The 461,373-nt window shown below is 62.4% G+C and carries 407 protein-coding genes, 8 tRNA genes, 8 pseudogenes and 1 riboswitch (2 of these 424 cut by a window edge); of the genes and pseudogenes, 263 read left to right on the forward strand and 160 right to left on the reverse strand.

Annotation, left to right across the window (positions count from 1 at the left end; all coding sequences use genetic code 11):
* A protein-coding gene (locus AC07WT_RS05835; protein ID WP_494946371.1) for a 3-hydroxyacyl-CoA dehydrogenase NAD-binding domain-containing protein crosses the window boundary here: on the reverse strand, positions 1-1,566 show its 5' portion. 555 nt of this gene lie to the left of the window's left edge; only the first 1,566 of its 2,121 coding nucleotides appear in the window; the start codon lies at positions 1,564-1,566; its stop codon lies off the left edge, out of view.
* Between the two features lie 140 nt (positions 1,567-1,706).
* Between AC07WT_RS05835 and AC07WT_RS05840 the strand changes: the two genes are divergently transcribed.
* Entirely contained in the window at positions 1,707-2,606 is a 900-nt protein-coding gene (locus AC07WT_RS05840) for a LysR family transcriptional regulator (protein ID WP_494946372.1), read from the forward strand.
* Between the two features lie 147 nt (positions 2,607-2,753).
* Complete coding sequence (locus tag AC07WT_RS05845) at positions 2,754-2,942, forward strand: hypothetical protein (protein WP_492592038.1); 189 nt, start codon at positions 2,754-2,756, stop codon at positions 2,940-2,942.
* Between the two features lie 211 nt (positions 2,943-3,153).
* On the opposite strand, the gene AC07WT_RS05850 is transcribed toward AC07WT_RS05845, so the two are convergent.
* The 8 genes from AC07WT_RS05850 to AC07WT_RS05885 all read right to left on the reverse strand — a co-directional run bounded on the left by AC07WT_RS05850 (position 3,154) and on the right by AC07WT_RS05885 (position 11,887).
* Entirely contained in the window at positions 3,154-5,265 is a 2,112-nt protein-coding gene (locus AC07WT_RS05850) for a phosphocholine-specific phospholipase C (RefSeq protein WP_494946373.1), read from the reverse strand.
* 81 nt (positions 5,266-5,346) lie between these two features.
* The gene (locus tag AC07WT_RS05855; protein WP_494946374.1) at positions 5,347-5,673 is read right to left on the reverse strand and encodes a hypothetical protein; all 327 of its coding nucleotides are present in this window, start codon (positions 5,671-5,673) and stop codon (positions 5,347-5,349) included.
* Positions 5,674-5,823: 150 nt separating this feature from the next.
* On the reverse strand, positions 5,824-6,702 hold the full coding sequence (locus tag AC07WT_RS05860) for a prohibitin family protein (RefSeq protein WP_494946375.1): 879 nt from the start codon (positions 6,700-6,702) through the stop codon (positions 5,824-5,826).
* A 1-nt stretch (position 6,703) separates the two neighbouring features.
* Entirely contained in the window at positions 6,704-7,054 is a 351-nt protein-coding gene (locus tag AC07WT_RS05865) for a hypothetical protein (RefSeq protein ID WP_494946376.1), read from the reverse strand.
* Positions 7,055-7,243: 189 nt separating this feature from the next.
* Entirely contained in the window at positions 7,244-8,086 is an 843-nt protein-coding gene (locus AC07WT_RS05870; protein WP_494946377.1) for an alpha/beta fold hydrolase, read from the reverse strand.
* 8 nt (positions 8,087-8,094) lie between these two features.
* On the reverse strand, positions 8,095-9,687 hold the full coding sequence (locus tag AC07WT_RS05875; RefSeq protein WP_494946378.1) for a benzoate-CoA ligase family protein: 1,593 nt from the start codon (positions 9,685-9,687) through the stop codon (positions 8,095-8,097).
* 90 nt (positions 9,688-9,777) lie between these two features.
* Positions 9,778-11,400: a 3,4-dehydroadipyl-CoA semialdehyde dehydrogenase gene (locus AC07WT_RS05880; protein WP_494946379.1), complete on the reverse strand. Its 1,623-nt coding sequence runs from the start codon at positions 11,398-11,400 to the stop codon at positions 9,778-9,780.
* A 19-nt stretch (positions 11,401-11,419) separates the two neighbouring features.
* Complete coding sequence (locus AC07WT_RS05885) at positions 11,420-11,887, reverse strand: DUF4863 family protein (protein WP_494946380.1); 468 nt, start codon at positions 11,885-11,887, stop codon at positions 11,420-11,422.
* Positions 11,888-12,071: 184 nt separating this feature from the next.
* On the opposite strand from AC07WT_RS05885, the gene AC07WT_RS05890 reads away from it, so the two are divergent.
* The 4 genes from AC07WT_RS05890 (at position 12,072) to boxA (ending at position 17,710) form a co-directional block, all read left to right on the forward strand.
* The gene (locus tag AC07WT_RS05890; RefSeq protein WP_494946381.1) at positions 12,072-13,064 is read left to right on the forward strand and encodes a helix-turn-helix transcriptional regulator; all 993 of its coding nucleotides are present in this window, start codon (positions 12,072-12,074) and stop codon (positions 13,062-13,064) included.
* A gap of 117 nt (positions 13,065-13,181) precedes the next feature.
* Positions 13,182-14,852 (forward strand): 2,3-epoxybenzoyl-CoA dihydrolase, encoded by a 1,671-nt coding sequence (gene boxC / locus AC07WT_RS05895; protein ID WP_494946382.1) that lies wholly within the window; start codon positions 13,182-13,184, stop codon positions 14,850-14,852.
* A gap of 141 nt (positions 14,853-14,993) precedes the next feature.
* The gene (gene boxB, locus AC07WT_RS05900) at positions 14,994-16,421 is read left to right on the forward strand and encodes a benzoyl-CoA 2,3-epoxidase subunit BoxB (protein ID WP_494946383.1); all 1,428 of its coding nucleotides are present in this window, start codon (positions 14,994-14,996) and stop codon (positions 16,419-16,421) included.
* A gap of 56 nt (positions 16,422-16,477) precedes the next feature.
* On the forward strand, positions 16,478-17,710 hold the full coding sequence (boxA, locus tag AC07WT_RS05905) for a benzoyl-CoA 2,3-epoxidase subunit BoxA (protein WP_494946384.1): 1,233 nt from the start codon (positions 16,478-16,480) through the stop codon (positions 17,708-17,710).
* Positions 17,711-17,765: 55 nt separating this feature from the next.
* Here the strand turns inward: boxA and AC07WT_RS05910 are convergent, their stop codons facing one another.
* The 3 genes from AC07WT_RS05910 to AC07WT_RS05920 form a co-directional block, all read right to left on the reverse strand.
* Positions 17,766-18,161 (reverse strand): type II toxin-antitoxin system VapC family toxin, encoded by a 396-nt coding sequence (locus tag AC07WT_RS05910; protein ID WP_494946385.1) that lies wholly within the window; start codon positions 18,159-18,161, stop codon positions 17,766-17,768.
* Positions 18,158-18,394 (reverse strand): type II toxin-antitoxin system Phd/YefM family antitoxin, encoded by a 237-nt coding sequence (locus tag AC07WT_RS05915; protein ID WP_494946386.1) that lies wholly within the window; start codon positions 18,392-18,394, stop codon positions 18,158-18,160. The genes AC07WT_RS05910 and AC07WT_RS05915 overlap by 4 nt, the downstream gene beginning before the upstream one ends.
* 64 nt (positions 18,395-18,458) lie before the next feature.
* A complete protein-coding gene (locus AC07WT_RS05920) occupies positions 18,459-19,217 on the reverse strand; it encodes a TetR/AcrR family transcriptional regulator (protein WP_494946387.1) in 759 nt (252 codons plus the stop codon).
* A gap of 302 nt (positions 19,218-19,519) precedes the next feature.
* Between AC07WT_RS05920 and AC07WT_RS05925 the strand changes: the two genes are divergently transcribed.
* From AC07WT_RS05925 to AC07WT_RS05960, 8 genes are all read left to right on the forward strand, one after another.
* Positions 19,520-20,854 carry a Zn-dependent hydrolase gene (locus AC07WT_RS05925; RefSeq protein WP_494946388.1) on the forward strand — a complete coding sequence of 445 codons (1,335 nt, stop codon included), beginning with the start codon at positions 19,520-19,522 and terminating at the stop codon, positions 20,852-20,854.
* Positions 20,855-20,978: 124 nt separating this feature from the next.
* Positions 20,979-22,328, forward strand: coding sequence for an NAD(P)-dependent oxidoreductase (locus AC07WT_RS05930; protein ID WP_494946389.1), 1,350 nt, complete (start codon positions 20,979-20,981; stop codon positions 22,326-22,328).
* Between the two features lie 105 nt (positions 22,329-22,433).
* Positions 22,434-23,783, forward strand: a complete 1,350-nt coding sequence (gene preA / locus AC07WT_RS05935) for an NAD-dependent dihydropyrimidine dehydrogenase subunit PreA (RefSeq protein ID WP_494946390.1) — start codon at positions 22,434-22,436, stop codon at positions 23,781-23,783.
* A 124-nt stretch (positions 23,784-23,907) separates the two neighbouring features.
* On the forward strand, positions 23,908-25,419 hold the full coding sequence (locus AC07WT_RS05940) for an NCS1 family nucleobase:cation symporter-1 (protein ID WP_494946391.1): 1,512 nt from the start codon (positions 23,908-23,910) through the stop codon (positions 25,417-25,419).
* 206 nt (positions 25,420-25,625) lie between these two features.
* Entirely contained in the window at positions 25,626-27,077 is a 1,452-nt protein-coding gene (gene hydA / locus AC07WT_RS05945; protein WP_494946392.1) for a dihydropyrimidinase, read from the forward strand.
* 345 nt (positions 27,078-27,422) lie between these two features.
* The gene (locus tag AC07WT_RS05950; protein ID WP_494946393.1) at positions 27,423-28,205 is read left to right on the forward strand and encodes an amino acid ABC transporter substrate-binding protein; all 783 of its coding nucleotides are present in this window, start codon (positions 27,423-27,425) and stop codon (positions 28,203-28,205) included.
* Positions 28,206-28,227: 22 nt separating this feature from the next.
* Entirely contained in the window at positions 28,228-28,905 is a 678-nt protein-coding gene (locus AC07WT_RS05955) for an amino acid ABC transporter permease (RefSeq protein ID WP_492592016.1), read from the forward strand.
* Positions 28,905-29,672 carry an amino acid ABC transporter ATP-binding protein gene (locus AC07WT_RS05960; RefSeq protein ID WP_494946394.1) on the forward strand — a complete coding sequence of 256 codons (768 nt, stop codon included), beginning with the start codon at positions 28,905-28,907 and terminating at the stop codon, positions 29,670-29,672. Before AC07WT_RS05955 ends, AC07WT_RS05960 begins: the two co-directional genes overlap by 1 nt.
* 49 nt (positions 29,673-29,721) lie before the next feature.
* Here AC07WT_RS05960 and leuA read toward each other — a convergent pair whose 3' ends face one another.
* Entirely contained in the window at positions 29,722-31,440 is a 1,719-nt protein-coding gene (gene leuA, locus AC07WT_RS05965; RefSeq protein ID WP_494946395.1) for a 2-isopropylmalate synthase, read from the reverse strand.
* A 262-nt stretch (positions 31,441-31,702) separates the two neighbouring features.
* The gene (locus tag AC07WT_RS05970) at positions 31,703-32,572 is read right to left on the reverse strand and encodes a class I SAM-dependent methyltransferase (protein WP_494946396.1); all 870 of its coding nucleotides are present in this window, start codon (positions 32,570-32,572) and stop codon (positions 31,703-31,705) included.
* A 215-nt stretch (positions 32,573-32,787) separates the two neighbouring features.
* Here AC07WT_RS05970 and AC07WT_RS05975 point away from each other — a divergent pair, with 215 nt between their 5' ends.
* Entirely contained in the window at positions 32,788-33,399 is a 612-nt protein-coding gene (locus tag AC07WT_RS05975; RefSeq protein ID WP_494946397.1) for a hypothetical protein, read from the forward strand.
* 134 nt (positions 33,400-33,533) lie between these two features.
* Here the strand turns inward: AC07WT_RS05975 and AC07WT_RS05980 are convergent, their stop codons facing one another.
* Complete coding sequence (locus AC07WT_RS05980) at positions 33,534-35,405, reverse strand: glycosyl transferase family 1 (RefSeq protein ID WP_494946398.1); 1,872 nt, start codon at positions 35,403-35,405, stop codon at positions 33,534-33,536.
* Between the two features lie 154 nt (positions 35,406-35,559).
* A complete protein-coding gene (locus AC07WT_RS05985) occupies positions 35,560-36,579 on the reverse strand; it encodes a DUF3443 domain-containing protein (protein WP_494946399.1) in 1,020 nt (339 codons plus the stop codon).
* 1 nt (position 36,580) lies between these two features.
* On the opposite strand from AC07WT_RS05985, the gene AC07WT_RS05990 reads away from it, so the two are divergent.
* The 3 genes from AC07WT_RS05990 (at position 36,581) to AC07WT_RS06000 (ending at position 38,212) form a co-directional block, all read left to right on the forward strand.
* The gene (locus tag AC07WT_RS05990; RefSeq protein WP_494946400.1) at positions 36,581-36,811 is read left to right on the forward strand and encodes a hypothetical protein; all 231 of its coding nucleotides are present in this window, start codon (positions 36,581-36,583) and stop codon (positions 36,809-36,811) included.
* A 67-nt stretch (positions 36,812-36,878) separates the two neighbouring features.
* Positions 36,879-37,973 carry an IS630 family transposase gene (locus AC07WT_RS05995; RefSeq protein WP_492596519.1) on the forward strand — a complete coding sequence of 365 codons (1,095 nt, stop codon included), beginning with the start codon at positions 36,879-36,881 and terminating at the stop codon, positions 37,971-37,973.
* Entirely contained in the window at positions 37,970-38,212 is a 243-nt protein-coding gene (locus AC07WT_RS06000; RefSeq protein ID WP_429259590.1) for a DUF6429 family protein, read from the forward strand. Before AC07WT_RS05995 ends, AC07WT_RS06000 begins: the two co-directional genes overlap by 4 nt.
* A 126-nt stretch (positions 38,213-38,338) precedes the next feature.
* On the opposite strand, the gene AC07WT_RS06005 is transcribed toward AC07WT_RS06000, so the two are convergent.
* Positions 38,339-38,806: a DUF2844 domain-containing protein gene (locus AC07WT_RS06005; protein ID WP_494946401.1), complete on the reverse strand. Its 468-nt coding sequence runs from the start codon at positions 38,804-38,806 to the stop codon at positions 38,339-38,341.
* Between the two features lie 534 nt (positions 38,807-39,340).
* Between AC07WT_RS06005 and bamC (AC07WT_RS06010) the strand changes: the two genes are divergently transcribed.
* Entirely contained in the window at positions 39,341-40,573 is a 1,233-nt protein-coding gene (gene bamC / locus AC07WT_RS06010) for an NlpB/DapX family lipoprotein (protein ID WP_494946402.1), read from the forward strand.
* A gap of 201 nt (positions 40,574-40,774) precedes the next feature.
* Positions 40,775-40,927, forward strand: coding sequence for a hypothetical protein (locus AC07WT_RS06015; protein WP_494946403.1), 153 nt, complete (start codon positions 40,775-40,777; stop codon positions 40,925-40,927).
* A gap of 201 nt (positions 40,928-41,128) precedes the next feature.
* Here AC07WT_RS06015 and AC07WT_RS06020 read toward each other — a convergent pair whose 3' ends face one another.
* From AC07WT_RS06020 to AC07WT_RS06045, 6 genes are all read right to left on the reverse strand, one after another.
* Entirely contained in the window at positions 41,129-42,055 is a 927-nt protein-coding gene (locus AC07WT_RS06020) for a DMT family transporter (RefSeq protein WP_492592006.1), read from the reverse strand.
* 369 nt (positions 42,056-42,424) lie between these two features.
* Entirely contained in the window at positions 42,425-44,023 is a 1,599-nt protein-coding gene (locus tag AC07WT_RS06025; RefSeq protein WP_494946404.1) for an L-lactate permease, read from the reverse strand.
* A gap of 199 nt (positions 44,024-44,222) precedes the next feature.
* Positions 44,223-44,675, reverse strand: coding sequence for a hypothetical protein (locus AC07WT_RS06030; protein WP_494946405.1), 453 nt, complete (start codon positions 44,673-44,675; stop codon positions 44,223-44,225).
* 216 nt (positions 44,676-44,891) lie between these two features.
* Complete coding sequence (locus AC07WT_RS06035; protein ID WP_115105211.1) at positions 44,892-45,104, reverse strand: YMGG-like glycine zipper-containing protein; 213 nt, start codon at positions 45,102-45,104, stop codon at positions 44,892-44,894.
* A gap of 306 nt (positions 45,105-45,410) precedes the next feature.
* On the reverse strand, positions 45,411-47,342 hold the full coding sequence (gene thiC, locus AC07WT_RS06040; protein ID WP_494946406.1) for a phosphomethylpyrimidine synthase ThiC: 1,932 nt from the start codon (positions 47,340-47,342) through the stop codon (positions 45,411-45,413).
* Between the two features lie 244 nt (positions 47,343-47,586).
* A riboswitch (TPP riboswitch) is annotated at positions 47,587-47,705 on the reverse strand.
* Between the two features lie 188 nt (positions 47,706-47,893).
* Positions 47,894-48,304, reverse strand: coding sequence for a GreA/GreB family elongation factor (locus tag AC07WT_RS06045; RefSeq protein ID WP_492592002.1), 411 nt, complete (start codon positions 48,302-48,304; stop codon positions 47,894-47,896).
* A gap of 528 nt (positions 48,305-48,832) precedes the next feature.
* On the opposite strand from AC07WT_RS06045, the gene AC07WT_RS06050 reads away from it, so the two are divergent.
* Positions 48,833-49,309, forward strand: coding sequence for a hypothetical protein (locus tag AC07WT_RS06050; protein WP_494946407.1), 477 nt, complete (start codon positions 48,833-48,835; stop codon positions 49,307-49,309).
* A gap of 929 nt (positions 49,310-50,238) precedes the next feature.
* On the opposite strand, the gene AC07WT_RS06055 is transcribed toward AC07WT_RS06050, so the two are convergent.
* On the reverse strand, positions 50,239-50,481 hold the full coding sequence (locus tag AC07WT_RS06055; protein WP_494946408.1) for a hypothetical protein: 243 nt from the start codon (positions 50,479-50,481) through the stop codon (positions 50,239-50,241).
* A gap of 26 nt (positions 50,482-50,507) precedes the next feature.
* Between AC07WT_RS06055 and AC07WT_RS06060 the strand changes: the two genes are divergently transcribed.
* The 5 genes from AC07WT_RS06060 (at position 50,508) to AC07WT_RS06080 (ending at position 54,532) form a co-directional block, all read left to right on the forward strand.
* The gene (locus tag AC07WT_RS06060) at positions 50,508-51,335 is read left to right on the forward strand and encodes a DUF1223 domain-containing protein (protein ID WP_494946409.1); all 828 of its coding nucleotides are present in this window, start codon (positions 50,508-50,510) and stop codon (positions 51,333-51,335) included.
* A gap of 113 nt (positions 51,336-51,448) precedes the next feature.
* The gene (locus AC07WT_RS06065; protein ID WP_494946410.1) at positions 51,449-52,087 is read left to right on the forward strand and encodes a cytochrome b/b6 domain-containing protein; all 639 of its coding nucleotides are present in this window, start codon (positions 51,449-51,451) and stop codon (positions 52,085-52,087) included.
* Positions 52,088-52,110: 23 nt separating this feature from the next.
* A complete protein-coding gene (locus AC07WT_RS06070; RefSeq protein WP_494946411.1) occupies positions 52,111-52,878 on the forward strand; it encodes a molybdopterin-dependent oxidoreductase in 768 nt (255 codons plus the stop codon).
* Between the two features lie 108 nt (positions 52,879-52,986).
* Positions 52,987-53,220, forward strand: a complete 234-nt coding sequence (locus AC07WT_RS06075) for a pentapeptide MXKDX repeat protein (protein ID WP_494946412.1) — start codon at positions 52,987-52,989, stop codon at positions 53,218-53,220.
* Positions 53,221-53,602: 382 nt separating this feature from the next.
* Positions 53,603-54,532: an EamA family transporter gene (locus tag AC07WT_RS06080; RefSeq protein WP_492595173.1), complete on the forward strand. Its 930-nt coding sequence runs from the start codon at positions 53,603-53,605 to the stop codon at positions 54,530-54,532.
* A 123-nt stretch (positions 54,533-54,655) separates the two neighbouring features.
* Here AC07WT_RS06080 and AC07WT_RS06085 read toward each other — a convergent pair whose 3' ends face one another.
* Entirely contained in the window at positions 54,656-55,861 is a 1,206-nt protein-coding gene (locus AC07WT_RS06085; RefSeq protein WP_494946413.1) for an MFS transporter, read from the reverse strand.
* A gap of 72 nt (positions 55,862-55,933) precedes the next feature.
* Between AC07WT_RS06085 and AC07WT_RS06090 the strand changes: the two genes are divergently transcribed.
* A complete protein-coding gene (locus AC07WT_RS06090; RefSeq protein WP_494946414.1) occupies positions 55,934-56,239 on the forward strand; it encodes a DUF2569 family protein in 306 nt (101 codons plus the stop codon).
* Between the two features lie 25 nt (positions 56,240-56,264).
* On the opposite strand, the gene AC07WT_RS06095 is transcribed toward AC07WT_RS06090, so the two are convergent.
* From AC07WT_RS06095 to AC07WT_RS06120, 6 genes are all read right to left on the reverse strand, one after another.
* On the reverse strand, positions 56,265-57,092 hold the full coding sequence (locus AC07WT_RS06095) for a phosphodiesterase (RefSeq protein ID WP_494946415.1): 828 nt from the start codon (positions 57,090-57,092) through the stop codon (positions 56,265-56,267).
* 44 nt (positions 57,093-57,136) lie between these two features.
* On the reverse strand, positions 57,137-58,183 hold the full coding sequence (locus tag AC07WT_RS06100) for an ABC transporter ATP-binding protein (protein WP_494946416.1): 1,047 nt from the start codon (positions 58,181-58,183) through the stop codon (positions 57,137-57,139).
* Complete coding sequence (locus AC07WT_RS06105; protein ID WP_494946417.1) at positions 58,180-59,091, reverse strand: ABC transporter permease; 912 nt, start codon at positions 59,089-59,091, stop codon at positions 58,180-58,182. The genes AC07WT_RS06100 and AC07WT_RS06105 overlap by 4 nt, the downstream gene beginning before the upstream one ends.
* Positions 59,092-59,123: 32 nt before the next feature.
* Positions 59,124-59,948 (reverse strand): ABC transporter permease, encoded by an 825-nt coding sequence (locus AC07WT_RS06110; RefSeq protein WP_494946418.1) that lies wholly within the window; start codon positions 59,946-59,948, stop codon positions 59,124-59,126.
* Positions 59,945-61,024: an ABC transporter substrate-binding protein gene (locus AC07WT_RS06115; protein ID WP_492595180.1), complete on the reverse strand. Its 1,080-nt coding sequence runs from the start codon at positions 61,022-61,024 to the stop codon at positions 59,945-59,947. Before AC07WT_RS06115 ends, AC07WT_RS06110 begins: the two co-directional genes overlap by 4 nt.
* Before the next feature lie 83 nt (positions 61,025-61,107).
* A complete protein-coding gene (locus AC07WT_RS06120) occupies positions 61,108-62,178 on the reverse strand; it encodes a LacI family DNA-binding transcriptional regulator (RefSeq protein WP_494946419.1) in 1,071 nt (356 codons plus the stop codon).
* 168 nt (positions 62,179-62,346) lie between these two features.
* On the opposite strand from AC07WT_RS06120, the gene AC07WT_RS06125 reads away from it, so the two are divergent.
* Positions 62,347-62,431 (forward strand) — tRNA-Leu (locus AC07WT_RS06125).
* A 30-nt stretch (positions 62,432-62,461) separates the two neighbouring features.
* On the opposite strand, the gene AC07WT_RS06130 is transcribed toward AC07WT_RS06125, so the two are convergent.
* From AC07WT_RS06130 to AC07WT_RS06140, 3 genes are all read right to left on the reverse strand, one after another.
* Positions 62,462-63,550, reverse strand: a complete 1,089-nt coding sequence (locus AC07WT_RS06130) for a class I SAM-dependent methyltransferase (RefSeq protein WP_494946420.1) — start codon at positions 63,548-63,550, stop codon at positions 62,462-62,464.
* Positions 63,547-64,860, reverse strand: coding sequence for an MFS transporter (locus tag AC07WT_RS06135; protein ID WP_494948384.1), 1,314 nt, complete (start codon positions 64,858-64,860; stop codon positions 63,547-63,549). The genes AC07WT_RS06130 and AC07WT_RS06135 overlap by 4 nt, the downstream gene beginning before the upstream one ends.
* A gap of 460 nt (positions 64,861-65,320) precedes the next feature.
* Positions 65,321-66,550, reverse strand: coding sequence for a helix-turn-helix transcriptional regulator (locus tag AC07WT_RS06140; RefSeq protein ID WP_494946421.1), 1,230 nt, complete (start codon positions 66,548-66,550; stop codon positions 65,321-65,323).
* Between the two features lie 389 nt (positions 66,551-66,939).
* Here AC07WT_RS06140 and AC07WT_RS06145 point away from each other — a divergent pair, with 389 nt between their 5' ends.
* Entirely contained in the window at positions 66,940-67,626 is a 687-nt protein-coding gene (locus tag AC07WT_RS06145; protein WP_494946422.1) for a DUF2968 domain-containing protein, read from the forward strand.
* 137 nt (positions 67,627-67,763) lie between these two features.
* Here the strand turns inward: AC07WT_RS06145 and AC07WT_RS06150 are convergent, their stop codons facing one another.
* The 4 genes from AC07WT_RS06150 to AC07WT_RS06165 form a co-directional block, all read right to left on the reverse strand.
* Complete coding sequence (locus AC07WT_RS06150) at positions 67,764-68,156, reverse strand: hypothetical protein (protein ID WP_494946423.1); 393 nt, start codon at positions 68,154-68,156, stop codon at positions 67,764-67,766.
* A 265-nt stretch (positions 68,157-68,421) separates the two neighbouring features.
* Complete coding sequence (locus AC07WT_RS06155) at positions 68,422-68,631, reverse strand: hypothetical protein (RefSeq protein WP_492595186.1); 210 nt, start codon at positions 68,629-68,631, stop codon at positions 68,422-68,424.
* Between the two features lie 16 nt (positions 68,632-68,647).
* A complete protein-coding gene (locus AC07WT_RS06160) occupies positions 68,648-68,920 on the reverse strand; it encodes a hypothetical protein (protein ID WP_494946424.1) in 273 nt (90 codons plus the stop codon).
* The gene (locus tag AC07WT_RS06165) at positions 68,901-69,116 is read right to left on the reverse strand and encodes a hypothetical protein (RefSeq protein WP_492595187.1); all 216 of its coding nucleotides are present in this window, start codon (positions 69,114-69,116) and stop codon (positions 68,901-68,903) included. The genes AC07WT_RS06160 and AC07WT_RS06165 overlap by 20 nt, the downstream gene beginning before the upstream one ends.
* Before the next feature lie 234 nt (positions 69,117-69,350).
* Between AC07WT_RS06165 and AC07WT_RS06170 the strand changes: the two genes are divergently transcribed.
* The gene (locus AC07WT_RS06170) at positions 69,351-69,674 is read left to right on the forward strand and encodes a hypothetical protein (RefSeq protein WP_494946425.1); all 324 of its coding nucleotides are present in this window, start codon (positions 69,351-69,353) and stop codon (positions 69,672-69,674) included.
* Between the two features lie 48 nt (positions 69,675-69,722).
* Here the strand turns inward: AC07WT_RS06170 and AC07WT_RS06175 are convergent, their stop codons facing one another.
* Positions 69,723-69,875 carry a hypothetical protein gene (locus AC07WT_RS06175; protein WP_494946426.1) on the reverse strand — a complete coding sequence of 51 codons (153 nt, stop codon included), beginning with the start codon at positions 69,873-69,875 and terminating at the stop codon, positions 69,723-69,725.
* 168 nt (positions 69,876-70,043) lie between these two features.
* Between AC07WT_RS06175 and AC07WT_RS06180 the strand changes: the two genes are divergently transcribed.
* A complete protein-coding gene (locus tag AC07WT_RS06180) occupies positions 70,044-70,547 on the forward strand; it encodes a M48 metallopeptidase family protein (protein WP_492595189.1) in 504 nt (167 codons plus the stop codon).
* Positions 70,548-70,551: 4 nt separating this feature from the next.
* On the opposite strand, the gene AC07WT_RS06185 is transcribed toward AC07WT_RS06180, so the two are convergent.
* Complete coding sequence (locus AC07WT_RS06185) at positions 70,552-72,867, reverse strand: FdhF/YdeP family oxidoreductase (protein WP_494946427.1); 2,316 nt, start codon at positions 72,865-72,867, stop codon at positions 70,552-70,554.
* 169 nt (positions 72,868-73,036) lie between these two features.
* On the opposite strand from AC07WT_RS06185, the gene AC07WT_RS06190 reads away from it, so the two are divergent.
* The 4 genes from AC07WT_RS06190 to AC07WT_RS06205 all read left to right on the forward strand — a co-directional run bounded on the left by AC07WT_RS06190 (position 73,037) and on the right by AC07WT_RS06205 (position 76,785).
* Positions 73,037-74,476, forward strand: a complete 1,440-nt coding sequence (locus tag AC07WT_RS06190) for an aminotransferase-like domain-containing protein (protein ID WP_494946428.1) — start codon at positions 73,037-73,039, stop codon at positions 74,474-74,476.
* 21 nt (positions 74,477-74,497) lie between these two features.
* Complete coding sequence (locus AC07WT_RS06195) at positions 74,498-74,815, forward strand: ArsR family transcriptional regulator (RefSeq protein WP_494948385.1); 318 nt, start codon at positions 74,498-74,500, stop codon at positions 74,813-74,815.
* 262 nt (positions 74,816-75,077) lie between these two features.
* Positions 75,078-76,199: a BMP family ABC transporter substrate-binding protein gene (locus AC07WT_RS06200; RefSeq protein ID WP_494946429.1), complete on the forward strand. Its 1,122-nt coding sequence runs from the start codon at positions 75,078-75,080 to the stop codon at positions 76,197-76,199.
* A gap of 43 nt (positions 76,200-76,242) precedes the next feature.
* Positions 76,243-76,785 carry a nucleoside deaminase gene (locus tag AC07WT_RS06205; RefSeq protein ID WP_494946430.1) on the forward strand — a complete coding sequence of 181 codons (543 nt, stop codon included), beginning with the start codon at positions 76,243-76,245 and terminating at the stop codon, positions 76,783-76,785.
* Positions 76,786-76,813: 28 nt separating this feature from the next.
* Here the strand turns inward: AC07WT_RS06205 and AC07WT_RS06210 are convergent, their stop codons facing one another.
* Together AC07WT_RS06210 and AC07WT_RS06215 are read right to left on the reverse strand one after the other, a co-directional pair.
* Positions 76,814-77,350, reverse strand: a complete 537-nt coding sequence (locus AC07WT_RS06210) for a lysozyme inhibitor LprI family protein (protein ID WP_494946431.1) — start codon at positions 77,348-77,350, stop codon at positions 76,814-76,816.
* 184 nt (positions 77,351-77,534) lie between these two features.
* A complete protein-coding gene (locus tag AC07WT_RS06215; protein WP_494946432.1) occupies positions 77,535-77,867 on the reverse strand; it encodes a hypothetical protein in 333 nt (110 codons plus the stop codon).
* 115 nt (positions 77,868-77,982) lie between these two features.
* Here AC07WT_RS06215 and AC07WT_RS06220 point away from each other — a divergent pair, with 115 nt between their 5' ends.
* From AC07WT_RS06220 to AC07WT_RS06245, 6 genes are all read left to right on the forward strand, one after another.
* On the forward strand, positions 77,983-78,171 hold the full coding sequence (locus AC07WT_RS06220; RefSeq protein WP_325042783.1) for a hypothetical protein: 189 nt from the start codon (positions 77,983-77,985) through the stop codon (positions 78,169-78,171).
* A 230-nt stretch (positions 78,172-78,401) separates the two neighbouring features.
* Complete coding sequence (locus AC07WT_RS06225; protein WP_494946433.1) at positions 78,402-79,802, forward strand: FAD-containing oxidoreductase; 1,401 nt, start codon at positions 78,402-78,404, stop codon at positions 79,800-79,802.
* 112 nt (positions 79,803-79,914) lie between these two features.
* Positions 79,915-80,265: a cupin domain-containing protein gene (locus AC07WT_RS06230; RefSeq protein ID WP_494946434.1), complete on the forward strand. Its 351-nt coding sequence runs from the start codon at positions 79,915-79,917 to the stop codon at positions 80,263-80,265.
* Positions 80,266-80,407: 142 nt separating this feature from the next.
* Positions 80,408-80,983 carry a TMEM175 family protein gene (locus AC07WT_RS06235; RefSeq protein ID WP_494946435.1) on the forward strand — a complete coding sequence of 192 codons (576 nt, stop codon included), beginning with the start codon at positions 80,408-80,410 and terminating at the stop codon, positions 80,981-80,983.
* Between the two features lie 2 nt (positions 80,984-80,985).
* On the forward strand, positions 80,986-81,795 hold the full coding sequence (locus AC07WT_RS06240; protein ID WP_494946436.1) for a hypothetical protein: 810 nt from the start codon (positions 80,986-80,988) through the stop codon (positions 81,793-81,795).
* A gap of 36 nt (positions 81,796-81,831) precedes the next feature.
* A complete protein-coding gene (locus AC07WT_RS06245) occupies positions 81,832-82,320 on the forward strand; it encodes a metallophosphoesterase family protein (RefSeq protein ID WP_494946437.1) in 489 nt (162 codons plus the stop codon).
* A gap of 113 nt (positions 82,321-82,433) precedes the next feature.
* Here the strand turns inward: AC07WT_RS06245 and proP are convergent, their stop codons facing one another.
* The 3 genes from proP to argA all read right to left on the reverse strand — a co-directional run bounded on the left by proP (position 82,434) and on the right by argA (position 86,615).
* Positions 82,434-83,936, reverse strand: a complete 1,503-nt coding sequence (gene proP / locus AC07WT_RS06250) for a glycine betaine/L-proline transporter ProP (RefSeq protein ID WP_494948386.1) — start codon at positions 83,934-83,936, stop codon at positions 82,434-82,436.
* Between the two features lie 763 nt (positions 83,937-84,699).
* Positions 84,700-84,975, reverse strand: coding sequence for an oxidative damage protection protein (locus tag AC07WT_RS06255; protein ID WP_035546551.1), 276 nt, complete (start codon positions 84,973-84,975; stop codon positions 84,700-84,702).
* A 251-nt stretch (positions 84,976-85,226) separates the two neighbouring features.
* On the reverse strand, positions 85,227-86,615 hold the full coding sequence (gene argA / locus AC07WT_RS06260; RefSeq protein ID WP_492595202.1) for an amino-acid N-acetyltransferase: 1,389 nt from the start codon (positions 86,613-86,615) through the stop codon (positions 85,227-85,229).
* A gap of 23 nt (positions 86,616-86,638) precedes the next feature.
* Between argA and hrpA the strand changes: the two genes are divergently transcribed.
* The 5 genes from hrpA (at position 86,639) to AC07WT_RS06285 (ending at position 94,900) form a co-directional block, all read left to right on the forward strand.
* Complete coding sequence (gene hrpA / locus AC07WT_RS06265) at positions 86,639-90,715, forward strand: ATP-dependent RNA helicase HrpA (RefSeq protein ID WP_494946438.1); 4,077 nt, start codon at positions 86,639-86,641, stop codon at positions 90,713-90,715.
* A gap of 144 nt (positions 90,716-90,859) precedes the next feature.
* Positions 90,860-91,879, forward strand: coding sequence for a YVTN family beta-propeller repeat protein (locus AC07WT_RS06270; protein ID WP_494946439.1), 1,020 nt, complete (start codon positions 90,860-90,862; stop codon positions 91,877-91,879).
* Between the two features lie 85 nt (positions 91,880-91,964).
* Complete coding sequence (locus AC07WT_RS06275; RefSeq protein WP_494946440.1) at positions 91,965-92,963, forward strand: sterol desaturase family protein; 999 nt, start codon at positions 91,965-91,967, stop codon at positions 92,961-92,963.
* A 256-nt stretch (positions 92,964-93,219) separates the two neighbouring features.
* Positions 93,220-94,050: an EI24 domain-containing protein gene (locus tag AC07WT_RS06280; protein WP_494946441.1), complete on the forward strand. Its 831-nt coding sequence runs from the start codon at positions 93,220-93,222 to the stop codon at positions 94,048-94,050.
* Positions 94,051-94,069: 19 nt separating this feature from the next.
* Complete coding sequence (locus tag AC07WT_RS06285) at positions 94,070-94,900, forward strand: competence/damage-inducible protein A (protein WP_492595207.1); 831 nt, start codon at positions 94,070-94,072, stop codon at positions 94,898-94,900.
* A gap of 234 nt (positions 94,901-95,134) precedes the next feature.
* On the opposite strand, the gene AC07WT_RS06290 is transcribed toward AC07WT_RS06285, so the two are convergent.
* On the reverse strand, positions 95,135-95,599 hold the full coding sequence (locus AC07WT_RS06290; protein ID WP_494946442.1) for a rhodanese-like domain-containing protein: 465 nt from the start codon (positions 95,597-95,599) through the stop codon (positions 95,135-95,137).
* 439 nt (positions 95,600-96,038) lie between these two features.
* Between AC07WT_RS06290 and glnA the strand changes: the two genes are divergently transcribed.
* From glnA to AC07WT_RS06310, 4 genes are all read left to right on the forward strand, one after another.
* Positions 96,039-97,454, forward strand: a complete 1,416-nt coding sequence (gene glnA, locus AC07WT_RS06295) for a type I glutamate--ammonia ligase (RefSeq protein WP_494946443.1) — start codon at positions 96,039-96,041, stop codon at positions 97,452-97,454.
* Positions 97,455-97,677: 223 nt separating this feature from the next.
* Positions 97,678-98,820: a nitrogen regulation protein NR(II) gene (gene glnL / locus AC07WT_RS06300; RefSeq protein ID WP_494946444.1), complete on the forward strand. Its 1,143-nt coding sequence runs from the start codon at positions 97,678-97,680 to the stop codon at positions 98,818-98,820.
* A gap of 35 nt (positions 98,821-98,855) precedes the next feature.
* A complete protein-coding gene (ntrC, locus tag AC07WT_RS06305) occupies positions 98,856-100,370 on the forward strand; it encodes a nitrogen regulation protein NR(I) (RefSeq protein ID WP_494946445.1) in 1,515 nt (504 codons plus the stop codon).
* Positions 100,371-100,489: 119 nt separating this feature from the next.
* On the forward strand, positions 100,490-102,601 hold the full coding sequence (locus tag AC07WT_RS06310; RefSeq protein ID WP_494946446.1) for a prolyl oligopeptidase family serine peptidase: 2,112 nt from the start codon (positions 100,490-100,492) through the stop codon (positions 102,599-102,601).
* A 72-nt stretch (positions 102,602-102,673) separates the two neighbouring features.
* Here the strand turns inward: AC07WT_RS06310 and xth are convergent, their stop codons facing one another.
* Positions 102,674-103,450: an exodeoxyribonuclease III gene (gene xth, locus AC07WT_RS06315; protein WP_492595213.1), complete on the reverse strand. Its 777-nt coding sequence runs from the start codon at positions 103,448-103,450 to the stop codon at positions 102,674-102,676.
* A gap of 222 nt (positions 103,451-103,672) precedes the next feature.
* On the opposite strand from xth, the gene AC07WT_RS06320 reads away from it, so the two are divergent.
* Positions 103,673-103,960, forward strand: a complete 288-nt coding sequence (locus tag AC07WT_RS06320; protein ID WP_492595214.1) for a hypothetical protein — start codon at positions 103,673-103,675, stop codon at positions 103,958-103,960.
* Between the two features lie 91 nt (positions 103,961-104,051).
* Positions 104,052-104,128: transfer RNA gene (locus tag AC07WT_RS06325), tRNA-Met, on the forward strand.
* Between the two features lie 76 nt (positions 104,129-104,204).
* Here AC07WT_RS06325 and AC07WT_RS06330 read toward each other — a convergent pair.
* The gene (locus AC07WT_RS06330) at positions 104,205-104,903 is read right to left on the reverse strand and encodes an aspartate/glutamate racemase family protein (RefSeq protein WP_494946447.1); all 699 of its coding nucleotides are present in this window, start codon (positions 104,901-104,903) and stop codon (positions 104,205-104,207) included.
* Positions 104,904-105,110: 207 nt separating this feature from the next.
* Here AC07WT_RS06330 and AC07WT_RS06335 point away from each other — a divergent pair, with 207 nt between their 5' ends.
* The gene (locus AC07WT_RS06335) at positions 105,111-106,403 is read left to right on the forward strand and encodes an amidohydrolase family protein (RefSeq protein WP_494946448.1); all 1,293 of its coding nucleotides are present in this window, start codon (positions 105,111-105,113) and stop codon (positions 106,401-106,403) included.
* A gap of 110 nt (positions 106,404-106,513) precedes the next feature.
* Here the strand turns inward: AC07WT_RS06335 and AC07WT_RS06340 are convergent, their stop codons facing one another.
* Positions 106,514-108,622 (reverse strand): M3 family metallopeptidase, encoded by a 2,109-nt coding sequence (locus AC07WT_RS06340; RefSeq protein WP_494946449.1) that lies wholly within the window; start codon positions 108,620-108,622, stop codon positions 106,514-106,516.
* Positions 108,623-108,959: 337 nt separating this feature from the next.
* Here AC07WT_RS06340 and AC07WT_RS06345 point away from each other — a divergent pair.
* Positions 108,960-109,172: pseudogene (locus tag AC07WT_RS06345) on the forward strand (hypothetical protein); the annotation flags it as partial.
* A 111-nt stretch (positions 109,173-109,283) separates the two neighbouring features.
* Here AC07WT_RS06345 and folD read toward each other — a convergent pair.
* Positions 109,284-110,141 (reverse strand): bifunctional methylenetetrahydrofolate dehydrogenase/methenyltetrahydrofolate cyclohydrolase FolD, encoded by an 858-nt coding sequence (gene folD / locus AC07WT_RS06350; protein WP_494946450.1) that lies wholly within the window; start codon positions 110,139-110,141, stop codon positions 109,284-109,286.
* Between the two features lie 43 nt (positions 110,142-110,184).
* On the opposite strand from folD, the gene AC07WT_RS06355 reads away from it, so the two are divergent.
* Positions 110,185-110,358 carry a hypothetical protein gene (locus AC07WT_RS06355; RefSeq protein ID WP_494946451.1) on the forward strand — a complete coding sequence of 58 codons (174 nt, stop codon included), beginning with the start codon at positions 110,185-110,187 and terminating at the stop codon, positions 110,356-110,358.
* Positions 110,359-110,439: 81 nt separating this feature from the next.
* Here the strand turns inward: AC07WT_RS06355 and AC07WT_RS06360 are convergent.
* From AC07WT_RS06360 to fixL, 3 genes and pseudogenes are all read right to left on the reverse strand, one after another.
* Positions 110,440-110,598 (reverse strand): annotated as a pseudogene (locus tag AC07WT_RS06360) (DUF2950 family protein); the annotation flags it as partial.
* Between the two features lie 238 nt (positions 110,599-110,836).
* Complete coding sequence (gene fixJ, locus AC07WT_RS06365; RefSeq protein ID WP_492592847.1) at positions 110,837-111,481, reverse strand: oxygen response regulator transcription factor FixJ; 645 nt, start codon at positions 111,479-111,481, stop codon at positions 110,837-110,839.
* Positions 111,478-113,994 carry an oxygen sensor histidine kinase FixL gene (gene fixL, locus AC07WT_RS06370; protein WP_492592848.1) on the reverse strand — a complete coding sequence of 839 codons (2,517 nt, stop codon included), beginning with the start codon at positions 113,992-113,994 and terminating at the stop codon, positions 111,478-111,480. Before fixL ends, fixJ begins: the two co-directional genes overlap by 4 nt.
* 275 nt (positions 113,995-114,269) lie before the next feature.
* On the opposite strand from fixL, the gene aceE reads away from it, so the two are divergent.
* The 3 genes from aceE to lpdA all read left to right on the forward strand — a co-directional run bounded on the left by aceE (position 114,270) and on the right by lpdA (position 120,782).
* Positions 114,270-116,966 carry a pyruvate dehydrogenase (acetyl-transferring), homodimeric type gene (gene aceE / locus AC07WT_RS06375; protein WP_494946452.1) on the forward strand — a complete coding sequence of 899 codons (2,697 nt, stop codon included), beginning with the start codon at positions 114,270-114,272 and terminating at the stop codon, positions 116,964-116,966.
* An 87-nt stretch (positions 116,967-117,053) separates the two neighbouring features.
* Entirely contained in the window at positions 117,054-118,697 is a 1,644-nt protein-coding gene (gene aceF, locus AC07WT_RS06380; protein WP_494946453.1) for a dihydrolipoyllysine-residue acetyltransferase, read from the forward strand.
* A 300-nt stretch (positions 118,698-118,997) separates the two neighbouring features.
* Positions 118,998-120,782: a dihydrolipoyl dehydrogenase gene (gene lpdA / locus AC07WT_RS06385; protein ID WP_494946454.1), complete on the forward strand. Its 1,785-nt coding sequence runs from the start codon at positions 118,998-119,000 to the stop codon at positions 120,780-120,782.
* Between the two features lie 340 nt (positions 120,783-121,122).
* Here lpdA and AC07WT_RS06390 read toward each other — a convergent pair whose 3' ends face one another.
* Positions 121,123-121,695 (reverse strand): phasin family protein, encoded by a 573-nt coding sequence (locus tag AC07WT_RS06390; protein ID WP_115105003.1) that lies wholly within the window; start codon positions 121,693-121,695, stop codon positions 121,123-121,125.
* A 772-nt stretch (positions 121,696-122,467) separates the two neighbouring features.
* Between AC07WT_RS06390 and pbpG the strand changes: the two genes are divergently transcribed.
* A complete protein-coding gene (pbpG, locus tag AC07WT_RS06395) occupies positions 122,468-123,643 on the forward strand; it encodes a D-alanyl-D-alanine endopeptidase (RefSeq protein WP_494946455.1) in 1,176 nt (391 codons plus the stop codon).
* A 116-nt stretch (positions 123,644-123,759) separates the two neighbouring features.
* Here pbpG and AC07WT_RS06400 read toward each other — a convergent pair whose 3' ends face one another.
* On the reverse strand, positions 123,760-124,566 hold the full coding sequence (locus AC07WT_RS06400; protein ID WP_492592854.1) for an IclR family transcriptional regulator: 807 nt from the start codon (positions 124,564-124,566) through the stop codon (positions 123,760-123,762).
* A 180-nt stretch (positions 124,567-124,746) separates the two neighbouring features.
* Between AC07WT_RS06400 and AC07WT_RS06405 the strand changes: the two genes are divergently transcribed.
* Positions 124,747-125,472 (forward strand): (Fe-S)-binding protein, encoded by a 726-nt coding sequence (locus AC07WT_RS06405; RefSeq protein ID WP_494946456.1) that lies wholly within the window; start codon positions 124,747-124,749, stop codon positions 125,470-125,472.
* A 98-nt stretch (positions 125,473-125,570) separates the two neighbouring features.
* Complete coding sequence (locus AC07WT_RS06410; protein WP_494946457.1) at positions 125,571-126,986, forward strand: lactate utilization protein B; 1,416 nt, start codon at positions 125,571-125,573, stop codon at positions 126,984-126,986.
* A 180-nt stretch (positions 126,987-127,166) separates the two neighbouring features.
* Here AC07WT_RS06410 and AC07WT_RS06415 read toward each other — a convergent pair whose 3' ends face one another.
* A complete protein-coding gene (locus tag AC07WT_RS06415) occupies positions 127,167-127,697 on the reverse strand; it encodes a hypothetical protein (RefSeq protein ID WP_492592878.1) in 531 nt (176 codons plus the stop codon).
* 269 nt (positions 127,698-127,966) lie between these two features.
* Here AC07WT_RS06415 and AC07WT_RS06420 point away from each other — a divergent pair, with 269 nt between their 5' ends.
* From AC07WT_RS06420 to iscX, 10 genes are all read left to right on the forward strand, one after another.
* Complete coding sequence (locus tag AC07WT_RS06420; protein ID WP_492592879.1) at positions 127,967-128,206, forward strand: hypothetical protein; 240 nt, start codon at positions 127,967-127,969, stop codon at positions 128,204-128,206.
* Positions 128,207-128,355: 149 nt separating this feature from the next.
* On the forward strand, positions 128,356-128,853 hold the full coding sequence (locus tag AC07WT_RS06425) for a low molecular weight protein-tyrosine-phosphatase (protein WP_492592880.1): 498 nt from the start codon (positions 128,356-128,358) through the stop codon (positions 128,851-128,853).
* 149 nt (positions 128,854-129,002) lie between these two features.
* Positions 129,003-129,533, forward strand: a complete 531-nt coding sequence (gene iscR, locus AC07WT_RS06430; RefSeq protein WP_028199491.1) for a Fe-S cluster assembly transcriptional regulator IscR — start codon at positions 129,003-129,005, stop codon at positions 129,531-129,533.
* 86 nt (positions 129,534-129,619) lie between these two features.
* The gene (locus AC07WT_RS06435) at positions 129,620-130,843 is read left to right on the forward strand and encodes an IscS subfamily cysteine desulfurase (protein ID WP_494946458.1); all 1,224 of its coding nucleotides are present in this window, start codon (positions 129,620-129,622) and stop codon (positions 130,841-130,843) included.
* A gap of 61 nt (positions 130,844-130,904) precedes the next feature.
* Positions 130,905-131,318, forward strand: a complete 414-nt coding sequence (gene iscU, locus AC07WT_RS06440; protein WP_492592882.1) for a Fe-S cluster assembly scaffold IscU — start codon at positions 130,905-130,907, stop codon at positions 131,316-131,318.
* A gap of 142 nt (positions 131,319-131,460) precedes the next feature.
* On the forward strand, positions 131,461-131,784 hold the full coding sequence (gene iscA / locus AC07WT_RS06445) for an iron-sulfur cluster assembly protein IscA (RefSeq protein WP_027799651.1): 324 nt from the start codon (positions 131,461-131,463) through the stop codon (positions 131,782-131,784).
* A 151-nt stretch (positions 131,785-131,935) separates the two neighbouring features.
* The gene (gene hscB / locus AC07WT_RS06450; RefSeq protein WP_492592884.1) at positions 131,936-132,463 is read left to right on the forward strand and encodes a Fe-S protein assembly co-chaperone HscB; all 528 of its coding nucleotides are present in this window, start codon (positions 131,936-131,938) and stop codon (positions 132,461-132,463) included.
* A 131-nt stretch (positions 132,464-132,594) separates the two neighbouring features.
* Positions 132,595-134,466 carry a Fe-S protein assembly chaperone HscA gene (gene hscA / locus AC07WT_RS06455; protein ID WP_494946459.1) on the forward strand — a complete coding sequence of 624 codons (1,872 nt, stop codon included), beginning with the start codon at positions 132,595-132,597 and terminating at the stop codon, positions 134,464-134,466.
* A 165-nt stretch (positions 134,467-134,631) separates the two neighbouring features.
* Complete coding sequence (fdx, locus tag AC07WT_RS06460; protein ID WP_074282931.1) at positions 134,632-134,973, forward strand: ISC system 2Fe-2S type ferredoxin; 342 nt, start codon at positions 134,632-134,634, stop codon at positions 134,971-134,973.
* Positions 134,974-134,988: 15 nt separating this feature from the next.
* Positions 134,989-135,186, forward strand: coding sequence for a Fe-S cluster assembly protein IscX (gene iscX / locus AC07WT_RS06465; RefSeq protein ID WP_007181290.1), 198 nt, complete (start codon positions 134,989-134,991; stop codon positions 135,184-135,186).
* Positions 135,187-135,292: 106 nt separating this feature from the next.
* On the opposite strand, the gene AC07WT_RS06470 is transcribed toward iscX, so the two are convergent.
* From AC07WT_RS06470 to AC07WT_RS06490, 5 genes are all read right to left on the reverse strand, one after another.
* Positions 135,293-136,045 (reverse strand): glycine zipper 2TM domain-containing protein, encoded by a 753-nt coding sequence (locus tag AC07WT_RS06470; RefSeq protein WP_492592886.1) that lies wholly within the window; start codon positions 136,043-136,045, stop codon positions 135,293-135,295.
* Positions 136,046-136,366: 321 nt separating this feature from the next.
* Positions 136,367-137,893: a lysine--tRNA ligase gene (lysS, locus tag AC07WT_RS06475; protein ID WP_494946460.1), complete on the reverse strand. Its 1,527-nt coding sequence runs from the start codon at positions 137,891-137,893 to the stop codon at positions 136,367-136,369.
* 118 nt (positions 137,894-138,011) lie between these two features.
* Positions 138,012-139,116, reverse strand: a protein-coding gene (gene prfB, locus AC07WT_RS06480; RefSeq protein WP_492592888.1) for a peptide chain release factor 2 whose coding sequence is annotated in 2 segments (ribosomal slippage) — positions 138,012-139,034 and positions 139,036-139,116 — 1,104 coding nt in all. Because the reading frame shifts where the segments join, the coding sequence is not laid out codon by codon here.
* A gap of 187 nt (positions 139,117-139,303) precedes the next feature.
* Positions 139,304-141,010 carry a single-stranded-DNA-specific exonuclease RecJ gene (gene recJ / locus AC07WT_RS06485; protein WP_494946461.1) on the reverse strand — a complete coding sequence of 569 codons (1,707 nt, stop codon included), beginning with the start codon at positions 141,008-141,010 and terminating at the stop codon, positions 139,304-139,306.
* Between the two features lie 28 nt (positions 141,011-141,038).
* Positions 141,039-142,175, reverse strand: a complete 1,137-nt coding sequence (locus AC07WT_RS06490; RefSeq protein WP_494946462.1) for a regulator — start codon at positions 142,173-142,175, stop codon at positions 141,039-141,041.
* A gap of 122 nt (positions 142,176-142,297) precedes the next feature.
* Here AC07WT_RS06490 and AC07WT_RS06495 point away from each other — a divergent pair, with 122 nt between their 5' ends.
* The 11 genes from AC07WT_RS06495 to ftsB all read left to right on the forward strand — a co-directional run bounded on the left by AC07WT_RS06495 (position 142,298) and on the right by ftsB (position 154,321).
* Entirely contained in the window at positions 142,298-142,543 is a 246-nt protein-coding gene (locus AC07WT_RS06495; RefSeq protein WP_494946463.1) for a hypothetical protein, read from the forward strand.
* Between the two features lie 95 nt (positions 142,544-142,638).
* Positions 142,639-142,911 carry a hypothetical protein gene (locus AC07WT_RS06500; RefSeq protein ID WP_494946464.1) on the forward strand — a complete coding sequence of 91 codons (273 nt, stop codon included), beginning with the start codon at positions 142,639-142,641 and terminating at the stop codon, positions 142,909-142,911.
* A gap of 48 nt (positions 142,912-142,959) precedes the next feature.
* Entirely contained in the window at positions 142,960-144,213 is a 1,254-nt protein-coding gene (locus AC07WT_RS06505) for a lipoprotein-releasing ABC transporter permease subunit (protein WP_494946465.1), read from the forward strand.
* The gene (gene lolD / locus AC07WT_RS06510; RefSeq protein ID WP_492592894.1) at positions 144,206-144,955 is read left to right on the forward strand and encodes a lipoprotein-releasing ABC transporter ATP-binding protein LolD; all 750 of its coding nucleotides are present in this window, start codon (positions 144,206-144,208) and stop codon (positions 144,953-144,955) included. The genes AC07WT_RS06505 and lolD overlap by 8 nt, the downstream gene beginning before the upstream one ends.
* Before the next feature lie 86 nt (positions 144,956-145,041).
* Complete coding sequence (locus tag AC07WT_RS06515; protein ID WP_494946466.1) at positions 145,042-145,830, forward strand: TatD family hydrolase; 789 nt, start codon at positions 145,042-145,044, stop codon at positions 145,828-145,830.
* Between the two features lie 112 nt (positions 145,831-145,942).
* Positions 145,943-148,669, forward strand: coding sequence for a DNA internalization-related competence protein ComEC/Rec2 (locus AC07WT_RS06520; protein ID WP_494946467.1), 2,727 nt, complete (start codon positions 145,943-145,945; stop codon positions 148,667-148,669).
* A gap of 116 nt (positions 148,670-148,785) precedes the next feature.
* A complete protein-coding gene (locus tag AC07WT_RS06525; protein WP_494946468.1) occupies positions 148,786-149,589 on the forward strand; it encodes an alpha/beta fold hydrolase in 804 nt (267 codons plus the stop codon).
* Between the two features lie 188 nt (positions 149,590-149,777).
* Positions 149,778-151,439: a CTP synthase gene (gene pyrG, locus AC07WT_RS06530; RefSeq protein ID WP_492592898.1), complete on the forward strand. Its 1,662-nt coding sequence runs from the start codon at positions 149,778-149,780 to the stop codon at positions 151,437-151,439.
* Positions 151,436-152,290: a 3-deoxy-8-phosphooctulonate synthase gene (gene kdsA, locus AC07WT_RS06535; protein WP_115106944.1), complete on the forward strand. Its 855-nt coding sequence runs from the start codon at positions 151,436-151,438 to the stop codon at positions 152,288-152,290. The genes pyrG and kdsA overlap by 4 nt, the downstream gene beginning before the upstream one ends.
* Before the next feature lie 207 nt (positions 152,291-152,497).
* A complete protein-coding gene (gene eno / locus AC07WT_RS06540) occupies positions 152,498-153,781 on the forward strand; it encodes a phosphopyruvate hydratase (protein WP_492592899.1) in 1,284 nt (427 codons plus the stop codon).
* 108 nt (positions 153,782-153,889) lie between these two features.
* On the forward strand, positions 153,890-154,321 hold the full coding sequence (ftsB, locus tag AC07WT_RS06545) for a cell division protein FtsB (RefSeq protein ID WP_492592900.1): 432 nt from the start codon (positions 153,890-153,892) through the stop codon (positions 154,319-154,321).
* 127 nt (positions 154,322-154,448) lie between these two features.
* On the opposite strand, the gene AC07WT_RS06550 is transcribed toward ftsB, so the two are convergent.
* From AC07WT_RS06550 to AC07WT_RS06560, 3 genes are all read right to left on the reverse strand, one after another.
* Positions 154,449-154,841 (reverse strand): hypothetical protein, encoded by a 393-nt coding sequence (locus AC07WT_RS06550; RefSeq protein WP_494946469.1) that lies wholly within the window; start codon positions 154,839-154,841, stop codon positions 154,449-154,451.
* Positions 154,842-155,025: 184 nt separating this feature from the next.
* Positions 155,026-155,976, reverse strand: coding sequence for an Hsp33 family molecular chaperone HslO (gene hslO, locus AC07WT_RS06555; protein ID WP_494946470.1), 951 nt, complete (start codon positions 155,974-155,976; stop codon positions 155,026-155,028).
* A 64-nt stretch (positions 155,977-156,040) separates the two neighbouring features.
* Positions 156,041-156,565, reverse strand: a complete 525-nt coding sequence (locus AC07WT_RS06560; RefSeq protein WP_494946471.1) for a gamma carbonic anhydrase family protein — start codon at positions 156,563-156,565, stop codon at positions 156,041-156,043.
* A 233-nt stretch (positions 156,566-156,798) separates the two neighbouring features.
* Between AC07WT_RS06560 and AC07WT_RS06565 the strand changes: the two genes are divergently transcribed.
* The 10 genes from AC07WT_RS06565 (at position 156,799) to AC07WT_RS06610 (ending at position 165,992) form a co-directional block, all read left to right on the forward strand.
* A complete protein-coding gene (locus tag AC07WT_RS06565; RefSeq protein ID WP_494946472.1) occupies positions 156,799-157,692 on the forward strand; it encodes a ferritin-like domain-containing protein in 894 nt (297 codons plus the stop codon).
* Between the two features lie 85 nt (positions 157,693-157,777).
* A complete protein-coding gene (locus tag AC07WT_RS06570; protein WP_494946473.1) occupies positions 157,778-158,662 on the forward strand; it encodes an alpha/beta fold hydrolase in 885 nt (294 codons plus the stop codon).
* Between the two features lie 117 nt (positions 158,663-158,779).
* Positions 158,780-159,610, forward strand: coding sequence for a 3',5'-nucleoside bisphosphate phosphatase (locus tag AC07WT_RS06575; RefSeq protein WP_492592906.1), 831 nt, complete (start codon positions 158,780-158,782; stop codon positions 159,608-159,610).
* Positions 159,611-159,741: 131 nt separating this feature from the next.
* On the forward strand, positions 159,742-160,377 hold the full coding sequence (locus AC07WT_RS06580) for an L-threonylcarbamoyladenylate synthase (protein WP_494946474.1): 636 nt from the start codon (positions 159,742-159,744) through the stop codon (positions 160,375-160,377).
* A 47-nt stretch (positions 160,378-160,424) separates the two neighbouring features.
* Positions 160,425-161,087, forward strand: a complete 663-nt coding sequence (locus AC07WT_RS06585; protein ID WP_492592908.1) for a site-2 protease family protein — start codon at positions 160,425-160,427, stop codon at positions 161,085-161,087.
* A gap of 6 nt (positions 161,088-161,093) precedes the next feature.
* Complete coding sequence (locus AC07WT_RS06590; protein WP_492592909.1) at positions 161,094-162,296, forward strand: tryptophan--tRNA ligase; 1,203 nt, start codon at positions 161,094-161,096, stop codon at positions 162,294-162,296.
* A 16-nt stretch (positions 162,297-162,312) separates the two neighbouring features.
* Positions 162,313-162,924: a class I SAM-dependent methyltransferase gene (locus AC07WT_RS06595; protein WP_494946475.1), complete on the forward strand. Its 612-nt coding sequence runs from the start codon at positions 162,313-162,315 to the stop codon at positions 162,922-162,924.
* Positions 162,925-162,967: 43 nt separating this feature from the next.
* Entirely contained in the window at positions 162,968-163,930 is a 963-nt protein-coding gene (gene dapA, locus AC07WT_RS06600) for a 4-hydroxy-tetrahydrodipicolinate synthase (protein WP_494946476.1), read from the forward strand.
* Positions 163,931-164,068: 138 nt separating this feature from the next.
* Positions 164,069-165,211, forward strand: a complete 1,143-nt coding sequence (gene bamC, locus AC07WT_RS06605) for an NlpB/DapX family lipoprotein (RefSeq protein WP_492592912.1) — start codon at positions 164,069-164,071, stop codon at positions 165,209-165,211.
* A 7-nt stretch (positions 165,212-165,218) separates the two neighbouring features.
* Complete coding sequence (locus AC07WT_RS06610) at positions 165,219-165,992, forward strand: MBL fold metallo-hydrolase (RefSeq protein WP_492592913.1); 774 nt, start codon at positions 165,219-165,221, stop codon at positions 165,990-165,992.
* A 144-nt stretch (positions 165,993-166,136) separates the two neighbouring features.
* On the opposite strand, the gene AC07WT_RS06615 is transcribed toward AC07WT_RS06610, so the two are convergent.
* Positions 166,137-166,835: a Bax inhibitor-1/YccA family protein gene (locus AC07WT_RS06615; RefSeq protein ID WP_492592914.1), complete on the reverse strand. Its 699-nt coding sequence runs from the start codon at positions 166,833-166,835 to the stop codon at positions 166,137-166,139.
* A 275-nt stretch (positions 166,836-167,110) separates the two neighbouring features.
* Between AC07WT_RS06615 and ndk the strand changes: the two genes are divergently transcribed.
* The 17 genes from ndk (at position 167,111) to AC07WT_RS06700 (ending at position 186,531) form a co-directional block, all read left to right on the forward strand.
* A complete protein-coding gene (ndk, locus tag AC07WT_RS06620) occupies positions 167,111-167,536 on the forward strand; it encodes a nucleoside-diphosphate kinase (RefSeq protein WP_494946477.1) in 426 nt (141 codons plus the stop codon).
* Positions 167,537-167,731: 195 nt separating this feature from the next.
* Positions 167,732-168,883 carry a dual-specificity RNA methyltransferase RlmN gene (gene rlmN / locus AC07WT_RS06625; RefSeq protein WP_492592916.1) on the forward strand — a complete coding sequence of 384 codons (1,152 nt, stop codon included), beginning with the start codon at positions 167,732-167,734 and terminating at the stop codon, positions 168,881-168,883.
* Positions 168,884-169,102: 219 nt separating this feature from the next.
* The gene (locus AC07WT_RS06630; protein ID WP_494946478.1) at positions 169,103-170,224 is read left to right on the forward strand and encodes a helix-turn-helix domain-containing protein; all 1,122 of its coding nucleotides are present in this window, start codon (positions 169,103-169,105) and stop codon (positions 170,222-170,224) included.
* An 85-nt stretch (positions 170,225-170,309) separates the two neighbouring features.
* Complete coding sequence (gene ispG / locus AC07WT_RS06635) at positions 170,310-171,641, forward strand: flavodoxin-dependent (E)-4-hydroxy-3-methylbut-2-enyl-diphosphate synthase (protein WP_492592918.1); 1,332 nt, start codon at positions 170,310-170,312, stop codon at positions 171,639-171,641.
* 20 nt (positions 171,642-171,661) lie between these two features.
* On the forward strand, positions 171,662-173,002 hold the full coding sequence (gene hisS / locus AC07WT_RS06640; RefSeq protein WP_494946479.1) for a histidine--tRNA ligase: 1,341 nt from the start codon (positions 171,662-171,664) through the stop codon (positions 173,000-173,002).
* Between the two features lie 66 nt (positions 173,003-173,068).
* The gene (locus AC07WT_RS06645; RefSeq protein WP_492592920.1) at positions 173,069-173,698 is read left to right on the forward strand and encodes a YfgM family protein; all 630 of its coding nucleotides are present in this window, start codon (positions 173,069-173,071) and stop codon (positions 173,696-173,698) included.
* A 75-nt stretch (positions 173,699-173,773) separates the two neighbouring features.
* Positions 173,774-174,919: an outer membrane protein assembly factor BamB gene (gene bamB, locus AC07WT_RS06650; RefSeq protein WP_492592921.1), complete on the forward strand. Its 1,146-nt coding sequence runs from the start codon at positions 173,774-173,776 to the stop codon at positions 174,917-174,919.
* 397 nt (positions 174,920-175,316) lie between these two features.
* Positions 175,317-176,654: a ribosome biogenesis GTPase Der gene (gene der, locus AC07WT_RS06655; RefSeq protein WP_492592922.1), complete on the forward strand. Its 1,338-nt coding sequence runs from the start codon at positions 175,317-175,319 to the stop codon at positions 176,652-176,654.
* 143 nt (positions 176,655-176,797) lie between these two features.
* The gene (hfq, locus tag AC07WT_RS06660) at positions 176,798-177,034 is read left to right on the forward strand and encodes an RNA chaperone Hfq (protein WP_006051315.1); all 237 of its coding nucleotides are present in this window, start codon (positions 176,798-176,800) and stop codon (positions 177,032-177,034) included.
* Between the two features lie 30 nt (positions 177,035-177,064).
* Positions 177,065-178,279 carry a GTPase HflX gene (gene hflX, locus AC07WT_RS06665; protein WP_494946480.1) on the forward strand — a complete coding sequence of 405 codons (1,215 nt, stop codon included), beginning with the start codon at positions 177,065-177,067 and terminating at the stop codon, positions 178,277-178,279.
* Between the two features lie 49 nt (positions 178,280-178,328).
* On the forward strand, positions 178,329-179,705 hold the full coding sequence (gene hflK / locus AC07WT_RS06670; RefSeq protein WP_494946481.1) for an FtsH protease activity modulator HflK: 1,377 nt from the start codon (positions 178,329-178,331) through the stop codon (positions 179,703-179,705).
* Positions 179,706-179,717: 12 nt separating this feature from the next.
* Positions 179,718-180,623, forward strand: a complete 906-nt coding sequence (gene hflC, locus AC07WT_RS06675) for a protease modulator HflC (RefSeq protein ID WP_494946482.1) — start codon at positions 179,718-179,720, stop codon at positions 180,621-180,623.
* A gap of 44 nt (positions 180,624-180,667) precedes the next feature.
* Positions 180,668-180,859: a DUF2065 domain-containing protein gene (locus tag AC07WT_RS06680; protein WP_341315067.1), complete on the forward strand. Its 192-nt coding sequence runs from the start codon at positions 180,668-180,670 to the stop codon at positions 180,857-180,859.
* Positions 180,860-181,059: 200 nt separating this feature from the next.
* Entirely contained in the window at positions 181,060-182,211 is a 1,152-nt protein-coding gene (locus tag AC07WT_RS06685; protein ID WP_494946483.1) for an ATP phosphoribosyltransferase regulatory subunit, read from the forward strand.
* A gap of 215 nt (positions 182,212-182,426) precedes the next feature.
* Positions 182,427-183,773, forward strand: coding sequence for an adenylosuccinate synthase (locus tag AC07WT_RS06690; protein WP_494946484.1), 1,347 nt, complete (start codon positions 182,427-182,429; stop codon positions 183,771-183,773).
* A gap of 3 nt (positions 183,774-183,776) precedes the next feature.
* Positions 183,777-184,367, forward strand: a complete 591-nt coding sequence (locus AC07WT_RS06695; protein ID WP_492592928.1) for a phosphoribosyltransferase — start codon at positions 183,777-183,779, stop codon at positions 184,365-184,367.
* 277 nt (positions 184,368-184,644) lie between these two features.
* Positions 184,645-186,531 carry a potassium transporter Kup gene (locus AC07WT_RS06700; RefSeq protein WP_494946485.1) on the forward strand — a complete coding sequence of 629 codons (1,887 nt, stop codon included), beginning with the start codon at positions 184,645-184,647 and terminating at the stop codon, positions 186,529-186,531.
* A 146-nt stretch (positions 186,532-186,677) separates the two neighbouring features.
* Here AC07WT_RS06700 and AC07WT_RS06705 read toward each other — a convergent pair whose 3' ends face one another.
* Positions 186,678-189,029, reverse strand: a complete 2,352-nt coding sequence (locus tag AC07WT_RS06705) for a Tex family protein (RefSeq protein WP_492592930.1) — start codon at positions 189,027-189,029, stop codon at positions 186,678-186,680.
* A gap of 310 nt (positions 189,030-189,339) precedes the next feature.
* Here AC07WT_RS06705 and AC07WT_RS06710 point away from each other — a divergent pair, with 310 nt between their 5' ends.
* From AC07WT_RS06710 to yoaA, 3 genes are all read left to right on the forward strand, one after another.
* A complete protein-coding gene (locus AC07WT_RS06710; RefSeq protein ID WP_494948387.1) occupies positions 189,340-190,284 on the forward strand; it encodes a hypothetical protein in 945 nt (314 codons plus the stop codon).
* A 129-nt stretch (positions 190,285-190,413) separates the two neighbouring features.
* A complete protein-coding gene (locus tag AC07WT_RS06715) occupies positions 190,414-190,632 on the forward strand; it encodes a DUF465 domain-containing protein (RefSeq protein ID WP_492592932.1) in 219 nt (72 codons plus the stop codon).
* Between the two features lie 63 nt (positions 190,633-190,695).
* Positions 190,696-192,960, forward strand: a complete 2,265-nt coding sequence (yoaA, locus tag AC07WT_RS06720; RefSeq protein WP_494946486.1) for a DNA repair helicase YoaA — start codon at positions 190,696-190,698, stop codon at positions 192,958-192,960.
* A gap of 148 nt (positions 192,961-193,108) precedes the next feature.
* Here the strand turns inward: yoaA and AC07WT_RS06725 are convergent, their stop codons facing one another.
* Both AC07WT_RS06725 and AC07WT_RS06730 read right to left on the reverse strand, forming a co-directional pair.
* Entirely contained in the window at positions 193,109-193,369 is a 261-nt protein-coding gene (locus tag AC07WT_RS06725; RefSeq protein ID WP_492592934.1) for a hypothetical protein, read from the reverse strand.
* Positions 193,370-193,602: 233 nt separating this feature from the next.
* A complete protein-coding gene (locus AC07WT_RS06730) occupies positions 193,603-194,844 on the reverse strand; it encodes a JmjC domain-containing protein (protein ID WP_494946487.1) in 1,242 nt (413 codons plus the stop codon).
* 32 nt (positions 194,845-194,876) lie between these two features.
* On the opposite strand from AC07WT_RS06730, the gene AC07WT_RS06735 reads away from it, so the two are divergent.
* Complete coding sequence (locus AC07WT_RS06735; protein WP_494946488.1) at positions 194,877-195,419, forward strand: FKBP-type peptidyl-prolyl cis-trans isomerase; 543 nt, start codon at positions 194,877-194,879, stop codon at positions 195,417-195,419.
* Here the strand turns inward: AC07WT_RS06735 and AC07WT_RS06740 are convergent.
* The 4 genes from AC07WT_RS06740 to AC07WT_RS06755 form a co-directional block, all read right to left on the reverse strand.
* Positions 195,399-196,769: a hypothetical protein gene (locus AC07WT_RS06740; protein WP_494946489.1), complete on the reverse strand. Its 1,371-nt coding sequence runs from the start codon at positions 196,767-196,769 to the stop codon at positions 195,399-195,401. The genes AC07WT_RS06735 and AC07WT_RS06740 overlap by 21 nt on opposite strands.
* Positions 196,756-199,443, reverse strand: a complete 2,688-nt coding sequence (gene mutS / locus AC07WT_RS06745) for a DNA mismatch repair protein MutS (protein ID WP_494946490.1) — start codon at positions 199,441-199,443, stop codon at positions 196,756-196,758. The genes AC07WT_RS06740 and mutS overlap by 14 nt, the downstream gene beginning before the upstream one ends.
* A 125-nt stretch (positions 199,444-199,568) precedes the next feature.
* Positions 199,569-200,996: a lysophospholipid transporter LplT gene (gene lplT / locus AC07WT_RS06750; protein ID WP_494946491.1), complete on the reverse strand. Its 1,428-nt coding sequence runs from the start codon at positions 200,994-200,996 to the stop codon at positions 199,569-199,571.
* Positions 200,997-201,079: 83 nt separating this feature from the next.
* Positions 201,080-201,883, reverse strand: coding sequence for an inositol monophosphatase family protein (locus tag AC07WT_RS06755; RefSeq protein ID WP_492592940.1), 804 nt, complete (start codon positions 201,881-201,883; stop codon positions 201,080-201,082).
* 372 nt (positions 201,884-202,255) lie between these two features.
* Here AC07WT_RS06755 and AC07WT_RS06760 point away from each other — a divergent pair, with 372 nt between their 5' ends.
* Together AC07WT_RS06760 and cysE are read left to right on the forward strand one after the other, a co-directional pair.
* Entirely contained in the window at positions 202,256-203,083 is an 828-nt protein-coding gene (locus AC07WT_RS06760; RefSeq protein WP_492592941.1) for an RNA methyltransferase, read from the forward strand.
* A 245-nt stretch (positions 203,084-203,328) separates the two neighbouring features.
* Positions 203,329-204,162 (forward strand): serine O-acetyltransferase, encoded by an 834-nt coding sequence (gene cysE, locus AC07WT_RS06765; RefSeq protein ID WP_492592942.1) that lies wholly within the window; start codon positions 203,329-203,331, stop codon positions 204,160-204,162.
* A gap of 35 nt (positions 204,163-204,197) precedes the next feature.
* Here the strand turns inward: cysE and AC07WT_RS06770 are convergent, their stop codons facing one another.
* From AC07WT_RS06770 to AC07WT_RS06785, 4 genes are all read right to left on the reverse strand, one after another.
* Positions 204,198-204,995 (reverse strand): UDP-2,3-diacylglucosamine diphosphatase, encoded by a 798-nt coding sequence (locus AC07WT_RS06770; RefSeq protein WP_494946492.1) that lies wholly within the window; start codon positions 204,993-204,995, stop codon positions 204,198-204,200.
* 47 nt (positions 204,996-205,042) lie between these two features.
* Complete coding sequence (locus AC07WT_RS06775) at positions 205,043-205,537, reverse strand: peptidylprolyl isomerase (RefSeq protein ID WP_494946493.1); 495 nt, start codon at positions 205,535-205,537, stop codon at positions 205,043-205,045.
* Positions 205,538-205,651: 114 nt separating this feature from the next.
* The gene (locus AC07WT_RS06780) at positions 205,652-206,233 is read right to left on the reverse strand and encodes a peptidylprolyl isomerase (protein WP_494946494.1); all 582 of its coding nucleotides are present in this window, start codon (positions 206,231-206,233) and stop codon (positions 205,652-205,654) included.
* Between the two features lie 49 nt (positions 206,234-206,282).
* A complete protein-coding gene (locus AC07WT_RS06785) occupies positions 206,283-207,041 on the reverse strand; it encodes a tetratricopeptide repeat protein (protein ID WP_494946495.1) in 759 nt (252 codons plus the stop codon).
* A 255-nt stretch (positions 207,042-207,296) separates the two neighbouring features.
* On the opposite strand from AC07WT_RS06785, the gene cysS reads away from it, so the two are divergent.
* On the forward strand, positions 207,297-208,694 hold the full coding sequence (cysS, locus tag AC07WT_RS06790; RefSeq protein WP_494946496.1) for a cysteine--tRNA ligase: 1,398 nt from the start codon (positions 207,297-207,299) through the stop codon (positions 208,692-208,694).
* A gap of 88 nt (positions 208,695-208,782) precedes the next feature.
* Here the strand turns inward: cysS and AC07WT_RS06795 are convergent, their stop codons facing one another.
* Positions 208,783-208,917: a hypothetical protein gene (locus AC07WT_RS06795; RefSeq protein ID WP_494946497.1), complete on the reverse strand. Its 135-nt coding sequence runs from the start codon at positions 208,915-208,917 to the stop codon at positions 208,783-208,785.
* On the opposite strand from AC07WT_RS06795, the gene AC07WT_RS06800 reads away from it, so the two are divergent.
* From AC07WT_RS06800 to AC07WT_RS06820, 5 genes are all read left to right on the forward strand, one after another.
* The gene (locus AC07WT_RS06800; RefSeq protein ID WP_494946498.1) at positions 208,904-209,782 is read left to right on the forward strand and encodes a DNA-3-methyladenine glycosylase family protein; all 879 of its coding nucleotides are present in this window, start codon (positions 208,904-208,906) and stop codon (positions 209,780-209,782) included. The two genes, AC07WT_RS06795 and AC07WT_RS06800, sit on opposite strands and share 14 nt — an antisense overlap.
* A gap of 228 nt (positions 209,783-210,010) precedes the next feature.
* Positions 210,011-210,982, forward strand: coding sequence for an acetyl-CoA carboxylase carboxyltransferase subunit alpha (locus AC07WT_RS06805; RefSeq protein WP_172315619.1), 972 nt, complete (start codon positions 210,011-210,013; stop codon positions 210,980-210,982).
* Between the two features lie 48 nt (positions 210,983-211,030).
* Positions 211,031-212,479, forward strand: coding sequence for a tRNA lysidine(34) synthetase TilS (gene tilS / locus AC07WT_RS06810; protein WP_494946499.1), 1,449 nt, complete (start codon positions 211,031-211,033; stop codon positions 212,477-212,479).
* A 365-nt stretch (positions 212,480-212,844) separates the two neighbouring features.
* The gene (locus AC07WT_RS06815; protein WP_492592951.1) at positions 212,845-214,095 is read left to right on the forward strand and encodes an aspartate kinase; all 1,251 of its coding nucleotides are present in this window, start codon (positions 212,845-212,847) and stop codon (positions 214,093-214,095) included.
* Between the two features lie 227 nt (positions 214,096-214,322).
* A tRNA-Ser gene (locus AC07WT_RS06820) sits at positions 214,323-214,416 on the forward strand.
* A gap of 480 nt (positions 214,417-214,896) precedes the next feature.
* On the opposite strand, the gene AC07WT_RS06825 is transcribed toward AC07WT_RS06820, so the two are convergent.
* Positions 214,897-215,661 carry an SDR family oxidoreductase gene (locus AC07WT_RS06825; protein WP_494946500.1) on the reverse strand — a complete coding sequence of 255 codons (765 nt, stop codon included), beginning with the start codon at positions 215,659-215,661 and terminating at the stop codon, positions 214,897-214,899.
* 139 nt (positions 215,662-215,800) lie between these two features.
* On the opposite strand from AC07WT_RS06825, the gene AC07WT_RS06830 reads away from it, so the two are divergent.
* Positions 215,801-216,718: a LysR family transcriptional regulator gene (locus AC07WT_RS06830; RefSeq protein ID WP_494946501.1), complete on the forward strand. Its 918-nt coding sequence runs from the start codon at positions 215,801-215,803 to the stop codon at positions 216,716-216,718.
* Between the two features lie 442 nt (positions 216,719-217,160).
* Here AC07WT_RS06830 and AC07WT_RS06835 read toward each other — a convergent pair whose 3' ends face one another.
* Together AC07WT_RS06835 and AC07WT_RS06840 are read right to left on the reverse strand one after the other, a co-directional pair.
* Entirely contained in the window at positions 217,161-217,484 is a 324-nt protein-coding gene (locus AC07WT_RS06835) for a hypothetical protein (RefSeq protein WP_492577362.1), read from the reverse strand.
* A 251-nt stretch (positions 217,485-217,735) separates the two neighbouring features.
* Positions 217,736-217,867: a hypothetical protein gene (locus AC07WT_RS06840; protein ID WP_492577363.1), complete on the reverse strand. Its 132-nt coding sequence runs from the start codon at positions 217,865-217,867 to the stop codon at positions 217,736-217,738.
* Between the two features lie 131 nt (positions 217,868-217,998).
* On the opposite strand from AC07WT_RS06840, the gene AC07WT_RS06845 reads away from it, so the two are divergent.
* A complete protein-coding gene (locus AC07WT_RS06845; protein WP_492579861.1) occupies positions 217,999-218,211 on the forward strand; it encodes a hypothetical protein in 213 nt (70 codons plus the stop codon).
* Between the two features lie 286 nt (positions 218,212-218,497).
* Positions 218,498-221,353, forward strand: coding sequence for an ATP-binding protein (locus AC07WT_RS06850; RefSeq protein WP_494946502.1), 2,856 nt, complete (start codon positions 218,498-218,500; stop codon positions 221,351-221,353).
* Between the two features lie 25 nt (positions 221,354-221,378).
* Here AC07WT_RS06850 and AC07WT_RS06855 read toward each other — a convergent pair.
* The 5 genes and pseudogenes from AC07WT_RS06855 to AC07WT_RS06875 all read right to left on the reverse strand — a co-directional run bounded on the left by AC07WT_RS06855 (position 221,379) and on the right by AC07WT_RS06875 (position 227,405).
* Positions 221,379-222,664: pseudogene (locus AC07WT_RS06855) on the reverse strand (MFS transporter).
* 41 nt (positions 222,665-222,705) lie between these two features.
* Entirely contained in the window at positions 222,706-223,026 is a 321-nt protein-coding gene (locus tag AC07WT_RS06860) for an aldehyde dehydrogenase family protein (RefSeq protein WP_494946503.1), read from the reverse strand.
* Positions 223,027-223,052: 26 nt separating this feature from the next.
* Entirely contained in the window at positions 223,053-224,792 is a 1,740-nt protein-coding gene (locus tag AC07WT_RS06865; RefSeq protein ID WP_494946504.1) for an ATP-binding protein, read from the reverse strand.
* 445 nt (positions 224,793-225,237) lie between these two features.
* On the reverse strand, positions 225,238-226,152 hold the full coding sequence (locus AC07WT_RS06870; protein WP_494946505.1) for a helix-turn-helix domain-containing protein: 915 nt from the start codon (positions 226,150-226,152) through the stop codon (positions 225,238-225,240).
* A gap of 431 nt (positions 226,153-226,583) precedes the next feature.
* On the reverse strand, positions 226,584-227,405 hold the full coding sequence (locus tag AC07WT_RS06875) for an alpha/beta fold hydrolase (RefSeq protein ID WP_492579735.1): 822 nt from the start codon (positions 227,403-227,405) through the stop codon (positions 226,584-226,586).
* A 482-nt stretch (positions 227,406-227,887) separates the two neighbouring features.
* Between AC07WT_RS06875 and AC07WT_RS06880 the strand changes: the two genes are divergently transcribed.
* Positions 227,888-228,247, forward strand: a complete 360-nt coding sequence (locus AC07WT_RS06880; protein ID WP_492577367.1) for a BON domain-containing protein — start codon at positions 227,888-227,890, stop codon at positions 228,245-228,247.
* 38 nt (positions 228,248-228,285) lie between these two features.
* Here the strand turns inward: AC07WT_RS06880 and AC07WT_RS06885 are convergent, their stop codons facing one another.
* The 7 genes from AC07WT_RS06885 to AC07WT_RS06915 form a co-directional block, all read right to left on the reverse strand.
* Positions 228,286-229,419 carry an FAD binding domain-containing protein gene (locus tag AC07WT_RS06885; protein ID WP_494946506.1) on the reverse strand — a complete coding sequence of 378 codons (1,134 nt, stop codon included), beginning with the start codon at positions 229,417-229,419 and terminating at the stop codon, positions 228,286-228,288.
* Between the two features lie 26 nt (positions 229,420-229,445).
* Positions 229,446-231,710 (reverse strand): xanthine dehydrogenase family protein molybdopterin-binding subunit, encoded by a 2,265-nt coding sequence (locus tag AC07WT_RS06890; RefSeq protein ID WP_494946507.1) that lies wholly within the window; start codon positions 231,708-231,710, stop codon positions 229,446-229,448.
* Positions 231,707-232,219 carry a (2Fe-2S)-binding protein gene (locus AC07WT_RS06895; protein ID WP_494946508.1) on the reverse strand — a complete coding sequence of 171 codons (513 nt, stop codon included), beginning with the start codon at positions 232,217-232,219 and terminating at the stop codon, positions 231,707-231,709. Before AC07WT_RS06895 ends, AC07WT_RS06890 begins: the two co-directional genes overlap by 4 nt.
* The gene (locus AC07WT_RS06900; RefSeq protein ID WP_494946509.1) at positions 232,216-233,505 is read right to left on the reverse strand and encodes a c-type cytochrome; all 1,290 of its coding nucleotides are present in this window, start codon (positions 233,503-233,505) and stop codon (positions 232,216-232,218) included. Before AC07WT_RS06900 ends, AC07WT_RS06895 begins: the two co-directional genes overlap by 4 nt.
* A gap of 74 nt (positions 233,506-233,579) precedes the next feature.
* Positions 233,580-234,689 (reverse strand): alkene reductase, encoded by a 1,110-nt coding sequence (locus AC07WT_RS06905; protein WP_494946510.1) that lies wholly within the window; start codon positions 234,687-234,689, stop codon positions 233,580-233,582.
* 151 nt (positions 234,690-234,840) lie between these two features.
* Positions 234,841-236,055 carry an MFS transporter gene (locus AC07WT_RS06910; RefSeq protein ID WP_494946511.1) on the reverse strand — a complete coding sequence of 405 codons (1,215 nt, stop codon included), beginning with the start codon at positions 236,053-236,055 and terminating at the stop codon, positions 234,841-234,843.
* A gap of 62 nt (positions 236,056-236,117) precedes the next feature.
* Positions 236,118-236,498 (reverse strand): hypothetical protein, encoded by a 381-nt coding sequence (locus tag AC07WT_RS06915; RefSeq protein ID WP_494948462.1) that lies wholly within the window; start codon positions 236,496-236,498, stop codon positions 236,118-236,120.
* Here AC07WT_RS06915 and AC07WT_RS06920 point away from each other — a divergent pair.
* Positions 236,475-237,041: pseudogene (locus tag AC07WT_RS06920) on the forward strand (substrate binding domain-containing protein); the annotation flags it as partial. The gene AC07WT_RS06915 and the pseudogene AC07WT_RS06920 overlap by 24 nt on opposite strands.
* Before the next feature lie 46 nt (positions 237,042-237,087).
* On the opposite strand, the gene AC07WT_RS06925 reads toward AC07WT_RS06920, so the two are convergent.
* Entirely contained in the window at positions 237,088-237,606 is a 519-nt protein-coding gene (locus AC07WT_RS06925; RefSeq protein ID WP_492577377.1) for a Dps family protein, read from the reverse strand.
* Positions 237,607-237,911: 305 nt separating this feature from the next.
* Between AC07WT_RS06925 and AC07WT_RS06930 the strand changes: the two genes are divergently transcribed.
* The 13 genes from AC07WT_RS06930 (at position 237,912) to AC07WT_RS06990 (ending at position 251,756) form a co-directional block, all read left to right on the forward strand.
* On the forward strand, positions 237,912-238,601 hold the full coding sequence (locus tag AC07WT_RS06930; protein WP_429258632.1) for a hydrolase: 690 nt from the start codon (positions 237,912-237,914) through the stop codon (positions 238,599-238,601).
* A 75-nt stretch (positions 238,602-238,676) separates the two neighbouring features.
* Positions 238,677-240,545, forward strand: coding sequence for an amidohydrolase (locus tag AC07WT_RS06935; protein WP_494946512.1), 1,869 nt, complete (start codon positions 238,677-238,679; stop codon positions 240,543-240,545).
* A 39-nt stretch (positions 240,546-240,584) separates the two neighbouring features.
* Positions 240,585-242,054 (forward strand): mechanosensitive ion channel domain-containing protein, encoded by a 1,470-nt coding sequence (locus AC07WT_RS06940; protein ID WP_494946513.1) that lies wholly within the window; start codon positions 240,585-240,587, stop codon positions 242,052-242,054.
* A 142-nt stretch (positions 242,055-242,196) separates the two neighbouring features.
* A complete protein-coding gene (locus AC07WT_RS06945; RefSeq protein ID WP_492577380.1) occupies positions 242,197-243,018 on the forward strand; it encodes an alpha/beta fold hydrolase in 822 nt (273 codons plus the stop codon).
* A 75-nt stretch (positions 243,019-243,093) separates the two neighbouring features.
* The gene (locus AC07WT_RS06950; protein ID WP_494946514.1) at positions 243,094-243,735 is read left to right on the forward strand and encodes an HD domain-containing protein; all 642 of its coding nucleotides are present in this window, start codon (positions 243,094-243,096) and stop codon (positions 243,733-243,735) included.
* Between the two features lie 104 nt (positions 243,736-243,839).
* A complete protein-coding gene (locus tag AC07WT_RS06955) occupies positions 243,840-244,091 on the forward strand; it encodes a DUF1427 family protein (RefSeq protein ID WP_408181209.1) in 252 nt (83 codons plus the stop codon).
* 40 nt (positions 244,092-244,131) lie between these two features.
* The gene (locus AC07WT_RS06960) at positions 244,132-244,818 is read left to right on the forward strand and encodes a YoaK family protein (protein WP_494946515.1); all 687 of its coding nucleotides are present in this window, start codon (positions 244,132-244,134) and stop codon (positions 244,816-244,818) included.
* Positions 244,819-244,920: 102 nt separating this feature from the next.
* Complete coding sequence (locus tag AC07WT_RS06965) at positions 244,921-245,871, forward strand: VOC family protein (RefSeq protein ID WP_494946516.1); 951 nt, start codon at positions 244,921-244,923, stop codon at positions 245,869-245,871.
* A 10-nt stretch (positions 245,872-245,881) separates the two neighbouring features.
* Entirely contained in the window at positions 245,882-247,393 is a 1,512-nt protein-coding gene (locus AC07WT_RS06970; RefSeq protein ID WP_494946517.1) for an alginate export family protein, read from the forward strand.
* A 53-nt stretch (positions 247,394-247,446) separates the two neighbouring features.
* On the forward strand, positions 247,447-249,177 hold the full coding sequence (locus AC07WT_RS06975) for an FAD-dependent oxidoreductase (protein WP_494946518.1): 1,731 nt from the start codon (positions 247,447-247,449) through the stop codon (positions 249,175-249,177).
* A gap of 74 nt (positions 249,178-249,251) precedes the next feature.
* On the forward strand, positions 249,252-250,244 hold the full coding sequence (locus tag AC07WT_RS06980; protein WP_494946519.1) for an MBL fold metallo-hydrolase: 993 nt from the start codon (positions 249,252-249,254) through the stop codon (positions 250,242-250,244).
* Positions 250,245-250,288: 44 nt separating this feature from the next.
* Positions 250,289-251,167 carry an alpha/beta fold hydrolase gene (locus AC07WT_RS06985; protein WP_494946520.1) on the forward strand — a complete coding sequence of 293 codons (879 nt, stop codon included), beginning with the start codon at positions 250,289-250,291 and terminating at the stop codon, positions 251,165-251,167.
* A 91-nt stretch (positions 251,168-251,258) separates the two neighbouring features.
* Positions 251,259-251,756 carry a DUF3331 domain-containing protein gene (locus AC07WT_RS06990; RefSeq protein WP_494946521.1) on the forward strand — a complete coding sequence of 166 codons (498 nt, stop codon included), beginning with the start codon at positions 251,259-251,261 and terminating at the stop codon, positions 251,754-251,756.
* Between the two features lie 13 nt (positions 251,757-251,769).
* On the opposite strand, the gene AC07WT_RS06995 is transcribed toward AC07WT_RS06990, so the two are convergent.
* Positions 251,770-251,961 (reverse strand): hypothetical protein, encoded by a 192-nt coding sequence (locus AC07WT_RS06995; protein ID WP_494946522.1) that lies wholly within the window; start codon positions 251,959-251,961, stop codon positions 251,770-251,772.
* A gap of 312 nt (positions 251,962-252,273) precedes the next feature.
* Between AC07WT_RS06995 and AC07WT_RS07000 the strand changes: the two genes are divergently transcribed.
* Positions 252,274-255,264: an ATP-binding protein gene (locus AC07WT_RS07000; RefSeq protein ID WP_494946523.1), complete on the forward strand. Its 2,991-nt coding sequence runs from the start codon at positions 252,274-252,276 to the stop codon at positions 255,262-255,264.
* A gap of 7 nt (positions 255,265-255,271) precedes the next feature.
* On the opposite strand, the gene AC07WT_RS07005 is transcribed toward AC07WT_RS07000, so the two are convergent.
* Complete coding sequence (locus AC07WT_RS07005; RefSeq protein ID WP_492577392.1) at positions 255,272-256,192, reverse strand: LysR family transcriptional regulator; 921 nt, start codon at positions 256,190-256,192, stop codon at positions 255,272-255,274.
* A gap of 408 nt (positions 256,193-256,600) precedes the next feature.
* Between AC07WT_RS07005 and AC07WT_RS07010 the strand changes: the two genes are divergently transcribed.
* From AC07WT_RS07010 to AC07WT_RS07040, 7 genes and pseudogenes are all read left to right on the forward strand, one after another.
* A complete protein-coding gene (locus tag AC07WT_RS07010) occupies positions 256,601-258,106 on the forward strand; it encodes an ATP-binding protein (protein ID WP_494946524.1) in 1,506 nt (501 codons plus the stop codon).
* A gap of 89 nt (positions 258,107-258,195) precedes the next feature.
* Positions 258,196-258,831, forward strand: a complete 636-nt coding sequence (locus AC07WT_RS07015; protein WP_492577394.1) for a response regulator transcription factor — start codon at positions 258,196-258,198, stop codon at positions 258,829-258,831.
* A gap of 69 nt (positions 258,832-258,900) precedes the next feature.
* Positions 258,901-259,275 carry a response regulator transcription factor gene (locus tag AC07WT_RS07020; protein WP_492577395.1) on the forward strand — a complete coding sequence of 125 codons (375 nt, stop codon included), beginning with the start codon at positions 258,901-258,903 and terminating at the stop codon, positions 259,273-259,275.
* Complete coding sequence (locus AC07WT_RS07025) at positions 259,272-264,878, forward strand: ATP-binding sensor histidine kinase (RefSeq protein ID WP_494946525.1); 5,607 nt, start codon at positions 259,272-259,274, stop codon at positions 264,876-264,878. Before AC07WT_RS07020 ends, AC07WT_RS07025 begins: the two co-directional genes overlap by 4 nt.
* 462 nt (positions 264,879-265,340) lie before the next feature.
* Entirely contained in the window at positions 265,341-265,667 is a 327-nt protein-coding gene (locus AC07WT_RS07030; RefSeq protein ID WP_494946526.1) for a phage integrase N-terminal SAM-like domain-containing protein, read from the forward strand.
* A gap of 156 nt (positions 265,668-265,823) precedes the next feature.
* A pseudogene (locus AC07WT_RS07035) lies at positions 265,824-266,412 on the forward strand (recombinase family protein).
* 1 nt (position 266,413) lies between these two features.
* The gene (locus AC07WT_RS07040) at positions 266,414-266,818 is read left to right on the forward strand and encodes a hypothetical protein (RefSeq protein ID WP_494946527.1); all 405 of its coding nucleotides are present in this window, start codon (positions 266,414-266,416) and stop codon (positions 266,816-266,818) included.
* A 376-nt stretch (positions 266,819-267,194) separates the two neighbouring features.
* Here AC07WT_RS07040 and AC07WT_RS07045 read toward each other — a convergent pair whose 3' ends face one another.
* On the reverse strand, positions 267,195-267,482 hold the full coding sequence (locus tag AC07WT_RS07045) for a hypothetical protein (RefSeq protein WP_494946528.1): 288 nt from the start codon (positions 267,480-267,482) through the stop codon (positions 267,195-267,197).
* 589 nt (positions 267,483-268,071) lie between these two features.
* On the opposite strand from AC07WT_RS07045, the gene AC07WT_RS07050 reads away from it, so the two are divergent.
* Entirely contained in the window at positions 268,072-268,356 is a 285-nt protein-coding gene (locus AC07WT_RS07050; RefSeq protein ID WP_494946529.1) for a hypothetical protein, read from the forward strand.
* 368 nt (positions 268,357-268,724) lie between these two features.
* Here AC07WT_RS07050 and AC07WT_RS07055 read toward each other — a convergent pair.
* Both AC07WT_RS07055 and AC07WT_RS07060 read right to left on the reverse strand, forming a co-directional pair.
* Positions 268,725-269,198 (reverse strand): annotated as a pseudogene (locus AC07WT_RS07055) (polyphosphate kinase 2 family protein); the annotation flags it as partial.
* Positions 269,199-269,343: 145 nt separating this feature from the next.
* Positions 269,344-269,619, reverse strand: coding sequence for a DUF5676 family membrane protein (locus AC07WT_RS07060; RefSeq protein ID WP_494946530.1), 276 nt, complete (start codon positions 269,617-269,619; stop codon positions 269,344-269,346).
* Between the two features lie 411 nt (positions 269,620-270,030).
* Between AC07WT_RS07060 and AC07WT_RS07065 the strand changes: the two genes are divergently transcribed.
* The 13 genes from AC07WT_RS07065 (at position 270,031) to AC07WT_RS07125 (ending at position 285,255) form a co-directional block, all read left to right on the forward strand.
* The gene (locus tag AC07WT_RS07065) at positions 270,031-270,660 is read left to right on the forward strand and encodes a LemA family protein (RefSeq protein WP_494946531.1); all 630 of its coding nucleotides are present in this window, start codon (positions 270,031-270,033) and stop codon (positions 270,658-270,660) included.
* On the forward strand, positions 270,657-271,505 hold the full coding sequence (locus AC07WT_RS07070) for a TPM domain-containing protein (protein WP_494946532.1): 849 nt from the start codon (positions 270,657-270,659) through the stop codon (positions 271,503-271,505). The genes AC07WT_RS07065 and AC07WT_RS07070 overlap by 4 nt, the downstream gene beginning before the upstream one ends.
* A gap of 1 nt (position 271,506) precedes the next feature.
* A complete protein-coding gene (locus tag AC07WT_RS07075; RefSeq protein WP_494948388.1) occupies positions 271,507-272,004 on the forward strand; it encodes a TPM domain-containing protein in 498 nt (165 codons plus the stop codon).
* 66 nt (positions 272,005-272,070) lie between these two features.
* Positions 272,071-272,541 carry a hypothetical protein gene (locus AC07WT_RS07080; protein WP_494946533.1) on the forward strand — a complete coding sequence of 157 codons (471 nt, stop codon included), beginning with the start codon at positions 272,071-272,073 and terminating at the stop codon, positions 272,539-272,541.
* Between the two features lie 184 nt (positions 272,542-272,725).
* Positions 272,726-272,995, forward strand: coding sequence for a DUF2933 domain-containing protein (locus tag AC07WT_RS07085; RefSeq protein ID WP_494946534.1), 270 nt, complete (start codon positions 272,726-272,728; stop codon positions 272,993-272,995).
* A 26-nt stretch (positions 272,996-273,021) separates the two neighbouring features.
* Positions 273,022-273,696 (forward strand): methyltransferase family protein, encoded by a 675-nt coding sequence (locus AC07WT_RS07090; protein ID WP_494946535.1) that lies wholly within the window; start codon positions 273,022-273,024, stop codon positions 273,694-273,696.
* Between the two features lie 12 nt (positions 273,697-273,708).
* Positions 273,709-275,601: an ATP-dependent zinc metalloprotease FtsH gene (gene ftsH, locus AC07WT_RS07095; protein ID WP_494946536.1), complete on the forward strand. Its 1,893-nt coding sequence runs from the start codon at positions 273,709-273,711 to the stop codon at positions 275,599-275,601.
* 243 nt (positions 275,602-275,844) lie between these two features.
* Positions 275,845-278,250 (forward strand): heavy metal translocating P-type ATPase, encoded by a 2,406-nt coding sequence (locus AC07WT_RS07100; RefSeq protein WP_494946537.1) that lies wholly within the window; start codon positions 275,845-275,847, stop codon positions 278,248-278,250.
* Positions 278,251-278,358: 108 nt separating this feature from the next.
* The gene (locus AC07WT_RS07105; RefSeq protein WP_494946538.1) at positions 278,359-279,543 is read left to right on the forward strand and encodes a methionine adenosyltransferase; all 1,185 of its coding nucleotides are present in this window, start codon (positions 278,359-278,361) and stop codon (positions 279,541-279,543) included.
* 1,074 nt (positions 279,544-280,617) lie between these two features.
* Positions 280,618-282,474, forward strand: a complete 1,857-nt coding sequence (locus AC07WT_RS07110; protein WP_494946539.1) for a TonB-dependent receptor plug domain-containing protein — start codon at positions 280,618-280,620, stop codon at positions 282,472-282,474.
* 1 nt (position 282,475) lies between these two features.
* On the forward strand, positions 282,476-283,006 hold the full coding sequence (locus AC07WT_RS07115; RefSeq protein ID WP_494946540.1) for a YfiR family protein: 531 nt from the start codon (positions 282,476-282,478) through the stop codon (positions 283,004-283,006).
* Positions 283,007-283,044: 38 nt separating this feature from the next.
* Entirely contained in the window at positions 283,045-284,910 is a 1,866-nt protein-coding gene (locus tag AC07WT_RS07120; protein ID WP_494948389.1) for a putative bifunctional diguanylate cyclase/phosphodiesterase, read from the forward strand.
* Between the two features lie 96 nt (positions 284,911-285,006).
* Positions 285,007-285,255, forward strand: coding sequence for a hypothetical protein (locus tag AC07WT_RS07125; protein WP_494946541.1), 249 nt, complete (start codon positions 285,007-285,009; stop codon positions 285,253-285,255).
* Positions 285,256-285,299: 44 nt separating this feature from the next.
* On the opposite strand, the gene AC07WT_RS07130 is transcribed toward AC07WT_RS07125, so the two are convergent.
* From AC07WT_RS07130 to AC07WT_RS07140, 3 genes are read right to left on the reverse strand one after another with little or no spacing between them, the layout of a single operon-like run.
* Entirely contained in the window at positions 285,300-286,487 is a 1,188-nt protein-coding gene (locus tag AC07WT_RS07130; protein ID WP_494946542.1) for a porin, read from the reverse strand.
* Between the two features lie 53 nt (positions 286,488-286,540).
* On the reverse strand, positions 286,541-288,973 hold the full coding sequence (locus AC07WT_RS07135) for a glycoside hydrolase family 31 protein (RefSeq protein ID WP_494946543.1): 2,433 nt from the start codon (positions 288,971-288,973) through the stop codon (positions 286,541-286,543).
* Positions 288,974-288,992: 19 nt separating this feature from the next.
* Positions 288,993-290,279 (reverse strand): MFS transporter, encoded by a 1,287-nt coding sequence (locus AC07WT_RS07140; protein WP_494946544.1) that lies wholly within the window; start codon positions 290,277-290,279, stop codon positions 288,993-288,995.
* Between the two features lie 696 nt (positions 290,280-290,975).
* Between AC07WT_RS07140 and AC07WT_RS07145 the strand changes: the two genes are divergently transcribed.
* A complete protein-coding gene (locus AC07WT_RS07145; RefSeq protein ID WP_492596064.1) occupies positions 290,976-291,323 on the forward strand; it encodes a hypothetical protein in 348 nt (115 codons plus the stop codon).
* Between the two features lie 128 nt (positions 291,324-291,451).
* Here the strand turns inward: AC07WT_RS07145 and fabI are convergent, their stop codons facing one another.
* Positions 291,452-292,243: an enoyl-ACP reductase FabI gene (gene fabI / locus AC07WT_RS07150; protein WP_494946545.1), complete on the reverse strand. Its 792-nt coding sequence runs from the start codon at positions 292,241-292,243 to the stop codon at positions 291,452-291,454.
* Between the two features lie 156 nt (positions 292,244-292,399).
* On the opposite strand from fabI, the gene AC07WT_RS07155 reads away from it, so the two are divergent.
* From AC07WT_RS07155 to AC07WT_RS07175, 5 genes are all read left to right on the forward strand, one after another.
* Complete coding sequence (locus AC07WT_RS07155) at positions 292,400-294,322, forward strand: extracellular solute-binding protein (RefSeq protein ID WP_494946546.1); 1,923 nt, start codon at positions 292,400-292,402, stop codon at positions 294,320-294,322.
* 69 nt (positions 294,323-294,391) lie between these two features.
* Positions 294,392-295,429, forward strand: coding sequence for a microcin C ABC transporter permease YejB (locus tag AC07WT_RS07160; RefSeq protein WP_115101235.1), 1,038 nt, complete (start codon positions 294,392-294,394; stop codon positions 295,427-295,429).
* Positions 295,429-296,535 carry an ABC transporter permease gene (locus tag AC07WT_RS07165; RefSeq protein WP_494946547.1) on the forward strand — a complete coding sequence of 369 codons (1,107 nt, stop codon included), beginning with the start codon at positions 295,429-295,431 and terminating at the stop codon, positions 296,533-296,535. Before AC07WT_RS07160 ends, AC07WT_RS07165 begins: the two co-directional genes overlap by 1 nt.
* Before the next feature lie 8 nt (positions 296,536-296,543).
* Complete coding sequence (locus AC07WT_RS07170) at positions 296,544-298,166, forward strand: ABC transporter ATP-binding protein (protein WP_494946548.1); 1,623 nt, start codon at positions 296,544-296,546, stop codon at positions 298,164-298,166.
* Positions 298,167-298,304: 138 nt separating this feature from the next.
* Complete coding sequence (locus AC07WT_RS07175) at positions 298,305-298,970, forward strand: C40 family peptidase (RefSeq protein ID WP_494946549.1); 666 nt, start codon at positions 298,305-298,307, stop codon at positions 298,968-298,970.
* Positions 298,971-299,178: 208 nt separating this feature from the next.
* Here AC07WT_RS07175 and AC07WT_RS07180 read toward each other — a convergent pair whose 3' ends face one another.
* Positions 299,179-300,126, reverse strand: a complete 948-nt coding sequence (locus AC07WT_RS07180) for a patatin-like phospholipase family protein (RefSeq protein ID WP_492596069.1) — start codon at positions 300,124-300,126, stop codon at positions 299,179-299,181.
* 418 nt (positions 300,127-300,544) lie between these two features.
* Here AC07WT_RS07180 and gltX point away from each other — a divergent pair, with 418 nt between their 5' ends.
* The 7 genes from gltX to AC07WT_RS07215 all read left to right on the forward strand — a co-directional run bounded on the left by gltX (position 300,545) and on the right by AC07WT_RS07215 (position 303,502).
* The gene (gene gltX / locus AC07WT_RS07185) at positions 300,545-301,954 is read left to right on the forward strand and encodes a glutamate--tRNA ligase (RefSeq protein ID WP_494946550.1); all 1,410 of its coding nucleotides are present in this window, start codon (positions 300,545-300,547) and stop codon (positions 301,952-301,954) included.
* Positions 301,955-302,077: 123 nt separating this feature from the next.
* Positions 302,078-302,153: transfer RNA gene (locus AC07WT_RS07190), tRNA-Ala, on the forward strand.
* A 163-nt stretch (positions 302,154-302,316) separates the two neighbouring features.
* Positions 302,317-302,392 (forward strand) — tRNA-Glu (locus tag AC07WT_RS07195).
* Between the two features lie 103 nt (positions 302,393-302,495).
* Positions 302,496-302,572 (forward strand) — tRNA-Asp (locus AC07WT_RS07200).
* 61 nt (positions 302,573-302,633) lie between these two features.
* A tRNA-Glu gene (locus AC07WT_RS07205) sits at positions 302,634-302,709 on the forward strand.
* Between the two features lie 85 nt (positions 302,710-302,794).
* Positions 302,795-302,871 (forward strand) — tRNA-Asp (locus AC07WT_RS07210).
* Between the two features lie 166 nt (positions 302,872-303,037).
* Positions 303,038-303,502, forward strand: a complete 465-nt coding sequence (locus tag AC07WT_RS07215; protein WP_494946551.1) for a GNAT family N-acetyltransferase — start codon at positions 303,038-303,040, stop codon at positions 303,500-303,502.
* 76 nt (positions 303,503-303,578) lie between these two features.
* Here AC07WT_RS07215 and AC07WT_RS07220 read toward each other — a convergent pair whose 3' ends face one another.
* The gene (locus tag AC07WT_RS07220; protein WP_494946552.1) at positions 303,579-304,460 is read right to left on the reverse strand and encodes an AraC family transcriptional regulator; all 882 of its coding nucleotides are present in this window, start codon (positions 304,458-304,460) and stop codon (positions 303,579-303,581) included.
* 169 nt (positions 304,461-304,629) lie between these two features.
* Between AC07WT_RS07220 and rraA the strand changes: the two genes are divergently transcribed.
* Together rraA and AC07WT_RS07230 are read left to right on the forward strand one after the other, a co-directional pair.
* Positions 304,630-305,124 (forward strand): ribonuclease E activity regulator RraA, encoded by a 495-nt coding sequence (gene rraA, locus AC07WT_RS07225; protein ID WP_494946553.1) that lies wholly within the window; start codon positions 304,630-304,632, stop codon positions 305,122-305,124.
* A gap of 43 nt (positions 305,125-305,167) precedes the next feature.
* Entirely contained in the window at positions 305,168-305,569 is a 402-nt protein-coding gene (locus AC07WT_RS07230) for a gamma-glutamylcyclotransferase family protein (protein WP_494946554.1), read from the forward strand.
* A 181-nt stretch (positions 305,570-305,750) separates the two neighbouring features.
* Here the strand turns inward: AC07WT_RS07230 and aceB are convergent, their stop codons facing one another.
* Both aceB and AC07WT_RS07240 read right to left on the reverse strand, forming a co-directional pair.
* Positions 305,751-307,352 (reverse strand): malate synthase A, encoded by a 1,602-nt coding sequence (aceB, locus tag AC07WT_RS07235; RefSeq protein ID WP_494946555.1) that lies wholly within the window; start codon positions 307,350-307,352, stop codon positions 305,751-305,753.
* Between the two features lie 96 nt (positions 307,353-307,448).
* Positions 307,449-308,252 (reverse strand): haloacid dehalogenase type II, encoded by an 804-nt coding sequence (locus tag AC07WT_RS07240; protein ID WP_494946556.1) that lies wholly within the window; start codon positions 308,250-308,252, stop codon positions 307,449-307,451.
* 151 nt (positions 308,253-308,403) lie between these two features.
* Between AC07WT_RS07240 and AC07WT_RS07245 the strand changes: the two genes are divergently transcribed.
* Entirely contained in the window at positions 308,404-309,306 is a 903-nt protein-coding gene (locus AC07WT_RS07245) for a LysR family transcriptional regulator (RefSeq protein ID WP_494946557.1), read from the forward strand.
* 171 nt (positions 309,307-309,477) lie between these two features.
* A complete protein-coding gene (locus tag AC07WT_RS07250) occupies positions 309,478-309,912 on the forward strand; it encodes a universal stress protein (protein ID WP_492590400.1) in 435 nt (144 codons plus the stop codon).
* Positions 309,913-310,191: 279 nt separating this feature from the next.
* On the opposite strand, the gene aceA is transcribed toward AC07WT_RS07250, so the two are convergent.
* From aceA to AC07WT_RS07265, 3 genes are all read right to left on the reverse strand, one after another.
* Positions 310,192-311,496 carry an isocitrate lyase gene (gene aceA / locus AC07WT_RS07255; protein ID WP_494946558.1) on the reverse strand — a complete coding sequence of 435 codons (1,305 nt, stop codon included), beginning with the start codon at positions 311,494-311,496 and terminating at the stop codon, positions 310,192-310,194.
* A gap of 470 nt (positions 311,497-311,966) precedes the next feature.
* A complete protein-coding gene (locus tag AC07WT_RS07260) occupies positions 311,967-313,580 on the reverse strand; it encodes a DEAD/DEAH box helicase (RefSeq protein WP_492590398.1) in 1,614 nt (537 codons plus the stop codon).
* 417 nt (positions 313,581-313,997) lie between these two features.
* Positions 313,998-314,267: an acyl-CoA-binding protein gene (locus AC07WT_RS07265; RefSeq protein ID WP_492590397.1), complete on the reverse strand. Its 270-nt coding sequence runs from the start codon at positions 314,265-314,267 to the stop codon at positions 313,998-314,000.
* A gap of 311 nt (positions 314,268-314,578) precedes the next feature.
* Between AC07WT_RS07265 and tsaB the strand changes: the two genes are divergently transcribed.
* From tsaB to AC07WT_RS07285, 4 genes are read left to right on the forward strand one after another with little or no spacing between them, the layout of a single operon-like run.
* Positions 314,579-315,376: a tRNA (adenosine(37)-N6)-threonylcarbamoyltransferase complex dimerization subunit type 1 TsaB gene (gene tsaB, locus AC07WT_RS07270; RefSeq protein ID WP_494946559.1), complete on the forward strand. Its 798-nt coding sequence runs from the start codon at positions 314,579-314,581 to the stop codon at positions 315,374-315,376.
* The gene (gene rimI, locus AC07WT_RS07275; RefSeq protein WP_494946560.1) at positions 315,373-315,867 is read left to right on the forward strand and encodes a ribosomal protein S18-alanine N-acetyltransferase; all 495 of its coding nucleotides are present in this window, start codon (positions 315,373-315,375) and stop codon (positions 315,865-315,867) included. The genes tsaB and rimI overlap by 4 nt, the downstream gene beginning before the upstream one ends.
* Complete coding sequence (locus tag AC07WT_RS07280; RefSeq protein WP_494946561.1) at positions 315,854-317,065, forward strand: uracil-DNA glycosylase; 1,212 nt, start codon at positions 315,854-315,856, stop codon at positions 317,063-317,065. Before rimI ends, AC07WT_RS07280 begins: the two co-directional genes overlap by 14 nt.
* Positions 317,065-318,093, forward strand: coding sequence for a DUF1853 family protein (locus tag AC07WT_RS07285; protein WP_494946562.1), 1,029 nt, complete (start codon positions 317,065-317,067; stop codon positions 318,091-318,093). The genes AC07WT_RS07280 and AC07WT_RS07285 overlap by 1 nt, the downstream gene beginning before the upstream one ends.
* 72 nt (positions 318,094-318,165) lie before the next feature.
* Here the strand turns inward: AC07WT_RS07285 and thiD are convergent, their stop codons facing one another.
* Together thiD and lplT (AC07WT_RS07295) are read right to left on the reverse strand one after the other, a co-directional pair.
* Positions 318,166-318,972 carry a bifunctional hydroxymethylpyrimidine kinase/phosphomethylpyrimidine kinase gene (thiD, locus tag AC07WT_RS07290; RefSeq protein WP_494946563.1) on the reverse strand — a complete coding sequence of 269 codons (807 nt, stop codon included), beginning with the start codon at positions 318,970-318,972 and terminating at the stop codon, positions 318,166-318,168.
* A 55-nt stretch (positions 318,973-319,027) separates the two neighbouring features.
* Positions 319,028-320,335, reverse strand: coding sequence for a lysophospholipid transporter LplT (gene lplT, locus AC07WT_RS07295; RefSeq protein ID WP_494946564.1), 1,308 nt, complete (start codon positions 320,333-320,335; stop codon positions 319,028-319,030).
* A 218-nt stretch (positions 320,336-320,553) separates the two neighbouring features.
* Between lplT (AC07WT_RS07295) and alr the strand changes: the two genes are divergently transcribed.
* The 3 genes from alr (at position 320,554) to AC07WT_RS07310 (ending at position 323,542) form a co-directional block, all read left to right on the forward strand.
* Positions 320,554-321,624, forward strand: a complete 1,071-nt coding sequence (alr, locus tag AC07WT_RS07300) for an alanine racemase (RefSeq protein ID WP_492590390.1) — start codon at positions 320,554-320,556, stop codon at positions 321,622-321,624.
* Positions 321,625-321,744: 120 nt separating this feature from the next.
* On the forward strand, positions 321,745-323,121 hold the full coding sequence (radA, locus tag AC07WT_RS07305; protein WP_492590389.1) for a DNA repair protein RadA: 1,377 nt from the start codon (positions 321,745-321,747) through the stop codon (positions 323,119-323,121).
* Positions 323,122-323,263: 142 nt separating this feature from the next.
* Positions 323,264-323,542, forward strand: coding sequence for a DUF2866 domain-containing protein (locus tag AC07WT_RS07310; RefSeq protein ID WP_492590388.1), 279 nt, complete (start codon positions 323,264-323,266; stop codon positions 323,540-323,542).
* A 24-nt stretch (positions 323,543-323,566) separates the two neighbouring features.
* Here AC07WT_RS07310 and AC07WT_RS07315 read toward each other — a convergent pair whose 3' ends face one another.
* The gene (locus AC07WT_RS07315; RefSeq protein ID WP_494948390.1) at positions 323,567-324,640 is read right to left on the reverse strand and encodes a CaiB/BaiF CoA transferase family protein; all 1,074 of its coding nucleotides are present in this window, start codon (positions 324,638-324,640) and stop codon (positions 323,567-323,569) included.
* A gap of 98 nt (positions 324,641-324,738) precedes the next feature.
* A complete protein-coding gene (locus AC07WT_RS07320) occupies positions 324,739-326,673 on the reverse strand; it encodes an ATP-binding cassette domain-containing protein (protein WP_492590387.1) in 1,935 nt (644 codons plus the stop codon).
* Between the two features lie 135 nt (positions 326,674-326,808).
* Here AC07WT_RS07320 and AC07WT_RS07325 point away from each other — a divergent pair, with 135 nt between their 5' ends.
* Positions 326,809-327,288 carry a glutathione peroxidase gene (locus AC07WT_RS07325; RefSeq protein ID WP_494946565.1) on the forward strand — a complete coding sequence of 160 codons (480 nt, stop codon included), beginning with the start codon at positions 326,809-326,811 and terminating at the stop codon, positions 327,286-327,288.
* A gap of 28 nt (positions 327,289-327,316) precedes the next feature.
* On the opposite strand, the gene cls is transcribed toward AC07WT_RS07325, so the two are convergent.
* From cls to dapC, 6 genes are all read right to left on the reverse strand, one after another.
* On the reverse strand, positions 327,317-328,756 hold the full coding sequence (cls, locus tag AC07WT_RS07330) for a cardiolipin synthase (RefSeq protein ID WP_494946566.1): 1,440 nt from the start codon (positions 328,754-328,756) through the stop codon (positions 327,317-327,319).
* Between the two features lie 219 nt (positions 328,757-328,975).
* On the reverse strand, positions 328,976-329,860 hold the full coding sequence (gene prmB, locus AC07WT_RS07335) for a 50S ribosomal protein L3 N(5)-glutamine methyltransferase (RefSeq protein WP_492590384.1): 885 nt from the start codon (positions 329,858-329,860) through the stop codon (positions 328,976-328,978).
* Positions 329,861-329,876: 16 nt separating this feature from the next.
* Positions 329,877-331,016, reverse strand: coding sequence for a succinyl-diaminopimelate desuccinylase (gene dapE, locus AC07WT_RS07340; RefSeq protein ID WP_492590383.1), 1,140 nt, complete (start codon positions 331,014-331,016; stop codon positions 329,877-329,879).
* 175 nt (positions 331,017-331,191) lie between these two features.
* Positions 331,192-331,557 carry an ArsC family reductase gene (locus tag AC07WT_RS07345; protein ID WP_492590382.1) on the reverse strand — a complete coding sequence of 122 codons (366 nt, stop codon included), beginning with the start codon at positions 331,555-331,557 and terminating at the stop codon, positions 331,192-331,194.
* On the reverse strand, positions 331,557-332,384 hold the full coding sequence (dapD, locus tag AC07WT_RS07350; protein ID WP_054041009.1) for a 2,3,4,5-tetrahydropyridine-2,6-dicarboxylate N-succinyltransferase: 828 nt from the start codon (positions 332,382-332,384) through the stop codon (positions 331,557-331,559). Before dapD ends, AC07WT_RS07345 begins: the two co-directional genes overlap by 1 nt.
* 77 nt (positions 332,385-332,461) lie before the next feature.
* Positions 332,462-333,679, reverse strand: coding sequence for a succinyldiaminopimelate transaminase (gene dapC / locus AC07WT_RS07355; protein WP_494946567.1), 1,218 nt, complete (start codon positions 333,677-333,679; stop codon positions 332,462-332,464).
* A 462-nt stretch (positions 333,680-334,141) separates the two neighbouring features.
* On the opposite strand from dapC, the gene AC07WT_RS07360 reads away from it, so the two are divergent.
* The 5 genes from AC07WT_RS07360 to def all read left to right on the forward strand — a co-directional run bounded on the left by AC07WT_RS07360 (position 334,142) and on the right by def (position 342,983).
* The gene (locus AC07WT_RS07360; RefSeq protein ID WP_494946568.1) at positions 334,142-335,152 is read left to right on the forward strand and encodes a DMT family transporter; all 1,011 of its coding nucleotides are present in this window, start codon (positions 334,142-334,144) and stop codon (positions 335,150-335,152) included.
* Positions 335,153-335,301: 149 nt separating this feature from the next.
* On the forward strand, positions 335,302-338,820 hold the full coding sequence (gene smc / locus AC07WT_RS07365; RefSeq protein ID WP_494946569.1) for a chromosome segregation protein SMC: 3,519 nt from the start codon (positions 335,302-335,304) through the stop codon (positions 338,818-338,820).
* 110 nt (positions 338,821-338,930) lie between these two features.
* On the forward strand, positions 338,931-340,199 hold the full coding sequence (locus AC07WT_RS07370; protein ID WP_492590378.1) for a cell division protein ZipA C-terminal FtsZ-binding domain-containing protein: 1,269 nt from the start codon (positions 338,931-338,933) through the stop codon (positions 340,197-340,199).
* A 187-nt stretch (positions 340,200-340,386) separates the two neighbouring features.
* A complete protein-coding gene (gene ligA / locus AC07WT_RS07375; protein WP_494946570.1) occupies positions 340,387-342,453 on the forward strand; it encodes an NAD-dependent DNA ligase LigA in 2,067 nt (688 codons plus the stop codon).
* Positions 342,450-342,983 carry a peptide deformylase gene (gene def, locus AC07WT_RS07380; RefSeq protein WP_492590376.1) on the forward strand — a complete coding sequence of 178 codons (534 nt, stop codon included), beginning with the start codon at positions 342,450-342,452 and terminating at the stop codon, positions 342,981-342,983. The genes ligA and def overlap by 4 nt, the downstream gene beginning before the upstream one ends.
* A 113-nt stretch (positions 342,984-343,096) precedes the next feature.
* Here def and AC07WT_RS07385 read toward each other — a convergent pair whose 3' ends face one another.
* From AC07WT_RS07385 to map, 3 genes are read right to left on the reverse strand one after another with little or no spacing between them, the layout of a single operon-like run.
* Entirely contained in the window at positions 343,097-345,148 is a 2,052-nt protein-coding gene (locus tag AC07WT_RS07385) for a pseudouridine synthase (protein ID WP_494946571.1), read from the reverse strand.
* Between the two features lie 6 nt (positions 345,149-345,154).
* A complete protein-coding gene (locus tag AC07WT_RS07390) occupies positions 345,155-347,734 on the reverse strand; it encodes a [protein-PII] uridylyltransferase (RefSeq protein ID WP_494946572.1) in 2,580 nt (859 codons plus the stop codon).
* Positions 347,735-347,765: 31 nt separating this feature from the next.
* Positions 347,766-348,575: a type I methionyl aminopeptidase gene (map, locus tag AC07WT_RS07395; RefSeq protein ID WP_492590373.1), complete on the reverse strand. Its 810-nt coding sequence runs from the start codon at positions 348,573-348,575 to the stop codon at positions 347,766-347,768.
* A 540-nt stretch (positions 348,576-349,115) separates the two neighbouring features.
* On the opposite strand from map, the gene rpsB reads away from it, so the two are divergent.
* The 16 genes from rpsB (at position 349,116) to AC07WT_RS07475 (ending at position 365,384) form a co-directional block, all read left to right on the forward strand.
* On the forward strand, positions 349,116-349,868 hold the full coding sequence (gene rpsB / locus AC07WT_RS07400; RefSeq protein WP_492590372.1) for a 30S ribosomal protein S2: 753 nt from the start codon (positions 349,116-349,118) through the stop codon (positions 349,866-349,868).
* A 193-nt stretch (positions 349,869-350,061) separates the two neighbouring features.
* Positions 350,062-350,943, forward strand: coding sequence for a translation elongation factor Ts (gene tsf, locus AC07WT_RS07405; protein ID WP_494946573.1), 882 nt, complete (start codon positions 350,062-350,064; stop codon positions 350,941-350,943).
* A gap of 221 nt (positions 350,944-351,164) precedes the next feature.
* Positions 351,165-351,878, forward strand: coding sequence for a UMP kinase (pyrH, locus tag AC07WT_RS07410; RefSeq protein ID WP_492590370.1), 714 nt, complete (start codon positions 351,165-351,167; stop codon positions 351,876-351,878).
* Positions 351,879-351,978: 100 nt separating this feature from the next.
* Positions 351,979-352,539 carry a ribosome recycling factor gene (frr, locus tag AC07WT_RS07415; protein ID WP_012433445.1) on the forward strand — a complete coding sequence of 187 codons (561 nt, stop codon included), beginning with the start codon at positions 351,979-351,981 and terminating at the stop codon, positions 352,537-352,539.
* 169 nt (positions 352,540-352,708) lie between these two features.
* Positions 352,709-353,491, forward strand: a complete 783-nt coding sequence (uppS, locus tag AC07WT_RS07420) for a polyprenyl diphosphate synthase (RefSeq protein ID WP_494946574.1) — start codon at positions 352,709-352,711, stop codon at positions 353,489-353,491.
* Positions 353,485-354,306: a phosphatidate cytidylyltransferase gene (locus AC07WT_RS07425; protein ID WP_492590368.1), complete on the forward strand. Its 822-nt coding sequence runs from the start codon at positions 353,485-353,487 to the stop codon at positions 354,304-354,306. Before uppS ends, AC07WT_RS07425 begins: the two co-directional genes overlap by 7 nt.
* Before the next feature lie 10 nt (positions 354,307-354,316).
* On the forward strand, positions 354,317-355,522 hold the full coding sequence (locus AC07WT_RS07430; protein WP_494946575.1) for a 1-deoxy-D-xylulose-5-phosphate reductoisomerase: 1,206 nt from the start codon (positions 354,317-354,319) through the stop codon (positions 355,520-355,522).
* Positions 355,523-355,529: 7 nt separating this feature from the next.
* Positions 355,530-356,930 (forward strand): RIP metalloprotease RseP, encoded by a 1,401-nt coding sequence (gene rseP / locus AC07WT_RS07435; RefSeq protein ID WP_494946576.1) that lies wholly within the window; start codon positions 355,530-355,532, stop codon positions 356,928-356,930.
* Between the two features lie 67 nt (positions 356,931-356,997).
* Positions 356,998-359,301, forward strand: coding sequence for an outer membrane protein assembly factor BamA (bamA, locus tag AC07WT_RS07440; protein ID WP_494946577.1), 2,304 nt, complete (start codon positions 356,998-357,000; stop codon positions 359,299-359,301).
* A gap of 71 nt (positions 359,302-359,372) precedes the next feature.
* Positions 359,373-359,900 (forward strand): OmpH/Skp family outer membrane protein, encoded by a 528-nt coding sequence (locus AC07WT_RS07445; protein ID WP_410831303.1) that lies wholly within the window; start codon positions 359,373-359,375, stop codon positions 359,898-359,900.
* Between the two features lie 73 nt (positions 359,901-359,973).
* On the forward strand, positions 359,974-361,077 hold the full coding sequence (lpxD, locus tag AC07WT_RS07450) for a UDP-3-O-(3-hydroxymyristoyl)glucosamine N-acyltransferase (RefSeq protein ID WP_492590364.1): 1,104 nt from the start codon (positions 359,974-359,976) through the stop codon (positions 361,075-361,077).
* A 184-nt stretch (positions 361,078-361,261) separates the two neighbouring features.
* Entirely contained in the window at positions 361,262-361,726 is a 465-nt protein-coding gene (fabZ, locus tag AC07WT_RS07455; RefSeq protein WP_006048683.1) for a 3-hydroxyacyl-ACP dehydratase FabZ, read from the forward strand.
* A 93-nt stretch (positions 361,727-361,819) separates the two neighbouring features.
* On the forward strand, positions 361,820-362,608 hold the full coding sequence (gene lpxA / locus AC07WT_RS07460; RefSeq protein ID WP_492590363.1) for an acyl-ACP--UDP-N-acetylglucosamine O-acyltransferase: 789 nt from the start codon (positions 361,820-361,822) through the stop codon (positions 362,606-362,608).
* A 3-nt stretch (positions 362,609-362,611) separates the two neighbouring features.
* Positions 362,612-363,781 (forward strand): lipid-A-disaccharide synthase, encoded by a 1,170-nt coding sequence (gene lpxB / locus AC07WT_RS07465; RefSeq protein WP_494946578.1) that lies wholly within the window; start codon positions 362,612-362,614, stop codon positions 363,779-363,781.
* Positions 363,778-364,539: a ribonuclease HII gene (rnhB, locus tag AC07WT_RS07470; protein ID WP_494946579.1), complete on the forward strand. Its 762-nt coding sequence runs from the start codon at positions 363,778-363,780 to the stop codon at positions 364,537-364,539. The genes lpxB and rnhB overlap by 4 nt, the downstream gene beginning before the upstream one ends.
* Positions 364,540-364,598: 59 nt before the next feature.
* Positions 364,599-365,384: a TrmH family RNA methyltransferase gene (locus AC07WT_RS07475; protein WP_494946580.1), complete on the forward strand. Its 786-nt coding sequence runs from the start codon at positions 364,599-364,601 to the stop codon at positions 365,382-365,384.
* Between the two features lie 71 nt (positions 365,385-365,455).
* Here the strand turns inward: AC07WT_RS07475 and ppsR are convergent, their stop codons facing one another.
* Complete coding sequence (gene ppsR / locus AC07WT_RS07480) at positions 365,456-366,271, reverse strand: posphoenolpyruvate synthetase regulatory kinase/phosphorylase PpsR (RefSeq protein ID WP_492590359.1); 816 nt, start codon at positions 366,269-366,271, stop codon at positions 365,456-365,458.
* Positions 366,272-366,781: 510 nt separating this feature from the next.
* Between ppsR and ppsA the strand changes: the two genes are divergently transcribed.
* The 3 genes from ppsA to AC07WT_RS07495 all read left to right on the forward strand — a co-directional run bounded on the left by ppsA (position 366,782) and on the right by AC07WT_RS07495 (position 370,815).
* Complete coding sequence (gene ppsA, locus AC07WT_RS07485) at positions 366,782-369,187, forward strand: phosphoenolpyruvate synthase (protein ID WP_492590358.1); 2,406 nt, start codon at positions 366,782-366,784, stop codon at positions 369,185-369,187.
* A 155-nt stretch (positions 369,188-369,342) separates the two neighbouring features.
* Entirely contained in the window at positions 369,343-369,786 is a 444-nt protein-coding gene (locus AC07WT_RS07490) for an NfeD family protein (RefSeq protein WP_494946581.1), read from the forward strand.
* A gap of 96 nt (positions 369,787-369,882) precedes the next feature.
* The gene (locus AC07WT_RS07495) at positions 369,883-370,815 is read left to right on the forward strand and encodes an SPFH domain-containing protein (RefSeq protein WP_494946582.1); all 933 of its coding nucleotides are present in this window, start codon (positions 369,883-369,885) and stop codon (positions 370,813-370,815) included.
* Between the two features lie 132 nt (positions 370,816-370,947).
* Here the strand turns inward: AC07WT_RS07495 and smpB are convergent, their stop codons facing one another.
* Positions 370,948-371,394 carry an SsrA-binding protein SmpB gene (smpB, locus tag AC07WT_RS07500; RefSeq protein WP_115101181.1) on the reverse strand — a complete coding sequence of 149 codons (447 nt, stop codon included), beginning with the start codon at positions 371,392-371,394 and terminating at the stop codon, positions 370,948-370,950.
* Between the two features lie 100 nt (positions 371,395-371,494).
* On the opposite strand from smpB, the gene AC07WT_RS07505 reads away from it, so the two are divergent.
* Both AC07WT_RS07505 and AC07WT_RS07510 read left to right on the forward strand, forming a co-directional pair.
* Positions 371,495-371,932, forward strand: coding sequence for a type II toxin-antitoxin system RatA family toxin (locus tag AC07WT_RS07505; RefSeq protein ID WP_494946583.1), 438 nt, complete (start codon positions 371,495-371,497; stop codon positions 371,930-371,932).
* On the forward strand, positions 371,929-372,261 hold the full coding sequence (locus AC07WT_RS07510) for an RnfH family protein (protein WP_492590354.1): 333 nt from the start codon (positions 371,929-371,931) through the stop codon (positions 372,259-372,261). The genes AC07WT_RS07505 and AC07WT_RS07510 overlap by 4 nt, the downstream gene beginning before the upstream one ends.
* A gap of 114 nt (positions 372,262-372,375) precedes the next feature.
* Here AC07WT_RS07510 and AC07WT_RS07515 read toward each other — a convergent pair whose 3' ends face one another.
* Positions 372,376-373,353 (reverse strand): DMT family transporter, encoded by a 978-nt coding sequence (locus AC07WT_RS07515; protein WP_494946584.1) that lies wholly within the window; start codon positions 373,351-373,353, stop codon positions 372,376-372,378.
* Between the two features lie 357 nt (positions 373,354-373,710).
* On the opposite strand from AC07WT_RS07515, the gene guaB reads away from it, so the two are divergent.
* The 3 genes from guaB to guaA all read left to right on the forward strand — a co-directional run bounded on the left by guaB (position 373,711) and on the right by guaA (position 377,718).
* Complete coding sequence (gene guaB, locus AC07WT_RS07520; RefSeq protein WP_494946585.1) at positions 373,711-375,171, forward strand: IMP dehydrogenase; 1,461 nt, start codon at positions 373,711-373,713, stop codon at positions 375,169-375,171.
* 6 nt (positions 375,172-375,177) lie between these two features.
* Entirely contained in the window at positions 375,178-375,930 is a 753-nt protein-coding gene (locus AC07WT_RS07525; RefSeq protein WP_494946586.1) for a hypothetical protein, read from the forward strand.
* 204 nt (positions 375,931-376,134) lie between these two features.
* Positions 376,135-377,718, forward strand: coding sequence for a glutamine-hydrolyzing GMP synthase (gene guaA / locus AC07WT_RS07530; protein ID WP_492590350.1), 1,584 nt, complete (start codon positions 376,135-376,137; stop codon positions 377,716-377,718).
* Between the two features lie 851 nt (positions 377,719-378,569).
* Here guaA and AC07WT_RS07535 read toward each other — a convergent pair.
* A complete protein-coding gene (locus AC07WT_RS07535) occupies positions 378,570-379,022 on the reverse strand; it encodes a hypothetical protein (protein WP_494946587.1) in 453 nt (150 codons plus the stop codon).
* A 216-nt stretch (positions 379,023-379,238) separates the two neighbouring features.
* Between AC07WT_RS07535 and AC07WT_RS07540 the strand changes: the two genes are divergently transcribed.
* Together AC07WT_RS07540 and AC07WT_RS07545 are read left to right on the forward strand one after the other, a co-directional pair.
* Positions 379,239-379,574, forward strand: a complete 336-nt coding sequence (locus AC07WT_RS07540) for a helix-turn-helix domain-containing protein (protein ID WP_492590348.1) — start codon at positions 379,239-379,241, stop codon at positions 379,572-379,574.
* Positions 379,567-380,814 (forward strand): type II toxin-antitoxin system HipA family toxin, encoded by a 1,248-nt coding sequence (locus tag AC07WT_RS07545; protein ID WP_494946588.1) that lies wholly within the window; start codon positions 379,567-379,569, stop codon positions 380,812-380,814. Before AC07WT_RS07540 ends, AC07WT_RS07545 begins: the two co-directional genes overlap by 8 nt.
* A 355-nt stretch (positions 380,815-381,169) precedes the next feature.
* Here the strand turns inward: AC07WT_RS07545 and panB are convergent, their stop codons facing one another.
* From panB to AC07WT_RS07560, 3 genes are all read right to left on the reverse strand, one after another.
* Positions 381,170-382,000 carry a 3-methyl-2-oxobutanoate hydroxymethyltransferase gene (gene panB, locus AC07WT_RS07550; protein ID WP_494948391.1) on the reverse strand — a complete coding sequence of 277 codons (831 nt, stop codon included), beginning with the start codon at positions 381,998-382,000 and terminating at the stop codon, positions 381,170-381,172.
* Positions 382,001-382,317: 317 nt separating this feature from the next.
* A complete protein-coding gene (locus tag AC07WT_RS07555) occupies positions 382,318-382,761 on the reverse strand; it encodes a PaaI family thioesterase (protein WP_494948392.1) in 444 nt (147 codons plus the stop codon).
* Positions 382,762-382,885: 124 nt separating this feature from the next.
* A complete protein-coding gene (locus AC07WT_RS07560; RefSeq protein ID WP_494948393.1) occupies positions 382,886-383,827 on the reverse strand; it encodes a LysR substrate-binding domain-containing protein in 942 nt (313 codons plus the stop codon).
* Positions 383,828-383,907: 80 nt separating this feature from the next.
* On the opposite strand from AC07WT_RS07560, the gene AC07WT_RS07565 reads away from it, so the two are divergent.
* From AC07WT_RS07565 to AC07WT_RS07600, 8 genes are all read left to right on the forward strand, one after another.
* Positions 383,908-384,306, forward strand: coding sequence for a nuclear transport factor 2 family protein (locus AC07WT_RS07565; RefSeq protein WP_494946589.1), 399 nt, complete (start codon positions 383,908-383,910; stop codon positions 384,304-384,306).
* A gap of 244 nt (positions 384,307-384,550) precedes the next feature.
* Entirely contained in the window at positions 384,551-385,672 is a 1,122-nt protein-coding gene (locus AC07WT_RS07570) for a branched-chain amino acid ABC transporter substrate-binding protein (protein ID WP_494946590.1), read from the forward strand.
* An 86-nt stretch (positions 385,673-385,758) separates the two neighbouring features.
* Entirely contained in the window at positions 385,759-386,676 is a 918-nt protein-coding gene (locus AC07WT_RS07575; protein WP_494946591.1) for an ABC transporter permease subunit, read from the forward strand.
* Positions 386,676-387,962: a high-affinity branched-chain amino acid ABC transporter permease LivM gene (gene livM / locus AC07WT_RS07580; RefSeq protein ID WP_494946592.1), complete on the forward strand. Its 1,287-nt coding sequence runs from the start codon at positions 386,676-386,678 to the stop codon at positions 387,960-387,962. The genes AC07WT_RS07575 and livM overlap by 1 nt, the downstream gene beginning before the upstream one ends.
* Positions 387,959-388,810: an ABC transporter ATP-binding protein gene (locus AC07WT_RS07585; protein ID WP_492581767.1), complete on the forward strand. Its 852-nt coding sequence runs from the start codon at positions 387,959-387,961 to the stop codon at positions 388,808-388,810. Before livM ends, AC07WT_RS07585 begins: the two co-directional genes overlap by 4 nt.
* Complete coding sequence (locus tag AC07WT_RS07590) at positions 388,803-389,528, forward strand: ABC transporter ATP-binding protein (protein ID WP_494946593.1); 726 nt, start codon at positions 388,803-388,805, stop codon at positions 389,526-389,528. Before AC07WT_RS07585 ends, AC07WT_RS07590 begins: the two co-directional genes overlap by 8 nt.
* A 397-nt stretch (positions 389,529-389,925) precedes the next feature.
* Positions 389,926-390,735 (forward strand): NAD(P)H-dependent oxidoreductase, encoded by an 810-nt coding sequence (locus AC07WT_RS07595; protein ID WP_494946594.1) that lies wholly within the window; start codon positions 389,926-389,928, stop codon positions 390,733-390,735.
* Between the two features lie 80 nt (positions 390,736-390,815).
* Positions 390,816-391,289 (forward strand): VOC family protein, encoded by a 474-nt coding sequence (locus AC07WT_RS07600; protein WP_494946595.1) that lies wholly within the window; start codon positions 390,816-390,818, stop codon positions 391,287-391,289.
* Between the two features lie 261 nt (positions 391,290-391,550).
* Here AC07WT_RS07600 and AC07WT_RS07605 read toward each other — a convergent pair whose 3' ends face one another.
* The 7 genes from AC07WT_RS07605 to AC07WT_RS07635 all read right to left on the reverse strand — a co-directional run bounded on the left by AC07WT_RS07605 (position 391,551) and on the right by AC07WT_RS07635 (position 399,547).
* Positions 391,551-393,029, reverse strand: a complete 1,479-nt coding sequence (locus tag AC07WT_RS07605; RefSeq protein ID WP_494946596.1) for an aldehyde dehydrogenase — start codon at positions 393,027-393,029, stop codon at positions 391,551-391,553.
* Positions 393,030-393,055: 26 nt separating this feature from the next.
* Positions 393,056-393,883: an HpcH/HpaI aldolase/citrate lyase family protein gene (locus tag AC07WT_RS07610; RefSeq protein ID WP_494946597.1), complete on the reverse strand. Its 828-nt coding sequence runs from the start codon at positions 393,881-393,883 to the stop codon at positions 393,056-393,058.
* Positions 393,876-395,252 (reverse strand): MmgE/PrpD family protein, encoded by a 1,377-nt coding sequence (locus tag AC07WT_RS07615; RefSeq protein ID WP_494946598.1) that lies wholly within the window; start codon positions 395,250-395,252, stop codon positions 393,876-393,878. The genes AC07WT_RS07610 and AC07WT_RS07615 overlap by 8 nt, the downstream gene beginning before the upstream one ends.
* 24 nt (positions 395,253-395,276) lie before the next feature.
* Complete coding sequence (locus AC07WT_RS07620; RefSeq protein ID WP_494946599.1) at positions 395,277-396,455, reverse strand: CaiB/BaiF CoA transferase family protein; 1,179 nt, start codon at positions 396,453-396,455, stop codon at positions 395,277-395,279.
* A 10-nt stretch (positions 396,456-396,465) separates the two neighbouring features.
* Positions 396,466-397,626 carry an acyl-CoA dehydrogenase family protein gene (locus tag AC07WT_RS07625; protein ID WP_494946600.1) on the reverse strand — a complete coding sequence of 387 codons (1,161 nt, stop codon included), beginning with the start codon at positions 397,624-397,626 and terminating at the stop codon, positions 396,466-396,468.
* Between the two features lie 20 nt (positions 397,627-397,646).
* Positions 397,647-398,522, reverse strand: coding sequence for an HTD2 family dehydratase (locus AC07WT_RS07630; protein WP_494946601.1), 876 nt, complete (start codon positions 398,520-398,522; stop codon positions 397,647-397,649).
* A gap of 104 nt (positions 398,523-398,626) precedes the next feature.
* Positions 398,627-399,547, reverse strand: coding sequence for a LysR substrate-binding domain-containing protein (locus AC07WT_RS07635; RefSeq protein ID WP_494946602.1), 921 nt, complete (start codon positions 399,545-399,547; stop codon positions 398,627-398,629).
* 291 nt (positions 399,548-399,838) lie between these two features.
* Here AC07WT_RS07635 and pruA point away from each other — a divergent pair, with 291 nt between their 5' ends.
* From pruA to AC07WT_RS07650, 3 genes are all read left to right on the forward strand, one after another.
* Positions 399,839-401,392, forward strand: coding sequence for an L-glutamate gamma-semialdehyde dehydrogenase (gene pruA, locus AC07WT_RS07640; RefSeq protein WP_494946603.1), 1,554 nt, complete (start codon positions 399,839-399,841; stop codon positions 401,390-401,392).
* A 78-nt stretch (positions 401,393-401,470) separates the two neighbouring features.
* A complete protein-coding gene (locus tag AC07WT_RS07645; RefSeq protein ID WP_494946604.1) occupies positions 401,471-402,685 on the forward strand; it encodes a pyridoxal phosphate-dependent aminotransferase in 1,215 nt (404 codons plus the stop codon).
* Between the two features lie 61 nt (positions 402,686-402,746).
* Positions 402,747-403,910, forward strand: a complete 1,164-nt coding sequence (locus AC07WT_RS07650; RefSeq protein WP_494946605.1) for an NAD(P)/FAD-dependent oxidoreductase — start codon at positions 402,747-402,749, stop codon at positions 403,908-403,910.
* 18 nt (positions 403,911-403,928) lie between these two features.
* On the opposite strand, the gene AC07WT_RS07655 is transcribed toward AC07WT_RS07650, so the two are convergent.
* From AC07WT_RS07655 to AC07WT_RS07665, 3 genes are all read right to left on the reverse strand, one after another.
* Complete coding sequence (locus AC07WT_RS07655; RefSeq protein WP_494946606.1) at positions 403,929-404,693, reverse strand: helix-turn-helix domain-containing protein; 765 nt, start codon at positions 404,691-404,693, stop codon at positions 403,929-403,931.
* Positions 404,694-404,823: 130 nt separating this feature from the next.
* Positions 404,824-405,429: a thiamine pyrophosphate-dependent enzyme gene (locus AC07WT_RS07660; protein ID WP_494946607.1), complete on the reverse strand. Its 606-nt coding sequence runs from the start codon at positions 405,427-405,429 to the stop codon at positions 404,824-404,826.
* An 8-nt stretch (positions 405,430-405,437) separates the two neighbouring features.
* Entirely contained in the window at positions 405,438-405,953 is a 516-nt protein-coding gene (locus tag AC07WT_RS07665) for a thiamine pyrophosphate-binding protein (protein WP_074283245.1), read from the reverse strand.
* 302 nt (positions 405,954-406,255) lie between these two features.
* Here AC07WT_RS07665 and AC07WT_RS07670 point away from each other — a divergent pair, with 302 nt between their 5' ends.
* Both AC07WT_RS07670 and AC07WT_RS07675 read left to right on the forward strand, forming a co-directional pair.
* Complete coding sequence (locus AC07WT_RS07670) at positions 406,256-407,005, forward strand: electron transfer flavoprotein subunit beta/FixA family protein (RefSeq protein ID WP_494946608.1); 750 nt, start codon at positions 406,256-406,258, stop codon at positions 407,003-407,005.
* A gap of 22 nt (positions 407,006-407,027) precedes the next feature.
* Entirely contained in the window at positions 407,028-408,014 is a 987-nt protein-coding gene (locus AC07WT_RS07675) for an electron transfer flavoprotein subunit alpha/FixB family protein (protein WP_494948394.1), read from the forward strand.
* 460 nt (positions 408,015-408,474) lie between these two features.
* Here AC07WT_RS07675 and AC07WT_RS07680 read toward each other — a convergent pair.
* The 6 genes and pseudogenes from AC07WT_RS07680 to AC07WT_RS07705 all read right to left on the reverse strand — a co-directional run.
* Positions 408,475-408,552 (reverse strand): annotated as a pseudogene (locus AC07WT_RS07680) (type II 3-dehydroquinate dehydratase); the annotation flags it as partial.
* A 19-nt stretch (positions 408,553-408,571) separates the two neighbouring features.
* Positions 408,572-409,405: a shikimate dehydrogenase gene (gene aroE, locus AC07WT_RS07685; protein WP_494946609.1), complete on the reverse strand. Its 834-nt coding sequence runs from the start codon at positions 409,403-409,405 to the stop codon at positions 408,572-408,574.
* The gene (locus AC07WT_RS07690; protein WP_494946610.1) at positions 409,405-410,625 is read right to left on the reverse strand and encodes a CaiB/BaiF CoA transferase family protein; all 1,221 of its coding nucleotides are present in this window, start codon (positions 410,623-410,625) and stop codon (positions 409,405-409,407) included. Before AC07WT_RS07690 ends, aroE begins: the two co-directional genes overlap by 1 nt.
* Positions 410,625-411,083, reverse strand: a complete 459-nt coding sequence (locus tag AC07WT_RS07695) for a MaoC family dehydratase (RefSeq protein ID WP_494946611.1) — start codon at positions 411,081-411,083, stop codon at positions 410,625-410,627. Before AC07WT_RS07695 ends, AC07WT_RS07690 begins: the two co-directional genes overlap by 1 nt.
* A gap of 1 nt (position 411,084) precedes the next feature.
* Entirely contained in the window at positions 411,085-411,477 is a 393-nt protein-coding gene (locus AC07WT_RS07700; RefSeq protein ID WP_494948395.1) for a VOC family protein, read from the reverse strand.
* Positions 411,478-411,642: 165 nt separating this feature from the next.
* Positions 411,643-412,572 (reverse strand): annotated as a pseudogene (locus tag AC07WT_RS07705) (ketopantoate reductase family protein); the annotation flags it as partial.
* Between the two features lie 95 nt (positions 412,573-412,667).
* On the opposite strand from AC07WT_RS07705, the gene AC07WT_RS07710 reads away from it, so the two are divergent.
* Both AC07WT_RS07710 and AC07WT_RS07715 read left to right on the forward strand, forming a co-directional pair.
* Entirely contained in the window at positions 412,668-413,573 is a 906-nt protein-coding gene (locus tag AC07WT_RS07710; protein WP_494946612.1) for a LysR family transcriptional regulator, read from the forward strand.
* Between the two features lie 425 nt (positions 413,574-413,998).
* Positions 413,999-414,667, forward strand: a complete 669-nt coding sequence (locus tag AC07WT_RS07715; RefSeq protein WP_494946613.1) for an RraA family protein — start codon at positions 413,999-414,001, stop codon at positions 414,665-414,667.
* 229 nt (positions 414,668-414,896) lie between these two features.
* Here the strand turns inward: AC07WT_RS07715 and AC07WT_RS07720 are convergent, their stop codons facing one another.
* From AC07WT_RS07720 to AC07WT_RS07745, 6 genes are all read right to left on the reverse strand, one after another.
* Positions 414,897-415,931, reverse strand: a complete 1,035-nt coding sequence (locus AC07WT_RS07720; protein WP_494946614.1) for an L-idonate 5-dehydrogenase — start codon at positions 415,929-415,931, stop codon at positions 414,897-414,899.
* Positions 415,932-416,043: 112 nt separating this feature from the next.
* On the reverse strand, positions 416,044-417,483 hold the full coding sequence (locus tag AC07WT_RS07725; protein WP_492590318.1) for an NAD(P)(+) transhydrogenase (Re/Si-specific) subunit beta: 1,440 nt from the start codon (positions 417,481-417,483) through the stop codon (positions 416,044-416,046).
* On the reverse strand, positions 417,480-417,812 hold the full coding sequence (locus tag AC07WT_RS07730) for an NAD(P) transhydrogenase subunit alpha part 2 (RefSeq protein WP_494946615.1): 333 nt from the start codon (positions 417,810-417,812) through the stop codon (positions 417,480-417,482). Before AC07WT_RS07730 ends, AC07WT_RS07725 begins: the two co-directional genes overlap by 4 nt.
* A 10-nt stretch (positions 417,813-417,822) precedes the next feature.
* Entirely contained in the window at positions 417,823-418,965 is a 1,143-nt protein-coding gene (locus AC07WT_RS07735; RefSeq protein WP_494946616.1) for a Re/Si-specific NAD(P)(+) transhydrogenase subunit alpha, read from the reverse strand.
* A gap of 170 nt (positions 418,966-419,135) precedes the next feature.
* Positions 419,136-420,245: a porin gene (locus AC07WT_RS07740; protein WP_494946617.1), complete on the reverse strand. Its 1,110-nt coding sequence runs from the start codon at positions 420,243-420,245 to the stop codon at positions 419,136-419,138.
* 122 nt (positions 420,246-420,367) lie between these two features.
* Positions 420,368-421,576 (reverse strand): aspartate transaminase, encoded by a 1,209-nt coding sequence (locus tag AC07WT_RS07745; RefSeq protein WP_494946618.1) that lies wholly within the window; start codon positions 421,574-421,576, stop codon positions 420,368-420,370.
* Between the two features lie 277 nt (positions 421,577-421,853).
* On the opposite strand from AC07WT_RS07745, the gene nac reads away from it, so the two are divergent.
* The 15 genes from nac to AC07WT_RS07820 all read left to right on the forward strand — a co-directional run bounded on the left by nac (position 421,854) and on the right by AC07WT_RS07820 (position 435,117).
* Positions 421,854-422,780, forward strand: coding sequence for a nitrogen assimilation transcriptional regulator NAC (gene nac / locus AC07WT_RS07750; RefSeq protein ID WP_494946619.1), 927 nt, complete (start codon positions 421,854-421,856; stop codon positions 422,778-422,780).
* Between the two features lie 223 nt (positions 422,781-423,003).
* Entirely contained in the window at positions 423,004-423,528 is a 525-nt protein-coding gene (locus AC07WT_RS07755) for an acetyl-CoA carboxylase biotin carboxyl carrier protein (protein WP_494946620.1), read from the forward strand.
* Between the two features lie 6 nt (positions 423,529-423,534).
* Positions 423,535-424,887: an acetyl-CoA carboxylase biotin carboxylase subunit gene (gene accC / locus AC07WT_RS07760; protein ID WP_494946621.1), complete on the forward strand. Its 1,353-nt coding sequence runs from the start codon at positions 423,535-423,537 to the stop codon at positions 424,885-424,887.
* A gap of 83 nt (positions 424,888-424,970) precedes the next feature.
* Positions 424,971-425,642 (forward strand): 5-oxoprolinase subunit PxpB, encoded by a 672-nt coding sequence (pxpB, locus tag AC07WT_RS07765; protein ID WP_492590416.1) that lies wholly within the window; start codon positions 424,971-424,973, stop codon positions 425,640-425,642.
* Complete coding sequence (locus AC07WT_RS07770) at positions 425,639-426,655, forward strand: 5-oxoprolinase subunit C family protein (RefSeq protein ID WP_494946622.1); 1,017 nt, start codon at positions 425,639-425,641, stop codon at positions 426,653-426,655. Before pxpB ends, AC07WT_RS07770 begins: the two co-directional genes overlap by 4 nt.
* Before the next feature lie 3 nt (positions 426,656-426,658).
* Entirely contained in the window at positions 426,659-427,126 is a 468-nt protein-coding gene (locus AC07WT_RS07775; RefSeq protein ID WP_494946623.1) for an acetyl-CoA carboxylase biotin carboxyl carrier protein, read from the forward strand.
* Between the two features lie 85 nt (positions 427,127-427,211).
* Positions 427,212-427,979: a LamB/YcsF family protein gene (locus tag AC07WT_RS07780; protein WP_492590308.1), complete on the forward strand. Its 768-nt coding sequence runs from the start codon at positions 427,212-427,214 to the stop codon at positions 427,977-427,979.
* A gap of 185 nt (positions 427,980-428,164) precedes the next feature.
* Entirely contained in the window at positions 428,165-428,923 is a 759-nt protein-coding gene (locus AC07WT_RS07785; protein WP_492590307.1) for an SDR family oxidoreductase, read from the forward strand.
* Between the two features lie 271 nt (positions 428,924-429,194).
* Positions 429,195-430,205, forward strand: a complete 1,011-nt coding sequence (locus AC07WT_RS07790; protein WP_492590305.1) for a 2-hydroxyacid dehydrogenase — start codon at positions 429,195-429,197, stop codon at positions 430,203-430,205.
* Positions 430,206-430,541: 336 nt separating this feature from the next.
* A complete protein-coding gene (locus AC07WT_RS07795; protein ID WP_492590304.1) occupies positions 430,542-431,243 on the forward strand; it encodes an amino acid ABC transporter permease in 702 nt (233 codons plus the stop codon).
* Position 431,244: 1 nt separating this feature from the next.
* Entirely contained in the window at positions 431,245-431,994 is a 750-nt protein-coding gene (locus tag AC07WT_RS07800; protein WP_494946624.1) for an amino acid ABC transporter permease, read from the forward strand.
* A gap of 27 nt (positions 431,995-432,021) precedes the next feature.
* A complete protein-coding gene (locus tag AC07WT_RS07805) occupies positions 432,022-432,750 on the forward strand; it encodes an amino acid ABC transporter ATP-binding protein (protein ID WP_494946625.1) in 729 nt (242 codons plus the stop codon).
* 90 nt (positions 432,751-432,840) lie between these two features.
* Entirely contained in the window at positions 432,841-433,689 is an 849-nt protein-coding gene (locus AC07WT_RS07810) for a transporter substrate-binding domain-containing protein (RefSeq protein WP_492590301.1), read from the forward strand.
* 113 nt (positions 433,690-433,802) lie between these two features.
* Positions 433,803-434,342 carry a gluconokinase gene (locus tag AC07WT_RS07815; RefSeq protein ID WP_494946626.1) on the forward strand — a complete coding sequence of 180 codons (540 nt, stop codon included), beginning with the start codon at positions 433,803-433,805 and terminating at the stop codon, positions 434,340-434,342.
* A gap of 19 nt (positions 434,343-434,361) precedes the next feature.
* Positions 434,362-435,117 (forward strand): glucose 1-dehydrogenase, encoded by a 756-nt coding sequence (locus tag AC07WT_RS07820; RefSeq protein WP_494948396.1) that lies wholly within the window; start codon positions 434,362-434,364, stop codon positions 435,115-435,117.
* A 74-nt stretch (positions 435,118-435,191) separates the two neighbouring features.
* Here AC07WT_RS07820 and AC07WT_RS07825 read toward each other — a convergent pair whose 3' ends face one another.
* The gene (locus tag AC07WT_RS07825) at positions 435,192-436,061 is read right to left on the reverse strand and encodes a DUF6920 family protein (protein ID WP_494946627.1); all 870 of its coding nucleotides are present in this window, start codon (positions 436,059-436,061) and stop codon (positions 435,192-435,194) included.
* A gap of 69 nt (positions 436,062-436,130) precedes the next feature.
* The gene (locus AC07WT_RS07830; RefSeq protein ID WP_494946628.1) at positions 436,131-437,234 is read right to left on the reverse strand and encodes an Acg family FMN-binding oxidoreductase; all 1,104 of its coding nucleotides are present in this window, start codon (positions 437,232-437,234) and stop codon (positions 436,131-436,133) included.
* A 291-nt stretch (positions 437,235-437,525) separates the two neighbouring features.
* Here AC07WT_RS07830 and AC07WT_RS07835 point away from each other — a divergent pair, with 291 nt between their 5' ends.
* Entirely contained in the window at positions 437,526-438,176 is a 651-nt protein-coding gene (locus AC07WT_RS07835) for a BON domain-containing protein (RefSeq protein WP_494946629.1), read from the forward strand.
* A gap of 195 nt (positions 438,177-438,371) precedes the next feature.
* Here AC07WT_RS07835 and AC07WT_RS07840 read toward each other — a convergent pair whose 3' ends face one another.
* A complete protein-coding gene (locus tag AC07WT_RS07840) occupies positions 438,372-438,653 on the reverse strand; it encodes a hypothetical protein (RefSeq protein WP_494946630.1) in 282 nt (93 codons plus the stop codon).
* A 489-nt stretch (positions 438,654-439,142) separates the two neighbouring features.
* Between AC07WT_RS07840 and AC07WT_RS07845 the strand changes: the two genes are divergently transcribed.
* From AC07WT_RS07845 to AC07WT_RS07870, 6 genes are all read left to right on the forward strand, one after another.
* Positions 439,143-440,156 carry an ABC transporter substrate-binding protein gene (locus AC07WT_RS07845; protein ID WP_494946631.1) on the forward strand — a complete coding sequence of 338 codons (1,014 nt, stop codon included), beginning with the start codon at positions 439,143-439,145 and terminating at the stop codon, positions 440,154-440,156.
* 65 nt (positions 440,157-440,221) lie between these two features.
* A complete protein-coding gene (locus tag AC07WT_RS07850) occupies positions 440,222-440,896 on the forward strand; it encodes a response regulator (protein ID WP_494946632.1) in 675 nt (224 codons plus the stop codon).
* A gap of 192 nt (positions 440,897-441,088) precedes the next feature.
* Positions 441,089-442,231 carry a porin gene (locus AC07WT_RS07855; protein ID WP_494946633.1) on the forward strand — a complete coding sequence of 381 codons (1,143 nt, stop codon included), beginning with the start codon at positions 441,089-441,091 and terminating at the stop codon, positions 442,229-442,231.
* A gap of 115 nt (positions 442,232-442,346) precedes the next feature.
* Positions 442,347-443,972 (forward strand): methyl-accepting chemotaxis protein, encoded by a 1,626-nt coding sequence (locus AC07WT_RS07860; RefSeq protein WP_494946634.1) that lies wholly within the window; start codon positions 442,347-442,349, stop codon positions 443,970-443,972.
* Entirely contained in the window at positions 443,969-444,307 is a 339-nt protein-coding gene (locus AC07WT_RS07865) for a DUF3579 domain-containing protein (protein ID WP_492590293.1), read from the forward strand. Before AC07WT_RS07860 ends, AC07WT_RS07865 begins: the two co-directional genes overlap by 4 nt.
* 94 nt (positions 444,308-444,401) lie before the next feature.
* A complete protein-coding gene (locus tag AC07WT_RS07870; RefSeq protein WP_494946635.1) occupies positions 444,402-444,704 on the forward strand; it encodes a hypothetical protein in 303 nt (100 codons plus the stop codon).
* 54 nt (positions 444,705-444,758) lie between these two features.
* On the opposite strand, the gene AC07WT_RS07875 is transcribed toward AC07WT_RS07870, so the two are convergent.
* A complete protein-coding gene (locus AC07WT_RS07875; protein WP_494946636.1) occupies positions 444,759-446,060 on the reverse strand; it encodes an NRAMP family divalent metal transporter in 1,302 nt (433 codons plus the stop codon).
* Between the two features lie 529 nt (positions 446,061-446,589).
* Between AC07WT_RS07875 and AC07WT_RS07880 the strand changes: the two genes are divergently transcribed.
* Positions 446,590-447,459, forward strand: a complete 870-nt coding sequence (locus AC07WT_RS07880; protein ID WP_494946637.1) for an ADP-polyphosphate phosphotransferase — start codon at positions 446,590-446,592, stop codon at positions 447,457-447,459.
* 252 nt (positions 447,460-447,711) lie between these two features.
* Positions 447,712-448,689 carry an acetyltransferase gene (locus AC07WT_RS07885; RefSeq protein WP_494946638.1) on the forward strand — a complete coding sequence of 326 codons (978 nt, stop codon included), beginning with the start codon at positions 447,712-447,714 and terminating at the stop codon, positions 448,687-448,689.
* Between the two features lie 305 nt (positions 448,690-448,994).
* Here AC07WT_RS07885 and AC07WT_RS07890 read toward each other — a convergent pair whose 3' ends face one another.
* The 3 genes from AC07WT_RS07890 to AC07WT_RS07900 form a co-directional block, all read right to left on the reverse strand.
* Positions 448,995-449,897 carry an SH3 domain-containing protein gene (locus AC07WT_RS07890; protein WP_494946639.1) on the reverse strand — a complete coding sequence of 301 codons (903 nt, stop codon included), beginning with the start codon at positions 449,895-449,897 and terminating at the stop codon, positions 448,995-448,997.
* Positions 449,898-450,212: 315 nt separating this feature from the next.
* Entirely contained in the window at positions 450,213-450,584 is a 372-nt protein-coding gene (locus AC07WT_RS07895; RefSeq protein WP_492590288.1) for an RcnB family protein, read from the reverse strand.
* Between the two features lie 311 nt (positions 450,585-450,895).
* Positions 450,896-451,153 carry a hypothetical protein gene (locus AC07WT_RS07900; protein ID WP_494946640.1) on the reverse strand — a complete coding sequence of 86 codons (258 nt, stop codon included), beginning with the start codon at positions 451,151-451,153 and terminating at the stop codon, positions 450,896-450,898.
* Positions 451,154-451,438: 285 nt separating this feature from the next.
* Here AC07WT_RS07900 and AC07WT_RS07905 point away from each other — a divergent pair, with 285 nt between their 5' ends.
* Both AC07WT_RS07905 and AC07WT_RS07910 read left to right on the forward strand, forming a co-directional pair.
* Complete coding sequence (locus AC07WT_RS07905) at positions 451,439-452,605, forward strand: DUF4382 domain-containing protein (RefSeq protein WP_494946641.1); 1,167 nt, start codon at positions 451,439-451,441, stop codon at positions 452,603-452,605.
* 50 nt (positions 452,606-452,655) lie between these two features.
* The gene (locus AC07WT_RS07910; RefSeq protein WP_211610459.1) at positions 452,656-452,823 is read left to right on the forward strand and encodes a hypothetical protein; all 168 of its coding nucleotides are present in this window, start codon (positions 452,656-452,658) and stop codon (positions 452,821-452,823) included.
* A 203-nt stretch (positions 452,824-453,026) separates the two neighbouring features.
* On the opposite strand, the gene AC07WT_RS07915 is transcribed toward AC07WT_RS07910, so the two are convergent.
* Together AC07WT_RS07915 and AC07WT_RS07920 are read right to left on the reverse strand one after the other, a co-directional pair.
* The gene (locus AC07WT_RS07915; protein WP_494946642.1) at positions 453,027-454,946 is read right to left on the reverse strand and encodes an NHL repeat-containing protein; all 1,920 of its coding nucleotides are present in this window, start codon (positions 454,944-454,946) and stop codon (positions 453,027-453,029) included.
* A gap of 571 nt (positions 454,947-455,517) precedes the next feature.
* A complete protein-coding gene (locus AC07WT_RS07920; RefSeq protein ID WP_494946643.1) occupies positions 455,518-456,570 on the reverse strand; it encodes an MsnO8 family LLM class oxidoreductase in 1,053 nt (350 codons plus the stop codon).
* A gap of 317 nt (positions 456,571-456,887) precedes the next feature.
* On the opposite strand from AC07WT_RS07920, the gene AC07WT_RS07925 reads away from it, so the two are divergent.
* From AC07WT_RS07925 to AC07WT_RS07945, 5 genes are all read left to right on the forward strand, one after another.
* Positions 456,888-457,913, forward strand: coding sequence for a succinylglutamate desuccinylase/aspartoacylase family protein (locus AC07WT_RS07925; protein ID WP_494946644.1), 1,026 nt, complete (start codon positions 456,888-456,890; stop codon positions 457,911-457,913).
* Between the two features lie 185 nt (positions 457,914-458,098).
* Positions 458,099-458,650 (forward strand): GNAT family N-acetyltransferase, encoded by a 552-nt coding sequence (locus AC07WT_RS07930; protein ID WP_494946645.1) that lies wholly within the window; start codon positions 458,099-458,101, stop codon positions 458,648-458,650.
* Between the two features lie 32 nt (positions 458,651-458,682).
* On the forward strand, positions 458,683-459,624 hold the full coding sequence (locus AC07WT_RS07935; RefSeq protein WP_494948397.1) for an ABC transporter substrate-binding protein: 942 nt from the start codon (positions 458,683-458,685) through the stop codon (positions 459,622-459,624).
* A gap of 156 nt (positions 459,625-459,780) precedes the next feature.
* Entirely contained in the window at positions 459,781-461,103 is a 1,323-nt protein-coding gene (locus tag AC07WT_RS07940; protein ID WP_494946646.1) for an LLM class flavin-dependent oxidoreductase, read from the forward strand.
* A gap of 238 nt (positions 461,104-461,341) precedes the next feature.
* A protein-coding gene (locus AC07WT_RS07945; protein ID WP_494946647.1) for an amino acid ABC transporter permease/ATP-binding protein crosses the window boundary here: on the forward strand, positions 461,342-461,373 show its start. The gene runs 1,792 nt beyond the window's last position; the window shows 32 of its 1,824 coding nt (coding positions 1-32); its start codon is at positions 461,342-461,344; its stop codon lies beyond the right edge, outside the window.

Below are 461,373 nucleotides of genomic sequence, written 5' to 3' on the forward strand. Positions count from 1 at the left end.
ACCCATCGGAAAGCCGAAAGCGCGCACGGCTGCATCGATCTGATAGGGCGATGCGCCGTCTTCCATCATTGCATCGGCGGCGGCGCGATACACGGCGAGCACGCGGTTGCCGATGAAGCCGTCGCACACGCCTGCGCGCACCGGCGTCTTCTTCAGCTTCTTCGCGAGTTCGAACGCGGTGGCGACCACGTCCGCGCTGACCTGCTTCGGCACCACCACTTCCAGCAGCTTCATGACGTTGGCGGGGGAGAAAAAGTGCAGGCCGATCACGTCGGCCGGGCGCGCGACGCTGGCCGCGAGCGCGTCGATGTCGAGATACGAGGTGTTGGTCGCGAGTACCGCGCCCGCTTTGCAGACGCGGTCGAGTTCGGCGAACACCGCTTGCTTGACCGGCATGTCTTCGAATACCGCTTCGATCACCAGATCGGCGTCGGCGAGCGCGTCGTACGAAGTGCTGCCGCTCCAGCGCGCCATCACGTCCGTTTTCGCGGCGGTGCTCATGCGGCCTTTGGCGATCAGGCCGTCGTAGACCTTGTCGATGTGCGCACGGCCGCGCGCGAGCGACGCGTCGTCGCGTTCGATCATCGTCACCGGCAGCCCCGCGTCGAGCACCGCGACCGCGATGCCCGCGCCCATCGTGCCGCCGCCGACCACGCCGATCTTGCCGAGCGCGCGCGGTTTCGCGTCGCGTGTTTCCGGCGCCTTGAGCACCTCGCGTTCGGCAAAGAACGCGTGGATCAGCCCCGCGCGCTGCGGGCTGTCGAGACATTGCAGAAAGAGCTTGCGCTCGAGTCGCAGGCCGTCTTCGAACGGCTGTTCGATGGCGGCTTCCACCGCCTCGACGATCTTCATCGGCGAGAACAGGCCGCGCGATTTCTTCGCCGTTTCCGCACGCGCCGCAGCGACCGCGGCAAGATTCGCGGCGCGATCGCTCAGCGCGCCGGCGTCGCGCGTGCGGCGCACCGGCGCGTGCGCGGCCAGCAGTTCGTGCGTGTAGGCGAGGGCTTCGGCAAGAATGTCGCCGCTGCTGCCGAGCCGGTCGACGAGACCCAGCGCGTGCGCCTCCTTCGCACTGACATGGCGGCCGCTCAGGATCAGATCCAGCGCGGCCTGCGCGCCCACCAGACGCGGCGTGCGCTGCGTGCCGCCCGCGCCGGGCAGCAGACCGAGTTGCACTTCCGGCAAACCGAGCTTCGCACCGTCGACGGCCAGCCGATAATGTGCTGCCAGCGCCACTTCCAGGCCGCCGCCGAGCGCGGCGCCGTGAATCGCCGCCACGACCGGCTTGGCGCACGCTTCGATGCGGTTGCACAGGTCCGGCAGCGAAGGCGGAACCGGCGGTTTGCCGAACTCGCGAATATCCGCGCCGGCGATGAAGTTGCGGCCGGCGCCGACGATCAGCACCGCCTCGACGGCCGGCTCGGCGTCCGCGGTCTCGATCGCGGTGAGCAGGCCGCGCCGCACATCGGCGGAGAGCGCGTTGACGGGCGCGTGGTCGATCGTCACCAGCAGCACTTTGCCGCGCAATTCGCGCGTCACGACGTCGGCCGAAGGGTTGAGGGTCATGGTCTTGTCTCCTGACTGTTATCGAGGCATGCCGATCTGGCGGACTCTCCGAATGTCCCGATTGTCGGTTGGACAAGGTTTATTGACAATTACATGGACGGTTGACAGACTGTCAAAATTATTTTGACAAAGGTGTCGCCATGGACGTCAATTCGTTGACCTTGCTGGTGGATATCCTCGACGCGGGCAACCTCAGCGAAGCCGCGCGGCGGCTGAAGATGAGCCGCGCGAACGTGAGCTATCACCTGAACCAGCTCGAGCGCTCGATCGGCTTGCAACTGGTGAGGCGCACTACCCGCCGGGTCGAGCCGACCGAAATCGGTCTGCAACTGTACGAACACGGCCGCACGATTCAGAACGCGCTGCTCGCCGCGCACGAGTCGGTCACGACGCTTGGGCAAAGCTTGCAGGGGCGGGTGCGGTTGAGCGTGCCGAGCGGTTACGGGCAACTGGTGATGGCGGACTGGCTGATTGCGTTCAAGCGTCTCTATCCGGGCATCGTGCTGGACGTGATGTTCGAGAATCGCGTCGAAGATTTGATGCGCGATGAGGTTGATATCGCGGTGCGGGTAATGTCGGAGCCGCCGCAGAATCTGGTCGCGCGCGATATGGGGCCGGTGAGATATGTTGCTTGCGCTTCGCCGGCTTTTGCCGGGAGCCATGGCATGCCGGAGAAGCTCGACGATCTGCGGACCGCGCCGCTGATCACCGCGGCAGTGGTCGGCAAACAGCTGCGCGTTGCAGCCTATCTGCGCGACGTGCGGCATGAAGTGCTGCTGGAGCCGACGATCATTTCCGAGAACTTTTTGTTTTTGCGTCAGGCTGTGCTGGCGGGTCTTGGTGTGGGGCTCGTGCCTGATTATGTGGTGCAGGAGGATCTTCGCCGCGGCGACGTGGTGACTGCGCTCGATGAGTGGCGGCTCAGTATCTTTGGGACGCACATGTACATGCTGTATATGCCGAATCGGCATCACACCCGGGCCGCTTCGACGTTTATCGAGTTTATGTTGGAGCAGGCGAGAGGGAGTGGGCGCGGTTGAGCGCTTGAGCCCGGAGGTTCTGTGTCTGGTTTCCCCGACTGCACCGCGTGCGTCGCCCACAGGTATGCTTGGGGTGCCTGTCGTGGTTGTGCCGTTCTTTACGGCGGAGCGGGGTAGTACTTCAAAACATTCGGGGTGGAGAGGGCGATGAAATTGATGATCGGATTTCTAGCGCTGCTTGCGCTAGCCGTTATCGTCGTACTGATCTCCCGCCTGCCCAGCGAACACGCCATTCGGTTCGCCGGCTATGCAGCGACCGCCGCGTTCGCGGCTCTCGTCGGATTGCTGCTTCGGTGGCGCGCCAGTCGGGCCGCCCGGAACAAGCGTGCAGGATAAAGGACCGGCTGCCGCCGGTCCCACACTGTCGGCTATTTTGCGTATGGACGGCCGCATCATTTGATGCAGGCGCAACTGGATCGGTATCCGCCGTGCGTGACGCCGTATCGCAGCTTGAGGCGGATGCCCGGAAGCGCATGACGAGCGAAAACAACGGCCGCTGCGTTTTATCGCAGCGGCCGTTGTTTATGGCAAGACGTTTAACTGAAGCTCAAGCGCCCAGCGCCGGATCGCTCATGCTGCTATTGCCGGTTTCCACGTGTCCGGCAAGGCGTCGTGCGAAGGTGGGATCGGTATCGACTGTGATCGCCAGGTCATACCAGCCATGCGCGTTGCGCAGATCGAGGTACAGCTGTTCGGTATCGCCGCCGCGCACCGAATGCCTGATCACGTTGTTCGGGTCATACGCGTTGACGATGGTGAACTGGCAACGCGCGCTGCCCACATTCTCCAGACGTAGTTGCAGATTCCCGTTCGCGACGTCGTAACCTTCGGCGACTTCAGGCCGTGCGATATCGCCCCCGTTCCACCAGCTTCTGGCAATCGGCGTGCCCGAGAAGCGCCGCAGAAAACCGTTCGGGCCGTGCACGGTGAAATCGTACGAGCCGTCGGGATTCAGCGGCAACTGGTCCTGAAGGCGTTTGCCCGCTTCGACCGTATAGGTGCGCGGCGCGTCGAGGCTATACGCCGTATAAACGAGAAACACTGCGCCGGCGCGGCCCGTGTTGACGAAACGCATCGCCAGCTTGCCGGCCGCGCCCTCGCCGTGTACCCGCACGAACAGTTCGTACGGCAGCGCGCGAGCCGGGCGCACGCCGGGTTCCTGCCTGGGCACAGCCTGGACGGCCGGCGGCAGCGGAATATAGTCAGGGTGGCGATTGTGATCGGGCGGCACATAAGCGCTCGTGCTCGGCAGCGTCGGGAAAGCGTCGTTCGGGTTGCTGAAGTTGAACGCCGACATCAGATCGCCGCACACCGCGCGGCGCCACGGGGTGATGTTCGATTCGCCGAGATTGTGCTGCTGGCCGAAGCGCTTTTCGATGAAGCGGATCACCGACGTATGGTCGAACACTTCCGAACACACGTAGCCGCCTTTCGACCACGGCGAGACGACCAGCATCGGCACACGCGGGCCGAGACCGTACGGGCCGGCGACCGTCTTCGAGTCGCCCGGATAGATTTCATTGCTGGTATCGACCGTCGACAAACCGTTCGCACTCGACGCCGGCGCGAACGGCGGCGCCATGTGATCGAAGAAGCCGTCGTTCTCGTCGTAGTTGATCAGCAGCACCGTCTTGCTCCACACCTCGGGATTGGAGGTGAGAACCTGCAAGACCTGGTCGATGTACCACGCGCCGTAGTTGGCGGGCCAGTTCGGATGCTCGGAATACGCTTCCGGCGCGACGATCCACGAGACTTGCGGCAGCGCGTTGTTCTGCACGTCGCGCTTGAGAATGTCGAAGTAGCCGTCACCCTTCGCCGCGTTGGTGCCGGTGCGCGCGTTGTCATACAGCGGATTGCCCGGCTGCGCGTTGCGGTACTGGTTGAAGTAGAGCAGCGAGTTGTCGCCGTAGTTGCCGATGTACGCATTTTGCGTCCAGCCCCACGAGCCGTTCGCGTCGAGACCGGTGCCGGCGTCCTGGTAGATCTTCCACGAGATGCCCGCATTTTGCAGCACTTCCGGATAGGTCGACCAGCCGTAGCCGAGTTCGGAGTTGTCGATCACCGGACCGCCGCCGTTGCCGTCGTTGCCGACCCAGCCGCTCCACATGTAGTAGCGGTTCGGATCGGTCGGGCCCATCAGCGAGCAGTGGTAGGCGTCGCAAATCGTGAAGGCGTCGGCGAGTTGATAGTGAAACGGGATGTCGTCGCGCGTGAGGTAGGCCATCGTCGTGGCGCTCTTGGCAGGCACCCATTGATCGTAGCGGCCGCCGTTCCATGCGGCGTGCGTGCTGTTCCAGTCGTGCGCGAGGTCTTGCAGGAATTGCAGGCCGAGGTTCGGCGCGCTCGGACGGAACGGCAGCACGTAGCCGAGATCGGCGGCGAGCGGCTGATACCACACTGGCTTGCCGTTGGGCAGCGTGATCGCGCGCGTATCGCCGAAACCGCGCACGCCCTTGAGCGTGCCGAAGTAGTGGTCGAACGAGCGGTTTTCCTGCATCAGCACGACGATGTGTTCGACGTCGCGAATGCTGCCGGTCTGGTTGTTGGCGGGGATCGCGAGAGCGTTGCGGATGCCCGGCGGCAGCATGCTCAACGCGGTGACGGAACCGGCGGCATGCGCGGCGGAGCGCAGAAAATCACGGCGATTTTTTAAGGTCATGGTTTTGGCTTTCGATCTTCACTGGAGAGGAACGAAACGCGCAGCCTTGGCGTGAGCCGCGCGTCGCGAGGGTCACGGAAATCAATCTACGGTGTGAATGACGGGTGTGGCGAGTGGCGCCGACGCGGCGGCCGGCAGAGCGGTGTCGGCGCCTGCTGCAAGCCGCGCGGGGGTTTGAATCGTGAGAGCGGGTGATACGGGTGAGGCGGAAGACGGGTTCGCCGACAAGACCTGCGCGGTGCTGCTGTTCTGATCAGCGGTGCTGCTGGAATGAACGGTGCTGGTGCCGGGCGCCTTGTCGTCGTCATTGCTGCATGCGCTGATCAGCGCGCAGAAGGACGCGGCAATCAGCGCTCCTGTCAAACGTTTGCGACGTGATGCAGCAACAGGCTTCGACACGACGGACATGGAATGTCTCCGGCACGGGGGACGGTGCGCGAGGGCATGCAGGTGCCCAGGTCAGCGATCGGAAGAATAATCGCTTACCCGTGTAACTTTTGTGAAGGTGCGGTGAGGAGGTGCCGCTGCCCATGGGTCGGACAGCGGCAACGCGGCGTTTTACTTCTCGATGTTCAGAAACGGCAGCGGCGCGCCGGCGCCCATGTAGGTCGGCAGCTTGCCGTCCCAGCGGTTGATCGCCTGCAACTGCAGATATTCCTGACCACCGTTGGTCTTGACGGCCTGCGCCTGAATCGCGATCGATTCCGCTTCGCCGCGCGCTTTGGCGATCTGCTGGTCCGCTTCGAACTTCACGCGCGCAAGTTCGCGCTCGGCCTGTTCGGCGCGCTGGCTCGCGGTGACCTTTGCTTCGATTGCCTGATCGAACGCGGCGCTGAATTTGAAGTTGGTGATGTTGATGTCCTGAATCAGGAAGCCATAACCTTTGAGCTTGGTAATCAGGCCGCTCATGATGTCGGTTGACACCTGCTGTCGCTTCGTGACCAGTTCCTCGGCTGTGTAGCGTGCCGCGACCGCCTTGAACACTTCGAACATCGCAGGCTGCACATACGACGCCTCATACTCGAGCGAAGGCGCCATGGCATAGAGCGCGCGGACCTTGTTCGGATCGACGCGGTAGTTCATCGTCAGATCGGTATGGACCGATTGCAGATCTTTCGACGCCGCCTGAGCGCCTTCCACCTTGGCGACATCCAGCCCGATGAACACTTCGTGCACGCGCGAAACCGGACTGACCAGATGCGGGCCTTCGGATAGTGTTTCGGATTCGATATGTCCGAATGTGGTCACCACGCCGATGCGCGATTGCGAAACCTGGGTAAAGCACGAAAACAGAAGCCCGGCAGCCGTGACCAAGACGAATGCAATCACGCCGTAGCGCATTTGTGGCTGGTGATCCTTACGTAGCGATTTCGACGCGAATACCGCTGCGGCGCCAATAACGAATGCAAAGAAAAGAACAACGATGATCTGGCCCATATCAATAATCTGTCAGGTGAAAGAATACAAAGGAGAAAAGAGAAAGGGCCGGCTGGATCATCCGCTTCGCGCGGCCGGCCCGGAGCATGCGTGCAACAGAAAGCGGGAAAAGCGGGCGGTGAATCTGGAATGGAAATGGTGAATTGAGCAGACGAGCTGTTTGACGCAGCGGGATGAATGCGCTCAATGAAGCGTGCGGCTGAGCGGAATCACGGAACCAGACAGCTTCATTGGCATTGAATCGATGTGAAATCCGATACGCGGTCCGATACGCGGTCCGATACGCGGTCTGATGCGCGGTCTGATGCGCGGTCTGATGCGCGGTCCGATGTTGGGTCCGATGTTGGGTCATTAAGCGGATTTGTTGTTTTAATGTTTCTGGCGATTAAGGAAATCGGCGAGGTTGCGCGGAAGTCTACAAGTGTTTTGAATGCTTGCCCAATAATATCTCTTGTGCGAAGCACACTTGTTAACGTGTGCCGCATAAAAAAACTGCGCCGGGTGGCGCAGTTGCATAACGGTTCAAACGAACGGGTTTCAGCTAACGCTGTTTCGCAACGAACGCCGCTATCGCCTCATTCAACGCGTCTGGCGCGTCGCGATGCGGCGAGTGTCCGCAAGCATCGAGTTTGACCAGTTCAGCATGGGGCACGCGCCCGGCGATCGTATCGATCTGCGCCATCGTGCCGTAGTTGTCGTCATGGCCTTGTACCGCGAGCAAGGGCTTGCGGATGCTCGCCAGTTCCCCGGCGATGGTCCACGCCCTGAAGGCCGGATTCAACCAGATATCGTTCCAGCCGTAGAACGCGGAGTCGACGTCGGCGTGATAGCGGCTGAGTTTGCTGCGCAGATCGGTGGTCTCGTACAACTGCCTGGTTTGCGCGATGCTCTCCACAGAAATGTCTTCGACGAATACGTGCGGCGCAATAGCCACCGCGCCCGCCAATGCATCTGGAAACAGCGCCGCATACAGCAGCGCGATCGAGCCGCCGTCGCTATGGCCGATCACCCACATGCGCTTGCGCTCCTGCATGTCGATAGCGAGCGCATCGAGCAAAGCGGGCAGGATATCGCGCGCTTGCGCCGTCATGAAGTCGACGGGCCACTTCACCTGATGCGCACGCGCCGTCGAGCGTCCATAGCCGGGACGCGAATACACCAGCCCACGCATGCCGAGCCGCTCGCACAAACGCTGCGGCCAGTCGCGCCACATCGCAATCGAACCGAGTCCTTCGTGCAGGAACACGGCGATCGGCGCATCGCCGGCGGTCTCGCCGGCTGCCTCATTGACCCAGCGATATTCGATACTCAATGGCCCATGTGCCGCCGTAGCGGGAAGTTCGGCGAAGTCGCTATCCGTGGTTGCGGTTGCGGGGTTCTGCATGGATCACCTTATGACTGTTCGCGCAGTTTGAAGCGTTGAATCTTGCCGGTGGCGGTCTTGGGCAAGTCGTCGACGAACACGATATCGCGCGGGTACTTATGCGGCGCGAGCCGTTCCTTGACGAAGGCTTTCAACTCGTCCGCGAGTATCTCAGACGGCGCGAATTCGCGCTTCAACACGACGAACGCACGCGTCTTGACGAGCCCGCCATGATCCACGCCGACCACTGCCGCTTCCAGCACCGCGTCATGCTGCACCAGCAGCATCTCCACTTCGACCGGCGACACATACTGACCGCTGACCTTCAGCATGTCGTCGCTGCGGCCCGCGTACACATAGCAGCCGTTCGCGAGGCGGCAATACTTGTCGCCGCTGCGAATCCATTCGCCGAGAAAGGTGGCGCGCGACTTCTCGCGATTGCTCCAGTACATCAGCGCGGCGCTTGGCCCCTTGATATACAGATCGCCGACTTCGCCATCGGGCACGAGGTGGCCCGCTTCGTCGCGCAGTTCGACTTCATAGCCGGGCACGGGCCGTCCCGTGGTGCCATATTCGACAGCGCCCGCGCGATTCGACAGGAAGATATGCAGCATCTCGGTCGAGCCGATGCCGTCGAGAATTTCGCAGCCGAAGTGCGCGGTAAAGCGCTCGCCGATTTCGCGCGGCAACGCTTCGCCTGCCGACGTGCACACGCGCATCGCGACATCGGCGCGCGCGGGCAGATTGGGCGACACCAGCATGCTCGCGTACAGGGTCGGCACGCCATAGAACACGGTCGGCCGATGCTTGACGAGGCGCGTAAAAATGGCGTCGGCGGTGGGGCGCTCCGCCATCAGCACCGCGGTTGCGCCGACCGACAGCGGGAACGTCAGGCCGTTGCCGAGACCATAGGCAAAGAACAGCTTGGCCGCGGAAAACACCACGTCGTCTTCCACGATGCCGAGAATCGGCTTCGCATACAACTCGGCGGTCCAGTACAGATTCGCGTGGGTGTGGACCGTGCCCTTCGGCTTACCGGTCGAGCCCGACGAATACAGCCAGAACGCGATGTCGTCGGCACCGCTCGCGGCCGGTTTGGCGGCGGGCGTGGCGGCGTCGAGCAGATCTTTCAGCAGCGGCGCCGCAACAGGTTGGTCTTCCGGCGGCTGCGAGACGATCAGCTGGCAGCCGTCATGTTCGGCGGAAGCCAGCGCCTGGGTGACGTTCGGCAGCAGCGCGCCGGATGCGATCACGGCGCGCGCGTGGCTATGCGTGAGCATGTAGACGTAATCCGCGGCGGTGAGCAGCGTGTTCGCCACCACCGGCACGACGCCTGCATGGAGCGCACCGAGAAAGGCGATCGGCAACTCGGCAGTATCGAGCATCACGAGCAGCACGCGTTCTTCCGGATGCACGCCGAGCGTGCGCAGCGCACTCGCGAAGCGCCGGGCGCGGTCTTCGAGTTCGCCGTAAGTGATGGCGCCGGCGTCGTCGATATAAGCCGTCTTGGCCGCGCGCGTTTCATTCAGGTGAAACAGATAGGCCGCGAAATTGAATTGCGCGGGCGGTGGCTCGACCGTCGCGGCGGGCTGACTCGCAGCGGGTTCCAGCAGGGCTTCCATATGTCTCCTCCATCGGGTGAGGGCGGTCCGGCTGTTATGTGCTCATGATCCGCTCGATGCTTGCTTGCCGCCTGTGTGCACCTGGTGCTGTTACACCGTGGGCAAATTCGTCGTTTGCGTCAGGGCGTCGATTGCCGCGCTCGATGCCTGAACGGCCGAGCGCCGGTGATAGAAACCCAATGCGCGAATCCCGCCCAGTTCTTCGCCGCCGCCCGCGCGCCCCGGGCCGCCATGCAGCGACATCGGCATCACGTTGCCGTGGCCGGTCTGGCTCTGCTGGACGGCTGGCGAGATTGCGTGCACGCGACCGTGCGAGTCGGCGAGTTCCAGTGCGAGCCGGCCGAGATGCGCATCGTCGTTCGAATAGATCGAGGCGACGAGCGAACCTTGGCCGCGTCGCGCGAGTGCGACGGCGTGGGCTTCGGGCAGCACGTTTGCGTCGGTGCTTGCGTCGGTGTTTGCGTCGGTGCTTGCGACTCGGTAGGGCGCGACGGTCGCCACCGGTCCGAATACCTCGACGTCGTGCAGCAGCGTCGCACTGTCCGGATCGTGGACGACGAACAGATGTGGCGCGACGCAAGCCGCAATCGTTGCGTCCGCATCGATGAGCGGTACAGCCGAGCCGTCATACGCGAGCACGGCTTCCTCGCGCAGTGCGGCGATGCCGGCCAGCACGTTCTCGTATTGCGCCCGGCTCACGAGCGAGCCCATCCGCACGGCGTCGTTGCGCGGATTGCCGACCGTGATCTTCGCGAGTTTCGCTTTGAGCGCATCGAGCACCGCTTCGAGCGCGGCTTCCGGTACGAACGCGCGCCGGATCGCCGTGCATTTCTGACCGGACTTGACGGTCATTTCGCGTACCACTTCCTTGATGAAGAGCTCGAACGCCGGCGTATCGGGCGTTGCATCGGCGCAGAGAATCGCGCTGTTCAGACTGTCCGCTTCGACATTCAGACGCGCGCCGCGCTGCACGCATGCCGGATGGGCGCGCAGCGCCGCAGCGGTTTCGGCGGAACCGGTGAAGGACACCACATCGAATGCCCGCACCTGATCGAGCAGACCCGCCGAACCGCCGCAGATCACCGACAACGCGCCGGCCGGCAGAATGCCCGCGTCGACCACGTCGGCGACCATGCGCTGGGTGAGCCACGCGGTTGCCGTGGCGGGCTTGATGATGACCGGCACGCCGGACAGCAACGCAGGCGCTGCTTTCTCCCACAAGCCCCACGACGGGAAATTGAAGGCGTTGATAAAGAGCGCCACGCCGCGCGTCGGCGTGAGCACGTGTTGCACGCTAAAAGTTTGATCCTTGCTCAACGAGACGGCGTTGCCGTCGCGCAGTGCGTGCACGTCGCCGAGCGACGTGCCGAGTTTCGCGTAGTACGACAGCGTAAAAATTCCGCCGTCGATATCGACCGCCGAATCGTTGCGCGTGGTGCCGGAGTTGGCGGTAGCGATCTCGTAGTAGCCGTCGCGCTTCGTTTGCAGCAGCTTGACGATGTCGGCGAGGCGGGCGGCGCGTGCGGAGTAGGTCAACGCACGCAGCGCGGCGCCCCCTGTTTCGCGGGCGAAATCGAATGCTTGTGCGAGGTCGAGGCCCTGGCTCGAGACACGCGCGAGTTCTTCGCCGGTCACCGGATCGGTGAGCGTGATGCCTTCGCCGCCGCCCGCGACCCATTGGCCGGCAACGTAGTTCTTCAATAATTCGGTCATGGCGCAGATCTCGCGGTAGTCAGGCAGAAGTGAATTCGATCGCGCCTTGCGGCAGCAGATACAGCACCAGCGCCTGACCGTTCGCGACGGTCGGACGATGCGCGCTGCCGGGGCCGTACACGCACCAGCCCGCCGGATGGCCGTCGAAGGTGGCGCCTTCGGTGAGCGGCATGATCAGATCGATCTCGCCGTGCGGATGAACGTGATGCGGACCAGCAATATCCTTCATGTCGACCACGTCGACGGAAAAGCCGTGGGTGTCTGGCAGCGCCTTGAAGATACGGCCATAGCGGATGCCGCCGCCTTCGCGATTGCACAGCCAGCCTTCAGCGATGCCTGTGCGGCAGGCCTCCGCAAGTTCGTGGAAGGTTGCGCCGTCGGCCGGATAGGTGTCGTTCAGCCATGTGGCCAGTGCACTGTCGAGCGGCCGGCCGGCGAGTTGCTCTGTCACGCCCGCAATCAGGCGTTGGAAATCATGTGGGGACATGCGAGCCTCCAGATATGCGCGCTCACGCACCTTAGTTCATGCGTGTTCGAGCGCCGTCTCCGTTGCGCCGCCGAAAAATCTCGACGGCGTTTGTTATTGGATCAATATTTGGCGAAAATTAACCGTTCACCCAGTGCGTGTCAAGCACTATAGTACATATATCGTGGTCGAGAGGTAGATAAACATGAATCAAAATTACACTTCCGCGCCGCTGGACGAACCCGCCGGTGAAGACGCGAGCCGCGCAGGTCGGGCCGAAAGCGGGGCCGAGCGCGGCGGCGAGCGCGAGGAGCGCGATCCGTTTCTGACTGCGATGGGCGAACGCGTGCGCCTGCTGCGCGCGCGCCGCGGCATGACCCGCAAGACGCTGGCGACTGAGACCGGCTTGTCGGAGCGCCATCTGGCGAATCTGGAGTCGGGCGTGGGCAATGCGTCGGTGCTGGTGCTGCGGCAGATTGCGGCGACGCTGAACTGCCCGCTGGCCGAGGTGATCGGCGATGAGACCACCGCTTCCGCCGAGTGGCTGCTGATCCGCGAACTGCTGCAAGGACGCGATCAGGCCGCGTTGCGGCGTGCCCGCGTGGCGCTGGCCGAGATGTTCGCGCAAGCGCCGCGCGACCCGCATCGCAAGGACCGGATTGCGTTGATCGGCCTGCGCGGCGCGGGTAAATCCACCTTCGGCAGAATGCTGGCGCAGGAGCGCAAAGTGCCGTTCGTCGAGCTGACGCGCGTGATCGAGCAACTCGCGGGCTGTCCGCCGTCGGAGATTCATTCGCTCTATGGCGCAAGCGCTTATCGGCGCTATGAGCACCGCGCGCTCGAGGCGGTGATTCAGGAGCACGAGCGCGCTGTGATCGCGTCGCCCGGCGGCCTGGTGTCGGAATCGGGCACCTTCAACGCGCTGCTCTCGCACTGCTTCACGGTGTGGTTGCAAGCCACGCCGGAAGAGCATATGCGCCGGGTGGTCGCGCAAGGCGATCTGCGGCCGATGTCGGGTAACAAGGAGGCGATGGACGACCTGAAGCGCATCCTGGCCGGGCGCAGCGAGCTATATGGCCGCGCCGACATGAGCTTCGACACCAGCGAGAAAACCCTCGCCGACGCCTACCTGCAATTGCGCGACCGGCTTGCGGCAAGGCTCGCGGCCGAAACGCCGGACGACGCACGGGTAAGCTGAAGTGCAGCCGCGCGCCAGGGTTTACTAGCAAACATGCACTAAAGTGCTTTACATGGGTATGACGATGCACTATTGTTCAAAAAACAAGTTTTGCTTCGTCCAGTCAGGAGACGCCCCATGTCCACAGCAGAAACCGCTATCGCGCCGGTCGATTACCGCACCGATCCCTCGCAGTACAAGCACTGGAAGCTGACTTTCAACGGTCCCGTCGCGACGCTCGGCATCGATATCGCCGAGGACGGCGGGATTCGCGACGGCTACAAGCTGAAGTTGAATTCGTATGACCTCGGCGTCGATATCGAACTGCATGACGCGATACAGCGCATCCGTTTCGAGCATCCCGAAGTCAGGACGGTCGTGCTGACGAGCCTGAAGGACCGCGTGTTCTGCTCGGGCGCCAACATCTTCATGCTGGGTCTGTCGACCCACGCGTGGAAGGTCAACTTCTGCAAGTTCACCAACGAGACGCGCAACGGTCTGGAAGACTCGTCGCGTCATTCTGGCCTGAAGTTTCTCGCTGCCGTGAACGGTGCGTGCGCCGGCGGTGGTTATGAACTCGCCCTGGCTTGCGACGAAATCTATCTGGTCGATGACCGCTCGTCGTCGGTGTCGTTGCCGGAAGTGCCGCTGCTTGGCGTGCTGCCTGGTACGGGCGGCCTGACGCGCGTGACCGACAAGCGCCGCGTACGCCACGACCGTGCCGACATTTTCTGCACGGTGGTCGAAGGGATTCGCGGCGAACGCGCGAAAGAATGGCGTCTGGTGGACGAAGTCGTGAAGCCGAACCAGTTCGATCAGGCGATCCAGGCCCGCGCACTCGAACTTGCCGCGCAAAGCGATCGCCCGTCCGACGAGCGGGGCGTGACGCTGACGCGGGTCGAGCGCACCGATCGCGACGACGGCCTCACCTACAAAACGCTCGACGTCACGATCGATCGTTCCAGGCGCATCGCTACGTTTACCGCCAAAGCGCCGCAAGCGGAACAACCTGCTGACATCGACGCAATCGTCGCTGCAGGCGCGAACTGGTGGCCGCTGCAATTCGCCCGCGAACTGGACGACGCGATTCTGTCGATGCGCACCAACGAGCTCGAGGTCGGCACGTGGGTCTTCAAGACAGAAGGCGATGCGCGCAACGTGCTCGCCGCGGACGCCGTGCTGATGCAACACAAGAACCACTGGTTCGTGCGCGAGACGATCGGCCTGCTGCGCCGCACGCTGGCGCGCATCGACGTGTCGTCGCGCTCGCTGTTCGCGCTGATCGAGCCGGGTTCGTGCTTTGCGGGTACGTTCGCGGAACTCGCCTTCGCCGCCGACCGCACTTATATGGCCGCGCTGCCGGGCAATGAAGACGAAGAGCCGGTGATCAAGCTTTCGGAAGTCAATTTCGGCCTCTATCCGATGGTGACGCAACAATCGCGTCTCGCGCGCCGCTTCTATGAAGAAGCCGGCCCACTCGACGCCGTGCGCTCGAAGATCGGTCAGGCGATCAAACCGGTCGAAGCCGAACGTCTGGGGCTCGTGACCGCATCGCCCGACGATATCGATTGGGCCGACGAAATCCGTATCGCGCTCGAAGAGCGCGCGGCGATGTCGCCGGATGCGTTGACCGGTCTCGAAGCGAATCTGCGCTTCAACGGGCCGGAAACGATGGAGACGCGCATCTTCGGCCGTCTCACCGCCTGGCAGAACTGGATCTTCAACCGGCCGAACGCGGTGGGCGAGAAGGGCGCGCTCAAGGTGTACGGCAAGGGCAGCAAGGCGCAATTCGACGTCTCGCGCGTTTGATACGCGATTGATAGGCGATCGAAGCACGTTTGGACCTGATCGCCGCGACGCAACGCCAACTGCCTGACACGCGCCTCTCACCCTTAAGCACTGCTGTTTCCCGTCCGGGAACCGACCACGGAAGCGACCAAGGAACCGACCATGTCAACGATCAACTACAGCGAAAAGATTCCGAACAACGTCAATCTCGCCGACGACCGTGCGCTGCAACGCGCGCTCGAACAATGGCAGCCGAATTTTCTGTCGTGGTGGGGCGATATGGGCCCGGAAGGCTCGCATGGCTATGACGTGTATCTGCGCACGGCAGTGAGCGTCGATGCGGGCGGCTGGGCGCATTTCGACCATGTGAAGATGCCGGACTATCGCTGGGGCATTTTCCTCACGCCCGGCGAGCAGGACCGCAAGATTCATTTCGGCGAGCACAAGGGCGAGGCCGCGTGGCAGGACGTGCCCGGCGAGCATCGCGCGAATCTGCGCCGCATTATCGTCACGCAAGGCGATACGGAACCGGCCTCGGTCGAGCAGCAGCGGCACCTCGGCCTGACCGCGCCTTCGATGTATGACCTGCGCAACCTGTTCCAGGTGAACGTGGAAGAAGGGCGCCATCTGTGGGCGATGGTGTATCTGCTGCATCGCTACTTCGGCCGCGACGGCCGTGAGGAAGCCGAGGCATTGCTCGGCCGCCGTTCGGGCGACGAAGACAATCCGCGCATTCTCGGCGCATTCAACGAGAAAACGCCGGACTGGCTCGCGTTCTACATGTTCACGTACTTCACCGATCGCGACGGCAAGTTCCAGTTGTCGGCGCTTGCCGAGTCGGGTTTCGATCCGCTCGCGCGCACCACGAAGTTCATGCTGACCGAAGAAGCGCATCATATGTTCGTCGGCGAATCGGGCGTGTCGCGCGTGATCCAGCGCACCGCGCAGGTGATGAACGAACTGGGCACGGACGACGTCAGCAAGATTCGCGCGGCAGGTGTGATCGATCTGCCGACCATCCAGCGCTATCTGAACTTCCATTACTCGGTGACGATCGACCTGTTCGGCGCCGATCATTCGTCCAATGCCGCCACGTTCTACAGCTCGGGTCTGAAGGGCCGCTACGAAGAAGGCAAGCGCGACGACGATCATCGACTGAACGGCCAGAGCTACAAGTTGCTCGACGTGCAGGACGGCAAACTCGTCGAGCGCGAAGTGCCGATGCTCAACGCCATGAACGAAGTGCTGCGCGACGATTACATCAAGGACTCGGTGGCGGGCGTCGGGCGCTGGAACAAGGTGCTGGAAAAAGCCGGCATCGATTTCCGCATGACCGTACCGCATAAAGCATTCAACCGGCAGATCGGCACGTTTGCGGGCACTCGTGTATCGCCGGACGGCCGCGTCATCAGCGAGACGGAATGGGCCGCCAACGAAGCGAAGTGGCTCGCGACCCCGGAAGACCGCGCGTTTGTCGCCTCGCTGATGGGCCGCGTCACAGAGCCCGGCAAGTTCGCGAACTGGATCGCACCGCCAGCGATGGGGGTGAATCGTCAGCCGATCGATTTCGAATACGTGCGCTTTAACTGAGCACGATGCCCGGACGTGCAGCGTCGTATTCGCACGAATTTAAGGTGGAGGAAGTCATGAACGGTCCAGTATCGATCGAGGTTCTCAGGCAGCATCTGATCGATCCGGAAATCTGCATTCGCTGCAATACGTGCGAAGAGACTTGCCCGGTCGACGCGATCACGCACGACGAGAACAACTATGTGGTCAAGGCGGATATCTGCAATGGCTGCATGGCGTGCGTGCCGCCGTGTCCGACCGGCGCGATCGACAACTGGCGCACTGTGTTGAAGGCCGATGCGTATCCCATCGAGGAGCAGTTCACGTGGGACGTGTTGCCCGACCAGAACACGATGGCGGTGCCCGCCGCGGATGAGACCGGCGCATCCGGCGACACGGCTGCGCAGGCGAGCGGCATCGAAGTCGATACCGTGCGCGGTTCGGTCGTGCCGCCGTGGTCCGCCGCGAAGCCGTATGTGAATCTCTACACGCATAAGGATCCGACCACGGCAACGGTGGTCGGCAACTACCGGCTCACCGACAGTTCGACCGATAGCGACATTCATCACATCGTGCTCGATTTCGGCTCGATGCCGTTTCCGGTGCTGGAGGGTCAATCGATCGGCATTCTGCCGCCGGGTTCGACCGCCGACGGCCGCGTGCATCATGCGAGGCAATATTCGATTGCGAGCCCCCGCGACGGCGAGCGTCCCGGCTACAACAACGTCTCGCTGACCGTGAAGCGCGTGAGCCAGGAGCATGGCGACGCCATCGACGGTGTGTGCTCGAACTATCTGTGCGAGCTGAAGAAGGGCGACGTGGTCAAGGTGATCGGGCCGTTCGGCGGCACCTTTCTGATGCCGAATCATCCGAACTCGCATCTGCTGATGATTTGCACGGGCACCGGTTCAGCGCCGATGCGCGCGATGACCGAGTATCGCCGGCGGCGGCGTCTGAAAGGCGCAACCGGCAAGCTGATGCTGTTTTTCGGCGCGCGCACGAAAGAGGAACTGCCGTACTTTGGCCCGTTGACGAATCTGCCGAAAGACTTCATCGATACCACTCTGGCGTTTTCGCGCACAGTGGGGCAGCCCAAGCGTTATGTGCAGGACGCGATGCGCGAACGCGCGGCCGACGTCGCGCACATGCTCAAGGACGACAACACGCATATCTACGTGTGCGGGTTGAAGGGCATGGAAGACGGCGTGCTGCAGGCGCTCAAGGAAATCGGCGAGCAGTACCAGATGGATTGGGAAGCGCTGTGGGTGAAGCTGAAGCGGGAAGGGCGGTTGCATCTGGAGACGTATTGACTGGTTGTTCGTCTCGCCGGGAACGGGCCTGCACGGATGCGGGCCCGGCATTGCTTTACCAGACGGTTTTAACGTGCGAGTAAGCGCGAATTTTTTCGTCCTTTGTTACCAGCGGGACCGCAAACTTGCGAGCAGTCGCGACGATCATCCGGTCGGCAGGATCCTTATGAAATTCGCCGGGAAGATCGACTGATTTTATTGCGATTTCCACATCGACCGGTACGAAACGTACTGCCTCGATGGCCGAAACCGTGGCGAGCCAACTGCTGACATCCATTGAGAGTACGAGTTTTTCCCGTTCCACCAACATGGCGATTTCCCACGCGGAAATCGCCGAGACGATGATTTCGCCGCCGGCCATTTCGTGTGCAATGGCAGCCTTAGCTTTCTTGCTCAACGTCGGATCGCCGGTGACCCACCAGACCAGTGTATGTGTGTCCAGAACGATCACTGCGCCGCCTCCCAGTCATCCTCTCCGACTGGGGTGGTGGGATTGTCGTAGCGCACGACTGAACCGCGCAGCACATCGAGCGGGCTGCGCTCCACGCCGCGATAGGGCCGCACTTCAAGCGCGGGTTTGCCGTGGTCGGTGACGATGACGCTTTCACCGGATGACTCGACCTGCCTGAAGAATTCGAGGGCTTTCGCTTTGAATTCGGACTTCGATACCAGATTGCCTTGCATGATTTTTCCTATAGTCATTTGCCTATAGGCATAATTATAGCCTTATATGACTATAGTAAAGAGGTCATTTCTTTGATGGCATATCTGTTTGCGCCGGCGACACCGCCCCGCACGCCCGAATCACCAGCTGCACGACTTCCTCCGTCGTCGCCTCGAACGCCTTCTGCGACAGCGCGCGCTTTCCTTTGAGCGCGCGAATCTGCGCGTCGAAGTCGGCGTAATGCTGGGTGGTCGCCCAGATCATGTACATCAGCGTTTGCGCGTCCACGGGCGCGAGCAGGCCGCGCGCGATCCAGCTGTCGATCACCGTCACGCGGCTGTCGAGCCACGGCTTCACGCGCCCGGTGAGGATGTCCTGCATATGCTCCGCGCCGTGAATGATCTCGCTTGCCCACACCTTCGAGCCGAGCGGCCGGCGGCGCGACAATTCCATTTTCGCGCGCACGTACCCGCCGATCGCTTCGACGGGGTCGTCGCTGCATTCGAACGTATCGGCGGCGCGATACCAGTCTTCGAACAGATCTTCGAGCACGCGCCGATACAGCGCGAGCTTGGTCGGGAAGTAGTAATGCAGGTTGGCTTTCGGTAAGCCTGCACGTTCGGCGATCATCGCGGTGCTGGTGCCGTCGAGTCCCCGCTCCGCGAAAACCGCTTCGGCGCAGGCCAGAAGATGCGCTTCATTCGACTCGCGAATGTGCGCCTTGCGCCGCCGCAAAGGTGCGCGGGTTGCTTCGTTTATTTCGTCGCTTTCGGTGATGTCGGCCGCCACGTCGTCGTCTCTCATGTTCGCCTTGAGCGGCATGTGCGCCGCGTCGCGCTTCATTCTAGTCGCTTGGACGCTGATGGGCACAAGCATTCGCGGCGCGCGATAAGCGCATGCTGCAACGCAATGGCACGCTTCTCGCTATGTTTCCTACCGTACGAAAAGCATTGATTTGGCGGGTTTAATCGTCTACAACCTGTCCAACTGGACAGGATTGAGAGAGCGGGCGATGCCCCAGGGTTTGCCCTCTGTATAAGAGGCGATCGAAGGCATCGAGTGTGCACCGCCGCCGTGCGGCCACGCCCCAAAACCCGCCGCCGATGCACCAGTTTCATGTCGGTTCACCGAAAGGAGCGAGACGAATGAACGCGGGATCCGAAGCGCAGAAGCACGCCCCGAAGGAAGTCCTCTTGGGGGGCGCACCGAAGGAAGTCCCCTTGGGGGACGCTGAACCCGCTACGTCGATCGAGGTCGACGGCAAGCGGTTGTGGGACAGCCTGATGACGATGGCGAAAATCGGCGCGACGCCGAAAGGCGGTGTCTGCCGCCTTGCACTCACCGATCTCGACAAGCAGGGGCGCGATCTGATCGTCAGTTGGGCGAAGGATGCGGGTTGCACGGTCTCGGTCGATCAGATGGGCAATGTGTTCATGCGCCGCGCCGGGCGCAACCCCGATGCATTGCCGGTGATGACCGGTTCGCACGCGGATTCCCAGCCGACCGGCGGCCGCTTCGACGGCATTTACGGTGTGCTGGGCGGGCTCGAAGTGATCCGCAGCCTGAACGATCACGGCATCGAGACCGAGCATCCGGTCGAGGTGGTGATCTGGACTAACGAGGAAGGCTCGCGCTTCGCGCCGGCGATGGTTGCTTCAGGCGTATTCGCCGGCGTCTTCACGCTGGACTACGGCCTTTCGCGCAAGGACGTGGACGGCAAGACGATCGGTGAGGAACTCGAACGCATCGGCTATGCGGGCGATCTGCCGTGCGGGGGGCGTCCGCTGCATGCGGCGTTCGAATTGCACATCGAACAAGGGCCGATTCTCGAAGCGGAGCAGAAGACCATTGGCGTCGTGACCGATGCGCAAGGTCAGCGCTGGTACGAAATCACGCTGACGGGGCAGGAAGCGCATGCGGGTCCGACGCCGATGCCGCGCCGTCGCGACGCGTTGCTAGGCGCCGCGCGCGTGGTCGATCTGGTCAACCGCATCGGCCTCGACAACGCGCCGTTCGGTTGCGCGACGGTCGGCATGATGCAGGTCTATCCGAACTCGCGCAACGTGATACCAGGCCGTGTGTTTTTCACCGTCGATTTCCGTCATCCGGACGATGCGGTGCTCGCGAAGATGGATGCCGCGTTGCGCGAAGGCGTGGCAAAGATTGCGGGCGGCAGCGGCCTGGAAACCGAACTCGAGCAGATCTTTTACTACGCACCGGTCGCTTTCGACAAAGCCTGCGTGAAGTCCGTGCGCGCCGCGGCCGAACGTTTCGGCTATCCGCATCGCAACATGGTTTCCGGTGCGGGACACGACGCCTGTTATCTGTCGCAAGTCGCGCCGACTTCGATGGTGTTCGTGCCTTGCATCGACGGAATCAGTCACAACGAGATCGAGGACGCCACCTTCGAATGGATCGAGGCGGGCGCCAACGTGTTGCTGCATGCGATGCTGGAGCGCGCGTGCGAGCCGGTTTCATAACGCTTCAGTGGTAGCTGTCGACTCACCAGCCTCACCGTATTGCCCATAAATCACGCCGTCCCGGCTCAGCGTCTCTCGCAGCCGGCAGGTACGGCTACGTCCTCACATCGACGAAGGAACGTGTATGGCCATCAAGCAAACCGGCGACATTGCCGCTCAGCGTCTGTCGCCCGATCAGCTCTCGTGCGAGTTCGCCGACATCGCGCCGTTGCTCGACGCGAGCGCCGCGGCCGCGGCCGCGAGCCGTTGTCACTACTGTTACGACGCGCCCTGCGTGCAGGCGTGTCCGACGCAAATCGACATTCCAGGCTTCATTCGCAAGATCAGCAACGGCAATCTGAAAGGCGCGGCCGTCGACATTCTGTCGGCCAATCCAATGGGCGGCATGTGCGCGCGCGTTTGCCCGACCGAAATTCTTTGCGAAGGCGCTTGCGTGCGCAACCATCAGGACGCGAAGCCAGTGGCGATCGGCGCGCTGCAACGTCATGCGACCGATTGGGCGATGGCGCGCGGCGAGGTGCTGTTCAAGCGCGCGGCCGAAACGGGCCGGCATGTCGCCGTGGTCGGCGCGGGGCCGGCGGGACTCGCTTGTGCGCAGCGCCTCGCGCTGGCAGGCCACTCCGTGACCGTGTTTGACGCTCACGAAAAGGCGGGTGGTCTCAACGAATACGGCATCGCCGCTTATAAAACCGTGGATGATTTTGCGCAGCGCGAAGTGGAATGGCTGTGCTCGGTCGGTGGCATCGAAATCAAAAACGGCGTGGCGCTAGGACGTGACGTGAGCCTCGACACGCTGCGCCACGAACATGACGCGGTGTTTCTCGCGATCGGCCTCAGCGGCGTGCGCGCGTTGGCAATGGAAGGCGAGGACCTGAGCGGCGTGATGAACGCAGTGGATTTCATCGAACAGGTGCGCACCGCAAGGGATTTCGGCACGGTGCCGGTGGGCCGGCGCGTCGTCGTGATCGGCGGCGGCAATACGGCCGTGGATGCGGCGGTGCAGAGCCACAAGCTTGGTGCGACGTCGGTGGCGATGGTGTATAGGCGCGGCGTCGAGTCGATGAGCGCGACGTGGGCCGAGCGTGAATTCGCGCAGACCAACGGCGTCACGCTCATTACGCATGCGAAACCGACGCGTTTGCTGGGCGTTGGCGGAGTGGTAACGGGCGTCGAATTCGAACGCACGTCGGGCGAGGGCAATCAGGAACGCTTCGTGATTGAAGCCGACATGGTGCTCAAGGCGATCGGCCAGACGCTGGTGCCGGTCGGCATCGAGCGCGAGCTTTTGACATTGGATGGCAACCGCATCGCGGTCGATGCAAACGGGCAAACCTCGTTGCCGGATGTGTGGGCAGGCGGCGATTGCGCGGCCACCGGCGCCGTCGATCTCACGGTGCAAGCGGTGCAGGACGGCAAGGTCGCCGCGGCCGCGATCGACGCTTTGTTCGCCCGCACGGCCGTCAAAGCCGCTTAGTTGGCGCTTGGTTGACACTTAGTTGGCACTTGGTTGGCTCAATAAGGGGCCAACAAGCTCACCGCCGCACCCAGACAAAAAACAGCTGTCCCCAAGGAGCCGAACATGGCCGATCTGCGCTGTACGATTGCCGGCATTACGTCGCCGAATCCTTTCTGGCTCGCTTCCGCGCCGCCGACCGACAAAGCCTATAACGTGAACCGCGCGTTCGAAGCGGGCTGGGGCGGCGTGGTGTGGAAGACGCTGGGTCTCGACCCGCATGTGGTGAACGTCAGCTCGCGCTACGGCGCGGTGCAATGGAACGGTCAGCGCATCGCCGGGCTGAACAATATCGAGCTGATCACCGACCGTCCGCTCGACATCAACCTGCGCGAAATCACGCAAGTCAAACGCGACTGGCCGGACCGAGCGCTGATCGTCTCGCTGATGGTGCCGTGCAACGAGCGCGACTGGAAATGGATCTTGCCGCTCGTCGAGGACACCGGCGCGGATGCGGTCGAGCTGAATTTCGGCTGTCCGCACGGCATGAGCGAACGCGGCATGGGCGCGGCGGTCGGGCAGGTGCCCGAGTATGTCGAGATGGTCACGCGCTGGGTCAAGGAAGGCACGAAGCTGCCCTGCCTGGTGAAGCTCACGCCGAATATCAGCGACATTCGCCTCGGTTCGCGTGCGGCCTATAAAGGCGGCGCGGACGGCGTGTCGCTGATCAACACGATCAACTCGATCGTCGCCGTCGACCTCGACGCGATGTCGCCCTTGCCGATGGTCGACGGCAAAGGCACGCACGGCGGCTATTGCGGCCCGGCGGTGAAGCCGATCGCGCTGAACATGGTCGCCGAAATCGCGCGCGACGTGGAAACGCCGAATCTGCCGATTTCCGGCATCGGCGGTATTTCGAACTGGCGCGATGCCGCTGAATTCATGGTGCTCGGCGCGGGTAGCGTACAGGTCTGCACGGCGGCGATGCACTACGGTTTCCGGATCGTTGCCGATCTCGCCGACGGCCTGTCGAACTGGATGGACGAAAAAGGCTACGCGACGCTCGACGATATTCGCGGCCGCGCGGTGCCGAACGTCACCGACTGGAAGTACCTGAACCTCAAATACGACATCAAGGCGCGCATCGATCAGGACAAGTGCATCCAGTGCGGCCTGTGCCACATCGCCTGCGAAGACACTGCGCACCAGGCGATCATGAAAGAAAAAGATGGCGTCCGGCATTTTGAAGTGATGGACTCCGAATGTGTCGGCTGCAATCTGTGCATGCACGTGTGCCCCGTCGAAGAATGCATCACGATGGAGCGCGTGGACAACGGCGAGTATGCGAACTGGACCACGCATCCGAACAATCCGTCGCGCGTGACTGCCGGCGAGAGCGGAACGTCAGAAATCGCGGAAACGGCGGACGCTGCCGTGCAAGCACAGGCTGATGCGGCAGCGGCGAAAGCAGCCTGAAACATGAACATGAAGTCCCTATAAAAACGATCGATGCGTTTGTACTGAACCCTTGTTTTCCCCAAACGGCCTGACGCGCCACCAGAAGATGCGCGGGCCTCAACGATCCAGTGGAGATCTTTCGATGAAGCAGACAGCGCAACCCGCTGAACCGCACTTTGCGGCCGGCGCGCAGGGCAGCAGTCTTTATAACGACGACCTCGCGCCGACCGGCGTCGCGCAGCGCACATGGAAGTGGTATCACTTCGCCGCGCTCTGGGTGGGGATGGTGATGAACATCGCGTCGTACATGCTCGCCGCCGGTTTGACGGAAGAGGGCATGTCGCCGTGGCAGGCAGTGCTGACCGTATTGCTCGGCAATCTGATCGTGCTGGTGCCGATGCTGCTGATCGGCCATGCGGGCGCGAAGCACGGCATTCCGTATGCGGTGCTGGTGCGCTCGTCGTTCGGCACGCAAGGCGCCAAACTGCCGGCCATGCTGCGGGCGATCGTCGCGTGCGGCTGGTATGGCATTCAGACGTGGCTCGGCGGCAGCGCGATCTATACGCTGCTGAACATTCTCACCGGCAACGCGCTGCACGGCGCGGCGCTGCCGGTTCTAGACATCTCGCTCGCGCAACTGGTGTGCTTTCTCGCCTTCTGGGCGTTGCAGATCTACTTCATCGTGCACGGCACCGATTCGATCCGCTGGCTCGAAAGCTGGTCCGCGCCGATCAAGATCGTGATGTGTATTGCGCTGGTTTGGTGGGCGACCTCGAAAGCGGGCGGCCTTGGCACGATGCTGTCGGCGCCGTCGCAGTTCGTCGCCGGCGGCAAAAAGGAAGGGCTCTTCTGGGCGACGTTCTGGCCGGGGCTCACGGCGATGGTCGGCTTCTGGGCCACGCTTGCACTGAATATTCCGGACTTCACGCGCTTTGCCCGATCGCAGCGTGACCAGGTCGTCGGCCAGTCGATCGGCTTGCCGGTGCCGATGGCGCTGCTCTCGGTGATTTCGGTGGTGGTGACGTCGGCGACCGTCGTGATCTACGGCAAGGCGATCTGGGACCCGATCGATCTGACGAGCCGCATGACCGGCATCGGCGTCGGCCTCGCGCTGCTCATCCTGACGCTCGATACGATGTCCTGCAATCTCGCGGCAAACCTGGTCGGCCCTGCCTACGATTTCTCCAGCCTGTGGCCGAAGGGCATTTCGTATCGCACGGGCGGCATGATAACCGCCACGATCGCCATCGTGATGATGCCGTGGAAGATTCTCGCCACCACGCAAGGCTATATCTTCACGTGGCTGGTCGGCTACTCGGCGTTGCTCGGGCCGGTGGCGGGCATTCTGATGGTCGATTACTTCCTGATTCGCGGCACCCGGCTCGATGCGCGCGAACTGTTCGACGAAAACGGCGAGTACAGCTACACGGGCGGCTGGAATATCGGCGCGGTGGTCGCGTTGCTGGTCGGCGTTCTGCCGAATTTGCCGGGTTTCCTGCATACCGCATTTCCGGCAGCGTTTCCGAATGTGCCGGCGTTCTTCAATACGCTCTATACGTATGCGTGGTTTGTCGGACTCGCGTTGGCTTCGATCGTATATAGCGCGTGGATGAAGTTCAGCAAGGGACCGAGTGCGCGAGTGGCGAGCGCGTGAACCGGCTTTGAAGCAGGCTTGTGAAGCAGGCCCACGAAGCAGGCCCACGAAACAGGCCCACGAAACAGGCCCACGAAACAGGCCCATGAAGCAGGCCCATGAAGCAGGCCCATGAAGCAGGCCCATGAAGCAGGCCCATGAAGCAGACTCATGAAGCAGATGAAATACGTAACACTGAAACCAGCAGTTGATAAGGAGGCGGCAACATGACGACCCTGATTCGCGGCGGCACAGTCATCGACGCGGAGCGCACCTATCGTGCGGACGTGTTGTGTGCGGACCCGCAAGACGGCGGCACGATCCTGCAAATCGGCGTGGACCTGGAGGCGCCGGCGGGCGCCACGATCGTCGATGCGGGCGGGCAGTACGTGATGCCCGGCGGCATCGATCCGCACACGCATATGGAATTGCCGTTCATGGGCACCACGGCCAGCGACGATTTCTATACCGGCACGGCGGCGGGCTTATCCGGCGGCACGACCAGCATCATCGATTTCGTGATTCCGAGCCCGAAGCAACCGTTGATGGACGCCTTCAGGGAATGGCGCGGCTGGGCTGAAAAAGCCTCGGCGGATTACGGCTTTCATGTGGCGGTAACGTGGTGGGACGACTCGGTCTATCGCGACATGGGCACGCTGGTGCACGAACACGGCGTGTCGAGCTTCAAGCACTTCATGGCCTACAAGAACGCGATCATGGCCGACGACGAAGTGCTGGTGAACAGCTTCTCGCGTTCGCTCGAGCTCGGCGCGCTGCCCACCGTTCATGCGGAAAACGGCGAACTGGTGTTCCAGTTGCAGCGTCAGTTGCTGGCGAAAGGCTTCAAAGGTCCGGAGGCGCATCCGTTGTCCCGGCCGCCCGAAGTGGAAGGCGAGGCGGCCAATCGCGCGATCCGTATCGCGCAAGTGCTTGGCGTGCCCGTGTATATCGTCCACGTATCGGCCAAAGACGCGGTCGATGCCATCGCGCGAGCCCGCAGCGAAGGCCTGCGCGTATTCGGCGAAGTGCTGCCGGGCCACCTGGTGATCGACGAAGCGGTGTATCGCGATCCCGACTGGACCCGGGCGGCGGCGCACGTAATGAGCCCGCCGTTCCGTTCCGCCGAGCATCGCGAGGCATTGTGGCGCGGCCTGCAAGCGGGACAGCTGCATACCACGGCGACCGACCACTGCGTGTTCTGCGCGTCGCAGAAAGCAATGGGCCGCGAGGACTTCACGAAGATCCCGAACGGTTGTGGCGGCGTCGAAGACCGGATGGCGGTGCTCTGGCATCACGGCGTGAACTCGGGGCGTCTCACGCCGAACGAATTCGTGCGTATCACCTCGACCAACGCCGCGCAGATCTTCAATCTGTATCCGCGTAAAGGCGCGGTACAGGTCGGCGCGGATGCCGATCTGGTGGTGTGGGATCCGGCGGCGAGCAAAACCATTTCGGTGAACACGCATCACCAGAAGGTCGACTTCAATGTGTTCGAAGGGATGACGGTGCAGGGCGTGGCGATGCATACGCTGACGCGCGGCGCGCTGGCGTGGACCGATGGAGAGTTGCGGGCGGTGCGCGGCGCTGGGCGTTATCTGAAGCGACCGCCGAATCCGGCTTACTTCGATGCGATCCGGGTGGCCAACAAGCTCAAGGAGCCGCATCCGGTGGAACGGTAAGCGGTTTGCAATCAGGCGGGCGGCCTCTCGCGCCGCCCGGTTTTCAACGCCGCGCGTTCGCCGCGGCGGCACACCTCTCGCGTTTTCCCCGATGGCGCCCGGCACGTGTCCGTGTTGCGATGCATGCCGCACCTGTCTCATCTGCTGTAGAGTCGATTTCCGCGCCGCATCGGATGCCTTGGCTGTCCGCTTAGCACCCAAGCGCATATTGATCGGAAACCTGATCCTTTGTAAAAACACGAACCGTTTGCTACAGTCCGCCCACTCCGCCGGGCTCGATGGCCGGCTGAAAGTGCCGTACACAAGACCAGGCAACTGACATAGCAAACATTACGGAGCCACCAGATGAAGTCGATTCGTTCCATTCTGCTGATTGCGCTGCTGCAAGCGGTGAGCGTGAGCTCTGCATTCGCCGCCGACGAACTCGCGCAGATCAAATCCGCCGGCGTGTTCAAGATCGGCACCGAAGGCACCTATGCGCCGTTCACGTATCACGATGAATCCGGCAAGCTGACCGGCTTCGACGTGGAGATCGGCACGGCGATCGCGCAGCGTCTCGGCGTCAAGCCGGAGTTCGTCGAAGGCAAGTGGGACGGCCTGATCGCCGGCCTCGACGTGAACCGCTACGACGCGGTGATCAACGAAGTCGCGGTGACCGACGCGCGCAAGGCCAAGTACGATTTCTCGGACCCGTACATCACGTCGCACGCGGCGCTGATCGTGCGCTCGGACAACAATACGATAAAGACCTTCGACGACCTGAAGGGCAAGAAGTCGGCCAATACGCTGACCAGCAACTTCGGCAAGATCGCGGCGGCGCACGGTGCGGACGTGGTCCCCGTGCAGGGCTTTAACGAATCGATCGATCTGCTGACCTCGGGCCGGGTGGAGGCGACCGTCAACGATTCGCTGTCGTTCCTCGACTTCAAGAAGCACAAGCCGGACGCGAAGGTGAAGATCGCCGCGCTCGATACGTCCTCCGACAGCAGCGACAAGTCCGCCGTGCTCATTCGCAAGGGCAATCCGGAGTTGCAGGCGGCGATCAACAAGGCGCTCGCCGACATCAGGAAAGACGGCACCTACGGGAAGATCTCGCAGAAGTACTTCGGCAAAGACGTTTCCCAATAAGCGTCACGTGCGAGTCTGAATCATGCCGGCCTGGTTGCATCTGATGGCGCAGTCGCTGTGGCCCCTGCTGTACGCGGGGCTCGTGTTCACCGTGCCGCTCACGCTGGCATCGTTCGCGATCGGGCTTGCGCTCGCGTTCATCATCGCGCTGGTCCGGCTGTTCGGACCGCCGTCGGCGGTGGCGATCGTGCGCTTCTACGTATGGCTGTTTCGCGGCTCACCGCTGCTGGTACAGCTGTTCGTGATCTTCTACGGACTGCCCAACGTAGGCATCGTGCTCGATCCGCTGACGGCGGCGATCATCGGTTTTTCGCTGAACGTCGGCGCGTACAACTCCGAAGTGATTCGCGGCGTGATCGAATCGATTCCGAAAGGGCAGTGGGAGGCGGCGTATTCGATGGGGATGACGCGTGCGCAGGCGCTGCGCCGCGCAATCCTGCCGCAAGCGGCGCGGGTTGCGCTGCCGCCGTTGTCGAATTCGTTCATTGCGCTGGTGAAGGACACCTCGTTAGCCGCCGTGCTGACCGTGCCCGAAGTCTTCCAGGCCGCGCAGCGGATTGCGTCGGTGACCTATGAGCCGCTGATTCTCTATACCGAGGCGGCACTGGTTTATCTGGTGTTCAGTTCGGTGTTGTCGTCGGCGCAAGTCAGGCTCGAGCGCAAGTTCGGCCGTCACGCACTTTTCCAGGCAGGCAACTGATGATCCGGCTGGAGAAAATCGACAAGTATTTCAGCGGCCACCGGGTGCTCAATTCGGTGGATTTGCATCTGGCGCAGGGCAACGTCACCGCGTTGATCGGCCCATCGGGCAGTGGCAAGAGCACGCTGCTGCGCTGCGTGAATCTGCTGGAAATTCCCGAGGCCGGCACGCTCGAGCTCGGCGATCAGCGGCTCGAATTCAGCCGCGAGTACAAGCCATCGCGCGAGGCGGTGCTGACGATCCGCCGCCGTACCGGCATGGTGTTTCAGAACTTCCAGCTGTTTCCGCACCTGACCGTGCGGCAGAACGTGATGGAAGGCCTGTTGACCGTGCTGAAGTGGGACAAGGAAAAAGCCCATGCACGGGCGGACGAATTGCTGGAGAAGGTCGGCATCGCGCACAAAGCGGACGTGTGGCCCGCGACGCTGTCTGGCGGACAGCAGCAACGCGTGGCGATTGCGCGAGCGTTGGCGCCGTCGCCGGAAGTGCTGTTGTGCGACGAGCCGACCTCCGCTTTGGACCCCGGCCTCGCCGCGGAAGTGGTGGAGGTACTCAAGCAACTCGCCAGGGAAGGCATGACGATGCTGATGGCGACACACGACCTGCGGCTCGCCGCGACGATTGCGCGCGACGTGGTGTTCCTGAATAACGGCGTCGTGGTGGAGGCGGGAGCGTCGCGCGATGTCTTCATGCGTCCGCGTGAAGAGGAAACGGCGCGCTTCGTTTCGACGCTCACGCACAGCTTGCCGGACGAGTGGACCCGATAGGGTAAAGGGGGGCGTCGAAACGCCCCCCATCAGAACAAAGACCGCTGGATCAAACCGCTTCCTGAGCAACTTCCCCATTCAAAGCCACTTCAAAAAACCGCTCCCGCGCAGCAGCATCACACCGTGTGTACGCACGATTGACTCCGCTAATAACCGCCCGAATAGAAGCGGTCACCAGATTTGCATCGACCCCAACCCCAAACGCGCTACCCGCGACATCGGCACCAGCCATCTCAGCGACGGCGATAGCCCGAGCATCGGCACCCTGACCCAAAGCCCGCTCTTCATAGTGCTGAATTCGCACAGGCACACCCATCGCATGCATCAACGCATCGAGAGGACCGTTCCCTTCACCGCTCAAGACGCGCCGCGAGCCATCGATCTCGACCGAGAGCTTGATATGTTCACGATCGCCGCGCTCGGACAGACTATGCCCGACATACCGCACGGGCGAATCGTTCCGAACATACTCCTGCTGGAACAGCTCCCAAATCTGTGAGGGCGTGACTTCCTGCCCACTGTCGTCGGTATAGCGTTGCACGGCGGAGCTGAAATCGACCTGCAGGCGCCGCGGCAACACGACCCCGTAACCCTGCTCGAGCAGGTACGCGATGCCGCCCTTGCCGGACTGGCTATTTACGCGAATGACCGAATCGTAGGTTCGCCCAAGATCGCTGGGATCGATCGGCAGATAAGGCACTTCCCAGATCGTATCGGGTTGTTGGGCAGTAAAGCCCTTCTTGATGGCGTCCTGATGCGAGCCGGAGAACGCGGTGAACACCAGATCGCCGACATACGGATGACGCGGATGCACCGGCAACTGCGTGCATTCCTCGGCGGTGCGCGCGACTTCGTTGATGTTCGAAAAGTCGAGACCGGGATCGATACCCTGCGTGTACAGATTCAATGCGAGCGTCACGAGGTCCACGTTGCCGGTCCGCTCGCCGTTGCCGAACAGGCATCCTTCGATACGATCGGCGCCGGCCATCACCGCGAGCTCGGCGGCGGCCACCGCGGTACCGCGGTCGTTATGCGGATGGACGGACACGATCAGCGAATCCCGTCGCGCGAGATTGCGGTGCATCCATTCGATCTGATCCGCGTAGACATTCGGCGTCGACATTTCCACGGTCGCGGGCAAGTTGACGATCGCTTTGTGCTCAGGCGTCGGCTGCCAGATATCGAATACCGCATCGCATACTTCCTTCGCGAATTCGAGCTCGGTGCCGCTGAACACTTCCGGGCTGTATTGGAACGTGAAGTGCGTTTCAGGCGTGGCATCGGCGAGACGCTTCATGGTGCGCGCGGCATCTTGCGCAAGCGTCTTCACGCCGCTCATTTCCAGGCCGAAGACGATGCGCCGGAACTCAGGCGCAGTCGCGTTGTACAGGTGAACGATGGCGCGCGGCACGCCACGCAGCGATTCGAAAGTGCGTTCGATCAGATCGTCGCGCGCCTGCGTTAAGACTTCGATGGTGACGTCGTCGGGAATATGGCCGCCTTCAATCAGTTCGCGCACGAAATTGAAGTCGGTCTGCGAGGCCGACGGAAACGCAACTTCGATTTCTTTGAAACCGATCTGCACCAGTGTCTTGAACATGCGCATTTTGCGCTCTGCGTTCATCGGCTCGAACAGGGACTGGTTGCCGTCGCGCAGGTCGGTGCTCATCCAGATTGGCGGGCGCGTGATGGTGCGCGACGGCCACTGGCGGTCCGTCAAATTGACGGGTTTGAACGATCGATATTTGAGAGCAGGGTTTTTCAACATTTTCGTCATCCTGGGTTTCGACAAGCTGGTAGTCGACCGGACGACGAAAAGACAAAAGCATAGCCGCCGGTCTGGAACCGGGGCTGGGTCAGTTACTGGGGAATTGAGCGGTGCTTCGGGTGTTTCAGATGGAAGCGCGCAGCAGCAGACCTAGCCCGGTAGAGCGGGCTAGTAGTAGCGATAGGAGGGTCTGGGCGCGGTACATAGTGCGCAATAGGACCACATTATTGGGATCGCGTCAAGCGCCGAGCCAGATCGCCCGTTACTTCGGTTTCACGAACCGCAAGGTCATGCGATCCGATTCGCCGATCGCCGCGTATTTCGCCCGATCGACGTCGCTGCCCTCGTACGTGGGCGGCAGCGACCACACGCCGTCCGGGTAATTTTTGGTGTCGCGCGGATTGCTGTTTACTTCGCTCTTGCCGAGCAATTCGAAGCCCGCCGCGCGCGCATGTTCGATCACGTAGGTTTCGGTCACGTAGCCGGTGTCGATGGTCTGCTGCAACGAGGTGCCTGGCGCCGCGCGATGCTCTTCGACGCCGAGGATGCCGCCCGGCTTCAGCGCCGCGTAGAAGGCGCGCAGATTCGCGTCGATCTGGCCGTCCTTGATCCAGTTGTGGATATTGCGGAATGTCAGCACCTGATCGACGCTGCCATCCGCCGGAAACCCGCTGAACTGGCCCGCGCGCAGCGTGCCGACCACCACGTTGCCGTAGACGGCGGGCGTGGCCGCCAGCTTGCGCGCGAACGCCGCCCGTCCCGCCTGTTCTTCCTGCGCCGCCGACGCGAGCGGGCTGTCGTATTGCGCTTCGTATAGCTTGCCGTGGTCGCGCAGATAGGGCGCGAGGATGTCCGTGTACCAGCCGCCGCCCGGCGCGATTTCGAGCACGCTCTGCGACGGCGCGACCCCGAAGAATTGCAGCGTTTCCTTCGGATGACGGTACACGTCGCGTGCGCGGGCGGCGTCGCTGCGCTGCGGCCCGGCAATGGCTGCGTCGAGCGAAACAGGATCGGGCGCGGCTGAAGACGTCGATGCTGTCGGTGCGGCGCATGCTGCCAGCAGCAGCGCGGCGCTTAATGCCGTGAGCGTGCGACGCCGCATGCGGGTTTGGGGAGCGGAGTGGGCGTTCATGATCCTCATTATCGGACGCGTTCGGGCCGGAAAGAAATCGGGAATCGCTATAACGATATGCTTCAGATGCCGAACACGATCCGCAGCGTATCGTTCTGCGCGATCACCGAGACGCCGATCACCAGCAGGATCAGAGGCAGGAGCGCGGTGCCGGTCGGTGCCGGTCGGCGAGCCCGTACGCTACAATTGCCGACGGCCTGAAAAACGGAACATCAATGAAGATTCGGATTCTCTCTATCGCCTGCGTCACGACCGCTGCCGCGCTGCTGGCCGCCTGCACGGCCGTCTACAAGAACTCGGATGCGTGCGAGCAGTTGATGCGAAGCAAGCTGGCTGAAACGTCGTCGGATACGCTGAAGATCGCCCATACGGGTGCCGGCATCGACGGCTCGCGGGTGGTCGTCGAAGGGGCGATCGAGCATGTGATGACGGCTTCGGAAGTCGCGGCAGCCTCGGCAGCGTCCGCGACTGCGGCCGCTTCCACGGCTTCTACCGCTTCCACCGCTTCTACCGCTTCCACCGCTTCCACCGCACAGGTGGCGCATGCGCCTCACGCGGCGGCGTCGGGCGCGCTAGCGGCTTCTGCAGCGGCTGCTGTTTCCGGTGCTTCGGGTGTTGCGGGGGCATCGGCGAGCGTTGCCGCGTCGGCGGCTTCCGCCTCCGGGGCAGAAGCGGTCTCGCTCAAACCCGCCAAGCCGAAGAAGGTCGTCAAGGCGGCGGCCGCCGAGTGCACGTTCCACGGTTCGGCGCTGAGCGTATTCAGCTGGCTGGCGCCGGCTTCGCTGGCTGCGCCGTCTGATGAAGGCGCCAGCGAAGCTGTCGAATAGTGCTTCCCGCCGCGCTCAATGCTGCTCCTGGTGTTCCGCGCAGTGCTCAGCTTATTGCGCAGTTCAGTGCTCAGTTCAGTGCGCATTTCAGTGCTCAGCGAGCACGGCCGGATCTGACCAGTTCCGGATAAACCTCAAGCCGCCGCCTCCACACGGCGGCTTTTGTTTTCGCACACCAGTTTCAGCACGCTTTCGCCGAACGCCTGCGGCTGTCCTTCGAAGCAGCGCTCCACGGCCCGCGTATCGATCAGGCGCCGGCGCAACGCGGTGCGTTCATCATGCTCGTCGATCATCCGCACGGCCGCGGCGATGTAAGCCTCGACGCTGCCGGCGGTGGTCCACGACGGCATGCCCACGCGCTCGAATAGCGCGCCGTCGATCCGCTCGAACACTTCCGGCCCGCGCTTGCAGACACCGGGCAAGCCAAGCGTGAGTGCATCGACGATACCGTTGGTATTGCCGAACGGAAACGGGCTGAGGAACAGATCGGACTGATTGACGCGCGCCAGATAGGCTGCGTAATCGTGAAAACCATGCACGACGGCGCCCGGCAGCGCGCGTCCGACAACGTCGCGGATCCGGTCGAACGGCAGACCGGAGGGCACGCCGGTCATGAAGTGAAACTCGACGGACGTCGCGGCGCGCATGCCGATCTCGCGGCAAGCATCGAGAAAGCCGGGGGTGAGCTTCATCGCGCTGGCGGTCACGATCACCTGGAGCGTGTCGCGCCGCGCCGGCGTCCGCGCGACGATATCGGGCAGCGCAAGCGATGCCCGATATGGCTGGCCGTCCTTCGGCAGTTTCATCAGGCGTTCGCTGAAGCAGGCGGGATCGCCGACATAGTCTTCCTCCACGCTGATGTAGTCGATCTTGTCGGAGTGCGTGGTGGCGGGGTGGCCGAGCCCCGCGATCTGCAACGGTGCAACGCGCAGGTTCGACATGAACACCGTTAGCACGAACATCCCGACGCTGGGCATATACAGCACGTCCGGCTGTTCGGCCTCGGCAAAGTCGCGAATCGTTTTCAGGCATTCGCCGACATAGTCCGGCTGCGCGAGCTCGATGAAGCGGTCGAAGATCGCCCGCCCGGCGTCGTCGAGCGCATAGCCGAAGCCGAAGCCCACCACCTCGAAATGCTCGCGCGCCGCTTCGAGCGTGCGCGAGTGCGTGCGATAGATCGAGTGCGCGCCGCTGAACCACTCCAGCACGACGACCATCAGCGGCTTCTTGCCGCGCTGCGTGCGCGCCCCGGCAGGCGTCTGCTTCGGCGCGGGCAGGTCGGTCAGGCCCAGTTGCGTCAGCTTGCGGCGCACCAGCACATTGATGTCCCGCTTGATCGCATGCCGCTGCGGCGTGTCGGCGTAGCTGCAGAACATGTATGCGTTGTGCAGCAAGGCGGTTGGCAGGGCGTCGAGGTCGTCGATTTGTTGCAGCTTGCCCGGCAGCCATTCCAGTAGTGCTTCGCGCTTGCCGTGCGCGCTCGCCGAACCCTTGAAGACCGGCGCCAGCAAGACGAGGGCGAGGCAGGCGGCAATGGTTTTGTCGTACGCCCAGAGCGCGGCGAAGTCGAGTTCCAGTTCGGATTCGGTCGAATAGAGCACGCACAGCTTCTCGATAAAGCTGTCCCCGGGCAGAAACTGTGTGTCCGCCTGACCACGGGGATTCAGACGGCAGGCGACATGGTCGGCGTTGCCGAACGCTGTGGTGGAGAACAGCAGGCCCATCCATTCATGCAGCGTGAGAAGCAATCTGACGCACTCGGCAGACGGCTGGAAATCCGGGTCGGCGAACAACGTGGAAACCGCGCTCGCGAGACGCGTGCAGAAGCGCTTGCGTTGCTCGTGGGGAAGCAGGTCGATCATGCCTGAAGCGCTGAAGCTGCCGTCCAGCTCGCCGCGCTTACCCTGAAGAAGCGCCAGCCCGGCGATAAGCTGGGCCGAGGCCTGTGCATACTGTTGCGTATAGACGAGTTGCTCGAAGCGGTCGAGCGCAAAGGTGAATTCCATCGTTTGAATATTTTAAGATATGCATGGCTAACTAAATCGAGAAGAAGTTAGCCGGAATCGCCGATTATCGCAGCCGCTATGCGTCAAATTTGTCAGCGCAACGATTTTGAGAATTTTCTGCGCCGGCGAATTCCGCATGTCCATCGTCCTGAGCTCAGAACGCGTAAAAGGGACCAGGCCCGGCCGACGTGACGCGCGCCGCGATCGCCGTGTAGACGCGCCGTCCGAAAAAGAACGGCAGGCCCCAGCCGAAGCTGTTGCTGGCAATCCCGGCCAGATCGTTGAACGCGTCATTCGACGAAGCGAACAGCGCGCGCGAATTGCCGACCGCAAACGACACCGTGCTCGACGCGCCGTCGGTGCCCATCATCGCGGCGCTCGCCGTTTGCGTCGAACTCGGGCAGTACCAGTAGCCGCATTGCGGAAACTGGGTGCTGGCAAAAAACAGCCCGTTCGAGCCGCTGTCGACATAGCTTTGTGAATAAGTCTGGCCGGCGCTGGCGGTGCGCACATAGCCCGTCTGCGGATTCGCCTTGACGACGGTTGCGCCGCCGAGCGTGTTGTTCGCCTGGGTGCCGATGCCGAAGATCATCGAACCCGACACGCTGGCCGCGCCGCTGTCGGCGATCGCCGGCAGGTCGATGATGACGCCGTTGTTGTCCAGCGCGAAGCTGCTGACCGGATTGGCGACTTGCTGTGCAAGGGCTTGCGTGCTGGCGATACAGGCGCCGCCGGCGTCGCAGCGGTAGTACCAGCGCGGCAACGCCGCATCGACGCAGCCGCTGCCGCAGTCGGCCGCGAACAGGCCGACGCCGAGAATGCCGTTGGCGCGCAGGCTGTTCGCCGTCAGCATCGCCGGTCCTGAGCCTGCGCAGTCCGTCGGCACGCTCGGCAGCGCGGAGTCGGCGATCAGCTGGATCGGGATCGAGGCGGCCAGCTGACCCGCCATGCGGACATCCGCACTGCGCACCGAGCCCCACGCGTAACCGCCGCCGAACACAGCGCACTCGCCGACGATGCCGCTGCCCGACGCGACAGCGGCGAGCTGCACGCTGGCCGGCAGCGCCGACGCGAGGATCCGCAAGCCGTGCGAGCCGGTATCGACCTGAATGTCGTCGATCGTCGCGCAATTGCCGGTGCCGGGCTGGCAGACGGTGACGCTGGTCGTCAGCATATTGCGCGTCAGGCCCGGCGCGGCGCTGACCGTGATCGGCTGGACGTTGGGTGTGGTCGACTGCGGCACAGAGGTGGATGGGCCGGCTACGGCTGGTCCGGATCCAGGCGAGGCAGGATCCGCGGCAGCCGGTGCGCTCGCGGCGCTGGCAGGGCTGGCCGGGTTGGCCGCGGTCGAGGCGGCCGGGGTGCTGCCGCCACCGCCTCCGCAACCCGCTAGTGTCCTGAGTTAGAAATTCATTGAAAGATGTCAATCCCGTACTAAAGTGTCTTGTGTGGCACTTGATACGGGAGGTAACGATGAGCGGACGGCCCAAAGGAGAACTCGTGCTGAGCGAATCGGAACGCGAACAACTGCAAGCGCTGACGATGCGACGCAAGACGGCACAGGCCCTGGCATTGCGGGCGCGCATCGTACTGGCTTGTGCCGATGGTATGGATAACAAGACAGTTGCGGCGAAACAGCGGGTCACTCAGCAAACGGTTTCGAAGTGGCGGGCGCGGTTCGTGATCCACCGTCTGGACGGACTGCTTGATGCGCCTCGGCCCGGCGCGCCGAGAACGATCGATGACGCGCGCGTCGATGCTGTCATTGCGAAGACGCTCGAGTCCGTTCCTGTCGGAGCTACTCACTGGAGCACGCGCACGATGGCTCATGAGATGAAATTGTCGCAGACCGCAGTCACGCGAATCTGGCGTGCTTTTGGTTTGCAACCGCATCGGCAGGAAACGTTCAAGCTCTCCAGCGATCCGATGTTCGTCGACAAGGTGCGAGATATCGTCGGGCTTTATCTGGATCCGCCGCTCAAGGCCATGGTGCTGTGCGTGGACGAGAAGAGCCAGATTCAGGCGCTGGACCGCACGCAACCCATATTGCCACTGGCACCCGGCATCGCTGAGCGACGCACGCATGATTACATGCGCCACGGCACGACCACGCTGTTCGCTGCGCTGGACATTGCTACTGGTGAAGTGATCGGGGAGGTACATCGGCGCCATCGCAGCAGCGAATTCCTGCGCTTTCTGCGTACCATCGAAGCCAGCGTGCCATCCGGTCTGGATGTGCATCTGGTGATGGACAACTATGGGACGCACAAAACACCCTCGATCAAAGCCTGGTTCGCTCGCCATCCTCGCTTCCATGTTCACTTCACGCCCACTTCGGCGTCCTGGCTTAATCAGGTCGAACGCTGGTTCGCCACGCTCACTGAAAAATACCTTCGACGCGGCACGCATCGATCGACACGTCAGCTCGAAGACGCGATTCGTCATTACCTGGACACCTATAACGCTAATCCCCAGCCGTTTGCCTGGAGCAAGTCGGCTGACGAGATCCTGGCCAGCCTCGAACGGTTTTGTGTGCGGGTTCGTAAGGCCGCGGGAGTAGCACCATGAAAATCAATACCGATGCAATTGATGAAGTCGCCCTGGCACTCCTCTACCTGACCCTGCATGATCGATACCGCGCATGGAAGGGTTTCGACTGGGATGTGCTAAATCGGCTCTACGAACGCGGCTTCATTGATGATCCGGTCAACAAGACGAAATCCGTGATCTTTACCGAAGAAGGGTTGCGCGAGTCCGAGCGGCTTTTTAATCAGCATTTCGTCATTTCGGATAGAGCGGAAGATTGATTCAACGAACTTCTAACTCAGGACACTAGTGCGGCGCAGATCAGGGGCAAGGCGTGGAGATGAACGGAGGTCTTCATGGCTTCCTCGTGATGTCTTTTTATGGCGTCTCTCTGTGGAGTTTGCTGGTCAGCGGAAGTCGTCGGGTGTGACGCCGGCCGGCAGGGCTGCCGGCAGCCACGCGCGTCCGACATAGCCGCGCATCGGCCCGCCGGATTCAACGATCACGTCCGGACGGACCACCCGCGAGGTGTGCAGGTTGCCGCCCGCCGTCAAGGCGGCGCCCGCGCGGTAGGAGTCGGCGTACTTTCCCAGTAGCGCGCGCAGATCGGGCATGGTCGGACCCTGCCAGGTGTAAGCGACGATCTGGCCGGTGCTCGACGCGTATTCGGTGACCGTGGTATTGCCCGTATCGGTCAGCGTGCGCATGCGCAGCGTGCCGTTCAGCAGGGTTTGCGGCGCGCTCCATGCAGCCGCTGGATCTGCCTGGCCGGGCATCGTGCCGCCCAGTTCGGCGCGCGCATCGGCTCCGCCGAGTAGCAGAACAAGCAGCAGCGTCGAGGCGGTGACGGTGGGCCGGAAAAAAGGATTTGGCATGGCTTTGTGCTCCGCAGGTGGTCCGCGGATTTTTATCAGGATGGCCAATTCAAGATAGCACTGAGGACTCTTGACCTTTGTAGGACGGGACAGGCACCGCTTTCCGTAATCTCAAAATAGATGCGCCGAGAGGACGGGAAAAGCCTTTCAAAACAATGATCTGATGAATTTGTAGGGGATGCCTGACAGTCAAGCGGGAAGTGTTGTGAACTGTTAAATTTCGCTGCTTGATGAAGCAGGAGAGGAGGCGGAGGCGGAGGAGGAGATGGCAGGGATGGCAGGGATGGCAGCAGAAGAGCAGCAAACGAACGACCCGGCAACGCCCGGCGCCGGCCGTTCCGGGGTACCGGCGAGGTCACCGGCCCGGGCGGTCTGGCGGCTTGCCAGCAAGCCATTAGCGCGTGCATTTCGCTGGTCGCACAGTATCCAATTCGCGGGCAAACCCCTCTTTTTGCACATGTGTCGCCGGGATCGGTAAAATGTTGGGTTGATCCACGGAAACTTGCCGTGGCGTAGCGGAAGGATTCCCCGAACATGACTGATCTTCGTCTTACCAAGCGGTTTGCAGTAATGCTGATGGCAGGCGGGCTGGTCGCCGGCTGCGGCACGTCGTCGCCGACCAAAATCGACTACAAGAGCGACTCGAAATCGAAGCAGGTGTCACTCGCCGTACCGCCGAACATGATCGATGAGACGTCCGATCAGCGTTCGTTGCCCCCGCAAGGCGGCGAAACCTCGTTGTCCACGCTCAAGCAGGTGCAGGCGCAAGCGCCGGTCGCCAACAGCGTGGCCGTCGTACCGCCCGTCACTGGCATGCATATCCAGCGTGACGGCACCGAAAGCTGGCTGGTGATCGACAACAAGGCGCCCGACCAGGCGTGGGCGCAGGTCCGCCGCTTCTGGCAGGAACAGGGCTTCCTGCTGGTGGTCGACCAGCGCGACAAGGGCGTGATGGAAACCGACTGGAACGAAACTCACGCGCAGATCAACGACGGCCTGATCCGCAGCACGCTGTCGAAGGCGATGGGCAACAGCTACGTGAGCTCGGAGCGTAACAAATACCGTACGCGTCTCGAAGCGGCGCCGAACGGCGGCACTTACGTGTTCATCAGCCAGAAAGGCTTGCGCGAAGCGCTCACCGGCCCGAACAACGATTCGAGCAAGTGGGAACCGAAGCCAAACGATCCCGGCCTCGAACAGGAATATTTGAAGCGCCTGATGGCGGCGCTGGCGCTCGCCGATTCGCGCACCGGGTCGGGCGATACGCGAAGCGGCGAGCTGTCGCCGGCCGGCGCGCAAACCGCGCCGAATGCGGCTACGGCGGGGGCGAAGTCGGCGGCTGCGGCCACCGCGGCTCAAAACGTCGCGCTGTCGGCGCAGCAGCCGTTGCCGGACGCAGACTCGGCGAATACCGCGGCGCAGTTCTCCTCCACCGAATTGACGCTCGGCGAGCCGTATGACCGTGCGTGGCTGCGCGTGGGCCTTGCGCTCGATCGCAGCAACTTCACCGTCGACGATCGCGACCTCAACCGGGGGCTGTACTTCGTGCGCTACGTCGATCCGAAGGATATGAGCTCGGCCGAGCAGGGCTTCTGGAGCCAGGTATTTCACGGCAAGAAAGAAAAGGTCGCCAAGCAGTATCGCGTGAACGTGCGCGCGGTGACGCCGGACCAGACGCGTGTGGCCGTGGTCGACGAAAACGGTCAGATCGACCAGAGCGCGCCGGCCAGGCAGATCATGAGTCTGATGGTCGACCAGCTGCGCTGAATGAAGTCGTAGTACGCAGAAACGCAGTCTGAAAACCCGCCCGGAATGCAAATCGGGCGGGTTTTTTTATGCCTCTCGCTATTTCTCGCTATTGAGCACGGCGGTGTTCGTTGCTGCGCACGCGTTTTGCTTCCGCGCAGGAACACCGGTACCAACCGGATACCAACGCGAAATCAACGCGGATACCTGCGGGAGTTGACCATGTTCGACGTGATCCCTTACTGGATGTGGGCTGCGAGCTTGCTCGTCCTCGCGCTCGTGTGCGGAGCCGCTTTGGCGCCGCGGGAACCGTGGCGGCCGACCGGCCTGCGGATGCGGCATACGTCGCAGCGTACGAAATGGCCGGTGCCTTGAATCAAGGCGGTTTAAAAGCGGTTCTGGCGCTTGAAGCATTGCCTCGCGGCCGCCGCGCGCGGCCTCGGTGGCCCCGTCGCCTATCGCTCGTAGGGCGACGGTTTCGCCCGCACTCCGGTGGAGTGCGGGCTATTTTTGGGTGCGCGGGAATGGCTGCGATCGGCAGAGGTGGCGATGTCGAGGACATCGCCCAAGCGGAGTTCAGGTGTCGGCGCGGCGCGTTCCGAGCCACGGCAGCCGTTTGATCACCCCGGTGGCGAGCGCGGTGCCGACCAGGATCACGCCGCAGCCTTCCAGCATGCCGGGCGACACGCTTTCGCCGAGAAACAGCGCGCCCCACAGAATGCCGAAGATCGGAATCACGAAGGTCACTGTGATTGCACGCGCCGGCCCGGCCACCGCGATCAGATGGAAGAACAGCATATACGCGACGCCGGTGCACGCGACACCCAGCGCGATCACGGCGCCCCACGCATGCAGCGAGATCGGCGTGGCCGGCCAGTAGATCACGGCGAGCGGCAGCAAAACGATGGTGGCGCCGGTCATCGTGCCGGTCGCCACGGTCAATGCGTCGACGCCTGTCAGGTGCCGTTTCGTGTAATTGGCGGCGATGCCATACAGCAGCGTGGCGCCGAGCGCGGCGCCGGCCGCGAGCGCGGTTGTCAGCGGCGTGGCGGCCGAGCCGTTCGGCGCGGCGATCTGATCCCACACCAGCATCAATACGCCGAGAAAGCCGATCACGAGACCTAGCGTGCGCAGCGCGCTCAGGCGATCGCGCAGCCATAAGAAGCCGACGAGCGCGCCCCACAGCGGCGTGGTTGCATTGATCACCGAGGTGACGCCGGCCGACAGCGTCAACTCCGCATAGGCGAAGAGACAGAAGGGTGCCGCCGAATTCAGGATGCCGACCACCAGCAGCGGAAAGGCCCGCGTGCGCAGCGTCGCGGCCGACTGGCGCAGCGGCCGTCGCGCGATCAGCACGATCGCAAGGAAGGCCGCGCCGATGCCGACACGCAGCGCCATCAGCGGCGCGACGCCGAAGTCGGTCACGCCGACGCGGATAAACAGAAACGACGCGCCCCATAGGGCGGCAAGGATCAGCAACTGCAACAGATTTTTAGCATTCATTGTGGTGGCGCCGCGCGCGGTTGAGTCGAGACGCCAGCGCATCGTAGCAGCGCAATCGCCCGAAACGTTTCAGGCTGGAATGAAATGGCAAGATCCGGGAGAGGAGAGGCGTCTGATAGCGTGATCGTAAGTGCTGCCGGTGCGCTCGCAAAACGAGTAATTCTCACGCTGATGTGAGAAAAATTGCGATGAAAATGGCGCGATGCAGCCGGCGAAGCTGGTGCGGTGGGGCAGGCGGTGGGCGCACGTGAATTTTATTGCGGCAGCGCAGCAGTTGCGCAAGCCTCCGTGAGCGGGGCAGACATGGCGCCCAACACCAAACGGGCGCACCGTCCGAATTGCGCGCCCGCCGATAAACCCGCTCCGCATTCAGTGCGGAATCATCCCTTGCAAGACGTTTTGTTGCAGCCAGACGAGCACGCCGAGTATCACCGTCAACAGAATCGAATGCTTGAAGGTCTTCGCGAATACGACGCCTTCTTTGCCCTTGAGGTCGGTGGTCGCCACGCCCGTCGAGATGTTTTGCGGCGAGATCATCTTGCCCATTACGCCGCCGGACGAGTTGGTCGCCGCCATCAGGATCGGGTTGAGGTTCAGCTGGTTGGCGGCTACCACCTGCAGATTGCCGAACAGTGCGTTGCCCGACGTATCGCTGCCGGACAGGAACACCGCGACCCAGCCGAGGAAGGCTGACACCAGCGGAAAGAACGGTCCGACCGACGCGACGCCCAGGCCGAGCGTGTAGTTGAGGCCCGAGTAGTTCATCAGATACGCAAGCCCCACGATGGTCGCCACCGTCAGGATGGCGATGCGCGTCTGGACCCAGGTGTCGACGATCGCCGCGCCGAATTCGCGCGCGCCGAGTCCCACCACGAACGACGTGATGATGGCGGCCACCAGAATCGCCGTGCCGGTACCAAGCGGCTGGAAGTCCCACACTGCGCTGTACGGCGTGTTGTACAGCGTGATGAAGACGGCCTTGTCGAGTCCCGGCCACGGCACCTTGACGTCGCCGATCAGAAAGACCTTCGCGATGGTCCAGACGATCACCACCACCGACACGATGATCCACGGATACCAGCCCTGGCCGCCGCCGATCTTGCCGCGCACCTCGCCGACGCGGTCGATGTTGACAGCGAATTGCGGATCGGCGACGGGTTTCCAGACGCGCAGGAACGCGATCGTCACGATCAGCGACACCAGCGACGACAACACGTCGGTCAGGCTGTAGTTCACGTAGTTCGACGCGACGAACTGCGTCAGCGCGAAGCTCGCGCCCGACACCAGCAGCACCGGCCACACGCGCAGCATGTTGCGAAAGCCCGCATACATGCCGATCACGTAGAACGGCAGCAGGAGCGCGAAGAACGGCAACTGGCGGCCGACCATCTTGGCGAGCGAGTCGGCCGGCAGGTGCGTGACCGCGCCGAGCACCGTGATCGGCACCCCCAGCGCGCCGAACGCGACCGGCGCCGTGTTGAAGATCAGCGTGAAGGTGAGCGCCTCGAGCGTCGGAAAACCGAGCAGGATCAGCAGCGAACTGGTGATCGCGACCGGCGTGCCGAAGCCGGAGATGCCTTCGAGCAGCGCGCCGAACGAAAAGCCGACCACCACCAGCACGACGCGCCGGTCGTTCGGCAGGTTGTCGATCATCCACATGCGGAACGCCGCGAAGCGCCCCGAGCGCTGCGCGATGTTGTAGAGCAGGATCGCCGCGAACACGATCCACATGACCGGCCAGCAGGCGAACACCGCGCCCGCCACCACCGAATCGACCGCGAGCTTGACTGGGAACTGCCAGACGAAAATCGCCACAATCAAGCCGGCGATCAGGCCGGCGAGCGATGCTTGCCACGCCGGCCGGCGGGCCCAGCCGAGCAACAGCAGCACGACGATGATCGGCAATGCGGCGACGAGGAACGACGGCAGTAGCGAATTGCCGACGGGCGTGAGTAGTTGGTGAAACATCGCGTCTCCTTCGTTGTTATTCGAACTCGACGCGGGACTACGCACTACCGGGCGCGTCGCTCTGGTGTGACGGATGGGCGTCGGCGGCGCGTGTGAAATGCGCCGGGGCGCTTATTTAAACGGGTACTGCGTGCGGCAATCCCAAGCATAGAGCCCGGGCGCGGCGCGTCAAGAAGGGAAACTACCGGCGAAGCGCGCTTCAGTGATGGCGGCCGTGGCCACCCCACCAATAGCCGAAGCCGATCGACAGGGACGGCCCATACCAGCCGGGATAGCCGTAGTAAGCCGGATACACGGGCGGCGGATAGTAGGCGGGGTAGACCGGCGCGACGTAGACGGGTGGCGGTTGGGCGACCACGTAGGCCGGCGGCGCGTACTGCGAATCGGCTTGCGCCTGCTGTGCAGATTGAGCCTGTTGTTGTGCGGTCGAACCGTTGGGTCCAACCGGTACTTCGCGCTGAGCCGCATCGGCTGGCACGGTAGCGTAGTACGGGTAATAGGCCGGATAGTAGCCGTATGGGTAATAGCACCCGGACAGCGTGAGAATGGAAAGCGCGCCGGTCAGCGCAATTCCTGTTTGTGAAATGCGCGGTACGCCGCGGGGGAGCCGCTGGCTCATCGCGCTGAGGGTATTGATGACCCGGGACTTCATGACGCGCTCCTGTTTGCATCGGACGCCCTCATCCGGGTGTCATGCCATGAGCTTACGCCGCGGTCGCCCGCGCAGGATTGCAAAACCGTAACGGCTTATTTCACGTCATTGCACAGCGTGTTCAAAAGCGGTCGGCATCAAGCCGCGGTGCTTGAAGTGCCGCCGTTTCCGGTCGTTCGCGAGCCGCAGCTATGGGCGCGGCTCGCTTCGAGTCGCTTACTTGCCGACCTGATTGCCGATAATGCCGCCGGCTGCTGCGCCGCCGAGAGTCGATAGCGCATTGCCGCCGATCGCGGCACCGGCCACGCCGCCGACACCCGCGCCGATTGCGGTATCGCGTTGCCGCGTAGTCATGCCGTCACACGCCGAAAGACTCGCCACGACAGCGACGATCGCCGCGAACGTACCGATTTGTCGGATCGATTTCATGATGCCTACTCCAGTGGTCAGTGGTTATTCGGAACAGGACACGCTTGCGCCGTCCGTTTATTTGATCTTATCGCCGCAGCCGGTATCCAGATGTGTGCGCTTGTCAGCGGACTGTCGGTTTCGTAATCAAATGTTTCCGATGGAGCAGCATGCGGCGTGCCCGCTCGCGCAGAAACGCTGCAGAAACGCTGCAGCAACGCAAAAGCCCGCCAGGGGCGGGCTTCGACGCTGCAACGCAGTAGTTCCAGATCAGGTAGTTCAGGCGGCCCGGCAGCGGGCGCGCAAAACGCGCCCGCCCTACGAACCTTATTGCCGCTGATAAATCTCGGCGCCTTTCTTCATGAACTCGATCGACTTCACTTCCATGCCTTTCTTCAGCGCTTCGTCGTCGGAGACGCCTTGTTGCGCTGCGAATTCGCGCACGTCCTGGGTGATTTTCATCGAGCAGAAGTGCGGGCCGCACATCGAACAGAAGTGCGCGACCTTGGCCGAATCCTTCGGCAGCGTTTCGTCGTGGAATTCGCGTGCCTTGTCCGGATCGAGACCGAGGTTGAACTGGTCTTCCCAACGGAATTCGAAACGCGCCTTCGACAGCGCATTGTCACGCACCTGCGCGCCCGGATGGCCCTTCGCCAGGTCGGCCGCATGCGCGGCGAGCTTGTAGGTGATGATGCCGGTCTTCACGTCGTCCTTGTTCGGCAAGCCGAGGTGCTCCTTCGGCGTGACGTAGCAGAGCATGGCCGTGCCGAACCAGCCGATCATCGCCGCGCCGATGCCCGACGTGATGTGGTCGTAACCGGGGGCGATATCGGTGGTCAGCGGTCCCAGCGTGTAGAACGGCGCTTCGTCGCACCATTCCAGCTGCAGGTCCATGTTTTCCTTGATCAGTTGCATCGGCACGTGGCCAGGGCCTTCGATCATCGTCTGCACGTCGTGCTTCCATGCGATCTGCGTGAGTTCGCCGAGGGTCTTCAACTCGCCGAGTTGCGCTTCATCGTTCGCATCGTAGATCGAACCGGGGCGCAGGCCGTCGCCCAGCGAAAAGGCTACGTCATACGCCTTCATGATTTCGCAGATGTCTTCGAAGTGCTCGTACAGAAAGCTTTCCTTGTGATGCGCGAGACACCACTTCGCCATGATCGAGCCGCCGCGCGAGACGATGCCGGTCATGCGCTTCGCGGTCAGCGGCACGTATTGCAGACGCACGCCCGCGTGGATCGTGAAGTAGTCGACGCCTTGTTCGGCCTGTTCGATCAGCGTGTCGCGGAAGATTTCCCACGTCAGGTCTTCCGCCTTGCCGTTGACCTTTTCCAGCGCCTGATAGATCGGCACCGTGCCGATCGGCACCGGTGAATTGCGGATGATCCACTCGCGCGTTTCGTGGATGTGCTTGCCGGTGGACAGATCCATCACCGTGTCGCCGCCCCAGCGGATCGCCCACGTCATCTTGTCGACTTCTTCGCCGATCGACGACGTCACCGCCGAGTTGCCGATGTTCGCATTCACCTTCACGAGGAAGTTGCGGCCGATGATCATCGGCTCGCTTTCCGGGTGGTTGATGTTGTTCGGGATGATCGCGCGGCCGCGGGCCACTTCTTCACGCACGAATTCCGGCGTGATTTCCGTGAGGCCGTTCGGACCGAACGCGCTTGCGCCGAACGCCTGGCCCGGATGCTGACGGCCCATCATCGCTGCGAGTTTTTCGCCGTTCGGACCGCTCGTACGCAGGCTTTCCAGATATGCGGCGCGCTGCTGATTCTCGCGAATCGCGATGTATTCCATTTCCGGCGTGATGATGCCTTTCCTCGCGTAGTGCATCTGCGAGACGTTCTTGCCGGCGACGGCGCGGCGCGGCGTGCGGTGCAAGCCCTGGAAGCGCAGTTCGGCGGTGGCCGGATCGGCGGCGCGTTCGCGGCCGTACTGGCTCGTGAGGCCGTCGAGGGCTTCAGTGTCGCCGCGTTCTTCGATCCAGCGTTGACGCAGCGCCGGCAGACCCGCGCGGATGTCGATCTTCGCGTCCGGATCCGAGTAGGGGCCCGACGTGTCGTAGACGAAGACCGGCGGATTCTGCTCGCCGCCGAAGCTATCCGGCGTATCGGCCTGGGAGATTTCGCGCATCGGCACGCGGATATCGAGTCGCGAGCCGGTCACGTAGACCTTGCGGGAATTCGGCAGCGGGGCGACAGCGGCGGCATCGACGTGGGCGTCGGCGGAAAGGAACTTCGGATTGGCGTTCATGCATATCTCCTGTGTCGACCAGAGTTGACGCTTTAGCGTCTTACTCTGGTCCCATGCAATTCGTTGCGGTCGACCGGAGTTGACGCTTTAGCGTCTTACTCTGGTCCCATGCAATTCGTTGCGGTCGACCGGAGTTGACGCTTTAGCGTCTTACTCTGGTCCCATGCAAAGCAATGTGGGGCCGCTAAGCAGGAGACGAGATGAATGTCGTCGGAATTCGCGAGAGATGAAACAGTAGAGCTGGGTGCGAACTCCGTACGCTTCCCTGCGCTGGCATTATCCAGATCAGGTTCAAAGGGTATTTCTCACCCACGCAACACGGACCTCCAACCTCCGTGCGACGCAGGACCCCCGCGTTAGCAGCGCACACGATACACCGGCCGGACGCTGCTTGGCAACCCGTCTAGAAATTTTGGATGGCGGATATAACGCCGCTCAGCCGTGCACTATTCTTAAGTTGATTGGGTCGTCAGACATGATGCGGTGCAACAGCGGCGCGCCGCGAAAGCGCGTTCGGGTTCGCGCCGGTTGGTTGACGCGGGTTGATTGATTTACCGCGTGAAATCGTCGGCGGCTTCGGGCTGAAACAGAATCTTTTCGAGCTTCAGCACTTTTTCCGTGCCGCTTGGCGGCGTGAAGCGGATGCGATCGCCGCGTTTGGCGCCGAGCAAGGCGAGGCCGGCCGGTGAAAACACGTTCAGGCGGCCATGCGCGAAGTCCGCGTCGGGCGGGTAGACGACCGTCCAGGTCATGTGCTCGCCGCTGGTTTCGTCGACTAGCGTGGCTTGTGAATTCATCGTGACGACGTTCGCCGGAATGTCGCGTGACTCGACGATGACGGCGCGTTCCAGCACGTCGCCGAGCATGTCGTGCAACCTGGCGTCGGCGCCGGGTGCGGCGGCGTGCTTTTCAAGACGGGCGACGTCGAGTTCGGTCAGGTAACAGGTTTTGGTCTTTTTCATGACGGGTTCTCCAATTCGATCTGCATGTAAGGGGACAGCGTGCGGATGAGATCGGCCCGGAGCCCGGCGACGTGGCTCCGGCGAAGGGGCGCAGCGTTCAGATCGGGCGCCGGGCGGCGAGAAGCGGGAGCGTTCGGGTCGGCTGGCCGGCGCGCTGCGGCGATACGTTCGCGCGTGCGCAACCGGTCGCGCGGCGGGGGCGCAAGCGGGTGAAGGCACGGTAGATCGGAAAACGCATCGGAATAGCCGGCAGATAAAGGGAGGTTCGGATGAGCGCCGGATGTAGGCGAAAACGGCGCGATCGAAAGGTGAATGTTAGCACGGGCGGGACGCCTCTTTATTCGATGCCGGGCGCGGGTGGCGCGGTGGAGGGTTTTTCGCTGCGATGGGTTTAAGGGCGTTGCGGCCCGTGCCGTTATCCCGTTGGTAGGCGAGAGGTCGCTGTCCGGTGGCGCCGGGCGACCCTTGGGGCGCTGGCGGCGCATTGACAGCGCGATGCGATTTGAGACGGCGTAAGGAGAAGTGCTGATGAAAACGAGAACAGGGCGATTCGGAGCGCTGACCGTGGTGGCCGTGATGGCGACAATGTCTGCTGCGCCGACTATGGCGACGGCTTCAAGTGGCGGGACGATCACTTTCTCCGGAGCGATTGTGGCGCCGCAGTTCGAGATTTCGGCGGCGTCGGCTGCGGGGGCGAGTGTCGGGGCGACTGGCGCGCAGCTCGCGCGGGTGGCTTCTTCAGCGGGGACGGTGACTTTCAATGCACCGTCGGGGGTGGCGTCGGGTGCTGAGGTTGCCTTGCAGGTGAACGGCGGCGCGACGGCGCGTGATGATGCGGTTGCTACGCGGTTTGTCGACGGCTCCGGGCGTGTTTTTGCCGCTGCGCGGGATGGGCATTATCGCGTGGGCCGCGATGGGGGGGTGTTGTCGTTGTCGCTATCTGCGAAGCAGAGGGCGGTGGTGGCCGAGGAGACGCGGGTGACGGTGATTGTTAGTTACGATTGATTTTCTTTTTTTGCCTGCGCGGGGCTTTCTGGTTGTGTTTTTTCCTACGGCAGTGCCTTTCGTTGTTCTGACTTCTTTGGCCTTTCCTTGATTTGATATTGGTCTATTAGCTTTCCCCCTGTGCGGGGGAGCACCTACTTTTCTTTGCCGGCCGCAAAGAAAAGTAGGCAAAAGAAAGCGGCTTCACACCGCAGGTACTAAGCGGGCACCACTGCCATCAACGGGGAGTGGAGGCCACCTGATCTGTGCCAGTGCACCTTCACGCCCCGGTGACAAGGCAGTCATCCGCCCCTTCTCGCGCTGCGCGCTCGCCGGAAAGGTACTTCATCCAACCACCCACTACGTTTGGCGCCTGCGCTTTGCGCAGGGCGTAGCTCGCCATTTCACGCGTGCGCGCCGCGCCGTTACGCCCAGGTTCTGCTCGGTAATCCAGATCTGCACCTCGCCGAGGCGAAGCCGATGGCCCCTGCTCGCGCAAAACGAAGCGGGAGGTTTGGGATGGACCTTGCCGGCGAGCGCGCAGCGCGAGAAGGGGTGGATGACGGCCTTGTCACTGGCGGTAACCAACCACGGTGTGGTCCGGCAGGTTTCCACTACCGGTGGTTGACCGAGGTGCCCGCTTCAGAATTGGCGGTTTGAGCCGCTTTCTTTTGCCTACTTTTCTTTGCGGCGGCAAAGAAAAGTAGGTGCTCCCCCGCACAGGGGGAAAGCTAATAAACCAATACCAAATCAAGGAAAGGCCAAAGAAGTCAGAACAAGGAAAGACCAACGCCGTAGGCAGACAGACATAAGAAGCGCCGCGCAGGCAAAAAATCAAGGAAGACCAACGCCGTAGGCAAACAGACATAAGAAGCGCCGCGCAGGCAAAAAATCAAGGAAAGACCAACGCCGTAGGCAAACAGCCATAAGAAGCGCCGCGCAGGCAAAAATCAAGAAAAGACCACCGCCGCAGGCACACAGAACAATGCCGCCGCCAAAGGCAAAAAAACAACCAAAGACCAGCCCCGTAGGCGAACAAAAATGAGCGCCGCGCAGGCAAACAAAACAAACCACCACAGGCGCACAATGACCAACACCAGCCAAGAAAAAAAGCAAAACCCCCACGCGGAGCGTGCAAAAAAACCAAAAAATATTTCCAACCGGTTGTCATAACCGGCCCCCACCTTCGACAAACGTGCAAATCCAGATGGAGCACGCCATGCAAACTGCACTGACCCGCCGAGCCAACCGGCCCTTTACGCGAGTAATCGCGTTCACCATCGCGTTGGCCACGCTGGCCACCAGCGGCCTGGCAACAGCGGCCACCGCCATGTGCACGTCCCACAGCCCATCTCACCGCGTAGCGCTAGTGGAGCTCTACAGCAGCGAAGGCTGCAACAGCTGCCCTCCAGCCGACAGCTGGCTGAGTCAGTGGAAAAACAGCGGCGCCACCCAAAGCATCGTGCCATTGGCACTACACGTCGACTATTGGAACAGCCTGGGCTGGAGCGACCGCTTCTCGCAGCATCGTTTCACCGAACGTCAGCAAACCCTGGCCGGCGGCCACACAATCTACACGCCCGAAATCTTCATATCAGGCCGCGAGCTGCGCAGCTGGTCGCAGCACGACAGCTTCGCGAGCCGCGTCGGCAAACTCGTAGCCGAACCGGCACAAGCCAACGTCGCCCTGCAACTGAAGCCACAAGCGAAGGGCGCATTCGACGTCGACGCGCAATTCGCCGCCCAAACCCCCGCTTCGGCCAACACGCTAAACGCTTATGTCGCGGTTTATCAAAACGCGCTGACCTCGCAAGTGCGCGCCGGCGAAAACAGCGGCGCAACCCTGCATCACGAAAGAGTGGTGCGGCAATGGATCGGCCCCGTGCCGCTGATAGCCGGCAACGCGCAAATCCATCGCGGCATCCGTATCGACGACGCGGATGTCAACGCCGCCACATCGGCCGACAGCTTCGGCGTAGTCGCCTTCGTCGAGAACGCCGCGACCGGCGACGTACTGCAAGTCGCCGAACTGGCCGCCTGCCATTGATCGCACCAATCGCACCAATCGCACCAATCGCGCCAATCGCACCAATTGCACCAATCGCACCAATCGCACCAATCGCGCCGCGCTCGCCGCGCCACTATTCACGGGAGACTTTCATGGCTACTCCTCACACGCTAAGCAAAGCCGCACCGCCCGCGGCGCCGCTCAGCAGCACGATTCATCCAGTGTGGGTGCGCGTCACGCATTGGCTCAACGCGCTGGCGGCCATCGTGATGATGCTGTCAGGCTGGCGCATCTACGACGCCTCGCCGGTCTTTCCAGGTTTCACCTTTCCGCCCGCGATTACCCTCGGCGGCTGGCTCGGCGGCGCGCTGCAATGGCACTTCGCGGCGATGTGGCTGCTGGTCTTCAACGGCCTTGTGTATCTCACGCTGAATCTGCTCAGCGGACGCTTCGTGCGCAAGTTCCTGCCGCTCTCGCCGCGCGCCGTGCTGCACGACTTCGTCGCGGCGCTCACCGGCAAGCTCTCGCACGCGGACCTGCGCGTCTACAACGCGGTGCAGAAATTCGCTTACCTGTTCGTCGTCTGCGATCTGATCGTGCTGGTGCTGTCGGGCCTCGCGATCTGGAAGTCGGTGCAGTTCCCGCTGCTGCGCGAGTTGATGGGCGGTTACGACAACGCGCGCATCGTGCACTTCTGCGCAATGTCGCTGATGGCGGCCTTCATCGTCGTGCACCTGACGATGGTGGCGCTCGTGCCGCGCTCGCTCCTCGCGATGTTGCGCGGACGGTGAGTCAAGCTTAAGGACATCGAATCATGAATCAACCCGCTAAAAAACTCGACCGCGAATCGATCCTGATCGACGCACGACGCGAACTCGCGATGCCGTCGCGGCGGCTGTTCGGCAAACGGCTTCTGACGCTCGGCGGTCTGTCGCTGCTGACCGGCTGCTCGCTGACCGACGACGAATCGGTCAACAAATTTCTGATGATGGTGTCGCGCCTGAACGACCGCGCGCAAGCCGCGCTGTTCGATCCGAAGCGGCTCGCGCCGACCTACACGGAGGCGCAGATCACGCGGCCGTTCCCGTTCAACGCGTATTACGGCATCGACGAAGTGCCCGAGGTCAATGCGTCCGACTACAAGCTCAAGGTGAGCGGCCTCGTGACCGGCCAGCGCGTCTGGACCTTGCCCGAGCTGTACGCGCTGCCGCACGCCGAGCAGATCACGCGGCATATCTGCGTGGAAGGCTGGAGCGCGATCGGCCGCTGGGGCGGCACGCCGTTCGCCGACTTTTTGCGGCGCATCGGCGCGGACACCAGCGCGAAGTACGTCGGCTTCAAATGCGCGGACGACTACTACGAAAGCATCGACATGCCGACCGCACTGCATCCGCAGACACTGCTCACGTTCTCCTACGACGGCGAGCGTCTGCCCGCGAAATACGGTTTTCCGATGAAGCTGCGTATGCCGACCAAGCTCGGCTACAAGAATCCGAAGCACATCGTCGAGATGTTCGTCACCAACACGTATCCCGGCGGCTATTGGGTCGACCAGGGCTACAACTGGTTCGGAGGTTCCTGACGCGCGCGGGTCGGGCATGCGAAATGCGTGACCCCGAGCGGCAGAGGCTTCGGCAGCACGCCGGCCCAAGCCGGTTCAGATTCACCCACAACACAACGGAGTCATCCCATGAAAAAATTCGCAATCGCAGCATTCGCAGTCGCCTTCCTGACCAGCGGCGGCGCCGCGTTCGCGCAGGCAAGCGGTGCCATGTCCAACGACGCGATGTCGAAGGATTCGATGTCCAAAGACAGCATGTCCAAGGACCACATGAAGAAGGGCGCGATGAAGCACGACAAGATGAAAAAAGGCAGCGACGCGATGGGCACGAAGCAGGAAGCGTCGGGCGCCATGGGCAACTGACGTATCGCGCGATGCCGTCCGCATGGATCGAGCACGGCACGTCGCGCATGGCAGGTGGCGCGTGACCTGAAGCCGGGGAGACGTTCCCCCGGCTTTTTTGTTGCAAGTACACCAATAAGTTACGATTCTTTCGAGCGGCGCGGTGTGCGCTTACTGCATAATGCGGCGTCGCGCCAGACGTTTGGCGCGTGTCAGCCGTGGACCGATCCTTCTCGAGCGCCGCGGCGTTATGGCCCCTTTGGCCAACTATCGTCCTTCCGTTCCACCGACATGTCCGCCAGCCTCGCCCGTCAGACCGCATCGCCGATGCGGCGCCCGCCATCCCGTCACAGGGTCCTTAGCGGGGGCGCAGCGCCTCGAGCGGCATTGGCGGTTTGAACGCATGTCGCTGCAATCTCCCAACCGCTTTCCGCGTGGTTTCCCGATCCGCTTGCCGCAGTCCCACAACGGACAGATCGCGCTCGCGCTCGCCGTCGTTTATCTCGTGTGGGGCTCGACCTATCTCGCGGTGCACGTGGCGCTCGGTTCGTTTCCGCCCTTGTTGCTCTCCGGTTTGCGCAACCTGTTTGCCGGCATCGGGCTGTTCGTGTTTGCGGCGCGCCGCGCACCGGTCTGGCCGAGCTTCGCTGAAATCCGCCATGCGGGCCTCGTCGGCACGATGCTGGTCGGCCTGTCGAGCGGCATGCTGGCTTTCGGGATGCGTACCGTCGGCACCGGCACGGCGGCGGTGATGGTCGCGACCGTGCCGTTGTTCGCGACGGTGATCGCGGCGGTGGCGGGGCGGCAGATCGCGAGAGGCGAGTGGTTCGCGGTCGGCCTCGGGCTCTTCGGGATCGCGATCCTGAGTCACGGTGACAACTCGCCGGGCTCGGCGGGCGGCAGCCTTGCGATTCTGTGCGGCGCACTCTTCTGGGCCGGCGGCGCACATCTGGCCGGACGTCTGAAGCTGCCGTCGGATCTGTTTCTATCGACGTCGTTGCAGATCGGCCTTGGCGGCGCGATGTCGACGATGGTCGCGTTGGCATCGGGCGAGCGGATGTTCGAGGTGCATTTTCTGCCGGTGCTGGCGTTCATCTACCTGATGCTGATCGGCACGATGGCCGCGTATGTCGCCTATGGTTTTCTGATCCGCCACACGAGTCCGATCATCGCCAGCAGTTGCATGTATGTGAATCCGGTGGTCGCGGTGGCGCTCGGCGCGCTGCTGCTCGGCGAGCCGGTCACGCATTCCACCGTGATCGCGACCATCGTGATTCTGGCGAGCGTGGGCCTGTCCTTCTGGTTCGATCGCCGGAAGAAGAGTCTCGCGTGAGGCGCGCGGCGGCGCGCCGCATTTAAAGCGCCGCTGCCACTTCCGCGCCTTCGCGGATCGCGCGTTTCGCGTCCAGCTCGGTCGCGACCCTGGCGCCGCCGATCACGTGGTAGCGCGGGCACCTCAACTCAAAGCCTCACTCCTGGCTGCAAGCCGCAAATGATTCCATGCAGCCAGCGCGGCAAACCCCAATCCGGCAACACTCACTCCGATCCATCCAAAAGTCGGCCAGACAAAAGCACCGACCCCCGACCCCAGGGCTCCGCCAATAAAATAGGCGACCATATAAACCGTATTCACTCGGCTGCGCGCGTCGGGCTTCAGCGCGTAAATTCTGGATTGGTTGGAAATCTGCGCCGCCTGCACACCGACATCCAGGACGATCACGCCAATCACGAGCCCTACCATGCTCTTCGCCGACAACGCAAATACGACAAACGAAATCGCCACCAGCACGATCGACAGCGTGATAATCGCCCGCGGCCCGCGTCGGTCGGAAAACTTGCCGGCCAGCGGCGCGGCCATCGCCCCGGCAGCGCCAACAATCCCGAATAGTCCCGCCGCCTGCGGCCCAAGATGAAACGGCGCGCCTGCCAGCAGCAACGCCAGTACTGACCAGAAAATACTGAACGCCGCGAACATCGCCGCGCCCGTCAGCGACGCTTCGCGCAATGCCCGATGCTCGGCCACCAGATGCCACATCGAGACAAGCAGCTTGCCGTACGCGAGAGTCGACGTCGGTTTGCTCTTCGGCAAGCGCAGGATGACCACCGCCGCCAGCACGATCAGCGCGACGACGGAAGCGCTGAATACCGCGCGCCAGCCGAAATACTCGGCGACGAGACCCGCCGCGGTCCGGGCCAGCAAAATCCCGAGCAACAGGCCGCTCATCACCGTGCCGACCGCATGCCCGCGTTGCGCCGGCGGCGCCAGCTCGGCTGCGAACGGCACGGCCTGCTGCGCGATGGTGGCGAGCACGCCGATCGCGAGGCTCGCCGCGATCAGCACCGGCAGCGTCGGCGCCGCAGCGGCCACCACCAGCGCGACGCACATGGCCGCGATCTGCAACAGGATCAGCAGGCGCCGATCGAAGCGGTCGCCGAGCGGCGCGAGCAACAGCATCCCGGCCGCGTAGCCGAGCTGTGTCACGGCGGGCACCGCGCCAACCCACGACGCGCTGCCCGGAAACGACTGCCGGAAGTTATCGAGCAGCGGCTGGTTGTAGTAAATATTCGCCACCGCCACGCCGGCAATCGTCGCGAGCAGAAGCAATAGCCCGCGCAATGAGCGGTCGGCGGATGCGGAAGACGAGGGGTCGGAAGTGGACATGAGAAGAGCCGTCGATGGACCGGCCCATGCGCGGTCCTCAAGCGTGCCGATCATACCGGAGCAGGGCGGATCATGCTGATCGTGGCGGTCGGCTGCGACGTGATCATCGGCGCGTTTATCGTGGCCGGCGCGGGCTGGCTTTCGTTACTCGCGTGGCGCAAATCGGCGCGCTTTCCGGTTCAGGTTCAGGCCTGGCTGTGCGCGATCGTCGTCATGCGCACCGGCGCCTATCTGCTTGGCGACTACCTGAGTCAGGCGATCGCTATCGACATCGCGATGCCGTTCGACGGCTTCATCCAGGCGGTTGTCGCGGCCGCGCTCGGGATACCGTATTTCAGGCTGTCCCGGCGCGTGCAAGATACCTTCGTGGCCAACTGACCTGGCAACTGAGCCGGCAACGGCGTCAGTCGATCAACTCGCCGTCAGGCTCATAGAACGGATACGGCCCGTCGGCCTCGTCGACATACGCGTGATACGTGATGATTCCGGTTGCCGGATCGTAGCGGTGCAGCGCATACGCGGGCGGTTCCATCACGAATGCGGACGGCGCCTCTTCGCGCAGATCGAGCGCGACCTGATGCGCGGGCGCCGGCACCGCCGACGCAATCGTGCCGCCGAAGCGCACGAACATCGGCCGGTGCACATGTCCGCAGATCACCCGCTCGACATTCGGATAACGCGCGATCAACGCAGCGAGTTTGTCCGACGCAGCCGGATCGAGCCGCAGCTCATCCATATGCCCGATCCCGCACGCGAACGGCGGATGATGCAACGCGACCACCGTCGGCTTGCCTTGCGCCGCATCGAGTTGCGCCGCGAGCCACGCGAGCCGCGCGTCGCACAGATTGCCGGCGCTCTGGCCCGGCACCATCGAATCGAGCGCGATCACGCGCAGCGGACCGACGTCGACCGCGTATTGCACGAACTCGCCGCCGCCTTGCAACTCCGCGCGGTTCGGGAACGCCGCGCGCAACGCGGTGCGCTCGTCGTGATTGCCGACCAGCAGGTAGTAGGGGATCTCGAGCGGCGCGAGCAGCGCCTTGAGGTGTTCGTACTGGTCCGGGCTGCCTTGATCGACCAGGTCGCCGGTCATGATCACCGCGTCGGGACGCGGCTCCAGCGCATTGAGCGCGGCGACGCAGCGCGCGAGGTAGGCGCCGGTGTCGACGCGCCGATAGGCCAGCGCGCCGGGCCGTTTGATATGCAAGTCGCTAATTTGAGCCAGCAGCATGGGGAGGTCCTTTTTTTGCGCGCAAAAAATGCGGCGCGGCTTTGTCACGATAGCGCAATCAGCGCGTCCTGCGCGATCGAAATGCCGACCGGCGTGCCGCGCGCCAGTTCGACGCGGCCCGCCACGTCGACCAGCAACGGGTCCGGCGCGGCGCCGCCGATCGTCAGCCGGGTGCGCTCGCCGAGAAACGCGGTGCTTTCTATGCTGCCGCGCAACTGGGCGCTCGCCGGGTCGGCGAGATAGGCGTCTTCGGGACGGAAGAAGAATTCATGCGCGGCACTTGCGTGCGCGCGGCTCGAGGGCAAAGGCACGGCGCCGCCCGCGGTGGTCAGCATGCCGTCGCGCTGTTCGCCCGCCAGCCGGTTGATCGTGCCGACGAACTGCGCAACCGTCCGGTTCGCGGGACGATAGTAGATCTCGCGCGGCGAGCCGATCTGTTCGATGCGCCCGGCGCTCATCACGACGATGCGGTCGCCCAGTTCCATCGCTTCGGCCTGATCGTGCGTGACGTAGACGGTCGTGATGCCGAGTTCGCGCAGCAGCGTATTCATCTCGCTGCGCAAGGTGTCGCGCAGGCGGGCGTCGAGGGCGGTCAGCGGTTCGTCGAGCAGCAGCACGCGCGGCTGCACAGCCAACGCGCGCGCCAATGCAACACGTTGACGCTGGCCGCCGGACAGCTGATCGATCGGTTTGTCGGCGTGGGCGGTGAGCCGCATCATCGCGAGCAATTCGTCGACGCGTTGCCGCGCGGTTTCAGCCGGTGCGCGTTTGATCTTCAGTCCGTAGCCGATGTTGCCGCGCACGGTCAGGTTCGGAAACAGCGCATAGCTCTGGAACACCATGCCGACCTGGCGTTTTTCGATCGGCAGCGCAGTGACGTCTTCGTCGCCGAACGCGATCCGGCCGCCGGCGTCGGGTGTTTCGAGGCCCGCGATCATGCGCAGCGTGGTGGTCTTGCCGCAACCGGATGGGCCGAGCAGCACCAGCGTTTCACCGGCGCCGATCTGCAGATCGAGCGGTTCGAGCACACGGGTGCCGCGAAACGTTTTCGCGCATTGTGTGAGCGTGATGGGAACGGAGGCGAGTTTCATGGCGTGGACGTCGGTAGTGGCTTCGAACGGGCGGCGTTGCCGCGTCGCTGCGGCGCGCTGCGCTGGCCGGTCGCATCGACGCCGAGCCATTGCATCGCGACGAGCAACGGCATCGTCATGATGAAAAACAGAATCGTGTACGCGCTGCCGATTTCGATACGCAGCGACGCGTAGGTGTCGGCGAGACCGACAGGCAGCGTCTTGGTGTCGGGCGTGTGCAGCATCCAGGTCAGGTTGAATTCGCCGATGGAAAGCGTCAGCACCGCCAGCGCACCGGCGACGATGCCCGGCCGCGCATTCGGCAGCACGATCGTCACGAAGCGCTGCAGGAAGCTCGCGCCGAGACTCGCGGCACCTTCTTCGAGCGTGCGCAGATCGCTGCTCGCGCACACCGCCGCGACCGCGCGGACCATGAAGGGCAGCGTGAACACCACATGCCCCGCGACGATGAACGCGACGCTCATGCGGAACATCGTGAAGCCGCCGTAGACCACCAGCAGCGCGAGCGCGGAGGCGAGACCGGGCAGCGCGATCGGCAGCACCAGAAACTCTTCGACAATGCGCGACAGCCGCGTTTTGCTGCGAGCCAGCACGTAGCCCGCGGGCACGCCGGTCACGAGCGTAACGAGCAAGGTCGCCGCCGCCACTTCGAGCGACAGGAACACCGAGCCGTGATACTGCGTCCACACTTCGCTCAGCCAGCGCAGCGTGAGCCCGCTCGACACGCCCTTGAAGTAGTTGACCGTGAGCCCGGCCACGATCGACATCACGACCGGCACGATCAGAAACGCGCACAGCAGCAGCGTGACGAGCCATTGGCCGGCCGCCAGGAAGGTGCGCGAGCTCGGCAACCTGAGCCGCGAGCGCGGTTTCGCAGCCGGCCGGATTGGAGCAGTGATGGAATTCATCGAGGTCTTGTCATCCGGTTTGGAAACACTGCTCATGCGCTCGCCGCGACGGCCGAGCCGGTCACGCTGCGCGCGAACGCCAGCACGAGCCACGTGACGATGCCGAGCACGATGGAGAGGCCTGCCGCGGTGAGCATGTTCGCGTTCAGCGTGAACTCGGTGTAGATGGTCATCGGCAGCACGTCGATGTCGGTGGCGAGCGTGAAGGCGGTGCCGAACGCGCCCATCGCGGTGGCGAAGCACACGGCGCCCGCCGCGATCAGACCCGGCGACAGCGCGGGCAGCACGATGTCGCGCGTGATCCGCCACGGCGACGCGCCGAGCGAGCGCGCGGCTTCTTCGAGCGAGGCGTCGAGCTTGGTTGCCGACGCCATCACCGTGACGATCACGCGCGGAATCGAGAAGTACAGGTAGCCGAGAAAGAGGCCGCTCATCGAATACGCGAACACCCAGCGGTCGCCCGTCAGCTTGAGCGACAGCGCACCGATCAAGCCCTGGCGTCCCGCCAGCATGATCACCATGAAACCGACCACCACGCCAGGAAACGCCAGCGGAAACGTCAGCAACGCGAGCAGCGTGCGCTTGAGCGCAAACTCGCGGCGCGCCAGCAGCAAGCCGGCGATCACCGAGAGCACCAGCGTCGCCGCCGTCACCGCCGTGGACAACACGACCGTCGCGCCGAGGCTCGACATGTAGCGCGGATTGGTCAGCATCGCGCGGTAGGTCGCGAACGCGTGGCCGTCGCCGCTCAACTGCGCGAGCGCGCCCATCGGCAGCAGCCAGAACGCGATGAAGACCACCAGCGCCGGCGCGGTCAACGCGATGCGCCAGCGCAGCGGGAACGTGATGTCGTTCAATGCATCACCTGCAGATAACGCTCGCCGAAGCTCGACTGCTTCTCGGCCATCTTGCCGAAATCGACCGGCTTGGCGCGGGCGTAGTCGCTTGCCGGCAGGAATTTCGCGGCGGTTTCCGGGCTCATCGCATTGGCGCGCACCGGACGCAGATACGCTTCGGCCCACAGCTTCTGGCCTTCGTCGGAGAGCACGAAGTCGAGCACCTTCTTGCCGTTCGCATCGTGCGGCGCACCCTTTACGAGGCTCATCACATACGGCACCGAGATCGTGCCTTCCTTCGGAATCACGAATTCGACATTCGCGTGATCCTTGTACTTCGCGCGATAGGCGTCGAAGTCGTAGTCGAGCAGGATCGGGATTTCACCGGACATCACGCGCGCATAGGCTGTCTGCTTCGGCACGATCGGCGCGTTGGCCTTCAGCTTGCGGAACCAGTCGAGGCCCGGCTCGAAGTTGTCGAGCGTGCCGCCGAGCGCCTGATTCACCGCCACCGCGCCCGCATAGCCGACGAACGCGCTCGACGGATCGAGGTAGCCGATCATGCCTTTGTACTCAGGCTTCAGAAGGTCGGCCCACGAACGCGGCACCGGCTTGCCTTCGAGTGCGTCCTTGTTGACGAAAAAGCCCAGCGTGCCGGAGTGAATCGTGAACCAGTAGCCTTGCGGGTCCTTCAGGTTCGCGGGAATGTCGTCCCAGTGCGCCGGCTTGTACGGCTGGATCACGCCCTTGTCTTTCGCCTGGAAAGCCGACGACACGCCGAGATACACCACGTCGGCGACCGGGCTCTTCTGCTCGGCCATCAATTGCGCAATCGACTGGCCGGAGTTCTTGTTGTCGAACGGCACGCGGATGCCGGTCTTTTGCTGGATCGCCTTGATCTGGCTGGCCCAGTCGGCCCATTCGGGCGGGCAGTTGTAGCAGATCGCGGTTTCGTCGGCGTGGGCGAGTTGCGGCGCGAAGCTCGCCAGCGCGGCGCCGGCGATGGCGCACGCCGACAGTGCGGCGGCAGCGGTGCGATTGAGACGGCGCCAGAGCGGTTTGACGGGCGCGGCTAAGCGTGCTGAAGAGCGGATCACAGCGGGTCTCCTGATGAGGAAGCGAGCGGGTGGTTCGAGGCTTGACGGTTAATGCGGGTTGATGCAGCTTGATGCGAACGGGGTTATGCGAAGGGCCGCGCGGCCGGCTCGGTGGCGCGCGCCGGCGAGCCGGCGCTCAGGTTCGAGATCGCCGTGATGGTGGCGCCTTCGCGCAAGGTGTGCGGCAAGGTCAGCGCGAGCGAGGTTTCGCCGAGTGCTTCGTAGGTGCCGGTGACGCGGGCCAGCAGGCGCTGCCACGCCGCGCAGCCGATTTCGCGATTCGGCGCGCAGACGCTCGCGAGCGGCGGCGACAGCAGTTCGCCCATCGCGAGGCCGTCGAAACCGAGGATCGACATGTCATGCGGAATCTGCAGACGCGCGCAGCGCAGGCCGCGCATCACGACCATCGCCAGCAGATCGTTGCTGCAGAAGAGGGCGGTCGGCCGGTTCGGGCCGCTCGTCAGATGAGCGAGCACGGACGGCGACAGTTCGTCGGCGTTGAAATCGACCTCGAGCGCCGGCGCGGGCGTGAGGCCGGCCTGCTGCATGGCTTGCGCGTAGCCGAGATGGCGCTGGCGGGCGCGGTCGGAGGCGGCTAGCGTACCGGCCAGCATCAGGATGCGGCGATGGCCGTGCGCGATCAGCATGCGCACGCCGTCGAAGGCGGCGAGGCGATTGTCGACGCACACCGACGGACGCCGCACCGTGTCGTTATGCATCAGCACGTACAGCAGACCCGCGCGGTCGAGCTCGTCGAGCAGCGGATGGGTGTCCGCGTCGGCGACCGTCAGGATCATGCCTTCGACGCGGTGTTCGCGCAGCGTCTCGATGGCGTGGCGTTCGCGATCGGCGTCGTACTGGGTGGTCATCAGCATCAGCCGGTAGCCTTGTGCCGATGCGAGATCGTCGATGCCTTGCAGGCATTCGGCGAACACCGGGTTGGCGAGCGTCGGCAGCACCACGCCGATGAGGCGCGTGCGCTCGCTGCGCAATTGCCGGGCTAGCGGGCTGGGACGGAAGTTGAGCGCGTCGATCGACTGACGCACTTTGTCGAGCGTGACCGGGTTGACGGTGTGCGGCGCGTTGATCGCGCGCGAGACCGTGGCGATGGAAAAGCCCGCGTGTGCAGCCACGTCCTTGATTGTTGGAATCACTGTTTCCGCCCGAGATGTAAACGTTTTCGTCGGGGGGATTATCAGCAGGCTTTGTGACTGGCGGATGACGTTAGAATTGCGGCGTGCCGCGCAGGCCGGGGCTCGTCCGGCGCGAGGCCGCCCGGTTTGGTGCGCCTGCGGCACAATGGTAGAATCGCGTCCGCCCTTGCCGGGGTGATGAAATTGGTAAACATAGCGGACTTAAAATCCGCCGCTTCACGGCTTGCCGGTTCGAGTCCGGTCCCCGGCACCACGCCACCATCCGCATTACTCTCCCCGAAAGTCAAGCAATACAGACGCGATTCCGCGCAAAAACAAATGTCTCGACCATTGCGTCGAGCTTCGCCGGGGCGGCCATCAGCCGTTGTGTCAGCAAGTGTTCGAAGCGGTCGCCGAGCGTACGCTTTCTTCGCTCGTCACCCGGGCGGTTCAGCGCGAGCAGCAAGGATGGCGCGAAGGTGGCGCGATGAAACGCCGCGTACTCGTTAGCCATTTGCGTGCGATTCTGATGTTGCTGGTATCGCTCCCAGATGTCGTCGGGCCGCGCGACGCACTCGTAATGCTCGACAACCAGGTTGCAAAACTGCCCACCGTTGTTCGCGAATGGCGCAAGCAGGTCGCGCACGGGGCGCGCAAACGTCGCCAGTACCATGTGCGCACGTTCGCCGGTCGTGATCGCGCCCTCCGCGGCCATCTGGGTCAGTGCGTCGTTCGCGTGGTTCATGAGGGTCTCAAAGCCCGTATACCCGTCGTCGTCGGCTCCAGGCAGCACCACGACAAGCCGGCCGCCCGGCCTCAGCTCTCGGGCTCTCAGAGCGAGAAAGGTTTCCCAGTCTCGCGTGGCCTGCTCGCGAAACGCGGCATTCACGGCACCCTGCGTGCACGGCAGATAGATATGACCCGCAATTGGGACCGGCACACGGCTTAACCACATCGCGGCGTACGCGCTCCAGGCAAGGTGCACGCACGCCGGCGGCAGAACGCTGTCGTAAAACGACCGACCGATTGCGCATGGAAAGACGTGAGGATCGTCGCGAAGGTACCGGTCCGGATCGTTCTCCAGCAACTCGAAGAGCGCGCTGAAATCGTTGACTGGCAGATCTTCGTGATAGACGAGGATCGGCCGGGCCGGCCCAACCCGGGCGCGCACAGCGGTTATCGCAACACGCATCGGGGCGAGCGAGTTCCTGCCCTGTGACGATCCGTATTCGGCGATTACGACCGGCTGGTCGTCCGGTTCGAGCGGGACGTTCTCCACCGCCTGCCGCAGATGAGGCAGGGCGATCGCGGCACCCGCCGCCTGATGCGTCGAGTGACGATTGTAGGCCCCTTCGCCCTCCATGCCGCCCGACATGGTCTTCGGCTGATTCATAAAGATCTCGCGAAGAGCGCGGCAGCGGCGACCAGTGCCGGAAGCCCCGCCACGATGAAAGCCTGGTTCAGGCCGTAATGCAGGCGGAGCAATTCCGCCGCAGCCAGAGCGCCCACGATCGCACCAAACCGGCCAACACCCATCATCCACGCCACGCCGGTTGCCCGTGCCCTTGTGGGGTAGTAGTTTGCCGCCAACGCCGACATCGAAGCCTGGGCACCGTTCATCGTGGTACCCGCCGCGAAAATGAGACCGGTCAGCGAGGCCAGACCGGGTGCTCCGTATCCGATGGAAATGGTGAATATCCCGGAGGACAGGAAGCAGGAACCTACTATGACATAAGGATTGAAGCGATCCATCAGCCAGCCTGAGGCCAAGGCGCCGATTCCACCCCCCAGCGGGAAGAGCGCCGTAATGAGGGCTGCGTGCGAGATGCTAAGGCCCGAATCGTTGATCAAAATGGGCAGACAATTGGTCAGTAAATAGAACATGACCAGCCCCATGAAATAGGCCGTCCAAAGCACGAGAGTCCCGACGATGAAGCGCCTGGCCAACACGACTCTAACGGCCTCCGCCGAACTTGCTTTCAAGGTCCCCTCGTCAATGACGAACCGTTTCTCGTCGGTCAGCGTACCCGGTGCGATGCGGTTCAGTATCTCGTGAATCCGGTCGGCAGCAACTCCCTTGGTCACCATGTAACGGACTGATTCCGGAACCCGGCATACGAGCGCAATGCCGAGCGCGATGGGAAGTGCGCCGCCAACAACGAGCACGCCGCGCCAGCCTGTCACGGGGATCAGGACTGCTGCCAGAAATCCGCCTCCAGCGGCTCCCAACGGGAATCCACAAAACATCGCGTTATTGACTTTGGCGCGATGGTGATCGGGGACAATCTCAGCCATGAGCGTTGCTGCGCTGGGCATCGCGGCGCCGATGCCAAGTCCCGTTATGAAGCGCAGAACGGTAAGCATGTCGAGGCTTCGCGAAGCGGCGCTCGCAAGAGACGACATGCCCAGAAAAAAGACCGCCCCAACCAGCACGGTCTTTCGACCGAATTTGTCGGCCATTGGGCCTGAACTCATCGCGCCCAATGCGAGCCCCAGGAGCCCCGCGCCAAGAACAGGGCCGAGCGAAGACTTTGCAATATGCCACTCTAAAGAGAGGGCAGGCGCAATATAGCCGATTGCTGCCGTATCGAAGCCGTCGATAGCGATGACCAGGAAGCAAAGAGTCAGTATCAACCGTTGGTAGCGGGCGAAGCCATGGCTATTTATGAAATCCTGAACATCGACAGCCGAAACGGAGTTCATCTTTGTCATCTCCCTATCCTGTTCGCCCATTGGCCACTCTTCCGTCACCGTACGTCACTCTTCGTGCAAGACATGGCTTACGTTGCGTGCATCGTTAAATGGCGGGTCAAAGTGGCTGCTCAACGCGCGCGAGAAGCGATCGCTTCAGCTGCGTGAAGCATCGTTTTGCGAGCAAGCTCCGAAGGCCTCTTGTCGTTCCAAGACCGTCGAAGACTCGCGCGTTTCGCGAAGCGTTCGTGCGGGTTCTGCCGGAATAATATTTGAACGTTTCGACGTACACCTCCATCACCTGATGGAGGTCGGTGCAATGTTGCCGGCCCCGGCTTCCTCGCTGCACGGAAAGGGATTCCGCACCCTGTCTATGCGGTGCACAGCTTTGGCGCTTCGCCGCCGAAGTCTGGGCCACCCTGGTCGGAAGCACACTTGGATGCCGTAGAGATCGATTGACTTCGCGGAGCAATCAAGTATCGACTGACACAACCGTCATTTGCTCGATCAGCCGCACAAGATCGGATTGACGTCGCGCCTCCGTCTTTTCAAATATGTGATGCAGATGTGTCCGGACGGTCGACGGCTTAACGTCAAGCAATTCGGCAACTGCATTCAGACTCGCGCCCTTATGAATTTCGCACGCTACCCGAGCCTCGACGCGGGTCAAGTTATAGAGGGTTCGCAGCTGCCGTTCCGGACTATCGGGCACGCGTTCCGGGTCGACGACAAGGATCATCGCAACAGCCTTTTGAGGCACGATCCTCGCCCAGCCGGTGCCGGCGCGCAAAGGAGAAACCAGCACCCGATATGGACGCGTTGCGGACGGGCGGCTAAGCGCGAGTGCGCCGCCCGTCGGCGGCTTTGTGCCCGCCCCGGCGGCCTGAGCCACCAGCAGGCGAAGCCTGTTCGTCAGCGTCGGGGTCATTGCGAACAATCCGGCCGGCCCTGTCCCAAGTCCGTCCGCAGACGTCAAGATCTGTTCCGCGACGCGGTTGGCGAACATCACGCGGCAGGTGGCCTCGACAATCAACACACCATGGTTCAAAGCGTCGAGTGCCGCACACGCCACATGCTGTCCGCCGCTCATTCCGCATAACCGCAGGTTCATCGTCAATGCGCGCTGAAAATGTGGCAACACGCCCGCGAGCAAGTCGAACTGCTCGCGCTCAAAGCTTCCATCACACTGTCGCCGCGTTGCCACCAGCACAGCGACATTGCCACCGTCGAGGCCAAGGTTCGCGCCGATAGCGGTGTGCATACCCTGTGGGCGCGCCCAGTCCTGGAAGAAGTCGCTGTACTCCAGCACCGTTCTGGGGCCCATCATCGCGTCGGATAAAATCGTGCCAGACGACCACATCCGCGCCAAAGCGAATGGGTCCGACCGGACGTAGTGCTCTTCGTACGCCTGCACAAACGCGGGTTCGGCGCCTGCCCAGGCGATCGACCCTAACCGCTGCCTTGCGTCTCCCGCCCACAGATGCGCGTGCATGGCGCCCAGCAAGGCGGCAACCTGTTCGAGTGCGCGCGGCCACCGATCCGGTTCTACCGCCGCGTCATATACAGCAGCGATAAGCTTCGAAAGCTCGTTCTCGGACGACATCGTGGCTTCCTCCCGCCGGTCAGATCGCGTCACCCATTCCGTGTCTGCCAAACCAGTGGCATTCGCGATGAAAGTAAGCGCGCGCTCCGGGATGTGCATGACCGGCAAATCCCCGTCAAATGATGGAGCCCTGCCAATCGTTACTATAGTTCGGCGACAGCGTGCGAAGGACATGATGCCGGCGCGCCGTTGACCGCCCGAAAGCGCGGATGAGCGATCCCGCCTCCTTGATGCGAGCTGTTCCGCTCGCAGTGGTCTCCGATAACCGTGAGATCGAAGCTCCCCGAACGCTCGCCAGTCGAACCCGACACACTTCGATTTTTCCCGTCAATCTCCCGTTTGTCGCCTCAACATTCCCGAACAATTGCCGTTAACAGGCGAGCAGGGGTTCGCTTCACCAGTTGGAGTTGGCGATTTTGCCGGCTCGTTGCTATCGATATGAGAGGTTGGCAAAACATATGAAACTGTCTTTTGCCCAGAAGCTCGCCATGATCGCATCCGTTGCGATGGGGGGCGTGCAGAGTGTGGATGCGCAGACTTTGCCGGACAGCGGCGCGAGCGCTGCCGTCGTTGCCCAGCCGGGCACGGCAACGGCACTGCCGGCCACGACGCAAGAACAGCAGGGACAGGCCGGTGTGCTCACAGCCGACGAGGCGAAGCAATCCGCCGCCGGCAACGTCGCCGAGCTGCAACAGATGATCCGCGGTTCGGACACGAGCGAGCTGCGCACGACGTACAACGGCAACTACGGCGCGAGCCTGCTGTTTTACGGCAAGGAAATGACCTACTACGTCGCGCTGTTCCAGCAGAAGAACTTCTGGCGCGTTATCAAAACGCAGGACGAAACGCGCGCCGACCTGATCTATAAGGACTTCGTGCGCCGGACCGTGCAGTTGTCCGATGTCGAAATCCGCCGCACGCGGCTCGAGGCGCAAAAGGCGTTCACCGAGCGGAGGATTGCGCTGTCGCAGGATCGTGCGAACCGCCTGCAGGCTGACCTCGATGTAGCGCGTCAGCAGCAGAGCATCGTCAATAGCCAGCAGCAACAGACGCGTGCCGAAGCCGCCTCGCTTGCGCAACAGAAGGCCGCCGCGCAGGACCAGTTGCGGGCCGCGCAGCGGCAGGTCCGCGAACTTCAGAGTCAGTTGGAAAGCGGCTTGGCGGGCTTACACTGATTTTCAGCCGGCGCCTGCAGGAACACGACCCCGTCCGGTTCGCCGCGCGGGGTCGCATTCGCTTACCGATGCGACACGTTGCGCGAGCCGGTCCGCTTTGAGCCCGGCACGGTACGCCGGCACGAATGGCGCGGGATTCATGCGTCGGCACCTCGCCGGCGGGGCGCGGTCAGATTGACCCACTCGTAAGCGTCATGTCCAAGCCTGCCCACTTCGCGCCATACGGCGAAGGGAATCTCCTGGCGGGCCGCGTGCCGATCAACAAGACCCTGGCATACGTTTGTCATCTGTCGAAGCAGCACAATCGCATGCGCTTCAGGTCTCTCTCCATGCTGGTCGAGCGCCGTTTTTGCCTCTTGAGCTCGTTGAGCCATTGTCCGCCATTGAGAATCCCGGATTTCCTGAGCGTAAGTGCCGCGCTGCGCGAGTGCGCTCGAAACAATGTAGAGATTTTTGAGCGCAGTGACGACGCCTGGTGGCGGCACGACGCAACCGTCGCTGCGGTCCGGCTGCAGGTGCGTCATCAGCATGCCCTCGACAGGTCCGCCAGAGGCGCGACCGCGGAACCTGTTCTCGACGAAGTCATGCGACCCGGTGAGGAACGGGCGGAACGGGAGACGTTAGCCAGACGGTGTAAATCTGGCCTCGGTAGCGGTGCTTGCAAGATGCCGGTCGGAGTGGCGCACATGCGGGCATGACGAGTGTGGTGGGTTGGCTATTCGCCGAATTGTTCAGTTCGTTTTCTGCCTTTCGTACAGGCAGGTCTACCGATATGGAGGCTATAGCCGGGTTACCTTAATGTTTGCGGCCGAAGCACGCCAGGGCTGCATCGGCGGGCGACAGGCCGGCGTCGAAATAACCCCGAAGACGCCCTACGGTCACAGGGTCGGGATAATACGGCGGGCGAATAAATTCCGCTTCGACGGCTTCGGAGTACCAGGCGCGCATCCACTGGTCCAGGCCCTGTTCGTATATCAGCGATACGTATTTCGACTCGTTAAACATGTTGATTTCCGAAAGCTCAATAGACGCGTTCGCCGTAAATAATCGCGCGGACACTGCAGGCAATCAGCCGACGCGACGACGCCTGACGGCGCAACGTTGTCTGCGAATTTCTGACCTGTGACACCAGCAGCAATTGACGCAGCAGCATTGACGCAGCTGCGGCAGGCGTGTTCAGGGAATCAATGCGCTTGCCGTGACGATGACCGGTTTCAAAGAAAACGATCCTTGCTTGCCGTCGTGACGGGCACTCAAAAGCTTTGCGGCGCTCGTCACTGCGGTACCAGGACACTACATTCCGCGACGGGGGTGCCGAGCAGGTCGAGCAGCGCGCAGAGTCGTTGTCGATCCTGCGCCGACAGGCCGGGACGTCCTAGCAGGCCCTCGATCTGCGATATCCAGTAGTCACGACGGATCAGTCGCGGGCGACGAACCAGCGCGTTCAGCGCCTTCTCCAGTTGCCCGATCTCGGTCTTTACTGTGTTCATGTCCGTCTCCTTCCGTGATCCTCTAAAGCTGGAATGTCGCATCGGCTGTCGTCGTTCCGGAGCCGACACCTCGTTCGGAATACATAGTGGCTGTTCACATCACCCGGCGCGACGTTGGCGGCGCTCGGGCATCGGTTGTGATGCAACACGCGCTACAAGTAGTTGAGCCATATCACCATCAGGACGTAGGCGAGGACGCAAAGCCAACGCAGAATGAGACTACGGGGTGTCGACATGGTCTATACGCGGGCTCATTTCGCGCTTTCAGACCGGCTCGGCAGCCGTCCACCGCGTCCAGCCGCTTTGTCCACCCGCGTCGGTGACGCGCAAGGCACGGGAGCCGTCAGCGAACGTCAGGCATTCAACGCGAAGCCGCCGGTCTGCGGCAGTATCGTCTGCGTGGACATCGCCGCCTTGATGTCTGAAATGCAGCTTGCCTTCCTGCAAGAGGTCCAGCGGCGACTGGTCTCCTGGGCACGCACGTTTACGGTCCCATCGGTTCAGGAGCGTCGCGGCAATTTCGGCGTCGAACATGTTGGACTTTCCTCTGCGGGCTGATAACGATGTCAGCCCAGAAGCATCTGGAATCGTGCCTCCCGGGCCGCCTTAAAACCCGCCATCACGATTGAATACCGACGCTCTGTTGGTTCGATGCACCTGACGCAACAACCATGCGTCGAATCCCGTGGTCGCGGTCAGACAGGCAAGCCCTTGGAGTAATGGCAGCCACAGTTTTTGGGCAAACGTTTGCTTTTTCATGTCCGACCCGCCGTCACGGCATGGATGAAGTCAGCATGTATTACGGCGTGCCTTTTACATATTTTGATTGGTGTAAACCCTATATTGGCCAACCGCCTGCAAAGGAGCCGGGCGGTGCAATAATTTGCTCTGCGCAGGTTTTGGAACCCCACGCGCAACCAGACCACAATGAAGCCATTGAAATACCTAACCGGCTACCCGGCATCGCTACAGGAAAAAGTCCAGAAGCTGGTCGCCGGCCAGCAGCTCGGCGCGTACCTGGCCGAGCGATATCCGAACGGGCACGAAGTGCAGACCGATCGCGCACTCTATGACTACTGCGCGGAGTTGAAGCGCGAACACCTGCGCAGTGCAGCCGCAATCGACAAAGTGATCTACGACAGCAAGCTCGATGTCGTGCGCCACGCACTGGGCCTTCACACCAGCATCTCCCGCGTGCAGGGCGGCAAACTCAAAGCAAAGAAAGAAATCCGCATCGCCTCGCTATTCAAGGAGACGGCGCCGGAATTCCTGAAAATGATCGTCGTGCACGAACTCGCCCACCTGAAAGAAAGCGACCACAACAAAGCGTTCTACCGCCTCTGCGAGTTCATGCAACCCGGCTACCACCAGTTCGAATTCGACCTGCGCCTTTACCTGACGCACCGGGATCTCACGAGAAACCCGACCTGACCTGTCAAGCGGCGACAGCCTCCGCAGCAGAGGCACTCAACAAAACCGGAATCGACTTCGAAGTCGGCGTTCCCGCGCCATCGGCGACAGAAGACAGCGGCACCAGCGGATTCGTCTCCGGGTAATACGCGCCCAGACAACCGCGCGGAATGTCGTACTCCACCAGCAAAAAACCATCTGCGCGACGCTCGATGCCGTCCGCCCACACGCTCGTGATATCCACCCGCTGACCGGCCACGAAACCGAGCATCGCGAGGTCGTCCTTGTTGGCAAACAGCACGCGGCGCTGGCCATACACGCCGCGATAACGATCGTCGAGGCCGTAAATCGTCGTGTTGTACTGATCGTGCGAACGGGTCGTCATCAATGTCATCAGGCGCTCGCCGTGCTCTTCGCGCGCGCGGTGAATCGGCGTGTCGACGGCAATCGCATGCACCATGAACTGCGCCTTGCCGCTCGGCGTATTCCAGATCCGCTCGCGCGAGGGCACGCCCAGATGAAAGCCGCCCGGGTGCTTGAGCCGCTCGTTGTAATCCTGGAAGCCGTCGATCACCTGCGCGATGCCGTCGCGGATCAGCGCATAGTCGGCGGCCTGCGCGAGCCAGTCCACCTTCGCGCTGCCCAGTGTGGCGTGCGCCATCCGCGCGACGATGGCGATCTCGGACAACAGATTCTCCGAGGCCGGCTTGTTCATGCCGTACGAGATGTGCACCATGCTCATCGAATCCTCGACGCTCACGCCTTGCGCCACGCCATTCTGCAAGTCGATCTCGGTGCGGCCGAGCGTCGGCAGAATCAGCGCGTCGCGGCCATGCACGAGGTGGCTGCGGTTCAGCTTGGTGGTGATGTGCACGGTCAGGTCGCACGAGCGCATCGCCTCCCATGTGCGCGGCGTGTCCGGCGTCGCGATCGAGAAGTTGCCGCCGAGGCCGATGAACACCTTCACCCGGCCGTCGAGCATCGCCTGGATTGTGTTGACGACGTCGAGGCCGTGTTCGCGCGGCGGCTCGAAATCGTAAACTTCGCCGAGCCGGTCCAGAAACGCCTGGGTCGGCTTTTCCTCGATGCCGACCGTGCGATCGCCCTGCACATTGGAGTGCCCGCGCACCGGGCACAAGCCCGCGCCACGGCGGCCAATATTGCCGCGCATCATCATCAGGTTCGACAGCAGCTGCACCGTCGGCACCGAATTCTTGTGTTGTGTGAGGCCCATGCCCCACGTCGAAATCACCGCGCGGCCCTTCACGTAGATGTCGGCGAGCTTCAGCACCTCGTCGAACGGCACGCCCGATTCGGCGACGATGGTGTCCCAGCTTTCGGCGCGCAGGTCATCGGCGAACGCCGCGAAGCCCACCGTATGTTCGGCGATGAACGCGACGTCGAGCACGCGTTCAAGGCCGGACAGCTGCGCTTCGTCGTCGAGCTCGATCACACGTTTGGCGACGCCCTTGATCAGCGCAAAATCGCCGCCGACCTTCGGCCGGATGAACACCGAACTGATCTTCGTGCTGCCGAGCGTCAGCATTTCGACCGGATTCTGCGGGCTCGCAAAGCGCTCCAGCCCGCGCTCCTTCAGCGGGTTGATTGACACGATGGTGGCGCCGCGCTTCGCGCACTCGCGCAACTCGCCGAGCATGCGCGGATGGTTGGTCGCCGGATTCTGGCCGAACAGCAGCAGGGTGTCGGTATGTTCGAAATCGTCGAGCGTGACCGTGCCCTTGCCGACGCCGACCGTGTGCGGCAGGCCGCGGCTGGTCGCTTCGTGGCACATGTTCGAACAATCGGGAAAATTGTTGGTGCCGTACATGCGCACGAACAACTGGTACAGAAACGCGGCCTCGTTGCTGGCGCGGCCCGAGGTGTAGAAGGCGGCGCGATCGGGGTGGTCGAGGCGCTTCAGGTGATCGGCGATCAGGTCGAAGGCTTCATTCCAGCCGATCGGCACGTAACGGTCACGGACGGCGTCGTAGACGAGCGGGTCGGTCAGGCGGCCGTGCTGCTCGAGCTCGAAATCCGATTGCGTCATCAGTTCGGCGACGGTGTGCTCCTCGAAGAACGCCGGCGTCACACGCTTGCTGGTCGCCTCGGCGGCCACTGCCTTGACGCCGTTTTCGCAGAATTCGAAGGTGGACGCGTGTTCGCGATCCGGCCATGCGCAACCGGGGCAGTCGAAACCGTCCGGCTGATTCTGTTTGAGCAGCGTGCGGTAATTGCCGCCCGTCACCTTTTCCTTGATGAGATTGATGGCGACGTACTTGAGCGCGCCCCAGCCGGCTGCCGGGTGCATGTACGGTTCGATGCGAGCTTCGGGTTTCTTCATGATTTTGCCGCTGGAGCAGCTTTGACGAGGCTGATAGGCCGATGGATGCAAGCCTACTGTGTTCCAAAAGCAGTGCAGCATACAGAAAATTGGAAAGCGGAGGGATACAGTTGGTCGATATTTGTCATAGACTGGCGCTCCCGCCCACGCGTTTGTTTGAGCCAGGTCCTTGAAACTGTACGAAAAACTCGCCGACGAAATGACCGAGGCCGTGCGCCGCGGCGTCTTCGCGGCCGGTGAGCGGATCCCGTCGGTGCGTCAGGCGAGCCAGCAGCACGGCGTCAGCATCAAGACCGTGCTGCACGCGTATGCGTTGCTGGAAAGCCGCGGGATGGTCGAATCGCGGCCGCAGTCGGGCTATTTCGTGCGCGACGCCGTGACCACCGTTGCGGCTGCGGGGCTCGACGGGCCGCGGCCAGGCCGCAAAGCCGCCGCGCCAACGCCGCCGGTGGCCGCTGCCGTCGACGTGAGCCGGCTGGTGTTGGCGACGCTGCGCAGCATCCGCGCGCACGACGCCGTGCCGCTCGGCTCGCCGTATCCCGATCCGTCGCTGTTCCCGTGGCGGCGCATCAACCAGTACGCGAATGCGATTGCGCGGCGTCACGCGAGCTGGAACCTGATCGACGACCTGCCGCCCGGCAACCCCGAACTGATTCGCCAGATTGCGCGCCGCTACGCGGAAAACGGCGTGCCGGTCGATCCGGACGAAATCGTCATCACGCTCGGCGCGACCGAGGCGATCAACCTCAGCTTGCAGGCGGTGGCCAAACCGGGCGACACGGTGGCCGTCGAATCGCCGACCTATTACGCGATGCTGCACGCCATCGAGCGTCTCGGCATGCGCGCGATCGAAGTGGCCACGCATCCGGTCGACGGCATCGATATCGAGGCGCTCGCCCAGGCCATCGCGAGGCAGAAGATCGCCGCCTGCATGGTGATGCCGAACTTCCAGAATCCGCTGGGTTTCCGGATGCCGGACGTGCGCAAGCAGCAACTGGTCGAACTGCTCGCCGCGCACGAAATTCCGGTGATCGAGAACGATGTCTACCAGGAACTGTACTTCGGCGAGACCCGGCCTTCGACCTTGAAGAACTACGACAGCAAAGGGCTGGTGCTGCATTGCGCGTCGTTTTCGAAAAGCCTGACCGCGTCGTACCGGATCGGCTGGGCGATGCCGGGGCGCTACCGCGCGCAGGTCGAGAAACTGAAGTTTCTCAACACGCTGACCACGCCTTCGGTGCCGCAAGTCGCCGTCGCGGATTACCTCCGGCAAGACGGCTACGACCGGCATCTGCGGCACGTGCGCAAGGTCTACCGGCAGCAGGCGAGCATCATGACGGCGATGGTGCAGCGGTTTTTTCCCGCCGGCACACGGACCTCGACGCCGCAAGGCGGCTACGTGCTGTGGGTGGAGTTGCCGGAACGCGTCGATTCGATGCGGCTCTATCAGGCGGCGCTCGCGCGCGGCATCACGATCGGGCCGGGCATGATGTTTTCGATGCGCAACGACTTTCGCCATTTCATCCGGCTCAATTACAGCTATCCGTGGACGGCGCAGATCGAAGCGGCGCTGAAGATCCTGGGCGAACTCGTGGCGCGGATGGCTTGAGAAAACAAGGAGACACTCATGGTGGAAGACGACGACATCGACCCGGTGCTGGTCGCCGTGCTGGCGCAGTTGTGGCGCGCGCATCAGGAGACGCCTGGCGGCGCGTGGTCGCTCGCCAGGCTGTCGAAGCAGGCGGCCGTGCCGATGAGCGGCTTGCGGCGGCAGTTGACGGCGCTGGTCGACGGCGGCCTCGTCGACACCACCTTCAACGAGGAGGGGACGGGCACCGCCCGTCTGAGCGAGACCGGTCTCGGCTTATGCGCGGCGTTGTTCGGTGGCGCCGAGCCGCCTGACGATCCTGACGATGCGCAGGCCGACCCGGCGCCGCCGATCCACTGAGGCGAAGCCGGCCGGGCGCGAGCGTAGCGGCGAGCAGCAGCGGCGAGTAGCAGGGGCGAAAGTTTAAGAGGCATGGACTCATTCGAAGAAATCGAACATGTTTTCGCGCGTACCAAAATACAGCCCGCGTTATGGGCGGAATAACGGGAAATAATTTTTCCGCTGAATTTGACCTTCGAATATGGCCCCTTATGCTGAAGTCTTGCCCGGGTTTGTCCCGGGCGCTATGGCAGGCACCTTCCAAACCATCGTCGGAGAATTCATGAAAGCAAAGCTGGCGCGAGCGCTGCATCACTCACTGCGTATCAGAACCGTGCGGACCGTCGTCGCCGCCGCACTCGGGGCGACCGTGGCATTCGGCGCCGCGGCGGCCACGACCCAGCCGCTGGGCATCGCCTTCGTCTATCTGGGCAATCCGGGCGACGCCGGCTGGACCTATGCGCACGAACAGGGTGTGAAAGCCGTCGAGGCGCAATTTGGCGACAAGATCAAGGTGACGCGTGTCGAGAACGTGCCCGAGTCGGCGGATTCGGAGCGCGTGTTTCGCGATCTGGCGTCCAAGGGCAACAAGATCGTCGTGGGTTCGAGCTTCGGCTTCCAGGATTTCGAATTGAAGGTGGCGAAGGATTTCCCGGACGCCGTGTTCGAGCATGCAACTGGCTACAAGAAGGCGCCCAATTTCGCCACTTATGACGTGCGGACCTATCAGAGCGCTTATCTGGCCGGTCTGGTCGCGGGCTATACGACCAGGTCCAACACGCTGGGCTTCGTCGGCTCGGTGCCGGTGCCTGAGGTCGTGCGCAATATCAACGCGTTCACGATGGGCGCGCGCTCGGTCAACCCGAATGCGCGAGTGAAGGTGGTCTGGATCAATAGCTGGTTCGATCCGGGCCTCGAGAAGCAGGCCGCAGAAACGCTGATCGGCCAGGGCGCCGACGTGCTGATCCAGAACACCGATTCGACCGCGACGATGCAGACCGCCGAGCAGAAGAAGGTCCACGCATTCGGTTGGGACTCCAACATGAAGAAGTTCGGCCCGAACGCGCAACTGGGCGCCTGCGTGACCAACTGGGGCGTGTATTACACGCATCTGGTGCAGCAGGTGATGTCGGGCACGTGGACCAACGCGCCGGTCTGGTGGGGTTTGAAGGAGAAGGCGATCGATCTCGCCGACATCAACACGGACGCGGTTTCGCCGACGGCGCAAAAGGCGTTGAACCAGAAGCGTGAGGACATCATCTCCGGCAAGTTCAATCCGTTTGCCGGGCCGATTGCGGATCAGTCCGGTGCGGTGAAGGTGGCGGCGGGCAAGTCGCTGAGCGATGCGGAGCTGTCGCGTCTGAACTGGTTCGTGCAGGGCGTGGACGGGTCGCTGCCGAAGTAACGGATGGATTGGCTTGCCTAACTATTATTAAAGGAGATCGCCCGTGAGTCTGACAGTCTCGACAGACGCCGCCGGCTTGGCGGCGACGTATCCGCCGCAGGGCTTGACGCCCACGCCTGAACAGATCGTGCGGCATTTGCGGCATTCGAGCCGGGTGGCGGAGCGGGCGACGCTGCTGGGGCATCATCCGTTTGGCGCGGTGCTGGTTGGGCCGGATCAGGAAGCCGTGTTGATGGAGCAGGGCAATGTCGACACGGTCAATCACGCCGAATCGGTATTGGCCCGCGTCGCGGCTTTGAATTTCACGCCTGAGTATTTGTGGAGCTGTACGTTATACACGTCTGTCGAGCCTTGTTGCATGTGTGCCGGGACGGTGTATTGGGCCAATATCGGCCGGGTCGTGTTCGGGATGACTGAGAAGCGATTGCTGGAGGCGACCGGGGATCATTCGGAGAATCCGACTATGAGTGTGGATTGCCGGTATGTGTTTGAGCACTGCCAGAAGGCAGTCGAGGTTGTTGGGCCGGTGGCAGAGGTCGAGGTTGAAATTATGGAGGTGCAGAGGAGGTTTTGGAGTAGCCGGTGATCTGCGCGTAGAGAAAAGAGCCGCGACCTTATTGAGGCGGAACCGCATTCTCCGCCCCTACCATGGCGAGTCCGCAGAACCAGTCGCCGCCATGCGGCTCGTAGCGCCAGTGGGTGTTCTGCTTGAGCACGGTGGAGCACTGATCGTACAGCACGATACCTGGATTCGCAGCCGTGCATTGAAGCGCCATGGTCCCGGCTTGCGGTAGCGGAAGCGGTTCGGCGGGAACACTCGGCGTACCGCTGCGCATGCTTTCAATCAACCGCTCCAGTTCATCGATCCGCGTGGCGTACCACGCACTCAGACACGCCGCATCGCGGCAATTCGCTTCGCGCCAGGTCCACTTGCTGTCGCTGTCGTTAAGAAAGGCTCGCCGGTTCGCGACTCGCCGGCGCGCTTTCCAATACAGTTGACCGAGCGCGTCGTCGAGTTTCGAGAGCGCGGGGTCCGCGCAGATCATCTTTTCGGTAAGCGAGTGTCCCCTGTTGCAGTCGAAGCTGGTAGCTTGAGCGGGCAGATGCGTCGACATCAGAGCGGCGACGAGAATTAGGCGGATGATTTTCATTGCAGTCCCGGCGGTGCGAGGGTTTTTCATGCAATGAATGATCGGTGCAGTCGTCGCTGCACGGACGCTGGAAAACAGCGTGACTTCCTGTGAGTGATTACCAAATCTTGCTTCGCGCGGGCAGACGAGAGGGAACCGGTGACCGGTGACTGCGCGCGTTCAGTCCTCCCCAGCCTGAGCCGTGTCAATACGCCGCATTCAAAAACGCCGAACTGACCGCCCGCAAGGTTTCCTGCGAACGCGGGTCGCTCAGCCGCGTATGCAGCACCACCTTTGAAGCCGGCAGCGGCGGCAAGCCAAGTTGCTCGCCGAAGTCGACGGCGCCCGGCGGCGCCACCCGCTGCGCCACCCGCCACCCGCCACCCGCCACCCGCCCCAGCAGCGCCGGCAGATTCGGTCCGGCAACGTGCTGCCGATGCTGACCGCGGTGAGCGACATGGGTGTACGCATTTCCGTCGACGAGCGAGGTCCGGGCGAAGGTTGCATCAGGCCGCAACCCGATTGTTCGTGCTGGCAAACAAGTGACTTCGCGTTAGCGATATTTATCCCTGGCGGCCGCCTCCCTAAAATCCTCCCATCGAAACGTATTTTTCAGCGCGGCGCCGAAGCGGCGCGGTGCGACGGGAGCGGCCATGCCAGCCTTGATCAGGAACCAGCTTTATCGGCCGTCGGTGGTCCTGCCGATGGTCGCCCTCATGCAAGTGATGGTGTCACAGGACTTCAACCTCGGCCAGGTCGGCTGGGTGGTCGCCACGCGCGGCGCTCAAGCCGCGCTGCAACGCTCGCGCGAGCTGATCTGCGCCGTGCACTGCCACGCCTGAGCGCGCTCGGGGCCAAATCAAGGCCAAATCAAGGCCAAATCAAGACACGAGCAAATTAAGGGAGGGCAATCCGGAGCAACCGGACAGCACCGCCCCCTCGACGGAACAACCACAGATCGCAAGCCGGCACGCGGGGGTAACGGCGCGCATCCAGAAGGGATCTGACAAAGGCAACACGAAGCGTAAGGGTAAGATGCTACGACCTGCACCCACGCCTCGGGAGATTTGCCATGCCACAGCACTTCGACGCAGTTGTCATCGGCACCGGACAAGGCGGCTCGCCGCTCGCGGTCCGTCTCGCTGAAAGCGGACGCAAAACCGCTGTCATCGAACGTGCTGCGTTTGGCGGCACCTGTGTGAACGTCGGCTGCACGCCCACCAAGTCGTATGTGGCAAGCGCTCGCGCGGCGCATGTGGCGCGCCACGCCGCGGAGCTGGGCGTGCAGGTGAGCGGGGCGGTCAGCGTCGATCTGGCGGCCGTGAAGGCGCGCAAGGACCGGATCATCGGCCAATCGCGCGAAGGCGTCGAGAAATGGCTGCGCGGCACGGATAACGTCAGCGTGTTCAACGGCCACGCGCGCTTTACCGGCGCGCATACGCTCTCCATCGGCGGGCCGGACGGGTCGGTGCTCGCCGAGCTCAGCGCCGACGAAATCTTCATCAATACCGGCACGCGCGCCGTCGTGCCGCCGCTCGAAGGTCTCGAGCGGATTCGTTATTACACGAACTCGTCGCTGCTCGAAATCACCGAATTGCCGACGCATCTGGCGATTGTCGGCGGCAGCTATATCGCGCTCGAATTCGCACAGGTTTTTCGCCGCTTCGGCAGCCGCGTGACGGTGCTGGTGCGTGGCGATCGCGTGCTGGCCCGTGAAGACGCCGATTTGGCGCGCTCCGTCGAGAAAGTGCTGACGCGCGAAGGCGTCGAGATCCGCTTCGGCGTGCAGCCGTCGCGGGTCGAGCCGCATCCGCATCATCCGGGCGAAGTGTGCATCGGCTTCGAGCAGAATATTCCCGCGCTCGAAGCGTCGCACCTGCTGCTCGCCACCGGCCGCGTGCCGAATACCGACTCGCTAGGGCTGGAAGCCGCCGGCATCGCCACCGGCAAACACGGCCTGATTCCCGTCGACGGCCAGTTGCGCACCGCTGCGCCGGGCATCTGGGCGATCGGCGACGTCAACGGCCGCGGCGCCTTTACCCACACTTCATACGACGACTTCCAGATCGTCGCGGCCAATCTGCTCGGCGGCGCCACGCGCAGCGTCGATACGCGGATCATGGCGTATGCGGTGTTCGTCGATCCGCCGCTCGCGCGCGTCGGGCTCTCGGAAGACGACGTGCGCAAATCCGGCCGTGACGCGCTGATCTCCACCATGCCGATGTCGCGCGTGGGCCGGGCCCGTGAACGCGGCGAGACCGATGGTTTCATGAAGGTGCTGGTCGACGCGAGGAGCAAGCAGATTCTCGGCGCGGCGATCCACGGCATCGAAGGCGACGAAGCGATCCATACATTCATCGACATCATGGCAGCCGGCGCGTCGTATCCGACCCTGGAGTACGCGATGCATATCCATCCGACCATCAGCGAGCTGGTGCCGACCCTGTTCGATGGATTGAAGCCGATGAAGTGAGCGGTGGACCTAAGTTACACACATGGGTGGCGCACATGAGTGACATAACCAAGCGACACACATAAGCAACACACATAAGCAACACACATAAGCGAAAGCAACGGGCCCAGCAATGAAGCGCACAATCAGCAGCGGCAATCTGTTCGATATCGGTAGGCGGACAGGTCCCGACGAGCAGATCGATACACTGGCGGAACAGGCCGGCGTCACCATCGAGCGGATTGTCTCGACGGGCCAGGCGAGTGCGCCCGGCTTCTGGTACGACAGTCCGCGCGCGGAATGGGTCGTGTTGCTGAGCGGCGCCGCGGCGCTCGAATTCGAAGGCGACCCGCAGTTGTATCCGATGAAGCCCGGCGACCACGTGCTGATCGAAGCGCATTGCCGTCACCGCGTGGCATGGACGAGCGAGACGGAGCCGAGCGTGTGGCTCGCGGTGTATTACCCGGGCGGCGGCTCGCGTTGAACGCCACGGCATCGGCCGACATCGACAAAGCGCCGCGCCATCGCCGATAATCGGCAGCGGCGCGGGCCGTCGGAGGCATAACGGACAGCGGGATGACGGCGAGCCGCGCGCCTAACCGCCTACATCATCAGGAACCCGAGCGATGGGCAAAGGACGTGTCGAAGCCTTTAGCGATGGCGTGATCGCCATCATCATCACGATCATGGTGCTCGAATTGAAGGTGCCGGAAGGCTTCGATCTCGCCGCGCTGCGGCCGTTGATTCCGGTGTTTCTCGCCTACGTGCTGAGCTTTATCTACGTCGGCATCTACTGGAACAATCATCACCATCTGTTCCACACCGTGCAGAAGGTCAGCGGCGCGGTGCTGTGGGCCAATCTCCATCTGCTGTTCTGGTTGTCGCTCCTGCCGGCCGTCACGCATTGGGCCGGCGAAAATCATCTCGCCTCGTGGCCGACCGCGATGTACGGCGTCGTGCTGTTCATGGCGGCGAACGCGTATTTCATTCTGACCCAGTTGCTGATCCGCCACCACGGCAAGGACTCGACGCTCGCCAAAGCGGTCGGCAACGACTTCAAGGGCAAGGCCTCGGTCGTGATTTATCTCGCTGGCATCGTATTGGCGTTCGTCGCGCCGTGGGTTTCGGCGGCGCTCTATACGCTGGTCGCGGCGTGGTGGCTCGTGCCGGACCGGCGCATCGAACACCTGCTCGAGGTCTGAGCATGCTGCTTGTGCTCAAGCTGGCGCTGGTGCCGGCGTTTCTGGCCGCGCTGACGGTGGCGGGGCGCGTATGGGGACCGTCGGTGGCGGGATGGCTCGCGGGGCTGCCGGTGGTCGCCGGGCCGATCGTGTTGCTGCTCGCGCTGGAGCGCGGCCCGGTGTTCGCGGCGCAGGCGTCGGCAGCGTCGATCGCGGCGCTTGCCGCATCGGAGGCGTTCAATTTTGCTTATGCGTGGAGCTGCCGGCGCTATGCGTGGCTGCTTGCTCTGGCCGCCGGAATGGCGGGGTGGGCCGGCATCGCGCTGCTGCTCACCCATCTGCCCGCGGGACTCATAGGGGCGGTGGCGGCGGCCTGTGTGGCCGTCGCCATTTCGCAAGGCGGCTTGCCGCGTATTACGGGACACGTGCCGGCTATGCGGCTCGGTCTCGGCGACCTCGCCTTGCGCATGCTTGCCGGCGCGCTGCTGAGCGTCGCAGTAACGACGCTGTCCGCGTCGATGGGCGCGACCTGGAGCGGGTTGTTGTCGGTGTTTCCTCTGCTCGGCATCGTGCTCGCCGTATCGGCGCAGCGCGCGCACGGCGCGGATTTCGTGGCGTTGCTGATGCGCGGCATGGTGATCGGCCGCGGATCGTTCGCCGCATTCTTCGCCGTGACCGCGACGATGCTGCCGCACTACAGCGTGCTGCTCAGCTTCGCGTGTGCATCGGTGGCGTCGGTGGCGGTGCAGGGCGCGACCAAACGCATGCTCGGTGCGAAGCGGCCGGCGCGGACGCCGCAGCGCGAACTGGCCGAACAGCCGCAAGCGAATTGAGGAGCGCGTTCAGCCGATTCAGTCGATACTGCCACCATGACGTCGCACGTGAGAACCACCCGCATCGGTTTGATCTCCGACACGCATAACCTCGTGCGTCCGGAGGCGCTGCAATTCCTCGCCGGTTGCGACGCGATCATTCATGCGGGCGATATCTGCAATCAGCCGGTGCTCGATGCGCTCGCGCAGATCGCGCCGGTCACGGCCGTGCGCGGCAATAACGACACCGGTGAATGGGCCGCCGCGTTGCCGGTTCACGCAAAGCTGACCGTTCAACAGGTGACGATCCTCGTCGTGCACGATATCGCGGATCTCGGTGCGCTCGGCGGCGATCCGCGCAGCGAAGGCATCGGCGTAGTGGTCACCGGTCACTCGCACAAACCGTCGATTGCCGGGCGCGACGGCGTGCTGTACGTCAATCCAGGCAGCGCCGGGCCGCGGCGGTTCAAGTTGCCGGTTTCGGCGGGCATGCTGATCGTCGAAGGCGCGCACGCAACGGCGACGCTTCAGCCGCTGCTGACATAAAAAAACGGGCCGGCATATTTGCCGGCCCGTTTTCTGGCTTGACGACTCAGTGGCTAACGCAGTGCCGGGCAGCATCAATCCACAGCATCAATCCGCAGCATCGAGCCGTAGCATCATGCACGCGCCGTTGCCGCCGCCGCATAGTTTTCATCCATCTCCGCCGCTTCACGTTCGCCGCGCAGCACGGCGTGCGCTTCCGCGCGCGTCGCGACACACGGACCCGAGCCGAGCAGGGGCTTGCGCGCCGTTTCGCGCAGCGCGAACACCGACGCGATGCCGATCAGCGACGCACCCATCAGGTAGTACGCGGGCATCATCAGATTGCCGGTGCTGTCGACCAGCCATGCCGTGACGAGCGGCGTCGTCCCGCCGAACAGCGACACCGAAATGTTGAAGCCGATCGCGAGCGCGCCGTAGCGAATCTTAGTCGGGAACAACGCCGGCAGCGCCGACGGCATTACGCCGGTAAAGCACGACAGCAGCGTGCCGAGAATCATCAGGCCGCCGAACACTGGCAGCATCTCGCCCGTGCGGATCAGCAGCAAGGCCGGAATCGACAGCACGAACAGACCCACGCAACCGAACAGCATCACCGGCTTGCGGCCGATCGTGTCGGACAGACGGCCGGCTGCGAGCGTCATCGGCATCATCAGCACCATCACCAGCAGCACGAGGAACAGGCCGTGCGTTTCGTTGAAGTGCAGCGTGGCCGACAGATAGCTCGGCAGATAGGACAGCGCCATGTAATCGGTGACGTTGAAGATCAGCACGAGGCCGACGCACAGCAAAAGCGGTTTCCACTGCTCTACGAGCAACTGGCGAAACGATTGCTTGGGCAGCGCTTTGTCTTCGGCTTCGCGTTGCTCGGCCTGCTTCCTGAACGCCGGCGTTTCTTCGAGCTTCACCCGGATGTAGAGACCCACCAGGCCCAGCGGACCCGCGATCAGGAACGGCACACGCCAGCCCCAGGACAGCAGCGCTTCGTTCGACAGCGTCGCGGTCAGCAGCGCAACCGTACCGGCGCCGAGCACGTAGCCGATCAGCGTGCCGAATTCGAGGAAGCTGCCCATGAAGCCGCGGCGCTTGTCAGTCGAGAACTCGGCGATGAAGGTGGCGGCGCCGCCGTATTCACCGCCGGTCGAGAAGCCTTGCACCAGACGCGCAACCAGCAGCAAGGCCGGCGCGAGAATACCGATCGACGCATAGCTGGGAATCAGCCCAATCGCGAAGGTGCCGAGCGCCATCATGATCATGGTCATCGCCAGCACGCGCTGACGGCCGATGCGGTCGCCCAGCGGCCCGAACACCATGCCGCCGACCGGCCGCACGAGGAACGCCGCGGCAAACGTGCCGAAGGTGGCGATCAGCTGTGCGGACGGGCTCGACGACGGGAAGAACACTTTGCCGAGCGTGACAGCGATGTAGCTGTACACGCCGAAATCGAACCATTCCATTGCGTTGCCGAGCGCCATTGCGCCGACGGCCCGCTTGAGGAGAGATTTGTCGACGATCGTGATGTCGTCCGGGGAGAGGCGTTGTTCTTCTTTGTGGTGTCGCCAGAAGCCGTTGCTGGAAGCGGTCAAGGTGAAAACTCCAATGACTGCGACGAAACTCATGATGTGCATGAACGTTCCGCCACGGTTGCTGGGAAGTGCGGTTTCGCGATCGGGGCGATGGCCTCTCCTTCGCCGCAGATGGCGAAAGAGTTGAGGGCGCAAAAAAAGAAAACAAAACGCCCGTGCCTCGCGAACGATTCGCGAAAAAACACTCGTCTAGATTGTGCTGACTGTTGCATCTGCGTGGCCGTGGAAGGGGGGCAGATGCATGAGGACGCAGGGGTGGCTGAAAGCTGGCCCGCACGCCGCTGGAAGGCTCGAAACGAAAAAGGCCGGTGCTGGATCGCCGCTCACTCACGTAGTGAGATGAAACGGTGAAATGACCGACAAGCCTTCTTGTATAAAAATGTTCAATCCAGAAGGGCCGCACGCACTGTGCGCCACAATGAACCGAACGCGAATGAAGGTGAATTGCTGTTGGAACGGCGCACATAGTAGCACGATGACAGAGGATCGTGCAAACCCGGCATCCGGCGAGGGCTTGGGAAGGGGGCTCAATCCCTTGCGGGGCGGGGGATTGGGCGGATCGCGGCGGCAGGTATGAGCGGCCTGAACACGGCCCGAAATGTACCGTTCGGAGAAACCGGCGGCGCCCTGAAGAACGGCAAGTGGGCTAACTAGCGGACGAAAGAGCGGACGAAAAAAGTGAACGAAAAAGCAGACGAAAAAAATCCGCGCACGCGGCGCGGATTTTTGTCCGGCTCAGTACCGGCGCTTGACGCTGAACGCGGGACTGAAACGGGCCGCGTACAGCCGAAAGCGCTTACTCAGCCGTTGGCGGCACATAACCCTGCGCCGTATCAGCGCCTTCGCCGAAGAAGAACTTTTCGGTCTGCTTCATCAGGTATTGGCGTGCGCGCGGATCGGCCATGTTCAGGCGGTTTTCGTTGATCAGCATGGTTTGCTGCTTCAACCAGGCCTGCCAGGCTTCCTTCGAAATGCTTTCGTAGATCCGCTTGCCGAGTTCGCCCGGCAGCGGCGGGAAATCGAGGCCTTCGGCTTCCTTGCCGAGCTTTGCGCATTGAACCATACGAGTCATGCTGTGCTTCTCCTGTGTCGACCGGAGTTAGTGCTTTAGCACTTACTCCGGTCCCATGAAAAATAGTTACTAGTTAGTGCTTTAGCACTTACTCCGGTCCCATGAAAAATAGTTACTAGTTAGTGCTTTAGCACTTACTCCGGTCCCATGAAAAATAGTTACTAGTTAGTGCTTCAGCACTTACTCCGGTCCCATGAAAAATAGTTACTGTACCAATGTGGGGGCGGGCAGTCCGCTTTATAGGGAGACGCTCAGAGCTGTTTCATCAGCACGAGCGACTTGCGCTGCCAGTTATAGAGCCGGCGGCGGTCTTCCGGCAGGTCGTCGACCGTTGCCTTGACGAAACCGCGCTTGAGGAACCAGTGTTCGGTGCGCGTGGTGAGCACGAAAATTCGCGTGAGACCGCGTGCCCGCGCGCGCTGCTCGATGCGCTTGAGCAGGCGCTCGCCGTCGCCGGTGCCTTGCGCTTCAGGCGCAACTGTCAGACACGCCATTTCGCCGATGCGCTCCTGCGTGTACGGATACAGCGCCGCGCAGCCGAACAGCACGCCATCGTGCTCGATCACCGAGAAATGGTCGATGTCGCGTTCGATCTGGTGACGGCCGCGCCGCACCAGCGTGCCGTCCGATTCAAGCGGCTCGATCAGCGCGAGAATGCCGCCGACGTCGTCCGGCGTGGCTTCGCGCAGGCTTTCGAGGTTCTCATACGAGATCATCGTGCCGACGCCGTCGTGCAGGAACAGTTCGAGCAGCAGGCTGCCGTCGAGCGCGTAGGGGATGATGTGCGCCCGCGCCACACCGCCGCGGCAGGCGCGGATCGAGTGCTTCAGGTAGAAACCGGCGTCGCCGGTGACTTCGCCGCTTTCGTGCAGCTTGTAGGCGTCGTCGAGCGACAGTTCGCGGATCAGCTCGGGACCGTCTTCGCCGGCCTGCATGAGGCCCGGCGTTTCGGTCAGGAACACGATCTTGTCGGCGCGCAATGCGATCGCAGCAGCGGAAGCGACGTCTTCCATCGACAGATTGAACGCCTCGCCGGTGGGTGAGAAGCCGAGCGGGGAGAGCAGCACCAGCTTGCGGCTCGCGAGCGAATGGCGGATCGAATCCGCGTCGATCTTGCGCACTACGCCGGTGTGGGCGAAATCGACGCCGTCCAGAATGCCGACCGGCCGCGCCGTCACGAAGTTGCCCGACACCACGCTGATGTGCGCATGCGCCATCGGCGTGTTCGGCAAGCCCTGGCTGATCGCGGCCTCGATATCCAGACGCACTTCGCCGGCCGCTTCTTTCGCCGACTCCAAAGCGCGCGCATCCGTGATGCGCATGCCGTGCGAGAACTCCGACTCGACGCCGTGCAGGCTCATCTGCTCTTCGACCTGCGGTCGCGAGCCGTGCACCAGAACGATCTGGATGCCCATGGCCTGCAACAGTGCGATATCCGACACGAGCGCATTCAGGAGCCCCTGATGCACCACCTCGCCGCCGAACCCGACGACGAACGTCTTGTTACGGAACGCATGGATGTAAGGGGCGACTGAGCGCATCCAGTCGACGAATTGCGCGTGCTGTGCGAGGTTTTCCGTCGCTCCGGAGGGGGCCGGAACGCTCGCGGGCGCGGGGACGAGGTCGGTTTGGGAATTCATGCCGGGGATTATAATGCGCCCCCATGTCGAATGTACCCAAAAGTCCCGCTACGGCGAACGAGAATCCGGCGCCGGCCGCCGATCAGCACAATTCGCGCCGCGAACCGCGCGAACCACGTCAGCCGCGCCCGCAGCGCGTGGTCGAACCGAATCCGATTCCGCCGATCACTTTCCCCGAAGCGCTGCCGGTCTCGGGCCGCCGCGAAGAGATCGCGCGCGCGATCGGACAGAATCAGGTGGTGATCGTCTGCGGCGAGACGGGCTCGGGCAAAACGACCCAGTTGCCGAAAATCTGCCTCGCTTTGGGGCGCGGCCTCGGTGCCGGCGGCACCGGCCTGATCGGCCACACGCAGCCGCGCCGGATCGCCGCGTCGGCGACGGGCCGCCGCATCGCCGAAGAACTCGGCACGCCGTTCGGCGAAGTGGTCGGCTACAAGGTGCGCTTCACCGACAATCTGTCGCCCGGCGCCTCGGTCAAGCTGATGACCGACGGTATTCTGCTCGCCGAAACGCAGACCGATCCGCTGCTGAAAGCGTATGACACGCTGATCATCGACGAAGCGCACGAGCGCAGCCTGAACATCGATTTTCTGCTTGGCTATCTGAAGGAAATTCTCGTCAAGCGCCCCGATCTGAAGCTGATCGTGACCTCGGCAACGATCGACGCGGACCGTTTCGCGCGCCATTTCGGCAGCGAGGAAAAGCCCGCGCCGGTGATCGAAGTAAGCGGCCGTCTCTATCCGGTCGAAGTGCGCCACCGCCCGGTGGCGGAAGACAGTCCGGCGGTGAAGGCGGCGCAAGGGGCCTCGGCGTCGTCATCGCCGCGTGAATCGCGTGACCGGCCGAAAACCCAGCGCGAATTTGGCAAAGATCGGGATCGCGATCTGATGGAAGCGATCGTCGACGCGGTCGACGAGTTGTGCCGCGAAGGTCCCGGCGACGTGCTCGTCTTCCTGCCCGGCGAGCGCGAAATTCGCGATGCCGCCGAGGCGCTGCGCAAGCACCATCCGCCGCATACGGAACTTCTGCCGCTGTTCGCGCGCCTCTCGGCCGCCGAGCAGGAGCGCGTATTCCGCACCTCGAACGCGCGCCGCATCGTGCTGGCGACCAACGTCGCCGAAACCTCGCTGACGGTGCCGGGGATTCGTTATGTGGTCGATACGGGCCTTGCGCGCGTAAAGCGCTACTCGTATCGCAACAAGGTCGAGCAGTTGCAGGTCGAGTCGATTTCGCAAGCCGCCGCGAATCAGCGGGCGGGGCGTTGCGGCCGGGTCGCCGATGGCGTCTGCATTCGTCTGTATGAAGAAAGCGACTACCAGGGCCGCGTGCGCTTCACGGATCCGGAAATTCTGCGCTCGTCGCTCGCGTCGGTGATTCTGCGGATGAAGTCGCTGCACCTGACCGCGATCGAAACCTTCCCATTCATCGAGCCGCCGCCGGGCCGCGCGATCGCCGACGGCTATCAACTGCTCAACGAACTCGGCGCGGTCGACGACGACAACCAGCTCACGCCGCTCGGCCGCGAACTCGCGCGCTTGCCGCTCGATCCGCGCGTCGGCCGGATGATTCTCGCCGCGCGCGATCAGCAGGCGCTGAAGGAAGTGCTGATCATCGCCAGCGCGTTGTCCGTGCAAGATCCGCGCGACCGGCCGATCGAAGCGCAGGAGCAGGCCGATCAGGCGCATCGCCGCTTTGCCGACGAGCGCTCCGAATTCCTCCAATGGCTGAAAATCTGGACGTGGTTCGAAGAAGCGATCGCGCACAAGAAGTCGAACCGGCAGTTGCAGGACGAGTGCCGCACGAACTTCCTGTCGCAACTGCGCCTGCGCGAATGGCGCGACGTGCATTCGCAACTGCTGACGGTGGTGCGCGAACACGGCTGGCGTTTGAACGAGGCCGAAGCCACCTTCGAGCAGATTCACCTCGCGTTGTTGACCGGCTTGCTCGGCAACATCGGCCTGAAAGCCGACGACGAACCGTATTACCTCGGCGCGCGCGGCATCAAGTTCTATCTGTGGCCGGGTTCCGCGCTGGTGAAAAAGGCGGGTAAGTGGGCGATGGCCGCCGAACTGGTCGAGACGAGCCGCCTCTACGCACGTTGCATCGCGAAGATCGAGCCGGAGTGGATCGAGCGGATCGGCGCGCATTTGCTGAAGAAGTCGCTTTCCGAGCCGCATTGGGAGAAGCGCGCGGCGCAGGTGTCGGCATTCGAACGCGCGATGCTGTACGGCCTGCCGATCTATCACCGGCGGCGCGTGAGTTTCGGCAAGCAGGACCCGGCGCGCGCGCGTGAATTGTTCATTCGCGGCGCGCTGGTGGAAGGCGAGTTCGATACGAAGCTCGCGTTCTTCGCGCACAACCGCAAGCTGCTCGGCGATATCGAACAGCTGGAACATAAATCGCGCCGTCAGGACGTGCTGGTCGACGACGAACTGATCTTCAGCTTTTACGACCAGACGATTCCGCAAGGCATTTATACAGGCGCGTCGTTCGAGCGCTGGTATCGCGACGAGCTGAAAAAGAGCGGCCAGCCGGAGGACAAGCTGCGCCTGCTGTATCTGTCGCGCGACGATCTGATGCGGCACGAAGCCGCCGGCGTGACGACCGATCTGTTCCCGAAGCGGATGACGATGGCGGGCGTCGAAATGGCGCTCACCTATCACTTCGAACCCGGTTCGCCGCGCGACGGCGTGACCCTCGCGGTGCCGCTCTACGCGCTGAATCAGGTCGACGCGCGGCGCTGCGAATGGCTCGTGCCCGGCATGCTGAAAGAGAAGACGCAACTGCTGCTGAAGTCGCTGCCACAGAAGCTGCGGCGTTATTGCGTGCCGCTGCCGGAATACGCGGCGGGCTTCGTCGAGCGGCATAGCGGGCCGCGCTTCGGCGCGGGCGGTTTGCTCGAATCGCTGATCGCGGACATTCGCGAGCAGACCCAGGTCGCGATGAAGCAATCGGACTTCAAGCTCGAGACGTTGACGCCGCATCTGTTCATGAACTTCAAGGTCGTCGACGAGCACGGGCGGCAGCTCGCGATGGGCCGCAACCTGGCGCAGCTGCGCGCCGAACTCGGCGGCCAGGCGCAGCAGCATTTCCAGAAGATCGCGGCGGGCGCGGCCGGAGCGGCGTTGGCGGATGCGGGGGGCGGCAGCGTCGCCGCACCGGTGGCGTCGACGAACGCCGGGCAGCGCGGCAAGGGCGCGCCGGCCGGTCCGCAGACTGCGCCACAAGGTGGTGCACCCGCCACTGCGCTGTACGATAAGCTCACGACGTGGAATTTCGGCAAGCTTCCCGAGCTGCTCGAAATTCGCCGCGGCGGGCAGACGCTGTTCGGCTATCCGGCACTGGTGGATCGCGGCACCGACTGCGACGTCGAAGTGTTCGATTCGCCGGACGAAGCCGCGCGCATTCATCGCGCGGGGCTTCGGCGTCTCTTTGCGTTGCAGTTGAAGGAGCCGATCAAGTATCTGGAGAAGAATCTGCCGGGTCTGCGCGAAATGGCGATGCAGTTCATGCCGCGCGGCACCCAGGAAGAACTGCGCGATCAACTGATCGACACCGCGCTCGATCGCGCGTGTCTGCAAGATCCGCTGCCCGACGACGACGTCAGTTTCCACACGCGCCGCGACGAAGGCCGCAGCCGTCTGACGTTATTGGCCCAGGAAATCTCGCGGCTGGTCGGGCAGATTTTGAGCGAATACGCCACTGTGACGAAGAAGCTGGTGCAGGCGAAGTCGTTCACCGCGGCGCATGCGGACATGCAGAACCAGCTCGATGGACTGATCGGCAAGCGCTTCGTGGTCGACACGCCGTACCCGCAACTGGCGCACTTCCCGCGCTATCTGAAAGGTATTGCGCTGCGCGTCGACAAGCTGAAGGCGGACCCGGCGCGCGACGCCCGGCAGTTCGCTGAATTCCAGCCGCTCTCGCAGAACTATCAGCGCGCGCTGGCGCAACGCGGCGGCGTGCTGGACCCGCGCCTGTCGGAATTCCGCTGGCTGCTGGAGGAGTTGCGGATTTCGCTGTTCGCGCAGGAGTTGCGTACGCCGATGCCGGTATCGGTGAAGCGTCTCTACAAGGTGTGGGAATCGATGCAGCGCTGAGCGGCGGGTGGGGCGGGGCGTGTGAGAACCGCATCCGGATCCTTCGCGTCCCCCTTTTTTTCCGCTCGCCATACCCGCATCCACGTCAACCGGTCGAGCCGGCAAACGTTCTACAATGACGGCCGTTCTCCGAAGTGAGTTTTCATGCGTAAATTTTTTCTTCCAGGCTTGACTGCTACGTTCGCCGCGGGCGCGGCGCTGGTCGCCACCGCAGGCTTTTTTTCTCCGGCGGCCCACGCCAACGACGTGATCGTGCTCAATTCCGGCGAAGCCACGCTGAGTCTGATCGATGAGGCTAGCCGTCAGGTCGTCGGCACCGTGCCGACGGGCAAGGAACCGCATCACCTGATGGTTACGCCGGACAATTCGTCGCTGATCGTCGCGAACTCGGTGTCGAACAACCTGATGTTCGTCGATCCGAAGTCGGGCAAGGTGCAGCGCTGGGTCGAGAACATCGAGGATCCGTATCAGATCGGTTTTTCGCCTGACCGCAAGTGGCTCATCACCACCGGCCTGCGCCTGGACCGCCTCGACATCTATCACTACGACAGCCAGCAGAACCAGATGACGCTGGCCTCGCGCCTGCCGCTCGCGGTGATGCCGAGCCACATGGCGTTCACCAACGACAGCAAGACGGTGTTCGTCACGCTGCAGGTGTCGGGCGAGCTGGCCGCGATCGACCTGGCCACGCAAACCGTCAAGTGGAAGATGAAAGTCGGCAAGGTGCCGGCCGGTCTGTGGATGACGCCGGGCGAAAAATACCTGCTGATCGGCATGACCGGCGCAGATTACGTCGCGGTGGTCGACTGGCGCAATCAGAAAATCGTCAAGACGATCCAGACCGGCAAGGGCGCGCACAACTTCCGCTCGCTGGCTGACGGCAAGCATGTGGCGGTATCGAACCGCGTCGCGAGCACGATCAGCATCATCGACGAGGACACGCTCACCAACGTCGGCGACATCACCGGTCTGATGCCGGGCCCGGACGACATGGAACTTTCCTCCGACAAACGCTATCTGTGGGTTACGTTCCGCTTCGCGAAGCATGTCGGCATCATCGACCTGACTACGCGTAAGCTGATTCAGACGATTGCCGTCGGCCGTTCGCCGCACGGTATCTATTTCTTCAATCGCGCGCCGGTGACGGCGCCGAACGGCGCGTAATTGTGCGCTGGGGCAGAACCACGGCAGGCAGCAGCCGGGCAGCCCATCAGCGAGCCGTCACGAATGAAGTAACCAGGTCAGCACCATGTTCCATCTGATTTTTTCTTCTCTCGACGGTTTCGTCTCAGCCGTGCAGACGCTGCTGTACGTCGACGTGGTGCAGCCGCTGCTGTTCCGCTTCGATCTGATGGATTACGACGAAGACACTTACGACAGCCTGTATTGGGTGATCGTGGGCGTCTTCGAGGTGCTGGCGATGTACGCGGTGCTGCGACCGCTCGAGGCGCTGCGCCCGGTCGAGCAGTGGGAGAACCGCAAGGCGGTGCGGGTCGACGTGATCTACACGTGGATCGCCAGGCTCGGCATCTTCAACCTGTTCTTCTTTTTCGCGCTGCAGCCGTTCTTCGACAACGTGCAGGCCTGGCTGCGGCTGCACGACATTTCGAATATCGATTTCGACAACCTGTGGCCTGGCGTCACCACGCAGCCGCTTGTCACGTTCGTGATGTATCTGCTGGTGCTCGATTTCGCCGGTTACTGGTATCACCGCTGGGAACACCGGTTCGGCGTGTGGTGGGAACTGCACGCGGTGCATCACAGCCAGCAGCAGATGTCGCTGTGGTCGGACGACCGCAACCATCTGCTCGACGATCTGCTGCAGACGTCGTTTTTCGCGGCAATCGCGCTGGTGATCGGCGTGCCGCCGTCGCAATTCGTCGTGCTGGTGGCGATCACCAATCTCGCGCAGAGCGTGCAGCACGCGAACATCCGCCTGTACTACGGCTGGCTCGGCGAGCGCCTGCTGGTCAGCCCGACCTTCCATCGCCGGCATCATGCGATCGGCTACGGCCACGAAGGGCTGAAGTACGGTTGCAACTTCGGCGTGCTGTTCCCGTGGTGGGACATGCTGTTCCGCAGCGTGTCGTGGAGCCGCGACATGGAGCCCACCGGCATTCGCGATCAACTCGAAGGCCGCCGCTATGGCGACGGTTTCTGGGCGCAGCACTGGCTCGCGTTTGTGCGCATCGCCGGGCGGCTTTCGCCGAAGCGCCGCACCGAAGGTGGCGACGCCGCAGCAGTCTGAACATTCTTCCTCTCGCGCCGCCGGTTTCCCCCGGCGGCGCGTCACGTGGTTTATCCTGTGCACGTTTCTGCGTGCGTTCCGGGTTCGCTTGTGGGTCCTCTTCATGGTCCGTTTCAGCGGCTGTATCTGAGGCCGTTTCAGCGGCCGTTTCTGAGGCCGTCTTGGGGTCCGTTTTCGAGTCCTCGGTCAGGTTCGTACCCCGGTTCGTTTCGCCGTTCCCCTTATTCCATCGTTTCGTTCACCGGCACTGGCTCGCATGAATGATTTGTTGCGCTCGTTCGGACGCGCGCTCACCAGCGCGCTCCACCCGCGCATGCTCTGGCTGACCTTCATGCCGTTTCTCGCGGCAACGGTCGGATGGGGTGTGATTCTGTGGTTTTCCTGGCAGTCGCTGATCGGGGCGACCCGCACGTGGCTCGAAAGCTGGTCGTTTACTGTCACGCTCTATCATCTGTTCGACTGGCTCGGCTTTTCGGCGCTGCATACGGCCATCGCGCCTTTTATTGTGATTGCGGTGGCGATTCCGCTGATCGTCGTCAGCGTGCTGCTGCTGATCGCGACGCTGTCGATGCCGGCGGTGATCCGCTTTCTGTCGGCACGGCAATTCGCGAGCCTTGAAATGCGCCGTGGCGGAACGTGGTACGGCAGCCTCGGCCAGGCATTGTGGACCACGCTGGTGTGTCTGGTGCTGCTGATCGTCACGCTGCCGCTCTGGCTGGTGCCGCCGTTCTTCGCGCTGATCCCGCCGCTGCTGTGGGGCTGGCTGACCTATCGCGTGATGAGCTACGACGCGCTCGCGCTGCACGCGACGCGCGACGAACGGCGCGTGCTGGTGCGGCGCTTCCGGCTGCCGCTGCTGCTGATCGGCATCGCCAGCGGTCTGCTGGGTTCGCTGCCGACGCTGCTGTGGGCGTCGTCGGTATGGCTGATCGTGCTGTTCCCGGTGGTCACCGCGGTGACGATCTGGATCTACGCGTTCATCCTCGTGTTTTCGGCCTTGTGGTTCAGCCACTACTGTCTGCGCGCGCTTCAACGCATGCGCGCGGAAGAGCACGGCGCGCGGCACGCGGCGCCGCTTCCTTACTGATCAAACGAAAGAGGCGACAATGGCATTCGGCGTCATCATCATCGGCGATGAAATCCTGTCGGGCAGGCGTATCGACAAGCATCTGCCGAAGGTCATCGAATTGCTGGGCGCGCGTGGGCTGTCGCTCGGCTGGGCGGAGTACATCGGCGACGATCCCGAGCGCGTCACGGCGACGCTGCGGCGCACGTTCGCGTCGGGTGACATCGTGTTTTCGACGGGCGGCATCGGTGCCACGCCGGACGACCACACACGCCAATGCGCGGCGGCCGCGTTAGGCGTGCCGCTCGAACTGCATCCTGATGCCGCGAAGCTGATTCAGGAACGCATCCGCGACATGCATCCGGCGAACTCGGCCACGCCGCTCGATCTCGATTCGGCGGAAAACCGCCATCGGCTGAATATGGGCACGTATCCGCAGGGCGCGTCGATCATTCCGAACGGCTACAACAAGATTCCGGGATTCTCGATCAAAGGGCACTACTTCGTGCCGGGCTTCCCGGTGATGGCGTGGCCGATGATCGAGTGGGTGCTGGATACCCAGTACGCGCACCTGCATCACGCTATGCCGCATGCGGAAAAATCGCTGCTGGTGTTCGAGTTGCCGGAGTCGCGCCTCACGCCTTTGATGGAAAAGATCGAACGCGACTTTCCGGGCGTGCGAGTGTTCAGCCTGCCGAGCGTCGGCGATGCGGAGCGCGGCGGCGTCTATGCGCGCCATCACATCGATCTGGGGGTGAAGGGAGAGCCTGAAGCGGTGGCGGCGGCGTTCGTCAAGCTGCGCGAGGGCGTGCATCTGCTGGGCGGGGATATCGTCGAGCCGGAGGCGGCTGCGGCTAAAGCGCGCGGTTGATCCCAGCTGCGGATGCTACTTGCGGTGACTTAAGGCAAGCAAAGGCCGCCTGCCGTGACCTGAAGCCGCACGCCAAACCTCGGGCGCCCTCGCAAGCGCGCCTGATCAAAGGCTTGAACGCAAGACTGAACGCAGCATTGGCCTGTCACATCCAGCGCCGGCGATGCGCATTCACACTACGCGCATACCGTGCGAACCGCGCACCGTCACAGCCGCTTCCGGCGGACGCCGGTCTCAGGCGCCGATCCACGGCAAGCCGCGAAAGCACCAGCCCGACGCAGTCTTCCGATGTCCCTGGCCGTCCTTGTCGCCTTCGAAGCCTTCCAGCAGGTCGTACGCCTTCGTGAAACCGGCCTGGGTGGCGGCGATCGCGGCGAGCTTGGAGCGCGCGGCGCTACGGCACAGAAACAGCACCGGCGTGTCAGGCGAGGCGGCCTCGCTCAGTTGCTGGAGGAATTCCTGGTTCGGCACGGCGCCCGGATAGCGTGTCCATTCGACATGCACGTATTGACCGTCGCCAATCACCGGCCGGCCAACCCAATCGAGTTCGGCACGGGTGCGCACGTCGACGAGACGCGTGCGCGGGTCGAGTTGCAGCAGTTCGAACGCCTCCGCGGGCGACACCGCGCCCGCATACGGCAACTGGTTCTCGGTGCGGCGTTTTTCCGCCTGGGCGTACAACTGTTCGAGCGTGCTCATGAGTGCAAATCTCCTTCCGTCCAAATGACCATTCTAGCGCGCGGCGTGCAGCACGGATGCCGCCCACAGTCAGAGCCGGGGATGCGCACACGGCTGCCTATGAAATGTTCCAAACTGGTGCAAATCGGCGAAAATGCACCAAACCGATGACTAATGCGGCGCCCGCTTTTGCGAGAGCACTTATCTGGTGCATTGCTCCGTTCAAAGATATCGGGGCTGCATGTCATTCGGTGCGTGCATTCCCCGCAAACGCGCGCACAATATAGTTCTGCGCCTGCTTGGCGCATACATGGCACAGAAGCTGCTTTGTTGGTTCAGATCGATTTGTCCCGGCAAATCTTATGCGCCCCTTCAACGATCGGGGGTGGACGCGCCGGGACGGGTCAGCTAGATTGGGCGGCGGCTGAACCCGCCGAATTCGTTAATCAGGAGATAGGTTATGAGTAAATCCGTGGCCGACGTCGTTCAACTCGTCAAAGACGAAGACGTCAAGTTTGTCGACTTCCGTTTCACCGACACGCGTGGCAAGGAGCAACACGTTTCGGTGCCGGTGTCGGCATTCAGTGAAGACAAGTTTGAAAGCGGCCATGCGTTTGACGGTTCGTCGATTGCCGGCTGGAAGGGCATCGAAGCATCGGATATGTTGCTGATCCCGGACGCGAATACCGCCTTCATCGACCCGTTCTACGAAGAGTCGACCCTCGTGCTGACCTGCGACGTCGTCGAACCGGCTGACGGCAAGGGCTATGAGCGCGACCCGCGCTCGCTGGCAAAGCGCGCCGAAGCGTACCTGAAGAGCACCGGCCTCGGCGACACGGCCTTCTTCGGTCCGGAACCGGAATTCTTCATTTTCGACTCGGTCCAGTGGAGCACGGATCAGTCGGGCTGCTTCATCAAGATCGGTTCGGAAGAAGCACCGTGGTCGTCGGCGAAGGAATTCGAAGGCGGCAACACCGGCCACCGTCCGGGCACGAAGGGCGGCTACTTCCCGGTCGCTCCGGTCGACACGTTCCAGGACATCCGTTCGGAAATGTGTCTGCTGCTCGAACAGATCGGCATCCCGGTCGAAGTGCATCACCATGAAGTCGCGGGCCAGGGCCAGAACGAAATTGGCACGAAGTTCTCGACGCTGGTGCAGCGCGCCGACTGGCTGCAGCAAATGAAGTACATCATCCACAACGTCGCGCATACGTACGGCAAGACGGCAACGTTCATGCCGAAGCCGGTGGTCGGCGATAACGGTTCGGGCATGCACGTTCACCAGTCGATCTGGAAGGACGGCGCGAACCTGTTCGCAGGCAACGGTTACGCGGGCCTGTCGGAATTCGCGCTGTTCTACATCGGCGGCATCATCAAGCATGCTCGCGCGCTGAACGCGATCACGAACCCGTCGACGAACTCGTACAAGCGCCTCGTGCCGCACTTCGAAGCACCGGTGAAGCTGGCTTACTCGGCACGCAACCGTTCGGCATCGATCCGCATTCCGCACGTGTCGAACCCGAAGGGCCGCCGTATCGAGACGCGCTTCCCGGATCCGATGGCGAATCCGTACCTGTGCTTCTCCGCGCTGATGATGGCGGGTCTGGACGGCGTGCAGAACAAGATTCACCCGGGCGAAGCTGCCGACAAGAACCTGTACGACCTGCCGCCGGAAGAGGATGCAAAGATCCCGACCGTGTGCGCCGGCCTCGACCAGGCTCTGGACTCGCTGGACGCAGACCGTGAGTTCCTGACGCGCGGCGGAGTGTTCACGGATTCGATGCTCGACGCGTACATCGAACTGAAGACGGGCGAGCTGCAACGCTATCGTCAGTCGGTGCACCCGATCGAATTCGAAATGTACTACTCGCTGTAAGCGGCAATGACGCTTCGCCCTTCAAACGGCGAAGCGCTTGCCCGACGCTCGCGATCGGTCACGAAGGGACGGCGGCGCCGTCCCTTTTTTGTTGGACCCGAATGAGTCGACTCGCAACGTTTGCTGCGTGCGGGGCAAGGCGCAGGACAAGCAGCAGGGTAAGCAGCAGGACACCAGGCGGTACCCCTGATTTATCACCATCTCCTATCGGCCAGACTGCAAGATGGTTCTCAAGAATCTGATCAAGGCAAGGAAAGGGCACGAGCAGACGCTCTCGGATGACGCTCAACTCGTCAGCTCCGGTTTGCTGCCCGGTTTCGAGGCATTGCCGACGGTCGTGCTGGTGCTCGAAAAGCGCACGCTGCGCGTCGCGTTTGCGAACCCGTCGGCGGAATCGATGCTGGAGCTCTCGCGCCGGCAACTGACGCAGATGGCGTGGCCGGACATCTTCTCGAATGCCGACGAACTGGTCGCGACCATTTCCGCGATCGCCGCCCACCGTTTTCACGCGACCCATCTGGACGCCATACTCGAGCGTCCGGCTCACGAGTCGCTGCACGTGCATGCGATCGTCGGCTTTCTGGAAAGCGCGCAAGACTACGTGCTGCTCGAACTGTTCGAGAACGAGCGGCATTTGCGCACCGACCGCGAGGAGCGTCTCAACGACCTCACGGCGGTCAACAAGCAACTGATCCGCAACCTCGCGCACGAGATCAAGAATCCGCTCGGCGGCATTCGCGGCGCGGCGCAATTGCTCGAGTTCGAACTCGGCGAGCGTCAACGCGACGAGTTGCGCGAGTACACGCAGGTCATCATCAAGGAATCGGACCGGCTGCAAACGCTGGTCGACCGCCTGCTCGAGCCGCACCGCCATCCGCATATCGTCGGCGACGTGAATATTCACGAAGTGTGCGAGCGCGTGCGCCAGGTGATTCTCGCGGAGTTTCCGCGCGGCCTGACGATCGAGCGCGACTACGACGTGAGCGTGCCGGATCTGCGCGGCGATAAGGAGCAACTGATCCAGGCGCTCCTGAACATCGTGCGCAATGCGGCCGAAGCGTTGCGCGAACGCATCTCGCAAGGCGACGCGCGCATCGAAATACGCACCCGCATCGCCCGCAAGATCACCGTGTCGAAACGCTTATGTAAGCTGGCACTGGACTTGCATATCACTGACAACGGCCCTGGCATTCCCGAGGACATCCGTGACCGCATTTTCTACCCGCTCGTGTCGGGGCGCGAGGACGGCAGCGGCCTCGGTCTGACGCTCGCGCAGACCTTCGTGCAACAACACGATGGCCTGATCGAAGTGGAAAGCCGGCCGGGCCACACCGAGTTTCAGATTTTGCTGCCGCTCGACTGCTAACACCAAACGCACCGCAAGACTTCTGACCGAACTATATGAAGCCGATCTGGATAGTAGACGACGATCAATCGATTCGCTGGGTGCTCGAAAAAGCGCTCGCCCGCGAAAACTTCGCGACACGCAGTTTCGCGAATGTACGCGAGGCATCGGCGGCGCTCGATCACGACAGCCCGCAGGTGCTCGTATCCGATATCAGGATGCCCGGAGGCTCCGGCCTTGAATTGCTGCAAACCGTGCGTGACAAGATGCCCGGCTTGCCGGTCATCATCATGACGGCGTTCTCGGACCTGGATAGCGCGGTTGCCGCATTTCAGGGCGGCGCGTTCGAGTACCTCGCCAAACCGTTCGACGTCGACAAGGCGGTCGAACTGATCCGCCGCGCGGTCGATGAAAGCATGCGCGGCGAACAGACGTGGGACGACCGCGTCGCCGAAGCACCGGAAATGCTCGGCCAGGCGCCGGCGATGCAGGATATGTTTCGCGCGATCGGCCGTTTGTCCCATTCCGCGGCCACCGTGCTCATTACCGGCGAATCAGGCACCGGGAAGGAACTGGTCGCGCGTGCGTTGCACCGACATAGCCCACGCGCGAACGGTCCCTTCATCGCGTTGAACACGGCGGCGATTCCGAAGGATCTGTTGGAATCCGAACTGTTCGGCCATGAGCGCGGCGCGTTCACCGGCGCGCAGGCCATGCGCCAGGGGCGCTTCGAGCAGGCCGAGAACGGCACGCTGTTTCTCGACGAAATCGGCGATATGCCGTTCGATTTGCAGACACGCCTGTTGCGCGTGCTCTCGGATGGGCAGTTCTATCGCGTCGGCGGCCACAATCCGTTGCGCGCCAATGTGCGCGTGATCGCGGCGACGCACCAGAATCTCGAATCGCGCGTGCGGCAGGGTTTGTTCCGCGAGGACTTGTACCACCGGCTCAATGTGATCCGCTTGCGCTTGCCGGCGTTGCGCGAGCGCAGCGAAGACATTCCGCTGCTTACGCGCCACTTCCTGCAAAAGAGTGCGCGCGATCTGGGCGTAGAACCGAAGCGCGTGTCCGAAGAGGCGCTCGCGTATCTCGCGTCGCTGCCGTTTCCGGGCAACGTGCGGCAACTGGAGAATCTCGCCAACTGGCTGACGGTGATGGCGCCGGCGCAGACCATCGAGATCAAGGATTTGCCGCCGGACCTCGGGCCGGCGCAAGCGGGTGTGACCGAACTCGCGGGTGGGGGCGGTGTGCTCGGCACCGGCGAAGCCGGCCTTGCCGGCGGCGCTCCGGTCAGCGGGACCAGCGCGTCGGCGCTTCCGGCCGCGGCAGGCGGCATGCCGGTCGCGACGTCCGTCAGCGCCTGGGAAGGCGGCTTGCGGACCGAAGTCGCGCGGATGTTGCGCGAGAATGCGGCCGACGTCATGGACGAACTCGCGCGCCGTTTCGAAGCCGCAGTGATTCGCGAAGCGCTGGATTTCACGCGTGGACGCAAGGTCGAGGCGGCGGAGCGGCTCGGCATCGGCCGTAATACGATTACGCGCAAGATTCAGGAACTCAACCTCGAGCCTTGAGGTTCGTGCGAGCAGCCGGGGCGGCGTGCAAACCGCTCCGGCTGCTCGTTAACAAGCTCGTCAAAGCCCTCGGGCGCTCGCAAGGCATAATCGACGCTGTTTTCATTCGACAGCTCACAATGCCTGCTTCTCCGGTTCCCTTTCCCTGGCCGCTTTCCCCCGATCCCTTTCTGTCGCTCGAAGCGCTCGACGACCCTGACGCGCTCGCGTGGGTCGAGGCGCAGAATGCCCGCACACGCGCGGCATGGTGCAGCAGCGCGGAATTCGGCACGCTCAAGCAGAAACTCGCCGACGCCTATTTGCCGCGCGAGCGCCCGGTCATCCCCGATCGCTGGAGGGATTGGGCCTACGATCTGTGGCAGGACGAGCGCAATCCGAAAGGCCTCTGGCGGCGTACGCCGTGGGCGGCCTGGCGTAGCGGCGCACCGGTCTGGCAGAACCTGCTCGACTTCGACGCGCTCGGCGCCGCGGAAGGCACGCCGTGGGTCTGCGTCGAACTGGACATTCTCTATCCGGATGGCGATCGGGCGCTGATCACGTTGTCGCCAGGCGGCTCGGATGCGCTGGTGGTCCGCGAGTTCGACATCGACGCGCAGCGTTTCGTCGACGACGGTTTTGTCATCGCGAAGGCAGGAAAGCACACGGCTTCATGGATCGATCGCGACACGCTGTACGTCGGTTGGGACAATGGCCGCAAGACGCTGACGCGCTCCGGTTATCCACGCGAGGTGCGTCGCTGGACGCGCGGTACGGCGCTGGCCGATGCGCCGGTGGTCTACAAGGGTGCGTTCGGCGATATCGGTGTCGAAGCGCATTACGATCCGGTCGAGCAGCGCCACACCGTGGTGAGCAGCGTCGATTTCTTCGATTCGGAAACGTTCTGCCTCGATGTCTCCTCCGGCGCCTGGCGTCAATACGAGGTGCCGCCGCACGTCGCGGTCGGCGGCTGGCAGGGCTGGCTGCTGCTCGAGCCGCGCCTCGATTGGGATTGCAACGGCGTGCGCTTTTCCGGCGGCGCGTTGCTCGCGATCCGCGAAGCCGCGTTTTTGCGCGGCGTGCGCGAGGTGGTGCCGCTCTTCACGCCGACGCCGCAAACCTCCGCCTGCGATTGGACGCATACGCGCAATCATCTGATCGTCTCGTACCTGGAAGACGTGCAGAGCAGGACTGTGCTGTGGACCCCGTCGCAAGCCGCCGATGAAACATGGCAATGGAGCCGGCGCCTCTTTCCGTCACGCGACGATGCGCAAGCCGACGTCTCGGCGGTCGAGCCGACGCTGAACGACGAAGTATTCGTCGATACCGACGATTATCTGCAACCGCCCGCGTACTGGCTCGCCGATCTCGCTCACGACGATCTGGGCGAATGGGAATTGCTCGACCGCTGGCCGACCCAGTTCGATGCTGCGCCGTTCGCCGTGACGCGCGGCCATGCGGTGTCCGCCGACGGCACGCGCGTGCCGTATACCGTGATCGGGCCGCGCGCCGCGCAACCACCTGCTGAGCCGCCAACGCGGCCATGCCTGCTCAACGGCTACGGCGGCTTCGCGATCCCGTTGCTGCCGAGCTATCTGACCGGGCAGGGCATCGGCTGGCTGGAGCGGGGTGGCGTGTATGTGGTCGCGCATATTCGAGGCGGCGGCGAGTTCGGTACAGAGTGGCACACGGCGGCGCAAGGCGAGCATCGTCAGCGTGCCTTCGACGACTTCATCGCGGTCGCCGAGGCGCTGATCGACAGCGGCGTGACGAGTGCCGCGCAACTCGGCATTCAGGGTGGCAGCAACGGCGGCTTGCTGGTGGCGGCATGCATGGTGCAGCGGCCCGAGCTGTTCGGCGCGGTGGTGTGCGAAGTGCCGCTGCTGGACATGAGCCGCTATCACCTGCTGCACGCGGGCGCGTCATGGATCGACGAATACGGCGATCCGGACGAGCCCGAAGAAGCGCACGTGCTGGCCGCTTATTCGCCGTATCACCACGTGTCGGCAGGCGTTGAGTATCCGCCGGTGTTGTTCACCACCTCGACCGCCGACGACCGTGTGCATCCCGCACACGCGCGCAAGATGGCCGCGCGAATGCAGGCGCTCGGGGCCGGCAAGGTCTGGTATCGGGAGAACACGGAAGGCGGGCACGGCGGCTCCGATGAGCTGGAGCAGGCCGAGCATGATGCGATGGTATTCGAGTTCCTGTGGCGCTGTTTGAGCGGCCCGGCAGGGGCTGCGAACGACGCGTAATCAGGCTTGAAGAGGCTTGGCCCCGGAGTCGTGCCGGGTCTTGCCGGGTCTCTTGCCGGACCCGGCCGGAGATCAGTCGATCTGCGCCACGACCGGCGCGTGGTCCGACGGCTGATCCCACTTGCGCGGCGTCTTGTCGACTTCGCAAAACGAGCACGCCTGCGCAAGCGCTTTCGACAGCAGAATGTGATCGATCCGCAGCCCGGCATTGCGGCGGAACGCCATCATCCGGTAGTCCCACCATGAGTAGATTTTCTCCGGCTGGTCGAACAGGCGGAACGCATCGACGAGACCGAGTTCGATCAGCCGCACGAACTCGGCGCGTTCTTCGGGCGACACCAGATTCTGGCCTTCCCACGCTTTCGGATCGTGCACGTCGCGATCTTCCGGCGCGATGTTGTAGTCGCCGAGCAGCGCAAGTTTCGGATACAGCGCCATTTCTTTCGCGATCCAGTCGTGCAGTGCAGCCAGCCAGTGCAGCTTGTACGTGAATTTGTCGGTGCCCGGCGCCTGGCCGTTCGGGAAGTACGCGGAGACGATGCGCACGCCGTCGATGGTCGCGGTGATCACGCGCTGCTGCGGGTCTTCGAAGCCGGCAATATTGCGCACGACGGTGGCTTCTTCGACGTTCAGGCCTTCGCGCACCAGAATGCCGACGCCGTTATACGTCTTCTGGCCCGCGAACCAGCTCCGGTAGCCCTTCGCTTCGAGCTCGGCGCGCGGGAATTTTTCGTCGGGCAGCTTCAGTTCCTGTAAGCACAGGACGTCGGTGTGACTGGTTTCGAGCCAGTCGATCACGTGCTGAAGGCGGACTTTGAGGGAATTGACGTTCCAGGTGGCGATTCGCATGTCGTCGTTCGGTAAATGATGTTCGCCAAGCGGCGAGATTGTGCCGGTTAGCCGGTTTCAGCGCTGCAACCGCCGCTATCATGCACCGGTTTGCAAATTCGGGTCCAGCGCAGCGCAGCAAAGCCGCCAATCCAGCCGTCTCGACGGCCCCCAAATATTTACCTGTCCGCTGCGTTACGCAGCGTATAGTGGAACAACATTCACACGTATCGGGGACGCATCATGGCCGAATTCTATCCTGCCCTTTATAAGGACTTCGAAGTGCATCCGCTGGTGTTTTCGCGGGAGTTCGACAAGTTCGACGGTCACAAGCGTCACGCCGAAGGTTACGACGTCGCGGTGCGCGTCTGCCGTCCGGGCGCAATCGGGGGCTCGAAGGCAAGCCGGGTGTTTCGGCTTGTGTTGCCGGCCACGTTCTCCGATTTCGGCGTCGCCAAACGCAGCGCGAGCCAGTACGGCGCTGACATCATCGACGGCAAAGTGGAAGGCGCGACAGTCTCCGATCTTTGAGCGCGCAGGCGCACGGCATGCATCGTTCGAAATAATTTCGCACGATTGTTTGACGCTCGGCGAACATCTCTATACAATCCGGTTTCTCTGACGCGGGGTGGAGCAGTCTGGCAGCTCGTCGGGCTCATAACCCGAAGGTCGTAGGTTCAAATCCTACCCCCGCAACCAAGCATTGTTGAAAGCCCGCTGGCGCATGCCACGCGGGCTTTTCAACTTCTGGCGATGCTCACGTCGGCAGCGTCGCTCACTCCGAATCGATCGCCCATTCCACCGCGGCCTGCGCATGCAGCGCGGTCGTATCGAACACGGGCAGCGCTGAATCTTCCGGCTTGATCAGCAACGTGATTTCCGTACAGCCGAGAATCACCGCTTGCGCGCCACGCGCGGCAAGCCCTTCGATCACTCGCTGATACACCGCGCGCGAATCGTCGTCCACAGTGCCGTGACACAGCTCGTCGTAAATGATGCGATGCACGTTCGCGCGTCCGGCTTCATCGGGAACCAGCGTGTCGAGGCCGTAGCGCTCGCGCAGGCGCCCCGTGTAGAACGCCTGCTCCATCGTATAGCGTGTGCCGAGCAAGCCCACTCGCTCGATGCCGGCGGCACGCAGCGCAGTGCCGGTCGGATCGGCGATATGCAGAAACGGCACCTTGATCGCCTGTTCAATCGATTCATACACGCGGTGCATCGTGTTGGTCGCGAGCATGACCAGATCGGCGCCGCCGCGTTCGAGGTGCCGCGCGGCATCGGCCATCTGTTCGCCGAGCGCGGCCCAGTCGCCGGCGCGCTGGTTCGCTTCGATCGGCGCGAAGTCGACCGTCAGCATCAGGCTGCGTGCGTTGTGGTGGCCGCCGAGGCGCGCCTTCGCGTGGCGATTCAGGAGCCGGTAATACTCGGTGGACGATTCCCAACTCATTCCGCCGATCACGCCGATGGTTTTCATATGCCTGCTTCCGTTTGATGGATGACGTGCACCGTCGTGCACCGAAGCCGAACGTCGAGTATAGACGGGGCGGTGCGGGCGCAGCCGGTACGGATTCGCGGCTGCGGGCCGGTACGGCGCCTCGATAAAACGCCGGCACGCACCTTCTGACGCCGATAGAATCGATATCGGTCAAAGAGGGTCAAAGACGGTCAAAGGGAGCAATACATGGATCTGATCATCCGCCGCGCGATGCTGCCGCCCAGCGCCGCGCCGCAGCAAAAGCATCCGGTCGACATCGGCATCGAAGCGGGCCGCATCGTCGCGGTCGAGCCGAATCTGGCGGCAGGCGCGCGCGAAGAAATCGACGCGGCCGGCTCGCTCGTTACGCCGCCGTTCGTCGACCCGCATTTCCATATGGACGCGACGCTGTCGTACGGTTTGCCGCGCGTGAATGCGTCGGGCACTCTGCTGGAAGGCATCGCGCTGTGGGGTGAGCTCAAACCGGATCTGACGCAGGAGGCGCTGATCGAGCGCGCGTTGCAGTACTGCGACTGGGCCGTCGCGCGCGGCTTGCTGGCGATCCGCAGTCACGTGGATGTGTGCGACCCGCGCCTGCTCGCGGTCGAGGCGCTGGTCGAGGTGAAACGCCGCGTCGCGCCGTATCTCGACTTGCAACTGGTCGCGTTTCCGCAGGACGGCGTATTGCGCAGCGCCGGCGCATTCGAGAATCTCAAGCGCGCGATTGCGCTGGGCGTCGACGTGGTCGGCGGCATTCCGCATTTCGAGCGCACGATGGCCGACGGCGCTCAATCCGTGCGCCTGTTGTGTGAATACGCGGCGGAGCAGGGCTTGCGCGTCGACATGCATTGCGATGAATCGGATGACCCGATGTCGCGCCACATCGAGACGCTCGCGGCCGAAACGCATCGGCTCGGCATGCAGGGGCGCGTCACCGGTTCGCATCTGACCTCGATGCACTCAATGGACAACTACTACGTCAGCAAGCTATTGCCGCTGATGCGCGAGTCGGGCGTCGCCGCGATCGCCAATCCGCTGATCAACATTACGCTTCAAGGCCGCAGCGACACTTATCCGAAACGGCGCGGCATGACGCGCGTGCCGGAGATGATGGCGGCCGGCATCACCGTCGCGTTCGGCCACGATTGCGTGATGGATCCGTGGTACAGCCTCGGCTCCGGCGACATGCTCGAAGTCGCGCACATGGGCCTGCACGTCGCGCAGATGACGGGCGTCGACGGCATGCACGCGTGCTTCGACGCGGTCACGGTGAACGCCGCGCGCATTCTCGGCCTTGAAGGCTACGGCATCGCGCCGGGCTGCGCGGCGAACCTCGTGATACTCGACGCACGCGATCTGGTCGAAGCGATCCGTCTGCGCGCTGCACGGCTCGCGGTGGTGAGCCGTGGCAAGGTGGTGAGCCGCGCGCCGGCTGCGCGCGCGGCGCTCTCGCTCGAAGGGCGTCCTTCGCAGGTCGACTTCAAACTGCACCGCGCTTAACCGCTGTGCAGAGTGCTTGAAGCCTGAATAAAAAAAGCCGGTGCCTGCTCGCGCAAGTCACCGGCTTTTCTTTCGATCGGCGTTATCAAACGCGCCGCTGTTTCAACTCATCAATGCGCCGCCGCCGGCGTCATGCCGTTGTGGCGCAACAGCGCGTCGATATTCGGCTCGCGGCCGCGGAACGCCTTGAACGATTCCATTGCCGGACGGCTGCCGCCCACTTCCAGAATCTCCTTGCGATAACGCATGCCGGTTACCGCATCGAGCACGCTGCCGCTCGCAGCTTGCGCCGCTTCTTCGAACGCGGCGTAAGCGTCGGCGGACAGAACCTCGGCCCACTTGTAGCTGTAGTAGCCCGCCGCATAACCACCCGCGAAAATATGGCTGAACGTATTCGGCCAACGCGAGAATTCGGCCTGCGGCACCACGTGGAAGCGCTCGTTGATCTCACGTGCGAGTTCGGTGGCGTTCTTCGTGCCGGACGCATCGAAGCCAGTATGCAATTGCATGTCGAACATCGAGAACACGATCTGCCGCAGCGTGCCCAGACCGCTCTGGAAGTTCTTCGCGGCCAGCATCTTGTCGAACAGATCGCGCGGCAGCGGCCTGGCCGTTTCGACGTGCGAAGTCATGTCGCTCAGCACGTCCCACTCCCAGCAGAAGTTCTCCATGAATTGCGACGGCAACTCCACCGCGTCCCATTCGACGCCGTTGATGCCCGACACGCCCAGTTCGTCGACGCGCGTCAACATGTGATGCAGGCCGTGGCCGAACTCGTGGAACAGCGTGATCACTTCGTCGTGCGTGAAGCAGGCGGGCTTACCGCCGACCGGCGCGGAGAAGTTGCAGGTCAGATACGCGACCGGCGTTTGCACACCGCCGTGCGTGTGCTTGTGACGGCCGCGCGCATCGTCCATCCAGGCGCCGCCGCGTTTGCCTTCGCGCGCATAGAGGTCGAGATAGAACTGCGCGACGAGGCCGCCGTCCTGATTCTCGACGCGGAAAAAGCGCACGTCCGGATGCCACACGGCTGCTTCGTCGCGACGGATGCGCACGCCGAACAACGTCTCGGTCACCTTGAAGAGCCCCTTGAATACCGCGTCTTCCGGGAAGTACTGTTTGACCTCGTTTTCGGAGAACGAGTAGCGCTTCTGACGCAGACGTTCAGCGGCGAACGTCATGTCCCACGGCTGCATTTCGGCCATGCCGAGTTCGTTCGCTGCGAATTCGCGCAGTTCCTTCCAGTCCTGTTCCGCATGCGGACGCGCGCGCGTGGCGAGATCTTCGAGGAAGGTCATCACTTGCGCGGGCGATTCGGCCATCTTCGGCGCGAGCGATACTTCGGCGAAGTTGTTGTAGCCGAGCATCTGCGCTTCTTCGGCGCGCAGCTTCAGCTGTTCGGCGAGCACCTCGGTGTTGTCCCATTCGGGCTTGCCGTTGCCGTATTGCGTGCCGAGTTCGGACGCGCGCGTCACGTAGGCGCGGTACATCGCTTCGCGCATCGGACGATTTTCCGAGTACTGCATCACCGGGAAATACGACGGGAAGTGCAGCGTGAATTTATAACCGGTCTTGCCGTCGCGTTCGGCGGCTTCCTTCGCGGCTTCGATTACGTCTTCGGGCAGGCCGGCCAGTTCGGCCTCGTTGCCGGCTTCGACGAGATACGCGTAGGCGTTGGTCGCGTCGAGCACATGATCCGAAAACGCCTTCGACAACGCCGCCTGGCGTTCCTGCAATTCGGCGAAATGCGGCTTCTGGTTTTCCGGCAATTCCGCGCCGGACAAACGGAAGTCGCGCAGCGCATTGCCGAGGATCTTCTTGCGCTCGCCGGTGAGCGACGCGAAATCGCTGCTCGCGTTGAGCGCCTTGTACTTCTCGTACAACGCGAGATTCTGTCCGACGCTCGACCAGAATTCAGTCACGCGCGGCAGATTCTCGCCGTACACGGCACGCAACTCCGGCGTGTCGGCCACGGCGTTCAAATGACCGACCACGCTCCAGGCGCGCGAGAGCGGCTCGGTGGCGCGCTCGACCGGTTCGACCACGTCGGCCCATGAGGCGGGCGTGATGGGCTGGGCGGCGCGTTCGACGGCGGCGCTCGCATTGGCGAGCAGTACGTCCAGAGCGGGCGTGACGTGTTCGGGGCGGATCTCGCCAAAGCGCGGCAGGTCGGAGAAATCGAGGAGCGGATTGTCGTGTGTCGAGGGGGTAGTGGACATAAGGCTTCCTGTCTGACGCGGGTGAACGGGTAATCTCGGTGAAGCGACGCAGTGAATCGGCGGGCGCGCTGACAACCCAGGCGCGCCCGATATAGCCATTATTGGGGCAGGGCGCGCCGATTCCAATCCGTCGGCAGACAAATTATCAGATGTTGCGGCGCTGCGCGCGGGCGCGGTGTGCCGCGCGGATGCTGACGCGGCGCTCATGCAGCGCTCATGCAGCGCTTATGTGGTGGATATGCGCAAGGAATTGGCCGCTTCGCTCCGTGCGAAAACGAACGGTGAAAATTGCTGCTACGCCGCATTGTGGCGTGTCGCCGCCCGCCAGCGGCGCTCACTGTACGGCTGGCGCGAACGGATCGACATCAACGGGCTGATGGCCCTCGCCCTGGTGATGGTTTTTCTCGTGTTCCGCGATACTGCCGGCGCTCAGCCGCTGTTCTATCTGGCCTTCGTGTGCGGCGTGCTGACCTGGTGCCGGCGGCGTCTTGCGCGCTCGGGTACGCCGCTCGGCGCCGGCATCTCTACACGCGATCGCGTCGCGCGCTGAGGGCGCTGGGGGCGCTGAAGGGGCTGGCGTGATTCGCTGCCAATGACTGAAGCATCAAATGCCGGCGAACGTGCTGCGCCGGCATTGCCCTCATTGCCCTGTCTGTCGTTTTTATGCTGTCGCGGCTTCGCGTTCTGCGGCTTCGATCGTATTGACGAGCAGCATCGTGATGGTCATCGGACCGACGCCGCCCGGCACCGGCGTAATGTAGCCGGCCACTTCCTTGACGCCCGCGAAATCGACGTCGCCGCACAGCTTGCCGGCCTCGTCGCGATTCATGCCGACGTCGATCACGGCTGCGCCCGGCTTCACCATGTCCGCGGTGAGAATGTTGCGCAAGCCAGTGGCGGCGACCACCACGTCGGCGTTGCGCGTATGGGCGGCCAGATCGCGCGTCTTGCTATGGCAGATCGTCACGGTCGCGCCGGCTTCGAGCAGCAGCAGAGCCATCGGCTTGCCGACGATGTTCGAGCGGCCGATCACCACCGCGTTCGCGCCTTTCAGCGGAATTTCGTACGCGGCCAGCATTTTCATCACGCCGTACGGCGTGCACGGACGGAACAGCGGTTGGCCGGTCAGCAGCGCGCCGGCATTGGCGACGTGAAAACCGTCGACGTCCTTTTCCGGGGCGATTGCCTCGATCACCTTGTGGCTGTCGATATGCGGCGGCAGCGGCAGCTGCACCAGAATGCCGTGGATGCGCGGATCGCGGTTCAGTTCGTCGATGCGAGCGAGCAGGTCGGCTTCCGGCAAGTCGGCCGGATAGCGGTCGAACGACGAACCGAGGCCGTTGTCGTGGCACGCCTTGACCTTGTTGCGCACGTACACTTCGCTGGCGGGATTGTCGCCGACCAGCACCACGGCGAGGCCCGGCTGATGGCCGCGGGCGGTGAGGGCGGCGGCGCGCGCGGCGACGTCGGCGCGCAGGGTCTTGGAAAGGGCTAGGCCGTCGATCAGTTTGGCAGTCATGGTCGGTCGAGATGGGCGGTTTGGAAAGCGGGACAACGCTGGCGTGCTGGCGCACAGCACGCTTGGCGGCGCTTTTTCCGCGAGCCTGTCGGTTCTGGAAAAGCGCGCGGCGCGAATCGGAAAGACGCGCGCCGCTGCGAAGTCCAACATTATACCGGCGCAGCCCTCGAGTGCCGCGCGGCGCCGCGCGCGCCTGATGCCGTGCCAGGCCAATTAAGGCCGCTTAGCCGCTCAAGGCCATTCAAGGCCATTCAAGGCCGCTCGACGCTATGGCTAGCTATCGGCCCGCCGGCTGCGCTTACTGCTGCACCGTCTGCCAGGAGTCATCCGGATCGAACGATTTGATGACGGCCGCGGCACGCGCGGTTTGCGGCCCCAGATTCTTCTGATCAACCTGACCGTCCTGATTGACGATGAACGTCATCACGCCCGTCTTGCCGTATTCGGTCGGCGAGGCGAACCATGCGGCTCGCCGTCATCGCGCGCGGCAGAAAGCGGAAAGCGGAGAAGCGGAGAAGCGGAGAAGCGGAGAAGCGGAGAAGCGGAGAAGCGGAGAAGCGGAGAAGCGGAGAAGCGGAGAAGCGGAGAAGCGGAGAAGCGGAGAAGCGGAACAACAGGGGCGGGCCGGACTTTCGACAGTCCGGCCGCGTCACGCCTCAGAGGCGTTCAGGTGAAGCGTGCAACGCTTGTTGTACTCATTGCGCCTGCTGCGGCTTGTTCGACAACGCGAGTCGCAGCAGATCGGCGACCGTGTTGACGTTGAGCTTTTCCATAATGTTCGCGCGGTGTGCTTCGACCGTCTTGATGCTGATGCCGAGATCGTCGGCGATCTGCTTGTTCAGGCGGCCCGCGATGATGCGCTCGAGCACCTGATGTTCACGCGCGGTCAGCTTGCCCAGACGCTCGGCGGCGGCGCGTTGTTGCTGCACGCTGGTGCTTTCGCTGCGCGCCTTGTCGAGCATGCGCTCGACCAGCTTGCGCAACTCGGCTTCGTCGAACGGTTTTTCGATAAAGTCCATCGCGCCTTTTTTCATCGTCGACACCGCCATCGGCACGTCGCCGTGACCCGTCACGAAGATGATCGGCAGCGACGCGTTGTCGGCGATCAGGCGTTCCTGCAACTCGAGCCCGCTCATGCCGGACATCCGCACATCGAGAATCAGACACGCGATCTGGCCAGGGTGCTGATGCGGTTGCCAGGCGTCGATGAACTGCTCGGCGCTGAAAAAGCATTGCACGCGGTAGCCGTTCGCCTCCAGCAGCCAGCGCAGCGAATCTCGCACGGCCTCGTCGTCGTCGACGACAAAGACAGTTTCCTGGGTGGTGACTGGGCTGTTCATAGCTCTCCCGTAACGGTTTGTGGTGTCGGCGCCTCTGACCCGCCGTTGCTCGGGCCGTCAGGCTCTCCAATAGGCAGACTGCAATGGAACGTGGCGCCTGTGATGTGGCCGTCGGATTCGACGTTGTTCACCACCCACAAGCGGCCGCGGTGCGATTCGATAATCGAACGGCAAATGTTCAGCCCCATGCCCATACCGTCGGACTTGGTACTGTAAAACGGTTCGAACAGCCGCTCGGCTGTCGCTTCGTCGACGCCCGGTCCCTGGTCGACGACGCTGATGCAGACAAACCCGCTCTCCAGCCGCACGACCACGCGTATCACCGGATCGACCGCGTTCGGCCGTGCTTCGGCCATCGCTTCGGCACCGTTCTTCAGCAGGTTGACCAGCACCTGCTCGATCAGCACCGGGTCGACATAGATCACCGGCAGGCGCGAGCGCAGATCGGTGACGATGCGAATGCGCCGCTTGCGCGCTTCGATTTCGGCCAGACCCACCGCGTCCGCGACGATATCGGCCACGCGCGTGGCCTGCCGTTTCGGCTCGCTGCGTTTGACGAACTCGCGGATGCGCTTGATGATCATGCCGGCCCGCACCGCCTGTTGGGCGGTCTTTTCGAGCACGGGCAACAGATTGTCAGGCGTCGTTCGACCGGATTTAACCAGTGCCACGGTTCCGGAGCAATAGTTATTGATGGCGGCGAGCGGCTGATTCAGTTCGTGAGCCAGCGACGACGCCATTTCGCCCATCGTCATCAGGCGGCTGGTGAACTGCAGCTTCTCGTCCTGCTGACGCGAGAGTTCCTGAGCCTGCTTGCGCGTGGTGATGTCGGTCGCGATCTGCATCTGCGCGAGGTGGCCGTCCACCCATTGAATGTACTGACGGCGCACTTCGAACCATTTCTGGATGCTTTGCACATAGATTTCCTGTGCGTCGGCGGTGCTTTCGGTCAACGCGGCAGCAGGCAGGCCCGCATAGGCGTCCACCATATCGATCGAATCGGACGACGCCTGTGCGCTATCGAACCCGGCGCCCGCCAATTCCAGATGACCGTCCGGGCGGATACCGAAGAGGTGGCGATAGTAGCGGTTGGCGAACAGCAGTTCGGCCTCGTCGGCGGCCAGCACCGAGACGGCGGCGTCGAGGCTTTCGAGCACGGTGGTGAAGCGCTCGTGCGCGGCCGCGAGTTCCTCGCGTGCGCGTTTCGGCTCGGTGATGTCGGTCATCGACGACATCCAGCCGGTCTGGCGGCCCGAGCTGTCGATCAGCGGCGACACATAGAGACGTGCGTGGAACAGCGAGCCGTCCTTGCGGCGCACCCGCAATTCGAAACCTGAGGAGGGCGCCTTGCCGCGCAAGGTCATGTCGAGCTGCCGCTGCATCTCAGGGTAGGCGTCGCGCGGCCAGTAGGCGAACGGCGCATTCTTGCCGACCAGGTCGCTTTCGTCCCAGCCGGTCATGCGGCAAAACGCCGGATTGACGTGGGTGATGCGGCCATGCATGTCGAGCACCCGCATGCCGATCAACACCGAGTTTTCCATCGCGCGGCGAAAGAAGGCTTCGGCGTACAGCGCCTGCTGCGCTTCGAAGCGTTGCCGCGTGTGTTTCCACAGGCTCCACAGACTCCACAACACGAAGCACGACAGGCCGGCCACCAGCCAGACCAGCGTGTTGTTGGTGAAGTTGGTCATCTGCGGGAACGCGTATACGCGCACCGAAACGCCCTGGCCCGGCGGGTCGAGCGGCAGGTCGTAGAACATGTCGCGCGGCAGGCGCGGGCGGGTCGACGTGGTAGTCAACTCGCGGTTGTTCACGTCGATGATCGAGATTTTGTATTTGGCCGACAGCTCGGGCGGAATGTCGTGCTTCAGGATCCCTTCCACCGAGAACACTGCAGCGATCGTGCCGAGGAAATCGCGGTCGCGGTACACCGGCGTTTGCAGCGTGATGTAGCCGTTGCGCAGGTCGTCGTAAATGAGCGGCGAGTACACCTGGCGGCGCGTGCTGCGTGCCTCGGCGAACGCGGCTTTGACGGCCTCGTCCATTTGCGAATCGTTTGGTTTGGCAAGCCGCTGGCCGAACACCGGCAGTGCAGTATTGGGCCAGCGTGGCTGCTGCTGGCTCGTGTACCAGTTCATGTAGAGGATTTCGGGATGCCCCTGCATGATGTCCGTGGTGGACACCTGGAACGAATGCGGATCCGAATGGCCGGCGGCGAGGTCGCGGGCGAGCGCCTGGATCTGTTCCTGCGCGCCCGTCATGGACAGGCGGATCTGCTGCTGCGCCCACGCGACGTTACGGTAGAGGGTGTCTTCCTGCTGCTGCTGTTCGCGCCGGTTCAGGCTCCACAGAATCAGGCTCATGACGACCAGGAAAACCAGGATCGACAGGAGCGGCGTCAGCAAATAGGAGTTCGACCACCATGGTCCATGGTGCCAGCGGGAGGACGGCGTCGAATCCGCCGGCGAACCGGCGGTGCGCGCCGAGCGTGCGAAAAGCCGTTCGGTCAACATGCGTGGCATTGTAGCGCAGCGTGTCACTAGCAAATGCCGCAAAAAAGCACTGAAAGTAACGATAACCGGCGCAAACTAGCCGACGTATCCGTCGATCGGCAGTCAGATCAGGGTGCGCCGCAACAATTTTCCGCATTATGAGAAGTGATCTCGTAATTTGAAAATTTTGTTGCGCGGACGTCGGGACCCTTATTACAATCGGCCGAAGCTGCCGCGGCCGTGCCTCGTCCGCGTCGTCTGTCCAAAGAGCGTTCCTCTATATCCAGGAGACGAGCATGTCCGCTGTACCCGACGAAGTCATGAAATATGTCGCCGCCGAAAAAGACGACGATCCCCAGGAAACCGGCGAATGGCTGGAAGCGCTGGATGGCGTGATTTCTGCTGTGGGCCCTGACCGCGCTCACTACCTCATCGAAAAGCAAATCGAATTTGCCCGCGTGCACGGCGAACATCTGCCGTTCTCCGCCAACACCCCGTACATCAACACGATTCCGGTCACGCGCCAGACTCCGATTTCCGGCGACCAGGACCTTGAACACCGCATCCGCTCGTACACGCGCTGGAACGCCATCGCAATGGTGCTGCGCGCCGGCAAGGACACGAATGTCGGCGGCCACATCGCATCGTTCGCGTCGGCCGCCACGCTGTACGACGTCGGCTACAACCATTTCTGGCATGCGCCGTCGGATAACCATGGCGGCGACCTCGTGTTCGTGCAAGGCCACTCGTCGCCGGGTGTGTACTCGCGCGCATTCCTGCTCGGCCGTCTGACCGAAAACCAGCTCGACAACTTCCGTCAGGAAGTGGGCGGCGAGGGCATCTCGTCGTATCCGCATCCGTGGCTGATGCCGGACTTCTGGCAATTCCCGACCGTCTCGATGGGCCTCGGCCCGATCATGGCGATCTATCAGGCGCGCTTCATGAAGTACATGCAGGCGCGCGGCATCGCGAAGACCGACGGCCGCAAGGTCTGGGCCTTCCTCGGCGACGGCGAAACGGATGAGCCGGAATCGCTCGGCGCAATCGGCATGGCCGGCCGCGAACGCCTCGACAACCTCGTGTTCGTGATCAACTGCAACCTGCAGCGCCTGGATGGCCCGGTGCGCGGTAACGGCAAGATCATCCAGGAACTCGAAAGCGAATTTCGCGGCGCCGGCTGGAACGTCATCAAGGTGATCTGGGGCAGCCGCTGGGATGCGCTGTTCCAGCGCGACAAGTCGGGCGCGCTGATGCGCCGGATGATGGAAGTCGTCGACGGCGAATATCAGACGTACAAGTCGGAATCGGGCGCGTACGTTCGCGAGCACTTCTTCAATTCGCCGGAACTGAAGGCGCTGGTTGCCGACTGGTCCGACGAGGACATCTGGAACCTGAACCGCGGCGGCCACGATCCGCACAAGATCTACGCTGCGTTTTCGGAAGCCACCAACACGAAGGGCCAGCCGACCGTGATCCTCGCCAAGACGATCAAGGGCTACGGCATGGGCGAAGCCGGTCAGGCGATGAACATCACCCACCAGCAGAAGAAGATGCAGGTGGATCAGCTGAAGAAATTCCGCGACCAGTTCCGTCTGCCGATCTCCGACGAAGACATCGTCAACGTGCCGTACCTCAAGTTCGAAGAAGGTTCAAAGGAACTCGAGTACATGCGCAGCCGCCGCCAGGAACTGGGTGGCTATCTGCCGGCGCGCCGTCAGAAGGCCGAGTCGCTGCCGGTGCCGGAACTGTCGGCTTTCGAGCCGCTTCTGAAGGGCACGGGCGAAGGCCGCGAAATCTCCACGACGATGGCGTTCGTGCGGATCCTGAACATCCTGCTGAAAGACAAGGCGCTCGGTAAGCGCGTCGTGCCGATCGTGCCGGACGAATCGCGTACCTTCGGCATGGAAGGCCTGTTCCGCCAGATCGGCATCTGGAATCAGGACGGCCAGAAGTACGTGCCGGAAGATTCCGACCAGCTGATGTTCTACCGTGAGTCGGAAACCGGGCAGATCCTGCAGGAAGGCATCAACGAAGCCGGCGGCATGTCGGACTGGATCGCAGCCGCGACGTCGTACTCGACGCACGGCGAGATCATGATCCCGTTCTACATCTTCTACTCGATGTTCGGCTTCCAGCGTATCGGCGACCTGGCATGGGCGGCGGGCGACATGCGCTCGCGCGGCTTCCTGCTGGGCGGCACTGCCGGCCGTACGACGCTGAACGGCGAAGGCCTGCAGCACGAAGACGGCCACTCGCTGCTGTGGGCCGCTTCGGTGCCGAACTGCATCAGCTACGATCCGACCTTCGGTTACGAACTCGCGGTCATCATGCAGGACGGTCTGCGCCGCATGGTCGCCGAGCAGGAAGACGTGTACTACTACATCACGGTGATGAACGAAAACTACGAGCACCCGGCGATGCCGCAGGGCGATGCTGTAGCGGCCGACATCATCAAGGGCATGTACGCGTTCAGGAAGGCAGAAGCCGACAAGAAGGCGCCGCGCGTGCAACTGATGGGCGCGGGCACGATCTTCAACGAGGTGATCGCCGCCGCCGACCTGCTGAAAAACGACTGGGGCGTCGCCGCCGACCTCTGGAGCGTGCCGAGCTTCACCGAGCTCGCGCGCGAAGGTCACGAAGTGCAGCGCTGGAACCTGCTGCACCCGACGGAAGAAAAGAAGCTCTCGCACGTCGAGAAGCTGCTGAAGGACGCACAAGGTCCGGTGATCGCCTCGACCGACTACGTGCGTGCGCTGACCGAGCAGATCCGCGCGTTCGTGCCGCAACGTTTCGTCGTGCTGGGCACGGACGGCTACGGCCGTTCGGACACGCGTGAAAAGCTGCGCCACTTCTTCGAAGTCGACCGCTACTGGGTCACGGTTGCCGCGTTGAATGCACTGGCAGATGAAGGCACGATCGAACGCAAGGTCGTCGCCGAGGCGCTCAAGAAATACAACCTTGATCCCGCCAAACCCAACCCGATGACCGTCTAAGGGCATCATTCCCCGTGTGCCACGGCGTGCGCGCCTGTCCCTGATCGTCAGGGGCGGGCCGCGTGCGCGGCCCAGGAGACACTAACAATGAGTCAAGCGATCGAAATCAAGGTGCCGGACATCGGCGATTACAAGGACATCCCTGTGATCGAGGTGCTGGTGAAGGCGGGTGATACCGTCGAAAAAGAGCAGTCGCTCGTGACGCTGGAGTCCGACAAGGCGACCATGGACGTGCCGAGTTCGGCTGCGGGCGTCGTCAAGGAAGTGAGGGTCAAGGTTGGCGACAACGTGTCGGAAGGCTCGCTGATCGTCGTGCTGAATGGAGCACAAGGCGGTGCCGCTGCTTCGCCTGCACCGGCTCCGGCGCCTGCTGCCGCACCGGCCGCTGCTGCGCCCGCCCCGGCGCCGGCTGCAAGCGGCGGCGGTCTGCAAGAAGTCAAAGTGCCGGATATCGGCGACTACAAAGATATTCCCGTGATCGAAATCGCGGTGAAGGTCGGCGATCGTGTCGAGAAAGAGCAGTCGCTGGTGACGCTCGAATCCGACAAGGCGACCATGGACGTGCCGAGCACGGCCGCGGGCATCGTCAAGGAGTTGAAGGTCAAGGTGGGCGATACCGTGTCGGAAGGCTCGGTGATCGTCGTGGTGGAAGCCGAGGGTGGCGCGGCTGCGCCGGCTCCCGCGCCGAAGCAGGAAGCAGTCGAGAAGCCGTCGGATGAGCCGGCCGTACCGTCGCCCGCTCCGGCGTCGCCGTCAGCGCTCGCGCAAGCGCCGGTGATTCCGGCCGGCGAAGGCGGCGCGCGGCGCCCGAGCCATGCATCGCCGTCCGTGCGCAAGTTCGCGCGCGAACTCGGCGTCGATGTGACGCAAGTGCAGGGCACGGGTCCGAAGGGCCGTATTACGCAAGCGGACGTGACCGCCTTCATCAAGGGCGTCATGAGCGGCCAGCGTGCTGCTCCGGCAGGTGCGGCTGCACCGGCCGCGGCCGGCGGCGGCGAGTTGAACCTGCTGCCGTGGCCGAAGGTCGACTTCACCAGGTTCGGCCCGATCGATCCGAAGCCGCTGTCGCGCATCAAGAAGATTTCGGGCGCGAATCTGCATCGCAACTGGGTCATGATTCCGCACGTCACGAACAACGACGAAGCGGACATCACCGAACTCGAAGCACTGCGCGTGCAGTTGAACAAGGAAAACGAAAAGGCCGGCGTGAAGATCACGATGCTGGCGTTCGTGATCAAGGCTGTCGTCTCCGCCCTGAAGAAATTCCCGACGTTCAACGCCAGCCTCGACGGCGACAACCTCGTGTTCAAGCAGTACTACCACGTGGGCTTTGCTGCCGATACGCCGAACGGCCTGGTGGTTCCGGTGATTCGCGACGCGGACAAGAAGGGTCTGGTCGAGATCGCCAAGGAAATGACCGACCTGTCGAAGGCGGCGCGCGAAGGCAAGCTGAAGCCGGATCAGATGCAAGGCGGTTGCTTCTCGATTTCTTCGCTGGGCGGGATTGGCGGCACGAACTTCACGCCGATCATCAATGCGCCTGAAGTCGCCATTCTCGGTTTGTCGCGTGGCGCGATGAAGCCGGTGTGGGATGGGAAGCAGTTTGTGCCGCGATTGATGTTGCCGCTGTCTTTGTCGTATGACCATCGCGTGATCGATGGGGCGGAAGCGGCGCGCTTCAATGCGTACCTTGGGTCGATTCTTGCCGATTTTCGGCGTGTGATTCTTTGATCTTTTGATGATTGCCTGCGGCGCGGATTGCTTTTTTGTTAATTGGTTATCCGCGTCTCTTCGTTGAACCTGCATTCTTATCGGTCTATTGGCGTCGCCCCTGTGCGGGGCGGCACCTACTTTTCTTTGCCTTGCCGAAGAAAAGTAGGCAAAAGAAAGGCGCGCACCCCAAGGGGACTTCCCGCGGGGCGTCCTTCGGTGGACGGCAAAGGCTGATTCCGTTCGGCGCGCCGCCAGCTTTCAGGCTGATTTTTCTCCGGTTCTTCGCTTCATCAACGATCAATAAGAGAAGGGGACACTATGAGTCTCGTCGAAGTAAAAGTGCCGGATATCGGTGACTTCAAAGACGTCGATGTCGTCGAAGTCAATATCAAACCGGGCGATGTCATCGAGAACGAACAGGCGCTGATGACGCTCGAGTCCGATAAGGCCTCCATCGAAGTGCCGAGCGATATCGCCGGCACCGTCAAGGAAGTCCGCGTCAAAGCCGGCGACAAAGTCTCGCAAGGCACGATCATCGCGCTCGTCGAAACGTCAGCGGATGCAGCTCCGGCTAACGCACCAGAGAAAGCGCCCGCTCAAGCGGCACCGCAAGCCGCGGCCGCGCCTGCACCTGCACCTGCACCCAGGGCGGCCGCTCCCGCACCGCAGGCCGGTAGTTTCTCCGGCAGCGCCGACATCGAGTGCGACATGCTCGTGCTGGGTTCGGGCCCCGGCGGTTACTCCGCTGCATTCCGCTCGGCCGACCTCGGCATGAAGACGGTGCTGGTCGAACGCTATGCAACGCTCGGCGGCGTCTGTCTGAACGTCGGTTGTATCCCGTCGAAGGCGCTGCTGCACACGGCCCTCATGATCGACGAAGCGGAAGCGCTCGGCGCGCACGGCATCACGTTCGCCAAGCCGCAAATCGACCTCGACAAGCTGCGCGACTTCAAGTCGGGCGTCGTCAAGAAGCTCACCGGCGGTCTCGCCGGCATGGCGAAGATGCGCAAGGTCGAAGTCGTGACGGGCACCGGCGCGTTCGTCGATCCGTATCACATGGAAGTGCAGACCGGGGGCGGCAAGAAGGTCGTCAGGTTCAAGCAGGCCATCATCGCCGCGGGCTCGGAAGCGGTGAAGCTGCCGTTCATTCCGGAAGATCCGCGCGTGGTCGATTCGACCGGCGCGCTCGAACTGCGCCAGATCCCGCAACGCATGCTCGTGATCGGCGGCGGCATCATCGGCCTCGAAATGGCGACGGTGTATGCGACGCTCGGCGCGCAGATCGACGTGGTCGAAATGCTCGACGGTCTGATGAACGGTGCGGATCGCGATCTGGTCAAGGTCTGGGAGAAGTACAACAGCAAGCGTTTTGCCAACGTCATGCTGAAGACCAGGACCACCGCAGCGGAGGCGAAAGACGACGGCATCTACGTGTCGTTCGAAGGCGAAAAGGCCCCGCCCGAAGCGCAACGCTATGACCTCGTGCTGGTCTCCGTCGGCCGTACGCCGAACGGCAAGAGGATCGGCGCGGACAAGGCTGGCGTCGCGGTAACGGATCGCGGCTTCATCGACGTCGACAAGCAGATGCGCACGAACGTCCCGCACATCTTCGCAATCGGCGATATCGTCGGTCAGCCGATGCTTGCGCACAAAGCCGTGCATGAAGCTCACGTGGCCGCCGAAGTCGCACACGGCGAAAAGGCCTACTTCGACGCGCTGCAGATTCCGTCGGTGGCCTACACCGATCCTGAAGTGGCATGGGCCGGCAAGACGGAAGACCAGTTGAAGGCCGAAGGCATCAAGTATGGCAAGGCAGTGTTCCCGTGGGCCGCGTCAGGCCGCGCAATCGCCAACGGCCGCGATGAAGGCTTCACCAAGCTGATCTTCGACGAAGAAACGCATCGCGTGATCGGCGGCGGGATCGTCGGTCTGAATGCCGGCGACCTGATCAGCGAAATCTGCCTCGCGATCGAAATGGGTGCGGACGCAACGGATATCGGTAAGACGATTCATCCGCATCCGACGCTCGGCGAATCGATCGGTATGGCCGCCGAGTTGTATGAAGGCGTCTGCACCGACTTGCCACCGCAGAAAAAGAAGTAACGCTGAAGGGGGCCGTTCGCATCTGAGCGGTCTTCCAGAAGCAGGCATCAAAGAAAAACGGCGCATCCTGTAAAGGGATGCGCCGTTTTTCTAATGCAGCAAGCAGAGCAGCGCGTTTGCCGGCTGGGACATGGAACCCGCGGAACCCGCGGGAACCCGCGTAAAACTCAGCAAGCCGCGGGAAAAAAAATCCCGGCCTTCGCCGGGCAAACGATACGCTGTTCAACGTATCGGAGCGTTCGGCCGTGCAGCGCGACGTAAGGCTACGTGGCACCGCGCGGCGCTGTTGCTTTCGATACCGCCGGCCTTGCTTGGCGCGAGGCCGGCTCGTTGTTGAACCTTAAACCGCCTTCTTGGTCGAGCGCGATGCTTGCGCCGCGGCTTGCGAAGCTGCCTTCGATGCGGCTGTAGCAGCTGCATTGAAGTTGCTTTCGGCGATTTCGACAGCTTGCTTGGTCGCCTTGTGAACCGTTTCGTACGTGGTGTTGGCGGCGGTGATAGCCGACTTCATCACGGCGACTGCGGTTTCCGAGCCGGCCGGTGCATTCTTCGCAACGTTTTCGACGAGCGATTGAACCTTGCGGTTCTGCTCTTCGAATTGCGCTTCAGCAACGCGGGTGAATTCACCTTGCGTAGCCGAAACGATTTCATACACGTGACGACCATACGACAGCGCCTTTTCAGCCACCGGCTGCGCGAGGCTGGCTTGCAGCGCCAGCAGTTCCTGCGCGTCCTTCACCGACAATGCACGTTGCGCGTTTTCCTGGCTTTCCGCGAGCGTTGACTTCACGACTTGCAGGTTCAGCTCAACCAGCTTTTCGACACCTTCAAATGCTTTGGTCGTCAGGCCGAACAACGTTTCAAAGTTGGCTTTCTGGGCTGCGGCGAATTGCTCAGGGGTCAGCAGAGTCATGGTTTACGCTCCTGGATTACGGTCTGTCTGTGCGGACCGTATTGGGTTGATGGCGAGACGCATCAATTCGTCTCCTCCGCGCCGCGATGTTTGTGCATCGCAGCAATGGTTCCCATTTTAGGATGATGGCGAGGAATGTCAAGTGCTTTTTGTGCGTCGCACAAAATTAAAAAACTGCTTATAAAACAGCACGTTATGCGGCGCGCATGACATTCTTATGACGCAGGTCAATTTAACTTTCGCCCCGCATTGGTGCGTAAAGAATCTGAACTTTTTACCGAAAAAGGGGCGGATTCTGGTCGGCGTTCGTGAGCGGCGAGGAGGGCGCAGCACCCTCTCTGGGGACAAAAATTCGCGCCGTTGCCCATTTGGTGTAAACCGGGAAGTGTCACGGAACGTTAATGTTCCATGCCGGTCGAATGCGCGTTGGCGGTCTCCAGCGGGTATTTAACAACCTGCGGCGAGTCCCCGGCGACGTTCCGCTGCGCGGGCCACGCTATGCAGGTTTGCGCTCAGACCGTATTTCCCCTGATCAAGGTTGTCTCGAAATTGCCGTTATGCTGAAAGAATCACGTCGATTCCGGCGGATAGCGGCGGCGAGACGAGACGCGCGGCGATCGTTTTTTTCGATCGACGCGCAGCACTTATTCGTGTTTTTGCGATCGGAGCTTACAAGCCGGTTTAAGGAGCGCGTATAAGTGCTTAAAATTGCTAATTTTTCGTTGTTTTACTACACTTGCGGAAACCTCTCGCCGCTCCCTAACGAACACCAATGAAAACCGACATGTTTTCGTCGCTAAAAGTGATCCACGGCGCGGCTCGCAGCACCGCTCTGTCGGTGGCCGCCTCCATGGTCATCGCGGCGGCGTTCGCCACACCTGTGACTGCTTTTGCCGCAACGCCCACTGCAACTGCACAATCCCCTAAACACGCGAAAGCAGGCAAGAAGCCGGCAGCCGCCACCGCCAAGGTGTCGAAGGCCGGCAAAAGCGCGGCTGCACAGACCGGCGCCGCCGCTGGTGACGATGCGCCGCGTGTAAGCGTCAAGCGCAAGCGCGTGACGTACACGACGAACGGACGCCATCACTCGGTGATGCGCCGTGTCGCGTACGAACCGCGCCAGCCGAGCGTCGGCCAGGCGTTTGGTCTGCACGAGACGCCTGACGCGCTCATGTTGCGCTCGAGCGTGGCGTACGTGATCGACCAGAACACCGGCGAATCGCTCTTCGACAAGAACTCGCGCGCCGTGGTGCCGATCGCGTCGATCACCAAGCTGATGACCACGATGGTGGTGCTTGACTCGAAAGAGCCGATGACCGACCAGATCGAAGTCACGGACGAAGACCGAGACTACGAGAAGAATACCGGCTCGCGTCTGTCGGTAGGCTCCGTGCTCTCGCGCGAAGACATGCTGCACATCGCACTGATGGCGTCGGAAAACCGCGCGGCGGCGGCTTTGTCGCGTTATTTCCCGGGCGGCCGTCCGGCATTCCTCGCGGCGATGAACGCGAAGGCCAAGCAGCTCGGCATGACCGACACGCATTTCGAAAACCCCACGGGCTTGACGAGCCAGAACGTGTCGAGCGCGCGCGACCTCGTGAAGATGGTCAACGCGGCGTATCAGTATCCGTTGATCCGCAAGTTCTCGACCGACCGCAGCTACGAGGTGTACACCGGCAAGCGTACGCTGGCGTACAACAGCACCAACGCACTGGTGCGTAATCCGACGTGGGACATCGGTCTTCAAAAGACCGGTTTCATCAACGAAGCAGGCGAGTGCCTCGTGATGCAGGCGACCATTCATGGCCGTCCGATGATCATGGTGCTGCTCGACTCGTCGGGTAAGTACTCGCGCTTCGCGGACGCCACGCGTCTGCGAACGTGGCTCGACAACGGCGGTGACCAGCCGCGCATCACCAGCGCGGATGCCGGCGGTGCGGGCACCTGAAGCAATCTGAAGCATCTCGCCGGCAGCCGGTTTTCGGACCGGGGCTCAGGGAAGCAAGCAGGGAAACAAAAAAGCCTCGCGTCCGCGAGGCTTTTTTGTTGATCGGAACCGCCGGCTTACGCGTGCTGCGAGTTCGATTGTTCCTGCTGCGCTTGCGGCCGATAACCGAGCGACTCGGAAATCATGAGCGCAGTCTGGCTGAGTTGCCCAAGCCAGGAATCCTGCAGGCGATCCGCCGGCGCGGACAGCGACAGGCCCGCAACCAGCTTGCCGGTGTCGTCATAAATGCCGGCCGCGATGCAGCGCACGCCCAGTTCCAGTTCTTCGTTATCGCGCGCACAGGCTTGCTGGCGCACATGCGACAGTTCGCGCTCCAGTTTGCCCAGATCGGTAATGCTGTTTTGCGTATGACCCGACAGCCCGGTGCGTGTGGCGTAGGCACGCACGCGGGTCGATTCGTCGGCGGCGAGGAACAGCTTGCCCACCGAGGTCAGGTGCAGCGGCGCCCGCCCGCCGATGGCTCGCACCACCTGCATGCCGGAGCGCTCGGAGTAGGCGCGTTCTATATAGACGATCTCGTCGCCCTGGCGCACCGACAGATTGACTGTCTGGCCAGTTTGACGGTGCAGCTCGCGCATTGGCGTGAGCGCCGCATCGCGCACCGACAGACGCGCCTTGACCAGATTGCCCAGTTCGAGCAGGCGCATGCCGAGGCGGTAGGTGCCGGGGTCCGACCGGTCGACCAGCCGGCACATCACCATGTCGTTCAGGATGCGGTGGGCGGTGGACGGATGCAGCTCCGTGCGGATGGCGAGTTCTTTCAGGCTGACCGGGTCGCTATGCGCAGCGAGTGCGTCGAGCAAGCGCATCATGCGTTCGATCACCTGGATCGAAGTTTTGGGATCCGGGTTCGTATCGCTCATAGGAGGAATCGGTTGACGCGTCAAACAGCGGAAAATTGATTGTATCTCGTATCGTGAAAAAAGCGAACGCGGTTGGAAGGCCTCTTCCAATTTAGCGTGGCGTTCGTCTTATGCCTTCCGGCCGTTGGTATTGTGCGGCAAACAGCGGATAATCAGGGACGTTTCCCCGAAGGAGGGCTCATGCGAGTCGGATTGTTCGTCACCTGCCTGATCGACCTGATGCGCCCGGAGATCGGTTTTTCGGTCATCAAGCTGATCGAGGGTGCAGGTTTCGAGGTGGTGGTTCCGCCCGCGCAAACCTGCTGTGGGCAGCCCGCGTACAACTCCGGCGAGCGGCGCATCGCGCGCGATCTGGCCGAAAAGACCTTGCGCGAATTCGAACAGTTCGATTACGTGGTCGTGCCGTCGGGTTCGTGCGGCGGCATGATCCGCGCGCATTACGGCGATCTGTTCGCCGACGATCCTGAGTTGATGAGCCGCTTCGGCAGGCTGCGGCCCAAGGTGTTCGAGTTGACCGATTTCCTCGTCAACGTCGCCAAGGTGCAATTGCAGCCGGGCGAGTTCGTGGGGCAGGTGACGTACCACGATTCCTGTTCGGGGCTGCGTGAGCTCGGCGTCAAAACCCAACCGCGCGCGCTGCTCGCGCAGGTAGGCGTGGCGGTGACCGAAATGAAGGATTGCGAGCACTGCTGCGGCTTCGGCGGCACGTTCGCGGTCAAGTACGGCGACATTTCGACGGCGATCGTCGACGAAAAATGCGCGAATATCAGCGCGAGCGGCGCCAGCACTGTCGTGCTCGGCGATCTCGGCTGCATGCTCAACATCGAAGGCCGCTTGCGGCGCACCGGCGACACCGCCACACGCGTGCTGCACATCGCCCAGGTGCTGGCCGGCGATGTCGCGTAAGCGTGCTCGCCGCATTCGATTTCGTGCACGCCGGTTCGCACGTCTCAGTTCGCGCACTTTAGTTCGCGCACTTCAGTTCGAATACGCACAAGGCCGCCATGCAAGTCCAATCGATGCAATTCAAGGCCCGCGCGGGTCAGAAACTCGCCGACCAGCGCCTGCAGCAGAATCTCACCAAGCTGTCGACCAAGTTCGTGTCGGCCCGCGCCGCCGCCATTACCGCGATCGATTTTCCCGCTACCCGCGCCGCTCTGAAGGAGCGCCGCAATCGGGCGCTGGAAAATCTCGACGTCTGGCTCGAAACCTTCGAACGTGAAGCTGCCCGGCGCGGCGTCACGGTGCTGTTCGCTGAAACGACTCAGGAAGCGGCGCGTCTGGTCGGCGACATCGCGCGCCGGCACGATGTAAAGAAGGTAATAAAAACCAAGTCGATGGTCACCGAGGAAATGCGCCTGAACGAAGTGCTCGGGCAGATGGGTGTGCAGTCGATCGAAACCGATCTGGGCGAATACATACTGCAGATCAACGGCAACGAGCCGCCGAGCCATATCATCGCGCCGGTCGTCCATAAAGATAAGGACGAGATCGCCGATCTGTTCGCGAGGACGCACGATCGGCCGCGCCTGACCGAGATTGCGGATATGACTCGTGAAGCGCGCGAGATGCTGCGTCCGCACTTCATGACGGCCGACATGGGCGTGACGGGCGGCAACTTTGTCGTCGCGGAAACCGGTTCGGTGGTGCTGGTCACGAACGAGGGCAACGAGGGTATGTGTACGGTGATGCCGCGTGTACATGTTGCGGTCACCGGTATCGAGAAAGTGTTGCCTACGCTGGAGGATCTGGCTATGGCAATGCGTCTGCTGCCGCGCTCGGCAACCGGGCAGGCAACGTCGAACTACTTTTCCGTGCTGACCGGGCCGCGGGGTGCGGGCGATCAGGATGGCCCCGAGCATATGTACGTCGTGCTGGTCGACGGAGGGCGCACCGGGCTGATCGGTGGCGACTTTCAGGAGATGCTTCGCTGTATCCGTTGCGGCGCGTGCATGAACCACTGTCCGGTGTATCAGAAGGTGGGTGGTCACGCGTACGGCTGGGTCTATCCGGGGCCGATGGGATCAGTGTTGACGCCGAGTTATGTCGGACTCGACAAGGCGCTGGATCTGCCGCAGGCCGCTACGCTGTGCGGCGAGTGCAATAGCGTCTGCCCGGTGGGGATTCCGTTATCCGATCTGTTGCGCAAGTTGCGCGAGAAACAGGTGGAGCGTCGCCTGCGGCCGTGGCGGGAACGGGTGGGGCTGGCCGTATGGGGTTTCCTCGCGCTGCATCCGGATGCTTATGCACTGGTGACGAAGCTCGCCGTGCGCGTGCTGGAACAGATGGGTGGGAAAAATCGTTCGATCGCGAAGCTGCCGCTGGGTGGCGCCGGCTGGACCAATACGCGCGACATGCCTGCGCCGGTGGGGCGCACGTTCCGGGAACTGTACGCGGCGCAGCGCAGCCATATTGGTTGAGCGAGCGGCTCTGCCGCCTGCTGTTGTCTCCGCTTGCCCTCGTTGTCGCCATGAGAGAGGCAAGCGGAGCAGCGCGCCGCCGGGACACCCTGCATCGCGCTGTAGGCTGAAGCTTCTCTATCGCCAGATCTCCGTCCGACAATTGCGCCGCGGACCGCGGCACACATGCACTGCGACGGATCAATGGTCCGTCATCCCCCCTGATTGACGGCCGGGAACGCCTCTCCTCGTTTCCATGTTGCCGCCGTTGCCGCGCCCACCTCCGCCGCCTGCCTGTTGCGGCGGCGGGTTGGCCGGGCCCGGACGTCCCATATTCGAGCCGCCAGGTCCGCCGGGGCCGCCGGCTGCGCCTTGCGGCGGCGGACCGCCGTGCTGGCCACCTCCATTCGGCTGCCCACGCCAGCCGCCGTTATCGCCGCGGTTGCCGTTATCCCGGTCCCGGTCCCGGTCTCGGTCCCGATACCCCGGGTAGCCACGATAGCCCGGCCCTGGTCCGTAGTAGCCCGGTCCCCAGTAGTTGCCGTAACCCATGTAGACGTTGGTTTGCGGCACGACGGGCACCCCGGTGGCATAGCCGTCGTAACCGTCATAGCCATTGTAATAACCGCCGCCATAGCCGTTGCCGTACATCGGCGTGCCGTCCGGATAGACGGCACAGCCGCCCAACAAGGCAGCCACGGCTAGACCGACGAGTGAAGCGATGCGTTTCATTTTGTGGATCACTTGCGAAAGTACATGACTATAAGACAACTATTATCGCCAACCGGCGCATCAGCTTTGTATGTGTTTGTAAGGATTTATTTTCCGTGCCACGACGCATGTCGACGAGATGTGCCGCCAACCTCGCGATCGACTGTTCCTCCCAGCGCAACGCTGTATCTCGCGCAGGCCGGTTTTTCCTGATTGTTTTCTTCTATAGAATTTTGAGTAGGCATAGTGGGTCACGAGCTCATGAGCCCCTAATCGGAAGAAACGACATCATGAAAAAGACAATATCGGTGTACTGGCCACTTGCCATCGTTGTGCCGCTTGCCGCGGCAGCCTACCTGCACATTTGCGGCGACGCCGCCTCGCACGACTCGCGAGCGCCGCTCGCCGCGGATCAATTGACCGCTGAACTCGCACGCGTCGTCTCGTACGGCATGGTCGGCGACGCCGCGAAGCTGCCGGCCAAGGCCATGCGTGCCGTCGCGTCGATGCCCGTCGCGCAAGCGTCCTGAGCGGGCAGGAGTTATTAGCCGCCGCGCCGCACGCAATGCGCTGAGCCGGCGCTGCGAGGCGCCCGGCGCGATCTGGCTCAGCTTTGTATAATCGCGGCACCGTTTCCTAACTTGTTGCTCCGCGCGAGCATCGCGCCAGAAAACCCCTGATGAAAACCGTGTCCATCTGCTTCGTCTGCCTCGGGAACATCTGCCGTTCGCCGACCGCGGAAGGTGTGATGCGGCATCTGGTGGCCGAGGCGAATCTCGCAGAGCGCATTTTGATCGATTCCGCCGGTACCGGCGACTGGCACATCGGCCAGCCACCGGACGACCGGGCGCAGCGGGCCGCCGGCCGGCGCGGCTACGAGCTGGCCGCCCTGCGCGGGCGCCAGATTGCCGCGGCGGACTTCGAGCGCTTCGATTTGCTGATCGCGATGGACGGCAAGAACGTCGCCGCGCTGAGCAAAATCTGCCCGCCGGCCCAGCGCGACAAGATCCGTCTGCTGATGGCGTTTGTTCCGGAGACGGACAGCCGCTGGGGCGGCGCCCGCGAAGTCGCCGATCCGTATTTCGGCGGAGCGGAGGGGTTTGAGCAGGTGCTGGACCAATGCGAAGCGGCCTGCCGCGGTTTGATCGCAGCGCTCCGTCCCCAGTTGCCGCCCTGAAAGCACGCCAACACTTCGCCGGACGTACCCACACCGGACGTATCCGGTTAATTAAGCAAATGACCCAAATCACGATAGGGATACTTGACTAAATCGCTCATGTATTTATACTTGACCAAACTTGTCGAGAATAGCGGTTCCCACACCATATGAGACTCACCACGAAAGGCCGTTTCGCCGTCACGGCGATGATTGACCTGGCGCTGCGCCAGGAGCAGGGCCCGGTGACGCTTGCGGGTATCAGCCAGCGCCAACATATCTCCCTGTCGTACCTCGAGCAGCTGTTTGGCAAGCTGCGTCGTCACGAAATCGTCGAGTCCGTGCGCGGACCAGGCGGCGGCTACAATCTTGCCCGCCGCGCTGAAGACGTGACGGTGGCCGACATCATCATTGCCGTGGACGAGCCGCTCGATGCCACCCAATGCGGCGGCAAGGGCTCGTGCGAGGGCACCAAACAGCACGACGGCCATTGCATGACGCACGAATTGTGGTCGACGCTGAATCAAAAAATGGTTGAGTACCTGGATTCGGTCTCCCTGAAGGATCTGGTCGATCAGCAGCGTTCGCGTGAAGGCGCGCCGGCGGTGTTGCGCGACCGGCGCAACGAGGCGCCGGCGGTCGAACCCGCGCGCGTGGTGCCGAAAGGGCCCAATTCCGTTTTCAACATGGCCGGTTCCTAGGGCGCGGCGAGTCGACTACTTGCGAAATCACCGCAGCCTGACAGAGAACCCAGAAGCCTGAGCACATGACGTCCCCGGAGCGATAGATGAACAACGACATTCCCCACCTGCCCATTTACATGGACTACAGCGCCACGACCCCGGTCGATCCGCGCGTGGTGGACAAGATGATTCCGTATCTGCGCGAGCAGTTCGGCAACCCCGCATCGCGTAGCCACTCGTATGGCTGGGACGCGGAGCGTGCGGTCGAAGAAGCGCGCGAGAATGTCGCCGCGCTGGTGAATGCCGATCCGCGCGAAATCATCTGGACTTCGGGTGCAACCGAATCGGACAACCTCGCGATCAAGGGAGCCGCGCACTTCTACAAGAGCAAAGGCAAGCACCTCGTCACGGTGAAGACCGAGCACAAGGCCGTGCTCGATACCTGCCGCGAACTCGAGCGCGAAGGCTTCGAAGTCACGTATCTGGATGTGAAGGACGACGGTCTGATCGACCTCGAGGTGTTCAAGGCCGCGCTGCGCCCGGACACGATTCTGGTTTCGGTGATGTCGGTGAACAACGAAATCGGCGTGATCCAGGACATCGAGGCGATCGGTGAAATCACCCGCGAAAAGGGCATCATTTTCCATGTCGACGCGGCGCAGGCCACCGGCAAGATCGCGATCGACCTGCAAAAGCTGAAGGTCGACCTGATGTCGTTCTCGGCGCACAAGACGTACGGTCCGAAGGGTATCGGCGCGCTGTACGTGCGCCGCAAGCCGCGTATCCGCATCGAAGCGCAGATGCACGGCGGCGGTCACGAGCGCGGCATGCGTTCGGGCACGCTGGCCACGCACCAGATCGTCGGCATGGGTGAAGCGTTCCGCATCGCGCGTGAAGAAATGGCGACGGAAAACGAGCGCATTCGCATGCTGCGCGACCGCCTGCTGCGCGGCCTGTCGGAAATGGAAGAAGTGTATGTGAACGGCGACATGGAACAGCGTGTGCCGCACAACCTGAACATCAGCTTCAATTTCGTCGAAGGCGAATCGCTGATCATGGCGGTGAAGGACGTGGCGGTGTCGTCGGGTTCGGCGTGCACGTCGGCTTCGCTGGAACCGTCCTATGTGCTGCGCGCATTGGGCCGTAACGACGAACTGGCGCACAGCTCGATCCGCTTCACGGTGGGCCGCTTCACGACCGAGCAGGATGTCGATTACGTGATCAATCTGCTGAAGACCAAGATTTCGAAGCTGCGCGATCTGTCGCCGCTGTGGGAAATGCACAAGGACGGGATCGATATTTCGACGATCCAGTGGGCAGCGCACTGACGCGCCGGTTTGGATGCCGAATTCATCGAACGCAGATTGAAACGAATCAAGGAGTGTAATCATGGCTTATAGCGACAAGGTTCTGGACCACTACGAAAACCCGCGCAACGTAGGTTCTTTCGCGAAGGACGACGATGCGGTCGGCACCGGCATGGTCGGCGCGCCCGCATGCGGCGACGTGATGAAGCTGCAGATCCGCGTGGGCGCGGACGGCATCATCGAAGACGCGAAGTTCAAGACGTACGGCTGTGGTTCGGCGATCGCGTCGAGCTCGCTCGTCACCGAATGGGTGAAGGGCAAGACGCTCGACGAAGCCATGTCGATCAAGAACACGCAGATCGCCGAAGAACTGGCGCTGCCGCCGGTGAAGATCCACTGCTCGATCCTCGCGGAAGACGCGATCAAGGCAGCGGTCGCCGACTACAAGCAACGCCACGGCGAAGCGGTCGTCGAAGGCGACAAGCAGCACGCGTAAGCGCGCGGCCGAGTGTGTATCGAAGCGGACGGCGCGCAGCAGCAATGCACCGTCCGGCATGAGCGATATTTGAAGCAGGCAGGGCAGCAGCGCGTCACGAGGCATATGAATGCCGGATACGCGCCGCGCAATGAGAAACGCTATGGCAATTACGTTGACCGAAAAGGCAGCACAGCACGTCCAGAAGTATCTGACTCGTCGCGGCAAGGGTGTCGGGCTGCGCGTCGGCGTGCGTACGACCGGTTGCTCAGGTTTGGCCTACAAACTCGAGTACGTGGATGAACTCGCGCCCGAAGACGAAGTGTTCGAATGCAACGGCGTGAAGATCATTGTCGACCCGAAGAGCCTCGCCTATATCGACGGTACGGAACTCGACTTCGCGCGTGAAGGGTTGAACGAAGGCTTCAAGTTCAACAATCCGAATGTGAAGGACGAATGCGGTTGCGGCGAGTCGTTCCGCGTGTAAATCGGAACACTTCCGCGTGCAGCGGAAAAAAGGCGGCGCGGGCCGCCTTTTTAGTTTCGTCCGCGCCTCTTCGATCGCCGAATCTTCGTGCCCTTTTGATTTGCATTGATCTGCACTTCGGTGCGCTTCCTGAACGGACTCCTTTTATCCGATGGCCTCGCTGAACGACAGCCACTTTGACCTGTTCGATCTGCCGGCGCAATTCGCGCTCGACGCGTCCGCGCTCGACCACGCGTATCGCACGGTGCAGGCGCAAGTGCACCCGGACCGCTTTGCCGCGGCCGGCGACGCGCAAAAACGCATTGCGATGCAATGGGCGACGCGTACCAACGAGGCATATCAGACGCTGCGCGATCCGTTGAAGCGCGCGACTTACCTGCTGCACCTGCGCGGCATCGACGTCGGCGCGGAGAACAACACGGCGATGGAGCCGGCGTTCCTGATGCAGCAGATGGAATGGCGCGAAGGGATCGAAGACGCGGCTGCGGCGAAGAACGTCGATGCGCTCGACGCCTTGCTGACCGAACTGCGCGACGAAGAGCGCATGCGTTTTACCAAGCTCGGCGCTTTGCTCGACAGCGGCGCGAACCAGGCGGCGGGCGAGGCGGTGCGGCAATTGATGTTCATCGAGCGGGTGGCGTCGGAAATCGGCACGCAGATCGAGCGGCTCGAAAACTAGCATCGCGCGCGTGCCATAGACGCACGAAGAGGCGCACAAACGTACGCAAACGCACGCAAACGCAGCCGTAGCATTACCATCCAGCAACGCGAAAATTCAGGACGGGGCCAGGCGGTCCCGAGAAGATCCAGATGGCCTTACTGCAAATCTCCGAACCCGGCATGGCGCCGGCGCCCCATCAGCGGCGTCTCGCGGTCGGTATCGATCTCGGCACCACCAATTCCCTCGTCGCCGCGGTGCGCAGCGGCGTGCCCGATGTGCTGCCCGACGAGCACGGCCATGTGCTGCTGCCGTCGGTGGTGCGCTACCTGGAAAAGGGCGGCCGACGCATCGGCCGCACCGCCAAGGCCGAGGCCGCGACTGATCCGCGTAACACGATCGTGTCGGTCAAGCGCTTCATGGGCCGCGGCAAGGCGGAAGTCGAAGGCGCAGAGAATGCGCCGTACGACTTTATCGACGCGCCCGGCATGGTGCAGATCCGCACCGTCGACGGCGTGAAGAGCCCGGTCGAAGTCTCGGCGGAAATTCTCGCGACGCTGCGCCAGCGCGCTGAAGACACGCTCGGCGACGAGCTGGTCGGCGCGGTCATCACGGTGCCCGCGTATTTCGACGAAGCGCAGCGCCAGGCGACCAAAGACGCCGCGCGTCTGGCCGGCCTGAACGTGCTGCGCCTGTTGAACGAGCCGACCGCGGCGGCGATCGCCTACGGCCTCGACAACGGTTCCGAAGGCCTGTACGCGGTGTACGACCTCGGTGGCGGCACCTTCGATCTGTCGATTCTCAAGCTCACCAAGGGCGTGTTCGAAGTGCTCGCGGCAGGCGGCGATTCCGCACTCGGCGGCGATGACTTCGACCACGCGCTGTATCGTCATGTGCTGGAGAAGGCGGGCATCGCGCCGCAGACGCTTGCTCCGGAAGACGTGCGTCTGCTGCTGGACAGCGTGCGCGTGGCCAAGGAGGCCTTGTCGGACGCATCGAGTGCGAAGCTGCAGGCAACGCTCTCGAGCGGCACCCAGCTCGATCTGACGATCGACGAAGCCACTTTCGAAGCGATCACCCTGGCGCTGGTTCAACGCACGCTCGGCCCGACGAAGAAAGCACTGCGCGACGCCAAGGTCACGACCAAAGAGATCAAAGGCGTGGTGCTGGTCGGCGGCGCGACGCGCATGCCGGTGATCCGCCGCGCGGTCGAGTCGTTCTTCGGGCAGCCGCCGCTCACCAATCTGGATCCGGATCAGGTCGTCGCGCTTGGCGCGGCGATCCAGGCCGATCTGCTCGCGGGCAATCGCGGCGCCGACGGCGACGACTGGCTGCTGCTCGACGTGATTCCGCTGTCGCTCGGCGTCGAGACGATGGGCGGCCTGACCGAGAAGATCATCCCGCGTAATTCGACGATTCCTGTCGCGCGCGCGCAGGATTTCACGACCTTCAAGGACGGCCAGACGGCGATGGCGATCCACGTCGTGCAAGGCGAGCGCGAGCTCGTTGCCGATTGCCGCTCGCTCGCGCGTTTCGAGCTGCGCGGCATCCCGCCGATGGCCGCCGGCGCCGCGCGGATTCGCGTCACCTATCAGGTGGATGCGGACGGCCTGCTGTCGGTGTTCGCGCGTGAACAGGGCTCGGGCGTGGAAGCGTCGGTGGTGGTCAAGCCGTCGTACGGACTCGCCGACGACGACATCGCCAGGATGCTCGAAGAAAGCTTCTCGACCGCCGAAGTCGACATGCGCGCCCGCGCGCTGCGTGAGGCGCAAGTCGAAGCGCGGCGTCTCGTGGAAGCGACCGACGCCGCGCTCGCCGCCGACGCCGAATTGCTCGACGACAGCGAGCGAGCCGAACTCGACGCGCTGCTCACCGCCCTGCGCAACATCGCGCAAAGCGACGACGTCGATGCGATCGAAGCCGCGACCAAAACGCTCGCCGAAGGCACTGACGAATTCGCCGCCCGCCGCATGAACAAGGGCATTCGCCGCGCGCTGGCCGGCCGCAAGCTCGACGAGATCTGAGCCTTTGCGGTAGCGGCAAGCGAGCCGGATGCCCGAAGCCGGCATGCCCACAACAAACCGCGACGAACGAAAACGCGCCGCGTGTCTTAAAAAAGCACGCGGCGCCAGTAAAATGGTACGAAGCCGGACTGCGGCAGCCGTGCCTCAGACCCAAACGGAAAATGTATGCCTCAAATCGTTGTGCTGCCTCACGTCGAACTGTGCCCGGAAGGCGCGGTGATCGATGCCGTGCCCGGCAAGAGCATCTGTGACACCCTGCTCGATAACGGCATCGAAATCGAGCACGCGTGCGAGAAGTCCTGCGCGTGCACGACCTGTCACGTGATCGTGCGTGAGGGTTTCGCCGCCTTGACGCCGTCCGAGGAAGACGAGGACGATCTTCTGGACAAAGCATGGGGGCTCGAGCCGGCCTCGCGTTTGTCGTGCCAGGCGATGGTGCCGGCGGAGCAGGATCTGGTCGTCGAAATCCCGCGTTATTCGATCAATCACGCGAAGGAAAACCACTAACAGGAGGATGCAGCCATGAAGTGGACCGATACGCAAGACATCGCGATGGCCCTGACTGACAAGCACCAGGACATCGATCCGCAGCAGGTGCGCTTCACTGATTTGCACCGCTGGGTCACCGAACTGGAAGGCTTCGACGACGACCCTAACCGGTCGAACGAGAAGATCCTCGAAGCGATTCAGGCTGCATGGATCGAAGACGCGGATTATTGAGTTTTCCGCCCGCGGCGCGTGATTCGTTTCTGTTGCGACAAAGAAAAAGGCGATTCCATTGGAATCGCCTTTTTTAACGCCTGGAGAATCTTCAGGCTGGCATCGGTCAGCTTGCCACCAGCGTGCCGTTTTCGACCCGCACGCGCTGACCTTGCTGGAACGGCGGCGCCTCATGGTATGTGAAGTAGCGCATCTTGCCGTTTTCCATGCGCACGCGCACCGAATACGACGTGGTGCTGCGCAGATGTTTTTCGACCGAGTTGCCGGCGAGGCCGCCGCCGAGCGCGCCGAGAATCGTCATTGCGGTACGGCCGTTGCCGCTACCGAACTGGTTGCCGACCACGCCGCCGGCCACCGCACCGCCGACCGCGCCGATACCGGTGCCATGACCTTCCTGACGCACCGCCGAGATGCCGACCACCGTGCCGCAGGTCGAACAGTAAGCCGGTTGTGAAGGTTGCTGCTGCGCGTATTGCGGCGCCGGCTGGGCTTGTTGTTGCTGGGCGTACTGGGGTTGTTGCGCAGGCACGGGGGCAGGCTGACGTTGGACCGGTTGTTGAGCCTGTTGTTGGGCCGCGGCCTGCTGCGCCTGTTGTTGAGCCTGTTGCTGCGCTGCCTGTTGGGCTGCCTGCTGCGCCGCCAGATTCGCCGGCGCAGCCGAATCGACCACCGCCGGTTGCGTGGTCACTTGCGCGGCCTGGGTCTGGTCGGTTTGCGCGCCGTTGCTCGACGCGTTCGGGAACAGGCCCGTGATGGCCGCCGTCGCGGCAAGGCTGGCGATGATGACGGCGCCGACTGCGGTCGCTACAAGCGGGTGAAGACGACGTTGTTGGGCGGGTTTGGTATCTGGATTGTCCATACTGGCCTCCATCTTAAGCAGAGTCGGCTGTTATTGAGACACAGTGTCGGTCAAATCGATCCGTGGAGCGTTTCAATTTGTAACCATTTCCGGGCAATCCTCTTGCAGGAGCGGCGTCGAAGGCCCGGTATACCGCGGAGACCCTCGGTTCACGCCGCGCTCGGTAGGGGATGGATAGGGCAGCCGACAACCCTGATGCGCACCTTTTACCGATGGTTACAAACTGTCAGCTAGCCGCCCGTCCGTTTTTCCCGGCTCGAAAACGCAAAACGCCCGGCGTCGAGCCGGGCGTTTTGTCTGGGCGCTAACGCAGCGAACCAATCAGTCTTCGCGGCGCAGATGCGGGAACAGGATCACGTCGCGGATGCTCGGGCTGTCGGTCAGCATCATCACCAGACGGTCGATACCGATCCCGCAACCGCCTGCCGGCGGCATGCCGTATTCCAGTGCGCGGATGTAGTCGGCATCGTAGAACATCGCTTCTTCGTCGCCCGCGTCTTTCTGGTCGACCTGCTTCCTGAAGCGCGCGGCCTGGTCTTCCGGATCGTTCAGCTCCGAGAAGCCGTTGGCGATTTCGCGGCCCGTGATGAACAGCTCGAAGCGCTCAGTGATGCCGTCGAACTTGTCCGACGCGCGCGCGAGCGGCGACACTTCGATCGGGTAGTCGATGATGTAGGTCGGCTCCCACAGTTGCGACTCGGCGGTTTCCTCGAACAGCGCGAGTTGCAGCGAGCCCACGCCCGCATTCAGGAACTGCGGCTGCGATGCATCCACGCCGAACTTCTTCAGCTCGGTGCGCAGGAACGCGCTGTCGGCGAGTTGCTCGCTGGTGTACTGCGGCGCGTACTTCTGGATCGCCTGGGTAATGGTCAGCCGATGGAACGGCTTGGCCAGATCGAGCTCGCGGCCCTGATAGGTGATGGTGGCGGTGCCCAACGCGTCGATGGCGGCCTGGCGGATCAACTGCTCGGTGAAGTCCATCAGCCACTTGTAATCGGTGTACGCGGCGTAGAACTCGATCATCGTGAATTCCGGATTGTGGCGCACCGACACGCCCTCATTGCGGAAATTCCGGTTGATCTCGAACACGCGCTCGAAGCCGCCGACCACGAGGCGCTTCAGATACAGTTCCGGCGCGATCCGCAGGAACATTTGCATGTCGAGCGCGTTGTGGTGCGTGGAGAACGGCTTGGCCGCGGCGCCGCCCGGAATCGGGTGCAGCATTGGCGTTTCGACTTCCATGAACGCGGCGTCGGCCATGAACTTGCGGATCGACGAAATCGTCTTGGTACGCGCAACAAAGGTCTTGCGCGTTTCCGGCGTGACGATCAGATCGACGTAGCGCTGGCGGTACTTCATTTCCTGGTCGGACAGGCCGTGGAACTTGTCCGGCAGCGGACGCAACGACTTCGACAGCAAACGCAGTTCAGTGCAGCGCACCGACAACTCGCCCTTGTTGGTACGAAACAGCACGCCGCGCGCCGCGACGATGTCGCCCATGTCCCACTTCTTGAACGCGTCGTACGTTTGCTGGCTGACGTCGGCCGGCGTGATGAAGAACTGGATCTGGCCGGAACCGTCGCGCACGGTCGCAAAGCTCGCCTTGCCCATCACGCGCTTGAGCATCATGCGGCCGGCGACGGCGACTTCGAGCGGATTCGCTTCGAGCGTTTCCTTGTCGACATGCTCGTATTGCGATTGCAGATCTTCGGCGTGGTGCGTGGGTCGGAAATCGTTCGGATAGGCGACGCCTTGTTCACGCAACTCGCGCAGCTTTTCGCGGCGCTCGGCGATGATCTTGTTGTCGTCTACCTCGGGCACGACATTCGGCTGGATCGATTCGGTCATGATGGTTTGGTATTCGGTGGGCCGCATGCGGCTGGCCGGTGAGTAATAAAAACTCAGAAAAACTCAGGCGGTAAAAAGATGCGGCGCGGCAATGCGATGCATGCCGCGCCGATTGCGCTTAGACGCCCTGTTTCAGGCTCGCGCTGATGAACGGATCGAGGTCGCCGTCGAGCACGCTCTTGGTATTGCTGATTTCGACGTTGGTGCGCAGATCCTTGATACGGCTGTTGTCCAGCACGTACGAGCGGATCTGGTGACCCCAGCCCACATCGGTCTTGCCCGCTTCGAGCTTGTCCTGCTCGGCCTGACGCTTGCGGATTTCCGCTTCGTACAGGCGCGACTTCAGCATGGCCATGGCTTCGGCGCGGTTGCGGTGCTGCGACCGGTCGTTCTGGCACTGCACGACGATGCCCGACGGCATGTGGGTGATCCGCACCGCGGAGTCGGTCTTGTTGATGTGCTGACCGCCCGCGCCGGACGCGCGGTACGTATCGATGCGCAGATCAGCCGGATTGATGTCGACTTCGATCGAGTCGTCGACTTCCGGGTACACGAACACCGACGAGAACGACGTATGACGGCCGCCCGACGAATCGAACGGCGACTTGCGCACGAGGCGGTGCACGCCGGTTTCGGTGCGCAAAAAGCCGTACGCGTATTCGCCTTCGATCTTGATGGTCGCGTTCTTGATGCCCGCGACGTCGCCTTCGGTCTGTTCCAGCACTTCGGTCTTGAAGCCCTTGCGCTCGCAGTAGCGCAGGTACTGGCGCAGCAGCATCGACGCCCAGTCGCACGCTTCGGTGCCGCCGGCGCCGGCCTGAATGTCGAGGAACGCGTTGTTCGGGTCGGCCGGGTTCGCGAACATCCGGCGGAATTCCATGTCGGCGACGCGCTGTTCGAGGCCTTGCGCATCCGCTTCGCAGGCGAGGAGGGTGTCCTCGTCGTTTTCTTCGCGGGCCATTTCGAACAGGTCCTGCGCGTCGCGCAGGTCGTTATCGAGCGCCGTGAGTTTGCCGACGACGTCGTCGAGCAGCTTCTTTTCCCGGCCGAGAGCCTGGGCGTGTTTCGAGTCGTTCCAGACGTCCGGGTCTTCGAGTTCCCGGTTGACTTCGATCAGACGACGTGACTTGTCGTCGTAGTCAAAGATACCCCCGTAGGTCGGCCGCGCGCGTGCGCAGGTCCGCCAGAGAGGCTTCGATCGCGTTGAGACGTTCCGCTTCCATGTCGATCTTTTATAGCTTCGTAAAAAGGGGAAATTATAGCCGATCGGCGCGCCGCGCCGGCGCCTTGCAAGCGATCCGGCGCGTGTTTGAGGTTGATTTTGCGGTGATTTTCGATGGTTTGCGGCTTGCCGGGCAGACATGCCGGGCAGACGTGAGGCGGCCCCTGAGCCAGCCTCGGGCTGCCGCTTCAGCTCACCGCGTGCTCGACGATCAATTGCACCCGCGACACGCCGTTCCACGTGTCGCTCGCGAGCCGGTAGGCGACGGTGGTGCGCGCCGGCAGCGTGTCGGTATGGTTGAACCAGATCGCGTTGAAGCGCTGGCGGCCGCGCACCAGTTGCAGCTTCAGGTGCTTGTCCTTCACCAGCGCCTGCGAGGCGATGTCGAATTCGCCGGAGAACACCGGCGCCGGGAAGCCTTGGCCCCAGACGGCGGCGTCGAGCATTTCGACGAATTGCGGAGTGAAGTAGGCGTCTTCGAGTTCGCCGTCGGTTTCGACGGTGCGCGAGAGCGCCTCTTCGGAGAGCCATTCGCGGCCGACCGCTTCGAACGCGGCAGTGAAGCGCGGCACGCCGGCGGCGGCGAGGGTGAGACCGGCCGCCATCGCGTGGCCGCCGAATTTGACGATCAGGCCCGGCTCGCGCTTCGAGATCAGATCGAGCGCGTCGCGCAGATGGAAACCCGCGATCGAGCGGCCCGAGCCTTTGACCAGCGTGCCGCTGTCGTCGGCGAGTGCGAAGGTGAAGGACGGCCGGTGGAACTTCTCTTTCAGCCGCCCGGCGACGATACCTATCACACCCTGATGCCAGCCCGGATTGAACAGCGTAATGGTGGTCGCGCCGTCGGGGTTGATCGCCGAGAGATCCTCGAGCGCCTGCTGCTGCATGCCGGCTTCGATCTCGCGGCGTTCGCGGTTCATCGTGTCGAGCTGCTGCGCGAGTTCCCACGCGCGGCCGATATCGTCGGTGGTCAGGCATTCGATGCCGAGCGACATGTCCGACAGGCGGCCCGCCGCGTTCAGGCGCGGGCCGAGCGCAAAGCCGAGGTCGAAGCCCGACGCGCTGCGCGCATCGCGCGCCGCGGCGCGAAACAGGGCGGCGATGCCCGGCTGCATCTTGCCTTTGCGGATCCGCTGCAAGCCTTGCGCAACCAGCACGCGATTGTTGCCGTCGAGCTTGACCACGTCCGCGACCGTGCCGAGCGCGACCAGATCGAGCAGGCCGTCGAGACGCGGCTCGGGAAACGCGTCGTTGAAGGCGCCGCGGCGGCGCAGTTCCGCGCGCAACGCCAGCAGCACATAAAACATCACGCCGACGCCCGCGATGCATTTGCTCGGAAACGTGCAGCCCGGCTGATTCGGATTGACGATCGCGCGCGCGGCGGGCAGTTCGTCGCCGGGCAAGTGGTGATCGGTCACCAGCACGTCGATGCCGAGCGCGTTGGCCGCTTCCACGCCGTCGACGCTGGCGATGCCGTTATCCACCGTGATCAGCAGTTCCGGCTTGCCGGACGCGCTGCGCGCGGCCAGTGCGACGATCTCGGGCGTCAGACCATAGCCGTACTCGAAGCGGTTCGGCACGAGGTACTCGATCTGTGCGCCGAACCTCCGCAGGCCGCGCACCGCGACCGCGCAGGCGGTGGCGCCGTCGCAGTCGTAATCGGCCACGACCAGCATCCGGCGCTTGCCCTGAATCGCGTCGGCGAGCAGCGCGGCGGCGTCTTCGCAGCCTTTGAGCGCGGCGGGCGGCACGAGCCGCGCGAGGCCGGTTTCGATCTCATCGGGCATGCACACGCCGCGCGCCGCGTACAAACGGGCGAGCACCGGATGCAGGCCGTGGCGGGTGAGGATTTCGGCGTCGACCGGGGAACAGGCGCGCGTAACGATTCGAGTCATTCGGAAAGGCCGTTGAGCAGGCGGTAAATCATTCGATGAAGAGCGAGGCGAGCACGCGCCGCCGCCAGAATTTGCGCAGGTCGCCGCGCGTGACCGACAGCGTCACCGAGCCGGTGTCGCCGCACAGCGTCAGGTCCAGTTCGCCGAGCCGGCCCGTTTGCAACGCTTCCAGCGCCGGTTCGAACCAGTCGCTTTGCAACGCGGCGAAGGCGTCGTTCCAGCGCGCCCAGTCCTGCTCGATGTAGGGCGCGGAGAACGGATCGAGTTCGACCAGCGTGGCTCCGCCGCTTCCATCGGCATTCGTGTTTGCGGTGATTGTGGTGTTTGCGCTGCCGGACGCAGCGGCCAGCGCCCCGAAGGAGGCCGGCGGCGCGCCGGTCTCGACCCCGGCGGTCAGCGCGAGGCCGCGCGTGGCCGCCGCGTCGGAGAACACTCGCGCGAACGGGCTCGTCACCGGTTGCGCCGCGCCTTGCGCGTGAAACCAGATCGAGTTGACGGCCGGCAGGCCGCGCGCCTCGCGCGCCTCGTTCACCGGATGCTCGAACCAGGCCATCTGCACTTCGTTTTGCAGCTTCATCCACGCGCGCGAACGCTCGCCGGAATGCGCCTCGTGCGGCAGCCAGATTTCGATGTTGCGCCCGCTGGCGCGCAACGGCGAGGCGCCTGCCAGCGTGCCGAAGCCTTCGCCCGACAAATACCAGCGCGCGGGCCTCGGCGCTTCGATGCGCACGCCGAGCTCCTCGATCAACGGCCGGGCGACCGCCAGCAGCGCGCTGGCTTCGTCGTCGGAGAGGCCGAGCGAGGCCGGATCGATCAGCACCAGATGATCATGCGCGATGCGCACGTGCACCGGCTGCACGCACGCCCACGTTGCGTTGCCGGGTTCGCCGCCGTCGGCGCGCAGCATGTAGGGGGCGAGCGGCGCTTCATCGGCGGCCGCCGCGCCGCCCGGCAGCGCGCCGAACTGGCGCGCCACCCAGCGTTCGTGCGGCAGCGTGCGCTGAAAATCCTCGCCGACCACCCGTTCGACCAGCGTCGCGCGGGCGATCAGCCGGTCGAGGGCCGGACTCTGGATGTCGTGCAGTGCGGTGGAGGCGTCGGCTGCGGCGGGCAGCGCGAAGGGCAAAAGAAGATGAAGACGGTTGGCGTGCATGATGCTGCGCATTGTAGGGCAAAGAGTGCGAGTATTCCGACCATATCGGCGGATTCCGGGCGCCGCACCGACGTCCCGCCGATGGCAGCAGCCGCGCGCGGCGGCACCGCGCACATGACGATGTGGAGACCGACATGTCGCGTGAACTGAAAACCGAGCGGGAGTTGCTCGAGCTTGTCGTGAAAGCGCTCGACGCCAACCCGGAGACGGCCGGCTGGATCCCGACCGGGCTCCACGAGACCGTCGAAGACGAGGAAGGCTGCAACTGGGACATCACGCACCTGCATCGCGACCGCGCTGACGCCGACGTGCGTGAAGTCGCCGTCAGCGCGGCGGCGCGCATCATCAACGATTTGCGCAGCCGCTACAACCTGCGTTAGCGGGCTTGCGCCGGGTGCCTCGCGTTGCGCCGCGAGCCCTGTGCGGAAGGCCTTTGCGCGAAGCCGCGGCATTGTATGGCAAACTTCGCGCTTGATTGACGGCAGCAGCGCGGGCAGCCTTGATGGCGATGGCGATGGCGATGGCGATGGCGATGGCGATGGCGATGGCGATGGCGATGGCGATGGCGATGGCGATGGCGATGGCGATGGCGATGGCGGTGGCGGTGGCGGTGGCGGTGGCGGTGGCGGCCCCGGCGGCGTGGGCCTCGCCGGCGGAGCCGGAGCGTCATGCCGGAACCATCGGCGCTGCCGCGACACCAACGATCACGACGCTCGGCCCGCATGACGAGTGCCGCTTATGCGGCTAGCTGCCCTCATGCGCAGCACAAAGCCGAAGAACGCAGAAAAGGATTCGCTTGAAATTTCCCTACGAATGGCAGATAGGCTGGCGCTACACCCGCGCCGGCAAACGCACGACCGGCAACGGCTTCATTTCGTTCATCGCACTGGTGTCGATGTCGGGCATCGCGCTCGGCGTCGCGGCGCTGATCGTCGTGTTGTCTGTAATGAACGGCTTCCAGAAAGAGGTGCGCGACCGGATGCTGTCGGTGCTGGCGCACGTCGAAGTGTTTTCGCCGACCGGTTCGATGCCCAACTGGCAATTGACCGCGCAGGAAGCCCGCCAGAACCAGGAAGTGGTCGGCGCGGCGCCGTACGTCGAGGCGCAGGCGCTGCTCACGCGCCAGGATGCGGTGAGCGGCGTGGCGCTGCGCGGCGTCGAGCCGACGCTCGAGCCGCAGGTATCCGACATCGGCAAGGAAATGAAGGGCGGCAAGCTGACCGACCTCGTGCCGGGCGAGTTCGGCATCGTGCTCGGCGTGGACCTCGCCACCAACCTCGGCGTGACGGTCAACGACAAGATCACGCTGGTCGCGCCCGAAGGCACCATCACGCCCGCCGGCATGCTGCCGCGGCTGAAGCAGTTCACCGTGGTGGGCGTTTTCGAGTCGGGGCATTACGAATACGACAGCACGCTCGCGCTGATCAACATCAAGGACGCGCAGGCGCTGTTCCGTCTGCCCGCACCGACCGGCGTGCGCTTACGCCTGACGGACATGCAGCGGGCGCCGGAGGTCGCGCATCACCTGGCGCGTACCTTGTCGGGCGACCTGTACATCCGCGACTGGACCCAGCAGAACAAGACCTGGTTCTCGGCGGTGCAGATCGAAAAACGCATGATGTTCATCATCCTGACGCTGATCATCGCGGTGGCGGCATTCAATCTGGTTTCGTCGCTGGTGATGACGGTGACCAACAAGCAGGCCGATATCGCGATCCTGCGCACGCTCGGCGCGCAGCCCGGCTCGATCATGAAGATTTTCGTCGTGCAGGGCGTGACGATCGGCTTTATCGGCACGGCCACCGGCGTGGCGCTAGGCTGCCTGATCGCGTGGAGCATTCCGTGGCTCGTGCCGATGATCGAGCATCTGCTCGGCGTGCAGTTCCTGCCGCCGTCGGTTTATTTCATCACCGAATTGCCGTCCGAACTGGTTCCCTCGGACGTCGCGCGAATCGGCCTCATCGCGTTCGTGTTGTCCGCTCTGGCGACGCTGTATCCGAGCTGGCGCGGTGCGAAGGTCCGTCCGGCGGAGGCGCTGCGCTATGAATGACCTTTCCGCTACCCTGGCCAAGCCCAATATGTCCAACGAGACGGCGCTGCATCCCTACGTGCTGGAGGCGACCGGTATTTCGAAGTCGTTCGTGCAGGGCGGCCTCAACGTGCAGGTGCTCAACAACACGCAATTGAGCGTGCGGCGCGGCGAAAAGCTGGCGATCGTCGGCGCGTCGGGTTCCGGCAAGAGCACGCTGCTGCACGTGCTCGGCGGCCTCGACGATCCGAGCGCAGGCCATGTCTCCGTGATGGGCAAGCCGTTTACGAAGCTCTCCGAGCGTGAACGCAACGATTTGCGCAATCGTGCGCTCGGTTTCGTGTATCAGTTCCACCATCTGCTGCCGGAGTTTTCGGCGCTCGACAACGTCGCGATGCCGCTGCGGATTCGCCGCATGACGACCGAAGCCGCGCGGCGCCAGGCGCTCGAGGTGCTGGAGCGCGTCGGCATGGGGCATCGGGCGAAGCATCGTCCAGGCGAGTTGTCGGGCGGCGAACGTCAGCGCGTGGCGATTGCCCGGGCGCTCGTCACCAAACCGGCCTGCGTACTGGCCGACGAACCGACCGGCAACCTCGACGGCGGCACCGCGGATACTGTATTCAACCTGATGCTCGAACTGTCGCAGACGCTCGAAACCAGTTTCGTGATCGTCACGCACGATCCTGAACTGGCCGGCCGCTGCGACCGGATCATGCGGTTGCGCGACGGCGTGCTGCACGAAGAGCCGCCGGTGCCGGTGTAATCACCGCGCAGCACCGCGCGAAGCCGAAGCTCAGGTTGAAGCCCAGGTTGAACCCCCGCGAAACCCTGCCGCTAACGAGGCGCGCCATGTGGATCGATACGCACTGCCATCTCGACGCGTCGGAATTCGACGCCGACCGCGACGCGGTCGCGGCGGCGGCGCGCCGCGCGGGGGTGGGGCGTATCGTGATTCCGGCGATCGGCCGTGAGAATTTCACCGCGGTGCGTGAGCTCGCGCACCGGACCGACGGCGGCGCGTATGCGCTCGGCATTCATCCGCTCTACACGCCGGGCGCGCAGGAGCGCGATCTCGAACTGCTGCGGATGGAAATCGAAGCGAGCCTCGACGATCCGCTGTTCGTCGGCGTCGGCGAGATCGGTCTCGATTACTTCGTGCCAGACCTCGACGATGCGCGCCAGCAGTTCTTCTACGACGCTCAGCTGCAACTCGCTCGCGAATTCGATCTGCCGGTGATTTGCCACGTGCGCAAATCGCAGGATCAGGTGCTCAAGGGGCTGCGCCGGCACCAGATTCATCGCGGCATCGCGCACGCGTTCAACGGCAGTTTCCAGCAGGCTCAGGCGTATATCGACCAGGGCCTGCATCTGGGTTTCGGCGGCAATCTGACCTTCGAACGGGCGCGGCAAATCCGGCGTCTGGCCGAGCAATTGCCGTTCGACGCACTGGTCGTCGAAACCGACGCGCCCGACATCGCACCTTCCTGGCTGTACAGGCAGCGCAACACGCCGGATCAGATTCCGGCGATCGGCGCGGGCCTCGCGCAACTGCGCGGCATTGCCGCGGACGAAGCCGCCCTAGGCACAACGGCTAACGCGCTCGCCGCGCTGCCGCGGCTCGCGCTTTCCTCTGCATAATCAAACTTGATGGTTCAAGTGGTTCGCGTCGGGCGGAACACTCGCCCGGCGGGCCTGCGGCTACCTGCGCGGTGAGCGTTGCAGCGTCCGGCGCTGGTCGAGCGGAGGACGAATGCGGGCATGGTGGTGCGGATTTGCGTTGGGCGTGGTCGCCTTGCAGCAGCAGGCAGCATTGCCGGGGCGGGGTGCGTGGGGCGCGTTGGTTCTGGCCGCATGTGTCGCGAGCGGTGTCGCGGCGTGGGCGTTGCGCGGTGTTCATTCCGTAGAAGCGGACGACGGCTCGGCTCCCGGGGCATTCGATCTTCGAGGCCGGTTTGGCGCACTTTTCGGCGTGCTTTTAGGCGCACGTCCAGGCACAGGAATATGCGCAGGAGTAAGCACGGGAATAAGCGCAGGTCTTTCTGCACAAATGCGCTCACGGCTCGGCTGGAGCGCGCTGTGGATTGCGGCCATTTGCGTGGGCTTCGGCTATGCGGCCTGGCGCGCGGAAACGCGGCTCGCCGTGAGCCTGCCGAGCGCCTGGGAAGGGCGCGATATCGACGTCGTCGGCAGCATCAAGGGTCTGCCGGCACGCGACGCAAAGGGCGCGCGCTTTCTGTTCGAGGTCGAATCGGCCGACGCGCCGATCGCTGCTTTTCCGCGTGTGATTCAGCTGTCGTGGATTGCTGGGGATGCGCCGCCGCCGTTGCTTGAGCCCGGCGCGCGCTGGCAATTGGCGGTGCGGCTCAAACGGCCGCATGGCAATGCGAACTTCGGCGTTCGCGATGCCGAAGCAAACCTGCTCGCGCGTAATGTGCGCGCTACCGGCTATGTCAGCGCACCCGCTGCCGCCGTGCGTTTGCCGGGCAACGCGCGCGGCGTGGGCGTCGCCTTCGATCGCTGGCGCGCCGCGCTGCGTGCGCGGATCGACACGGTGCTTGCCGAAGCGCCGCATCGCGGGATCGTGGTGGCGCTGGCGATCGGCGCGCAGGATGAAGTCAGCGCGGCGGACTGGCTGCTGATGCGCGGCACGGGCACGAGTCATCTGGTGGCGATTTCGGGGCTGCATATCGGCTTTGTCGCGGGGCTTGCGGGTTGGCTCGCCGGGGCGTGGTGGCGGCGCTCGGGATTCATCGGCCGCAATTGGCCATTGCGGTTGCCCGCGCAGATCGTCGCGGTGACGGGTGGCGCGTTGTTCGCCGGCTTGCACGCCGCGCTGGCCGGTTTCAACGTGCCGGCGCAGCGGGCGTTGTGGATGGCGGGCGTGGTCGCGCTTGCGTTTGTCAGCGGGCGCAATATCGCGCGGTCCGCCGTGCTCGCGTGGGCGTTGGGGCTCGTGTTGCTGATCGATCCCTGGGCGGTGGTGTCGGCGGGATTCTGGCTGTCGTTCTGCGCGGTGGCGGCGATTCTGTTCGCGATGTCGGGGCGGCCCCGCGTGCAGGATCATGCGCAGGATCGCGAGGAAGACGGCGAGGGCCGCGGGATATCCCGGCTCACGCGCTGGCGCTCCGCGTTGCGCCGTCGGGTGCGCGCCTTTGTCGAACGTCTGCGCAGTGCCGCGCATGTGCAGTTCGCGGTGACGATTGCGCTCGCGCCGCTCACCGTCTACTGGTTTACGCAGATTCCGCTGATCGGCCCGCTCGCCAATGCCTTCGCGATTCCCTGGGTGAGTCTGCTGGTCACGCCGGCCGTGCTGGCGGGCGTCGCGCTGCCCGCGCCGCTCGATGGCTACGCGTTCCAGGCGGCCCACGCCTTGCTCGAACTGCTGGCCGCGGGCCTGCGGACGCTGGCAGGTCCCGCATGGACGCTCTGGCGTCTGCCGCAACCGGATGCGTGGGCGCTGGCCACGGCTGCCATCGGCGTGCTCTGGTGTCTCGCGCCGCGCGGCTGGCCGCTGCGCTGGGCCGCGCCGCTGACGTGGCTGCCGTTGCTGATGCCGGCGCCGCCCGGACCGCCGCACGGCAGCTTCCGGTTGACCGCGCTGGATGTCGGCCAGGGCACCTCGGTGCTGGTCGAGACCGCGCATCACGCGCTGCTGTTCGATGCGGGGCCGGGCCCGGAATCGACGCATGCGGGCGAGCGCGTCGTCGTGCCGTTTTTGCAGGCGCACGGCGTCACGGCGCTCGATACGCTCGTCATTAGCCACTCCGATTCCGATCATGCGGGCGGCGCGCCTGCCGTGCTGGACGCGATTGAGGTGCATCAACTGCTGGCGGCATTGGCGCCGGCGAATGCGCTGTGGAGTAGAGCGCGGCAACGCGATGTGGATACGCTGCGCTGCGCGGCGGGGCAGCGCTGGCAGTGGGACGGCGTCGAGTTCGCGATGCTCTGGCCGGATGCCGGGCCGCTGCAAGGCAAACCGAACGCGCATTGCTGTGTGTTGCGCGTGAGCACCCTGCATCCTGCCGCGAGCGCGTCGGCCGCGGGCGTTCAAACGGATGCGCCCCGCATGAGCGCCTTGCTGGCGGCGGACCTCGAAGCACCGGCCGAACGCACGCTGCTCGCGCGCGATCGCGGCGCGTTGCGAGCTCAGGTGCTGGTCGTGCCGCATCACGGCAGCAAGACCTCGTCGACCGAACCGTTCCTCGACTCTATCGACCCGCTGGTCGCACTATTTCAGGTAGGCTATCGCAACCGTTTTCATCATCCGAACGCGGGCGTGTTCGAGCGCTACAAGGCGCGGCATATCGAACTCGCGCGCAGCGACACGGACGGCGCGGTGCGGGTCGACGTTGTCCCGGGCATCAACCCGGACGTCGATTCCGGCGCCGAGCCGAACGCCGTCCCGCACCCGAATGGGGCCGCGCTCACGCTCGAGCGCTATCGCGACACGCGGCGCCGCTACTGGATGGATCGCTGACGGACTGCCGAGGGTCGTCCCGCGTCGCTGAGCGGATAGGTAACAGACAGATAAGAAGCAGAAACGCGCCGCAGGGCCCGCGGCCTGCGCGCAAATTAGAACGGAGATCGCCGCAGTTGAAAAACATCATCCACTTCTCGCACGCGAACGGTTTTCCCGCATCGACGTACCGGACCATCTTCGCCGAACTCGCGGACGACTACGAACTTCGCTCCATCGAGCGTATCGGTCATGACGCGCGGTATCCGGTCACCCAGGACTGGCCGCATCTGGTCGAGCAGCTGCTCGACGATGTCGGCCGTTCTTACGAGCAGCCGGTGTGGCTGGTCGGCCATTCGCTCGGTGGATATCTATCGTTGATGGCCGCGCTGAAAAAGCCGCAATGGGTGAGGGGCGTGGTGATGCTGGATTCGCCGGTGATCGCCGGCTGGCGCAGCAGCATGTTGCGCGTGTCGCAATGGACCGGGCTCGACGAGCGGCTCTCGCCGGCGGCGGCCACGCGTACGCGCCGCACCCACTGGGCCAGCCGCGACGAGGCGTGGCGGCATTTTCATTCGAAGCCGGCGTTCGCGCGCTGGGACGAACGGATGCTGTCCGACTACATCGACTTCGGCATTCCGCAAACCTCGCCCGACGGCTCGCGGTCGCTGGCCTTCGACCGGCGCACCGAATACCAGATCTACAGGACCTTGCCGCATACGCTCGGCTCGCGCCTCGCACGCGGCGCGCCGGTGCCGGTCGGTTTCATCGCCGGCACGCATTCGAAGGAAATCCGCCAGGCCGGACTCGATGCGACCCGGCGCGCGACCGGCGGTCATGTGGAATGGATCGAAGGCAGCCATCTGTATCCGATGGAGAAGCCGCTCGAAACCGCGCGCGCGGTGCAGCGGATGTTGCGCGAACTGGAGCGGCGCGCTTGAGTTCGTGCTTGAGCTAGTTATGGCGGCGGGCGGCGGCGTGCGTCATCCGTCGGCGCGAAACACGGTGCGTGATCCGCGCGCGGCGACTGCCGCCGTCGCGGCATGCATTCGTGCGGATGCCGCTCGGAATTTGCTGGGTCGAGCCCCTGCTTTACGGTATAATCCGTTTTTCCCGCGAGCATCCAGCGATGACCAAATATGTTTTCGTCACCGGCGGCGTAGTATCTTCCCTCGGCAAGGGTATTGCCGCCGCTTCCCTCGCCGCGATCCTCGAATCGCGCGGTCTTAAAGTCACCCTCCTCAAGCTCGATCCCTACATCAATGTCGACCCCGGCACGATGAGCCCGTTTCAACACGGCGAAGTGTTCGTGACGGAAGACGGAGCGGAGACCGACCTCGACCTCGGCCACTATGAGCGCTTCATCAGCACGAAGATGCGCAAGGCCAACAACTTCACCACGGGCCAGATCTACGAATCGGTGATCCGCAAGGAACGCCGCGGCGATTATCTCGGCAAGACGGTGCAGGTCATCCCGCACATCACGAACGAAATCCAGGCGTTCGTCGAACGCGGCGCGGCTTCCGCGACGTGCGGCGAGCCGGACGTCGCGATCGTCGAAGTGGGCGGCACGGTGGGCGACATCGAATCGCTGCCGTTCCTCGAGGCTGCGCGTCAGATGAGCCTGCGCATGGGCCGCAACAGCGCGTGCTTCGTGCACCTCACGCTGGTGCCGTGGGTCGCCACCGCCGGCGAACTCAAGACCAAGCCTACCCAGCACAGCGTGCAGAAGCTGCGTGAAATCGGCATCTCGCCGCACGTGCTGCTGTGCCGCGCCGACCGCCGTATTCCGGACGACGAACGCGCGAAGATCTCGATGTTCTCGAACGTGCCGGAAGACGCGGTGATTTCCGTGTGGGACGCCGACAGCATCTACAAGATTCCACAGATGCTGCACGACCAGGATCTGGACGCGATCATCTGTGAAGAACTCAAGCTCACGCCAAAGCCCGCCGATCTGTCGATGTGGTCGGGCCTCGTCGAGAAGCTGCAGAATCCGAAGCACGAAGTGACGATCGGCATGGTCGGCAAGTATGTCGATCTGACCGAGTCGTACAAGTCGCTGATCGAAGCGCTGCGTCATGCGTCGATGCACACGTCCACGCGCGTGAACATCGAGTACATCGATTCGGAAGAAGTCGAGACGCAAGGCGTCGAGAGCCTTAGGCATCTGGATGCGGTCCTCGTGCCGGGCGGCTTCGGCCGTCGCGGCACCGAAGGCAAGATTGCCGCGATCCGCTATGCACGTGAAGCGAAGGTGCCGTACCTCGGCATCTGCCTCGGCATGCAGCTGGCCGTGATCGAATTCGCCCGCGACGTGGTCGGCCTGAAGGACGCGAACAGCACCGAGTTCGATCAGGAAACCGAAAACCGCGTGGTCGCGCTGATCACAGAGTGGTACGACCGTGAAGGCCGTGTCGAGAAGCGCACCGAAGAATCGGATCTGGGCGGGACGATGCGCCTCGGTTCGCAACGTTGCCCGATCAAGCCCGGCACGATGGCCGAAGAGATCTACGGCAAGGATGTGAACGAGCGCCACCGTCACCGTTATGAAGTCAATAACCGCTTCGTGCCCCAGCTCGAAGCCGGCGGCCTTATCATCAGCGCCCGTACCCCGAGTGAAGATCTGCCGGAGATGATGGAATTGCCGCGCAGCATGCACCCGTGGTTCGTCGGCGTGCAGTTCCACCCGGAATTCACGTCCACGCCGCGTGACGGCCATCCGCTGTTCAAGTCGTTCGTCGAAGCGGCGCTCGCGCATCAGCAGTCGCGCGTCGAGGAGAAAGCATGAAACTGGGCGATTTCGAAATCGGGCTCGACAAGCCGTTTTTCCTGATCGCCGGCACCTGTGTCGTCGAATCCGAACAGATGACGATCGACACGGCGGGCCGCCTGAAGGAAATCTGCGCGAAGCTGAACATTCCGTTCATCTACAAATCGTCGTACGACAAGGCCAATCGCAGCAGCGGCAAGTCGTTCCGCGGTCTGGGCATGGACGAAGGTTTGCGCATCCTGTCGGAAGTGAAGCGCCAGCTCGGTCTGCCGGTGCTGACCGATGTTCACTCGGAGCACGAGATCGAGCAGGTTGCGTCGGTGGTCGACGTGCTGCAAACGCCGGCGTTCCTGTGCCGTCAAACCGACTTCATCCATGCTTGCGCGCGTTCGGGCAAACCGGTCAACATCAAGAAAGGCCAGTTTCTCGCGCCGCACGACATGAAGAACGTGATCGACAAGGCGCGCGATGCCGCGCGTGAAGCGGGCCTGTCGGAAGACCGCTTCATGGCGTGCGAACGCGGCGTGTCGTTCGGCTATAACAATCTCGTGTCGGACATGCGGTCGCTTGCGATCATGCGCGAAACCAACGCGCCGGTCGTGTTCGACGCGACCCACTCGGTGCAGTTGCCGGGCGGGCAGGGCACGAGCTCGGGCGGTCAGCGTGAATTCGTGCCGGTGCTGGCACGCGCGGCCGTGGCAACGGGCGTGGCGGGTCTCTTCATGGAAACCCATCCGAAGCCCGCGGAAGCGAAATCGGACGGCCCGAATGCGGTGCCTTTGCATCGCATGGCCGATCTGCTCGAAACGCTGGTCACGCTCGATCAGGCCGTCAAGCGCGCGCCGTTCCTCGAAAGCGATTTCAACTGATTCAGGCGTTCGCGGCGTGTCACGGTTGGCCGGGCCACGATTGGCCGGGCCACGATTGGCTTGCATAATCAGCACAGTCGACAACACGCGGCGAATGCACGCAATGGTCGTCGAACGCATCGGCGCGAAAGTTGTCTGCTGGGGAGACCAGCATGCGTCCGGTGCAGTGTCACAGTAAAGAATTCAACGTCATTTCTTGAGGAAACCATGAGTGCTATCGTAGATATCATCGGTCGAGAGATTCTCGATTCGCGAGGCAACCCCACCGTCGAATGCGACGTGCTGCTCGAGTCGGGCACGATGGGCCGCGCCGCGGTGCCGTCGGGCGCGTCCACGGGCTCGCGGGAAGCGATCGAACTGCGCGACGGCGAAACCGGCCGTTACGGCGGCAAGGGCGTGCTGAAGGCCGTCGAGCACATCAACACCGAAATCTCCGAAGCGATCATGGGCCTCGACGCTTCCGAGCAGGCTTTCCTCGACAAGACCCTGCTGGAACTCGACGGCACGGACAACAAGTCGCGCCTCGGCGCGAACGCGATGCTGGCTGTTTCGATGGCCGTCGCCAAGGCTGCCGCTGAAGAAGCCGGCCTGCCGCTGTACCGCTACTTCGGCGGCTCGGGCGCCATGCAACTGCCGGTGCCGATGATGAACATCGTCAACGGCGGCGCGCACGCGAACAACAGCCTGGACATCCAGGAATTCATGATCGTGCCGGTGAGCCAGCCGACCTTCCGCGAAGCACTGCGCTGTGGCGCCGAAGTGTTCCACGCGCTGAAGAAGATCCTGTCGGACCGCGGCATGAGCACGGCAGTCGGCGATGAAGGCGGCTTCGCGCCGAACTTCGGCAGCAACGACGAATGCCTGTCGACCATCCTGCAGGCTATCGAGAAAGCCGGCTACCGCGCCGGTGAAGACGTGCTGCTTGCGCTCGACTGCGCAGCGAGCGAGTTCTATCACGACGGCAAGTACCAGCTGGCCGGTGAAGGCCTGCAACTGTCGTCGGCGGAATTCACCGACTACCTCGCCACGCTCGCGGACAAGTTCCCGATCGTGTCGATCGAAGACGGTATGCACGAAAGCGACTGGGCGGGCTGGAAGCTGCTGACCGACAAGCTCGGCAAGAAGATCCAGCTGGTGGGCGACGACCTGTTCGTGACCAACACGCGCATCCTGAAGGAAGGTATCGAGAAGGGCATCGCCAACTCGATCCTCATCAAGATCAACCAGATCGGCACGTTGACGGAAACCTTCGCTGCGATCGAAATGGCCAAGCGCGCCGGCTACACGGCCGTGATCTCGCACCGCTCGGGCGAAACGGAAGATTCGACGATCGCGGACATCGCGGTCGGCCTGAACGCCGGCCAGATCAAGACGGGTTCGCTGTCGCGTTCGGATCGCATCTCGAAGTACAACCAGTTGCTGCGTATCGAAGAAGATCTCGGCGATATCGCCAGCTACCCGGGCAAGTCGGCGTTCTACAACCTGCGCTAATCGGCGTGTTTGCTAGCGCTGACCGATGAGCGGGTTCACCTTCGTTTCTGATTGACCACGCCGCCCTGCGTATAGCGCAGGGCGGCGTGTATTTATTGTGCTTACTTCATGCGGCTTGTCACTGCTGTCCTGATCGTTTTGCTGGCGCTGATCCAGTACCCACTCTGGTGGGGGCACGGCGGCTGGTTACGCGTGCACGAGTTGCAGCAGCAGCTGGCGCAGCAACAACAGCAGAACGCCGATGCAAAGCTGCGCAACGAGCGCATCCAGGGCGAGGTGCAGGATTTGCAGAACGGCACGGCCGCTGTCGAAGAGCGTGCGCGCTACGAAATGGGCATGGTGAAAGACGGCGAAGTGTTCGTGCAGTTCGTGTCGCCGAACGCGCCGTTGCCCACTGCGAATACGCCTTCGGTCACCACCTCGACTCGTGGCGAGATGTCGGCCGCGCCGCTTCATGTGGTGCCCAATCCAGAGTCGCGTGCGAAGCCGGATCGCAAGCACGGCGGTAAGGTGGTGAAAGAGAAGAAAGCGACGCACTAAGCGTTGCCACGTCAATCGGGTTCAGGGTGCCGGAAACAACAAAGGCGCGGTGAAAACCGCGCCTTTGTTGTTTCCGGACTGTCGGGCCGGCGTGTCTCTCCGTCTCCCCGCCAGTGCGCACTTCGCGTTACCAGCCCCAGTACGGTCCGTAACCGACGCCGACACCGGTGCCCCAGCCGTGTCCCCAACCGCCGCCGTAATAACTGCCGTACATGCTGACGGGCGGCGCGTAATAACGCGACCACACCTGCGCGGCATTTTCGGCGGCAATCGCCTGATTCTGTTCGGACAGCACTTGCCGATCGATCGCGTCGTAGCGCTGGCGCTCTTCGGGTGTCAGCGGGCGGGCCGTGCTGGCTATGCCCGACTGATCGGCCGGCAGGCGGCTGTAAATCGGCGACGGGCCCGGCGGGTCCATGACGCAGCCGGTCAGCGCAGCGCTGCCCGCGACGACGGACAGCATGATTAACGTGCGCGCGTCATGCTTCAGGTCACACATCAACGAAGTAGGGATGTTCATTTTCGATCTCCATCGGTCGGACGCCTAAGCAAAACATGCGCAGTGCACACCGCCAATGATCCAACGCAATGATCAAAGATACCGCGCCGCCCGGCCCCTGAAAAGGCAGCGGGCGGCGCGGTATTTTACTGCCGTAATACGGGTATCGCAGGCGGACGCCGCCAAGCCGCGTATCGCCGCCGGGTCAATGCCGCCGCTCGGCAGCCGGCGTCACTCCTTCTGAGAGCGCCTTGGCGACAAAAAGTTGCGCCACGTCGACTGGGTCGAATTCATACCGCTGGTTGCAGTATTCGCAATGGATCTCGACGTGGCCGCGTTCTTCGATCACGCCATCCACTTCGTCGCGGCCCAGCATCTTCAGCATGGCGCCGACTTTTTCACGCGAGCACGTGCATTCGAAGCGCGCCGTGGCCGGTTCGAAATGCTGGACGTTTTCCTGCCAGAAGAGGCGCCGGAACACCGTTTCGGGCTCTTCCTTCAGCAGTTCGTCTTGCGACAGGGTGCCGCCGAGCGTGCAGACACGCTCCCACGTATCCGCGTCCAGATCGCCCGGATGCGGGACGATGCCGCCGTCGCCGGGCAGTTTTTGCAGCAGCATGCCGACTGCGCGCTCGGTGTTTGCCGCGAGCCACAAACGCGTGTCGAGCTGCTCCGAGTGGTGCATGTAGTGCTCGAGCACTTCGGCCATCGATTTGAGCGGGCCATCTTCGCCCGACAGCGGCACGATACTTTGATATGGCTGCTGGCCGGGCTTCTTGTCGCGCGGATCGAGCGTGATCACGCAGCGACCGTGACCGCTCGCGTTCACCAGTTCGATCATGGTGACATCGTCGCCGATCGTATTGCCGCCTTCGCCGGACAGCTTGGCGGTCGCGCGCATCGACAGGTCGGAGCTGCACTGCACCACCAGCATTTTGGCCGGGCCGTCGCCGAAAATCTGCATGATGAGCGTGCCGTCGAACTTGAGATTCGCCGACAGCAGCGCGCACGCCGCCATCATCTCGCCGAGAATCGTGCGCACCGGCGCCGGGTAATCGCGGCGCGTCAGCACTTCCTGCCAGGTATTGCGCAGCGAAACGATCTCGCCGCGCACCGGCGCCGCGCTGAACATGAATTTTTGCAACTGGTCGTTCACAACTTTTCCTCGATCGAATGGCGCAGCCTGATGCCGCGCCTCGCGCGCCGCGCGCTACGGCTGGTTAGCCGATGCGCACGAGCTGCGCCTTGAAATAGTCGCGGCGTTCGGCGTAGCTCGCCGTGCCGCGCTGCATGTTGGCGATGTCCGTCTCGGTCAGTTCGCGCACGACTTTGGCGGGCGCGCCGAGAATCAGCGAATTGTCGGGAAACACTTTGCCTTCCGTGACGATGGCGCCCGCTCCGACCAGACAGTTGCGGCCGATTACCGCACCATTCAAGACCACCGCCTGAATTCCGATCAGCGAGCCTTCCTTGATGGTGCAGCCGTGCAGCATGACCTGGTGGCCGATCGTCACGTTCGGCTCGACCGTCAGCGGGAAGTCGGGGTCGGTGTGCAGCACGGCGTTTTCCTGCACGTTGCTGCCGGCGCCGATGGTGATCGGCTCGTTGTCGCCGCGAATCGTCGCGCCGAACCAGACGCTCGAATTTTCCTCGAGCGTCACGTTGCCGATGATGTTCGCCGAATCCGCGACGAACACGCTTTCATGGATGGTCGGGGCTGCTTCGCCAAGCTTGTAGATTGTCACGGTGTCTCCTGTTGGTCGGTCGCGACGCGGGCCGGCTGGCGCAGGGGCCGCAAACGTCCGATCGGAACCGGTTGGCCTGCCGCCGGGCCAGCACAATGGGCGCGCGCGATAGTCGAATCGAGTATTGTAAACGCTTGTGTGGTTGGGTCGCCCGGCGTTGCCGCCGGCCTGTCCGACGCGCTGCCTCGCCCTTTACCGCACGCTTTGCCGTTCCAATTGCCGATCTGGTTACCATGATTTCCGCTGCTCCATCTGTTCCATCCGCTTCCTTTGCTCCGTCCCTGTCGAACTGTGCGCGGAACTGCGCGCGCACCGGCGCGCTCGCCGCGTTGCGCGAAATCGACCCGGCGAGCAAGGCCGCCGCGGCTCGCGCGCTATATGCAGCCGTGCTCGACGGCAGCCTGGCATGCGCCGAAGACCTCCAGCTCGACGAGCCTTCCGGGCTGCCGGGCCGTCCGGCGCGGCCCGAACTGGTCGAGCCGCGCAAGCTCGGGCGGCGCAGCATGCAATCGCCGCAAGGGCGGGCCGTCTTGCTGCACGCGCTCGCGCACATCGAATTCAACGCAATCAACCTTGCGCTGGACGCCGTCTGGCGCTTTGCCGGCATGCCCGCCGCGTTCTACGTCGACTGGCTCAAAGTGGCGGCCGAAGAGGCCCGTCATTTCTCGCTGCTGGTCGCGCGGCTCGCGGAATTCGGCCACGCCTACGGCGACTTCCCGGCGCACGACGGTCTGTGGGACATGTGCGAACGCACCCGCGGCGACGTGCTCGCGCGCATGGCGCTGGTGCCGCGCACACTGGAAGCGCGCGGCCTCGACGCCTCGCCGCCGATCCGCGCCCGCCTGCAACAGGCCGGCGACCACGCGTCGGCGACGATTCTCGACGTGATCCTGCGCGATGAAATCGGCCACGTGCTGATCGGCAATCGCTGGTTCCGCTATCTGTGCGAGCAGGCCGGCCTCGATCCGCACGTCACCTATGCGCGCCTTGCCGACCAGTATCACGCACCGAAATTACGCGGTCCGTTCAATTTCGAAGCGCGCCGCGACGCTGGTTTCGACGAAGCCGAGCTCGCCGAACTGGTCGCTCTGGCGGGTCTGGATCGGGCGCAGTCCGGCGCGGACTGAGGCGTTCTTCCAGATATCATCCAAGCGCGGCGTCCGGCTATCTCGTTATAATCGAACGACCATTCTTTTTTTGGGCGCGTCGTTCATGAATACCTGTCAGTCTGAGTTCATCGCCGTGCGCGGCATCCGTTTGCACGTGCGGCGCTGGGGCAATCCGGATGCGCCGAAGCTGTTCATGCTGCACGGCTGGATGGACGTGGCGGCGTCGTTCCAGTTCGTCGTCGATGCATTGGGCGGCGACTGGCAGGTGATCGCGCCTGATATGCGCGGTTTCGGCCTGTCCGACTGGCCGGTGGCCGAGCGCGGCGGCGGCAACTACTGGATTCCGGACTATCTCGGCGATCTCGACGCGCTGCTCGATCACTACGCGCCGACCGGCGAAGTCAATCTGGTCGGCCACAGCATGGGCGCGAACATCGTCTGCCTGTATGCGGGCGTGCGGCCGGAGCGGGTGCGGCGCGTGGTCGACCTGGAGGGCTTCGGTCTCGCGCCGTCGCACTCGGCGCAAGCGCCCAGGCGCCTGCGCAACTGGCTCGACGAATTGCGCGATCCGCCGCAACTGAAGCGCTACGCGTCGCTCGACGAGGTCGCCGGCCGTCTGATCAAGACCAATCCGCGGCTCGCGCCGCAGCGCGCGCAGTTCCTTGCCCAGCATTGGTCCAAGCCGGATGGAGAAGGGCGCTTCATGCTGCTCGCCGATCCGGCGCACAAGCTGCGCGGGCCGACGCTGTACCGGCTCGACGAAGTGATGGCTGTGTGGCGCAAAGTGAGCGCGAAGGTGCTGCACGTCGAGGCGGCCAACTCGCCGACGCTCGCGCAGATCGCCGGCGAAATCCCGCTCGACGAATTCAAGGCGCGCTTTCAGGCGTTTCCGAACTGGCGCGAGAAAATCATCTACGAAGCGGGGCACATGGTGCACCACGACCAGCCGGAGCAGATCGCCGCCTTGATCGAAGGGTTTTGCGCGTAATTTCTTTACAAAAACTTTTTACAAAAACTTCAGCGAATCAGGTCGGCTGCGAGAGATAGCTCTGCGTCCGCTTACTGCGTTGCAGTAAAATGGCCGCAGAACCTTTTCAAGACACAGATGAACGCTGACCTCCACTGCCACTCCACCGTCTCCGACGGCCAGTTCGCACCGGCCGATGTTGCGCGCCGCGCGCACGCGGGCGGCGTGACGCTGTGGGCATTGACCGACCACGACGAACTCGGTGGCCAGCACGAGGCGCGCAGCACGGCTGAAGCGCTCGGCATGGGCTATCTGAGCGGCGTGGAGATTTCGGTGACGTGGGCTTCGCGCACGGTGCACATCGTCGGCCTCGGTATCGATCCAACCAATGCGGCGTTGATCGACGGCCTCGCGCGCACGCGCGACGGCCGCGCCGCGCGTGCGGAAGCGATCGGCGAGCAGCTCGCTACGCTCGGCATTCCGGATGCCTACGAGGGCGCGCTGAAGTACGTCTCCAACCCGGACATGATTTCGCGCACGCACTTCGCGCGCTTCATGGTCGAAAGCGGGTATGCGAGCTCCACGCAAGACGTGTTCACCCGCTATCTCGGCGACGGCAAGCCCGGCTACGTGCCGCATCGCTGGGCCAAACTGGCTGACGCGGTCGGCTGGATCCGGACAGCCGGCGGCGAGGCGATCATCGCGCATCCGGGCCGTTATGCGTACACGCCGGTCGAATTCGACGCGTTTTTCGCCGAATTCATCGATCTGGGCGGCAAGGCGATCGAAGTGGTGACGGGCAGCCACACGCCGGATCAATATCGCGAATACGCGGACGTCGCGCGCCGGTTCGGCTTCGAGGCGTCACGCGGTTCGGATTTTCACGCGCCCGGCGAGGGCCGCATCGAACTCGGCACGCTGCCGCCGCTGCCCTCCGATCTCAAGCCCGTCTGGGAACGCTGGCTGTGACCGCGCGCCGTGCCACGGCGGCACGACACGTCAAGCAGCCGTCATCCCGGGCGCGTGCGCCCGTCCGATTCCTCCGCTGTAGCGACCCGCTGTAGCGACCCGCTGTAACGACCGTTAGTCAGCTAGTCATCATGTCCCAATACTTTCGGCTTCATCCGGACAATCCGCAGCCGCGCCTCGTCAAGCAGGCCGCGCAGATCATCAACGACGGCGGCGTCGTCGCGTTGCCGACCGATTCGAGCTACGCGCTCGCCTGTCATCTCGACGACAAGGACGCGGTCGAGCGTCTGCGGCGGATTCGCGGTCTCGACGAGAAGCAATTGCTGTCGCTGCTGGTGCGCGACCTGTCGGAGCTGGCGAACTTCGCAATGGTGGATAACCACCAGTACCGGCTGATCAGATCGGTGACGCCAGGGCCTTACGTGTTCGTGCTGCAGGCCACCAAGGAAGTGCCGCGGCGCCTGTCGCATCCATCGCGCAAGACGATCGGGCTGCGGGTGCCGGATCACGCGATCACCCTCGCGATTCTCGAAGAACTCGGCCAGCCGCTGCTCGGCTCGACGCTGATCATGCCGGGCGAAACGCAGCCGCTGAACGACCCGGAAGAAATCCGCGCACGCCTGGAAAAGCAGCTCGATCTGGTGATTGACGGCGGCGCGTGCGTGTGCGAGCCATCCACCGTGATCGATCTGACCGGCCTCGAGCCGGTGCTGGTGCGGGCAGGGCGCGGCTCTCTCGCGCCGTTCGGTCTCGAAGAGACGGCTTAAGCGAAAGCGGACAGACGCACGCCATCGCGTTGTTACAATAACGAGTTATGGATTCTTCACTAATACAGACCATTGCGGTATACGCGTTGCCGGTGATTTTCGCGATCACGCTGCACGAAGCCGCGCATGGTTACGTTGCGCGCTGGCTCGGCGACAATACCGCGTACGTGCTTGGCCGCGTCTCCCTCAATCCGATGCGGCATATCGATCCGCTTGGCACGATCGCGATTCCCTTGCTGCTGTACTTCGCGACCGGCGGCGCGTTCATGTTCGGTTACGCGAAGCCCGTGCCGGTCGCCTTCGGCAATCTGCGCAATCCGCGCTGGGGCAGTCTGTGGGTCGCGGCGGCCGGACCGCTGTGCAATTTCGTGCAGGCATTGGTGTGGGGTCTGTTCGGCGTCGCGCTCGCTGTGCTGAGCGTCGACGAACCGTTCTTAACGCGCATGGCCGCGGCCGGTGTCGGCGTGAACCTCGTGCTGGGCGTGCTCAACCTGTTTCCGTTGCCGCCGCTCGACGGCGGCCGCGTGCTGATGGCGCTGTTGCCGCCGCGGCAATCGATCGCGCTGTCGCGCCTCGAGCCGTACGGGTTTTTCATCGTGATGGCGCTGGTGATGACGGGCACGCTGACGCGTTATTGGCTGAGCCCGCTCGTTACGCTCGGCTACGCTGCGATCACCGCAATTCTGACTCCACTTGTTTCGCTTTTCTAAATAACCATGTTCCCAGACCGTATCTTCTCCGGCATGCGGCCCACCGGGTCGCTGCACCTCGGCCACTACCACGGCGTGCTGAAAAACTGGGTGCGGCTGCAGTCCGAATACCCATGTTTCTTCTGCGTGGTCGATTGGCACGCGCTGACGACGCACTATGAAACGCCCGAAGTGATCGAAAAGAACGTGTGGGACGTGCTGATCGACTGGCTCGCCTCCGGCATCGATCCGGCGCAGGCTACGCTGTTCATCCAGAGCAAGGTGCCCGAGCATGCTGAACTGGCGTTGCTGCTCGGCATGAGCACGCCGCTCGGCTGGCTCGAACGCGTGCCGACCTACAAGGAGCAGATGGAGAAGCTGAAGGACAGGGATCTGTCCACCTACGGCTTCCTCGGCTATCCGGTGCTGATGGCGGCGGACATTCTGCTGTATCGCGGCTCGCTCGTGCCGGTCGGCGAAGACCAGGTGCCGCACGTCGAAATGACGCGTGAAATCGCGCGCCGTTTCAACTATTTGTACGGCCGCGAGCCGGGCTTCGAAGAAAAGGCCAATGAAGCGGCGAAGAAGCTCGGCGGCAAGCGCGCCAAGCTCTATCACGAACTGCGCAACGCCTATCAGCAGGAAGGCGACGACGAAGCGCTCGAACAGGCGCGCGCGATGCTGCAGGAATCGCAAAGCCTGTCGATGAACGATCGCGAGCGCCTGTTCGGCTACCTCGAAGGTTCGCGCAAGATCATTCTGGTCGAGCCGCAGGCTATGCTGACGGAGGCGTCGCGCATGCCGGGCCTCGATGGCCAGAAGATGTCGAAGTCGTACGGCAATACGATCGGCCTGCGCGAAGACGCGGAAACGATCACGAAGAAGGTCCGCACCATGCCGACCGACCCCGCGCGCGTGCGCCGCACCGACCCGGGCGATCCGGACAAGTGCCCGGTGTGGCAGCTGCATCAGGTCTACACGGACGAAGCCACGCACGAATGGGTGCAGAAGGGCTGCCGCTCGGCTGGGATCGGCTGCCTCGAGTGCAAGCAGCCGGTGATCGAAGGCATCCTGCGCGAACAGCAGCCGATGCTCGAGCGCGCGCAGAAGTACATGGACGATCCGTCGCTGTTGCGCGCGATTGTCGCCGACGGCTGCGACAAAGCCCGCAAGTTCGCCACGGAAACGATGCGCGACGTGCGCGAGGCGATGGGCCTGTCGTATAACTGATGCGCACGTCTGCGTGATGAGCACTCGCGTCGCCGCGCCGCACACTGCATCGCACGGAAACGGCGAACCGTCGTGCTGGGTGTGCCATTGGGCGCATCTGGTCGCGGCGGGCGGCGCGGTGCTCGACGTCGCGTCGGGAGCGGGGCGGCATGCGCGGTTTTTCGCGTCGCTGGGTCATCCGGTGATCGCCCTCGACCGCGACGCGGCCGCGCTCGACACGATGCGCGACGAGCCGCTCATTACCACACTCGCTGCGGATATCGAAGGCGCCGCGTGGCCCTTGCCCGACAGCGCGAAATTCGCCGCGGTCGTGGTCACGAACTACCTGCATCGGCCACTTTTCCCGCAGCTTTTACGCTCGCTCGCGCCGGGCGGCGTACTGGTTTACGAGACCTTTGCGCAAGGCAACGAAAGGGTCGGCAAACCGTCTAATCCGGCGTTTTTGCTCGCACCCGGCGAGTTGCTCGACGTGGTGCGCGGCCACCTTCGCGTGGTCGCTTTTCAGGACGGTTTTCTCGCGCAGCCGCGCCCGGCTTACGTCCAGCGGATCTGCGCAATTCTGGGGGCGGAGCGCTCAGCCGACCTTGCAGAGGCGGCACTGCCGCCTTGTTACGAGTTGGCTGGCTAATCCGCTACAATCGCGGTTTACCTGATCAAATTCATGGCGTTTCATGACTAACGGCAACCAAAGCGGCAACCAAAGCGGCACTCAAAGCGGCACTCAAAGCGGCAATCACGGCAGCACTGGCGGCGTTCAGATTCGCGGCAGCATTCCTGCTATCATCACCCCGATGCTTGAAGACGGCAGCCTCGATCTGCCGGCGTTTCGCAAACTGATCGACTGGCACATCGCAGAGGGCACGAACGCGCTGGTCGTGGTCGGCACGAGCGGCGAATCGGCCACGTTGTCGGTCGAAGAACACGTGCTGATGGTCAAGACCGCGGTCGAGCACACGGCGGGCCGGATTCCGGTGATCGCGGGCTCGGGCGGCAACTCCACCACCGAAGCGATCGAGCTCACGAAGCAGGCCAAAGAGGTCGGTGCGGACGCCACGCTGCAGGTCGTGCCGTATTACAACAAGCCGACTCAGGAAGGCATCTATCGCCACTTCGCGAAGATCGCCGAAACCGTCGATCTGCCGGTGATCCTGTACAACGTGCCGGGCCGCACCGTCGCGGACATGAGCAACGAAACCATTCTGCGTTGCGCGCAGGTGCCGGGCATCGTCGGCGTGAAGGAAGCCACTGGCAACATCGACCGCGCTGCGCATCTGATCAAGTCGGCGCCCGCGCATTTCGGCATCTACAGCGGCGACGATCCGACCGCGATCGCGCTGATGCTGCTCGGTGGTCACGGCAACATTTCGGTCACTGCGAACGTCGCGCCGCGTGCCATGAGCGAGCTGTGCAAGGCGGCGCTCGCCGCGGACGCCAGGACCGCGCGTGAGATTCACCTGAAACTCCTGTCGCTGCATAAGAACCTGTTCATCGAATCGAACCCGATTCCGGCGAAATGGGCGTTGCAGCAACTCGGTCGTGTGCAGGGCGGTATCCGCCTGCCGCTCACGCCGCTCGACGCGCAGTACCACGAAGTGGTGCGCGCCGCGCTGCGCGAAGCGGGCCTGTTGGGCTAAGCGGACGCAGAGCCGCAGCGCCCGCCAGCGCCAACCCGAGAAAGACTGCCCACCGGCATTCCCTTAACCGACGTCGATCCAGCCCACGTTCCCGGCACACTGAACCAGGCACCGCGTTCCAGCATCACGAAGGACCTCATGAAACGTTCCGCACTTTCCCTCCACGCAACCCGCATGGCGGCGCTGGCGCTTGCCCTCACGACGCTCGCCGGCTGTGACACGCTGAACGACTGGTTTGCCTCCGACCGCGTCAACTACAAGGGCGCGGGCAGCGCGCCGCCGCTGGCCGTTCCGGGCGATCTGACCACCACGCCGACCGATCAGCGCTACGTTGCGCCGCCCGCCAACCTCGCACTGGGTGGCGCGACGCAGCGTGCGGTGACGGCAGCCGGCAACACGACCGAAGGCCAGCCGACTGCACAAGACCCGCTCGGCATGCACATCGAACGCGACGGCGATCGCCGCTGGCTGGTGGTCGACGGGCGCTCGCCGGAACAACTGTGGTCGCAACTGCAGGAGTTCTGGCAGGAAAACGGCTTCGTGCTGAAAACCGACGCGCCGGCCACCGGCATCATGACGACCGACTGGGCTGAAAACCGTGCCAATATTCCGGACGACTGGTTCCGCCGCACCGTCGGCAAGGTGATCGACTTCGCGTACTCGTCGGGCATCCGCGACAGCTTCCGCACGCTGGTGTCGCGCGGGCCGTCCGCCACCACCGACATTTCGATCACGCATAGCGCGATGGAAGAGATGCTGACGGGCCAGGACAAGACGTCGTCGCGCTGGGAAGAGCGTCCGCGCGATCCGGCGCTCGAAGCACTGTTCCTCACCAAGCTGATGCAGAAGTTCGGCCTGACCGAAGCCCAGTCGAAGCAGTTGTTGACCGATGCACGCCCGGCTACCGCACCGGCCACGATCGACCAGAGCGCGGGCGCATCGACGCTTGACCTGCAGGAATCGTTCGACCGCGCGTGGTTGCGGGTGGGTCTCGCGCTCGATCGCACCAACTTCACCGTGGACAACCGCGATCGCGCAAAGGGCATCTACTACGTGCGCTACGCAGATTCGATGCAGGAACTGAAGAAGGAAGGGATCCTCGGCAAGCTGTTCTATAGCGGCAATTCGTCGTCGAAGAAGCCGGCTCAGGAATTCCTCGTCAACGTGCGCTCGAAGGGCGACACGGTAACGCAGGTAGCGGTGCTGGACGCGAACGGGCAGGTGGATAACTCGTCCGACGCGCAGCGCATCGTGTCGCTGCTGCACGCGCAACTGAACTAAGCGGGCTGTGCGGTTCGCCAGTCTCGGCAGCGGCAGTGAAGGCAATGCCTTGCTGGTGGAGGCGCAAAGCGGCGCGACCAGCACGCGCGTGCTGCTGGACTGCGGCTTTTCGGCCAAGGAAGTCGAGCGGCGCCTGACGCGGCTCGGCGCTGGCGTCGAAGGCCTCGATGCCATTCTGATCACGCATGAACACAGCGACCACATTGGCAGCGCGCTAACGCTGGCGCGCAAGTGGTCGATTCCGCTGTATATGAGCTGGGGCACCGCCCGCGCGGTGGGCGCCGACGAAGCCGATGTCGACCTGCAGGTGCTGTGGGGCGACGAAGCGGTGGCGATCGGCGACCTCAGCATCCTGCCTTACACCGTTCCCCACGACGCCCGCGAGCCGCTGCAATACGTGCTCTCGAATGGTGCAAGCCGGCTCGGCGTGCTGACCGACGTTGGCACCTCGACGCCGCACATCAGTGCCGTACTGAGCGGTTGCGACGCGCTGGTGCTCGAATGCAATCACGACGTGCGGATGCTGGCGGGCAGCCGCTATCCGCAGTCGCTGAAGGCGCGCATCGGCGGCAATCATGGGCATCTGAACAACGACGCGGCGGCTGAAATTCTGGCTTCGCTCGACCGTTCACACTTGCGCCATCTGGTCGCTGCGCATCTGAGTCAGCAGAACAACTTGCCGGAGCTGGCGCAAGCCGCGATGGCGGGTGTGCTGGGTGCGGCGCCGACCGAAGTGGTAGTGGCTTCGCAGGATGAAGGCTTTGCCTGGCTGAGTCTCTGAGTCTTGAAGCCGCCGGGTTTGGCTGTTGACGCCGTGAGTCATGTCTGACGCGACGCCGCGCAAAGAAAAACGCCCATGACGAGCAATCGTCATGGGCGTTTTTTTGAGCGGGATGCTTGCCGCGCCACGCCTCGAGGTCAAGCCTTAGTTGCGGTTGCCGCCGAAGATGCCGAGCAGCGCGAGCAGGTTGACGAACACGTTGTACAGATCCAGATAGATCGCAAGCGTGGCGGTGATGTAATTCGTTTCGCCGCCGTTCACCACCCGCTGCACGTCAAACAGCATGTAGGCCGAGAAGATCACGATCGCCATCACCGAGACCGTCAACATCAAGGCCGGCAGATGCAGGAACACGTTGGCCACCGATGCCAGCAGCAGCACGATCACGCCCATGAGCAGCCACTTGCCGAGGCCGGAGAAGTCGCGCTTGCTGACCGTGGCGATCGTTGCCATCGACGCGAAGATCACACCAGTGCCACCGAAGGCGAGCATGATCAGCGACGGGCCGTTAGAAAAACCGAGCACGAAGCTCAGGATGCGCGACAGCATCAGGCCCATGAAGAACGTGAAGCCGAGCAGTACGAAGACACCCGCTGCGTTGTCTTTGGTTTTCTGGATGGCGAACATGAAGCCGAAGGCGATCGCGAAGAAAGCCAGCATGCTCATGGCGGGACTGGTGGCGGCGAACAGCGAGAAACCGGTTGCTACGCCCACCCACGCGCCGAGCACTGTCGGAATCATGGATAGTGCGAGCAGCCAATAGGTGTTTCGTAGTACGCGGTTGCGCGTTTCGACCGTGCTGACCGCGCCAGTGCGGCCAAAGCTGTACGGATGTTCGTTCATGGTCTCTCCTTACGTCAGAAGCGTGTTGCGTCGTGGTTGTGCTGCGCCGGCCGGGATTGGGGCCGCCAGTCGCAGTGTGTCCATCCCTAAGATTGATGCGAAGGCAGGGAGTTTCAATGCCCCGAAAATGTCCACCCGGCCTACGCTACCAGCATTCAGACACGTCTGCTTGGAGTCTTTCAGTGCTGTAAGGGTTCAATCGCAATCATACACGGGAACATGCTACAATAGCGGATTCATTTAAATCTGTAACCTCTTAATTTTTTGGAGTTTTTATGGCGATCGAACGCACCCTGTCGATTATCAAGCCGGACGCAGTGGCAAAGAACGTGATCGGTCAGATCTACAGCCGCTTCGAAAACGCTGGTCTGAAGATCATCGCTTCGCGCATGGTTCACTTGTCGCGCGCGGACGCAGAGAAGTTCTACGCCGTGCACGCCGCACGTCCGTTCTTCAAGGACCTGGTCGAATTCATGATCTCGGGCCCGGTGGTCGTGCAAGTGCTGGAAGGCGAAAGCGCGATCCTGAAGCACCGTGACCTGATGGGTGCAACGGACCCGAAGAAGGCGGAAAAGGGCACGATCCGTGCTGATTTCGCCGACAGCATCGACGCTAACGCGGTGCACGGTTCGGACGCAGCTGAAACGGCTGCTGTCGAAGTCGCATTCTTCTTCCCGCAAGTGAACGTCTACTCGCGTTAATAGCCGGTTGATGCCGGTTTAACGCCTGGTTAAGCCTGGTTGATGCCTCGCGCGATTCGTGCAGCCGATTTGATTAATCGCACGAATCGCCAGGCAAAGTAGTAAGGTAAAGCAGCAGGAATGAGCGCGAACGGCATTGCGTTCATGCAGCTTGTTGCATGAACGCAGTCTCGCACTGAAATGGCAGGATTCGATATGACGAGCAGTCCCTCCGTCAACCTTCTCGACCTCGACGCCCAAGGGCTTGTCGCTTACTGCGACAGCCTGGGCGAGAAGCCGTTTCGCGCCAAGCAATTGCAGCGCTGGATTCACCAGTACAACGCTGCCGACTTCGACGGCATGACCGATCTGGCGAAGTCCTTGCGCGAAAAGCTCAAGGGGCGCGCCACGATCTCGATGCCCGGCATCGTCAGCGACCATATTTCTACCGACGGCACACGCAAGTGGCTGATCGACGTCGGTAACAGCAACGCGGTCGAAACCGTCTTCATCCCCGAAGAAACTCGCGGCACGCTGTGCGTGTCGTCGCAAGCCGGATGCGCGGTCAACTGCCGCTTCTGTTCGACCGGCAAACAGGGCTTCTCCCGCAATCTCACCACTGGCGAAATCATCGGCCAGTTGCGCATGGCCGAGTTTGCGCTGCGCGCGTCGCTTGGCGCGGCCGGCGGCCGTGCTGCGGGTGGCGAAGGCAAGGGCGAGCGCGTCGTCACGAACGTCGTGATGATGGGCATGGGCGAACCGCTGCTGAATTACGACGCAGTGGTGCCCGCCATGCGCCTGATGCTCGACGACAACGCGTACGGCCTGTCGCGCCGGCGCGTCACGCTGTCCACCTCGGGCGTGGTGCCGATGATGGACCGGCTCGGCGCCGATCTGCCGGTGGCGCTCGCGGTATCGCTGCATGCGCCCAGCGACCCGCTGCGCGACATGCTGGTGCCGCTGAACAAGAAGTACCCGCTGCGCGAATTGATGGCGGCTTGCCAGCGCTATCTGAAAGTCGCGCCGCGCGATTTCATTACGTTTGAATATTGCATGCTCGACGGCGTGAACGACAGCGAAGCGCAAGCGCGCGAATTGCTGGCCGTCACGCGCGACGTACCTTGCAAATTCAATCTGATTCCGTTCAATCCGTTCCCTGAATCGGGCCTCATCCGCTCGAAGCCGGAACAGATCAAACGGTTTGCGCAAGTGCTGATGAACGCTGGCGTCGTCACCACGGTGCGCAAAACACGCGGCGATGATATCGATGCTGCCTGCGGTCAGCTGGCCGGTGCGGTGAAAGACCGCACGCGCCTTGCTGAACGCACCGGGAAGGCAGCGAAGATAATCGAGGTTCGCGCCGTGTAATCGCACGAGGCGGCAGGGCGCAGTTGTTCGGCGGAAAGCTCCGCGAACATGTAAAACCCTTCCGCGCCGCTGGCGATTGAAAAGAAAGTTTGCAGAAGCGATCGGAAGCGGCGCACAAGGCCGCACATTTTGTTATAAACGGTCTGCGATTCGGACTTGGGGCAGTTCGCCCAGCCGGGTTGCACAAGTGAAAAAAGAATCGACGCGAAAGGATTTGGGATGAGTGAGCCGCAGCACCCGCAGCCGCACGACGTAGACACGAACGCAGACCATCCGGCGCCGGTCGCTCGGGCGGTGGTGCAGCCTGTTGGACCGTCCGGGCTGGATTCGTTGGCGGCAGTGGGCGCGCGCCTGACCCAATTGCGCGAATCGAAAGGCTGGACGATCGACGACGTATCGGCGCGCCTGAAAGTGCCTGGGGTCAAATTGCGTGCGCTCGAATCGGGCGACATTAGCCATCTGCCGGATACGACGTTCGCGCTCGGCGTGGTGCGCAGCTACGCGAAGATGCTCGGCGCGGATCCCACGCCTTTTACTCAGGCGCTGCGTCGCGAGAAGGGCGTGCCGACGCCGGATCTTTCGATGCCGGCGTCGTCGGGCAAGGATTTGCCGCGCGGCCGGGTGTCGTTGTCGCTCGGCGGCAGCGGACAAAAAAGTCGTTCGTGGTTGTGGGGTATTGCAGCGGTGATCGTCGCGGTGATCGCGCTCGGTATGTGGCATACCAATGGCGGTGATTCGTCGGCGTGGCTCGCGCGTTTGAAGGCGAGCGCGAACGGCGCGGCTGGCAGCGCGACCGGAGCATCGGGCGCGGTGGCGCAAGGGCCGGCGGCAGGCTCCAAGGCGGTGGCTGAAGCTGCGTCCGAGGCTGCGTCCGCGCCGGAAGCGCAAGCCGCAGCGGATAACTCAGGTTCGGCTACACCGATGCCCGCGCCGCTGCCGACCGGTACGGCACCGGCGTCCGCGCCGCCGGTGACGGCAGCGACCGCGGCCGCGCCGAAGGCCGGCTCGCAGGTTCAGGTCGCCGCCGTGCAAGGTGCGAGTGCGCCCACGGGCGCCGCAGCCGGCGCATCTGCCGCGGAAGCGGTAACCGCAGGCGAGGCGATCGTCGCGCTGCGCGTGACGCAAGACAGCTGGTTCAGCGTGCGTGGCAAGGACGGCAAGGAGGTATTTTCCGGCCTCGTGCGCGCGGGCGATACGAAGGAAGTGACAGGCGCGGCCCCGTTCAAGGTCACGATCGGCAACAGGGCCGGTCTCGAGTCGCTGACGCTCGACGGCCAGCCGGTCGATCCGTCGAAATATTCGGCAGCCAAGGGGAACGTGGCACGCTTCGCGCTGCCTTGATAGATACGGTATGCGTCGCGGCCAGCCGGCTGCGGCGCTTTTTCAATTCAGGCGCCACGGCTTTGGTGTGGCGCATGCGGCGTAAATGGGTTTTTCGATGCAATCCGAAGCTCAATCCCAATCCAGTAGCAAGCTTGTTTCAAGCGAGCCGGTGTTCGGCGGCCACGCGGCGCGGCGCAAGTCGCGCGCGGTCGACGTCCGTTGGGGCGGCCAGCTTGTCACGATCGGCGGCGACGCGCCGGTGCGCGTCCAGTCGATGACCAATACGGATACCGCGGATGCAATCGGCACTGCGATCCAGATCAAGGAACTGGCGCAGGCCGGTTCGGAGCTGGTGCGTATCACGGTCAACACGCCGGAAGCGGCCGCGGCCGTCCCGTCCGTGCGTGAGCAGCTCGACCGCATGGGCGTGTCGGTGCCGCTGGTCGGCGATTTTCATTACAACGGCCATCTGCTGCTGCGCGATTACCCCGCGTGCGCGGAGTCGTTGTCGAAGTACCGGATCAATCCGGGCAACGTCGGTCATGGCGCGAAGCGCGACACGCAGTTCGCGCAGATGATCGAAGCCGCGGTGAAGTACGACAAGCCGGTGCGGATCGGCGTGAACTGGGGCAGCCTCGATCAAGACCTGCTCGCGAAAATGATGGACGAAAACGCCGCGCGTTCCACGCCGTGGGAAGCGCAGAGCGTCATGTACGAAGCGCTGATCCAGTCGGCGATTGGCTCCGCGGAACGCGCTGTCGAACTCGGTTTGGCTCGCAACAAGATCATCCTGTCGTGCAAGGTCAGCGGTGTGCAGGATCTGATCGCGGTGTATCGCGAACTGGCGCGCCGTTGCGACTTCGCGCTGCATCTGGGCCTGACCGAAGCGGGTATGGGCTCGAAGGGCATCGTCGCGTCGACGGCGGCGCTGTCCGTGTTGCTGCAGCAAGGCATCGGCGACACGATCCGTATCTCGCTGACGCCGGAACCGGGCGCGCCGCGCACTGGCGAAGTGATCGTCGGCCAGGAAATCCTGCAGACCATGGGTCTGCGTTCGTTCACGCCGATGGTGATCGCGTGCCCGGGTTGCGGCCGTACCACCAGTACGCTGTTCCAGGAACTGGCGTCGCAAATCCAGACCTATCTGCGTACGCAGATGCCGGTGTGGCGCGATCAGTATCCGGGCGTCGAGAAGATGCACGTCGCGGTGATGGGCTGCATCGTCAACGGTCCGGGTGAGTCGAAGCAGGCGAACATCGGCATCAGCTTGCCGGGTTCGGGTGAAAATCCGGCCGCGCCGGTGTTCATCGACGGCGAGAAGGTCAAGACGCTGCGCGGCGAGAATATCGCGCAAGAATTTCAGCAAATCGTGAGTGACTACGTCGAGCGCCGCTATGGTCGCGCCGAAGCAGACCGCGCCGAAGCACTCAACTAAACACCGTCAATCGAAGACAGATGACTGAACAGAAGAAAAAGCTCGAAAAGCTGTCCGGCGTGAAGGGCATGAACGACATCCTTCCGCAGGAAGCCGGGCTGTGGGAATTTTTTGAAACGACCGTCAAGTCGATGCTGCGTTCGTACGGATACCAGAACATTCGTACGCCGATCATCGAGCATACGCAGTTGTTCAAGCGCGGTATCGGCGAAGTGACCGACATCGTCGAGAAAGAGATGTACAGCTTTACCGACGCGTTGAACGGCGAAAATCTGACGATGCGCCCGGAAAATACCGCGGCTGTCGTGCGCGCGGCGATCGAACACAACATGCTGTACGACGGCCCGAAGCGCCTGTGGTACGTCGGGCCGATGTTCCGTCACGAGCGTCCGCAACGCGGCCGTTACCGGCAGTTCCATCAGGTCGGCGTCGAGGCATTGGGCTTTGCCGGCCCGGACGCGGACGCTGAAATCATCATGATGTGCCAGCGTCTGTGGGACGACCTCGGCTTGATGGGCATCAAGCTCGAAATCAATTCGCTGGGTCTCGCCGAAGAGCGCGCGGCGCATCGCGTCGAGTTGATCGCGTACCTCGAAAAGCACATGGACGTGCTCGACGAAGACGCGAAACGCCGTCTCTACACGAACCCGCTGCGCGTGCTGGATACGAAGAATCCGGCGCTGCAGGAAGTCGCGCAGAACGCACCGAAACTGATCGATTTTCTTGGCGAGGAATCGCGCGCGCACTTCGAAGGTCTGCAGCGCATTCTGAAGGCGAACAACATTCCGTTCACGATCAATCCGCGTCTCGTGCGTGGTCTCGATTATTACAATCTGACCGTGTTCGAATGGGTGACGGACAAGCTCGGCGCGCAAGGCACCGTCGCGGCCGGCGGCCGTTATGATCCGCTGATCGAACAGCTCGGCGGCAAGCCGACGGCCGCATGCGGCTGGGCGATGGGCGTCGAGCGGATTCTCGAGCTGCTCAAAGAAGAAAACCTCGTGCCGGAAGACGAAGGTTGCGACGTGTACGTGGTCCATCAGGGCGACGCAGCGCGCGAGCAAGCCTTCATCATCGCCGAGCGTTTGCGCGATACGGGTCTCGATGTGATCCTGCATTGCAGCGCAGACGGCCAGGCCGCCAGCTTCAAATCGCAGATGAAACGTGCCGACGCAAGTGGCGCGGCATTCGCGGTGGTGCTCGGCGAAGACGAGATTGCCAACGGCACGGTCGGCGTCAAACCGCTGCGCGATACAAATGCTAACAGCGGTAAAAACGAGCAACATAACGTGCCCGCCGAAGACTTGACCGAATTTCTAATCAATGCGATGGTTGCAACCGCCGAAGATGGCGACGACTGATCGCAATGTCGTCGAGCCCAATGGTTCGACACGCACACGTATCAAGAAAGAGGAAATCGCCGGGCGATGAGTTACCACGACGAACAAGAATCGATTGAAAGTCTGAAAGCATGGTGGACGCAGTGGGGCAATGCAACCACGTGGATCGTGCTGGTGGCGCTGGTGGCCGCAGCCGGCTGGAACGGCTGGAATTTCTGGCAGCGGCGTCAGGCGGCGGAAGCGGCGGTGCTGTATGACCAGGTGCAGCAAGCCGTGGCATCGGGCGACAAGGCGAAGATCACGCGCGTCGCCACCGACATGGAAGACAAGTTCAGCCGCACCGCGTATGCGCAGATGACCGCGCTGGGCGCCGCGAAGGCGCTGTACGCCGCGGGCGACGAAGCTGCTGCGAAGGCCCAGCTGCAATGGACCATCGATCACGCGAAAGACGACGAGTTCAAGCAGATTGCCAAGCTGCGCCTCGCTTCTCTGCTGCTCGACGAGAAGGCCTACGACCAGGGTCTCGCGCTGCTCGCCGAACCGCAATCCGATGCGTTCAAAGGCATTGCGGCGAACGGCCGCGGTGACCTGCTCGCCGCTCAAGGCAAGCGTGACGATGCACGCGCTGCCTACAAGCTCGCGCTCGACTCGCTGTCGAAAAACGATAGCTCGGCACGCCAGTTGATTCAGTTCAAGCTGGACGCGTTGGGCGGCTAATCGTTGCATGCGGCGCGCCGCGTGCAACGGCCAACCGGTCTCCTTTAATTAATTTCCTGAATGCTTCGTCCACCGATGAATCTGCTGAAACGTTACGCTGTGCCCGTTGCCTGTGCGATGACCGTCCTCACCATGGCGGCTTGCTCATCCACGAAAGACGAGCGCCGCGTGCCGACGCCGCTCACCGAGTTCAAACCCGTGCTCGACGTGCAGCAGGCGTGGAAGACGAGCGTGGGCAAAGCAGGGCGCTATCTGTTCTCGCCGGTCGCGGTCGGCAACGCGGTGTACGCGGCCGGCGCGAACGGCTCGGTCGCGAAGATCGATGCGCAGACCGGCAAGGACATCTGGCGCGTCAAGCTGCACGACGACCTCTCGGCGGGCGTCGGCAGCGACGGCACGCTGACGGCGGTCGGCGGCCTGAAGGGTGACGTCTACGTGCTCGGCGCTGACGGCAAGCAACTGTGGACGGCGAAGGCGCCCGGCGAAATCATTTCGCCGCCCTTAGTCGGCAACGGTCTCGTGGTCGTGCGCACGGTCGACGGTCAGATCGTCGCGTTCAATGCGCAAACCGGCGAGCAGAAGTGGAATTACCGCAACCGCGCGGTGCCGCTGAATCTGCGCGTGTCGTCGGGCATGACGTTCGCGGGCGACGTGGCGGTGCTGGCCGGTTTCCCGGGTGGCGCGTTCGCTGCGATCAACCTGCAAACCGGCGATAACTACTGGCAGACGCCGGTGTCGTACCCGAAGGGCGTGACCGAAGTCGAGCGGATCAATGACGTGACGGGTCCGCCCACGCTGGTCGGTTCGCAAACGTGCGCCGTGACTTTCCAAGGCCAGATTGGCTGCTTCGATGCGAACTCCGGCCGCGCGGTCTGGGAAAAAGCGTTCTCGAGCACGAGCGGTCTGGCGCAGGATGATCGCGCCGTGGTGGCGGGCGACGACTGGTCGGTGGTGTCGGCGTTCGACGTCAACACTGGTGCGCCGCTCTGGAAGAACGACAAGCTGAAGAACCGCGACGTCGGCGTGCCGTACCTGCTGGGCCACGCCGCAGTGCTGGGCGACTATCAGGGCTACGTGCATTTCCTGTCGCGCGACGACGGTACGCTCGTGGCTCGAGTGAAGACAGACGGCAGTGCGATTACCGCCGCGCCGGTTCTCGCCGGCGAAACGCTGGTGGTGCAGACGCACGACGGCGATCTGTACGGCTACCGCCCGCGATAATCTCACGGGCATTGGAGTTAAGCGTGCAGGCCGGCTTCGCCGGCCGCGCGCGTTTTTAGAGAAAAATATTCCGCCGGACTGGCTGGTCCGGCAAGTCGGATCAGAAACGGCCCGCGTGGCCATGGGTGGCTGCTTGCGGCGCCATCTTCGACGGCAACAGCAGTGAATCGCATTGAACTGGCATGCGCGCCGTCGAGCAAAGAAGACTGAACCTGGCGGCCCATTGGCGCTGCCCATACAGCCAAACCCCCGTCCGCCCGGGTGCGCATATTGACAGCACATCCGGGGCCGGCCGAATTCGTGATAATTTTCGTCAAACGCTGCCGTGTAGCGGCCGCATGGCGTCGCTACGCGGGCGGTCGATTCCGATCCCGCGTTTCACCGTGAACAACATCTGATGAAACCCGTTATTGCCCTGGTTGGGCGCCCCAATGTGGGGAAATCCACGCTGTTCAACCGTCTCACGCGTTCGCGTGATGCGCTGGTTGCCGACCTGCCCGGTCTCACCCGCGATCGCCATTACGGCGAAGGGCGCACCGGCGAGCGGCCGTATCTGGTCGTCGATACCGGCGGCTTCGAGCCGGTCGCGAAAGAAGGCATCCTGCACGAGATGGCGCGTCAAACCCGCCAGGCGGTCGAGGAATCGGACATCGTGGTGTTCATCGTCGATGGCCGTAACGGTCTCGCGCCGCAGGACAAGACGATCGCCGACTACCTGCGCAAGACCGGCCGGCCGATCTTCCTCGTCGTCAACAAGGCGGAGGGGATGAAGTACAGCACGGTGGCCGCCGACTTCTACGAACTCGGTCTCGGCGACCCGCGCGCGATTTCCTCGGCGCACGGCGACGGCGTGACAGAAATGATCAACGAGGCGCTCGGCGTCGCTTACGCAGGTCAGCCGGAAGAAGGCGAAGACGAGAAAGAAGCGCGCGGGGTGAAGATCGCCATCGTCGGCCGGCCGAACGTCGGCAAGTCGACGCTGATCAACGCGCTGGTCGGTGAAGAGCGCGTGATCGCGTTCGACATGCCGGGCACCACGCGCGATTCGATTTATGTCGACTTCGAACGCCAGGGCAAGCCCTACACGCTGATCGACACCGCCGGTTTGCGACGCCGCGGCAAAGTGTTCGAAGCGATCGAGAAATTCTCGGTAGTGAAGACGCTGCAATCGATCTCGGACGCGAACGTCGTGATCCTGCTGCTCGACGCGCGCCAGGACATTTCGGAACAGGACGCCCACATCGCCGGCTTCGTTGTGGAGCAGGGCCGTGCGCTGGTGGTGGGCGTGAACAAGTGGGACGGTCTGGATCCGCATGTGCGCGAGCGCACCAAGGCCGACTTGCAACGCAAACTAAAATTTCTGGACTTTGCCAAATTCCACTTCATTTCAGCTGCGGAAAAAACCGGAATTGGCCCGCTGATGCGCTCGGTCGACGATGCCTACAAGGCGGCCATGGCCAAGCTGCCGACGCCGAAGCTCACGCGCGCGCTGATCGACGCAGTGGAATTCCAGCAGCCGCGCCGACGCGGTCCGGTGCGCCCGAAACTGCGTTACGCACACCAGGGCGGACAGAATCCGCCGATTATCGTGATTCACGGGAACGCGCTCGACGCGATCACCGAAACGTACAAACGCTACCTCGAAAACCGCTTCCGGGAAACTTTCGCGCTGACCGGGACTCCATTGCGCATAGAGTTCAGATCATCCACGAACCCTTACGCGGACAAAGGCTGAAACCCGCGTGTGCGTTGGGTTTGGCCGGGTGGCCAGGGCCCTCGCGCAAAAATGAAAATCGGCTATAGTGTAGCGGTTGACGGCGGATCTCTTTTTCCTTCATCGTCAATTCAGTCAACCTGCAAAAAAATACGGAGTTTGCTATGAGCAACAAAGGGCAATTGTTACAAGACCCGTTTTTGAACGCACTGCGTAAAGAGCACGTGCCGGTGTCGATCTATTTGGTCAACGGCATCAAGCTTCAAGGGAACATCGAATCGTTCGACCAGTACGTCGTGTTGCTCCGGAATACGGTCACCCAGATGGTCTACAAGCACGCCATTTCGACTGTCGTGCCTGCCCGTCCGGTGAATTTCCACCCGGATTCCGAACAGTCCTAACCCCCGTCGCGGCCGGCGTAGCGTCGCCCGTTGGCGATTACTCCCGGCCGCCTCATTTTGATACCCTCCAATTTGATCAATGCAGCGCTTGTCGGCATCGACTTCGGTAAGATCGATTTCGAAGCCAGTCTCGAAGAACTCAGCCTGCTCGCGCAAAGCGCGGGTGCGAATCCCTTAGTCACCCTCACCGGACGCCGGTCCAGCCCCGATGCCAAGATGTTCGTCGGCAGCGGCAAGGCCGAAGAACTGCGTCTTGCGTGTGAGGCGAACGACATCGAACTCGTCATTTTCAACCACGCTCTGGCCCCTGCGCAGCAGCGCAATCTGGAGCAGGCGCTTAACCGCCGCGTGGTTGATCGCACCAGTCTCATCCTCGACATTTTTGCGCAACGCGCCCGCAGCCACGAAGGCAAGCTTCAGGTGGAGCTCGCGCAATTGCAGTATCTGTCGACGCGGCTGATCCGCGCGTGGACCCACCTCGAACGGCAGAAGGGCGGTATCGGTTTGCGCGGTCCCGGCGAAACGCAGCTCGAAACCGACCGCCGTTTGATCGGCGAGCGCATCAAGGCGCTCAAGACGCGGCTCGAAAAGCTGCGTCGCCAGCACGGCACGCAGCGCCGCCAGCGCTCGCGCAACCAGACCATGTCCGTCTCGCTGGTCGGCTACACGAACGCGGGCAAATCCACGCTCTTCAACGCGCTGACCAAGGCCCAGGCGTACGCCGCCGACCAGCTGTTCGCCACGCTGGACACCACGTCGCGGCGCGTCTATCTCGGCGACGAGGCCGGCCAGGTGGTGGTGTCCGATACGGTCGGTTTCATCCGCGAATTGCCTCACCAGCTGGTCGCGGCTTTCCGCGCCACCCTCGAGGAAACCATTCACGCCGACCTGCTGCTGCATGTGGTAGATGCGTCGAGCGCCGTGCGGCTCGATCAGATCGATCAGGTGAATGAGGTGCTGCACGCAATCGGTGCGGACACCATCCACCAGGTGCTGGTGTTCAACAAGATCGACGCGGTGCCGGAGCTGGCGGCCCGTGGCGAGGCGGTCGAGCGGGACGAGTATGGTAATATTTCGCGCGTCTTTTTGAGCGCGCGCACGGGGCAAGGGCTGGATACATTGCGCGCTGCCATCGCTGAAATCGCTACTGCCGAACCTCTTCCCGATACGCTGGTCGATCTGTCGGAAGAAGACCGGTCGGCAGCACCACGCGACGACCGCAAGGTCCCAGAACTCGGGCACTGACCCGTTCCAATTGCACTGACCCGCTGTCTACTCTGGTGAACGAACACAGGTGAACGATTACAACGAGCGGAGTATCTGGCTGCGCATGCGCGCCATGCTTTCACTGAACGATCCGCGCTGGGGCCGGGGCGACGGCAATGGCGACCGGCAACGGCCCAACGAACCCAGGCGTCCGCAGAACGGAAAGGACGGCGAAGGCCCACCCGATCTCGACGAAATGTGGCGCGATTTCAACCGCCGCCTGAGTCGCGTGTTCGGCCGCAAAGGCGGGGGCATCGGCGGTGGCCGCCCGGACAACGGCCGCGGTGCGCGTATCGGTGTGGGCATCGTAATCGGCGTGCTGATCGCGATCTATCTCGGCAGCGGCGTGTTCGTCGTGCAGGACGGGCAGGCCGGCGTCGTGATGCAGTTCGGCCAGTACCGCTACAGCGCGGGGCAGGGTGTGCACTGGCGTCTGCCGTATCCGTTCGAAACACATGAGGTCGTCAATGTCGGCCAGATCCGTCAGGTGGAGATCGGCCGCAACAACGTGGTGCGTCTCGCGAATGTGAAGGACGCGTCGATGCTGACGCACGACGCCGATATCGTCGACGTGCGCTTTGCCGTGCAATACCAGGTGCGCAAGCCGACCGACTATCTGTTTCGCAGCGTCGATCCCGATCAGAGCGTGATGCAGGCCGCGCAGGCGGCGGTGCGCAGCGTCGTCGGCGCACGCAGCACCAACGACATTCTCTATCAGGATCGCGAAACAATTCGTCAGCAACTGATGGCGTCGATCCAGCAATCCCTGGATGAATACCAGTCCGGCCTCGCCGTGACCGGTGTGACGATCCAGGGCGTGCAGGCGCCCAGCCAGGTGCAGGCCGCTTTCGACGAAGCCGCCAAGGCGCGTCAGGATAACGAACGCGCCAGGCGAGAAGCGCAGGCCTATGCCGCAGAGCTGCTGCCGCGCGCGCAAGCCGACGTGGCGCGCCAGATCGACGAAGCGAAAACCTACAGCGACAAAACGATCGCCCAGGCGCAAGGCGATGCCGAGCGGTTCAAGCAGGTCTACGCGCAGTACTCGAAAGCGCCCGCAGTGATTCGCGAGCGCATGTACATGGAAACCATGCAGCAGATCTATTCGAATACGACCAAGGTGTTTGTGGACAGCAAGAGCGGCAACAACGTGCTGTATCTGCCGCTCGACAAGCTGGTCGAGCAGACTCGCCAGCGCGTCGCCGAGGCCGCGTCCGCCACGACGGGTGCCGCGTCCGCTGCCGCACCGCAAGTTGCGAGCGGCGCTGCCGCATCGTCTGCGGCAACTGCGGGTGCCTCCGCGCCAGCCGCGGTCGCGACGCCGGCCAGCCAGCCTGCCTCCGGCAGCGACGCGCTGCGTTCACGCGACTCCTTCCGCAGTCGCATGCGCGAAGACGACGTTCAATAAGGGGCGCAGAACATGAATAAAATCATTGCGCTCGTCGTGGCTATCGTCATCGTGCTGTTCGCGGCATCGTCGACGGTGTTCGTCGTCGATCAGCGGCATATGGCGGTGCTGTCGTCGCATGGCGACAGCGCGCCCACCTTGCTCGGCCCCGGTCTGCACGTGAAACTGCCGCCGCCGCTGCAAACGGTCACGCTGGTCGACAACCGCATCCAGACGCTCGACGCGCCGGATGAAGACCGCTATGTCACGTCCGACAAAACCGATCTGCTGGCCAATCCGGTCATCAAATATCGCGTTACCGATCCGCTGAAGCTGCTCGCCGAAACCAGGGGCGACGTGCAAAGCCTGCCCGACCGGCTGGCCTCGCTGTCGCGCAGCGCGCTCGGCGATGCGTTCGGCAAGTACACGCTGTCCGATGCGCTCGCCAAACAGCAGAACCTCGCTGACGAAGCGCGCGGCACGATGGAAAAGACCGCGGCCTCGCTAGGCGTCTCGGTGCTCGCTGTGCAATTGACGCGCGTCGATTTTCCGGCGGCAATGGCCGATTCAGTCTACAAGCGCATGATCGCCGCGCGCCAGCAGGTCGCGAATGACGAGCGTGCGAAGGGCGCCGCCGAGGCCGGTCAGATCAAGGCCGATGCAGTCGGCCAGCAACAGGCAATACTCGCGGACGGCTACCGTCAGGCGCAGACCATCAAGGGCGAGGGCGATGCCAAGGCCGCGGAAATTGCCGCCGACGCGTTCGGCCGCGATCCGCAGTTCTACCAGTTCTATCAAAGCATGCAGGCGTACAAGAGCACCTTCAAGCCGGGCGACGTCATCGTGGTCGACCCGAGCAGCGAGTTCTTCCGCTTCATGCGTAGCCCGACCGGTGGCGGCGCCGCCCCGGACGCCGCCGCGGCACCGCGCAAACACTGATAACCGGAGCGCCGCGGCATCCGCATCGCGGCACCCTCACTCGCATGGACATAGCCGGCTCGTTACTGCTCGCGATCGCATTGATGCTGATTATCGAGGGGATGTTCCCGTTCGTTTTTCCGAGCGCCTGGAGCGACACGTTTCGTAAAATAGCGGAGCGTCCGTCGCATCAGATTCGTATCGGCGGCCTGATCGTGATGGTGCTCGGGCTGATTCTGCTGTTTATCGTGACCTGAAGGGGCGCTCCGTAACGACCTGACGGCGCGCTCTGCTGCGCAACGGCAGCGAGCGTCGCGGCACGGGTCGAGGGCCGAGGCCGGCGGCAAAGTCTGTCCAGATGCCCGGCGATAGCCGCCAAAATCGAGGCGCCGCCCGCCATTCACTTTCACTTACCGGCGCACCCAGCCGCCGTGTGCAACGTCGTAGGACTGTATCGATGTCGACCTGGTTACTTCCCGAGAATATTGCCGACGTGCTGCCGTCGGAAGCCCGCAAGATCGAAGAGTTGCGGCGCCACTTGCTGGACCGTTTCCGCTCGTACGGCTACGAGATGGTGATGCCGCCGCTGCTCGAGTACATCGAGTCGCTACTCACGGGCGGCGGGCACGATCTGAACCTGCGCACCTTCAAGCTCGTCGATCAACTGTCCGGGCGCACGCTCGGTCTGCGTGCCGACATGACGCCGCAGGTCGCGCGTATCGATGCGCACTTGCTGAACCGTCAGGGCGTGACGCGTCTTTGCTATGCGGGCAACGTCGCGCATACGCGTCCGCGCGGCTTGCACGCCACGCGCGAGCAGATCCAGATCGGCGCGGAAATCTACGGCCACGCCGGCCTCGAAGCGGATCTGGAAATCCAGCAGCTGATGCTCGACGCGCTGCGTCTGGCCGGCCTCGCGAAAGTGCGGCTCGATTTGTGCCACGCGGGCGTGCTCGCTGCGCTGATCGACGGCGAGCCGGCCGCGGCCGAACTGGGCCAGTCGCTCTACGATGCGCTGGCGGGCAAGGACGTGCCGCGTCTGGCCGAATTGACCGCCGATCTCGCGCCCGTCACGCGCGACGCACTGCGCGCGCTGCCCACGCTGTACGGCGACGCTTCGGTGCTTGCCGACGCCCGTGCGCGTTTGCCGAACGCGCCGGCCATCGCCCGCGCGCTCGACGACCTCGCGTTCCTCGCGAGCCAGGTGGACGGCGCCGAAGTGATGATCGATCTCGCTGATCTGCGCGGTTATGCGTACCACAGCGGCGTGATGTTCTCGGCGTATGTCGACGGCGTGCCGAATGCGGTCGCACGCGGCGGCCGTTACGACCACGTCGGCCAGGCCTACGGCCGGGCGCGCGCGGCAACCGGCTTCTCGCTCGATCTGCGCGAAGTGGCGCGCATCTCGCCGGTCGAAGCCCGCAGCAGCGCTATTCTTGCGCCGTGGCAGCATGACGATGCACTGCGCGTGAGCGTCGCCGCGTTGCGCGATGCCGGCGAAGTGGTGATCCAGGCGCTGCCGGGCCACGAACACGATCTGGACGAGTTCGCTTTCGACCGCATGTTGGTCGAGCGCAACGGCGCGTGGGTCGTCGAGGCCCGTTCCTGAGCGCAAATTTGCAGGCCGCCTTGGGGGGCTCCCAAGGGCATTTCAAAAGGCGTCCGAAGCGGCTTGCAAAGCGACATACAACACCTGCGCGGCCACCGGCCGCGCTATTTTCGATATACCCACCATAACGTGCATACCGTTGAGCGGAAACGGAAAAATTCGGAAGGTTCCGCGAACATAGGTAGAATACGTTTTTAACCAGCTTACGAAACAACATGTCTGCCAGCGCAGTGAATGTGAACCCCGGGCGTAACGTCGTCGTCGTGGGGACCCAGTGGGGTGATGAAGGCAAGGGCAAGATCGTCGACTGGCTGACGGACCACGCCCAAGGCGTCGTTCGCTTCCAGGGCGGTCACAATGCCGGTCACACGCTTATCATCGGCGGCAAGAAAACCATCTTGCGTCTGATTCCGTCGGGCATCATGCATCCCGGCGTCGCGTGCTACATCGGCAATGGCGTCGTGTTGTCGCCGGAAGCGCTGTTCAAGGAAATCGGCGAGCTCGAAGCCGCCGGGGTCGATGTCCAGAATCGCCTCTTCATTTCCGAAGCCACCACTCTGATCCTGCCGTACCACATCGCTATCGACCAGGGCCGCGAAGCGCGCCGTGGCGCGAGCAAGATCGGCACGACCGGCCGCGGCATCGGCCCGGCTTACGAAGACAAGGTGGCGCGCCGCGGTCTGCGCGTGCAGGACCTGTTCGATCCGGTCACCTTCGCCGAACGTCTGCGTGAAAATCTCGACTATCACAACTTCGTGCTGACGCAGTACCTGGGCGTCGCCGCTGTCGACTTCCAGCAAACGCTCGACACGATGCTGAGCTATGCCGACCGTCTGAAGCCGATGGTGACCGACGTGTCGCGCCGTCTGTACGACGAGAACGCCGCCGGCAACAACCTGCTGTTCGAAGGCGCGCAAGGCACGCTGCTCGATATCGACCACGGCACGTATCCGTTCGTCACGTCGAGCAATTGCGTGGCCGGTGCGGCCACCGCGGGCGCTGGCGTCGGTCCGCAAAAGCTGAACTACATTCTCGGCATCACCAAGGCGTACTGCACGCGCGTCGGTTCGGGCCCGTTCCCGAGCGAACTGTACGACGCGGATAACGCCGCCCGTCAGGAAGCGATCGGCCTCGAACTGGCGACCGTCGGCAAGGAATTCGGTTCGGTCACGGGCCGTCCGCGCCGCACCGGCTGGCTCGACGCCGCCGCGCTGCGCCGCTCGATCCAGATCAACGGCGTGTCAGGTCTGTGCATGACCAAGCTCGACGTGCTCGACGGCCTTGACGAAGTGAAGCTGTGCGTCGGCTATAGGGTCGACGGCAAGCATGTCGACCTGCTGCCGCGTGGCGCATCGGAAGTTGCGCGTTGCGAACCGGTGTACGAAACCTTCGCGGGCTGGAAGGAAAGCACCGTCGGCATCAAGGAATGGGACAAGCTGCCGGCGAATGCGCGTGCGTATCTGTCGCGTGTGCAGGAAGTCGCGGGCATTCCGATCGACATGGTGTCGACCGGTCCGGATCGCGACGAAACCATTCTGCTGCGTCATCCGTTCAAGGTTTAAGCCATGGTGCAAGGTGTGCCCATGATTGCGATGAAAGATCCGCGCAACGACGACAAGAACCTGTGGGTCGGCTGGGACGAGTATCACCGGCTGATCGAACTGCTGGCGCTGGCCGTGCATGAATCGGGCTGGAAGTTCGACCAGATCCTGTGTCTCGCGCGCGGCGGTTTGCGCGTCGGCGATCAGCTGTCGCGTATCTACGATCTGCCGCTGGCCATTCTCGCCACCAGTTCGTACCGTGAAGCGGCCGGCACGGAGCAGGGCGAACTCGACATTGCGCAATACATCACGATGACGCGCGGCGAGCTGTCCGGCAACGTGCTGCTGGTCGACGATCTGGTCGATTCCGGCGTGACGCTGGCGCGCGTGCAGCAGCATCTGAAGGAACGCTATCCGGCCATCACGTCGGTGCGCTCGGCGGTGCTGTGGTACAAGGGCTGCTCGAAGGTGAAGCCCGACTATCACGTGCAGTATCTGCCCACGAACCCGTGGATTCATCAGCCGTTCGAGGAGTGGGACACGGTTCGTCCGCATAACCTCGGCGCATGGATCAAGCGCGGTATGGCGCAAGCGCAGGAGTCGTCGGGGGCGTGATGCGCGCAGCGACATCGCGCGTATTGAGTCGCATCCAGAAGACGGAGCCCGGTTGGGCTCCGTTTTTTTGTGTCCGCGGCGTGCGAATGGGGCTTCGGATGCGCCGTCGCTATGGTGGTGCCGGCGAAGGTCCTGATGTGGCAGACGCCTTCAAATCGCAGTGCTACACTGCGCGGACCATCCACGTGGTGTATCCACAACAAACCGGGCGGCGCCAAGCGGGCAGTTTAGAATAGCGGTCGTTTTTTCCGCCCAGGGAACGGATTTCCTCGCGTCTATGACAGATAACAATCACGTGCACAAACAGCCTCTGCCTTCCCTCGCGCTTGCCGCGATCGGAGTGGTATTCGGCGATATCGGCACGAGCCCGTTGTACGCGCTGAAAGAAGCGTTCAGCCCGTCACACGGCATTCCGCTGACCGATCAATCGATTCTGGGCGTGATTTCGCTGCTGTTCTGGGCGATCGTGATCGTGGTCTCCGTCAAGTACGTGTTGTTCGTGATGCGCGCGGACAACAACGGCGAAGGTGGCGTCCTCGCGCTGATGGCGCTGGCGCTGCGCTCGTTTAGCGAGAAGTCGAAAGCGGCCGGCTTGCTGATGATGCTCGGGATCTTCGGCGCCTGCATGTTCTATGGCGACGCGGTGATTACGCCCGCCATCTCGGTGATCTCGGCGGTGGAAGGTCTGGAGATCGCCGCGCCCAATCTGTCCCATCTCGTGGTGCCGCTGACGATCGTGATCCTCGTGCTGTTGTTCTGGATCCAGCGGCACGGCACCGCCACCGTCGGCCGCCTGTTCGGACCGATCATGGTGCTGTGGTTCCTGGTGCTCGCCGCGCTTGGCCTGTGGCATATCGTGCAATCGCCGAACGTGATCCGCGCACTGAACCCGTATTACGCCTACACCTTTATGGCCACGCACGTGTTGCAGGCCTACGTGGTGCTCGGCTCGGTCGTGCTGGTGCTGACCGGCGCCGAGGCGCTGTACGCCGATATGGGCCACTTCGGCGCGAAGCCGATCCGCATGGCGTGGTACGTGCTTGTGATGCCTTCGCTGGTGCTGAATTATTTCGGCCAGGGCGCGCTTCTGATGCACGACGCGAAGGCCATCGAAAACCCATTCTTCCTGCTCGCACCCGATTGGGCGTTGCTGCCGCTTGTCGTGCTGTCTACCGTGGCGACAGTGATCGCATCGCAAGCAGTGATTTCCGGCGCCTATTCGTTGACGAGCCAGGCGATCCAGCTCGGCTACGTGCCGCGCATGAAGATCCTGCACACGTCCGAACTGGCGATCGGCCAGATCTACGTGCCGGTGGTGAACTGGATGCTGCTGTTCATCATTCTGTGCATCGTGATCGCGTTCAAGAGCTCGGATAACCTCGCCGCCGCGTACGGTATCGCGGTGACCGCGACCATGGTGATCACCACGGTCCTCGCCTGCGTCGTGATGGTGAAGGTGTGGAAATGGAACAAGCTCCTCGTGGCGCTGATCATCGGCGTGTTCATGGTGGTCGATCTGGGCTTTTTCGGCGCCAATCTGCTGAAGGTCGAAGAGGGCGGCTGGCTGCCGCTCTGTATCGGCGCGCTGCTGTTCTTCCTGCTGATGACGTGGTTCAAGGGCAGGATGATCGTCAAGGAACGTACAGCCGCCGACGGTATTCCGCTGATGCCGTTCCTGCAAGGTTTGCTCGCACATCCACCGCATCGCGTGTCGGGTACCGCGATCTATCTGACCGGCAGCGATTCGCTCGTGCCGGTGAGCCTGCTGCACAACCTCAAGCACAACAAGGTGCTGCATGAGCGCACCATCTTCCTGACTTTCGTGACGCGAGATATTCCGTACGTGAACGACGCGGAACGCGTGACGGTGAAGGATATCGACGGCGGTCTGTATCTCGTCAAGGCGGCGTACGGTTTCAATGAAACGCCCGACGTGAAGGCCGTGTTACTCGAGGTGGGCCGCACGCACGACATGACGTTCGAGATGATGGACACGTCGTTCTTCCTCGCGCGTGAAACGGTGGTGCCGACGCAATTGCCGGGCATGTCGGTGTGGCGCGAGCGCGTGTTCGCGTGGATGCATCAGAACGCAGCCAAGCCGACCGACTTCTTCAGCATTCCAGCGAATCGGGTCGTGGAGTTGGGCACGAAGATCGAGATCTGACGGACCTCGTTTCAACGTGCCTCGCGTGTTGAGGCGGCAAACAAAAAGCCCACGCAGTTGCGTGGGCTTTTTGTTTGCCGCCTGATCTCATGAGTGAGCATCAGCGACGTCAGCGCGCGAGTGCATCACGCGCTGAACGCACGAGCCTATTTCTGCTTGAGCTTGGCGAACGCAGCGGCCATCGCGCCGCCCGGTTCCGGCTCGCGCGAGCGCTGTTGCGGTGCGCCGCGTCCGCCGCCGTTCGAACGGCCGAAGCCGCCGCGATCCTGCTGGGCGCCGCCGCCGCTGCGCGGTGCTGCCGCTGCGCCGAACTCGTCATCCAGACGCATCGTCAGCGCAATCCGCTGGCGCTTGACGTCGACCTCAAGCACTTTCACCTTGACGATCTGACCAGCCTTGACCACTTCGTGCGGGTCTTTGATGAACTTGGTCGACATTGCCGACACGTGCACCAGACCATCCTGATGCACGCCCACGTCGATGAACGCGCCAAAGGCCGCCACGTTCGTCACGACGCCTTCGAGCACCATGCCCGGCGTCAGATCGCTGACCTTCTCGACGCCTTCGCGGAAAGTTGCGGTCTTGAACTCGGGGCGCGGATCGCGGCCCGGCTTTTCGAGTTCGAGCAGAATGTCGCGCACGGTCGGCAGGCCGAAACGTTCGTCGACGAATTCCGCCGGCGACAGACCACGCAGCGCGTCGCGATTGCCGAGCACTTCACCCACATGCTTGCTGATCTTCGCGAGCATCCGTTCGACGACCGGATACGCTTCCGGGTGAACCGACGAGCGGTCGAGCGGGTTCTCGCCGTTGTTGATACGCAGGAAGCCCGCGGCTTGTTCGAACGTCTTGTCGCCCAGACGCGGCACCTTGCGCAGGTGTTCGCGCGACGGGAACGGGCCGTTCGCATCGCGGTAATCGACGATGTTGCGCGCGAGTGTCGCGTTCAGACCCGACACGCGCGCGAGCAGTGCGACCGACGCCGTATTCGCATCCACGCCGACCGCGTTCACGCAATCTTCGACCACCGCATCCAGCGAACGCGCCAGTTCGCGCTGATTCACGTCGTGCTGGTACTGGCCGACACCGATTGCCTTCGGCTCGATCTTCACGAGTTCAGCGAGCGGGTCCTGCAGACGGCGCGCGATCGACACCGCACCGCGCAGCGACACGTCCATCTCGGGGAATTCCTTCGCCGCGAGTTCCGACGCCGAGTACACCGACGCGCCGGCTTCGGACACGACGATCTTCTGCAGCTTGAACTCCGGATGGCGCGCGATCAGTTCGCTCGCGAGCTTGTCCGTCTCACGCGACGCCGTGCCGTTACCGATGCTGATCAGCTCGGCTTGCGTCTGCGCGCAGATGCGCGCGAGTTTCGCGATCGAGCCGTCCCAATCGCGGCGCGGCTCGTGCGGATAGATCGTGTCGGTGACGAGCACCTTGCCGGTCCGGTCGACCACGGCGACCTTCACGCCGGTGCGCAGCCCCGGATCGAGGCCGATCACGGCCTTCGGGCCCGCCGGCGCGGCCAGCAGCAGATCCTTCAGATTGCGTGCGAACACGCGAATCGCTTCGTGCTCGGCTTCGTCGCGCAGATTGGTCAGCAGTTCGTTTTCGAGGTGCGGCTGCACCTTCACGCGCCAACACCAGCGGCACACGTCGGAGAGCCACTTGTCGGCCGGCCGGTTCTGATTGGCGATGCCGAAATGCCGTGCGATCAGCGCTTCGCCCGGATGCGGCACCTGCGCGTCGAGTTCTTCGCCGAGGCCCAGCTTGACCATCAGCACGCCGGCGTTGCGGCCGCGGAACAGCGCCAGCGCGCGATGCGACGGCACGGTCTTGATGGTTTCCGCATAGTCGTAGTAATCGCGGAATTTTTCTTCTTCCGCGTTTTCCTTGCCTTCGACCACCTTGGACGACACCACGCCCTGGTTGAACAGGTAATCGCGCAGCTTGCCGAGCAGTTCGGCGGTTTCGCCGAATTGTTCGGAAAGGATATCGCGCGCGCCGTCGAGCGCGGCCTTGACATCCGCGACGCCTTTCTCGGCGTCCACGTAAGCGGCGGCTTCGGTTTGCGGGTCGAGCAGGGGATTGGCCAGCAGCGCGTCGGCAAGCGGCTGAAGGCCGGCTTCGCGGGCGATCTGCGCGCGCGTACGGCGCTTGGGCTTATACGGGAGATACAGGTCTTCCAGAACCTGCTTGCTGTCGGCGCCTTCGATCGCGGCGCGCAACTCGTCGGTGAGCTTGCCCTGTTCGTCGATGCTGGCGACGATCGCGGCGCGCCGGTCTTCCAGCTCGCGCAGATACAGCAGGCGTTCCTCGAGATTGCGCAGTTGCGTGTCGTCGAGGTTGTCGGTCACTTCCTTCCGGTAGCGGGCGATGAACGGAACAGTCGCTCCTTCGTCGAGAAGTTGCACCGCGGCCGCGACCTGGCGCGGCTGGACGGACAGTTCGGCGGCGATGCGCTGTACGATCTTGAGTGCTACGGTTTCCGTCATAAGGTCTTGGTGTTCCTGCCGGACTCAATCAAAGGCCGCGCTACGACACGTCGGGGCACGCCGGGCGTGCGCACTGCGGCCAGGTTGCTGAAGCGGGGCATTTTGCCATAAATGCCAAAGGGCTCAACCGCAGGGTGATAGAATTTCGGGCATGTTCCGTTGACGATCTACGACGTTGCCGATCTCCTTGTCCCTCAACCGCCTGGGCTCCCGCTTGGTCTCTCGCTTGTCACAATTGCCGTCACTTTTGCCGCTTTCGCCACTCACTTCGCTTATGTCGTCGGTGCGGTCCGTGTTCAAGTTCGCGCGCATGTCCAATGGGACGTCTTTTGTGTCGTGCGCCATCGCCGCCTCGATTACCGCCTCGATCGCCGTATGTGCGCCAGCTTCGGCGCAGCAGCAGCCCGCAGCGCCGATCGGCAGCAGCGCGGCGTTGTCCGCGGGTGGTCTCGCGCCGGCGGCCGCTTCCGGCGCGCAGGCCTCGGGCGCTGTGGACAATACGGGCGCCGGCAGCGCGGAACCCTCCGGCAACAGCTTCGAAGCGCGGCAAAAAGTCCTGGACCAGCGCAGCGAGGAGAATAACTATCGCTACGCCGTCGCCGAGCACGATTGTTATAGCAAGTTCCTGGTGAACTACTGTCTCGGCAAGGCGCGCGACAGAATGCGTATGGTGCAGGCCGACATTCGCAAGGAGCAGCTCGCGCTCGACGGCGAACAGCGCGCGGCGCGGGCCCGTCAGCGCGACGAACAGGCTGCGCTCAAACGCGCGCAGGACGAAGCGAACGCGCCGCAGCGCGCCGCCGAGGACGCGCGTAACGCGCAGGCGTACGAGGACAAGCAGCGTCAGCACCAGCTCGATCAGGCGCAGCGCGCAGCCGAGGCACCGCAGCGCAGCGCCAACGCCCAGGCGTATCAGGAAAAGCAGCGTCAGCACGCACTGGATCAGGCGCAGCGCGGCGTCAGCCCGTCGCAAGCCGCCGCCAACAGCCAGGCGTACGATCAGAAGCAGGCCGACTTCCAGCGCAAGCTCGACGAGGCGCATCGGCAGGCTGCGCAAAAGGCCCAGGAGCGCGTCCAGAAACAGCAGAGCTTCGAGAAGAAGCAGGCCGATGCGGCGCAACACAAGGCCGACGTCGAGGCGCGTCAGAAGCAGGCGGCCGAGAAGGCCGAACAGAAACGCCAGGACCAGTTGAAACAGCAGCAGCAACTCGAACAGCAGCAAAAGCAGCAGAAGCAACAGCAGCAAGGGCAGTAGCCGTTCGGTAGCCGGCTCCAGCTGGGTTGTAGCAGGGCAGTAGTCGCCAACACGTGTTTTAAGCCGGACAGCAACCTCAGGCATCGGGCCGAACCGCGCAGCCCGTGCCGCTCACGAGAGGAGGCGAGCATGCGCGATCAACATCACGTCGTCGACGCGAACACACTTCGCGACCGAATTCTGCAACTGGAATCGGAGCATAGTGGGCTCGATCGTTTGATCGACCGAATGTCGGATGAGCCCGGCATCGACGACTTCGAGTTGCAGCGCCTGAAAAAGCGCAAACTCAAAGTCAAGGACACCATCATCTTGCTGCAATTGCAGCTCGAACCGGACGCGCGAGCCTGAGTTCGCGGCCTGGCAGGCGCCGGGTCGCGTCGCGCGCGCCGGACTTTGCAGGAAACGCTTGCCTTGAATTCACCGCTTGTAACTTCATCCCGCACGAGCCCGGACGATGACGCCGCTGCGGCCGGCACTGCGCCGGCCCGCGCTGGTGCGCCCACGTTGGCCGCCGCGCTGAATCCGCGCCGCGTCGCCGAGCTCGACGATATCTTCGCCGCCGACGGCCTGCTTGCGCGTCAGATCGACGGTTACCGGCCGCGCGCGTCGCAGATCGAAATGGCGCGCGCCGTGGCCGCGGCTATGGAGGCATCGGGCCGCGCCATGCCCGAGCCCGCGATGTTCGAAGCGCAGAAGCGTCCCGCACGGCGTCTGCCGACGCAGGGCGCAGACGGAGCTGCGCCGGCCGCAGAAGCATCGGCAACCGACGAAGCGAGCGGTCTCGACGGCAGCGAAAACACGCTGATCGTCGAGGCGGGGACGGGCACCGGCAAGACCTATGCGTATCTGGTGCCGGCCATGCTGTGGGGCGGCAAGGTGATCGTCTCCACCGGTACCAAGCACTTGCAGGACCAGCTCTTTCAGCGCGACATTCCGACCGTGCGCGATGCGCTGGCCGTGCCGGTGTCGGTCGCGATGCTCAAAGGTCGCGCGAACTACCTGTGTCATTACTACCTGCAGCGCACCGCGGATAACGGACGCCTGCCGTCGCGTCAGGAAACCTCGTATCTGCAGGACATCGTCCGCTTCGCGAAGATCACGCGCACCGGCGACAAGGCCGAGCTCGCGAGCGTGCCGGAAACGGCGGCGGTGTGGTCGATGGTGACGTCGACTCGTGAGAATTGTCTCGGCCAGGAGTGCCCGCATTACAAGGAGTGCTTCGTGATGCAGGCGCGGCGCGAGGCGCAGCAGGCCGATATCGTGGTGGTCAATCACCATCTGTTTTTCGCCGACATCATGTTGCGCGATACCGGCATGGCTGAATTGCTGCCCACGGCCAACACGATCATCTTCGACGAAGCGCATCAATTGCCGGAGACCGCAACGCTGTTCTTCGGCGAGACGCTGTCGACCGCGCAGTTTCTCGAACTCGCGCGCGATTCGGTGGCGGAAGGCCTGGGCCATGCGCGCGAGGCGATCGATTGGGTGAAGCTGGGCGCGACGCTCGAACGCGCGGCGCGCGACGTGCGGCTCGCTTTCAAGGAAGACTCGGTGCGCCTGTCGATCGGTCAGTTGCCCGACGATCATCCGCTGTTCCCCGCGCTCGAAACGCTCGAAACCGAACTCGATGCATTGGCGTCCGCGTTGGCTGGCCAGGCCGAGCGCGCCGAATCCATCGGCGCGTGTTTGCGCCGCGCGCGCGAGCTGCAAGGCGTGCTCGCGGGCTGGACTACGCCACCCACCGAAACCGAGCGCGAAGCCGCTGACGCCGCCGCGGCGGATGCCAAGGGAGAGCGCGTCGATCCGAATGAAAAGGTGCGCTGGATCGAAGTCTTTTCGCATACGGTGCAATTGCACGAAACACCGCTGTCGGTCGCGCCGATCTTCGCCAGGCAGCGTGCCGGCGTGCCGCGCGCATGGATCTTCACGTCGGCCACCTTATCGGTGCGCGGCGACTTCACGCACTACGCGGCGCAGATGGGCCTGAACGCAAAACGTTCGATGACGCTGCCGAGTCCTTTCGATTACCCGACGCAAGGGCTCCTGTACGTACCGCGCAATTTGCCGCAGCCTTCGTCGCCGATGTTTACCGACGCCGTGTTCGACGCCGCGTTGCCCGCGATCGAAGCGTCGGGCGGCGGTGTGTTCATGCTGTGCACGACGCTGCGCGCGGTCGACCGTATCTCGGCCAAGCTGCGCGATACGATCGAAGCGCGTGGCTGGAATTACCCGTTGCTCGTCCAGGGCGACGCGAGCCGTACGGAGTTGCTCGATCGCTTCCGCTCCTACGGCAATGCGATTCTGGTGGGCAGTCAGAGTTTCTGGGAAGGTGTGGATGTGCGCGGCGATGCGCTGTCGCTGGTCGTGATCGACAAGCTGCCGTTCGCGCCGCCTGACGATCCGGTGCTGTCGGCGCGGCTCGACGCGCTGACGAAGAAAGGGTTGAGCCCGTTCGCCGTTCATCAGTTGCCGCAGGCTGTGATTACGCTGAAGCAGGGCGCTGGGCGTCTGATTCGCGCTGAGACCGATCGCGGCGTGCTGATGATCTGCGATACCCGTCTCGTCGACAAGCCCTATGGGCGCCGTATCTGGCAGAGCCTGCCGCCATTCAAACGCACTCGCGAGATCGACATCGTGCGCGAGTTTTTCGAAGAGAATGCAACGCCGGCTCAGTAAACCAAGTGGTGGGCGCCGTTATAAAAAGACGGCCCTTAAATGACAAAACGCCACGGAGGTGAATCCGTGGCGTTTTGCTTTACTGCCCGGGAAATCAAGGTGATTTCCCGATACAGTTTTCGCCCAGAGGCGAACCCTATGCGACAGCTTACTGGCTTGCGCCCGAAGCCGGAGCAGCAGCCGAAGCAGCAGCGCCTGCGTCCGAAGCAGCGGCAGTAGCCGAAGCACCAGCATCGCTCGCAGCAGCAGCCGCACCCGAAGCAGCAGCAGCTGGCTCCGAAGCAGCAGCAGCCGGTGCCGAAGCAGCAGCTGCTTCGCTAGCCGGAGCTGCAGCTTGGTCGCTGCTCTTGTTGCATGCAGCCAGTGCCACAGCTGCCAACAGGGATGCTACGAGGAGGGATTTCTTCATGATCACGTCCTTTTATGGTTAAAGGTAAGCAACAGCGCAAAATAATACCGGTAAATGTGCTCCAACACCGACCTGGGCCGCTGGTGGAGACGCTCTTTTTGGCGAGCGTGAATCTTCCCTACGGCTTGGGCGGAAATTATATGCACTTTCGTACTGACAGTCGATCAATCCGGGGTCAATACGTTGTCTTTCTCATACAAAATTTCACAGTACGGTATTACAAGCAGGCAGACTTACACAAGCTCGCCCACTTGTATCCAGCCCGCACAATACCACTCGTGCAGCAGTGCTGTCACCGACGAATCGTATGAGAGTGTTACAAAGCGTTTCGCACTCATAGACCGCCAATCGGCGAGATCAAACAACCACTTTTTCCCGCCAACAAACGCTGTTTCCTCTCCATTTACGAAGAAAAAACGGCGGTTGTACAACAAACTGGTCTTGCGATCCAGCCGAACGCCGGACTTCGACGCCTGGCTGATGAAACGGGCCTCATTGAGGGGCCGCTGCGGCGGATCGAAGACGACACTCGGCTTCGGTTCGCTGAGATATGAGCCCAGGAACGACGCAATGTCCTGCTCATTCCATTTGACGGCAGCAAGAATCGCTCCAACCCTTTCGACCAGCGCCGCTGGCAATTCTGCCGGCCGGTCGATGGCGGGTTGCTGCGGATCGCGATAAAGCACATTGGGTCGCACTGCCGACTCGCCGCGCTCGGCCAGGTGGTAGAGAAACTGCGCGGTCAGCTCGCTCGCCGACGGCGCGCGAAAGCCGATCGAGCAGGTCATGCATTCGCCTTCCGCGACACCGTCGTGCGCGATATGCGGCGGCAGATACAGCATGTCGCCGGGCTCAAGCAGCCATTCCTCTTCCGGTTCGAAGTGCTGTAAAACTTTCAAAGGCAGTCCCGGTTGCAGCGTCAGGTCCTTCTGCGCGCCGATGCGCCAGCGGCGCTTGCCTTTGACCTGCAAGAGAAACACGTCATAAGAATCGAAGTGGGGGCCCACGCCGCCGCCGTCGGTCGCGTACGAAATCATCAGGTCGTCCAGACGCGCATCCGGCACGAAGCGGAAGCGGTCGAGCAACGCCCGCGCGCGATCGTCGTAAAGATCCACGCCTTGCACGAGCAGCGTCCATGCGCGCTGCTTGACCGACGGCAGTTCGTCGGCCGCGAACGGGCCGTGCTCCAGTTGCCATTTGTTGCGAAAGTGCGTGATCAGGCGTGCTTCGACTTCGTCTTTATCCGCCAGATCGAAAAATTCGTCGCGCGACAGCGGCGCCTCGACGTTCGGGATCGCCTGGCGGATCAGCAGGGGCTTCTTCTGCCAGTAGCGGCGCATGAATTGCGACGGCGTCAGATTGCCAAGCAGCGGCGTTGGCGTGTCAGGCGAGGGGGGCAGAACCGGCTTCGAAGCCGGTGAAGAATTCCGTGCCGAAGCTGTGTCGGCCGGGTGGTCAGTGGGCCGCTTGGGCATCGTATAATGTGAGTTGTATTCTGGAGAATCGAATGAAAATCGCAAAGAACACCGTCGTGTCGGTCGCTTACAAGCTGTCGGATGCGCAGGGCAATCTGATTGAAGAAAGCGACGAGCCGATGGTCTATCTGCACGGCGGCTATGATGGCACGTTCCCCAAGATCGAGGAAGAGCTCGACGGCCACGAGGCCGGCTTCGAGACCCAGATCCAGCTCGAGCCGCAAGACGCATTCGGCGAGTACGATCCCGACCTCGTGAAGATCGAGCCGCGCAATCGCTTCCCGGAACCGCTCGAAGTCGGCATGCAGTTCGAAGGCACGCCGGAAGAAGGCGATGAGGACCTCGATTCGCTCGTCTACGTGGTGACCGACGTCGCGGAAGACAAAGTCGTGCTCGACGGCAACCATCCGCTCGCCGGCATGGCGCTGCGCTTCGCGCTGACGGTCAAAGACGTGCGTCCGGCAACCGAAGACGAAATCCAGCACGAACATGCGCACGGCGCTGACGGCCTGGAAGTCCTCGACGAAGACGAAGACGACGAAGAAGACGGCAAGTCAGGGCCCACGCTGCACTGAGCTGGCCGGCGCACCGGGAATGCCTGGCGCGCTTGTTGGTGTGCTTGTTGGTGTGCTTGTTGGTGTATGAGGCAGAGCGGTCGAGGCGGGAGCGTTCCCGTTTTCGTCCACTGGCGCGTGGCGTTGCTGATCCAGTTGCTGTTGGTCCAACTGCCTCTGATCCAGCTGCTTTTGATCCAATTGTGGCTGCCCCGGCATCTGCAACAAAGGCGGCAATTCCGAAGCGGGGCCAAGCGCCGGCACAGCCGGCATCGACGCTGCCGGCTCCTCATGCGCTGGCGCAGGTTGCGCCGTGGGCATCGGCATCTGCTTGGGCACGTCGCGCACACTTACGCGGAACGGCGGCTTCTTGCCAAGATCCGCTTCAATTCGAATCCACTGGTTAAGACGATCATGCGGCGCAAGCGCGACACGCGTGAGATTCGTTACCAGCATCCCCTTGTCATTGCGTAACGGCTGATCGATCACGAAGCCGGCGCTCGCGCGCTCGTCGTTGCAATGAATCAGCAGCACCGGTCCGTGAAAAATCTGCGCGAGTTTGACGAGGCTGCGTTTGAATTCCAGAAAGCCGTCCCGGCGCGTGTTGCGCGTAAAGCGCAGCCATGCGAAACGGTCTGGCCGTTCGTAACGCTCCGCCTCGGGATCGCCCTGAATGAACACAACGATCGCGCGCGCGTCGCGCCGTTTCGCGTATTCGGCGGCATGTTCGAGCCAGAACGCATTGGCGATCACGCGATCTTCGAATTCGCCGTTGCGCCCGCCCGCGGTCAGATAGTGATTGTTCGGACCCGGCGCGTTCAGGCCGACGAAAACCGTATCCCCGACTTGCCAGCGCACGTTCTCGCGAAACGGTCGAAAGCGCGACACCTCGCTTTCGCGCGTCAACGCGATCGGGTTCTGGCCCATCGACGCGGCGTCGGCGAACAGCGTCTGGCGCAACTGATCGAGCCGTTCGACCGGATCGAAGCCGCCGGCCTCAGCGGTGCCGCAGTCGGTCCAGTCGTGTTGGCCCGGAATGAAGAAGAGGGCGGGCCGCGACGTTTCGAGCAGCGTGTGACGCCGTTCGTATAACGCGTCGCGGCAAGCTTCTTTCGCACCCTTCAGGTTGCCGTCGTAGACGACGAAAGATATCTCGCGGTCACGGCCGATCGCGTCGATCAGCCGTTGTGTCGGCGCTTCGTCCGCGGGACTTTGCATCGTGCCGGCGATGATCGCGAACGCGAAACGCGGCGCTTCCGCGTGCGCGAGCCGCATACCGACGCCCGCAAGCGTCAGCGTAAGGGCAACGGTCAGCGCCGCGCACCGTGTGCGCGGGCGCTGCGAGGGCCTGGGTGTGTCAATGATCCGCATCCGGCGCGGCGGCCAGGTCGTGAAGTTCGTACAGCAGATCGAGCGCTTCACGCGGGCGCAAATCGTTCGGGTCGATTGCGCGCAGGCGCTCGACGAGTGCCTGCATGGCCGGCGATGCCGCCGCCGTGCCCGGCTTGACGTCGGGTTCGTCGTCGGTGTCTTCGAGCAGCATCGGCATGGGCGCCGCGAACAGATCGAGTTGCGGCGCGGGCTGCGCCGCCGATTGCTGTTCGAGATGCGCGAGATGCTTGCGCGCCGCGCGAATCACCGCGTTCGGCACGCCGGCCAGTTGCGCGACCTGCAGGCCATAGCTCTGATTCGCCGGCCCTTCGCTGACCGCGTGCAGGAACACGATGCCGTGCCCATGCTCGACCGCCGACAAGTGAACGTTGGCCGCGTGCGGAAACTCGGCGGGCAACTGGGTCAACTCGAAGTAGTGGGTCGCGAACAGCGTGTGGCAGCCGTTGTGCGCGAGCAGATGCCGCGCGATCGCCCACGCCAGCGCGAGACCGTCGAAGGTCGAGGTGCCGCGGCCGATTTCATCCATCAGCACGAGGCTTTGCGGCGTCGCATCGTTCAGGATCGCGGCGGCTTCAGTCATCTCGACCATGAAGGTCGAACGCCCGCCCGCCAGATCGTCGGCCGCGCCGATACGCGTGAAGATGCGGTCGATCGGCCCGAAGGCGGCGCGCCGTGCCGGCACATAACTGCCCACATACGCGAGCAACGCGATCAACGCGGTCTGCCGCATGAAGGTCGACTTACCGCCCATGTTCGGGCCGGTAATCAGCAGCAGTTTGCGCTCCGGCGCGAGCGTGCAGTCGTTCGCGATGAACTGCTCGACCTGCGCCTCGACGACCGGGTGGCGGCCTTGTTCGATTTCGATGCCGGCGGTCGGCGAGAACGTCGGCGCGACCCAGTCGAGCGCGCGAGCGCGTTCGGCGAATGCCGCCAGCAGATCCAGCTCGGCGAGCGCTGCGGCGACGCGCTGACAGTCCGCGATAAACGGCAGCAGCGCTTGCAGCAGCGCGTCGTACAGCGAGCGTTCGCGGGCCAGCGCGCGCTCCTGCGCGGACAGTGCCTTGTCCTCGAAGGTTTTCAGTTCGGGCGTGATGTAACGCTCGGCGTTCTTCAGCGTCTGACGGCGGCGGTAGTCGTCCGGCACCTTGTCGGTCTGGCCGCGCGTGACTTCGATATAGAAGCCGTGCACCTTGTTGTACTCGACGCGTAGATTGCTGATGCCGGTGCGTGCCCGTTCGCGCGTTTCGAGGTCGATCAGGAATTGCCCGCAATTCTCCGAAATATCTCGTAACTCGTCGAGTTCCGCGTCGTAGCCGCGCGCGATCACACCGCCGTCGCGCACCATCGCTGCGGGTTCCTCGGCGACCGAGCGCTTGAGCAGTTCGACACATGCTTGCGGCGGTTCCAGCGACGCGTCGATGCGCGCCAGCGAATCTGCATTAGACGAGATGATCGCGAGCTGCGTGCGCAGTTCGGGCAACGCAATGAACGTATCGCGCAGGCTCGACAGATCTCGGGGCCGAGCCGACAGCAGCGCCAGACGCCCAGTGATCCGTTCGATATCGGAAATCTGCCGCAACGCGCCGCGCAGCGAATCGACGCTCGCGCCGGCCGGCGCGTCGAGCAACTCGCCGATCGCCTGTTGGCGCGCTTGCGCAATCGCGGCTTCGCGCGGCGGATGATGCAGCCAGTGACGCAACAGGCGGCTGCCCATCGTCGTGCAGCAGGTGTCGAGCAGTGAACACAGCGTTGGCGATTCAGTGCCGCGCAGCGTTTCCGTGAGTTCGAGGTTGCGACGGGTGGCGGGGTCGAGGCCGATGTATTCGGATTCGTATTCGACTTTCAGGCTGCGCACATGGCGCAATTGCTGGCCTTGCGTGGCCGCTGCATACAGCAGCAACGCACCGGCCGCGCCGCATGCGCTTGTCAGCGAATGCGCGCCGAAGCCGTCGAGCCCCGCTACTTCCAGCTGGTCGCACAGGCGTTGCGTGCCCGACGCGATATCGAAGTGCCACACCGGCACGCGGGTGAGGGCCCCGGCATTGACCGGCGGCTGCCAGCTTGCGGAGTCGGCCGACGTATCGGCCACGAGGATTTCCGCGGGACGAATCCGCTCGAGCGCGGCAGCGACCTGATCCAGTGCGACCTCCGCGAGGCGCAACGCGCCGCTCGCCAGATTCAGCCACGCGAGCCCGACGCTGGTGGCGACGCCGCGGCGGTTATGCGCGACGCACATGGCGAGCAGGTAGACGTCGCTCTTATCGGATAGCAGCGCGGCATCCGTCAGCGTGCCCGGCGTGACGACGCGCACCACTTTGCGCTCGACCGGACCTTTCGAGGTGGCCGGATCGCCGATCTGTTCGCAAATCGCGACGGATTCGCCAAGCTTCACGAGCTTGGCCAGATACTGTTCGACCGCGTGGTGCGGTACGCCCGCCATCTTGATCGGATTGCCCGCCGATGCGCCACGCTGCGTCAGTGTTAAATCGAGCAGACGTGCGGCCTTTTCCGCGTCTTCGAAAAAGAGTTCGTAGAAGTCGCCCATCCGGTAGAACACCAGCGTGCCCGGATGGTCCGCTTTGATGCGTAAATACTGCTGCATCATTGGCGTGTGTTGTGCGACGTCATTGGCCGCTGCGGTTTGAATGCCCATCCTCGGTGTCTTCTTGCGTTAGCTGTTCAGGGCGTGAGTTTAACCTGCCGGCGCGGTGAACGGACCCTGGCCGAACGGCCAATCCGTATCCCAAAGCGCGCGCCGTCACGCGAAATTTCGCGCCGTCACTCTTCGACCAGCGCCCGCATGTCCACCGTGCGCTCATTCACCGCGCTGCGCCGTTTCGCGAGCCACATCATGAACGTCACGAAGCTGCCGAACACGACGATGATCCATTGCGCCGGCATCTTCGCCGTCAACAGCAGCGCGTAGGCGCCGAGCATCAGCAGCACGGCCAGATTCTGGTTGAAATTCTGCACCGCGATCGAATGCCCTGCGGAGAGCAGCGTCGCGCCGCGGTGCTGGAGAATCGCGTTCATCGGCACGATAAAAAAGCCGGATAGCGCGCCGAGCAGGATCATCAGCGGATAGGCGAGCAAGATATAGAACGGCGCGACGTACGAGCCGATGCGGATGCCGGCGCCCGCGGGAAACAGGTCCTTGTTGTAGAACGCCACGGCGATCGCGACCGCGCCGGTGAGGATGCCGACCGGCAGCACACGCAGCGAGCGGCGCAAGGGTATCCACGCAGCCGCGGCGGCCGCGCCGACTGCAATGCCGAGACCCGTGACGCCTTGCATCACCGCCGCTTTGGACAGCGACAGCCCGAGGTTCACGTTGGCCCATTTGAGCACCAGCAATTGCAGCGTGACCGCGCCGCCCCACATCAGCGTCGTCACCCACAGCGCGATCTGCGCGAGCTTGTCGGCCCACAACACGTTGAAGCAGTTCACGAAGTCGCCGACCAGCTTCTTCGGCTCCGTCAGACGGTTCGGATAACGTGCGCCGGTATCGGGAATGAAGATGTTGATCGCGGCGGCGATCGCGTAGGTCACCATCACCGCGAACATCGCCAGATCGGCGGCGGAGCGGATCAATGGCGGATGCGCATGCGCGACGAATTTCTCCGCGAAGGTGCTGATCAGCGCGCCGCCGACCATTGTGCCGACGATGGTCGAGAGCACCGTGGCCGATTCGAGCCAGGCGTTCGCCTTGACGAGTGTTTCGGCGGGCAGCAGTTCCGTGAGAATGCCGTACTTGGCCGGCGAATAGGCAGCCGCGCCGAAGCCGACCACGCCGTACGCGATCATCGGATGAACGCCGGCGATCATCATCAGGCAGCCGCTCGCCTTCAGCGCGTTCGAGACGAACATCACGTGCCGCTTTTGCATCGCATCGGCGAACGCGCCCACGAACGGCGCGAGCAAGACGTATGAGACGGTGAAGAAAATCTGCAGGAGGGGCGTGACCCAGGCGGCCGAGCGGATCACCGACAGCAACGCGATGGCGGCGATCAACAGTGCATTGTCCGCGAGCGACGAAATGAACTGCGCCGCGATGATTGTGTAGAAGCCTTTTTTCATGAAGCGGATTGGAAGCTGCGCGGCACTCTCGCGCGAAGCGGGGCGCTGCAAAAAACGCGCACAACGCACCTGACGTTTCGAGGCGCGCCGGCGCGGCTTCCTGCTTTGTAGCACGAACGCCCACCGCATGCAGGCGCGCCAACGACAAAGCGGCCGAAGCCGCTTTGTCGTGCTGCCTGGAGCCGGCGCGCAATCCGCCGGACAAAACGGCCTTAGGCCGGTTGCTGGCGGGTACGGCTGAAGCGCGACAGGATAGGGATCATTTGCGCATACACCTTCGGATTGCCAGCGACGATTTCGCCCACGTGCAGGAAGTCCGAGTCGCCCGTGTAGTTGCCCACCAGACCGCCGGCTTCCGTGATCAGCAGGCTGCCCGCGGCGACGTCCCACGGACTCAGACCCTGCTCGAAGAAGCCGTCCATGCGGCCCGCGGCGACGTTCGCGAGATCCAGCGCGGCGGCGCCCGGACGGCGCAGGCCGGCACAAGCCGCGGTCATTTCGGCGAACTGGCGGGCGTAGGCTTCGATGCCGTCTTTTTCGCGGAACGGGAAGCCCGTGCCGATCAGGCCGTCGGCCAGACGGTCGCGCTTGGCCACGCGAATGCGGCGATCGTTCAGGTACGCGCCGCGGCCGCGCGAGGCGGTGAACAGGTCGTTGCGGGTCGGATCGTAGACCACGGCCTGCGACACGACGCCCTTGTGCGCGAGCGCGATCGACACGCAGTAATACTGGAAACCGTGGATGAAGTTGGTGGTGCCGTCGAGCGGATCGATGATCCACTGAAATTCGGATTCGTTATCCGACAGACCGGATTCTTCGGCGAGAATTGCGTGATCGGGGTAGGCGGTCTTCAGCGTATCGATGATCGCCGCTTCAGACGCTTTGTCGACCTCCGTGACGAAATCGTTGTGCTGTTTCTTGCTGACCTGGAGCAGATCGAGGTCGAGCGACGCGCGGTTGATGATCTGTGCTGCGCGGCGCGCGGCCTTCACGGCGATATTGAGCATGGGATGCATGAGCCTGGATCCTTGTGCCGGGGCAGCACGGCTGCTTACCGGTAAATGAGCGATGAATGAGCGATGAATGAGCTGTAATTAAGCGCAAACGACGCGCAAACTAAACGCGGAAACAACACGGAACGCACGTCCGATACAGGACCCGGTGCGCATTCCGCCGACGGAGACAAATTGAATAAGAACGAGGCGCTCGTACGAAGACGGCGCGAATTTTAGTATTTTACCTGAGTCCGGGACGCTCCGGCAGCGCACGCGATATTGGCCGCCGTATCGGCACATTGATGGCCGCGTTCGTGCGCCTGGCGTGGACAATTCGGAGCCGGCCCCGGTTGGCGCTACCATACGCGTTCTTTCAGCTTGCCGAATTCCATCGTGGACCACACCCACCATTCTTCCGATCCTGCCGTCATGGACCTGCGCGGCGGTTTCACGTCGACCCGTTTCGTACTCGTCGAACCGAGTCATCCCGGCAATGTGGGGGCGGCGGCGCGCGCGCTGAAAACCATGGGCTTTTCGCGCCTCGTGCTGGTGTCGCCGCGCGTGCCGCACGTGCAGAGCGATCCTGAAGCCGTCGCCATGGCGAGCGGCGCCGACGACGTGCTGGCGTCCGCGCACGTCGTGCCGACGCTGGCCGATGCGTTGAACGGCGTGCATTGGTCGATCGCGCTGACCGCGCGGCTGCGCGAATACGGGCCGCCGCAACTGACGCCGCGTGCGGCCGCAAGCGTTGCGCGCGAGCACGCGGTGCACGGCGAGATCGCACTGGTGTTCGGTAACGAGCGCACCGGTTTGTCGAACGAGGACGTCGAGCGCTGCAGCGCGCTCGCGCACATTCCGGCCAATCCGGCCTACAGTTCGCTCAATCTGGCGCAGGCCGTGCAGGTACTGTCGTATGAGTTGCGCACGGCGTACCTGGCCGCGGACGACGCCGTGCCCTCGGCGGTTCAGGCGCCCGCGGGGCAGAGCGAGCCGGTCGGTGCTCGGGCAGCGAGCGACGAAATCGAAAGCATGTACGCGCATCTGGAAAGTGCGCTGGTCGCGCTCGATTTTCTCGATCCCGCCAATCCGAAGAAGCTGATGTCGCGCCTGCGGCGGCTATTCGCGCGTTCCGGGCTGGAGCGCGAGGAAGTGAACATCGTGCGCGGCATCGCCAAGCACATTCTGCTGAAGACCAAACGCCCCGGTGACGACGACTCTTAACCGGGCCGCCGGGCCGCAAGCCAGGCTGCGGGCGGCAATCTCGATGCAGCAAAGAGCGGTCTGGCCGACGGCCCCGCGACGGCCTTGCGCCCCTGCCGGCAGCGTGGGCTTCCGGCAAGTTCGGCGCAATCGACCTACAATCGCTCGAAACGTTCTAAGCAAAGCTGCCGGTCTGCTATGCGGCAGGCATCCGTCGCGTGGTTTTTCCGCGTCGACGGTTTTTTCCCCACAACCACGTCCCTGCCATGTTCACGAGACTTCGCGAAGACATCGCCACGATCCGCGAGCGCGATCCCGCCGCCCGCAGCGCCTGGGAAGTCCTCACGTGTTATCCGGGGCTGCACGCACTCGTGCTGCACCGGCTCGCACATGCTTGCTGGAGCGCAAAGCGCCGCTGGCTCGCGCGTTTCATCTCGCAGATGGCGCGCTTCATGACCGGCATCGAGATTCATCCGGGCGCGACGGTAGGCCGCCGCGTGTTCATCGATCATGGCATGGGTGTAGTGATCGGCGAAACCGCACAAATCGGCGACGACTGCACGATCTATCAGGGTGTGACGCTCGGCGGCACCTCGCTTACGCGTGGCGCCAAGCGTCATCCGACGCTCGAGCGCGGCGTGATCGTCGGCGCGGGGGCGAAGGTGCTCGGCGGCTTTACGATTGGCGCGGACGCGAAGATCGGCTCGAACGCGGTGGTCACCAAGCCGGTGCCGGCACGCGGCACGGCGGTGGGCAATCCGGCGCGGATCATCGTCCCGGCGGGCGCTGCCACGGCTTTGGCCGAGGCGGGCGCGTCCGCGATCGGCGCGGCGCGCGAGTCGAAAGCCGCCACGGAACGCAGCGCGTTTTGTGCGTACGGCATCACGCCGAACGCGGACGATCCGGTGTCGCTGGCGATTCACGGGCTAATCGATCACGCGGCCACGCAGGCTCAGCGTATCGATGAAATCGTCGTCGCGCTGGAGCGGCTGGGGACCAGCCTGGAAGGACTGCAAGGCGCCGATGCGGCGCTGCTCGATCTGCGGCGTCTGTCGGCCGCGATTGCAGGAAAAGTGGAAGGGACGGTGGCGGAGCGCTAACGCGCTTGCCCTGATGGGCTTGCTTCAAGCTCGTTTCAATCGAGCGGCCATGCCCGGATTCCGTCCGCGTCGATCCGCAGATAACCGCCCCGGCGCACGCCGTGGTCGAGATCCCAATCGGGCAGGACCCAGCGCGTGCCGCCCGGTTCGCGATGCCGCGCCGGCCGATGCGTGTGCCCATGAATGATCGTGGCCGTTTTCGTCGACTTGAATAGCGCCGCCACGCCTTTCGCCGTTACGTCGTACTTGGACGAAACCGGGCGCGAGCGGCCTTCTTCGCTCTTCGAGCGCATGCGTTCCGCGAGCGCCTGGCGCCAGCGAAACGGCCACGCGAGAAACAGCATCTGCGCGAAACCGCTGCGCGCAAAGCACCGAAACAGCTGATAGCCATGATCGGCTGTGCACAGCCCGTCGCCGTGCGCGAGCGCAATGCGCGTGCCGAATGCGGTGATCACGAACGGATCGGGTAGCCAGATTGCGCCGGCCGCTTTCATGAAACGCTTGCCCAGCAGAAAATCGCGATTGCCGTGCATGATGTAAAGCGCAATGCCGCGCTCGGACAGCGTGTGCAGCAACGCCGCCATGCGCGCCGCGAACGGTTCGACGAGCATGTCGTCGCCGATCCAGTATTCGAACAGATCGCCGAGAATGAAAACCGAATCCGCCTGCTCGGCGGTGACGCGGACAAAGTGTTCGAACGCGGCGACCGTGCGCGGGATCGCCTCGCTCAGGTGAATATCGGAGAGGAAAAAAAACGGGCGTGCGGCGTGCGGGCGTTTGCCCTCGCCAGGCACGCCCGCGGCGACGCTTCGCAGCGGCGTTTCTTGCAGCATTGAAGGTGCCTGAAATCAGTTCAAACTTCGGTTCAAACGAGCCGACCTTAGTCGACGATCACTGCTTTCTCGATCACGACGTCGTCGACCGGCACGTCCTGATGGAAGCCCTTCGAGCCCGTCTTCACTTTCTTGATCTTTTCGACGATGTCGAGACCTTCGACCACCTTGCCGAACACGGCGTAGCCCCAGCCCTGCGGCGTCGGCGACGAGTGGTTCAGGAAGTCGTTGTCGTTCACGTTGATGAAGAATTGCGCGGTTGCCGAGTGCGGGTCGTTCGTGCGAGCCATCGCGATCGAGCCGGTCACGTTCTTCAGACCGTTGTTCGCTTCGTTGGTGATCGGCTCGGCCGTCGGCTTCTGCTTCATGCCGGGTTCGAAGCCGCCGCCCTGGATCATGAAACCGTCGATCACGCGATGGAATACCGTGTTGTCGTAGTGACCGGCCTTCACGTAGTTGATGAAGTTCTCGACCGACTTCGGCGCCTTTTCAGCGTCCAGTTCGAGTTTGATGACGCCGTGGTTCGTATGCAGTTCAACCATGATGGAAACCTTTGATGAATGAACGGGGTGGATAAAAGGCGCGGCGCGCCGTCACATGAAATGACGGCGGGCCGCGCCGGAGCGTAGATCTGGCGCTTGCCTGTTGTTGTGCGCTTACTTGCCGATAACCGTTGCCGACTCGATCACGACCGCCTTTTGCGGCACGTCGCTCATCGGCCCGCGCGTGGTGGTGGGCGTGCCCTCGATCTTCTTCACGACGTCCATGCCGCCCGTGACCTTGCCGAACACCGCGTAGCCGTTGCCGTCCGGATTCGGATAGTCGAGACCGGCGTTGTCCACCGTGTTGATGAAGAATTGCGCGGTGGCCGAATTCGGATCGCTGGTGCGCGCCATGGCGAGCGTGCCGGCGGTGTTCTTCAGACCGTTACGGCTTTCGAGCGGAATCGGCGCGCGCGTCGGCTTCTCGGCGAAGCTCTGCGTATAGCCGCCGCCCTGAATCATGAAGCCGCGAATCACGCGATGAAAGATCGTGCCGCTGTACTGGCCGGATTTCACGTAGTCGAGGAAGTTGGCGACAGTCTTGGGCGCCTTCTCAGGATACAACTCGACGCGGATGTCGCCTTCCGATGTCTTGAAGAGCACAGACGGATGCGCGGCTTGCGAGCCGGACTGGGCAAATGCGGGTGCGTTTGCGATCAGGGCGGCGCTGCCGAGCGCCAACATCAACCATTTCATGAAGATCCTCAGGGTTGGAAAAAACGTATTGGCGAAAACGGTGGCGGGGCTAGTTCGACGGCGCCATGTAGGGCGGCATGGCGAGCGAGCCGTTCGCGCCGCCGAACTGGAAGCTTGGCGTCTCCGTCATATTCGACGTGGCGCGTCTGGTGTATTCCTCGTCGGGCGTGACGGCGGCTTTCTTCGCCGGCGGCGTTTTCGTTTTGGGCGGCGAGACGATCTTCTGGATCTCGGCGAGGCGTTGCGAGGTCGTGGCGCTCGCCTTGCCGAGGCCTTGCGCGCGGCGGTACGCGGCGTCGGCCATGCGCAGATACAGGTCGCCCAGATTCTCGTACGCGAGACCGTAGCCCGGATTCACCTTGGTCGCCGTTTCGAGCGCGGCGCGGGCTTCGGCATAGCGGCCGTGTTTCGCATAGAGCGCGGCGAGATTGTTGTACGGCTCGGGCAGTTCCGGATACAGCTGCGTCAGCTCGGTGAGCGCGGCGATCGCGTCGTCGTCGCGATTCAGGTGGGCCAGCACCGTGCCGCGCTTGAATTTGGCCTGCGCGTCGCGCGGATTCGACGCGATGCGCGCGTCGAGTTGCGTCAACGAGGCTTCCCAGTTCTTCTGCGCGATCGATGCGTCGATCTCCGGCGTGTTGTCGCGCACGGCGGGGCCTGTCGGCAGCGTGGCAGCTTTCTGCGCGTACGCGGCAGTGACCGGCAAGACCGTAAGGGCGAGGCCGAGAGTGGCGCCGAGGGAGACACTCCTCAAGGCCGTTGCGGCGAGGGTCGCAGCGCTGCGCGCGCGGCCGCTGGAAGGTTTCATAGGCTCAGGTCTGGATGTTATACTCCGAGCCATTCTAACAAAAGGTCTGCGCGTTCCGTCGAGCCGCCGACTGTCTTTTCGCCACTCGTGGTCGTCTCCGCCTTGATCGCAGCCTGACCGCCGCACCAGGTGCACCGGTTTGTTGCTGCTTGTTGCTGTATATGACGTTCCCGCCAGTCTGCTTGCGGGGGCGCGGCAGTCACGAAACAGCACGAAACACATTGCGGATTTCTTTCGGCCCACGCACCGTTCTCTATGGAATCACTGCGCATCTACAACACGCTCGCGCGTGACAAGCAAACTTTCGTGCCGCTGCAAGAGGGCGTTGTGCGGATGTACGTCTGCGGGATGACCGTGTACGACTATTGTCACGTCGGTCACGCGCGGGTAATGGTCGTGTTCGATATCGTGCAGCGGTGGCTGCGCACGCTCGGTTACGAGGTGACCTATGTGCGCAACATCACCGACATCGACGACAAGATCATCCGGCGCGCGGTGGAGAACGGCGAGACGATCAAATCGCTGACCAATCGCTTCATCGCGGCGTTGCATGAAGACGCGGATGCGCTCGGCATCGAGCGGCCCGATATCGAGCCGCGCGCCACCGATTTCATTGCGCAGATGCTCGGCATGATCGAGAAGCTCGAAACGAACGGCTACGCGTACCAGGCGAGCGACGGCGACGTGAACTACGCGGTGCGCAAGTTCGCCGGCTACGGCAAGCTGTCGGGCAAGTCGCTCGAAGATCTGCGCGCGGGCGAACGCGTCGCGGCGAACGACGCGAAGCAGGACCCGCTCGACTTTGTCCTTTGGAAACAGGCGAAGCCGGACGAACCGGCCGATACCGGCTGGGATTCGAAGTATGGCCGCGGGCGCCCTGGCTGGCATATCGAATGCTCGGCAATGGGCTGCACATTGCTCGGCGATCAGTTCGACATTCATGGCGGCGGTCAGGACCTGCAGTTTCCGCACCACGAAAACGAAATCGCGCAAAGCGAAGGCGCCACCGGTCGGCCGTTCGTGAATTACTGGATGCACAACGGCTACGTGCAGATCGACAACGAGAAGATGTCGAAGTCGTTGAATAATTTCTTTACGATCCGTGAAGTATTGGCGCAGTACGATGCCGAGGTCGTGCGCTTTTTTATCGCGCGTGCTCATTACCGTTCGCCGTTAAATTACAGCGACGTGCATATCGACGACGCCCGCAACGCCCTTGCGCGTTTGTACACTGCGCTGAAGGACGTCACGCCGGACAGCGCGGAACTCGACTGGAACGAAGCGCACGCGCAGCGTTTCCGGGCAGCAATGAACGACGACTTCAACACGCCGGTGGCGGTATCGGTGTTGTTCGAGCTGGCAACTGAAGTCAACCGCACGCGCGACCCCGCGCTGGCCCGTCAATTGCGCTCGCTCGCGCAGGTGATCGGACTGCTCGGCCGTGATCCGCGTGCGTACCTGCAGCAGGCAGCGGGCAGCGCTGCCGAGGGCGCACTCGATGCCGCCGCGATCGAAGCGAAGATCGCCGCGCGTGTGGCCGCCAAGCAGGCGAAAGATTATGCGGCAGCGGACCGGATTCGAGCTGAATTGCTCGAGGCCGGCGTTGCACTTGAAGACAAACCCGGCGGGTTGACCGAGTGGCGGCGCGTGTGAGCGCACCTCGTACTTCCCTTTGATCGACTCGCCAGGCAGGAGGCAGGATGGCAACGGCCACGAAGACGCCGGCTAAACGAGCCGCGTCTCAAACAAATGCAGCAGCGGCAGCAAAATCGACCAGGAAGTCGACTCGCGCGGGCAGCGGCGCGGTAAAGAAAGCATCGTCGAAAGCCGCCGGGGCGGCGGCAAAGACCGGTGTGACTGCGGTGAAAAAAGCCATGGTCAAACGCGCGCTCAATGGCGCGTCGGCGCACGCGCCTGCTTCGAAACGCGCGAAGGCGTCCCGCGCCAAAGGCAATGGCGCATTGCCGGCTGAACTCGCCGGCGACGTGCAGGAACTCGCGCGCGACGCCCGCGAGGGTGAAGTCGTGCGCAAGACGCGCACGCCGGTAACCGCGGGCGGGGAAGCCGCGAGCGCCAGCGAAGTCGCGGTGCCGGTGCAGATCGGCGGCCTCACGCCTGAAGTCACGCGTCCGGCGTATTGGGACAAGGCGTGTGCCGACCTTGTCAAGCGCGACCGCATTCTGAAGAAGCTGATTCCGAAGTTCGGCCCGGTGCATCTGCTGAGTCGCGGCGATCCGTTCGTCACGCTCGCGCGGTCGGTGGTGGGGCAGCAGATTTCGGTGGCGTCCGCGCAAGCGGTCTGGGCCAAAGTGGAGAGCGCGTGTCCGAAGCTCGTGCCGCAACAGTTCATCAAGCTCGGTCAGGACAAGCTGACCGCGTGCGGACTGTCCAAACGCAAGGCCGAATACGTGCTCGATCTCGCGCAGCATTTCGTCTCGGGTGCGCTGCACGTCGGCAAATGGACTTCGATGGAAGACGAGGCGGTGATCGCCGAGCTCACGCAGATTCGCGGCATCGGCCGCTGGACCGCGGAGATGTTCCTGATCTTCAATCTGTCGCGTCCGGACGTTCTGCCGCTCGACGACCTGGGCCTGATCCGCGCGATCAGCGTCAACTACTTTAGCGGTGAGCCCGTCACGCGCAGCGAAGCGCGTGAAGTGGCGGCGAACTGGGAGCCGTGGCGCACCGTCGCCACCTGGTATATGTGGCGTAGTCTCGATCCGTTGCCGGTCGACTACTAAGTGCCCCCAAACCTGGCGCTTTGCACCAGGTCCCCGAGGGGCCATCCCTCAAGGGGACTTCCTGCGGGGCGGAAAACTTGGGGCGGCCCGGCGTTTTCTTGAGAAGAACAAGAAGCAATGTTGTTTCAAAAACTATCAATTTTTAAGGTTTGATAGTTGAGAGATGGTTTTGACATCGGCGAGCGCGGTTAGAATACGCGCTGCCGGTAAGTCCAAGGATTACAACCAATGAAGACCACCTTTCTGGATTTCGAACAGCCGATCGCTGAACTCGAAGCGAAGATCGAAGAATTGCGCTTCGTGCAGGACGATTCGGCCGTCGATATTTCGGAAGAAATCGAGCGGCTGTCCAAGAAGAGTCAACAGCTCACCAAAGATCTCTATGCGAACCTCACGCCGTGGCAGGTTTCGCAAATCGCCCGTCATCCGCAGCGTCCGTACACGTTCGATTACGTGAGCGAGCTGTTCACCGATTTCCACGAACTGCATGGCGACCGCAATTATGCGGACGACCTGTCGATCGTCGGCGGCCTCGCGCGTTTCAACGGTCAGGCCTGCATGGTGATCGGTCATCAGAAAGGCCGCGACACGAAGGAGCGCGCGCTGCGCAACTTCGGCATGCCGCGCCCGGAAGGCTATCGCAAGGCTGAACGGCTGATGCGTCTGGCCGAAAAATTCGGCCTGCCGATCTTCACGTTCATCGATACGCCGGGCGCCTACCCGGGCATCGGCGCGGAAGAGCGCGGCCAGTCCGAAGCGATCGGCCGCAATCTGTATGTGATGGCCGAACTGAAGACGCCGCTGATCGCCACGATCATCGGCGAAGGCGGCTCGGGCGGCGCGCTGGCGATCGCCGTCGGCGATAGCGTGCTGATGCTGCAATTCTCGACCTATTCGGTGATTTCACCGGAAGGCTGCGCATCGATTCTGTGGAAGAGCGCCGCGAAAGCGCCGGAAGCCGCGGAAGCGCTGGGTTTGACCGCACATCGTCTGAAGGCGCTCGGCCTGATCGACAAGATCGTCAACGAGCCGCTCGGCGGCGCGCATCGCGATCCGAAGGGCATGGCCGCGATGCTGCGCCGTGCGCTCGCCGATTCGCTGCGTCAGTTCCAGGGCATGAGCATCAACGACCTGCGTCAACGCCGTTTCGAACGGTTGATGTCGTACGGCAAGTTCAAGGAAACTACGCCGGGTGTGTAAGCCCGCGCGTGTTTTCTTTCGTCATCCGGCGCTCAAGGCGCTAACGACGTGAATCCCACTGCCGAATCTCCCGCCGACCGCCTTGTTCTCGAGGCAGTCGGCGTGACGCTGTCCGCGTGGCCTGCGGATGCACGCATTGCGATCGCGTTCAGCGGCGGTGTCGATTCGAGCGTATTGCTCGATGCGGCGGTGCGGGTCGCTGGGGCGTCGCGTTGCGTGGCACTGCATGTGCATCACGGGCTGAGCGCCCACGCCGATCAATGGCTCGCGCACTGCGAGGCGTTTGCGCAGGAGCGTGGCGTCGAATTCGCGGCGCAGCGTGTCGAGGTGTCGCGCGACGCGGGCATGAGCGTCGAAGCGGCGGCACGCGACGCGCGTTATCGCGCACTGGACGCCCTGTGCGCGACGCGCGGCATTCACACGCTCTGGCTCGCGCAACACGCGGACGACCAGGCGGAGACGGTGCTGTTGCAACTGCTGCGCGGCGCCGGGCTGGCGGGGCTTGCGGCGATGGCGCCCGAGTACTTGCCGGCGGGCGCGTCCGCGGTGCGTGTGCGGCCCTTGCTTCATCTGCTGCGTGCACAACTCGAGCAATATGCACTCGCGCGCGATCTGCGCTGGATCGACGACGAATCGAACGCGGATACGCGTTACGCGCGCAATGCGCTGCGCCACGACGTGACGCCTGCGCTGGCGGTCCACTTTCCAGGTTTTCGCGACGCGCTCGCGCGCACGGCGGCGCATGCGGCGGCCGCACAGCATCTGCTCGATGAGCTTGCGCGCATCGACATGAACACCGCGGCCCGCGACGAAGGCCGCGCGCTGTCGCATGACGCGCTGCTCGCTCTCGACGACGCCCGCGCGCTCAACCTGCTGCGCTACTGGTTGCGCACGCTGGGTCTGGTCGCCGCATCCACCGCGCGTCTGACCGATGCGTTGCGCCAGTTGCGCGAAGTCGGCGAAGCAGGCGAGGGCCATAGTCTGCGTGTCGATCATGCAGGGCAGGCGCTGCGCAGCTATCGCGGCCAGATCTACTGGGAAGCCGGCGAAAGCAGCGAACCTGCCGACGAAACCGCGCTCACCACGCGCGGCGTCAGCGAACTCGCATGGCAGGGCGAATCGGTCTGGCGTTTGCCGCAATGGCGCGGCACCTTCGTGTTCGCCGAAATCGATGTCGAAGCCGATGCCGCCTTTGACGACCCCGACGCCGTTCCCGTCAGCGTTCTGCGCCGCGCATTGCTAAGCGCGCGTTCGCGCAGCGGCGGCGAACGCATGCGCGCGAGCGCCGCGCAAAAGAGCCCGAGCCGTACGCTGAAGAACCTCTTCCAGGAGCGCGGTGTTCCTGCATGGAAGCGCGATGTGCCGCTGCTTTATGTCGGCGACGAACTGCTGTTCGTGCCCTTGCTCGGCGTGAACCGCGCCGCGCTGCACGAACAGGCGGACCCGGCCGAACCACGCATCAAGATCGTCTGGTGCGACGATCTGCTGATCGCCTGACCGACCGGTCGGACGTTCGCGTCACATATCTCGGAAATGCCCCAAATAGGGCGCAAAACCATAGTGGATAAGCCTTTTCAGCCCTTATTCCGGCCATTTTGGCTTGTCTTTTTGCGCTTGATCGGGTACGTTAGCTTGTTTGCCCGACCCGCTTTTGCCGTCGCTTTTTGACGTGCTGCCGATTGTGTTCCGTAGTTTCCGGTAAGCCATTAGCGATCATTCACGGGCAAATCCGCGCGTGCTGCACGCGCGCTGCATCTCGCCGCCACACACCTTGCCGTCGTTCCAGAAACGTTGCGCTGTTGTGCTTTTGTGCGGTCGTCTCCAGCGCGCCAGCGCGGTTTCTCCTCCAGTTCAGAACGACAATGGCACTCATCGTACATAAATACGGCGGCACCTCGATGGGCTCGGTCGAGCGCATCAAGAACGTCGCCAAGCGCGTCGCGAAATGGCACAAGGCCGGCCACAAGATGGTCGTCGTGCCGTCGGCGATGTCCGGCGAAACCAACCGCTTGCTCGGCCTTGCGAAAGAAATCACGACTCAGCCGAGCCCGCGCGAACTCGACATGATCGCCGCCACCGGCGAGCAGGTCAGCTCGGGGCTGCTGGCGATCGCGCTGCAGGAAGCCGGCGTCGAAGCGGTCAGCTATGCCGGCTGGCAAGTGCCGGTCAAGACCGACAGCGCGTTCACGAAAGCGCGTATCAACGAAATCGACGGCGAGCGCGTGGTGCGCGATCTCGACGCGGGCAAAGTGGTGGTGATCACGGGCTTCCAGGGTATCGACCCCGACGGCCACATCACCACGCTCGGCCGCGGCGGTTCGGATACGTCGGCGGTCGCGGTCGCGGCTGCGCTGAAAGCCGACGAGTGCCTGATCTACACGGACGTCGACGGCGTCTACACGACCGACCCGCGCGTGGTGGAAGAAGCGCGCCGGCTCGATCGTGTGACGTTTGAAGAAATGCTGGAAATGGCAAGCCTGGGGTCGAAGGTGCTGCAGATCCGCTCGGTGGAATTCGCCGGCAAATATCAGGTGAAGACGCGCGTGCTGTCGAGCCTGACCGATCCGCTCATCCCGCTCGAAGCTGAAATGAAGTCGGGCACCCTGATTACTTTTGAAGAAGACGAGACCATGGAAAAAGCAGTCATCTCGGGCATCGCGTTCCAGCGCGACGAAGCTCGCATCGCCGTGATGGGTGTGCCCGACAAGCCGGGCATCGCGTATCAGATTCTCGGCCCGGTGGCGGACGCGAATATCGACGTCGACATGATCATCCAGAACCAGAGCGTCGAGGGCAAAACCGCCTTCACGTTCACGGTCGGCCGCGGCGACTATCAGCGCGCCATGGAAATCCTCACGAACCAGGTGAAGGGTCACGTGCAGGCCGAGCAGGTGCTGGGCGATCCGAAGGTGTCGAAGGTGTCGGTGGTCGGCGTCGGCATGCGTTCGCACGTCGGTATCGCGAGTACGATGTTCCGCACGCTGTCGGAAGAGGGTATCAACATCCAGATGATCTCGACCTCCGAAATCAAGATTTCGGTGCTGATCGACGAGAAGTACATGGAGCTCGCCGTGCGCGCGCTGCATAAGGCGTTCGAACTGGATCAGGCGTAATTTGCGTAAAGGATGAGGCGGACAAGAGCGCCTCATCCGCTCACGTGTGCGCACACGTGCGCGCTCATGCGTGGCTCATGCGTGGTTAACGCGCAGCCAATACGAAAAAATTGCGTGGCGATGACAAACCCTGGCACAAAAAGTGTTCGGTAGACGTTGACCTCTGCGGTTCGGCCCGCTATTATCTTGGCTTCGTCGCGCTGACTCCCTGCGCGACCGAAAGTTTGGGAGACGTGGCCGAGAGGTCGAAGGCACTCCCCTGCTAAGGGAGCATCTGGGCCAAAACCTGGATCGAGGGTTCGAATCCCTCCGTCTCCGCCACAGAGGTAGTACACACGGGCCCTTCGGGGCCCGTGTTCATTTCTACCCACCAAACAACCCGCCAAAGCCTGAGCGCGCTACAACACTTCCGCAGGGGTACCGCAGACCCTGCCTGGGGGGGGCGAACGGAACCCACGCGCCGTCCTGCCTTGGGCCGTTCTGGCCCGTCTCTGAGGCATCGCTCCCGGCGACCCGCCTTGTCTGGTTCAACGCCGTCGATACGTGGGGCGGCATGTCACTGACCTTTCCCATAGCTGGAAGTTGTCGTTGATGTACGCGATACCAGTCGCGAAGGTCTCATGCCGACCCGTTGCCGTCATTGGCGCCGCCGCCACCTCAGCGGCAGCTTCCGGAATACTAGCGGTCGCTAACGCCATATCCGGCTCAAGACGTTGGCGTTGACGCCGACGAAGCGCAGCCAGCTCACGTTGACGATCGTTTCAAACGAAGCGTCTTGAACGTCTGATGCCGGCAAGGGATTCAGGTACGCGTAATCGATGCGCCGCCATCGACTAGCGAAGCGGTACCGGTCACAAAGGACGAATCATCGGACGCGAGATATAGCACCGAGCGGGCGAGTTCTTCCGGCCGTGCGACCCGCTTGAGCGCATGCAACCCAGTCACGAAGGCCTGCGACTCGGCCGTGTCATTCATGTCCCGGTACATTGGCGTGTCCACCGCGCCGGGCAGAATGGCGTTGACGCGCACCCCTTGCGGCCCGTACTCGGCAGCAAGCGCCTGCGTCAGTCCAATCAACCCGGCCTTGCTCGCAGCGTATGCCGCGGTGCCCGGGAAAGCGAATGAATAACCGACGAACGTCGACGTGAAGATGATTGATCCACCGCCTTGCTTCAGCATTTCGGGGATTTGATGCTTCGCACCCAAAAAGGCGCTCGTCAGATTGGTCGCCAATGCGGCCGACCAGCCAGCCTCCGACACGCCCGTGGTCGGGCCCATTTCGCCCAGGGTGCCGGCGTTGTTATAGGCGATGTCAAGACGGCCGAAGCGGCTGACTGCGAGCGCGACCAGCGCTTTCGCGAAGTCCTCTGACTGCACGTCGCCCGCCAGAAACGCGGCCTCACCGCCTGCGCTCACGATCTCGGCAGCGAGCGTTTCAAGTTCAGCTTCGCGGCGCGCCGCGATCACCACTTTTGCGCCTTCCGCGGCGAATAGTTTTGCGGTGGCACGGCCAATTCCCGCGCTGGCGCCGGTCACGATGGCGACTTTTCCTGTCAAGCGTTGCATGTTCAATCTCCTGCTGCAGTTTGTTGGCCAAGGCCCAATGCCTTGGTCCGTGAGAAGCAATATAGGCTTCAGCCACAAATGCAGAAAGGCACAAAACAAGGGTATATCATTCAGCATTTGTGAACGATCGAGGAACTACATGGATCGGCTGCGCGCTTTTGAAGTCTTCGTGACCGTGGTGAGCCGCGGCAGCTTCACGCGCGCAGCCGATGTGCTCGAGACGTCGCCTGCCAACGTGACCCGCTACGTGAATGAGTTGGAAGCGCATCTCGGCACGCGCCTGCTGAATCGCACCTCACGCAGGCTTTCTCTCACCGAGGGCGGCGAGACCTTTTACGCCCGCTGCAAATCTATCCTCGACGACGTCGCCGAGACTGAGGGGCTCGTGTCATCTGCGTCGGTCGAACCGCGCGGCCGTCTGCGCATCAATGCGCCTGTGAGCTTTGGGATTCTGTACCTGGCGCCGCTATGGCCCGAGTTCATGCGGAAATATCCCGAAGTGGAACTCGACGTTGCGCTAATTGACCGCGTCGTCGATATTGTCGATGAAGGCTATGACCTCGCCATTCGCATCTCACGCGCCGGCTCAACTAACCAGGCAGCCCGCAAGCTGGCGACATCGAGAAACATCCTGTGTGCGTCGCCAGCCTATCTGGCGCGTTGCGGACACCCCGCTACACCAGCCGACCTGATCGAGCATCGATGCATCGGCTACTCGTATGCGGCCACCGGCGACGAGTGGCAACTGATCGACAGCGAGAGCAAGGCTCACACCGTGAAGGTCAACTGTCACATGCATACAAACAATGGCGATACGGCGCGCGCAGCCGCACTCGCTGGGCAAGGCGTGATCTGGCAACCCACGTTTCTGGTCGGCAACGACCTACGCGTCGGCAAGCTCGTTCAGGTATTGCCTGAGTATCGCTTGCCTGACATCGACGTACTCGCGTTGTACCCGAGTCGTCGGCACCTGAGCGCCAAGATACGCGCGGTGATCGATTTCCTGGTCGATGCGTTCGGTGGACTGCCTCCGTGGGACCGGGCTGACGGAGGTTGAGCGGGTGTCACGCCGGCTACGAGCTGAAGGCGCTTTCAAAACTGCGTCCAACGCGTACCAACCGTGCGGTTCGGGCCGCGGGTGATCCATCCGCGTTTTCGGAAGCGGACGTGTAGATTGCCGTGCCGGTCCGCCTCGGCTCGCGACCCGCGACCGTCTGGAAAGGCTGAAAGATGATGGGACACCTTGTTCGATATGTGATGGTCAGCTACCTGGGCAGGAGCCGACGTTCGAGTGGCTCGTACAAGGATTGGACGAACGGCCGCTTGTGAGTCTTCAGCAGTTCGCCACAGCGCCGGATCGCGCGCGCCTGGATGCGGCGCACATCTGGCGCAACGATTCGTCACGCAATGCTCTCGCCGTGGCTCGCTTCGGTGAAGACTGGCGTGAGCGTATCCAGCGCACGGTTCTCCACTGCGACGAGCCGCTCATTGATGAGTTTTCATTTGGTTGCCTCAAGCCGCTCGCGCAGCCAGTCGGTCACTGTAGCTTCCGGCGGAAAGCCGTATTCGAGTAGCACGAACCGGATATCGTTAAGCACCTGTTGAACCGCGTCGTACACGTAACGCGACACGTAGTTCTCCTGATCCTGCCCGAACACCGTCCCTACGTCGATGTCGATCAGCGCGAGGCGCATGCGACCCAGCAGCTCGCGCTGTGAGAGCGTCAGGTTCCTGTCACGCAGGGTGCGCGTGGCGTCTTCAGCCAGCCGCTGACGCTGCCGTGACTGCAACTGCGCGATGCCCTTCAGGGTTTCATGTTTCATGATTTGGACCCCGTTTCATTTTTGTCGTGCCGGTCAAAGCGGGCGTGTGATTATTGGTCGCCTGTCCAATTGCGCGCTGCAATCTACGTGAGCAGTAGCGCGACCGGTTCAGGCCACGGCAAAGACTCCCCCATGCCGTGGATCGACAATACGCATTTGCCAACGATTTTCTGTGCGCTGTTACGCATTGGACGATAGCGCCGACTGCCGAACTTGCGGGTTATCCGCGCGCTTTTTCGGGATTGGCGTTGTCACTGCTTCGGTGTCGCGGGCGGGCGTTCCAGCAGACCGACTTCGAGCGCGACTTCGCGACCGACAGTGAATACGTCAACGCCGTGCGCCGTCCTGACGGTGACAAGCTGCTCGTTGCGGTTCTCGGTCACCTTAGCCGTTCAACGCATTTGTTATTGCGCCACGCTCCGTGGCTCGACCGTCTGCATTGCCCCGCAAGCGCTGGGCCGGGCCCCCGAGGTCGCGCATCGCGCCGGACTGGCGTCCGTCCACAGGCGCCTTGTTGGCGCGCTCGGCCGCCTATGCTCTGTCGGTGCCCAGTGCACTGTTTCGCTGGCTGATCGCGTGCGCGAGCAGCCACTCGTCCTCGGTGAAACTGCGCGCCGTATCGAGCGACACAACCCGCGTGCGGGCGAGCACCTTGATGCCGGCAAAGGGGGGCGAGCACGTCGCGCTGGTCGGGATGAAATCGAAAGTGACGCTTTACGGACGATGATTCCCTACAGCGGAATCAGGATTTACTGACGGAAAGGGAGAAGCTGGACAGGCTATCCTCCTGCATGGGCACACACCTCGATGAATATGGCTTTCAACTAACTGCATTCCGCCTCGGCACATCGTCATTCATAGTACCAGTTACTTACTCGCAACCTACCGCCTCTGTTCAAAGCCTGAACCTCGTAGACACCGCGTGCTAGGTGCTACCGTACGATTGTCACGCTATCGTGACGACGGCGTGCGTGTCGCGCATCTGGGAGTGGGCTCAGCACAGGGAACATCGCGTGACAATTCGCATTGGCAACCTGGAGATATTCCGGGACAGAAGGCAAGTCTGCGTCGAAGGCGAAATTGTGCCTATAGGGACGCGGGCCTGGGACGTTCTGCTACTGCTAATTGAGGCAGACGGCGCCTTGGTGTCGAAGTCCGAGTTGATGGCGAAAGTATGGCCAGAAACCATCGTGGAAGAGAACAATCTCCACGTTCACATCTCAACTCTCCGAAAACTGCTGGGCAAACATCGCAATCTCCTGCTTAGCATCCCTGGGCGCGGCTATCGGCTGCTGACGACCAGAGAATCCACAGAAGTCGCGCCGCCCGTCCAGGTTCATGGGAACCAGCTTGCGCCCGCTACCAACCTGCCCAGCTATTCGCCCAGGCTTTTTGGACGCGAAACATCCGTCGAAGAGATTCTAGGGATGCTCACGGCGCGCAATATTGTTACCTTGATAGGGGCCGGCGGAATCGGAAAGACGACCCTTGGCCTCGAGGTAGGCAGACGAAGCGTCGAAGATTACTCTGGAGGAGTCTGGCTGGTCGAACTGACAAAGCAGAGCGACGCGGAAAGCGTTCCGGCAGCAATTGCCAGCGCCATGGGCTTTACTATGTCGAGTGACGCGCGGGCCGCCCAAGCCGTGATCAATCTGATTGGCGGCAAGCAAACACTTCTCATCCTTGACAACTGTGAGCATCTGGTTAGCGCTGTAGCCGAATTTGTATGCCTCCTAGCGCTCGCAAGTCCGAATTGCAAGGTGCTGGCGACGAGTCGGGAGTCGCTGCGCATCCAGGATGAATTCCTTTTCCATGTCGAACCTCTCGACGTACCCAGCACGGAAGAGTCTGGTACATCGGTACTACAACATAGCGCCGTCCAGTTATTCCTTGCTCGCGCGAGAGCCATGGACGCGCGATTCCCTTCGGACGTGCGGAGCCTCGCACTCACGGGCTTTGTGTGCAAACGGCTAGATGGAATTCCGCTCGCTATTGAACTCGCCGCGGCCCGTGCCGCATACCTTGGTGTAGAGGTACTTGCTAAAGATATCGACGACAGGATTCAAACGCTGGGAGGCGGCCATCGAAATGCACTGCCGCGCCACCAGACATTGAAAGCAACTTTCGATTGGAGCTATAAACTTCTGCCATCAATCGAGCAGAAAGTACTCAACAGACTCAGCGTACTTCGCGGTCATTTCACCCTCGAAGATGCTAGCGCTGTTGCGTCACGCGATGATCTGCTGGCGCACCAGATAACGGATGCGATATGGGCACTGACGACTAAATCGCTCATAGTGGCTGATATCGCGCGACGACCTGGCATATATAGGCTGCTTGAGACAACGAGAGGGTACGCATTCCAGAAACTCAAAGACAGCGGTGAACAGGATGCAACCGAACTCAGGCGCGTAATTCACCTGTGCGCGGAGTTTCGGCACATCCGCGACAACTGGGCTATAACCCCGGTCGATCAATCGCTCGTCGAGATTCATCGACGGCTTGAGAACACCCGCGCAGCTCTGGATTGGGCGTTCTCGAAGCCAGCCAATACAAGGCTTGCGCGCGAGCTCGCGGTCCTTCTTGTTCCGCGGCTATTTGACCTTTCACTAGTACAGGAATGTAGTGACCGCGCGCGACAAGCCATCAGCTCCATCCCAGAGAATGGCGACCCTCTCGCAGAGGACGGAAGTCAGCTGCGCCTGCTTTGCGCTCACGCGTCAGGCATGGTCTATACCGGCGGCCCGGGTCCGCAGGTAAGGCAAGAATGGACGAAGGTGCTCGAGTTGGCAGTAACAGCCGGGGAATCATGGTTTGAGGCGCGCGCAATGTGGGGATTGTGGAACGCCTGTCAATATGGCGGCAGATCCCGCGATGCACTCTGCCATGCCAGGCGGTTCGCAGAAGTTGCGGACCGCGCCGCAAGCGAGCCGCATCAGATCCTTTCGCTGCGCATTATCGCCATTGCGGAACACTACTGCGGCAATCACGCCCGAGCTGACGAGTTACTTGAGAAAATGCTTGATCGTTATGTGCACAACATACATCGACGCGATGCCATCGGCCTTGGTGTCAATCACTGTATCGTTGCGAAGGCTACCTTGGCGCGGCTCCGACTTGTACAGGGGCAAACCAATGAGGCGCGTCATTTGGCCAGCGCCACATTGGAGGAGGCCCATAGTTACGGCCAAGCCATGGTGACCAGCTACGTGCTGGTCGAGGCAGTCGTACCGATTTCGCTCCTGACAGGTGATATGGAGGCGGCCCGCCCCGCGCTCGAGAACCTTCACGAGTTGTCGACAAGATTCGGATTCGAAATTTGGCGAACATGCAGCGAATGCTTCTCTGCTTTAGTGGCGTGGGCCTACGAATATGACGAACGACTGTATACCCGCTTCACCGAGTCAATCGCCGCGATGTGCGCTCTTAACTATCTGGCGCACTACACCTTGCTCCACGGTCTGACAGCAACTGTCCTCCAGAAGGCGGGCAGGAACCAGGAGGCGCTGGCCTGGTTGAAACCCGCGTTGAGTCACTGTGAGCGAACTGGCGAGCGCTGGTATTACCCCGAGCTGTTACGGATAAAAGGGGACATTCTGCGTCAGTGGCAAAACGGACAGGATTGGGCGGTTGAGGCTGAGTCGACTCTGATTGCTGCGATGGTCCTGGCCCGCAACCAGGGCGCAAAACTGTTCGAACTCCGGGCCGCGTTCAGTCTTGCAAATCTATTGCAAACGCAGGGTCGCGTTCAGGATGCGCTCCTCCTGGCACCTATTTTGTCGGCGTTTCCAGCTGAGGAGAGTGAGGACGCTCGAGTTGCCAGCAATCTTCTCGATAAACTTCGACTGGGAGACGAAGACGTTCCTTGATCACTTGCGGCGGTGAAGGCGACTTTCATATTCTTGAGCCGACGCCAAGTTCTACGGCGACATCAGAGGCATCAGCAACAGTAAGGGGTTCGATCCTGCCGACGATCACGAGATAGCTGAGTGCACCTAGCAGGCAGGAGCCGCCGGCGACACAAAGTGGAACCTTGAAGGAGCCATTCGTCAGGGCGACCATGCAACCGGTGAAGGTCGTTATGACGATGCCCGCGAGATTTGACGCGAAATTCTGGATTCCACCGATCGATGCGACGTGATCTGGCGTTGGCGCGACATCGTTAGGCAGTGACAAGATGCTGGCGGCAGCAAACGCGAGGCTGCCATAAGCGACGCTAAAGAACGCGAGCACCAGATAGATGTTCGTCGTAAATGCGGAAAGCGTAATGACCGACGAGAGCAGCATTCCGCCGACCATGCAGGATTTGCGCGCGGCCGTCAGACTCCAGCCGAGCCGAACGAGAGAATCGGACACGAAGCCGCCCAGCCAACCGGCGGGGATCGCGATGAGCGCGGGAACCATGCCAAGCGTGCCGAGAGACTTCAACGAGAACCGGTGCGTCTGGATCAGATAGCTCGGAAACCACGTGATGAAAAAATAAATTACGAAGTTCAGGCAGAAGAAGCCGAGCATCATTCCCCATAGCGTGCGATATGTGAAGAGCGAACTCCAGGTGATTTTCCTCGAATTAGCGGCTTCCGATTGCGGGTATGGATCGACTTCACCGGTGAGATGTCCGTGTGAAGGATCGCGGTAAATCAGAAGCCATCCGACGATCCAGACGAAGCCCAAGGCTCCGGTGAAAATAAAGGCGGCCCTCCAGCCGAAAGAACTGATGATCAACGCGACGACTGGGATCGAAAGCGCGGAGCCGACGCGGGTGCCGCTGTCGTAAATGCCGGTCGCGAGCGCTCGTTGCTGAGGGTGAACCATTGGGATACGAGCTTCACACAAGACGGATACGCACCCGCTTCGCCGACGCCGAGCATCAGTCGGCAGCCGAATATGCCTGCGATGCTGGTCGGTACGGCGGTAAGCACGGTGAAAAACGACCACCAGCCTACGGCGAGAGGAAGTGCAACGCGCGCGCCGACGCGGTCGACGAACCATCCGAATGGCATCTGCATGAGCGCGTAGGTCCAGAAGAATCCGCTCAAAACAAAACCCATTTCAGTCGGGCCTATGCCTAGCGCACTTTCGATCTGCGGCGCGGCAACCGCAAGGTTCGCGCGGTCGACGTAGTTCACCAGATTCGCCAGAAAGCAGAGAGGAATCACGACCCAACGTCTCTTGCGCATTATTGCTCTCGGGCCAAAAGCGGTATGTTTTCTTTGATCTGTCACGGACAAATAGCGCGCTCTGAGCGCCGCCGCGCCCCGGGCGCCTCGGGTGATTGGCGGCGATGTGCTTGACGCGAAACTGGGCGAGCGCCCGGCCAAACTGCTTCAGGTTGCTCCGATCGACCTTGCCGCTGGGCCTTGACGACCACGCTGCAGCCTGCCGCGAGAGCCGAAGCCGTGTCGCCACCTGCGACCGAATAGAGGATTGGGAAATTGCTTGAGCCGAACACACCCGCTGGACCGAGGGGGACTTTTTGCATTCGCAAATCGAGTTCCACAAGCCCCACAGTGCACGGGCATAAAACTCCTGGTCGCCGCATTCGAGCGCAAGCGTGAATACATGCCGTCAAAGTTCGGCCGACTTCGAGACGGGTCCATGAGCAGAAGATAGTGCCGACACCAAGGCGGCGCGCACGCGCATTTCACTTGCGACATCGATCGATCTGGCGGGATGGGTTTCCAGGGCATCGACTGCTTGCGCGGCGCGCGTGCAGCACTCTTCGATCATGCCGCAATCGAGCAAAGCGCCGACCAGATTCGACGCGAGTTCGACGCCGAGCGGCGGATCGCCGTCGGGTGAAAACGCCCAATCGAAAGCACTCCGCGCGTCGTCGAGCGTCTGTCGAAGATCCGGTGAATTGTCTGCGCCACGCCGAATCGTCTCGCTCGAGCGGGCCTGGAAGCAACTGGAGAGATAGCGGGCACTACGCGAAGTGATTTCCTGCTTTTCGCCTTCAGCCTGTAGCTTCTCCAATGCATACGCACGGGTCGATTCGGACAAGCGATATTTCGCCACGGGACCATCGAACTCGACATTGACGAGCGATTTGGCCACGAGTTCACTGATGCCGCAGATCACGCTTCCTCTCGTCAATTCCGCGTCGCACACGACCGCGCACATCGCCTCGAAAGTGAAATTGCCGCCGAATACCGCGAGACGGCGGAATAGCGACTGGGTGCTTGCGTCGAGTAGCGCGAAGCTCCAGTCGAAAGTTTCGCGTAAGGTTTGATGGCGCGGTAGCGCGGTCCGATAACCGCCCGCCAGAATCGCCATCCGGTCATCCAGCCGCCGATACACGCCTTCTACGCCGAGCGAGACGATGCGGGCGGCTGCCAACTCGATGGCCAGTGGGATGCCGTCCAGGCGGCGGCAGATCTCGCCGACGAGCTGGATATCCAGGCTTTCCGCGCCGCCTTGTCCCTGCAACGAATTGGCCCGCATCAGAAACAGATTCACCGCCGAACGCTGCAAAATCTCGGCGTCGGAGGAATGGGGCGGTGGAACATCCAGCGGATCGACCCGAAACACCGTCTCGGGCACGATACGAAGCGGTTCTCTGCTCGTGACGAGCACGCGCAGTAAAGCGTTCGCTGCAATCAGTGACTCCACGGTCTCCGCCACATAGCGGATAACATGCTCCGCATTATCTAGAAGAAGGAGCCTGCGGTTTTTTCCCAGCGCTGTCGCGACTTGCTCAATGTCAGGCTGCTGGCCAGACATGGACAGCCCGCACCCTTCGACAATTGCGGCGAGCACTGCCTCATGTGTGTTTAACGTGGCCAATTCGACTAAACACACAGGTACGGGAAAATCCGGCGCGGCGTGACGTGCCGCTTCGATCGCGAGACTGGTTTTGCCTACGCCGCCGGCGCCGACCAGCGTCAACACATGGGTTTGGCCCAGCATCGCGCGGATCTCGCTGACCGCTGCATCGCGCCCCACGAAGTCGGTCTTGGGCGTCGGCAGACGGCGCCCGCAGGACGCACGTGAGTCGGCTTCTTCTGGCGGGGATTTTTTTCGCGCTCGTAGAAGCTGATACCCGCGGCCGGGGACGGTGAGGATCAGACCCCGGTCCGGGCCGAGTACCTTTCGCAGCGCAGAAAGATGGACATGTATGTTGTTCTCTTCGACTATGGTCTCCGGCCAGACTGCATTCATCAACTCGTCTTTCGTGACGAGACGCCCAGCGGCTGATGTGACCACGGCGAGAATGTCGAAAGCGCGGGACCCGAGGCGCACGACTTCGCCGCCTTGCCACAAAGTGCGCGTCTCCAGATCGATTTGAAAGCGGCCGAGTTCGATCATGTCAGTTTCAGGTGCAGGAACAATGAGCGTGATAGGGAAATGAAGGTGGGGTGCTGACGGAGCACAGCTATGAGCATTCGCATGGGCGTGCACCTTGCTGCGAGTCTTTGCCTTACTGCCCTACTGTGGATATGTTGAACTAGTCGCCGATACAGATCGCAGTCGCTTACCACCCGTCGAGACTGAAGTTACTGCCGTCCCGCCGTGTTGCGTGAACTAACCAGTGCAAAACGCGTGTCCCAACGGCAGTTCGTCAGACAGAAGACGACGGGACACGCCGCCACACGCCCGAACGGTCATCATCGATCTGATCGAAAGGTACCTTGGCTAAAAGGGCGCGTCTTGTCTGTTAGTGCGATGCTTTGTATAAAAGTCTATCGGCATACACCGGGGCCGCTGGTCGATCTATCGTGCCAACGTTTGATCGAAGCGAAGTGCACATTGCTCAGCGGCCTACCTGCCGACGCCACGATCCCGGCGGAGTGCCAACCATTTGCGAAAAGGTTCGCGTGAAGTGGCTTTGATCGGCGAAGCCACACGCGATGGCGATTTCCGACAGAGATGAGTCCGAGTGTTTGAGCAGGTCGCGCGCGCGATCGATACGATGCTCGAGCAGCCATTGATGCGGTGTGCGATCTGTGGTTTCACGAAACGCGCGGATGAAGTAGCTTCGTGACAGATTGCATGCGTTTGCGATCTCTTCGATCGAAACATTTCCCTGCGTCTTTGCGAGCAGCATGTCTTTGGCTCGAGCTTCATGTAATCCGGAAAGTCGCCGGTTTTTCTGGTTCGATTGAGAGGGCGCGTTGCCGTATCGATCGAGCAAATGCGTCCCGATGGTGACGCCCAGTTGCTCGACAAAGAGTGGGCTTGCCTCGCTCGGGCTATCGAGCGTGAGCGCCAATACCTGCGCTAGGTGGCCGAGGATGGGATCTTTGCGGCCGGCCACCGATGAAAGACGTGGTGTGCTCGATCCGAATCGCTCGTAGCAAGTGTTCGTGATGAAAGCGCGTGAGAGTTCCACCAGAAGGAAATCGAACCCGTCCTGCAACTCGGCTCTATAGTCTTCTGCGAAGTCGCGAATATAGACCGAACCCGTGTCGAAGCCGTGCGTCGTCCACCCGTGCCCAGAAAAAATGCGCCGGCGATGTCCGGCCTTCAGTGACACGCCGATAAGAAAACCACGATCCGAGGCGGGCATGTCCACCGCACTCGTCCTGTCGTCGCGCGTGCACTTGCGAAAAAACTTGAACTCACCCGTGTCGAGTTCGAGGTCTTTGTGCAATTGGCTCGACAAGCATCCTAGCGAGTCCTTCGGTCGTACTGCTGTGGCGGTGGAAGTTTGTGTATGTTTAAACATGATTCGTAACCTCGGCTCGTCGCGTTGCAGTCTTACTCCAGGGTAAATTTAACCGAAAATTAAGGGGTGTAAGAGTCCTATCATTGTGGCGTATTTGCCTCGTATGCCACCGTTTCTATTTTCGCCTCGACATATGACGTGACTGCGAAACGACAAAGGCGTAGGTGCTTTGAAGCAGAAATGCCGGGAATAGCCGATCGCTGTGCAAAGCAGTATCGGGGTCCGGTGTACACGTGACTGACGCAGGAGATCGTGCGAGGGCACGAGTGCGTCGGTACGAGGAAGGTGACTCGCAGTCCACCTTGCGTGGACATGTGTATCGGGAAGCAGGATCGCGCGTTTGCGGGCCTCGGCTGCGCTAAACAGCCAAGGCCCCGCGCATCTGCAGGAGTGCCGCGCTCAATGATGCAAGCGCAGCACTCGAATGCGCCTTAGCTCTGCAGGAACTCGAGCAGATCGGCATTGATCTTATCCGCCTCGGTCGTGCACATGCCATGGGGCGCACCCGGATAGACCTTCAGCGTGGCATTCTTCACGATTTTCGCCGACAGGCGACCCGCCTGGTCGATCGGAACGATCTGGTCGTCGTCGCCGTGAAGGACCAGCGTCGGCACATCGATCTTCTTCAGATCAGCAGTGTAGTCGACCTCCGAGAACTGCTTGATACATTCGTACTGGCCTTGGACCGAGCCGAGCATGCCTTCGCGCCAGAACTCGTCGATCGTGCCTTGCGAGATTTTCGCGTTGGGCCGATTGAAGCCGAAGAAGGGCACTGCGAGGTCCTTATAGAACTGCGAACGGTTGCTCACGACACTTGCACGGATGCCGTCGAACACGGACATCGGCAGGCCGTTCGGGTTGCTTTCGGTCTTGACCATGATCGGCGGCACTGCGCCGATCAGCACGACCTTGGCAACACGCGAGGTACCGTGGCGGCCGATGTAGTGTGCGATCTCGCCGCCGCCCGTCGAATGGCCGACGAGCATGGCGCCCTTCAGGTCGAGCGCGTTGATCACCGCAGCCAGATCGTCAGCGTAGGTGTCCATGTCGTTGCCGTGAGACGGCTGGTCGGAACGGCCATGGCCGCGGCGGTCGTGGGCGATGACCCGATAGCCTTTCTGCACCAGGAACAGCATCTGTGGGTCCCACGCGTCGGCATCGAGCGGCCAGCCATGTGAGAAGACGACCGGCTTGCCGCTGCCCCAATCCTTGAAGAAAATGCGCGTACCGTCTTTAGTCGTTACCGTGTTCATCGTATGACGCTCTCCATGCTGTGGGTTGGATGAATTGCCCGCGTGTGTACTGCTGCTGGCGGACGCAGCGGCCATCGCGACGGTCGGTACGGCCATTGCAGCGATTGCCGCGCCGGCTGCGCCTGCGCCCGCCACAAGCATCTGCCGACGATTTGCCGATGGAATTCCCGATTGATTAGTCATTTTCTCTCCAATCTTGTGATGTTGGTGGATGTGTCGTCGTGACGATGCGTGACGGGACATCACGGGTTTCAATCGTACGGATTTGGTAGTTTTTTTGAACTTCAGAATCCTTAAATCTTATTAACTTGAAGCGCATGCGCGGGTCACGTCACTTCGGTTAACGAGTTTTAATAACGTTTCACTGACCCCGGGGCAGCGGAGCTGATTAAGATGAAACGGTTGCAACGGGAGCGAGTTCCCCCGCGCTGACATGGCCTTTGCGGCCCATCTCAATTCAATCCAATCAACAGGAAACTATCATGCGAATTTCCACACTCGTCGCGACTTGCGCTGCCGTCGTCGCGCTCGTCTCAAACGCAGCCATTGCCCAAACGAGTAACGAAGCCGTGGCATCGCAACCCGCCGCAGGAATGACGAAGGCGTCGATCCGTTTGCAGAACCGGCAATTGTCGAAGGCTGTTCGTCGCGCGCTGTATTCGACCAAAGGGTTGAACGCCAGCAACATTGCGGTGCTCGTCAAAAACGGAACGGTTTCTCTGGTAGGTACGGTACCTGATGCAGCACAGATTCCGGTAGCGGGCGATGTTGCCAAACGCGTTCCGCAAGTGGCAGCCGTCGACAACCGTGTGATCGTTGAGGAAGAAGGCGGCGGCCGGTAAGTGGTGGGCCGCCGGATGCGTGGGCGGCCCTAAAGCGATCACTGTGACGGATACCCGAGCCCGAACGATTGGGCAAGCCGCGGACCCTTCTGAAGCAGGGGCTCGACAGCGCTCCGCCGCGCGGTGGCCCAATCGTGGAGGAGCTGCACGAGGTCCGTTTGAGGCGTAGCGAGCGCTTCGGCGAGGCTCACGGCGTCGTCGGCGGATTTCGAGGTGCCGGAGCCCGTGTGGGGCCGCAGCGTGCACGCGGCGTCGCCCACCAGCGCGATGCGCCCTTTGGCGAACGAGGGGCTCAGGGCGTCGGAGATGGCTTGCAGGAATGGCGCGTCCGTCGCGGCCACCAGTTGCGACAACGTGCGCGGCAGCCCATCGAGTGCGGCCCGATGCAGATACGCAAGCGACTGCTCTGACAGATCGCCTGGCGAGACTGATGCGTGGTGCCGGTGACCGTCGCGTCCGGTCAGGAACGCGCCGATCGATGACTCGTCCGGTTCATTTCTGTACCAGAGCCAATTGAACCGGCGCATGCCGGACTCGAGCGAGCCGTTCAGCGCAGGTATCAGAAACGTCATGAACAGTTCGGCATCTGAACGGTAGAGCGTCATGTTCTCGACCAGATCCACGACATCGCCGCGGTTGAAAGCGTTTTCGCTCACCACCCCGCGCCACGCAATGTAACCTGCGTACGACGAAGCGTTACCGGGAAACAGCATGGAACGAAGCCGCGAGCCGGTGCCGTCGGCGGCGATCAGCATGTCTGCGCGAACCGGCGCCGCGCCGTCGTCGAAGCGGATTTCGACGCCGTCCGCGTCTTCGGCAACACTCGTTACGTTGCGCCCGTAGTGAAGCGCGCCGGGCGGCAGCATGCTGCACAGCGACCGGTAGACGGCGTCCCACGATGAAAACGGCAGCAGCTCGGGATCGTCGCGTGTCACATTGCCGTCGATATCGATCCAACGCCGTCGGTGCGTCGGCACCGCAAGCATCGCGCGGGTTCGATGGCCGTGCTGTTCGAGAAACCGCAGCATCTGCCGCAGCACCACGACTCCGCCGCCGCGGCCCCGCAGCGGCCCTGCGGAGCGCTCGTAGACATGCACGTCGTGACCCGTGCATGTCAGCGTCAAAGCGCATGCGAGCCCTGCGATTGAACCGCCCGCGATTGCAATTTTCATGCTGTTAGCGACGCCATGTCGATCCTCTATGCGTCTATTTGCCGGCGCAAGCTGTCACCGCCCAAAGGCATGTCGCGCAGACGCTTTCCGGTTGCATCGAAGAGTGCGTTGCCGAGCGCGCCGGCGGTCGGTCCCATCGACGCTTCGGCAGCCCCGAGAAACGCTGCACCAGGACGATTGATGAGATGGACGTTCAAACTGCGCGGAACGGCGGAGAAGCGCAGGATCGGGTAACTGCTCCAGTCGAAGCTTCTGATTCTCTCGGTATCGAACTTCAACTCTTCGTAAAGCGTCCAACTGGCCGATTGAATCACGCCACCCTCGATCTGATTGCGGATACCGTCGGGGTTGACGATCTGCCCGGAGTCCACCGCGACCTCGGCGCGTTCGAGAATCACCTGGCCCGTCTCGGGCACGACGGAAATCTCAACGGCCATGGCCACATAAGCCATCAGGTTCTTATATTTACCGAAGGCGAAACCGACACCGTGATTCGGATTGCGTGGTGCCCGCGGCCAGCCGAATTTTGCAGCGGCGAGCTGAATGACCTCGCGCGCGCGCGGGTCCTGCATATGCTTGAGCCGGAACGCGACCGGATCGGCGCCGGCAGCGGCGCTCAACTCATCCATGAACGTCTCGATCGTGAAGACGTTCATGTGCGCCCCGAGTGAGCGCATCGCCGACGTATGCAACGGCATGGTCGGCGAGAAGTTGTTCATCACATGCAGGTTCGGGAACGTATACAGCGGAATCGCGTTGCGGTCGCCGCCGCCCTCGGGCTGCACCATCGGCACCGACGGCGCCGATACGAACGGTTTCTCCAGCATGGTCGCCGGAACGAGCCGGCCCGCATTCACGATCCGCTCGTTGTGCGAGCTGCTCCACAACGCATAGTTCCAGCCCACGATGCTTCCGCTCGCGTCCAGCGAAGCACTCACTTCGGTGACCATGGCGGGCGTGAAGTGGTCCCACGTGTGCTCCTGTTCGCGCATCCATTGCACGCGAACCGGCCGGCCGGCCATTTCGCGGGCGATCAACGCGGCGTGTGCGGCTACGTCGTCCGCGCCGTTGTGGCCGTAGCATCCCGATCCTTCTACGTGAATGCAGCGTACGTTCTCCTTGGGCAGCGACAGCATTTCCGCAAGGCCATCGCGCAGCGGATAGACGCCTTGAGAGTGAGTCCAGACGGTCATGTTGCCGTCCTTGAATTGTGCGACCGAGCAGGAAGGGCCGATCGAACCGTGCAACATATAGCGCTTGGTGTACTTTGCGCTCAGCGTTTTCGCAGCCGTTCCGGCCGCGCCGTGGGTGTTCGCGATCTCGATGTGTTCGGTGGCGATCTGTTTCAGATCGCGGTGCACAGTGGCTGGGTCGGGCAGGGCGCGCCCGGCGCTCCACTGGCTTCCCGCTGCCAGTGCACGTTGTGCCAGCACGGCCTGCCATTCGCGTTTGGCGACCACCGCGAGCATGCTGCCGTTTCTGATGACGTTGACCACACCCGGCATCTTCAGAATATCGGGTGTGTTGGTATGCGTCAGTTCTGCGCCGTAAACCGGCGGCAGTACCACACGCGCATGCAGCATGTCCGGCATCGACATGTCCTGAACGTAGCTCGGGCCGCCGGTCACCTTGCCGGGGATGTCCAGCCGCGGCAATGACGTGCCGATCATCGCGAACGTTGCCGGGTCTTTCAACGGCGACTCAGGCGAAGCGATGCGATGCAGACCGGCGGCGCCGACCGCTTCGCCATACGTCATCGTCCGGCCATCTGGCGCCGTGATGATCGCGTTGTGGGCTTTCAGCACGCTGCTGCTGACGCCGAAGCGTTTGGCCGCTGCGTCGACCAGCAGTCCCCGCACCTGGGCTGCGGCGTTCAACAACGCGCTGCCGCTGTCGGCGATGGTGTGACTTCCCGCTGTGAGTCCTTCGTCCGGTGAGGCGCCCGTGTCGGCGGTCAGAAACGTGATCAGCGACGGCGCCATGTCGAGCTCTTCTGCCGCGATCTGCAACAGCGCGGTGCGCACGCCGGTGCCGAGTTCGACCTTGCCGGTGTAGACGGTGACTTTGCCCGCTGCGTCGATCTTGATCCACGCGTCGAGAAAGGGGTTGGTCTTCAGGCTGCCCGCGAGCGTCTCGGTCGCTTTGGCGACGTGCACGGCGGCGCCTTCGTCCGCGATCACTTCTTGCGCCATGGCCTTGACGCCGGGGAACAGACTGAAGCTCACCATGAGCGCGCCGGACATCATGAAGCGGCGGCGTCCTTCGTTGATATCGTCTTCTTTGACGCTCATTGCGTGCCTCCGTGGCTCGCCGCGCCGTGAGGCGGGGTGGGCGCAGCGCCCGGTGCGGGCAGGTGCGCGACTTCGCGGATCGCGGCGAGGATACGCATATGGGTTCCGCAACGGCACAGGTTCGGCTCCATATGCTCGCGCAGTTCGCGCTCGGTCGGCTGCGGATTGCGGTCGAGCAGCGCCTGCGCGCGCATGATCATGCCGGCGATGCAATAACCGCACTGCGCGGCTTGATGCTCGATGAACGACTTTTGCAGCGGACCGGGACGGTCGGCCGTGCCGAGACTTTCGATCGTGCGAACGGCGCGGCTGCCGATCGACGACACGGGAATCAGGCAGGAAAACACCGCCTGATCGCCCACGATCACCGTGCATGCGCCACATTGTCCGAGCCCGCAGCCGAACTTCGCGCCGTGCAGGTGCAAATCATTGCGCAGCGCATAGAGCAGTGGCGTCGACGGATCGATATCCAGCGCGTGCTGCACGCCATTGACGGTAAGGTTGATCATCGCGCCTTGTTCTCCTCTCTGACTTTTGCCACGGTGGCTTCGACGTCGTTCCACGGGTCGCGCTGCGAATAGGTTGTGCGGATGTAGGACGCCAGATCGGCGATTTGCTGATCGTCATAGACCTCGCTGAAGGCCGGCATGTAGTTCATGCTGTCCTCGCCATGCCAGCCGTTACCGCTAAGGATCATCTGAGCGGTGTTACGTGGCGTCGGGGCATTGACGGCGGTGCTGAACGCGAGCGTGGGGCGCTCGCCAATCGATTGCATCGGTGCGGCGGGGCCGTGGCATTGCGCGCACGACGCGGCGAACAGGAATGCGCCGCGTTGCGCCGCAGGCGATGGTTCGCCATGTGCTGCAACGTCGGCAGACGCATTCGCGACGGCCGGCTGCGCTTTCTGTATCGACAGGATGTACGCAGCAATCGCGTTCACGTCCTCCTCAGGCACGGTGGCGAGGTCGCGAGTGACGGGCAGCATGGGAGCGGCCGCGGCACCGTGTTCGCTTGCACGACCGCTGCGTAAATACATGACGAGCTGTTCCTTAGTCCACGGTTTTGGCGCCGAGCCAAGTGCGTTCAGTGGGGGGGCTTCCCAGCCGTCGACGATGCCGCCGTCGAATGCATGTCCCGTTTTTTCACCACCAATCGCATTGAGCGGCGAATGGCATGAAGCGCAGTGTCCGAGGCCGTCGACCAGCAGCTTTCCGCGATTCCACTCGGCATCTTTCGAGGCATCCGCGGCCTGCTCGCCGGGGTGAAGGAACAACACGTTCCAGAAGACTAGCAAGGGACGGAAGTTCAGCGGGAAGATCAGTTCGTTCGCGGGCGCGCTCGCGTTGACCGGCTCACGTGTCATCAGATACGCGTAGGCCGCCGAGATGTCGCCATCGGACATGCGTGTGAAGTGAATATAAGGAAACGCGGGATAGAGCAGGTGACCATCGCGGGAGACGCCGTGACGCACCGCTCGCGTGAACGCTTCCAGCGACCAGCCACCGATGCCCGTCTCGACGTCGGGCGTGATGTTGGTCGCGTAGATCGTCCCAAACGGCGTTGCAAGCGGCAAGCCGCCGGCGAACGGCTTGCCACCCTTGGCGGTATGACAGACGATGCAGTCGCCCAGCGCCACGACTCTCGCGCCGGCGAGCTTCGTCTGCGCATCGAACGACGAAGCCGGCGGAGGTTGTATGGGGGCAATGGCGGGTTTCCACATCAGCAGCGTGGCGACGATTAGCGCGGCCAGGATGACTACGCCTCCTACCGCCAGCAATTTGGCCTTTCGAGTCATTCACCCACCTGTCACAGAAGTCTTGAATCGAATCGGCACACCGCGCGGTGTGCGCGGCCAACGGGATGCCTCCGTCATGCCTGAGCGCCGCTGCTATGGAACGGGTAGTCGATATAGCCGGAGTGGTCGCCGCCGTACCAGCCGACCGGCTTCGGTGTTGCGAGCGGTGCATGGGTAGCGATGCGCTCGACCAGATCGGGATTGGCGATATACGCGCGGGCAAACGCGACCAGATCGGCTTCGCCGTCACGGATCAATGCGTCTGCCTGATCGATGGAAATGCCGCCGTTGAGAATCAAGGTCCCCGAGAAAACCTTGCGCATGCGCTCAATGATGCGCGGCAAATCCGGTGCGCCGCTCCAGCCGTTCGTGTCAGCCGCGTGAAGGTAGGCGACGCCGAATTCGTTGAGCATCTTGCCGACGTAGTCATAGGTGCCGTCCGGATCCGCGTCGCGCACGTTGTTGTAGTGCGCATACGGCGAAATGCGGACGCCGACGCGATCGAGGGGGACCACTGAGCCGATCTCCGTGAGCGTGTCGCGAAGAGAGTTGGCGCGGTTCGCCAACGAGCCGCCGTATCGGTCATCCCGCCTGTTGGTGGTCGAAGAGAGGAATTGATGCGGCAGATAGCCGTTTGCAGCGTGCACTTCGACACCGTCGAATCCGGCTTCGATCGCGTTGGCCGCGCCTTGCCTGAACTCCGCTATGGCGAGCTTCACTTCGTCGGTCGACATAGCGCGCGAGGGCGTTGCGTGGATCTTGGTGTACTGGCCGTTTTGCAACTGCGCCCACACCTGCAATTGCTCGAGATCGTCGTTCAGGCCCGAGGGCGACAACGGCGCCTCGCCGCCGAGCAACGCGAACGAGGCAACTCGTCCGCCGTGCCACAGTTGCATGAAGATACGGCCGCCGGCGTCGTGCACCCGGCCCGTGATGTTGCGCCAGCCGGCGATCTGCTCGGCCGTGATGATGCCCGGCGTGAGCTCGAAGGCTGCTGACGCCGAACTGACATTGGTCGCCTCGGTGATGATCAGCCCCGCCGACGCGCGCTGCGCATAGTACTGCGCCATCATGTCCGTCGGGCGGCCGCGCAGCGGTGCACGCGAGCGTGTCATCGGGGCCATCACGACGCGATTCGGTAAGCGCAGCTCATGCAGGTCGTGAGCGCTGAGAAGAGGTGACATGGTTGTTCCTTTTTGCGAACGATCGAGCGTCGTTCAGATGCGTGACAGTACTGAGCAGCGTATCGACGACAGCACAAGAATTCCTGAAGCCACGCTGAATTTTTGTCAAACCGGAGAGTGTCTGTCCGGCTTCCTGAATAAACCTATTGCGTTAGGCCTGGCGGGCGGCGTGCGGACGGCCGATCGCCAGATAGTGAACGAGCGCCACGAGCGGGAAGGCGGTGGCGACGCCGGCGACCAGCGGCCAGCCACCGTGCTCATAGAGCGGGCTGGCCAGCGCCGAGCCGAATGCGCCGCCTACAAAGATGCTGGTCATATACAGCGCGTTCAGACGGTTTCTGCTCGCGGCATGCAACGCATAGATTTCGCGTTGTCCCAGTACCATGTTCATCTGCACGGCGAAATCGAGGACGATGCCGGTCGCGACGAGTCCCACTACGCCCCACGCCGGATGGATCAAGGCCGGTGTGTAGGCGAGCGCGCCAACGACGAGCGCGATCAGCGTCGCGCGCACGGTGTGCCCTGCGTCGGCCAGACGCCCCGCAACCGGTGCGGAGGTCGCGCCGATCGCGCCGACCAGCGCGAAGATGCCGATGGCGGTTTGCGAGAGCCCGAACTGCCGGGTTAACTCGACGGGGATTGCGGTCCAGAACAGGCTGAACGAAGCGAACATCAGCGCCTGATACAACGACCGGTGACGCAGAACCGGCATGGTGCGGACCAGATGGCCGAGCGAGCCGATCAACTGGAAGTAGGTGGCCCTGTGGTCCGGCTGGCGGCGCGGAATGGTCAGCGCGAGCACGCTGGTGACGATCGCCATCACGACGGTCGCGGAACCGAACACCGCGCGCCAGCCGAAGTGCCCGGCGATCATGCTAGAAATTGGCCGGGCCAACAGAATGCCGAGCAACAGCCCGCTCATGATGGTGCCGACGACCTTGCCGCGCGTCTCGTCCGGCGCGAGGTGAGCCGCGAGCGGAATCAGAATCTGCACGGCGACGGAGCTGAAGCCGACCAGCAGCGAGATCGCGAGGAACCAGCCCGGCTGATGAGTGAAGGCCGCGGCGCCAAGACTTGCGATCGACACCAGCGCGGTGGTGATCATCAGCTTGCGGTTCTCCAGCAGGTCGCCCAGCGGCACGAGAAAGAACAGTCCGAATGCGTAGCCGATCTGCGTCAACGAAACGATCAGGCTGGCCATGCTGCTTGACATGTGGATGTCGGGTGCGATCAGTTCGGTGATCGGTTGCGCATAGTAGAGATTCGCGACGATCGCGCCGCAGCAGAACGCGAACAGCGCGATCAGGCCGCGTGTCAGCTTGACCGGGCTTGCGCTGCCCGCAGTGGGGGATGCCTGGGTTGACATGGAAACTCCGTGAAATCAGGAAATAGATAAACGTGGACTTGTACGTAAGCTCAGATGCGAGCTCAGCGAGCGATGTTCATTGCCCGGTTGCCGAGCGATATGCCTAGATCCGTCATCAGCCTGCCGCGTTGCAACTGCTGGTTTTCCCAACGCTTGAGTACCGAATCGATGGTCGCCCCGGCCTGCCACGTTGCCGCCAAGGCAAGCGCGAGCGCATGTGCATTGGCTGCGGCCTTCGCGGTGCTGCCGGCCGTGTGCGGCCGCGGGACCGAGGCGGCGTCGCCGATTAGCACGACCCGGCCGAACACCATCTGCGGCGCGCGCAGGTCGACGATCGGTTGCATAAACGGTTCTTCCGTCGCATCGACGAGCGCGCGAAACGTTGGCGCAAGCAGCGCCTTGGCGTCATCTCGAAGCTGCTCGATGTCGTCGTGGCCGATCACTATGCCGATCTCGCGCTCGACAGAATCGACGTTGCGATACGGATCGGCCTGCCTGACCGCGACGCCAACCTGATCGTCAGAAAGCTGGCGGACAATCGGCGCTATGTCGTTGCCAGCCACGACTACCTCGAACGCAGCGGCATGCCGGAAACGCCGCAGGCACTCGATGCACACGAGTGCTTTCGCGTGGCATACGGCGGCGCCTATCGAACACGCCAGGTCTGGACCTTCCGCCGCGAAACCGTTGAGGAGCGTGCCGAGGTTCGCGTTGAAGTGCGCGGCCATCTGCTGTCGAACAGTCTCGACATCCTGCTTGACGCGGTGCTGGCAGGGCGTGGCATTGCGTTGCTGCCTGAATGGCTGGTTGCCGCCGAAATTCGCGCGGGACGCCTGATGCGCCTGTTTCAGAACTTCGAGGCGAGTCCCCATAACGGCGACGCAATCGTCTATGCAGCGTATCTGCCCAATCGCCGCCACTCCAGCAAAGTGCGCGCGCTCGTTCAGTTTCTCGAATCGCGGGTCCACACTTCGCTGGAAGCTTGAGCCACGGCGTGCTTACGTCTTGCAAGCGTCTTCACATCACGCAGCGTTATGCGTGACGTCCTGATTCGAACAGGAACCACACGCGCTGTTCTGCTTCGTCGATCCAGTTTTCGAGCAGACTTGCCGTCGCGACATCGTTGTACTCGCCGCACAGCGAATGCGTCTCGCGCATGTAGCCGGCGAGCGCCAGATTGTCCTCGCGCAATTCGGCCAGCATGTCGCTGGGCGTCACGAAATCGGCGTCGTTGTCGAGAATCCGCTGCAGCTTCGTGATCTGCCCGGTGGAGTGCAGCGTTTTGCCGCCGACCTTGCGTGCGCGTTCCGCCATCGGGTCCGTCGTCGCGAAGATCTGGTTGGACTGCTCGTCGAGCAGCAGGTGGTAGTCGCGGAAGTACGGCCCCGACATATGCCAGTGGAAGTTCTTCGTCTTCAGATACACCGCGAACACGTCGGCAAGCAAGGTCGTCAAAGCGGCGGCAATGTCGCGGGTTGCCTCCTCGGTCAGGCGTGTCGGTGTTTTAAGTGGAGCCGCGCGATGGGCTGCGGCGGTAAATGCTTCATTCATAGCGAGTCCTTTGACGTGTCGATAGATACAACGTGCGAGTTCGTGAATCCGGCAGCTTGCATTGTAGGAATGCGTGATACGTAAAGTCCTGCGGAAAACATGAAATGTTCTGAACCGAGAATAAAGATGCCCGCCTCGCGATCAGTCGCGGATCTCTTCCAGCAAGTTTTATTTAAGAACTATTAAGGACTTTGCCAAGGACTCGGCGAGGAGCCGTGGCTAGACTGGGCTTCAGTTTTTCTCGCACTTCAAGCGAGTGCGGCCTGTCCTCCCATGTTCACCAAACCTTTAGGAAGTACAAAGCCATGGCAAATCCGAAACTTGAAGTCCTTACGCCTGCAAACTCGCAGATCATCTTCATCGACCAACAGCCGCAAATGGCTTTTGGGGTCCAGTCCATCGACCGTCAGGTGCTCAAGAACAACGTGGTAGGCCTCGCGAAGGCAGCGCGAGTGTTTAACATTCCCACCACTATTACGACAGTGGAATCCGAAAGTTTTTCGGGCTATACGTACCCCGAATTGCTGGACGTATTTCCGGAGCACAAGGTGCTCGAACGCTCGTCCATGAATTCGTGGGACGACCAGAAGGTTCGTGACTCGCTTGCTGCAAACGGCCGAAAAAAGGTGGTGGTGTCAGGTCTGTGGACCGAGGTTTGCAACAACACGTTCGCGCTATGCGCCATGGCCGAAGGTGACTACGAAATCTATATGGTCGCCGACGCGTCGGGTGGCACCTCGAAGGACGCGCATGACTATGCAATGCAGCGAATGATTCAGGCCGGCGTGGTTCCGATGACCTGGCAACAGGTGCTGCTCGAATGGCAGCGCGATTGGGCGCACAAAGAGACTTACAACGAAGTCATGGCGATTGCCAAAGAGCATTCCGGGGCGTACGGGATGGGCGTGGACTATGCCTACACCATGGTGCACAAGGCTCCCCAGCGCGCGGCGGGGACACACGAAGTTCTGGCACCGGTGCCTGCAAAGAAGTAAACAGTCGCGACGAGCGCCCGCTTCCCATGAATAGCTCCGCGCGTGAAAAGCGGAGCGCTCCCTATGAGGATCGCCATGACTTCCAATACTTCCGTGCCGACGCCGGCTGAAGTTGTCTTCTTCAATGGCAAGATCGCCATCCAGGACGACAAGCGCTCTTTTGCCGATGCGCTCGCCGTCGCGAACGGCCGCATTATCGCTTCGGGATCTCGCGATGCCGTGATGCGTCACGCGAACGACAGCACGCGCCACGTCGACCTCAAAGGCCGCACCGTCATTCCCGGTCTGAACGACTCCCACCTGCACATCATTCGCGGCGGGTTGAACTTCAACATGGAGTTGCGCTGGGACGGCGTGCCCTCGCTGGCGGACGCACTCGACATGCTGAAGAAGCAGGTGGCCCGCACGCCGGCGCCGCAATGGGTCCGCGTAGTGGGCGGCTGGAACGAATTCCAGTTCGCCGAGCGGCGTGGCCCGACGCTCGAAGAAATCAACGCGATCGCGCCGGATACGCCGGTGTTCATCCTGCACCTGTACGACAGCGCGCTCCTGAATGCAGCGGCGCTGCGCGCGGTCGGCTATACGAAAGATACGCCCAATCCACCCGGCGGCGAGATTCAGCGCGACAAGCGTGGCAATCCGACCGGCATGCTCATTGCACGTCCGAACGCCGGGCTCCTGTACGCCACGCTGGCGAAAGGTCCGAAGCTCGCGCTGGAGGATCAGCGCAATTCCACGCGCCACTTCATGCGTGAGCTGAACCGGCTTGGTGTGACGAGCGCGATTGACGCAGGCGGCGGTTACCAGGCCTACCCGGACGACTACGCCGTCATCATGGATCTGGCGAAGCATAGTGAACTGACCGTGCGTATTGCGTACAACCTGTTCACGCAGAATGCGAAAAAAGAAATCGAGGATTTCGCGAAGTGGGTGAAGGTGACGAAGCCCGGCGAAGGTGACGATTTCCTGCGCGTGAACGGCGCCGGTGAAATGCTGGTGTTTTCGGCCGCGGACTTCGAAGACTTTCTCGAACCGCGACCGGATCTGCCGGACACGCTCGAAGACGAACTGGAAGCCGTCGTTCGGCTGCTGGTGGCAAACCGCTGGCCGTTCCGTCTGCATGCGACCTACAACGAATCGATCGAGCGCTTCCTGAATGTATTCGAACGCGTGAACGCCGACATTCCGTTCAATGGGTTGCGCTGGTTCTTCGATCACTGCGAGACCATCACGCAACAGAATATCGAGCGGGTGCGCGCGCTCGGCGGCGGCATTGCGATCCAGCACCGGATGGCCTTTCAGGGCGAGTACTTCATCCAGCAATATGGTGAAGAGGCCGTGAAGCGCACTCCGCCCATTCGCCACATGCTCGATGCCGGACTGCCCGTTGGCGCGGGGACGGACGCGACGCGCGTCGCGAGCTTCAACCCGTTCGTTTCACTGTACTGGATGGTATCGGGCAAGACGGTCGGCGGCACCGCGATGTATGCCAGCGAGAACCGTCTGGACCGGATGGAAGCGCTGCGCCGCTACACGGTGGGCAGCGCATGGTTCTCGAACGAGGATGACCGTAAAGGCGCGCTGGTTCCGGGCCAGTTCGCGGATTTCGCGGTGCTCAGTGAAGACTACTTTACCGTCGACGAGAGCCGCATCAAGTTCCTGACCTCGGTGATGACGGTGGTAGGCGGCAAGGTCGTGTATGCCGATGACGAATTCGCGCCGCTCGCGCCGCCTGACCTGCCGGTCAGCCCGTCGTGGTCGCCGGTCGCGGAATTCGGTGGCTATAGCCGTTACAAACCGACGGCGGTGGCGTGCGTGGATGGCTGTGTGAATCTGTGCGGCGTGCATGCGCATGCGCATGGTTGGGCATGGCGTAAAAACGTGCCTGTCAGTGACTCCAACGGTTTCTGGGGCGCGTTGGGTTGTAGTTGTTTCGCGTTCTGACATCCATAGCTTGGTGCCACCAGGCCAGCGAGGACCACCATGCCGACCCTGACTGACGGAGTGTTGTTTGGCATAGGCATACTGGTTCTCGACTTCCTCGCCTGGCGTTTCATGGACCGCACGAGCGAGCAGGTGCGTCTGGCGTTCCGGGCGCTCCTGTTTGGTTTGTCGACCTACGTGCTGTTCAGTTCAGGCATGAATCCGCTGCGCGCGGCGCCCTGGGAATCCGAGCCGCTGCGCCATCTTCTCGCGCAAGTGCTGGAGGTGGTGTGGTGGCTGCAGGGCGCGCGCCTCGTGACCGTCATGCTGGATCGTGCGGTGTTACCCGAGACGTGGCACAAGGAGCGTCTGTTTCAGGATGTGCTCGGCGCGCTCGTGTTTCTGGCTGCAGCGGTCGGAGCGATCGCTTTTGTGTTGCAACTGCCTGTGCGCGGCCTGCTCGCAACGTCCGGGGCGGTCGCGGTCGTGCTCGGCCTTGCGATTCAGAGCACGCTCAATGACGTGTTTTCCGGTGTGGTACTGAACGCCACGCAGCCCTTTCACATTGGCGATTGGGTCACGATCGGCGATGTCGAAGGGAAGGTGGTCGAGAGTAACTGGCGCGCGACCAGTCTGCTGAACGGCCAGGGCAATATCGTCGTGATTCCCAATAGCGTGGCGGCGCGCGCCAATATCGTCAACGCGAATGAACCGGTGCATACGCACGGCATTAGTGTGGTGCTACCGGTCAAACCATCGATCCGGCCGGCAATCGTGCTGGAGGCGCTCGCCAACGCCGCCGCCAGCTCAGAAAATGTCTTGAGCGAGCCTAAGCCACTGGTGAGTGTGCGCCGTGCCACGAGCGACTCGATCGAGTACGAGATCGTCTGCTACGTCGACGCACTGAGCAAAAAGACCGATGTGCGCAACGAACTCTTCGATCTCGCGTACCGGCATCTGGTCTCGCGCGGCGTCGTGTTGCATCCCTTGTCAGTACCCGAGCCTGCTACCGACGTGGCGGATCAGAGGCACCGATTGCTGCGCAACGTCATGATCTTTCAGACACTCGAGGACGACGAAGTACTGGAGCTTAACGCGAAGCTGACGAAGCACGAATTCGATGTAGCCGAGACCATTTATGCCGCGGCCGATGAGAACGGCCACGAGCTTCACATTCTCGCGCAAGGCGTCGCAAAAGTGAGCGTGCCGAAGGATGGCGGTGAGATCGAACTGCGGAGGCTGGCGCCTGGCGATTCGATCGGACAGTCAGGCATTCTGGCCGGCGTCAGGACGGAAGTGATCGTTCGAGCGCTGACTCGCGCCACCGTTTTCCGGCTGGATAAGGCCGCATTGACGCCGATTCTCGCGCGACGCCCCGAAGTGGCCAAGGAGATGTGCCGTTTGCTTTCGGAACATCACGCAACCGAAAAGATGTTGCTTGAATCGCCAGCGAATGTGGACGAGACGTCAGGCGGCTTGCTGCAATGGATTCGCGACGGCGTAAGGCGATTCCATGAACTCACGATTTGAGCGGGCTCACAGAACTGTCTCGTCTCTTAAGGGTTTTTAAGAATCCGACAAAGTCTTTAATTGATTTATTCGCTACGCTGTATCGAACAGTCGGTAAGCGTTCCGCCGAATCGATCCAACACCATTGACCATGGAGTCTCACGTGAGTACTTTCACCACATCCGACGGCACCCAGCTTTACTACAAGGACTGGGGCACGGGCCAGCCGATTGTTTTGAGCCATGGTTGGCCGTTGAACGCCGACATGTGGGAATACCAGATGAAGTTTCTCGCCGACAACGGTTTTCGTGTCATCGCTCATGATCGCCGCGGCTTTGGACGTTCCGCGCAGCCGTGGTCGGGATACGACTACGACACGTTTGCCGGCGACGTCAATGAGTTGATCGAGGCGCTTGATCTCAGGGACGTGATTCTCGGCGGGTTTTCGATGGGCGGTGGCGAAGTGGCGCGTTATATCGGCCGTTTCGGCACGCGGCGCATCGCGAAGGCAATTCTGCTCAGCGCCGTGACGCCTTTAATGATTCGCCGTGAGGATCATCCGCAAGGAATGGACCCCGCCATCTTCGACGGCATCCGTGCGGGACTGTTGAACGACCGGCCCAAATTCCTCGACGACTTCGGCCCGCTTTTCATGGGCAGCGATCAGGAGGGCTCGAACGTGACGAAGCAGATGCTCGACTGGACTTTGTCGCTGGGGCTTCAGGGCGGTCTGAAAGGAACCTACGACTGCGTTGCAGCTTTCTCCGAGACTGACTTCAGGTCGGACCTCGCGAAATTCGATGTGCCCACACTGGTGGTGCACGGCGATGGGGACGCGGTCGTGAACTTCGACGTAACCGGAAAGGCAGCTGCCGCGCTGATCAAGGACGCGAAGCTGCTGGTCTATAAGGGCGCACCGCATGCGCTTTACTTCTCGCACAAAGACCGGCTCAACCAGGACCTCCTGGACTTCGTCCGGTCCTAGACATCGCCGGGTCGCGATGCCCGTCCGCATGCCGGGTGATCCATACCGAGGGGATGTCTGACACGGAGGAGTGACATGAAGAAAATCATTGCGGGAGTCGCGATTCCCGACAGTGTGATGACCCGGGCAGCAACCGATCAGATCCGGGGCACGGAGTGTGAGTTGATGTTCCATCATGCGCTAAGGGCTTTTCTGTTCGGCGCGCTGACTGGGTATCGCGGCAAGCTGACTTTCGACGCCGAGCTGCTTTACGTCGGCACGATGTTTCACAACGTCGGTTTGAATGTACAGCACCGGCGCTCTCCGTACCGGTTTGAGGTGGACGGCGCGAATGCGGCGCGTGAATTCCTGCGCCAACACGGTGTCACTGAGTCCGCGATCGGTCAGGTATGGGAGGGGATCGCGCTACATACGACGCCGGGTATTCCTGAGCATATGTCGCCGCTCGTCGCGCTGATCAGCGCCGGGGTGCAGATGGATGTACGCGGCGCCCGCTTCGACGAATTCACTGCGCAACAGCGCGACGAAATCGTACAAGCCTATCCCCGCGAATCCGGTTTCAAGAAGAAGATCATCGAAGCCTATGCGCGCGGCATGGCGCATCGTCCGGAGACGACGTTCGGCACGGTGAACGCTGATGTGCTGGATCGGTGGGACCCGAACTATCGCAGATTGAATTTCTGCGGCCTGGTGCTTGGATCGGACTGGCCGAATTGACCTGGGGTGACGTGAAGTACTGGCGCCTGCCTTTGCGGTGGGTACGAATAGCGGATGCTAACGGCATGCGCGACGAAGTGGCAGTTATCAAAAGGACAATCAGAATGGGCTACATCATTTCATTGGGCGTCGGCTTCGCAGTCGGGCTCCTCTATTGGCTACTCAAGGTGCAGTCGCCGGCGCCGCCGCTGATCGCGCTGGCCGGGCTGCTCGGCATGGTGTTGGGTGAGCACGCCATACCGGTCGTCAAGGCACAGCTTTTCGCGCAGACGCGGACGGTCGAGGTCGCCGAGCCTATGAAGAGTACCGCGGCGCAAAAGCCGATGACGCCGGGCGCGACGAAAGAGGGCGGCTGATGTCGCTGGCGCGTGCGTTCTGTTTTCCGGGGAATCGTTCGTGAATAAACACGAAGACACGATTCTTGCGCTGATAGCGGGCTACGTTGACACCGTCGGGTTCGTTGCGTTGTTCGGACTCTTCACCGCGCATGTGACGGGCAACTTCGTACTGATCGGCGCGGGAGTTGCCGGCGTGGGGCAGGGTGTGCTGCTAAAACTGCTCGCGTTTCCGTCTTTTGTAGTCGGCATTGCGCTGAGCAGCGTGATTTTCAAGTTTCTGGAGCGGAATCATTCGGCGAATGCTGCGAGCGCTTTGTATCTGCTGCAGGCAATGTTGCTTGTTTCCTTCCTTGTAACAGGCTTGATCGCGACACCAATCGAGGCGCCGAATGCATCAATGGTGTTGGTGTGCGGCGTACTGGGAACCATGGCGATGGGCGTACAGAACGCGCGTGGCAGGTTGCTGCAAGTAACGGGATTGCCGAACACAGTGATGACCGGAAACGTGACGCAGATCGTGCTCGACTTGATCGAACTGATACATAGAGGCGCCGCTGGCGGGCATGGGCAACAGGTTAGAGGACGCCTCAAATCGACGTTGGCGGCGATGTGCGGCTTTGCCGTCGGCGCGATCGGCGGCGCACTGGCATACGTCAATTTTTCGTTTCTCGCGATTGCATTGCCGGTAGCCGTTTTGCTGTTTCTTGCCTGGAAGAGAAGGGCGATGGCGGAGGAAAGCGGTTAGCTTGCCGCGAATACATCGCTTCGAAGGCACCCGCCAGACACGAGACATGGCCTCGAACAGAGGCTGGTCGTTCAAACATTGCTAACACTCATGGGTAATCAAATGTTCAAGTCGCTTCATCGGTTCCGTCCAGTCGCAATTCTCTCCACCGCGCTACTGATTGGATTGACGTCTGTTTCGTCCGCCTTCGCCGATGCGGGACCGCCGGAAGTGCCGACCGGAAAAACCGAGCTCTCCGCGAAACGGCCCAACGTATCGGTTGGCCCGCAGTACGACACCACGCACGTGTATGTCGCCTCGGCCGATCTCGATGCGTTCGTCACCAGCTTCCTTGCCACGTTCGGTGGCAAAGCGTCCCCGCGCGCGGTTTTCACGGTCACGCCTACGCCGAGCAGGACCGCGTCGCAGTACGTGCAGACGCCGGTCGGCATGCTTTCGGTGTTTGGCTTCGAAACGCCGATTCCGTACCCGTTCGGCAATGAGCGAACCGGCTATCTGGTCACCGATATCGATCAGGCGGTGAAGGCGGCGCGAGCCTCGGGCGCGGACGTTCTCGTCGATTCGTTCGATGATCCGATCGGCAAGGACGCGGTTATTCAATGGCCGGGTGGCCTGACGATGCAATTGTATTGGCACACGAAGGCACCTAACTATGCGCCGTTGCATAGCGTGCCGGACAACCGTGTGTACGTGTCGCGCTATGAAACGAACAACTTCGTGCGCCGGTGGCTGCACTTCTCGCATGGCAAGGTGGTCTCGGACGATCCGCGCGCGGATGCGGGCGTGATTGGCCGGCCGGGCGAGACGATCCGGGAGATCCGCATCGACTCGGGGTTCGGCCGGATGGTGGTGTTTGTCACGGACGGCAAGCTGCCGTTCCCGTTCGGGCGTGAAACGACTGGCTACGGCGTTGATGATGTCGCCCAGACGCTCGAGCGCGCGCAAGCAGCCGGCGCGAAAGTGCTGTATGCGCCGTACAGCAGCAGATCAGGAAAGACGGCCATGGTTGAATTCCCAGGCGGGTACATCGCCGAAGTACACGATGGCCAGTAAGGAAACTGCGATGAATACGCCGAAGATGCTGAATGCACATAAGCGCTCGCGGCGGTGTGCAGCGCTGCGTGCCGCCCGTGCTTTGCTGATCAGCACAGGCCTCGCGGCCGCGCTGCCGGTCTCGGCGGCCGATACCGCGACAGGCGGCGCTGACGATACCACCACGGGCGGCACAACGGCGACGGCCGCCTCTGCCGCGAGTGCCTCGTGCGTGCGCCCTGCGGTGATGTTCAACCGCTGGCAGGAAAACTGGTCGGTCTTGGCCAATCCCTGTGTGCCGAAACGGCCTTTCGATTCGCTCAAGTACATTCCGCTGTTCGGCAACCCCGACGCGTATATCTCGCTGGGCATGGTGTTGCGCGAGCGGCTGGAAGTGAACGACGCGCCGCTGTTCGGCCTCGGGTCAGGGCACGACGACACGTATCTGTTGCAACGGCTGGAAGTCCACGCGGATGTCCGCCTCGGCCCTCATGTGCAGATCTTCACGCAATTCGAGGACGCGCGCCCGTACGGCAAGGACATGGTCACGCCCGTCGACAAGAACCCGCTGGATCTGCGGCAGGCGTTCGTCGCCATCACCGAGCCGCTTGGACCTGGCACCGTCAAGTTCCGGGTGGGGCGGCAGGAAATGGCGTTCGACCTGCAACGATTCATCTCGGTTCGTGACGGCCCGAACGTGCGTCAGGCGTTCGACGCGATCTGGGCCGACTATGAAACCGGTCCGTGGCGCTGGATCGCCTATGCGACGCAGCCGGTGCAGTATCGCGACAATACCGCTTTCGATGACGTTTCCAATCGCGATCTGACCTTCAGCGGCGTACGCGTGGAGCGCAAAAATGTCGGGCCAGGCGATCTGTCCGCGTACTACTCCCGCTACAACCGCAGCAACGCGCACTTTCTGGACGCGACCGGCGACGAACATCGCGACGTATTCGATGTGCGCTATTCCGGCAACGTCAACCATCTCGACTGGGACGTCGAAGCGATGTATCAGTCCGGACATGTCGGCAGCAATACGATTGGTGCGTGGGCGGTCGGCTCGCTCGCCGGCTACACGCTGGCGACAGTGCCATGGACGCCGCGAGTCGGCATCCAGGTGGATGCAGCTTCGGGCGACAGCCATCCGGGAGACGGCCGGGTCGGCACATTCAATCCGCTCTTTCCGAACGGATACTACTTCGCGCTGGCCGGTTATACAGGTTACTCGAACCTGATTCACGTCAAGCCGTCGCTCATCGTTAAACCGAACAGCAAGCTGACGCTGCTGGCCGGCGTAGGCCTTCAATGGCGCGAGACCACCGCGGACGCGGTTTATCAGCAAGGATCGGCGGTCGTGCCGGGCACCGCGGGACGTGGCGGCCGCTGGACCGGTTTCTATACGCAGCTTCGCGCCGACTGGGCGGTCAGCACGAACCTCGCCGCAGCACTCGAAGCCGTGCATTTCCAGGTCGGGCAGTCGCTGCGCGACCTGGGCGCGCGCAATGCCGACTACGTCGGCGCTGAAATGAAATTCAGCTGGTAGACACCGTATTCGCGTGCCGTCATCAGCTTGACGTGTTAGATGAGGTCGAAAATATGAGCACCGCGGATTTTTCTGCCGACGCCTTGACTCCGTCGGAACTCGAGATTCCGTTTTCTTCGCTGGAATATCGGCAGCACCAGATGTTCCCCCGTCTGTCGGCTGCTGAGATTCGAAGCCTGCAACGCTTCGCGAAGCCGATGTCGTTCAAGGCCGGCGAACTGATCTTCGAAACAGGTCAGGTGGCGCTGGGTCTGTTCGTTTTGTTGCATGGGCGCGTGCGGATCTTTTCGCGTGACAGTTTCGGGAGATCGACGCTCGTCACCGAGCATGAAGACGGCCATTTCATGGCCGAGATGGCGCAACTGTCCGGCAAGCCCGCGTTAATCGACGGCGTGGCGTTGACGGATGCAGAGACGCTCGTGCTCGAGCCGGAACGGTTGCGGGCACTGATCGTCGCCGATGCTCAGCTGGGCGAGCACATCATGCGCGCCCTGATCCTGCGGCGGCTTGGATTGATCGAGCAAGGACTGGGGCCGATCATTGTCGGCAATGGCGATGACGCGCGGCTTGTCAGGCTTCAGGGGTTCCTGCGCCGCAACGCGTACCCCGCAATGGTGATCGACGCGCGTAGCGATCCTGAAGCGATCACGCTGCTGGGCGGGATGACAACCGGCCCCGACGATTTTCCGCTTGTCTTCTGCCCGAACGGATATGTGCTGCGCGCGCCGGACGAAGCGCAGCTCGCGTCGTGCCTCGGGCTCGTGCCGACATTCGAGCAATCGCATATTTATGACGTCGCTATCGTCGGCGCCGGACCGGCCGGGCTCGCTGCGTCCGTCTATGCGGCCACGGAAGGTTTGTCGGTCGCCGTTTTCGACCAGCGCGCCCCCGGCGGTCAGGCCGGTGCCAGCTCGCGGATCGAAAACTATCTGGGTTTTCCCACTGGCATTTCGGGCCAGGCACTCGCCGCCCGGGCATTTCAACAGGCGTTGAAGTTCGGTGCCCATCTGGCCATTCCCGGTATGGTCAAGGACGTGAGCCGTCAGGACGGCATCTTCCTGCTGACGCTTCTTGATGGACAACGGATCAGCGCCCGGACGGTCGTGGTCGCCAGCGGCGCCGCTTATCGGCGACCGTCGGTGCTGGGCTTCGAGCGCTTTGAAGGACGGGGCACGTACTACTGGGCGTCGACGATCGAAGCCAGGCTCGTGAAAGGGCAGGACATCGTGCTGATCGGCGGGGGCAACTCCGCAGGACAGGCGGTCGTGTTTCTCGCCAATTTCGCGCGCAGCATCCGCGTGCTGATTCGCGGCAAGGATCTGTGCGCAAGCATGTCGAAATATCTGATCGACCGGATCGGCTCGTTACCCAACGTCACGCTTTGCACCCGTTGCACATTGCGATCCCTCGACGGCGACGAAGCAGGACTCACGCATGTTCATATTCGTCGTGAAGACGATGATTGGGACGAAGTGGTGGCGTCGCGTCATCTGTTTCTCTTCATCGGCGCGGACCCGAAGACGGATTGGCTCGCTTCGAGTGGCGTGGAGCTCGACAACAGGGGGTTTGTCGTCACCGGGTTCGCACGCAGCGTGCATGGTCTGTCTGATGCAAACGAGCGATACCCGCTCGAAACCAGTGTGCCCGGCATGTTTGCCGTCGGCGACGTGCGCTCGGAATCCGCGAAACGGGTTGCCTCGGCGGTGGGCGACGGTGCGGCGGTCGTGAGCCAGATCCATTCCTATCTGAGCCAACTGACAACAACGTCGGCTCACGATGTTTAATAAAAATTAGCAACTGCTTCGAAAGCGTGGGCGCTATGCTTTTTCGCATACAAACGGCAAGTGCCAGGGAACGAATGATGAAACAGATTCAGTGCAAATGGGCGGTCCATGTCAATGCGTGGTGTGTAGTTATCTTGAGCATCTTTGCGTCCGTGTGGTCTGACACGGCGCTTGCCGCTGCCCCTCAGGTCAAAACGCAGGGGGCGGGTTTTTATCGGATCATGCTGGGCGGTTTTGAAGTGACAGCGTTGCTCGACGGCACGCACCCGTTTCCGATCGATACCGTGGTGGAAGATGTGCCGAAGGCTGAAATCGCGCGTGACCTGCAGCGCGATTTTCTGCAAACGCCCGTTCAAGGCTCGATCAACGCGTTTCTGATCAACACCGGTTCGAAGCTGATTCTTATCGACACCGGCGCAGGCGTGCTCTATGGAGATTGTTGCGGCAACCTGCTCGCGAACTTGCGCTCGGCGGGCTATCAACCGGAGCAGGTCGATGAGGTGTTGCTGACGCATCTGCACAAGGACCATGTCGGTGGCGTCATTTCGAACGGCGCCATGACGTTCCCAAATGCTGTCGTACGGACAAGCCAGATTGAAGCCGACTACTGGTTGAACCCGGCCAACAAGTCAAAGGCGCCCGCCTTCCTCAGCACATTCTTCGACGCTGCAATCGCATCCGTCGCGCCCTACGTCGCGGCCGGCCGGTTCAAGCCGTTCAGCGGAGATGTCGAACTCGATCCGGGCATTCGCGCGATCGCGTTGCCCGGTCATACGCCGGGTCATACCGGGTATCTCGTGGAGAGCGAGTCGAAAGATCTGCTCGTGTGGGGCGACATAGTTCACGTGGCGTCGATCCAGTTGCGGAACCCGAAGGCATCGGTTGAATACGACACCGACGCGGCCGCGGCGCAGCGCTCGCGCCGCTACGCGTTCGAGCTCGCGGTGAGAAAACATTATCTCGTCGGCGCAGCGCATATCGCTTTTCCGGGACTGGGACACATCAGGACAAACGGCAGCACCTATGACTGGGTGCCGGTCAATTACGAAGCCGCGCCCGGTCAATAGCCACGGCGTGAACCCCACCTTTCACCACTTCCATGGAACGAGAAATGGCAACTGAAGCGACGATGGTCACGCACCACACGCTGCGTGCAAACGGCATCCGGCAGCATTTCCTCGATGCCGGAAGCGGCCCAGTCGTCGCGCTCCTGCACGGCTTCCCGGAGACGAGCTTTGCCTGGCGTTATCAGATTTCCGTGCTGGCCCAGCACTATCGAGTCATCGCTCCGGACCTGCGGGGCTATGGCGAAACCGACAAGCCCGGTTCCGGCTACGACAAGCGGAACATGGCGATGGATATCATCGGGCTGCTCGACGAACTGGGAATCGGCAAGGTCGCGCTCGTCGGGCACGACCGCGGCGCGCGCGTGGCGACACGGCTGACCAAGGATCATCCTGAACGGGTCGATCGGCTTGTCGTGATGGATAACGTGCCGACGCGGGTGGTCGCGCAAAATATGAATCCACAAACAGCGCGTGCGTACTGGTTTTTTCTGTTTCATCTGGTCGCAGACCTGCCGGAAACGCTGATCGCGGGAAAGGAAGACGCGTGGCTGCATCACTTCTTCGCCGACTGGTGCTACAACCCACACACGATCGAAGGCGCGGACTTCGATACGTACGTGAAAGCGTACAAGCGGCCGGGCGCGGTGCGAGGCGCAATGTCGGACTATCGCGCGAATTCCGAGGACGTTGCGCAGGATCTGGTCGACGCGGATGTGAAGATTGCGTGCCCGACTATGGCGCTGTGGGGTGAAGACTTCTATGCGGTGGGCGGCATGTTCGATATGAAGGCCGTCTGGGAAGGCATGGCGAACAATCTCCGTGCCGAACCGGTCTCGAATTGCGGACATTTGCCCCAAGAGGAGCAGCCGGAACGGGTCAATGAACTGCTGGTGGATTTCTTGCGGGGCTGGACCGGGCGTTGAATGCCCGCCAGACGGTCGAAGGCCACGGCTGCATGAAGGGTGACATTTTCGGCCGCGGTGCATGATCCGCGGCCGGTTGATAGGGAGAAGCATGATGCACAGCCAAACCCAACTGGAGCAACGCGCTGAAGCTGTTTGGGAAGACGCGCGAGTCCAACGTGAAACGTGTTGCGCTCCGCGCGAGCAAGTGGCTGCGGTGATGAACGGCAGCCGTGCTCCCGTGTGGGATCATGTGATCGATGCGCTTCTGGCCGGCTTTCACGATCAAGGTGCGGGTGAAGCGTACCTCACGCGGTCGGCGCGTGGCATCGCTGCGTATGCGCCGTCGCCGCACATACAGGTCGAAGTGCTCGAGCGTTTGTCTGTCACGTCGGTCGCGGTTCTCTGGCAGGATGCAACACGCTGCCGCTACGCCGACCAGGTGTGGATCAGTTGCCGCGCCCGGAAAAAAGGGCGCTGTGCGCTGAGCGGGGCGGTGATCCATCGCGACGATTTCATCTATAAGCCGAGGGTGCGCAGCGCGATTCCAGCTAACGCCAACGCGATGATTCTGGCTTCCGTGATCGCGCGAATGCCCTCCATGGCATGAAGGGCGGTTCGCGCTAGATCTTCCAGGAGTTTGCCGCATTGCCGCCGAGAATCGGATTTTTTTGATCCGACGGCAGCGCATAGACGACCAGCATGGTATTGAGCGACGACAACGGCATGGCGCCCCGAGTGAGCTTGCCCGCCAGATAGCCCATCGCCATCGAAAAGAAGAACGGCACTAGCGCGTAAGCAATCTCGTGAATCATCTGTCGTTGCTCGCGTGATGGCGTCCCCGTCGGGCGCCGTTGAATGTCGCAATCGGCCGAGGCAACCTCTGTCGAGACGACGAAGTCTATTGCGCGGTGCGCATTAAGTCTTTAGAAAAACATGAAACGTTCTTAACGTTGCTGGACGTGTGAGATCGACTCGAGCGCATGCTTAGTACAAGTTTTTTGAACTATACGTTCAGTTTTTTCCGCGCATGCCAATTCGCCGTTGTTCTAGACTTTGGGAACGCAACACTGAGCGGTCAGTCCTCAGTTTTTCCTATACCCGCTGCGTCTTGGATACTCAGGAAAATGATTTGCATTGGCCCGCTTCAGGTGGACCTCGCCCGCCGGGAGTTGTTTCTCGACGGCCAGCCTGTGCGGCTTGGAAGCCGTGCATTCGACATGCTCGCAGTGCTGATTGCGTCAAAAGGCGCGCTGGTGTCGAAAAACGAATTACTCAAACAAGTCTGGCCGGACACGATCGTTGAAGAGAACAACCTTCAGGTGCATATGTCCGCACTGCGCAAGGTGCTGGGGGAAAGTCGCGGACTGATCCAGACCGTGTCTGGACGAGGCTACCGGCTCGTACTGTCGAGTCCATCAACGGCCCCTTCCAGTGAGAACACGGCCGATCGTGACGATGAACTCGACAACGTCAAGGGCAGCCTGCAAGACAGGATCGTCCGCAACAACCTGCCTTCCAATTCATCGGCGCTGATCGGACGGGACAAAGCGATGGAAGACGTCGCGCTGGCGCTGGCTTCGGTCCGCCACGTGACGCTTATCGGCTCCGGTGGTATCGGCAAGACCCGACTGGCGATCGAGGTCGCGCGCGGCTTGCAGGCGCGCTTCCCGGACGGCGTCTATCTGATATCGCTCGCTTCGGCCAGTGATGCGAGCAGCGTCCTCGCGATGTTCGCGACCAGCTTCGGCGGGAATCCAGCATCCGGACCGCTTACGCTCGCGCGTGTCAGCAAGGAACTCAGCGGGCGGTGCGCGTTGTTCATATTCGACAATTGCGAGCATGTTCTTGGCCCTGCCGCTGAGCTTGCTGAAACGCTATTGAGCGTGAGTGCGGCCATACGCGTTCTCGCGACCAGCCGGGAGCCGCTACGCGTCGTGGATGAGCGCCTCTATTGGGTCGCCCCGTTGCAGGTGCCCGTGCAAGAGGATCAGTGCCAGCACGTACTGCAATGCAGCGCCGTGCAGTTGTTCCTGTCACGCGCGCGCGCGATCGATGCACGTTTTTCGTCGGATGCAAGAAGCGTCTATCTGACCGGTATGGTATGCCGCCGGCTCGACGGCATACCGCTGGCAATCGAACTGGCGGCGGCGCGTGCGGCGATACTCGGCATCGAGACGCTGGCGGCCCATCTGGACGACCGCTTCAACATGCTGAGCGGCGGCAATCGCACTGCATTGCCGCGCCATCAGACTTTGAAGGCGACGCTCGACTGGAGCCACGCACTCCTTGACGACGCTGAGCGGGCGACGTTGCGCAGGCTTGGCATCTTCTTCAACAGCTTCACGATGGAGGCGGCTATCGCTGTTGCCGGTGACGGCGCATTGCGCGAGCTCGATGTGATCGCGGCGGTATCCGGGCTGGTCGAAAAATCGCTGGTGGTGACGCGCGTGGAGCGTGGCGTAGTCAGCTACCGCCTGCTGGAAACCACGCGTGCGTACGCGATGCAGAAGCTGGAGGATAACGGCGAGCGGCGCCTCGTCACGCTCAATCACGCGCACTATTTCTCCAGTCTGCTCGACCACGACTCGTCGAGTGGTGCGGGCGCTGCCGGCGCGCTCGCAGATCGTTGGCATCACCGCATGCGCGAGTTGCTCGACGACTTGCGCGCGGCACTGGGCTGGGCTTTATCGCCGAAGGGTGACGAGGCGCTCGGCGAAACGCTCGCCGTGAAAGTCGTGTTTCTTCTCTATGAATTATCGCTGGTCGACGAGTGTTGTGCGTGGGCGCGGCGAGCGCTCGATACCGTGGCCGCGACCCATCGGGATTCGCATTCGACCCGGCATTTGCGCGTGCGTATGCAACTGCTGGCGGCACTCGGGGCCGCACGGATGTTTGTCAATGGACCGAACCGGGAAACCCTCGGCATCTGGGCCGAAATTCTCGCGTCGGCGATCGCGCTTGGCGCCCCGGCGTTTGAAGCCCGTGCGTTGTGGGGCATGTGGAACGTCTGTCAATCGTCCGGCGCGGCGCGTAACGCGTTGGCGTTCGCGAGGCGCTTTGCATCGCTCGCCTCGGAGACGGGCGACGCGAGCGGCGCGACCCTCGGATACCGGTTGCTGGGGATCGCGTCGCACTACGCGGGCGATCAGAAGCAGGCACGTTTGTCCCTCGAAAAACTGCTGCAGCACAGCGATAGCCTGCAGCACTGGTTGCCCCTGGGACAGTCCGTCGATCAGCGGATCGTCGGCCGCGCCACGCTCGCGCGCGTGCTGTGGCTGCAAGGTTTCCGTGATCAGGCGCTGAAACTCGCGGAGGATTGCGTGGTCGATGCGTGCAATCAGGAGCAGGCCATCGTCACGTGTTACGTGCTGGTCGAGGCGCTGGTTCCGCTCACGCTACTCTCCGGTAAGCGGGAACAGGCGGCCCAGGCGATCGCGGTGTTGCAGGAAGTGTCGGCGCGCGCCGGTCTGAGTGTGTCGCAGGCGTGCTGTCGCTGTTTCGATGAATATCTGCGCTCGCTGGACGAGGCGGTGCCGGAACGTTTGCATGCTTTCCGCGCGGCGTTGAACGATCTGGATTCGCTCGAGTTCGGTGCGCAGCGCGCCATGCTCGCCGGACAATACAGCGTCGCGCTTGGCCGATCGGGACAGCGGGAAGAGGGCATCGCCGCCATTGTGCGTGTGCTGGCGCAGTGTGACGAAGCCGGCGACCATTGGTATGCCGGCGAACTCAGGCGCATACACGGCGAACTGCTGTTGATGGAGCATGCAGGCTATGCACCATCCGCTGGCGATGCGAGGGACGGGGAGGCGTGCCTGAACGCGGCGCTCGAAGAATCCCTGATGCAAGGCTGCCGCTCGCTGCAATTGCGCGCCGCGACGAGTCTCGGCCGGCTCTGGCACGCGCAAGGCCGGAGTGCGGAAGCGGTGCAGCTGTTGCAATCCGCATGCGCGCAGCTCACGGAAGGCCTCGATTGGGACGACTTCAAGGCTGCCAGCCAGTTGCTGCGCATCGCGGCCACTGCAAGCGCGCCGGCCAACGATTCCGCCGATGCGGATGCGGCACCCGATTCATACGACGAACCGCCGGTCGCCGAGATGGACGAACGCGCCTAGCCAACGTTCACCCGTGCAATATCCTCTGTTGCACGACCTCGTCGATCAAATCCGGGCGGTCCAGTTGGTCGACCCACCAACGCAGGGCTCTACCGGTCTCATCGTCGCGCCATGCGAGATAGAAATGCGTGATATCCCGCATGCCGATCACGTCCTTTTTCACCAGCTCACCGCGGGCGAGCGGCTCGACTGCAAGACATTCCGGAATCGTGCCCGCTGCCAGGCCCCTGATCTGAGCGGCGAGCTTGGCTTCGAGCGTCGGCACCGTCAGGACCTCCTGACTGGCCGCAAGTGCGATGGTGCGCGGCGCAAGCTTGCGGGACGTATCGCCGATCGCGACGGCGCGATGGCGCGCGACGATATCCGGCGTGAGCGGCTCCGGCATCGAAGCGAGCGGGTGATGCGGCGCCACCACGAAGACGTGCCGTAGCGAGCCGATCGGTTTGGCCACCAGGTTGGGAATCGGCGGCGGATCGCCCGCGGCGCCGACGATCAGGTCGGCGCGGCGCGTCAGCAGCGCATCCCACGAACCGCCCAGCACTTCCTTCGCCAGATGCAGCCGTGTGTCGAGTTTCAACTGATAAAACGTGTCGACATGCTCCCACAGCAAATCGAATGGGATGATCTCGTCGATGGCGATGCGTAGTTCGGATTCCCAGCCGTGCTGGATTCGCTTCGCTTTGCATTCGAGGTCCTCCGCGGCCTCCAGCAGGCGGCGTCCTTCCTCGACGACCACACGCCCCGCATGCGTGAGCGTCGCTCGGCGGCCGGTGCGGTCGAACAGCTTAACGCCGAGATCGAGCTCCAGTTTCTGAACGAGATACGTCAACGACGACGGGACCTTGTGCAGCGTTTCCGCCGCGCTGGCAAAGGTGCCGGTTCGATCGATGGCATCGAGGGCCTGCAGGACTTCAAAGGATAGGTTCATGGCGAATAGGCGGATCGGATGCGGGGATGTGACCTCGGGAGCGCTTCGGGCACGCCTCTGGCCGACGGAACACCTGCGTAGGATGGCGCACAACCGAGCTTCAGCGCAATACACCGCTTGCGAGCTTATCCAGTCCTTCCAGTTGCCGACGGTTCGGTGCAAGCCGCGCTCGCGAACCGGCGCTCGCGAACCGGCGCTCGCGAACCGGCGCTCGCGAACCGGCGCTCGCGAACCGGCGCACGCGGGTGGCATGTGAAAGGGGGCACCATATCCATATCGATAATAGTATCGGATGACCTGCCCGACTAACATGCTTCTTACGACGTTCGCCTCGCATTGGGATGTGGTTCAACGAGCGGCGTCTTCGAACGTGCCCTGTCCCGCTAACGAACCAGGCGTGAGTGCAGCATGATTAAGATTGGTCGAGTCACGGTGTCACTTGAAATGCGCGAGGTGTACCTGGATGATCAACTGCTTCAGCTCGGCTCGCGCGCATTCGATATCCTCGAGCTTCTGATCCGGGCCAAGGGAAAGGTCGTCACCAAAGACGAGATCCTGCGAGAAGTGTGGCCGCATTGCGTGGTCGAGGAAAACAATATTCATGTTCAGTTGTCGGCGCTCAGAAAAATCTTTGGCGCTGACAAGCAGGTGATTCACACGATCTCGGGCCGCGGCTACCGGCTGGCGATTCCGGCCGAAGCAAGTGGTCCGGTCGGGCACCCCGAACCCGACCAGACCGCGCGCACTAAAACCGCGCGGCTGAACGGCCTGCCGATTCGCCACGCGCCATTGATCGGCCGCGATGGTGCGATTGCCGACATCGCCCGCGCCCTGCGGGAGACGGCGATCGTCACCTTGCTCGGCCCGGGCGGCATCGGCAAGACGCAACTCGGCATCGCGGTGGCGCGGTCGATCGCAGCCGCTTCGGGGATGGAAGTGTGCTTCATCGCGCTGGCCTCGGTGGATAACGCGCAGAGTGTCGTGAGCACGGTTGCCGAAGCGCTCGGCGTGGGACGTTCCGGCGAGGACATCTCGCCCGAGGCGCTCGTCGCTGCGATCGTGGGCCGCAAGCTGCTGATCCTGCTGGACAACTGCGAGCACGTGATCGAGTCGGCGGCAACCGTTTGTGAACTGCTCGTGCAGGCCAGCGCGGATGTCCGCATTCTGGCGACCAGCCGCGAACTGCTGCGAACGCGCGACGAAAAGTCCTACTGGGTCGCGCCGCTCGGTACGCCGGAGGTGGGAGCGAGCCCGCAGAGCATCCGCGCCTGTGGCTCGGTCAGGATGTTTCTGGCTCAAGTGAATGCACTCAATGCCGACTTTACGAGCGATCCCGGCTGCATTGACATGATCGCGACCGTCTGTCGCCGGCTCGACGGCGTGCCGCTTGCACTGGAGCTGGCGGCAGCACGCGCGAGCGTCTTCGGCATTCGCAAGCTCGTGTCCGAACTGGACGACCGGTTCCGCTCCCTGACGGGCGGCCGCCGTACCGCACCGCCGCGGCAGCAAACGCTGGAAGCCGCGCTCGACTGGAGCTACCGGCTTCTCAGCGCGCCGGAGAGAGTCGTATTGCATCGGCTCGCCGTTTTCCCGGCACGGTTTTCATTGGATGCTGCCTGTGCCTTTGCCACTTGGGGACAGCTGTCGAGCAGCGAAGTGACGGAAGCCATTGTGGGTCTTGCCTCGAAGTGCCTCATCATGACGACCTTCGACAGCAAGATCAGAGAGTACTTTTTGCTGGAAACGACGCGCGAATATGCGTTGCGAAAGCTGTGCGAGTCAGACGAAGCGGACGACGTTCTGGCCCGAAAGGCGAATTTCCTCGGGCCATTGTGCGAACAAAGTCATGTGCACGGTTTCGGTGCCGGTACGCTTGGGAACGAACCTGTCCTGGCATCCGTTGCGTCGAGGTGAGATGCGCGAATGGGGTGGCGGGGGCAGTCTTTCGAGGAGGCGACCTCATGTACCATGACGGCATTTGCAATCTCTCTCTGGAATCTGAAATGCTGGGTCCTTCGGAGCTCGAGTCGACGGTATATGTGATTGACGACGAAGAGACGGTGCGCGACTCGCTGGCGCGCTTGCTGCGCTCGGCCGGTTTTGCGGCACAAGGTTTCGCGTCGCCGGCGGAGGTTCTTTGGAAAGAACTGCCCAATATGCCGATGTGCATTTTGCTGGACATGAACTTGCAATCCACGACTGGTTTTGACGTGCAAAGCCAGCTCACCCAGAAGGGTGTGCTGGTTCCGATCATTTTTCTGACCGGATACGGATCCATTCCCATGTCGGTGCGTGCGATCAAGGCGGGTGCGCATGAATTTCTCACCAAGCCGGTCGACGAAGAAGAATTGCTCGCTGCAGTCAGGCAGGCGCTCATCCAGGATAAGGCCAACCTCGCGGAGCGTGCGTTCAACGCGGATGTGCACAACCGTGCCGCGACGCTGACGCCGCGCGAAATGGACGTGTTCGAACTTGCCGTGCAAGGCAGGATGATCAAGCAGATCGCGCACGAACTGGGCACGCAGGAAGTGACTGTGAAGGTGCACAAGCGACGCGTGATGAGCAAGATGCAGGCGAAGACGGTCATCGAACTCGCGAAGATGTGGGATGTGATACGCCGGACCCGGTGCGCCTCCTGACACTGCATATATATCGCGCCCGATATTTCTTTCCAACATCATCTCGGCGCAATTGGAGTATTGGCAGCTATGAGCTTTGTTTGCATCGTTGACGACGACGCCTCGGTACGAAGCGGTCTCGGAAACCTCCTGAAGTCAGTGGGTTATACGACTGTGTCATTTTCATCGGGAGAGGAGTTTCTCGCCTCTCCAGTCGTAGACGATGCGTTGTGTGTGTTGCTCGATCTGAAAATGCAAGGCATGCAAGGTCTCGAAGTGCAACGCCAACTGAACGCGGCGCACCGGAGTATTCCCATCGTTTTCATGTCGGCGCACGGAGACGACGAAACGGTTCGCCGCGCGATGCTGCACGGCGCCGTCGGTTTTTTGCGCAAGCCCTTTGCTGAAGAAGTCCTGCTCGATTCGATCGAGCTCGCCATTGGACGCAAAGGGGCGGCGAATTGAGCACAGGCGCCTATATCGAGCGGACGGTCGGATCGTCCGGCGACTCCGGCGCGACTGTGCATTTTGATCAGATATGGTTCGACCAGCTTTCGCTCGAGGCGCTGCTGGTCGACGGCAACATCGTTCGTTATCGCGCGAAATCGCGCGACGGATCGCAGTCGTGGCTCATCGCGGCGCCCACGGATCTGCCGTCGGAAGCGGTGGTTCGGCGCTTGCAGCAGGAATTCGCGGCGGCTCACAAGCTCGATTCGACATGGGCCGTGCGGCCGATTGCGCTTGTGCGTCTGTCGCGAGGACCTGTTCTCGTATACGAAGATCGCGGCGGCGCGCTGGTTCACCTGTCGGCGGACGGAACGATTGCGGTTGGCCGCTTCCTGAGGATTGCCGTAGGCGCCGCCCACGCTTTGCGGCTCGCGCACGCGCACGGTGTCCTGCACCGCGACATCAAGCCGTCGAATCTGTTGGAAGGCGGTGACGGCACGATCCGGCTGCTGGGTTTGCGCGACGCGTTCGGCGGGCTCGGCGAGGCGGCAGTGGAAACCCCGGACACGTTATACGGCACGCTGGCCTACATGTCGCCGGAGCAAGCGCGGCGCGTGGAGCGCCAGGCCGACGAGCGCAGCGATCTCTATTCGCTCGGCGTCACGTTATACGAGCTGCTCACCGGAGCGCTGCCTTTCGAGGCGGCGGACGCGGCTGAATGGGTTTATAGCCACGTTGCCCGACAGCCTGTGGACCCGAGGCACGTTCGCAAAGCGCTTCCGGCGGTGCTCGGCTCGATCATTCTGAAGCTTCTGTCCAAGAACTCTGCGGAGCGGTATCAAAGCGCGTCGAGTCTCGAGGCGGATCTGCGGCGCTGTCTGGCGGACTGGAATGAAATGCAGCATATCGTTCCATTCGAGCCGGCCGCGGAGGACAACGTCAGGAACCTCGCGGTCACGCATCGTCTCTTTGGACGGGCGAGTGAATATAACGCGCTGCTCGACGCTTTCCGGCGCAACGCGCGGCAGGGCATGTCCGAATTGATCCTCGTGTCCGGATATTCGGGCGCTGGGAAATCCGAGCTCGTGCGAAGCGTGTATCGCGCCACCGCTCAAACGCCTACATTATTCGCATCAGGGAAGCTCGAGCAGTACGGTCAGAACGCCCCCTACGCACCGTTGATGCAGGCTGTACGCTCGCTGTTCGAGCGCATTCTGGCGGAACCGGAGGCCGATCTGGAAGCGTGGCGATGCGTTCTGCGCGATGCGCTCGGGTCGCAGGGAAAGCTCCTCGTCAGTTTCATTCCGGAGCTGGAACTGGTTCTCGGGACGCAACCGGACGTGCCGGATTTGCCGCCGGTAGAAGCGCAGCTTCGCTTCCAGGCCCTCATCACGCGGCTGCTATCCGTCTTCGCCACGGAACAGCATCCCTTGGTTCTCTTCTTCGACGATGTTCATTGGTTCGATGACGCAACGTTGAACTTCATCGCCGGTTTCGTGGCTACCGCCGAGATCAGGCACGTCCTGCTGATCTGCGCGTATCGCGACAACGAAATCGAACGGTCGCCAAAACTCAAAGCATTTCTTCAGTCGCTGCCGCGCAGCAACGCGCGGGTCACGAGCCTCGCGGTGGGGCCACTCGATCCCGCCAATGTCAGTGCGTTGCTGGCTGACGCGCTGCATTGCGCACCCGGGCACGTATCCGCGCTGGCGGAGGTCGTTCACGAAAAGACCGACGGGAACCCTTTTTTCGTCAAGCAACTGCTGCTTACGTTGGCCGACAATCAGCTGATCCGTTACGACGGCATTGCGGGCCGGTGGACGTGGGACCTCGATCGAATCGGCGAGCATCAGTATTCCGACAACGTCGTCGATCTGATGGTCGGGCGCGTATCGAGACTGCCCGAAGACGCTCAGGCGGTCCTTAGACTGCTTGCATTCATGGGGCGACGCGTCGATAAGACGACCCTCGTGCGGATCGATCGGGGCGGCGATGTCGAGTTGGAGCGACGTCTGCGTCCCGCCGTGGAGGCGGGGCTGATCATCCCGGATCGCACCGGGTTCGCGTTCGCGCACGATCGTGTCCAGGAGGCCGCGTATGCGCTGACGGCCGTGAAGGATCGTGCTGTCGAGCACGCGCGGATCGCCCGTATCCTGTTCGACGAGTTCAACGTGCGCGAGATGCGGAAGTCGGCTTTCGAAATCGCGCATCACATCGAGAGCGCGCAGGCGGCGGGAGCACTCCAGGGGCTGGACGCGGCCGAGACGGCGGCGTTCGGCAAGATCTGTCTGCAGGCGGCGCGCGACGCAAAAGAAGCGATTGCGATCCAGTCCGCGCTGAACTATCTCGATGTCGCACAAAGCCTGCTCGATATGAGCAGCGAAGATTATCCCCGCTCGCTTGGCTATGAGATCGGGATTGTGCGGGTGCAGTGCCATATTCTGAATGCGGACTTCGACGCGGCCGGCATGCAAATCGAAAAGCTGCTGCGTCAGGATCTGTCGGTGATCGCGCGTGCGGCGGTGTATAAGCTGAAAGCCGACATGCAGCAGCACCTGTCCGACTATGAGGCTGCAGTCGAGACCGCGCTCGAAGGTCTCAAGCTGTTCAATACGCACTTGCCTCGCTATCCGGAGGCTTTGGATGTCGAGGTCGCATACAGCCGGCTCAGCGAATCGCTGCGGACTCGAAGCATTGCCTCATTGGCTGATTTGCCGACGTTGCGCGACGACACGATCGAGTCGGAAATGGGGCTGCTGGCGAGCATGTTTGCACCCGCGTCGTTCGTGAACGAACGGCTTGGCTTTTTGCATCTGTGCCGGATGGTGCAGTTGACGATCGACCACGGGATAACGGCGGCATCGGCGCACTGTCTGGCGTGGTTCGGCGTGTACGTCGCCGAAGTTTTTGGCCGCTATGAAGACGGATTTGAATATTCGCGGCTCGGACGCATGCTGTCCGAACGGCGCGGCTACCATTCGGTGATCACAAGCACACTGGTCGCGCTCGATCAGGTCAGCGTTTGGACGCAACCGCTTTCGTACGTGCTCCAGTGCGCGCGCGATGCGTTCGAGTCGGCGCGTCCGAGCGGCGATCTGACAATGAGTTGCTATTCGTGCAATCACATCGTGTCGGACCTGCTGATTCAAGGGGTGCCGTTGGACCAGGTCGATCAGGAAATCGACGTGGGCCTGTCATTCGCCAGACGCGTGCGTTTCAAGGACGTCGAGGACATCCTCGAAACGCAGAAGCGCTTCGTCCAAAGCCTGACCGGCGGGACCGCTCTGCCGGGCAGCTTCGGTGTCGTCGTCGACGGAAGAATGACGTTCGACGTCGATTTGCTCGATACGCAGATGACGACGCTGCGCTTCTGGATCTGGCTGCTGAAGGGCGTCGCCTGCTATTTTCATGGCGACTATCAGAACGCCATCTATTGCCTGGCCGAATCCGGCGAGTCGAAATGGGCTACGCCTGCGCACATTCACTTGTTGGACTATCACTTCTATACGCCGCTGACCCTCGCGAAGTTGTGCACGAACGAGCAGGAAGCGGCTGACGCGGTGTTGAGGATCCAGCCGCATCTGGCGAAACTGAGGAACTGGGCGCAAATCAATCCGGCGACCTTCAAGGACAAGCTTTTGTTGGTCGAGGCCGAGGTTGCCCGGCTCAACGGCTCACCCCTCGCGGCCTTGTCGTTGTACGAGCAAGCTGCTGCCGCGGCGTCGGAAAACGGCTTCACCCACAGCAATGCGCTCGCTCACGAACTGGCTTCGCTGTGCTGTCAGTCGAACGCTCTGTTGACGGCAGCGCGCCACCATCGCCGTTGCGCGATCGATTCCTATACCCGTTGGGGAGCGTTCGCGAAGGTCGAGCAGCTCGAAAGCGCCGAACGGCTTGGGCGCCATTCGCTCGAACGGCCCGCGGTATCGCAGCCCTCGATTGAGATTGCCGATGCGCAGGAGCAGTTCGACCTCGTGTCCGCGCTGAAATCGTCGCAGGCGCTGTCCGAAGAGATCGTGCTCGACAGGCTCATCAGGACCCTCGTCACATTGGCGATCTTGCACGCGGGCGCCCAGCGCGGCATGCTGATCCTGCTGAAGGACGAGGTTCCGGTGATTGAGGCTCGCGGGCAGGAGGAGCAGTCAGGCGTTCAGGTCACGCTTTCCGACGCACTGGCCGTGGGCGCCGATATTCCGCTCTCGGTGCTCTATACGGCGCTGCGCACGCGCAAAGCCGTCGTCGTGGAGGACGCGCAACGCGATGCGCGATTCTCGTTCGATTCGTCTCTTTCGGACCGGACGGTTCGTTCGGTATTGTGTTTGCCGCTGGTCAAACAGGGCAACGCCATCGGTGCGTTGTATCTGGAAAACAGTTTGACCGCGGGTGTTTTCACGGCGAGCCGCACTTCGGTTCTCGAATTGCTGGCTTCGCAAGCGGCGATTTCGCTCGAGACAGCGCGTCTTTATGCGGAACTCGTCGAGGAAAACAAGCGAAGAAAGCAAACCGAAACGGCGCTGCGGATGAGTGAAGAAGCGCTCGCGCTGGGGCAGAAGATCGGCCGCTCGGGCAGCTACATCTGGAACAGTCTGACCGGCGAGCGTTACTGGTCCGACGAGCTTTACAACGTGTTCGGCATCCCGGCGTCCGTGAAAAACCCAAGCACGGAGATGATCCAAGCGCGGATCCATCCCGAGGACGTGGGGCGATACCGGGAAACGGTCGAGCGCGCCGCGCGCAACCGCGCTACGTTCCAGATGAAATTCCGGGTGCTCGAGCCTGATGGAACGATCAAGCATCTCGAAGTGCGCGGCGAACCGTCGGGCGTCAGCAACTTTGTCGGGATTGTCACGGATTTTACCGAGCGGCACACCACAGAGCTGGCGTTGCAGAACGCAAAGATCGAGTTGGCGAGAGCGTCGCGGGCGACCACGATGGGCGAGCTTGCCGCTTCGATCGCGCATGAAATCAATCAGCCGCTCGCCTCGATCATCTCGAACGCGAGCGCGGGAGTACGTTGGCTGAGCCGCCCAGAACCCGATATTCCAGAGGCGCTGGCGGGATTGCGCGATATCGTCAAGGATGGGAAGCGAGCCGGCAGCATCATCCGTGCATTGCAGTCGCTTGCCAAGGAGGCGAAGCCGAGCTTTGTGCGGATATCCGTCGACGCCGTGGTTCGCGAAGTGTTGGCGCTTGCGGCTGCCGAAATCGAGCAGAAGGGCTTGGTCATCCGTCTCGATCTGGCAGCCGGTCGCGCCGTGCAGGCCGACCGCGTGCAATTGCAGCAGGTTGTACTCAACCTGATCATGAACGCCGCGGACGCGATGAGCCATCTCGATGCGCGGCGGCGCTTGCTGAGCATCACGTCCGGCATCGACGACCAGGGCGGCTCGGTGGTGGTTTCCGTACAGGACAATGGCTGCGGCATCAGCGCCGAGATTGCGCCTCGTATTTTCGATGCGTTCTTTACGACCAAGGACAGCGGAATGGGAATGGGGCTGGCGATCTGTAAATCCATCATGGAAGCCCACGGCGGCACGTTGACGGCTGCACCTGGGCATCCCGGCGGGACGATATTTGTTTTCACTTTGCCGATTGACCGGCGAGGACCGATTCCCGGATAAGTGGAGCAGGTTCAAATCCTTCGGAGCAGCAAAGTTATGGTGGGCACGTACGGATGGTCAATGTGACGCCGACGTCACCTCGTTCGAGATCAGGCCTCAGTTGATGTCGACTATGCCCGGTTGATCACGCGAGGTCGTCGAAAGACAGGAGATCATCTGGTCCCGTCAGTGGGAACTGCGGGTTCCGTGGCGGAATGGTAGGGCGGCTCATCAGACGATCTTGCAAGAGCAGCTATGGTATTGAGGCGCATGCCCGTGAGAAAGTGTGCCAGCTGATCGAACCAGCCAGACTTCTGCCACGCAGCGAAGGTATCTTTCCGTCCTCCCTCGCCACTTTCATTGAGTCATGCAAACCGACATCAGCCAGTGAGGGCCTCTCGTAATGGCTCACCGTTCTACGCCTTTTCCAATTTCAAAATGCAACTGTGACCCAGATTCTGCCCCCAGGTATGCAGGAGCGCGATGAAGCCGATCGTGGCGCCGAGGTGCCGCGTGCGCAACCTCGCCGCCAACACGCAGCGCGCCTATCTCCAGCAGGTACATGCCTTTGCCGAGCACTTCGGGCGCTCCCCGGACCTGCTTGGTCCGGAGGACGTGCACGCCTGGCAGGTGCACCTGATTGAAGTCCAGCGACGCTCATCGAGCACGCTGGTGGTCCTTTCTTGTGATGTCTCATATGGGGCCGGTGACGCGACATTGACCCGGAGCAGCCCCAAGTCTTGCGCGGCGGTAGTTGCTTTCGTCGCAACGCCGCGCGTCTCTTCACATCCCGCCGTGCTGAAACTCTGAACGATATTCGGCTACGCACTCTGTACGAAACCGAACGCATTCGTACGCACCGGGTATGTCCGTACGAAAGTTAGCGTTGACTGGTTACGTACCGAGCATATGATCCGTACTCAGATTTCGTACACGTCCATCGCTCGTTCAGGAGGCCCTCGCGCCATGTCCAGAGTGTTCGCCTATTGCCGGGTCTGTACGGCAGACCAGAACACCGAAAATCAAGTCTTGGAGATCCAAACGGCCGGGTTCAACGTCGACAAGCGCCGCGTCATCACAGAGAACATTTCGGGTAGCGTGGCCGCCAGCGAGCGTCTGGCATTTGCGAAGCTGCTCGACCGTTTGGAGGATGGCGACGTGCTCCTCTGCACGAAGCTCGACCGGTTTGGGACGTAATGCGCTCGACGTGCGTCAGACCATCGAGCGGCTCGCCGCGATGGGCGTGCGGGTGCATTGCTTAGCACTAGGCGGCGTTGACCTGACCTCAGCAGCGGGAAAAATGACAATGCAGGTGATATGCGCGGTCGCAGAATTTGAGCGTGACCTTCTGATCGAGCGCACCCAGGCCGGTCTCGCCCGCGCGCGGTCCCAAGGGAAGAAGTTGGGCCGACGCCCTGCGCTGACGCCGACCGAGCAGGCCGAAGCGCTCAAGCGGCTGGGTGAGGGTGTCACCATCGCGCAGCTCGCGCGCGACTATAAAACTACGCGGCAGAGTATCCTCCGTGCCCGCCAGCGTGCGGCAATGGAAACGTGACATGAGGCGCGAGCCGCTTAGCAATGCAGATGTGGTCGATCACATCATCCGCGATTTCACCACCGACGTTCTCGGGTTGTTCGGGCGCGAGGATTTTCTGACGCAGCTTGATTTCCGCTGCCACGCCATGAATGGTCTTTTCCTCGGCACGTCGCCCTCGGGCACGTATCAACTTGGCCCATGGAATACGCCAGAGCAGCTGGGCGAATACCTGCTCAAGGCATTGCGCATTGAAGGCGAGACGCGCCTCGCGGTGCGCGATGGCTTCATGATTTACACGGCATCGTTGCTGAGCGTCGCCGATCAGGATGCCGAGTTCGACCCTGCCATCATCGAACCGCTGGTCAGCAATTTGAGAAATGCTTTGCTCGGCTTGGAGGGTGTGGTGCCGTTCCGCGCTATGTAAATTCTGACTCGCTCGATCCTTGCCGCAGGGTCTCCACAAAATTGTGGACACCCCATTCGCCCGCCACACGGCGCAGACCCGCATTTTCCCCAAGCTCGGGGCCTCAGGGAGTGGCCCTTTCTCATTGACAACAAATGATGATAAACGTCAGTTTAATGACAACAAATGAATCTAGAAGCCGACTAACGCGACATCGCTGGTTTTTCAAGGGTTTTCGGGCAGGAGGGCGTCAACAAAACGTCTTCGCTGGGGTCGCTGCACCCGTCGCGGATGACCGGAACTTTCATGGGGCGATCGGTATGCATCCCGACGACAGCTGTCGGTGTTTCCCGCTCACCGCCGGTTGTGGCTTAAAAGTCGCGGATCACTGCGGTGCTCAGAACGGCATGCCCGCCAAGTCGTCGTCCATCGCATTCGTCGCGCCGGCGCTCGTGCCGTGAAGCAGTGCCGCGTCCTTAGATGCTATGTGGGAGGGCAGCGACAGAAAGCCCGACTGGAGTAAAACGGGACAGTTTTCAGCCACCATGTGATCGGGCTTCGTCGGTCCGAAGATCAGGCATAGCATCGTGCCGGCCTGCGCCAACAATGTCGCCCTTGGTTGCCATATCGAGGAGCAAGCGCCGTCGAATGTTGCCGCGATGCAGTCATCGCCCGACGAGGCCATCGGCCCGAAAAATCGGAGTTCGATTCTTGAAATCGGTTCGAATGGAGATCGACGTGGTCTTTGAAGATGTGGTTGAGTTGGTGGCCGAGCCATCAGAACCGCGATGAGGCTCAGGCGTCGCTCCGCCAGCGAGACGTTGGGGACTGGCTTCTTCTGCGCCGCCTGTCGAAGCCATTGACCACAGCCGATGACCGCATTCCGGGAAATACAATGCAGAGGCTGGCATGTGGCTTTGGGGCTGAGCGCGCGCTCGGGCGCGAGATGAACGAAGGCGTTGCCCTTATCCGATGCGCGCAGGTGTTGTTCGGCTAGTTGTCAGGACTCAAGCCAGAAGTTGGTCTATCCGGACAAAAACGCGTGAAGCGCGTGACACGTACGACGCCACCGAGCGAGATTCCTGCGATGGCCAACGAAAACATGGTGCGAAACGAACACGGATTGCCGCTGCGACCGAGCTATTACGATCCCGTGCCGACGAAGCAGGATGGTCAACCATGACGCGCGGGGGGCGCCCGATACGCATGCTACGAATCGGTGCGCTGGCAAGCATGCTGCTTGCCTTCGACGGTCACGCGCAATCGACCCATACATGGCCCCCCCTTCGGCTTCACTGGTAGCGAAGGTCGAGTCCGAACTCACGATGCCATCGGGCACGACGTTGAACAGCTACACGCGCTATTACTATGGCGAATTGCAACATGGCCACCGGCTTCTGATGGGTGTATTCGTACGCGACGGGAAGCTGCCTGCCGTACGCGTCACGCCGGCGGAAAAGGCTCCCAAGCTATTTGAGGGAGGATGTGACGTCGTCAACCTGAAGTACGACGTAGACGCGGACAAAGTACCGGCGATCTTCTGCAATGGTGATGTGTAGCCCGATAGTGACCGCATCGGTATTGTTCCGCAAGGTCGTGTCATGGTGGCGGCGTCTCACACGCGTCGCGTGGCAGTGCTGCGTATTGAGCGGCGCGGATTGACCCCGCTCTGCTGTTCGTTGGCTGGCAGCTTCCAAAGGGCGGCGTTCAACGTACGTATGCGGTGCCCGGCAGCTCGTCGGAGCCGTCATTCACAGAAATGCAGGCTGGGTTGCGGCGAATGCCCTGAGTCGACCCGTTTGAGCCGCTCACCAAAGATCGGTGACCGTCCGCTTGCCAGGCGCATGAGACTGTCAATGATCAGCGGTGGAACTGCCGCTTGCTCAATCAGTTGCGACCGAAATAGCCCTGTCAACGCACGTTGGCATTACTTCGCCAGCAGCCCTTCGGCAATGCGTGCAGGTTCGATCTCGAAGACGACGGCAGGATCGGGCTGTGCCAGCTTCTCGTCCTTGTCGCAGTAGTCGAGCCGGGACAGCATGTCCCTAATCAGATTCAACCGCGCGAGCTTCTTGTCGTCCGCGTGGACGATGCGCCACGGCGCTACGGCGGTGTGGGTCCGCAAGAACATCGTGTCACGAGCCTTCGAGTAGTCCTTCCAGTGCTTTACCGCGGCCTCGTCGATCGGACTGACTTTCCACTGCTTGAGCGGGTCGCGTTTGCGCGCTTTCAGGCGCTTCGACTGTTCGCTCCTAGTGATGTCGAGGTAGTACTTCAGCAACCTGATCCCGGAGTCGACAAGCAAGGCTTCGAACCGTGGCACCGCCTGCATGAAAGCCTCATGCTCTTCCGGCGTGCAAAAACCCATGACCGGCTCGACGCCTGCACGGTTGTACCAGCTGCTTCTCCGCTTAGCTCACAACCAACCTTCATGACGTCGCCGATGGATTCATCGGCACACGACCGCGTTCAGATGAACGGGAAACAGGTCATGCCCTTGGGGCGCACATCGCTCACTTCTGGCTCGTCTCGTGGGCGGCCCTTGTTCACTGCTCCGGGTAAATGAGGTGATGAACCCATGCAAACAATGTCCCTACCGCGAAGCCCCACACGACAAAGACAACGAACGGATACACGAACATCCGGAGCGTAAACGGCTCACCGGTGTCGAGTTTGTGAAAATCGAGGCCATGAAACATTGCGTTCAGAAAGTCGATGCCAAGGCTTGGCCATGCAGCATAGAGGGCCGCGCAAACCGTGTAGCCAACCGCCAGCGTCAACGCGAGAACGACACCGGTTTTCCAGTATGGTTTCATGCTCATGATTTCCACCCACTGCGATGGCAGGGCCTATCCGTGTACCTGCGCAAACCGCCACATATACGCCAACTAGCTTAGTTACACACGGGGCTGGCGGATTGATCCAGGTCGAGCGCCCGATCGCATTGCCGGCCTGGCCGAGCAACGTGTGTCAACCGCTTGATGCCGGCCGCAACCCAATCTGTGCCAGCCGCTCAACCTGGGTGCCTTGACGGCATCTATGCGACGTCGGAACACGGATTTCGTTGAGCTACGTCAATTCGCGCAGATGAATGCACTCGCACGATAGGTGGTGCAGGCGTCGAAAGATGCGATTTCGCTCGACGGCGCAGCGGGCCTCAGGCGCTTGACCGGTTGAACGTGGCGACCAAGCGGCTTCTTGCTAACGCCCCGACAAAATACTGGAGATCCAGAATGCGAAAAATATGGCTGGTCGTGGCGGCGCTCCTGACACTAGGCCTCGCAGGCTGCGGCTACAACACCGTGCAAACTCAGGACGAACAGATCAAGGCGAGTTGGTCCGAGGTCGTCAACCAATATCAGCGTCGTGCTGACCTTGTGCCGAACCTGGTCAACACCGTCAAGGGATACGCCAGACAGGAGCGGGACGTGCTCACGCAGGTTACCGAAGCCCGCGCTCGCGTCGGCTCAATTCAGGCATCCCCGGAACTACTCAATAATCCAGACGAATTCGCGAAGTTCCAGGCGGCCCAGGGACAACTGACTTCGTCGCTCTCCCGGCTGCTGGTCGTCTCGGAGAACTATCCGCAACTGAAGTCCGATGCCAACTTTCGTGACCTGCAGGCACAACTGGAAGGGACGGAGAACAGGATCACCGTTGCCCGCGACCGCTATATAAAGGCGGTTCAGGACTACAACGTTACCATCCGGTCGTTTCCGTCCAACCTGACGGCGATGGCCTTCGGCTACAAGGAGAAACCCAATTTTTCCGTGACCAACGAGGCGGAAATCGCCAAACCCCCGCGCGTCGATTTCGGCGCTACACCCGGGAAAGCCCAGCCGGCGGCGGGAGCCACCAATTGAATGCGCTTAAAGTTCTTCTGGCGCTGGTCATCGGCGTTGCGCTGTGCGGCTCCTCGGGTGCCATGGCGCAGGTCGCCGTGCCGCCTCTGACGGCTCGCGTCACGGACCAGACCGGCACGCTCACAAGTGACCAGGTGAGTGAGCTCGAACAGACGCTGCAGGCTTTCGAGAGCAGAAAGGGCACCCAGATCGCCGTTCTGATCGTTCCCACCACGGAGCCGGAGACCATCGAGCAGTACTCGCTGCGTGTGGTTGATCAATGGAAGCTGGGACGCAAGAAGGTGGACGATGGGGCGTTGCTCATCGTCGCGAAAAATGACCGCACGCTGCGCATCGAGGTCGGTTACGGCCTGGAGGGCGCGCTCAACGACGCGATCAGCAACCGGATCATCAACGAGATCATTGTGCCGCGATTCCGGGAAGGCGACTTCTCCGGTGGCATTACGGCAGGAATCGATCAGTTGATCCGGGTGGCCGACGGGGAGTCGTTGCCGCCCCCGCAGTCGCGTAAAGGGGAAGGCCCCCCCAACGTCTGGCGATTTGCGCCCGTCATTTTCATGCTGGCGATCGTGTTTGGCAGCGCCCTGCGATCGATGCTCGGCCGATTGCCCGGAGCCGCCGTGGCCGGCGGTGTCGTGGCCGTGATTGGCTGGTTGTTGGCGGCTGGCCTCGCAGCAACGATCGTGGCAGGCGCGATCGCCTTCCTGTTCACGCTGACCAGCGGGGGCATAGGGAGCTATGTTGGAACCTACGGCCTCGGGCGCCGTGGCGGCGGATCTGGACGCGGCGGATTCGGCGGTGGCGGCGGCGGCTTTGGTGGCGGTGGCGCGTCAGGCAGGTGGTGAGATGAACATCAAGCGAATCGTCAGACACCTCTTTACCACCCATGGAAAGGTCAATACGGCGTTTCCACGTGACACCCTGATCGCGATCGAAAAGGCAATCAAGGCTTGCGATGCCGAACACGTCGGCGAGGTCTGCTTCGCAATCGAAGGCGCACTCCACAGCACGGCGCTATTCAACGGGCAATCGGCGCGAGACCGAGCTGTCGAAGTGTTCTCGCAATTGCGGGTCTGGGATACCGAGTACAACAACGGTGTGCTGATTTACGTACTGCTGGCTGATCGCGGCGTCGAGATCGTGGCCGATCGCGGCGTGCACGCGAAGGTCGGTTCGCAGGAGTGGCAGGCGATTTGCCACACGATGGAAGAGGCTTTTCGGAAGGGCGCGTACCGCGACGGGGCGATCAGCGGGATCCAGGCGACCGCGCAGCTCCTCAAGCGCCACTTTCCAGCGCATCGGAACTCAGCAAACGAATTGCCGGACACCCCAGCAATACTCTGATCCAGGCCGCTCGGCTCGCGGAGGACCGTGATCGACCGCATGGGCAGCTCATCAGGAGTTAGGCCGATGTCAGCCGTCGCGGCCCGGAAACACCCCAAAATACGTCGGCCTCTGAACGCCTGGCTTCTTGCTGCAGTCGGCGCGGCGATGATTCTGATCGGCCTCTATTTTATATTCGTTCGACCGCCTCTGCTGCCGGAAGACCTGCACTACATGGCGGTGTCCAGCGAACAACTACGGACCGCAGCACCCCGGCTCACGCTCTGGCTTGGATGGGTTTTCGCTGTCCTGGGCGGCTACGTCGGCGGCACCGGGGTGCTGCTCGTGCATCTGGCGCTGGGCGCATTCGCAGAGCGTAAGCCGTACGCTGTCCTAGTGGCTGCGCTGGCCGGCATCCTGACTACCGCACTGATGTCGGTCGTGAATGTGCTGATCGGGTCACATTTCCGGTTCGCCCTATTGGCGCTCACGGCTGTGTGGGCCGTAGCGCTCGTCTGTTCTGGCCTCAACACATTGCGATGCCATTCGACCCACTGAGTGCGCATTGCCGATGCAGAATGCGCGTGTCTGCGCAGCGAGCTTTGCGGCCTGGCAGCGCGGTCGCTCCTTCCGCTGGATGCAGTCCGCGCACCCTAACGATTGATCTGAATCAAGAGCGTCTTTTCGCCCGGGCATAGCCTGTGTTCACTATATTCGGTGCCCTGCGACTGCGGAGGTCGAGATGGAACACGAGAATCGCGATCGCAAACCGGGCGGCTTCTCTGTCTCGCGTGCCAACCTTGTGCTGATTGGGTTTCTGGCCATCGGCGGATTCTATCTGGTGACGGAGCACCGGGCGCACCTGTACGGTTGGTGGCCCTTCCTCTTTATCCTCGCGTACCCGCTGATGCATCTCTTCATGCACCACGGTCACGGCGGACATGATGACAGCGAATACTCCAGCGACAGAGCCGCGGATCGTCCCGAGAACACGCCCCCTCACCAGCACTGATCGCCGGCATTCGCCTGGAGCCTGCCATGCATGACAATCCCCCCGCTTACGGTTTGTGGTTGCTGGCCGTCGTCAACTCGGCCATCTTCATCCTCTTTGCGTTCACCTTCTTCAAGCCGAAGACGAAACGGGACTGGCGCTCGTTCAGCGCGTTCAGCGCCTTCCTCATCGCGCTGTTCACGGAAATGTACGGGTTTCCGCTGACGATCTATCTGCTCTCGGGCTGGCTGCAGAGTCACTACCCACAGGTGAACTGGTTTTCGCACGACGCCGGGCACCTGCTGGAAATGATGTTCGGCTGGAAAACGAACCCGCACTTCGGTCCATTTCATCTGCTGAGCTTCGCCTTCATCGGCGGCGGTTTCTGGCTTATTTCGGCAGGCTGGCAGGTCCTTTACGCCGCACAGCGTCGCCACACGCTCGCGACGACCGGCGTCTATGCGCACATACGACATCCGCAATATGACGGCTTCGTGCTGGTCATGTTCGGCTTTCTGCTGCAATGGCCGACCTTGCTGACCCTGGTGATGTTCCCCGTTCTCGTCTTCATGTACGTGCGACTGGCGCGCGCCGAGGAACGGGAGTCGATGACCGGGTTCGGGCCGGCGTATCACCAATACATGGACGACGTGCCGGCATTCATTCCGCGGCTCGGCGCTCGCCACGGCGGCTCGACGCACGGCCCGGCCGGACCAGACTGATAGAGGCGCGTCATGGAAATGAAGCGGGAGCATCAGATCAACGTCCTCTATATCGTCGCCGCGTTTCTGGCGGTGATGATGATCCAGAGCTTCTTCGTCAAACCCGATCACATCAAGACGATCCCGTATAGCGAATTTCAGCAGCTGGTGAGCCAGGGCAAGGTGACGGACCTCGTCATTGGGCCAACTCAGATTACCGGCACCTACAAGGACGTGACGGCCAGGGACGTCGAGGCCGGCAAGCCGCAGCATTTTTCGACGCTTCGGGTCGAGCCGGGGCTTGCGCAGGAGCTCGCCAGGGCCAATCTGGTGTTTTCCGGTGAACCCTCGCCCGGCCTGCTTCCGACAATCCTGGGCTGGCTGATGCCGGCCATCGGGTTTGCCCTGGTCTGGATGTTTCTCATCCGTCCGATGGCCATGGGGGGCGGAGCGGGCGGCATGATGGCGATCGGCAAGAGCAAGGCGAAGATCTACGTCGAGAAGGACACCAAGGTCACGTTTGCCGATGTCGCGGGCGTCGACGAAGCCAAGGATGAACTGAAGGAGGTGGTGTCCTTCCTGAAAGATCCACGAAGTTACGGCAGGCTCGGCGCACACGTGCCGAAGGGAGTCCTGCTGGTCGGGCCGCCCGGTACCGGCAAGACGTTGTTGGCCCGGGCCGTCGCCGGTGAGGCGGGCGTGGCGTTTTTTTCGATCTCGGGCTCGGAGTTTGTCGAGATGTTCGTTGGTGTTGGCGCGGCGCGCGTGCGCGATCTTTTTGAGCAGGCGCGCCAGCATGCGCCAGCCATCGTGTTCATTGACGAACTCGACGCACTCGGCCGCGCGCGTGGCAGTGCTCTGCCCGGTGGCGGCGGTCACGATGAAAAGGAACAAACCCTGAACCAGCTGCTGAGCGAGCTGGACGGCTTTGATACGTCGATCGGCGTGGTGCTGCTCGCCGCGACCAACCGGCCAGAGATTCTCGACCCCGCGTTGCTGCGGGCGGGACGCTTCGATCGGCAGGTTCTGGTCGACCGGCCGGACAAAAAAGGGCGCTGTGAAATCCTCGCCGTCCATCTGAGGAAGATCAGGCTGGCCTCGGGCGTCCCTGTCGAAGACATCGCCGCGCTCACTCCGGGATTTTCCGGCGCGGATCTGGCCAACCTCGTCAACGAGGCGGCCCTGCTCGCGACGCGTCGCAACGCAGCGGACGTCACCCTGGACGACTTCACGCAGGCAATTGAGCGGATCGTGGCCGGGCTCGAGAAGCGCAACCGTCTGCTCAATCCGCATGAGCGGGAGGTCGTGGCCCACCACGAGATGGGGCACGCGCTGGTAGCGATGGCGCTGCCCGGCGTCGACCCCGTGCAGAAGATCTCGATTATTCCCCGCGGCATCGCAGCGCTTGGCTACACGATTCAACGCCCCATCGAGGACCGCTTCCTGATGGACCGCGCCGAGCTGATGAACCGGATGGCGGTGCTGCTTGGCGGGCGCGCGGCCGAAAGCCTTGTCTTCGAAGAAGTGTCCACAGGTGCGGCCGACGATCTCGCCAGGGCCAGCGACATCGCCCGCAGCATGGTCGTGCGCTATGGCATGGACCCGAAGCTCGGCCAGGTCGCCTATGAACCGGAAAGCGTCTCTGCGCTGGGTATGCCAGCCGGCACGGACTGGCGCCCCCGGCAATACGGCGAGCAGACGGCGACTGCCATCGACACCGCCGTGCGTGAGCTGATTGACGCGGCGTTCCAGAAGGCGTCATCCATTCTGACGGCAAACCGCGCGCTGCTCAACGAGGCTGCAGGCGATCTGCTCGCCAAGGAAACGATGTCTGGCGACGACCTACACGCACTCGCGAGGCGGCTTACGGGCGAACACACGGCCGTTCGCGACGGGGCGACTGCGACCGTCGAGGTAAGCATATGAACCTCCCGGCGGAGACTCGAATGCGTCACAGAGATCGTCGGTCGTCTCCGTGCCTGAGCATTGGCGTGACGCGTTGATGTTCACTTGAATTGCAGACTCGCCAACGCACTACGCCTGCGCGTCGTAAATTCCCACAATATGACTACAGGCTGGTGGAATTTAAGAAGTACACGCTACACCTCGGCACGAGATCCGGCTGAGGCGCCAGTCGGGCACGCGCACTGATCCTCGAGTGGAGTTTCCATGCAAGACGAACATATTGCCCATCACCACCACCCAGAGGCGCGTGTCGGAGGCGCTTTGACAGCAGCAAGGGCGGATGTCACAGACCCCGTTTGCGGAATGCGCGTCAGTTCAGCTAGCGCCCGCTCCACCGACTTTCAGGGGACAACCTACTATTTTTGCAGTGCAAAGTGCGCCGATTCTTTTCGGGCGGAGCCGACGAAATATATTCACGTATCGGACCGCCCCGAGCCGGTGTCCGAGGCAAAACCTAGTGTCGTTTATACCTGCCCGATGCACCCGCAGGTGCGTCAACCGGCTCCGGGTAACTGCCCTATCTGCGGGATGACGCTCGAGCCCGTCATGCCGGCGGCGACCGAGGAACGCAATCCCGAACTGGAATCGATGACACGCCGGTTCTGGGTTGCGCTGGTGCTGTCGATACCGCTCCTGTCAATCACGATGGGCGCTGCGCTGCCGTCGCTCGATCTCGGCGCACTTCTCAATCGCCTTGGTGACAACCTGGGCTGGCCCCACCTGATGTCGGCGACCTGGGCGCAGTGTGCACAGGCACTGCTCGCGACGCCGGTCGTGCTATGGGCGGGATGGCCGTTTCTGGAACGCGGCTGGCGCTCGTTCGTGACATGGCAACTCAACATGTTCAGCCTGATCGGGCTGGGTGTGGCAGTCGCCTATGCTTTCAGCATCTTCGCCTTATTCTTCCCTGCGCAATTGCCGCAGGCTTTCCGGCAAGGTAACGAGCTTCCGCTCTACTTTGAAGCGGCGTCAGTGATCGTGACGCTCATTCTGCTCGGTCAGGTTCTCGAGCTGCGCGCCCGGTCACGCACGTCGAGTGCGATCCGGGATCTGCTCAGTCTTGCGCCGAACACGGCGTTTCGGGTCAACGCGGACGGCACCGAGGAGGAAGTGGGACTCGATGCCGTGGCAGTCGGCGATCTGCTGCGCGTGAAGCCCGGCTCGAAGGTGCCGGTTGATGGCGTGGTCATCGAAGGTCAATCGAGCATCGACGAGTCGATGATTACCGGTGAGTCGATACCCGCCGAGAAGGGGGCCGGTAGCAAGGTGACCGGTGCCACCGTGAACCAGACCGGTTCGTTCTTGATGCGCGCGGAAAGGGTCGGCTCCGAGACGCTGCTCGCGAGGATCGTCCAGATGGTGGCCGACGCGAGCCGCTCGCGCGCCCCGATCCAGAAGCTGGCCGATAAGGTGTCGGGGTGGTTCGTGCTCGCCGTACTGGGGATCGCTGCGTTGTCATTTGCGGTGTGGGCACTGGTTGGGCCGGCGCCCGCGCTTGCGCATGCGCTGGTGGTCGCGATCAGCGTGCTGATTATCGCGTGTCCCTGTGCACTCGGACTGGCGACACCCGTTTCGATCATCGTCGGTGTCGGCCGGGGCGCGAAAGAGGGCGTGCTGATCAAGGATGCAGAGGCGCTCGAACTGATGGAAAGGGTCGACACGTTAGTGGTCGACAAGACCGGCACGTTGACCGAGGGCAAACCGCAAGTACAGGCCGTCGAAGTGCTCGCCGGCATGTCGGACGTCGACGTGTTGTCATACTCGGCAAGTCTTGAAGGGCTGAGCGAACATCCGCTAGCGCAGGCCATCATCAGCCGGGCGAAGGCTACCCATGCGACGATCCGGGAGGTGCGGGATTTCGCCGCAGTGCCCGGCAAGGGAGTGACGGGCGACATTGACGGCCATGCAGTGCTGCTCGGGAATGCGCATCTGATGGAGAATAACCACGTCGGCCTTACGGTGCTGAATGAGCGAGCCGAAACTCTGCGCGAACAGGGGCAGACCGTGATGTACCTGTCCGTCGACGGCAAACTGGCTGGCTGCATCGGGGTCGCCGATTCAGTCAAAGGCACGACGCCCGAAGCGATCCGGCTGCTGCGCGAGTCCGGCGTGAAAATCATCATGCTCACCGGCGATAATCCGGTGACCGCCAACGCGGTCGCAAAGGCGCTCTCGCTCGATGGTGTCAAAGCAGGCGTATTGCCGCAGGACAAATACAAGCACGTCCAGGAGTTGCAGAACCAGGGGCGCATCGTCGCGATGGCAGGCGATGGCGTCAACGATGCACCTGCCCTTGCGCAAGCCAATGTCGGCATTGCGATGGGAACCGGGACGGATGTCGCAATGAGCAGCGCACACGTGGTGCTTGTCAAGGGCGACTTGCGCGGCATCGCGAAAGCGCGCGCATTGAGCGTTGGCACGATGAAGAACATTCGGCAAAACCTGTTTTTCGCGTTCGCCTACAACGTGATCGGCATCCCGATCGCCGCCGGCGTCCTTTATCCGTGGTTGGGGATCCTGCTCAGTCCCATTATCGCGAGTGCCGCGATGGCGTTGAGTTCCGTGTCGGTGATCGGGAATGCGCTCCGGTTGCGGGCGGTGAAAGTCTAGGCATCTTCGTGTCCAGCTTCGCTGGAATGCTCAAAGCGCCGTGCGTCTCGCAGCATCTTGTAGTCAAAGTCGAGCAACGGCGGCTTGCCGGCGCGCCCGTGGGCGATCATGTTGTCGGCGCGCTGGCGCAAAGCATCCGAGAAGAGCACGCTCGGTTCGCAGACGTCCCCGCAGGTAGACGAGCGGTTCGCAAAACGGGGGGGCGGACAATGCAGGCGCAAAAGGTTCGGCTACTGCCCCTTCCTCAGTTCGGTGCGGCAGACGCGTTGGGGGTTTGGATGGCAGCCTTGCGGCTCGGGTTTTGTATGCCACCGGTTCAGACATTCCCCCGTTCTCCATTACGATCACCTGAAAGCGACGCTGGACCTCGGCACGAGCGTGATTGGCGTGGAGCCCGTGGTGCGCGCGAGCGCACCGAGTTTACGTCGCGTGAATGGTGCGGCGGCAATGCCGCTCGCCAACGACACGTCCTTCGGTGTCGGTTACGCTCCGTTGTCGCGTCTCGAACGACAGGTGCTGTCCGTGGCGGAGATCCTGAACTCCGACAATTTGCGCTCCGCGTTTCCGGCGCTCGGGCGGGATTTCAAGGTTATGGGCAAGCGCGTTGGCGACCGCATGGACATCACGCTCGCGGTTGCCTTCATCGATCGTTGGGTAGGAAACCTTGAAGATTATTTTGCTGTGAAGGCTAGTGTCACCCAACGAGTCGACGAATGCCTGGGACAAACCTGCATGCTTCAGATCAATACGCTGGATGATCCCCATGCTCGCGACGAAGCCGGGCTCTATCTGACGGTAACGGGTCTAAGCGCCGAGCAGGGAGACGATGGCGAAGTGGGTCGTGGTAACCGTGTCAACGGCTTGATCACACCCTATCGTCCGATGTCGCTTGAGGCGGCGGCGGGTAAGAATCCAGCTTCTCATGTCGGGAAGCTGTATAACGTGCTCGCGCACCAGTTGGCGCAGCGCATTCTGAACGAGGTGGATGGCGTAACTGACGTGACGGTCCGCTTGCTGTCCACCATCGGAAGCCCGATCGACCGGCCTCAACTAGCGGCGGTAGACGTCCGAGCGCCCGGTGGACTCTCTCCAGGGCAGCATCGCGGTGTACAGGAACGCGTCGCACAGGGAGGTCACGCAGCAGAACGCGTCGCTTGTCGAAGAGGCCGCTGCTGCGACCGAATCGATGCGCGAGCAGGCCGCGACGCTGGTCCAGGCCGTCAGTGTGTTCAAGCTGAATGTGCACCGTGCAGCGACGCGCGTCGCAGGGGCGGTTACGCCGTTGAGCGCTAATCCGGGATTCGCGCTCGGCGGTGAGTAGTGCGCAATCTGCCCGCCGTGTGGGACCGGCCGGGCTCTCGGCGTCCGTCGCTATCAATGCAGTGCCTTGAACTCCTTGCTATGCCGCCGACGTCGCGTCGGTTGCACAACCTCCTGCATCGCCTCGGTCTCATCCATCGTGCACATCTGTCCATCAAAAATTTAGATGGACACGATCCTCGCCTTCGCGCCTAACGCGATCAAGATGCCTTCCCCGGGCGCTTACGATGCAGACCCGCCGAAGCGGCAACGTACGATATCCGTGCTGTTGCATCGCCTCCATCCCTTTCCATTTGGCCGCTGTGCGAGCGGGTCAGCAGTCGCTGCAGGGGTACCTGCCTGGCCCCATCTGCCTTTCCTGCTTGGCTTGGCGATACGCATCTGGAGTCGTTAGACGGTGTCTTATCCGACAAGGCCATTGGCCGCTTTGCGCAAAGTTATTAAGGATAAACCTACAACAAATCCAGATTGACCTTACGACGATTTCACTTCAGCAATCTTCGCTCGTTGACGACATACGTATAAGCAGCAAGGCTGCTTGCATATTCGCCAAAAAATTCGATATGAATCCTTTGAAGGGAACGACGTGAGCAACTTGGTGCGCACAATCAGATTCGAAACCGTAGTAACGCTTGGCGCCTGCGTAGCGCTCGTGATCGGGGTGAAGGGTAGCTTACCGACGTCAACCTAAGAAGCCCTAAGCGTAGGAAAAAAATGTCGGCGCCGGCACCGCATCGCCTACCCAAAGCGGCAGCGCATGCGTGACTAAAGACCGCTATCGCCAGGTCGATAAAAGTGCAGAAGACGCATCCCTTTACGCAAGAGCTTTGAATAAGACTTCCCGAAATGTCTGGTTTGAGTGAGCGTTCGCGCATAGTTCTGCCTTTTCTGCGAATTTCAAGCTTTGCGCTGCTTGCCGGTGTCTGCGCGCCGGGATGGTCCGCTGACGCGCCGCCGGCCACCGGCCCCCATCAGGGCACTGACAGCGGAAGGACCGCGGACACAGACCTGGCAACCTTGCCGCTTGAGGTGCTGATGCAGGAAACGGTGAGCACGGCAACCCGGCTCACGCAACCGATCTCGGATGCCCCTGCCGCTGTCTTCGTGCTCACGGCCAAAGACATCCAGGATTTCGGATGGAGAACGCTCGCCGATGCATTGGCGTCGTTGCCGGGGCTTTACGTCACCTATGATCGCGACTATGCGTATCTTGGCGCGCGTGGCTTCCAGCGGCCCGGTGACTACAATAGCCGCTTTCTGCTTCTGGTCGATGGTGTCCGGCTGAACGACGCCGTCTACGACCAGGCACCGATCGGTACCGACTTCCCGGTCGACATGGATATGGTCGAGCGGATCGAATATGTTCCGGGCCCGGGATCGGCGGTGTACGGTTCGAATGCCCTATTCGGCATCGTGAATGTGATCACCAAAACCGGGCAGTCGCTTAAGGGCGTCCAGGTGGCGGTCGCCGCAGGCAGTTTCGGCGAGAAGCATGCACGGGCGAGTTACGGCTGGCACGGCAGTAACGGCGCAGATCTGGTGCTCTCTGCGAGCGCTTATGACCGGAGTGGGCAGGACCTGTATTACCCGGAATTCGACACACCGGATCAAAACAACGGCGTCGCGCAAGGTCTGGACTACAACCGCGTCCAGAACTTTCTTGCCAAATTTGCTTACGGGGATTTCGGCCTGAGCATGGGCTACAGCAACCGCACCAAGGGCGTGCCGAATGCGCCATATGGCACGCTGTTCAATTCGCCTTATAGCACCACGGACACGCACAGCTTCATTAATGGTTCGTTCCATCATGCGGTAAATGACGGCTTGCAGCTCGCAGCGGAAGTCTACTGGGGGCGCTACGACTACCGCAGCCCGAGCCTTTATGCGCCCGGCCCGGTGGCAAATGTCGACGGCGATCACGCGCTCTGGTACGGAGGCGACGTGCACGCCACCATCACCTCTATTCCGGGGAACAAGATGGTCTTCGGAATGGACTACACACGCGATGCCCAGCGCGACCAGTACAACTATAACGTCGATCCCTACGTGGTCATTCTCGACAACAGGCACAGCAGCAATCGGGAGGGCGTCTACGCCGAAGACGAACTGCAGTTACCGGCAAATTTTTCACTTAACGCCGGGCTACGCTATGACAAGGAGACCGTCTCCGGCGGCAACATCAGCCCCCGCGTGGCGCTTGCCTACAAGGCTACCCCCAGAGACACCTTCAAGTTCGTCTATGGCCTGGCGTATCGGGCGCCTAACGCCTACGAACTCTACTACGCGGTCCCGGGCGTCGGCGGACAGCTGGCTAACCCGTCGCTCAAGGCCGAGCACATCACCACCAACGAATTCATCTACGAACGGGAAATCGGCGTCTCGGGCAGGGCAACTCTTTCGCTATTCCACTACGACATCCGCGACCTGATCTCGGAGATTCTTGACCCGTCGTCGGGCCTGTACATTTTCGAGAACCTGAGTCGTGCGAACGCGGATGGCGCCGAACTGAGCTACGAGCAGAAATTTGCCGGCGGCGCGCGGATCCGCGCCAGCTATTCATGGCAGATCGCTCGCGACAGCAACTCCGGAGCCATCCTGCAAAACTCGCCGCGGAACCTGTTCAAGCTGAACGTTGTGATGCCCGTCTACGCCAATGCCGCGCGCATTGGCGCGGAGATCCGGTGCGTTTCCAGCCGGCTCGCGGACCAGGGACACGCGGCCGGTTACTGCCTCGGCAACGTGACGGTAGGCAGCTCACGCCTGATCGAACACACGGATCTGTCGTTCTCCGTCTACAACGTGACCAACGCGCGCTACGCGGACCCGGCCGGCCCGGGCTTTACGCAGGAAGTCATCGCCCAGCAGAGCCGGGAGTTCCTCGTCAAGCTGGTGTACGGGTTCTGACATGCGCTCCGCCAGTCCCTTCCGCGCTGCCAGCATGCTAGCCTTCGTGATCTCGGAGCTGATCACCTTATCGGCGTACGCGCAGGTGGACGAGTCCGCATTGAAGGCCGCGTATATCTTCAACTTCACCGAGTTCACGACATGGCCGTCGGGAAGTCTGTCCGACGCCTCACTTGTCGTGTGCGCAAACCGGGACAGCGATCTGGGCGCCGCGCTGGCCAAACTTGACGGGCGAAACGAGGGCGGCCGGTTGTGGTCCGTCGTCCCTTTGCCCACCAGGAGCAGTCAATGCCGATGCAATGTCGTCGTACTGGAAAGCGGCGCCTCCATTCCCGGCGCGGTGAAGGAAGTTCTCGCGTCGGATCAACCGGTTCTTGTCGTTAGCGATTTCGATACCGGCGACCATACGGCCATCATCCGCCTCTTCACTGACGAAAATCATCTTCGCTTCGACATCGAAAACCAGCAGGCGCTGCACCGGCATCTGACGCTCAGTTCCAAGCTGCTCCGTCTTGCAAGGAGCGTCTTATGACCTCGCGCGAGGAACCCGCACCCAATCTGACGCGTGCGATGGGGCGAGTCAATATTGCCGGCATCGCCATCGCGTTGCTGATCTCCAGTGCCGGTTTGCTTGCCTACCAGGCACTGTCGTTGCGATCCGCGCTCACTGCCGACGCCCGCCTGCAGGCGGCAATGGTGTCGGCCAATATCACCGCGTCGCTGATGTTTCATGACGTTCAGGCCACGACCGAAATACTCCGGCCGCTTGCCAACGTGCCTTACGTCGAGAGCGTCGTGGTGTTCAATCCGAAGGGAACCCTGCATGCGCGTTATGCCAGAGCAGGCATCTCGGAGTATGAGGCCAATGAAGGGACGCTCAGCAGGGCCATGGTGCGGGATCACTTCACGCTGAGCGATGTCTTCGTTGCAACGCCGGTCATTCACGATGGCGAGACGCTGGGCACAGTCGTGCTCGTTGCCAGCACTGAAGGCATGGTTCATGAGCTTTGGCGCTATGCCGGCTTTCTGATCTCAGCTTGTGCAGGCGCGCTTTGGGTATCGTCTGTCGTCACTTCGCGCATGAAAGCGCGTGTCTTCGCGGCCGAGCGGGAACTCGAATACCTCGCGAACACGGACCCCCTGACGGGTCTGCCGAACCGCCGTGCGTTTTACGAGGCGCTGGCCGCACGGCTGCGGCCTGGGGGCAACGAGCATTTGGCGCTGATCCTGATCGACCTCGACAACTTCAAGACCGTCAACGACACGCTGGGTCATGGCGCAGGCGACGAATTGCTGCGTTCCGTGGCAGGCGCGCTGCGCGCCGCGGTTCGCTCCTCGGATGTCGTCAGCCGCATTGGCGGCGACGAATTCGCGGTGCTCGCCATCGACGATGCCGACCGTCATGGAAGCCGCCATACCGCCGAGCGCATCACGACCATGCTGGCCCGATCGTTTGAACTGCATGGTGCCGACGTTCGGGTGACAGCAAGCGTGGGATTCAGCCAGTTCCCCGACGACGCAGCGGACGTCGCTTCGCTCGTCAGCAGCGCGGACATCGCCTTGTACGCCGCGAAAAGCAGCGGGAAAAATGTCGCTGTGGAGTTCAGGCCGCAGATGACGACGGATGCGCAGCGGCGTGCCCGGCTCGAACGTGAACTGAGGCATGCCATTGAACAGGACGCGCTCGAATTGGCGTATCAGCCTCAATACGATTGCCAGACGGGGCGCCTGGTCGGCGCGGAAGCACTTGTGCGGTGGACTCATCCATCGGACGGCAACATTCCGCCGATGGAATTCGTCCCGATTGCGGAGAACAGCGAGCTCATCGTCGCCTTGGGACGATGGGTGATGCGGCGCGCCTGTCGGGATGCCGCGCGCTGGAACACAGATGCACGCAATTCGGTCAGCGTGTCGGTGAACGTATCCGCACGGCAGCTTCGAGAGCCCCGATTTCAACGTGACGTGCTCGACGCACTAAATGAGAATGCGCTGCCGGCGGATCTGCTCGAACTCGAACTCACCGAGAGCCTGCTCATGGCCAACATGGCCGTTGCGGTGAATGTGATGACGCAGTTGCGCGCTAAAGGGATACGCTTGTCTATCGACGACTTTGGCACGGGTTACTCGTCACTATCCTACCTGCAGTCGTTTCCGCTCAGTCAGCTCAAGATCGACCGAAGCTTCGTGAAGGCGCTACCGCAAGCGGGGCAGCCCATTGTGACCGCGATTATCTCGATGGCGCACAGCTTTGGCCTCACGGTCGTGGCCGAAGGCGTCGAGTACCCTGCGCAACTTGCCTGGTTACGCGATGCCGGGTGCGATATCGTCCAGGGGTTTCTGACCGGTCGTCCGATATCTTTTGCGGAAATGGCAGAGGTCGTCCGGAAGGCGGATGGATCTGCCGTCGCCGCCGCAGCCGATTGCAGGATCGAATGACTGGAGTCCGAGAGCCGCTCGATTACGTGCCATTCAGACCGTATCTCGCGACGCTCTACGCCAGAAACCGTAGAACACGCCTGCCCAGAACTCTGCTTGCCTTGCGTCGACTTGGTGTTTCGCTGCGAACCGGAAGCATTCGTCATCGAAATCAAGGACAACGGTATCGGGTTCGATGTGCAGAACATCCGCAAGCAGAACACTTTTGGCCTCGTCGGCATGCGCGAGCGTACGCTGGGGGGCAGCGGCGAGATGGTCGTCGTGAGCAAACGGGGACGCGGTGCCGTGGTGCGGGTGCGTATCCCGGTCGCTGACACGATCACATCGTCCGAGCGGATCGCGTGACGTGTAACGTGAGCATGGCGGTGCGTATGTACCGCCGGCAGCGCTCAGAACGCGTGACGCAATCCCACCATGCCGACGAATTGCGACGGTCCCGAAGACGGCGTCGTATTCTGCGAGTCGCCGACCACAGCGACAGCGTTAGTCACACTCGTCCCCGTGCTGCCCGCCGCGACCAACGTCTTGCCCCGCGCATGCTGATACGCTTCCAGCGCGTACAACGTGGTGCGGGTGGACAGGCTGTAGGTCTGTTCGAGCGAAATCTGGTGATAGCGCGCCGGATCGCTGATGCCATTCGCTTTGCTTGCCTGCGTGTAGCTGTATCCTGCGCCGACAATCACGGCCGGCGTGATCCGGTAGGTGGAAATCACGCCGTACGTGTTGAACACGCCTTCGTTGGCGAACAGCGAGCCGGAGCCTGGCGTGTACTGCACGTTCGAATAGTTCACGCCGACCATCAGGTCTTCGTGCGTGTAGCGGGCCGCCGCGGCGAACAGCTGCGCGCTGCGTGCTGTCGCATAGCCGCTGTTCACCGGCGAGTTGACGGCGTAGCTGCCGAGCGCCTGGCTCGTTGCGATGTCTTTCAGTTTCACGTAGCCTGCGGCGATCGAAAAAGGCTGGTAGTCGTAGCGAAACGCCGCGCTGAAATGGCTGCCGTTAGCCACGCTGCCGGGGACGCCGCCGAGGCCGTACTGCGCGCTGACCTGCAAGCCCGCGATGTTCGGCGAAAGGTAGGTTGCCGAATTGTTGAGGCGCAGCGTCGTGTCGAGAGCGTCGAGGTCGCCGGGGTGCGCGCCTGTCGCGCCCGTCAGCACGCCCGTTGGTCCGAGTGCGCCGACCATCTGGAAGTAGGGCGTGTATTGGCGGCCGAGTGTCACCGTCCCGTATTTGTCGTTGCTCAGCCCGACGTATGCCTGTCGGTTGAAAATGAAGCCTGAGCTACTTTGCGCGCCAGTCAGCGAGTTGAAGCCGCTTTCGAGCCGGAAAATCGCCTTCGTGCCGGCGCCCAGGTCCTCCGCACCGAGCAGGCCGAACTTGCTCGCCTGCAGGTTGCCCTGGCTCATGTAGAAGTTCGAGTGTCCGCGCTGATTGCTGACATAGGCGAACGCGTTATCGACGACGCCGTATAACGTGACGCTGCTTTGCGCCGACGCGCCTGCTGACAGCAACGTGCCCGCAACGGGCAGGCATGAGAGGACGAGTGTACGTGCACGTGAGCGCTTCAATGAGTTCATGGTTTGCGGGTCTCCGGATTGGATAGGCGACCTTTGTCCTTCAGGTCGGTTATTCAGGGCTTCTCAGTGGTCATGGAAATCGTCAGGCAGCGCCAGCCGTCGGCCGTGTGGTCGGCCAGCAGCGCACGGCCATCGCAGACGGCCTGGCGCACTTCGTCCGCCGGCACGAGGATCTGGATTTCCGGCTGCGCCTGCTGCATCCAGCCTTCGCGCTCGACCGAAATGCGCAGGGTGCTCGCGTCGCTCGTGATCGTGACATTCCAGCGGCCTTGCGCGCCTTTACGCCAGGCTTCGCTTTCGCCATCGTCTTCGACGCAGCGGCCGCGAGCGGTGCCGGTGCCCGCGAACGGCACGGCGATGAAGGCGCGCTCATCGGCGGGACGGCCGAAGTGTTGTTCAGCAACGTTCAGCGGAATCACGCTGCCTTCCCGCAGCAATACGACCGGCTGGTCGAAGGGGGCGGGCAAGCTCACCGTCTGGGCGCCCTCGAACGCCTCGCCGCTCCAGTACGACACCCAGCGCCCGCCTGCCGGCAAATAAACGTCGCGTGTCGACTGGCCTGCCTCGACGACCGGTGCGACCAGCATCGACGAACCGAGCATCATGTCGTCGCCGTCGGCGAGACAGCACGGGTCGTGCGGAAACTCCGCGAACATCGGGCGCAATACCGGTTCGTACGCGCAGTGCGACTGCCATAGCAACTCGTACAGGTAAGGAATGAGCCGGTAGCGCAGTTTGAGCAGGCTGGCTACCTGTTGCGTGACTTCGGGATGCATCCACGGTTCGTTGACCGTGCCGTCGTCGTTCCACGAATGAATGCTGAAGCGCGGCAGGAAGATGCCGAAGGCGACCCACCGCGCGAACAGTTCCGGGCCCGGCGCGGGGCCGGAGAATCCGCCGATATCGTGGCCGCTGTTCGACACGCCGGACATCGCGAGCCCGAGACCCATCTTCAGGTTGTAACGCAGCGTTTCCCATGACGTGTAGTTGTCGCCGGACCACGTCTGTACATAACGGTGCATGCCTACGCCGCCCGAACGGGACACGAGGAACGGCCGCCGGTCGGGCGCGTGTTCGCGCTGCGCGTCGCGCGACGCGCGCATCATCAGTTGCGTTTGCAGCACCTTTGCCTGATGCGCCGGATACGGCTGGCCGAAGCCTTGGGCCATCGCATCGGGCGACCAGATCTCGAACTCGTTGTTGTCGTTCCAGGTCGCCGCGACGCCGTGTTTCAACAGGCTGTCTTTCACGCGCGCCTTCCACCATTCGATGGTGTCGGGATTCGTGAAGTCCAGATACGCGCCGACTTCGTCCCAGAACTGCACCCACGCCGGATTGCCGTCGCGCGATTCGATCAGCAGGCCGGCTCGCGCCACTTCGTCGAACGCCGGATGATCCTGCAGCAGACACGGCTTGATGTTCGCGCACAGACGCACGCCATGCTCGAGATAACCCCGCACGAAGCCGTCGATATCCGGAAACTTCTCGTGGTTCCAGTTGAACACATAGCGCTTCGCACCGATCGACGTGTAGCCCGACGAAAGATGGAACGAATCGCACAACACGTCGTGCTCGCTGCATCGTTCGATGAATTCGCTCATGCGGTGCTGCGCATTGGGCGCGTCGGTATAGCTCATCGTCGAACCGGAGTAGCCCAGCCCCCACTTCGGCATCCACGCGGGACGTCCGGTCAGCCACGTAAAACGCCGTACCGCATGCAACGGCGTGCCCGCCGACGCGATGAAGTAATAGTCGAGATCGCCATGCCCGGCGACAAAGTGCCGGTAGTGCCCATGATAGTTGTCGAGCTCGCGGCCCATGTCGAAGCGGCAGTCGGCAAGCGTGTCGTAGAACAGACCGAATCCCGTCGACGTTTCCGGTTGCCACGTCACGTAGAACGGGATGTGCTTGTAGAGCGGATCCGTAGTGCGTGCGCTATAACCCATTGCATCGATGTTGCGCATTTCGTAGCTCTGATTCGCGCGATCCAGCGACCCGGCGCGCTCGCCGAGACCGACGTACATTTCGCCGCGACGGCGCTCGATGTAGTGATACACGCGTGCGTCCCACCAGCCGAAGTTGTACGCCTGGGTCTTCCGGTCGCTCATCACGTGATGCCATGCCGCGCCGTGCAGGATCTCCCACGAGCAGAACCCGCCATCGAGCTCGACCGTCAGGCGGATGCACGCCGTTTCGACGATGATGTGGCCGGCGTCGCTCGACACTTCGAATGAAGGCGGGATGAAGCCGCTCATGTCGCGGCGGTCGCGGCCTTCGAGCGGAACGTCGTCCGCGCCCGGCGCGATGGCCCAGGTTCGCGGTCCGTGTGGCTCGCCGTCCGGCAGGACGAGCACGCGAATGATGTCGTCGGCGAGTACGAACAGTTCGATCCGGCAATTGTCTTGCGCGGCCAGCACGATGCGATTGCCGGCGTGGGCAGATAGCGAAAAGCGCGGCCGATGTTTCATATTCTTCAATGAACTCATGATATGTCTTGAAGTGAGGTCAGGCTGTGGTGCTGGCGCCGTTGTCCACTTGACGCGGGCGCGCGTCACGCGACACGCCGCGCATCAGGATCACCAGCAGCGTGGCGCCGATCAGGTCGAACGCGCCGAGGGCGCCGAATAGCGGCGTGTAGCCGATCGAATCGGCCAGCGCGCCGACGAGCAGCGAAAAACCGAGGCCGCCGATCCACGCGGACATTCCCGCAAAGCCGGCCACGGTGCCGACCTCGCTGGGGTCGAACACATCGGCCGCGAGCGTATTGACGAGCGCCGAGATCATCTGATGCGCGAAGCCGCCCACGCAGAAGAGCGCAATCGCCTGATACGGTGAGGCGACCAGTCCTATGCACGCCGGCCCGATCATCATGAAGGCGCCGAGCACGACACCCGCAATACGCGACCAGATCAGCGGCACGCGCAGATGCTTCATCAGGAACGGCGAAAGATAGCCACCGAACAGCCCGCCCAGGTCGGCGGCGAGAAACGGCAGCCACGCGAACAACGCGATCTGCTTCAGATCCATGTGGCGCTGGGTCGCGAGGTAGAGGGGAATCCAGAAGCTGAAGGTTTGCCATGCGGGTTCCGCGAAGAAACGCGCTTGTGCGATAGCCCAGAACCGGCGCGTGCTGAGCACCTCGCGGATGCTGCGCCGCTGCTGCGCGGGCGGGGTTTGTCCGCCGATGATCGTCTCGCGCTCCGCTTCGCTGATGCGCGCGTGGTCGGTCGGCGAGCGATAGAGCACGTACCAGACGGCGGCCCAGACGAAGCCGAGCGCACCCGTCACGGCAAACGCGCTTTGCCAGCCATACCTCAAGGACAGGAAGACGACGAGCGGCGGGGCGAGCAGCGAACCGAGCGACGTGCCCGCATTGAAGTAGCCCACCGCCACTGACTTTTCACGATTGGGGAACCATTCGGCGACAACCTTCATACCGGCCGGAATGGCGACGGCTTCGGTCAGACCCATTAACCCGCGTAACGCCGCCAGCGACAGCCAGCCGCTCGCAAAGCCATGCAGCACGCCGGTCATCGACCATAGGCAGGCGAACAGGGCAAAGCCGAGCCGCAAACCGATCAGATCGATGATGAGGCCGCATACCGGCTGCATCAGCGTATAGCCGACCTGAAACGCGCCGACCACATACGAATACTGCTGCGTGCTCATGTGCAGCAGCTTCGTCAACTCGGGCGCCATCACGCCGAGTGCATTGCGCGACAGATAGTTGACGATCGTCCCAAGGCAAACGAGCGCAATGATCCACCAGCGCAAACCGATGATTGTTTTCAACTTTGTCTCCTACCCAATGTGTCTGCCGCCTGTCCGGTGGGAAAGGCAGGTATGCGCGAATTCGAACATTTTCCTGCTTTTTGTGTCAGTCATCGTATCACTTGGCTGGCGCTGAACTACCAGGGAAAACCATGGTTTAACGTGCTGATTACTTTGAAATAGCCGTAGAAACAGGCGATTCTCGCTGATCAATATTTCAAAGAAGTCTGACGACTGCTCACATTTGATTTTTGCGTAAATGTTCTTTCGAACACCAAATGTTCGTTTGTGTGAGTGAGGTTTGTGCGATCGACCGTGCGATCGGAGGCGGAGACTTGCCGGGCAACGGCGACGCTATGCGATTGCGCGTGGCCGTTACGGGACGCGCCGCGTCGGTTGGAGAGTGGGCAAGGTGCTACCGGGGCGATGACGAAGGTGCATTCGGATGTCTATCGGGATATTGCGCTTGCCGCAGCAATGCTTCGATATCCTATCGATCGCGGGGCGCCGATAATGCCGCCAGCGATGCGCCGCGGGTCGAGAAGTTGGCGCCTGGATTTCCCACGCTTTTTTCACCAACCCCTGTCCTTTGTAACGAGACGTAACCGGGCGGCGAGCTACGCGATGTAGTGCATCAGTTATTACAAACTTGAAATACGCGGGGCGCGGCCTTGCGCTATATTTCGCCCAACAACACGTTCTCAAAAAGGGTGATCGATGAAGTCCGCTCGTCTTGTTCCACTTCTGCTCGGGGTTTTCGCGTTGGGCGCCTCAGGTGCTGCAATGGCCGGTGGGGTCAACATCGGTGTCAACATCGGCATTCCTGCGCCGGTTTATGTCGCGCCAGCACCGGTCTATGCACCGCCGCCTCCGCCTCCGCCGCCCGTCGTCTATCAGCCCGCGCCGGTGTATTACGGCGGCCCGGCCATCGTGATCGGCTGGCATGGCGACCGCTACTGGGATGGCCGCCGCTACTGGGCGCGTAACGACTGGTATCGCCGTCATCCGCCGGGCCGTTACGACTACGGTCGCGACCACTACGACAATCGTCGCGGCTGGCACTAAGCCGCCAATGGCGCTGCAGAGCCGGCCATCGTCCATCGTCGAGCCGAAAAAAACCGCCCGGGAAAGGGCGGTTTTTCATTGCCGGTACAAAGCGGCCGGGTCGTCGACTCGCGTCAACGCATGCACATTTATTCGGCTACGGCAGCCATGCCGCCGACCACGGCGTTAAAGCCGCTGTCGACGTGCACGATCTCCGCCGTCACGCCGGCCGCCAGATCCGACAGCAGGAACGCCGCCGTGTTGCCGACCTGTTCGATCGTCACATTACGCTTGAGCGGCGCGTTACCTTCGACGAATTCGAGAATCTTGCCAAAGCCCTTGATGCCGCTTGCGGCCAGCGTCTTGATCGGGCCCGCCGAAATGCCGTTCACGCGTACACCCTTCGCGCCGAGCGACACCGCCAGATAACGCACGCTCGCCTCGAGCGATGCCTTGGCGAGACCCATCGTGTTGTAGTTCGGGATAGCGCGTTCGGCACCCAGGTAGCTCAGCGTGAGCAGTGACGCATCCGGCGTCAGCATCGATTGCGCGGCTTTGGCGAGCGCCGGGAAACTGTACGCGGAGATGTCATGCGCGATGCGGAAATTTTCGCGCGTCATGCCGTCGAGGAAGTCGCCGGCAATCGCTTCGCGCGGCGCAAAGCCGATCGAGTGAACGATGCCGTCGAGGCCGTCCCAGTGCTCTTTCAGCGACGCGAAGAGGGCGTCGATCTGCGCGTCGTCGGCGACGTCGCACGGGAATACGAGGTTGCTGCCGAACTCGGTGGCGAACTCGGTAATGCGGTCCTTGAAACGTTCGCCGACATACGTGAACGCCAGTTCGGCGCCTTCGCGCTTGCAGGCTTGCGCAATGCCGTATGCGATCGAACGGTTCGACAGCAGGCCGGTCAGCAAGATTCGTTTACCAGCGAGGAAGCCCATGAATTCTCCTAATAAGGTCTGTGCGCCGCACACGAGGACGTCACGCGCCCGGATGCCGGGCCTGCGCATGTCGCCAGCGCGCAGGTGCGGATTGTGTGGATTTAATTAGGTAGAATTCTCTCACATTGCAACCGCCCTCTGACCAACAAGGCCCCTATGACAACTGGCTCGCGACGGGTTCAAGCGCCTCGTGCACCTCGGTGCGGCATGATTCACAGGCTCTCGCGTGTCGGTCTACCGGTTGTGCCGCGCTCATTCAGGACGAGGTTCGCCGTCGCACTGTGCAGCGCGTGGGCATGGCTCGCCGCGCCGCAGGCTCATGCCGTCTACGCGATCGCCCAATACGGCGAACCGAAATATCCGGCCGGTTTCAAACACTTCGACTACGTCAATCCGGACGCGCCGAAGGGCGGCACGCTAGTGCTGGCCAATCCGAGCCGGCTCACCAGCTTCGACAAATTCAATCCGTTCACGCTGCGCGGCAATACCGCGCCGGGCGTCAATCTGCTGTTCGAAAGCCTGACGACCGGCAGCAGCGACGAAGTGGCCTCCGCGTACGGCCTGCTTGCCGACGACATCAGCATCGCGCCCGACGGCCTTTCGACGACCTTCCACATCAACCCGCGCGCGCGCTTCTCGAACGGCGATCCGGTCACCGCCGCCGACGTCAAGTTTTCTCTCGACACGTTGAAGAGCCCGCAAGCCGCGCCGCAATTCGCGTCGATCTTCGGCGAGATCACGCGTGCGGTGGTGATCGATCCGCAAACGATCCGCTTCGAGTTTCGTCAACGCAATCGCGAGTTGCCTTTGCTGGCGGGCGGGATGCCGGTGTTTTCGCGCAAGTGGGGGATGAAACCGGACGGCAGCCGGATTGCGTTCGATCAACTGGCGTTTGAAAAACCGATCGGCAGCGGGCCCTATCTGATCGAGCAGTACGACAACGGCCGCACGATTACGTACCGGCGCGATCCGAATTATTGGGGTGCGGCGTTGCCGGTGCGCGTCGGCACGAACAACTTCGAGCGCATTGTCTACAAGCTGTATTCGGATAGCACGGCGCGGCTCGAGGCGTTCAAGGCGGGCGAGTACGATGCGCTGGTGGAGTACGTCGCGCGCAATTGGGTGCGGCGCGACGTCGGCAAGAAGTTCGACAGCGGCGAGCTGATCAAGCGCGAGTTTGCGCAACATAACGGCACCGGCATGCAGGGTTTCATGCTGAACACGCGGCGGCCGTTGTTCCAGGATGTGCGCGTACGCAAGGCGCTCGATCTCACGCTCGACTTTCAATGGCTGAACCGCCAGTTGTTCTTCAATCAGTACACGCGCATCGACAGCTTCTTTGCCAACACCGATTTGCAGGCGAAGGGGCTGCCATCGCCGGGCGAGTTGGCTTTGCTTGAACCGTGGCGTTCGAAACTCGACCCGGCCGTGTTCGGCCCGCCGCCGAAACAGCCGGACACCGATCCGCCCGGTTCGCTGCGCGCCAATCTGCTGCAAGCGCGTGCGTTGCTGCAGCAGGCCGGCTGGACCTATCGCGACGGCGCGTTGCGTAACGCCAAAGGCGAGCCGTTCCGCTTCGAGATCCTCGACGATGCGGGTTCGTCCTCGTCAATGGAGCCGATCGTCGCGACCTTCATCCGCAATCTGCAGAAGCTTGGTATCACCGCGACGTTTCGCGTGTCCGATTTTGCGGTCTATCAGAAGCGTCTCGACGCTTTCGATTTCGACACGACCACAATCCGCATGCCGGACGTGCAGGTGCCCGGTTCGGAGCAGATCGACCGCTTCGGCAGCAAGGCCGCGGACACTACGGGCTCGGACAATATGGTCGGCCTGAAATCGCCGGCTGTGGATGCGATCCTGAATGCGCTCGTGCATGCGCAGACACGCGAGCAACTGGTCGACGCAACGCACGCGCTCGACCGTGTGCTGATGCATGGCTACTATGTAGTGCCGCACTGGTACAGCGCGACGCACCGGGTGGCGTTCAAGCGCGGCCTTGCGTGGCCGCAGACGCTGCCCTTGTACTATTCAGCGGAAGGCTGGATCACGTCGACGTGGTGGTATGCGCAGCCATAGCCGCAGCCGCAGCCGCAGCCGCGCTGAAACGTCCATTCATTCACTGCCTTCGCACCGGAAACACCGCCCATGTGGAGCTACATCCTAAAACGCCTGCTGTTGATGATCCCGACCTTGCTCGGCGTGCTGACGCTGACTTTCGGCGTGATCCAGTTCGTGCCGGGTGGCCCGGTCGAGCAGATGCAGCACGAGCTGCGCAAGGGCGCGGAGGGCGGCTCGCCGTTCGGCCTGCGCGCGCATAACGGCGTCGACGCGCAGCAAGTCGCGCAACTGAAGGCGCTGTACGGTTTCGACAAACCGCCGCTCGAACGCTACGTCCTGATGCTCAAACGTTTCGCGACGTTCGACCTCGGGCAGAGCTATTTCCGCCATCAAAGCGTGTGGTCGTTGATCGTTTCCAAGCTGCCGGTGTCGATCAGCATCGGCTTATGGACCTTTTTTCTCACGTACCTGATATCGGTGCCGTTGGGCATCGCGAAAGCGGTGCGCAACGGTTCGCGCTTCGACGTCGCGACGAGTCTGGTGGTGCTGATCGGCTACGCGATTCCGGGCTTCGTGCTGGGCGTGCTGTTGCTCGTGCTGTTCGGCGGCGGCACCTTCCTGCAACTGTTCCCGCTGCGCAATCTCACTTCGGACAATTGGGCGCAGTTGAGCCTCGGCGGCAAGATCGTCGATTACCTGTGGCATATCACGTTGCCGATCACAGCCTCCGTGGTGGGCAGCTTCGCGGTCGTGACGATGCTCACGAAAAACGCCTTCCTCGACGAGATCCGCAAACAGTACGTGCTGACCGCGCGCGCGAAAGGCTTGTCCGAGAAACGGGTGCTGTGGAAGCACGTGTTTCGCAATGCGTTGCTGCCGCTGATCGTCGGTTTTCCGGCGGCGTTTATCGGCGCGTTCTTCACCGGCAGCCTGCTGATCGAGACGCTCTTTTCGCTCGACGGCCTCGGCTTGCTGTCATACGAATCGGTGGTGCGGCGCGACTATCCGGTCGTGCTCGGCACGCTGTATCTGTTCACGCTGATCGGTCTCGCGACCAAGCTGATTTCCGACCTTTGCTATGTGTGGGTCGATCCCCGCATCCAATTCGAACAACTGGAGCGCTGATGAATCGAGCCCGCCTTCCAGCCGACGTGGCGGCGCGCACCGAACCGGTTCGCGCATTCGTGTCGCCTTCGCCCGCGCGCCGCGTCTGGCAGCGCTTTCGCCAGCAGCGTCCTGGCTACTGGAGTCTGATCGTGTTCGTCGTCGCGTTCGCGGCGAGCCTTGCCGGTCCGCTGTGGTCGAACGACAAGCCGCTGGTGGTGCGCTACGACGGCCAACTGTATTTCCCGATGTTCAAGACCTACGCGGAGACCACTTTCGGCGGCGACTTCCCGGCGCCCGCCGACTATCTCGATCCGTATATCAAGCATCGTTTCGACACGCCCGGCAACTTCGCGCTCTATCCGCCGAACCGGTACTACTACGACACGCTGAACTACTTCTCGAAGGCGCCAAACCCGGCGCCGCCATCGCGCGAGAATTGGCTCGGCACCGACGACCGCGGCCGCGATCTGTTCGCGCGCCTGCTGTACGGCTTTCGCGTGTCGGTCGAATTCGCGCTGGTGTTGACGCTGATCGGCACCGTGCTCGGGATTGCCGCGGGCGCCGTGCAGGGTTACTTCGGTGGACGTATCGATATCATCGGGCAGCGGCTGATCGAAATCTGGAGTGCGTTGCCGGAGCTTTACCTGCTGATCATTTTTTCGTCGATCTTCGAGCCGGGCTTCATCCTGCTGATCGTGCTGCTGTCGCTGTTCGGCTGGATCGGCTTGTCCGATTACGTGCGCGCGGAGTTTCTGCGCAATCGTCACCAGGACTATGTGCGCGCGGCGCGGGCGATGGGGCTGTCGAACTGGCAGATCATGTGGCGGCACGTACTGCCCAACAGTCTGACGCCGGTCATCACGTTTCTGCCGTTCCGCATGAGCGGCGCAATTCTCGCGCTCACCAGCCTTGATTTTCTAGGCTTGGGCGTCCCGTCGCCGACACCGAGCCTCGGTGAATTGCTGGCGCAAGGCAAAGCGAATCTCGACGCATGGTGGATCTCGTTGTCGACCTTCGGCGTGCTGGTCGCGATGCTGTTGCTGCTGACCTTCATGGGCGACGCGCTGCGCAACGCGCTCGACACCCGCATTTCCGATGCGATGCGCGCCGGAGGTAATCAGTGAGCGCCGGCATGGAGCAAAAAGCACAACAGGGCGTGAGCGTGCCGCTGCTGGAACTCGATCGTCTGCATGTGACGTTCGGCGACACCGTCGCGGTGAACGACGTCACGCTCGCGATCGAACGCGGCGAGCGGGTCGCGCTGGTCGGCGAATCGGGGTCGGGCAAGAGCGTGACCGCGCTGTCGATTTTGCGTCTGTTGAGCGATGCGCAGGTGAGCGGGGCGATCCGTTTCGACGGCGAAGATCTGCTCGCCAAAAGCGAGCGCGAAATGCGCGGCATGCGCGGCTCGGACATCGCGATGATCTTCCAGGAGCCGATGACGGCGCTCAATCCGCTCTACACGATCGGCGATCAGATTGCGGAGACCATCGTCGTGCACGATGGTGTAGCGGCCGGCGAGGCGCGCAAGCGCGCGGTGGCGCTGTTGGGGCGCACCGGCATCGCGGAGCCGGGCAAGCGCGTGAACAGCTATCCGCATCAGTTGTCGGGCGGCCAGCGGCAGCGCGCAATGATCGCGATGGCGCTCGCGTGCCGCCCACGCCTGCTGCTCGCCGACGAACCCACCACCGCGCTCGACGTGACGATCCGCGCGCAGATCGTCGACCTGCTGCTGGAATTGCAACGCGACGAAGCGGCAAAGCGCGGCATGGCTGTGCTGCTGATCACGCACGACCTGAACCTGGTGCGGCACTTCGCGCAGCGCATCGCGGTGATGGAGAAGGGCGTGCTGGTCGAAAGCGGGCCGGTCGAGCAGGTGTTCGAGTCGCCGCAGCATCCGTACACGCAGCGGCTGCTGGCGAGCCGGCCTGAACGCTCGGTCGTGCCGGTGCTGCCGATATCGCCGGTGCTGCTCGAAGCGCGCGACGTCTCGGTCGATTTCAAGACGAAACTCCCGGGCTTGACCGGCTGGTTCCGTTCAGGGCGTTTCCGCGCGGTCGCGGATGCGAACGTATCGGTGCGCCAGGGCGAGACGCTGGGGATCGTCGGCGAATCGGGTTCGGGCAAATCGACCCTCGCGATGGCGCTGCTCGGTCTGCAACGCACCGCTCATGGCGAGATCGAGTTTCAGGGCAGGCCGCTCGGCAGCTATCGCGGCGCCGAACAGACTACCTTGCGTTCGAACATGCAGGTGGTCTTTCAGGATCCGTTCAGTTCGCTTTCGCCGCGCCAGACCATCGAGCGGATTGTCAGCGAAGGACTTGCGCTGCATCGGCCGCAGATGACCCAGGACGCGCGGCGCGACAAGGTGATTTCCGTGCTGCGCGAAGTCGGACTCGACCGCACGGTGCTGTACCGCTATCCGCATGAATTCTCCGGCGGCCAGCGTCAGCGGATCGCGATCGCGCGCGCTTTGGTGCTGGAGCCGCGCATCCTGATCCTCGACGAGCCGACCAGTGCGCTCGACGTTTCGATCCAGCAGCAGGTACTGAAACTGCTCGCCGGGTTGCAACACAAGTACAACCTCGGCTTCGTATTCATCAGCCACGATCTGGCCGTGATTGGGGCGATGGCGCACCGTGTGGCCGTTATGCAAAACGGTTCGATCGTTGAAAGCGGGGAGGTCGAGCAGATTTTTGCGACACCCTCCCACCCTTACACTCGAAAGCTGCTGAAAGCGGCGCTCGGCCATTGATTTTTCACCCCTTTCACCAATTGGGTGCGTGTCTCGATTGTATTTTTCTATTTGTTTTGACACACGAATACTTACTGGCTAGTATCGACCAAACTTTTTTTCGTAGCCCACTGATTTTTAGGCAAAAACTACCGACCAATGCAGCACAGAAATCTCACCCAGGCTTGTACGCGCGTCGTCGCCGGGATGTTCATTGGCGTCTTGATGGCAGCAGCTCCCGGCGCGTTCGCCGACGAAGTAAGCAGTTTTAATCAGAATGCCTCATATTCGACCTCCAGCGGGTCGAATTCGCTGTCCTCCCCGAATTCGCAATCGTCTGTTCCTGACAGCAGCGGCGGCGCCAAATCGTTCCTGTCCGGCATGGCCGGAAAAGCTGGCGACGTGGTGGTCGGCGCGCTGAACATGATCGGCGTTCGTTACCGTTGGGGCGGCAATACTCCGGATTCGGGGCTCGATTGCAGCGGCTTCGTCCGCTACGTGTTCCAGGACACGCTCGGTATGGCGCTGCCGCGCCGCGCCGAAGAAATGAGCCGCGTCGGCGAGAAGGTCCGCGTGAGCGACCTCAAGCCGGGCGATCTGGTGTTCTTCAACACGATGCGCCGCACGTTCTCGCACGTCGGCATCTACATCGGCGACAACAAGTTCGTGCACTCGCCTTCCACGGGCAGCACGATCCGCGTCGACGATATGGATAGCGGTTACTGGGAAAAGCGCTTCACGGGCGCACGCCGGGTCGAGACGTCCTATCAGGACGGCGAGGATCTGAAGAAGCGCGTGAACGCTACGATCGGCGGCAACAACTGATCTGGCGCGCGCCGGCAATATCGGCGCGACAAAAAAGCCTGCTTCGAATGAAGCAGGCTTTTTGCGTTTGCGCTCCTGGTTTTGCGCCCTTGGGTTCGTGCACGAGGGCTTGTGCTCCAGGGTTTGCGCTCTTCGATCTCCTGGTCGCGAGCGTCCCGCCTTTGGACGCCGCTGCGCCGGCTGGCATAGCCGGCGCTTGACCGAAGGCTTACACCGCTACGCGGCTCGCTGCCAGCTTGCGTTGCAACTCCGGCATCATCTTCGCCACCGCTTCCTCACCCGCCAGAATCGCCGCGTTACGTTGCGAAAAATCGCTGCCGCTCATGGCGGCGAGGTTCGGGCGGATCACGACGTCGGCGTACTTGTCGAGCTCATAGGCCTTGATGGTCTGGCCCATGATCGTGAAGGTCTGCAGCAGCACGTCGAACGAGCTGGCCGTCAGCCCGCTCTCGGGGCGCTGCGAGATGTCGACGGCGATCACGAAGTCCGCGCCCATCTTGCGCGCGAACGAGGCGGGCACCGGGCTCACCAGGCCGCCGTCGACATATTCATGACCGCCGATCTTCACCGGCTCGAAAATCGACGGCAAGCTGCACGATGCGCGCACGGCGATGCCGGTGTTGCCGCGCTGAAACAGGATCGGCTGACCGGTCTTCAGATCGGTCGCGACGACGCCGAGCGGCTTGACCATCTTCTCGATCGGACGGTTGTTGAGCGTCGTGTTCAGGTAGTTTTGCAGCGCGACGCCTTGCAGAAAACCGCGTGTGCGAAACGGCATCGCCCAGTCGCTGATCGACGCTTCGTCCATGGTGAGCGCGAGCTTGTTCAGCGCAAAGCCGTTCATGCCCGACGCGTACAGCGCACCGACCACCGAGCCGGCGCTGGTGCCGGCCACCAGATCGACCTGGATGTTGCGCGCCTCGAGCGCCTTGATGACGCCGATGTGGGCGAAGCCGCGCGCGGCGCCGCCGCCAAGAGCGAGGCCGACGCGGATCGGCCGTTGCGGCTTGTCGAGCGGCGGCGTGTTTGCCGCAGGCGCGGCGGCGACCGGCGCGATATCGGTTTTGCCGCCCGTCGTGGTGCAGGCGGCGAGCACCGCGGAGGCGGCGGCCAGCGAGAAATTGCGACGGGCGAGGCGAGGGGATGACGGTTTCAACGAGTTCTCCAGCAACGGCACGGGCGACGCAATCGGCGTAACTGTGTGTCGCGATCAGGCGGATAGTCAAACGGACGGGATCGCCGGCGGCGATCGCAATTCGTAGCGCGCGGCGGCTCTGGCGGTTCTATGCCGACCCGCGGCGCGCGCACATCATAAATCAAAGCTTCAGGCGCGCGGCGAGCCCGTAATGAAACGTTGCAGAGGACGCCTTCGGGCGCCGCGACGCGCGTATCGTGCGCCGCAATGGGCCGTTTGGACGAGAGGGGCTAACAAGGCTTCGGAAGGTATAATTCGGCTCTCGCATTTTTCCTTCGTGTCCGTGCACGGCGCTGTCTGCCGCATGGATGCGGTCCGCTGCCGCGCTTTTCTGGCGAGCTTTGCCTGGCGCCGGCGCCCGTCTTCCGAGTAACCGCTTATGACCACCTCCGTTCGCACCCGCTTCGCACCGAGTCCCACCGGTTTCATCCACCTGGGCAACATCCGCTCCGCGCTCTATCCGTGGGCGTTCGCGCGCAAGATGAAAGGGAGCTTCGTGCTGCGGATCGAGGACACCGACGTCGAGCGTTCCACTTCCGAGGCTGTCGATGCCATTCTCGAAGGCATGGCGTGGCTCGGCCTCGACTTCGACGAAGGCCCGTTCTATCAGATGCAGCGCATGGACCGTTATCGCGAAGTGCTCGAGCAGATGCAGGACGCCGGGCTCGTGTACCCGTGCTACATGTCGACAGAAGAACTGGATGCGCTGCGTGAACGTCAACGTGAGGCCGGCGAAAAGCCGCGCTACGACGGCACGTGGCGCCCGGAGCCCGGCAAGACGCTGCCGCCGGTGCCGGCAGGCGTGCAGCCCGTGCTGCGCTTCCGCAATCCGCTCACCGGCGTGGTGGCGTGGGACGACGCGGTGAAGGGCCGCATCGAGATCTCGAACGAAGAACTCGACGACCTCGTGATCGCGCGCCCGGACGGCACGCCCACCTATAACTTCTGCGTGGTGGTGGACGATCTCGATATGCGTATCACGCACGTGATTCGCGGCGACGACCACGTGAACAACACGCCGCGTCAGATCAACATCTTGCGCGCGCTCGGCGGCGAACCGCCGGTGTATGCGCACTTGCCGACCGTGCTGAACGAGCAGGGCGAAAAGATGAGCAAGCGTCACGGCGCGATGAGCGTGATGGGCTATCGCGACGCCGGCTATTTGCCGGAGGCTGTGGTCAACTATCTGGCGCGTCTGGGCTGGTCGCATGGCGATGCGGAGATCTTCACGCGTGAGCAGTTCGTCGAATGGTTCGACCTGGAGCATCTCGGCAAGTCGCCGGCGCAGTACGACCACGACAAGCTGAACTGGCTCAACGCGCACTACATCAAGGAGGCCGACAACGTGCGCCTCGCGGACCTCGCGCGGCCGTTCTTCGCCGAATTGGGTATCGACGAGGCCGCCATTGCGCAAGGCGCCGATCTGACCGCGGTCGTGGGCCTGCTGAAGGACCGCGCGTCGACGGTGAAGGAAATCGCCGGGAACGCCGCGATGTTCTATCGCGCTCCGGCACCCGAAGCGGATGCACTGGCGCAGCACATCACCGAGGCAGTGCGTCCGGCGCTGGCCGATCTGGCTGCGGCGCTGAAGACCGTGGAGTGGACCAGGGAAGCGATCGCCGCCGCGTTGAAGGCCACGCTCGGCGCACACAAGCTGAAGATGCCGCAACTGGCGATGCCGGTGCGCCTGCTGGTGGCGGGCACGACGCACACGCCGTCGATCGACAGCGTGTTGATGCTGTTCGGCCGCGATGTCGTTGTTGGCCGTATCGAAAAAGCGCTGGCCTGAGCGCGTGCGCGCGTGCAATGAGAGGGTTTGCATGCGACTTGCGAAAAAAGTCGCATGCAATTGCTCAAAGGGTATTTACAAAGCGCAAATTGGCCTCTAAAATCTCGTTTCTGTTCTGCAAGGGGGGGTATAGCTCAGCTGGGAGAGCGCTTGCATGGCATGCAAGAGGTCAGCGGTTCGATCCCGCTTACCTCCACCATCAGAGCAGAGTGAAGTGGTTCCGAAGTCTGGAGCTTGTAGGAAAAAAGACTTCACAAACAGCTGTAACGTAGTTAAAATAGCGGTCTTCGCAGTTGACGAAACGAAATAACTGACAAGTTGGCGGCGAGTTAAAGTCAGATAGACAGATCTGAAAAGATTATGTCCCCTTCGTCTAGAGGCCTAGGACATCACCCTTTCACGGTGAGTACAGGGGTTCGAATCCCCTAGGGGACGCCAAACATCAGCGTCGCTTTAGTGTTCGAAGTAATGTTCGAGTGGCAGTAAAGCAGCGCAGCTTGCAGAGAAATAACCGACGCTCGCAAGCTAGGGTGTAAAGACTGGAGTGGTAGTTCAGTCGGTTAGAATACCGGCCTGTCACGCCGGGGGTCGCGGGTTCGAGTCCCGTCCACTCCGCCAGACAAAGCCCGTTCATACAAACTTGAACGGGCTTTTTCATTAAAGGTGTAAGCAGTACGTTGTCCCCTTCGTCTAGAGGCCTAGGACATCACCCTTTCACGGTGAGTACAGGGGTTCGAATCCCCTAGGGGACGCCAAAACATCGGCGTCGTTCGGTCAGCAGTATGAACGGTGCGGCTTGTGCAAGCTGAGTAAAGCCTGCAAGCCATGGTGCAAAGATCTGGAGCGGTAGTTCAGTTGGTTAGAATACCGGCCTGTCACGCCGGGGGTCGCGGGTTCGAGTCCCGTCCGCTCCGCCAGATTTTAGAAAGCCCACTTCGAAAGAAGTGGGCTTTTTTATTGCCCCCCTTTTTTCGCGCGTATTTCCGCGCCCGATTCCGTCCGGGGTATGCTCGGGACAAACAGCCATTGCCAGCACGCGTGGCCTGTTTTACCGTTGAGTCGACTCATCTTCGTCGTTCCGCCATGTTCGATCCAACCGAAGCTCCGTCACCGTTTCATCTGCGTCAGGCCAGCATGGACGATTTCGAGTTTGCCGAGGCGCTGACTCGCAACAACATGGGCGGCTACTATCGCCGGCATCATCTGGTCTGGCGTGGCGATCTGTTTCTTGGCAGCTGGCGCGAGTCGGAGAATTTCATTCTCGAAGTGGACGGTCAGCCGATCGGCGTCCTGCGCATCACGCAAGAAGGCGATTCGCTGCATATCCGCGACGTGCAGATTGCCGAGGGACATCGGCGGCTGGGCGCCGGGACGTATCTGCTGGACATCGCGCATCAATGGGCGCGTGAGCGCGGGCTGCGCGAGCTGCAATTGCGCGTGTTCGTCGACAATCCCGCGGCGCGGCTTTACCAGCGCAAGGGCTATAAGCTGGCCGGGCCGCGTCTCGCGCAACTCGGCGCGATCCGCCATCTGGCGCGGCGCGTTTGAGGCTTTACGATGCCGGCATCGCGCCAGCATTGCTCGGTGAACGTTCGGGCAGCACTCGGGCAGCACCCGGAATCCTTCAGACATCTGTCCGGTCCTGAGCCGCCTCGTCGTCCGTCTCTTCATCGCCACGTTCATCATTTTCCGCACGATGTTCCGAACCGCGCTCGATGAACGCCCGTGGACTTGCGCCAAACGCCCGCCGGAACATCGCCGAGAACGCGCTCTGGCTCTGGTAGCCTAATTCCAGCGCGACATGCGATAGCGGCCGTCCCTGGCTCAGAAGTGGAATTGCGCGCGCCAGAATCGCTTGCTGACGCCATTGCGAAAAGCTCACGCCCAACTCCTGACGAAACAGTCGCGCGATCGTGCGCGTACTCGCGCCCACGCTCGACGCCCATTGCTCGAGCGATTCGCCGTGAGTCGGATCGGCAATCACCGCCTCGCACAGCGCGCGCAGGCGCTTCTCGTTTGGCATCGGAACCGACAGCGGCAGCGGCTCCGAGCGCGTCAGTTCGTCGAGCGCGAGCGCGCCGAGCAATTGTTCGCGCGTCGCCGAGATGCCGGGCGTATCGAGCGCGGCGATCACCTCGCGCAGCAGATCCGATACCTCGACCACGCGGGGCGTATCCAGTCCTGGCGGTACGGTGTTTTCGGTGATGTACAGCGTGCGCAGGAACGCGTCTTCGACGGCGACCACTTCATGTGTCACATGCGGCGGCACCCAGATCGCCCGCGACGGCGGCACCATCCACGTCGTGCCGGTCGTCGCGACCCGCAGCACACCGCGCGACGCGTACGCCACCTGCGCCCACGCGTGCGTATGACGAGCGATACGCCAGCCTGAGGGCATCGGACGCGAGCGTACGCGGATCGGGTGCGTCAAGGTCGGCTGGAACTCCGGCGGGATGTCGGCGAAGTGGACGAAGCGCGACTGGTCTGAGTCGGCGGACGAAGTCATGGTGAAGATCGATCCAGATAGACGGCTCAAAAAGCGCGCAACCCCAAAAGGGCCCGCGAACCCCAAAAGCGCGCGCGAACCCCAAAGGCGGTACGGGCTTCCCATTGTAGGTTGCGTGAGAGCCGACGTTGCATAATGTGCCGATTGTGCCGACCCTAAGGAGAACCTCATGAGCTTTGCAACCGCGGACTTGTGCGATGCGCACGAGGACCAGCTGTCGCTCGGCACGTTGCGCGTGCTCGAGCCGGTCTTTCATCTGTTCAGCCGCGCCGAGTGCTTCAGCGGCGGGGCGGTCACGCTGAAAGTGTTCGAAGACAACGCGCTCGTGCGCGCCACGCTCGAAGAGAAGGGCGCGGGCCGTGTGCTGGTGGTCGACGGCGGCGGGAGTCTGCGTTGCGCGCTGGTCGGCGGCAATCTGGCGCAGCTCGCGGAGCAGAACGGCTGGGCGGGCATCGTGCTCAACGGCTGCGTGCGCGATACGCTGGAGCTCAATGAAATCAGCGTGGGTGTGGCGGCGTTGGCAACCTGTCCGCGACGCGGCCAGAAGCTAGGCACCGGCGAGCGCGGCGTGGCGGTGCAATTGCCGGGCGCGACCGTGCGCCCCGGCGAATGGATCTATGCGGATATCGATGGCGTGCTGGTGGCGAGCGCTGAGCTGAGCTGAATCCGCAGGCAACTGAACCCACAATCAAGGAGAGCAGACGACGATGCAAACCGTCTTTGTATACGGCACGTTGCGGGCCGGTGAAGTGAACGACATCAGCGAGGCGGCGGCGCGGCACGACATCGCCGCGCCGAACCTGCTCGGCATGGCCACTGTGCGCGGACACCTGTTCGACTTCGGCTCGTATCCGGGCCTCGTCGTCGACGAAGCGGGCGTCGACGTCAAAGGCGACGTGTACGAGATCGACGATGAACTGGTCGCGGTACTCGACGAAATCGAAGCGGTGAATCCGGGCGTCGAGGGTATCTTCCTCGCGCACGAAGTCATGGTGAAGGTGGACGGCAGCGCGGTGAATTGCCGTTTCTATCCGGTGACGCCTGGAGCCATCAAAGGCCTGCAGGAAATCCGCTCGGGCGACTGGGTCGCGCATCGCAGAACGCGCTAACCGGAAGCGAAAAAACGCAGCAAAAAAACGCAGCAAAAAAACGGCCCGGCAAGCATGAGCCTGTCGGGCCGTCCGGTCGGTCAGCCTTGCGACCCCGGCCGCTTTCACCGCTTGCGTGGCTGGCGAAAGCGGGTCCGATACTGCGTCGTTGGTTGCTGATGCATGAGGCTTCTCAAGGGCCTCAGATTTCCTCGTACAGCGGCAGCGTCAGGAAGTCGGTGAACTGTTCCGAGGTCGACATCGCCTCGAAGATCTGTGCGGCACGCTCGTACGGCTTCGTATCGCCGCCGACCGCCTGCTTCACGTTGGCGAGTTCTTGCGCCGACAACTCGCGCACCAGCTCGGCGGTCACCTTGCGGCCATCGTCGAGCTTGCCCTTCGGCGAGCGAATCCATTGCCACACCTGCGAGCGCGAGATCTCCGCGGTGGCGGCGTCTTCCATCAGATTGTGAATCGGCACGCAGCCATTGCCGGCGAGCCACGAACCCAGGTAGTGAATGCCGACGTTGATGTTGTTGCGCAGACCTGCTTCGGTGATCGGCGCTTCCGGACGGAAGTCCATCAGATCGGCGGCCGTGACGAGCACGTCGTCGCGCTGCTTGCCGATCTGGTTCGGTTTGTCGCCGAGCACCTTGACGAACTCTTCCATCGCGATCGGCACGAGGCCCGGATGCGCGACCCAGCCGCCGTCGTAACCGTCGCCCGCATCGCGTGCCTTGTCCGAACGCACGCCGCCCATGGCCTTGTCGTTCGCTGCCGGATCGTTCTTGATTGGAATCAGCGCGCTCATGCCGCCGATCGCCGGCGCGTTGCGGCGATGACAGGTCTTCAGCAACAGCAGCGCGTACGCGCGCATGAACGGCGAAGTCATCGTGATCCGGGAACGGTCGGCGAGGCAGAAATCCTTGTCGCTCCTGAACTTCTTGATCGCCGAGAAGATGTAGTCCCAACGGCCGGCGTTCAGGCCCGAGCTGTGTTCGCGCAGCTCGTAAAGAATCTCGTCCATTTCGAATGCGGCGACGATCGTTTCGATCAGCACCGTCGCGCGAATCGTCCCGCGCGGCACGCCCACGGCTTCCTGTGCGGCGACGAAAATGTCGTTCCACAGGCGCGCTTCCAGATGGCTTTCCATCTTCGGCAAATAGAAGTAGGGCGCCGTGCCGCGCGCCACCTGTTCCTTCGCGTTGTGAACCATGAAGAGCGCGAAGTCGAAAATGCCGCCGGACACGCGCTGGCCGTCCACTTTCACGTGCTTCTCATCCAGATGCCAGCCGCGCGGACGCACGATCAGCGTGGCGATCCGGTCGTTCAGCCTGTACGACTTGCCGTTCTGTTCGAGCGAAATCGTGCGGCGCACCGCGTCCTTCAGATTGATATGGCCGTTAATCTGGTTGTCCCAGCTCGGCGCATTCGAATCTTCGAAGTCGGTCATGTACGAATCCGCGCCCGAATTCAGCGCGTTGATGATCATCTTGCGTTCGACCGGACCGGTGATTTCCACGCGGCGGCATTGCAGATCCTGCGGCAGCGGCGCGATTGTCCAGTCGCCTTCGCGAATACTCTTCGTTTCGGTGAGGAAGTCGGGGCGCTCGCCGGCATCGAGGCGCTTCGTGCGTTCCGCACGCGCCTGCAACAGCGCCTGACGGCGTGGTTCGAACGCGCGATGCAGCGCGGCGACGAGCTCGAGCGCGTCGCGCGTGAGGATAGCCTCAAAGCCCGGCTTGATCTCAGCGGTGATTTCCGTGCCCTGCGGCAGCTGCGACGATGAAAGCGTGTTCGCCATGGTTTCTCCTTGGTCGGTCAGATTGCAAAGATGCAAATGTTGAAAATGCGGTTGAAATGCGTTGTGTGGTCCGAGCGTGGTCCGCAGTGGTAGCCGTCAGGCGCCGGGGCTGTGGCGCGTGCGGCTGCCGCTGTTGTTGCTGCGTTCGGGCGGCACGAGGGTTTTCAGAAAAGCGAGCAGGTCGTTCATGCTCCCGCCCGCGCCATGCGGCATGACGCCCAGTTCTTCGGCTGGTGCGTTTTGCCGGTTGAGCCAGAAAGCGGTGAAACCGAACCAGGTCGCGCCCGCCACGTCCCAGCCGTTCGACGACACGAAGACGATCTCGCGCGGCTGCGCGCCGAAGGCTTGCGTGCCGAGCGCATAAGCGGCGGGCGAGGGTTTGTAGGCGCGCACGGCGTCGACGGACAGAACATGGTCGAACAGGCCCGTCATGCCGGCGCTCTTCACGGCGATGTCGAGCATTTGCGGATTGCCGTTCGAGAGGATCGCGAGACCGGGCCGTGGGCCGGTTTTGGTGCCCGCCCGCGCAGCGGGCGCTTCGCGCAACTGGCGCAGCGCGGGCACAGCATCGGGGAACGCGGACAGACACGCGTATTCGTCCATCAGACGCTTCTCGGCGGCGCGATTGAGCCTGAGCTGAAGCTTCTTCGCGGCGAAGCGCAACGCGTCGATCGTGATGTCCCAGAACGGCTGGTAGTGCGCACCGGGCGCGCCGGCGGGGTCGGCGAGCGTGCGCAGTTGCGTGTATTCGATCTGCTTGAGACGCCACAGCTGCGAGAGCGCGTCGCCGTGGCCGGGGAACATCTGCTCTGCGGCAGCGATCACCGAATGCACGTCGAAAAGCGTGCCGTAGGCGTCGAAAATCACTGCTTTGGGGAAGAGTGTCGTTGTGGCCGACATTGCCGTGCGTTCCTATCAGAGGTCAGGATGGATTGTATTAGTGATGGTCTGTGCTAAAAAAGAGCGTAAAGATCACTTGATCTTTTACTTTTATGTACCTAATCTGACCCGCACCGATCACTTTCATGCGCAATTCCGGCTCTGCCCATTCATGGACCGTTTCAAGCAGATCGAAACTTTCGTCGCCGTTGCGGCAAAGGGCAGCCTGTCCGCCGCGGCACTGGCCGAGGGCGTCGCGCCCGCGATCATCGGCCGCCGCCTCGACGCGCTCGAAGAGCGCCTCGGCGTCAAGCTGCTGGTGCGCACCACCCGCAAGATCACGCTGACCTTCGAGGGCTCGGCGTTTCTCGAAGACTGCCAGCGCGTCATGCACGATATGCAGAACGCCGAGGCCAGCGTGTCGGCGGGCGGCGTGAAGGCGAGCGGTCATTTGCGGCTGTCGGCGCCGGCGGGTTTCGGCCGCCGGCACGTCGCGCCGCTCGTGCCCGCGTTTACCGTCGCGCATCCGGATGTGTCGATCACGCTCGATCTGTCCGACCGGATGGTCGATCTGGTCAACGAGGGTTTCGATTGCGCGGTGCGGCTCGGCGAGTTGCCGGATTCGTCGCTGGTGTCGCTCAAGCTCGGCGAAAACCGCCGCGTGTGCGTGGCCTCGCCCTCGTATCTGAGCCGGCGCGGTGCGCCGCATACGCTGGCCGATCTCGCGCATCACAACTGTCTCGCGCTCGGTGCGAGCGCCAACCAGCAGCGCGGCTGGATGTTCCAGCAGGGCGACAAGGTCGTGTCGATCAAGGTGTCCGGCACGATGGAGTGTTCGGACGGCGCTGTACTGCATGAGTGGTGCCTCGAAGGTTATGGCCTCGCGTGGCGCTCGTGGTGGGAAGTCGGCAGCGATATCGCCGCCGGGCGGCTGGTGAGCGTGCTCGACGAGTTCGCCGCGCCGCCGATCGGCATTCATGCGGTATTTCCGCAGCGCCGTCATTTGCCGTTGCGGGTGCGGCTCTTTCTCGATTTTCTCAAGCATACGTATAGCGATCCCGGTTACTGGGGCTGACGTTCGCCAAGCTCAGGCGACGCCGCGCAAGGGGTTTCCGATATGCGGACAGACCCGCACGCGTGCCTTGCGCGTGATTTCGGCGCACTACAATCGATTGCAGCGGCTTTCATGCTGGGTCTCGTTGGACGCTGACGCCGCGCGGCGAGCCGCATGGCGACGGAGGGCATCATGTTCAGGCACATCCTGGTTCCGACCGATGGTTCAGACCTGTCACGTAAAGCGATCGACGGCGCCATCGATCTCGCGCAGGCCGTCGGCGCGCGCGTGACGGCCTACGCGTGTCTGCCGCAATATCCGTACTCGCCGTTTTCCGAGGTCGTGATCGAGCCGCCGGCCGAATTCCTGCAGCGCAGCGAGCGCGAGGCGCGCGTGCATCTGCGGGAAGTGGAACTGGCCGCGCGCCGCGTGGGCGTCGCGTTCGACAGCCGCACCAGCGTGCATCCGGCGCCCTATCTCGGCATCATCGAAGCGGCCGAGCAGGGTGGCTGCGACGTGATTTTCATGGCTTCGCACGGACGGCGCGGTCTTGGCAGCCTGCTGATCGGCAGTGAAACGCAGCGGGTGCTCGCGCATACGAAAATCCCGGTAATCGTGTATCGCTGAGCTTGCCGGTCCGGCCCGGCGTGCGTGGCGCATTGCGAAAAAAAGCGCCAGCGATGAGGCCGGCGCGCGGTATGCGTCGCCGCACGATCCGCTGTGCGAGCGCTATCTCCCAGATTACAGCCCTGTGGCCCTTTGGCCCTTTGGTCCTATGGGTCCTGCGGGCTCTGGCTCTGCGGCCATGTTGTTCTCCTCCCTGACGGCGGCCCTCTGGCGGGCCTTTTGCCGTCTGTCTGCCAAGCCGTTCTTGCGATCAGACCGCGCTATGACTCATGTGGCCTGTTACGCGACCTTCTTGTCGAAGAACTGTTCGTCTTCCGTCGAGCCGTGCAGCGCGGTCGTCGATGCTTCGCGTTCGACCGTTTGCGTGACGGCGTCGAAGTAGCCGGTGCCGACTTCGCGCTGGTGCTTCACGGCGGTGAAGCCCTTTTCGGCAGCTGCGAATTCGGCCTGCTGCATTTCGACGAACGCGCTCATCTGCGTGCGGGCATAACCGTGCGCGAGGTTGAACATCGAGTAGTTCAGCGCGTGGAAGCCTGCCAGCGTGATGAACTGGAACTTGTAGCCCATCGCGCCGAGTTCCTTCTGGAATTTGGCGATGGTTGCGTCGTCGAGGTTCTTCTTCCAGTTGAACGACGGCGAGCAGTTGTACGACAGCAGCTTGCCCGGGAATTCCTTGTGGATTGCTTCCGCGAATTTCTTCGCGAATTCGAGGTCCGGCTTGCCGGTTTCGCACCAGATCATGTCGGCGTACGGCGCGTAGGCGAGACCGCGCGAGATCGCTTGCTCCAGACCCGGCTTCGTGCGGTAGAAACCTTCGACGGTGCGCTCGCCGGTCAGGAACGGCTTGTCGTTGTCGTCGATGTCCGAGGTGACGAGGTCGGCGGCTTCAGCGTCGGTGCGAGCCAGCAGGACGGTCGGCACGCCCGAGACGTCGGCGGCCAGACGCGCAGCGGTCAGCTTGGCGACGTTTTCGCGGGTCGGTACGAGCACCTTGCCGCCCATGTGGCCGCACTTTTTCACCGAGGCGAGCTGGTCTTCGAAGTGCACGCCCGCGGCGCCGGCTTCGATCATCGCCTTCATCAGTTCGAACGCGTTCAGCACGCCGCCAAAACCGGCTTCAGCATCGGCGACGATCGGCGCGAAGAAGTCCACGTAGCCTTCGTCGCCCGGGTTCTTGCCTTCCGACCACTGGATCTGGTCGGCGCGAGTCAGCGTGTTGTTGATGCGCTTCACGACGAGCGGCACCGAGTTCGCCGGATAGAGCGACTGGTCCGGGTACATTTCGCCGGCGACGTTCGCATCGCCCGCCACTTGCCAGCCCGACAGATAGATTGCCTTGAGGCCGGCCTTCACTTGCTGCATGGCCTGGTTGCCGGTCAGCGCGCCGAGCGCGTTGACGAACGGCTCGTTGTGGATCGAATCCCACAGCTTTTCCGCGCCGCGCCTGGCCAGCGTGTGCTCGACCGGCACCGAACCGCGCAGGCGCACCACGTCGTCGGCGGTGTACGTACGTTTGATGCCGTTCCAGCGCGGGTCGGTTTCCCACTGCTGTTGGAGTTGCCTGGCTTGTTGTTCGCGGGACATGATGTGCTCCTTGGTTGCCTGTAGATAAATGGGTGAACTCTGTCTTCGTCGAAGCGGCTGGCCCGGTCAGGCGTTTCGCTTCGTGAAGTCTTATATAAGAGTCTAGGCAAATCAGTGGTCGGGCAATAGCCGACCGGGAGCATTTTTATAATATTTATATTTGTTTTAAATCAATGACTTATTGCATTAATTCCGCATTAAGAAATGTGGTTTTCCATCTTGCAATAGCGCTTGTTGTGCCTTGCAGCACGATTTTTTACGACGCAAAAAAATTTTCCACATCGTGAAATTTGGCGGGGGCCAAAATACGGGCGAAAAAAAACCGGCGCATGAGCACCGGTTTCTTCCGACTGACGGACGGCGCAGGGCCGTCCGGGTCTTTCTTCAAGCTGACTTCAGCGGCAATCGGGCGGCGCGAATGGCTGCTGCCCGGTTACTGCCCGACTGCACTGCAACTCGATAGTCGCGACTCAGCTGCCGCGGCGCGCCGTACGCGGGCCGTCACTGCGGCGTGCACCGTAGCCGCCGTCGCGCGAACCGCCGTAGCCTTCGCGCGAACCGGAACCGCCGTAGCCTTCGCGCGAACCGCCGCCAGCCGACTTGCCGGCCCAGCCGCCGCCATTGCCGCTACCGCTGCGAGCGCCGCCGCCGTTACCGGCCGGCTTGCCTGCACCGCTGCCGAAGCGACGGCCGCCGCCGTTGCCGCCGCCCGGACGGCCACGGCCGCCAAAGCCAGGACGGCCGTTGCCCGACGGAGCCGACTTGCGCGGCTCGAAGCCTTCGACGACGTTGACCGGCAGCGGGGTGCGCACGAAGCGCTCGATGCGCTTCAGCGCGCCTTGTTCAGCGTGATGCACGAGGCTCACGGCGATACCCGAGCGGCCGGCACGGCCGGTACGGCCGATACGGTGCACGTAGTCTTCGGCGAACTTCGGCAGGTCGTAGTTGAACACGTGCGTGATGCCCGGGATGTCGATGCCGCGAGCGGCGACGTCCGTGGCGACCAGCACGCGCACGCGGCGCTCGCGCAGCGCGCGGATGGTGCGGTTGCGTGCGCCTTGCGGCAGGTCGCCGTGCAGCGCTGCCGATTCGAAACCGGCATCGGCCAGGCGCCCGGCCAGCTGGTCCGCGTCCATCTTGGTTGCCGTGAAGACGATAGCCTGATCGAGGCCGGCGTCGCGCAGCAGATGGTCGAGCAGACGATCCTTGTGATCGCGGTCGTCAACGTAGTGAACGGTTTGCGCGATGTTGGTGCGCTGTTCCAGGCGTTGAACGATCTCGATACGCTCCGGATCTTTCAGCAGACGGCCGGTCAGCGAACCGATCTTGCCGTCGAGCGTGGCCGAGAACAGCATGGTTTGGCGCGTGGCCGGCGTAGCGGCAACGATGGTATCGATGTCGTCGATGAAGCCCATGTCGAGCATGCGGTCGGCTTCGTCGAGCACCAGGATCTGCAGTTGCGACAGATCGATACGGCCGCGTTCCAGGTGGTCGATCAGACGGCCCGGCGTGGCAACCAGGATTTCCGGGTTCTTCGCCAGCAGCATCAACTGTTGACCGTAAGCGACGCCGCCCAGAATGCTGACGGTGCGCAGACGCTTCAGGTGCTTGCCGTACGTGGCAGCGGCAGTGGTGACCTGCATCGCGAGTTCGCGGGTCGGCGTCAGAACCAGCATGGTCGGACGGGCAACCGGTTGCGGACGGCGCGTGCGGCCTCCGTCAGCCGGACGCGGCTCACGCGGCTGGCTGGCTTGCACTTTTTGCAGTTGCGAGAAACGCTCGATGGCGGGCAGCATGAACGCGGCGGTCTTGCCCGAACCGGTCGGGCTCGAGACCAGCAGATCGCGGCCGGCGATGCCGGCGGGGATGGCGCGTTGCTGAACCGGGGTCGGCGTTTGGTAACCAGCGGCGGTCAGCGCGGAGACGACATCCGCGGACAGACCGAGCGACGCGAACGACGGGCCGGCGGGCGCTGCGACAACGGCTTCCGGCGCGGCAGCGGCTGCTGCGGGTGCGTCGGCGAGACCGAGGGCTTGGTCGGCGATGGCGTTCAACGGGCTGCTGGGGGTATTGCTCGAAGTCATGAGAATCCTTGAAACGATCCTGGAGGATGCAGGGAATTAAAACGTCGGCGCCAATCGGCATACCCAAGTCGTCGGATTCAGCGAGCAAAGAAGCAGCGAGCAAATCGAAAAACGGGGGCAGCTCGCGACAATGAAGGCGAGCTTTTCGTTAGAAGCTGTATCGGATGCGACATGCCAACACGGCGTGCCGCCAGCCTGGGACATGATCGCCCGTAGGGGGCTAGGCAGGAGGGGACAGGTTCTAAACTGGATTGGAGCTAAACGCTACGAGGCGCTGCGCCGCAAAGGCCGCTAGAGGAAAGCCGGGCAAAGCAGTGAAGCGCAGGCAGTATTGTATAGATATTTGTTGCACTGCGCCACTATTAGGACATTTCCTGGCGAAAAAGTTTTGACTGCCGATGCCCTGGCGAGTCTGGGTCAGGCTGATGCGCCGCTTTTGAGGGATTCGACCAGGTCGATGTATTGCTGCTTCGCGGCGTCCGGTACGGTGCCCTTCAGGGCGGCCCATGCGTCGTATTTGTATTTGCCGACGATGTCGGTGAAGCCGGGTTTGTCGCCGTGAACGTCGCCGTCGGTGGCCTGCTTGAAAAGGGCGTAGAGACGCAGCAGGGTCAGGTTGCCTGGGCGTTCCGGCAATTGCCTGGCGTCTTCCTGGGCCTGGATGAATTGGGTGTTGATGTCCGTCATTGTGATTTTGCCCTCCGGGCGGGGGTGGGTTTGGCTGGTTTTCGCTGGGTTTCAGGCTTGGCCGGTGATCATAACAATTGGTTGCCGCCGCGGGGCTGAGGGGTTATTCCAAACGGTTTCGGGTTTTTGTTCGGGTTTTTGTTTTTGCCCTGCGGCGTTATGGTCGGTAGGCCAAAGGCAAGCAGAACAAGGAACGTCCAACGCCGCGGACGGACAGACCAGCAGCGGACCAGCAGCGGACCAACGGCGCCTCGCCGGCAGAGAAAACCAAAACCCCATGCCCCCGTGCGGTGCCGATTACAATACGCCTCATGACTCAAACAGTGCTTCTTGCCCTCGATACATCGACCGAATTCTGCTCGGTAGCGCTTCTCGCCGCCGACGAATCATCGGTCCACACCGCCCCTGAACCCCGTATCTGGGTCCGTCACGAGCAAACCGGTGCGGTTTCCAGCACGCGCCTGCTGCCGGCGATTCGCGAACTCTTCGACGAGGCCGGTTTGAAACTGGCCGATTGCAATGCCATCGCCTTCGGCTCCGGGCCCGGTTCGTTCACGGGGCTTCGCACGGCAACCGGTGTCGCCCAGGGCCTCGCGTTCGGCCTGAACCTGCCGGTCGTGCCGGTCGGCACCTTGCTCGCCTGCGCGGAAAGCGCCCGTCTGCACGATCCATCGGCGCTTCGCGTGCTCGCCGCGCTCGACGCCCGCATGGACGAAATCTATTGGGCCGACTACGCGTGGGACGAGGCTCAGGGCGAGTGGCGCACGCTCCAGCCGGCTTCGCTCGATACCCCCGAGCGCCTCGTCTTGCCCGGCGTGCCGTTTACGCTGGCAGGCAACGCCGCTGCAGCCTTCGGCGCGCGCCTGCCCGCCGTCGCTGCGGCCCGGACGGTCGACGGCGAAGCGCTGCCGCATGCGTTGCCCATCGCTTACGCGGCGCTACGCGCATTCCGCGCTGGCCACACGGTGCCCGCCGACCAGGCCGCGCCGGAATATGTGCGCGATAAAGTCGCCCAAACCACGGCGGAACGCGTCGCTGAAAAAGCCGCCAAGGCCGAACTGGCCGCGCAGGCGGCGCACGGCGCGCATCAGGGCGAGGGCCAGAGATGAGCGGGGTGTTGCTCGCGGACCGCTACATGTCGCCGATGACCGAAGGCGATCTGGACGAAGTTGCCGCAATCGAAAAGATCGCTTACGAATTTCCCTGGAGTCGCGGCAATTTCGGCGACTCGCTGCGCAACGGCTATTTCGGCGTTTGTCTGCGTCATGTGACGGGCACACTGATCGGCTATTGCGTATTGATGCCGGTCGTCGACGAAATGCATCTCCTCAATTTGTGCGTGACGCCCGCCGCGCAAGGCGCCGGTGCCGGGCTCGCGCTGTTGCGCGAAGCGGTGCGCATCACGCGCGCCGAAAAGCTCGACGGCCTGCTGCTCGAAGTGCGGCCGTCCAACCATCGAGCGATCCGGCTTTACGAACGCTTCGGGTTTGCGTCGATCGGCCGGCGCAAAAACTATTATCCGGCGCGGCATCGCAGCCGGGAGGACGCCATCGTGATGCGTTATTCGTTTGCCAGGGAGGGCGCAGATGGCGCTGCATGAATCGGTACTGGAAGAGTTCGGACTCGCGCCGCTGTGGGTGCGTCGCGGGATGGCGGTGGTCGCGTCCGCCGAGGCTGTCGAGCTTGCTTCAGGCACGCAGACCAGCCATGCGCAGCCGGGCGAGGCCGGCGCCGCGGACACCGGCGCGCGTCGCGAAGAGCCGCTGGCTGCGGACCCGGGAGTAACGGCGCCGTCAACGTCGCCGGCCGCCCGTGAGCAGCGCGACGATCGGCAACCAACCTCGCAGGAAGCAACCTCGCAGGAAGCAACCTCGCAGCAGGCAACCTCGCAGCAGGCAACGGCGCGTTCGCACGATGAGCAGCGCCCGGCGATGCGCGCAAGCGAGGCGCCGCAGTCCGGCCAAACACAGCCTGGCAGTGGGCAATCACCGTCGATGCGCGCAAGCGAACCGCGGCAGCCAGCACCCGCGCGCGAGCCGGACGAGCACCGTTCGCCTGCGCAACGTAGCGAGCCGGCACGGCAAACGCCGCCATCCTCGTTCGGCGAAGCACCACCCGACGACGATTTCGCGTGGTTTGACGATCTGCCGGCCGATGAGCCTGGCCACGCGAGCGCCGAACCGCGCCGCGAGACGCCGGAAGCATTGCCGATCCATCTGCTCGACTGGGACGCGTTGAGCGATCGCGTCGCCGGCTGCGAACGCTGTCGTCTGTGCGAGAAACGCACGAATACGGTGTTCGGCGTCGGCGATCGCAACGCCGACTGGATGCTGATCGGCGAAGCGCCCGGCGAGAACGAAGATCGCCTGGGCGAGCCGTTCGTCGGCCAGGCCGGCAAGCTGCTCGACAACATGCTGCGTGCGCTGACCCTCGCGCGCGACACCAACGTCTATATCGCCAATGTGATCAAGTGTCGGCCGCCCGGCAACCGCAATCCCGAGCCCGATGAAGTCGCGCGTTGCGAGCCTTATCTGCAACGCCAGGTCGAACTGGTCAAGCCGAAGCTGATCGTCGCGCTCGGCCGCTTCGCCGCGCAGAGTCTGCTGAAGACCGACGCGAGCATTTCGTCGCTGCGCGGCCGCGTGCACGAATACGAAGGGGTGCCGGTCATCGTCACGTATCACCCGGCCTATCTGCTGCGCAGCTTGTCCGACAAGGCGAAAGCCTGGGCCGACCTGTGCCTCGCGCGCGATACGTGGCGCCAGGCGGGCGGCGCGGCTTCGAACGAAGCGAAGTGATGGCGGCCACCGGGCCGATAGCGCCGATAGCGCCGATAGCGCCGATAGCGTCGGCAGCCGCCGCTGCGCCCGGCACACCTGCCGCGCTACTCGAGACGCTTCTCGACACCTTGCGCGTCCCGGCGGTGCGCGATCTGGCGTGGCTGTTGCTGAGCACCGATTTGTTGCGGGCGCAACCACCGGTGGGGGCGCTGGCCACGCCGTTCGACACGTCGCAGGAAGCCCGTGCGACGATCGACTGGTTGCGCACGCTCGACGCCGATCCGGCCGAATTGCAGCGCGACCTCGCCGCGACGCGCATCACGCGCCTTGGCCGCTACGCCGAACGTCTGCTCGCGTGGTTTCTGCGGCATGGGCCCGCGGCGCAGCTGGTTGCGGCCGGCGTGCTGCTGCGGCGCGTCGGCGTTACGCTCGGTGAATGCGATTTTCTGGTGCAGACGCAACAGGGCGCGCGACTGCACTGGGAATTGGCGGTGAAGTGCTATCTGCATGCCGGCGACGGTCGCGGGCAGCTGGCGGATTACGTCGGCCCGAATCTGAGGGATCGTTTCGACCTGAAGCTCGCGCATTTGCTGAATCATCAGCTGCCGTTGAGCGCACGCGAAGAATTCGCGTCGCTCGGCTATGGCGGGCGGTGGACGCCGCAGATGTTCGTCAAAGGCTGGCTGTTTTACCGGCATGGCGAGTCGCCGGCAGATCCGGCCGCGCTCGATCCTTCACACGGACGCGGCTGGTGGGTGACGCGTAGCGATTGGCCGGCTTTTGCCGCCGCGCATGCACAGGCGTGGCGCGCGCTGCCGCGTCTGGAGTGGCTCGCGCCGAGGCGGCATGAGCCAGCTGCGGCGGAGCAGGCGGAGATCGCTTTCGTCGATGCGCGAACACTCGCTGCGCAAATTTCACATCAACATGGACCGGCGATGGTCGCGGCGTTCGCCCATGACGGCGCGGGCAACTGGCTTGAACGCTCGCGCGGGTTCATCGTCCCCGACGACTGGCCGCAACAGGCGCAGGCCTACGCGCGGCAGTAACAGGCCGTGAACGGCAGGTAAGACCCTGGCGCCACTCCGCAGCGCCGGCTCATGGCCTCACCACCTCAAGCCTCACCACCACCGATAAAAATGATGCACCGGCCCGACGCCGCTGCCGACCTCGAGCCGGTCGCTCGCTTGCAACGCGCCGGTCAGATACAGCTTCGCATCGGCGACCGCGCTCGCCAGATCGTCGCGTTGCGGAATCAGCGCGGCAATCGCCGACGACAGCGTGCAGCCCGTCCCATGCGTGTTCTTCACCGGCACGCGCGGGCCGCCCAGACGCAGCGTGCCGCTGTCCTGCACGAGCCAGTCGGGACTATCCGCCGCGCTGAGATGACCGCCTTTCATCAGCACCGCGCGCGCGCCGAGCGCACGCAGCGCTTCGCCTTGCGCGACCATGCCGGCTTCATCCGTTGCGGCCTCTACGCCGAGCAAGGCAGCGGCTTCCGGCAGATTCGGTGTCAGCAGATCGGCGAGCGGCAGCAACTCCTCACGCACCGCAGCGACCGCATCCGGCAGCAGCAACGCGTGATTGCTCTTCGAAATCATCACTGTGTCGAGCACGATGTGCTTCGGCTTGTGCCGGCGCAACGCGTCGGCCACCGCGCGCGCGATCGCCGCGTTCGCGAGCATGCCGATCTTCACGGCGTCGATACGGATGTCGTCGAACACCGCATCGAGCTGCGCGGTGACGAAGGCCGGTTCCGGCGTGTGAATCGCCGTGACGCCGCGCGTGTTCTGCGCGGTCAGTGCGGTGATCACACTCGCGCCATAGGCGCCGAGCGCCGAGAATGTCTTCAGATCGGCCTGAATGCCGGCGCCGCCGCCGGAATCGGAACCGGCGATCGTCAGCACATTGGGAATCGGTTGAGTCATGGCAAGGCGGGAATAAGAGAAAGCGCGCGGGATGCCGCTTGCAGGCCCCCGCGGGTCAGTGCTTGACTTCGCCGATCAGCGCGACCGAATCGAACGCGCGCTGATTCGCCTGGTGGCGCCGCATCACGAGCCACATCATCAGGCAGACGAACGTGCCGAACAGCATGATCACCACCGTGACCGGCACGTCGAGCCACACCAGTACCGCGTACAGGCACAGCATCACGAGCACGGAGAGATTCTCGTTGAAATTCTGCACGGCGATCGAGTGGCCCGCCGACAGCAGCACGTGGCCGCGATGCTGGAGCAGCGCATTCATCGGTACGACAAAAAAACCGGACAACCCGCCTACGACCATCAGGAAGATATACGCGACGATCAGATAGCCCGGCACGTGCATGCGGCCGAAGTAGAGGCCCCAATGCGCGGGGAACAGGTCGCGCGTGTAGAACGCCATCAGCATCACGGCGATGCCCATCATGATGCCGACCGGCAGCACCGAGAGCGACTTCTTCAGCGGCACGCGCGAGGCCGCGAAGATCGCGCCGGCCGCCACGCCCACGGCCACCACCGCCTGCAGGATCGCGGCTTCCGACAGCGACATGTTGAGTGATACCTCGGCCCACTTCAGTACGATGAATTGCAGCGTCGCGCCGGCGCCCCAGAACAGCGTGGTGACGGCGAGCGAAATCTGGCCGAGCTTGTCGCGCCACAGCACGAGGAAACAATCGGCGAAATCGGTGACGAGCTTGATCGGGCCGCGTTCCTGTTTCGGATAGCGCGCGCCCGTGTCGGGAATGCGCAGATTGAACAGCGCGGCGATCACGTAGATTCCCATGATCACCAGCATCGCCGCTTCGGCGGGCGTGTTGACGGCGGGAATGTGGTGCTTGAGGATCGGAGCCGCGATGTGCGGACTGATCAGGGCGCCGCCGAGCACAGTGCCGAGAATGATCGAACCGACCGTGGTGCCTTCGATCCAGCCATTCGCGGCGACCAGCCGCTCAGGCGGCAGCAGTTCGGTGAGAATCCCATATTTGGCGGGCGAGTAGGCCGCCGCGCCAAAGCCGACGATGCCATAGGCGAGTAGCGGATGCGCGCCGACCAGCATCGTGACGCAGCCGACCACCTTGATGGTATTGGTGATGAACATCACGCGTCCTTTCGGACGCGAGTCGGCGAAAGCGCCCACGAAGGCGGCCAGAACGACGTACGACAGCACAAAGAACAACTTGAGCAGCGGCGTCATCCAGTTTGGTGCGTGAAGATCTTTCAGCAGTGCGATAGCAGCGATCAGAAGCGCATTGTCGGCCAGCGATGAAAAAAATTGCGCGGCCATGATGGTGTAAAAACCTTTTTTCATCTGATGCGATGCTGTCCTCGCTGCGGTCTGTCCGCCCCGGCCGTGTGAGAGGCGTCCGGGCTTATGCTGTTCGAAATGGGTTGTGCGCACGGCTTTATATCATGAAAATAGCTGGTTTCGGACTAGCAAAATCCTTGACCGCACCGCCCAGCGGGCTGCCGAGCGTTGAAAACGCCCTGTAAGCTGCTGATTCGCAAGCGTCTTTACGAAAATTTCCCATGCCGCGCCCCCTCTCAGCCACGATCCATACCGCCGCACTCGCCAACAATCTCGCCGTCGCCCGTCGCTACGCACCCAAATCCAAGATTTGGGCCGTCGTCAAGGCAAACGCTTACGGACACGGCCTCGCACGCGCTTTCCCAGGACTGCGCGCAACCGACGGCTTTGGCTTGCTGGACCTCGAAGAAGCCGTGAAGTTGCGTGAATTGGGATGGGCCGGGCCAATTTTGTTGCTCGAGGGCTTTTTCCGTCCGACCGATATCGACGTGATCGACCGCTACAGCCTGACCACGGCGCTGCACTCGGACGAACAGTTGCGGATGCTGGAAATGGCGCGTCTGTCGAAGCCCGTCAACATTCAACTGAAGATGAACAGTGGCATGAACCGCCTCGGTTACGTGCCGGAAAAATTCCGTGCCGCGTGGGAGCGCGCGCGTGCCTGTCAGGGTGTCGGCCAGATCACGTTGATGACCCATTTCTCGGATGCCGACAGCGAACGCGGCATCGCCTATCAGTTGGAAGCGTTCGAACGCGGCGCGCAAGGCATCGCGGGTGCGCGCAGCCTCGCGAATTCGGCGGCGACGCTGTGGCATCCCGCCGCGCACTTCGACTGGGTGCGCCCGGGCATCATTCTGTACGGCGCATCGCCGTCCGGCGTGAACGCCGCGATCGCAGACACCGGTCTGCAACCGGCCATGACGCTCGCCTCCGAACTGATCGCCGTGCAGACCCTCGCCGAAAGCCAGACGGTCGGCTACGGTTCGTCGTTCAAGGCGCGCGGGCCGATGCGCATCGGTGTGGTTGCCTGCGGTTACGCGGACGGCTATCCGCGGAGCGCGCCGGAAGGTACGCCGGTAATCGTCGACGGGGTCCTGACGCGGCTCGTCGGGCGCGTTTCGATGGACATGCTGACCGTCGACCTGACGCCGATCCCAACTGCCAACGTCGGCTCGCGCGTCGAATTGTGGGGCACGTCGCTGCCGATCGACGAAGTCGCGCAAGCCTGCGGCACGATTGGCTACGAGCTGATGTGCGCGGTGGCGCCGCGCGTGCCGGTGCGCGCCGAGTAGGCACGAACATAAGCACGGAAGTAAGCACGGAAGTAAGCACGGAAGTAAGCACGGAAGCGATCGGCGGGCTCACGGACTTATCGGCCGGATATCCAATAGAACAGCAACAGGCAAGGGCGCGTGGCTAAACAGAAGACGTTGTACATCTGCAGTGAATGCGGCGGGCAATCGCCGAAGTGGGCCGGGCAGTGCCCTTCATGCAACGCGTGGAACACACTGGTCGAATCAGTGGCGGAAGCGCCCTCCACGCATCGCTTCCAGTCGCTCGCGAAAAGCGCACCGGTGCGGCGTCTCGCCGATATCGACGCGACCGACGTGCCGCGTTTTTCAACCGGCGTCAGCGAGTTCGACCGCGTGCTGGGCGGCGGTCTGGTGCCGGGCGGGGTGGTGCTGATCGGCGGCGACCCGGGCATCGGCAAATCGACGCTGTTGCTGCAATCGCTTGCGGAAATCGCCGCGGATAAACGGGCGCTCTATATCAGCGGCGAGGAATCGGCTGCGCAGATCGCGCTGCGCGCGCAGCGGCTCTCGCTGCTCGAGCCCGGTTCGAAGGCCAGCGAACTGCAGTTGCTCGCGGAAATCCAGCTCGAAAAGATCCAGGCGACCGTCGCCGGGCAGCGGCCCGACGTCGCCGTGATCGACTCGATCCAGACGGTTTATTCCGACGCGCTGACCTCCGCGCCCGGTTCGGTCGCGCAGGTGCGCGAGTGCGCGGCGCAATTGACGCGGATCGCCAAGCAGTCGGGCACCACCATCATCATGGTCGGCCACGTGACCAAGGAAGGCGCGCTCGCCGGGCCGCGCGTGCTTGAGCACATCGTCGATACGGTGCTGTACTTCGAGGGCGACACGCATTCGTCGTTCCGGCTGGTGCGCGCGATCAAGAACCGCTTCGGTGCGGTCAACGAACTCGGTGTGTTCGCGATGACCGAGCGCGGCCTGCGTGGCGTCGCCAATCCTTCCGCGCTGTTTCTGTCGCAGCATGAACAATCCGTGCCGGGTTCGTGTGTGCTGGTCACGCAGGAAGGCACGCGGCCGCTGCTGGTCGAAGTGCAGGCGCTGGTGGACGCGGCGAACGCGCCGAATCCGCGGCGGCTCGCCGTCGGCCTGGAACAGAACCGACTCGCGATGCTGCTGGCGGTGCTGCACCGGCATGCCGGCATCGCCTGCTTCGATCAGGACGTGTTCCTGAACGCGGTGGGCGGCGTGAAGATTGCCGAACCCGCCGCCGACCTGGCCGTGCTGCTCGCGATTCATTCGTCGATGCGTAACAAACCGTTGCCGAAGGGGCTGGTCGTGTTCGGCGAAGTGGGCCTCGCCGGCGAAATCCGGCCTTCGCCGCGCGGCCAGGAGCGTCTGAAGGAAGCGGCCAAGCTCGGTTTCTCGACCGCGCTGATTCCGAAGGCCAATGCGCCGAAGCAGCCGATCGACGGCTTACAGGTCATTGCGGTCGAAAGGATCGAGCAAGCCATCGACCGGGTCCGCACGCTCGAATAAACGGGCCTGTCACGGCTGCAGGCGCGGTCTGCCGCGTAATGCCCGGTAAATATCTCCATATTGGCTGTAACCTACCCGACATTCCTTTTTCCTAAGCTGAGGGGTATTGCTTCCCTTCTGATGCCGAAAAAAGGATTGCGCCTTGAAACAGCCACATGAAACCGTAGCCGAGCGGCCAATGCAGGTGCGCGGCTGCCGCGTCTCCGCGCCCATTCGCCAGCCTTGGGGCGGCGCTTGCCGGATTGTCGAGTGGATCGACACGACGGGGCAGATTTCGCGGCGGGTGGTGGCCGAACATGTCACGGCGGCGGAAGTGCGGGCCACCATCAACCGTCACGTTGAAGGCCGCAAGCATCTGCTGTACGACGACGAAAAAACGCCGCGCCAGACTTTGCCGCGGCAAGCGGCGGCGAAACGCTGACGTGCCGGGCGGCGGCCGCTTGCCTCAACCGGCGTAACGGTCCTCGTCGTCTTCGGCCTCAGTTTCGTTTTCACCTGCGCGCGCGGCCACGCGGGCCTGCGGATTGAAGAGCGGGTGCCGCGCGGCTTCTGCCGGGGTCAGCACCGGTGACACGCAACAGTCGAGCGGCTCCAGCAGCAGCACCCATTCCTCCAGCGGACGCTTGCCGATCACATCGGCCAGTTCCTGCGTCAGCGCGGCCGCGTCAGGCCCGCCGATTGCCTGACCCAGACTCCAGTGGCGCGTCGCCCATTCGGGCCGGTCCAGCGCCATGCACAGCGTTTCCCAGAATTTGAGTTCGAGCGCGCCGACCGCGAGCCAGCGGTTGTCGAGCGTGCGGTACAGGTTGTAGCAGGGCACGCCGCCGTTCAGCAGGCCTTCGCCGGCGGCCGGAGCGGTGCCTTCATTGGCGAGCGAGACCTGCGCGACGACGTTGTGCGCGTGCGTGACATGGGTCATCGATACGTCGACGAAGCGGCCTTCGCCGCCGCGCGACACGTGCCATAACGCGGCGAGAATCCGCGTCACGGCGCTCAAGGCGCCGCCGAGCAGGTCGGCAATCTGGAAGTTCGGCAGGATCGGCGCGCCGTCGCGGCCGGCCAGTTGATCGAGTACACCCGCGTAGCCGATGTAGTTCAGATCGTGGCCGGCATGGTCGACAAACGGACCGCTCGCGCCGTAGCCGCTAATTGCGCAGTAAACCAGTTTGGGATTCGCCGCGCGCAGTGTTTCGTAGCCGAGGCCGAGGCGCTCCATCACACCGGGCCTGAAGCTTTCGATCAGCACGTCCGCTTCGGCCGCGAGCGCGCGTAACACGCTGCGTCCCGCTTCCGACTTCAGGTCGAGCCGCGTTTCGCGCTTGCCGCGATTGACGAGCCGGTAAAACGCGCCGGGCCGGCCGGCCACGCGGTCGCTCGACGACTGCATCATCGTGCGGGTGGGGTCTCCCGCGCCGGGCGCTTCGATCTTCAGCACGTCGGCGCCGAGTTCGGCAAGCCGCAATGCGGCGACCGGGCCCGGCAACAGGCGCGTCAGATCGAGCACGCGCAGGCCCTGCAGCGCGGGCGGCGCTGATGCGGACCCTGATATGGATGACGTCGCAGATGACAAAGCCAACCTCTCGTCGATGCCGGCGCGGACCTGGAAACTGCGTACCGCTAGCCGATTTGTTCGAGTTCCTCATGAGCGTCGAGCCATTCGGCTTCGAGCGCTTCGAGGCGCGCGTTCACATCTGCCTGACGGCGGATCGCCTCCGTCAGTTTGCTTTTCTGCTCGGGCTCGTAACTCGCCGGATCGACGACGAATGCATCGAGCGTCGCCTTTTCCGCGTTGAGCGAGTCCATTTCCTTTTCAATTTTCGTGATGCGGCTTTGCAGCGGCTTTTTCAGGTGAGCCAGCTTTTGCCGCGTTTCGGCTTCGAGTCGGCGCTGCTCCTTGCGGTTGACCCCATTGTCCGCGCTATCCGCACCGTTCGAGGCCGCGCCCGCTTTCAGCGCCGCACGCTGTTCAGCCGCGTGTTGCAGCAGCCAGTCGCGGTAGTCGTCGAGATCGCCGTCGAACTCGTGCAGGCGGTGTTTCGCGACCAGCATGAACTGATCGGTCGTGGCGCGCAGCAGATGCCGGTCGTGCGACACCAGAATCAGCGTGCCCTCGAACTGCGCGAGCGCCATGGTCAGCGCGTGACGCGTTTCGAGGTCCAGGTGGTTGGTCGGTTCGTCGAGCAGCAGCAGATTCGGCTTTTGCCAGATGATCAGCGCCAACGCGAGGCGAGCCTTTTCGCCGCCCGAGAAGGGCGCGATTTTCGAGGTCGCCATCTCGCCGGAGAAGTTGAAGCTGCCGAGGAAGTCGCGCAGTTCCTGTTCGCGCGTATCCGGCGCGAGTCGCGCCAGATGCTGCAACGGCGTGTCGTCCGGGCGCAGCGTTTCCAGCTGATGCTGCGCGAAGTAGCCGATCCGCAGACCCTTGCCTTCGCGCACCTGTCCGCCGAGCGCCTCGAGCGTCCCGGCCAGCGTCTTGATCAGCGTCGATTTGCCTTGGCCGTTCGCGCCGAGCAGGCCGATGCGCTGTCCATTCTGGATCGACAGCATCACGTTCCCGACAATCGGAATCTCGACGCCGTCATTGCGATAGCCGCAGCGTACGTCTTCCATCACCATCATCGGATTCGGCGCGGAATCGGGCGCGCGGAATTCGAACGTGAACGGCGAGGCCGCATGCGCCGGCGCGATCAGTTCCATCTTTTCGAGCGCCTTCACACGGCTTTGCGCCTGACGCGCCTTGGTGGCCTGCGCCTTGAAGCGGTTGATGTAGCTCTGTAAATGCTCGACGGTGCGCTGCTGTTTCTCGTACGCGCTCTGCTGCAACGCGATCTGTTGCGCGCGCAGGATTTCGAACTGCGAGTAGTTGCCGCCGTAACGCCTGATCTGCTGCTGCTCCAGGTGCAGCGTCACGTTGCAGACCGAATCGAGAAACTCGCGGTCGTGCGAGATCACGATCAGCGTGCCCGGATAACGGTTCAGCCAGTCTTCGAGCCAGACGATCGCGTCCAGATCGAGGTGGTTGGTCGGTTCGTCGAGCAGCAGCAAGTCGGAGCGGCACATCAGCGCCTGCGCGAGATTCAGCCGCATGCGCCAGCCGCCCGAGAAGCTGCTGACCGGCTCGCGCGTCTGCTCGAGCGTGAAACCGAGGCCGAGCAACAGCGCTTCGGCGCGAGCGGGCGCGGTGTAGCCGTCGGCGTCGGCGAACGCGGCGTGCGCTTCGCCTTCAGCGGCGCCGTCATGCGCGGCCGACGCCGCGGCAATGCGCGCTTCGATCGCGCGCAACGCGGCGTCGCCGTCGAGCGTGTAGGCGAGGGCAGTCTTGTCGGCAGCGGGCGTTTCCTGCGCGACGTGGGCGATCTGCCAGGTCGGCGGGATCGAGAAATCGCCGCCGTCCGCGTGCAGTTCGCCGAGCAGCACGGCAAACAGCGTCGACTTGCCCGCGCCGTTCGCCCCCACCAGGCCGGCCTTTTCGCCGGGGTTGAGGGTGAACGTGGTGTTGTCGAAGAGCGGCTTGGTACCGCGCGCGAGGCTGAACTGGTTAAAGCGGATCACGAAGAGGCCGGCTGAAGAAAACCGCTATTTTAGACTGCCGGGGCTGACACCGGGCGCTCAGCCGGGATTGGCCATTCGGCCGACTGTACTGGCGAAGCTTTTGGCATAGACTGACGGCTTTCACGGGGAGAGCACATGACATCGATTTATTCGTTTTCGGCACACACCCTTGGCGGCGAGGAAGTGAGCCTCGAGCAGTATCAAGGCAAGGTTTTGCTGATCGTCAACACGGCGAGCGAATGCGGGTTCACGCCGCAGTACGCGGGCCTGCAAAAGCTCTATGACACCTACGCGGCGCGCGGCCTGACGGTGCTCGGTTTTCCGTGCAACCAGTTCGGCAAGCAGGAGCCGGGCGACGCCGTGCAGATCGGCGGTTTCTGCGAGAAGAACTACGGTGTGACCTTCCCGATGTTCGACAAGATCGACGTGAACGGCGCGAATGCGCATCCGTTGTTCCGCTACCTGACGGGCGAAGCGCCGGGCCTGCTGGGGCTCGAGGCGATCAAGTGGAATTTCACCAAGTTCCTGATCGGCCGCGACGGCGATGTGGTCAAACGCTACGCGCCGCTGACCAAGCCCGAGGCGATTACCGAAGACATCGAGAAGCTGCTGTAACCCGCCGCGCAGTCGGGCAGCGCGGCGGCTACAGGATCGGCGAGAACAACCGCGCGACGTGCATCAGCACGCGCCGCAACGCGCTCGCTTGCCGGTAATCGTTGCGGTCGATTTCGAGCGACTGGGCGAAATCCTTCAGTAGCATCGCTTCGACTTCTTTGGCAAAACCGCGGTCTACCGTCATCACCATGATCTCGAAGTTCAGGCGGAACGAGCGGTTGTCGAGATTGGCGCTGCCTATTGCGGCGGCCACGCCGTCGATCAGCACGACTTTCTGATGCAGGAAGCCCGGTTGGTAGCGGAAGATCCGGATGCCTGCGCGCACCGAGTCGTATGCATAGAGTTTCGACGCTTCGAACACGACGAGATGGTCGCGCCGGCTCGGAATCAGGATGCGCACGTCCACGCCGCGCAGGGCCGCAAGCCGCAACGCCGCGAACACCGCCTCGTCGGGCACGAGGTAGGGCGTGGTGATCCAGATCCGCTCGCGCGCCGCGCTGATCGCTTCGACGAAGAAGAGCGAACAGGTCTCCTGCTTGTCGGCCGGACCGCTCGGCATCACGAGGCAATGCATGCCTGCGCCGGCCGGTTCGAACGGCGGGACGTCGAACGCCGGCAACTGCTGGGTCGCCCAATGCCAGTCTTCGGTAAACACGAACTGGATGCTGGCAACCGCCGGGCCGCGCACTTCGATATGCGTATCGCGCCATGGCGAAAGCGGCGGCTTGCCGCCCAGATACTCGACGCCGACGTTGTGTCCGCCGACAAACGCGCGCTCGCCGTCGACCGAGACGATCTTGCGGTGATTGCGGAAGTTCAGTTGCAAACGGTTGACGAAGCGGCGATTGGTGGCGAACGGATGCGTCTCGACGCCGGCTGCGCGCAGTGCCGCTACGTAGCGGTGGGGCAGATCGAAGCTGCCGATGCTGTCGTACAGAAAGTAGACGCGCACGCCTTGCTGCGCTTTCGCGATCAGCGCGTCCTTGAACATCTCGCCGAGCGCGTCGTCGCGCACGATGAAGAATTGCACGATCACGTAGTGGCGCGCGCCTTCGATCGCTTCGAAGATCGCCTCGAAGGTCGCTTCGCCGTTCACCAGCGTGCGTACCGAATTGCCCGACAGGAACGGCATGCCGCCGAGACGCGTCAACGAATGCACGAAGCTTGCGCCGAGTTCCTCCGTGGGCAGGCCCGCTGAAGAGTCTTGCGTGTCCCATTCCAGCGGATGTGAGCGTGTGCGCAGCAGTTCGTTCTCGACGCGGCGGGCGTCCGCGTAGCCCTCAAACTTGCTGCGGCCAAGGAACAGGTACGGCACCAGCGTCAAATAGGGCATCGCGACCAGCGACACTGCCCACGCGATCGCGCCTTGCGACGTGCGGGTGTTGAGAATCGCATGGCACGCGGCGATCCCGCCGAGGATGTGGGCGAGGACGACCAGCGGGCCGATGTGAAGCAGGTCGAATTGCATAGGCGGCTGATGGGTTTCGGGGTGCTGCCGGGCGGCTTGAAGCCGCCGTGGGCAGCCGACCGCGCCCATCTTACCGAACGCGCACGCGTTGGGGGTGCGTTACGGACAAACGTCTGCTTGATTTACCGCAGTGCGGCAAAACAGCGGGAAGGGAGGCACGTTGCGCGCGACGGACGTTGAGATGCCGCCGCGCGCATCGCCGGCTGAAGCGATGAAGCGTCAGACCGGCAGATCCGCGGCCTGGATCAGGAACACGTTGTCGTCGCCGGCGCTGGTCGACAGCCAGACGAGGTCGAGGCCGCCGAACGCCGCCTCGACGTTCGCGCGCTCGTTGCCGATTTCGACCACCAGCACGCCGTTTTCGGTTAGCCAGTTGCGCGCTTCGCCGATGATCCGGCGCACGATGTCCATGCCGTCCGCGCCGCCTGCCAGCGCCATGTCCGGCTCGTGCTTGTACTCGGCGGGCAAGGTCTGCATCGACGCCGCGTTCACATACGGCGGATTGCTGATGATCACGTCGTAGCGGCGCTCGGCGAGCGGTGCGTACAGATCGCCTTCGAACAGCGCGATGCGGTCATCGAGGTGGTAGTCCGTCACGTTGCGCGTCGCGACTTCGAGCGCGGGCGCCGACAGATCGACGGCGTCGATATCCGCATTCGGGAACGCGTGCGCCGCGAGAATCGCGAGACAGCCGGAGCCGGTGCACAGTTCGAGCACTGCGCCGACCTGCTCGGGATCTTCCACGTACGGTTGCAGGCCGTCCTGCAGCAGTTCGCCGATGAACGAGCGCGGCACGATCACGCGTTCGTCCACGTGGAAGCGAAAGCCGTGCATCCACGCTTCCTGCGTGATGTACGCGGCCGGCACGCGTTCGCCGGCGCGGCGCTCGATCACGTTGAGCACGGCGTCGATTTCGTCCGCGCTCAAACGCGCGTCGAGAAACGGCTCCAGCAGATCGAGCGGCAAATGCAGCGTGTGCAGGACCAGATAAGCGGCTTCGTCGTAAGCGTTGGCCGAGCCGTGGCCGAACGACAGCCCGGCCTGATTGAAGCGCGACACCGCGAAACGCAGCAGGTCGCGGACGGTGGAAAACGGGAGCGTCATCGCAAATAGTCCTTGGTCAGGCGATCAGTTGTTCGAGCACGCGGCGATACACGTTCTTCAGCGGCTCGATGTGAGCGACTTCGATATGCTCGTCGATCTTGTGGATGCTGGCGTTCAGCGGGCCGAATTCGACCACCTGGTCGCAGATGCGCGCAATGAAGCGGCCGTCCGAGGTGCCGCCGGTGGTGGACAGTTCGGTCGCAATGCCGGTCTCGTCCTCGATCGCCTTGGCGAGCGCGTTCGACAGATCGCCGCGCGGCGTGAGGAACGGCAGGCCGCTCACGGCCCACTGCAGGTCGTACTCCAGGTTGTGCCTGTCGAGGATCGCGTGCACGCGTGCCTGCAAACCTTCGACCGTGCTCGCCGTCGAAAAGCGGAAGTTGAACAGCATGTCGGCGTGGCCCGGGATCACGTTGCTCGCGCCGGTGCCGCTGTGAATGTTCGACACTTGCCAGGTGGTCGGCGGGAAGTATTCGTTGCCGTCGTCCCAGCGTTCGGCGACCAGCTCGGCCAGCGCGGGCGCGAGCAGGTGCACCGGATTTTTCGCCAGATGCGGATACGCAATATGGCCCTGCACGCCCTTGACGATCAGCTTGCCCGACATCGAGCCGCGCCGGCCGTTCTTCACGGTGTCGCCGAACTGTGTGCTCGAGGTCGGCTCGCCGACGATGCAATAGTCGAGGCGTTCGCCGCGCGCTTGCAACGCGTCGACGACCTTGACGGTGCCGTCGGTGGCGGGGCCTTCTTCGTCGCTCGTGATCAGGAATGCGATCGAGCCGCGGTGCGCGGGGTGCGCCGCGACGAACTCTTCGCTTGCCACCACGAAGCCGGCGATCGACGTCTTCATGTCCGCCGCGCCGCGCCCGTACAGTTTGCCGTCGCGATGGGTCGGCTCGAACGGCGCCGAATTCCATTGTTCGAGCGGGCCGGTCGGCACGACGTCCGTGTGGCCGGCGAACACGAGCAGCTTGCCGCGGGTGCCGTCGACGCCGCGTTTGACGGCCCACAGGTTGGTCACGCCGTTCGATTCGATGGTCTCGTGCTCGAAGCCGAGCGCGGACAGGCGCTCGATCAGGAGGCGCTGGCAATGCTGGTCGTCGGGCGTGACGGACGCACGCGCGATCAGTTGTTCGGTAAGGGCGAGGGTGCCGGACATGGATTCAGTACAAGCCACTTTGAAATGAAAAAATGCCGGCTGGCGGTTGAGCACCGCAGCCGGCAACAGCTTTTGAGCAACGCGGCGAGGCCGCGCTTATCTGCGCTTTATCTGCGCCTAACTTGCGTTTAACCTGCGCTTTGCTTCTTTGTCGCGTTCGAAATCACCCTGCCGATCAGGCGAACAGCGTGGCGTATTCGTCCGCGGAAAAACCGAGCGACTTGACGCGGCCGTTGACGACCAGCACCGGCCGCTTGATCACCGACGGCTTGTGGATCATCAGCGCGATCGCGCCCGGCTGCGTATCCGCCGCCGACTTCATGTCGTCCGACAGCCCGCGCCACGTGGTGCCGCGACGGTTCAGCAACGCGTCGAGCTTGACGTCTTTCAGCCAGTCCTGCACGAGCGGCTCGGTCACGCCGGCCTTCTTGAAGTCGTGAAACTCGAACTCGACGCCGTGCTCTTCCAGCCACACGCGGGCCTTCTTCACGGTGTCGCAGTTCGGGATGCCGTAGACGACGGTTTTGGTGCCGCGCGCCATCAATCGCCTCGCAGCAGCTCGTTCAGGCCGACCTTCGCACGCGTTTTGGCGTCGACCTTCTTGACGATCACGGCGCAGTAGAGGCTATGCGAGCCGTCCTTCGACGGCAGGTTGCCCGCCACCACCACCGAGCCCGCCGGAATGCGGCCGTACGTGACTTCGCCGGTTTCGCGGTCGTAAATCTTGGTGCTCTGGCCGAGGTACACGCCCATCGAGATCACCGAGTTCTCTTCGACGATCACGCCTTCCACGACTTCCGAACGCGCGCCGATGAAGCAGTTGTCTTCGATGATGACCGGATTGGCCTGCAGCGGCTCCAGCACGCCGCCGATGCCCACGCCGCCCGACAGGTGGACGTTCTTGCCGATCTGCGCGCACGAACCGACGGTCGCCCACGTGTCGACCATCGTGCCTTCGTCGACATATGCGCCGATGTTGGTGTACGACGGCATCAGCACGACGTTCTTCGCGATGAACGAGCCGCGGCGCGCGATGGCGGGCGGCACGACCCGGAAGCCGCCGGCGGCGAAGTCTTCAGCGGTGTAGTTGGCGAACTTCGACGGCACTTTGTCGTAGAACTGTGAGTAACCGCCGGCTGGTTGCACCACGTTGTCTTCCAGACGGAACGACAGCAGCACGGCTTTCTTCAGCCATTGATTGACGACCCAGTCGCCGTCCTTCTTTTCTGCGACGCGCAGCGCGCCCTTGTCCAGTTGCTCGATCGCGTGCGCGACGGCTTCGCGCACTTCGGCCGGGGCGGCTTTCGGCGACAGGTCGGCGCGGTTTTCCCAGGCGGTGTCAATGATCTGCTGAAGTTGTTGCGACATATGCGTGCTTTATCGAAGAGTTGAAGTCTGAAGAAGGGGAGGCGGTGCGGGGCTGGTTACGGAACTCAACCCGCAACTCAACCCGCCAACGCGCGGCAAAAATCGACGATTCGCTGTGCGCCTTGCGTGCATTCGTCGACATCGGCGACAAGCGCCATGCGCACAAAATTGCGGCCGGGATTCACGCCGTGCGCGGTGCGCGCGAGGAACGAGCCCGGCAGAACCGTCACATTATAGTCGGCGTAAAGGCGCTGGGCGAACTCGGTGTCCGTGAGGCCCGTGCGCGACACGTCGGCCCACAGGTAGAACGCGGCGTCCGGCAGGCGTACGTCGAGCACCTTCGCGAGCATCGGCGTCACAGTGAAAAACTTCTGCACATACTTCGCGCGGTTCTCGCGCACGTGCGCCTCGTCGTTCCAGGCAGCGATGCTGGCACTCTGGAACACGGTCGACAAGGCCGCGCCGTGGTATGTCCGGTATAGCAGGAAATCCTTGAGGATCGCCGCGTCGCCGGCCACGAAACCCGAGCGCATGCCGGGCACGTTCGAGCGCTTGGACAGGCTCGACAGCATCACGAGGCGCTCGAAGCCGCGACCGAGCTTGTGCGCCGCTTCCAGGCCGCCGAGCGGCGGGTTGGCCTCGTCGAAGTAGATTTCCGAGTAGCACTCGTCCGACGCGATCACGAAGCCGTAGCGGTCCGACAGCGCGAACAGCTCGCGCCAGTCGTCCAGCGTCAGCACCGCGCCGGTCGGATTGCCCGGCGAGCACACGTACAGCAGCTGCGTGCGGGCCCAGATGTCTGCCGGCACCGCCGAATAGTCGCAGGCGAAATTGCGCGCCGGGTCGCTATTGACGAAGTACGGCTGGGCGCCCGCCAGGATCGCCGCGCCTTCGTAGATTTGGTAGAACGGGTTCGGACAGAGTACGATCGCAGGCTCGCCCGACGCCTTCCGTTTTGGGGCGATCACCGTTTGTGCCAGCGCAAAAAGCGCTTCGCGCGAGCCCGACACTGGCAGCACCTGGGTGGCCGGATCGACCGGCGGCAGGTGGTAGCGCTGCGTGGCCCATTTTGCAATCGACTCGCGCAGCGGCAACGAACCGATGGTCGCCGGATACGCCGACAAACCGCCGAGCGAGGCGACCACGGCGTCGCGAATCAGCGCCGGCGTGGGATGTTTCGGCTCGCCGATGCCGAAGCTGATGTGCGCGAGGCCGGCCGGCGGCGTGATGTCCTTGAAAAGCGCGCGCAGCTTTTCGAACGGATAGGGCTGAAGGGAGTCGAGTAGCGGGTTCACGGGGCGGATCGGGCCTGATCGAGGATGGGCGCAGAGGGAATGCAGGGTGCGCGCGCTGGCGCCAAACGAATGAATCGCATGAAACACGCGCAACGGCCGGCAGCGGCGACGAACGGATGATTATAGCCGGGCGCGCCAGGCGTGGGGCGCCCCCGGGCGGCGCCCGCCGTCGGACGCACAGCAGCCGTGCGGCGCGCCTCGCGCGCAGGAAGCGGCGCACCCCGGCGCAACCCGCCAGGCAGCGCAGGCAATGCGCAGCAGCGGGAACGACGCGAACCGCGGACGGTTCGCGTGAAAGGAAGCAGGAGCAGCAATGTACGTCACAACAATCGAGACACGTTTCGGGACACGTTTCGGATCGAGGTCCGGACGAATCTGGCGCGAACGCGCCGCCGCCGGCGGCACAACCGGCAAAAGCCGCAATAGCACTGACGGCCGCTACAGCAGCGGGAGCGCCGCGCCATGACCAACTGGCTTCGCAATGGTTGGCCGACGCTCGCGATCATGCTGGGCGCGTCGGTCTGGGGCATGATCTGGTATCCGCTGCGCACGCTGTCGGCACTTGGCGTAACCGGCACGGCGGCGAGCGCGCTGACGAGCGGCGCCGGTTGTCTGTTCGTGCTGCTGGTACGCCGCAGTGCACTGAAGACGGTGCGCTGGCACTGGCTGCTGCCGGCCCTGGCGCTTACAGCGGGCATCACCAATCTCGGCTTCGTGTGGGGTTCGATCCACGGGCAGGTGATGCGCGTGCTGCTGCTGTTCTATCTCACCCCCGCATGGACCGCGCTGTTCGCGCATTTCATCCTGCAAGAACGGCTGACGTGGTCGGGCGCGGGTCTTGCCGCGCTGTCGCTGGCGGGCGCGATGGCGATGCTGTGGTCGCCGCAACTGGGCATCCCGGTGCCCGGCAATCTCGCCGAATGGGCGGGCCTCGCCGGCGGCATGGGCTTCGCGATGAGCAATGTGCTGATCCTGAAGACGAGCCGCGTGCTGCCCGGGATGAAGCCCGAAATGCGTACCGCGACAATTTTCGGCGGCGCGGCGATTTTCAGCGCGTGTGCGTCGCTGTTCGAAGCGATGCCGGCGCCGCCCGCCGGCGCGCAGCTCGGCACGGCCGCGCTACTGGTGCTCGGCCTCGGTTTCCTGCTGGCGTCGAACAATATGCTGGTGCAGTACGGTCTTGCGCGCGTGCCGGCCAACCGGGCCTCGATCATCATGCTGTTCGAGATCGTGATCACGGCCTTGTCCGCGTGGTTCTTTGCCGGCGAGACGCCCGGTCCGCGCGAATGGGCGGGCGGCGCGTGCATCGTGCTGGCCTCCGCCTTGTCCAGCTGGGTGCATCGAACCGGAGCCGGACCGGCTGATCAGACCAATCGGGAGGCCGGCCCGGGTACTGACCACAACACCGACCACAACGCCGACCACAACGCCGACCGTAAGGACGGTAAGAACCGTCCACGCGCGATGGTATGATTGCCCCTCATTGGCTGACGCGCGCTTGACCGCGTGCGATTGGCGCCCGTATCGCGGGGGCTTCACGGGCCGTTTCGCCGCATCGGCAAACGGCTTGCGCGGCTTTCGCGAGCCACCTTTATTTTCCCTTTTCAATCAGCGATATTGCCGTGCGTCTGACCTCGATCAAACTCGCTGGCTTCAAGTCATTCGTCGATCCCACGCATTTCCAGGTTCCGGGCCAATTAGTCGGTGTGGTCGGTCCCAATGGGTGCGGCAAGTCCAACATCATCGACGCCGTGCGCTGGGTGCTCGGCGAATCGCGCGCCTCCGAGCTGCGCGGCGAGTCGATGCAGGACGTGATCTTCAACGGCTCGACCGCGCGCAAGCCGGGTAGCCGCGCCAGCGTCGAACTCGTGTTCGACAACGCCGACGGCCGCGCCGCAGGGCAGTGGGGCCAGTATGGCGAAATCGCCGTCAAGCGCGTGCTGACGCGCGACGGCACCTCGAGCTACTACATCAACAACCTGCCGGCGCGCCGCCGCGACATCCAGGACATCTTCCTCGGCACCGGTCTCGGGCCGCGCGCTTACGCGATCATCGGGCAGGGCATGATCGCGCGCCTGATCGAGGCGAAGCCGGAAGAGCTGCGCGTGTTTCTCGAAGAAGCCGCGGGCGTGTCGAAATACAAGGAGCGCCGCCGCGAGACCGAGAACCGTCTGCACGACACGCGCGAGAACCTGACGCGGGTCGAGGACATCGTCCGCGAACTGGGGACGAACCTCGAAAAGCTGGAAGCGCAGGCGGTGGTCGCCACGCGCTACAAGGAATTGCAGACCGACGGCGAAGAGAAGCAGCGTCTGTTGTGGCTGTTGCGCAAGAACGAAGCCGGCAGCGAGCAGGAACGCCAGCAGCGCGCGATCGAACAGGCGCAGATCGACCTCGAAGCACAAACTGCGAAGCTGCGCGAAGTCGAAGCGCAGCTCGAAACGCTGCGCGTCGCGCATTACTCAGCGAGCGACGCGATGCAAGGCGCGCAAGGCGCGCTGTACGAGGCGAATGCCGAAGTCAGCCGCCTTGAGGCCGAAATCAGGTTCATCGTCGAATCGCGCAACCGCGTGCAGGCGCAGATCGCGGCGCTGACCGCGCAGCGCGAGCAGTGGCTGTCGCAGGCCGAAAAGGCGCAAGGCGATCTCGAAGACGCTGAGGAACAACTCGCCGTCGCCGAAGAAAAAGCCGCGCTGGCCGAAGACGAAGCCGCCGCGAAGCACGACGCGTTGCCGGCGCTCGAAGCGCGCTGGCGCGATGCGCAGACCGAGTTGAACGCCGAGCGCGGCGGTATCGCGCAGACCGAACAGGCGTTGAAGCTCGAAGCCGCGCATCAGCGCAATGCCGACCAGCAATTGCAGCAGTTGCAGCAGCGTCACGAGCGGCTGAAGTCGGAAGCGGGCGGTCTCGATGCCCCCGACGAAGCGCAGCTCGAAGACCTGCGCATGCAGCTCGCCGAGCACGAAGAAATCCTCCATGACGCCCAGGCCCGTTTGGCCGACGCGCAGGAAACGCTGCCACGCCTCGATGGCGAACGGCGCGCCGCGCAGGAGCGCGTGCAGTCGGAAAGCGCGCAGATTCATCAGCTCGACGCACGCCTTGCCGCGCTCAAGCAGCTGCAGGAAAACGTCCAGACCGAAGGCAAGATCCAGCCGTGGCTCGAGAAGCACGAGCTGAACGGCCTGCCGCGTCTGTGGAAGAAGCTGCATGTCGAAGCCGGTTGGGAAACCGCGCTCGAGGCGGTGCTGCGCGAGCGGCTCGCCGCGCTGGAAGTGTCGAATCTCGACTGGGTCAAGGCGTTCGCCACCGATGCGCCGCCCGCCAAGCTCGCTTTCTACGCGCCGCCTTTGGCCGCTCAGCCGGCCGCTACGCCGCCCGCATTGCGCCCGCTGCTGTCGCTGGTTCGCATCGACGACGCCGGTTTGCGCGCGGTGCTGAACGACTGGCTCGGCCTCGCGTTCGTCGCCGACGATCTGGCGCAAGCGCTCGCGATGCGCTCGCAGCTGCCGGAAGGCGGCTCGTTCGTCGTCAAGGCCGGACATGTGGTGACGCGCGTCGGCGTGCAACTGTATGCCGCCGATTCCGAACAGGCCGGCATGCTGGCCCGTCAGCAGGAAATCGAAAACCTGACGCGTCAGGTGCGCGCCCAGGCCTTGCTCGCCGACGAGGCAAAGACCGCCGCGATCCGCGCCGAAGCCGCTCACACGCAAGCCGCGCAAGCACTGACCGATGTGCGCCAGCAGTCGGAGCGCGCGACGCAACGTGTCCACGCGTTGCAGATGGACGTGCTCAAGCTCACGCAAGCGCACGAGCGCTACACGCAGCGCAGCACGCAGATCCGCGAAGAACTCGAAGAAATCACCGCGCAGATCGAAGAGCAACGCGCGATGCGCACCGAGTCGGAAGCGAACTTCGAGCGCCATGACGCGGAACTCGCCGAATTGCAGGCGCGTTTTGAAGATCACCAGATGGCCTTCGAAGCGCTCGACGAAGAACTGACCGCTGCGCGTGCGCAATCGCGCGATCTCGACCGTGCCGCCACCGACGCGCGCTTCGCCGCGCGCAACATGGCGAACCGCATCGACGAATTGAAGCGCAGCATCCAGGTCGCACATGAGCAGAGCGAACGTGTGGCCGCATCGCTGGAAGACGCGCGCGCCGAGCTGGAGACGATCAACGAGCAGACCGCGCACACCGGCTTGCAGGACGCGCTCGACATCCGCGCGGTCAAGGAAGAAGCGTTGCACGCCGCGCGCCTCGAACTCGACGACCTGACTGCCAAGCTGCGCGCAGCCGACGAGACCCGTCTGACTGCCGAGCGCGCGTTGCAGCCGCTGCGCGACCGCATCAATGAGTTGCAGCTGAAGGAACAGGCCGCGCGCCTGAACGGCGAGCAGTTCATCGAGCAACTGGCCACGGCCGGGGTCGATGAAGCCGAGCTGCAGGCTAAGCTGACGCCGGACATGAAGCCGTCGTACCTGCAAGGCGAGGTCACGCGGATCAACAACGCGATCACTGCGCTCGGCCCGGTCAACATGGCCGCGCTCGACGAGTTGAAGGCGGCGAGCGAGCGCAAGATGTTCCTCGATTCGCAATCGGCCGACCTGACCGACGCGATCGAAACGCTCGAAGACGCGATCCGCAAGATCGACGGCGAAACGCGCACGCTGCTGCAAGGCACCTTCGACGAAGTGAACCGTCATTTCGGCGAACTGTTCCCGCGCCTGTTCGGCGGCGGCCAGGCCAGGCTGATCATGACCGGCGACGAAATTCTCGACGCCGGCGTGCAGGTGATGGCGCAACCGCCGGGCAAGAAGAATTCGACGATCCACTTGTTGTCGGGCGGCGAAAAAGCGCTGACCGCCACCGCGCTGGTGTTCGCGATGTTCCAGCTGAATCCCGCGCCGTTCTGTCTGCTCGACGAAGTGGACGCGCCGCTCGACGACGCCAACACGGAACGCTTCGCGAACCTGGTGCGCGCGATGTCGCACAAAACCCAGTTCCTGTTCATTTCGCACAACAAGATCGCGATGGAAATGGCGCAGCAGCTGATCGGCGTGACCATGCAGGAGCAGGGCGTATCGCGGATCGTGGCGGTGGACATGGAAACGGCCGCCGGTTTCGCCCAGAATATCGTTTAAGTTAAGAAAAGCCGCGCGGGCGTCCGCGTTCACCGCAGCGGCTGCCGGCCGCGCGGCACGTGGGGCGGGCGCATAGCCGCGCAGACAGAAGAATTGCTGATGGAGCATGCATGGACGAGTTGACACTCGGTTTGATCGGCGCGGGTGCCGTGGTGGTCGGGGGCGTGGTCGTGTACAACGCCTGGCAGGGCGCGAAAGTGCGCCGCAAGATGCCGCGGCCGATGCCGGCCGACGCTGCCGAAACGCTGGCGCGGGACGATCAGCAGGAACAGAGCCCGTTCATCGAGCCGGCCCGGCCGACCACGCGCCGCGAGCCGGTGGTGGGTTCCGATGCGGTTGTGGAAACGGCGGCGCGCGTCGAACCGACTTTCGGTGCAGCCGCCGCACCGCTCGATACGCCGGCCGATATTCAGGCGGAGACGACTACGCCGAACGGCTATCCCGAAGCCGAAGGCGTGGCGGCTGCGGAAGGCGGTCACGCGGCTAAGGGCGGCAAGGCTGCCAAAGCCGGCGAGCCGGTCGAACCGATCCTGCCGGCCGCCACGACGATTTCGTCGGCGCCGCCCGCTATCGTCGATCGCCGCATCGACTGTATCGTGCCGATTCGCCTGAACGGTCCGGTGGCCGGCGACAAGGTGATTCCGCTCGCGCAGCGCCTGCGCCGCGCCGGCAGCAAGCCGGTGCATATCGAAGGCCAGCTTGAAGGCGGGGCGTGGGAACTGCTGCAAAACGGCGCGCGCTACGAAGAGTTGCGCGCGGCCGCGCAGTTGGCCAATCGCAGCGGAGCGCTCAATGAGCTGGAGTTCTCGGAGTTCGTGACCGGCGTGCAGCAGTTTGCCGACGCGCTCGACGCGTCGCCGGAATTCCCCGACATGCTCGAAACGGTCGCGATGGCGCGCGAACTGGACGGCTTTGCCGCGCAGTGCGACGCACAACTGTCGATCAACGTGCTCTCCGACGGCGCGCCGTGGTCGGCCAACTACGTGCAGGCGATCGCCTCGCAAGACGGCCTGCTGCTGTCGCGCGACGGCACGCGCTTCGTCAAGCTCGACGCGAAGCAGAGCCCGGTGTTCATGCTGCAATTCGGCGACACCAACTTCCTGCGCGACGACCTCACCTACAAGGGCGGCCAGATGATCACGCTGGTGCTCGACGTGCCGGTGGCCGATGAAGACATCCTGCCGTTCCGTCTGATGTGCGACTACGCGAAATCGCTGGCCGAGCGCATCGGCGGGCGGGTGGTCGACGACGGCCGGCGGCCGTTGCCGGAAACCGCGTTGCTGGCGATCGAGAAGCAGTTGATGACGCTCTACGCGAAGCTCGAACAGGCGGGCATTCCGGCCGGTTCGCCCGCGACGCGCCGCCTCTTCAGCCAGTAACGTTCCTGTTTTTTCATGTTGTATTCGACGGCCGCACGATGTGCGGCCGTTGTCATTGGAGGCGGGGCTTCAGGCGGCGCCTCGCGCGGCCGTCGAACACTCGAAACTGGTCGTTCGGCCGATGTAAAGGGGCACGCTTTCCTGCGATAATCCAATGTCTGAATTTCACAAAGAACCTTCCGACAGCATGGCCCGAACCCCCGTCTCCAATTCAGCAACCAGCGCTCCGGCAGAGCGGGCCGCGTGGCTGCGCGCGGAACTCGAACGCGCCAACTACGCGTACTACGTGCTCGACCAGCCTGACTTGCCGGATGCGGAATACGACAAGCTCTTCAAGGCGCTGCAACAGATCGAGACGGACCATCCAGATCTGATCGTGCCGGATTCGCCCACCCAGCGTGTGGGCGGCGAGGCGGCGAGCGGCTTCGAGCCGGTCGTGCACGATCAGCCGATGCTGTCGCTGAACAACGGCTTCGCGGACGAAGACATCATTGCGTTCGACAAACGCGTCGGCGATGCACTCGGCAAGAATGCGAGCGAGCCGCCGGTGCCGGTCGATTACGCTACCGAGCTGAAGTTCGACGGCCTCGCCATCTCGCTGCGTTACGTCGACGGCAATTTCGTGCAGGCGTCCACGCGCGGCGACGGCGCCACCGGCGAGAACGTCACCGAAAACGTCCGCACGATCCGTTCCATTCCGCTGAAGCTCAAAGGCAAACGCGTGCCGCGCGTGCTCGACGTGCGCGGCGAAGTGCTGATGTTCAAGCGCGACTTCGAGCGCCTGAACGAACGTCAGCGGGCCGCGGAGCAAAAGGAATTCGCCAACCCGCGCAATGCCGCGGCCGGCAGTTTGCGGCAACTCGATTCGAAGATCACCGCACAGCGGCCGCTGTCGTTTTTCGCGTATGGCATCGGCGTGCTCGAAGGCATCGAGATGCCGGCCACGCATAGCGGACTGCTCGACTGGTACAAGGAACTCGGCTTGCCGGTCAATGGCGAGCGAGCAGTGGTGCAAGGCGCCGACGGCCTGCTGGGATTTTTTCATGCGGTGGGCGAGAAGCGCGATAGCTTGCCATACGACATCGACGGCGTGGTCTACAAGGTCAACCGGCGCGATGAGCAGGACGCGCTCGGCTTCGTGTCGCGCGCGCCGCGTTTCGCGTTGGCGCACAAATTCCCCGCGCAGGAAGCGCTCACCAAACTCGTCGCGATCGACGTGCAGGTCGGCCGCACCGGCGCGATCACGCCGGTCGCGCGGCTGGAGCCGGTCTTCGTCGGCGGCGCGACGGTGACGAACGCGACCCTGCACAATGAAGACGAAGTGCGCCGCAAAGACATCCGTATCGGCGATACGGTGATTGTGCGGCGTGCCGGCGACGTGATTCCGGAGGTGGTGAGCGCGCTGCTCGACCGGCGTCCAGACGACGCCCGCGAGTTCGTCATGCCCACGCACTGCCCGGTGTGCGGCTCGAGCATCGAACGGTTGCCGGACGAGGCGATTGCCCGCTGCACGGGCGGCCTGTTCTGTCCCGCGCAACGCAAGCAGGCGCTGTGGCACTTCGCGCAGCGTCGCGCGCTGGATATCGACGGGCTCGGCGAAAAGATCATCGACCAGCTGGTCGAGCAGAATCTGGTGCGCACGCCTGCCGATCTGTTCAACCTCGGCTTTGCGACGCTCGCCGAGCTCGACCGTTTCGCCGAGAAATCCGCGCAGAATCTGCTCGACTCGCTCGAAAAAGCCAAGCACACCACGCTGGCGCGTTTTATCTACGCGCTCGGCATCCGCCACGTCGGCGAATCGACGGCGAAAGACCTGGCCAAACATTTCGGCTCGCTGGATCCGATCATGGACGCGTCGGTCGAGGCCTTGCTGGAGGTAAACGATGTCGGGCCGGTGGTCGCCGAGTCGATTCATCAGTTTTTCGCCGAAGAGCACAATCGCACAGTGATCGAGCAACTGCGCGCGCCCGGCAAGGTCACATGGCCGGAAGGGCCGCCCGCACCGAAGGCGCCGCAAGGCATACTGGCTGGCAAGTCGGTCGTGCTGACGGGCACCTTGCCGACGCTCGCCCGCGAAGAGGCGAAAGAAATGCTCGAAGCGGCCGGCGCCAAAGTGGCCGGTTCGGTGTCGAAGAAAACCGATTACGTGGTGGCCGGCGTCGAAGCAGGCAGCAAGCTTGCAAAGGCGGAGGAACTCGGCATCCCCGTACTCGACGAAGATGGTATGCGCAAGCTCCTGGAGGGGCAGTTATGATCCGAGAAATTCTCAAGATGGGCGATCCGCGCCTTCTGCGTATTGCTGATCCGGTCGATCACTTCGACACGCCCGAACTGCATGAACTCGTGAAAGACATGTTCGAGACCATGCACGACGCGAACGGCGCGGGGCTCGCCGCGCCGCAGGTCGGCGTCAATCTGCAGGTGGTGATCTTCGGCTTCGGGCACAGCGAGCGCTATCCGGACGCGCCGCCGGTGCCGGAGACGGTGCTGATCAATCCGACCATCACGCCCGTTTCGCTGGATATGGAAGAGGGGTGGGAAGGCTGTCTGTCGGTGCCGGGACTGCGAGGTGCGGTCAGCCGGTTTTCGATGATCCGGTATCACGGCTTCGATCAGTATGGCAAGCCGATCGATCGCGTCGCCGAAGGCTTCCACGCGCGCGTCGTGCAACATGAGTGCGATCACCTGATCGGCAAACTGTATCCGATGCGGATCACCGATTTCTCGCAGTTCGGCTTCACGGAAGTTCTATTTCCGGATCTGGACCCGAATAGTGACGATTGATGCCGCTTTTTATCCGGCGGCGGTCGGATCATCGAGCTGCCGGGAAAAAAAACCCACGCATTTGCGTGGGTTTTTTGTTGGGTGAGCCTCAAGCCGGCCTTACGCGCCTGGGGTCAGAACGACTCGTCCGGCGACAGGTAGCGCCATTGACCCGGCGGCAGCGCGCCCAGCATCACGCGGCCCATCCGCACGCGCTTCAGGCCGATCACTTCGAGGCCGACCAGCTCGCACATGCGGCGGATCTGGCGCTTCTTGCCTTCGCGCAGCACGAAACGCAGCTGCTCGCCGTTTTGCCAGCTGACCTGCGCAGGCTTCAGCGGCACGTCGTCGAGCGAGAGGCCGTGGCGAAGCAGCGCGAGGCTTTCCGGCGGGAAATGGCTTTCGACGTCGGTGGTGTGCTCGCCGTACGACACGCGCACCAGATACTCCTTGTCGATCTCCGAATGGCCGCCTATCAACTGCTTGGCGATGCGGCCGTCCTGCGTCAGCACCAGCAGGCCCGTCGAATCGATGTCCAGACGTCCGGCCGGCGCGAGTTGGCGCAGATGCGCAACGGAGAAGCGAATGTCCGAGCGGTCGCCTTCCCAGCGGTTTTCCGGCGTAACCAGCGTGATGGCCGGCTGATAGCCGTCTTCCGCCTGGCCCGACACGAAACCCACGGTCTTGTGAATCAGGACCGTCACCTGGCTCGCCTGCGCGGCCTCGGCGGCGGGGTCGATCTCGATTCGCTGATCCGAACGAACCTTGGTGCCGAGCGTGTCGATCCGCTCGCCGTCGACCAGTACCCAGCCTTTTTCGATCCATTCGTCGGCTTCGCGGCGCGAACACAGGCCGAGTTCGGACATCAGCTTCGACAAGCGCAAGGTGCCTGGCGCATCTTCGTAATCGCGGCGCGGTGTGCGCGGCGAGGCGTCGGCGTCCCGTTCAATTTTGGCTGAGGACGGGCCGCGCGGCTTGTCGGCGCGTGCTGGGCGGTCGTTGTCGCCGAAGCGGCGTGCGGCGGCTGGCAGTGCTTTGTCGAAGCCGCGGGCAGGGCGGTCGTTACGTTCCGTGCGCTCCCCGCGCTCGGCTCGCGGCGGCCGATCGCCGAATTCGCGTTTTGCGGGCGCTCGCTCGCCACGCCCACCACGGTCGTCGCGTGGCGCGCGGGCGGGTCGGTCCGCGCGGTCGCCGTAACCGCTTTTGACGGGTTTCGCGAATGTGCGCTCACCCCGATCGGACGAGCCGCGCTCGCCTTCGTAACGGCGCGGTGCGCTGTCGCTGCGCGACGGCCGCTCGCCGGTGCGGCGCTCTTGCGGGGCGCCGCGGTCGCTGCCGAAGCGCGGCCGATCGGACGCATCGCGCTCACGGCGCAGTCCGCCTTCCGACGGCCGGCCGGCACCAGGGCGGGCACCACTGAATGAGCGACGCTCGCCATCGTCGCGACGCGGCACACGGCTGCCTTCGAAACTGCGCGGCGCACGCTCACTGCGATCCGCGCTGCCTTCGAAGCGGCGGGGGGCGCGCTCGGACCGCTCGCCGTCGGGACGACGCGGCGCGCGCTCACCGCGATCCGATCCGCCTTCGAAGCGTCGCGGCGCCCGTTCGCTACGATCGCCGCTGCCTTCAAAGCGGCGTGGGGCGCGCTCGCTACGATCGCCGCCGCCTTCAAAGCGTCGCGGCGCACGCTCGGTGCGTTCGCCTTCTGCCCGGCGTGGAGCTCGTTCGCTACGATCACCGCCGCCTTCGAAGCGTCGCGGCGCACGCTCGCTGCGTTCGCCTTCTGCACGGCGTGGGGCTCGTTCACTACGTTCAGCGCCGCCGTCAAATCGCCTCGGCGCCCGTTCGCCACGCTCAACATCGGCCCGGCGCGGGACACCGCCCGCACCCTCACGCCGCGGCGGGCGATCCGACGTCGCCCGGCGCGCCGCGCCAGTACCGGCCGCGTCCCGCTCACGCGAAAACGACCCTTCGGCCCGCGCCGGACGCGCGCCGGCGCCCGCTGGCCGCTTGCCGCCGCCCGCCGCTGTGCCTTCACCGCGCGCCCCGCTAAAACCCGTCGCGGACGCCGACGGCTTCGGTCCCACCGGGCGCGTCGGCTTACGCGCCGATGCGCTTCCGGTACGGACAGGGGCGCGTTCGGACGAAGCCGGCCGCGGGTGCTTGGCTGTTAATTTGACTCGCATGAAATCTCACACTGCGATCGCGCGCAGCAGTTCGGTCTCGACCTGAATTTGCAGGCGGTTGTCCGACAGACCGTGTCCATCCAGCAGGAACACGTCTTCGACGCGTTCGCCGAGCGTATTGATCCGCGCCGAAGAGACGCCGACCCGATGCTCGGCCAGCACGCGCGCGATCGAATAAAGAAGGCCTGGCCGGTCGTTGGCCGACACGGACAGGATGTAGTATTGGCCGCGCTCGTCGGCCCGAAGATCGACGCGCGGCGTAACAGGGAAAGTCCGCGACAGCCTCGACAGACGGCCTTTCGACGGTCCCGGCAGCAGTGTGCCGTCGCCCGTCAGGCGTGCGGTCAGTTCCTGTTCGACCAGATTGGCAATATCGCGATAATGCACGTCTTCTTCGGTATGCGCGACGAGGAAATTATCGAGCGCGTACCCGTGACGGGTCGTGCTGACCCGCGCATCGAGCACCGACAGGCCGTTGCGGTCGAAATACGCGCAAATGGCGGCGAACAGGTCGGGCTGGTCCTTCACGTAAACCAGCACCTGGAGCGCCTCGCCGATCGGCGCCGGCCGGGCGCGCACGATCGGGGTCGGCGTTTCGACGTGGCGGTACAGCACGCGTGTCTGCCACGCGATATCCGCTGCGTCGTGGCGCAGGAAGTAGCCGATATCCAGCTTGTCCCATAGCGCCTTTTGTGCGCTTTCCGGCACGGTTTCGAGGCGCAGCAGCGCAAGCGCCTCTTCCTGACGCGACTTCAGTTCGGAATGCGCGTCAGGCCGTGCGCCGCCGAGCACCGCCAGCGTCGAGCGATACAGGTCTTCGAGCAGCTTGGCTTTCCACGTATTCCAGACTTTCGGGCTAGTGCCGCGAATGTCGGCGACGGTCAGCAGGTAAAGCGCCGTCAGACGCCGTTCATTGCCGACCAGTTCCGCAAACCGCTTGATCACCTCAGGGTCGCTCGTGTCCTGCTTCTGCGCGACCTGGCTCATGGTCAGGTGCTGCTGGACCAGCCAGACGACCAGTTCGCCGTCGTCGCCCTCGATGCCGTGGCTGCGGCAAAAGCGCCGCGCGTCGGCCATGCCGAGCACCGAATGGTCGCCGCCGCGGCCCTTGGCGATATCGTGAAACAGCGCCGCGACGTACAGCACCCACGGCTGATCGAAATTGGCGATCAACTGGCTGCAGAACGGATATTCGTGCGCGTGCTCGGCCACCGCGAAACGGCGCAGGTTGCGCAGCACCATCAGGATGTGCTGATCGACCGTGTAGACGTGATACAGGTCGTGTTGCATCTGCCCGACGATGCGCCGGAAATTCAGCAGATAGCGCCCAAGCACGCTGGTCTGGTTCATCAGCCGCAGCGCGTGCGTGATGCCGGCCGGCTGCTTCAGGATGTTCATGAAGAGGCGCCGGTTTGCCGGGTCGCGCCGCCAGTGCTGATCCATCACGTCGCGGGCGTTGTAGATCGCGCGCAGCGTGCGCGCCGACAAGCCTTTTACGCCCGGCGTCTGCTCGTACAGCAGGAAGGCTTCGAGAATCGCGTTCGGTTCGCGTTCGAACACGTCGTCGCTGGCGATTTCAAGCATGCCTTGCTTCTCGACGAAGCGGTCGGACAGCACGCGCGTAATGCCGCTCGTGCTGGGGAAGAGTTGCGCTTCGATGTTCTGGATCAGGATCGTCGCGAGCTGCGTGACGGCCTTGGCCGACCAGTAATAGCGGCGCATCAGCTGTTCGCTGGCGCGCTTGGTGGCGGTCGGCTTGTAGCCGAAGCTCTCGGCCACGGGCGTTTGCAGGTCGAATACCAGAATGTCCTGACGGCGGCCTGCAATCACGTGCAAGCGGGCGCGCAGCGCTTTCAGGAAGCCTTCGTTGCGGCGCAGTTCGCGCGCTTCGCGCTCGGTAATCAGGCCGCGTGCCTCGAGTTCGCGCCAGCTGCTGCCGAAGCCGGCCGCCTGGGTGATCCACAGAATCAGTTGCAGATCGCGCAGGCCGCCCGGGCTTTCCTTGATGTTCGGCTCGAGCGCATACGGCGTGTCCTGGAACTTGGCGTGCCGCTGGCGCATTTCCAGCACTTTCGCCTGGAAAAATGCGCGCGGGTCGAGCGCTTCGCGGTAACGCCGCACGAAGTCGTCGAATAGTGGGGCGCTGCCGGTGATGCGCCGCGCTTCGAGCAGCGAAGTGCGCACGGTAACGTCGTTGGCGGCTTCTTCCAGACACTGCGACACGCTGCGCACGCTGCTGCCGAGTTCCAGCCCCAGGTCCCACGCGAGGCTGATGAAGCGTTCGATGCGCGCTTCCAGATGGGCAATCGGCGCGTCCGGCAGCAAGACCAGGATATCGATGTCCGAATGCGGCGCGAGTTCGCCTCGTCCATAGCCGCCCACGGCCAGCAGCGCCAGCTCGGACGGCAGTTCGCAGGTGTTCCAGGCGGCGCGCAGCGAATCGTCGGTGGCGCGCGCGAGGGCGGCCATCAGCGCATCGACGTTGGTGGCCGTCTTGAAGCGTTCCAGCAACTGGGCTTTGGCCACTTTGTAGTCCGCCTTGAGCGACGTGGCATGGGATTGGGCGACGACTGGAACACTACTCATTGGCAGGCGGGCGAGTGGGGGCGGAAAGCGGTCAGGCAGTGGCGGCCACCACCGGCGGGCGCGCTGGCGTGCCGGCGGAGACGGTCAGCACGTCGTAGCCGGTTTCCGTGACGAGCACGGTGTGCTCCCACTGCGCCGACAGGCTGCGGTCCTTGGTCTTGACGGTCCACTGGTCCGGCATGGTGCGGATCTCGCGACGGCCGGCGTTGATCATCGGCTCGATCGTGAAAATCATGCCCGCCTGCAATTCGAGCCCGGTGCCCGGGCGGCCGTAGTGCAGAATCTGCGGATCTTCGTGGAACACCGTGCCGATGCCGTGGCCGCAGTATTCGCGCACCACGCTGTAGCCCTGCGCTTCGGCATGCTTCTGGATCGCGTAGCCGATGTCGCCCAGATGTGCGCCAGGGCGCACCTGATCGATGCCGAGCCACATGCATTCGTAAGTGGTCTGCACGAGGCGTTTGGCCAGGATCGACCCTTCGCCGACGATGAACATCCGGCTCGTGTCGCCGAAATAGCCTTCCTTGATCACGGTGACGTCGATATTCAGCGCGTCGCCGTTCTTCAGCGTCTTGTCGCCCGGAATGCCGTGGCAGATCACGTCGTTGACCGAGATGCAGGTGGCTTTCGGATAGGGCGGATAGCCGGGCGGCTGGTAATTCAGCGGCGCCGGAACCGTGCCCTGTACCTTGAGCATGTATTCGTGGCACAGCCGGTCGAGTTCGCCGGTGGTGATGCCGGCCGTGACGAGCGGCGTGATGTAGTCGAGCACCTCGCTTGCAAGCTTGCAGGCGACGCGCATTTGCGCGATATCGTGTTCGTTTTTGAGCGTAATAGCCATGGGTCGGGCCTGAAATGCGATTTATCCGGGGATTATCGCACCATATTCCGGCCGCCGCAGGCTTTTGCGATAGGGCCGGCGCGCTTTGCGGCCATGTCCCTGGCGTGTTTCGGGCACCTTGAACGCGGCTGCAAGGCTGGTTTTTGCGGGTGCGGATCGAAACTGGCCTTCGGTCGCGCCGCTGCCGGTCGCGCGCTGTTGAAGGCCGGTCGCAAAAAGGCAGGTGCAACCCGGCCGCGGCAAACAGGAGCTACCGCGCGGGTTGAGTCGGTCGATAGTCGCGTGCTATAATCTCTGGCTAAGTCGATCCTTGTTCTCATTTGTGCTGTATAGCTGCGGCGTAACGTGGCGAGAGAGCAAGGGAGGCCGCTGCTCATGGCGATAGTTGCCTGCGCCATGAGTGAGGCAGTACCAGGCAGCAGACTCAAGGCAGCAGACTCGCAAGCCGGCGCACCCAGGGTGTCCGTCGCGTTCAGCCGGAGAAGGCAGGCGCGGCCGATACGGCAGCCGGCTTAAGACCCAACCCTCGCGGAGAATTTCATGGCAGTTACCATGCGTCAAATGCTGGAAGCCGGTGTCCACTTCGGTCACCAAACGCGCTTCTGGAACCCGAAGATGGCTCCTTTCATTTTCGGTCATCGCAACAAGATTCACATCATCAACCTCGAAAAGACGCTGCCGATGTACAACGACGCGCTGAAGTACGCGCGTCAACTGGCGGCGAATCGCGGCACGATTCTGTTCGTCGGCACGAAGCGTCAATCGCGCGACACGATCGCTGAAGAGGCGCAACGCGCTGGCATGCCGTATGTCAACGCACGCTGGCTCGGCGGCATGCTGACCAACTTCAAGACGCTGAAGGTCTCGATCAAGCGCCTGAAGGACATGGAAGCAGCGCTGGAAGCAGGCGAAACCGAACGCATGAGCAAGAAAGAAGCGCTGCTGTTCGAACGCGAAATGCTCAAGCTGCAAAAGTCGATCGGCGGCGTGAAGGACATGGGCGGCATTCCGGACGCGATCTTCGTGGTCGACGTCGGCTACCACAAGATTGCCGTCACCGAAGCGAACAAGCTCGGCGTGCCGGTCATCGCCGTGGTCGATACGAACCACTCGCCGGAAGGCGTGGACTACGTGATCCCGGGTAACGACGACGCCAGCAAGGCTGTCGCTCTGTACACGGCTGGCGTGGCTGACGCTATCCTGGAAGGCCGTGCGAACGCGGTCAACGAGGTGGTGCAAGCTGCCCGTGGCGGTGAAGGCGACGAGTTCGTCGAGGTTAACGGGGAAGCGTAAAGCTACCCCGTGTCCGGCAAAAAAGGGGGCTTTCTACAGGCCCCCTTTTTTTAAGCCGCGACATTGTGGTGGGGCGTCGCAAACGATGCCCGAAACGTTGTTTGTAAAAAATACGCACAACGCTGAAACGAATTCTTGCCGCCGGTATCGAAGTCCGGGCGGCGTGTGACAGACGGAACTCAAGGAGCAAATGATGGCGGCAATTACCGCAAGCATGGTTGCAGAACTGCGCGCGAAGACCGACGCGCCGATGATGGAATGCAAGAAGGCGCTGACGGAAGCCGAAGGCGACATGGCGCGTGCTGAAGAGCTGCTGCGCGTGAAGCTGGGCAACAAGGCCAGCAAGGCAGCGTCGCGCGTGACGGCTGAAGGCGTGGTTGCATCGTTCATCGGCGGCAACGCTGGTTCGCTGGTCGAACTGAACTGCGAAACCGACTTCGTTTCGAAGAACGACGACTTCCTGGCTTTCTCGAAGCAGATCGCTGAGCTGGTCGCTACGCAAAACCCGGCTGACGTCGCCGCTCTGTCGGCGCTGCCGCTGGACGGCTCGACGGTCGACGCAGTGCGTCTGGCGCTGGTCGGCAAGATCGGCGAAAACCTGTCGATCCGCCGTTTCGTGCGTTTCGAAACCTCGAACAAGCTGGCAGCGTACCTGCACGGCACGCGTATCGGCGTGCTGGTCGAGTACACCGGCGCGGACGAGCAGGTCGGCAAGGACGTCGCAATGCACATTGCGGCAATGAAGCCGGTCTCGTTGTCGTCGGAAGACGTGCCGGCGGATCTGATCGCCAAGGAACGCAGCATCGCTGAACAGAAGGCTGCCGAATCGGGCAAGCCGGCTGAAATCGTCGCCAAGATGGTCGACGGCAGCGTGCAGAAGTACCTGAAGGAAGTGTCGCTGCTGAACCAGACGTTCGTTAAGAACGACAAGCAGACGATCGAACAGATGCTGAAGGCCGGCAACTCGAGCGTGCAGAAGTTCGCGTTGTTCGTGGTCGGCGAAGGCATCGAGAAGAAGCAGGACGACTTCGCAGCCGAAGTGGCCGCTCAAGTCGCTGCTGCAAAGCAGCAATAAGTCTCGCGTAAGTTTTACCGCAGTACCGTTGGACCCGCGGCGGAGCAAGACTTTGCCGCGGTCGGCAGCGCCGCAAGGCTGCGCGCGGGTTGACCCTCGCCGCGCAGCCGCCGCAGGCGAACCTTGGGGTTCGTGAATTTGGCGGCGCTTGCCCGAATCAGCATTTCACCCCTACATTAGTCCCTTGTTGTTGCCCTGTTCTGCGCGATCTGGATATCTCTATGCCCACTGCCTATAAACGCGTCCTGCTCAAACTCTCCGGCGAAGCTCTGATGGGCGACGATGCCTTCGGCATCAATCGCGCGACCATCGAACGAATGGTGGCGGACGTGGCCGAAGTGGTTCGGCTCGGTACGCAGTTGGCCGTGGTGATCGGCGGCGGCAATATTTTCCGCGGCGTCGCGGGCGGCGCGGCCGGCATGGACCGTGCCACGGCCGACTACATGGGTATGTTGGCCACGATGATGAACGCGTTGGCGCTGCAGGACGCAATGCGCCACGCCGGTATCGAAGCGCGCGTGCAATCCGCGCTGCGCATGGACCAGGTGGTTGAGCCGTACATCCGCCCGCGTGCGATTCGCCAGCTCGAAGAAGGCAAAGTCGTGATTTTCGCGGCCGGTACCGGCAACCCGTTCTTTACGACGGACACGGCCGCTGCGCTGCGCGGCGCGGAAGTCGGCGCGGAAGTCGTGCTGAAAGCCACCAAGGTGGACGGCGTCTATTCGGCCGACCCCAAGAAAGACCCGAGCGCGACCCGTTACACCACGATCAGCTTCGACGAAGCGATCGGCCGCAATCTGCAGGTGATGGACGCTACGGCGTTCGCGCTGTGCCGCGACCAGAAGCTGCCGATCCGCGTGTTTTCGATCGTCAAGCCGGGCGCGCTCAAGCGCATTGTACTGGGCGAGGACGAGGGCACCCTCGTCCACGTGTAAACTCTCGTTCACATAACGTGGGCTTTGACGCGAGCCCAGGCCGCCGTCTTTCGCGCGCGCTGGCCGGCTCGCACCGTTTTGAAGGTTCGGAGGTTTAAAAATGTCTGTGGCTGATATCAGGAAGGGCGCTGAACAAAAGATGCAGCGCTCGATCGACGCGTTCAAGAACGATTTGTCGAAGATCCGTACGGGCCGTGCGCACACGGGCCTGCTCGATCACATCCAGTGCGACTACTACGGTTCGCCGGTGCCGATTTCGCAGGTTGCGAACCTGACGCTGATCGACGCACGCACGATCGGCGTGCAGCCGTGGGAAAAGAAGATGGTCCAGGTCGTCGAAAAGGCGATCCGTGAATCGGACCTCGGTCTGAATCCGGCCACCCAGGGCGACGTGATCCGCGTGCCGATGCCCGCGCTGACCGAAGAACGCCGCCGCGAACTGACCAAAGTGGTCAAGAGCGAAGCGGAAACGGCCAAGGTGGCAGTGCGCAACCTGCGCCGCGATGCAAACGAGCAACTCAAAAAGCTCGTGAAAGACAAAGAAATTTCAGAAGACGACGAGCGTCGTGCAGGTGACGACGTCCAGAAGCTGACGGACAAGTTCGTCGCTGAAATCGACAAACTCGTGGTGACCAAAGAAGCCGAGATCATGACGGTCTGAGGCCGGTTGGCTCTCAAGAAAACGCCGGGCCGCCCCAGGTTTTCCGCCCCGCAGGAAGTCCCCTTGGGGGATTGCCCCCTCGGGGGCTTGGCGCGAAGTGCCAAGTTTGGGGGCACTCAGTATTTTCAGGGTTTCCACTTCTTTTTTTGCAGTCACTGTCCCGACGGCCATGACCTATACCAGCTCAACCGTGCGCGTGCCTGATGTCGCAGCGGTGCCGCGACATATCGCGATCATCATGGACGGCAACGGCCGTTGGGCGACCCAGCGGCGCCTGCCGCGCGTGGCCGGCCATACGCGCGGCGTCGACGCGGTGCGCTCGGCCGTCGAGGCTTGCGCACGCCAGGGCGTCGAATATCTGACGCTGTTCGCTTTCAGTTCGGAAAACTGGCGCCGTCCGACCGACGAAGTGTCGTTCCTGATGCGCCTGTTCGTCACGGCGCTCGAGCGCGAAATCGGCAAGCTGCACGCGAACGGCATCCGTCTGCGGGTTGTCGGCGATCTGTCGAAGTTCGACACGCGCATCCGCGATCTGATCAAGCGCGCGGAAACCAAAACCGCGCGCAATACCCGTCTCACGCTGACCATCGCCGCCAATTACGGCGGCCGCTGGGACATCATGCAGGCTACCCGCAAGCTGGCCGAGCAATCGGCGCTGGCGGGGCAGGCGGTCGATATCAACGAGGAATCGTTCGCCGAACACCTGTCGATGGCCTATGCGCCCGAGCCGGATCTCTTCATCCGCACCGGCGGCGAGCGCCGCGTCAGCAACTTCCTGCTGTGGCAACTCGCGTACACCGAGTTCTACTTCACCGACACCTTCTGGCCGGATTTCGACGCCGACGCCCTCGGCCACGCCATCGCTTCGTACGCGGAGCGTGAGCGCCGCTTCGGCCGCACCAGCGCTCAACTCGAGCCGCAATCGCAGAACGTCGATTCGCTTCCATGCTAAAAACCCGTGTCATCACGGCGATCATCCTGCTGGCGGTATTCCTGCCGGTCACGTTGTTCGCGCCGGTGGGCGCGTTCGGCGCACTGATCGCATTCGTCGTCGTGTTCGCTGCGTGGGAATGGGCCCGTCTGTTGAAGCTCGGCGGCGCCGGCCCGGTCATTTACGCGCTGATTGCCGCGGTGGCGCTGGTCGCGAGCACGCGCCCCGGCACCGGCGTCGAAGAGTCGCGGCCGCTGTTTCAGGCGGCTGCCATCTTCTGGGTGATCGCAGGGCCGTTCGTGCTGTTGCGCAAGCCGACGCTCGCGCAGGGCGCGTGGCGTGCATTTCTATTCCTTGCCGGCATTGTGATATTCGTCGCGTGCTGGCATGCTCTCGTCGCCGCGCGCATGAAGGGTGTGCCGTTCGTGCTGTCGTTGCTGCTATTGGTATGGCTGGCTGATATCGGCGCATACTTCTCAGGTAAAGCCTTCGGAAAACATAAGCTCGCGTCTGCCATCAGCCCGGGTAAAACCTGGGAGGGCGCGATCGGCGGCTGGCTGGTGGTGATGATCGTCGCGGCGGCGGCGGTCTTTTTGCACGCGTTCGAGCCGACCCTGTATTCTGCGCTGCTGGCGCAATTGGGCGCCGTGCGCACGCTGCTCGCACTGACCGTGCTGGTGGCATTCAGCGTGGTGGGCGACCTGTTCGAATCGATGTTGAAACGCCAGGCCGGAGTCAAGGATTCAAGCGGCCTGTTGCCAGGGCACGGTGGCGTGCTCGATCGCATCGACGCATTGTTGCCGGTGCTGCCGCTTGCCATGCTGCTCGTCGGCTAGAGAAAGAGATATGCAAAAACGTCTGACATTGCTCGGTTCCACGGGCTCGATTGGAGATAGTACGCTCGACGTCGTCGCGCGACATCCCGAGCGCTTTTCGGTTTACGCACTCTCCGCGCATCGCAACGGCGACAAGCTCGTCGAACAATGCCTGCGCTTTCAGCCCGAAGTCGCCGTAGTCGGTGACGCCGATACGGCCGCGCGGGTCGCGGCGAAGCTGCGCGAAGCCGGCTGCAAGACCGAAGTCACGTTCGGGCCGCAAGCGCTTGTCGACGTGTCGAAGAGCGACGGATGCGATACGGTGGTGGCGGCGATCGTCGGCGCCGCGGGCCTTGCGCCGAGCCTTGCCGCGGCGCGCGCCGGCAAGCGCATTCTGCTCGCCAACAAGGAAGCGCTGGTGATGTCCGGCGCGATCTTCATGGACGCGGTGCGCGACAACGGCGCGGTGCTGCTGCCGGTGGACAGCGAACACAACGCGATTTTCCAATGCCTGCCGCGCGAAGCCGCGGCGCATGGCGGTGTGTCGAAGATCATTCTGACAGCCTCGGGCGGCCCGTTCCGCGCCCGCGAACCGGCCACGCTCGTCGACGTCACGCCGGAAGAGGCCTGCAAGCATCCGAACTGGGTCATGGGTCGCAAGATTTCCGTGGACTCGGCCACGATGATGAACAAGGGTCTCGAAGTGATCGAGGCGCACTGGCTGTTCGGCCTGTCGGGCGAACGTATCGACGTGCTGATTCATCCGCAGAGCGTGATCCACTCGCTGGTGTCGTACGCCGACGGCTCGGTGCTCGCACAACTCGGCAACCCGGACATGCGCACGCCGATCGCGCACGCGCTGGCGTTTCCGGATCGGGTCGATTCGGGCGTCGCGCAACTGGATCTGGCGGAGGTCGCGTCGCTGTCGTTCGAAAAGCCGGACTACACGCGCTTTCCGTGTCTCGCGCTCGCCATGAAGGCGCTGGCCGAAGGCGGGGTCGCGAGCGCGGCCTTGAATGCCGCAAACGAAATCGCTGTTGAAGCGTTCCTGTCGCGCCAGGTCGGCTTCATGGCGATTGCCCAGGTGGTCGACGCGGTGCTCAACGCGTTGCCGAACCGCAGCGCGCATGCGCTCGAAGACGTGATCGAAGCTGACGCCGCCGCGCGTCGCGCCGCTGCCGAATTCATCGCGCGTCTGCCGGACGGCGCTCGTCGCACGGAACGCGCCGTCCAGTGAGGCGCTTATGAATCTGCTGATCGAACTGCTTGCCTTCGCGGTCGCGATTGGCGTACTCGTGGTCGTTCACGAATACGGCCATTACAGCGTTGCGCGCCTGTGCGGCGTGCGCGTGCTGCGCTTTTCGATTGGCTTTGGCAAGCCGCTGTTCCAATGGGTGAGCCCGAAGACGGGTACCGAATGGACTGTTGCCGCGTTGCCGCTCGGCGGCTATGTGAAGATGCTCGACGAGCGCGAGACGGGCGCGCCGATTGCCGCTGAAGCGTTGCCGTATGCGTTTAACCGGCAGTCGGTGTGGCGCCGTATCGCGATTGTCACGGCCGGGCCCGTAGCCAATTTCCTGCTGGCTATCGTGCTGTTCGCGCTCGTGTTCGCGACCGGCGTGACGGAACCCGCGGCCGTGGTCGCGGCACCCGCGCCGAATACGCCGGCGGCTTTGGCCGGTTTCGACGGCGGCGAAACCATCGTCGCGGTGCGCGCCGAGAATGCCGGTGAATCGGAGCCGGTGCGTTCATGGTCGGACCTGCGCTGGAAACTGTTGGGCGCGGCCTTCGATCACAGGCGTGTCGTGCTGAGCGCAAAGGATGCTCACGGCACCTCGGATTTCCAGCTCGATCTGCGCGGCATCACCGAGAAAGAGGTCGACGACGACTTTATGTCGCATCTCGGCTTCGAGCCGGGCGGTGGCAAGCTGACGGTCGCGGGTGTGCAGCCCGGCAGCGCGGCGCAAAAGGCAGGCCTTGTAGCCGGTGACCGCTTGCACGCGGTCGACGGCATGCCCACCGACAATGCCACGGCATTCATCGCGTATGTGAAATCGCACGCCGGCAAGCCGCTCACGCTGCAAGTGGAGCGCGGCGGGCAAGGTACGCAAGCTACGCAGGCCGCAGGCAAGCTCGAAGACATCCGCATCGTGCCGCAGTCGCAGCGCGACGATGCGACGGGTCAGCAGATCGGCCGCATCGGTGCGGAACTGGCGACCCAGGTGCCGTCGATCGACGTGCGTTATGGGCCGATCGAGAGTCTGCAACTGGGCGCGCGCCGCACCTGGGATCTCGCGGTGTACTCGGTGCGCATGTTCGGCCGGATGATCGTCGGCGAGGCTTCGCTGAAGAATCTGTCCGGTCCGGTGACGATCGCCGATTACGCAGGAAAGAGCGCACGTCTGGGTCCTTCTGCATTCCTGTCGTTCCTGGCCCTTGTCAGTATTAGTCTCGGTGTACTGAACCTGTTACCAATTCCGGTATTGGACGGGGGTCATCTGTTATATTATTTGGTTGAAGCTGTGACCGGCAAAGTTGTCTCCGATCGCTGGCAACTCGTTTTTCAGAGGGCGGGGCTCGCCTGCATCGTCGCGTTGTCGGCGATCGCGCTGTTCAACGATCTGGCTCGTTTAATCCATTTTTAAAGTGTCCGGCGGCGCTCACGATGGCGACCGCCTGACCTGATGCAGCTATACACACTGGGGAAGCACGTTGTTTAAACCTCATCGCTTTGTTCCAAAGACGGTTATAGCCGCGGCGTTCGCCGCGCATGGGTTGGTTGCTCACGCAACGACGCCCTTCGTGGTGCAAGACATCCGGATCGAGGGATTGCAACGCGTCGAACCTGGTACCGTGTTCGCGTACCTGCCGATCAAGCAAGGCGACACCTTTAGCGACGACAAGGCTTCCGAAGCCATTCGCGCGTTGTACGCCACCGGCTTCTTCAACGACGTCAAGATCGCGACCGAAGGCAACGTAGTCATCGTGCAGGTGCTGGAGCGTCCGGCGATCGGCACGATCGATTTCGCCGGCATCCATGAATTCGACAAGGAAAACCTGACCAAGGCGCTGCGCGCGGTCGGTTTGTCGCAGGGCCGGTACTACGACAAGGCGCTGGTCGACAAGGCTGAGCAGGAACTGAAGCGCCAGTATCTGACGCGCGGCTACTACGCCGCCGAAGTCACCACCACGATCACGCCGATCGACCGCAACCGCGTGTCGGTACTGTTCTCGGTGGCCGAAGGCCCGAGCGCGAAGATCCGCCAGATCAACTTCATCGGCAACAAGGCGTTCAGCACCGGTACGCTGCGCGACGAAATGCAGCTGTCCACGCCGAACTGGTTCTCGTGGTACACGAAGAACGACCTGTACGCGAAAGACAAGCTCACCGGCGACCTCGAGAACGTCCGCTCGTATTACCTGAATCGCGGCTATCTCGAGTTCAACATCGAATCGACCCAGGTGTCGATCACGCCGGACAAGAAGGACATGTATCTGACGGTCACGCTGCATGAAGGCGAGCCGTACACGATTTCGAACATCAAGTTGGCGGGCAATCTGCTCGACCGCGAGGCGGAGCTGTCCAAGCTCATCAAGATCAAACCAGGTGACCGCTTCTCGGCTGAAAAGCTGCAAGCCACCACCAAGGCGATCGTCGACAAGCTCGGCGAATACGGCTATGCGTTCGCTACCGTCAACGCACAGCCGCAGATCGATCAGGCCAACCACAAGGTCGACCTGACGCTGCAAGTGGATCCGAGCCGCCGCGTGTACGTGCGCCGCATCAACGTGGTCGGCAACACACGCACCCGCGACGAAGTGGTGCGTCGCGAAATGCGCCAGCTCGAAAGCTCGTGGTTCGACTCGAACCGTCTCGCGCTGTCGAAAGACCGGATCAACCGTCTCGGCTACTTCACCGACGTGGACGTGACCACCACGCCTGTGGAAGGCACGCCGGACCAGGTCGACGTGGACGTCAAGGTGGCCGAAAAGCCGACCGGCGCAATCACGCTGGGTGCAGGCTTCTCGTCGACCGACAAGGTGGTGCTGTCCGCGGGCGTGTCGCAGGACAACGTGTTCGGTTCGGGCACGAGTCTCGCGGTGAACGTGAATACCGCCAAGACGTACCGTACGCTGACGGTCACGCAAGTTGACCCGTACTTCACGGTCGACGGCATCAAGCGGATTACCGACGTCTACTACCGTACGTACCAGCCGCTGTACTACTCGACGGATTCGAGCTTCAAGATCGTCACGATCGGCGGCGACCTGAAGTTCGGCATTCCGTTCTCCGAAGTCGACACGGTCTACTTCGGCGCGGGCCTCGAGCAGAACCAGCTGGATATCGACGCGAACACGCCGCAAAGCTACATCGATTATGTGAACCAGTTCGGCCGCCGCTCAACCAACGTGCCGATCACGGTGGGCTGGTCGCGCGACGCGCGTGACAGCGCGCTGGTGCCGAGCCGCGGTTACTTCACGCAGGCGAACGCCGAATACGGCACGCCGATCGGCGGCACGCAGTACTACAAGGCCGACATCAACGCGCAGTACTATTACTCGTTTGCGCGCGGCTTCGTGCTGGGCTTCAACTTCCAGGGCGGTTACGGTAACGGCCTCGCCGGCAAGCCTTACCCGATTTTCAAGAACTACTACGCGGGCGGTATCGGATCGGTGCGTGGCTACGAGCCGAGCTCGCTGGGTCCACGCGATGCCAAGACGAACGACCCGATCGGCGGGTCGAAGCTGCTGGTGGGTAACGTCGAACTGACGTTCCCGCTGCCGGGCACGGGCTACGACCGCACGCTGCGCGTCTTCACGTTCCTCGACGGCGGTAACGTCTGGGGGACGGAGGGCAACAGCATCGGCGCGAACGGCCTGCGTTACGGCTATGGTGTCGGCCTGGCGTGGATCTCGCCGATCGGCCCGCTCAAGCTCAGCCTGGGCTTCCCGCTCACGAAGCACACCGGCGACCAGTATCAGAAATTCCAGTTCCAGATTGGGACGGCATTCTGATCCGGCGGCGGGCGACCCCGGCGACGGGCGGCTCCCGACGGTGGGCCCGGCCAAACTACAGTATCGAGAGGATGACTTTGCGAACCGGTATGTTTTCGAAACGTGTGGCGTGCGCACTGGCGCTGGCAATGACCTTGGGTGTGGGCGTGGCGCACGCGCAGGAAGCCAGGATCGCCGCGGTGAATTCGGACCGCATCCTGCGCGAATCGGCTGCCGCGAAGGCCGCGCAGGTCAAGCTCGAGGCCGAGTTCGCCAAGCGTGACAAGGACCTGGCCGACATGGCGCAGAAGCTGAAGTCGATGTCCGATTCGCTCGACAAGAACGGCGCGTCGATGTCGGCGGCTGATCGCGCACAGAAGCAGCGCGATCTGTCGCAGCTGGATACCGACTTCCAGCGCAAGCAACGCGAGTTCCGCGAAGACCTGAACCAGCGCCGCAACGAAGAGCTGGCGGCGGTGCTCGATCGCGCCAACAAGGTGATCAAGCAGATCGCCGAGGCGCAGCACTACGACCTGATCGTTCAGGAAGCGGTGTACGTGAGCCCGCGCATCGATATTACCGATCAGGTCCTCAAGGCGCTCGCGGCGTCGGGCAACTGAACGCGCCGGGCGGCCCGTAGAACCGGGCCGCGGAACTGACAAGCTGGACTGAACTGCAGGAGACAGGATAGGCATGGCATTTACGCTCGAGGACATCGTCCAGCGGTTCGGCGGTGAAGTAGTCGGAGACGGTTCGCAGCGCGTTAGCAGTCTGGCGCCGCTCGACCAGGCAGGCCCGAACCAGTTGGCGTTCCTCGCCAATCCGAAGTATTTGTCGCAGGTCGAGACGACCCGTGCGGGCGCGGTGTTGATCAACGCCGACGACCTCGTCAAGCTCGGCTCCCGCGACGCCCGTAACTTCATCGTCACGCCGAATCCGTACGCTTACTTCGCGCGCGTCGCGCAAACCTTCATCGACATGGCTGCGCCCAAGCCGGTGCCCGGCGTGCATCCGAGTGCGACGATCGATCCGTCGGCGCAGATTGCCGCGAGCGCGGTGGTCGGTCCGCATGTCACGGTGGAAGCGGGCGCGGTGATCGGCGAGAATGCGCGGCTAGACGCCAATGTGTTCATCGGCCGCGGCACGCAGATCGGCGCGAGTTCGCACCTGTATCCGAATGTCGCGGTGTACCACGGCTGCAAGCTCGGCGAGCGCGTGATCGTGCATGCGGGCGCGGTGATCGGTTCGGACGGTTTCGGCTTCGCGCCTGATTTCGTCGGCGACGGCGACGCGCGTACTGGCAGCTGGGTGAAGATTCCGCAGGTCGGCGGCGTGTCGATTGCGGAGGACGTCGAAATCGGCGCGAACACCACGATCGACCGTGGCGCAATGGCTGACACGATCATCGAAGCGTGCGTGAAGATCGACAACCTCGTGCAGATCGGCCACAACTGCAAGGTCGGTGCCTACACTGTGATCGCCGGTTGCGCGGGGATCGCCGGAAGCACGACCATTGGCCGCCATTGCATGATCGGCGGCGCGGTCGGCATCGCCGGGCACGTCACGCTGGCCGATTATGTGATCGTCACGGCGAAGTCGGGCGTCTCGAAGTCGCTGTTGAAGCCCGGCCTGTACACCAGCGCTTTTCCGGCCGTGAACCATGCGGACTGGAACAAGAGCGCCGCTTTGCTGCGTAACATCGACAAACTGCGCGACCGTATCAAGGCCCTTGAAGCGGGTGCCGCGGCCGACGGATCGGTCAAGGCAGCCGGTGGTGCCGCGGGCGACAAAGCCTGAGATATCAGGGGCAGCCTGCCGGCACCGCGTAAAATAGCGGGCAAGCATCAAGAAGCAAGTCGGTTGCCGTGACCGGGTGGCATGGCCTCCGGGTCACGGCAACCGTCGGCAGCACGCGTTACCAACCCACCTGCACCAGCATCCGCAGTCATCATCGCGCAGTCAATGCGCGAGTAGAAACACCATGAGCACCGAAAAAATCAATCTCGACATTCATAAGATTCTCACGCTGCTGCCTCATCGTTATCCGATCCTGCTGGTCGATCGGGTGCTCGAACTCGAACCGCACAAGAGCATCAAAGCGTTGAAGAACGTGTCGATCAATGAACCGTATTTCCAGGGTCACTTTCCGACCCGCCCGGTGATGCCCGGCGTGCTGATTCTCGAGGCGCTCGCGCAAACGGCGGCGCTGCTGACGTTTTCGGAAGAGCCGAGCGATCCGTCGAACACGCTGTACCTGTTCGTGGGCATCGACAATGCACGCTTCAAGCGCGTGGTCGAACCGGGCGATCAGCTGATCCTGAACTGCACGTTCGAGCGTCACATGCGCGGTATCTGGAAGTTCAAGGCGCGCGCCGAGGTGGATGGCGTTGTGGCGGCGGAAGCCGACCTGATGTGCGCGGTGCGGCACACGGACAAGGACGCTTAAGTCGTCGGGAATTCAGCGTCGGGCAGTCAGCGGCTGGTCGCAAGCCCTGCCCAGCCCATCCAGACAACGCAACAGAATCAGAAGCGAGGACGCATGAGCAGGATTCATCCTACTGCGATCGTCGAACCGGGCGCACAACTCGACGAATCCGTCGAAATCGGACCGTATGCCGTGATCGGCGCACACGTGACGATCGGCGCACGGACCACGGTCGGTTCGCACAGCGTGATCGAAGGTCACACGACGATCGGCGAAGACAACCGGATCGGCCACTACGCATCGGTCGGCGGCCGTCCGCAGGACATGAAGTACAAGGACGAGCCGACCCGGCTCGTGATCGGCAACCGCAACACGATCCGTGAATTCACCACGATCCACACCGGTACGGTGCAGGACGCGGGTGTCACCACGCTCGGCGATGACAACTGGATCATGGCCTACGTGCACATCGGTCACGACTGCCACGTCGGCAGCAACGTCATTCTGTCGAGCAACGCGCAGATGGCCGGTCACGTGACGATCGGCGACCACGCGATCGTCGGCGGCATGTCCGGCGTGCATCAGTTCGTGCGCATCGGCGCGCATTCGATGCTGGGCGGCGCGTCGGCGCTGGTGCAGGACATTCCGCCGTTCGTCATCGCGGCAGGTAACAAGGCCGAGCCGCACGGCATCAATGTCGAAGGTCTGCGCCGCCGCGGCTTTTCGCCGGATGCGATCTCGGCGCTGCGCTCGGCGTATCGGCTGCTCTACAAGAACGGCCTGTCGCTGGAAGAAGCGAAGGTGCAGTTGCGAGAACTCGCGTCCGCGGGTGGCGATGGCGATGAACCGGTGCAAACGCTGCTCGCGTTCGTCGAAGCGTCGCAGCGCGGCATCATCCGCTAACCGATGGTATTGCAACCGAGTCCGCTGCGCGTCGCCATGGTGGCCGGCGAGCCATCCGGCGATCTGCTGGCGGCGTCGCTGCTCGACGGCCTTGCCAGCCGTCTGCCCGCCGGCACCCAGTACTACGGGATCGGCGGCCCGCGCATGATCGCTACGGGGTTCGACGCGCACTGGCCGATGGAAAAGCTGACGGTGCGCGGCTACGTCGAAGCGCTGCGGCATATCCCCGAGATTCTCGGCATCCGCAACGAGCTGAAGCGCCAGTTGCTCGCTGAGCCTCCATCGGTGTTCGTCGGCGTGGATGCGCCCGATTTCAACTTCGGCCTGGAACATCCGCTGCGCGATGCGGGCATTCCGACGGTTCACTTCGTCTGCCCGTCGATCTGGGCGTGGCGCGGCGGCCGGATCAAGAAGATCGCCAAAGCGGTCGATCATATGCTGTGCGTGTTCCCGTTCGAAACGGCGCTGCTGGAGAAGGCGGGCGTCGCGGCGTCGTACGTGGGGCACCCGCTGGCTGACGAAATCCCGTTCGAGCCCGACACGCTGGGCGCGCGCCGCACGCTCGGTCTGCCGGAAAGCGGTCCGGTCATTGCGGTGCTGCCGGGCAGCCGGCGTTCGGAAATCGATCTGATCGGTCCGACGTTCTTCGCCGCGATGGAGATGATGCAGCACCAGGAGCCAGGCTTGCGTTTCGTGATGCCGGCGGCCACGCCCGCATTGCGCGAAATGCTGCGGCCGCTGGTCGATGCGCACCCGGGTCTCGCGCTGACGATTACCGACGGCCAGTCGCAACTTGCGATGACCGCGGCGGACGCGATCCTCGTCAAGAGCGGCACGGTAACGCTCGAAGCCGCGCTGCTGAAAAAGCCAATGGTGATCTCGTACAAGGTGCCCTGGCTGACCGGTCAGATCATGCGCCGGCAAGGCTATCTGCCGTACGTCGGCTTGCCGAACATTCTGGCCGGGCGTTTCGTGGTGCCGGAAATTCTCCAGCATTTCGCCACGCCCCAAGCGCTCGCCGAGGCCACGTTGAAACAGTTGCGCGACGAAGCCAACCGGCGCACGCTGACGGAAATCTTCACGGAGATGCATCACGTGCTGAAGCAGAACACCGCGCAGCGTGCGGCGGAAGTCGTGGCGAACGTCATCGAAACGCGGAAGACGCGGCCGTGACGACTGCACGCGCACCACGCCGCAAGACCGCAGGCGTCGCCGGAGCGGCGGCCCAGCAGGCCGGCCTGAACTTCGAAGCGCCGGATGACATCGTCTGCGGCGTCGACGAAGCAGGGCGCGGACCGCTGGCCGGCCCGGTGGTCGCGGCGGCGGTCATTTTTGACCCGTCGAAACCGATGATTCGCGGCCTCGACGATTCGAAAGCGCTCACCGCCAAAAAGCGCGACGAACTGTACGACAAAATTGTCGACCGGGCGCTCGCGTATTGCATCGCGTCCGCCACCGTCGAAGAAATCGATACGCTGAATATCCTGCACGCCACGATGCTGGCGATGAAGCGCGCGGTCGAAGGCTTGTCGGTCGTGCCGACGCTCGCGAAAATCGACGGCAATCGTTGCCCGGCGCTGAGCATTCGCAGCGAGGCGATCATCGGCGGCGACGCGCTGGTCAAATCCATTTCGGCGGCGTCGATCCTCGCGAAAGTCACGCGCGACCGGATGCTGCTGCAACTGCATGAGGCCTATCCCGTCTACGGCTTCGACGCGCACGCCGGCTACGGCACGCCGCAGCATCTCGCGGCGCTGCGCGAGCATGGGCCATGCGAGCATCATCGGCGCTCGTTTGCGCCGGTGCGCGAAGCGCATTTGCGATTCGGCACGGGCGTGCCGCTGTCGTCGGGCAACGTGATCGTCGTGCCGGACACGATCACCGACGCCATGCTCGACGACGACGCCTTCGGCGAACGTACTGGCGCCTGAGCGCCGTGTAGCCTCGCGCGTCGCCAACTCTTTCCTCATTCTCACTGTCTGCGCTGCCTGTGAAAGCCATCACCTCGCGGGACAATCCGCTCTATAAGCGCCTCAAGGCATTGGCCGGCTCGACGCATCAGCAGCGTCGCAGCGGTCATGCGCTGCTTGAAGGCTTCCATCTCGCGAGCACCTATCTCGACGTCGCCGGGCAGCCGGAAATGTGCATCGTCACGGAGGGCGCGCTGCGTCACGACGAGGCGCAGGACATCGTGTCACGCATCGACGAGCATCGGATCGTTACGCTGCCGGATGCTTTGTTCGGTCAGTTGTCGAACGTAGTGCACGGCGTCGGGATTGTGCTGCTGGTCGAAAAGCTCGACACGCCGTTGCCGGAACAGGTCGCGCAGACCTGCCTCGTACTCGATGGCGTGCAGGATGCCGGCAACGTTGGCTCGATTCTGCGCAGCGCGGCTGCTGCCGGTATTCAACAGGTGTTCTGCGCGCCGGGCACGGCGTACGCGTGGTCGTCGAAGGTGTTGCGCTCGGGGATGGGCGCGCATTTTCTGCTGCAGATTCACGAGGACGTCGAAGCGCAGACGCTGATCGAACGCCTCGCGGTGCCCATCGTCATTACGGATTCGCACGGCGCCGAGGCGCTTTACGATTGCGATCTGCGCGGACCGTTGGCGTGGGTGTTCGGTAACGAAGGGGCGGGCGTGTCGCAGACGTGGCGCGATGCGGTCACGTTGCGGGTGACGATTCCGCAGCCGGGCGGCATGGAATCGTTGAACGTGGCGGCCGCCGCCGCGGTCTGCGTATTCGAGCAGTGCCGCCAGCAGCGCCGCCGCGCGTGAGCGCATGACATAAAACGCGCGCGGCCACTCGCGGCCACGCGCGTTCCTTCTTCAGGCCGCGCTCAACGTGCTCAATAAACCGGCCGGTCCAGCTTGATCTCCTGCAAGATCGTCGTCGCGATCTCTTCGATCGACTTATGCGTCGACGACAGCCACTTGACGCCTTCGCGCCGCATCATCGTCTCCGCTTCATTGATCTCGTAACGGCAATTTTCCGGTGCGGCGTACTTGCTGCCCGGCCGGCGCTCGTTACGAATCTCCGACAGCCGCTGCGGATCGATCGACAAACCAAACATCTTCTGCCGATGCGCCAATAGCGGCGTGGGCAGCTTGCCGCGTTCGAAATCTTCCGGAATCAGCGGGTAATTGGCCGCTTTCACACCATACTGCATCGCCAGATACAGGCTCGTCGGCGTTTTGCCGCTGCGGGATACGCCCACCAGAATCACGTCGGCGTCGGCGAGATTACGGTTCGATTGACCGTCGTCGTGCGCGAGCGAAAAATTGATCGCCTCGATGCGGTTCTTGTATTCCTCGGTGTCCGCATTCTGGTGACCGCGGCCCATCGCATGGCTCGACTTCAGCTCCAGTTCCTGTTCGAGCGGCTCGACGAAGGTCTGGAACATGTCGAGCACGAGCGCGTTCGAACCTTTGACGATCTGGTTCGACGCGCTGTCCACCAGCGTGGTGAACACGATCGGACGGCGGCCGTCCTGCTGGATTGCTTCGTTGATCTTTTCGAGCGTGGCGTAGGCTTTGTCGATCGAGTCGACGAAGGGTACCCGAACCAGGCGGAATTTCTGGTCGAACTGGGAGAGGATCGAATGCGCGAAGGTTTCGGCAGTGATCCCGGTCCCGTCAGAGACGATGAATACGGTGGGCGGCATCAGTGGAGCTGGGGAACATGAGCGGGAAAGAGCGCTCGAAAGAAACATCGCGGCGTGGACTTCGCTGCACGGCGGTTAACCGGGGATTGCAGCGGCGTCGACGGAGCGCGCCGTGGGCACCGCAACTGCGCCCGGATGCGGCTTGGGCCTCGCTAGGAGCCCGCCGGCCGGTCCGGGGCGCGATTCGAGGCGCAATTCTCGTCCGACTGTCACATTTCGAGAGTCGGCACGGTAGAATAGCGGCAACCTGTTGGATAAGCAATTGCAGGCGATTGGCGTCTAACTTACCGCGAACGGTCGTTCAACGCCTCGCTATCAGCTGGTAACCTGCGGCGAATGGGGTGGATCGATCGGTAAATTCGTCCAACCGCTTTCTTCGTCGTGGTTCAGGCTTTTCAGGCGATTGTTTCTCCAACAGGTTGTGCAAGACGCGAGGTCACGCTTCCTATGAGCGCTCGCGTTCAAGCCCACTTGCACAGCCGTGAATTTCTTTCACACTTAGGGGCTTGTATGACTAACGCAGTTACCGTCGCAAAGGATGAGGCGTATGTAGTTCCGTTCGAGCAGTTGCGGATGACCGATGTGGAAATTGTCGGCGGCAAGAACGCGTCGCTTGGCGAGATGATCAGCCAGCTCGCCGAAGCCGGCGTGCGCGTGCCGACCGGTTTCGCCACCACGGCGCTGGCCTTCCGTGACTTCCTGCATCACAACAATCTGACTGAACGCATCGCCCAACGTCTCGAAACGCTCGACGTCGACGACGTGAAGGCGCTCGCCGAAGCGGGCAAGGAGATCCGTCAATGGATCGTCGATGCGCCGTTGCAGCCGCGTCTCGAAGCGGATATCCGCGCAGGCTTCGACACCCTGCAAAACAGCTCGCCTGAAGAGCTGTCGTTTGCCGTGCGTTCGTCGGCAACGGCAGAAGACTTGCCGGACGCATCGTTCGCGGGTCAGCAGGAAAGCTACCTCAACGTGGTCGGCATCGACGACGTGCTCGATCGCATGAAGCACGTGTTCGCGTCGCTGTATAACGACCGCGCTATCTCCTATCGCGTCCACAAGGGCTTCACCCACGCGGAAGTGGCGTTGTCTGCCGGCGTGCAGCGCATGGTGCGCTCGGACGTCGGCGCGGCCGGCGTGATGTTCACGCTGGATACCGAATCGGGCTTCAAGGACGCCGTGTTCATCACGTCGAGCTACGGCCTGGGCGAAACGGTCGTGCAGGGCGCGGTGAATCCGGATGAGTTCTACGTCTACAAGACCACGCTCGCGCAAGGCAAGTACCCGATCATTCGCCGCTCGATCGGCTCGAAGCTGATCAAGATGGAATTCACCAAGGCCGGCGAGCAGGGCCGCGTGAAGACCGTGGACGTGCCGCATGAGCAGCGCAACCGCTTCTCGATCACCGACGAAGACGTGATCGAGCTGGCGAAGTACGCCATCATCATCGAAAAGCACTACGAGCGTCCGATGGACATCGAGTGGGGCAAGGACGGCCGCGACGGCAAGATCTTCATCCTCCAGGCGCGTCCGGAAACGGTGAAGAGCCAGGCCGCGGGCAAGGCCGAGCAGCGCTTCAAGCTGAAAGGCCAATCGAACGTGCTGGCAACCGGTCGTGCCATCGGCCAGAAGATCGGCGCGGGTCCGGTGCGCGTGATTCACGATCCGTCGGAAATGGACCGTGTGCAGCCGGGCGACGTGCTGGTCGCCGACATGACCGACCCGAACTGGGAGCCGGTGATGAAGCGCGCTTCGGCAATCGTCACGAACCGTGGCGGCCGGACCTGCCACGCGGCGATCATCGCGCGTGAACTGGGCGTGCCGGCGGTGGTGGGCTGCGGCGACGCGACCGACGTGCTGAAGGAAGGCGCGCTCGTCACCGTGTCGTGCGCGGAAGGCGACGAAGGCAAGATCTACGACGGTCTGCTCGAAACCGAAATCACCGAAGTGCAGCGCGGCGAGCTGCCGCCGATTCCGGTGAAGATCATGATGAACGTGGGCAACCCGCAACTGGCCTTCGATTTCTCGCAACTACCGAACGCAGGCGTGGGTCTGGCGCGTCTCGAGTTCATCATCAACAACAACATCGGTGTGCACCCGAAGGCGATTCTCGAGTACCCGAACATCGATCAGGACCTGAAGAAGGCCGTGGAAAGCGTGGCGCGCGGCCATGCATCGCCGCGCGCGTTCTACGTCGACAAGCTGACCGAAGGCATCGCGACGATCGCGGCGGCGTTCTATCCGAAGCCCGTGATCGTGCGTCTGTCGGACTTCAAGTCGAACGAGTACAAGAAGCTGATCGGCGGCTCGCGCTACGAGCCGGACGAAGAAAACCCGATGCTGGGTTTCCGTGGCGCGTCGCGTTACATCGCCGAAGACTTCGCCGAAGCGTTCCAGATGGAATGCGTCGCGCTGAAGAAGGTGCGTGAAGAGATGGGCCTCGACAATGTCGAGATCATGGTGCCGTTCGTGCGCACGCTGAAGCAGGCGGAGCGCGTGGTCGGGCTGCTGGAGAAATTCGGCCTGAAGCGCGGCGAGAAGGGCCTGCGCCTGATCATGATGTGCGAAGTGCCGTCGAACGCGATTCTCGCCGAGGAATTCCTGCAATTCTTCGACGGATTTTCGATCGGTTCGAACGACCTGACGCAGCTCACGCTCGGCCTCGACCGTGACTCCGGCATGGAACTGCTGGCCGTCGACTTCGACGAGCGCGATCCGGCCGTCAAGTTCATGTTGAAGCGCGCAATCGACACGTGTCTGCGGCTGAACAAGTACGTCGGTATCTGCGGCCAGGGCCCGTCGGATCACCCGGACTTCGCGCAGTGGCTGACCGATGAAGGCATCAAGTCGATCTCGCTGAACCCGGACACGATCATCGAGACGTGGCAACAACTGGCGAAGTCGTCGGCGAAGTAAGCTGTCGAGCGGCCGTCGCTAAGCGGCTTGCATAACGAGCGGTGCGGTATGTCAACTTCGCGTCGAAAGCGTGCTGTACCGCTCGGTAAAATGCACCCGCTTCGTGCTATAAACACCCCGGTAGATCCGGGGTGTTTTGTTTTGTGGAGGTCGACGTGGCGCCAGGTGGATTGTTCTGGTGGATCGGGGCGGGCGTGCTTGTCGCGCTGGAGTTGATGAGTGGCACGTTCTATCTGTTGATGATCGCGTTGGGCTTTGTGGCAGCGGCTATTGCGCACATGGCGGGCGCGGCCGCCGATCTTCAATTGGCGGTCGCCGCCGCGGTGGCGCTGGCGGCCGTGGTGATCTTGCGGCGCTCGCGTTTTGGCCGCAGGCCGCGCAAGGAGGCGTCGAAGAACCCGGACGTCAATCTGGATATCGGTCAGACGCTGACCGTGCCGGTCTGGCATGAGCGCCGCGCGCGAGCCAATTATCGCGGTGCGGAATGGGACGTCGAACTGGCCGCCGGCGAGCCCGAAGACGCGCAGGTCTACGAAATTGTCGAACTGCGCGGCAGTTGCCTCGTCGTCGTAGCGCGCAAACGCGCGACGGCGGCCTGACTGTGCACACACATCAGGCGCACATCACGCACAAAACACGTACGCAATACGGACCGCGCACGCGCAACAATTCGAACTACAGACGGGAGGGCAGCAATGGATTCGACCATCGTCGGGGCGGTGCTTCTGATCATCGTGATCGTGCTGGCGGCGCAGACGCTCAAGATCGTGCCGCAGCAGCATGCGTGGGTGCTGGAGCGGCTTGGCCGCTATCACCGCACGTTGACGCCGGGCTTGAGTTTCGCGTTTCCGTTCGTCGACCGGATCGCTTATAAGCACATCCTCAAGGAAATCCCGCTCGAAGTGCCAAGCCAGGTCTGTATCACGCGCGACAACACGCAGTTGCAGGTGGACGGCGTACTGTATTTTCAGGTCACCGACCCGATGAAGGCGTCGTACGGGTCGAGCAATTTCGTGTTCGCGATCACGCAGTTGTCGCAGACCACGCTGCGTTCGGTGATCGGCAAGCTCGAACTCGACAAGACGTTCGAAGAGCGCGACTTCATCAACCACAGCATCGTGTCCGCGCTCGATGAGGCCGCCGCGAACTGGGGCGTAAAGGTGCTGCGCTACGAGATCAAGGACCTGACGCCGCCGAAGGAAATTCTCCACGCAATGCAGGCGCAGATCACCGCCGAGCGTGAAAAGCGCGCGCTGATCGCGGCGTCGGAAGGGCGCAAGCAGGAGCAGATCAACATCGCGTCAGGCGGCCGCGAGGCGGCGATCCAGAAGTCGGAGGGCGAGCGGCAGGCGGCCATCAACCAGGCGCAAGGGCAGGCGGCGGCGATTCTGGCGGTGGCGGAAGCCAACTCACAGGCGATTCAGAAGATTGCAGCGGCGATCCAGTCGCATGGTGGGATGGAGGCGGTGAATCTGAAGGTGGCCGAACAATATGTGAACGCGTTCGGCAATCTGGCGAAGCAGGGCACCACGCTGATCGTGCCGGGCAATCTTGCGGAGATGAGTTCGATGATCGCGTCGGCGTTGACGATCGTGAACAAAGGGAAGGGCGTATCGGACATGCGCTGAGCGCTTTTGTCCTTGCCGAAAAAAATGGCCCGCTGAAGAATCGGCGGGCCATTTTTTGTTGAATTACTGCTTTGGAAAGCAAGGCGGCAAACAAAGCGCGGCAAATCCGCGCATCATGCGACGCCGATCAGATCATGTCGGCGAGCGCATCAGGCGCGCCTTTTCGCGTTCCCAGTCGCGCTTCTTTTCGGTCTCGCGCTTGTCGTGCAGCTTCTTGCCCTTCGCCAGACCGATCTCGCATTTGACGCGGCCGCCTTTGTAATGGAAGTTCAGCGGCACGAGCGTATAGCCGCGCTGCTCGACCTTGCCGATCAGTTTGCTGATTTCCTCGCTATGCAGAAGCAGCTTGCGCGTGCGCACCGGGTCCGGGTTGATGTGGGTCGAGGCTTCGGGCAGCGGGCTGATGTGCGTGCCGATCAGGAACAGTTCGCCGTTACGGATCACCACGTAACCTTCCTTGATCTGGCCGCGCCCGGCGCGCAGCGCCTTGACCTCCCATCCTTCGAGCACGAGCCCTGCTTCATAGCGTTCTTCGACCGAGTAGTCGTAGAAGGCTTTTCTGTTGTCGATGATGCTCATGAATGGAAAGTGCCCAACTCGTTTAAAATCACGATTTTAGCAAAGCGGGGCAAGGAAAGCCCGCGGCGCTTGTCCACCCTTGCCACGTGCTGTTCAATTTATGGCGGATGTCCAGAAAACCGTGTTAATCCGCCATTCGGCGGAACAGATGTTCGACCTCGTCACCGACGTCGCCGATTACCCCAACTTCCTGCCGTGGTGCGGGGGAGTCGAAATCCGCCGCCAGGACGAAACCGGCATGGAGGCGAAGATCGATATCAACTTCAAGGGCATCAAGCAGCATTTCGCCACCCACAACAGCATGGAGCGGCCCACGCGCATCGACATGGAATTCGCGGACGGCCCGTTTCGCAAATTCACCGGTTTCTGGCGTTTCACGCCGCTGCGGGCCGATGCCTGCAAGATCGAATTCGCATTGCACTACGAATTCACCAACGTCATTCTCGAGAAGATCATCGGGCCGGTGTTCAGCCACATTGCCAACACCTTTGTCGAGTCATTCGTGAAGCGCGCCGATCAGCGCTACGGTAAGGCATGAGCGCGCGCTTGTCGATTGAAGTCTGCTACGCGCTCGCCGATACGCAGACGCTGATCGCCATCGAGTTGCCCGAAGGCGCCACGGTGCAGCAGGCGCTCGACGCGAGCGGCATCCTGCAGCGCCACCCGCAAATCGATCTGACGAAGCAGAAGGTCGGCGTGTTCGGCAAGGTCAAAACACTGGATACGGTGCTCGCCGACCACGACCGGGTTGAGATTTACCGGCCGCTTCTGGTGGATCCGAAGGTGTCGCGTCAGCGGCGCGTCGAGAAGACCCGCAAGGCGGGTTCGATCGAAGGCCGCCGCTGGCAGAACAAGGATTCGCGCTGAGTGCATCCCGTGGCGCGCTTCAGCCTGTACTTCGGCCTGTACTTCGGCTGTAGCGCGCTAACCGGTTCGCGTGAACCGCGGCCATTGCGCGATGCCGGCGCGCCTGCGCAAACCTCAGTGCGCCGAAACCTGTGCCTTCTCCTCGATCGAGGGCTCGCCGGACGAATCGTCGCCGGCATGCTGGCGCACCGACCAGCTCACCCCCGCCACCAGCAGCAAAATCGCCGCCGTTTCCAGCGGACGCGGGAGCCGCTGGTCGTAGATGAACGCGTAGAGCAGTGCGAACAGCGTTTCGAACACGATCAACTGACCGGACAGCGTCAGCGGCAAGCGCTTCGACGCGGCGTTCCACAGGCCGTTGCCGAGCCACGAAGCGCCGATCGCGAGGGCCAGATTCAGCACCCAGAAGGTGTGCCAGCGGTTGTCCGCAAGCGTGCTTTGCAGGCTGCCGGACGGCAGCACGGCGACCACCAGCCACAGGGCGGCGCCGAGCGCGCCGGTTATCACGCCCCATAACACAGACCATTCGTTGCCGCTGAAATGTGTCTGGCGTTGCAGATAGCGGGCGTTTTCGACCGCGAACCACGTCCAGCAAGCCAGCGCGCCGACCGCGCAGGCGAGGCCGGCCAGCTTCGTGACGATGCTCACCGGCGTGCTGTCCGCCACGGTAAACACGTCGACGTTGATGCACGCGATGCCCGCCATCACCATCGCCAGCGGCCACGCGAGGCGCGCGAGCGGCACGGCGCCGTGGTCGCGCCGGCCGAGCAGCGTCACCGTGACCGGCAACACGCCGACGATCAGCGACGCCGGCGCGATGCCGACCATATGGACGGCGGCCGTCAGCAGCAGGTAATAGAGCAGGTTGCCCGCCAGAGCCAGCTTGACGAGCGCGCCGAGATCCTCGCGGGTCAGGCGTTTGACGAGCGAGCGCGCCATCGGCAGCGCGGCGGCCAGCGAGACGACGCCGTACATCGTGTAGCGGCCGGCGCTCAGCAGCAGCGGCGAAAAATCGGGCAATACCCGCGGCACCAGAAACACCATGCCCCATAAGGCCCCGGCCATCACCCCATATGCCACGCCGCGCTGCATCGACTGCCCCTGCAAAAAACTGGAATGGTGCGGAGAATAGCCGGTTGGAGGGCGGCGCGTCTTGTTTGATTCTGCATTCGCGGCCGGATTCCGTCGTATTCAGCGGCGTGTGGCCGCCCCGATTCGGCGCGAGCGCCGGAGCAAATTCCGGCGCTCACCCCGGCTGGCGGCTCGCCGCCTGCGAACGCACAAACGAAATCCGATCGAACCCGAGCCGAACAGGCAAGCGAAATCGAAGTGCCTGAAGTCACGAAAAGTCACGAAAAAAATCGCCTGAAATTCGCTAAGCTGCTGTTCGTGCAGTGAAAACCGGGGAGGTATCGCGTATAATTCGCTTTTGCGCCTATAGGATTTGCCATGCGTCTGATCCAAACAGCACTCACGTTCGATGACGTGCTCCTCGTCCCGGCCTACTCCGATGTTCTGCCGCGCGACACCAGCCTCAAGACCCGGCTGACCCGCAACATCTCCCTGAATATGCCGCTCGTGTCCGCCGCGATGGACACCGTCACCGAAGCCCGTCTCGCGATCGCAATGGCGCAAATGGGTGGCGTGGGCATCATCCACAAGAACCTCACGCCGGCCGAGCAGGCGCGTGAAGTCGCCAAGGTCAAGCGCTTCGAATCGGGCGTCGTGCGCGATCCGATCACGGTTCCGCCGCAAATGAAGGTGCGCGACGTGATCGCGCTGTCGCGCCAGCATGGCATTTCGGGCTTCCCGGTCGTGGAAGGCGCGCAACTGGTCGGTATCGTCACGAACCGCGACTTGCGTTTTGAAGAGCGTCTGGACGAGCCGGTGCGCAATATCATGACGCCGCGCGAGCGCCTCGTCACTGTCAAGGAAGGCACGCCGCTCGCCGAAGCCAAGGCGCTGATGCACAGCCACCGCCTCGAGCGCGTGCTGGTCGTCAATGACGCCTTCGAACTGCGCGGCTTGATGACCGTCAAGGACATCACCAAGCAAACCGAGCACCCGGACGCATGTAAAGACGAACACGGCAAGCTGCGCGCGGGCGCGGCGGTCGGTGTCGGCGAAGACAACGAAGAGCGCGTGGCGCTGCTGGCGCAGGCGGGCGTCGACGTGATCGTCGTCGATACGGCGCACGGCCACAGCAAGGGCGTGCTCGAGCGCGTCAGGTGGGTCAAGCATAATTTCCCGCACGTCGAAGTGATCGGCGGCAACATTGCGACTGCCGCAGCTGCGAAGGCGCTGGTCGAGTACGGTGCGGACGGTGTGAAGGTCGGTATCGGCCCGGGCTCGATCTGCACGACACGGATCGTCGCCGGCGTCGGCGTGCCGCAGGTCACTGCGATCGCCAACGTGTCCGAAGCCTTGAAGGGCACGGGCGTGCCGGTCATCGCAGACGGCGGCGTGCGCTTCTCGGGCGACATCAGCAAGGCGCTGGCAGCGGGTGCGAATGCCGTGATGATGGGCAGCATGTTCGCCGGTACTGAAGAAGCGCCGGGCGACGTGTTCCTGTATCAGGGCCGCCAGTACAAGTCGTACCGTGGCATGGGCTCGGTCGGCGCGATGAAGGACGGCGCGGCGGACCGCTACTTCCAGGACAACTCCGCAAACATCGACAAGCTGGTGCCGGAAGGCATCGAAGGCCGCGTCGCCTACAAGGGCTCGGTCAACGCGATCCTGTTCCAGCTGATCGGCGGCGTGCGCGCCAGCATGGGCTACTGCGGTTGCCGCACGATCGCGGAGATGAACGACAAGGCCGAGTTCGTGCAGATCACGGGCGCGGGCTTGCGCGAGTCGCATGTGCATGACGTGCAGATCACCAAGGAAGCGCCCAACTACCACGTGGACTAAACGCGAATGAAGCCATTGCTGCGCGCTGTACTCATCCTCGATGCCTTGCTGTTGCTTGCGTTCGGCCTGCTGTTTCTGCTGACGCCCTGGACTTCGCTGTACAACGCGCTGCAACTGGTGCAAACCCAGCCGGCTCTGGCCGGCCAGGGGTTCGGCGTGGCGCTGATCGGGCTCGCGTGGCTTGCGTTGCATGCGTCGATCGACGGTGCGCTGACGTCGACGGTCGCCAAGGTAGTCGGGCATGTGAACTGGCTGACCGGCGTGTTGATGCTGGTATGGCTGCTCGGCTTGCATACGCCGGCGTTGACCGGCTTTGGGCAGATCGTCGCGGTGCTGACCGGTGTAGTGCTGCTGCTGATCGGCCTCGGCGGCGTGCGTTTGTCAGGCGCGGTGCGGCGTCGCGAGAAGGTGCGGCTGGCTGAGGCCGCCGCTACCGGGCGCGCCGAGCGGCAGGCCGCGAAAGATGCAGCCAGAGATGCCGGCAAAGAGACAGTCAAAGATGCAGGCAACAAGCGCGAACCCGGTCGTGTGACGGCTGAATTTTCGGCCTATCGCGCGGAGCCGGTGGTCGAGCCTGTCTTGCCGGCGACGCGCCCCGTCAATCCAGTTTCGGCGGCGCCGGTTCATCCGGTGGTCGACGAACCTGGTCTGACGGCGTCGGAGCGAGCTGCGCGGGCTGAAACCGCCGCCGCGCGCGACGAGGCCCGTAACGCAGCCGCCGATGCACCCGGCGCGCCCCGGCCGCCGTTTCATGGCTGACGCGCTCAGCGCCAAACCGTCTGCCGAAGCTACCGGATCGTTCGTGCGCGCCGCAAGTGAGTGCGCCTGCGGTGCTGAACATCTGGACGCGCTTCATCGTTGCGCTTCATGCTCGACGGTCCGCCAGGCGGACCGCTTTGAATTCAACGCCGCGCTTCGTGCGCGGCATCCCGTATCCGTTCACTTTTGACTCCGTCCGCTGCCATGCATGACAAGATCCTGATCCTCGACTTCGGTTCGCAAGTCACCCAACTGATTGCACGTCGCGTTCGCGAAGCCAACGTGTATTCGGAAATTCATCCCTACGACGTCGATGCGTCGTTCATTCGCGACTTCGCGCCGACGGGCGTGATCCTGTCCGGCGGGCCGAGCTCGGTCACCGAAACGGATACGCCGCGCGTGCCGCAAGCGGTGTTCGAACTCGGCGTGCCTGTGCTCGGCATCTGCTACGGCATGCAGGCGATGGCCGAGCAACTGGGCGGCAAGGTCGATATCGGCCACCTGCGCGAATTCGGTTATGCCGAAGTGCGCGCGCGCAACCATACGAGCCTGCTCGAGGGCATCAGCGATTTCACCACGCCGGAAGGGCACGGCATGCTGAAAGTGTGGATGAGCCACGGCGACAAGGTGCTGGAAATGCCGCCGGGCTTCGCGCTGATGGCGTCGACGGAATCGTGCCCGATCGCGGCGATGGCTGACGAAAAGCGCCATTTCTACGGTCTGCAATGGCACCCGGAAGTCACGCACACCGTGCAGGGCCGCGCGATGCTCGAGCGCTTCGTGCTGCAGATTTGCGGCGCCAGGCCCGACTGGGAAATGGGCCATTACATCGACGAAGCGGTCGCGAAGATTCGCGAGCAGGTCGGCAGCGAGCATGTGATTCTGGGCTTGTCGGGCGGCGTGGATTCGTCGGTGGCGGCGGCGCTGTTGCATCGCGCGATCGGCGATCAGCTGACCTGCGTGTTCGTCGACCATGGCCTCTTGCGCCTGAACGAAGCCGAGCAGGTGATGGCGACCTTCGCCGATCACCTCGGCGTGAAGGTGATTCACGTCGACGCGAGCGAAGTGTTCCTCTCGAAGCTGAAGGGCGTCACTGACCCGGAAGCGAAGCGCAAGATCATCGGCGCGGAATTCGTCGAAGTGTTCCAGGCTGAAGCCGGCAAGCTCACCGACGCGAAGTGGCTCGCGCAAGGCACGATCTATCCGGACGTGATCGAATCGGCCGGCAAGGGCAAGAAGGCAACGCAGACGATCAAGAGCCATCACAACGTGGGCGGCCTGCCTGAGACGCTGAATCTGAAGCTGCTCGAGCCGTTGCGCGAACTCTTCAAGGATGAAGTGCGCGAACTCGGCGTCAAGCTCGGTTTGCCGCCGGCGATGGTGTATCGCCATCCGTTCCCGGGCCCGGGTCTGGGCGTGCGGATTCTCGGCGAAGTGAAGCGCGATTTCGCCGACCTGTTGCGTCGTGCGGATGCGATTTTCATCGAGACGCTGCACACCTTCATCGATAAGGAAACCGGCAAGTCCTGGTACGATTTGACGAGCCAGGCGTTCGCGGTGTTTCTGCCGGTGAAGAGCGTCGGCGTGATGGGCGACGGCCGCACTTACGAGTACGTCGTCGCGCTGCGCGCCGTGCAGACGCTGGACTTCATGACTGCGCACTGGGCGCATCTGCCGCATGAATTGCTGGGGCATGTGTCGAACCGGATCATCAACGAAGTGCGCGGAATCAACCGGGTGGTGTACGACATCTCGGGTAAGCCGCCGGCAACGATCGAGTGGGAGTAGGGGCTCCTGAAATTCTCTTTAAAATCAAAATTCTACGGTGGGTGGTGAATAACGCACGCCCAGTTCTAAATTGGCCGGTGCAGGTTTGTAAGCCTTTGAGAAATATGGGAATTCTAAAAGTGCATCCGCACCTGCTGCGAGCCCGGGCAACCGCAATTTGACGATATTTCTGACGGTATACGCAGGCAGCACGCGGAGGGGCTCGCTTAATACCGTCAGCGGTACCGACGGTATCTTTGACGGTATCTGGGCGATGCTGCAGACGCTTTGGCTTGTCTGCTTGCGGATCGTGGCACGAGGCCCTGATTGCGGCGGTGTTGAGCGCACGAACAGGGGACGTCGCGCGCATTGCGACCGGAAAGTAGCAAAGCCTTCACCATATGCACGGTCTTATGCGGCGCTTATTCAACATGAATGTCGATGCGGAGCTCGAACCGGTCGTGGTTTCTTGATCCGGGCCTGCGCGCTTCGGTTGCGTGGGGTCTGCGCCAACTGTGGTCGGTTGCCTGTCCAGCAGTCTTCCCTGAATTCATCACATTGTCCGCGACTGTAGCCCGCGACCGTGCGCCGTCAAGGCGCGCCGGGCTGTCCTCGGCGGCGCCTGCGCGCCGCACCCACCCGGCGCTTCTTTCCTTGACGGCACCCGTCCGCGCGCTCCTGGCCGTCGCGGACGATGAACTTAGGAAAGGCGGTGGTTCCGGCCCTCGCTTCTGGCGCGCGATGACGTGATAAGACTCCTGCCGCGACCTTCAAGGGCTGACATTAAGCCGCTTGATGCGGTGCTCGCCGGCGACACTTATCGTCCCTGCGGAGGTTTAAGAACAGTACCCTTCGGCATCCGAAGCGCTTCTTTACAGCGCCTGCAGTTGCTCGAACCCCAGAGCCTCTTGAGGAATCCAGCGGCCTGTCGCCCATACGCTCGCCAGTTCGTTTCCAAGTGTGCTACCCAGCCACGTGATCGCTGATCGCGACGCGGAGGCGGCACAGTCGGCCTTCTCGCGCCGACGACCGTGGGACAGCAGCCACTCGTACCACTCGACAGCGGGTAGGACTTCGGGCTCATCGGCGGCGACGGACCGATTGAACTCGAGCGGGATGCCAATGCCCTTGGGGTCCAGGTCACCCAAGTACAGAGCGCCGGAGCCATTCACCTCGTGCAGCACTTGGCCTAGCGCCGCACCCGTGCTTCGGAACGCTTCACCCGCGCCGTAAACAATGGCCGCATATCGACGTGCGCGCTGATTCCACTCGCCAAAGCTCCAGTATCCGTACTTTTGTGTGCAATGAACTCGAAGGATCATCATGCTACTGCAATTGTTACCCGACTTTGCCACGCTTCAGCGCTGGAACGAGTATGGCGGTACTGGTGATCGTATCTCTCACGAATCATCTTGAAATGCTAGGTCTTCGCGGTTTATGAAACTGTTCGGGCACTGATCGTCCTCCGTAGCCATGTCGTTTGGCGGTAATGTAATCTTCGTGCTACATTAATGGAGTTAGAGACTTATCAAGGTAGCAAAATGCCAACCCCTCACGCTTCTTCGGCCGGCGTCAGGCGGGCGCTGCGTAAATTGGGCGCCGATATTCACGATGCGCGCCGCCGCCGCCGGTTGACCATGGCGGTGGTTGCCGAGCGGGCCTTCACGTCGAGAGCAACTCTGCAGCGCGTCGAGGGGGGTGATCCGGGCGTTAGCATCGGCATCTATGCGGCCGTGCTGCAAGCGCTTGGGCTTCTGGATGGACTACTGGAGGTTGCCGACGCTGCCCGGGATACAGTGGGGCAGTCGCTGGCAACCGCGGCATTGCCGCAGCGCGTCCGGCTGCCCCGTAGCGGGGGGACGGGTGGCCATGGCTGATGTCGAGGTGTATATCGATCTCGACGGCACGCCGCGGCCAGTGGGGCTGCTCAGACGCCATGCGTCGCGTCGGGAAGAAACGGTCACGTTCGAATATGACGAGACCTGGCTGGCCGACGACGAGCGCTTTTCGATTGAGCCGGCGCTGGCGTTGACGCGCGGTGTCTTCCCATCGCAGCCTGATCAACCCATCTTTGGTTCGATCGGCGATTCGGCGCCGGATACCTGGGGGCGCCGCCTCATGCAGCGCGCGGAGCGTCGACAAGCCGAACGAGAAGGACGGCGCGTCCGCACGCTCGGTGAACTGGACTATCTGCTGGGCGTAGCTGATGAAACGCGCCTGGGCGCGCTGCGATTCTGCTGGAGCGGAGAAGACGAATTCCAGGCGCCCGTGCCCGCCGGTGTCCCCGCGCTGATCGAATTGGGGCGGCTGCTTCAAATCACTGAGCGCATCCTGCGGGACGAGGAAACCGATGAGGATTTGCAACTGATCTTCGCGCCTGGGTCGTCACTCGGTGGCGCACGTCCCAAGGCCTCGGTCATCGACCAGTACGGCCATTTGTCGATTGCCAAATTCCCGAAGGAGACCGACGAATACAGCATTGAGACCTGGGAGGAAATCGCCCTGCGATTGGCTGAACGCGCCGGCATTTCCACCCCGCATCATGAACTGCTCCAGGTAGCGGGCAAGCCTGTGCTGCTGTCGCGTCGCTTCGATCGCTCGGGGAGCATTCGCATTCCCTTTCTCTCGGCTATGTCAATGACGGGGTCGCGGGACGGTCAACGCGGCAGTTATCCCGAACTGGTTGACGCACTGACACAACACGGAGCGAAGGCGCGGGCCGATGCTGCGCAGTTATATCGACGCGTGACGTTCAATGTGCTGGTTTCCAATGTCGATGACCATCTGCGCAACCACGGCTTCCTGTGGGCGGGGCGCGATGGGTGGGTGTTGTCACCGGCCTATGACCTCAATCCCACGCCAACCGATGTTAAGGCGCGCATCCTGACGACTAACATCGATCTCGACGAGGGAACGTGTTCGGTCGGCCTCCTTGAAAATGCGGCGGAGTTTTTCGGCTTGTCGCTGAAACAGGCTCGGGCCACGATGCGGGAGGTGGCTGACGTGACCCAGACATGGCAAGCGGTTGCCGAGGAGGTCGGTTGCAGGCGAGCGGAGATCGCACGCATGGCGAGTGCCTTCGAGCACGATGATCTTTGCGCTGCATTGCGGTTGTGACCGGTATCGAGGACCGCGTTCGAAAGAGCCTGACGGTATTGGTGGCGGTATCGCCGGGGAGGTGTCTCGCCCGCCTTGGCGCGGGAGAAACTGTTGGACGCTCGGCGAAGGCCGGGCGATCAGGACCTCCGACGCGGCGTCCAACTTCGGTAGCCGACCCGGAGCGGCCTTTCGCATGGGGCTGTCCGTCAAAAGGCTGTGACCGGTCATCTGCGACCGTTCGCTCACGCTTCCACAGACGTTCGAGCGTCGGCTACGGCCAGACAGCGGACCGTCGCACGACGACGGTTGCCGGCGCAGAAGCGGTGCGCGGTCCTACGTGATATGAAGACGAAATCGTTTGACGTGGCGCTGCTTAAAAGCAGTGTTCCGGCGCAGGGAAGCATTTGTTCTTCACCGCCTCGATATAGGCGCGGATCGCTCCTTCGATGCTCGACTGCCCGTCCATGAAGTTACGCACGAAGCGAGCGGTTTTGCCGGGGAACACGCCCAACATGTCGTGCATCACGAGCACTTGACCCGAACAGTCCGGACCGGCTCCAATACCAATTGTCGGGATGTCTAGCATCTCCGTCACCTCCTTGCCTAGTGAGGTCGGAATGGCCTCAAGGAGGAGGAGAGATGCGCCTGCTGTCTGCAGTGCCATAGCATCGGCTTTCAATTGCTCTGCGTCTTCCGCTTTTTTACCCTGTACCTTGAAGCCACCGAGTCGATGCACGGACTGCGGCGTCAAGCCCAGATGAGCGAAAACTGGTACACCACGTTCAGTGAGAAATTTCACGGTATCGACCAGCCAGGCTCCCCCTTCGAGTTTGACCATATGCGCACCTGCCTGCATGAGTTTCACCGCGTTGTCGAATGCAGACTGCGGAGTTGCATAGGTACCGAATGGCATGTCCGCGGCCACCAATGCAGATCGGTTCCCTCGGGTGACAGACGCCGTGTGATAAGCAATATCCGCAAGTGTGACCGGCAATGTCGTGCTGTGCCCCTGCAACACGTTGCCCAGTGAATCCCCTACCAGCATCACATCAACGCCACAGCGGTCCATCAGCGAAGCGAAGCTGGCGTCGTAGCAGGTCAGCATCGCAATCTTTTCGCCTGCACTTTTCATATTCAATAGTGAAGGCGCGGTGACCACTTTGCTGCGCACGGTGCTTTGGCCTTCTTGAAGATATCCAGACATATTCATTACTCGATGTTGAAGAAGTTCACACTTGTAGCGTGTTTGCCGAGCTGCCAAAGAGCAGGTCGAGTTCATGCCACGTTCGACTGAGTTCAAGTTGTCATCGCCTGCCGCTGAAGTTCAGAGGGCCTCGATAAAAGACTAAGTCGCGCGCGCCGGATTCGAAGCAACACTTTATGTTCGCTTTTGAAACGTTGACTGAGTGCTTCAGGCCGGTATTGCACCTATGTCAACGGGCTGAGTGCGGCTCCATGCCGGAGTTCGTCGAGACCACTGAACCATCTCGCCAAGCTGGACTGGCTCCGGTCCACCTGGTCCTACTTCTCCAGCTTGTCGTGCATCACCATGATCGTTTGTTGCATCAGTGCACAAAGCGTTTCACGGCCGTCTTTGACAGCGAATACCTCTGCCTGAGTGACGATTAGCGTACGGCCGGGGCGGACAACCTGGCCACGGGCGATCAGGATTTCGCCGTCGGCCGGAGCGACCAGATTCATCTTGTATTCGACAGTCAATACAGACGCACTGGCCGGCACCAAGGTCATCGCAGCGTAGCCGCCTGCGGAGTCGGCAATCATACCCACCACGCCGCCATGTACGAAGCCGTGCTGCTGCTCGACACCACTCCAAACTGGTAGGTGAATTTCGGTGTGGCCGTGTTCAATTACGGGCAGAGTCGCCTGGATCAACGTCATCGCATTCTGGCGCATGAAGCTGGCGCGAATGCGTTCGGCGAAGAGGGAGTCGGGTATATGTGCCATAAAGGGGATTGTATTGGTAAATTCCATATCATCGCGCGACGCGAGCGGCTCCAATGCCGATGACGCGACCGACAGCTCAGCGGACGCATGTGGCGATTGCTTTTGTTTGGCGCACTCGGGTAAGTCACTCTTCTTGCGCCAGCCGCACGAGGATGTCGGCAAGGACACGAATCTTCGGCTGGGCCGCACGTTGAGATGGATATACCAGAAAGTACGACGCACCGTTTCGCACTACCTCGCGAAACGGCGTCATCAGGGAACCCACATTAAGTTTTTCTTGCGCCATGCGTGGATCGCCGATTGCAACCCCATGACCTTCTGCTGCGGCAGTGAGCGTCAATTCAAGTGTATCGAATACAAGCCCCTGTCGAGCATTGATGTACGTCGCCCCGACACCATCAAGCCAACCACGCCATTCCGCATAACCAGGTCCAGGATGTAGCAACGTCGCGTCCGCAAGATCAGCGACCGATCTGAGAGACGCAGCCAATGCGGGTGTGCACATCGGCGTGAGCGTCTCGGCAAACAGCGGTACCGCTTCTACGCCCGCCCACTGTCCGGTGCCACGCACGACAACGGCGTCGACATCTGGCGCGGTGAAATCCGGCATGTCGTCAGCGGATGTCGAGATGCGCAGCTCAGTGCCGCCCAGCGCATTGTTGATTTCTGCCAGCCGCGGGAGCAACCAGCGAATCGCAAACGTGGACGGTAACCGCAGCGTAATCACCGACGTCGCGCCATGCTGAATTGCAGCATGCTGAACGAGTTGCGTCAGCACGTGGACTGCCACCGTGAGCAGCGTGTTCCCCTCTGCTGTCAATGCCAGCCCCGACGCGTGACGCACGAACAGCGCACATTGATAGTGCGCTTCCAGTTGCTGGATCTGCCGGCTGACCGCTCCCTGCGTGCGGCACAGATGGTCTGCGGCCTTGCTGACGCTGCCGAGAGACGCCGCAGCGACGAACGCCTGAAATCCAGCTAGCGACGGCAGCGGGCGGGTCAGATCGGCCAGCGGGTATGTTCCGGTTGCATACCCCGCTTGCGGATTTTTCGATTGTTCGGTCATCGGCGCGTCGCTATCGTGTTTCAACCAGGGGCGTGCTCGTTTGACCGGGCCGCATCTTTAACGAATTATCGGAGGTTACTGTGGTGTCGTCGCCGGAACTACTCTATACGCAGCAGGTTCGCACCTACCTCAAAGAGTTGGAGCGCGGCGACGTCGCCGCGATCTGCGCCCTGTTTGCACCGGACGCACAGATTTTCTCGCCGTTTCTCGGTTGGATGCAAGCTGCACCGTTCTTTGCCAAAGTCAGCGAAGCATCGGGAGAGAGCACGATCAGGCCTATCGACATCTGCGTGAGCACAACGGGCGCTCGGCGTGCGACGGGTTACTTCATCTACGATTGGGTGCTGAAAGACGGCTCCGCGGCGAGCTTCGAGTGCGTCGATGTGTTCGAGTTCAGCGCCAACGGGCTGGTCGAGCGCATGATAATTGTGTACGACACTTATCCTATCCGCAGCACTGTCGGCGATAAGTACGCGTAGTTTGCCGACTAGTCGTTTACTCGATCATGTCTCTGGTCGAACCGCTGAATTGTGCGTTTTGCCGCGCATACAACGCGGTATTCCGCATCTTTAGGCTGCACCTAATCCCCGCTTTCGAACAATCAAATTCCAACCTGTTTTTGATGTCGGCAACCTGCGCTCTACCTCGTGAACGAACGCGAGGCGACACTCAGGAACGATAGCCGAGACCTGTTCGTTCCTGCATCGAAGCCTGCTCTTGGAGATGGTTATGAACGGCCGGAAAGGATTGGTTAAATTAGGTGCGGCACTCAGCATGGGCGGAATGGCTCTGGCCTGTTCGGCCACTGCGGACGCAAGCGTTGTGGTGGGAGTGGCCGGTCCGATGACGGGGGAGTACGCATCGGGGGGCGACCAGTTTCGCAAAGGCGCGGAACAGGCGGTGAAAGACATCAATGCGGCAGGTGGTTTGCTCGGGCAGCAACTCGACCTGGTCGTCGGTGATGACGTCTGCGATCCCAAGCAGGCGGTTTCCGTCGCCAACAGTTTCGTCAACAAGAAGGTGGCGTTCGTCGATGGCCACTGGTGCTCCAGTTCCACGTTGCCCGCGTCAGATGTCTACAACGACGCGCAGATTCCGCAGGTGACTGTGTCGACCAACCCCAAAATTACGGAGCGCGGCATTAAGGGGATTTTCCGTATCACGGGCAGGGACGACCAGCAGGGAGAGGTCGCGGCGGACTATATCGCCGCGAACTTCAAGGGCAAGAAAATCGCCGTTATTGATGACAAGACGGCGTATGGCGGCGGTCTGGCGGACGAGATTGCAAAAGATCTAGCGGCGAAGCAGACACCCGTGGCGCTGCGCCAGTCGATCGCGGCCGGTGAAAAGGACTACTCCGGTTTGATCAGCAAACTGAAGGCGAACGGCATTCAGATTCTTGCTTACGGCGGCTACTACCAGGAAGTCGCACTGATTCTGCGGCAGGCGGCGCAGGCAGGGCTCAACGTGACGGTCCTCGGCGGCGACACGCTGACGAACAATGAACTGGTGACTGCCGCAGGGCCGGAAATCAACAAGGTCCTGTTCACCTTCCCGCCCGACCCGCGTAAGAGTGCCGCAGCCGCAAAGGTGGTGGCGGCGTTTCGCGCGCAGAAGATCGAGCCGGAAGGCTACATGCTGTACTCGTATGCCGCCATGCAGGTTTTCGCAGAGGCCGCGAAGAAAGCCAACTCCACGGACTATGCGGCGATCGTGAAGCAGCTTCACAACGCATCGTTCAGCACGGTAGTCGGCCAGGTGGATTTCGACGCGAAAGGCGATCTGAAGAGCCCCGGCTATGTGGTCTACCGCTGGAAAGGCAACAACTACGACTATGTAAAGTGAAGCGTCCTGTCCAGTCGATGTAGCATGGAAAGAGGCGGTGCGTCGCTCTACTGCGCCGCCTCTGCAGCAGATTCACCGGAGAGGACATGAGCCAGGCATTGCAACAACTGATTAACGGGCTGACCTTGGGCGCCGTCTACGGCCTGATCGCGATCGGCTACACGATGGTCTACGGCATTATCGGCATGATCAATTTCGCTCACGGCGATATTTACATGGTGAGCGCGTTCATCGCCGTGACCTGCTTCACGCTGCTTGCCGGCAGCGGGATCTCGTCGGTCGTGGCGAGCATTGCAATTACGCTGATCGTATCGATCGCACTGACGTCCGTATTCGGCTGGACCGTCGAACGTGTCGGATATCGGCCGCTTCGCGGGTCCAATCGTCTCGCGCCACTGATCTCGTCAATCGGGATTTCCATCTTCCTGCAGAACATGGTTCAGCTTACTCAAGGCGCGCGAGTCAAGTCTATCCAGCCGCTCGTGACGGGAGGGGTGAACCTTTTCTCCGGCGAACAATTTCACGGGCCATACGTTTCGTACGTGCAAATTCTCATCGTCGTTGTGACGATTCTGCTGATGTGCGCCTTCACGTTGTTCATCAATAAAACACCTTTCGGCAGACAGCAGCGAGCTTGTGAACAGGATCAGCGGATGATGCAGTTCCTCGGCTACAACGTCAATCGGATCATCGCCCTGACGTTCATGATTGGCGCCGCACTGGCGGCCGTCGCAGGCGTCATGGTGACGCTCTACTACGGTGTGATCGATTTCTCGATCGGATTCGAGGCGGGTATCAAGGCGTTTACCGCAGCCGTGCTCGGCGGAATTGGCTCGATTCCCGGGGCAATGCTGGGCGGTGTGATCATCGGTTTGATCGAAGCACTCTGGGCTGCCTACCTCTCGCCCGAATACAAGGATGTGGCCACATTCGTGATTCTGATTGTGGTCTTGATGTTTCGTCCATCCGGGCTTCTCGGCCGACCCGAAGTGGAGAAGGTGTGATGAGTTCGACCGTTATGCAAGAAACGAATCTACATTTTCGCGTCAAGGATGCACTTGGCGCGGCGCTGGTAGCGGGCCTCGTCGGCTTGCCCATGCTGGGTTTGACGACGCGAGATGGCAGCAATGGTCTCGAGGTTCAGACGCGATGGGCGCTGCTGGCGGCTTTCATCGCGATCGCATTTGCCGGGCGCATCGTCATGCAGCTTTTGCTGCAGCGTTTTAGTCTTTTTTCAAAGCGCCGGTCGCGCGCCAGACCCGCTCCTCAAGTCGCGGGTAACGGCTCGCTTGTCTGGGCCGGGGCCGGATGCGTGGCGTTCGCCGTGCTGTTGCCTGCGTTGTTCGCCGGAAATCGCTACGTCGTCGATACAGCGACGACCGTACTGATCTACGTCATGCTTGGCTGGGGCCTGAATGTCGTTGTCGGTCTGGCGGGACTGCTGGACCTCGGTTATGTCGCGTTCTATGCGGTAGGCGCGTACACATACGGCCTGTTGTCGACGCATTTCGGCTTTGGTTTCTGGCAGTGTTTGCCGATCGCCGGCGGCCTCGCTGCGGCGTTCGGCATGTTGCTTGGTTACCCGACTCTCCGGCTCAGAGGCGATTATCTGGCCATCGTCACGCTCGGATTCGGGGAAATCATACGGTTGATACTCGTGAATTGGGGCGACGTGACAGGCGGACCCAACGGCGTCTCGTCCATTCCGAAGCCGACCTTCTTCGGGCTGCCCATGCAGGCATCTGGCGACGGTCCGACCTTCGCGACCGTGTTCGGCCTTGATTACTCGCCCGGCCAGCGAGTCGTCTTTCTGTATTACCTGATTCTCGCACTCGCGCTCCTGACTAACCTTCTTGTTTCGCGCCTCAGACGGCTACCTGTTGGGCGCGCGTGGGAAGCGGTGCGCGAAGACGAGATCGCCTGCAAAGCAATGGGCATCAACGTAACCAATGTGAAACTGTCAGCCTTTGCGACTGGCGCAATGCTGGCCGGATTCGCCGGCGTGTTCTTCGCCGCACGGCAGGGTTTCATTTCGCCAGAGAGCTTCACATTTTCAGAGTCGGCCACGATTCTCGCGATCGTGGTGCTCGGCGGTATGGGGAGCCAGCTCGGCGTCGTCCTTGCGGCAGCCTTGCTGGTGATTTTGCCCGAGTTAGGGCGTGATTTCTCCGAGTACAGAATGCTGCTTTTCGGTGTTGCAATGGTCTTTATCATGGTCGTGCGGCCCGGCGGCCTGATCAGCCATCGCCGTGCGACTGTCAGCGCGCCTGGCGTGGAGGCAAAACAATGAACGCCTCTACTTCGCTGCTCAGCGTTGAGAATCTGACGATGCAGTTTGGCGGACTTCGTGCGATCGAAGACCTGTCCATGACGGCGCGCGCAGGAGAGGTGACGTCGGTGATCGGGCCGAACGGAGCCGGAAAGACGACGTTTTTTAACTGCCTGACGGGCTTCTACAAGCCGACCAAAGGCGCCATCACGTTGGGGCATCCCCGTCATGGGACGCTTCGGCTGGATGCGATGAAGAATGTCGACGTGGCGCGGATTGGCCAGGTCGTCCGGACGTTCCAGAACATACGGCTGTTCCCGCGCATGACCGTGCTCGAAAACCTGATGATCGCCCAGCACAATGTGTTGCAGGACGCGTCCAGGTTCTCGATTGCTGGCGCACTCAATGCGAGGTCGTTTCGACGCGCGAACGACAAGGCGATAGAAAACGCTTTGATGTGGCTCGAGCGATTAAGCGTTCGAGATATCGCCAACAAACCTGCCGGCGACATGCCTTATGGGGTGCAGCGTCGCGTCGAGATCGCGCGCGCGATGTGCGCAGATCCCATTCTGCTGTGTCTGGATGAGCCGGCTGCCGGCCTCAATCCGCGCGAGTCGGCAGAACTCACCGCGTTGTTGACCTCGCTCGCCAGGGAGCAGGGCATCGGCATATTGTTGATCGAACACGATATGAGCGTCGTCATGAAGGTTTCAGACCATATCGTCGTGCTCAATCACGGGAAGAAAATTGCAGAAGGCTTGCCTGCTGACATCAAGGTGAATCCTGAGGTGATCAGCGCATACCTCGGCGAGGACGACGAGACGTCGTCACTCGGTGAAGCAACGCAGGAGAAGTCAGCTCATGCTTAAGATTACCGAACTCAGTGCCCACTATGGCAGCGTCCAGGCGCTGCGCGGGGTGAGCCTTGGCGTGAAGACTGGCGAGATCGTCACGTTGATCGGTGCGAACGGCGCAGGCAAGTCGACGCTGATGAATACCATTTTCGGCTATCCACGGGCCAGCGGCGGCACGGTCGAATTCGACGGACAGAAGATTTCGAATCTGCCATCGCATGCGATCGGCAAACTCGATATTGCGGTTGTGCCCGAAGGGCGCCGTATCTTTCAGCGGATGACCGTGCTCGAGAATCTTCTGATGGGCGATACGTCGGGCAATCGCCGGACCGCGGATGATCTCGAGCGCATGTACGAGATGTTCCCGATCCTGAGAAGCAGAGCTTCGCAGCGTGCCGGCACGCTGTCAGGAGGGGAGCAGCAGATGCTCGCGATAGGACGCGCACTGATGTCGCGGCCGAGATTGCTCCTGCTCGATGAGCCGTCGCTCGGTCTCGCGCCGATCTTCATCAAGAAGATTTTTTCGGTTATCAAGGAGTTGAACGAGCAGCTCGGGATGACGATTCTGCTTGTCGAACAGAACGCTCATCACGCGCTGCGTGTGGCGCATCGAGGGTATGTTCTCCAGCACGGGCAGATTGCCCTTGACGGGAGCGGTGCTGAGTTGCTGGCCAACCCTGCTGTGCGGGCGGCGTATCTGGAGGGCGACACCGCTCAATTGGATGCGGCCTGAGCGATGATCTGGAGGGCGCGGGGTGCTCGCCCCCACTTTTCGAGGTTCGAGGCAGGGGAATTGCGGCAATTCTCCGCAGAGTAATGGTGCCCTGTAGGTGAGTTGAGCGCCATTGCGGAAAGTGGTTCTCTGGCCTACGTAGGGGCGTTTATCCTCAAGAAATGTGCGGAATTCCGCGCAAATTAGCCGAGCCTCCTCAAGACCGGAATTTCGCAAAGAACCAGAATGCTGTAAACCGAATCGATCGCCGCCACGGGATTGCGTTCCAGAATGAGGGCTGATCCATGAGCCTGCCTACTGGGACTACACGGGACGATGGCGGCATATACGGAACGAATTCAAGTGCAGGCCACCGGCCCGCACGCTCAATGAACTGGTTTTTTGTGGAGTTTTTCGCATGAAAGTGCTCATCGTTTTCGCTCACCCCGAACCCAGGTCGTTCAATGGTGCGCTGAAAGATACGGCTGTCTCGACCCTGAAAGCGCAGGGACACGAGGTTCAGGTAACCGACCTGTATCAACTGAAGTGGCGGCCCGAACTCGGCGTCGAAGACTTCGTGGGTGAGCGTCTCAATCCTGACTTCCTCGATCTCTCGGCGGAACAGGAACATATGTTCGGGATGTCCACGAAATCGACGCCGGATGTTTACGCCGAGCAGCAGAAGGTGCTCTGGTCCGATCTGATCATCTTCCAGTATCCGATGTGGTGGTTCGGGATGCCGGCGATTCTGAAGGGTTGGGTGGATCGCGTGATGACCCGCGGATTCGCCTATGCGACCGGGCGAAAATACGAGACCGGTATGTTCAGGGGCCGCAAGGCGATGGTCTCGACCACGACGGGAACGGCCGCGAGCCTTTACGAACCGGACGGTGTCGACGGTGATATCAATCACATTCTCTGGCCGATCCACAACGGGATCTTCAATTACCTTGGCTTCGATGTGCTGCCGCCGCATGTGTCGTGGATGCCTGGCCGCGTGAGCGCCGCGGAGCGGCAAGCGTACCTCGACTCCTACGCAGCGCGGTTGCGCACGCTCGAGAGCACGGAGCCCCTGTTCTTCCATCCCTTTGCGGACTTTGGTCCTGACCAACGTCTGAAGCCAGGTGTGGTGGCCCGTTCCGGCTTCCAATGGAACCCGGCCGTCGGCCAGTCGCATGATGATGCGGCAGAAACGTACACGCCGAAGAAGATTGCGAACGCGGGATGATCCGGTGTGGCGTCGGGCCGCAGCTGCTTTCGAAAGCTTCTGTGGCCCAGCATCGAAACTGACCAGGAGTGAAACACACGATGGAAAAGCTGCCCATGTTTCAGAAGCTGCACCACGTCTGCATCGTGGTTCGTGACATTGAGAAGGCCGTGAAGTATTACGAGTCGATCGGAGTCGGTCCGTGGACAGATTTTCCGCCGATGGATGCGTACGAACTGGACGGCTACGATCGTCCAGCCTTTCTGAAGATGCGTTATAAGTTCGCGAACATCGACAACGCCCAGCTGCAGCTTTGCCAGCCAGGAGACGGGGACACGCCGCAACGACGCTTTCTGGAGTCGCGCGGCGAGGGTGTTTTTCATCTCGGCTTCTCTGTCGAGAGCTGTGACAAGGCGGAGGAACAGGCAGCGAGCGCCGGACTGGATGTCCTGGCACGCGGGCGTCTCGATGATCGAAGCGGCTTCACGTACTTCAAGACGGTCAACGAAGGGGCAGGGGTCACGTTAGAGGTCCGGGCGCCGAGCACCAGGGGAGCTCAGGGCATCAAGTCCTGATACGCTTGCAAAGCGCTTCCCTGAATTCTTCTTCGCACTCGACAAGACAGTTCTAACAGCGTCGGGCAGTCATTGCCCGGCGAGCGATTCCTGTGATTCACCTTCGAGGTGATCCCCCGAAGCACGTCGGCGGTCGGGGGCAATGCCGCGGCCGTGAACGCGAAGCGTTGTGCAAGGCAACGCGTGATCCTTTCGTTATCCCAGTCGCCCTGAGTTCGAATTCAGAACGGCCCCGCGGTACGCCGCGGGGCATCGTCACATTTATCTCATGACGAACGGGTTTGCAGTCTTGACCCCCGTATTGATCCAGACGCTCTTCGTTTGCAGATACTCGCGGATCGCGTCGATACCGTTCTCGCGGCCAAGCCCGGAATCCTTGTAGCCGCCGAACGGCGACATGTAGCTCACCGCGCGATAGCTGTTCACCCAGACCATGCCGGCCTGCAGCCTTTCGGCGACACGAATGGACCGGCCGATACCTTTCGTCCAGACCCCTGAGCCCAGACCGAAGCGCACATCATTCGCCAGTGCAACCGCCTCGTCTTCGTCCTTGAACTTGATGATAGACAGGATAGGACCAAAGACTTCTTCCTGTGCGATCCGCATCCTGTTGTTGACGTCACCGAAAATGGTTGGCTCGACGAACCAGCCATTACCGCATTCCGGTGCACTGCCAGGCTTCCCACCGAGCAGCAACGTCGCGCCTTCCTGCTTCGCGGTTTCAATGTAAGACAGGACTTTCTGGTATTGAGGACGCGTCGTTACCGGCCCGACCTGTGTATCCATACTCGACGGATCACCCATCTTCGCGGTACGTGCCAGCGTCAGGAGTTTGTCGACGAACGTGTCGTAGATGCTTTCTTGCAACAACAGCCGCGAACCGGCAATACAGGTCTGTCCGGTCGCGGCGAAGATGCCGGAAACCGCGCCATTCACTGCGTCTTCCAGATCGGCATCGTCGAACACGATGTTGGGTGACTTGCCGCCGAGTTCGAGACTAACGTGTTTGAATTGACGTGCTGCCGCCTCGTTGATCGCCCGGCCTGTGGAATCTGCGCCGGTGAACGTGATCTTCTTGACCAGGGGGTGTTCCACCAAAGGCGAGCCGACGTCCGCACCGAATCCGGTCACGACGTTCACTACACCCGGCGGAAAGCCGGCTTCGATGAAGAGTTTCGCAAACTCGATCGTGGACGCCGAAGTGAACTCGGACGGTTTGATCACAACAGTGCAACCTGCGGCCAACGCGGGCGCAATCTTCCATGTTGCCAGTAGCAGGGGCGAATTCCACGGCGTGATCGCGGCGACGACGCCCAACGGTTCATTGCGCGTGAAGTTGAAGTATCCCTTCTTGTCGAGCGGAATGACGGCGCCCTGAATCTTGTCCGCCAGGCCGCCAAAATAGTAATACCACTGGGGCAAATACTGGCACTGGCCGAGCATCTCCGCCATGAGCTTGCCGTTGTCCCGAACTTCGAGTTCGGCAAGCCGCTTTGCGTCTCGCGCGATCAGGTCGCCGACCCGATGAAGCAGCAGGCCTCGCTGGCTCGGAGACATCTGTGACCATGGTCCTGTACTGAATGCGGTATGCGCCGCTTGCACAGCCCGATCGACGTCGGTCCCGTTGCCTTTTGCAATCTGCGCCCAGGTTTCTCCCGTGAACGGATTTTCCGTATCGAACCATTCGCCCGAAGTCGACTGGCAAGATTCGCCATTGATGTACATCTCAAATCGTTGCATGACTCTCGTCTCCAATTGATATTGAATCAGGCGCCAAGGGGCAGACGTCGCTGGGACTCAGCCAGGATTTCCTGCGCCTTCAAAATGACCGGCCTGTCTACCATGCGGCCGTCCACAGCAACGGCCGCCCCGTGGGATGCAGCTGCGCCTTCGACAACCCGGTGCGCCCATTCGACATCCTTCTCGCTGGGGACGAACGCGGCATTGACCGCAGCCACCTGCCTGGGATGAATACAAAGCTTGGCGCCGAAGCCGAGCCGCTTTGCACGGATCGTGTCGCGCGTGATCTGCTCGGGATCGTCGAGTGTGGTGCTGACGCCGTCCACCGGTGGCAGCAGATTGCCGATGCGAGAGGCGAAGACGATCTGTGAGCGGAAGTACAGAAGCTGCTCATCGTCGCCGTCAATGCCGAGGTCGAGCTGGAAATCCACATTGCCGAATACGAGTCGGGTGGTTAGCCGGTGCTGGGCGATAGCGACCACATTCCGAAAACCTTGGGCGGTCTCGATCATCGGCAGGATGTCGGTCGGCTTGCCCGCGAACTCGCAAAGGAAGATATCGTCGATGCGTTCCGTCTTGGGCAGCATGACGGCGGCGACGGATGGCGCACGGCATACGGCGATGTCGTCGCGAAACCATTCGCTGTTCACATCATTTACCCGCACGGCGACTGGCGTACTGTTTGTCGACAGCCACTCGGCGAGGGCCGCCCGAGCGATCTTCTTCTCACTGGGAGGCACTGCATCCTCCAGATCGATAACGACCACATCGACGCCCGACGCAGCCGCCTTGGCAAACCTGTCCGGCCGGTTGCCGGGAACGAAGAGATAGGAGCGGGGTGCAAGGTCAGCCATGTTGGGCCTCCAGTTTCGATTCGGGGAGCAGTTTGGGTACGACGGTTGCATCGGTAATCGTCCATACCGATGTGATTGAGCGCTTGAGTTCGTCTTCGGTGGCCGCATGGCCATACAAACCCAGCGTCATCGTTTTGTGCTCGAGTTCAGCGCGCGTGAGCGTATTGCCCGGATCGCCCTTGGGATCATCCACGCGGCCCTCGAAGGTGCGGCCATCCTTCGTCTGAACGATGACCTTCCCAATCCAGCGTGACGGATAGGCCGTATCGACTTCAGGGTCGAGCACCATCGAAACCTTTTTGCAGAAGTGCGCGATCCTGCTTTCCTTGTAATGGCCGTCGAACTCACGCACACCCGCGTGGCCGAATTCCGCTACCAGAGCGAGCACGGTGCCCATGGAGAACTTCGCCTGATGAACAGTCTTTGGGTCGGTTACCGGGCCGAGGACGTCAATTGCAGCCTGGTGAACATGGGTTACCACCGTCTCGATGTCATCCGGCACGAGCTTCTCGCGCTGAATAACCTGCAGCAGAGCATCGGCTGCCGGATGAGTGTGCCGGCACGAAGCGTGATACTTGAAAGACGTCTCGATCAGCGCCCACCGCTCGCCGAGCGCTTCGGCGAGTTTGTCCGGATGCGTTTGCGTGGACATGCCGGCCCCCATGCCTTTCGCGCCCTCGAAGATGTCCTTCGCACCGGTGAAACCGTCGGCCGCCAGGTAGGCTGCGAGAAGACCATTCGCCGCAGCCTTGGCCGTATGCAGTTGCTTGGAGTCCGCGGCGTCTTTCAAGAATTCCCAGAGTCCGGCTGCCTGGGTGCCGGCGGAGCCAAACGCATTCACCATCTGCTCGTCGCTCAATCGCAAGAGATTACCGACCGCTGCTGCGGCTGCGACCGTACCGACCGTACCGGTGGTATGAAAAATCTTGTAGTGCGACCGGCCGAGGAATTCTCCGACACGGATGCCCACTTCATAGCCTGCGACAGATGCAGCGATGAACTCTTTGCCACTTCTGCCAAGCGCTTGCGCGGCGGCCCACGCTGCGGGGAAGACGACGGTTGCCGGGTGCAGGACCGAACTGTTGTGGAGGTCGTCCTGTTCAGCGAAGTGCGATGCGGCGGCGTTGATCATTGCCGCGAAGAGTGGACTGGTCGTTCGGCGGGAGATCAGTACTTCGCAGGGACCGGACTGCGGCCCGAAATCCAATGCGTGCTTCTGGATCGTCTCGACCGGGCGCGCGCCCCGGCCGGCCAGTGCTGAGCCGAACCAGTCAAGAAAAAGGTCCTCCGTGCGCGCTACCACGTCTGTAGGGATCTGTTCAAACTTGAGATTGGCCGCAAACGAAGCAAGAATCTGGGTATTGCTCATAACAGGCTTACCTTAACTGGGGAGTTAGATTACGGCCGCTTCACGAAGCTCGCGGATGGCATCGGTCGAAAAACCCAATTCACTCAAAAGGGCTTCGGTGTGTTGGCCTAACGCGGGCACGGCGTCCAGTCGGACATCGGATGCTGTACTGACGCCCGGCGGCAGCAAGGCGGGAATGGCGCCTGCAGGGGAGTCGATGCTCACCCAGCGATTGCGTTCTTTAAGCTGAGGATGCGACCACACGTCGGGCATATCATTCATCCGTGCGTTGGCGATCTGCGCGGTATCCAGCCGACTGATGACTTCTTCCGAAGTCAGTTTGCCGAATGCGGCGACAATGATTTCGCGCAGTTCCTCGCGTGCTGCTACCCGCTTCGAGTTGGAACTGAAACGAGGATCGACGGCGAGTTCAGGTGCCAGAAGGACTTGCGCACAGAAGACACCCCATTCACGCTCGTTCTGCAATCCCAGCATGACTGTCTTTGCATCGCCGGCGGGGAAAGGGCCATAGGGGTAGATGGTCGCGTGAGCAGCGCCGGCGCGAGGTGGCGGGGATGCGCCGTCGAATGCGTAGTAAAGGGGATACGTCATCCACTCCACCATGCTCTCGAGCATCGAGACGTCGATTTCCCGCCCCAACCCGGTTTTCGATAGCTGCAGAAGCGCGGAGAGGATGTTCGTATAGGCGTACATCCCTGCAGCGATGTCAGCAATGGAGCAGCCGGCTTTTGCCGGTGAGTCCGGACCGCCGGTAATCGACAGGAACCCGGACTCACTCTGGATCAGCAGGTCGTATGCTTTCTTGTCGCGATAGGGACCATCGGATCCGTAACCGGAGATGTTGCAGACAATCAGGCGGGGATACTTGTCACGCAACGCTTCATACGACAGCCCCAATCGCGCCGCGGCGCCGGGTGCCAGGTTTTGCACCAGCACGTCGGTGTCCTCAAGCAGGCGCTCGAAAATCCCCTGCGCCTGCGGGGCCTTGACGTCTAGCGTGAGGCTCTCCTTCGAGCGGTTGCACCATACAAAGTGCGAGGCCATGCCGTGCACGCGCTCATCATAGGCACGCGCGAAGTCCCCGACACCAGGGCGTTCGATCTTGATCACGCGTGCGCCAAGATCCGCAAGCTGCCGGGTACAGAAGGGTGCTGCAATCGCGTGTTCGAGGGTGATGACCTTCACGCCGTCCAGCGGTTTCATGTCCTTCCCCTTAGAAAGAACGTGGCAGCCCGAGCAGATGCTCGGCTACGTACGAGAGAATGAGATTGGTCGAGATCGGCGCGACCTGATAGAGCCGTGTCTCGCGGAATTTACGTTCGACGTCGTATTCGTTCGCAAAACCGAAGCCGCCGTGGAACTGCAGGCACGCGTTGGCCGCCTCCCAGGAGGCGTCAGCCGCAAGCAGCTTGGCCATATTGGCTTGCGCGCCGGCGGGCTGCCTGGCGTCGAAAAGCTCGCAGGCTTTGTAGCGCATCAAGCTCGCAGCTTCGACGTTGACGTGCGCGCGGGCGATCGGAAACTGCACGCCCTGGTTCTGTCCGATCGGGCGGCCGAAGACGACGCGTTCTTTGACGTACTTACAAACCTTGTCGAGGAACCAGTACCCGTCGCCGATACATTCGGCGGCAATTAGCGTCCGCTCAGCGTTCAGGCCATCAAGGATGTACTTGAAGCCTTTGCCTTCTTCGCCGATGAGGTTTTCGGCGGGGATCTCGAGGTTGTCGAAAAATAGCTCGTTAGTCTCGTGATTCACCATGTTCGGGATGGGGCGAACCGTCATGCCCTTGCGGATCGCCTGATGCAAGTCGACTAGAAAGATCGACATGCCTTCGGATTTCTTCGCGACCTGATCAATCGGCGTGGTCCGTGCGAGCAGAATCATCAGGTCGGAGTGTTGAACCCGCGAGATCCAGACCTTCTGGCCATTGACAACATAACGGTCACCCTTGCGAACCGCAGTCGTCTTGAGTTTTGTGGTGTCGGTACCGGTCGTCGGCTCGGTCACGCCCATCGACTGAAGCCGCAATTTTCCGCTGGCGATTTCCGGAAGGTACCTGGCCTTTTGCTCTGCCGAGCCGTGCCTGAGCAGTGTCCCCATGTTGTACATCTGCCCGTGACACGCGCCGGAATTGCCACCGCTGCGGTTGATCTCTTCCATGATCACCGAAGCTTCGGTCAGTCCGAGCCCCGAGCCGCCATATTCCTGTGGAATAAGGGCTGCCAGCCAACCGGCGTCGGTTAGGGCTTGCACAAAGGTCTCGGGGTAGGCTCGTTCCTCGTCGATCTTGCGGAAATACTCGGCGGGGAAGTTGGAACACAAATCGCGAACCGCTTCGCGAATGTCCTGATAGGGGTCAACGTTAGCCAGCACTTGTCTCTACTCCTCAGAGTTCATTTTTGAAAAACACACGCGGGTGCCGTTAGCGTCGCCTCGGCATCGACGCACAGCACGCCATCGGAATTGGCTGCCCAGAGCTTTACCTCGGTCGATCCTGGGGCGCGGGCCGCGTAGAGATGAAACGGGGCCTGGTCAAACAGTGGGTTGACCGCTTTGAATGAGAAAGAAGCGATCGAATCGCCGGGAAGGCTGCGCCGGACGAGATCGATCAGCAACGTCGCAGTCAGCGGCCCGTGGACGACCAGCGCCGGATAGCCTTCCTGCTCCTGGGCATAGGTGCGGTCATAGTGAATGCGGTGCCCGTTGAAGGTATCGGCGGAGTAGCGAAAGAGCAGGACCGGGTCGGGCACGATCTCCCGTTTCCAGGTGAACTCCACCGGTGCGGCCGGGCCGGTTGCTACGGCGTACGCTGTCGTTGCGGACTCGCGGTACACAACGTCCTGTTCTTCAGAAATCAGCGGACCTTCGAGGTCTTCCAGTTCGTGACGCAGACGTACAAACACGAGCTTTCCGGTGCGTCCTTCCTTGGCCGCTATATCAAGAATCTGCGACGTCCTGGTGACTTCGCTGCCGACCGCGAGCGGACGCTCGAACCGGACGCGGCTTCCGGCCCACATACGTCTGGGCAGTGGCACCGGCGGCAGGAATCCACCGCGTGTCGGATGTCCGTCCGCGCCGACCTGTGACTGCGAAACAATGTGGGGAAAAAGCGCCCAGTGCCACAGCGGCGGCAACGGACTGCCGGTACGCGGGACGTCCTCATAGTCCAGCGTAGCAGCGAGTTGTTGCGAGAGACGTGGCGAGACGAATTCGCGTTCGGCCTGTGTACGGCCGATCCAGGAGCGTAGGTAGTTGAGTTCAGCAGTCATTGGGTCGTCGGGTAGCGTCGTTCGCGCTAGATTGACGCACCCGTCTGCTGACTACAATTTGTGTGTGGAGAAGAGGGCTTTAAACGCAGACTAACTGCTGACGTTCAGGCCGGCTGGGGCTCATGATCGGTTTTGCACTTCTGCGTGAGGAGGTCGACCAGTTCCCGCGCGAAAGACGGCAACAGGTCGAGGTTGCGCACGCAGATCAGCAGATTTCGCGTTGCCCAGTCGTCTTCGATTTCAACGAGCCGGATGTTCATGGTCTTGACGTAGCGCACCGCTGACGAGCAAGGCAACACCCCGATCCCCACGTTAGCCTCGATCATTCGGCACAGCGCTTCGAAGTTACCCACTTCAATTCGCACCTGAAGTTTCTTGTGCATGTCGTTTGCTACGCGGTTCAGAAAGGTATGAATCGCGCTAGCTTCGGGCATTCCGACGAAGTCAAACCCGGTGGCCTCCTCAAATGGAATGGACGTCTTTCCGGCGAGGGGGTGCGAATTCGAGACCGCCAATATGAGCCGGTCTGACCGGTACGGCAGGACTTGCAGAGATTCGGGCCTGACATTGCCCGCGACTATCCCGACGTCCGCAGTGCCTTCACTGACCGCACGCACCACGTCATGGCTCAACCGTTCGCGAAGCTCGACGTTCACGTCGGGATGGTCGGCGAGAAAGTCACGCAGGTCGTTAGGCAGGAATTCAGTCGTAGCGGTAGTGTTCGCAAAGATCCGCACATGACCTTTGATGCCGCGCGCGTACTCCTGCATGTCGCCGCGCAACTGTTCGAGCTGCGACAGGACGAGCCGGGCGTGATGTAGGAACGCTTGGCCCGGCGGCGTGAGGGTAACCCCCTGGCTGGTCCGATACAGCAGTTTGGCTCCCATGCTTTCTTCCAGATTTTTGATCCGGGTGCTCGCTGCGGGTACGGACATATGAAACCGCTCGGCACCCCGCGTCAAGCTATCCGTCTCAGCAATACATGTGATGAGACGAAGATCAACCAGATCGAAATGCATGGCCATGATACGTGCTCCGAATGAAGAGATGCCCCGTTGATCCAGTGTAGCAAATAGCAGAAATCCGCAAATCGGTATTTGCGATATTTTTTTATTATTTTACAGATGTCCTTATAAATAAGGTTCATTAGTGGATATCGACTTCCGTACAGTTTATATAAGTATGCGAAATTCCGCACGAATCGATGGAGCCAGATCAAGACCGGAACATTTTTGCGCCGGACAATCGGTTCACGGTAGCGTGCTGCGCTCTTCAGGGCGGCAGAGCAGCCCAAACCATTCAATCTGGAGAAAGCGATGTTGATTGCGCCGTTCAAGAACGAGCCGTTCGATTTGTTCGACACCGAAAGTGCCAAGGCAGACATGCAGCAGGCGCTGAAAAAAGTGCGTGCAGAGTTTGGCCAGACCTATCCGCTGGTGATCAATGGCGAGCGCGTGCAGACCGAAGCGACACTCGCCTCGACGAATCCTTCGAATCCGGACGAGATCGTCGGCTATACCGCCAAGGCGACGACGCAGCACGCGGACGCCGCGCTGGAAGCAGCCTGGACCGCCTTCGAATCGTGGAAACGTTGGAGCCAGGAAGATCGATCGCGCGTCATGTTGAAGGCTGCGGCAATCATGCGCAGGCGCAAGCGCGAGCTCGAGGCGTGGCTGGTCTATGAAATCGGCAAGAACTATGTCGAAGCGAGCGCCGAAGTCGCGGAAATGATCGACTTCACCGAGTACTACGCACGTCAGGCGATCAAGCACGTTGGCGGCCTCGGTTCGCTGATTGATTATCCGGGTGAAGAGAACGAGAGCTTCTACATCCCGCTGGGCGTGGGTGTGACGATTTCGCCGTGGAATTTCCCGATGGCGTTGATGACCGGCATGACGGTCGGCGCGATTGTGGTGGGCAACACGGTCGTTTGCAAGCCTGCGGAAGATACAGTGGTATCACTGGCCAAGATCTTCGACATCTTCGCCGAAGCAGGTCTGCCGCCCGGCGTGGTGAATTATCTGCCGGGTACCGGACGCGAAATTGGTTCGTATCTGGTCGCCCATCCGAAGACGCGCTTCATCAACTTCACGGGCTCGCTCGCAACCGGTGCCCAGATCAACGAGTCCGCTGCAAAGCTTGCCGAAGGCCAGAAATGGTTCAAGCGGGTTTTCCTCGAGTTGGGTGGCAAGGACGCCATTCTGGTCGATGAAACGGCCAATCTCGATGACGCAGCGGCTGCAGTGATCCAGGCAGCCTTCGGCTATTCCGGCCAGAAGTGTTCGGCTTGCTCGCGTCTGATCGTGGTGGATTCGGTCTACGACGCATTGCTCGAGAAGGTCGTTGCGAAGACGAAGGAACTCGTTGTCAGTGAAGCCAAGGACAATCCGAGTTTCGGTCCGGTCTGCAATGAACTGCAGTACAAGAAGGTGCTGTCGTATATCGATATCGGTCACACCGAGGGCAAGCTGCTTACGGGTGGCAAGGCCGTGGAGCATGCAGCCGGCTATCTGATTGAGCCGACCATCTTCGGCGACGTGTCGCCCCGCGCGCGCATTGCACAAGAGGAAGTGTTCGGACCGTTCGTCGCCGCGATTCGCGTCAAGGATTTCGAGGAAGGTCTGGCCGTGGTTAACGACACGGTCTACGGGCTGACCGGCGCGCTCTTCTCGAACGACCGCAGCCGCATCGAACGAGCACGCCGTGATTTCCACGTCGGCAATCTGTACTTCAACCGCAAGTGTACGGGCGCGCTGGTCGGGGTTCAGCCGTTCGGCGGGTTCAATCTGACGGGTACCGATACCAAGACGGGCGGTCCTGACTACCTTTTGCAGTTCCTGCAAATGAAGGCAGTGGCTGAACGTCTGTAAGCGTGCGTGTTCCGGGGCGCCACCGACAGGCAGCCCCGGTTCACACGGTAGGCTTTTAAAACGAACGGAATGAACACAATGGGCTTCATTGCAGACCGCATTGGCCAGATCGCCCCTGCGCAGACGATGGCAATGGCAGCAAAAGCGGCAGAACTGCGTCGTGCCGGGAAGAACGTTATTTCCCTGTCGCAAGGCGAACCAGACTTTCACACGCCCGAGAACATCCAGGCAGCAGCGATTCGTGCGATGCGCGAAGGCAAGACGCGCTACACGGAGGCCGCGGGTATTCGGGAGTTGCGCGAGGCGATCGTCGCGAAACTGAAGTGCGACAACGGTGTCGACTACCCAGTGGATGGTGTCAGCGTGTCGGTTGGTGCGAAACAGGCGATTTTCGCGGCCTTTTTCGCGACCCTCAATCCGGGCGATGAAGTGATCGTGCCCGCGCCGTGCTGGGTCTCCTATCCGGAGATCGTCAAAATGGCGACCGGCACGCCCATCGTCGTGGCGTGCGACGAAGCGGCAGGGTTCAAACTGACGGCCGCTCAGCTGGAGACGTCGATCACGCCGCGCACCAAGTGGCTGATGCTGAATTCGCCATCGAATCCGACCGGGGCGGTTTACTCGGTTGAGGAACTCCGCACCATCGCGGAAGTACTGCGTCGACATCCCCATGTCTGGGTGCTGTCGGACGACATCTACGAAAAGCTCATCTATACCGGAAGCCCGTTCGTCAATATCCTGAACGTGGCACCGGAGTTGCAGGAGCGGACGCTCATCATCAACGGCGTGTCCAAGGTGTACTCGATGACTGGCTGGCGGATTGGCTATTCCGCCGGACCGGCTGCGCTCATCCGCGCCATGAATCTCGTGCAAGGCCAGATTGTCACCAGTGCGTCATCGGTGTCGCAATACGCAGCGATCGAAGCGCTAACGGGGGATCAGTCATTCGTGGAGACATCGCGATCGGCTTTTGACGAGCGCCGGAAACTGGTCGTCAAAACGCTGAGCGACATACCGGGGCTCCATAGCAACCAGCCCGAAGGCGCGTTTTATGCCTTCGTTGGCTGCCATGGTGTCATCGGAAGCCGTACGCCGAGTGGCAGGCTTCTGGAAAACGACCATGACTTCGTCATGTACCTGTTGGAAGAGGCGAACGTGGCGGTGGTTTCAGGTTCCGGTTTTCTGCTCTCGCCGTACTTCAGACTCTCTTATGCCGCATCACTCGACGACCTGAACGAAGCGCTCGCCCGGATTCGCGCCGCGAGTCAAAGCCTCGAAACTGTAGCGGTCTGATAGTCCATTAGTCACACACTGCTCGGCTCTCAGGAGCCCAACGAGCCTTCGAAGGTAAATCATGAGCGAAAGGATTGTCATCACGGGTGGTGGTGCGATTGGTTGTTCAATCGCGTATTTCCTGAGCCTCCAGAAGACGCCCGGACGTGAGATCTGGGTGATCGAAAAAGATCCGACCTATCAGATCGCGTCATCGTCGCTCTCGGCCAGTTCGATCCGCCAGCAGTTTTCAACGCCCATCTGCATTCAGCTATCGCAGTTCGGCTACGACTTCTTCTCCGCCTGCGAGCGGGAGAAGGCGCAGTACGGGGCCGGTGTCGATCTGGTGGATTGCGGCTATCTGTTCGTGGGTAATGCGCAGCAAGAGAGTGTGCTACGTCGGCGGAGCTCGCTCGCCAGATCGTTAGGCGTCGAGCTGCAGGAACATTCCGCTGAAGCGTTGCAGCAGCGCTACCCGTGGATGAACGTCGGCGATCTGACTTATGCCGTTGAAGGCCTTGCAGGCGAAGGCTGGTTCGATGGGTACAGCGTCATGCAGTGGTTCAGAAACCGTGCGCGCGAGGCGGGCGTTCATTTCGCCACGGGTGAAGCGGCGGGCTACCGTACACGCGGAAACCGGATTACCCATGTCGAACTGACGGATGGGCGAGAAATCTCCGGGGATACGTTCGTGAATGCAAGCGGAGCGTGGTGCGCGCCTCTTGCCAAAAGCGTCGGTGTCGATCTGCCGGTTCGGCCAAGACGGCGTTCGGCGTTCGTCGTTTCATGCCCGACGTCGATCCCGGATATGCCGATCCTGATCGACACGTCTGGCGTGTACCTGCGTAGGGAACAGAACCATTTCCTGTGCATCGTCTCGCCCTCGACGGAGATGGATCTGGATAACCTGCCACTCGACGTGCAGTTTTCCGAATTTGACGAGATCATCTGGCCGACGCTGGCAGAGCGGATCCCCGCGTTTGAGGCGCTACGCGTGGAACACGCATGGGCTGGCTACTACGAATACAACATCCTCGACCAGAACGGCATCGTCGGTCAGTCGGGGCCGGAAAACTCGTTAGTGGCGGCCGGTTTCAGCGGCCACGGCATGATGCACAGTCCCGGTGTCGGTCGTGCAATGGCTGAACTGCTGGCCTTCGGCGAGTTCAGAACTTTGGACCTCTCGCCGCTATCGCCGGCGCGGCTCACGTCGGGCCAACTTGTGATCGAAGAGGGTGTTTACTAGCACCCGGCAGGCGGTCGATCAGTGTGAATGCAGGCCACGCCCTCGCGCGTTTCGATACTGTCGGGGCGTGAGGTGCGTGGCGGACTTGAATTGCCGCGCAAAAGCGCTGTGGTCCGCGTAGCCGCAGTCCGTCGCGATATCAGTAATGCTGTTGTCAGTCGTTTCGAGCAGCTTGCACGCGTGATCGATCCGCAATTTCATCAGCAGTTGCTTGGGCGTCAGATGAAACACTTCACGGGTCAGACGTTCCAACGTGTCGACAGAGATGGAGGCGCGTTCCGCCGCCTCAGTGACCAGGATGTTCTGTCCGAGGTTCTGTTCCAGATAATCCAGATATTCCAGTAAGCGGCGGTAGCCGTGGTGCCGTTCGTCGGGGCGAGGCAGATCGCGCGAGATGCCGATCAGTCCGATCGCTTGCCCGTCCTCGTTGAGTACCGGGAACTTGGAGCTCAGGCACCAGTATCGATGCCCCGATCCTGACGAGTAGAGGCGCAGGCGATCGACAATGGGAGACTGGGTTTCGATAACGTTCAGATCTTGCGCGTTGGTGCTTGCACCGGTCACGGGAAATAGCTGGTCGGCCGTCTGGCCAATCACATCGTCGCGCGACATCCCACTTCGGTTGATGAGCGTTTGATTAACGGAAAGATAGCGCGCCTGGGCGTCCTTGATGTAGTACAGCACGTCCGGAAAACAATCGAAGACGCGCTCGAGCATCTCGGGCTGCCGGTCCAGCTGTCGAAAGACCTCCACCAACATATCGGAATAGGCCTTGGCGGGCATAAGGGGATCAGCGTGAAGTCACAGTGATCCCGATTGTACAGGGGGTGTAATCCGGGGCGGGAGCGAAGAAAGCGGTGGGGCGGCAGCTAGCCGCTCCACCGCTTTCCTGCAGGAATCCGCGCCTTGGTGCTTATTGACTCGCGTGGGCCTTGGCGCCAAGCAATGCTTCACGGAAACGGCTTCGCAGGTACGGACCGTCACGTGGGGGGAGGGCGGTCGGTTCGGGATCGGTTCCGACCTTCACCGTGGCGAGCACGGGACCCGATGCCTTCAGAATGACGTCGACATACTCCTCGAGCTCGCCCTCGGCGTAGATCGTCGTCGCCTTTTCGAATCCGGCCGCGCGCGCGATTGCCGTGATGTCGACACCTCGCCCCGCGTGGGCCAGTTGCATACCTGTTTCCGCGTAGTGTTCGTTGTCGATAACGACGATGGAGAGATTGGCCGGCCGATCAACGCCTACGGTTGCCAGCGATCCCAGTCCCATCATCATTTCGCCGTCGCCAACGAACACGATCACGCGTTTCTCAGGTTGTGCAAGCGCAAGACCGAGACCGAAGCTGACGGCGCCTCCCATCGCACCCCACAGGTAGAAGTTCTGTGGCGTGTCGCCGGCGGCGGCCACATCGAAGGTCGGATTGCCAAGGCTGGTCACTGCAAGAACGTCCTGCTGCCGATCGCGGAGAATCCGCTTCACCGTCAGTCGACGGTTCAGGGGCGTCGTCTGCTGAGTCATGTTCGTGCTCACTTGTTAAAGTTCTTGGTGCCGATAACGCGCTGTCCGATCAGGACAGCGACCATCCGGGAGGTGTTGTAGCCAAAATTCAGCGCGGCGCGCACGGTCTCAGGGACTTCGGCGGGATCATCCGCGCGGTAGACGTAGACGCCCGCCGATTCGAGGGCTTCCTGGGTGGATTTGCCCATGGCGACTTGCCAGGGATTGAATTCTCCCCACTCTCCGCGCATGGTGACCAGCATCACGATGGGCATGCGGCACTCGTGTTGCAGAGAAAGCATGTTGATGCAATTGCCCACGCCGCTCGATTGCAGCAGCAATACGCCGCGCTGGCCACCGACCCATGCGCCGCCCATCATGGCCACCCCTTCTTCTTCGGTGGTCAGCGAAACCGCATGGATTTCAGCGTCTGCTTCGCAGAGTTCGATAAGACGTTTGTGCCCCGCATCAGGTACGTATGCCACTTGCCGCACGTCAGCGGCTTTGAAGTGCTCGAAGATTGTTTCCGGCCAGTTGACTGACATGATGACGAGTTTTGGTAGGTTGATGAAAACGGATAGCCGTCGCGCTAAGCAGGGCCGATCGATTACCGTGCTTTGATGAGTGATAGCGTGCATCAGCAAAAGTCGTCGCTCAATTACTGATTGCGGAAGGCGCGATTAGGCTGGGGTTAACGGGATTTGTCGGTGCGGATTCACGCGCGGATCCTTTCCCTTCTGGCTTGCGTGTGCATTCGAGCGTCTGAAATGCGGCGTTCCAGAATGCCGAATTCCAACCCTTGGTTTGAGTAAGCACACTAGCGTTCAAACCGATTGGAGAGGGAACCATGAAGATTGTTGTGCCGGTCAAGAGAGTGGTCGATTACAACGTAAAGGTCCGGGTGAAGTCTGACGGCAGTGGCGTTGACCTGGCGAACGTAAAGATGTCGATGAACCCGTTCGACGAAATCGCCGTTGAAGAAGCCGTTCGTCTGAAGGAAGCGGGCGTGGCGACCGAAGTGATTGCCGTGTCGGCAGGTGTGACGCAAGCGCAGGAAACGTTGCGCACGGCGCTCGCGATCGGCGCGGACCGCGCGATCCTGATCGAGTCGGGCGAAGAACTGCAGCCGCTGGCGGTGGCCAAGCTGCTGAAAGCGCTGGTCGACAGGGAACAGCCTTCATTGATCATTCTTGGCAAACAGGCGATCGACGACGATTCGAACCAGACCGGCCAGATGCTGGCTGCACTGGCAAACCTGCCGCAGGCCACGTTTGCCTCGAAGGTTGTCGTCGCTGGCGGCAAGGCTACGGTGTCGCGCGAAGTCGACGGCGGTGCGGAAACGCTGTCGCTGAGCTTGCCGGCTGTGATCACGACCGATCTGCGCCTGAACGAGCCGCGCTACGTGACGCTGCCGAACATCATGAAGGCGAAGAAGAAGCCGCTGGAAGTCATCAAGCCGGAAGACCTCGGCGTTGATGTGACGCCGCGCCTGAAGACGCTGAAAGTCGTCGAGCCGCCGAGGCGCTCCGCCGGTGTGATGGTGCCGGATGTGAAGACGCTGGTCGAGAAGCTGAAGACCGAAGCCAAGGTGCTGTGAGGAGACGGACGAAATGACGAATCTGGTGAATCTTGTAATAGCAGAACACGACGCCCCGACGACCGAAGGAAGCCCCCGTGGGGAGGAAGCCCCCTTGGGGGGCAACGCGTCGATCAAGGCCGCGACGCTGAACACGATTGCAGCCGCGCAGAAGATTGGTGGAGATGTCCACGTGCTGGTGGCAGGGCACAACACACAAGCCGCAGCGGATGCGGCAGCGAAGATCGCAGGCGTTTCGAAGGTGTTGCTGGCCGACGCGCCGCAACTCGCAGCGGGCCTGGCGGAAAACATCGAGGCGACGGTGCTGAACATCGCGAAGGACTACACGCACATCCTCGCGCCGGCGACTGCTTACGGCAAGAACATCGCCCCGCGTATCGCCGCAAAGCTCGACGTCGCACAGATCAGCGACATCACCGCAGTGGTTTCCGCCGACACGTTCGAACGCCCGATCTACGCCGGTAACGCGATCGCAACGGTTCAATCGGCTGATCCGATCAAGGTCATCACGGTGCGCACGACGGGTTTCGACGCGGTCGCGGCCGTTGGCGGCAGCGCAACGGTCGAAAAGATCGAAGCCGCGGCAGACACAGACATTTCGCAGTTCGTGAGCCGTGAAGTGACGAAGCTGGACCGTCCGGAGCTGACCTCGGCGAAGATCATCGTGTCGGGCGGTCGCGGTCTGGGCAATGGCGAGAACTACACGAAGGTGCTGGAGCCGCTGGCCGACAAGCTGAACGCAGCGCTGGGCGCCTCGCGTGCGGCGGTCGACGCAGGCTTCGTGCCGAACGACTATCAGGTCGGCCAGACCGGCAAGATCGTCGCGCCGCAACTGTACGTGGCAGTCGGCATCTCGGGGGCGATCCAGCATCTGGCCGGCATGAAGGACTCGAAGGTCATCGTGGCCATCAACAAGGACCCGGAAGCGCCGATTTTCAGCGTCGCCGATTATGGTCTGGTGGGCGATCTGTTCTCGGTCGTGCCGGAGTTCGAGGCCATGCTGTCTTAAGCGGTACGTCGAGGGAAAGTCCAGGTCGGATGAGGTGACACGTGAGCAATTTGAATGATATGAGGCATGTCAGAGCGGCGGCGGCCTTGGCCGCTAATGCCGAAGATGCCTCCATTTGGCGGTGGTTCGCATTGCTGCTTGAAGAGCGAAGGATTCGCTGGTGCTGTAGCAGTGACCGTTGGCTCGTGAGCGTTGACAACCGGCACGTCGCCACGGATAGCAGCTTCGATAAAGCCATCCGGATCGCGAGGGAGACCCTGTCGTGAGGCATGCCAAGAACGCTAAGCGAAAACCGTACGGCGGACGCAACCGCCGAACTGCGCAAACTTGCCGCTGCGGGTGACGCGCGCGCAAGCAGATCTAGACACCATCATGATGTACGTGTTCGGCGGTCTCGATGTCAGCGTGGGCAAACCCTGCATGCAGCGAAACGGACAGCGTGAACAGGACGGCAGTGCAGGATTGTTCCGTACTGCGCCGGGTCGCGCTTGCCAAACATATTGTGGTTGATACCGTGAAGCATCAGGGTCGTTTTCATTCGTCACTCCGTTGCATTCTCAATCGAGCGGCACGGTGAGCCGGTCGATCACGGCGCGGGTCTGGGGCCGCACGCCGCGCCACCACGCGAACGCCTCTGCGGCTTGCTCCACCAGCATGCCGACACCGTCCGCGACACCCAGCACACCCGCATTGCGCGCGAGTCTCAGGAAGGGCGTGAGCCGCTTGCCGTAGGCCAGTTCATAGGCCGCGCCGGTTGGGCTGAAAACGCTCGGTGGAACCGGCGGCAGATCGCCGGTGAGACTGGCCGACGTCGCGTTGACCACCAGGTCGAACTGTCCCATCGCCTCAAGATTGCCGTAGCCGCAGGCGGCAAGCGGCCCGCTCGTGGCGACCTGGTCGATCAGCGCCCGAACCTTCGCGATGTCCCTGTTGACGACGACCAGTTCCGCGGGACGGGCGGCAAGGAAGGGCAGCAATGCGCCACGCACTGCGCCGCCCGCGCCGAGGACTAGCACGCGCTTGCCGGCCATCGGCAGGTTCAGGTTGACTTCGATGTCGCGTAACAGGCCGACGCCATCGAAGTTCTCGGCAATGATCCGGCCGTCCTTAAAGCTCAGCGCGTTAGCGGCGCCAGCCAGTGCCGCCCGTTCGCTGCGTTCGTCGGCCATCGCGAACGCCTTCAGCTTGAACGGCGCGGTCACGTTCATGCCTTTGCCGCCCGCTGCGATGAACGCGCGCACGGTCGCGGCGAACGCGTCCTGCGGTTCCAACGGTCCTTCGATTGCCGTATAGGACATGTCCTGCTGCGTCTCCTGCGCGAAGAGACCGTGGATCAGCGGGGATTTCGTATGGCCGATCGGATTGCCGACCACTGCGTATTGGTCAGTCATCATGGCCTCACTTTCGAATACAACACACCATCGGTTTGCATTGCGTCGATCTCGGCAGCGCCGAAGCCCAGCGATTGCGCCACTTCCGCGTTGTGCTGACCGAGATCGGGCGCGACCTCGCGGATCGTCGTGTCGCAGTCGGAGAAACGGAACGGCAGGTTCGGCAGACGCAACTTGCCGTAGCGCGGGTGCTCCTGCTCGACCACCATGCCGCGCGCGACGATCTGCGGATCGGCAAGCACTTCGTCAATGCGCTGCACCTTCGCGCAAGGCACGTCGATGCTATCCAACAGATCAAGCACCCGCGCGACCGGTCGGCTTGCCACCCAGGGCTTCACGACGGACAGAATCTCCAACCGGTTCGTATTGCGTCCCGCGAGGGTGTGAAAGCGTGTGTCGGTGCCAAAACCGTCCGGTCCGCCGTGCGACTCGACCAGGGCGGCGAAGCGCTGCCACGCGTCGTCCACCTGCGCTGCGATCACGAGGTCGCCGTCGGCGGCACGGAACACGCCGTAGAGCGTTGACGTGGGCATGTCGTGACCGGTCTGCTCCGGCACGATGCCTTGCATCGTGTAGCACTGCACCGCGTATTCGTGCATTGACACCAGTGTGTCGTACAGCGCCATGTCGACGTGTTGCCCGCGGCCGCTCTTCACGCGACCAAGCAGCGCGGCATTGATCGCGGCCACTGCATGAATGCCGGTGTACATGTCGCCGAGCGAAATACGCATCAGCGGCGGCGGTTCGCCGGGATTGCCGATCATCTGCATGATCCCGCTCCGCGCTTCGGCAATCAGGCCGAAACCGGCGCGATGCGCATCCGGTCCGGTATGGCCGTAAGCTGATATCGAGCAGTAGACCAGTTTCGGATTGCGCGCAGACAGTTCGTCATAACCGAGCCCGAGCTTGTTGAGCGCACCCGGCCGGTAGTTCTCGACGAATACGTCTGCCGAGTCGCACAGCCGCTGCATGAATTCCTTGCCGCGCGGGTCGCGCATGTTGACGCTGACGCCGCGCTTGCCCATGTTCAGTTGCAGGAAATAGCCGCTCTGCTCGTCATCGAGCGCCGTGGCATGCTGACGCCCGGCGTCGCCGCTGCCGGGACGTTCGACCTTGATGACTTCGGCGCCGAGCGCCGCGAGACAGCGCCCAACATACGGACCGGCCAGAAAATGGCTGTAATCGACGACGCGAATACCTTCGAGAGGACGTGCTTGCATCAGAATGCTCCCGGGCGGCGCGGAACCATCAGACGATGCTCGCCATGCTGGACGACATTTCCGTCCTGATTAATCAGTTCGGACGGCAGTACGACGATCCCCCAGTCGGGACGGCTCTTGCTCGCGCGCATCGTGCCCACACGGAATTTCACGTGCAGCACGTCATTGACCTTGATCGGCAGGTTGAAGTCCCACGTCCACCCGAGCGACATGCCAGGCAGGAAGCGGTAGTCGCTTTGGGTCTTGAGCCCATCGGCGATCGACAAGCCAAACAGACCGTGTGCGACGATCGAACCGAAGTGGCTCGCACTAGCGTATTCCTCGTCCACATGCACCGGCGTGTGATCGCCTGTCAGGTCTGCATAGGCCAGAATGCGTTCCTTCGTTACCGTGTAGTTCGGGCTCACGCACTCGTCGCCCTCGCGGGCATCGTCCCAATATTTATCGACGATCGTCATCTCAAACCTCCGCACGCGGATTAATGTCCAGTGCGCGCGCCACGCACGACGCGGGCTTCGCCTGGATCAGTTCGACGGCGAGGCCGTCCGGCAGGCGCAACCAGTTGCGTCCCTGTGGCATTTCGCTGACGTCATACTTTTGCGCGGCAGCCAGCGCGGCCTCCATGTCTTCGCACATGACACCCAGGTGGCCGAGGCGGCCTTCAGGCGCGTCATGCTGCGGGTTATGGATGAATTGCAAACCGCCGAGCGTCCAGTACTGACGGGGTTCCTCGACGGTGCCGTCGACCTCGCGCATCGTCATGCCGAGAACGTCTTCGAAAAAACGGATGTGCCAGTGGATGTCCTTCACCCAGATGGCGACATGCTCCAGATAAGCCTTGCTGCCGTTCATGCGGTTGTCTCCCTTGTCGACCAGAGTTGGCGCTTTAGCGCCTACTCTGGTCCCATGCAATTCATTGCGGTCGACCAGAGTTCGCGTGTCGGCTGGAGTTAGCGCTTTAGCGCTTACTCCAGCCCCATAGCGCGTTACTCTGGTCCCATGCAAGATGTTGCTGTGTTGTCGGTCGGTCATGGCGCGCTCGATGCCCTTGATGCACGCGACCAGCGTCGCGTTGACGGGCGTCGGCACGCCGTGCCGTTGTCCCCAGCGCACGACCGCGCCGTTGATAAAGTCGATTTCGGTGATGGAGCCTTTTTCGAGGCTTTGCAGCATCGAAGTCTTGAAGGTGGCGGATAGTCCTTCGCCGGCGAGGGTCCACGGGCGTTCGGGATCGGTGGTGGAGAGCGTTACGCCTGCGGCCTGGGCGACCGCGATCGCTTCGGCGACCGCTGCGAGCGCCGCATTCTTCAGAAGCGGCTCGTCGTAAAGCTGACCGTAGGTCAGGCCGGTGGTGCCCGTCAGCGCGCCGGTTGCGACATTGACCAGCAGCTTGTCCCACATCGTGCCGACGATGTTGTCGCTGACCGTGGTGGCCAGTCCGGCGGCGTTGAAGGTTTCAGCGATCGCCGTCACGCGGGAGGTGATCCGGCCATCGAGTTCGCCGATGTAAGTCGCCTTGCCGGCGACGCCGGACTCGATGTGCCCCGGATTGCGCATCACGCCGCCGACGTACGTCTTGCCGGCCAGCACGCGCTCGCGCCCCACGATGTCGGCGAGCACATCTTCGTGCCCAAGGCCGTTCTGCAACGACAGGACCAGCGTGTCGGGTCCGATCAGCTCCAGGGCGCCGCGCATCGCCGCATCGGTATGAAATGACTTGACCAGCACGACGACCAGATCGACGGCGCCGGCCTCCGCGGCCCGCGTCGCCGCGCGGACTTTCACGCGACGCGAGCCGTTCGCATCGTCTACGCATAGACCATCGCGTCGCATGGCTGCTATGTGTGCCGCCGAGCGGTTCAGCAGCCAGACTTCGTTGCCGCCTTCGGTCAGCGCCGCGCCAATGGCGCAGCCCAGCGCACCCGCACCCAGAATCGCAATCTTCACTGTCGTCTCCTTAATCCGGAGATCAAGATACGATTCGGTGCTCATGTCCGCAATGCAATGGATACAATGACGTCATTGCACCAGACAATATCGCTATGAACCCGGCAGAACTCCCCGATCTGAAGCTGCTGCAGCTTTTCGATCTTCTCTACGATGTCCGCAGCGTCACACGCGTCGCGGAGCAGCTCGGACAGAGTCAGCCGACGATCAGCATCTGGCTCGGGCGTTTGCGGGAGCATCTGCAAGACCCGCTGTTCGTACGTACGCCTGGCGGCATGGCGCCGACGCCGCAAGCCGATGCGCTGATCGGTCCGTGCAGGGAGATTCTCGAATCACTGCGGCGCTTCGCTGCGTGGGAGATCGCATTCGATCCCACCACCGCAAAGCGGCGGTTCCGCATCTGCATGACCGACGCGAGCCACATCACGTTGCTTCCTCGAATGCTGGCGCACGTGCGCGCGCAGGCGCCGGGGATCCGCCTCGAAGCGGCCAGGATCGACGGCAATACCGAACGCGCGCTGGAATCAGGTGAGGCAGACCTTGCGATCGGCCACGTGCCCTGGCTCGGCGGCAACATTTACCAGCAGCAGTTGTACACGCAGGACTGGGTGTGTCTGATGAATAAGCATCATCCGCGCGTGCGCGGAAAGCTCGGGCTTAAGCAGTACCGCGCGGAAGGCCATGTCGCCATCGCGGCAGGGACCGGGGCGCAACTGCTGGAGCAGGCTCTTGTGCGCGAGCACGTCGAGCGGGACGTTGTACTCGAGCTGCCGGGTTTTCTCGGGCTCGGGGCCATCATCAAGAGCACCGACCTGATTGCCACGCTGCCGCGGCATATCGGCGAGACGCTGGCGAAGGTGAATGGCCTGTCGGTGCATCCGTGTCCGATACCGGTGGAGGGATTTGCGGTGCGGCAGCACTGGCACGCCCGCTATCACCACGAAGCGGGAAATCGCTGGCTGCGCGATCTGGTGGCTCAGCTATTCAGCAGTTTGCGGTGACTTTTCGCGGGACTGCGGTGGTCGCGGCGTCCTGGGAGGCTCTGCCTTATTGCCGTGCGGAGAACAGGTCTCGCGCTCACGTCTTCCACAACGCGAACTCCCCATGTGCGAGTTCCAGCGCCGCTTCCTCCGACAATTGCGTTTCATAAGCGTTTCCTATCGCGCAAGAACGAACCCGTCTTGGCGTGATTGGCGGGGGCGATATACCGTTATATCCGTGTTACAGCGGCAGCAAGGAAGGCAATGGAGAGCGCCTGGCTATCACTGTCAGACGGCCGGGTAGCCAGTGAGGCATCTGTGCGTCGACAGGTGCAAATCGACTCCCGTCTTCGGACTGATGTGATGTGCCCGGATGAGCGCGTCGTGCCTACTCGTTCCTGACCTGCATGAGCCGCTCCCCTTACACTTGGAAGCGAAGATCGACCATGTACAAAGCCATCAGGAAAAACCCTTCGGCGCCTCAAGCTGCCGACAAGATCCTTACTGCATTGCGTGATATTCCCGTATCTGCTCTCAGCGACAACATGCATCGCAACATCGGCAGTGTGGGACTCCACCCCTATCAACGGCCCGGCAAGAAGACGATGGCCGGCACCGCGGTCACGGTGCGCTCGCGAGGCGGGGATAACCTGACTTACCTGCGCGTCCTGGAGTTTTGCCGTCCAGGTGACGTACTGGTCGTGGACGCGGGTGGCGATCTTAACAACGCTGTGGTCGGCGGGATTCTGTCTTTCTACGCAGCCCACATCGGCGTTGTCGGTTTGGTGGTAGATGGCGCAATCCGCGACGTCGCAGAAATTCGCGATCGGGATTTTCCAGTTTACGCGCGCGGGGTCACGCACCGTGGGCCGTATAAGGACGGTCCGGGTGAAATCAATGTGCCGGTGTCGGTCGGAGGCATGGTGGTCAATCCGGGGGACATCGTGGTCGGTGATCAGGACGGCTTGCTGGCCATTCCCCAAGACGATGCCGAGCATGTCATTGAAAAAGCGCTAGCCGTTCTGGAAGCGGAGGCGGAGACCATGCGGGCGATGAAGGAGGGCCGCTGGAACCGCGCGTTTATCGATGCGCTCGAAGCGCGATGCAACAACTGAGCAACGCGTAGAGAGAAGGGCAAGAGCCGACGTCTGCATCGACGTCGGCTTTTTATATGGCTCAGCGCTCGTTGTTCTCGAACAGGTGATCGAGCCGTTCGCAAGCGGGAAGTTCGGGCACCGGAGGCATGGAGTTTTCGTGAACGGTGTCGTCGGAAAGGGAGCAGTCATGGGTGGACGCACGGCGACGAACGCGGATTGCCGCGTCATCGCCGCCCTACGTGCGCGATCAATCGAAGCTCACCAGCACCTTCATCGATTTTGAACGGTCGCCCGCTGTCTGGAACGCCTTGACCGAATCCTGATACGGGAAAATGCCTGAAATCAAAGGCTTCACGTCGATCAATCCCTTGTTCAGCAGTTCGACGGCAACAGCGAACTCTTCGTGAAACCGGAACGCCCCGCGCAGATCGAATTCCTTGGCGACAATCACGTTGATCGGCAAGGCGATGTCGCCGCCGAGGCCGACCTGGACGATCACGCCGCGTGGTTTGAGCACGTCGAATGCACCGCGCAATGCCGCCGCGTTGCCGCTGGCCTCGAACAGAACATCGAAGCTGCCCTTGTCGGCGGCGAACGGCTGGAGCGCGTCCGGCGTCTCCGCGATGTTGAGCGCAAGGTCGGCGCCGACCTTTTTCGCGCTGTCGAGCGGCAGCGTATTCACATCGGTTGCTACGATCATCGCCGCACCGGCTCTGCGCGCGGCCGCCACGATCAACGCGCCGATCGGTCCGCACCCTGTGACGAGCACACGCTTACCGAGCAACGGACCCGCGCGTCGAACGGCGTGAAGCGCGACAGAGAGCGGTTCGGCCATCGCGGCTTCCGCATCGCTCAACGAGTCCGCCACGACGTGCGCCTGCGAACGTTCGATCACGATCTCCTGCTGGAATGCGCCTTGCACGTGCGGCGTGCGCATGGCGCTGCCGTAGTAGCGCATATCCAGACAGTGGTTCTGCAGCCCTTGCTGACAGTATTGGCACAGACCACAAGGCCGGCTCGGGCTGATGGAGATCCGGGTGCCGGCCGGCATATCCGTCACGCCAGGCCCCACACGCGAGACGGCGCCGGATACTTCATGGCCGAGCACCATGGGTTCCTTGATGCGAACCGTGCCGAAACCGCCATGATTGAAGTAGTGAAGATCGGAGCCGCAGATACCGCCGGCCCGAACCCGTACGAGCAACTGGTTTGCTTCCGGTTCAGGCGTGGGAACGTCCTCGATGCGCAGATCGAGTGGTGCGTGAATGACAAGTGCATGCATGGTAAGTGCCTATAACGGTGAATACGGGATCAGCACGCTATACGGTAGCGTTTAAAGCCCTGATCGACAAAGACCGAAGTTGTCTGGGCCGATAGTCGCCGCTTATGGTTGCTCACTCGAGCGCCTTGGTCATGTTCTCGATGACCTTCTTGGCATCCGAGAACACCATCATTGTTTTGTCCATATAGAACAGATCATTGTCGAGACCGGCATATCCGGACGCCATCGACCGCTTGTTGACGATCACGGTGCGTGCCTTGTAGGCCTCCAGAATCGGCATGCCGGCGATCGGCGACGCCGGGTCTGTTTTTGCGGCGGGATTGACCACGTCGTTGGCGCCCAGGACGAGCACAACGTCGGTCTGGCCGAACTCCGCGTTGATGTCTTCCATTTCGAATACCTGGTCGTACGGCACTTCCGCTTCGGCGAGCAGCACGTTCATATGACCCGGCATCCGGCCGGCCACCGGATGGATCGCGTAACGGACCTCGATGCCCTTGCCGGTGAGCTTGTCGGTCAACTCCTTCAGCGCATGCTGTGCTCGCGCGACCGCCAATCCGTAGCCGGGAACGATCACGACTGATTCCGCATTGCCTAGCAGGAACGCTGCATCGTCGGCGGAACCTGATTTGACCGGCCGTTGTTCCCGTTTGGCGCCGCCCTCAGCCGCGGCTTCAGCGCCGAAGCCGCCGAGCAGCACGCTAAAGAACGACCGGTTCATCGCCCGGCACATGATGTACGAAAGAATCGCACCCGACGAGCCGACCAACGATCCGGCAATGATCAGCATGGGGTTGTTCAGCGAGAAGCCGATGCCCGCGGCAGCCCAGCCCGAATACGAGTTGAGCATCGAGACAACGACCGGCATGTCGGCGCCGCCGATCGGAATGATGATCAGCACGCCAAGCGCGAACGCAATAGCGGTCATGACGATGAAGGGCAACCATGACTGGGTCAGAAAGAACGCAATCCCGAAGCCGACCATCGCAATGGCTAGTGCAAGATTGAGCGCATGCTGCCCGGGATACACGACCGGTGCGCCCTGAAACAGACGGAAGCGGTATTTGCCGGACAGTTTGCCGAAGGCGATCACTGACCCGGAGAACGTGATCGCGCCGATGAAGGTGCCGATGAACAACTCGACGCGATTGCCATACGGCAGCTCGCCGCCGGTTGCGGCCAGTCCGAAAGCGGCTGGCTCGGAAACTACCGCATAGGCAATACAAACGGCGGCCAGCCCGATCAACGAGTGCATGGCTGCAATCAACTCGGGCATTTTGGTCATCTCGACGCGCGCGGCAACAACAGTGCCGATCGCGCCACCGACGATCAGCGCGACGACCAGGACCGCCAGCCCGAGCATCAGGTCCGAGCCGAGTGAGGATGCCTGTTTCGCGATCAACGCGAGGGTCGTCAGAATGGCGAGCGCCATGCCGACCATGCCGAAGGCATTGCCCAGCCTGGCGCTTTTCGGATTCGACAGCCCTTTGAGCGCCTGAATGAAGCATACGGAGGCGACAAGGTACAACAAAGTGACGACATTCATGCTCATCGCGAGGCTCCGTTGGCTTCGTTTGCGGCCGGCCTTTTAGTGTCTTTTTTCCTGAACATCTCAAGCATGCGACGCGTCACGAGGAAGCCGCCGAATACATTGACTGCCGCGAGCGCCACGGCGAATGCGCCGAACGCTTTGCCGGTGCCGCCCACGGTCAGTCCTGCCGCCAGCATGGCGCCGACTATGACAATCGCGGATATCGCGTTGGTGACGGCCATCAGAGGCGTATGCAGGGCAGGGGTCACGTTCCAGACAACGTGGTAACCGACATAGATCGCCAGAACAAAAATGATGAGATTGGTGGTGGTATGAGTGATGAGTTCCATGGCGGTCTCCTTACGCGGTTTTCAGCATCGAGGCGTCGTGGCCCAGCAAGGTGGCCGCAACGATGTCGTCGCTGGTATCGATCTTCAGATTGCCGTCTGTATCGACGATCAGTTTCAGAAAGTCGAACACGTTGCGCGCGTAGAGCGAAGATGCATCTGTTGCGACCATGGCCGGCAGATTGGTATAGCCGGCGATATGGACACCGTGGCGCAGCACCACGGCATCCGCTTCGGTCAGCGGGCAATTGCCGCCGCGCCTGTCGCCCACGCTTGCACCTCTGCCTGCGGCCAGATCGATGATCACCGAGCCCGGTTTCATCTCGCGTACCGTCTCTTCGTTGAGCAACGTGGGGGCTGTGCGTCCCGGGATCAGCGCGGTCGTAATGACGATATCCGCTTGTCGGGCCCGTTCATGAACCAGAGCGCCCTGGCGTGCGATCCACGAGGCCGGCATCGGGCGCGCGTAGCCGCCTGCACCCTGGGCGGCTTCGCGCTCTTCGTCGGTTTCGCACGGGACGTCGAGAAACTTTGCGCCCAGGGATTCGATTTGCTCCTTGACAGCGGGGCGCACGTCCGACGCTTCGATCACCGCGCCCAGTCGCTTTGCCGTGGCAATCGCCTGCAGGCCTGCGACGCCTGCGCCGAGGACGAGTACCCGTGCCGCTTTGACGGTGCCCGCAGCGGTCATCAGCATGGGCAGGAACCGCTGGTACAAACTCGCCGCCAGCAGCACGGCCTTGTAGCCGGCGATATTGGCTTGTGACGACAGCACATCCATGCTTTGCGCGCGAGTCGTACGCGGAATCGATTCGAGTGCGAACGCGGGTACGCCCGCGGCGCGAATTCGGGCGACCTGATCCACGTCGAACGGGTTAAGCATGCCGACGAGAATCGCGCCACGCTTCATTTTCTGGAGTTCGGTTTCTGTCGGTGTCTGTACTTTGAGTACGAGATCGGCGGCGAATGCTTCGGCTGATTCGACCAACGTTGCGCCGGCCTGTGTGTAGGCGGTATCGGGGAAATGGGCACGCTCGCCTGCCGTGCTTTGCACTAGAACGGTATGCCCCTGCGCGGTGAGTTTTTTGACTGTTTCCGGCGTGCCGGCGACGCGCGTCTCGCCGGCGCGGCTTTCGGCAGGGATGCCGATTCTCATGAGTGTTCCTCCTGGGATGGGTGGGCGGTATTGGCGGATCGAGGTCTGCCTTCTGAACCTGAGACTTGGTATTGGCGATCGGAGCGAGATTGCGCTCCGATGTGATGCGGCTTTCGGCGGGGACTGTTCGGCATCGGGAAACGCCGAACAGTCGTTGGATGCCTTAGACGTTAGAACTTGTGACGCAGACCGATCGCTGCCTCGAACAGCGAGTTGTAGCCAAAAAACGGCTGGTTCGAACCGGAGGCGGCCGCGAGAGTCGTCCACGCGCCGGTGAGGTGGTTGTAGTCCACGCCGACATAGACATCGGTGCGCTTGCTCAAAAAGTAGTCGAGCGTCGGGCCGCCGGTGATGCGTGTGCCGCTCCGGCCCGCGTGATGGACGAAGTCGATGTAGAACGGCAGATCGAGCACGAGTGCCGGCGTGATGTAGTACTGGACCGCGGTGGAGAAGGAGTCGTTGCGATAATCGGCCGGATAGACGTGGCTGTAGATATACGAGCCGAACACCTTCGCCGCGCCGAATTTATAGGTTGCGCCCGCGGTGAAGATCTTTTGCGAGCTGTCCGGGATCGTCACGCCGAAGTAGGTACTGCCATAGGTGCTAGTCGCAGGCGTCAGGCCGCCAATGTCGTTCACGACCTGGTAGGCCGCGCCGACGCTCAACGGGCCGTGGTCATAGGAGAGGCTGACGGCCGGTGAGGAGTTCTGGTGAATGTTGCCCGCTGTCTGGCCAAACGTATAGGCACCCTTGAGGGTGAAGCCGGCGAGCGTCGGCGAGGTGTATCGCACGGAATTGTCCAGACGGCCGCCGCCGGTCAATCCGGCGCCCTGAAAGCCGATTGTGCCGGTGTAATTGGCGAACGCAAAGATGTCGTGCGTCCATCCCATTTCATGCACCAGCGTGTATTGACGCCCCATCGTCACCGTGCCGTAAGGGCTGCTGAGCCCGACCATCGCGGTGCGGCCGAACAGGCGGGCGGCACCGGACGGCGTGGACTGCTGTGTCACACCGGTATTCGGTGTAAAGCCGCCTTCGAGTTGGAAAATGGCGGCCAGCCCGCCGCCGAGATCCTCGGTTCCCTGCAAACCCCAGCGGCTGCCCTGGATCTCGCCGCCGCTACCCATCGTGAAAAGCTTCCCGCCGGACTTGTTCTGGTGGGTGTCGTAGCGCACCGCTTCGTCGATGATGCCGTATAGGGTGACGCTCGACTGCGCGTGTGCGATCCCGGAGATTGCCAGTCCAAGACCAGTTAGTATGGCTAAAGTATGCTTTTTCACGAATAGATCCCCTTGCAGATTGACGAAAAGTGGAAAACTCCAAACCGACTGCCGCGTCCTCTCGGCGCGGCATGTCTTTTTACAAAGCGACGACGCTACGTATTCACGTCGTCGCCATACTCTCATTTCAGTGCGGCTACCGCGGCTGCAATCTTCCTGCAGCCCTCATCGATGATCTCGATGCTCGTGGCGATCGACATCCGGAAGAAAGGTGAAACGCCATAGGCCGATCCGGCAACCAATGCGACGCCGGCGTGCTCGAGCAGATACAGAACGACATCCGCGTCGCCCTCGAGGCGCTTGCCTTGCGGCGTGGTGCGGCCGATCATGCCGCCGCAATTGACATACAGATAGAAGGCGCCGCCCGGTGTTTTGCAACTGATACCGGGAATCGCGTTGAGGGCTTCGAGCGCGTGGTCACGGCGCGCTTTGTAGGTCCGCACCGATTGCTGTACGAATGTCTGGTCGCCGTTCAGCGCCGCGAGCGCCGCGGCCTGGCTGATCGAGCTGGCGTTGCTGGTGGATTGGGACTGAAGCGTGTCCATGGCCGCGATCAGGTCGGCGGGGCCAGCGGCGTAGCCGATACGCCATCCGGTCATCGCGTAGGTCTTGGAAACGCCGTTGACGACCAGTGTGCGTGAGCTGAGTTGGGGTTCGATCGAAAGCAGGTGTTGCGGCGCTTCGCCGTCGAAGCGGATATGCTCGTAAATGTCGTCCATCATCACCAGCACGTGCGGGTGACGCAACAGCACATCCGCCAATGCGCGCAGTTCGCCGGTGCTATAAGTTGCGCCCGTGGGGTTGGTCGGCGAATTGATGATGAGCCAGCGCGTGCGTGGCGTGATCGCCGCTTCGAGGCTGGCGGGTGTGAGCTTGAAGCTGTCTTCCTCGGTGCAGGGCACGACGACCGGCGCCCCATCGCAGGCGAGCGCCATGTCCGGGTAGGACACCCAGTAAGGGGCGGGAATCAGGACTTCGTCGCCCGCTTCCACGGTGACGGCAAGCGCGTTAAAGATCGCGTGTTTGGCGCCGCACGTGACGATGATGTGTTTGGGATCGTATGAGAGTCCGTTTTCCCGCGCGAGCTTCTGCGCGATGGCGGCGCGCAGTGCCGGCGTGCCGGCTGTTTGCGTGTAGCGCGTTTCGCCACGCTCCATGGCGTCGAAGGCGGCGCGACGGATATGCTCCGGCGTATCGAAATCGGGTTCGCCGACCACGAGGTTGACGATGGTTTTTCCCTGCCGCCGCAGTTCCGCGGCCCGGTCGGCCGCGGCACTACTCGGCGAAGGTTTGATTCGCTGGACGCGGGCGGCAATTCGCGATGCACTCACACTTGACTCCTCAACGGCATTTGACGAGCCTTTACATTAAGCGCGCGAAAAAGTTCAAGCCAAGATGACTTTCCGCTGGTGCAATAACATCCACTTATGACGCAATGGTACGCGTGCGCGTCCGTCCGGCCTTTGCCGATCGAGGTCCAGGCGGGAATACGCTGACACACTGCTGTTTCGCGTTGCCACAGTCAGAGGAAGGTTTTTTAAGCACTGTGCGCCGGGCGGCGCTTGCCCTATCATTGTTGCCATCCCTTAATGTTGAGACGCGACTACCGTGAACCTGCGGCGTTTGAAGTACTTCGTGAAGATCGTCGATATCGGCAGCCTGACGCAGGCCGCCGAAGTGCTTCATATCGCCCAGCCGGCGCTGAGCCAGCAGTTGATCACGCTCGAGGACGAGTTCCAGCAACAGCTGCTGGTGCGTACCAAGCGGGGCGTGACGGCCACCGAGGCGGGCGCGACGCTGTATCGCCACGCCCAGCTGATCCTGCGGCAGTATGAACAGGCTCAGGCCGACGTCAAGAGTGCCGGCCAGACGCTGTCAGGCCAGGTTTCGGTGGGATTGGCGCCCGGCACCGGAGCGTCGGCGCTGTCGTTGCCGCTGTTGCGCACTGTTCGCGCCCGGCATCCGGACATCCTTCTCTACATCAACGAGAATTTCGGCACGACGCTTAGCGAGCTGATCATGAACGGGCGGATGGACATGGCGGTGCTGTATGGCGATAAGCCCGTGCACGGTCTGTCGTTCCAGCTTCTGATGAACGAGGAACTGTTCCTTGTCGCCCCGCGCAGCATGGGAATCACGCAGGAGCAGATCGGCGTGACAGAATTGCGCGACGTGCCTTTGCTGCTGCCGCGTCCTTACAACTATCTGCGCAAGTACGTCGACGAGGGATTCGCGCGCGTCCAGATGATCCCCAAGGTCGTGGCCGAAATCGAATCCGCGTCGACGTTGTCGGCGGCGGTGAGCGCGGGGATCGGCGCGACCATCCTGCCGGATTCCACCGCTCGCGTGGTCGCCGCGGCGGGCGACATTGTCTGCTGCCGCATCGTTTCGCCCGTCATCAAGATTCCGCTATCGGTCTGTCTGTCCGATCACCTGCCGCTTTCCGAGCCCGCCGCGGCCGTCAAGGACATCCTGCTGGAACTGGCAGGCGACCTTGCGCTCGACGTGCGTTCGGAGCCCGGCGCCGATACATAAGCGCACCTTATCGCTACAAAGCCAAACCGTCTTGGCGCAATTTTTATGCGCCGGATACATTGAGTCCATCGTCGATCGCCCGGTTCGCAGTGAGCCGGAGCGACGAGGCTAGCCGTCACGCGGGCGAGACAACTGGAGAGCGAATCTGGTTGCCGTACAGCCCCAGCGGTGCTTCGCGCACGCCAGTCGACCGGCGCGCGTCCAACCGGCCACGGACTCAAAGATGGATCTCCAGAAGATTAAGGCGCTTATCGACCTGTTAGCGGAATCTCCGCTAGCCAAGCTCGAGGTCATCGAGGGCGACGAACGGGTCAAGCTCGTGAAGGCGAAACGGCGCGGCAAGCGGGCTGATGCGCCAGCGGGCGACGAACGTGCAGCCACGGCGTGCGCCTCGGACGTTCAAGGGGCTCAAGGGGCTCAAGCGCCGCTCGCCGAGCCGGCGCAATCAGCCGACGTAACCCGCGCAGCCCCCGCAATCCCTGCAACCCCCGCACCCCCTGCAACCGCAAATGAGCCGCAACTCGTTCGTGCGCCCATGTTCGGCGTCGTTCATCTGACGCCGGCGCCCGGCGAGTCGCCATTCGTGAATCCCGGTGACGCGATCGAAGAAGGGCAGGTGCTCTGCACGATCGAGGCAATGAAGATGTTCAACGCGATCGAGTCCGAATTCAGCGGCGCCGTTCTGGAGATTCTGGTGGCTCCGGGCAGCGAAGTGGAATCTGGGCAGCCGCTGTTTCGGATCGGCTGATCGACCATGTTCAACAAGGTACTGATTGCCAACCGCGGCGAGATCGCGCTTCGAATCCAGCGCGCCTGCCGTGAACTGGGTCTTAAAACCGTTGCCGTCCATTCCGAGGCCGACGCCGATGCACGGTATGTGCGGCTCGCCGACGAAGCGCTGTGCATCGGTCCTGCTGCACCTGGGCAGAGTTATCTGAACCGGGCCGCGATCCTGTTCGCGGCGCACGTGAGCGGCGCGCAGGCGATTCATCCCGGTTACGGCTTTCTTTCGGAAAACGCCGATTTTGCCGCGCAGGTCGAGGCAGCGGGCATGGCCTTCATCGGCCCCGAACCCGACTCTATCCGGACCATGGGCGACAAGGTCGCCGCCAAACGGGCGATGCGCGCGGCCGGCGTGCCATGCGTGCCGGGCCCGGATGGCGGTCTGCCGGACGACCCCACGGAGATCCTGCGGGTCGCGCAGGACATCGGCTATCCGGTCATCGTCAAAGCGGCGGGCGGCGGCGGCGGGCGGGGCATGCGAGTCGTGCCGGGCCCCGAGCAGTTGCTCGAGGCGGTGTCGGTGACGCGGGAGGAAGCACGCCGCGCGTTCGGCAAGCCGGAACTCTATGTCGAGAAGTTTCTCGAGCATCCGCGTCACGTCGAAATTCAGGTCTTGTGCGATACGCACGGCAATGCCCTGTGGCTCGGTTCGCGCGACTGTTCGCTGCAACGGCGTCATCAGAAGGTACTGGAAGAGGCGCCCGCACCCGGCATCGACCCGGAGCTGATCCGGCAAGTGGGCGAGCGCTGTGTCGAGGCCTGCCGGCAGACGAATTACCGCGGCGCGGGCACCTTCGAATTCCTGTTCGAGAACGGCCAGTTCTATTTCATCGAAATGAACACGCGGTTGCAGGTCGAGCATCCCGTGACGGAGATGACGTCGGGCATCGACATCGTGCGGGAACAGATCCGGATCGCCCAGGGACACGCGTTGACCCTTCGTCAGTCGGACATTCGCACGCTTGGCCATTCTCTGGAGTGCCGGATCAACGCGGAGGACCCGTTCACATTCGTCCCGTGTCCGGGGAAGATTTCCGTTTGGGAACTGCCGGGCGGCAACGGCGTACGGGTGGACTCGCATATGAGCGGCGGCGCTGTCGTACCGCCGTATTACGACTCGCTGATCGCCAAGGTGATCACACACGGCGCAACCCGTGAGGAGGCGCTGGCGCGCATGCGCCTTGCACTCTCGGAGATGCGCATCGAAGGCATTCGCACCAACGTGCCATTGCATCAGGCCATGCTCGAGGACGAAGGATTCGGTGAGGGCGGGGTCGATATTCATCATCTGGAGCGTTGGCTCGCAAAGAGGAAACAGACATGACGCTGACCGTTGAGCATGCGTCGATCGCGCACGCGGACGCAGTCGAACGGCTACGGCCGGATTCACAGGGGACCGTCCTTGCAATGAAACAGGATGAATCGGAGCAGCCGCTTTGCATCAGCATGCTGGGTACGACGGCCATGCTGTTCGAAGCACCGGGCGCACTCGATCTGCGTGCACAGCGCCGTATCTGGACGCTCGCCCGTGAGGTCGAATCGTGGCCGGGCGTGCGTGAGGCAGTACCGGGGGTGACCAATCTGATGCTGACGTTTTCCACGCCGCCCGCGGATCCGGATTCGCTGGGCGCTGCTTTGCGCGACGCGTGGGCCGCGGCGAGCGAGTTGCAGATCGAAGGGAAGGTGGTGGAATTGCCGGTGGAATATGGCGGCGAGTTCGGGCCGCATCTGCAGGACGTCGTGAATCACACTGGGTTGTCTGTCGATGAGGTCGTGAAATTGCACTGCGCGCCGCTCTACACGGTCTATGCGCTCGGCAGCCATCCGGGTTACTGCTACCTGGGCGGCATGGATCCGCGCATCGCCACGCCGCGGCGCAAGGTGCCGGTGCTGGGACTGCCAGGCGGCGCGGTGTCGATCGGCGGGGTGCAGACCGGGGTCTCGGCGTCGGCGGGACCCAGCGGCTGGAACACCATCGGTCATACGTCGATGTCGTTCTTCGACCCGGCGCGTGACAACCCGGCCACGCTCGCACCCGGCGACATGATCCGTTTTCGCGTCGAGAGGATTGTTCCATGATCGAGATCCTGTCTTCTTCCGCGCTCGCCACGGTGCAGGACCAGGGGCGTGAAGGCTATCTGCGCTACGGCGTCGGAACGGCCGGCGCGATGGACCGGTTGGCGCTCGCGGTCGGCAATCTGCTGCTCGGCAATCCGGACGACGCGGCCGGCATCGAAATTCCGATGTTTCCCTTCCGTATCCGCTTCCTCGAGGACCTTGCGTTCGCCATCACCGGCGCCGACTGCTCGGCGCGGCTGGGCGAGCGGCCCGTGTTGCCGTGGTGGACGGTGCATGCGAAACAGGGCGACGTGCTGACGATTGGCGTCCCGACCAGCGGCACGCGCTGTTACCTGTCGCTTGCAGGCGGCGTGGACGTACCGGTGGTGCTCGGCTCGCGTAGCACGCAGTTGCGCGGCCAGTTCGGCGGCTATAACGGTCGTCAATTGCAGAAAGGCGATGTGGTGAAGGCGGTGGGGTTGGCCAATCAGACCGACCCGGCCGCGCTGCAAGATCCCATGTACGCCGCGGGATTCGGCACTGTGCCGCCTGAGTACTCGTTGCCGGCTCCGTTATCCCTTCCCGGAGCCGACGCAGGCGAAACCGTGGTGCGCGTGCTGCCCGCCGCGGAGTACGACTGCTACCAGCCGGAATCGCTGGAAGCGTTCTGGCGCGATGGGTGGAAAGTGACGCCGCAGAGCGATCGGTACGGATATCGCCTCGCCGGTCCGACATTGATCGCGACGCATGCGATCGAAAAGCGCTCGCATGGGATCGTGCCGGGTGTGATCCAGGTGCCGCATAGCGGACAGCCGATCATTCAGCTTCGGGATGCCCAGCCGTCCGGCGGCTATCCGAAGATCGGCACCGTGATCGAGGCGGATTTGTGGCGGCTCGCGCAGGCGCGCATTGGTACGAAGATTCGCTTTGTTCAGACGACGTATACGGAAGCCGTCAACGCACTGGAAGAACTGGACAGCTATCTCGTCAAGGTGCGCAATCTCATTGCGCTGTTTCGTCCTTCCCGACACTGAAACATGACACAAAAAATCGAAGTGGATATCGACGAGCTTCGGCAAATCACGTCGTGGCTGGCAGCGGTCGATATCGAGTTCATCGAAATCAGCAAGCCCGGGGCGACGGTTCGTTTGACGATGGAGCAGGTGTCCTGCTCCGCCGGCGTGGACGCGTCGGCGCCGGCGGCTCCGCCTATAGCCCGCTCTGGACGAGCGGGCGCGCCGGAACCGTCGCTGAACGGGCAGGCCGTCAGCGTCACCGCGAAGTCGGCCGGCATCTTTCTGACCGCGCATCCGGCGCGTTCAACGCCGTTGGTCAGCGCGGGCGCTCACGTCAAACTGGGCGACATCGTCGGCTTGCTGCAGATCGCGCAGTTGTGTGTTCCGGTGGTCGCGCCAGTGGATGGCGTGGTCATGCAGTGGTGTGCCGCGCATGGTACGACGGTCGGTTATGGAACGCCATTGCTCGAGCTATCGCCATCGGCGTAGACGTTTATCGATAGACAGACTCTGAGCCGAAGGGGTCCGCTGCGGATTGCCCGGCACAGACCGCTTAAAGAATGGAGAGTGGATTGTGGAAATCGACCTGAACGCGGACCTGGGCGAAGGCTTCGGGCCCTATCGTATGGGCGAGGACGAAGCGATGCTCGATATCGTGTCGTCCGCCAACGTCGCATGCGGCTATCACGCGGGCGACCCGGTCATCATGGACAGGACGGTGCGGATGGCACTGGCGCGCAAGATCGACGTCGGCGCGCATGTCGGCTTTCCCGACCTGATGGGCTTCGGCCGGCGGCAAATTCAGGCGGACCCGCTTGAACTGGCGAATTACGTGGTGTATCAGATGGGCGCGCTTGCCGGCATTGCCAAGGCAGCGGGACACCGCGTCACGCACATGAGCTTCCACGGCGCGCTGGGCAACATGGCTGCAGCATCATATGAACTGGCCGAGCCGCTGGTGCGGGCGGTTGCCGAATTCGACCGCGATCTGATCATCAGCGTGTCGACGAACACGGAAATCGAACGGGCCGCCGACCACATCGGGATTCGCACAGCGAACACGTTTCTCGCCGACCGTGCCTACGACGATCAGGGTGCGCTCGTGTCGCGCAAGCTGGAAGGCGCGGTCATCAAGGACCGCGCGGCCGTCCTGGCACGCGTCAAAGAGTTGCTCGAAGAAGGCACCATCACGACGATCGCGGGCCACAAGCTCAAGGTCGCGATCCAGTCGATCCTGCTGCACGGCGATACGCCCGGCGCTGTCGAACTCGCGCGCACGGTGCGTGGTGTGATCGAGTCGGCGGGCGGCCGGGTCGTGCCCGTGTCGAAGCTCGTACGCTAGACGGCGCGTCGGGCAACCCGCATTGGCCAAACCGCGTCGTTCAACCATAAGCCAGCCTTATCGCCACAAAGCCAATCCGTCTTTGCCTCGCGTTTTCACGGCGTATACATTGGTAACAGCATTGGTAACAGGCTTATCGCACGCCTCAAAGGGCGACAGTCAGGAACTAGAGATAGAGGTCATTCATGCCGTTTTCAGACTATAAGACCGCGCTGGTGACGGGCGCTTCGACCGGGATGGGTGCTGCGATCGTCGAGCGCTTCTGCCGTGAAGGACTCGAAGTGCATGCGCTCGCCCGCAACGCCGATCGTCTGAATGAGCTGGCGGAGCGAACCGGTTGCATTCCGCACGCGATCGACGTGTGCGATCTGGCGGCGGTGACGAAGCTCACCCAGGAAGTGCCTTTCGATATCGTCGTGAACAATGCCGGCGTATCGCGCAAGGGCTCGATTCTGGACGCCAGTGTCGAAGACATCGACGTTCAGGTGGAAGTCAACCTGCAAGCCGTTCTGCATCTCGTGCGGCTCACCATGCCGGGCATGGTCGCGCGGGATCGCGGTCATATCGTCAACATCAGTTCGATCGCGGCGATCTACAACTTCAACGGCAACTCCATCTATCACGCCACGAAGGCCGGAATTCACGCGTTGTCGCGCCAGTTGCGAGTGGATGCGACCGGCAAGCGTGTGCGCGTGACGGAAATCTGCCCGGGCCGGGTCGCCACCGATATCTTTGGCCACGTGCATGGCGACATCGAAGAGGCGCGCAAGAAGTTTATCGACGGCTTCGAGTTGCCGCTGCCATCCGATATTGCCGATGCCATCGCCTTTGCGATCGCTGCGCCGCTCGCGGTCAACATCAGCAATATGGAAATCCTGCCCACGCTGCAGGTGCCGGGCGGCCTGACGACGATCAAACGCGACCCGGCCGACCACAACGAGTAAGTGCAAGCATGTCTTCGAATCTTGCCGCGGTCGTCTCGACGCTGGACCCCGGCATGTGGCTCGATCGCGCGCTTCTTAGCCGGGCCGCGCGCGAGCGGACCCTACGCGCGCGAGCTTGCCGGGATTTTTATGCCGATGTCGCGGCAATTCCATTGCATTCGTGAGATCTCGACCGCGGTGACCCGCGAGGTCGGCGCGTTCGGCTAACCCATTCGACTCTCGCGCAACGGCCGCGCGAGACCATCACCAGAGCCCAACAAGGAGGTTTTCCATGCGTGCATCGGTACTGGTTACCCGTGCGTCATTTCCGGACATCGTTGATCGCCTGCGCGCGAACTTTGATGTGACCGACAACCCGGAAGACACGATCTGGACGCAACCGGAGCTGATTGCCCGGCTGCAAGGCAAGGTGGGGGCCATGACGGCCGGCAGCGACCGGATCGACGCGACCTTGCTCGACGCCTGCCCGCAACTCAAGGCGGTATGCAACATCGGCGTGGGTTACAACAACGTCGACGTGGAAGCCTGTACCGCGCGTGGCGTGCTGGTGACGAATACGCCAGACGTCCTGACGGATACCACCGCCGACTTCGGTTTCGCGCTGATGATGGCAACGGCGCGGCGCATCACCGAGTCGGAACACTTCCTGCGCGGCGGCGAGTGGACCAGGACAGGGCGCTATGACATGTTCGTCGGTAGCGACGTGCATGGTTCGACGCTCGGCATTCTCGGCATGGGACGTATCGGGCAGGCCATCGCGCGGCGCGGCGCATTCGGTTTTGGCATGCGTGTGATCTATCACAATCGTTCGCCACTGACGCCGGATGTCGAGGCGAGCTGCCGGGCACGCTATGTCGACAAGGAGACGCTGTTGCGCGAATCCGATCATCTGATCGTCGTGGTGCCGTACTCGGCCAGTTCGCACCACGCGATCGGCGCGGCGGAGCTCAAGCAGATGAAATCGTCGGCCACGCTCACCAACATCGCACGTGGCGGCGTGGTGGACGATGCCGCCCTGGCGGTGGCGCTCAACGAAGGCAGCATCGCGGCGGCCGGTCTGGACGTGTTCGAAGGCGAGCCGGTTGTCTGCCCGGCGCTTCTCGCGCAAAAGAATGTGGTATTGACGCCGCACATCGGCAGCGCGTCTGTCAGCACGCGACGTGCGATGGCCGCGCTTTGCGCAGACAATTTGATTGCCGCGCTGGGTTACGGCGCATCGGCTGGCAAGCCGCCGACACCGGTGAATCCGCAGGTGCTGACGCGCCCGGCAGCCACTGCCTGAGCGATGACCGGCGCAGTATGCTGCGCCGGCGCTGTTTCGCAAAAATGGGCGCTCCGGTCGCGGAGCGCGCCAACCGATGAGGCGCCCGCAGAGGCGCCGCATACTGGAGACAAACACCATGCACGACCACGCCTGTTCCGCTGCCGGAAGCCGTCCCGATTCATCATTCCCGAAACTTATTGCACCAGAAGAAAGGCCTCTGCAACAGCCTTTTTTCGCGAGCTAGTATCAGTTCAACACGGAGGTCAATGACGACTTCTGGCGGGATAACGATGGTGCCGCAGGTCGAGTCAGACCGGGATCATCGCTTCGATCCGAATCATTGGGGCGTGCAACATGAAACTTCATTTTGACCTGGCGACGGTGCTGCAAGGCGACTATGGGGCGCTGTTTCTCCATGGGATCGAGCTCACCCTCGCGATGGCAGCGCTGGCGTGGATGCTCTCGCTGGTCGTGGGCATTCTTCTCACGCTGATCCGCCTGACCAACAATCGTCTCGCGACGGCCTTCGTCAAGGCGTTCGTGGCCTACCACCGTAATGTGCCGATGCTGGTCCAGATCCTGTTCTGGTACTTCGGCATTTCGAACATCCTGCCGGATTCATTGCAGGCGCTGCTGAACCACTACAACGGCCAGTTCATTTTTGCGGTCGTGGCGATAGGGTTGTGTAGTGCGGCCTATCTGTCCGAGGATATCCGCAGCGGATTGCGGGCGATTCCCTACGGTCAGTACGAAGCTTCGCGCGCGCTAGGCCTGAACTTCCTGAATGGCATGCGTTACGTCGTTCTTCCGCAAGCGCTGCGCAATGCGATTCCGCCGATGGTCAATCACGCAGTCTTGCTGTTCAAGAATACGAGTCTCGCGATGGCGATCGGCGCGGCGGAGCTGACGTATGTCACCCGTCAGGTCGAGAACGAAACCTTCCTGTCTTTCGAGTCGTATTTCGTCGCCACAGCGTTGTATCTCGGCCTCTCCCTCGTCATCATGCTGGGCGGCGCCAAAATCGCGATGCACTACCGCATCCCGGGAGTGAAGTGACATGTTCGACATCCTGCGCGACAACTGGACACTTCTGCTCATTGGGCAGTATCCGCACGGCCCGCTAGGCGGCATCGTGCTGACGATACTGCTGTCGCTTTCAGCGCTCGTCATCGCATTTCCTTTGGGTATCCTGGTCGCACTGGCCCGCATCAGCCCCTTCCGGTTTCTGCGGGCGCCGGCCACCGGTCTCGTCTACATGGTGCGGGGCATCCCGCTCCTGATGGTGATCTTCTGGGTGTACTTTCTCGTGCCAGTTCTGACCGGCTATCCGGTCACCGGGTTTGTCACGATGCTGTGCGCGCTCGTCATCTACGACTCCGCCTATCTCGGGGAAATCATCCGTGCGGGCATCGAGGGGCTGCCGAAAGGGCAGGCCGAAGCCTCGAGGGCGCTCGGCATGAGCTACCTGCAGACCATGCGCGCGGTCATCCTGCCGCAGGCGCTTTACAACGTGGTGCCGAGCATGGTCACGCAGTTCGTATCGACGATCAAGGAGACCTCGCTCGGTTACATCATCAACGTTCAGGAGATCTCTTTCGCGGCGGATCAGATCAACAACCGGCTGCTGACGAAGCCGTTCCCCGTGTATCTGATTCTCGCCTTGAGCTACTTCGCCCTCTGTTACGCGCTGACACAGTTTGCGCAGTATCTGGAGCGGCGCGTGACACGCAAGCGGGCCGGCGTCGTCACGAAGACCCAGAAGGCGGGCGCCGTTGCGCTGACCGATCCGCTGCCCACCGAGAACTAGGCGTTCAATCACTTCGAGGTAATTCGCATGATCAAGTTTTCCAGCGTCAACAAATGGTACGGCGAATATCACGCTCTCGTGGACGTGAACGCCGAAGTTCGTAAAGGCGAAGTCGTGGTCGTCTGCGGGCCATCCGGCTCGGGTAAGTCGACGCTGATTCGCACCGTCAACCGGCTCGAGGAGATCGACCGGGGACAGATTTCGTTCGACGGTCAAAACATTCATGACAGGAAGCTGGGTCTGAATGCTTACCGCAGCAGAATCGGTTTCGTGTTTCAGCAGTTCAATCTGTTTCCGCATCTGTCGGTGATGGAAAACATCACGCTTTCGCCGATGCGCGTGAACGGCCTCAAGCGCGCGGATGCTGAACGCAAAGCGGCAGATTTGCTCTCGCGCGTCGGCCTGTCGAGCAAGGCCAATGCTTTTCCGTCGCAATTGTCTGGTGGTCAGCAGCAGCGCGTCGCGATTGCGAGAGCGCTGGCGATGGATCCGCCGGCGATGTTGTTCGACGAGCCCACCAGCGCGCTCGATCCGGAGATGGTTGGCGAAGTGCTGAACGTGATGAAGAGCCTCGCGCAGGAAGGCATGACGATGATGTGCGTCACGCATGAGATGGGGTTTGCGCGTGAGGTTGCCGACCGCGTGTGGTTTATGGACGCGGGGAAGATTCTCGAAACGGCGGAGCCGGAAGCATTCTTTTCGCACCCGAAACACGCACGCGCTCAGAGATTCCTGTCCGATCTTCGCACGCATTGAGGCAAGCAAGCGGAATAGCCACCGCGATTCAGATTGACCACCTTTGATCAGCAGTCGATTGCTTTACACATAAACTTCAGGAGCATCACGATGCAGGTAAAGAAGATTTTCGCGGGGATGTTGGTCGTTGGCGGTGCAGTTGCATCGATTGCCCCGGCACATGCTGATCAATTGACCGATATCAAGAGTCGCGGCGAGTTGAGCTGCGGCGTGTATTCCAATGTGGAGCCCTTCTCGTATCCCAACGCGCAGACGCGTCAGCTCGAGGGTATGGACGTGGACTTGTGCAACGCGGTGGCAAAACAGCTGGGCGTGAAGGCGAAGCTCGAACCGTTGGCCGTCGAGGCACGCATTCCGCAATTGAAGCTGGGCCGGGTCGACATCGTGGTCGCCAATCTCGCGTACACCAAGACGCGGGCCACGCAGATCGCGTTTAGCGATTCGTACTATTCGACCAAGGAAGTGCTTGTCGTGAAGAAGGCTGATGCGAAGAAGAAGCTGATTGACTTCGCGGGACAGAAGATCAGTGCGGCGGATGGCTCCACCTCTGCACAGTCGATTCCCATTTCCATCAAGGATGGCCAGGCAGTGACCTTCCACGATACGAGTTCGGCGTTTCTCGCGCTTGAGCAGAACAAGGTCAAAGGCTTCGTCACCAATCAGATGACGGCGACGAAAATCGCCAAGCAGGTGGATGGCACGGACGGCGCAGTGGCGATTGCGGCGGAGCCGATGCTGATCGAGCCGATCGCGGTGGGATTGCGCCAGAACGAGCCGGCCATGCTGGGCGCAGTCAACAAAGCTTTGGCAGCGATGGAGCAGAGCGGCGAGATGAGCAATATTTTCGACAAGTGGCTTGGACCGAAGACGCCTTATGGCCTGATCCGGACCGACAAGGTCACGCCGATCGACCAGCTCAAGTTCACACCGGTGTCCTGAAGCGGAGAGTTTGTGAGGTAGCGGTACGCTTTCATTTGCGCACCGCTACCTGTTGAATGGCCGACGCGATTCCGTAGACCGCGTGCCGGGACAAGGTGGCAGGACTTTGCAACGTGACACATAAAATAGTGGTGATGGGCGTGTCGGGCTCGGGTAAGTCGACACTTGCGCGGCGCCTGGCCGCAGCGCTGGGAGGCGCTTTCATCGAGGGGGACGAGCATCACTCGGCGGACAGCCGCGACAGGATGCGCCGGGGTATCGCGTTGTGCGACAGTGACCGGGAGCCATGGCTGGACCATCTCGCCGAGCGGATGAATGAGACGCATGGTACGGCTGTGCTGTCCTGTTCCGCGTTGAGGCGTAGCTACCGGGAGCGCATGCGCGCGCGTGTCGCCGGGCTGAGATTTGTGTTTCTCGACATCACCTTGTCCGCGGCAGTTGCGCGGGTGGCTGGGCGGCTTGATCATGAGTTTCCAGCGACCCTGGTCGCGGATCAATTCGATACGCTCGAGTCGCCTGTTGGTGAAGCCGGTGTGCTCCATCTTTCCGCTTCGCAGGACAGTGCGTGCAGCATGAGAGAAGTCATGCAATGGCTGAGTGCGCCGGATGGTGCTGGATGGAAGTCGGACGAATTAGAATCGAAGAGGAGTTGAGTTGGACAACAATCTGAAGATGTTTGATCTGTCGGGGCGTCGTGCTCTGGTCACCGGGTCGAGTACCGGTATCGGCTATGCGCTCGCCAAAGGATTGGCCGGCGCCGGCGCTGAAGTCATTCTGAATGGTCGCAGCGAAGCCAGGCTGGCGGAGGCTGTCAGCCGTTTGCGCGACGAGGGGGCGACCGTCCATGCTGCGAGTTTCGACGTGACGTCAGCCAATGAGGTCGAAGCGGCTATCGCGCAAATCGAGCGCGAAATCGGCGCGATCGACATTCTTGTCAACAACGCAGGCATGCAGCGTCGCGCACCGCTCGAACAGTTTTCCCATGCTCAATGGGAAGAGCTGATGAAGACCAATGTCGACAGCGTGTTCCTTGTCGGCCAGGCGGTAGCGCGGTACATGATTGCTCGCAAGCGCGGGAAGATCGTCAACATCTGTTCCGTGCAAAGCGAACTGGGCCGTCCCAACATCGCCGCCTACACCGCGAGCAAAGGCGCGGTGAAGATGCTGACGAAGGGAATGGCGATCGATTGGGGGCAACACGGGATCCAGGTCAATGGCCTTGGGCCGGGTTACTTCAAGACGGAACTGACCGAGGCGCTCGTCAAGGATGAAACTTTCAGCAACTGGCTGATCGGACGCACGCCGTCGCGGCGTTGGGGCGATGTGGAAGATCTCGTCGGCGCCGCCGTGTTCCTGGCGAGCAACGCCTCGAACTTTGTGAACGGCCATATTCTTTACGTGGATGGCGGAGTGACTGCCACGCTGTAACCTGTCGATCCGGCGACCCGGCGCGGCACTGATGCGCGCCATCGCTTCCGCGTTCGACAACGCTTCGTCGCCGGTCAGGGTGTAGGCCTTTCCCGCATGTCCGTCCAGTCATAGGCCAGGCTGGTGATCCGGCCTCGCCAGTAGGGCTTCGGTCCTTCTGGAAGCAGCCACGCCACTTCGCCCTCGAGCGGCACGAGCATGCCGTCGCGAACCGCGTAATCTCGACAGTAGGCCTCCCACGGCGTCGGAATCACTGAGCCGGCGATTGTGCGCTCGCGCGCTTCGGCACGCGCCGACGCGATCAACCCTCTCTCGTCAAAACGAATCAGAAGCGTGACCTTCACGTTGCGGTCATTGAGCGTCGCCTTCGCCGACGTGTCGTCGACCGGTTCCCACTCTACGCCCTGGCTCGGCAGCAGTGCCGTCGGATACCACACCGCTTCGGCCAGGAACCGCATCAACTCGCCATGCGCGAGCGCCGGCGTTCCGCGCAGCTCGGCGAGCGTGACCAGTCCGAACAGGCTGGCGTGCAGAATGCCTTTACCTGCGACGTAGGCGTCATGCACCCTGACCTGCAGGCCCGGCAGCAGCGCAATACGTCCATCCCACACGAAACCCGGAGGTCCAGCCGTCACGCGCTGGGTCGAGAAGAACGGCCTCCAGTGCTCGCCGTTCTCACTCATGTTGAAGCGGCCGGTGTGCTCGACCTTCACCGTCGCCACCATCGGCTGGCCTTCCTGCAACGACGCCCGGAAATAGCGCTGCACAGGCGCAGGAAGGCACTCGAGTTCCTGCGCCATGTACCGGTGAGGTCTCGGGGGCGCACGCGTCGCATCGAGCTTCGCACACAACGCCTCGGTAACACGCCGCCAACGCCGCGAGCCGAAGGCGAGCAGGATGGCTGCGCTCAATACGACGAATGTCAGCAACAGTATGGTTAACATCGCGGGGACGACTCCTGCGGCCGCGTGGCGCCTCGCGCTCCCGTCTCGGCCATGGTTAGTGCACTTGTTTCACGCCAGCACCGCTTCTATCGGGCGGCGCAGCGAGCGCGGCATCGCGGGGCCGCGGCCGAAACGAACAACGAGGTCGGCTCGCCGGCCGTCGAGATTCAGGAAACGCGCCAATTGCGATCTGACATTTGCGACCTCGACGGGCTGATTCAGATGCGCATTGCGGATGCCCAACACGGTGGCCTGCAGCGCAAAGCGCTCATAGCAGCGCCCCGTCTCCAGCCAATGCGCGCTGTCGCTCGAGTCGGATACGAACACCGCAAGCCCGCTCGAACTGCGGAGGTGCCGCACGTACCTGGCGTTTTCGCTCTCGTGTCTGTATAGCAGGCCAAAGAGCATATTTCCGAGCCACGGCGGAACCGATGGATTTCCGGAGCATCGCGAGAACAACCCATCGCCGGTGTGAACCGCTTCAGCGGCGCTGAAGCGAATCCAGTGCTTGAGCTCGCCGACGAACGCCGGGTCGTTCATTTGCAGGGTGTTGCCGTGGACCACGTATTCCAGTACGTTTTCCATCACTTTTCTGTCGGTCAGCAGGAGCGCACGCACGCCGTTTCCAGTGGCCGCCCGTTCAAGCACGGTCAACTCAGCCGCCGACAGTGGTTTCGCATCGAATTCTGTGCGGGTGCACTGTCGCATGGTAATCGCATCGAATAGCGGCGACGCTTGCGCCTTCGTTGGCGCGAGGCCGACCCGCACTGTGCTCGCTGCGGAGTCGAATGTCACCTCTGCGTTCAACCCGTGCGCAATCGCTGCCTGGCGCAGATTTTCGGTCGCGCAGCCCAGCGAGACAAACAGATGATGATCGTCAGGGTCTACGATCGGGCAACGCCGGCTCAGGTCCGGCAGTATCGAGATGGCACGCGGGCCAATCCGGAATTTCCAGCACTGGGTGTTATGACTCGACGGCGCGAGCGTTGCGTAGCGCACCAGCCCGTGCATCAGCTGCATGCCGCTTGCGACGCCACGGTCCGGACGACGCCAGATATGCCGCGCAGTCTCATCATAGTCTTCGTCCGCGCTGCGGGCGCTACAGCTGCTCCCGATCGATGCACCGGCCGCTGCCGCCGCGATCCCCGCGAGAAAATGCCTTCTGGTTGCCATCGATTTCCTTCCGACGAGACGGTCCTGTGCCGGGTTCTTGCACGCATCGTGCAAAGATCCAGCGGGTAATGCCAGTAACCAGTATGCGAGCACCCCGAGCCTTGACACACATCAAAGAATGCGAAGAGGGGCGGCTGCACAGTAAGCGGTATCGCGGCACGCTGCTCAGGAGAGCAATGGCCGCAGGCAAGCGTTTGCAGATCGGTTGAGCCGCACCGAGCCGGGGCGACGGTGACATGTCCGGCGCGGGACGCGCGAATTGAGGTTCTGAATCAATCAAGGAGCAGGGAAATGAAGTCGGATATGCAGTTGCAACGGGAAGTCGAAGACGAACTGTCGTGGGATCCGGCGGTCAACGTTACGGACATTGGCGTCGAGGTGCACGAACGAGTGGTGACACTGTCCGGGCATCCGACGAGCTACGCCGAGAAGCTGGCGGCCGAGAAAGCGGCGCAGCGGGTGGCAGGCGTGAAGGCCGTGGTCGTGGAAATGGACATTCGCTTGCCGCACTCCGACGTGCGGACTGATGAAGACATTGCCACCGCGGTTCGCTCGATCCTGCATTGGACCGTCGGACTGTACGAAAACGCCGTCCAGGTGCAGGTCGAGAAGGGCTGGGTGACCTTGCGCGGCGAGGTCGACCAGGCGTATCAGGGGCATGTCGCGACGCGGACCATCACGCACATGCGCGGGGTGACAGGCGTGTCGAACATGATCCGGATAGGCGGCAAAGCCGCCACGGAAGATATCGCCGGGCAGATCAGCGAGGCGCTGCGGCGTCATGCCGACCGCGAGGCGAAGCATATCGGGATAAAGGTGCACGAAGGCACCGTTACGCTGACGGGTAAGGTCGATTCCTATGCGGAGCGTTTGGCCGCGCGCGGAGCGGCATGGTCGGCGCCGGGTGTCCATGCGGTCGTCGACGATCTGACGGTGGGATAAGTCAGGGGTTCCGTGAGGAATGCGGCACTGTTTTCCGCGAGAATGCGCTATCTCACGGTAGTCCGAAACCCAGCGCGGCAATTGATGCAGATCAGGCAGCCCGCTGCTGCGGCGCGCAAGGTCAATAGCGCAGATAGGCCGGTCATCGCCAACTCCTGCGTCGCCTCATGATTCGCGCTATGTGGTTGTCTTCCTTCAAGTCCCCCGGCAAAACAGGATCGCAGCGCCAATGATCCCCGCCAGGAACACCCAGAAAACCGTGCTCTCAATCCTGGCCAGACCGAAGAGCTTGGTACAAAGGAGTCCGGCACTTCCAACGCCCCCAAGAAAGACCAGGAAGTCGCTGAATGTACGCGTTACCACACCATCAATAGTGGAAGAGTATTGCCCCAACGCGCACGCCTTCAACATCAGGCCACCAAGGCAGACCAATACGAGGGTCGCAAATGGCCACCGCTCCATTTCGGTATCTTTCATCGCTGCTCCACAGATGACGCTGATTGCAGGCCGGCGCCATGCAGTGATTCCGACGCTACGCGACACATCGCAGGGAAAGAGCATCCGTCCACCCACTGTTTCTCCGCTGCTGCCGCATGGTTGATAAACCGCTGGCAACGCATATGGGGTGACATCGCATTTTAAATGCGTGGCGCTTTCTGGATGGTTGAAACGGATTATAGAAACCGGACGCCTTCTGCCAGCTTTCTGTGCCACCGCCAAATCATGGGTGTTAACCCGCGACCCCGCCGCAACCGCAACGACGGGTGCCGGCACTGTCACGTCGCGGTGTTAGTGACGGAATAGGGAAGGGATGCTTTTGAATGGGAGCGCGACTCATCCTCATGGAAATCCCGTATGAAACATGGATCTCGATGAAAGCCGGGAGAAGGATTCGTTCTTCTAGAATCGGTCCGTCGATGCAGACAGGCGGCATCCCGCCGCCACAGACAATAACGGAGACTATCGATGACCCACGGCTTTCGCACGCTGCGCCATATCGCCATCGCTTCCGGCCTGCTGTTCGGCCTTGCTTCGCAGCAGGCGACGGCGGCCGACGGCGGCAAGATCACCATCATGGTGGGCGGCATCACGAAGCTGATCTACCTGCCGGCGCGCCTGACCGAACAGCTCGGCTATTTCAAGGACGAAGGGCTTGACGTCGAACTGCTGTCGCAACCGGCCGGCGTCGACGCGGAAAACGAACTGCTGGCCGGCGCTGTCCAGGCGGTGGTCGGCTTCTACGACCATACGATCGACCTGCAAACCAAAGGCAAGGACGTCAAGGCGATTGTGGTGTTCGGGCAGGTGCCGGGCGAGGTGGAGCTGGTATCGACCAAAGCCGCCGACACAGTCAAATCGATGGCCGACGTGAAGGGCAAGACGCTTGGCGTGACGGGCCTCGGCTCGTCGACCAGCTTCCTCACGCAATACCTCGCTGGCCAGCACGGCATCCAGTCGACGGAATACACGATGCTGCCGGTGGGTGCCGACGCCAGCTTTATCGCGGCAATCAAGCAGGGCCGGATCGACGCGGGCATGACGACCGAACCTACGGTTTCGGCGTTGCAGAAGTCCGGCGACGCCAAGGTGCTGGTCGACATGCGCTCGGTCGAGGGCACGAAGGCAGCGCTGGGCGGCACCTACCCGGCGTCGAGCCTCTATGTGCAGGCGGCATGGGCCGATTCGCACAAGGCTGAAGCAGCGAAGCTCGCGCACGCGTTCGTTCGCACGATGCAGTTCATCCACACGCACAGCGCGGAAGAAATCGCCGCGAAGATGCCCGACGACTATCAGAAGGACAAGCCGCTTTACGTGAGCGCGCTGAAGGCTTCGCTGCCGATGTACACGGCGGACGGCAAGATGCCGGCCGACGGCCCGGCGACCGTGCTCAAGGTGTTGTCGGCGTTCAATCCGTCGGTCAAGGGCAAGCGTGTCGAGCTGGGGAAAACCTATACGAACGAGTTCGTTGGCGCGAAATAAGTCAGCGCCTGCCGGTTGCGTCTGTGTGCCGTAGCTTGCGCGCGTCGCGCGATTGAGGAAAAGCGATGAAGCTGCTGCTCGTGGAAGACAACGCGGAACTCGCGCACTGGATTGTCAACCTGCTGCGCCGTGAAGACTTCGCGATCGATTGCGTCGGCGACGGCGAAAGCGCGGATAGGGTGCTGGCGGCTCAATGCTACGACGTGGTGCTACTGGACATCCAGCTGCCACGGATGGACGGCAAGGAGGTGCTGGGACGACTGCGCCGCCGCGGCGACAAGGTGCCGGTACTGATCCTGACGGCGTATGGCTCGACAGACGATAAGGTCGACTGTTTCAGTGCGGGGGCCGACGACTATGTCGTCAAGCCATTCGATGCACGCGAACTGGTGGCGCGGATCAAGGCGCTGAACCGCAGGCAGGCAGGCGCCATGTCGGCCTGTCTCGTTTGTGGCGACCTGCAGTACATACCCGACACGCGTGATTTCCGTCATAACAGCCAGCCGCTGGCGTTGCGACCTCGTGAGCAGACCATCCTCGAAGCCCTGATGCTGAGACAGGGAAAGACAGTCTCGAAGATAACCCTGATGGAAAGCATGTTCAGTTTCGACGACGAGCTGAGCGCGGATGCTATCGACATCTATATTCACCGTTTGCGCAGGCACCTGGCCTTGTCGAGCGCGCAGATCGTGACATTGCGTGGGCTTGGCTACATTTTGCGCAGCAGGGATGCGGCGTAGCGGATGCCAAATCAGCAGCGTATATCAGTGAATGCACTTAGTTGTACGAGTGACACGGGAAAGCTGCCTGAAGGATTGAGGTGATTAGGATAGCGCTCATTGGCTGATCGGGACCGCCATCCGGATGTCCGGAGCGCAGTTGCAGCGGGCAACCAGAAAAAAATTTCAACGCAGTAATCAGAGGAGATGACCTTGAAGCAAAAATATCTGACCTTGGCCGTCGCAGCAGGCGCCTTGGCGGCGAGCGGCGCGCATGCACAGTCGAGCGTGCAACTCTATGGCCTCATCGATTTGAGCGCCCTCGCCTACACGACGAATGCCAACGCAGCCGGCAATCACCTGGTCTCCATGGGCCACCCCACCGACGGGAACGGCGAGCCGTGGTTCAGCGGCAGCCGCTGGGGCGTGCGCGGCGCCGAGGACATCGGTGGCGGTACGAAGGTCATCTTCACGTTGGAGAGCGAGTTCGTCCCCACGAACGGCAACATGGAAGATCCCGGTCAGCTCTTCGACCGTGACGCCTGGGTCGGTATCGAGAACGCTACGATCGGCAAGGTGACGGCCGGCTTCCAGGACACGGTCGCGAAGGACTTCTCGGGCCTCTACGGCGACCCGTACGTCAGCGCGACGTTCTCGACGAACGAAGGCGCCTACACCAACTCCAATAACTTCAAGCAACTGGTCTTCTACTCGGCTGGCCCGACTGGTACGCGCTCCGAAAACAGCATCGCGTGGAAGAAGCTCTTCAGCAACGGCATCTATGCGGCCGCCGACTATCAATTCAGCAACTCGACGCAGTTCGCCAACGGCTCGGGCTATCAGGCCGCGCTCGGCTACAACGGCGGGGCGTTCTCCATCGGCGGCTTCTACAGCCACACGAACAACGGCGGCTTCGTCGACCAGACGTACTCGGTGGGCGGCGACTATCGTTTCGGCATCGGCCGTGTCAACGCCGGCTACTTCCATTACACGGGCAAGCAGGGTGCGTTGCCGGAGCGTGAGGACAACGCGTGGACGGTGTCATTCAAGCTCGCGCCGCACGGTCCGATGGACTACGAACTCGGCTATCAGCAGATGCACGTGAAGAACGCCGCCTACAACAGCGCCGGCTTCATCCCGAACGCCAATTCCGGCGCGTTCGATACGACGGCCACGACGGTTCACAACGGCTACAAGGAGACGCTCTACGCGTCGACCTTCTACCACATCTCGAAGCGCACCGAGCTGTACCTGGCTGCCGACTACATGAAACTGCATGGCGGCTACACGGTGGCGGCAACGCATGGCCACAGCAACCAGCTCGAAGTGGCCACGGGTATCCGCACCCGCTTCTGATCCTGGCATCAACTCCTCGCAGCAGATCTTTTTGATCGATTTGCTCCAATTTGCGGCGGCGGATTTATCCGTCTGCCGCTTTTTTATGTTCAGCGGGTCGGGGAAGAAGACAACCATGTTCAGAGATACCACTGTCCGAACAGCTTTGACGATCACCATCGCCGGTTATTCAGCAGCGCTGATGCTCGTGATCGCAACGTCGATCGCGGGTCTGAAAGCGGCCAACACGGCGCTCGACAGGATGTACCGCGAGGAAACGGCGTCGCTGCGACACCTGAGCGCCAGCAGCGACGCGCTTCTGCAGGTGCGGGTCGATCTCGGTGCGTACGAAACGCTCGTCGCGCAGGGCAAACCGACCGACGCAGTGCTCGCCCGGGTGCATGCCGAGCAGACCAGCAGCGATCGCGAACTGGCTGGTTATGCGGCGCAACCGCCTTCGAATGAGGTCGAGAGGAAGCTGGCTGACGCACTGCGCGCGAAGCGTGAGCAATTGATGAAGCAGGCACTTGCGCCTGAAATTACGGCGCTCGACCAGAACGATTTCATGTCGTTTCGCACGGCGCAGCGGCAGGCGCCTGACACTCTTTTCAGTGACTACCGGAGCGCCGAGCTCGCGCTGGAGGATTTTCAGGCAGAGCAGCAAAAGGCGCGTTTTGCGTCAGCGCAACAGCATTTTCATATGCTGCTCTGGCTCTTCGGCGCGATCGGATCCGCTGCGATCGTGCTGGGCCTGTTCGCACGTTTCGCGTTGACGGCGTCGATCGTGCGGCCCATCGATCGGGCAATTCAGCATTTCGAGCGGATTGCGGCGGGTGATCTGACCAGTGCGATCGATACGCTGCGCGCCAACGAGATGGGCCGGCTGATGGCTGCGCTCGCGCGAATGCAGGCGGGGCTTGCTGCCGCCGTGGGGCAGGTGCGGCGCGGGACGGCGGCGATCACACACGGGGCGCGCGAAATCGCGAGTGGCAATGGCGATCTGTCGACACGTACCGAGCAGCAGGCAGCGACTTTGGAGGAGACCGCATCGAGCATGGAAGAGTTGACTGCGACCGTCCGGCAAAACGCCGACAACGCGCGGCAGGCCAGCGCGCTCGCCGAACACGCGTCGGAAGTCGCGGCCCGCGGCGGCGATGTCGTCGGTCAGGTTGTCGATGTGATCGCGGACATGTCATCGAGTTCAAACCGGATCGTCGACATCATTGGCGCGATTGAGGGCATCGCGTTCCAGACCAACATCCTCGCGCTGAATGCAGCCGTCGAAGCTGCGCGTGCCGGCGAGGAAGGGCGCGGATTCGCGGTGGTCGCGGGCGAGGTCCGCGCGCTCGCGCAACGTTCGGCCGCTGCAGCGAAGGAAATCAGGGAGCTGATCGGCGATTCGGTTGCGAAGGTGAAGAACGGTGCCGACCTGGCGGCTCGCGCTGGCGACACAATGACCGAAATCGTCACAGCGGCCCGCAACGTTACCGGCATCGTCAGCGAAATCAGTGTGGCCTCGGAAGAACAGTCGCGCGGCATCGATCAGATCAATCGCGCCGTGACGCAGATGGATAACGCGACCCAGCAGAACGCCGCACTGGTCGAGCAGGCCGCCGCGGCTGCTGCGTCGCTTGAAGAACAGGCACGCGCGCTCGACCATGCGGTGGCCGTGTTCCGGCTGGCTGAAACAGACAAGCCGTCCACCGTGGAACCCGGCGGGCAGAACTGGATGGCGTCCGAGCCATTGACTGCAGACGCATGACGGCAGCCGACAGAAGCGAACACTATCTGATCAGTGGCCTCACGCACCACCGGACAGTCTTCCGGCCGGGCGACTGGGCCGAGCGTCTGATGGGCGTCATCATCCTGTTCGTCGGGGAGCGTCGGCCCGGCATTCATATTGCCTCGACGCGCCTCGCCATGCCTGTCGTCGATACTGGCGTGAAATGCCTGATCGTGTCCGGTGAACTCCGAAGCGTTTGTCCGGAAGCCTTTGACTTCGTTGCCCGGTTTGCCGAAGACAATGATCTGCCGGTTGAGGTTCGTTTCTCGTCCGGCGACGGGGCTGGCCGGTCGGGTCCGGCTCCGGTCGACTGATTCGCGCCGTACAGGTTCCCAAACGACCCGAACGACCCGAACGGCCCGAGCGAGAACGGGTCAAACGTTCATGTAGTTTTTCGTGGAGAGGAAAGTGAAAGATCCTGCAAAGCATATCGTGCTGATTGCAGTGACTGTTTGCAGCACTGCCTGCCTGGCCGCGCAGCCCGACTACACGTACGAGACAACCGTACGTCTGCCCGACGGTAAAACGGCGCAGTGTGCCGTGAATGAGCCTGCGGATGCCGCGCGCGTCTCAAGCACTACGCTTGACCTGAGCGATCAGCGCAAGGCTGAGGTGCTAGCCACGCAGCGCCTGCGCCTGCTGAGCGGCCCCAAATCGGAATACCCGTCACCCTATACGGCGCCCGTCGTGAGGTGCGAGCTTGTCAACTGAGCATCGGGGTTGTCGTACTTTCCGTGCGAATTCTGGTGCCGCAAGTCGGCGGCCCTATCCGGGCAGCAGCATCGCCACGGCTGCCGCGCCCATGACGGCCGTCGCGATCCAGCCAAGGATGATCAGCGGACGGCTCGCGGTGAAAGCCCCCATCACCGACTTCTTCGAAACCAGCATGATGATGACCACCATCAGCGGCACGGCGACCACGCCGTTGATGACTGCACTCCAGAACAGGGCTTTCATCGGACTGATCGGCGAATACTGGATGCCGAGTCCGGCAAGCACGCTGACGGCGATGATGCCGTAGAAGCCGCGCGCATCGGCCACCTTGCGCTCGAGCCCCTCCTTCCAGCCCATCGCTTCGGAAAGGGCATAGGCGCCAGATCCGGCCAGCACGGGCACGCCAATGAGGCCGACGCCGAGAATGCCGAGGGCAAAGAGGATGTAGGCGAAGTCACCGGCAAGCGGGCGCAATGCGCTGGCGGCCTGCGCTGCCGTATTGATGTCGGTGATGCCAGCCGCGTGAAGCGTGACTGCGGTCGCCAGAATGATGAAGTAGGCGGTGATGTCGGAGTAGAGCATGCCGCTCCACGTATCCCACCGGATCCGCCGGAGCTCCACGGCGGCTGTGCGTGCATCCCGTACGAGCGGCGCACTGTCGTGGTTTGCCTGCATGTCCTCGACTTCTTCTGATGCCTGCCAGAAAAAGAGGTATGGGCTGATGGTCGTACCGAAGACGCCAACGACCACGGCGGCGGCACTGGCGTCGGGCGTGAACCTCGGCCGTAGCGTACGTAAAGCCACCTGGCTCCACGGAACATGGACGGTGAACAGTACCGCTGCATAGGCGAGCAGGGAGACTGTCAGCCACTTCAGGAAGAAGACGTAGCGATGATAGGGGACGAACATCTGCAGCAAGAGCGTACCGAACACGAAGAACGCCGTCATCAGGTGGCGATCGATGCCGCTGACCAGCTCCGCGACCTCTCCCATGGCGGCGACATCGGCGGCAATGTTGAGGATATTGGCGACGAGCAGTAGCAGCACGACGCCCCGAAGCACGATGGGCGGGAAGGCCGACTTGATATTGGCGGCAAGTCCTTTGCCGGTCACCCGGCCGAGATTCGCGCACATCGACTGAACGGCGGCCATCAACGGGAAGGCCAGCGGCATCGTCCAAAGCATGTCGAGGCCGAATTGGGCGCCCGCCTGGGAATAGGTGGCGATGCCGCCTGGATCGTCGTCAGCCACACCGGTGATAAGCCCCGGCCCGACCCGCGACAGAGGGTGCTCCTTCAGGCGCCCCCAAAGGAGCCGAAAGGTGTTCGCGCGCGGCGCCTCGTTGATGTCCATACATTCACCTCGCTAGTGGGAAACAAGCACGGGTATCGCAGACGACAGGAGTGTGGACTGAGTGACGCCCCCGAAGATGAACTCCATCCACATTGGATGCGAGTAGCCCCCCCATCTCCGGCTACTTTCGCAAGGCGAACAACAGGCTCGCGGCCGCACAGCTCGCGAGCGCAGGTGCCGCGCATCACGTAGCGCGTGTCACATCAAACCTCACTGAATCCACGCGCGCTTGATACATGTCAACTAACGCTTCGGATAGCGGCGTTTTTGTCAAGATCGTGTCATGCGGTCTGCCGAGACTGAGGTTATCTACCGCACAACCAGGCGCCGCGATGCGCGCGCGCCCATATCCGCTCGCATCAGGGGATGCATTGGGTACTATCGCCGCGTCCCGGACGTGGTGACATCGCGATGTGAGAGTGCCAGTCATTGGCATCGGTTCTGGGAAGTGGCAAAGTGGGATTTCTGGAGACCGGGCCGCAAGACAGGGAACGCGACTCACGCGGCGGGCACCTGCGAAAGGATGCAAATGGACATCAATTCAAGAGACTTTCGTGTGCGGGAAGGCGATGAGGTCGACTTGCGGAAGTGGCCGACGAAGACAGCGCCCATATACACGTCAAAGGAACACTATCAACGGCTTCTAGCGGAGCACGTGGCGCAGCTCAGCTCGCTGCAACAGCTTCTTTACGCATCCAACCGCTATGCTGTCCTGCTCATCTTCCAGGCCATGGATGCGGCGGGAAAAGATGGCGCGATCAAACATGTGATGTCCGGCGTGAACCCGCAAGGTTGTGAAGTATTCAGCTTTAAACATCCGAGCGCCGCGGAATTGCAGCACGATTTCCTCTGGCGTACTACCCGTGATTTGCCGGAACGTGGCCGGATCGGCATCTTCAACCGGTCCTACTACGAGGAAGTGCTGATCGCGCGAGTCCATCCGGAGATTCTCCGCAGCGAAGGCGTCCCGGGAGCGCTGCCCGATCGCAAGACCGTCTGGCACGAACGGTATCGCTCCATCACGGACCTGGAGCGACACCTCTATACAAATGGAACCCGCATCGTCAAGTTCTACCTCCATCTATCGAAAGACGAGCAGCGAAAGCGTTTCCTTCAACGTATAGATGAACCGGAAAAAAACTGGAAATTCAGCCTTGCGGACATCGAGGAGAGGAAGTTCTGGAATCAGTACATGACGGCGTATGAAGATTGCCTTAGCGCGACAAGCACAAAGGACGCGCCCTGGTACGTCGTTCCCGCCGACGATAAAGAGAACGCGCGCCTGATCGTATCGCAAGTTCTTGTCGATACGCTCCAGGAACTCAAAATGACTTACCCCAAAAGCACCGCAAAGCGCCGACAGGAGTTGCAAGCCATCCGCAAGCAACTCGCGAAATAACCCTGTCCGCGACCTTGCCTCATTTCGGTTTCACGAGCCGATGCTTCTCGAAGCGGCTGAAGATTTCCTGATCCATGCTCGAATGAGAAAGAGGTCCATGAGCACGGGCGCGGAGGTGACGCAGGTCAACAACCTGGACACCTTCAATGCCTGGTCTGAAGCGTAGGGTGAGGCTGACCGGCGTTTTTGCAGAGTCGTGCGGCCGCCAGCCTGATGCAGTGCAAATAGCGTGTTTCTCCTGGGGGGCGGCGCATGACACACTTCGATGTCTTCAACGGTGACGCAGACGGAATCTGCGCGTTGCATCAACTGCGTCTGGCGAACCCGATTGCGTCTTCGCTGATCACCGGCGTCAAGCGTGAGGTCGCGTTGCTCCGCCGTGTTACGGCTCGGCGGGGCGATTCCGTGACGGTGCTGGACATATCCCTTGACGCAAATCGTGTCGCGTTGCGTGCGTTGCTCCGGCAGGGCGTCGACATCGAGTACTTCGACCATCACTCTGCTGGAGCGATTCCCCGGCGCACCAACCTGACCGCACACATCGATACGGCGCCAGACATATGTACCAGCATGCTCGTAGATCGTCATATCGGCGGACAACACCGGCTCTGGGCTGTCGTCGGCGCCTTTGGCGACAACCTCTCGCATGCCGCACATACGCTCGCGCAGGGCTGCGATCTCCGACCTGAGCAAATGCAGCAGCTGCGTGAACTTGGCGAGTCGATCAATTACAACGCCTATGGCGACAACGAGGCGGATCTCATGATCTCGCCCGCCAGGCTGTACGAAGCGGTGCGTCTTTATCGATGTCCCTTCGATTTTGCGGCGAACGAGCCAATCGTGCAGGCGTTAGGTGAACAAATGCGGCGCGACCTGGATCTGGCGCTGCAGTTGCGTCCCCACGCCGCGCTGTCCTGCGGGACGATATACGTGTTGCCGTACGAGGCGTGGACACGTCGCGTGCATGGGATACTCTCCAATCATCTGGCGACGAGTTTCCCCGATCTTGCCCATGCGGTCCTGACCGAGGATGCGCGAGGGGACTATACGGTGAGCGTGCGTGCGCCGCTCACTTCGCCGTATGGTGCCGACGAGCTCTGCCGGCGGTTTGCGAGCGGCGGCGGGCGAGCGGCAGCGGCCGGCATCAATTCGCTTCCGCGCAATCGCTTGCAGGAATTCATGCGCGCGTTCGAGACGCTGTTTCGCGCCAGACATATGGAGCCGGACTGAACTTCCTCTGGGCGGATGCGGGACTCCGCGTGCGACGGCATCTCACGCCAATGCCAGTCGTCAGTCGATCTTGCGTGACTCGTTCTGATCGGCTTTCCGCGAATCGGGCGGGCCGCCAGCCTGCTGGAACGCGGCCAACTGATCGGTTTCCCGGCTCACGCGTAGGACGTGGCCCGAATGGCTACCGTATCTACGATGACGCCGCAGCGGAACGGCTGCGGCAAATTCAACTGGCGCAGCGGCTCGGTGACTTATATTTTGCTTTTAACCGTGCCATGAATCGTTCGTGACAATCTGAACATAGCCTAATGGTTGTCAGGACGGTTTTCGTGTTCATTGCCGCCGCGTGCTTCTCCACCGTGCTGTGCGGGCGGAGAGCCGCCGCCGTGCATCTGCGGTGCACCCATCGCATTAGCAGGGCCTGGCGCTGGCTGAAGACCGGGCTGCGGCCGAGCCTGAGGCTGAACCTGCGGCCGAACCTGAGGCTGAACCTGAGGCTGAACCTGAGGCTGAACCTGAGGCTGAACCTGAGGCTGAACCTGAGGCTGAACCTGAGGCTGAACCTGAGGCTGAACCTGAGGCTGAACCTGAGGCTGAACCTGAGGCTGAACCTGAGGCTGAACCTGAGGCTGAACCTGAGGCTGAACCTGAGGCTGAACCTGAGGCTGAACCTGAGGAGCGCCGCGACGCTCCCGCGGCGTTTCCGGCGCACGACCATACGCAGGTTCACGACCGGGCGGCGGCCCCGGCGGTCGACCGACGTCACCGCGAACCGGCGGGGGGCCTCCACGCGCGGGCGGCGGGTGATTTGCCCAGCGCGCCGCATCGTGGTACCACGGGCGGCCACGGTAATGATGGCCCCAGTAGGAATCGACCGAAAATACGACGACAGGCAGCCCGATCTGCACGCCATAAGTCATGACCAGAACATTCGCACCCTGGTACGGATAGCTGAGACTCCCGCCGTAGACCCATCCGCGCAAGTCGGGCGCCGCGACGTCGCACCAGCTGTAACCCTCGACGCAGCCCATCACCGTGAGCGGCACGCCTTCCGGCACCTCGGCTACCACCGGGTAATCCGGTGCTGGACCGGCGTAGACGTACACGGGCGCATTCGTATACGCCTGGACCTGCGCGAAAGCTGCGCCGGAGAGCGCCATCAGGCAGACACCGCCTGCGACGGCTCGGATGACAAAGTGCTTTTGCATGATTCCTCCCAAGCGGAACGCTGTTTCCCGGGCCTTGCCGTTCAGTCTTTGCAAAAGCGACGCAAATGGGCGGCATGCCGTTGGCGATCCGGCGATGGAGCGGTGCCATGTCTGACGTTTCTTCGGCGTGGCTCAGCGGTATTCAGGTGTTCAGCGTCGAACCAGACAGGGCCTTGTACTGTCGCCGGCTCCTTTCCTTGCGACTCTCGATGGAGACAGCAAGTTTCACGCTTCGTCACAAGACACCGGGTCAGGCTGCGCGAAGGGCCATGCCAAATAGCCTGATGCGGCGACATCGCTACATCAGGGCCAAATTTACGGCCCGACTCGCAGAATCAGCCCGGAAGAGATCTGCACCATCAGATAGTCGCCGCCGACGCCGACCCAGGAATAGCCGCGCGGAGGCGGAGCAAGCCGGTAGGCGCGCCAGTCATCGATCACATACTGTCGATCGCGGTATTCGGGAGGCAGACGATCACCCTTGCGCCAGTGTCCGGGCGCGTTCGCCGAGTTGCCCGGACCCTCGGGGTTGTGCCCAGGCGGAACCTGTTTCGGACCGTGCCCATCGGATCCTTGACCGTGATTACCCTTGCCGGGATTGTCATGGGGTGGTTGTGCAAGAGCGAGCGACGATGTCAGCATACCCGTGACCATCAGCGACGCGAGAAGTACGCGGGATTTCTTCATGACTTATCTCCTGTCAGATTCACAGCATGGGGGTCTGGGGAAGCAATGAAATGGACCATCGGGTTAAATCCAGTCAGGTCCGTATGTTGTCCGTATGTTAATGGCCGCAGCCAGTCGGCGCATAAAATCTTGATGGCGTCCTCGTACGCGTTGCCGCCGAGTACGATGTGACGCCTCCATTGGCTCCTGGCTCCCCGTGAGTCTGATAGCGGACGACCACAACTTCCATGCGCCTGGCTGCGATTCGGCAATTGGAACCACGTGCCGGCAAAAATGCCTTTGTCAATCTCCGCACTTCTTCATTCAGATGATCAGACCCGTTGGCCCATGAGGACAGTGGCCAGGGTGCCGGTATTATTCTCGGCCCGGGCTTCGAGTTCATCCAGTTGCCGCAGCAGGCTGTCCAGCGAGCGCAATTGCGCATTGGTCAGGTGCTGTGCATCGAGCAGTTGATGAAGCCGCCCGCGCCAGTAGGCGCCCGGCAGAATCGGTCCCGCGAGGTCTCCGATCATTGATGCGCCCATCACCCGCGCAAGATGTGCGATTTCGAGGTCGATTAACGTGGCCATGGCTTGTCTCGCAACGTGCGTTCTTGTTATGTAACAAAGAGCTACCACAACCCTAATCCAAATGCCGCGGATTAACAATTGGGTCGGTTATCAGTCGCCTCGCTAAAGCCGGGAGTCAGTCGTCCCAGAAGTCCATACTGCATCACGTGCAAACTGACATGCGGAATTTCGCCCTGCATGACAGAAAATGTAAAAAATTCTAGTTACTGGCTGTTGCAATTTGCTCGATCTGCTTACAAGGCGTTTCCGTATCCTTCAGCACACAACAATGAAGGAGGATTCCCCATGAAAACGATACTCAAGACGCTGACGTGCGTGCTGGCGTTTCCACTCGTGCTTGCCGGATGTGGAGGCGGAGGTGGCGATGGCGGCAGCACCGCCACCGGCACGCTCCATGTCCAGATGACAGACTCCCCGTCATGCGGTTTCGACCATGTCTATGTGACGGTCAGCAAGGTTCGTGTCAACACGAACGCGCAGGCTGCTGACACTGACGGCGGCTGGACTGACGTGGCATTGTCGAGCCCGCAGAAGATCGATCTGCTGTCGCTGACCAACGGCGTGCTGGCCGACCTTGGACAAACCGCATTGCCCGCCGGCCAGTATCAGCAGGTTCGTCTGGTGCTCGCGCAGAATCAGGGCAACACGCTGGCAAATTCGATTGTTCCGACCGGCGGCAGCGAGCAGCCGCTCGACACGCCAAGCGCCACGCAAAGCGGCTACAAGATCATCCGGCCGTTCACGGTTCAACCCAACACGCTGGTCGATCTCGTACTCGACTTCAACGCGTGCAAATCGATCGTCCAGAAAGGTAACGGCTCGTACAGTCTGAAGCCGGTCGTGACCGCGACGCCGACGGTCGTGAGCGGCACGATCTCCGGCTTCGTCGCGCCGGCCGAAGCGGGGGCTGCCGTTTATGCGGAGCAGAACGGCCACGTCATCAAGGGCACGGTTGCCGACAGCAACGGACAGTTCGTGCTAACGCCGCTCGAGCAGAGTTCAACCAACGGCAACTATGATGTCGTCATCGTCCAGAATAACGTTGCAACGGGTATCGTGCGCTCCGTGCCGGTCGTTGTGAATACATCGACGGTCGTGGCCACGTCGTCGGCACCGATCGTGCTGCCGGCCTCCGTCATGCACGTCGCAAGCGGGACAGTTCTGCCGGTTAGCGCGCAAGCCATCGTACGGGCACTGCAATCGATTAGCGGCCTCAACTACGAAATCACCAGCGCGAACGCCAATCTGGATAGCGGCGCCTACGCGTTGAACCTGCCAGCCGCCGCACCACTGACCGGCACTTATTCGGGGAGCCTGCCGGTCGCGCTGACCCCGGTCGCGAGCGTCGCTGGACAGTACATCGCAGAGGCCGATAGCGCGAGCGGGGCGACTCAGTCGTCCGCAGTCAATGTATCGACAAGCGATCAAGCCAACGTCAACTTCAGTTTCTAACGATCATCACGTAATGAAGGAAGGGCGTAAGCCCTTCCTCGGGGAACCCCATGAAAAAAATCTTCTGTCTCCTGATGGCGGGTGCCGCCCTGTTGGGCGGCTGTGCGCTGTATGTGCCTGATTCGCCGGGCGTGGTTGTCGTGCCGCAAGGCGGGCCCCAGGGTGGTCCGGGCAACGGCTTCTGTCCGCCAGGACAGGCGAAGAAGGGTAACTGCTGACGAGAAGAAAGATGGATCAACGAGGGCGCCTGCGGGCGCCCTCTGTGTTCCATCAGGTCGAATGGCTGATTGCGACGTGCTGACTGCGGTGAAGCTTCGCATTCACCCGCGCATGCGAGTGTGAACGCGCATGATCTGTGTGAGCCGCGTGAAGACTCTTACGGCTCGTTTGCGTGTCGGCGCGCAGCCACGGTTCCGGACGATCAGGGAGTCCAATGATAAACAACGATGCTGGAGCCGTTGTAGTCGTCCTTCGTCACCACGTACTCTCCGGTCGACCTTCGGTACGATCTAAGGCCGTACATCGAATCCACGTCATAGCCAACATAGACGGTCCCGGAGCTATTGTTGGTCAGCGTGATGTCCAGGTTGCCGGTGTTGAGATTGAAGGCGTCGATGTTGGGCACCGTGTGCACGTATCCGACGAAGAGATAGTTGCCCGTTGCCGTGATCGACTTGGGATTGGCGCTGGTGAGGTTGATCACCGGATTGGGAGCGGCGGTGTTGCCTGTGAGCCAGCCGTGATACACCTCGACCCTCGTTCCGATGGCCGTCCAGTCTGTGCTCCCGGCAATGCCCTGTGCCAGGATCATGGTGTCGCTTTCCGGCAGGTAGATGATCCGCGTTAATGGCGTGATCGTGCCCGGAATGGGAGTTGAAATTCCTGCTCCCCATGTCGGCTTGCCGTTGGCATCAAAGCTGACCAGCGGGTAGTGCCAGATGGCGTTCGTCTTGTCCAGGCCGGCCCAGATGTCTCCCTTGCTGTCGAGGCAGAATCCATCCCTGATCCTCGCAGTCGTATTGAACGCCGTGCCTGGAATCGAGGCGTCCGGTATGGCGACGTAGCCATTCGCAGCGTTGAAGTGGAAGAGGTAGAAGATGTCGGGATTCTGGCCGGCCGCCACGAGAATCCGGTTTGCGCCGATGGTGGCGAGTTGACCGAAGTGCTCACCGCGTCCAGGATCGTTGACGTTGATTCTTGGATCGGACGGATAGTCGATTGGATCGACGGTGTTCGCGACGAAGGTTCCTCCAGCGGCGCCGGTGTAGATGTTGGTGCCGCCGTAGAACCAGGCGCCGTCTGTACCTGGATCCGGAGCGCCGATCGCTTCGAAGTTGAGGGACTGAAGCTTCCATTGCAGGTTGCCGGAGGGACCGTAGGAGTGAATGTCCGTACCGCCGTCGCGGCCGAGGTCCCAGGTTCCGCCCCATGGATTGTTGAGCACATACAGATTGCCGGCGGAGTCTTTGCCGATGCCGGCGACGCGGGTGAACCGCTTGTCGCCGACCTGGCCTTTTATTCCAGCCGTGGTGTCGAGATATCCGCCCTGAATGCCAAACGTGCCGATCAAAACAGGCGTGCGCGAGACGTCGTAGATCTTGATGTTCATGTCAGGCCCCTCGTCGCCGATCATGAGACGCCCCGTCGCCGCGTCGAAATACAGTGCGGACGGTCGGGAGGCAACGGACATCTGGATGGCGTTAAGTGGCGCGCCGGCCGGATTGAATTCGAGGATCGTACCCGCGCTCTTCTGAGCAACCCAGATATTGCCGGCGCCGTCGACGGCGAGCGCGCCAGGGCCTGAGACGTTGATATCTTGCTGCCAGACACCGGCGGTGGTGTAGACCCGGACGCGATTTCCAGGAAGGTCGCTTGCATAAAAGAGTGAGCCCGATGTCGCGAGTCCGGTGATGACATCAGCCCGCTGCTCGGTCGTTGTCGCGCTGACTGGGATGACAAGGTCGCGCGTTTGACTCGCGCGGTTATATCGGCCTACCGCTCCACTGCCGTAAGTGGTGTTGTATTGCAAGGCGGCGAAGATGGAAGTTGCATTACCCGTAATGGCGCTGCCCTGAAACTCGCCGTGCCCCCCTATGGACCCCATGCTTTGACCGTTCTGGTATATCGCGACACCGCCCTCGTTTTCGTCCCACATGGAAGCCGTATAGATGACTCCCTCGGGCGCTATCCACATGGAACGCGCGACGCTGCCCACGCGGGTGGTGTTGGTCCCAAAGGTGTTCGCCACCCAGTCGGTGGTGTACTGCGCCTCAGATTCCGGCGCGATCGCGGCGATCAGGACTGCAGCAAGGAACGCCGCACAGATTCGTTTTATGACCATGATTGATGCTCTTCTATCCCCGGATAAGCTCGCGCTGGCGCGTATAGCCCCGTGTGCGCCCTTTACAAGCGGGCGAGGGCATGCCGGTGGCCATGTCCGCGTGGTGCGGACAACCAAAGGCTGCGTGACTACGGGGAAAGCATAGCCTTGCGCGGCAACGGCCATTGTCTTGAACAGGGGTGTTACTGCGGGCTAATTTGCGGGATTGGCAGTAGTCGGGCGACAGGAGGTGGCGGTTCAGTAAGGGGGATGCCGCTTGCGGATGTCGGGTAGCGCCCAACGGCTGGGTGCGGCATCGAGCGGCACGGTCAGGCCCGCAACAGTGCTACGACGACCTGGTGCGTACTGCGCAAACGACGGCCCTACCTAATCATCAGACGTTTCCGGCCGACGAATCTGAGTGACGTCAGAAGGACTTAGCAAAGTCGAATTAATGGGTTATCGATGTGGACTTCGTAACCGAAGATTCCGGTTTCTTCATACGGACGCGAAGCAGACGATGGAGTGCTGGTGCATCGTCGGCAGTGGCAATGCGGACTGTGTCTTTCATCATTGAGTCGCGGGGATCGGTTCAGTCGCGCGTTGCTTCAGCGGCGTACGACGCTTCGCCGTGCAAGAGCCCGCGTGCCAGCAAACGCACTGAGGCGAGGCGCTGCGCGGCGTCCGTCACCGGGTTGTCGACGATGAATTCATCGACGCCATAACGGTGTTGCAGTTCACCGAGCGCGTCATGGACAGCGTCGGGCGTGCCATGCACGATGTGCGTCTCACGCTCCTCGATGCGATGAGCGCCACCGCCTGCCTGGCGAACGAACTCTTCGGCCTGGGCCATGCTGCCCACCGTCACCGGCTGTTGGTCCCCGACCTGCACACGAAAACGCTGGGTGTCCGATGCGAGCCGTGCTGCTTCGGCAGTGGTTTCTGCAGCGATCACGGAGATGGCCAGCAGTGGCTTGCGCCCGTTCGATGCAACGCGATAGCGCTTGAAAGCGCGCTCGATCTCGTCCGGCGCGCCGTTGATGTGAGCCGCGTACACGAAGTCCCAGCCAAGACGAGCCGCGAGCGCCGCGCTATCGATGCTCGCTCCGAGCAGGAAAGGGCGTGCGGGCGACGGCGGCAGCGGCGTCGCCCGCAGAACGGAACCGAACTGTTCCTCACCGTCGACAGCGCCGTGTTCGCGATTCTCGGCGAGATAGCGGTCCAGCTCGAATGCGAGCGCCGCGAAATCCGGTTTGTGCGCGTGGTCGTGCGTCGATTGCAGCGCGCGCGTCGAAAGCGGCAAGCCGCCAGGCGCCTTGCCGATGCCGAGGTCGACACGCCCGGGTGCGAGCGAGGCCAGCAGATTGAAATTTTCCGCGACCTTGTACGGACTGTAATGCTGCAGCATCACGCCGCCTGAACCGATACGTATGCGACTTGTCCGCGCAAGGAGATAAGCGATCAGGATTTCAGGCGAAGGGCAGGCTAGCTGACTCGTGTTGTGGTGCTCAGCCAGCCAATAGCGCCGGTATCCCCACGCTTCGGCGTGACGCGCCAGGTCGACACTGCGCATCAGTGCCTGGGTCGGTGTCTCGCCTTGTGCGATAGGGCTCTTGTCCAGCAGGCTTAAGGCGTAGGCGGTCATTGGAATTTCTGGAAGTACGACATGTGTCGGGCTCGCGCGGCCTGGTGAGCCGATATCTGATTAGTACGACGATAGTATTTCGCCGTGAACGGCAAGGTCAAACAATCAAGAAGAATAAGTAAAGACAAAAAGATTTGTTCAACGCGGCTACGCGAACAGATGTTTAGTGGAGCCAACATCGATACACTCGGGAGCCGTACCCGGTAACGCTATTTTCGTGTGAGTCACGTATAACCGAAGACTTTTCGACCTTTCGATTCGGTTATCGGCAACTCGGTCCAACCTCGAGTTGCCGGCACTGCCATAGGACCTGACATATGCGCCTGAATCCGATCGTCAGCGAAATCGACTTCGATGCGCCTGGCCGGCACGGCGGCTATCTGCGTCTTCCGCACTCGGTGCATCGTTCCGCATACGGCTGGCTGCCACTACCCGTTGTCTCGATACGAAATGGAAGCGGGCCGGTCGTGCTCTTGATGGCAGGCAATCACGGCGACGAATTCGAAGGGCAAATTCTCGCCTCGCAACTCGCGCGCGAGATCGATCCCACCCATGTGACCGGGCAAATCATCGTGCTGCCGGCTGCCAATGCGCCCGCGGTGGAACAGGGGCTACGGACGTCTCCGATAGACGATGGCAACCTCAACCGCGCGTTTCCCGGCGACCCGCGAGGGTCGCCCACGCAAATCATCGCGCACTACATCGAGCACGAACTGCTCGCGCGTGCCGACTATCTGATCGATCTGCATTCGGGCGGCAGTTCACTGCTTTATCACGGCAGCAACATGCTTGCGATCGAGCCGCGCGACGAAGCCGAGAAAGCGCGGCTGGTCGATTTGCTGAATGCATTCGGCTTGCCGAACGCCTTCATTCATCGCGAGAATCCTGTGCACGCGGCGGCAGCGGCGCGTCGTCAAGGCGCGCTATCCATCACGACTGAACTGGGCGGTGCGGGAACGGTCAACCCCGCGTTGATTCGTGAGGCGCGACAAGGGCTGCTGCATTTTCTCGGCCACGTCGGCCTGCTGCATGGGTCACTCGTGCCGGAATCGCCACCTGCGAGCACGCGTTTCAGACGGGTTGCCGGCGCGCGCCATTACGTCTATGCCTACGACAGCGGCGTCTATGAGCCGCTTGTCGAACTGGGTGAACGCGTGAGTCAGGGGCAACCCGCTGCGCGAATTCATTTTCCCGATACGCCATGGCGCGAACCCGTGATCCGCCATTTCGACAGTGACGGTGAAGTGGTCTGCAAACGGGTGCCCGCGCTGGTCCGAAGAGGCGATTGTCTGTTTCATCTTGCCGAGGATGACGCGTCGTTCTCCGCTGCGCTTGCGCGGTGATGACGTTCCATTGACGCATGCGATGCGCCGATAACGTAAAAAGATGCGCGAGCAGTCGAACAGATAACGAAAAACGTTCGCCACGGCGGCGCCATATTCATATACCAATTGCTTGTTTAGTCGCCGAACGACTGCGCGCTATCGTATGAACTCCCGAAGACAAGCCGGTAAGCCGGTCGATCATCATGAGTTTTAGTGTTGTCGATACCACTCCGCTCGATCCGCTCGCCGGACCTTTGTTGAGCGCGTTACAGCGTGAGTACGCCACGCGTTATGCGTCGTTTCACCAGGATAACGGCGAGTCGGCCGCGCAGGAAATCGCGCGTTATCCGGCCGAGGCATTTGCGCCGCCTGAGGGCGCATTCATTCTGCTGGTGCGGGACGGCGAGGCGATCGGGGGCGGCGCGTTCAAGCGCTACGACGCACGCACCGCCGAACTCAAGCGTGTCTGGACGCGCGACGATGTGCGCCGCCAGGGTCTCGCGCGCCGCGTCGTGCATGAACTCGAACAGCGCGCGCTCGCTCAGGGCTACACCCGCGTTTATCTGACGACAGGCTTCCGGCAACCCGAAGCGTGGGCGTTGTACGCGAATGCCGGCTACGCCAGCCTGTTCGACACATCGTTGCCGCCTGAGGTGCATGTTCATCTGCGCTACGGAAAGGATCTCCTCGATCCTGGCCGTATCGATACCCTCGACGATCTTCGTGCCAACGAAGCCGACCTCGCAAGCCGATAAACCCACCTGCAATTCCCATGGAGCAAATGACGATGAGATTGCGCGCGCATCTTGCAGCGCTTGTATTGGCGGGCGTGACCGGCTTGACGGCCGGCATCGCTCCAGCCCTCGCCGCGGCGCCGGGGTTCGATCTGAGCCCGGCGCAACAGAGCCGGATTCGCGGCACGCAGGACCCGGCCGCCATCAAGGCCGTACCCTCGAACTTCGCCTTCGTTGGGAAGAATGCGTTGACGGTGGGCATCGTCGTTGGTCATCCGCCGATCAGCACCTATGCGAGCGATGCGAAGACGGTAGTCGGATTCGACCCGGATCTCGCGCAACTGATAGCGGACAGTCTCGGCAAGCATCTCGACGTCGTGATTCTCGCGTGGCCGGACTGGCCGCTGGCGCTCGCGTCGGGCAAGGTCGACGTGGTGATTTCCAACGTCACGGTGACGGAAGAGCGCAAGGCGAAGTTCGACTTCTCGACCTACCGGCAGGATCAGCTCGGCTTCTATGTGAGAACCGACAGTCCGATCAGGCAAATCACGGAGCCGAAGGACGTCGCCGGTCTGCGGATCATCACCGACGCCGGGACCAATCAGGAAAAGATTCTGCTGGAGTGGGACCGGCAGAATGTCGCGCGTGGACTCAAGCCCGTTTCCGTGCAGTACTACGACGACGATGCGGTGAGGTCCGTCGCGCTGCAGTCGGGACGGGCGGACGCAATCTTCAGCGTCAACGCGGTGCTTGCCTACGATGCAGCGAGGCGAGGCAAGACGCGCCAGGTCGGCACGTTGAGCGGCGGCTGGCCGCGCACGGCGGAGGTTGCAGTGACGTCCCGCAGGGGCAGCGGTCTTGCCGATCCGCTCACCATCGCGCTGAACGACCTCATCCAGAACGGACAGTATCGCGCGGTGCTCGCGCGCTGGCATCTCGAGTCCGAGGCGATCGGGCGGGCGGCGACCAATCCGCCGGGTTTGCCGAAGTCGTGACGCGCCGTATGCACGCATCGGGACGCATCAGCCTTCGGCGTACCGCATCAGCGTAATTCGCGGCAACCGAGCAGTAGTGAGCGCGCCGGGCGGTTTTCTCGCGAGCGCAAATGCCTAGCCCGCTTCAATTTTTCCTTCTGTCTGGGGAACGACATCATGAGCAAGAAGCACATCCCATTCGGCATCATGCTGCAAGGTGCCGGCAGCCACATGAATGCGTGGAAACATCCCGCCGGCCCCGTGGATGCCAGCGTCAATCTGGATTTCATGATCAGGACGGCGCAAAAAGCGGAAGCCAACGGCATTGCGTTCGCATTCGTCGCGGACGGTCTCTATATCAACGAGAAATCGATCCCGCATTTCCTGAACCGCTTCGAGCCCATTTCGATCCTGTCGGCGCTCGCTACCGTTACGTCGAAGATCGGTCTGGCGGGTACGGTTTCAACTTCATATAGCGACCCGTTCACAGTCGCACGTCAGTTCGCATCGCTCGATCTGATCAGCGGCGGCCGCGCCGGTTGGAACGTCGTCACGACGCCGCTCGAAGGCACCGCGAAGAACTACGGTGGATCGCATCCGGAACACGCGTTGCGCTATGAAATTGCGGACGAGTATCTGAGCGTCACACAAGGGCTGTGGGACAGCTGGGACGACAACGCATTCGTGCGCGACCGCGAGCGTGGCGTGTTTTTCGATCGCGACAAGCTGCATGCGCTGAACCACCAGGGCAAGTTCTTTCAGGTAGCGGGTCCGCTCAACATCCAGCGTTCGCCGCAAGGGCAGCCGGTGATATTCCAGGCTGGCTCGTCGGATGCGGGTATCGAATTGGCGGGTAAATACGCCGATGCGGTGTTCACGCATTCGGTATCGGTCGAAGAGACGCGGGTGTTCGCACAGCATGTCAAGGACAGCGCCGAGGCGCATGGGCGCAGCCGCGATGACGTAAAGATCTTCCCCGGTATCGGTCCGATTGTCGGCGCCACGCATGAGGAAGCCGAAGCAAAGTACCGGGCAATTCGCGATCTGCTCAATATCGATGAAGCGCTCGCCTATCTGGGCCGCTTTTTCGATCACCACGACTTTACGCAGTACCCGCTCGATGCCCCGTTCCCTGAACTCGGCGATATCGGCAGGAACAGCTTCCGCTCGACGACCGATCGCATCAAGGCCGATGCGCGCAACAAGGGGCAAACCTTACGCGAGGTCGCGCTCGAAGTCGCGACGCCGAAGACACATTTCCTCGGTACGGCGGAACACGTGGCCGATGAACTCATTCGCTGGATAGACGCAGGTGCCGCCGACGGATTCATTCTTGGCTTCGCGGTGCAGGCCCAGGGCCTCGACGATTTTGTCCGCTACGTGATTCCTGAGTTGCTGCTGCGCGGCCGTTACGAGACAACGCTCGCGGGTGCGACGCTGCGCGACCATCTTGGCCTGCCACGCAAGGAAAGCCGTTACACGCTCGCCGAGCCTGCATAAACGGGCACAAAGCGGGCACAAAGCGGGCACAAAGCGGGCACAAAGCGGGCACAAAGCGGGCACAAAGCGGACACAAAGCGGACACAAAGCGGACACAAAGCGGACACAAAGCGGACACAAAGCGGACACAAAGCGGACACAAAGCGGACACAAAGCGGACACAAAGCGGACACAAAGCGGACACAAAGCGGACACAAAGCGCATATGAAACAGACACGAAACGGACACGGTGCGAACGATGAACGAAACCGCTGAAATCGCCGTACAGGC

This window comes from Paraburkholderia sp. GW821-FHT02A12 (assembly GCF_059422005.1).

Coding starts and splice junctions, on each gene's coding strand:
- AC07WT_RS05840 (WP_494946372.1), top strand. CDS start 1,707: ATGGACGTCAATTCGTTGACCTTGCTGGTGGATATCCTCGACGCGGGC.
- AC07WT_RS05845 (WP_492592038.1), top strand. CDS start 2,754: ATGAAATTGATGATCGGATTTCTAGCGCTGCTTGCGCTAGCCGTTATC.
- AC07WT_RS05850 (WP_494946373.1), bottom strand. CDS start 5,265: ATGACCTTAAAAAATCGCCGTGATTTTCTGCGCTCCGCCGCGCATGCC.
- AC07WT_RS05855 (WP_494946374.1), bottom strand. CDS start 5,673: ATGTCCGTCGTGTCGAAGCCTGTTGCTGCATCACGTCGCAAACGTTTG.
- AC07WT_RS05860 (WP_494946375.1), bottom strand. CDS start 6,702: ATGGGCCAGATCATCGTTGTTCTTTTCTTTGCATTCGTTATTGGCGCC.
- AC07WT_RS05865 (WP_494946376.1), bottom strand. CDS start 7,054: ATGACCCAACATCGGACCCAACATCGGACCGCGCATCAGACCGCGCAT.
- AC07WT_RS05870 (WP_494946377.1), bottom strand. CDS start 8,086: ATGCAGAACCCCGCAACCGCAACCACGGATAGCGACTTCGCCGAACTT.
- AC07WT_RS05875 (WP_494946378.1), bottom strand. CDS start 9,687: ATGGAAGCCCTGCTGGAACCCGCTGCGAGTCAGCCCGCCGCGACGGTC.
- AC07WT_RS05880 (WP_494946379.1), bottom strand. CDS start 11,400: ATGACCGAATTATTGAAGAACTACGTTGCCGGCCAATGGGTCGCGGGC.
- AC07WT_RS05885 (WP_494946380.1), bottom strand. CDS start 11,887: ATGTCCCCACATGATTTCCAACGCCTGATTGCGGGCGTGACAGAGCAA.
- AC07WT_RS05890 (WP_494946381.1), top strand. CDS start 12,072: ATGAATCAAAATTACACTTCCGCGCCGCTGGACGAACCCGCCGGTGAA.
- boxC (WP_494946382.1), top strand. CDS start 13,182: ATGTCCACAGCAGAAACCGCTATCGCGCCGGTCGATTACCGCACCGAT.
- boxB (WP_494946383.1), top strand. CDS start 14,994: ATGTCAACGATCAACTACAGCGAAAAGATTCCGAACAACGTCAATCTC.
- boxA (WP_494946384.1), top strand. CDS start 16,478: ATGAACGGTCCAGTATCGATCGAGGTTCTCAGGCAGCATCTGATCGAT.
- AC07WT_RS05915 (WP_494946386.1), bottom strand. CDS start 18,394: ATGCAAGGCAATCTGGTATCGAAGTCCGAATTCAAAGCGAAAGCCCTC.
- AC07WT_RS05920 (WP_494946387.1), bottom strand. CDS start 19,217: ATGAAGCGCGACGCGGCGCACATGCCGCTCAAGGCGAACATGAGAGAC.
- AC07WT_RS05925 (WP_494946388.1), top strand. CDS start 19,520: ATGAACGCGGGATCCGAAGCGCAGAAGCACGCCCCGAAGGAAGTCCTC.
- AC07WT_RS05930 (WP_494946389.1), top strand. CDS start 20,979: ATGGCCATCAAGCAAACCGGCGACATTGCCGCTCAGCGTCTGTCGCCC.
- preA (WP_494946390.1), top strand. CDS start 22,434: ATGGCCGATCTGCGCTGTACGATTGCCGGCATTACGTCGCCGAATCCT.
- AC07WT_RS05940 (WP_494946391.1), top strand. CDS start 23,908: ATGAAGCAGACAGCGCAACCCGCTGAACCGCACTTTGCGGCCGGCGCG.
- hydA (WP_494946392.1), top strand. CDS start 25,626: ATGACGACCCTGATTCGCGGCGGCACAGTCATCGACGCGGAGCGCACC.
- AC07WT_RS05950 (WP_494946393.1), top strand. CDS start 27,423: ATGAAGTCGATTCGTTCCATTCTGCTGATTGCGCTGCTGCAAGCGGTG.
- AC07WT_RS05955 (WP_492592016.1), top strand. CDS start 28,228: ATGCCGGCCTGGTTGCATCTGATGGCGCAGTCGCTGTGGCCCCTGCTG.
- AC07WT_RS05960 (WP_494946394.1), top strand. CDS start 28,905: ATGATCCGGCTGGAGAAAATCGACAAGTATTTCAGCGGCCACCGGGTG.
- leuA (WP_494946395.1), bottom strand. CDS start 31,440: ATGTTGAAAAACCCTGCTCTCAAATATCGATCGTTCAAACCCGTCAAT.
- AC07WT_RS05970 (WP_494946396.1), bottom strand. CDS start 32,572: ATGAACGCCCACTCCGCTCCCCAAACCCGCATGCGGCGTCGCACGCTC.
- AC07WT_RS05975 (WP_494946397.1), top strand. CDS start 32,788: ATGAAGATTCGGATTCTCTCTATCGCCTGCGTCACGACCGCTGCCGCG.
- AC07WT_RS05980 (WP_494946398.1), bottom strand. CDS start 35,405: ATGGAATTCACCTTTGCGCTCGACCGCTTCGAGCAACTCGTCTATACG.
- AC07WT_RS05985 (WP_494946399.1), bottom strand. CDS start 36,579: ATGCTGACGACCAGCGTCACCGTCTGCCAGCCCGGCACCGGCAATTGC.
- AC07WT_RS05995 (WP_492596519.1), top strand. CDS start 36,879: ATGAGCGGACGGCCCAAAGGAGAACTCGTGCTGAGCGAATCGGAACGC.
- AC07WT_RS06000 (WP_429259590.1), top strand. CDS start 37,970: ATGAAAATCAATACCGATGCAATTGATGAAGTCGCCCTGGCACTCCTC.
- AC07WT_RS06005 (WP_494946401.1), bottom strand. CDS start 38,806: ATGCCAAATCCTTTTTTCCGGCCCACCGTCACCGCCTCGACGCTGCTG.
- bamC (WP_494946402.1), top strand. CDS start 39,341: ATGACTGATCTTCGTCTTACCAAGCGGTTTGCAGTAATGCTGATGGCA.
- AC07WT_RS06015 (WP_494946403.1), top strand. CDS start 40,775: ATGTTCGACGTGATCCCTTACTGGATGTGGGCTGCGAGCTTGCTCGTC.
- AC07WT_RS06020 (WP_492592006.1), bottom strand. CDS start 42,055: ATGAATGCTAAAAATCTGTTGCAGTTGCTGATCCTTGCCGCCCTATGG.
- AC07WT_RS06025 (WP_494946404.1), bottom strand. CDS start 44,023: ATGTTTCACCAACTACTCACGCCCGTCGGCAATTCGCTACTGCCGTCG.
- AC07WT_RS06030 (WP_494946405.1), bottom strand. CDS start 44,675: ATGAAGTCCCGGGTCATCAATACCCTCAGCGCGATGAGCCAGCGGCTC.
- AC07WT_RS06035 (WP_115105211.1), bottom strand. CDS start 45,104: ATGAAATCGATCCGACAAATCGGTACGTTCGCGGCGATCGTCGCTGTC.
- thiC (WP_494946406.1), bottom strand. CDS start 47,342: ATGAACGCCAATCCGAAGTTCCTTTCCGCCGACGCCCACGTCGATGCC.
- AC07WT_RS06045 (WP_492592002.1), bottom strand. CDS start 48,304: ATGAAAAAGACCAAAACCTGTTACCTGACCGAACTCGACGTCGCCCGT.
- AC07WT_RS06050 (WP_494946407.1), top strand. CDS start 48,833: ATGAAAACGAGAACAGGGCGATTCGGAGCGCTGACCGTGGTGGCCGTG.
- AC07WT_RS06060 (WP_494946409.1), top strand. CDS start 50,508: ATGCAAACTGCACTGACCCGCCGAGCCAACCGGCCCTTTACGCGAGTA.
- AC07WT_RS06065 (WP_494946410.1), top strand. CDS start 51,449: ATGGCTACTCCTCACACGCTAAGCAAAGCCGCACCGCCCGCGGCGCCG.
- AC07WT_RS06070 (WP_494946411.1), top strand. CDS start 52,111: ATGAATCAACCCGCTAAAAAACTCGACCGCGAATCGATCCTGATCGAC.
- AC07WT_RS06075 (WP_494946412.1), top strand. CDS start 52,987: ATGAAAAAATTCGCAATCGCAGCATTCGCAGTCGCCTTCCTGACCAGC.
- AC07WT_RS06080 (WP_492595173.1), top strand. CDS start 53,603: ATGTCGCTGCAATCTCCCAACCGCTTTCCGCGTGGTTTCCCGATCCGC.
- AC07WT_RS06085 (WP_494946413.1), bottom strand. CDS start 55,861: ATGTCCACTTCCGACCCCTCGTCTTCCGCATCCGCCGACCGCTCATTG.
- AC07WT_RS06090 (WP_494946414.1), top strand. CDS start 55,934: ATGCTGATCGTGGCGGTCGGCTGCGACGTGATCATCGGCGCGTTTATC.
- AC07WT_RS06095 (WP_494946415.1), bottom strand. CDS start 57,092: ATGCTGCTGGCTCAAATTAGCGACTTGCATATCAAACGGCCCGGCGCG.
- AC07WT_RS06100 (WP_494946416.1), bottom strand. CDS start 58,183: ATGAAACTCGCCTCCGTTCCCATCACGCTCACACAATGCGCGAAAACG.
- AC07WT_RS06105 (WP_494946417.1), bottom strand. CDS start 59,091: ATGAATTCCATCACTGCTCCAATCCGGCCGGCTGCGAAACCGCGCTCG.
- AC07WT_RS06130 (WP_494946420.1), bottom strand. CDS start 63,550: ATGAATCAGCCGAAGACCATGTCGGGCGGCATGGAGGGCGAAGGGGCC.
- AC07WT_RS06135 (WP_494948384.1), bottom strand. CDS start 64,860: ATGAACTCCGTTTCGGCTGTCGATGTTCAGGATTTCATAAATAGCCAT.
- AC07WT_RS06140 (WP_494946421.1), bottom strand. CDS start 66,550: ATGCACATCCCGGAGCGCGCGCTTACTTTCATCGCGAATGCCACTGGT.
- AC07WT_RS06145 (WP_494946422.1), top strand. CDS start 66,940: ATGATCGCATCCGTTGCGATGGGGGGCGTGCAGAGTGTGGATGCGCAG.
- AC07WT_RS06150 (WP_494946423.1), bottom strand. CDS start 68,156: ATGCTGATGACGCACCTGCAGCCGGACCGCAGCGACGGTTGCGTCGTG.
- AC07WT_RS06155 (WP_492595186.1), bottom strand. CDS start 68,631: ATGTTTAACGAGTCGAAATACGTATCGCTGATATACGAACAGGGCCTG.
- AC07WT_RS06165 (WP_492595187.1), bottom strand. CDS start 69,116: ATGAACACAGTAAAGACCGAGATCGGGCAACTGGAGAAGGCGCTGAAC.
- AC07WT_RS06170 (WP_494946425.1), top strand. CDS start 69,351: ATGGTCTATACGCGGGCTCATTTCGCGCTTTCAGACCGGCTCGGCAGC.
- AC07WT_RS06175 (WP_494946426.1), bottom strand. CDS start 69,875: ATGAAAAAGCAAACGTTTGCCCAAAAACTGTGGCTGCCATTACTCCAA.
- AC07WT_RS06180 (WP_492595189.1), top strand. CDS start 70,044: ATGAAGCCATTGAAATACCTAACCGGCTACCCGGCATCGCTACAGGAA.
- AC07WT_RS06185 (WP_494946427.1), bottom strand. CDS start 72,867: ATGAAGAAACCCGAAGCTCGCATCGAACCGTACATGCACCCGGCAGCC.
- AC07WT_RS06200 (WP_494946429.1), top strand. CDS start 75,078: ATGAAAGCAAAGCTGGCGCGAGCGCTGCATCACTCACTGCGTATCAGA.
- AC07WT_RS06210 (WP_494946431.1), bottom strand. CDS start 77,350: ATGAAAATCATCCGCCTAATTCTCGTCGCCGCTCTGATGTCGACGCAT.
- AC07WT_RS06220 (WP_325042783.1), top strand. CDS start 77,983: ATGCCAGCCTTGATCAGGAACCAGCTTTATCGGCCGTCGGTGGTCCTG.
- AC07WT_RS06225 (WP_494946433.1), top strand. CDS start 78,402: ATGCCACAGCACTTCGACGCAGTTGTCATCGGCACCGGACAAGGCGGC.
- AC07WT_RS06230 (WP_494946434.1), top strand. CDS start 79,915: ATGAAGCGCACAATCAGCAGCGGCAATCTGTTCGATATCGGTAGGCGG.
- AC07WT_RS06235 (WP_494946435.1), top strand. CDS start 80,408: ATGGGCAAAGGACGTGTCGAAGCCTTTAGCGATGGCGTGATCGCCATC.
- AC07WT_RS06240 (WP_494946436.1), top strand. CDS start 80,986: ATGCTGCTTGTGCTCAAGCTGGCGCTGGTGCCGGCGTTTCTGGCCGCG.
- AC07WT_RS06245 (WP_494946437.1), top strand. CDS start 81,832: ATGACGTCGCACGTGAGAACCACCCGCATCGGTTTGATCTCCGACACG.
- proP (WP_494948386.1), bottom strand. CDS start 83,936: ATGAGTTTCGTCGCAGTCATTGGAGTTTTCACCTTGACCGCTTCCAGC.
- AC07WT_RS06255 (WP_035546551.1), bottom strand. CDS start 84,975: ATGACTCGTATGGTTCAATGCGCAAAGCTCGGCAAGGAAGCCGAAGGC.
- argA (WP_492595202.1), bottom strand. CDS start 86,615: ATGAATTCCCAAACCGACCTCGTCCCCGCGCCCGCGAGCGTTCCGGCC.
- hrpA (WP_494946438.1), top strand. CDS start 86,639: ATGTCGAATGTACCCAAAAGTCCCGCTACGGCGAACGAGAATCCGGCG.
- AC07WT_RS06270 (WP_494946439.1), top strand. CDS start 90,860: ATGCGTAAATTTTTTCTTCCAGGCTTGACTGCTACGTTCGCCGCGGGC.
- AC07WT_RS06275 (WP_494946440.1), top strand. CDS start 91,965: ATGTTCCATCTGATTTTTTCTTCTCTCGACGGTTTCGTCTCAGCCGTG.
- AC07WT_RS06280 (WP_494946441.1), top strand. CDS start 93,220: ATGAATGATTTGTTGCGCTCGTTCGGACGCGCGCTCACCAGCGCGCTC.
- AC07WT_RS06285 (WP_492595207.1), top strand. CDS start 94,070: ATGGCATTCGGCGTCATCATCATCGGCGATGAAATCCTGTCGGGCAGG.
- AC07WT_RS06290 (WP_494946442.1), bottom strand. CDS start 95,599: ATGAGCACGCTCGAACAGTTGTACGCCCAGGCGGAAAAACGCCGCACC.
- glnA (WP_494946443.1), top strand. CDS start 96,039: ATGAGTAAATCCGTGGCCGACGTCGTTCAACTCGTCAAAGACGAAGAC.
- glnL (WP_494946444.1), top strand. CDS start 97,678: ATGGTTCTCAAGAATCTGATCAAGGCAAGGAAAGGGCACGAGCAGACG.
- ntrC (WP_494946445.1), top strand. CDS start 98,856: ATGAAGCCGATCTGGATAGTAGACGACGATCAATCGATTCGCTGGGTG.
- AC07WT_RS06310 (WP_494946446.1), top strand. CDS start 100,490: ATGCCTGCTTCTCCGGTTCCCTTTCCCTGGCCGCTTTCCCCCGATCCC.
- xth (WP_492595213.1), bottom strand. CDS start 103,450: ATGCGAATCGCCACCTGGAACGTCAATTCCCTCAAAGTCCGCCTTCAG.
- AC07WT_RS06320 (WP_492595214.1), top strand. CDS start 103,673: ATGGCCGAATTCTATCCTGCCCTTTATAAGGACTTCGAAGTGCATCCG.
- AC07WT_RS06330 (WP_494946447.1), bottom strand. CDS start 104,903: ATGAAAACCATCGGCGTGATCGGCGGAATGAGTTGGGAATCGTCCACC.
- AC07WT_RS06335 (WP_494946448.1), top strand. CDS start 105,111: ATGGATCTGATCATCCGCCGCGCGATGCTGCCGCCCAGCGCCGCGCCG.
- AC07WT_RS06340 (WP_494946449.1), bottom strand. CDS start 108,622: ATGTCCACTACCCCCTCGACACACGACAATCCGCTCCTCGATTTCTCC.
- folD (WP_494946450.1), bottom strand. CDS start 110,141: ATGACTGCCAAACTGATCGACGGCCTAGCCCTTTCCAAGACCCTGCGC.
- fixJ (WP_492592847.1), bottom strand. CDS start 111,481: ATGAACAGCCCAGTCACCACCCAGGAAACTGTCTTTGTCGTCGACGAC.
- fixL (WP_492592848.1), bottom strand. CDS start 113,994: ATGTTGACCGAACGGCTTTTCGCACGCTCGGCGCGCACCGCCGGTTCG.
- aceE (WP_494946452.1), top strand. CDS start 114,270: ATGTCCGCTGTACCCGACGAAGTCATGAAATATGTCGCCGCCGAAAAA.
- aceF (WP_494946453.1), top strand. CDS start 117,054: ATGAGTCAAGCGATCGAAATCAAGGTGCCGGACATCGGCGATTACAAG.
- lpdA (WP_494946454.1), top strand. CDS start 118,998: ATGAGTCTCGTCGAAGTAAAAGTGCCGGATATCGGTGACTTCAAAGAC.
- AC07WT_RS06390 (WP_115105003.1), bottom strand. CDS start 121,695: ATGACTCTGCTGACCCCTGAGCAATTCGCCGCAGCCCAGAAAGCCAAC.
- pbpG (WP_494946455.1), top strand. CDS start 122,468: ATGAAAACCGACATGTTTTCGTCGCTAAAAGTGATCCACGGCGCGGCT.
- AC07WT_RS06400 (WP_492592854.1), bottom strand. CDS start 124,566: ATGAGCGATACGAACCCGGATCCCAAAACTTCGATCCAGGTGATCGAA.
- AC07WT_RS06405 (WP_494946456.1), top strand. CDS start 124,747: ATGCGAGTCGGATTGTTCGTCACCTGCCTGATCGACCTGATGCGCCCG.
- AC07WT_RS06410 (WP_494946457.1), top strand. CDS start 125,571: ATGCAAGTCCAATCGATGCAATTCAAGGCCCGCGCGGGTCAGAAACTC.
- AC07WT_RS06415 (WP_492592878.1), bottom strand. CDS start 127,697: ATGAAACGCATCGCTTCACTCGTCGGTCTAGCCGTGGCTGCCTTGTTG.
- AC07WT_RS06420 (WP_492592879.1), top strand. CDS start 127,967: ATGAAAAAGACAATATCGGTGTACTGGCCACTTGCCATCGTTGTGCCG.
- AC07WT_RS06425 (WP_492592880.1), top strand. CDS start 128,356: ATGAAAACCGTGTCCATCTGCTTCGTCTGCCTCGGGAACATCTGCCGT.
- iscR (WP_028199491.1), top strand. CDS start 129,003: ATGAGACTCACCACGAAAGGCCGTTTCGCCGTCACGGCGATGATTGAC.
- AC07WT_RS06435 (WP_494946458.1), top strand. CDS start 129,620: ATGAACAACGACATTCCCCACCTGCCCATTTACATGGACTACAGCGCC.
- iscU (WP_492592882.1), top strand. CDS start 130,905: ATGGCTTATAGCGACAAGGTTCTGGACCACTACGAAAACCCGCGCAAC.
- iscA (WP_027799651.1), top strand. CDS start 131,461: ATGGCAATTACGTTGACCGAAAAGGCAGCACAGCACGTCCAGAAGTAT.
- hscB (WP_492592884.1), top strand. CDS start 131,936: ATGGCCTCGCTGAACGACAGCCACTTTGACCTGTTCGATCTGCCGGCG.
- hscA (WP_494946459.1), top strand. CDS start 132,595: ATGGCCTTACTGCAAATCTCCGAACCCGGCATGGCGCCGGCGCCCCAT.
- fdx (WP_074282931.1), top strand. CDS start 134,632: ATGCCTCAAATCGTTGTGCTGCCTCACGTCGAACTGTGCCCGGAAGGC.
- iscX (WP_007181290.1), top strand. CDS start 134,989: ATGAAGTGGACCGATACGCAAGACATCGCGATGGCCCTGACTGACAAG.
- AC07WT_RS06470 (WP_492592886.1), bottom strand. CDS start 136,045: ATGGACAATCCAGATACCAAACCCGCCCAACAACGTCGTCTTCACCCG.
- lysS (WP_494946460.1), bottom strand. CDS start 137,893: ATGACCGAATCGATCCAGCCGAATGTCGTGCCCGAGGTAGACGACAAC.
- recJ (WP_494946461.1), bottom strand. CDS start 141,010: ATGACTCGAATCGTTACGCGCGCCTGTTCCCCGGTCGACGCCGAAATC.
- AC07WT_RS06490 (WP_494946462.1), bottom strand. CDS start 142,175: ATGCGCAGCATCATGCACGCCAACCGTCTTCATCTTCTTTTGCCCTTC.
- AC07WT_RS06495 (WP_494946463.1), top strand. CDS start 142,298: ATGTCGCGTGAACTGAAAACCGAGCGGGAGTTGCTCGAGCTTGTCGTG.
- lolD (WP_492592894.1), top strand. CDS start 144,206: ATGAATGACCTTTCCGCTACCCTGGCCAAGCCCAATATGTCCAACGAG.
- AC07WT_RS06515 (WP_494946466.1), top strand. CDS start 145,042: ATGTGGATCGATACGCACTGCCATCTCGACGCGTCGGAATTCGACGCC.
- AC07WT_RS06520 (WP_494946467.1), top strand. CDS start 145,943: ATGCGGGCATGGTGGTGCGGATTTGCGTTGGGCGTGGTCGCCTTGCAG.
- pyrG (WP_492592898.1), top strand. CDS start 149,778: ATGACCAAATATGTTTTCGTCACCGGCGGCGTAGTATCTTCCCTCGGC.
- kdsA (WP_115106944.1), top strand. CDS start 151,436: ATGAAACTGGGCGATTTCGAAATCGGGCTCGACAAGCCGTTTTTCCTG.
- eno (WP_492592899.1), top strand. CDS start 152,498: ATGAGTGCTATCGTAGATATCATCGGTCGAGAGATTCTCGATTCGCGA.
- ftsB (WP_492592900.1), top strand. CDS start 153,890: ATGCGGCTTGTCACTGCTGTCCTGATCGTTTTGCTGGCGCTGATCCAG.
- AC07WT_RS06550 (WP_494946469.1), bottom strand. CDS start 154,841: ATGAACATCCCTACTTCGTTGATGTGTGACCTGAAGCATGACGCGCGC.
- AC07WT_RS06565 (WP_494946472.1), top strand. CDS start 156,799: ATGATTTCCGCTGCTCCATCTGTTCCATCCGCTTCCTTTGCTCCGTCC.
- AC07WT_RS06570 (WP_494946473.1), top strand. CDS start 157,778: ATGAATACCTGTCAGTCTGAGTTCATCGCCGTGCGCGGCATCCGTTTG.
- AC07WT_RS06575 (WP_492592906.1), top strand. CDS start 158,780: ATGAACGCTGACCTCCACTGCCACTCCACCGTCTCCGACGGCCAGTTC.
- AC07WT_RS06580 (WP_494946474.1), top strand. CDS start 159,742: ATGTCCCAATACTTTCGGCTTCATCCGGACAATCCGCAGCCGCGCCTC.
- AC07WT_RS06585 (WP_492592908.1), top strand. CDS start 160,425: ATGGATTCTTCACTAATACAGACCATTGCGGTATACGCGTTGCCGGTG.
- AC07WT_RS06590 (WP_492592909.1), top strand. CDS start 161,094: ATGTTCCCAGACCGTATCTTCTCCGGCATGCGGCCCACCGGGTCGCTG.
- AC07WT_RS06595 (WP_494946475.1), top strand. CDS start 162,313: ATGAGCACTCGCGTCGCCGCGCCGCACACTGCATCGCACGGAAACGGC.
- dapA (WP_494946476.1), top strand. CDS start 162,968: ATGACTAACGGCAACCAAAGCGGCAACCAAAGCGGCACTCAAAGCGGC.
- bamC (WP_492592912.1), top strand. CDS start 164,069: ATGAAACGTTCCGCACTTTCCCTCCACGCAACCCGCATGGCGGCGCTG.
- AC07WT_RS06615 (WP_492592914.1), bottom strand. CDS start 166,835: ATGAACGAACATCCGTACAGCTTTGGCCGCACTGGCGCGGTCAGCACG.
- ndk (WP_494946477.1), top strand. CDS start 167,111: ATGGCGATCGAACGCACCCTGTCGATTATCAAGCCGGACGCAGTGGCA.
- rlmN (WP_492592916.1), top strand. CDS start 167,732: ATGACGAGCAGTCCCTCCGTCAACCTTCTCGACCTCGACGCCCAAGGG.
- AC07WT_RS06630 (WP_494946478.1), top strand. CDS start 169,103: ATGAGTGAGCCGCAGCACCCGCAGCCGCACGACGTAGACACGAACGCA.
- ispG (WP_492592918.1), top strand. CDS start 170,310: ATGGGTTTTTCGATGCAATCCGAAGCTCAATCCCAATCCAGTAGCAAG.
- hisS (WP_494946479.1), top strand. CDS start 171,662: ATGACTGAACAGAAGAAAAAGCTCGAAAAGCTGTCCGGCGTGAAGGGC.
- AC07WT_RS06645 (WP_492592920.1), top strand. CDS start 173,069: ATGAGTTACCACGACGAACAAGAATCGATTGAAAGTCTGAAAGCATGG.
- bamB (WP_492592921.1), top strand. CDS start 173,774: ATGAATCTGCTGAAACGTTACGCTGTGCCCGTTGCCTGTGCGATGACC.
- der (WP_492592922.1), top strand. CDS start 175,317: ATGAAACCCGTTATTGCCCTGGTTGGGCGCCCCAATGTGGGGAAATCC.
- hfq (WP_006051315.1), top strand. CDS start 176,798: ATGAGCAACAAAGGGCAATTGTTACAAGACCCGTTTTTGAACGCACTG.
- hflC (WP_494946482.1), top strand. CDS start 179,718: ATGAATAAAATCATTGCGCTCGTCGTGGCTATCGTCATCGTGCTGTTC.
- AC07WT_RS06680 (WP_341315067.1), top strand. CDS start 180,668: ATGGACATAGCCGGCTCGTTACTGCTCGCGATCGCATTGATGCTGATT.
- AC07WT_RS06685 (WP_494946483.1), top strand. CDS start 181,060: ATGTCGACCTGGTTACTTCCCGAGAATATTGCCGACGTGCTGCCGTCG.
- AC07WT_RS06690 (WP_494946484.1), top strand. CDS start 182,427: ATGTCTGCCAGCGCAGTGAATGTGAACCCCGGGCGTAACGTCGTCGTC.
- AC07WT_RS06695 (WP_492592928.1), top strand. CDS start 183,777: ATGGTGCAAGGTGTGCCCATGATTGCGATGAAAGATCCGCGCAACGAC.
- AC07WT_RS06700 (WP_494946485.1), top strand. CDS start 184,645: ATGACAGATAACAATCACGTGCACAAACAGCCTCTGCCTTCCCTCGCG.
- AC07WT_RS06705 (WP_492592930.1), bottom strand. CDS start 189,029: ATGACGGAAACCGTAGCACTCAAGATCGTACAGCGCATCGCCGCCGAA.
- AC07WT_RS06710 (WP_494948387.1), top strand. CDS start 189,340: ATGTCCAATGGGACGTCTTTTGTGTCGTGCGCCATCGCCGCCTCGATT.
- AC07WT_RS06715 (WP_492592932.1), top strand. CDS start 190,414: ATGCGCGATCAACATCACGTCGTCGACGCGAACACACTTCGCGACCGA.
- AC07WT_RS06725 (WP_492592934.1), bottom strand. CDS start 193,369: ATGAAGAAATCCCTCCTCGTAGCATCCCTGTTGGCAGCTGTGGCACTG.
- AC07WT_RS06730 (WP_494946487.1), bottom strand. CDS start 194,844: ATGCCCAAGCGGCCCACTGACCACCCGGCCGACACAGCTTCGGCACGG.
- AC07WT_RS06735 (WP_494946488.1), top strand. CDS start 194,877: ATGAAAATCGCAAAGAACACCGTCGTGTCGGTCGCTTACAAGCTGTCG.
- AC07WT_RS06740 (WP_494946489.1), bottom strand. CDS start 196,769: ATGCGGATCATTGACACACCCAGGCCCTCGCAGCGCCCGCGCACACGG.
- mutS (WP_494946490.1), bottom strand. CDS start 199,443: ATGGGCATTCAAACCGCAGCGGCCAATGACGTCGCACAACACACGCCA.
- lplT (WP_494946491.1), bottom strand. CDS start 200,996: ATGCGGTGGGCGTTCGTGCTACAAAGCAGGAAGCCGCGCCGGCGCGCC.
- AC07WT_RS06755 (WP_492592940.1), bottom strand. CDS start 201,883: ATGCATCCCATGCTCAATATCGCCGTGAAGGCCGCGCGCCGCGCAGCA.
- cysE (WP_492592942.1), top strand. CDS start 203,329: ATGTTCACGAGACTTCGCGAAGACATCGCCACGATCCGCGAGCGCGAT.
- AC07WT_RS06770 (WP_494946492.1), bottom strand. CDS start 204,995: ATGCTGCAAGAAACGCCGCTGCGAAGCGTCGCCGCGGGCGTGCCTGGC.
- AC07WT_RS06775 (WP_494946493.1), bottom strand. CDS start 205,537: ATGGTTGAACTGCATACGAACCACGGCGTCATCAAACTCGAACTGGAC.
- AC07WT_RS06780 (WP_494946494.1), bottom strand. CDS start 206,233: ATGAAATGGTTGATGTTGGCGCTCGGCAGCGCCGCCCTGATCGCAAAC.
- AC07WT_RS06785 (WP_494946495.1), bottom strand. CDS start 207,041: ATGAAACCTTCCAGCGGCCGCGCGCGCAGCGCTGCGACCCTCGCCGCA.
- cysS (WP_494946496.1), top strand. CDS start 207,297: ATGGAATCACTGCGCATCTACAACACGCTCGCGCGTGACAAGCAAACT.
- AC07WT_RS06795 (WP_494946497.1), bottom strand. CDS start 208,917: ATGGCTTTTTTCACCGCAGTCACACCGGTCTTTGCCGCCGCCCCGGCG.
- AC07WT_RS06805 (WP_172315619.1), top strand. CDS start 210,011: ATGAAGACCACCTTTCTGGATTTCGAACAGCCGATCGCTGAACTCGAA.
- AC07WT_RS06815 (WP_492592951.1), top strand. CDS start 212,845: ATGGCACTCATCGTACATAAATACGGCGGCACCTCGATGGGCTCGGTC.
- AC07WT_RS06825 (WP_494946500.1), bottom strand. CDS start 215,661: ATGCAACGCTTGACAGGAAAAGTCGCCATCGTGACCGGCGCCAGCGCG.
- AC07WT_RS06830 (WP_494946501.1), top strand. CDS start 215,801: ATGGATCGGCTGCGCGCTTTTGAAGTCTTCGTGACCGTGGTGAGCCGC.
- AC07WT_RS06835 (WP_492577362.1), bottom strand. CDS start 217,484: ATGAAACATGAAACCCTGAAGGGCATCGCGCAGTTGCAGTCACGGCAG.
- AC07WT_RS06860 (WP_494946503.1), bottom strand. CDS start 223,026: ATGCGGCGACCAGGAGTTTTATGCCCGTGCACTGTGGGGCTTGTGGAA.
- AC07WT_RS06865 (WP_494946504.1), bottom strand. CDS start 224,792: ATGATCGAACTCGGCCGCTTTCAAATCGATCTGGAGACGCGCACTTTG.
- AC07WT_RS06870 (WP_494946505.1), bottom strand. CDS start 226,152: ATGTTTAAACATACACAAACTTCCACCGCCACAGCAGTACGACCGAAG.
- AC07WT_RS06875 (WP_492579735.1), bottom strand. CDS start 227,405: ATGAACACGGTAACGACTAAAGACGGTACGCGCATTTTCTTCAAGGAT.
- AC07WT_RS06880 (WP_492577367.1), top strand. CDS start 227,888: ATGCGAATTTCCACACTCGTCGCGACTTGCGCTGCCGTCGTCGCGCTC.
- AC07WT_RS06885 (WP_494946506.1), bottom strand. CDS start 229,419: ATGAAAATTGCAATCGCGGGCGGTTCAATCGCAGGGCTCGCATGCGCT.
- AC07WT_RS06890 (WP_494946507.1), bottom strand. CDS start 231,710: ATGAGCGTCAAAGAAGACGATATCAACGAAGGACGCCGCCGCTTCATG.
- AC07WT_RS06895 (WP_494946508.1), bottom strand. CDS start 232,219: ATGATCAACCTTACCGTCAATGGCGTGCAGCACGCGCTGGATATCGAT.
- AC07WT_RS06900 (WP_494946509.1), bottom strand. CDS start 233,505: ATGACTCGAAAGGCCAAATTGCTGGCGGTAGGAGGCGTAGTCATCCTG.
- AC07WT_RS06905 (WP_494946510.1), bottom strand. CDS start 234,689: ATGTCACCTCTTCTCAGCGCTCACGACCTGCATGAGCTGCGCTTACCG.
- AC07WT_RS06910 (WP_494946511.1), bottom strand. CDS start 236,055: ATGTCAACCCAGGCATCCCCCACTGCGGGCAGCGCAAGCCCGGTCAAG.
- AC07WT_RS06925 (WP_492577377.1), bottom strand. CDS start 237,606: ATGAATGAAGCATTTACCGCCGCAGCCCATCGCGCGGCTCCACTTAAA.
- AC07WT_RS06930 (WP_429258632.1), top strand. CDS start 237,912: ATGGCAAATCCGAAACTTGAAGTCCTTACGCCTGCAAACTCGCAGATC.
- AC07WT_RS06935 (WP_494946512.1), top strand. CDS start 238,677: ATGACTTCCAATACTTCCGTGCCGACGCCGGCTGAAGTTGTCTTCTTC.
- AC07WT_RS06940 (WP_494946513.1), top strand. CDS start 240,585: ATGCCGACCCTGACTGACGGAGTGTTGTTTGGCATAGGCATACTGGTT.
- AC07WT_RS06950 (WP_494946514.1), top strand. CDS start 243,094: ATGAAGAAAATCATTGCGGGAGTCGCGATTCCCGACAGTGTGATGACC.
- AC07WT_RS06955 (WP_408181209.1), top strand. CDS start 243,840: ATGGGCTACATCATTTCATTGGGCGTCGGCTTCGCAGTCGGGCTCCTC.
- AC07WT_RS06965 (WP_494946516.1), top strand. CDS start 244,921: ATGTTCAAGTCGCTTCATCGGTTCCGTCCAGTCGCAATTCTCTCCACC.
- AC07WT_RS06970 (WP_494946517.1), top strand. CDS start 245,882: ATGAATACGCCGAAGATGCTGAATGCACATAAGCGCTCGCGGCGGTGT.
- AC07WT_RS06975 (WP_494946518.1), top strand. CDS start 247,447: ATGAGCACCGCGGATTTTTCTGCCGACGCCTTGACTCCGTCGGAACTC.
- AC07WT_RS06980 (WP_494946519.1), top strand. CDS start 249,252: ATGATGAAACAGATTCAGTGCAAATGGGCGGTCCATGTCAATGCGTGG.
- AC07WT_RS06985 (WP_494946520.1), top strand. CDS start 250,289: ATGGCAACTGAAGCGACGATGGTCACGCACCACACGCTGCGTGCAAAC.
- AC07WT_RS06990 (WP_494946521.1), top strand. CDS start 251,259: ATGATGCACAGCCAAACCCAACTGGAGCAACGCGCTGAAGCTGTTTGG.
- AC07WT_RS06995 (WP_494946522.1), bottom strand. CDS start 251,961: ATGATTCACGAGATTGCTTACGCGCTAGTGCCGTTCTTCTTTTCGATG.
- AC07WT_RS07000 (WP_494946523.1), top strand. CDS start 252,274: ATGATTTGCATTGGCCCGCTTCAGGTGGACCTCGCCCGCCGGGAGTTG.
- AC07WT_RS07005 (WP_492577392.1), bottom strand. CDS start 256,192: ATGAACCTATCCTTTGAAGTCCTGCAGGCCCTCGATGCCATCGATCGA.
- AC07WT_RS07010 (WP_494946524.1), top strand. CDS start 256,601: ATGATTAAGATTGGTCGAGTCACGGTGTCACTTGAAATGCGCGAGGTG.
- AC07WT_RS07015 (WP_492577394.1), top strand. CDS start 258,196: ATGCTGGGTCCTTCGGAGCTCGAGTCGACGGTATATGTGATTGACGAC.
- AC07WT_RS07020 (WP_492577395.1), top strand. CDS start 258,901: ATGAGCTTTGTTTGCATCGTTGACGACGACGCCTCGGTACGAAGCGGT.
- AC07WT_RS07030 (WP_494946526.1), top strand. CDS start 265,341: ATGAAGCCGATCGTGGCGCCGAGGTGCCGCGTGCGCAACCTCGCCGCC.
- AC07WT_RS07040 (WP_494946527.1), top strand. CDS start 266,414: ATGAGGCGCGAGCCGCTTAGCAATGCAGATGTGGTCGATCACATCATC.
- AC07WT_RS07045 (WP_494946528.1), bottom strand. CDS start 267,482: ATGGCCTCGTCGGGCGATGACTGCATCGCGGCAACATTCGACGGCGCT.
- AC07WT_RS07050 (WP_494946529.1), top strand. CDS start 268,072: ATGGCCCCCCCTTCGGCTTCACTGGTAGCGAAGGTCGAGTCCGAACTC.
- AC07WT_RS07060 (WP_494946530.1), bottom strand. CDS start 269,619: ATGAGCATGAAACCATACTGGAAAACCGGTGTCGTTCTCGCGTTGACG.
- AC07WT_RS07065 (WP_494946531.1), top strand. CDS start 270,031: ATGCGAAAAATATGGCTGGTCGTGGCGGCGCTCCTGACACTAGGCCTC.
- AC07WT_RS07075 (WP_494948388.1), top strand. CDS start 271,507: ATGAACATCAAGCGAATCGTCAGACACCTCTTTACCACCCATGGAAAG.
- AC07WT_RS07080 (WP_494946533.1), top strand. CDS start 272,071: ATGTCAGCCGTCGCGGCCCGGAAACACCCCAAAATACGTCGGCCTCTG.
- AC07WT_RS07085 (WP_494946534.1), top strand. CDS start 272,726: ATGGAACACGAGAATCGCGATCGCAAACCGGGCGGCTTCTCTGTCTCG.
- AC07WT_RS07090 (WP_494946535.1), top strand. CDS start 273,022: ATGCATGACAATCCCCCCGCTTACGGTTTGTGGTTGCTGGCCGTCGTC.
- ftsH (WP_494946536.1), top strand. CDS start 273,709: ATGGAAATGAAGCGGGAGCATCAGATCAACGTCCTCTATATCGTCGCC.
- AC07WT_RS07100 (WP_494946537.1), top strand. CDS start 275,845: ATGCAAGACGAACATATTGCCCATCACCACCACCCAGAGGCGCGTGTC.
- AC07WT_RS07105 (WP_494946538.1), top strand. CDS start 278,359: ATGTTGTCGGCGCGCTGGCGCAAAGCATCCGAGAAGAGCACGCTCGGT.
- AC07WT_RS07115 (WP_494946540.1), top strand. CDS start 282,476: ATGCGCTCCGCCAGTCCCTTCCGCGCTGCCAGCATGCTAGCCTTCGTG.
- AC07WT_RS07120 (WP_494948389.1), top strand. CDS start 283,045: ATGGGGCGAGTCAATATTGCCGGCATCGCCATCGCGTTGCTGATCTCC.
- AC07WT_RS07130 (WP_494946542.1), bottom strand. CDS start 286,487: ATGAACTCATTGAAGCGCTCACGTGCACGTACACTCGTCCTCTCATGC.
- AC07WT_RS07135 (WP_494946543.1), bottom strand. CDS start 288,973: ATGAGTTCATTGAAGAATATGAAACATCGGCCGCGCTTTTCGCTATCT.
- AC07WT_RS07145 (WP_492596064.1), top strand. CDS start 290,976: ATGAAGTCCGCTCGTCTTGTTCCACTTCTGCTCGGGGTTTTCGCGTTG.
- fabI (WP_494946545.1), bottom strand. CDS start 292,243: ATGGGCTTCCTCGCTGGTAAACGAATCTTGCTGACCGGCCTGCTGTCG.
- AC07WT_RS07155 (WP_494946546.1), top strand. CDS start 292,400: ATGACAACTGGCTCGCGACGGGTTCAAGCGCCTCGTGCACCTCGGTGC.
- AC07WT_RS07160 (WP_115101235.1), top strand. CDS start 294,392: ATGTGGAGCTACATCCTAAAACGCCTGCTGTTGATGATCCCGACCTTG.
- AC07WT_RS07165 (WP_494946547.1), top strand. CDS start 295,429: ATGAATCGAGCCCGCCTTCCAGCCGACGTGGCGGCGCGCACCGAACCG.
- AC07WT_RS07170 (WP_494946548.1), top strand. CDS start 296,544: ATGGAGCAAAAAGCACAACAGGGCGTGAGCGTGCCGCTGCTGGAACTC.
- AC07WT_RS07175 (WP_494946549.1), top strand. CDS start 298,305: ATGCAGCACAGAAATCTCACCCAGGCTTGTACGCGCGTCGTCGCCGGG.
- gltX (WP_494946550.1), top strand. CDS start 300,545: ATGACCACCTCCGTTCGCACCCGCTTCGCACCGAGTCCCACCGGTTTC.
- AC07WT_RS07215 (WP_494946551.1), top strand. CDS start 303,038: ATGTTCGATCCAACCGAAGCTCCGTCACCGTTTCATCTGCGTCAGGCC.
- AC07WT_RS07220 (WP_494946552.1), bottom strand. CDS start 304,460: ATGACTTCGTCCGCCGACTCAGACCAGTCGCGCTTCGTCCACTTCGCC.
- rraA (WP_494946553.1), top strand. CDS start 304,630: ATGAGCTTTGCAACCGCGGACTTGTGCGATGCGCACGAGGACCAGCTG.
- AC07WT_RS07230 (WP_494946554.1), top strand. CDS start 305,168: ATGCAAACCGTCTTTGTATACGGCACGTTGCGGGCCGGTGAAGTGAAC.
- aceB (WP_494946555.1), bottom strand. CDS start 307,352: ATGGCGAACACGCTTTCATCGTCGCAGCTGCCGCAGGGCACGGAAATC.
- AC07WT_RS07240 (WP_494946556.1), bottom strand. CDS start 308,252: ATGTCGGCCACAACGACACTCTTCCCCAAAGCAGTGATTTTCGACGCC.
- AC07WT_RS07245 (WP_494946557.1), top strand. CDS start 308,404: ATGGACCGTTTCAAGCAGATCGAAACTTTCGTCGCCGTTGCGGCAAAG.
- AC07WT_RS07250 (WP_492590400.1), top strand. CDS start 309,478: ATGTTCAGGCACATCCTGGTTCCGACCGATGGTTCAGACCTGTCACGT.
- aceA (WP_494946558.1), bottom strand. CDS start 311,496: ATGTCCCGCGAACAACAAGCCAGGCAACTCCAACAGCAGTGGGAAACC.
- AC07WT_RS07260 (WP_492590398.1), bottom strand. CDS start 313,580: ATGACTTCGAGCAATACCCCCAGCAGCCCGTTGAACGCCATCGCCGAC.
- AC07WT_RS07265 (WP_492590397.1), bottom strand. CDS start 314,267: ATGACGGACATCAACACCCAATTCATCCAGGCCCAGGAAGACGCCAGG.
- tsaB (WP_494946559.1), top strand. CDS start 314,579: ATGACTCAAACAGTGCTTCTTGCCCTCGATACATCGACCGAATTCTGC.
- rimI (WP_494946560.1), top strand. CDS start 315,373: ATGAGCGGGGTGTTGCTCGCGGACCGCTACATGTCGCCGATGACCGAA.
- AC07WT_RS07280 (WP_494946561.1), top strand. CDS start 315,854: ATGGCGCTGCATGAATCGGTACTGGAAGAGTTCGGACTCGCGCCGCTG.
- AC07WT_RS07285 (WP_494946562.1), top strand. CDS start 317,065: ATGGCGGCCACCGGGCCGATAGCGCCGATAGCGCCGATAGCGCCGATA.
- thiD (WP_494946563.1), bottom strand. CDS start 318,972: ATGACTCAACCGATTCCCAATGTGCTGACGATCGCCGGTTCCGATTCC.
- lplT (WP_494946564.1), bottom strand. CDS start 320,335: ATGAAAAAAGGTTTTTACACCATCATGGCCGCGCAATTTTTTTCATCG.
- alr (WP_492590390.1), top strand. CDS start 320,554: ATGCCGCGCCCCCTCTCAGCCACGATCCATACCGCCGCACTCGCCAAC.
- AC07WT_RS07325 (WP_494946565.1), top strand. CDS start 326,809: ATGACATCGATTTATTCGTTTTCGGCACACACCCTTGGCGGCGAGGAA.
- cls (WP_494946566.1), bottom strand. CDS start 328,756: ATGCAATTCGACCTGCTTCACATCGGCCCGCTGGTCGTCCTCGCCCAC.
- prmB (WP_492590384.1), bottom strand. CDS start 329,860: ATGACGCTCCCGTTTTCCACCGTCCGCGACCTGCTGCGTTTCGCGGTG.
- dapE (WP_492590383.1), bottom strand. CDS start 331,016: ATGTCCGGCACCCTCGCCCTTACCGAACAACTGATCGCGCGTGCGTCC.
- AC07WT_RS07345 (WP_492590382.1), bottom strand. CDS start 331,557: ATGGCGCGCGGCACCAAAACCGTCGTCTACGGCATCCCGAACTGCGAC.
- dapD (WP_054041009.1), bottom strand. CDS start 332,384: ATGTCGCAACAACTTCAGCAGATCATTGACACCGCCTGGGAAAACCGC.
- AC07WT_RS07360 (WP_494946568.1), top strand. CDS start 334,142: ATGACCAACTGGCTTCGCAATGGTTGGCCGACGCTCGCGATCATGCTG.
- AC07WT_RS07370 (WP_492590378.1), top strand. CDS start 338,931: ATGGACGAGTTGACACTCGGTTTGATCGGCGCGGGTGCCGTGGTGGTC.
- ligA (WP_494946570.1), top strand. CDS start 340,387: ATGGCCCGAACCCCCGTCTCCAATTCAGCAACCAGCGCTCCGGCAGAG.
- def (WP_492590376.1), top strand. CDS start 342,450: ATGATCCGAGAAATTCTCAAGATGGGCGATCCGCGCCTTCTGCGTATT.
- AC07WT_RS07385 (WP_494946571.1), bottom strand. CDS start 345,148: ATGCGAGTCAAATTAACAGCCAAGCACCCGCGGCCGGCTTCGTCCGAA.
- AC07WT_RS07390 (WP_494946572.1), bottom strand. CDS start 347,734: ATGAGTAGTGTTCCAGTCGTCGCCCAATCCCATGCCACGTCGCTCAAG.
- map (WP_492590373.1), bottom strand. CDS start 348,575: ATGGCTATTACGCTCAAAAACGAACACGATATCGCGCAAATGCGCGTC.
- rpsB (WP_492590372.1), top strand. CDS start 349,116: ATGGCAGTTACCATGCGTCAAATGCTGGAAGCCGGTGTCCACTTCGGT.
- tsf (WP_494946573.1), top strand. CDS start 350,062: ATGGCGGCAATTACCGCAAGCATGGTTGCAGAACTGCGCGCGAAGACC.
- pyrH (WP_492590370.1), top strand. CDS start 351,165: ATGCCCACTGCCTATAAACGCGTCCTGCTCAAACTCTCCGGCGAAGCT.
- frr (WP_012433445.1), top strand. CDS start 351,979: ATGTCTGTGGCTGATATCAGGAAGGGCGCTGAACAAAAGATGCAGCGC.
- uppS (WP_494946574.1), top strand. CDS start 352,709: ATGACCTATACCAGCTCAACCGTGCGCGTGCCTGATGTCGCAGCGGTG.
- AC07WT_RS07425 (WP_492590368.1), top strand. CDS start 353,485: ATGCTAAAAACCCGTGTCATCACGGCGATCATCCTGCTGGCGGTATTC.
- AC07WT_RS07430 (WP_494946575.1), top strand. CDS start 354,317: ATGCAAAAACGTCTGACATTGCTCGGTTCCACGGGCTCGATTGGAGAT.
- rseP (WP_494946576.1), top strand. CDS start 355,530: ATGAATCTGCTGATCGAACTGCTTGCCTTCGCGGTCGCGATTGGCGTA.
- AC07WT_RS07445 (WP_410831303.1), top strand. CDS start 359,373: ATGACTTTGCGAACCGGTATGTTTTCGAAACGTGTGGCGTGCGCACTG.
- lpxD (WP_492590364.1), top strand. CDS start 359,974: ATGGCATTTACGCTCGAGGACATCGTCCAGCGGTTCGGCGGTGAAGTA.
- fabZ (WP_006048683.1), top strand. CDS start 361,262: ATGAGCACCGAAAAAATCAATCTCGACATTCATAAGATTCTCACGCTG.
- lpxA (WP_492590363.1), top strand. CDS start 361,820: ATGAGCAGGATTCATCCTACTGCGATCGTCGAACCGGGCGCACAACTC.
- lpxB (WP_494946578.1), top strand. CDS start 362,612: ATGGTATTGCAACCGAGTCCGCTGCGCGTCGCCATGGTGGCCGGCGAG.
- ppsR (WP_492590359.1), bottom strand. CDS start 366,271: ATGCCGCCCACCGTATTCATCGTCTCTGACGGGACCGGGATCACTGCC.
- ppsA (WP_492590358.1), top strand. CDS start 366,782: ATGACTAACGCAGTTACCGTCGCAAAGGATGAGGCGTATGTAGTTCCG.
- AC07WT_RS07495 (WP_494946582.1), top strand. CDS start 369,883: ATGGATTCGACCATCGTCGGGGCGGTGCTTCTGATCATCGTGATCGTG.
- smpB (WP_115101181.1), bottom strand. CDS start 371,394: ATGAGCATCATCGACAACAGAAAAGCCTTCTACGACTACTCGGTCGAA.
- AC07WT_RS07505 (WP_494946583.1), top strand. CDS start 371,495: ATGGCGGATGTCCAGAAAACCGTGTTAATCCGCCATTCGGCGGAACAG.
- AC07WT_RS07510 (WP_492590354.1), top strand. CDS start 371,929: ATGAGCGCGCGCTTGTCGATTGAAGTCTGCTACGCGCTCGCCGATACG.
- AC07WT_RS07515 (WP_494946584.1), bottom strand. CDS start 373,353: ATGCAGCGCGGCGTGGCATATGGGGTGATGGCCGGGGCCTTATGGGGC.
- guaB (WP_494946585.1), top strand. CDS start 373,711: ATGCGTCTGATCCAAACAGCACTCACGTTCGATGACGTGCTCCTCGTC.
- AC07WT_RS07525 (WP_494946586.1), top strand. CDS start 375,178: ATGAAGCCATTGCTGCGCGCTGTACTCATCCTCGATGCCTTGCTGTTG.
- guaA (WP_492590350.1), top strand. CDS start 376,135: ATGCATGACAAGATCCTGATCCTCGACTTCGGTTCGCAAGTCACCCAA.
- AC07WT_RS07535 (WP_494946587.1), bottom strand. CDS start 379,022: ATGATGATCCTTCGAGTTCATTGCACACAAAAGTACGGATACTGGAGC.
- AC07WT_RS07540 (WP_492590348.1), top strand. CDS start 379,239: ATGCCAACCCCTCACGCTTCTTCGGCCGGCGTCAGGCGGGCGCTGCGT.
- AC07WT_RS07545 (WP_494946588.1), top strand. CDS start 379,567: ATGGCTGATGTCGAGGTGTATATCGATCTCGACGGCACGCCGCGGCCA.
- panB (WP_494948391.1), bottom strand. CDS start 382,000: ATGTCTGGATATCTTCAAGAAGGCCAAAGCACCGTGCGCAGCAAAGTG.
- AC07WT_RS07555 (WP_494948392.1), bottom strand. CDS start 382,761: ATGGCACATATACCCGACTCCCTCTTCGCCGAACGCATTCGCGCCAGC.
- AC07WT_RS07560 (WP_494948393.1), bottom strand. CDS start 383,827: ATGACCGAACAATCGAAAAATCCGCAAGCGGGGTATGCAACCGGAACA.
- AC07WT_RS07570 (WP_494946590.1), top strand. CDS start 384,551: ATGGTTATGAACGGCCGGAAAGGATTGGTTAAATTAGGTGCGGCACTC.
- AC07WT_RS07575 (WP_494946591.1), top strand. CDS start 385,759: ATGAGCCAGGCATTGCAACAACTGATTAACGGGCTGACCTTGGGCGCC.
- livM (WP_494946592.1), top strand. CDS start 386,676: ATGAGTTCGACCGTTATGCAAGAAACGAATCTACATTTTCGCGTCAAG.
- AC07WT_RS07585 (WP_492581767.1), top strand. CDS start 387,959: ATGAACGCCTCTACTTCGCTGCTCAGCGTTGAGAATCTGACGATGCAG.
- AC07WT_RS07590 (WP_494946593.1), top strand. CDS start 388,803: ATGCTTAAGATTACCGAACTCAGTGCCCACTATGGCAGCGTCCAGGCG.
- AC07WT_RS07595 (WP_494946594.1), top strand. CDS start 389,926: ATGAAAGTGCTCATCGTTTTCGCTCACCCCGAACCCAGGTCGTTCAAT.
- AC07WT_RS07600 (WP_494946595.1), top strand. CDS start 390,816: ATGGAAAAGCTGCCCATGTTTCAGAAGCTGCACCACGTCTGCATCGTG.
- AC07WT_RS07605 (WP_494946596.1), bottom strand. CDS start 393,029: ATGCAACGATTTGAGATGTACATCAATGGCGAATCTTGCCAGTCGACT.
- AC07WT_RS07610 (WP_494946597.1), bottom strand. CDS start 393,883: ATGGCTGACCTTGCACCCCGCTCCTATCTCTTCGTTCCCGGCAACCGG.
- AC07WT_RS07615 (WP_494946598.1), bottom strand. CDS start 395,252: ATGAGCAATACCCAGATTCTTGCTTCGTTTGCGGCCAATCTCAAGTTT.
- AC07WT_RS07620 (WP_494946599.1), bottom strand. CDS start 396,455: ATGAAACCGCTGGACGGCGTGAAGGTCATCACCCTCGAACACGCGATT.
- AC07WT_RS07630 (WP_494946601.1), bottom strand. CDS start 398,522: ATGACTGCTGAACTCAACTACCTACGCTCCTGGATCGGCCGTACACAG.
- AC07WT_RS07635 (WP_494946602.1), bottom strand. CDS start 399,547: ATGGCCATGCATTTCGATCTGGTTGATCTTCGTCTCATCACATGTATT.
- pruA (WP_494946603.1), top strand. CDS start 399,839: ATGTTGATTGCGCCGTTCAAGAACGAGCCGTTCGATTTGTTCGACACC.
- AC07WT_RS07645 (WP_494946604.1), top strand. CDS start 401,471: ATGGGCTTCATTGCAGACCGCATTGGCCAGATCGCCCCTGCGCAGACG.
- AC07WT_RS07650 (WP_494946605.1), top strand. CDS start 402,747: ATGAGCGAAAGGATTGTCATCACGGGTGGTGGTGCGATTGGTTGTTCA.
- AC07WT_RS07655 (WP_494946606.1), bottom strand. CDS start 404,693: ATGCCCGCCAAGGCCTATTCCGATATGTTGGTGGAGGTCTTTCGACAG.
- AC07WT_RS07660 (WP_494946607.1), bottom strand. CDS start 405,429: ATGACTCAGCAGACGACGCCCCTGAACCGTCGACTGACGGTGAAGCGG.
- AC07WT_RS07665 (WP_074283245.1), bottom strand. CDS start 405,953: ATGTCAGTCAACTGGCCGGAAACAATCTTCGAGCACTTCAAAGCCGCT.
- AC07WT_RS07670 (WP_494946608.1), top strand. CDS start 406,256: ATGAAGATTGTTGTGCCGGTCAAGAGAGTGGTCGATTACAACGTAAAG.
- aroE (WP_494946609.1), bottom strand. CDS start 409,405: ATGACTGACCAATACGCAGTGGTCGGCAATCCGATCGGCCATACGAAA.
- AC07WT_RS07690 (WP_494946610.1), bottom strand. CDS start 410,625: ATGCAAGCACGTCCTCTCGAAGGTATTCGCGTCGTCGATTACAGCCAT.
- AC07WT_RS07695 (WP_494946611.1), bottom strand. CDS start 411,083: ATGACGATCGTCGATAAATATTGGGACGATGCCCGCGAGGGCGACGAG.
- AC07WT_RS07700 (WP_494948395.1), bottom strand. CDS start 411,477: ATGAACGGCAGCAAGGCTTATCTGGAGCATGTCGCCATCTGGGTGAAG.
- AC07WT_RS07710 (WP_494946612.1), top strand. CDS start 412,668: ATGAACCCGGCAGAACTCCCCGATCTGAAGCTGCTGCAGCTTTTCGAT.
- AC07WT_RS07715 (WP_494946613.1), top strand. CDS start 413,999: ATGTACAAAGCCATCAGGAAAAACCCTTCGGCGCCTCAAGCTGCCGAC.
- AC07WT_RS07720 (WP_494946614.1), bottom strand. CDS start 415,931: ATGCATGCACTTGTCATTCACGCACCACTCGATCTGCGCATCGAGGAC.
- AC07WT_RS07725 (WP_492590318.1), bottom strand. CDS start 417,483: ATGAGCATGAATGTCGTCACTTTGTTGTACCTTGTCGCCTCCGTATGC.
- AC07WT_RS07730 (WP_494946615.1), bottom strand. CDS start 417,812: ATGGAACTCATCACTCATACCACCACCAATCTCATCATTTTTGTTCTG.
- AC07WT_RS07735 (WP_494946616.1), bottom strand. CDS start 418,965: ATGAGAATCGGCATCCCTGCCGAAAGCCGCGCCGGCGAGACGCGCGTC.
- AC07WT_RS07755 (WP_494946620.1), top strand. CDS start 423,004: ATGGATCTCCAGAAGATTAAGGCGCTTATCGACCTGTTAGCGGAATCT.
- accC (WP_494946621.1), top strand. CDS start 423,535: ATGTTCAACAAGGTACTGATTGCCAACCGCGGCGAGATCGCGCTTCGA.
- pxpB (WP_492590416.1), top strand. CDS start 424,971: ATGAAACAGGATGAATCGGAGCAGCCGCTTTGCATCAGCATGCTGGGT.
- AC07WT_RS07770 (WP_494946622.1), top strand. CDS start 425,639: ATGATCGAGATCCTGTCTTCTTCCGCGCTCGCCACGGTGCAGGACCAG.
- AC07WT_RS07775 (WP_494946623.1), top strand. CDS start 426,659: ATGACACAAAAAATCGAAGTGGATATCGACGAGCTTCGGCAAATCACG.
- AC07WT_RS07785 (WP_492590307.1), top strand. CDS start 428,165: ATGCCGTTTTCAGACTATAAGACCGCGCTGGTGACGGGCGCTTCGACC.
- AC07WT_RS07790 (WP_492590305.1), top strand. CDS start 429,195: ATGCGTGCATCGGTACTGGTTACCCGTGCGTCATTTCCGGACATCGTT.
- AC07WT_RS07795 (WP_492590304.1), top strand. CDS start 430,542: ATGAAACTTCATTTTGACCTGGCGACGGTGCTGCAAGGCGACTATGGG.
- AC07WT_RS07800 (WP_494946624.1), top strand. CDS start 431,245: ATGTTCGACATCCTGCGCGACAACTGGACACTTCTGCTCATTGGGCAG.
- AC07WT_RS07805 (WP_494946625.1), top strand. CDS start 432,022: ATGATCAAGTTTTCCAGCGTCAACAAATGGTACGGCGAATATCACGCT.
- AC07WT_RS07810 (WP_492590301.1), top strand. CDS start 432,841: ATGCAGGTAAAGAAGATTTTCGCGGGGATGTTGGTCGTTGGCGGTGCA.
- AC07WT_RS07820 (WP_494948396.1), top strand. CDS start 434,362: ATGTTTGATCTGTCGGGGCGTCGTGCTCTGGTCACCGGGTCGAGTACC.
- AC07WT_RS07825 (WP_494946627.1), bottom strand. CDS start 436,061: ATGTTAACCATACTGTTGCTGACATTCGTCGTATTGAGCGCAGCCATC.
- AC07WT_RS07830 (WP_494946628.1), bottom strand. CDS start 437,234: ATGGCAACCAGAAGGCATTTTCTCGCGGGGATCGCGGCGGCAGCGGCC.
- AC07WT_RS07835 (WP_494946629.1), top strand. CDS start 437,526: ATGAAGTCGGATATGCAGTTGCAACGGGAAGTCGAAGACGAACTGTCG.
- AC07WT_RS07840 (WP_494946630.1), bottom strand. CDS start 438,653: ATGAAAGATACCGAAATGGAGCGGTGGCCATTTGCGACCCTCGTATTG.
- AC07WT_RS07845 (WP_494946631.1), top strand. CDS start 439,143: ATGACCCACGGCTTTCGCACGCTGCGCCATATCGCCATCGCTTCCGGC.
- AC07WT_RS07850 (WP_494946632.1), top strand. CDS start 440,222: ATGAAGCTGCTGCTCGTGGAAGACAACGCGGAACTCGCGCACTGGATT.
- AC07WT_RS07860 (WP_494946634.1), top strand. CDS start 442,347: ATGTTCAGAGATACCACTGTCCGAACAGCTTTGACGATCACCATCGCC.
- AC07WT_RS07865 (WP_492590293.1), top strand. CDS start 443,969: ATGACGGCAGCCGACAGAAGCGAACACTATCTGATCAGTGGCCTCACG.
- AC07WT_RS07875 (WP_494946636.1), bottom strand. CDS start 446,060: ATGGACATCAACGAGGCGCCGCGCGCGAACACCTTTCGGCTCCTTTGG.
- AC07WT_RS07880 (WP_494946637.1), top strand. CDS start 446,590: ATGGACATCAATTCAAGAGACTTTCGTGTGCGGGAAGGCGATGAGGTC.
- AC07WT_RS07885 (WP_494946638.1), top strand. CDS start 447,712: ATGACACACTTCGATGTCTTCAACGGTGACGCAGACGGAATCTGCGCG.
- AC07WT_RS07890 (WP_494946639.1), bottom strand. CDS start 449,897: ATGCAAAAGCACTTTGTCATCCGAGCCGTCGCAGGCGGTGTCTGCCTG.
- AC07WT_RS07895 (WP_492590288.1), bottom strand. CDS start 450,584: ATGAAGAAATCCCGCGTACTTCTCGCGTCGCTGATGGTCACGGGTATG.
- AC07WT_RS07900 (WP_494946640.1), bottom strand. CDS start 451,153: ATGGCCACGTTAATCGACCTCGAAATCGCACATCTTGCGCGGGTGATG.
- AC07WT_RS07905 (WP_494946641.1), top strand. CDS start 451,439: ATGAAAACGATACTCAAGACGCTGACGTGCGTGCTGGCGTTTCCACTC.
- AC07WT_RS07910 (WP_211610459.1), top strand. CDS start 452,656: ATGAAAAAAATCTTCTGTCTCCTGATGGCGGGTGCCGCCCTGTTGGGC.
- AC07WT_RS07915 (WP_494946642.1), bottom strand. CDS start 454,946: ATGGTCATAAAACGAATCTGTGCGGCGTTCCTTGCTGCAGTCCTGATC.
- AC07WT_RS07920 (WP_494946643.1), bottom strand. CDS start 456,570: ATGACCGCCTACGCCTTAAGCCTGCTGGACAAGAGCCCTATCGCACAA.
- AC07WT_RS07925 (WP_494946644.1), top strand. CDS start 456,888: ATGCGCCTGAATCCGATCGTCAGCGAAATCGACTTCGATGCGCCTGGC.
- AC07WT_RS07930 (WP_494946645.1), top strand. CDS start 458,099: ATGAGTTTTAGTGTTGTCGATACCACTCCGCTCGATCCGCTCGCCGGA.
- AC07WT_RS07935 (WP_494948397.1), top strand. CDS start 458,683: ATGAGATTGCGCGCGCATCTTGCAGCGCTTGTATTGGCGGGCGTGACC.
- AC07WT_RS07940 (WP_494946646.1), top strand. CDS start 459,781: ATGAGCAAGAAGCACATCCCATTCGGCATCATGCTGCAAGGTGCCGGC.